303 protein-coding genes, 3 tRNA genes and 6 pseudogenes are annotated in these 335,795 nt (G+C 64.9%); 175 read left to right on the forward strand and 137 right to left on the reverse strand.

The genetic code is table 11. From position 1 onward, the window contains the following. Window positions 1-215 (reverse strand): annotated as a pseudogene (locus tag ARTSIC4J27_RS23315) (hypothetical protein); the annotation flags it as partial. A 434-nt stretch (window positions 216-649) separates the two neighbouring features. After that, window positions 650-2,086 carry an MFS transporter gene (locus ARTSIC4J27_RS20180; RefSeq protein ID WP_083435566.1) on the reverse strand — a complete coding sequence of 479 codons (1,437 nt, stop codon included), beginning with the start codon at window positions 2,084-2,086 and terminating at the stop codon, window positions 650-652. 562 nt (window positions 2,087-2,648) lie between these two features. On the opposite strand from ARTSIC4J27_RS20180, the gene ARTSIC4J27_RS20185 reads away from it, so the two are divergent. Then, window positions 2,649-3,527 carry a LysR family transcriptional regulator gene (locus tag ARTSIC4J27_RS20185; RefSeq protein ID WP_050057000.1) on the forward strand — a complete coding sequence of 293 codons (879 nt, stop codon included), beginning with the start codon at window positions 2,649-2,651 and terminating at the stop codon, window positions 3,525-3,527. Window positions 3,528-4,023: 496 nt separating this feature from the next. On the opposite strand, the gene mftR is transcribed toward ARTSIC4J27_RS20185, so the two are convergent. Next, entirely contained in the window at window positions 4,024-4,614 is a 591-nt protein-coding gene (gene mftR, locus ARTSIC4J27_RS20190) for a mycofactocin system transcriptional regulator (protein WP_050057001.1), read from the reverse strand. 115 nt (window positions 4,615-4,729) lie between these two features. Here mftR and mftA point away from each other — a divergent pair, with 115 nt between their 5' ends. The 8 genes from mftA to mftG all read left to right on the forward strand — a co-directional run bounded on the left by mftA (window position 4,730) and on the right by mftG (window position 11,910). After that, window positions 4,730-4,843: a mycofactocin precursor MftA gene (mftA, locus tag ARTSIC4J27_RS22345; protein WP_083435567.1), complete on the forward strand. Its 114-nt coding sequence runs from the start codon at window positions 4,730-4,732 to the stop codon at window positions 4,841-4,843. 12 nt (window positions 4,844-4,855) lie between these two features. Next, window positions 4,856-5,155, forward strand: a complete 300-nt coding sequence (gene mftB, locus ARTSIC4J27_RS20195; protein ID WP_050057002.1) for a mycofactocin biosynthesis chaperone MftB — start codon at window positions 4,856-4,858, stop codon at window positions 5,153-5,155. After that, complete coding sequence (gene mftC / locus ARTSIC4J27_RS20200) at window positions 5,148-6,383, forward strand: mycofactocin radical SAM maturase (RefSeq protein ID WP_050057003.1); 1,236 nt, start codon at window positions 5,148-5,150, stop codon at window positions 6,381-6,383. The genes mftB and mftC overlap by 8 nt, the downstream gene beginning before the upstream one ends. Before the next feature lie 30 nt (window positions 6,384-6,413). Continuing rightward, window positions 6,414-7,616 carry a pre-mycofactocin synthase MftD gene (mftD, locus tag ARTSIC4J27_RS20205; RefSeq protein WP_050057004.1) on the forward strand — a complete coding sequence of 401 codons (1,203 nt, stop codon included), beginning with the start codon at window positions 6,414-6,416 and terminating at the stop codon, window positions 7,614-7,616. Further along, window positions 7,613-8,344: a mycofactocin biosynthesis peptidyl-dipeptidase MftE gene (mftE, locus tag ARTSIC4J27_RS20210; RefSeq protein ID WP_083435568.1), complete on the forward strand. Its 732-nt coding sequence runs from the start codon at window positions 7,613-7,615 to the stop codon at window positions 8,342-8,344. Before mftD ends, mftE begins: the two co-directional genes overlap by 4 nt. Window positions 8,345-8,400: 56 nt before the next feature. Next, window positions 8,401-8,751, forward strand: coding sequence for a hypothetical protein (locus tag ARTSIC4J27_RS20215; RefSeq protein WP_152683930.1), 351 nt, complete (start codon window positions 8,401-8,403; stop codon window positions 8,749-8,751). Beyond that, complete coding sequence (gene mftF, locus ARTSIC4J27_RS20220; RefSeq protein WP_050057006.1) at window positions 8,748-10,160, forward strand: mycofactocin biosynthesis glycosyltransferase MftF; 1,413 nt, start codon at window positions 8,748-8,750, stop codon at window positions 10,158-10,160. Before ARTSIC4J27_RS20215 ends, mftF begins: the two co-directional genes overlap by 4 nt. Before the next feature lie 133 nt (window positions 10,161-10,293). After that, entirely contained in the window at window positions 10,294-11,910 is a 1,617-nt protein-coding gene (gene mftG / locus ARTSIC4J27_RS20225; protein ID WP_235436818.1) for a mycofactocin dehydrogenase MftG, read from the forward strand. 321 nt (window positions 11,911-12,231) lie between these two features. On the opposite strand, the gene ARTSIC4J27_RS22350 is transcribed toward mftG, so the two are convergent. The 14 genes and pseudogenes from ARTSIC4J27_RS22350 to ilvD all read right to left on the reverse strand — a co-directional run bounded on the left by ARTSIC4J27_RS22350 (window position 12,232) and on the right by ilvD (window position 28,566). Further along, window positions 12,232-12,450: an SDR family oxidoreductase gene (locus ARTSIC4J27_RS22350; RefSeq protein WP_161799594.1), complete on the reverse strand. Its 219-nt coding sequence runs from the start codon at window positions 12,448-12,450 to the stop codon at window positions 12,232-12,234. A gap of 530 nt (window positions 12,451-12,980) precedes the next feature. After that, window positions 12,981-13,826: a mycofactocin-coupled SDR family oxidoreductase gene (locus tag ARTSIC4J27_RS20230; protein WP_050057008.1), complete on the reverse strand. Its 846-nt coding sequence runs from the start codon at window positions 13,824-13,826 to the stop codon at window positions 12,981-12,983. A 459-nt stretch (window positions 13,827-14,285) separates the two neighbouring features. Then, entirely contained in the window at window positions 14,286-15,029 is a 744-nt protein-coding gene (locus tag ARTSIC4J27_RS20235) for an NADPH-dependent F420 reductase (RefSeq protein ID WP_050057009.1), read from the reverse strand. 189 nt (window positions 15,030-15,218) lie between these two features. Continuing rightward, window positions 15,219-15,410 (reverse strand): annotated as a pseudogene (locus tag ARTSIC4J27_RS23055) (SDR family oxidoreductase); the annotation flags it as partial. A 507-nt stretch (window positions 15,411-15,917) separates the two neighbouring features. Then, entirely contained in the window at window positions 15,918-16,982 is a 1,065-nt protein-coding gene (locus tag ARTSIC4J27_RS20240) for a TetR/AcrR family transcriptional regulator (RefSeq protein WP_050057010.1), read from the reverse strand. 30 nt (window positions 16,983-17,012) lie between these two features. Further along, a pseudogene (locus ARTSIC4J27_RS23625) lies at window positions 17,013-17,222 on the reverse strand (TetR/AcrR family transcriptional regulator); the annotation flags it as partial. Between the two features lie 376 nt (window positions 17,223-17,598). Then, window positions 17,599-19,407, reverse strand: a complete 1,809-nt coding sequence (locus ARTSIC4J27_RS20245; protein WP_050057011.1) for an ABC transporter ATP-binding protein — start codon at window positions 19,405-19,407, stop codon at window positions 17,599-17,601. Beyond that, window positions 19,407-20,306, reverse strand: a complete 900-nt coding sequence (locus ARTSIC4J27_RS20250; RefSeq protein WP_050057012.1) for an ABC transporter permease — start codon at window positions 20,304-20,306, stop codon at window positions 19,407-19,409. Before ARTSIC4J27_RS20250 ends, ARTSIC4J27_RS20245 begins: the two co-directional genes overlap by 1 nt. After that, window positions 20,306-21,259 carry an ABC transporter permease gene (locus tag ARTSIC4J27_RS20255; protein WP_161799595.1) on the reverse strand — a complete coding sequence of 318 codons (954 nt, stop codon included), beginning with the start codon at window positions 21,257-21,259 and terminating at the stop codon, window positions 20,306-20,308. The genes ARTSIC4J27_RS20250 and ARTSIC4J27_RS20255 overlap by 1 nt, the downstream gene beginning before the upstream one ends. 83 nt (window positions 21,260-21,342) lie before the next feature. Further along, complete coding sequence (locus ARTSIC4J27_RS20260) at window positions 21,343-22,926, reverse strand: ABC transporter substrate-binding protein (RefSeq protein WP_083435573.1); 1,584 nt, start codon at window positions 22,924-22,926, stop codon at window positions 21,343-21,345. 98 nt (window positions 22,927-23,024) lie between these two features. Then, on the reverse strand, window positions 23,025-24,416 hold the full coding sequence (locus ARTSIC4J27_RS20265; RefSeq protein ID WP_050057015.1) for an NtaA/DmoA family FMN-dependent monooxygenase: 1,392 nt from the start codon (window positions 24,414-24,416) through the stop codon (window positions 23,025-23,027). Between the two features lie 277 nt (window positions 24,417-24,693). Beyond that, a complete protein-coding gene (locus ARTSIC4J27_RS20270; protein ID WP_083435574.1) occupies window positions 24,694-25,665 on the reverse strand; it encodes a helix-turn-helix domain-containing protein in 972 nt (323 codons plus the stop codon). Between the two features lie 543 nt (window positions 25,666-26,208). After that, complete coding sequence (locus tag ARTSIC4J27_RS20275) at window positions 26,209-26,673, reverse strand: hypothetical protein (protein WP_050057017.1); 465 nt, start codon at window positions 26,671-26,673, stop codon at window positions 26,209-26,211. Between the two features lie 27 nt (window positions 26,674-26,700). Next, window positions 26,701-28,566, reverse strand: coding sequence for a dihydroxy-acid dehydratase (gene ilvD / locus ARTSIC4J27_RS20280; protein ID WP_050057018.1), 1,866 nt, complete (start codon window positions 28,564-28,566; stop codon window positions 26,701-26,703). Between the two features lie 87 nt (window positions 28,567-28,653). Here ilvD and ARTSIC4J27_RS20285 point away from each other — a divergent pair, with 87 nt between their 5' ends. After that, complete coding sequence (locus ARTSIC4J27_RS20285) at window positions 28,654-29,493, forward strand: helix-turn-helix transcriptional regulator (protein WP_050057019.1); 840 nt, start codon at window positions 28,654-28,656, stop codon at window positions 29,491-29,493. Here the strand turns inward: ARTSIC4J27_RS20285 and ARTSIC4J27_RS20290 are convergent, their stop codons facing one another. The 5 genes from ARTSIC4J27_RS20290 to ARTSIC4J27_RS20310 form a co-directional block, all read right to left on the reverse strand. Then, window positions 29,494-31,779, reverse strand: coding sequence for an alpha-L-rhamnosidase (locus tag ARTSIC4J27_RS20290; protein WP_050057020.1), 2,286 nt, complete (start codon window positions 31,777-31,779; stop codon window positions 29,494-29,496). A gap of 37 nt (window positions 31,780-31,816) precedes the next feature. Continuing rightward, window positions 31,817-32,824, reverse strand: coding sequence for an oligopeptide/dipeptide ABC transporter ATP-binding protein (locus ARTSIC4J27_RS20295; RefSeq protein ID WP_050057021.1), 1,008 nt, complete (start codon window positions 32,822-32,824; stop codon window positions 31,817-31,819). Next, a complete protein-coding gene (locus ARTSIC4J27_RS20300; protein WP_050057022.1) occupies window positions 32,821-34,923 on the reverse strand; it encodes a dipeptide/oligopeptide/nickel ABC transporter permease/ATP-binding protein in 2,103 nt (700 codons plus the stop codon). The genes ARTSIC4J27_RS20295 and ARTSIC4J27_RS20300 overlap by 4 nt, the downstream gene beginning before the upstream one ends. Then, window positions 34,920-35,873 (reverse strand): ABC transporter permease, encoded by a 954-nt coding sequence (locus ARTSIC4J27_RS20305; RefSeq protein ID WP_050057023.1) that lies wholly within the window; start codon window positions 35,871-35,873, stop codon window positions 34,920-34,922. Before ARTSIC4J27_RS20305 ends, ARTSIC4J27_RS20300 begins: the two co-directional genes overlap by 4 nt. Window positions 35,874-35,940: 67 nt before the next feature. Then, complete coding sequence (locus ARTSIC4J27_RS20310; RefSeq protein ID WP_050057024.1) at window positions 35,941-37,497, reverse strand: ABC transporter substrate-binding protein; 1,557 nt, start codon at window positions 37,495-37,497, stop codon at window positions 35,941-35,943. 221 nt (window positions 37,498-37,718) lie between these two features. Between ARTSIC4J27_RS20310 and ARTSIC4J27_RS20315 the strand changes: the two genes are divergently transcribed. Then, a complete protein-coding gene (locus tag ARTSIC4J27_RS20315; protein ID WP_050057025.1) occupies window positions 37,719-39,005 on the forward strand; it encodes a glycoside hydrolase family 1 protein in 1,287 nt (428 codons plus the stop codon). On the opposite strand, the gene ARTSIC4J27_RS20320 is transcribed toward ARTSIC4J27_RS20315, so the two are convergent. The 3 genes from ARTSIC4J27_RS20320 to ARTSIC4J27_RS20330 form a co-directional block, all read right to left on the reverse strand. After that, entirely contained in the window at window positions 38,980-39,393 is a 414-nt protein-coding gene (locus tag ARTSIC4J27_RS20320) for a CBU_0592 family membrane protein (protein WP_050057026.1), read from the reverse strand. The genes ARTSIC4J27_RS20315 and ARTSIC4J27_RS20320 overlap by 26 nt on opposite strands. 181 nt (window positions 39,394-39,574) lie before the next feature. After that, entirely contained in the window at window positions 39,575-40,486 is a 912-nt protein-coding gene (locus ARTSIC4J27_RS20325) for an aldose-1-epimerase (protein ID WP_050057027.1), read from the reverse strand. 111 nt (window positions 40,487-40,597) lie between these two features. Continuing rightward, window positions 40,598-41,653, reverse strand: coding sequence for a LacI family DNA-binding transcriptional regulator (locus ARTSIC4J27_RS20330; protein WP_050057028.1), 1,056 nt, complete (start codon window positions 41,651-41,653; stop codon window positions 40,598-40,600). A 236-nt stretch (window positions 41,654-41,889) separates the two neighbouring features. Here ARTSIC4J27_RS20330 and ARTSIC4J27_RS20335 point away from each other — a divergent pair, with 236 nt between their 5' ends. The 11 genes from ARTSIC4J27_RS20335 to ARTSIC4J27_RS20385 all read left to right on the forward strand — a co-directional run bounded on the left by ARTSIC4J27_RS20335 (window position 41,890) and on the right by ARTSIC4J27_RS20385 (window position 52,960). Then, complete coding sequence (locus tag ARTSIC4J27_RS20335) at window positions 41,890-43,218, forward strand: extracellular solute-binding protein (protein ID WP_050057029.1); 1,329 nt, start codon at window positions 41,890-41,892, stop codon at window positions 43,216-43,218. Continuing rightward, window positions 43,215-44,150, forward strand: coding sequence for a carbohydrate ABC transporter permease (locus ARTSIC4J27_RS20340; RefSeq protein ID WP_050057030.1), 936 nt, complete (start codon window positions 43,215-43,217; stop codon window positions 44,148-44,150). Before ARTSIC4J27_RS20335 ends, ARTSIC4J27_RS20340 begins: the two co-directional genes overlap by 4 nt. A 1-nt stretch (window position 44,151) precedes the next feature. Beyond that, window positions 44,152-45,057 (forward strand): carbohydrate ABC transporter permease, encoded by a 906-nt coding sequence (locus tag ARTSIC4J27_RS20345; protein WP_050057031.1) that lies wholly within the window; start codon window positions 44,152-44,154, stop codon window positions 45,055-45,057. Between the two features lie 12 nt (window positions 45,058-45,069). Continuing rightward, on the forward strand, window positions 45,070-46,278 hold the full coding sequence (locus tag ARTSIC4J27_RS20350) for a Gfo/Idh/MocA family protein (protein WP_050057032.1): 1,209 nt from the start codon (window positions 45,070-45,072) through the stop codon (window positions 46,276-46,278). A gap of 5 nt (window positions 46,279-46,283) precedes the next feature. Beyond that, entirely contained in the window at window positions 46,284-47,288 is a 1,005-nt protein-coding gene (locus ARTSIC4J27_RS20355) for a sugar phosphate isomerase/epimerase family protein (RefSeq protein WP_050057033.1), read from the forward strand. 52 nt (window positions 47,289-47,340) lie between these two features. Further along, window positions 47,341-48,039 carry a ThuA domain-containing protein gene (locus tag ARTSIC4J27_RS20360; RefSeq protein WP_050057034.1) on the forward strand — a complete coding sequence of 233 codons (699 nt, stop codon included), beginning with the start codon at window positions 47,341-47,343 and terminating at the stop codon, window positions 48,037-48,039. Beyond that, window positions 48,024-49,151: a Gfo/Idh/MocA family protein gene (locus ARTSIC4J27_RS20365; RefSeq protein WP_050057035.1), complete on the forward strand. Its 1,128-nt coding sequence runs from the start codon at window positions 48,024-48,026 to the stop codon at window positions 49,149-49,151. Before ARTSIC4J27_RS20360 ends, ARTSIC4J27_RS20365 begins: the two co-directional genes overlap by 16 nt. 79 nt (window positions 49,152-49,230) lie before the next feature. Next, a complete protein-coding gene (locus ARTSIC4J27_RS20370) occupies window positions 49,231-49,680 on the forward strand; it encodes a helix-turn-helix transcriptional regulator (protein ID WP_050057036.1) in 450 nt (149 codons plus the stop codon). Then, on the forward strand, window positions 49,677-50,099 hold the full coding sequence (locus ARTSIC4J27_RS20375) for a VOC family protein (RefSeq protein WP_050057037.1): 423 nt from the start codon (window positions 49,677-49,679) through the stop codon (window positions 50,097-50,099). The genes ARTSIC4J27_RS20370 and ARTSIC4J27_RS20375 overlap by 4 nt, the downstream gene beginning before the upstream one ends. Before the next feature lie 21 nt (window positions 50,100-50,120). Next, window positions 50,121-52,520 carry an ATP-binding cassette domain-containing protein gene (locus ARTSIC4J27_RS20380; RefSeq protein ID WP_050057038.1) on the forward strand — a complete coding sequence of 800 codons (2,400 nt, stop codon included), beginning with the start codon at window positions 50,121-50,123 and terminating at the stop codon, window positions 52,518-52,520. A gap of 2 nt (window positions 52,521-52,522) precedes the next feature. After that, on the forward strand, window positions 52,523-52,960 hold the full coding sequence (locus tag ARTSIC4J27_RS20385) for a VOC family protein (protein WP_050057039.1): 438 nt from the start codon (window positions 52,523-52,525) through the stop codon (window positions 52,958-52,960). A gap of 6 nt (window positions 52,961-52,966) precedes the next feature. On the opposite strand, the gene ARTSIC4J27_RS20390 is transcribed toward ARTSIC4J27_RS20385, so the two are convergent. Next, complete coding sequence (locus tag ARTSIC4J27_RS20390) at window positions 52,967-53,347, reverse strand: DUF7793 family protein (protein WP_050057040.1); 381 nt, start codon at window positions 53,345-53,347, stop codon at window positions 52,967-52,969. Window positions 53,348-53,411: 64 nt separating this feature from the next. Between ARTSIC4J27_RS20390 and ARTSIC4J27_RS20395 the strand changes: the two genes are divergently transcribed. After that, complete coding sequence (locus tag ARTSIC4J27_RS20395; RefSeq protein WP_050057041.1) at window positions 53,412-53,984, forward strand: MOSC domain-containing protein; 573 nt, start codon at window positions 53,412-53,414, stop codon at window positions 53,982-53,984. Between the two features lie 18 nt (window positions 53,985-54,002). Here ARTSIC4J27_RS20395 and ARTSIC4J27_RS20400 read toward each other — a convergent pair whose 3' ends face one another. Beyond that, window positions 54,003-55,178: an MFS transporter gene (locus ARTSIC4J27_RS20400; protein WP_050057042.1), complete on the reverse strand. Its 1,176-nt coding sequence runs from the start codon at window positions 55,176-55,178 to the stop codon at window positions 54,003-54,005. Continuing rightward, entirely contained in the window at window positions 55,175-55,840 is a 666-nt protein-coding gene (locus ARTSIC4J27_RS20405) for a GntR family transcriptional regulator (RefSeq protein WP_050057043.1), read from the reverse strand. The genes ARTSIC4J27_RS20400 and ARTSIC4J27_RS20405 overlap by 4 nt, the downstream gene beginning before the upstream one ends. A gap of 82 nt (window positions 55,841-55,922) precedes the next feature. On the opposite strand from ARTSIC4J27_RS20405, the gene ARTSIC4J27_RS20410 reads away from it, so the two are divergent. Further along, window positions 55,923-56,645: an SDR family NAD(P)-dependent oxidoreductase gene (locus tag ARTSIC4J27_RS20410; RefSeq protein WP_050057044.1), complete on the forward strand. Its 723-nt coding sequence runs from the start codon at window positions 55,923-55,925 to the stop codon at window positions 56,643-56,645. An 11-nt stretch (window positions 56,646-56,656) separates the two neighbouring features. Here ARTSIC4J27_RS20410 and ARTSIC4J27_RS20415 read toward each other — a convergent pair whose 3' ends face one another. From ARTSIC4J27_RS20415 to ARTSIC4J27_RS20450, 8 genes are all read right to left on the reverse strand, one after another. Further along, window positions 56,657-57,640, reverse strand: a complete 984-nt coding sequence (locus ARTSIC4J27_RS20415; protein WP_050057045.1) for a cyclase family protein — start codon at window positions 57,638-57,640, stop codon at window positions 56,657-56,659. After that, the gene (locus tag ARTSIC4J27_RS20420) at window positions 57,637-57,891 is read right to left on the reverse strand and encodes a hypothetical protein (protein ID WP_050057046.1); all 255 of its coding nucleotides are present in this window, start codon (window positions 57,889-57,891) and stop codon (window positions 57,637-57,639) included. The genes ARTSIC4J27_RS20415 and ARTSIC4J27_RS20420 overlap by 4 nt, the downstream gene beginning before the upstream one ends. Window positions 57,892-57,902: 11 nt before the next feature. Then, complete coding sequence (locus tag ARTSIC4J27_RS20425) at window positions 57,903-59,240, reverse strand: TRAP transporter large permease subunit (RefSeq protein WP_050057047.1); 1,338 nt, start codon at window positions 59,238-59,240, stop codon at window positions 57,903-57,905. Window positions 59,241-59,319: 79 nt separating this feature from the next. After that, window positions 59,320-60,099, reverse strand: coding sequence for an NAD(P)-dependent oxidoreductase (locus tag ARTSIC4J27_RS20430; RefSeq protein WP_050057048.1), 780 nt, complete (start codon window positions 60,097-60,099; stop codon window positions 59,320-59,322). Window positions 60,100-60,121: 22 nt separating this feature from the next. Beyond that, window positions 60,122-60,751, reverse strand: coding sequence for an RraA family protein (locus ARTSIC4J27_RS20435; RefSeq protein ID WP_050057049.1), 630 nt, complete (start codon window positions 60,749-60,751; stop codon window positions 60,122-60,124). Window positions 60,752-60,785: 34 nt separating this feature from the next. Beyond that, entirely contained in the window at window positions 60,786-61,790 is a 1,005-nt protein-coding gene (locus ARTSIC4J27_RS20440; RefSeq protein ID WP_050057050.1) for a tripartite tricarboxylate transporter substrate binding protein, read from the reverse strand. Between the two features lie 44 nt (window positions 61,791-61,834). Continuing rightward, window positions 61,835-63,337 carry a tripartite tricarboxylate transporter permease gene (locus ARTSIC4J27_RS20445; protein ID WP_050057051.1) on the reverse strand — a complete coding sequence of 501 codons (1,503 nt, stop codon included), beginning with the start codon at window positions 63,335-63,337 and terminating at the stop codon, window positions 61,835-61,837. Between the two features lie 2 nt (window positions 63,338-63,339). Further along, window positions 63,340-63,843, reverse strand: a complete 504-nt coding sequence (locus tag ARTSIC4J27_RS20450) for a tripartite tricarboxylate transporter TctB family protein (protein WP_050057052.1) — start codon at window positions 63,841-63,843, stop codon at window positions 63,340-63,342. Between the two features lie 139 nt (window positions 63,844-63,982). Between ARTSIC4J27_RS20450 and ARTSIC4J27_RS20455 the strand changes: the two genes are divergently transcribed. Then, on the forward strand, window positions 63,983-64,774 hold the full coding sequence (locus ARTSIC4J27_RS20455; RefSeq protein ID WP_050057053.1) for an IclR family transcriptional regulator: 792 nt from the start codon (window positions 63,983-63,985) through the stop codon (window positions 64,772-64,774). 69 nt (window positions 64,775-64,843) lie between these two features. Here the strand turns inward: ARTSIC4J27_RS20455 and ARTSIC4J27_RS20460 are convergent, their stop codons facing one another. Both ARTSIC4J27_RS20460 and ARTSIC4J27_RS20465 read right to left on the reverse strand, forming a co-directional pair. Further along, complete coding sequence (locus ARTSIC4J27_RS20460) at window positions 64,844-66,322, reverse strand: HNH endonuclease (protein WP_050057054.1); 1,479 nt, start codon at window positions 66,320-66,322, stop codon at window positions 64,844-64,846. Window positions 66,323-66,598: 276 nt separating this feature from the next. Continuing rightward, entirely contained in the window at window positions 66,599-67,117 is a 519-nt protein-coding gene (locus tag ARTSIC4J27_RS20465) for a flavin reductase family protein (RefSeq protein ID WP_050057055.1), read from the reverse strand. Between the two features lie 137 nt (window positions 67,118-67,254). On the opposite strand from ARTSIC4J27_RS20465, the gene ARTSIC4J27_RS20470 reads away from it, so the two are divergent. Beyond that, complete coding sequence (locus ARTSIC4J27_RS20470) at window positions 67,255-67,644, forward strand: VOC family protein (protein ID WP_050057056.1); 390 nt, start codon at window positions 67,255-67,257, stop codon at window positions 67,642-67,644. A gap of 29 nt (window positions 67,645-67,673) precedes the next feature. On the opposite strand, the gene ARTSIC4J27_RS20475 is transcribed toward ARTSIC4J27_RS20470, so the two are convergent. Both ARTSIC4J27_RS20475 and ARTSIC4J27_RS20480 read right to left on the reverse strand, forming a co-directional pair. Further along, entirely contained in the window at window positions 67,674-68,507 is an 834-nt protein-coding gene (locus ARTSIC4J27_RS20475) for an oxidoreductase (RefSeq protein ID WP_050057057.1), read from the reverse strand. Window positions 68,508-68,511: 4 nt separating this feature from the next. After that, complete coding sequence (locus ARTSIC4J27_RS20480) at window positions 68,512-70,008, reverse strand: FAD-dependent monooxygenase (protein ID WP_050057058.1); 1,497 nt, start codon at window positions 70,006-70,008, stop codon at window positions 68,512-68,514. Between the two features lie 192 nt (window positions 70,009-70,200). Here ARTSIC4J27_RS20480 and ARTSIC4J27_RS20485 point away from each other — a divergent pair, with 192 nt between their 5' ends. After that, the gene (locus ARTSIC4J27_RS20485) at window positions 70,201-70,461 is read left to right on the forward strand and encodes a DUF3072 domain-containing protein (RefSeq protein WP_050057059.1); all 261 of its coding nucleotides are present in this window, start codon (window positions 70,201-70,203) and stop codon (window positions 70,459-70,461) included. Between the two features lie 32 nt (window positions 70,462-70,493). Here ARTSIC4J27_RS20485 and ARTSIC4J27_RS20490 read toward each other — a convergent pair whose 3' ends face one another. Then, the gene (locus ARTSIC4J27_RS20490) at window positions 70,494-70,697 is read right to left on the reverse strand and encodes a hypothetical protein (RefSeq protein WP_050057060.1); all 204 of its coding nucleotides are present in this window, start codon (window positions 70,695-70,697) and stop codon (window positions 70,494-70,496) included. 311 nt (window positions 70,698-71,008) lie between these two features. Between ARTSIC4J27_RS20490 and ARTSIC4J27_RS20495 the strand changes: the two genes are divergently transcribed. Next, on the forward strand, window positions 71,009-72,343 hold the full coding sequence (locus ARTSIC4J27_RS20495) for a glycosyltransferase family 87 protein (RefSeq protein ID WP_083435577.1): 1,335 nt from the start codon (window positions 71,009-71,011) through the stop codon (window positions 72,341-72,343). Between the two features lie 28 nt (window positions 72,344-72,371). Then, complete coding sequence (locus ARTSIC4J27_RS20500) at window positions 72,372-73,625, forward strand: glycosyltransferase 87 family protein (RefSeq protein WP_050057061.1); 1,254 nt, start codon at window positions 72,372-72,374, stop codon at window positions 73,623-73,625. 33 nt (window positions 73,626-73,658) lie between these two features. Here the strand turns inward: ARTSIC4J27_RS20500 and mptB are convergent, their stop codons facing one another. Next, window positions 73,659-75,254, reverse strand: a complete 1,596-nt coding sequence (mptB, locus tag ARTSIC4J27_RS20505; RefSeq protein WP_050057062.1) for a polyprenol phosphomannose-dependent alpha 1,6 mannosyltransferase MptB — start codon at window positions 75,252-75,254, stop codon at window positions 73,659-73,661. Window positions 75,255-75,542: 288 nt separating this feature from the next. On the opposite strand from mptB, the gene ARTSIC4J27_RS20510 reads away from it, so the two are divergent. Beyond that, window positions 75,543-76,943 carry a SulP family inorganic anion transporter gene (locus ARTSIC4J27_RS20510; RefSeq protein WP_235436800.1) on the forward strand — a complete coding sequence of 467 codons (1,401 nt, stop codon included), beginning with the start codon at window positions 75,543-75,545 and terminating at the stop codon, window positions 76,941-76,943. A gap of 18 nt (window positions 76,944-76,961) precedes the next feature. Here the strand turns inward: ARTSIC4J27_RS20510 and ARTSIC4J27_RS20515 are convergent, their stop codons facing one another. After that, window positions 76,962-78,113, reverse strand: a complete 1,152-nt coding sequence (locus tag ARTSIC4J27_RS20515; protein WP_050057064.1) for a GGDEF domain-containing protein — start codon at window positions 78,111-78,113, stop codon at window positions 76,962-76,964. Between the two features lie 143 nt (window positions 78,114-78,256). On the opposite strand from ARTSIC4J27_RS20515, the gene ARTSIC4J27_RS20520 reads away from it, so the two are divergent. The 6 genes from ARTSIC4J27_RS20520 to ARTSIC4J27_RS20545 all read left to right on the forward strand — a co-directional run bounded on the left by ARTSIC4J27_RS20520 (window position 78,257) and on the right by ARTSIC4J27_RS20545 (window position 83,230). After that, window positions 78,257-78,493, forward strand: a complete 237-nt coding sequence (locus ARTSIC4J27_RS20520) for a zinc-ribbon domain-containing protein (RefSeq protein ID WP_050057065.1) — start codon at window positions 78,257-78,259, stop codon at window positions 78,491-78,493. 237 nt (window positions 78,494-78,730) lie between these two features. Further along, a complete protein-coding gene (rsgA, locus tag ARTSIC4J27_RS20525; protein WP_235436802.1) occupies window positions 78,731-79,837 on the forward strand; it encodes a ribosome small subunit-dependent GTPase A in 1,107 nt (368 codons plus the stop codon). 42 nt (window positions 79,838-79,879) lie between these two features. Further along, window positions 79,880-80,584, forward strand: a complete 705-nt coding sequence (locus tag ARTSIC4J27_RS20530; RefSeq protein WP_050057067.1) for an alpha/beta fold hydrolase — start codon at window positions 79,880-79,882, stop codon at window positions 80,582-80,584. Between the two features lie 247 nt (window positions 80,585-80,831). Next, window positions 80,832-81,371, forward strand: coding sequence for a hypothetical protein (locus tag ARTSIC4J27_RS20535; RefSeq protein ID WP_050057068.1), 540 nt, complete (start codon window positions 80,832-80,834; stop codon window positions 81,369-81,371). Window positions 81,372-81,490: 119 nt separating this feature from the next. After that, window positions 81,491-81,922, forward strand: coding sequence for a LexA family protein (locus tag ARTSIC4J27_RS20540; protein ID WP_050057069.1), 432 nt, complete (start codon window positions 81,491-81,493; stop codon window positions 81,920-81,922). Window positions 81,923-81,931: 9 nt separating this feature from the next. After that, complete coding sequence (locus tag ARTSIC4J27_RS20545; RefSeq protein WP_200900864.1) at window positions 81,932-83,230, forward strand: Y-family DNA polymerase; 1,299 nt, start codon at window positions 81,932-81,934, stop codon at window positions 83,228-83,230. Between the two features lie 3 nt (window positions 83,231-83,233). Here ARTSIC4J27_RS20545 and treS read toward each other — a convergent pair whose 3' ends face one another. Further along, entirely contained in the window at window positions 83,234-85,459 is a 2,226-nt protein-coding gene (gene treS / locus ARTSIC4J27_RS20550; RefSeq protein ID WP_235436819.1) for a maltose alpha-D-glucosyltransferase, read from the reverse strand. 359 nt (window positions 85,460-85,818) lie between these two features. Between treS and ARTSIC4J27_RS20555 the strand changes: the two genes are divergently transcribed. From ARTSIC4J27_RS20555 to ARTSIC4J27_RS20575, 5 genes are all read left to right on the forward strand, one after another. Continuing rightward, a complete protein-coding gene (locus ARTSIC4J27_RS20555; RefSeq protein ID WP_050057070.1) occupies window positions 85,819-87,075 on the forward strand; it encodes a D-arabinono-1,4-lactone oxidase in 1,257 nt (418 codons plus the stop codon). Window positions 87,076-87,119: 44 nt separating this feature from the next. Further along, window positions 87,120-87,455, forward strand: a complete 336-nt coding sequence (locus ARTSIC4J27_RS20560) for a hypothetical protein (RefSeq protein ID WP_050057071.1) — start codon at window positions 87,120-87,122, stop codon at window positions 87,453-87,455. A 106-nt stretch (window positions 87,456-87,561) separates the two neighbouring features. Continuing rightward, window positions 87,562-87,777, forward strand: coding sequence for a hypothetical protein (locus ARTSIC4J27_RS20565; protein WP_050057072.1), 216 nt, complete (start codon window positions 87,562-87,564; stop codon window positions 87,775-87,777). After that, on the forward strand, window positions 87,774-88,910 hold the full coding sequence (locus tag ARTSIC4J27_RS20570; RefSeq protein WP_050057073.1) for a baeRF2 domain-containing protein: 1,137 nt from the start codon (window positions 87,774-87,776) through the stop codon (window positions 88,908-88,910). The genes ARTSIC4J27_RS20565 and ARTSIC4J27_RS20570 overlap by 4 nt, the downstream gene beginning before the upstream one ends. 46 nt (window positions 88,911-88,956) lie before the next feature. Next, window positions 88,957-89,265 (forward strand): hypothetical protein, encoded by a 309-nt coding sequence (locus ARTSIC4J27_RS20575; RefSeq protein ID WP_050057074.1) that lies wholly within the window; start codon window positions 88,957-88,959, stop codon window positions 89,263-89,265. Window positions 89,266-89,330: 65 nt separating this feature from the next. Here ARTSIC4J27_RS20575 and ARTSIC4J27_RS20580 read toward each other — a convergent pair whose 3' ends face one another. Further along, window positions 89,331-89,864 (reverse strand): MarR family winged helix-turn-helix transcriptional regulator, encoded by a 534-nt coding sequence (locus tag ARTSIC4J27_RS20580; protein WP_050057075.1) that lies wholly within the window; start codon window positions 89,862-89,864, stop codon window positions 89,331-89,333. 273 nt (window positions 89,865-90,137) lie between these two features. Here ARTSIC4J27_RS20580 and ARTSIC4J27_RS20585 point away from each other — a divergent pair, with 273 nt between their 5' ends. The 3 genes from ARTSIC4J27_RS20585 to ARTSIC4J27_RS20595 are packed head-to-tail and all read left to right on the forward strand — an operon-like array spanning window position 90,138 to window position 92,103. After that, window positions 90,138-91,016 (forward strand): hypothetical protein, encoded by an 879-nt coding sequence (locus ARTSIC4J27_RS20585; RefSeq protein ID WP_050057076.1) that lies wholly within the window; start codon window positions 90,138-90,140, stop codon window positions 91,014-91,016. Window positions 91,017-91,033: 17 nt separating this feature from the next. Next, window positions 91,034-91,444: a phage holin family protein gene (locus ARTSIC4J27_RS20590; protein WP_050057077.1), complete on the forward strand. Its 411-nt coding sequence runs from the start codon at window positions 91,034-91,036 to the stop codon at window positions 91,442-91,444. Beyond that, complete coding sequence (locus ARTSIC4J27_RS20595) at window positions 91,441-92,103, forward strand: DUF3618 domain-containing protein (protein WP_050057078.1); 663 nt, start codon at window positions 91,441-91,443, stop codon at window positions 92,101-92,103. Before ARTSIC4J27_RS20590 ends, ARTSIC4J27_RS20595 begins: the two co-directional genes overlap by 4 nt. Before the next feature lie 97 nt (window positions 92,104-92,200). On the opposite strand, the gene ARTSIC4J27_RS20600 is transcribed toward ARTSIC4J27_RS20595, so the two are convergent. Continuing rightward, the gene (locus ARTSIC4J27_RS20600) at window positions 92,201-93,037 is read right to left on the reverse strand and encodes a LysR family substrate-binding domain-containing protein (RefSeq protein WP_235436804.1); all 837 of its coding nucleotides are present in this window, start codon (window positions 93,035-93,037) and stop codon (window positions 92,201-92,203) included. Between ARTSIC4J27_RS20600 and ARTSIC4J27_RS20605 the strand changes: the two genes are divergently transcribed. Beyond that, window positions 93,000-93,395, forward strand: a complete 396-nt coding sequence (locus ARTSIC4J27_RS20605) for a DUF5997 family protein (protein ID WP_050057079.1) — start codon at window positions 93,000-93,002, stop codon at window positions 93,393-93,395. The genes ARTSIC4J27_RS20600 and ARTSIC4J27_RS20605 overlap by 38 nt on opposite strands. Window positions 93,396-93,422: 27 nt before the next feature. Here ARTSIC4J27_RS20605 and ARTSIC4J27_RS20610 read toward each other — a convergent pair whose 3' ends face one another. Next, a complete protein-coding gene (locus tag ARTSIC4J27_RS20610; protein WP_050057080.1) occupies window positions 93,423-93,803 on the reverse strand; it encodes a VOC family protein in 381 nt (126 codons plus the stop codon). Between the two features lie 155 nt (window positions 93,804-93,958). On the opposite strand from ARTSIC4J27_RS20610, the gene ARTSIC4J27_RS20615 reads away from it, so the two are divergent. Both ARTSIC4J27_RS20615 and ARTSIC4J27_RS20620 read left to right on the forward strand, forming a co-directional pair. After that, a complete protein-coding gene (locus ARTSIC4J27_RS20615; RefSeq protein ID WP_050057081.1) occupies window positions 93,959-94,558 on the forward strand; it encodes a hypothetical protein in 600 nt (199 codons plus the stop codon). Window positions 94,559-94,630: 72 nt separating this feature from the next. Continuing rightward, the gene (locus ARTSIC4J27_RS20620) at window positions 94,631-95,230 is read left to right on the forward strand and encodes a DUF6919 domain-containing protein (RefSeq protein WP_050057082.1); all 600 of its coding nucleotides are present in this window, start codon (window positions 94,631-94,633) and stop codon (window positions 95,228-95,230) included. A gap of 4 nt (window positions 95,231-95,234) precedes the next feature. On the opposite strand, the gene ARTSIC4J27_RS20625 is transcribed toward ARTSIC4J27_RS20620, so the two are convergent. Further along, the gene (locus ARTSIC4J27_RS20625; RefSeq protein ID WP_050057083.1) at window positions 95,235-95,717 is read right to left on the reverse strand and encodes a pyridoxamine 5'-phosphate oxidase family protein; all 483 of its coding nucleotides are present in this window, start codon (window positions 95,715-95,717) and stop codon (window positions 95,235-95,237) included. A 91-nt stretch (window positions 95,718-95,808) separates the two neighbouring features. Further along, a complete protein-coding gene (locus tag ARTSIC4J27_RS20630; RefSeq protein WP_050057084.1) occupies window positions 95,809-97,194 on the reverse strand; it encodes a flavin monoamine oxidase family protein in 1,386 nt (461 codons plus the stop codon). A gap of 139 nt (window positions 97,195-97,333) precedes the next feature. On the opposite strand from ARTSIC4J27_RS20630, the gene ARTSIC4J27_RS20635 reads away from it, so the two are divergent. The 8 genes from ARTSIC4J27_RS20635 to ARTSIC4J27_RS20670 all read left to right on the forward strand — a co-directional run bounded on the left by ARTSIC4J27_RS20635 (window position 97,334) and on the right by ARTSIC4J27_RS20670 (window position 107,463). Next, window positions 97,334-98,038, forward strand: coding sequence for a TetR/AcrR family transcriptional regulator (locus tag ARTSIC4J27_RS20635; protein ID WP_083435579.1), 705 nt, complete (start codon window positions 97,334-97,336; stop codon window positions 98,036-98,038). A gap of 2 nt (window positions 98,039-98,040) precedes the next feature. Next, window positions 98,041-99,093, forward strand: a complete 1,053-nt coding sequence (locus ARTSIC4J27_RS20640; RefSeq protein WP_050057270.1) for an LLM class flavin-dependent oxidoreductase — start codon at window positions 98,041-98,043, stop codon at window positions 99,091-99,093. 10 nt (window positions 99,094-99,103) lie between these two features. Continuing rightward, window positions 99,104-101,074, forward strand: coding sequence for a helix-turn-helix domain-containing protein (locus tag ARTSIC4J27_RS20645; protein WP_050057086.1), 1,971 nt, complete (start codon window positions 99,104-99,106; stop codon window positions 101,072-101,074). Between the two features lie 180 nt (window positions 101,075-101,254). Next, window positions 101,255-102,505, forward strand: a complete 1,251-nt coding sequence (locus ARTSIC4J27_RS20650; RefSeq protein ID WP_050057087.1) for an iron-containing alcohol dehydrogenase — start codon at window positions 101,255-101,257, stop codon at window positions 102,503-102,505. A gap of 19 nt (window positions 102,506-102,524) precedes the next feature. Next, window positions 102,525-104,000, forward strand: a complete 1,476-nt coding sequence (locus tag ARTSIC4J27_RS20655) for an NAD-dependent succinate-semialdehyde dehydrogenase (RefSeq protein ID WP_050057088.1) — start codon at window positions 102,525-102,527, stop codon at window positions 103,998-104,000. A 39-nt stretch (window positions 104,001-104,039) separates the two neighbouring features. After that, the gene (locus ARTSIC4J27_RS20660; RefSeq protein WP_050057089.1) at window positions 104,040-105,413 is read left to right on the forward strand and encodes an MFS transporter; all 1,374 of its coding nucleotides are present in this window, start codon (window positions 104,040-104,042) and stop codon (window positions 105,411-105,413) included. Between the two features lie 199 nt (window positions 105,414-105,612). After that, window positions 105,613-106,740 carry an L-talarate/galactarate dehydratase gene (locus ARTSIC4J27_RS20665; RefSeq protein ID WP_050057090.1) on the forward strand — a complete coding sequence of 376 codons (1,128 nt, stop codon included), beginning with the start codon at window positions 105,613-105,615 and terminating at the stop codon, window positions 106,738-106,740. A gap of 24 nt (window positions 106,741-106,764) precedes the next feature. After that, complete coding sequence (locus tag ARTSIC4J27_RS20670) at window positions 106,765-107,463, forward strand: FadR/GntR family transcriptional regulator (protein ID WP_050057091.1); 699 nt, start codon at window positions 106,765-106,767, stop codon at window positions 107,461-107,463. Window positions 107,464-107,612: 149 nt separating this feature from the next. Here ARTSIC4J27_RS20670 and ARTSIC4J27_RS20675 read toward each other — a convergent pair. After that, window positions 107,613-107,695, reverse strand: a tRNA-Leu gene (locus ARTSIC4J27_RS20675). 331 nt (window positions 107,696-108,026) lie between these two features. Between ARTSIC4J27_RS20675 and ARTSIC4J27_RS20680 the strand changes: the two genes are divergently transcribed. From ARTSIC4J27_RS20680 to pknB, 7 genes are read left to right on the forward strand one after another with little or no spacing between them, the layout of a single operon-like run. Next, window positions 108,027-108,758 carry an FhaA domain-containing protein gene (locus ARTSIC4J27_RS20680; RefSeq protein WP_050057092.1) on the forward strand — a complete coding sequence of 244 codons (732 nt, stop codon included), beginning with the start codon at window positions 108,027-108,029 and terminating at the stop codon, window positions 108,756-108,758. Then, window positions 108,755-109,237: an FHA domain-containing protein FhaB/FipA gene (locus ARTSIC4J27_RS20685; RefSeq protein ID WP_050057093.1), complete on the forward strand. Its 483-nt coding sequence runs from the start codon at window positions 108,755-108,757 to the stop codon at window positions 109,235-109,237. The genes ARTSIC4J27_RS20680 and ARTSIC4J27_RS20685 overlap by 4 nt, the downstream gene beginning before the upstream one ends. Window positions 109,238-109,296: 59 nt before the next feature. Next, the gene (locus ARTSIC4J27_RS20690) at window positions 109,297-110,982 is read left to right on the forward strand and encodes a PP2C family protein-serine/threonine phosphatase (RefSeq protein WP_152683938.1); all 1,686 of its coding nucleotides are present in this window, start codon (window positions 109,297-109,299) and stop codon (window positions 110,980-110,982) included. Further along, entirely contained in the window at window positions 110,979-112,367 is a 1,389-nt protein-coding gene (locus ARTSIC4J27_RS20695; protein ID WP_050057095.1) for an FtsW/RodA/SpoVE family cell cycle protein, read from the forward strand. The genes ARTSIC4J27_RS20690 and ARTSIC4J27_RS20695 overlap by 4 nt, the downstream gene beginning before the upstream one ends. Continuing rightward, a complete protein-coding gene (locus ARTSIC4J27_RS20700) occupies window positions 112,364-113,824 on the forward strand; it encodes a peptidoglycan D,D-transpeptidase FtsI family protein (protein ID WP_050057096.1) in 1,461 nt (486 codons plus the stop codon). Before ARTSIC4J27_RS20695 ends, ARTSIC4J27_RS20700 begins: the two co-directional genes overlap by 4 nt. After that, window positions 113,821-115,545, forward strand: a complete 1,725-nt coding sequence (locus tag ARTSIC4J27_RS20705) for a serine/threonine-protein kinase (RefSeq protein WP_050057097.1) — start codon at window positions 113,821-113,823, stop codon at window positions 115,543-115,545. Before ARTSIC4J27_RS20700 ends, ARTSIC4J27_RS20705 begins: the two co-directional genes overlap by 4 nt. A 15-nt stretch (window positions 115,546-115,560) precedes the next feature. Next, complete coding sequence (gene pknB / locus ARTSIC4J27_RS20710) at window positions 115,561-117,507, forward strand: Stk1 family PASTA domain-containing Ser/Thr kinase (RefSeq protein ID WP_050057098.1); 1,947 nt, start codon at window positions 115,561-115,563, stop codon at window positions 117,505-117,507. On the opposite strand, the gene ARTSIC4J27_RS20715 is transcribed toward pknB, so the two are convergent. The 3 genes from ARTSIC4J27_RS20715 to ARTSIC4J27_RS20720 are packed head-to-tail and all read right to left on the reverse strand — an operon-like array spanning window position 117,504 to window position 119,100. Further along, window positions 117,504-118,145: an anthranilate synthase component II gene (locus tag ARTSIC4J27_RS20715; protein ID WP_050057099.1), complete on the reverse strand. Its 642-nt coding sequence runs from the start codon at window positions 118,143-118,145 to the stop codon at window positions 117,504-117,506. The two genes, pknB and ARTSIC4J27_RS20715, sit on opposite strands and share 4 nt — an antisense overlap. Beyond that, window positions 118,142-118,312 carry a hypothetical protein gene (locus ARTSIC4J27_RS22980; protein WP_167344690.1) on the reverse strand — a complete coding sequence of 57 codons (171 nt, stop codon included), beginning with the start codon at window positions 118,310-118,312 and terminating at the stop codon, window positions 118,142-118,144. The genes ARTSIC4J27_RS20715 and ARTSIC4J27_RS22980 overlap by 4 nt, the downstream gene beginning before the upstream one ends. Before the next feature lie 2 nt (window positions 118,313-118,314). Next, window positions 118,315-119,100, reverse strand: a complete 786-nt coding sequence (locus ARTSIC4J27_RS20720; RefSeq protein ID WP_050057100.1) for a class E sortase — start codon at window positions 119,098-119,100, stop codon at window positions 118,315-118,317. A 174-nt stretch (window positions 119,101-119,274) separates the two neighbouring features. On the opposite strand from ARTSIC4J27_RS20720, the gene ARTSIC4J27_RS20725 reads away from it, so the two are divergent. Both ARTSIC4J27_RS20725 and ARTSIC4J27_RS20730 read left to right on the forward strand, forming a co-directional pair. Further along, the gene (locus ARTSIC4J27_RS20725; protein ID WP_050057271.1) at window positions 119,275-119,526 is read left to right on the forward strand and encodes a cell division protein CrgA; all 252 of its coding nucleotides are present in this window, start codon (window positions 119,275-119,277) and stop codon (window positions 119,524-119,526) included. After that, entirely contained in the window at window positions 119,523-120,134 is a 612-nt protein-coding gene (locus ARTSIC4J27_RS20730) for a DNA-3-methyladenine glycosylase I (protein WP_050057272.1), read from the forward strand. The genes ARTSIC4J27_RS20725 and ARTSIC4J27_RS20730 overlap by 4 nt, the downstream gene beginning before the upstream one ends. 185 nt (window positions 120,135-120,319) lie before the next feature. Here the strand turns inward: ARTSIC4J27_RS20730 and ARTSIC4J27_RS20735 are convergent, their stop codons facing one another. The 3 genes from ARTSIC4J27_RS20735 to ARTSIC4J27_RS20745 form a co-directional block, all read right to left on the reverse strand. Beyond that, window positions 120,320-120,787: a carboxymuconolactone decarboxylase family protein gene (locus ARTSIC4J27_RS20735; RefSeq protein ID WP_050057101.1), complete on the reverse strand. Its 468-nt coding sequence runs from the start codon at window positions 120,785-120,787 to the stop codon at window positions 120,320-120,322. Between the two features lie 544 nt (window positions 120,788-121,331). Beyond that, window positions 121,332-122,210, reverse strand: a complete 879-nt coding sequence (locus ARTSIC4J27_RS20740; protein ID WP_050057102.1) for a rhomboid family intramembrane serine protease — start codon at window positions 122,208-122,210, stop codon at window positions 121,332-121,334. A gap of 9 nt (window positions 122,211-122,219) precedes the next feature. After that, a complete protein-coding gene (locus ARTSIC4J27_RS20745) occupies window positions 122,220-122,765 on the reverse strand; it encodes a peptidylprolyl isomerase (RefSeq protein WP_050057103.1) in 546 nt (181 codons plus the stop codon). Between the two features lie 154 nt (window positions 122,766-122,919). Between ARTSIC4J27_RS20745 and ARTSIC4J27_RS20750 the strand changes: the two genes are divergently transcribed. Together ARTSIC4J27_RS20750 and ARTSIC4J27_RS20755 are read left to right on the forward strand one after the other, a co-directional pair. Continuing rightward, window positions 122,920-123,867 carry a hypothetical protein gene (locus ARTSIC4J27_RS20750; RefSeq protein WP_050057104.1) on the forward strand — a complete coding sequence of 316 codons (948 nt, stop codon included), beginning with the start codon at window positions 122,920-122,922 and terminating at the stop codon, window positions 123,865-123,867. A gap of 127 nt (window positions 123,868-123,994) precedes the next feature. Further along, a complete protein-coding gene (locus ARTSIC4J27_RS20755) occupies window positions 123,995-124,870 on the forward strand; it encodes a glycosyltransferase (RefSeq protein ID WP_050057105.1) in 876 nt (291 codons plus the stop codon). Window positions 124,871-124,890: 20 nt separating this feature from the next. Here the strand turns inward: ARTSIC4J27_RS20755 and ARTSIC4J27_RS20760 are convergent, their stop codons facing one another. From ARTSIC4J27_RS20760 to dnaA, 12 genes are all read right to left on the reverse strand, one after another. Continuing rightward, on the reverse strand, window positions 124,891-125,832 hold the full coding sequence (locus ARTSIC4J27_RS20760; RefSeq protein WP_050057106.1) for a DMT family transporter: 942 nt from the start codon (window positions 125,830-125,832) through the stop codon (window positions 124,891-124,893). 71 nt (window positions 125,833-125,903) lie between these two features. Next, a tRNA-Ala gene (locus ARTSIC4J27_RS20765) sits at window positions 125,904-125,979 on the reverse strand. Between the two features lie 72 nt (window positions 125,980-126,051). Further along, window positions 126,052-126,195 (reverse strand): DLW-39 family protein, encoded by a 144-nt coding sequence (locus ARTSIC4J27_RS23320; protein WP_235436805.1) that lies wholly within the window; start codon window positions 126,193-126,195, stop codon window positions 126,052-126,054. 40 nt (window positions 126,196-126,235) lie between these two features. After that, window positions 126,236-126,309, reverse strand: a tRNA-Ile gene (locus tag ARTSIC4J27_RS20770). Window positions 126,310-126,407: 98 nt separating this feature from the next. Continuing rightward, window positions 126,408-127,085 carry a DUF3566 domain-containing protein gene (locus ARTSIC4J27_RS20775; protein WP_050057107.1) on the reverse strand — a complete coding sequence of 226 codons (678 nt, stop codon included), beginning with the start codon at window positions 127,083-127,085 and terminating at the stop codon, window positions 126,408-126,410. Then, on the reverse strand, window positions 127,078-129,756 hold the full coding sequence (gene gyrA / locus ARTSIC4J27_RS20780) for a DNA gyrase subunit A (RefSeq protein ID WP_050057108.1): 2,679 nt from the start codon (window positions 129,754-129,756) through the stop codon (window positions 127,078-127,080). Before gyrA ends, ARTSIC4J27_RS20775 begins: the two co-directional genes overlap by 8 nt. A gap of 53 nt (window positions 129,757-129,809) precedes the next feature. Beyond that, complete coding sequence (gyrB, locus tag ARTSIC4J27_RS20785; RefSeq protein ID WP_050057109.1) at window positions 129,810-131,900, reverse strand: DNA topoisomerase (ATP-hydrolyzing) subunit B; 2,091 nt, start codon at window positions 131,898-131,900, stop codon at window positions 129,810-129,812. Between the two features lie 378 nt (window positions 131,901-132,278). After that, complete coding sequence (locus ARTSIC4J27_RS20790; protein WP_050057110.1) at window positions 132,279-132,836, reverse strand: DUF721 domain-containing protein; 558 nt, start codon at window positions 132,834-132,836, stop codon at window positions 132,279-132,281. Next, window positions 132,829-134,031, reverse strand: a complete 1,203-nt coding sequence (recF, locus tag ARTSIC4J27_RS20795; protein WP_050057111.1) for a DNA replication/repair protein RecF — start codon at window positions 134,029-134,031, stop codon at window positions 132,829-132,831. Before recF ends, ARTSIC4J27_RS20790 begins: the two co-directional genes overlap by 8 nt. Window positions 134,032-134,076: 45 nt before the next feature. Further along, window positions 134,077-134,961, reverse strand: a complete 885-nt coding sequence (gene gnd, locus ARTSIC4J27_RS20800; protein WP_050057112.1) for a phosphogluconate dehydrogenase (NAD(+)-dependent, decarboxylating) — start codon at window positions 134,959-134,961, stop codon at window positions 134,077-134,079. 110 nt (window positions 134,962-135,071) lie between these two features. Next, entirely contained in the window at window positions 135,072-136,196 is a 1,125-nt protein-coding gene (gene dnaN / locus ARTSIC4J27_RS20805) for a DNA polymerase III subunit beta (RefSeq protein WP_050057273.1), read from the reverse strand. Window positions 136,197-136,720: 524 nt separating this feature from the next. After that, window positions 136,721-138,142 carry a chromosomal replication initiator protein DnaA gene (gene dnaA, locus ARTSIC4J27_RS20810; RefSeq protein ID WP_050057113.1) on the reverse strand — a complete coding sequence of 474 codons (1,422 nt, stop codon included), beginning with the start codon at window positions 138,140-138,142 and terminating at the stop codon, window positions 136,721-136,723. A gap of 469 nt (window positions 138,143-138,611) precedes the next feature. Between dnaA and rpmH the strand changes: the two genes are divergently transcribed. The 8 genes from rpmH (at window position 138,612) to ARTSIC4J27_RS20845 (ending at window position 144,350) form a co-directional block, all read left to right on the forward strand. Continuing rightward, the gene (gene rpmH, locus ARTSIC4J27_RS22360; protein WP_003800212.1) at window positions 138,612-138,749 is read left to right on the forward strand and encodes a 50S ribosomal protein L34; all 138 of its coding nucleotides are present in this window, start codon (window positions 138,612-138,614) and stop codon (window positions 138,747-138,749) included. Between the two features lie 40 nt (window positions 138,750-138,789). Then, window positions 138,790-139,197, forward strand: a complete 408-nt coding sequence (rnpA, locus tag ARTSIC4J27_RS20815) for a ribonuclease P protein component (protein ID WP_050057114.1) — start codon at window positions 138,790-138,792, stop codon at window positions 139,195-139,197. Next, entirely contained in the window at window positions 139,190-139,582 is a 393-nt protein-coding gene (gene yidD / locus ARTSIC4J27_RS20820; RefSeq protein WP_200900865.1) for a membrane protein insertion efficiency factor YidD, read from the forward strand. Before rnpA ends, yidD begins: the two co-directional genes overlap by 8 nt. Before the next feature lie 15 nt (window positions 139,583-139,597). Then, the gene (gene yidC / locus ARTSIC4J27_RS20825; protein WP_050057116.1) at window positions 139,598-140,569 is read left to right on the forward strand and encodes a membrane protein insertase YidC; all 972 of its coding nucleotides are present in this window, start codon (window positions 139,598-139,600) and stop codon (window positions 140,567-140,569) included. After that, window positions 140,569-141,135 (forward strand): Jag family protein, encoded by a 567-nt coding sequence (locus ARTSIC4J27_RS20830; RefSeq protein WP_050057117.1) that lies wholly within the window; start codon window positions 140,569-140,571, stop codon window positions 141,133-141,135. Before yidC ends, ARTSIC4J27_RS20830 begins: the two co-directional genes overlap by 1 nt. Window positions 141,136-141,156: 21 nt before the next feature. Continuing rightward, on the forward strand, window positions 141,157-141,807 hold the full coding sequence (gene rsmG, locus ARTSIC4J27_RS20835) for a 16S rRNA (guanine(527)-N(7))-methyltransferase RsmG (protein WP_050057118.1): 651 nt from the start codon (window positions 141,157-141,159) through the stop codon (window positions 141,805-141,807). An 89-nt stretch (window positions 141,808-141,896) separates the two neighbouring features. Next, complete coding sequence (locus tag ARTSIC4J27_RS20840; protein WP_235436806.1) at window positions 141,897-142,964, forward strand: ParA family protein; 1,068 nt, start codon at window positions 141,897-141,899, stop codon at window positions 142,962-142,964. 66 nt (window positions 142,965-143,030) lie between these two features. Continuing rightward, window positions 143,031-144,350: a ParB/RepB/Spo0J family partition protein gene (locus ARTSIC4J27_RS20845; RefSeq protein ID WP_050057120.1), complete on the forward strand. Its 1,320-nt coding sequence runs from the start codon at window positions 143,031-143,033 to the stop codon at window positions 144,348-144,350. A gap of 4,966 nt (window positions 144,351-149,316) precedes the next feature. On the opposite strand, the gene trxA is transcribed toward ARTSIC4J27_RS20845, so the two are convergent. The 5 genes from trxA to ARTSIC4J27_RS20880 form a co-directional block, all read right to left on the reverse strand. After that, window positions 149,317-149,643, reverse strand: coding sequence for a thioredoxin (trxA, locus tag ARTSIC4J27_RS20860; RefSeq protein ID WP_050057123.1), 327 nt, complete (start codon window positions 149,641-149,643; stop codon window positions 149,317-149,319). Window positions 149,644-149,683: 40 nt separating this feature from the next. Then, window positions 149,684-150,640, reverse strand: a complete 957-nt coding sequence (gene trxB / locus ARTSIC4J27_RS20865) for a thioredoxin-disulfide reductase (RefSeq protein WP_050057124.1) — start codon at window positions 150,638-150,640, stop codon at window positions 149,684-149,686. A gap of 254 nt (window positions 150,641-150,894) precedes the next feature. Beyond that, the gene (locus ARTSIC4J27_RS20870) at window positions 150,895-152,463 is read right to left on the reverse strand and encodes a discoidin domain-containing protein (protein ID WP_050057125.1); all 1,569 of its coding nucleotides are present in this window, start codon (window positions 152,461-152,463) and stop codon (window positions 150,895-150,897) included. Between the two features lie 165 nt (window positions 152,464-152,628). Next, window positions 152,629-154,773 carry a murein biosynthesis integral membrane protein MurJ gene (murJ, locus tag ARTSIC4J27_RS20875; RefSeq protein WP_050057126.1) on the reverse strand — a complete coding sequence of 715 codons (2,145 nt, stop codon included), beginning with the start codon at window positions 154,771-154,773 and terminating at the stop codon, window positions 152,629-152,631. A gap of 61 nt (window positions 154,774-154,834) precedes the next feature. Beyond that, window positions 154,835-155,335, reverse strand: a complete 501-nt coding sequence (locus ARTSIC4J27_RS20880) for an NUDIX hydrolase (RefSeq protein ID WP_050057127.1) — start codon at window positions 155,333-155,335, stop codon at window positions 154,835-154,837. A 207-nt stretch (window positions 155,336-155,542) separates the two neighbouring features. On the opposite strand from ARTSIC4J27_RS20880, the gene ARTSIC4J27_RS20885 reads away from it, so the two are divergent. From ARTSIC4J27_RS20885 to ARTSIC4J27_RS20980, 20 genes and pseudogenes are all read left to right on the forward strand, one after another. Continuing rightward, window positions 155,543-157,048 (forward strand): CCA tRNA nucleotidyltransferase, encoded by a 1,506-nt coding sequence (locus tag ARTSIC4J27_RS20885; RefSeq protein WP_050057128.1) that lies wholly within the window; start codon window positions 155,543-155,545, stop codon window positions 157,046-157,048. Next, complete coding sequence (locus ARTSIC4J27_RS20890; protein ID WP_050057129.1) at window positions 157,045-157,629, forward strand: histidine phosphatase family protein; 585 nt, start codon at window positions 157,045-157,047, stop codon at window positions 157,627-157,629. Before ARTSIC4J27_RS20885 ends, ARTSIC4J27_RS20890 begins: the two co-directional genes overlap by 4 nt. An 863-nt stretch (window positions 157,630-158,492) precedes the next feature. Next, on the forward strand, window positions 158,493-159,950 hold the full coding sequence (locus ARTSIC4J27_RS20895) for a glycosyltransferase family 87 protein (RefSeq protein WP_050057274.1): 1,458 nt from the start codon (window positions 158,493-158,495) through the stop codon (window positions 159,948-159,950). Further along, window positions 159,943-161,391: a phytoene desaturase family protein gene (locus ARTSIC4J27_RS20900; protein ID WP_050057130.1), complete on the forward strand. Its 1,449-nt coding sequence runs from the start codon at window positions 159,943-159,945 to the stop codon at window positions 161,389-161,391. Before ARTSIC4J27_RS20895 ends, ARTSIC4J27_RS20900 begins: the two co-directional genes overlap by 8 nt. 68 nt (window positions 161,392-161,459) lie before the next feature. After that, window positions 161,460-163,448, forward strand: coding sequence for a penicillin-binding transpeptidase domain-containing protein (locus ARTSIC4J27_RS20905; RefSeq protein WP_050057131.1), 1,989 nt, complete (start codon window positions 161,460-161,462; stop codon window positions 163,446-163,448). A 93-nt stretch (window positions 163,449-163,541) separates the two neighbouring features. Further along, entirely contained in the window at window positions 163,542-165,224 is a 1,683-nt protein-coding gene (locus ARTSIC4J27_RS20910; protein WP_050057132.1) for an ABC-F family ATP-binding cassette domain-containing protein, read from the forward strand. Window positions 165,225-165,431: 207 nt separating this feature from the next. Next, window positions 165,432-166,205, forward strand: coding sequence for a DeoR/GlpR family DNA-binding transcription regulator (locus tag ARTSIC4J27_RS20915; RefSeq protein ID WP_050057275.1), 774 nt, complete (start codon window positions 165,432-165,434; stop codon window positions 166,203-166,205). Then, complete coding sequence (locus tag ARTSIC4J27_RS20920; protein ID WP_050057133.1) at window positions 166,202-167,398, forward strand: MFS transporter; 1,197 nt, start codon at window positions 166,202-166,204, stop codon at window positions 167,396-167,398. The genes ARTSIC4J27_RS20915 and ARTSIC4J27_RS20920 overlap by 4 nt, the downstream gene beginning before the upstream one ends. A 57-nt stretch (window positions 167,399-167,455) precedes the next feature. Then, the gene (locus tag ARTSIC4J27_RS20925) at window positions 167,456-168,952 is read left to right on the forward strand and encodes a bifunctional phosphatase PAP2/diacylglycerol kinase family protein (protein WP_050057134.1); all 1,497 of its coding nucleotides are present in this window, start codon (window positions 167,456-167,458) and stop codon (window positions 168,950-168,952) included. Window positions 168,953-169,116: 164 nt separating this feature from the next. Next, window positions 169,117-170,064: an ABC transporter ATP-binding protein gene (locus ARTSIC4J27_RS20930; protein ID WP_050057135.1), complete on the forward strand. Its 948-nt coding sequence runs from the start codon at window positions 169,117-169,119 to the stop codon at window positions 170,062-170,064. A gap of 5 nt (window positions 170,065-170,069) precedes the next feature. Next, a complete protein-coding gene (locus tag ARTSIC4J27_RS20935) occupies window positions 170,070-170,963 on the forward strand; it encodes an ABC transporter permease (protein ID WP_050057136.1) in 894 nt (297 codons plus the stop codon). 23 nt (window positions 170,964-170,986) lie between these two features. Continuing rightward, the gene (locus tag ARTSIC4J27_RS20940; RefSeq protein WP_050057137.1) at window positions 170,987-172,411 is read left to right on the forward strand and encodes a sensor histidine kinase; all 1,425 of its coding nucleotides are present in this window, start codon (window positions 170,987-170,989) and stop codon (window positions 172,409-172,411) included. Then, entirely contained in the window at window positions 172,408-173,100 is a 693-nt protein-coding gene (locus ARTSIC4J27_RS20945) for a response regulator (protein WP_050057138.1), read from the forward strand. The genes ARTSIC4J27_RS20940 and ARTSIC4J27_RS20945 overlap by 4 nt, the downstream gene beginning before the upstream one ends. Window positions 173,101-173,163: 63 nt before the next feature. Next, window positions 173,164-174,040, forward strand: a pseudogene (locus tag ARTSIC4J27_RS20950) (intradiol ring-cleavage dioxygenase). A 10-nt stretch (window positions 174,041-174,050) separates the two neighbouring features. Further along, window positions 174,051-175,352: a M18 family aminopeptidase gene (locus ARTSIC4J27_RS20955; protein WP_050057139.1), complete on the forward strand. Its 1,302-nt coding sequence runs from the start codon at window positions 174,051-174,053 to the stop codon at window positions 175,350-175,352. Between the two features lie 296 nt (window positions 175,353-175,648). Continuing rightward, a complete protein-coding gene (locus ARTSIC4J27_RS23325; protein ID WP_050057140.1) occupies window positions 175,649-178,489 on the forward strand; it encodes a N,N-dimethylformamidase beta subunit family domain-containing protein in 2,841 nt (946 codons plus the stop codon). Between the two features lie 8 nt (window positions 178,490-178,497). After that, the gene (locus tag ARTSIC4J27_RS23330; RefSeq protein ID WP_235436808.1) at window positions 178,498-181,146 is read left to right on the forward strand and encodes a DUF4082 domain-containing protein; all 2,649 of its coding nucleotides are present in this window, start codon (window positions 178,498-178,500) and stop codon (window positions 181,144-181,146) included. Between the two features lie 32 nt (window positions 181,147-181,178). Continuing rightward, entirely contained in the window at window positions 181,179-182,597 is a 1,419-nt protein-coding gene (locus ARTSIC4J27_RS20970; protein WP_050057142.1) for a glycosyl hydrolase, read from the forward strand. 3 nt (window positions 182,598-182,600) lie between these two features. Continuing rightward, on the forward strand, window positions 182,601-185,369 hold the full coding sequence (locus ARTSIC4J27_RS22370) for a WecB/TagA/CpsF family glycosyltransferase (RefSeq protein ID WP_083435582.1): 2,769 nt from the start codon (window positions 182,601-182,603) through the stop codon (window positions 185,367-185,369). Between the two features lie 21 nt (window positions 185,370-185,390). Further along, window positions 185,391-186,830 carry a glycosyltransferase family 39 protein gene (locus ARTSIC4J27_RS20980; protein ID WP_050057143.1) on the forward strand — a complete coding sequence of 480 codons (1,440 nt, stop codon included), beginning with the start codon at window positions 185,391-185,393 and terminating at the stop codon, window positions 186,828-186,830. A 77-nt stretch (window positions 186,831-186,907) separates the two neighbouring features. On the opposite strand, the gene ARTSIC4J27_RS22375 is transcribed toward ARTSIC4J27_RS20980, so the two are convergent. Then, a complete protein-coding gene (locus ARTSIC4J27_RS22375) occupies window positions 186,908-187,753 on the reverse strand; it encodes a glycosyltransferase (protein WP_161799596.1) in 846 nt (281 codons plus the stop codon). Between the two features lie 233 nt (window positions 187,754-187,986). Between ARTSIC4J27_RS22375 and ARTSIC4J27_RS20990 the strand changes: the two genes are divergently transcribed. The 4 genes from ARTSIC4J27_RS20990 to ARTSIC4J27_RS21005 all read left to right on the forward strand — a co-directional run bounded on the left by ARTSIC4J27_RS20990 (window position 187,987) and on the right by ARTSIC4J27_RS21005 (window position 191,729). Next, the gene (locus ARTSIC4J27_RS20990) at window positions 187,987-188,892 is read left to right on the forward strand and encodes a glycosyltransferase (protein WP_083435584.1); all 906 of its coding nucleotides are present in this window, start codon (window positions 187,987-187,989) and stop codon (window positions 188,890-188,892) included. Between the two features lie 15 nt (window positions 188,893-188,907). After that, window positions 188,908-189,684 carry a hypothetical protein gene (locus ARTSIC4J27_RS20995; protein ID WP_050057145.1) on the forward strand — a complete coding sequence of 259 codons (777 nt, stop codon included), beginning with the start codon at window positions 188,908-188,910 and terminating at the stop codon, window positions 189,682-189,684. Between the two features lie 42 nt (window positions 189,685-189,726). Then, window positions 189,727-190,401 carry a hypothetical protein gene (locus ARTSIC4J27_RS21000; RefSeq protein ID WP_050057146.1) on the forward strand — a complete coding sequence of 225 codons (675 nt, stop codon included), beginning with the start codon at window positions 189,727-189,729 and terminating at the stop codon, window positions 190,399-190,401. Between the two features lie 62 nt (window positions 190,402-190,463). Continuing rightward, entirely contained in the window at window positions 190,464-191,729 is a 1,266-nt protein-coding gene (locus ARTSIC4J27_RS21005) for an O-antigen ligase family protein (protein ID WP_235436810.1), read from the forward strand. An 18-nt stretch (window positions 191,730-191,747) separates the two neighbouring features. Here ARTSIC4J27_RS21005 and ARTSIC4J27_RS21010 read toward each other — a convergent pair whose 3' ends face one another. The 11 genes from ARTSIC4J27_RS21010 to ARTSIC4J27_RS21060 form a co-directional block, all read right to left on the reverse strand. Continuing rightward, window positions 191,748-192,752, reverse strand: a complete 1,005-nt coding sequence (locus ARTSIC4J27_RS21010) for a rhamnosyltransferase WsaF family glycosyltransferase (protein WP_152683934.1) — start codon at window positions 192,750-192,752, stop codon at window positions 191,748-191,750. A gap of 259 nt (window positions 192,753-193,011) precedes the next feature. Next, window positions 193,012-194,040 (reverse strand): glycosyltransferase family 2 protein, encoded by a 1,029-nt coding sequence (locus tag ARTSIC4J27_RS21015; protein WP_161799597.1) that lies wholly within the window; start codon window positions 194,038-194,040, stop codon window positions 193,012-193,014. 47 nt (window positions 194,041-194,087) lie between these two features. Next, entirely contained in the window at window positions 194,088-194,861 is a 774-nt protein-coding gene (locus ARTSIC4J27_RS22845) for a glycosyltransferase family 4 protein (protein WP_161799598.1), read from the reverse strand. A gap of 482 nt (window positions 194,862-195,343) precedes the next feature. Continuing rightward, complete coding sequence (locus tag ARTSIC4J27_RS21025) at window positions 195,344-196,801, reverse strand: oligosaccharide flippase family protein (RefSeq protein ID WP_161799599.1); 1,458 nt, start codon at window positions 196,799-196,801, stop codon at window positions 195,344-195,346. Between the two features lie 52 nt (window positions 196,802-196,853). Next, window positions 196,854-198,020 carry a DegT/DnrJ/EryC1/StrS family aminotransferase gene (locus ARTSIC4J27_RS21030; protein WP_050057152.1) on the reverse strand — a complete coding sequence of 389 codons (1,167 nt, stop codon included), beginning with the start codon at window positions 198,018-198,020 and terminating at the stop codon, window positions 196,854-196,856. Then, window positions 198,017-198,676 carry an acetyltransferase gene (locus ARTSIC4J27_RS21035; protein WP_050057153.1) on the reverse strand — a complete coding sequence of 220 codons (660 nt, stop codon included), beginning with the start codon at window positions 198,674-198,676 and terminating at the stop codon, window positions 198,017-198,019. The genes ARTSIC4J27_RS21030 and ARTSIC4J27_RS21035 overlap by 4 nt, the downstream gene beginning before the upstream one ends. Continuing rightward, window positions 198,673-199,839, reverse strand: a complete 1,167-nt coding sequence (locus tag ARTSIC4J27_RS21040; protein WP_050057154.1) for a DegT/DnrJ/EryC1/StrS family aminotransferase — start codon at window positions 199,837-199,839, stop codon at window positions 198,673-198,675. The genes ARTSIC4J27_RS21035 and ARTSIC4J27_RS21040 overlap by 4 nt, the downstream gene beginning before the upstream one ends. Next, window positions 199,836-200,831: an NAD-dependent epimerase/dehydratase family protein gene (locus ARTSIC4J27_RS21045; protein WP_050057155.1), complete on the reverse strand. Its 996-nt coding sequence runs from the start codon at window positions 200,829-200,831 to the stop codon at window positions 199,836-199,838. The genes ARTSIC4J27_RS21040 and ARTSIC4J27_RS21045 overlap by 4 nt, the downstream gene beginning before the upstream one ends. Next, entirely contained in the window at window positions 200,828-201,958 is a 1,131-nt protein-coding gene (locus ARTSIC4J27_RS21050) for a Gfo/Idh/MocA family protein (RefSeq protein WP_050057156.1), read from the reverse strand. Before ARTSIC4J27_RS21050 ends, ARTSIC4J27_RS21045 begins: the two co-directional genes overlap by 4 nt. A gap of 24 nt (window positions 201,959-201,982) precedes the next feature. Further along, window positions 201,983-203,608, reverse strand: a complete 1,626-nt coding sequence (locus tag ARTSIC4J27_RS21055; protein WP_235436812.1) for a sugar transferase — start codon at window positions 203,606-203,608, stop codon at window positions 201,983-201,985. A 153-nt stretch (window positions 203,609-203,761) separates the two neighbouring features. Continuing rightward, window positions 203,762-206,545 (reverse strand): helix-turn-helix transcriptional regulator, encoded by a 2,784-nt coding sequence (locus ARTSIC4J27_RS21060; RefSeq protein ID WP_235436813.1) that lies wholly within the window; start codon window positions 206,543-206,545, stop codon window positions 203,762-203,764. 352 nt (window positions 206,546-206,897) lie between these two features. On the opposite strand from ARTSIC4J27_RS21060, the gene ARTSIC4J27_RS21065 reads away from it, so the two are divergent. From ARTSIC4J27_RS21065 to rplI, 5 genes are all read left to right on the forward strand, one after another. Then, window positions 206,898-208,310 carry an amino acid permease gene (locus tag ARTSIC4J27_RS21065; RefSeq protein WP_050057157.1) on the forward strand — a complete coding sequence of 471 codons (1,413 nt, stop codon included), beginning with the start codon at window positions 206,898-206,900 and terminating at the stop codon, window positions 208,308-208,310. 233 nt (window positions 208,311-208,543) lie between these two features. Next, entirely contained in the window at window positions 208,544-208,849 is a 306-nt protein-coding gene (gene rpsF / locus ARTSIC4J27_RS21070; protein WP_015939036.1) for a 30S ribosomal protein S6, read from the forward strand. A 73-nt stretch (window positions 208,850-208,922) separates the two neighbouring features. Beyond that, window positions 208,923-209,498: a single-stranded DNA-binding protein gene (locus ARTSIC4J27_RS21075; protein WP_050057158.1), complete on the forward strand. Its 576-nt coding sequence runs from the start codon at window positions 208,923-208,925 to the stop codon at window positions 209,496-209,498. 125 nt (window positions 209,499-209,623) lie between these two features. Then, entirely contained in the window at window positions 209,624-209,863 is a 240-nt protein-coding gene (gene rpsR, locus ARTSIC4J27_RS21080) for a 30S ribosomal protein S18 (RefSeq protein WP_003800144.1), read from the forward strand. 17 nt (window positions 209,864-209,880) lie between these two features. Then, window positions 209,881-210,333, forward strand: coding sequence for a 50S ribosomal protein L9 (rplI, locus tag ARTSIC4J27_RS21085; protein WP_050057159.1), 453 nt, complete (start codon window positions 209,881-209,883; stop codon window positions 210,331-210,333). A 65-nt stretch (window positions 210,334-210,398) separates the two neighbouring features. On the opposite strand, the gene ARTSIC4J27_RS21090 is transcribed toward rplI, so the two are convergent. Next, window positions 210,399-210,821 (reverse strand): DUF1801 domain-containing protein, encoded by a 423-nt coding sequence (locus ARTSIC4J27_RS21090; RefSeq protein ID WP_050057280.1) that lies wholly within the window; start codon window positions 210,819-210,821, stop codon window positions 210,399-210,401. A 57-nt stretch (window positions 210,822-210,878) separates the two neighbouring features. Here ARTSIC4J27_RS21090 and ARTSIC4J27_RS21095 point away from each other — a divergent pair, with 57 nt between their 5' ends. The 3 genes from ARTSIC4J27_RS21095 to ARTSIC4J27_RS21105 all read left to right on the forward strand — a co-directional run bounded on the left by ARTSIC4J27_RS21095 (window position 210,879) and on the right by ARTSIC4J27_RS21105 (window position 212,871). Continuing rightward, window positions 210,879-211,745: a PhzF family phenazine biosynthesis protein gene (locus ARTSIC4J27_RS21095; protein ID WP_050057160.1), complete on the forward strand. Its 867-nt coding sequence runs from the start codon at window positions 210,879-210,881 to the stop codon at window positions 211,743-211,745. A 93-nt stretch (window positions 211,746-211,838) separates the two neighbouring features. Then, window positions 211,839-212,465, forward strand: coding sequence for an FMN reductase (locus ARTSIC4J27_RS21100; protein ID WP_050057161.1), 627 nt, complete (start codon window positions 211,839-211,841; stop codon window positions 212,463-212,465). Between the two features lie 52 nt (window positions 212,466-212,517). Beyond that, the gene (locus tag ARTSIC4J27_RS21105; RefSeq protein WP_050057162.1) at window positions 212,518-212,871 is read left to right on the forward strand and encodes a TFIIB-type zinc ribbon-containing protein; all 354 of its coding nucleotides are present in this window, start codon (window positions 212,518-212,520) and stop codon (window positions 212,869-212,871) included. Window positions 212,872-212,877: 6 nt separating this feature from the next. Here the strand turns inward: ARTSIC4J27_RS21105 and ARTSIC4J27_RS21110 are convergent, their stop codons facing one another. Then, the gene (locus ARTSIC4J27_RS21110) at window positions 212,878-213,450 is read right to left on the reverse strand and encodes a hypothetical protein (protein WP_050057163.1); all 573 of its coding nucleotides are present in this window, start codon (window positions 213,448-213,450) and stop codon (window positions 212,878-212,880) included. Window positions 213,451-213,452: 2 nt separating this feature from the next. Continuing rightward, window positions 213,453-213,725: a hypothetical protein gene (locus tag ARTSIC4J27_RS21115; protein ID WP_050057164.1), complete on the reverse strand. Its 273-nt coding sequence runs from the start codon at window positions 213,723-213,725 to the stop codon at window positions 213,453-213,455. Window positions 213,726-214,391: 666 nt separating this feature from the next. On the opposite strand from ARTSIC4J27_RS21115, the gene dnaB reads away from it, so the two are divergent. After that, complete coding sequence (gene dnaB / locus ARTSIC4J27_RS21120; RefSeq protein WP_050057165.1) at window positions 214,392-215,774, forward strand: replicative DNA helicase; 1,383 nt, start codon at window positions 214,392-214,394, stop codon at window positions 215,772-215,774. A 55-nt stretch (window positions 215,775-215,829) separates the two neighbouring features. On the opposite strand, the gene ARTSIC4J27_RS21125 is transcribed toward dnaB, so the two are convergent. From ARTSIC4J27_RS21125 to ARTSIC4J27_RS21135, 4 genes and pseudogenes are all read right to left on the reverse strand, one after another. Continuing rightward, the gene (locus ARTSIC4J27_RS21125) at window positions 215,830-216,801 is read right to left on the reverse strand and encodes an acyl-CoA thioesterase (protein ID WP_050057166.1); all 972 of its coding nucleotides are present in this window, start codon (window positions 216,799-216,801) and stop codon (window positions 215,830-215,832) included. Between the two features lie 126 nt (window positions 216,802-216,927). Next, window positions 216,928-218,742, reverse strand: a pseudogene (locus tag ARTSIC4J27_RS23655) (rhamnogalacturonan lyase); the annotation flags it as partial. Window positions 218,743-219,372: 630 nt separating this feature from the next. Beyond that, window positions 219,373-221,325: pseudogene (locus ARTSIC4J27_RS23660) on the reverse strand (SGNH/GDSL hydrolase family protein); the annotation flags it as partial. A 473-nt stretch (window positions 221,326-221,798) separates the two neighbouring features. Further along, entirely contained in the window at window positions 221,799-222,233 is a 435-nt protein-coding gene (locus ARTSIC4J27_RS21135; RefSeq protein WP_050057282.1) for a DoxX family protein, read from the reverse strand. Window positions 222,234-222,341: 108 nt separating this feature from the next. Between ARTSIC4J27_RS21135 and ARTSIC4J27_RS21140 the strand changes: the two genes are divergently transcribed. The 3 genes from ARTSIC4J27_RS21140 to ARTSIC4J27_RS21150 all read left to right on the forward strand — a co-directional run bounded on the left by ARTSIC4J27_RS21140 (window position 222,342) and on the right by ARTSIC4J27_RS21150 (window position 224,773). Then, the gene (locus ARTSIC4J27_RS21140) at window positions 222,342-223,694 is read left to right on the forward strand and encodes an MATE family efflux transporter (protein ID WP_050057167.1); all 1,353 of its coding nucleotides are present in this window, start codon (window positions 222,342-222,344) and stop codon (window positions 223,692-223,694) included. A gap of 25 nt (window positions 223,695-223,719) precedes the next feature. Then, complete coding sequence (locus ARTSIC4J27_RS21145) at window positions 223,720-224,310, forward strand: hypothetical protein (protein WP_050057168.1); 591 nt, start codon at window positions 223,720-223,722, stop codon at window positions 224,308-224,310. A 106-nt stretch (window positions 224,311-224,416) separates the two neighbouring features. Beyond that, window positions 224,417-224,773 carry a hypothetical protein gene (locus ARTSIC4J27_RS21150; protein ID WP_050057169.1) on the forward strand — a complete coding sequence of 119 codons (357 nt, stop codon included), beginning with the start codon at window positions 224,417-224,419 and terminating at the stop codon, window positions 224,771-224,773. A 37-nt stretch (window positions 224,774-224,810) separates the two neighbouring features. On the opposite strand, the gene ARTSIC4J27_RS21155 is transcribed toward ARTSIC4J27_RS21150, so the two are convergent. Continuing rightward, window positions 224,811-225,356 (reverse strand): CGNR zinc finger domain-containing protein, encoded by a 546-nt coding sequence (locus tag ARTSIC4J27_RS21155; RefSeq protein ID WP_050057170.1) that lies wholly within the window; start codon window positions 225,354-225,356, stop codon window positions 224,811-224,813. Window positions 225,357-225,427: 71 nt separating this feature from the next. Here ARTSIC4J27_RS21155 and ARTSIC4J27_RS21160 point away from each other — a divergent pair, with 71 nt between their 5' ends. Beyond that, on the forward strand, window positions 225,428-226,471 hold the full coding sequence (locus ARTSIC4J27_RS21160) for an EamA family transporter (protein ID WP_050057171.1): 1,044 nt from the start codon (window positions 225,428-225,430) through the stop codon (window positions 226,469-226,471). Between the two features lie 110 nt (window positions 226,472-226,581). Here ARTSIC4J27_RS21160 and ARTSIC4J27_RS21165 read toward each other — a convergent pair whose 3' ends face one another. Then, complete coding sequence (locus tag ARTSIC4J27_RS21165; RefSeq protein WP_050057172.1) at window positions 226,582-226,854, reverse strand: WXG100 family type VII secretion target; 273 nt, start codon at window positions 226,852-226,854, stop codon at window positions 226,582-226,584. A gap of 213 nt (window positions 226,855-227,067) precedes the next feature. Between ARTSIC4J27_RS21165 and ARTSIC4J27_RS21170 the strand changes: the two genes are divergently transcribed. Beyond that, on the forward strand, window positions 227,068-227,340 hold the full coding sequence (locus ARTSIC4J27_RS21170; RefSeq protein ID WP_050057173.1) for a DUF2277 domain-containing protein: 273 nt from the start codon (window positions 227,068-227,070) through the stop codon (window positions 227,338-227,340). Between the two features lie 3 nt (window positions 227,341-227,343). Here ARTSIC4J27_RS21170 and ARTSIC4J27_RS21175 read toward each other — a convergent pair whose 3' ends face one another. The 6 genes from ARTSIC4J27_RS21175 to ARTSIC4J27_RS21200 form a co-directional block, all read right to left on the reverse strand. Continuing rightward, window positions 227,344-229,620, reverse strand: coding sequence for a heavy metal translocating P-type ATPase (locus tag ARTSIC4J27_RS21175; RefSeq protein ID WP_050057174.1), 2,277 nt, complete (start codon window positions 229,618-229,620; stop codon window positions 227,344-227,346). Between the two features lie 38 nt (window positions 229,621-229,658). Continuing rightward, the gene (locus ARTSIC4J27_RS21180; RefSeq protein WP_050057175.1) at window positions 229,659-229,898 is read right to left on the reverse strand and encodes a heavy-metal-associated domain-containing protein; all 240 of its coding nucleotides are present in this window, start codon (window positions 229,896-229,898) and stop codon (window positions 229,659-229,661) included. A gap of 86 nt (window positions 229,899-229,984) precedes the next feature. Then, window positions 229,985-230,344 (reverse strand): metal-sensitive transcriptional regulator, encoded by a 360-nt coding sequence (locus tag ARTSIC4J27_RS21185; protein ID WP_050057176.1) that lies wholly within the window; start codon window positions 230,342-230,344, stop codon window positions 229,985-229,987. A gap of 305 nt (window positions 230,345-230,649) precedes the next feature. Then, window positions 230,650-231,168: a universal stress protein gene (locus ARTSIC4J27_RS21190; RefSeq protein ID WP_050057177.1), complete on the reverse strand. Its 519-nt coding sequence runs from the start codon at window positions 231,166-231,168 to the stop codon at window positions 230,650-230,652. A 53-nt stretch (window positions 231,169-231,221) separates the two neighbouring features. Further along, window positions 231,222-231,983: a class F sortase gene (locus ARTSIC4J27_RS21195; protein ID WP_050057178.1), complete on the reverse strand. Its 762-nt coding sequence runs from the start codon at window positions 231,981-231,983 to the stop codon at window positions 231,222-231,224. A gap of 101 nt (window positions 231,984-232,084) precedes the next feature. Continuing rightward, window positions 232,085-232,792, reverse strand: coding sequence for a hypothetical protein (locus ARTSIC4J27_RS21200; protein ID WP_235436815.1), 708 nt, complete (start codon window positions 232,790-232,792; stop codon window positions 232,085-232,087). Between the two features lie 279 nt (window positions 232,793-233,071). On the opposite strand from ARTSIC4J27_RS21200, the gene ARTSIC4J27_RS21205 reads away from it, so the two are divergent. The 3 genes from ARTSIC4J27_RS21205 to ARTSIC4J27_RS21215 all read left to right on the forward strand — a co-directional run bounded on the left by ARTSIC4J27_RS21205 (window position 233,072) and on the right by ARTSIC4J27_RS21215 (window position 234,719). Beyond that, the gene (locus ARTSIC4J27_RS21205; RefSeq protein ID WP_050057179.1) at window positions 233,072-233,272 is read left to right on the forward strand and encodes a hypothetical protein; all 201 of its coding nucleotides are present in this window, start codon (window positions 233,072-233,074) and stop codon (window positions 233,270-233,272) included. A 69-nt stretch (window positions 233,273-233,341) separates the two neighbouring features. After that, complete coding sequence (locus ARTSIC4J27_RS21210; protein WP_050057180.1) at window positions 233,342-234,439, forward strand: WD40/YVTN/BNR-like repeat-containing protein; 1,098 nt, start codon at window positions 233,342-233,344, stop codon at window positions 234,437-234,439. Next, window positions 234,399-234,719: a MoaD/ThiS family protein gene (locus ARTSIC4J27_RS21215; RefSeq protein ID WP_407681145.1), complete on the forward strand. Its 321-nt coding sequence runs from the start codon at window positions 234,399-234,401 to the stop codon at window positions 234,717-234,719. Before ARTSIC4J27_RS21210 ends, ARTSIC4J27_RS21215 begins: the two co-directional genes overlap by 41 nt. Window positions 234,720-234,815: 96 nt before the next feature. Here ARTSIC4J27_RS21215 and ARTSIC4J27_RS21220 read toward each other — a convergent pair whose 3' ends face one another. From ARTSIC4J27_RS21220 to ARTSIC4J27_RS21235, 4 genes are all read right to left on the reverse strand, one after another. Further along, window positions 234,816-235,052: a hypothetical protein gene (locus tag ARTSIC4J27_RS21220; RefSeq protein WP_050057182.1), complete on the reverse strand. Its 237-nt coding sequence runs from the start codon at window positions 235,050-235,052 to the stop codon at window positions 234,816-234,818. Window positions 235,053-235,186: 134 nt separating this feature from the next. Then, window positions 235,187-236,413, reverse strand: a complete 1,227-nt coding sequence (locus ARTSIC4J27_RS21225; protein ID WP_050057183.1) for a pyridoxal phosphate-dependent aminotransferase — start codon at window positions 236,411-236,413, stop codon at window positions 235,187-235,189. A gap of 32 nt (window positions 236,414-236,445) precedes the next feature. Further along, window positions 236,446-238,140 carry an alpha-amylase family protein gene (locus ARTSIC4J27_RS21230; RefSeq protein WP_050057184.1) on the reverse strand — a complete coding sequence of 565 codons (1,695 nt, stop codon included), beginning with the start codon at window positions 238,138-238,140 and terminating at the stop codon, window positions 236,446-236,448. Continuing rightward, complete coding sequence (locus ARTSIC4J27_RS21235; protein ID WP_050057185.1) at window positions 238,137-239,165, reverse strand: TIGR03885 family FMN-dependent LLM class oxidoreductase; 1,029 nt, start codon at window positions 239,163-239,165, stop codon at window positions 238,137-238,139. The genes ARTSIC4J27_RS21230 and ARTSIC4J27_RS21235 overlap by 4 nt, the downstream gene beginning before the upstream one ends. 167 nt (window positions 239,166-239,332) lie before the next feature. Here ARTSIC4J27_RS21235 and ARTSIC4J27_RS21240 point away from each other — a divergent pair, with 167 nt between their 5' ends. Together ARTSIC4J27_RS21240 and ARTSIC4J27_RS21245 are read left to right on the forward strand one after the other, a co-directional pair. Next, a complete protein-coding gene (locus tag ARTSIC4J27_RS21240) occupies window positions 239,333-240,256 on the forward strand; it encodes an AEC family transporter (protein ID WP_050057186.1) in 924 nt (307 codons plus the stop codon). A gap of 63 nt (window positions 240,257-240,319) precedes the next feature. Further along, on the forward strand, window positions 240,320-241,396 hold the full coding sequence (locus tag ARTSIC4J27_RS21245; RefSeq protein ID WP_050057187.1) for an ATP-dependent DNA ligase: 1,077 nt from the start codon (window positions 240,320-240,322) through the stop codon (window positions 241,394-241,396). Here ARTSIC4J27_RS21245 and ARTSIC4J27_RS21250 read toward each other — a convergent pair. From ARTSIC4J27_RS21250 to ARTSIC4J27_RS21270, 5 genes are all read right to left on the reverse strand, one after another. Continuing rightward, window positions 241,353-243,002, reverse strand: coding sequence for an ATP-binding cassette domain-containing protein (locus ARTSIC4J27_RS21250; RefSeq protein ID WP_083435588.1), 1,650 nt, complete (start codon window positions 243,000-243,002; stop codon window positions 241,353-241,355). The two genes, ARTSIC4J27_RS21245 and ARTSIC4J27_RS21250, sit on opposite strands and share 44 nt — an antisense overlap. Next, window positions 242,999-243,829, reverse strand: a complete 831-nt coding sequence (locus tag ARTSIC4J27_RS21255) for an ABC transporter permease (protein WP_050057188.1) — start codon at window positions 243,827-243,829, stop codon at window positions 242,999-243,001. Before ARTSIC4J27_RS21255 ends, ARTSIC4J27_RS21250 begins: the two co-directional genes overlap by 4 nt. Next, window positions 243,822-244,763, reverse strand: coding sequence for an ABC transporter permease (locus ARTSIC4J27_RS21260; protein ID WP_050057189.1), 942 nt, complete (start codon window positions 244,761-244,763; stop codon window positions 243,822-243,824). Before ARTSIC4J27_RS21260 ends, ARTSIC4J27_RS21255 begins: the two co-directional genes overlap by 8 nt. Window positions 244,764-244,785: 22 nt before the next feature. Next, a complete protein-coding gene (locus ARTSIC4J27_RS21265; protein ID WP_083435589.1) occupies window positions 244,786-246,342 on the reverse strand; it encodes an ABC transporter substrate-binding protein in 1,557 nt (518 codons plus the stop codon). Window positions 246,343-246,580: 238 nt separating this feature from the next. Then, entirely contained in the window at window positions 246,581-247,900 is a 1,320-nt protein-coding gene (locus tag ARTSIC4J27_RS21270; RefSeq protein ID WP_050057191.1) for an MFS transporter, read from the reverse strand. A 229-nt stretch (window positions 247,901-248,129) separates the two neighbouring features. On the opposite strand from ARTSIC4J27_RS21270, the gene ARTSIC4J27_RS21275 reads away from it, so the two are divergent. The 17 genes from ARTSIC4J27_RS21275 (at window position 248,130) to ARTSIC4J27_RS21355 (ending at window position 264,011) form a co-directional block, all read left to right on the forward strand. Continuing rightward, complete coding sequence (locus tag ARTSIC4J27_RS21275; protein ID WP_200900866.1) at window positions 248,130-248,957, forward strand: IclR family transcriptional regulator; 828 nt, start codon at window positions 248,130-248,132, stop codon at window positions 248,955-248,957. 156 nt (window positions 248,958-249,113) lie between these two features. Then, on the forward strand, window positions 249,114-249,995 hold the full coding sequence (locus tag ARTSIC4J27_RS21280; RefSeq protein WP_050057192.1) for a shikimate dehydrogenase: 882 nt from the start codon (window positions 249,114-249,116) through the stop codon (window positions 249,993-249,995). Further along, window positions 249,995-251,884 (forward strand): bifunctional sugar phosphate isomerase/epimerase/4-hydroxyphenylpyruvate dioxygenase family protein, encoded by a 1,890-nt coding sequence (locus ARTSIC4J27_RS21285; protein ID WP_050057193.1) that lies wholly within the window; start codon window positions 249,995-249,997, stop codon window positions 251,882-251,884. Before ARTSIC4J27_RS21280 ends, ARTSIC4J27_RS21285 begins: the two co-directional genes overlap by 1 nt. Before the next feature lie 37 nt (window positions 251,885-251,921). Beyond that, window positions 251,922-252,809, forward strand: coding sequence for a protocatechuate 3,4-dioxygenase subunit beta (pcaH, locus tag ARTSIC4J27_RS21290; protein ID WP_050057194.1), 888 nt, complete (start codon window positions 251,922-251,924; stop codon window positions 252,807-252,809). A gap of 4 nt (window positions 252,810-252,813) precedes the next feature. Next, complete coding sequence (gene pcaG, locus ARTSIC4J27_RS21295) at window positions 252,814-253,371, forward strand: protocatechuate 3,4-dioxygenase subunit alpha (RefSeq protein WP_050057195.1); 558 nt, start codon at window positions 252,814-252,816, stop codon at window positions 253,369-253,371. Then, complete coding sequence (locus tag ARTSIC4J27_RS21300) at window positions 253,368-254,807, forward strand: lyase family protein (protein ID WP_050057196.1); 1,440 nt, start codon at window positions 253,368-253,370, stop codon at window positions 254,805-254,807. Before pcaG ends, ARTSIC4J27_RS21300 begins: the two co-directional genes overlap by 4 nt. Then, a complete protein-coding gene (locus tag ARTSIC4J27_RS21305) occupies window positions 254,800-255,618 on the forward strand; it encodes an alpha/beta fold hydrolase (RefSeq protein ID WP_050057197.1) in 819 nt (272 codons plus the stop codon). Before ARTSIC4J27_RS21300 ends, ARTSIC4J27_RS21305 begins: the two co-directional genes overlap by 8 nt. Then, window positions 255,615-256,055, forward strand: coding sequence for a 4-carboxymuconolactone decarboxylase (gene pcaC / locus ARTSIC4J27_RS21310; RefSeq protein ID WP_050057198.1), 441 nt, complete (start codon window positions 255,615-255,617; stop codon window positions 256,053-256,055). The genes ARTSIC4J27_RS21305 and pcaC overlap by 4 nt, the downstream gene beginning before the upstream one ends. Then, window positions 256,052-257,266: a thiolase family protein gene (locus tag ARTSIC4J27_RS21315; protein WP_050057199.1), complete on the forward strand. Its 1,215-nt coding sequence runs from the start codon at window positions 256,052-256,054 to the stop codon at window positions 257,264-257,266. Before pcaC ends, ARTSIC4J27_RS21315 begins: the two co-directional genes overlap by 4 nt. 4 nt (window positions 257,267-257,270) lie before the next feature. Beyond that, window positions 257,271-257,969 carry a 3-oxoacid CoA-transferase subunit A gene (locus tag ARTSIC4J27_RS21320; RefSeq protein ID WP_050057200.1) on the forward strand — a complete coding sequence of 233 codons (699 nt, stop codon included), beginning with the start codon at window positions 257,271-257,273 and terminating at the stop codon, window positions 257,967-257,969. Window position 257,970: 1 nt separating this feature from the next. Further along, the gene (locus ARTSIC4J27_RS21325; protein ID WP_050057201.1) at window positions 257,971-258,657 is read left to right on the forward strand and encodes a 3-oxoacid CoA-transferase subunit B; all 687 of its coding nucleotides are present in this window, start codon (window positions 257,971-257,973) and stop codon (window positions 258,655-258,657) included. Window positions 258,658-258,695: 38 nt separating this feature from the next. Then, the gene (locus ARTSIC4J27_RS21330) at window positions 258,696-259,508 is read left to right on the forward strand and encodes an IclR family transcriptional regulator domain-containing protein (RefSeq protein ID WP_050057202.1); all 813 of its coding nucleotides are present in this window, start codon (window positions 258,696-258,698) and stop codon (window positions 259,506-259,508) included. Between the two features lie 133 nt (window positions 259,509-259,641). After that, on the forward strand, window positions 259,642-259,956 hold the full coding sequence (locus ARTSIC4J27_RS21335) for an MmcQ/YjbR family DNA-binding protein (RefSeq protein WP_050057203.1): 315 nt from the start codon (window positions 259,642-259,644) through the stop codon (window positions 259,954-259,956). Window positions 259,957-260,136: 180 nt separating this feature from the next. After that, a complete protein-coding gene (locus tag ARTSIC4J27_RS21340; protein WP_050057204.1) occupies window positions 260,137-261,306 on the forward strand; it encodes a Re/Si-specific NAD(P)(+) transhydrogenase subunit alpha in 1,170 nt (389 codons plus the stop codon). Beyond that, the gene (locus tag ARTSIC4J27_RS21345; protein ID WP_050057205.1) at window positions 261,306-261,641 is read left to right on the forward strand and encodes an NAD(P) transhydrogenase subunit alpha; all 336 of its coding nucleotides are present in this window, start codon (window positions 261,306-261,308) and stop codon (window positions 261,639-261,641) included. Before ARTSIC4J27_RS21340 ends, ARTSIC4J27_RS21345 begins: the two co-directional genes overlap by 1 nt. Next, window positions 261,638-263,011: an NAD(P)(+) transhydrogenase (Re/Si-specific) subunit beta gene (locus ARTSIC4J27_RS21350; protein ID WP_050057206.1), complete on the forward strand. Its 1,374-nt coding sequence runs from the start codon at window positions 261,638-261,640 to the stop codon at window positions 263,009-263,011. The genes ARTSIC4J27_RS21345 and ARTSIC4J27_RS21350 overlap by 4 nt, the downstream gene beginning before the upstream one ends. 79 nt (window positions 263,012-263,090) lie before the next feature. After that, window positions 263,091-264,011: a diacylglycerol/lipid kinase family protein gene (locus ARTSIC4J27_RS21355; RefSeq protein WP_050057207.1), complete on the forward strand. Its 921-nt coding sequence runs from the start codon at window positions 263,091-263,093 to the stop codon at window positions 264,009-264,011. A 6-nt stretch (window positions 264,012-264,017) separates the two neighbouring features. Here the strand turns inward: ARTSIC4J27_RS21355 and ARTSIC4J27_RS21360 are convergent, their stop codons facing one another. Next, the gene (locus tag ARTSIC4J27_RS21360) at window positions 264,018-264,875 is read right to left on the reverse strand and encodes an ACT domain-containing protein (protein WP_050057208.1); all 858 of its coding nucleotides are present in this window, start codon (window positions 264,873-264,875) and stop codon (window positions 264,018-264,020) included. Between the two features lie 161 nt (window positions 264,876-265,036). On the opposite strand from ARTSIC4J27_RS21360, the gene ARTSIC4J27_RS21365 reads away from it, so the two are divergent. The 3 genes from ARTSIC4J27_RS21365 (at window position 265,037) to ARTSIC4J27_RS21375 (ending at window position 268,225) form a co-directional block, all read left to right on the forward strand. After that, a complete protein-coding gene (locus ARTSIC4J27_RS21365) occupies window positions 265,037-266,140 on the forward strand; it encodes an FUSC family protein (protein ID WP_050057209.1) in 1,104 nt (367 codons plus the stop codon). A 38-nt stretch (window positions 266,141-266,178) separates the two neighbouring features. Next, window positions 266,179-266,922: an IclR family transcriptional regulator gene (locus ARTSIC4J27_RS21370; RefSeq protein WP_050057286.1), complete on the forward strand. Its 744-nt coding sequence runs from the start codon at window positions 266,179-266,181 to the stop codon at window positions 266,920-266,922. 112 nt (window positions 266,923-267,034) lie between these two features. Next, window positions 267,035-268,225, forward strand: coding sequence for a 4-hydroxybenzoate 3-monooxygenase (locus ARTSIC4J27_RS21375; RefSeq protein WP_050057210.1), 1,191 nt, complete (start codon window positions 267,035-267,037; stop codon window positions 268,223-268,225). Here ARTSIC4J27_RS21375 and ARTSIC4J27_RS21380 read toward each other — a convergent pair. After that, entirely contained in the window at window positions 268,222-268,758 is a 537-nt protein-coding gene (locus ARTSIC4J27_RS21380) for a TetR/AcrR family transcriptional regulator (protein ID WP_050057211.1), read from the reverse strand. The two genes, ARTSIC4J27_RS21375 and ARTSIC4J27_RS21380, sit on opposite strands and share 4 nt — an antisense overlap. Window positions 268,759-268,812: 54 nt before the next feature. Between ARTSIC4J27_RS21380 and ARTSIC4J27_RS21385 the strand changes: the two genes are divergently transcribed. After that, complete coding sequence (locus ARTSIC4J27_RS21385; RefSeq protein ID WP_050057212.1) at window positions 268,813-269,868, forward strand: FAD-dependent monooxygenase; 1,056 nt, start codon at window positions 268,813-268,815, stop codon at window positions 269,866-269,868. Here the strand turns inward: ARTSIC4J27_RS21385 and ARTSIC4J27_RS21390 are convergent, their stop codons facing one another. The 5 genes from ARTSIC4J27_RS21390 to ARTSIC4J27_RS21410 form a co-directional block, all read right to left on the reverse strand. Next, window positions 269,869-271,689, reverse strand: coding sequence for an ABC transporter permease (locus ARTSIC4J27_RS21390; protein WP_050057213.1), 1,821 nt, complete (start codon window positions 271,687-271,689; stop codon window positions 269,869-269,871). Continuing rightward, window positions 271,686-272,753 carry an ABC transporter ATP-binding protein gene (locus ARTSIC4J27_RS21395; protein WP_050057214.1) on the reverse strand — a complete coding sequence of 356 codons (1,068 nt, stop codon included), beginning with the start codon at window positions 272,751-272,753 and terminating at the stop codon, window positions 271,686-271,688. Before ARTSIC4J27_RS21395 ends, ARTSIC4J27_RS21390 begins: the two co-directional genes overlap by 4 nt. 47 nt (window positions 272,754-272,800) lie before the next feature. Further along, complete coding sequence (locus ARTSIC4J27_RS21400; RefSeq protein ID WP_050057215.1) at window positions 272,801-273,877, reverse strand: extracellular solute-binding protein; 1,077 nt, start codon at window positions 273,875-273,877, stop codon at window positions 272,801-272,803. A gap of 206 nt (window positions 273,878-274,083) precedes the next feature. After that, a complete protein-coding gene (locus ARTSIC4J27_RS21405; protein ID WP_083435590.1) occupies window positions 274,084-274,518 on the reverse strand; it encodes an acyl-CoA thioesterase in 435 nt (144 codons plus the stop codon). Window positions 274,519-274,577: 59 nt separating this feature from the next. Continuing rightward, complete coding sequence (locus ARTSIC4J27_RS21410) at window positions 274,578-275,081, reverse strand: GNAT family N-acetyltransferase (RefSeq protein ID WP_050057216.1); 504 nt, start codon at window positions 275,079-275,081, stop codon at window positions 274,578-274,580. Between the two features lie 144 nt (window positions 275,082-275,225). On the opposite strand from ARTSIC4J27_RS21410, the gene ARTSIC4J27_RS21415 reads away from it, so the two are divergent. The 3 genes from ARTSIC4J27_RS21415 (at window position 275,226) to ARTSIC4J27_RS21425 (ending at window position 277,022) form a co-directional block, all read left to right on the forward strand. Further along, entirely contained in the window at window positions 275,226-275,738 is a 513-nt protein-coding gene (locus tag ARTSIC4J27_RS21415; protein ID WP_050057217.1) for a MarR family winged helix-turn-helix transcriptional regulator, read from the forward strand. A gap of 82 nt (window positions 275,739-275,820) precedes the next feature. Further along, a complete protein-coding gene (locus ARTSIC4J27_RS22985) occupies window positions 275,821-276,099 on the forward strand; it encodes a hypothetical protein (RefSeq protein WP_152683936.1) in 279 nt (92 codons plus the stop codon). Next, a complete protein-coding gene (locus tag ARTSIC4J27_RS21425; RefSeq protein WP_050057219.1) occupies window positions 276,096-277,022 on the forward strand; it encodes a serine/threonine-protein kinase in 927 nt (308 codons plus the stop codon). The genes ARTSIC4J27_RS22985 and ARTSIC4J27_RS21425 overlap by 4 nt, the downstream gene beginning before the upstream one ends. On the opposite strand, the gene ARTSIC4J27_RS21430 is transcribed toward ARTSIC4J27_RS21425, so the two are convergent. Further along, on the reverse strand, window positions 277,019-277,693 hold the full coding sequence (locus ARTSIC4J27_RS21430; RefSeq protein ID WP_050057220.1) for a histidine phosphatase family protein: 675 nt from the start codon (window positions 277,691-277,693) through the stop codon (window positions 277,019-277,021). The genes ARTSIC4J27_RS21425 and ARTSIC4J27_RS21430 overlap by 4 nt on opposite strands. A gap of 127 nt (window positions 277,694-277,820) precedes the next feature. Next, on the reverse strand, window positions 277,821-279,263 hold the full coding sequence (gene purB, locus ARTSIC4J27_RS21435; protein ID WP_050057221.1) for an adenylosuccinate lyase: 1,443 nt from the start codon (window positions 279,261-279,263) through the stop codon (window positions 277,821-277,823). A 150-nt stretch (window positions 279,264-279,413) separates the two neighbouring features. Between purB and ARTSIC4J27_RS21440 the strand changes: the two genes are divergently transcribed. Continuing rightward, window positions 279,414-279,716, forward strand: a complete 303-nt coding sequence (locus ARTSIC4J27_RS21440) for a hypothetical protein (RefSeq protein ID WP_050057222.1) — start codon at window positions 279,414-279,416, stop codon at window positions 279,714-279,716. Further along, entirely contained in the window at window positions 279,716-281,053 is a 1,338-nt protein-coding gene (locus tag ARTSIC4J27_RS21445) for a hypothetical protein (protein ID WP_050057223.1), read from the forward strand. The genes ARTSIC4J27_RS21440 and ARTSIC4J27_RS21445 overlap by 1 nt, the downstream gene beginning before the upstream one ends. A 26-nt stretch (window positions 281,054-281,079) precedes the next feature. Here ARTSIC4J27_RS21445 and ARTSIC4J27_RS21450 read toward each other — a convergent pair whose 3' ends face one another. Beyond that, window positions 281,080-281,502: a phage holin family protein gene (locus ARTSIC4J27_RS21450; RefSeq protein ID WP_050057224.1), complete on the reverse strand. Its 423-nt coding sequence runs from the start codon at window positions 281,500-281,502 to the stop codon at window positions 281,080-281,082. Window positions 281,503-281,586: 84 nt separating this feature from the next. On the opposite strand from ARTSIC4J27_RS21450, the gene ARTSIC4J27_RS21455 reads away from it, so the two are divergent. The 5 genes from ARTSIC4J27_RS21455 (at window position 281,587) to ARTSIC4J27_RS21475 (ending at window position 287,262) form a co-directional block, all read left to right on the forward strand. Further along, window positions 281,587-282,705 (forward strand): histidinol-phosphate transaminase, encoded by a 1,119-nt coding sequence (locus ARTSIC4J27_RS21455; protein WP_235436816.1) that lies wholly within the window; start codon window positions 281,587-281,589, stop codon window positions 282,703-282,705. 149 nt (window positions 282,706-282,854) lie between these two features. Continuing rightward, the gene (gene pdhA / locus ARTSIC4J27_RS21460; protein WP_050057226.1) at window positions 282,855-284,120 is read left to right on the forward strand and encodes a pyruvate dehydrogenase (acetyl-transferring) E1 component subunit alpha; all 1,266 of its coding nucleotides are present in this window, start codon (window positions 282,855-282,857) and stop codon (window positions 284,118-284,120) included. Beyond that, window positions 284,120-285,100, forward strand: coding sequence for an alpha-ketoacid dehydrogenase subunit beta (locus ARTSIC4J27_RS21465; protein WP_050057227.1), 981 nt, complete (start codon window positions 284,120-284,122; stop codon window positions 285,098-285,100). Before pdhA ends, ARTSIC4J27_RS21465 begins: the two co-directional genes overlap by 1 nt. Before the next feature lie 7 nt (window positions 285,101-285,107). Next, on the forward strand, window positions 285,108-286,631 hold the full coding sequence (locus ARTSIC4J27_RS21470; protein ID WP_050057228.1) for a dihydrolipoamide acetyltransferase family protein: 1,524 nt from the start codon (window positions 285,108-285,110) through the stop codon (window positions 286,629-286,631). Window positions 286,632-286,644: 13 nt separating this feature from the next. Further along, on the forward strand, window positions 286,645-287,262 hold the full coding sequence (locus tag ARTSIC4J27_RS21475; RefSeq protein ID WP_083435591.1) for a phosphatase PAP2 family protein: 618 nt from the start codon (window positions 286,645-286,647) through the stop codon (window positions 287,260-287,262). A 27-nt stretch (window positions 287,263-287,289) separates the two neighbouring features. Here the strand turns inward: ARTSIC4J27_RS21475 and ARTSIC4J27_RS21480 are convergent, their stop codons facing one another. From ARTSIC4J27_RS21480 to ARTSIC4J27_RS21505, 6 genes are all read right to left on the reverse strand, one after another. After that, window positions 287,290-287,625, reverse strand: a complete 336-nt coding sequence (locus tag ARTSIC4J27_RS21480) for a hypothetical protein (protein WP_050057229.1) — start codon at window positions 287,623-287,625, stop codon at window positions 287,290-287,292. A gap of 157 nt (window positions 287,626-287,782) precedes the next feature. Further along, a complete protein-coding gene (locus ARTSIC4J27_RS21485; RefSeq protein ID WP_050057230.1) occupies window positions 287,783-288,211 on the reverse strand; it encodes a universal stress protein in 429 nt (142 codons plus the stop codon). Between the two features lie 47 nt (window positions 288,212-288,258). After that, complete coding sequence (locus tag ARTSIC4J27_RS21490) at window positions 288,259-289,551, reverse strand: aminotransferase-like domain-containing protein (protein ID WP_050057289.1); 1,293 nt, start codon at window positions 289,549-289,551, stop codon at window positions 288,259-288,261. Window positions 289,552-289,655: 104 nt separating this feature from the next. Continuing rightward, on the reverse strand, window positions 289,656-290,465 hold the full coding sequence (locus tag ARTSIC4J27_RS23345; RefSeq protein WP_235436817.1) for a hypothetical protein: 810 nt from the start codon (window positions 290,463-290,465) through the stop codon (window positions 289,656-289,658). 124 nt (window positions 290,466-290,589) lie between these two features. Further along, window positions 290,590-291,834 carry a non-homologous end-joining DNA ligase gene (gene ligD / locus ARTSIC4J27_RS21500; RefSeq protein WP_050057231.1) on the reverse strand — a complete coding sequence of 415 codons (1,245 nt, stop codon included), beginning with the start codon at window positions 291,832-291,834 and terminating at the stop codon, window positions 290,590-290,592. A gap of 108 nt (window positions 291,835-291,942) precedes the next feature. Beyond that, window positions 291,943-292,500: an NAD(P)H-dependent oxidoreductase gene (locus ARTSIC4J27_RS21505; RefSeq protein ID WP_050057232.1), complete on the reverse strand. Its 558-nt coding sequence runs from the start codon at window positions 292,498-292,500 to the stop codon at window positions 291,943-291,945. 128 nt (window positions 292,501-292,628) lie between these two features. Between ARTSIC4J27_RS21505 and ARTSIC4J27_RS21510 the strand changes: the two genes are divergently transcribed. From ARTSIC4J27_RS21510 to ARTSIC4J27_RS21535, 6 genes are all read left to right on the forward strand, one after another. Continuing rightward, window positions 292,629-293,237, forward strand: a complete 609-nt coding sequence (locus ARTSIC4J27_RS21510; protein WP_407681146.1) for a TetR/AcrR family transcriptional regulator — start codon at window positions 292,629-292,631, stop codon at window positions 293,235-293,237. Window positions 293,238-293,589: 352 nt separating this feature from the next. Continuing rightward, window positions 293,590-294,573, forward strand: a complete 984-nt coding sequence (locus ARTSIC4J27_RS21515; protein WP_050057233.1) for an ABC transporter permease — start codon at window positions 293,590-293,592, stop codon at window positions 294,571-294,573. Window positions 294,574-294,575: 2 nt separating this feature from the next. After that, window positions 294,576-295,562, forward strand: coding sequence for an ABC transporter permease (locus ARTSIC4J27_RS21520; protein WP_050057234.1), 987 nt, complete (start codon window positions 294,576-294,578; stop codon window positions 295,560-295,562). Further along, window positions 295,559-297,796, forward strand: a complete 2,238-nt coding sequence (locus ARTSIC4J27_RS21525) for an ABC transporter ATP-binding protein (protein WP_050057235.1) — start codon at window positions 295,559-295,561, stop codon at window positions 297,794-297,796. Before ARTSIC4J27_RS21520 ends, ARTSIC4J27_RS21525 begins: the two co-directional genes overlap by 4 nt. Before the next feature lie 61 nt (window positions 297,797-297,857). Continuing rightward, window positions 297,858-299,573 carry an ABC transporter family substrate-binding protein gene (locus ARTSIC4J27_RS21530; RefSeq protein WP_050057292.1) on the forward strand — a complete coding sequence of 572 codons (1,716 nt, stop codon included), beginning with the start codon at window positions 297,858-297,860 and terminating at the stop codon, window positions 299,571-299,573. Window positions 299,574-299,769: 196 nt separating this feature from the next. Beyond that, the gene (locus ARTSIC4J27_RS21535; RefSeq protein ID WP_050057236.1) at window positions 299,770-300,828 is read left to right on the forward strand and encodes a Gfo/Idh/MocA family protein; all 1,059 of its coding nucleotides are present in this window, start codon (window positions 299,770-299,772) and stop codon (window positions 300,826-300,828) included. Here ARTSIC4J27_RS21535 and ald read toward each other — a convergent pair. Beyond that, window positions 300,825-301,943: an alanine dehydrogenase gene (gene ald / locus ARTSIC4J27_RS21540; RefSeq protein WP_050057237.1), complete on the reverse strand. Its 1,119-nt coding sequence runs from the start codon at window positions 301,941-301,943 to the stop codon at window positions 300,825-300,827. The genes ARTSIC4J27_RS21535 and ald overlap by 4 nt on opposite strands. A gap of 232 nt (window positions 301,944-302,175) precedes the next feature. Between ald and ARTSIC4J27_RS21545 the strand changes: the two genes are divergently transcribed. Continuing rightward, window positions 302,176-303,396 carry a PucR family transcriptional regulator gene (locus tag ARTSIC4J27_RS21545; protein WP_050057238.1) on the forward strand — a complete coding sequence of 407 codons (1,221 nt, stop codon included), beginning with the start codon at window positions 302,176-302,178 and terminating at the stop codon, window positions 303,394-303,396. Here the strand turns inward: ARTSIC4J27_RS21545 and ARTSIC4J27_RS21550 are convergent. Then, the gene (locus tag ARTSIC4J27_RS21550) at window positions 303,359-303,760 is read right to left on the reverse strand and encodes a helix-turn-helix domain-containing protein (RefSeq protein ID WP_050057293.1); all 402 of its coding nucleotides are present in this window, start codon (window positions 303,758-303,760) and stop codon (window positions 303,359-303,361) included. The genes ARTSIC4J27_RS21545 and ARTSIC4J27_RS21550 overlap by 38 nt on opposite strands. Before the next feature lie 76 nt (window positions 303,761-303,836). Between ARTSIC4J27_RS21550 and ARTSIC4J27_RS21555 the strand changes: the two genes are divergently transcribed. Beyond that, window positions 303,837-304,631 (forward strand): alpha/beta fold hydrolase, encoded by a 795-nt coding sequence (locus tag ARTSIC4J27_RS21555; RefSeq protein WP_050057239.1) that lies wholly within the window; start codon window positions 303,837-303,839, stop codon window positions 304,629-304,631. 16 nt (window positions 304,632-304,647) lie between these two features. On the opposite strand, the gene ptsP is transcribed toward ARTSIC4J27_RS21555, so the two are convergent. Then, window positions 304,648-306,333: a phosphoenolpyruvate--protein phosphotransferase gene (ptsP, locus tag ARTSIC4J27_RS21560; RefSeq protein ID WP_050057240.1), complete on the reverse strand. Its 1,686-nt coding sequence runs from the start codon at window positions 306,331-306,333 to the stop codon at window positions 304,648-304,650. 161 nt (window positions 306,334-306,494) lie between these two features. Here ptsP and ARTSIC4J27_RS21565 point away from each other — a divergent pair, with 161 nt between their 5' ends. The 8 genes from ARTSIC4J27_RS21565 (at window position 306,495) to ARTSIC4J27_RS21600 (ending at window position 315,130) form a co-directional block, all read left to right on the forward strand. Continuing rightward, window positions 306,495-307,223, forward strand: a complete 729-nt coding sequence (locus tag ARTSIC4J27_RS21565; RefSeq protein WP_050057241.1) for a TetR/AcrR family transcriptional regulator — start codon at window positions 306,495-306,497, stop codon at window positions 307,221-307,223. An 83-nt stretch (window positions 307,224-307,306) separates the two neighbouring features. Then, window positions 307,307-309,382, forward strand: coding sequence for a PTS mannitol transporter subunit IICBA (locus ARTSIC4J27_RS21570; RefSeq protein WP_050057242.1), 2,076 nt, complete (start codon window positions 307,307-307,309; stop codon window positions 309,380-309,382). Further along, window positions 309,382-310,545, forward strand: a complete 1,164-nt coding sequence (locus tag ARTSIC4J27_RS21575; RefSeq protein WP_050057243.1) for a mannitol-1-phosphate 5-dehydrogenase — start codon at window positions 309,382-309,384, stop codon at window positions 310,543-310,545. The genes ARTSIC4J27_RS21570 and ARTSIC4J27_RS21575 overlap by 1 nt, the downstream gene beginning before the upstream one ends. 180 nt (window positions 310,546-310,725) lie before the next feature. Continuing rightward, entirely contained in the window at window positions 310,726-311,673 is a 948-nt protein-coding gene (locus tag ARTSIC4J27_RS21580) for a siderophore ABC transporter substrate-binding protein (RefSeq protein ID WP_050057244.1), read from the forward strand. A 21-nt stretch (window positions 311,674-311,694) separates the two neighbouring features. Next, entirely contained in the window at window positions 311,695-312,702 is a 1,008-nt protein-coding gene (locus ARTSIC4J27_RS21585) for an ABC transporter permease (protein ID WP_083435592.1), read from the forward strand. Continuing rightward, window positions 312,695-313,744, forward strand: a complete 1,050-nt coding sequence (locus ARTSIC4J27_RS21590) for an iron chelate uptake ABC transporter family permease subunit (protein ID WP_083435593.1) — start codon at window positions 312,695-312,697, stop codon at window positions 313,742-313,744. The genes ARTSIC4J27_RS21585 and ARTSIC4J27_RS21590 overlap by 8 nt, the downstream gene beginning before the upstream one ends. Further along, the gene (locus ARTSIC4J27_RS21595) at window positions 313,741-314,502 is read left to right on the forward strand and encodes an iron ABC transporter ATP-binding protein (protein WP_050057245.1); all 762 of its coding nucleotides are present in this window, start codon (window positions 313,741-313,743) and stop codon (window positions 314,500-314,502) included. The genes ARTSIC4J27_RS21590 and ARTSIC4J27_RS21595 overlap by 4 nt, the downstream gene beginning before the upstream one ends. 103 nt (window positions 314,503-314,605) lie before the next feature. Further along, window positions 314,606-315,130 (forward strand): GNAT family N-acetyltransferase, encoded by a 525-nt coding sequence (locus ARTSIC4J27_RS21600; protein WP_050057296.1) that lies wholly within the window; start codon window positions 314,606-314,608, stop codon window positions 315,128-315,130. Window positions 315,131-315,222: 92 nt separating this feature from the next. On the opposite strand, the gene ARTSIC4J27_RS21605 is transcribed toward ARTSIC4J27_RS21600, so the two are convergent. From ARTSIC4J27_RS21605 to rraA, 3 genes are all read right to left on the reverse strand, one after another. After that, the gene (locus tag ARTSIC4J27_RS21605) at window positions 315,223-316,662 is read right to left on the reverse strand and encodes a sugar porter family MFS transporter (protein WP_050057246.1); all 1,440 of its coding nucleotides are present in this window, start codon (window positions 316,660-316,662) and stop codon (window positions 315,223-315,225) included. 339 nt (window positions 316,663-317,001) lie between these two features. Beyond that, window positions 317,002-318,654, reverse strand: coding sequence for an MDR family MFS transporter (locus ARTSIC4J27_RS21610; protein ID WP_050057247.1), 1,653 nt, complete (start codon window positions 318,652-318,654; stop codon window positions 317,002-317,004). A 110-nt stretch (window positions 318,655-318,764) separates the two neighbouring features. Continuing rightward, a complete protein-coding gene (gene rraA, locus ARTSIC4J27_RS21615) occupies window positions 318,765-319,259 on the reverse strand; it encodes a ribonuclease E activity regulator RraA (protein ID WP_050057248.1) in 495 nt (164 codons plus the stop codon). Window positions 319,260-319,401: 142 nt separating this feature from the next. Here rraA and ARTSIC4J27_RS21620 point away from each other — a divergent pair, with 142 nt between their 5' ends. From ARTSIC4J27_RS21620 to ARTSIC4J27_RS21645, 6 genes are all read left to right on the forward strand, one after another. Further along, window positions 319,402-320,724, forward strand: a complete 1,323-nt coding sequence (locus ARTSIC4J27_RS21620) for an MFS transporter (RefSeq protein WP_050057249.1) — start codon at window positions 319,402-319,404, stop codon at window positions 320,722-320,724. A 137-nt stretch (window positions 320,725-320,861) separates the two neighbouring features. Beyond that, entirely contained in the window at window positions 320,862-321,470 is a 609-nt protein-coding gene (locus tag ARTSIC4J27_RS21625) for a TetR/AcrR family transcriptional regulator (RefSeq protein ID WP_050057250.1), read from the forward strand. Between the two features lie 281 nt (window positions 321,471-321,751). Next, window positions 321,752-322,951 (forward strand): NAD(P)-dependent malic enzyme, encoded by a 1,200-nt coding sequence (locus ARTSIC4J27_RS21630; protein ID WP_050057251.1) that lies wholly within the window; start codon window positions 321,752-321,754, stop codon window positions 322,949-322,951. 99 nt (window positions 322,952-323,050) lie between these two features. Beyond that, complete coding sequence (locus tag ARTSIC4J27_RS21635) at window positions 323,051-323,554, forward strand: DUF456 domain-containing protein (protein WP_050057252.1); 504 nt, start codon at window positions 323,051-323,053, stop codon at window positions 323,552-323,554. A gap of 40 nt (window positions 323,555-323,594) precedes the next feature. Further along, complete coding sequence (locus ARTSIC4J27_RS21640) at window positions 323,595-323,969, forward strand: nuclear transport factor 2 family protein (protein WP_050057253.1); 375 nt, start codon at window positions 323,595-323,597, stop codon at window positions 323,967-323,969. Between the two features lie 54 nt (window positions 323,970-324,023). Next, a complete protein-coding gene (locus ARTSIC4J27_RS21645; protein ID WP_050057254.1) occupies window positions 324,024-325,001 on the forward strand; it encodes a hypothetical protein in 978 nt (325 codons plus the stop codon). 5 nt (window positions 325,002-325,006) lie between these two features. On the opposite strand, the gene ARTSIC4J27_RS21650 is transcribed toward ARTSIC4J27_RS21645, so the two are convergent. Next, a complete protein-coding gene (locus ARTSIC4J27_RS21650; protein ID WP_050057255.1) occupies window positions 325,007-325,645 on the reverse strand; it encodes a LysE family translocator in 639 nt (212 codons plus the stop codon). 105 nt (window positions 325,646-325,750) lie between these two features. Here ARTSIC4J27_RS21650 and ARTSIC4J27_RS21655 point away from each other — a divergent pair, with 105 nt between their 5' ends. Next, entirely contained in the window at window positions 325,751-326,206 is a 456-nt protein-coding gene (locus tag ARTSIC4J27_RS21655; protein ID WP_083435594.1) for an Lrp/AsnC family transcriptional regulator, read from the forward strand. Between the two features lie 6 nt (window positions 326,207-326,212). Here the strand turns inward: ARTSIC4J27_RS21655 and ARTSIC4J27_RS21660 are convergent, their stop codons facing one another. From ARTSIC4J27_RS21660 to ARTSIC4J27_RS21670, 3 genes are all read right to left on the reverse strand, one after another. Further along, the gene (locus ARTSIC4J27_RS21660; RefSeq protein WP_050057257.1) at window positions 326,213-326,878 is read right to left on the reverse strand and encodes a hypothetical protein; all 666 of its coding nucleotides are present in this window, start codon (window positions 326,876-326,878) and stop codon (window positions 326,213-326,215) included. Continuing rightward, window positions 326,875-328,365, reverse strand: a complete 1,491-nt coding sequence (locus ARTSIC4J27_RS21665) for a WXG100 family type VII secretion target (protein ID WP_050057258.1) — start codon at window positions 328,363-328,365, stop codon at window positions 326,875-326,877. Before ARTSIC4J27_RS21665 ends, ARTSIC4J27_RS21660 begins: the two co-directional genes overlap by 4 nt. Before the next feature lie 77 nt (window positions 328,366-328,442). Continuing rightward, complete coding sequence (locus tag ARTSIC4J27_RS21670; RefSeq protein ID WP_050057259.1) at window positions 328,443-328,910, reverse strand: Lrp/AsnC family transcriptional regulator; 468 nt, start codon at window positions 328,908-328,910, stop codon at window positions 328,443-328,445. Between the two features lie 335 nt (window positions 328,911-329,245). On the opposite strand from ARTSIC4J27_RS21670, the gene gluQRS reads away from it, so the two are divergent. From gluQRS to ARTSIC4J27_RS21685, 3 genes are read left to right on the forward strand one after another with little or no spacing between them, the layout of a single operon-like run. Beyond that, entirely contained in the window at window positions 329,246-330,133 is an 888-nt protein-coding gene (gene gluQRS / locus ARTSIC4J27_RS21675) for a tRNA glutamyl-Q(34) synthetase GluQRS (RefSeq protein WP_050057260.1), read from the forward strand. A 33-nt stretch (window positions 330,134-330,166) separates the two neighbouring features. Continuing rightward, on the forward strand, window positions 330,167-330,382 hold the full coding sequence (locus tag ARTSIC4J27_RS21680) for a hypothetical protein (RefSeq protein ID WP_050057261.1): 216 nt from the start codon (window positions 330,167-330,169) through the stop codon (window positions 330,380-330,382). A gap of 26 nt (window positions 330,383-330,408) precedes the next feature. Then, a complete protein-coding gene (locus ARTSIC4J27_RS21685) occupies window positions 330,409-331,062 on the forward strand; it encodes an HD domain-containing protein (RefSeq protein WP_050057262.1) in 654 nt (217 codons plus the stop codon). On the opposite strand, the gene ARTSIC4J27_RS21690 is transcribed toward ARTSIC4J27_RS21685, so the two are convergent. Together ARTSIC4J27_RS21690 and ARTSIC4J27_RS21695 are read right to left on the reverse strand one after the other, a co-directional pair. Then, on the reverse strand, window positions 331,040-332,299 hold the full coding sequence (locus ARTSIC4J27_RS21690; protein WP_050057263.1) for a low temperature requirement protein A: 1,260 nt from the start codon (window positions 332,297-332,299) through the stop codon (window positions 331,040-331,042). The two genes, ARTSIC4J27_RS21685 and ARTSIC4J27_RS21690, sit on opposite strands and share 23 nt — an antisense overlap. Window positions 332,300-332,308: 9 nt before the next feature. Then, window positions 332,309-333,625 carry an ATP-binding protein gene (locus tag ARTSIC4J27_RS21695; protein ID WP_050057264.1) on the reverse strand — a complete coding sequence of 439 codons (1,317 nt, stop codon included), beginning with the start codon at window positions 333,623-333,625 and terminating at the stop codon, window positions 332,309-332,311. 211 nt (window positions 333,626-333,836) lie between these two features. Between ARTSIC4J27_RS21695 and ggt the strand changes: the two genes are divergently transcribed. Continuing rightward, window positions 333,837-335,684 carry a gamma-glutamyltransferase gene (gene ggt, locus ARTSIC4J27_RS21700; protein ID WP_050057265.1) on the forward strand — a complete coding sequence of 616 codons (1,848 nt, stop codon included), beginning with the start codon at window positions 333,837-333,839 and terminating at the stop codon, window positions 335,682-335,684. Window positions 335,685-335,795 lie beyond the last annotated feature (111 nt).

Below are 335,795 nucleotides of genomic sequence, written 5' to 3' on the forward strand. Positions count from 1 at the left end.
GCCCCGTCAGGGTCAAAACCCAAACCTGACGGCCGTCCGGGTACATCAGCGATATCCTCGACCAACCCGTCATGGGACAGGCGACAGACTTTGCGGCGGCTCATGTCCGAAAACCACAGCGCTCCACGGTGCCAGCGGGCGCCCTCGAGATAACCGAGATCACCCTTCGCCACAACACGGCGAGCATCAGCGGGCAGTACTCTTGGCGAATCCATATAAATTTGCTCCTTGTCGAAACTGTTGATGAAACTTGCGGTAAAGAACGCCGGTGAAAACTCTGTGGGCTAGGGCGTCCAGCGGTTTACGCTTTTTCGCCCGGCTCGCGATAGGCGCTAGCGACGAGCAAGCGCATACGGTTCAGCAAACGCGAGTAGCCCCTCTCGACTCGTCCAGGGCGCTACGGACACACCTTCGCGACCGCGACATAAGGCCGCAGACCTTAGGCCTTTGACAAAGAGGACTACAAAGACCGGAACGTCGTCGAACGGAACTTCACCTCCTTAAAAGCAGTCGCGGGCTCTGGCAACACGCTACGACAAACGCGCACTCACCAATCGCGGAGGATCCGGTCTTCGAGCAAACACCATGTGGCTGACAGCTTTAGGAGACACGTCCTAGCCGGTTTGGGAATGTCACACGAAGCTCAGTCTTAGTCCCGAATGCCATTCAAATCTTCACTGCCTGGTTTTATCGGTGCTCGCAAGGAATCGGCTGAGTCGTTGGCGACCTCGAGTTCGTTGACGACCTCGAGCGACCTGTTTGTGGTTCGGGTACCGAAGACCAGGATGATCGTTCCGGCCAGGAGGAACAGGCCCGCCAGGATGACGTACAACCACTGAAATCCCCATGCTGTGTATATCGCTGCAACTGAGATTCCCGAAAGAAAACCAGTGACTCGCGCTGCGCCATTGACTGCGCCGACTCCCACACCTCGGAGGGCCGTGGGAAAAACTTCGGGAATGTAGGTGTAAAAGGAGACAGTCATGCTGGTCGCGGCCATGCTTGCTGCAAAAGCGGCGATTAGGCTCACTGTGGAGTCACTGACGAACGCGAAGGTCAGCATCGCAACCGTTGTAATGACTGCCGCGACGAATAGGATCACCTTGCGCTCGATTTTGTCCGCGATGAAATAGATGATTACGGGCCCCACAATCGTTGCTAGCGATACGATACTTGCGAACTGCAAGGCCGCCGTCTGTGACATCCCACGCGAGGTGAGGATTGTCGGGATCCATGCTTGAAAGCCGACCAGACAGAAGAGATAGATACCGAACGCTGAAGACATGACCATCAGGCGCTGGAGTACTTTCCCGCGAAATAGGTCACGTAGTTTCTGTCGCGTTTGAATCGGCGGCAGAGACTGGGGTTGTGGCAACACCTTTCCCCGCTCCTGTGCAGCCTTCTCGAGGGACAACACGGTGCGCGTCGCTGCCTCACTCCGGTTGTGGGCCACTTGCCATCGCACGGTTTCGGGGACGAAGCGGAGAACAATAAGAGCGGTCAGGATGCCGACGCCGCCGATAGCAAAAACCCATCGCCAGGCGCTCGGCCCGGACGGAACGATCGTCAGAGCAGTAAATGTCGTGACGGGTACTCCGGCGAATCCAATGAACGTGAGCACGGTGAAGAACCTTCCGCGCTTCGCACTTGGAAACATCTCGCTCACCATAACCATGAGCACACCTATGGCCGCTTGCATTCCGACACCTGTGATGACTCGGAAGGCTAGCAGCCACTCGGGCGAGGGAGCCAGCGCTGAACCGAGGGATCCAAGCCCGAAGACGAAGCACCCGGCTACCAGCGCGGGGCGGCGCCCAAACCGGTCTGAGAGGCGTCCACCAGCCACAGCGCCGACGAACATGCCGATGAACACAGACGACGCCAGTACACCGATCTCACCGATTGAGAGGCCCCACTCGTTGCGGATGGCGGGTGCCAGTGAGGCGAACATTACATTGTCGAAGGTCTCGACAAAGAACACCAGCCCTAGGACCGATATCCAAAGGATGTGATGTTTGGTTATCGGCAGTCTGTCCAAACGAGCATCGAGCATCGAGCCTTCCTGCTCGAGCGTTGAAGTAGTCATTGTTCTCCTCTGATGTCTTTAGGTGTCGAAAATATTGGCTGATCAAGATTGCGAGAGTAGAAGCTTCCCGGTACCAGCGGCGGATATTGCCGCCACCGGGACCGTGTGAAGTTCACGCCGCACGACAATCCGGATTGTTACTTGGATGTGGCTTAGGGGGTGCCGCCAACCGCGGACGGTTTCCACCCCATGATTCAGGGACAAGTTTTGCTATCGACGCGCTGCTTCCGCCGAAGTGGTCCCGGCGACGCTGAACTCCCTGCCGAGATCCTTGCTGATGGAGTCGTCGGCTGGACCCTACGTGGCTCGGGTCATTGTGAAGGCGGCTAGCAGACGGGTGCATGACCCAGTGGTATGGCTGCTTTGAGGCTTGGAGTAGTCGTCATTGACTGTAATTCCTTAGGTGAGTGCAGGCAGTTCGTATTTAACGTGTTAGGGCAAAGTATCCCGAGTCACAATTGAAGGCGCTTCAGAGTGTAATTTCCAATGCCGCTTCGGTCGACCCGCTATACCCTAGGGTTATGGCAGCGCTAGGCTTCTTCGGGTAGCGGGTAGGGGGAGCATGGAGATACGGCAGTTGATTTACTTTTCGACGACATTTCGTCAAGGCTCGGTGACCCGGGCCGCGGAGGAGTTGATGATTTCCCAGCCGGCGCTGAGCCGGCAGATCCGTCGGTTCGAACGTGAAATCGGAACACCGCTCTTTGAACGGATTCCTACAGGCGTGACGGCAACCGCTGCCGGGGTGGCACTCTACAGGCACGCACTGGCAATCCTTGATCTTGCCGAGAGCGCGGCTGAAGTGGCCGTTCTCGCCGCTCCAGAGGCGGAAACCGTCGAGGTGGGCTTGGCTCCCGGACTTCCGGGCGCTTGGGTTGCCACGCTCCTGTCAGCGGTTTCAAAACACGTGATTCCAGCGAGGATCAATTTCACCGACGCGGACAGCGCCACTCAGCTCCGGATGCTCCGAGAAGACAGGCTGGACATCGCCTTGGTTCATCAACCGCCGCCTGATGGGTTGGCGAGCTATAGCCTCGGCGAGGAAGAATTCGGCGTCGCCGTCAGGCCTGGGGAGTCTAGGTCCACAGCTGAGACGTGGACAATGAAGCAACTCGATGGCCTCCGGGTTCTCGTGCACGCCAAGAATCAACTGCCTACTGTTCACTACCCTCTAATTAGCGCCGCCAACGAAGTGGGTGCCAGGCCGCTCTGGCAATTCGCCAACTACACACATCATGCAGAGGCCTGCGCCGATGCGGCAGGAGCGAACATTGCCATAATGACGCGAGCCGTGGCAGAGAGCCTCCTGCCTGAATGGACTTGGGCTCGGCTGGTTGAGCCCTCGGTGGTGCTCAAGACCTGGTCTGCACGTCAGCCGGTTACGCGAGCCGTCGTCGCCGCCGTGGACAATGCCATCAGGACTGCCTTTCCAACCCCGTAGCGAGGGCGTGCATTCCATGCCCCTACTCCTGTTGATTAAGGGCCGATAGTAACCCTATATAAAGCTGAAGGCTGTGTATTGCATCAAACGCATCAAATTGGGCCTTCAGGCAGGATTGGCGGCAGCGAGATCTGACCAGTTTCCGGGGGTGTCAGCCTTCGCACTCGATGCAGTACGACCGGCCGGTATCCTCGCGGGCGAGCTGGGACCTGTGCCGGACAGCCACTTGGTGGTCCTCCTTTCTGTTTTTGCCGGTTGTTCCTGACCCGAGAGCAACCTACACGATCGTGACGCTATTCCCCCAGGAGTGTCCTTCCGCCCTTGAGGAGGCGTCGTCGTCCGGTGAGTCTTGACGTGCTTCCTCCGTGAGCCGTCACTCGATTTCACACACCCACAGTTTGGAGGCCGCCTTGAATGGCCAGCGCATTGTTGTTCTCCCCAGTGCAATCAAAAGACGGAGGGAGTGACCCACAAAGCGGCTCTGTCCTCCTAACAGTTACTGGAGATACGAACGCAGTTCGTATAATTCCTGCTGGAGAATGCTGGGGAGGTCACCGTCAGGTTTGAGAAGCCACTGCTCGTAGGACGAAATTGCCAGGGCGAGGCTGATGTGTCCCGCGAGTCGGGGTAGCAGGGATTCGCTTCCCAAGTCGAGACGTCGTGCAACGTAGTCTTCGATCACTCCGCGCCAGGCCGCGTATTTAAGCGCTGAATGGGCCTGCAGAGCCGGCGTCTCCAAAATCAGTCTCATTCGGATCCGATGCTGGGCTAGCGCCTCCTTGTCGTAGTCATTAAAAGCCACGACACACCTGTGCACGGCTTCGAAAACGGGCACGTCCGCGGGTACGTTCGCCAGCTGTTCGGCAAAATCCCGAAGGCTCTGATCGAACTGGCCCCACGGGATGTCGTTTTTGGACGGGAAATACCGGAAGAGCGTTCGGCGCCCGACGCCCACGCCCTCGGCGATCTGTTCCATGGTGGTCTCATCAAAGCCCTGCGCCTCAAACAACCTGAATGCTGCACGCTCGATAGAGCCATGGTCCGTTACGGCCCGACGGCCCCGGGTGCGGTTGGTGAGTGCGGTCATCGTGAGAACAACTTAGCAGTATCTACCGTCCACCCTATCTTTTTGGCGCTGAGTGCCATTATTCTAATGTGACGTCCTCGGAACCTCCCGAGACAGTCCGGATAGGAGAAGAACTGTGGAATACGTGAACCCCAATCTTGAAAGCGTCAGCACCATCGAAGAGGCCGACCTTGTCATCGAAGATCTCGTCGAGGACGTGTCTATTGATGGCATGTGCGGCGTGTACTAGGCGCCCGGACAAATGAGCCCAACCAGCACAGACACCATGCTCGATGAGGAGTGGATGCTGTCACCGGCTGTTGCGTTACGGCCGGAACCGTTCGGGGCGATGGCTTATCACTTCGGGAACCGCAAGCTCACGTTCCTTAAGAAGCCGGAGCTCGTCAGGGTGATTCGTTCCCTGGAAGGCAGCGGAACAGTCCGCGACGCGCTGGTGCAGTCAGATGTCCCCGAAGGCCAATGGCCCGCCTATGTCGGCGCGTTGCGCAGTCTCGCTGCGACCGACATGATCCGCGCCAGCAAAGGAAAGAACAATGACTAACGTCGTTAGCACGCCTGTGGCACGCCCATCAGGAGGGTCCCTGGTGGACCAGTTCGAATTCGGGCTCGACGCCCCGATCTGCCTCACCTGGGAATTGACCTACGCCTGCAACCTGGCCTGCGTTCACTGCCTGTCGTCCTCGGGGCGGCGGGATCCGCGTGAGTTGACCACCGAGCAATGCGAAGCCGTGATCGATGAACTGCAGCGCATGCAGGTCTTTTACGTCAACATCGGCGGCGGAGAACCGACCGTCCGCCCGGACTTCTGGCACCTACTCCAGTATGCAGTCGACCACCAGGTCGGCGTGAAATTCTCCACCAACGGCATCCGCATCGATAAGGAAAAAGCGGCCTTTCTAGCGTCCACACCCTATGTGGACGTCCAGATATCACTCGACGGGGCCACCGCGGAAGTCAACGACTACGTCCGCGGCCCCGGCTCCTACGCCACAGCAATCCGCGCCCTGAAAAACCTCAATGAAGCCGGTTTCAAGGACGCCAAAGTATCGGTCGTGGTTACCCGTCAAAACGTGGGCCAGCTTGATGAATTCAAACGCATCGCAGACGAACACGGTGCCACTCTGCGGCTTACCCGGCTCCGCCCCTCCGGCCGCGGCGCCGACGTTTGGGACGAACTGCACCCCCTCCCCGAACAGCAGCGCATCATCTACGACTGGCTGATCGCCAACGGAGACAACGTCCTGACAGGAGATTCCTTTTTTCACCTGGCGCCCTTCGGCGAAAGCCTGCCGGGCCTGAATCTGTGCGGTGCCGGCCGGGTCGTTTGCCTGATTGATCCGGTGGGTGATGTCTACGCCTGCCCGTTCGCTATCCACGACAACTTCCTGGCCGGCAATGTGCTGAATGACGGGGGATTCAAGGAGGTCTGGCAGAAATCAGAGCTTTTCAAAGACTTCAGGTCTCCGCAGACGTCAGGGGCCTGCACCAAGTGCGCATTCTTCGACAGCTGTCGCGGCGGCTGCATGGCAGCTAAGTTTTTCACCGGTCTTCCGCTGGATGGCCCTGACCCTGAGTGCGTCCAGGGCTACGGCGAAACGGCCCTGGCCGGAGACCGGAGCCGGCCCCAACCCGGCCAGGACCATTCACGCAAAGCCCTCCCGAAGCGGGCACAGCCTGTCATGGTTCAGCTCAGCCTCACACGGCCGGATCCCGTAGCGCCGCCCGTGTCCGCTTGCGCCGCCAGTCCACTGGCCGGCTTCCAACCGTAGCGAGTTCTACAACAGTTTCGAAAGGCAATTATGTTCAAGAATCCCTGGGCACAGAACCCCTGGTTCGAATCCGTGGCCGAGGCACAGCGCCGGGCCAAAAAACGCCTCCCGGCATCCGTCTATGCCGCCCTGCTCGCCGGCTCGGAACGTGGAGTGACGCTGGATGACAACACCTCCGCTTTCGGCGAGCTCGGCTTCGCCCCCCATGTCGTGGGCCATCCCGCAGAACGTCATCTGGCCACCACCGTGATGGGCCAGCAAATTTCCCTCCCGGTCCTGATCTCCCCCACAGGAGTCCAGGCCGTCCACCCCGACGGTGAAGTCGCTGTGGCCCGGGCAGCCGCCACGCGCGGAACCATCGTTGGCCTGAGCTCCTTCGCCTCCAAACCCTTGGAGGAAGTCACGGCCGCGAACGACAAGACGTTCTACCAGATGTACTGGACCGGAACCCGGGAACAGATGGTCAACCGCATGGACCGCGCGCGGGCGGCCGGCGCTAAAGGCCTGATCGTCACCACCGACTGGTCCTTCTCCATGGGAAGGGACTGGGGCAGCCCCGAGATCCCCGAAAAGGTCGACCTCAAGGCAGCCATCAGGCTTGCTCCCGAAGTGATGCTCAAGCCCCGCTGGCTGGCGTCCTTCGCCCGCAGCCTGCCCGACCTGACGGCACCCAATCTCGCCCCTGTAGGCGAGAAGGGCCCCACCTTCTTCGGCGCGTACTACGAATGGATGCAAACCCCGCCGCCGACGTGGGAGGACATCGCATGGATCGTCACAGAGTGGGGCGGGCCCGTGATGCTGAAAGGCATCTGTCGTGTCGATGACGCGCTGCGCGCCGTCGACGCCGGAGTCACGGCCATCTCCGTGTCCAACCACGGCGGCAACAACCTGGACAGCACACCGGCCCCGATCCGTGTCCTGCCCTCGATCGCCAACGCGGTGGGCGACCAGGCGGAAATCGTTTTGGACGGCGGCATCCGCCGCGGCAGCGACGTCGTCAAGGCGCTGGCACTGGGCGCCCGCGCGGTCATGATCGGACGCGCCTACCTATGGGGACTCTCCGCCAACGGCCAGGCAGGTGTGGAAAACGTACTGGACATCCTGCGAGGAGGCATCGACTCTGCCTTACTCGGGCTCAGCGTCCCGTCAGTGCAGGACCTTCGACCTGAACACCTTGTTATTCCTCCAGGGTTTGTCCGGGAGTTGGGTGTTCCTGCCACTGTCCGGTCATGACTAACAGCCGGAGCGGGCTGGGCAGGCTTACCTGGCCCGACGTTCCGCGCAGCCCGACGGTGCTGGTCCCCGTCGGCTCTACGGAACAGCACGGCCCCCACCTGCCCTTTAACACGGATGCGGTAATAGCAACCGCCGTCGCCGACGCACTGGCTTCACGGGTTCAAGGGCAGGTAGTGGTTGCTCCGGCAGTGACTTATGGCTCCAGCGGCGAACACCAGTCCTTCGCAGGTACCGTGTCCATCGGATCCGAGGTTTTGCACATGCTGATCGTTGAGCTTGTCCGCTCGCTGTCGACCTGGGCTGGTCGTATCGTCCTCGTCAACGCCCACGGCGGGAATGTCCCGGCGCTGTCAAAGTCGGTGCTCCAGCTACAAGCAGAGCAGCACAGCGTCGCATGGCTGCCCTGTAGTGTCCCGGGCGCTGACCTGCATGCCGGCAGGACGGAGACGTCGCTGATGCTTCACCTCAATGCGGAAACGGTCCGAATGGAACGGGCCGTAGCAGGCGAGTTGCGTCCCCTCGAAGAGCTGATGCCGGAGCTGCTTGCCAGCGGCGTCGCCGCCGTCTCTCCCTCCGGCGTTCTGGGCGATCCAACTGGGGCAAACGCCTACGAGGGCGCCCGGATACTTGACTTGATGGTGCATGACGCTGCACACCGAATTGCCGGGGGCGCGCTTGCCCGGAACGGAATGCTTACGTCCAATGGGCAGCAGCAGCGAGTCTGACTCCAGTCAGGGCCGCCTGAAACCCCTTCCCAAATCGCATTGCCTCGACCATTGTCATGCTGCTGGTTGCCGAAGAAAGGAACCCCGTGTCGACTGAGTGGATGCCGACCGACCTAATACCGCAGGACTCCCCGGATTGGGCGACGCTTGCCCGGCAATTCGTGGTGATATACCGCGGTAGCGAGATTTATCGGTCGGGTTACGTCGACGACGTGATGCCTGACGGGTCCGGCCTGTGGATGGCAGTAGATGGTGTCCAGGCCAGGGAGCTCATCTGGCGGGAGCAAGGCTTCACAGTGGCCCACCTGTACAGCTCTGCTGACGGCGTCCAAGCTAAGCTGGACACCAAGTTGAGCTACGTACCCGGAGGCCAGGAAGAACTCCGTATTGCAGGTGACCGATCGTGACTGTTCAGCACCCTCAATTCCCCGAGGGTTTTACGGTAAGACTGAACCGACGGGTGAAAATCGCTGGCAGGGGAAGCGAACTCATCGGGGGTTCCCCAACGCGAGTTCTTTACCTTACCGAACGTGCCAGCAAGATGATTCAGGACAAGACAGCAGTCGTCTCAGACACTCCTACTGGCCTGTTGGTGGACAGGCTATTGGAGAGCGGGATGGCCGATCCCGTGCTTGAATCGTTGCCCGACCTTGACCCTTCTTCCGTAACCCTTGTCGTCCCAGCTTTCGGGCGCCCACTCGCCTTGGCGAGGTTGCTGACGAGCATCGGAAAACAGCACAAGGTCATCGTCGTAGACGACCGTTCCCCTGACCCAGCGGCAATTCAGGCAGTTACAGAAAAATACGGCGCACGCCTGGTGCGACTCCCGTCTAACAGTGGACCGGCGGACGCCCGCAACGAGGGCCTTAAACTCGTCACCACACCGTACGTGGCCTTCGCCGACTCCGACGTCGTGCTCCACTCGGACACCATTCCGTTCCTCCTGAAGCACTTTAATGACCGGAAGGTTGCTCTGGTCGGCCCCAGGGTACTTGGCTGGGACGACGGAAACGGCATGAACTGGATCGAACGGTACGAAGAGGCACGATCCTCCCTGGATCTGGGTATCTTCCCGGCTGCAGTCCGACCCCGGTCCCCGGTGTCGTGGCTGCCAGGGGCATTTATGCTGGCCAGAACAGATGCCCTGGGTGACGGATTCACCTCCGGAAGCCGTGTAGGAGAGGACGTCGACCTCGTTTGGCGCCTGGTTGAACAGGGATGGCGGGTCCGCTTCGAACCCGAGGCAATAGTGTGGCACGAGCACCGGCAAACCATAGGAGAATGGCTGTCCCGAAAGACGTTCTACGGAACCTCGGCTCACGCCCTTTCTCTCCGGCACCCGGAAGCAATCGCACCAGCGGTCTTCGCGCCCTGGTCTGTCGCCCTTGTCGCCGCCGTCCTGTGCCAGCGCACGTGGTCGGTTCCGGCAGCAGGAGTGATTTCTGCCTTTGCTGCGTGGCAAATCTCCAAGAAACTCGGCAGAAGCTCGCATCCGGTCCGACTTGCTGCCAGTCTGACTGCGCGCGGAGCGCTGGCAGCACAAACGCAGACCATGGCCCTCTTTGTCCGCCACTGGTGGCCTCTGGCCATCACGGCGAGCATTTTCTCCCGTAGGTTGCGCCGCGCCCTCGTCGTGGCTGGTGTCGTGGACGCGTTATGGGAGTACCGCCGCACCCGCCCCAAACTCGATCTGTTTCGGTTTGCCCTCGCGCGTCGCCTGGACGACCTGGCATACGGGACCGGCGTCTGGTCCAGCGCACTGAGAGGCCGCTCCCTCCGGTGCCTGCTGCCCGACATCCGAAAAAACCCCAACTGACCTCTAGCCAAGCTTGGCTACACCCAGTCAGGGCGCCCTGCAAGGCTGGCAGAGAAACGAACAGCACCAAATGGATGCGCCAAGGAGATGACGTGCACAGAGATAAGAGCGCTACTTGAGATATGACGTCATCGTGGTCGGAGCTGGAGCCGCAGGAGCTCCCTTGGCGGCCCGATTAAGTGAAGACCCGCGACGAACCGTGCTGCTGCTCGAAGCAGGTCCAGTGCCGGCCAGCACGGAGGACTTCCCGCCGGAGCTGCTGAACGCCGGGACCGTGCAAGGAGCCATGCCGGATCATCCTCTTAACTGGTCATTCATGGGTTACCTGACGCCGGACTTGCCCTACTCCATCGCCCGGGGCCGCATCCTGGGCGGATCAACCGCGATCAGCGGAACCTACTTCATCCGAGCGCCGAAACAAGACTTTGACCGCTGGTCCTCCGGAGGAAATGAGGAATGGGCATGGGACAAAGTCCTGCCCTTTTACAGAAAACTGGAGAATGACCTTCAATTCGGTGAGAGCGATATGCACGGAGGCTCTGGTCCAATGACTGTATCCCGCCCGCTGCAAGACCACCCCGTGACAAAAGCCTTCCGACGGGCCGTCGAAGAACTGGGCTTCCCGGCGGAACGGGACAAGAACAGCGAAGACGGACCCGGTTACGGACCGATGCCCTCAAACAGCGTCAGTGGGCTGCGGATCAACACCGGAATGGCTTACATCAACCCTGTACGCGACCGCCAGAACCTGACAGTGGAGGGAAACTCGTACGTGCGCCGAGTGCTGTTCAAGGGTAGCCAAGCGATAGGCGTAGAAGTCCTCCGCGCCGGGGCGATCACCACTGTCGAAGCAAACGAAGTCGTTCTCTCTGCCGGCGCCGTGAAGACGCCCCACATCCTGCTTCTGTCCGGGCTAGGACCCGAAAACGAACTGAATAGATTCCACATACCGGTGATCAAAAACCTGCCTGGCGTCGGCAAAAACTTCAGCGACCACCCTAACCTCGCCATTACCTGGAGATCCAAGGTTCCGCTGGTCGACTACTGCACGGCCCAATCAATGGCCGCTGTCCTCAATTTCACCGCCAGAGGTTCAACCTGTCCGGGCGATCTGGAAATACTCCCTCTTCTCAAACCCATGGACTACATCCTCACAGGAAGCCAGCCACATGCAGCGCATGGATCCCAAAAGCCGGCCCAAGTCCTTCACCCAGGAGACCTTGCCTTCCTCATATCACTTCAAGCAGCGACGTCACGCGGTCAAATAACCCTGAAATCAGCAGACCCTGAAGTGCAGCCTCAAATCGACTTCGACTACCTCTCCGCAGAAACTGACCTCAGACGGATGCGCGAGGCCGTCCGAACCGCCGTCTGCCTGCTGCGGTCCAAGGCCTTCAGCCCGATTTTCCAGGACCTGACGGAGCTAACGGAGCCGATCCTTCAGAGCGACACCCTGCTCAATAGTTGGATGCGCTCCCGTCTGGGGACAGCCATCCATCTTTGCGGCAGCGCGAAGTTTGGGTCCCCCAACGACCCCGACTCCGTCGTGGACCAATACGGCCGCGTTCACGGCGTGACAGGGCTACGCGTGGCCGACACATCCATTCTCCCGACTGCACCCACCCGCGGCCCCGCGGCGACCGCAGTACTTATCGGTGAGCGCATGGCGGTATTTATCCGGGGTGAGGCGAGGCAGGAGTTGTCATACGACGCCCCTGGCAGGGCCAGCGATCCTCAGCCCCGGAAGTAGTTGTTACTGCGTGAGATCTTGGCCTAACAGGGGTTGTCTATCGGCTGCCGACCCGCGCGAGCTAGGATGAGCAGCGTCGACTCAACGGCAATCTGGGCCCGGATTCTTAGCGGTCTGAGGAGCCGTCGGCGACGCCTGTGCAGCAATAGATCTGGCGGGTACTACCAACTGATAGATGAGCGCGGCGCCCGGATCGATCAAAGGGAGCGTCGACAGCGCGCTTCATCAGGGGTCTCCATTCGGCAGCCGCGGGAGGCCGATCTCGGCCGAAACTGGCTCAAGCCCCGGAATAGCGACCGTTTCCCGGTTTATAACTTGTGATCAAGCTGTGCGCCCGACGTCCACAGGGAGGGTCGCGCCTGCGATCATCCGCGCCTGGTTGGAGCAAAGCCAGACGGCCGCGTTGGCCTGATCCTCGGGCTCCAGGAGTTCGCGCATCGGGAGAGACGCATACATGGCCTCCTTGACCTCCGGCGGTTGGTGTTCACGTGCGCCGGTGAGCATGGTGGTCGCCGTGGGTCCCGGGGCAAGGGCACTCACACGGATGCCCTCGCCCCGTAGTCGATCGCGCCGCCCCCGTTGGCCTCCATCGCGAGGACCTCATGCTTCATGCAATAGAAAAGGCCGTACAGGTTGATCTTCATAACGCGATCGAAGACCCCGCTGACAAGTCTGCGGGTCGACGGCCTCCCGCAGCCACGGTGGCCCCATCCGCGCGAGCCGATTCAACGAACGCCTGCGCGAGCGCCTCGGCGTACGCGTCGTACCGCTGGGCTGGCACGATGAAACGGGTTGGCGCAACACATTGCTGTCCCAGTTGGCGCCGACCTCGATGTGAGCACCGGAGTGCACCCAATTTGGGCGCTCGGCAGGGCTCATCCGGGGCCACGGGCCCTCGTCGAAAGCCTTGCGGACAGCGGCGACCGGGCCGTCGATGTCTTCCCGCGATGCGGCGGGGAAACATCCAGCCCGCTCTTCCGAGCGCGGGGAAATCACGCCATAGGATCGGTCGGACTGAGTGGCGTTACAGCCACGTCAATGAAGAAGGAGTCGCCGCTCAATCGTCTGCATCAGTAGCCCTTCTTGACGGTGTTGCCGGCATCGACCGGCAGGGAGATGCCCGTGATGAACTTGGCGTTATCGGAAGACAGCCAAAGGACCGCCTCGGAGACGTCGCTCGATTCGATCCAGGGCAGGTCCGGCAGCGCGTTAAGGGAGGCGAACGCACCACGTACGTCGTCGACCCCGGGATTCTCGATGTGCGGAGCGAACATGTCAAACAGGGCTTGGTTCCTGATCATGCGTGTGTTGACGTTGGTCGGGCACACGGCGTTCACCCGAATGTTGTGCGGGCCAAGGTCCTGCGCGAGCACCTTCATGAGCCCGATCACGCCGTGCTTCGACGCCGAATAAGCGGCGGTGTTCGGGTAGGCGATGATACCGGCCGTGGAGCTGGTCATGATGATAGAGCCGCCTTGACCCCGCTCAATCATCGACGGCAACGTCGCCCGCGTGGTGTTGAAGACGCCCGTGAGGTTGATATCAATTACCTCGCGCCAGTTCTCCTCGGTCACCTCCCAGGAGACCGCCCCAGAGCCGACTCCAGCGTTCGCACACACGATGTCGATGTGACCGAATGCCTCGAGGCCCTCATCCACGACCTTCTGCACCTGGGCGAGCTCGCGCACGTCGCCTACTCCGGCCACGATCCGGCCGCCGAGGCCTTCGACGAGCCGTACCGTCTCGTCGAGGTCGGCCCGGGTCGCCAGGTCGTACTTGATTGTTGTGACATCTTGTGAACAGATGTCAAGGGCAATGATGCTGGCCCCCTCTTTAGCCAGGCGGATGGCGTGCGAGCGGCCCTGGCCGCGAGCAGCCCCCGTAATGAAGGCAACCTTGTTCTCGAGCAGTCCCATGTCTCTCCTTTGAGCTTCTTCTCATGACCCGCGTCACGCCCGCGCCGCTGATTACGTTCGCAGGTCGCCGAACGATTTCAATCGTTTCGTATTCTGGAATCGTAGTCAGACGTGGTGCAAATATGCAAGGAAGTGGCGAGGCATCGCTGTCAATAGCCCTCCCCTTACTGGGGGTCAGTCGTCTGCGATAATCTGTCCCATCCAGCTCGGCAGCCTTTTCTTTGAGTGTGCGGTCCGGGATAAGCCTTGCTGCGGGCGGCGGGCACTTAGGTCAATGTAACGCCGTCTCTTGGTCGCGCTTGGCCCAACCGGGGCCCCACCTTGACCAGGTGCCGGCTCTACTGCGTTGGTCGCCACGGCACCTGTCCTCAGGTCGTAACTAAGAGACAATCGTCTTTGGCCGCTCGATACAGGTAAAGGTTAGGACCGACATATTACTGATATTGACCGGCTCAGGAGTTAGCTGTAGATGGTTCGGTTCAGTTGGACGAGGTAGTCATCACTCATGTCGGTGTGGCTCGTGAAACGTTCCATGACGGCTGCTATCACAATATCCCGGCGGCGCGGGAGCCTGGCCTTGTCGGCTGCGGCAAGGGCCTTCGGCATCTCTTGGCGCGTGAGGTTGGTGCAGTAGCTGGGCGCTCCGGGTTGTTGCCGCCAGGAGTCCGCGAGGGACCCGGCGTCAAAGGCGTCAAACCCGGTTTCCTCGACGAGAGCCATGGCTAGCTGCTTATCGGCAGCGCGGTCCGCGGCGACGGGAATGGCGATGCGTTCAGAATCACCTGCGTCTTTCCCCGAGTTCTGGAAGGATTCGGAAGGGATCGCATTCCAGGCTTTAGCAACCGGGCGTCCGAGCTGCTCGGTGACCCAGATGCTTTCGACCTGTCCCTCCTCGAGCGCCTGGATCTGTCCATCGCGGTGAGGGTAGTAATTCGACGTGTCAACGATGACTGCATCGTCCGGGAGCCTCGCGACGAGGGGCTGTATTTCGGGTATCCGGCTGAGCGGTATGGAGATGACGAGGACGTCGACATCGGTGACGACGTCGTCGGCCTCTACCGCAATGGCACCCGCGGCCACGATGTCGGGGTCGATGGATTCGGGACCACGGGAATTGGCGACTTTTACTTTATGTCCAGCTTCGCTCAGTTTGCGCGCGACTGTCCCGCCAATGGCTCCTGCTCCGAGAATGCCGATTTTCATGTAAACCCCTTCGTTCATACACTAAGTAGTTTACAGTCTACGCCTACGCCTAACTGGCCGATCAATATTACCTACACCTCGGGAACGACTGATGCTCATGCTGCCCCTCCAAGGGTGGCGGCTTAAGTTCGCAACTTTTCTTGTGCAAGAACACCTTCACTACTCAAAACCGGGGCAACGGATAGTTCATCATCGGATGGTGCAGCCGGCGTCGATGGTCAAAGTGTGTCCCGTGATCAGTGAAGCGGCGTCGCTGAGGAGGAATGTCAACGCCCCGGCAATGTCTTCCGGCTCGCCAAAGCGGCCGATCAGGATCCTGGACAGCAGCCCGGCTGCCCGTTCGGGGCGGCTGAGCGTTGACGCGGTCAGCTCCGTGAGGACAACAGTGGGACAGAATCTTGGTGAGGTGGATCAGGCCAGCCTTGCTGGTGTCGTAGGCGGCGCGTTCCTGCCGACGATTCCTGCCTGCGAAGCGGCGTTGACGACGGCGCATTGGGTTCCGCTTTTGATCCGGTGCACGTGGTTAGTTCCGATGACCTTGTCCGTTTGTCACCACTGTCCTGACCCATGGAGACCCGGCCGCCAGTGAAGTTGATGCCGTCCCAAGAGTCCTTCCAGCCCCTATTGACCAGCCCTTGAGCGCACAAATTGACCGGCCACTAAGTTTGGACAGGCCTTGTCGGATGTATTTAAAGACTAGCCCGCACAAACGGAGTGCCGTGCCCAGGCTGGCCATTTGGCCTACCAACGACAGTGCGCCGTGGAGCAGTAGACGTGATCAAGCCAACGGCCTTTGTCAAAACTAACCGTTGCGACGACGGTTGGAACCCGCCCAACATAAGCGACCACCAAACGGTTTTAAAGATTCGGTGTAACGCCTGGAAAACGTCAGACCTGCCCATCGATTAGTCGCTCGAGGCCCAGGAGCGCGGACTTGGCTGCATCAGTCCCGTGGCGGACAGTAAACCAGGACGTCCCGAGTGTAAGCACGTCCAGGAGCACAGGCAAAGGCTCTTGGACCGGCGCTCCCTCTCCTGAACCGGAGGAGGGCTCACCGCCTCCCGTGACCGAGCGGTAGTGCTGCTCAAGGGCGTCCGCCCACTCGTCCCGCATCTCAACCAACGCGGGATAAAGTTCCGCATCGACCTGAACCCGCAACCCCATCCAGTGGTTGTCGACGAGGTCCTCCATTGTGGCGGCTATTGATTGGAAGTGCGCCTTTACGCGCTCGCGCTGGCTGCCTTTACCACGTATGTCGGCCAAGGCGATTGAATATGCAGATCGGTCAACCATTCGTTGGATCCCGAGAGCGCCCGCCATACGATAGAGGCCCGTCTTGGAGCCGAAGTAATGGAAAATTGCGCCGGTGGTCACCCCGGCCAACGATGCGATCTCCTTCAAGGAGGTCTTCCCGTAGCCGCTCGATGCAAATCGATGTAGTGCGATTGATGCCAGACGTTCCTCGAGTGCGGCATCACCATCGAGTAATTCGGAAGAGGTCCGCGCCTCCTGGCGCGTTTCCGCGCCCCCCTGCGGCTCGTCCTCAACGCCGGCCTCGAAGAGGGTCCCGGCAAGAAAGTCCATGAATGCCTGGACGACGATCGGGAGGCGCTCTACGCCCTGCCTGCGCATCCCAAACAACCAGATCCCGAGGACCAAGAGTTCGATAGTGGAGACGAGCTGGCGCTCCCTGTCGTTTTCCGGGCCGTGCTCATTCAGGCCTGCGACCGCCCAATACAGACGCTGGATGTCTTCACCGATGGTTTCCCGGACCGCGAGCACTTCGGGGATATCCGCCTCGAGATCCCCGGCGAGGATGAGCCTGTGAAGTCCGATGTCGTCCCTTCCGCGGTGAGCGAGGACGCTCACGAGCGTGGTCAGGCGCGCCTCTAAGGACCCCTGGTGGGCGACCACGGCGAGGATGGGCCCGATTACCCGCTCTTTGAGTCGCATCCGCGCAGTCTCAACGACAGATTGGAACAATCCACTCTTGGAGCCAAAGTAATAGTAGATGAGCGCAGAGGCGACACCAGCGTCGCTCGCCAGAGCACTGACCGCGGTATCCCCAAACCCTCCGGTAGAAAACCGTCCGAGGGACGTTTCGAGGATTCGGCTGCGAGTCTCCTCCCAAACTGCTCCCTGTGGGCGGCCAGGTCGGCGTTTTCGCGCTGCAGTACGAGGGCGATTGGTCACAACTCACCCGCCATGTCTCCTACGAGCAGGTGAGGAATACAGGAAGTCCGGCCGCAAGGCTGAAGGTGGGGGCATTTCTCAGCAGTGCGATCCATCTTTTCTCCAAGATACGAAGCGTCCTGGACGCAGCGGTCAGGTCCGCACGTCGCTGGCCCAATCCAGGCAAAAGCCATCGTATCGCATGGTCATCACCAAAGATTCGGGCCAGGAATCAGCTAGTCGTTGGAGCAGATCACCACTGACGAAGAACTTCATGACGCGAACATGTTGTCGCGGCGCCGGATGCCTGCGGCCCCGAGCGTGAGATCGACTCGACCAGGGTTCGTGCCACCTTGTTGGTGCTTGGCTGCTGTTGGCCGGGTTCCTGCCCGGTTTGTTAAACGGTCAATCGCATCTCTGGCACGGCATCGTAGAGAGCTTGGGTGTAAGGGTGCTTGGCGTTTCCGGAGATCGTTGCGGTGTTGCCCTGTTCGACGATTTGTCCGTCTTTCATGACGATGGCGCGGTTGGCGAGGTTTCTTACGACTCCGAGGTTGTGCGTGATGAACAGGAGCGAGACGCCGCTCTGGCGCAGTTCGTCGAGGAGGTTGACGATTGTGGCTTGCACGGAGACGTCGAGTGCGGAGGTGACTTCGTCGCAGATGATGATGCTGGGGCGGGCGGCGAGGGCTCGAGCGATTGCGACGCGTTGTTTTTCTCCACCGGAGAGTTGGCTGGGGTATTTTCCGAGGACTCGGGATGAGAGTTGTACTCGTTCGAGCAGTTCGGTGAGTTCGCCGGTTGTGGCGCGTGTTTCGCCGAGCATTTCCAAGGGACGTCCGATGATGGATCGGACGGTGTGTGAGGGGTTGAGTGAGCGGTCGGGGTTTTGGAAGACGATCTGCACCTGTTGGAGTTGTTCACGGGTGCGGTCTTTCGCCTGCTTCGGGAGCGGCTCCCCGCGGAAGAGTATCTGCCCGTCCGAGGGCAGGTGCAGACCGGCGATGCACCGGCCTGTGGTGGACTTCCCGCTGCCTGATTCTCCGACGATCGCGACGCAATCGGCGCTGCCGATGCTGAAGCTGACGTCCTCTACGGCCACGTTTCGACGGGCACCGTGCCCGTAGGTCGCGATGAGGTTGCGGACCTCGAGTTCGGGCACATCGGTGTCGGGGTTGACCATCTCCTCCCGGTTTCTCACTTCTACCTTGACGGAGTGGGGGTGGAAGCATCGGATGTATCCGTCGCCGTGGGCAGGGGCAGCTGCAGGAAAGTGTTCAGCGCACATTTCTGTCGCGGCCGGGCAGCGGGTGCGGAAGAAGCATCCGCTCGGGCGCTCGCCCGGCTGTGCGGCTGTGCCTGGGATCCCCTTGATGGCCCGGCGAGTGATGACGCTGGGCACCGAATTCAATAGTTCGGCGGTATAGGGGTGCGTGGGGTCGCGGAAGATCTGCGTGCAGGAGCCTACTTCGACGAGTCGTCCGGAGTACATGACGCCGACCCTGTGCGCGATCTCTTGAACCACCGCGAGGTCGTGGGTGACGTAGACGAATGCGGACTCGCGTCGTGCCGCGAGTTTGGAGACGAGTTCAATGATCTTTTTCTGGGACGTCGCGTCCAGCGCGGTCGTCGGTTCGTCGAGCACGATCACGCTGGGTCGTCCCACCAAAGCCATCGCGATCAGGATGCGCTGCTGTTGGCCTCCGGAGAGCTCGAACGGGTAGCGGTTAATGAAGCTTTCGTCGGCGGGGAGTTCCACTTCCCGAACTGCTTGGATGCATCTGGTACGCGCCTCGTTCATTTCCACACCGTGCACGGTGAGTGTCTCGATCATTTGCGAGATGATTGTGCGGCGGGGGCTGAGGCCCTTGCTGGGGTCTTGTGGCACGTAGCTGATCCGTGAACCGCGAACGGTCCGCAAGCGCTGGGCGTCGAGGGTGGCCATATCGATGTCGCCGACTCGGATTCCGCCGGCGCTGATCCGTGCCCCGGTGCGTGCGAAGCCGAGAAGCCCCAGGGCGACACTGGACTTACCGCAACCGGATTCTCCGACGAGGGCGAAGATTTCGCCTCGAGAGACCTCGAAGCTGATCTGATCGACGATCTCGATGCCGTGCTCGGTCTCGATCCGAAGGCCATGCACCTGCAGTACAGGTTCTTCGACAGGTCTGGCGCCGATGGGTAGTTGGGGTGCGGGAGCGCTCATTATCGGGTCCTTCCGCCCACGGAACGGGCAATTGAATCGGAAACTGTGGTGACGGATACTGTGAAGAGCGCGATGGCCACCGCCGGCACCACGACTGAGATGGGCTGAGTGAGAAGACCGATCCGGTTTTCGTTGATCATGAGGCCCCAGTCCGCCGCCGGAGGCGATTGGCCGACACCGAGGAAACTAAGTCCTGCGTAGATGAGTGCTGCATAGCCCACCCGTGCACCGAAATCGGCGGCCAGTACGGAGCGGGTGTTCGGCAGGATCTCCCGTACGGCGACAGCGAGTCGGTTCTCGCCGCGTGCCAGCGCCGCCTCCACGTAATCAGAAGAGGCCGCATCCAGGGTTGCCGCGCGCGCCACCCGGATCGCGCCGGGCACGAGCACGACCGTCAGCGCGACAAGCGACGGCCCGGGGCCGGTGCCAAGGCTGGCCAAGATGAGCAGTGCGAGGATCATGGACGGCAACGACAGCACGACATCGACGATCCACGTTATGACGAGATCGACTCTGCCACCGATCGAACCGGCGAGGGTGCCGACCAAGCCTCCAATGATCAACGAGATGAGGGGTGCCAGCAAGGACAGCATGATCAGGGTGGCTCCGCCGTGCAGGAACCGGCTGAGGACATCGCGTCCGAGGTAGTCGGTACCCAGGAGATATGTGGCGTTCAGGGGTGCGAAAGGGCGCCCCACCACTTCCGTGATGCCGTACGGCGCAAGGAAAGGACCAACGATGACAACGATCAGGATCACCGCCATGGCAGCTACACCGAACCGTCCGCTCACCGTTCCCGTGGCGAGCCGGAGCACATTCCGCAACGCCCGCCCTGCCCGCCGCAACGGTACGGGGCGGGTGCTGGACGTGGTGGACGCGTTCTTGGACAGGGTCGTCATCAGAAAGCACCTCCCCGGCGGAGTTGCGGGTTGAGGACCATTGCCACCAGATCGGCGGCCAGGTTGCTGAGGATGTACGCGGCGCTGAGCAGGATTGTGAGGCTGGCCACGGTCGTGATGTCGCGGGTGGAGACTGCCTGGACGAGCATCGTTCCCACACCCGGGTAGTTGAAAACGGTCTCGATCACGACCACACCACCGATGAGTGACCCCATCGCCAGACCCAGTACCTGCACCGAGGGTCCCAGCGAGTTCGGCAACACGTGACGGAGGAGGAGGGTGCGGCTCGGCACTCCCCGGAGCACCGCCATCTGCACGAAATCGGACTGCAGCACATCAATAGTCGACGCCCGCACCAAGCGAGTCACCTGACCGGCACCCACTATCAGCATCGTCAGCACCGGAAGCACGAGAAGGTTCGGTTGCTCCAACGCCGTCATCCTTGGGTTCAGGAGCGAAACGCTCGGCAGGACTTTGAGCCAGCTCGCGAAGATGACTACCAGGAACGTCCCGACGACGAACTCCGGCGTCGATAAGAACCACATCGTGCTGGTGCCCACGACACGATCGATCATCGTGTCTTTCAACATCGCGGACCAAGTACCCAGCGCCAATGCCACCGGGACGAGCAGTATCAACAAACACCCGGTGAGAACCAGGGTATTCCCCAACCGTGATCCCACAAGATCCGCGACCGGCTGATGGGTCACCATCGACACTCCCAGATCCCCTTGCAGCAGCCCCGTAAGCCAGCCCCAGTACCGCACCACGACGGGCTGATCCAACCCCGCCGCCTGCAGCGCGGCCTGAAGCGCGGCGGGATCGCCGGCGTTAACCCCCAAGGCAACCTCCGCCGCATTCCCTGGAAGCAGATTCGCACCAAAAAACACCAGAACAGATACCGCCAACAGAGTCACCACACCAGTACCGATCCGCACCAGCACATAACGCACAAGCGGAGGCAAGGACCCCGGGCCGCGCCGTCCGGTCCTCGTTACCGGGGGCGTGGCCGCCGGGGGCGTAGTCACCGTGGTCGTCATTTATTCACCGTCACGTCGGTGAAGTCATAATCGCCGAACGGCGAACGCATATTGGTCTGGAATCCGGTGACACTCTCCGAGCTGGCGGTGACGATGTTGTAGAACGCGGGAATGATGTAGGGGCCGTCGTTGTACATTTTGGTTTGAGCTTCGATGAGATGTGTCCGCTGGATAGCGGGGTCGCTTGTCGAGATTGCAGCCTCGTACGCACTCAGGAAGTCAGAGTCGCCCCAGCTTGTTTCGCTCAGTCCCGCGTCGATCGACTTCCGGCTCATCCTACTGTTGATCTGGGAGGCGATGGGGCGACCTCCCCAGACTGTCGGGGACCACTGCTTGTCGTTCTGCGGGATCGCGTAGAACTCCGCGGCCGGCGTCTGCTTGACGTTGATCGTGACCCCAGCTTTGGCTGCCGACGCGGCGAAGAGCGTGACCATTTCGCTGGTACCCGGGCCGATGTTCGTCGTCGGCAACGTCAGGGTCAGGTTTTCGTAACCGGCTTCCCTAAGCAGTTCTCGCGCACGTTCCGGGTCGTAGGTGAGCTGGGGCAGCTTCGCGAAGCTGGGATCGAACCAGCCGAACAGATCGTTTCCAATCGTCGCGTTGCCGCCGTAGGCGTTGCTCACCACCTGCTCACGATCAATAAGAAGGCGCATCGCCTCCCGCACCCGAGGGTCGTCAAAGGGCTTCATCTTGGTGTTCATGCGGATACCCACCCAGCTTCCTGACGGCTGATTGGAAACTGTGAGTCCGGCCCCTTCAAGCTGCGGGATCCCGCTGAACGGAACGCCGGAAATCGCGTCAACCTGGCCGGACATAAGTGCGTTCACACGAGTCGTTTCATCATTGATGGAATCAATCTCGACCGAGGCCAGCTTCGGAGCACCGTCCCAGTAGTCGTCGTTCCGCACGAACGTTGACTGCTGGCCCGGTGTAAAGGACTTGAACTTGAACGGCCCGGTACCGACCGGGTGTTCGAAACTCGTCGTCCCGTCCTTGATGATCAGTGCATTAATGTCGACAAGTGACTCTGGGTACAGGAAGTTCGGCGCGGTGAGCGGGATCTCCAAGGTCAGATCATCGACCTTCTTAAGGTTGGCGCGATCCACGTTTGACCACAAATTAAAGGCCCAGGTCACTTTCTCGACGTTGTAGTTCGTCGTGTAGATGACATCATCGGCCGTGAGCGGGGTGCCGTCATGCCACGTCACGCCACTTCGGAGCTTCAACGTCCAGACTGATCCGTCCCCGTTTGGAATGAGCGACTCAGCCAGCACGTTCTCGACAATCTTGTCGCCGGTGCCCATCCGCACCAGCGGCTCGAAGATCTGGAAAGCCCGCGCGATACTCACGTCGGCGTCCATATGCGTCGGATTCAGGGTTTCCGTGCTCCCAACGCCGAGCACCCCGACCCGGAGTACGCCATTACTATCCGCCGAGGTGGACGTGTCCGAGCTGGATGCTCCCGGGGTGCATCCCGTCAGGGTGCCAACTCCCGTAAGCACAAGGACGCCAACGGCGGCCGCAGCAGCCAAGCGACGACGGCCAAAAGCAATCCTTGTCGATGTAGATGAACGGGTCATGATTATCCTTCAGTTTTGAGTGGAGCAAGCGTTTTCGGTGACGCTTCTACAAGGGAGATGTGGGAGATGACCATGTGTGGTCCGAACCCGTCCGGCCGTTATGGACGCCCCGCGAGGTGTGTCAGCACGGGTTGCGGTTTCGCTGTCTGGGCGACTCGGTAGTCCGGGCCGTATTGGTCGCGAGCTCCGAGATGTTCGCGGAGGGTGGTGCCTTCATAGTCCCGGTGGAACAGCCCGCGATCCTGCAGGATCGGGATGACCTGGTCGACGAAGGCGTCGATGCCGTCCCGGTACACGTCAATGCATAGCCAGAATCCGTCGATGGCACCTGACTCGAACCATTCCTGCATGTGATCGGCTGCTTCGGTCGCGGTTCCGACCTTCGTGGGATGCTCGGCGAAGACACCTTGGGCGAGGATGTCGCGGACGCTCCACCCCTCGCTTGCGAGGGCGTGCGCTCGAATGCTGCGCGCCTGAATCCAGCCTGGTGCGTCAGGGTTAGGGGCGCGGAGCGCGCCGAACTCAGACGGCTGCAGGACCCGGTCCAGGTCAGCCATGCTCAGCGGCACCCCAAGCAGTTCGCCCAGTTGCGGCAACCACTGGGGTAGGCGTGAAGCTACGAGCGATGCTCGCCGGTCAAGTGCCTCTCGCTTGGTCGGGCCGATGGTGGGACTAAACCCGGCCACGTACTTCACCTCGTCGGGGTCCCGTCCCGCTTCGGCCGCGTACCGGCGGATCGTTTCCCGGCAGGCCCCTGCCTCCTCGATCGAGGACGCGAGGCCGACGGCGAGATCCGCGTAGCGTCCGGCGAGTGCGAAGGAGTTATCTCCAAGGCCGGACTGCACGATGACGGGCTGGCCCTGTTCAGAGGGCGGGATATAAAGAGGCCCCCGTGAGTTCACGTATTTGCCTTCAAAGCTGACGGGCGCGACCTCACCGGGCCTCGTGTACTCCCCGGTCTCCTGGTCGTGAACCCACGCCTCGCGGCCCCAACTCGCCCACAACGACTGAACCAGTTCGATACTCTCCCGGGCCCGCCCATAGCGGTCCTCACCAGACAGCACTTCGGACCCGTAGTTCGCAGCGACATCAGGATAACCGGATGCCACCGCATTCCAGGCCGCGCGCCCATGACTGATGTAATCGACGGTCTTCAGCTGCTGCGCCAGAGAATACGGGTGGTTGTACGTCGTCGATGCGCTTGCCACGAACCCGATTCGATCGGTCGCCCGCGCAAGAATGGCCATGTGAATCATGACATCAGGTGTCATATCAGGCCCATAATGCTCAAAGTCTTTTACTTCGTGATAGGGGCCGTTGGGGAAGAAGAGGAACTGGAGTTTGCCTCGCTCTGCCGCCTGGGCGTACCTGATCCGCGTGTCGTAGTCCAAGTACTCGACGGGGTCCACTCCTGGTGCACGCCACGAGTCAGGCTGGGTGCCGGACAAATTGCCTAACTCCATACCAAGAATCATCTGTTTTACTGTCATAGAAAGTCCTTTCCGCAGATGCGGCAGAGCGCGGGGCACGCGACCTGGCCACGCCAGCGGGTCATTCAGGGGCGGCCGGGAATGTCAGATGCCCAGGCGACGGGAGATCGCGTAATAGGACTGTATAGAGGCATGGCCACGCAGCGTTATCGCAATGATGTCGTTTAAGTTGTTCAATCGCGCCAAAAAAGTTTTTATAGATCCATCGCGCAGAACAACGGGGCGCGACAGAGCCTGCTCCCGTGTCCTTGCAAATCCCATGAGGCTGGTTTTTGACTTAGAAATCGATTTCACTGACAGTGGAGCCAGACCGGAACTCACTGGGGCTGTGGCCGGTCCAGCGGCGGAAGGCATTGCTAAAGCTGGCGACTTCGCTATATCCGACCTGTCTCGCGATCTCAGAGACGGTTAGATCGGTGAAGGTGAGCAGGTCGGAACCTTCACGCATCCGCACCTCATCCCGAAGAGCGCGGAAACTGATATTCGCCTCGCTGAGGTGGCGCTGCAACGTCCGCGCGGGGATTGCCAACTTTGCGGATATCTGCCCTAGATTGAGACCGGCGTTGCCCGGCTGCGCGAGTAGCGCAGATACTTTGTCGTGGAGCTGTACCGGGTTTGTCCAGCTCAGCCGGGACCGCTCGAGTCGCGTCACGTACTCTTGATGGACCATCTGGTTGGAACGCGGCAGAGGAGTGTCCAGCAGGCTTGTGTGCCAGACCCAGCGGAGACCAGATCCGCGGCATGATACCAGGGGCGCCTCCACAGCTTTTGTGAGGGCGACAGGCAACGGGTCAATGGGGACCTCCACTCGCTCGAAGGGGAGCGGACCTTGCCAGATGTCGTTGTAAAGCATCACTCCGGTGATGATCTCGTTGATTATGGTGAAACGAAAAAACGCGGTCGTTGGGCCAATATGATGCGGTAGCCTGAATTCATAGCCCGTCCAGAACGGATCGATGTCAAATGCGACATAACGCCCGACTCCGTATCCCAACCTTGTACCTAAATTGCGGAAATGCCGCAAAGTCGGCGCCGTGATCATAGCCAGCCCGAACTCTCCCAACATATGGGGCGTGTACCGTCGGGCAGCCTCGACCCATATCTCAGGTTGTTCCGATGTTTGTGAGGCGAAGTGTTCCTGGAATACCAGTTCCTGGTTCCAGCCAATTTTTCCGCCCGGCACATCGATAACGTCCGGGGACAGGTTAGCAGCGCGCAACGAAGGAGCTGGATCGAGTCCATATTCCATTAACACTTCGCACAGCTGTCGAACGTTCAGAGAGGCAACCTTGTGGGGTGATCCACTGGCAACGTGTCTTCCGGTTGAGGCCCGCTTAGGCAAGGCGCTCCGTTCCGGCGTATTTAGTAGTCTCAGCTAGGCCTCCGATGAAACGCGTTGAGGTGAAACATGCGCCGATAGTTAGCGCCAAGCCGTGTCCATGGCTCTGGTTTTGTGCACATCTCAGGAAGCGGTGGCACCCATCAGCGGATGCCAGCCGCTTCCCCTCCGGCCTACCGTAGCATCATTCTTGACTACGATTCCAGCATCGCAAATGGCTCATTTGTCGTCCTTACAACTGCCAGGGCCCTGACCACCGCGTTCGATGCGGCCACGGCCTTATTGCACGGCTCCTCTGGGATCCTCGTCACGCGTCACGATTACTGGCAGTTCTCCGTAGAAGTCACCTCGGAGGTGCCGTTTGGAGTGATCATGGAAAAGGACGCTTGCTGCCGCCTGATGCAGCAGGCAAAAGCCACTCCAGACCCAGCCCGTACCTCAGCATCGCCCGCTTCAGTACTCACCCTTGATAACGAAGTAGGAACCCCGAATCACGCCCGCCAGCTTCGACTTCTGGCGCGCAAACTTGAAGCTTGACGCCAGTTCCTCGGGCACGTCCATGCCGTCGGAGAGCTTGAACCCGACTGCCCGTTTCCCGCCTTCCTCGAGGCCGTACATCACATTGATGGCCAGGCCGGACTCATAGAACACGTACGCCATCCGCAGCCCGTCCACTTCGAAGGAAGACACTTCGAGTGGACGGGACGCGATGACCAGGTTGCGCTCGGCGGAGAGGATGTTGTGCACGTACGCCACCGTCTCCGGCGCCTCGTCGGCGGGGAGGACGGTGAAATCATGGTCGTACTTGTTCTTGTAGTACCGCGCCTCGTTGGCCCGGAGCCCGGCGAGCGCCTCGGCCACCGGTGACGATTCCACGCCAACGGTGGAGACGTTCTTGAAATCTACGGTGTACGGCATACGTCCTCCTGTAAGTTCCAGCGCAGCCTACACGAGGTTCTCCACCAGCGAGACGTCCCGCACCGCACCCTTGTCGGCAGACAGGGCCATGGCCGCGTAGGCGCGCAGGGCGGGGGAAACATAGCGGTCCCGGTTCTTGGCCTTGTACCCGCCATTGGCCTCCAGCTTTTCGCGGCGTTCGGCGAGGACCTCGTCGGAGACCTGCAGCTGGAGGGAGCGCTGCGTGATGTCGATGCTGATGATGTCCCCGTCCTCCACGAGGGCGATCGCGCCGCCGGAGGCAGCCTCCGGGGAAATGTGCCCGATCGACAGGCCCGAGGTGCCGCCGGAGAAGCGGCCGTCCGTGATGAGGGCGCACTTCTTGCCCAGGCCGCGGCCCTTGAGGAACGACGTCGGATACAGCATTTCCTGCATGCCAGGACCTCCCCGCGGGCCCTCGTAGCGGATGACCACCACGTCGCCTTCCTTGACGCCTTTGTTCAGGATTTTTTCCACGGCTTCGTCCTGGGACTCGCACACCACGGCCGGGCCTTCAAAGATCCAGATGGATTCGTCCACACCGGCCGTCTTCACCACGGCGCCGTCGACGGCCACGTTCCCGCGGAGCACGGCCAGTCCGCCGTCCTTGGAGTACGCATGCTCCACGGAGCGGATGCAGCCTTCCGCAGCGTCGGTGTCCAGGGACGTCCACTCGTTCGACTGGGAGAACGCGGTGGAGGAACGGACGCCGCCGGGAGCCGCATGCCACAGCGCCTTTGCTTCTTCCGTAGCCTTGCCGCCGCGGATGTCCCAGTCATCCAGCCAGCCGTCCAGGTCCTCAGAGTGCACCGAGTGGACGTCCTTGTGCAGGAGCCCGCCGCGGTTCAGCTCGCCCAGCAGTGCAGGGATGCCGCCGGCCCGGTGCACGTCCTCCATGTAATAGGTCTTGTCCTTGGCCACGTTCGGGGCCACCTTCGCCAGGCACGGAACCTGGCGCGACTTGGCGTCCATCTCGGCCAGTCCGTACTCCACGCCCGCCTCCTGCGCCGCGGCCAGCAGATGCAGGATGGTGTTGGTGGAGCCGCCCATGGAGATGTCCAGGGCCATGGCGTTGTCGAACGCCTTCGCGGTGGCGATGGAGCGCGGCAGCACGGAGGCGTCATCGCCGTCGTAATAGCGCTCCACCAGCTCGACGACGGTGGAACCGGCCTTCTCGTACAGCGCCTTCCGCGCGGTGTGGGTCGCCAGCACGGAGCCGTTGCCCGGCAGGGACAGGCCGATGGCCTCGGTGAGGCAGTTCATGGAGTTGGCGGTGAACATGCCGGAGCAGGAACCGCAGGTGGGGCAGGCGTTCTCCTCGATGAGGTTGATGTCAGCATCGGAAATGGATTCATCCACGGCGTCGGCAATCGCGTTCACCAGGTCCAGCGAGCGCACGGAGCCGTCGGTCAGGGTTACGCGGCCGGCCTCCATGGGGCCGCCGGAAACAAACACGGTGGGGATGTTCAGGCGCAGCGCGGCCATGAGCATGCCCGGGGTGATCTTGTCGCAGTTGGAGATGCACACCAGGGCGTCGGCGCAGTGAGCGTTGACCATGTACTCCACCGAGTCGGCAATCAGGTCGCGGGAAGGCAGCGAGTACAGCATGCCGCTGTGGCCCATCGCGATGCCGTCGTCGACGGCGATCGTGTTGAACTCGCGCGGCACGGCACCGGCGGCGAGGATCGCGTCGGAGACGATCCGGCCTACGGGGGCGAGGTGGGTGTGCCCCGGGACGAACTCCGTGAAGGAGTTGGCGACGGCGATGATCGGCTTGCCGATGTCCGAGTTGGCGACGCCGGAAGCGCGCAGCAGTGCGCGGGCGCCGGCCATGTTGCGGCCATGGGTGACAGTTTTAGAGCGAAGTGCAGGCATGCTATCGATCCTGCCGTCCCCGAAGCACAGGCGGAAGACAGTGCTGATACTAGTAGTAGGAGTAACAGAGTACTAGTGTTAGTTGCCGTGAAAGAGGCCGGGGAGAGACGCAAGGAACTGGGCCTGTTCCTGCGGGCACGCCGGGACCAGGCACTGCGGTCCGAGTACGGATTGCCGCCCGTCGCCCGCCGTCGGGAGAGAGGGCTGCGGCGGGAGGAAGTGGCCTTCCTTTCCGGGGTCAGCGTCACCTGGTACACATGGCTGGAGCAGGGCCGGGACATCAGGCCCTCCCGCGAAGTCCTTGAAGCCGTGGCCCGGACCCTGCACCTCTCGGAAACGGGACGTTCCTACGTCCTGTCACTGGGCGGGTATTCGGCGCCGGTCACAGCGGGGCCGGTGGCTGCCGACGCGCCCGCGCACATCCAGCGGCTCCTCGACGCGCTCGGCCCCAACCCCGCCTTCGCGCTCGCACCGGACTGGAGCGTCACCGGCTGGAACAGGGCCTACGCCGCGCTGTATCCGAACATCGCCAACGTTGCCGCCCCGGAGCGGAACCTGCTGTGGCTGGTTTTCACCGACCCGTACGTCCGGGAGCTGCTCCCCGACTGGGACGTCACCAGCAGGCGGTTCCTTGCCGAGTTCCGGGCAGAAGCAGGTCAGCGGCTCGGCGATCCGGACGTGGCTTACCAGGTGGAGCGGCTCAAGGAGACCAGTCCTGAGTTCAAGGAAGGCTGGGACCGGTACGACATCCTCGGTTTCGAATCCCGCGAACGGCTCTTCCACCACCCTTCGGTGGGCGTGCTCCGGCTGGAACACCACCAGGTGTCGCCCTCGGACCGGCCGGACCTCCACCTTGTGGTCTACACCCCGGCGCCGGACAGCGACGCCGCGGAACAGATCCAGCGGCTCCTCTCAGCGGGCGAATAGCTACGCTCCCGTCGGGACAGCCAGCGCGGCTGGCACCCTGAAGCTGTGCGTGCCGGCACCGACGGTGCGCTGCCCGCCACCCGGAAGTACGACGTCGGCCTCCACTCCCCCGGGTACCGTCGCCTCGAGGCGGAACGCGCCGCCGTCGTGCTTCCATTCCACGCGGACGGTACCGTGCGGCGTCTTCAGGGAGGTCTTGGCCCAGTCGATGCCCTCGCCCGTCACGGGCGCGATCCGCACCTTGGTGTAACCGGGGGCGAGCGGGCTGATGCCGCCCACAGTCTTGTGCAGCCAGTCGGCCACCGCGCCCAGGGCGTAGTGGTTGAAACTGGTCATCTCGCCGGGGTTGATGGTGCCGTCCTCAAGCATGGAGTCCCACCGCTCCCACACGGTGGTGGCCCCCATGGTCACCGGGTACAGCCAGGACGGGCAGCCCTCCTCCAGCAGCAGGCGGTACGCCTCCTCACTGTGGCCCGTGTCCGTGAGCGCGCCGGTGATGAACGGGGTGCCCGCGAAGCCGGTGGACACCCGGTAGTTGTTCTTCCGGACCAGCTCGGCCAGGCGCTCCCCCGCGAACTCGACGTGTTCCGCGCTGGGCAGGATCCCGAAGGCAATGGCCAGCGCATAGACGGTGGTGCAGTCGCTGCGGATGGTGCCGTCGGCGGCCACGTAATGCTCCAAGTACGACGCCTGGACCCGTGCGGCCAGCTGCTCGAAGTATTCGGCGTCGTCGTAGTGCCCCAGCAGCCGGGCCGTTTGGGCCGTGATGGTCGCGGTGCGGAACAGGCACGTGGTGGCTACAACGCCGGTGTCCGCCTTCGCGTCCCACGGCTTGTCCGGTTCGGCGTCCGGGTCCAGCCAGTCGCCGAACTGGAAGCCCTGGTCCCACAGTCCGGTGGGAGACAGCAGGCCCGCCACCCGGCGGGTGTGTGAGGTCATGGATTCGTACTGGTGCTGGAGCACGGTGAGGTCGCCGTAAGCCTCCCACAGCGCCCACGGCACCCAGACCGAGGCTTCGCTCCAGAGCGCTGACGATTCCGGCGCGGGGAACCCAGGCGGCTGCGGGCAGTACTTCAGCGCGTCCGGCACGGTGATGGGCACCAGGCCGTCCGCCGCCTTCTGCTCGGCGGCCAGGTCCAGGAGCCAGTCCTGCAGGAAGCCCTTGACGTCGTAGAGGAAGGCCGCGGTGGGGGCGAAGACGGCGATGTCGCCCGTCCAGCCGAGCCGCTCGTCGCGCTGCGGGCAGTCGGTGGGCAGGTCCAGGAAATTGCCCCGCAGTCCCCACACGATGTTGCGGTGCAGCTGGTTCACCAGTTCGTTGGAGCACTCGAAGGTGCCGGTGCGCTCCAGCTCGGAATGCACCACCACCGCCTCGAGCGAGTCCACGGTGAGTGTGCCCGGCCAGCCGGTAATTTCGGCGTAGCGGAAGCCGTGGAACGTTTTGGTGGGCTCGAAGAAGTCCGCACCGCCGGACAGGATGAACGTGTCCGTGGCCTTGGCGGACCGCAGCGGACGGACGCCCAGCTCGCCGTCCTCCAGCACTTCGGCGTGGCGCACGGTGATGATCTGCCCCGCCTCCCCCTGGACCGTGAACCGCAGCCAGCCCACCAGGTTCTGGCCGAAGTCCACCAGCGTCTTTCCGCCGGGCGAGGTAAAGATTTCCCGGGGTTTGACGACGGCGGTGCGCCCTACCGGCGGGCCCACCGGCTCAGCCAGCCGGCCGGCGTCGAACTTCAGCGTGCGCACGCCGGCCCAGGTGCCGGCGTCGAAGCCCGGCTCCGCCCAGCCGGGCTGGTTCCGGCGGGCGTCAATGGTCTGGCCGTCGTAAAGGTCATTGACGGTGGTAGCGGAGGGGCCGGACTGCCAGGAGGTATCCGAAGCCACGGTCTGGACGTGCCCGTCCTCGAATTCGATGTCCAGCTGCCCGAAGAAGCCCAGCTCATGGCCGTAAAGGTTGGACATGCCGTGCCAGGCCAGCCGCCCGCGGTACCAGCCGTTGCCCAGTGAAACCCCTATGACAGTTGAAGGCCCCACCAGGGCCGTCACGTCGTAGCTGCGGTAGCGGAGCCGCCACTCGTACGAGCTCCAGCCCGGGCTCAGCACATCCTCACCCACCGGAACGCCGTTGATCAGGGCCTCGTAAACCCCGAAGGCGGTGGCACGGAGCGTCGCCTTGGCCACTGCACCATGCCCCTCCCCCAGCCGGAATTCCTTGCGGAGCAGCGGGGCGCCGTCGAACTCTTCGTCAGGGGTGATCATGGCGGCGTGCCAGGGAGTCGAAGTCATGCGGGATGTTCCGTTCTGCAGTTTGTGAAAAAGGTGTTCAGGCGTAGTGGCAGGCGACGTCGGAGCCACCCACCGTGCGCAGGGCGGGGCGTTCGGCGGCGCAGAGCTCGGTGGCCAGCGGGCAGCGGAGCCGGAAGGGGCAGCCGCCAGGCCCGGGCACCGCGGCCGCTCCGGTCCGCACCCCGAGGGACTCGCGGGCCTCCCGGCGGGCGGCCTGCTCGGCGGGCCGCGGGACCGGAGACGCGGCAACGAGGGCCTGGGTGAACGGGTGCTTGGGGTTCCCGGTGACGGCGGCGGCAGGCCCGCTTTCCATCACCTGCCCGCGGTACAGGACCACCACGCGTTGGGCCAGGAACTGGACCACGGCGATGTCGTGCGCGATGAACAGATAGCCCAGGCCGCGCTCGTCCCGCAGGTCGGCCAGGAGGTTCAGCACCTGGGCCTGGGTGGAGAGGTCCAGGGCGCTGACGGCCTCGTCGCAGACCACCAGCTTGGGGTCGCAGATCAGGGCGCGGGCCACGGAAATGCGCTGGCGCTGGCCGCCGGAAAACTGGCTGGGGTAACGGTCCACTGCCTCGCGGGGCAGGCCGACGCGTTCCAGCATGTCCTCGGCGCGCTGCCGTGCCTCGGCCGCGCCCACTCCGCGGAGCCGGAGCGGTTCGGCCAGCGAGGACCCCACGGTGTTCCGCGGGTTCAGGGAGGAGTTGGGGTCCTGGAAGACGGCCCGCAGCTCACTTCCCAATGCCCTGCGCTGCGAGGCGCCGGCGGAGGTGATGTCCTTGCCCTGGTAGGTGATGGACCCGCCGGACACTTTCTGCAGGCCAAGGATTGCCTTGCCGATGGTCGACTTGCCCGAGCCGGACTCCCCCACCAGTCCCACGGTTTCCCCGCGGGCGATGCTGAAGCTGACACGGTCCACTGCGGCTGGCGCGGCGGCTGCCTTGCGGCCCCGCCCGTAGCGGACCACCAGATCCTTGACCTCCAGGAGAGGCTGGACTGCTGCGGGCAGCGGCGGGATGGGGCGGACCGAGGTTGCGGTGCTCATGCGGGATCCTTCTCAACGGTTCGGGTTGCAGCAGCCGGGGCCTCAACCAGGTTCAGGATGTGGTGGCCGGGGACGTCCGTGGCCACCCAGTCCAGGCCTTCGACGGCGAGTTCATCGGCCTTGACACAGCGCACCACGCCGTCGCCGGTTCCGGAGGGAAGCAGCGGGATGGGCACCATGCAGGCGGAGCCGGCGAACTGGCAGCGGGCGGCGAACCGGCAGGTGCTGGGCCAGTCCTTCGGCTGCGGGACCTGTCCGCTGATGGTGGCGAGCCGCTCGGGCATGTCCGCTGCGTGGTTTGCGTGGGGATCCGCGGCGAGCAGGGCCAGGGTGTACGGGTGGCGCGGGTTGTCCAGGATGCTGTCCGTCCGGCCGTTCTCCACTACTTCACCGGCGTACATCACGGCCACCTGGTCGCAGAGGTCGGCCACCACGCCAAGATCGTGCGTGACCATTACTACTGACATTCCGGTGTCCTTTACCAGGGACCGCAGCAGCGAGAGGATCTCGGCCTGCACGGTGACGTCCAGTGCGGTGGTGGGTTCATCAGCCACCAGCAGGCGGGGACGGCCGGCCAGGGCCAGGGCGATGGCCACGCGCTGGGCCATGCCGCCGCTGATCTGGTGCGGGTACGTCTTCAGGATCCGTGCGGCGTCCACGATACCCACCTTTTCCAGCAGGCCCAGGGCTTCGGCCTTCGCCTCGGCCCTGCCCATCCCACGGAGCCGCCGGACCGTGGCCGTGAGCTGGTAGCCCACGGTGAACATGGGATCCAGGGCGCGCATGGGTTCCTGCGAGATCAGGGCGATGTCCCGTCCACGGATGCCTTCCATGTCCTTCTCGCTGGCTGCGGCCAGGTTCTTGCCGTTCCAGAGAATCTGGCCGCCGGTCACAGAGACCCCGGAGGGCAGCAGGCCCAGGAGGGACAGCGCCGTCATGGTCTTCCCGCAGCCGGATTCACCCACCAGGCCAATGACGGTGCCGGGTTCAACGTCGAAGGAGACATCCGTGACCAGGCGGACTCCCTTGCCGGCACCCACAGAGTCCACACCCACGGACAGGTTGCGGACACTGAGCGTGTTCTTCGCGGCGTCCTGCGAAGCCGGCGCGGCGGCTGCGATCGCCGCGACGGCTGTTTTTACGGACATGGTCCGACAGCGCCGTACCGCCGCTGAGGGCAGGTGCGAAGCCGTGGCGTTGGGTGCCTTGCCCAGGGCATTGCCGATCGCGTTGGCGGCCAGGACGGTCAGAGCCAGCACCGCGCCGGTGGGGACCATCAGCCAGGGGGCGTCGTAGACATGCTGCGAAGCGCCCTGGATCATGCCGCCCCAGCTGGGCTGCGGGATGGGCGGGCCGAAGCCGATAAACGCGAGACCGGCCTGGATGAGCATGCCGACGGCGAAGATCAGGGCTGCCTGCACCACAATGGTGTTGGTCAGGCCGGGCAGCACGTGCCGCAGGCTGATGCCGGCTGTGCTGACCCCGTCCACCTTGGCCGCGTCCACGTACAGCTGGGACTGCAGGGACTTGGCCTGGCCCAGCATCACCCGGTAAATGCCGGCCGAGATCAGCACGCCCAGGATGCCCATGATCAGCGGGATGTTGGTTCCCACGGCGCCAATGACGGCCAGGATGATCACCGTGCCGGGCAGGGACATCATGATTTCGGTGACGCGGCTGATGACGTTCTCCACGCGTTCGCCGGCGGCTGCGGCCAGCATCGCCAGGACGGTTCCGAGCCCGACGGCGACAATTACCGTGATCATGGACGTCCCCAGCGTGCCGGCCGCCGAAGCGAAGATGCGGCTCAGGAGGTCCCGGCCCAGTTCGTCGGTGCCGAGCCAGTGCGCGGCGGTGGGTCCGGACAGGACGGCGGTGAAGTCCTGGTCCTCGGTCTTGTAGGGCAGCCACAGCGGCGCGGTCAGGGAGGCGAGCACGAGAGCGGCCAGCCAGATGACACCGACGATGCTCGCCGGGGAGGCGAACAGCTTGCTGCCGGAGAATTTCCTGGCCGCGCTTTGGCGCGGGGCCTTGGGGAGGACGGCAGCCGCCGTCGGCTCCGCTGAATCGGCAGGTGCGGGGGCAACGTTGGGGATCATGAGGCACGCAACTTCGGGTCGAGGAACTTGGTGGCGAGTTCCAGCACCAGGTTCACGGCGACCACCACCACGGTGGCGATCACTACGACGCCCTGGACGGACGGGGCGTCATGGGTGCTGACGGAGTTCTGGACGGCCTGGCCCAGGCCCGGCATGGCGAACAGCTGCTCGGCAATGACCGAACCGCCGAAAAGCTGGATGAACTGCAGCGCGATGCCGGCCACGATGGGCAGGCTGGCGTAGCGCAGGGCGTGGATGTAGAGGATTTTCCAGGTGGGGGTGGCCGTGGCGCGCAGGGTCCGGATGTGTTCCTGCTGGAGCGCTTCGAGCATGGAGGCCCTGGTCTGGCGGGCGATGAACGCTCCGCCGCCCACGGCCAGGGTGATCACCGGCAGGGCCAGGGACAGCGCCCAGTCCTGGGGTGAGACCTCGAACGGGACATAGCCGGTGGCCGGGAAGACGGAGGACTGGACGGCCAGGAGGTAGACGAAGATGATGCCGATCCAGAACGCCGGAAGGGCTACGGCCATGCCGGCCACACCGCCGATGATCCGGTCCACGGTTCCGCCGCGGACAGCCGCCGTGACACCCAGGGCGATACCGAGGACTGCGCTGAGGAGCGTGGCTCCGGCAGCGAGCGATGCTGTGACGGGGAGCCTGCTGGCCAGGTCGGCGCTGACGGAGCGTCCGTCGATGAGCGAGATGCCGAGGTCACCCTGGACTGCGGCGCCAAGCCAGCTGACGAACTGCACCAGGAGCGGATCGTTCCAGCCGAGGCGCTGGTTGACTTCGTCGATGGCCTCCTGGGAGGCGCCCGCGCCGAGGGACACGGCGCCCGGGCTGCCGGGCATTGCGTGCACCAGCAGGAACGCCAGTACCGCGACCACCAGCACGGTGGCCAGCGCCATCAGCAGGCGCTTGGTGATGAATAGTGCCATGGTGACCTCCATCGGTCAGGCCCCTGCCGGGCGGGAACTCCTCCTTGGTCGGGGAGTGCCCGCCCGGCAGGGGCGGGTATCAGCTGGCCGGCTTGTAGGACGAGAGGAGCGGGTAGGCGTTGGTTCCGGCGAACTCCACCGGCGCCACCTTTTTGGTGTTGTAGCCCTGGTTGGTGAGGGCTTCGTAGAGCGGGATCATCCAGCCGGATTCCACCAGGCGGGTGTTCAGCTTGGTGGCAGCGGCCTTGACGGCGGCTTCGTCCTTCGCGGCGGCGAGCTCGCCGGTGGCTGCGCTGAGTTGCTCATCGGTGGCCTTCTGCACGTTGGTGAAACCGTTCAGGACCGCGCCGTACATCACGCCTACGGGGTTGTCCCAGTTCAGCGGTGCGTAGCCCAGGGGTGTGGTGGCGACGGCGGCGAAGGCTTCGTCAGTGGAAGAGGCCATCTTCACGTTCATGGTGATGCCGACGGCGGCGAGGTCCTTCTGGACGGCCTGCAGGTCTGTCTGGGTCTGGGCGCTGGCGATGATGGTGAAGTCAAAGCCGTTCGGGTAACCGGCTTCGGCCAGCAGGCTCTTGGCCTTGTCCGGGTTGTAGGCGAACGTGGTTTCGATGTCCTTGCTGAACCCTGCCGAGTCCTTGGGCAGTGCGTTCCAGGCCGGGATGTCACCCTTGTGCAGTGCGTCCACCAGGGCCTGGCGGTTGATGGCGTACTGGATGGCCTGGCGGACCTTCTCCTCTGCGAACGCGGGGGCGGTCTTGCCGATCTTGTCGAAGGAAATCATGGTGTTGACGGTGCCGCCGATCTGGGACACACCCACACCCTTGGACTTGGCGAAGTCAACGGTGGAGGAGGTCAGCATGGCCACGTCCGCCTGGCCGGATACCAGCGCGTTGGCGCGGGCCTGGGGGTCCTGGACCACGCTGAAGATCACCTTGTTGAAGGCGTACTTGGAGGCCTCAGGGCTCTTTTCGTTCTTCACCAGCACGTACTTGTTGCCCTTAACCGTGGAGGGATCCAGGGTGTAGGGGCCGGAACCGTCGGGGGTGGCGGCGAGGCTGGCGGAGTCGGTGACGCCGTTTTTGCCCACGATCATGCCGGTGGTGGACGCCAGGTTCTTTTCGAACCCGGGCTGCGGCTTGGCGAAGGTCAGGGCCACCTGGGTGGGGCTGACCACGTCCACGGACGTGATCTCCTGGGCGCCGCCCTTGGCCACGGCGGAGTAGGCGCTGAGCGCGGGATCGGACCGGCGGTCCAGGTTGGCCTTAACCAGTTCGGCGTCGAGCGTGGAGCCGTCCGTGAAGATGACGTCTTCCTTAAGCGTGAGCGTGAGGACGGTGTTGTCCGCGTTGTAGCTGAACTCCTTGGCCAGGCCCGGCCCTGCCGAGCCGTCCGGCTGAAGTGTCATCAGGCTCTCGTAGAGGCCCTCGAAGAACTGCCGCTGTGCAGCTGAAACCCTCAACGGGTCGAAGCCGAACGAGGCGGAGTCGCTGTCGATGGCGAGCGTCAGGGAGCTGGTGTCTGCCTTGGCCGCGGCCTGGCCGGAGCCGCCGCCGCAGGCGGTCAGCGATCCCAGCAGGAGCGCTCCGGCCAGAACGGCGGAGCTCGCACGGGCAGTGGAGTTCAGGAGTTTCATGTAGTGCGCCTTTGCATTCTGATGTGACAACGGAGGGAATGTCTTGGGGCTGGCTGCTGGCCGGCTCCTTCCAAGCATCAGTCGGTGGCTGCAGGCGCTCACATGAGAATGTCATTGATTGAAAAAGTATTGTGGCCCCGGTCACGCGGCCGGTCAGGATGGAAAGCCAGGGCAGTAAAGCCCCGTGCGCTGCAGTCCGGCGCTGAACCGAAAGGAACTACATGACCGCCACAACACCATTCCCCCAGGACTTCCTCTGGGGCGTCGCCAGCGCCGGGCACCAGGTGGAGGGGAGCAACGTCAACAGCGACACCTGGTTCCTTGAGCACCTGCCGGGCAGCATGTTCTCCGAGCCGTCCGGGGATGCCGTGGACCACTACCACCGCTACCGCGAGGACATCGCCCTGCTCGCGGACCTCGGGTTCACCAGCTACCGCTTTTCCATCGAGTGGGCCCGCATTGAGCCGGAGGAAGGACTCTTCTCGCAGGCCGAGCTGGACCATTACCGCCGCATGCTGGAGGCCTGCCACGAGCACAGCCTCACCCCCGTGGTCACGTTCCACCACTTCACGTCCCCGCGCTGGCTCCTGGCCCTGGGCGGCTGGGAAGGCCCGCGCACCGCTGAGCTCTTTGCCCGTTACTGCGACCGGGTGATGGCGCACCTGGGCGACCTGATCGGTGTCGCCTGCACCTTGAACGAACCCAACCTGCCGTGGCTGCTGGAGTCCTTCGGCATCGGCGGCGTGGCCCCGGAAAACCGCGGCTCAGTACCGGTATGGGCCGCGGCAGCCGAACGCCTTGGCGTGGATGCCAGCACCGTTGCCCCGTTCCAGTTCTGCTCCACGGAGGCAGGGTTCGAGGTGAAACTGGCAGCGCACCGGGCGGGCACTGCGGCCATCAAGGCGCACCGGCCGGACCTCCTGGTGGGCTGGACGCTCGCCAACTCGGACATCCAGTCCATCGAGGGCGGCGAGGAGTTGGCCGAAAAGGTCCGCCGCGGCGTGAACGAGCGCTTCCTCGAAGCATCACGCGGGGACGACTTTGTGGGGATCCAGACCTACGGCCGCACCGTCTACGGCCCGGACGGGCACGCGCCGGCACCGGAGGGCGTGCCCACAAACCAGATGGGCGAGGAGATCTACCCGCAGGCACTCGAAGCCACCATTCGGGAAGCCCACCGGATTGCCGGCATTCCGGTGATGGTCACCGAAAACGGCCTGGCCACCGAGGACGACACCCAGCGGGTGGACTACCTGAAGGCTGCCGTGGAGTGCGTGGCGTCCTGCCTTGAGGATGGCATCGACGTCCGCGGCTACATCGCCTGGACGGCCTTCGACAATTTTGAGTGGGTGTTCGGCTACGGGCCGAAGTTCGGCCTCATCGCCGTGGACCGGGAGACCCAGGAACGGACGCCCAAGGAGAGCGCACACTGGCTGGGCCGGCAGGCGCAGGTGCGCACCGCTCAGGCAGACGACGCCGAGGTCAGCAGGGCACCCCAGCCGGCCTGACCGCCGTCGTGCATTCCGTGGGCACGCGGTGCACCTCTGCCTCACCGTGAACAGAACCGGTGAGGACCTCCACCACGGCAAGCTGGCCGGTGGTGTCCGGGACGCCGGGGAATTGGACCTGCGGCTCCTCAGCCGGCACCACCGGCTGGGGAGCCGCTGAGCGCATGCGGAAAAGGGCGACGGCGGAGATCAGGAACCAGGCCACGTTGGTCACCACGGAAGGCCACGCCTCGTGGACGGTGCCGTTGATGATAAAGGCGACGGCCCCGAACAGGTTTGCGGTCTGGAAGCCTTTGCCGGCCTTCAGCCAGCCCATGGAAACGGCGAGGTAGGCAGTGAGGATCGCAACCGCGCCGGCCCAGCCGGCGATTTCCCACAGCAGTTCCATGGTGTCCTTTCAGGGGTGTCTGCCGGCAGTAGCCGGGCAGGGGTAACGAGGGCTTTGGAGGTGGTGGTGCCGGACAAACCGTTGACTCGAGCCCGGATGGGCGAGGACCTCGTTTGTGGGTCGGCGGGATAATCATACTCTGCGCCGGGGGTTGCTAATTCCACCCCTGCGACTGCCGCGTTCAGCCCTCCACAGCGTGGATCCGGCAGGCCAGCGAGTGTGCCTGTCCCGGCGCCAGGACAACCAGGTCCTGGCCGGAATTGAAGGCATCGGGCGGGCAGGTCATGGGCTCAACAGCCAGCCCTCTCCGGCCCCGCAGCTCGCCGGAATAGAGCTGCAGCCAGGGTGCATCCGTCCCCGTTGATTCCACCACCGCCGAAAGCTGCAGGGCAGGGTGCCGGAGCTTGACGTCCCATGTGCCCTCGGGGAGGGCGGTGAAGGCGTGGTCGAGTTGCTGCCCAGCCACTTCGCGGGCCCGGGAAAAATCGAACTCCGTGCCCGTGATGTCCCGGAGCTCGGTGGGTTGGAGTTTTTCATCCGTCATCAGCACCTTCCCCGCGCGGAAGGTCAGCTCACACGTGGAGATGTCCTCGCCCCCCACTGTGATGTAGGGATGGGACCCGCAGCCATAAGGGGCGGGGGCGGTTCCCTGGTTCCTGGCGCCGAGTTCTATCGACAGCCCGGCCTCTGCGTCCAGGGCGTAACGGGCCGTGAGCGCGAGCTGGAAGGGGTACCCGGGTTCGCCGTGCAGCAGGTGCGTCAGCACCACCTCGGCCTCCGACCGCCGCTCCACCTGCCAGGCGTTCCACAGTGCCAGTCCGTGCAGGGCACCTCCGGTGCCCGCCTCATTCACCGGCAGTTCAAAACGCTGCCCGCCAAAGCCGTAGGCGCCGCCGGCCACCCGGTTCGGCCAGGGCATCAGGGTCTTTCCTGCATAGGCCGGGGGCAGTTCGTCCGCCGGGAAGCGCAGGACAAGGTCCGTTCCGCGGAAGGACAGGCTGACCAGCCCGGCCCCCACGCTCGCGACAGTTGCCTCGTAGTCCCCCGCCCGAAGGACGGTCAGCTCTCCGTTGGGGCAGGCGATGGATGACATGGCGTTCCTTCCAGGAAGATGCTGGGGCGGGATCCAGCAGGAGTGGGTAGAGCATTCTGGCCCACGACAGGGCGGGTTCCCTCGCAGACTACTGGGTTATTGGCGCCCGCATCATCCTTTTGCGATGCTTGCCGGAGCCGCCGTCGAGCCCCTGACAATCAGCTGCGTGGCAAGTTCCACACGGTGGGAATCGAGGGTCTCCCCCCGCGCCTGGCGCAGGAGTGACCGTAACGCGGCCCGTCCCATTTCCTCCAACGGCTGGGCAACGGAGCTGAGCGACGGGACGGACTCCTCACCCTGTTTGGTCCCGTCAAAGCCAATCAGGCTGATGTCCTCCGGAACCCGGATGCCATGCCGGCCGGCTTCGGCAAGAACACCAAGGGCGATCGTGTCGCTTGCGGCAAAAATTGCGGTGGGAAGCTGGTCCAGGCGCAGCAAGGCTTGAAGTCCGGTAACCCCGCTCTCCCTGCGGAACCTGCCGCCGGAAATGATGTATTCGGGGTCCACCGTGATGCCGCGGGCCATCAGGGCGGCCATGTAGCCGTGCAGCCGGGCCTGGTTGCACTCAGCCCTGTCGATCCCGCCGATGTAGGCGATGCGTTCATGTCCCAAATCCAGCAGGTGTTCGGCGGCCGCCTTGCCGCCGGCCCAGTTGGTCGCTCCCACGCTGACCACATCGGCCGAGGGCGGGTTGAGCGGGTCAATAACGACGACGGGAATCTTGCGGCGGCGAAACGCCTGCAACTGCGCCTCACTGAAGGCTGACGTCACCACGATCATCCCTGCCCGGCCTTCGTCCAGCATGCGCTGGGCGCGGCGCTCCGGGCTGCGCAGGTTCGACAGTGCCGGACCTGTGACGCTGACCAGGATCTCGACGTCGGCGCTTGCGGCGAACTGCAGTATCCCGTTGAGGACCTCGATCATGTAGGCGGAGTCGAGAACATCGATGACTACCTCCACGATGGTGCCCGTCTCGGCGGCGGATCGCCGCTGGAGCGGGGACTGGTAACCGGCCTGTTCGAGTGCCTCCAGTACCCGGGCCCGGGTCTCCGGGGAGACGTCCAGGCGGCCGTTAACCACCTTGGACACCGTGGGCGCCGACACCCCCGCCTGCTGCGCCACCATGGCCAATGTGGGCTTGGGGCGGGGGGAGGTTTTCGTTGCCATCAGACTTTTCGCAATCTTTCGAACGTTTCGGAGCCTTCATTCTTAAGAACGCCACCCCGATAGTCAAGAGCCGCCCAAGTAGTCCAATCCGCCACGCCTTTGCCCCTTGACGAGACCGAACATGGGCTTTAGTTTAGACCGTGACCTAAATCACGTGTTCGAAATGTTTCGAACAGCGAGTCGGAGCTAGAAGCTCCAACTTCACTTGCAAAGAAGCAAACTCAGATGGAGAAGCAATGAAGCAGCCCCAGACGTCCCGCCGCTCTTTCCTCGCCCTTGCTGCCCTCACCCCGTTCGCCGTTGCGGCGACCACCGCGTGCGGGACATCCGGACCGGGAACCTCCAGCGCCGGCGGGGGCGCCAGCATGTGGTACCTGTCCGGAGAGCCGAACGAGACCACCATGCAGAAGGCCGTGGACGCCTTCAATTCAGCGAACGCGGACAACAAGATCGCCGTGACTTACTTCCAGAACGACGCCTATAAAACCAAGATCAAGACCGCCATCGGCGCCGGCCAGGCCCCCACCATCATCTACGGCTGGGGCGGCGGCACCCTCAAGACCTACGCCGAAGCCAACCAGGTGGATGACCTGACCGGCTGGTTTGACGAGAACCCGGACCTGAAGGAGAAGTTCTTTCCCGCCTCCTTCGGTGCGGCCACCGTGAACGGGAAGATCTATGCCCTGCCCAACCAGTACGTCGCCCCGATCGTGCTCTTCTACAACAAGGAACTGTTCGAGAAGGCCGGCGTCCAGCCGCCCAAGACCTGGGACGACATCATGTCGCTGGTCAAGACCTTCAACGACATGGGTGTGGCACCCTTCTCCCTGGGTGGACAGTCCCGCTGGACTTCCATGATGTGGCTCGAATACCTGCTGGACCGCATCGGCGGCCCCGTCGTCTTCACTGCCATCTTCGAAGGCAAACCCAATGCCTGGCTGGATCCTGCCGTGATCGAAACCGGCACCAAGATCCAGGAACTCGTCTCGGCCGAGGGGTTCATCAAGGGCTTCTCTTCCATCACCGCAGACTCCAACGCGGACCAGGCACTGCTGTTCACGGGCAAGGCAGCCATGATGCTGCACGGTTCCTGGACCTACGGCGCCATGAAGAAGGGCGGCCAGAACTTCGTCCAGGACGGAAACCTGGGCTTCGTCCAGTTCCCCACCGTGGCCGGCGGCAAGGGCGACCCCAAGAACGGCGTCGGAAACCCCGCCCAGTACATGTCGATCTCCTCGAAGGCCAGCGACAAGGAAAAGGAGTCGGCCAAGAAGTTCTTCAAGGACGGCATCCTGACCGAGACGGTCATCGACACCTATATCAATTCAGGATCCGTTCCGATCGTTAACGGCATCGAGGACAAGCTCAACACGTCCCCGGACAAGGACTTCCTGAACTTCGTCTACGGTATGGCCAAGAACGCCCCGAGCTTCCAGCAGTCCTGGGACCAGGCTCTGAGCCCCACCGCAGCCGAGGCCCTGCTGAACAACATCGACCAGTTGTTCCTGAAGTCGATCACGCCGCAGCAGTTCGCCGAGAACATGAACGCCACCCTCGGAAAATGAGTAACGCCGTCTCCACCGCGCCCCGGGCACTCACCGCCGGAACCGGCGCGGCACCAACCGACAAGCGCAAGGCCGCCCTCGCGTGGCTGACAGTGCCCGCGTTGTTCTTCTTCCTCGTCTTCGCCGTAGTGCCGCTGGTGGGGGTGCTCATCCTCAGTTTCACCAACTGGGACGGCATCGGCGCCATCGGGGCCGCCGGCATGGGCAACTGGTTCTCCGTGCTGGCGGACCCGGGCCTGTACAACGCGCTGGGACTGACCTTCCTGATCATGATCGTCTCGTGGCTGGTCCAGACGCCGATCAGCCTCCTCCTGGGGGTGTTCACGGCAGGCAGCCAGCGGTACAGGGCCGCCCTGGCAGTGTTGTACTTCCTGCCGCTGCTGCTCTCATCAGCTGCAGTGGCGATCGCCTTCAAGGCACTGCTGGATCCCAACTTCGGCCTGGCCACCGGGCTGGGCCTGCCATTCCTGGCCCAGGACTGGCTGGGGGTCCCGCACCTTGCCCTGGGCCTGGTGATCTTCGTGATCGCCTGGCAGTTCGTGCCGTTCCACACGCTCATCTACCAGGGCGGCGTGCGGCAGATCCCCAAATCGCTGTACGAAGCAGCCCAGATCGACGGGGCGGGAACCATCAAGCAGTTCTTCCACATCACCCTGCCCCAGTTGAAGTACACCATCATCACCTCCTCCACCCTCATGGTGGTGGGCTCCCTGACGTACTTCGACCTGATCTTCGTCCTCACCGGCGGCGGGCCGGGAAACTCCACCCGGATCCTGGCCCTGGACATGTACCTGCGGGGCTTCCGGGCCAACCTGATGGGCCCGGCTAGCGTTATCGCCGTCATTCTCGTAGTCATCGGCCTCGGCCTTGCCTTGTTCCTCCAGCGCCTCGGAGGCAAGGACAAGCAGGGCAGCCAATTGGAAGGTCTGTAGGGTGAGCATCGTACTGAAACGCAGCCCGCAGGAGGCAGCAGCCGGCTCCCCCGCCGGAGCCGCAGCCCGCCAGCGGAGCCTCGGTTCCCGGCTGGGCCGGCTCAACATTCCGGGTGGCCTGGGCGGGTGGATCTGGCTGGCCATCATCATTCTTCCGGTCTACTACGTGGTGATCACCAGCCTGAAGACCCAGGAAGGCTACTTCGGCCAGAACCCGCTGGCGCTTCCTGCCTCACCCACGCTGGAAAACTACCAGATGGTTCTTGAGGCGGATTTCGCCACCTACTTCATGAACAGCGCCATCGTCACGCTGGGTTCCGTGGTTCCCGCCGTGCTGATTTCCTTTATGGCCTCGTTCGCCATCGTCCGGGGCAGCGGCAGGTTCCTCAAGCTGGTCAACGGCATGTTCCTGATGGGCCTGGCCATCCCGCTTCAAGCAACGATCATCCCGATCTACCTGATGATCATCCGGCTCAATCTCTACGACAGCCTGCTCGCGCTGATGCTTCCGTCCATTGCCTTCGCCATCCCGCTGACGGTGCTGATCCTGTCCAACTTCATCCGCGACGTACCGAACGAACTGTTCGAATCCATGCGGCTGGACGGCTGCAGCGACTGGCAGACCATGTGGCGGCTTGCCCTGCCCCTGACCCGCCCCGCGATCGTCACCGTGGCCATCTACAACGGACTGCACGTGTGGAACGGCTTCCTGCTCCCCCTGGTCCTCACCCAGAGCCCCGGCCTGCGCGTCCTTCCCCTGGGCCTGTGGACCTTCCAGGGAGAGTTCAGCGTCAACATCCCCGCCGTACTCGCCTCGGTGGTACTGAGCACGTTGCCGATCCTGGTGCTCTACATCGTGGGCCGCCGCCAGCTGCTGGCCGGCCTCACCGCCGGCTTCAGCAAGTAGAAAGGAACTTCCATGACCGGATCCGAACCCCTGCGCGTGGGCATGGTGGGCTATGCCTTTATGGGCGCGGCCCACTCCCACGCCTGGCGCACCGCACCTAGGTTCTTTGACCTGCCGCTGCAGCCCCGGCTCACGGCAGTGGCCGGAAGGAATGCCGACGGCGTCCGGGCCGCTGCGGACAAGCTCGGCTGGGAGTCGGTGGAGACAGACTGGCGGCGCCTGATCGAACGGGACGACATCGACCTGATCGATATCTGCACGCCGGGCGATACCCACGCCGAAATTGCCATTGCCGCCCTGGAGGCCGGCAAGCACGTGCTGTGCGAAAAGCCGCTGGCCAATTCCGTGGCGGAGGCAGAGAAGATGGCCGTGGCCGCGGAAACCGCCGCCAAGCACGGCGTCGCCTCGATGTGCGGCTTCAGCTACCGGCGCACCCCCGCCCTGGCACTGGCCAAACGGTTCGTGGAACAGGGCAGGCTCGGCGAGATCCGGCATGTCCGGGCGCAGTACCTGCAGGACTGGCTCTCGGACGGGAATGCCCCCATGACCTGGCGGCTGGACAAGAGCAAGTCCGGGTCCGGCTCCCTGGGCGACATCGGAGCGCACAGCATCGACGCCGCCCAATGGGTCACGGGGCTGAACATCACCGGCGTCTCGGCACTGCTCGAAACGTTCGTGCCGGAGCGGCCGCTCGCCGGGGACCTCGTGGGCCTGGGCGGGCACGGCGACCTCAGCAGCGACACCCCGCGCGGCAGCGTCACCGTGGATGATGCGGCCATCTTCAGCGCCCGCCTTGAAGACACAAAGTTCGACGGCGGAGCCGGCGCCGCAGGGGCGGTGGGCGTCTTCGAAGCCACCCGCTACGCGCTGGGCCGGAAGAACGCCATGCGCCTGGAGGTGAACGGAAGCAAGGGGTCCCTGGCCTTCGACTTCGAGGACATGAACGTCCTGTCCTTCTACGACGCAGCCGAATCCCCCGACGCAGGCTTCCGCAGGATCTTCGTCACCGAACCCGAGCACCCGTACGTCGGCAACTGGTGGCCCACCGGCCACGGGCTGGGGTACGAACACGGCTTCACCCACCAGGTGGTGGACCTGGTCACGGCCATCGGCGAAGGCCGCCAGCCGGAACCCTCTTTCGCCGACGCCCTGCAGGTCCAGCGCGTCCTGGCAGCCGTGGAGTCCAGCGCCGCCAATTCCAGCCAGTGGCAGAAAGTCTAGAAACGATGACACGACCAATCACTCTTTTCACCGGCCAGTGGGCCGATCTGCCGTTCGAGGAGGTGGCCCGGCTCGCCGGTGAGTGGGGCTTTGACGGGCTGGAGATCGCCTGCTGGGGAGACCACCTGGACCCGCGCCGGGCCGCGGAGGACGACTACTACCTCCAGGGCCGGCTGGACATCCTGGAAAAGAACAACCTCCAGGTCTTCGCCATCGCCAACCACCTCACCGGCCAGGCCGTCTGCGACGATCCCATCGATGAACGCCACCAGGGCATCCTGTCCGCGGAAATCTGGGGAAACGGCGATCCGGAGGGAGTCCGCCGGCGGGCCGCCGAGTCGATGAAGGACACCGCACGGGCCGCGGCCCGCCTCGGGGTCAAAACCGTCACAGGGTTCACCGGGTCCTCCATCTGGAAGGCGGTGGCCATGTTCCCGCCCGCCCCGGAGTCAATGATCGACGCCGGCTACCGGGACTTCGCGGACCGCTGGAACCCCATCCTGGACGTCTTCGAGGAAGAGGGTGTCCGGTTCGCACTGGAGGTCCACCCCTCCGAAATCGCCTACGACTACTGGACCACCAAACGCACCCTGGAAGCCATCGGGCACCGCAGCAGCTTCGGCCTGAACTTCGACCCGTCCCACTTCATCTGGCAGGACCTGGACCCGGTGATGTTCCTGCAGGACTTCGCCGAACACATCCTGCATGTCCACGTGAAGGAATCCGTCCGCCAGCTAGACGGCCGCAACGGCCGGCTGGGCTCGCACCTCGCCTGGGCGGATCCCCGCCGCGGCTGGGATTTCGTCAGCGCGGGCCACGGCGATGTGCAGTGGAACCGCATTTTCCGGACCCTGAACGCGATCGGCTATGACGGCCCCACCAGCATCGAATGGGAGGATGCCGGCATGGACCGCCTCGTCGGCGCACCGCAGGCACTGGCCATCGTCCAGGACCTCGCCCGGATCGCCCCGCCCGCAGCCGCCTTCGACGCCGCCTTCTCCAGCCGCTGACCCGACCTGCCGCCGGCCTGACAAAAGCCGGCAGCCAACCAAAGGAAACCCAATGACAGAACCCAAAAATGCCCTGGTGGTCCGCGGCGGCTGGGACGGCCACCAGCCGTACGAGGCCACCGAACTTTTTATCCCCTACCTCAAGGACAACGGCTACGACGTCCGGGTGGAGGAATCGCCCAAGGTTTACGCGGACGCCGAATACATGGCCGGCGTGGACCTCATCATGCAGTGCATGACCATGACCACCATCGAAAAGGACGAGTTTGCCGGGCTGCGCACAGCGGTGGAAAACGGCACCGGCCTGGCCGGCTGGCACGGCGGGATCGCCGATTCCTACCGCAACAACTCCGACTACCTGCACCTGATCGGCGGCCAGTTCGCCTGCCACCCGGGCAAGCACCCGGACGAGTGCATCGGCGAGCAGTCGGACAACTACGTTCCCTACACGGTGAACATGCTGCCCGCAGCCGCGGAACACCCCATCACCCAGGGCATCAACGACTTTGACCTGGTCACCGAACAGTACTGGGTCCTCTCCGACGACTACATTGACGTCCTCGCCACCACCACCCAGAAGGTCCGGGAATGGGACCCCTGGAACCGCGAAGTCACCTCCCCCGCCATCTGGACCCGACAATGGGGCAAGGGCCGCATCTTCGTCGCCACCCCCGGCCACCGGGTCGAAATCCTCCAGGACACCAACGTCCGCACCATCATCGAAAGGGGCCTGCTGTGGGCAAGCCGTTGAAAGTAGGAATCGTTGGCTGCGGCGCCATCATCGCGCAGTACCTCACCAACTTCCGCAAGCTCCAGGACCTCGAACTCGTAGCGGTAGCGGACCTGGATCCCGCACGCGCCAGGGCAGTGGCGGAGCAGTACGAGGGCGTCCGCGCCGTTTCCGTGGACGAACTCCTCGCCGCGGACGACGTCGAGCTGGTCCTGAACCTCACCATCCCGGCCGCGCACGCCGAGGTGGCACTGAAGGCCATCGCAGCGGGCAAAAGCGTGTACGGCGAGAAGCCCCTCGCCGCCACAACTGAGGAGGCACGTACAGTGCTGGAGGCAGCGCGGGAGGCCGGCGTCGCCGTCGGCTGCGCGCCGGATACGGTACTGGGCACCGGCATCCAGACCGCCCGCAAGGCGATCGATGACGGGCTGATCGGCGCGCCCATCTCCGCCTCCGCCACCATGGTGACCCCAGGCCACGAGCGCTGGCACCCGAACCCGGACTTCTACTACCAGCCCGGCGGCGGCCCGCTCCTGGACATGGGCCCCTACTACGTCACGGCGCTGGTGACCCTGCTGGGCCCGGTGGTCTCGGTGACGGGCGCCGCGAGCCACACCCGCAACGAACGGACCATCGGCTCGGGCCCCCGGCAGGGCGAAAAGGTCCCCGTTGCCATCGACTCCCACGTCACCGGCGTGCTGACCCACGCCTCCGGCGCGCTCTCCACCCTGTTCATGAGCTTCGACGCCGTGAAGTCCAAGTCGCCGAACATCGAGATCCACGGCGAACACGGCTCCCTGGTGGTGCCGGACCCCAACCACTTTGACGGTGAGGTCCAGCTGTTCTCCCTGGGCGCCGATGCGTGGGAGACCCTCCCCGTGTCCGCCGGCTACGTTGACTCGGGGCGCGGCTTCGGCATCGCCGACCTCGCCGCCACCCCGGAAGGCGCCGAGCCCCGCGCGGGCGGCACCCTGGCCTTCCATGTCCTTGAGGTCATGGAGTCCGTGCTCGAATCAGCCCACACAGGCTCAGCGGTACGCATCAGCAGCACTGCGGAGCGGCCCGCCGGCGTCGAGCTGACCGTTCTCACCGGGGAGGTGCGTGAACTCCAGGCCCAGGAAGCCGCCTCCTAGCCAAGGCGCCAGCTTACGTCCGTGCCGTTCCGGGCCGGGTCTCTGGACAACTCCGCCGGGGCGTAGCACGATCTGAGGTGTGACCACCAGCCCCCTCTCCGACGCCCGCCTGCGCGAGCTCACGGATCTCCGCCGCGTCAAGGACAGGATCGACCGCGAGTACGCGCAGCCGCTGGACGTCGAGTCCCTGGCCCGCGGCGTGCACATGTCCGCCGGGCACCTGAGCCGCCGTTTCAAGGCGGCGTACCAGGAATCGCCCTACAGCTACCTCATGACCAGGCGCATCGAGCGGGCCATGGCGCTGCTTCGCCGCGGTGACCTTTCCGTCACGGAGGTGTGCTTCGCCGTCGGCTGTTCCTCGCTGGGAACCTTCAGCACCCGCTTCACGGAACTGGTGGGTATGCCGCCCAGCGTCTACAAACAGGAAGCGGAAATGTCGACGGCGGGCATCCCCGCGTGCGTGGCGAAACAGGTCACCAGACCGGTCAGGAATCGAGAAGCGCCCGCCCCGGAGCCGCAACTAGCATGACTGCCATGAACAAGATCAGCATCTCCTCAACCTTCCTTCCGCATACCGATCCCGACGCCTCCCTGGCGTTCTACCGCGACGCCCTGGGCTTCGAAATCCGTAACGATGTTGGCCGCGGCACCATGCGCTGGATCACGGTGGGCCCCGCCGGCCAGCCGGACGTCTCCATCGTCCTGTACCCGCCCGCCGTTGATCCCGGCGTCACCGACGACGAACGCCGCACCATCGCCGAAATGATGGCCAAGGGCACCTATGCCACCATCGTCCTGTCCTCCCCGGACGTGGACGCCGCGTTCGCCTCGGTGGAGGCTACCGGGGCGGACGTGGTCCAGGAACCCGTTGACCAGCCCTACGGAATCCGCGACTGCGCCTTCCGCGACCCGGCCGGCAACACCGTCCGCATCAACCAGCAGCCCTGAACCCCCACAGATGGAGACCCGATGAGCACGGACACCAGTACCGTCACCAGCACCGATCCCAACGGGCTGCACGTCGCCGACACCCATGACCTGATCCGGGTGCAGGGGGCGCGCGAGAACAACCTCAAGGACGTCAGCGTTGAGCTGCCCAAGCGCCGGCTGACTGTTTTCACGGGTGTGTCGGGATCGGGCAAGAGCTCCCTGGTGTTCGCCACCATCGCCGCAGAGTCGCAGCGGATGATCAACGAGACCTACAGTGCGTTCGTGCAGGGCTTTATGCCCTCGCTGGCCCGGCCCGAGGTGGACTTCCTGGAAGGGCTCACCACGGCGATCATTGTGGACCAGGAGCGGATGGGCGCCAACCCGCGCTCCACCGTGGGCACTGCCACGGACGCGAACGCGATGCTGCGCATCCTCTTCAGCCGGCTCGGCTCACCGTACGTCGGCCCGCCCACGGCGTTCTCCTTCAACGTGCCCACCCGCAAGGCCAGCGGCGTGATGTCCACCGAGAAGAGCGGCGGCCGGGTGGAGAAAGCCGTGGTCCAGCAGGCCGTCTACCTGGGCGGCATGTGCCCGCGCTGCGAGGGCATGGGCGCCGTCAGCGATATTGACCGCACAGCGCTGTACGACGACGAAAAGTCCTTGGCCGAGGGATCACTGCTTGTTCCGGGCTACTCGATGGACGGCTGGTACGGGCGCCTGTTCGAGGGCATGGGCCTGCCGATGGACAAGCCCATTGCGAAGTTCACCAAGAAGCAGCTGGAGACCATGCTGTACGCCGAGCCCACCAAGATCAAGGTGGAGGGCGTCAACCTGACGTTCGAGGGGATCATCCCCAAGATCCAGAAGTCCATGCTGTCCAAGGACCCCGAGGCGATGCAGCCGCATGTGCGCCGGTTCGTGGAACGCGCCGTGACGTTCCAGACCTGCCCCGAGTGTGAGGGGACCCGGCTGACGCAGCAGGCGCTGTCCTCCAGGATCAACGGCAAAAACATCGCCGAGCTCTGCCAGATGCAGATCAGCGACCTCGCCCAGTGGATCCGCGGCCTCAAGGACGCCTCCGTGGCTCCCCTGCTCAAGGGCCTGCAGCACCTGCTGGACTCATTCTCCGACATCGGCCTGGGCTACCTCAGCCTGGACCGCCCGGCCGGCACGCTCTCCGGGGGCGAGGCCCAGCGCACCAAGATGATCCGGCACCTCGGCTCCTCCCTCACCGACGTCACGTATGTCTTTGACGAGCCCACCATCGGGCTGCACCCGCACGATATCGAGCGCATGAACCAGCTGCTGCTGCAGCTGCGGGACAAGGGCAACACCGTGCTGGTGGTGGAGCACAAGCCGGAAACCATCGCGATCGCGGACCACATTGTTGACCTGGGGCCGGGTGCGGGCACCGCGGGCGGCACTGTCTGTTATGAGGGCACGCTGGAGGGCCTGCGGTCCAGCGACACCATCACCGGGCGCCATCTCGGGGACCGGGCATCGCTCAAGGACGCGGTCCGGAAGGCGTCCGGGGCGCTCGAGGTGCGCGGGGCGTCGACGCACAACCTGCAGGCGGTCGACGTCGACATCCCCCTGGGCGTGTTGACGGTGGTGACGGGCGTGGCGGGCTCGGGCAAGAGTTCGCTGATCCACGGTTCGGTGGCCAAGCGCGAGGGCGTGGTGGTGATCGACCAGGGCGCCATCAAGGGCTCCCGGCGCAGCAACCCGGCCACCTATACGGGCATGCTGGAGCCCATCCGCAAGGCCTTCGCGAAGGCCAACGGGGTGAAGCCGGCGCTGTTCAGCTCGAACTCCGAGGGCGCCTGCCCCACCTGCAACGGCGCCGGGGTCATCTTCACCGAGCTGGGTGTGATGGCCACGGTGGAGTCACCGTGCGAGGACTGCGAGGGCCGCCGCTTCCAGGCGTCGGTGCTGGAATACACGCTCGGCGGGAAGAACATCGCCGACGTCCTGGCGATGTCCGTGACGGAGGCCGCCGCCTTCTTCGCCGAAGGCGAGGCGAATACGCCGGCGGCGCGCACGGTCCTTGACCGGCTCGCGGACGTGGGCCTGGGCTACCTCAGCCTCGGCCAGCCGCTCACCACGCTGTCCGGCGGCGAGCGCCAGCGGCTCAAGCTCGCCACGCAGATGGCCGAGAAGGGCGACGTGTACGTCCTGGACGAGCCCACCACGGGCCTGCACCTTGCCGACGTGGAGAACCTGCTGGGCCTGCTGGACCGGCTGGTGGATTCCGGCAAGTCCGTGATCGTCATCGAGCACCACCAGGCGGTGATGGCGCACGCTGACTGGCTCATCGATCTGGGGCCGGGAGCAGGGCACGACGGCGGGCGGATCGTTTTCGAGGGCACGCCGGCTGAGCTGGTGGCTGACGCCGCAACGCTCACCGGCAAGCACCTTGCTGCGTATGTTGGTGCTTGAGCATGGCCATCAAACTGGAAAACGTCGGGATCGCCGTTCGCGATCTCGAGGAAGCCATCGCCTTTTTCACCGATCTCGGCCTGACGGTGATCGGCCGTGACACTGTCAGCGGGGAGTGGACCGACACTGCCGTGGGGCTTGATGGCAACCACGCCAGGATTGCGATGCTCCAGACCCCGGACGGTCACGGCCAGCTGGAGCTCTTCGAATACATCCATCCCGAAGCCATCGAGTCGCACCCGACCCGGCCCAACGACATCGGCATGCACCGCGTGGCCTTCTCGGTGGATGACATCGACAAAGCCCTTGAGGTAGCTGCCAGACACGGGTGCCATCCGCTGCGCGGCGTGGCGACCTATGGCGACGTCTACAAACTGACGTACCTCCGCGGCCCCAGCGGAATCCTCGTGATGCTCGCCGAGAAACTGCAGAAAGACTGACGCCGGTCAGGATATTGCGGGATCGATAAGCCACCCCAGCGCCTCATCCCGCGATGTGAAGAAGCGCGTGGGACAGGGCAGGGTCTGGCGTTCAATGGTGAAGTTGGCAATGATGCGGTCCACCGGACTTGAGCCAAGCAAGGCAATGCGCGACGCTGCACAGGGGATCTGGAAGGCGGACTTGGCCTGACGGGTCACTGACCTGGTAACCCCCATGTCCACCAGCATCGGGTATGCGGACCCATCGGAAATTTCATTGATCGTAGCCATGGCCGCGTGCACGTCATCGCTGTCCAGAACGATCCCGGGCCGCCAGACAAGGTGGATAATTCCGTCGGATCCAAGTTTGACGGTGCCCTTGCCGCCGTCCACAGCGATTGGTTCCATTTTCTGCTCCCCCAATAGTCTCGATCAGCGATGTCTGACGGTTACATCAAACTACGCTGGCGGTATGGCCGAACGCTACCGGTACGACGTCGAAATCCTCCACCTGCTGGTGTCACCGGGGCATGCCTACTTCGGGCGGGCCAAGGACGGTCCTGCGGACGTGCCGACGCTTGACGCCGGGACGGCTGAAGTCGTGGCGGGCAAGGGCATTGTGGGCGACCGGTTTTTCGGTAAGGCCGCGCACATGGACGCTGCGGTGACCCTGTTCGCCGTCGAGGCCCTTGAGGCCATGGCCGCGGAACTGGAGGCCGGGCCGTTTGATCCCCTGGCCACCCGGCGGAATGTGATCCTGCGCGGTGCCCACCTGGCTCCGCTGCTGGGCCACGACTTCGCGCTTGAATCCGGGGATTCCGTGGTGGGGTTCCACGGCGGGCGGCCCGCGCACCCGTGCGCCTGGATGAACGAGGTGCTTGCGCCGGGAGCCCACGCCGCGATGCGGGGCCGGGGCGGCATCCGTTGCCGGGCAATCTCGAGCGGCAGCCTGCACAGTGGACCGGCGGTACTGGTCAGCCCGGTTCCGTTGGATCCTGGGCAGGCCGGGGTGCCTTCAGTGCTGCGGCCGGGCCGGCTGCCCTGACTGGTCCAACTGCACGCCCTAGTCCAACTGCACGCCGCGGAGCAGCAGCAGCGTCCCGCCCACCACCACGGCTGAAGCAAGGAAGACACCTCCGGCACCAAGCCCTGCCGCAACCACCCCGATGGCACTCGGCAGTACCACCTGGCCCACCCGGTTCCCGGCGAGCCTAAGGGCCAACGCCCGCCCGCGCTGCCCCGCGGGGGCCTGCGCCGAAAGCCAGGACATGGTCAGCGGCTGGCCGATGCCAAGCCCCAGCCCGAGAACCGCCATCACAACAAACAAGAGCCAGGCCGGCATGGGAACCGCCGCCACGGCCAAAGCGGCGGTGGACAGTGACAGGCTCAAAACCAGCAGCCTCATGCGGCCCAGCTTCCGGGACACCCGCCCCAGCAGGATCCGCGAAACCATGGAAAACACTGCACGGACAGTGAGCATGGCGCCCACGGTTGCCGCAGTGAGCCCGCGTTCGGATCCGAGTGCCGGGAGGTACACCATGGTCAGGTCCACCACGGCAAGAACGGTGGCGCTGGTAGCCAATGCGCGGGCGACGCCCGGGGTCCTGAGCAGTGAGAGTGCGTTGCCGGTGTTGCCGCCACCCGCAACGGCCTTCCTCTTCGCGCTGCTGACCTGTGCTGCCACACCAAACGTGGTCACGAAGAGTGCCAGGCTCATGCACGTGGACAGGAAGAAGATCGCCTGCGTGTCGGGGCGGATGGAGGCGCCTCCCACGAGAGCAATCGCCAGGGGTCCGAGGGCCTGGCCCAGGGAGGCAGCGAAAGTCAGGTAACCGAAGGCTGCGTCCATGCGGGCGGGGGCAGCGTTGTTGGCCACCACGGCCTGCTGCCCAACAACGCATGCGAGTTGCCCGGCACCCAGCAGTGCGGTTCCGATGACCAGGGTGACGATGGACGAGCCCCACAGCAGCAGGAAAACAGAACTGACAAGAACGACGGCGGACCCGATGGCCATCAGCCGGCGCTCACCCAGGCGGTCCACCAGGCCGCCCGTGGGGACCGCGAGCAGCAAGGGAAAAACAGCATAGCTGGCTGCCAGAAGGCCCAAGGCAAACCCGGGAACGTCCAGTTCAAGCGCACGGTAGGTCGCCGCCGGCCGGACCAGGAAGGTCACGGCCTGGATCAGCGCGGAATGGACCAGGAGGGAAGTTGTTGTGCGGCGTCCAAGTTCACCGATCATGAGATGCCCAGGCCGCTGCCCGAGATGGCACGCACCGCGGCATCCCGGGCGCCCATGACGTGCTCGAAAGCTATCTTCGCAGCGTTGTCCGGATCACCCGCGGCCACGGCGTCCACCAGGGCCCGGTGCTGGGTCAGGGCCTCGTCACGCCGTCCCTGGGTGCTGTTGGTGAAGTGCCGGTACCGCTCCATGTGGTTGGATACCTGGTCGTGGAAACGGCGGGCCCAGGAATTTCCGGCGATCTCCGCGAGCCTGCTGTGAAGTGCCATGCCCTGCCGCATGGCGTCGTCGGCGAATTCCACCACTGCAGCGTTACGGGCAAGGATGCCTCGGAGCGCTTCGATGTCAGAAGGCGTGGCCTTAATGCAGGCGTTCCGTGCCATCAGCGACTCCATAGCCGCCCGGACCTCGTACAACTCTGAAATGACTGCCTCGTCCAGGCTGGGCACCAGGACACCCCCGGTGGGCTGCTGCTCCAGGAGGTTTTCTGAGATGAGCCGCCTGATGGCCTCACGCAGCGGTGTACGGCTCACCCTCAATGCCGAAGCCATTGCAGGCTCAAAAATCCGCTCCCCCGGCTTCAGCTCAAGGCTGAGGATCTGCCGCTTCAGCTCCGCGTAGACAAAATGTGCGCCGGTGTTCCGTGCCGGTAAATCAGTCATGTTCGACCTCCAGCACTCATCATACTTGTATAGATGTATACAAGTATGATTCGCGACTGAGCCCGACCGATAAGGTGTAGGGATGCGTGTTTTTGTCACCGGCTCCGCTGACGGTTTGGGACAAGCTACGGCCCGGACCCTTCTGGAGAGTGGGCACGATGTTGTTGTCCATGCCCGGAGCACTGCCCGGCTGGATGCCGTCCAGGAGCTGGTGGACGGCGGGGCCGCAGCGGTGGTGGGCGATCTGGCGGACACTGAACAGACACGCGACGTCGCCCGGCAAGTCAACGCGATCGGCCGCATGGACGCCGTCATCCACAACGCGGGAGTCCTGCACAGCCCGGACATCTTCCAGGTGAATGTTGTGGCCCCGTATCTCCTCACTGCGCTCATCGAACGCCCGCTGCGGCTGGTCTACCTCAGCAGCGGGATGCACCGCGGCGGACACGCCGATCTCAGCAGGCTCGAAGCGGGCACGGGGAAGGTGACCTACTCGGACAGCAAGCTTTACCTCACGGCCCTGGCAGCCGCCGCCGCCCGTTTATGGCCGGACGTCCTCAGCAACGCCGTGGATCCGGGCTGGGTGCCGACCCGGATGGGCGGCGTCGGGGCGCCCGATGACCTGCGCCTCGGCCACCTGACCCAGGAGTGGCTCGCCACAAGCGATGACGCGGCGGCGCTCACCAGCGGCGGCTACTGGTTCCACCAGGCCCGGGAGAAGCCCCATCATGCCGCCCGTGACGAGCGGTTCCAGAACGCGCTCCTGGACCACCTGGCCGAAATCACCGGCGAGCGCCTGGCCTGACGGGGTTACCCTCACAGCAGCGCGGTGGCGTTCGCGGGTGATCCGGTCCCGCCGGTGATGTTCAGCGGTTTGATGGTGATGAAGGCGTCCCACTGGTTAATGCCACGCATGTGGCGCGCGAGGGGCCCGAGCCGCCACAGTTCACCCAGCGGCATGCCCAGCTTGGCGAGGAGCTGCTGGTGCATCATGCCGTGATCGTTCGGGGCGGAGTCGCGGTAAGGGCTGGAAGCCAATGCGGGCAGGCATTCGAGGGCGAAGTTGTCCGCCGCGAGGAGCGCCAGCCGGTGGTCCCATGCCCAGGCGACGAAGTCCCCGGACTGCGCAACGCCGGTGGCACGCCTGCTCTCCCGCATCCGCTGTTTGTCCTCGGGGGCCAGGCCGAGGAACCACTCGCACCAGCCGGTGTGCAGCAACAGGATGTCGCCCTGCCGGAGGGTCACGGACTGGGCAGCCAGCGCAGCCTGGATCAGCTCCAGTTCCAGGGGCTCACCTGCGGCATGGTCGATCGGAGCGCCCTGCCCGGCGCGGTACCCGGCGAGGTCGACAAGGACTCCCCTCCCGACGATCGGGTTGTCCGCCCAAACCTGGATGCCAAGATCCGGCGTGCCCTCACGGACAACGTGATCGGATGTGCCGTTGTAGAAGCCGACGTCGTCTGCACGGCGGTGCCGCAGCCCGTCGATCTGGCTGGATCCCTGCAGGTAGTACCCGTCCAGGAAGTCGTCGCGGTGGGCCGGGTGCGAGGAGTAGATGGTGTGCCGGGGAGCGCCGCGCTTGAGGGACATGCCGGGGTCGAAGGCATCGGCCGGATAGTCCAGGCCAAAGGCCATGCCGGTGCGGATGCAGCTTCGCGCTTCCATCACGGCCTTGGAATCAATGAACGACGGCGTCCCGCGGGTTGCGTCCGGAAAGAGGCCCCAGGAGGTTCCAGCGAAGGCACCCTCCCGCTTCAGGAGATCGGCGAACGTGGGGTAGGTTCCCTCCCCGGGCCTCACCGTGCCCCTGCTTCCTGCGGCTGCTCCTGGTTCTGGCGGCGTTTGTAACTAAGCAGGAAGCCTGCGATGGCGCAAACGGAGGCAGCGATGCACATGGGCGCCTTGATGGTCTCGTTGAGCAGGGTGAGCCAGTCGCCCTGGCCGGCAACCAGGGCGATGGCCTGCCCGGCCACGAACACAACGCCCCCAACAAGGAGCGCTGCGAGGGTCAGGACGAAGAGGACTTCCACGGCCCTTCGGATGGTGTGCATGATGACTTCCTTTAGATCGGCAGGACGCCGAGGATGATCAGGACGCCGATGCCGAGCAACGGCAGGGCATAGTGGGTGAGCAGCCGGAGGAATGTTTTGATCGGGTCCACATCCGCGATGCCGCACGCCACATAAAGCGGGGCACCGCCGGGCGGAACCGCCGCCTCGCAGGAGGAGAAGACCAGGACGGCCACCGCTGCAGTGGTTGCCGGGACTCCGGCTGCCACGAGGGCCGCGACGCCGACCGTTCCAACAGCAGCCATGGTGGCAGTGGCGGATAGGGGCGCGGCGACAGCGATGACAATCAGCCCGATCAGGATGGCCAGGATCCACACCGGCAGGTTCATTCCGTTGAGCAGTTCCGTCATTTGCTGCGGCAGCCCGGTGGCGGCGAGGGCGTTGGCTCCGGCGAAGGCGAACACCACGGTGACGCCCACGATCCCAAACCGCGGGGCCGAGTCCTGCAGCAGCGCCCACCACGCCCGCCCGTTCGTGGGGAGTTTCTTCCGGCCCAGCAGGAAGCCGGTGATAATCAGGACCACGGGGATCCAGACGATGACGCTGACGGACTTGGACACGTCTCCCCGGGTCCAGTCCGAGAGACCCGCAGCGATGGCCCCGGACGTGATCACCAGCGGAATGGCCACCACAACAAACAGCAAGAGGGTGGCCCAGCCACGGCCAAACGCGGCCCGGACGGGCAGCCGATGGGCCGCATCAAGCGGAGCCATCCCGCTCTTGCGGATCAGCAGCCAGGTGACGATCAGCCGGTGCAGGAAGCACCACAGGCCCCCGAACAGCAAGGGCAGGACCAGCGCGTTGATGTCCAGCAGGGGACCCACGGTGGCGGATCCCACCAGCACGAACATCGATGCGCTGAACGGAAAGGTGATTCCCATGCCAGCATTACCGGCCACCAGGGTGGCCGCCGAGGGCTTGTCCAGCCGCGACTTTTCCATCCAGGGAATGGTGACTGACCCCACGGTGGCGGCGATGGCCGCCTGGTTGTGGACCACCCCGCCCAGGCCGGCCGAGGCCACAGTGGACACCCAGGCCGGCCCGCCCTTGACCCCGCCGATCAGGGAGTTGAGCAGGTCGATCAGCCGGTCCAGCACGCCGGTTTTGTCCAGCAGGTAGCCCATAAACACGAAGGCCATAGTGGCGTAGACGATCTCATCGGTGACGGCCGAGTAGAGAGCATCCCAGCCGACCGCAGCCGCCGCTGCCCCGGTGAACGGAAGGACGGCCAGGAAGCCGAGGATCATGGCCTCCCCCACACTGCGCTTGAGCACGGTGGTCCACAACAGGATGACGGCAAGGTAGGCGCCGAGTGCCCAGATGCCGATCATGCTGCTGCTCCTGACGGCGGGACGCCGGTTAGGTGGTGAGTCACGTATTACCCGTTCTTGATTCTGCCGGATGCAGCCGTCAGCGCAAGGCCGGCTCAGTTGCCCGGGCCATGCGGGAAAGGGCGGCAGCGGACGCAGTGGTCATCTCAGCGGGAACTCCAAGATCGGTGAGGTAGCTGGCCGTGTCCTGCATTTCCTTGGAGCGCCGGACGGCGTGCTTGGCCGTGCCGGTAAGGAACCGGTCAATCACTGCCTGCCCGTCACCGGCAAGCTGCCCGGCGATCTGGGCACGGATCCATTCTTCGAGTCCGGCTGCCCGGCCGGCAGTCACGGCTTCGACCACCACGGAGGCCAGGCCCTTCATCAGGACGCTGCGGAGGAGCTTATGGGCCATGGCCGCGCCGGGTTCTCCCGCCGCAATTTCGACGTCGACTCCCAGCGGAGCCAGCAGGTCAACCACCGCCTGGGCTCCGGGGCCGCTGACCATCAGGGGCGTCTTCTCTCCCAGTGCGGAGACCGGCCCAAGGATGGCGACGTCGGCGAAGTCGGCTTTGCCGGGCAGCCGGCCCAGTTCGCGCATCACTCCGGGCGAGGATGAGGTGAAGTCCGCGTAGCAGCTGCCCGCTTCCAGGACCGGAAGGCACTCCTGGGCGACGCTGCGCGCGGCCGCGGCTCCTGTCATGACGAGGACGATGGCGGCGCCTTCACACGCTTGTGCGGCGGTTGCTGCGCGGGTGACGCCGGCGGGAGTGGTGGGCGCAACCGGGTCAAACCCGGTGACCTTGTGGCCAGCGGCGTGGAGCGCCGCGGCGTAGGTGGCTCCGGCTTCGCCGAGGCCGATGAAGGTTACCGCTGTCATGGTCTTCTCTGTCCTTCTTGCTTCAGGCGCGGGCTGCCACGATGGCTTGCCGGCGGTTCGTTTCGTCTGCGAAGACTGCTTCGGCAGCCTCGGCGACGGCGGCTGCCTGGTCGCGGGGCACCACCACCACGCCGTCGGAGTCGCCGATAATCACATCGCCGGGCAGGACGGGGACGCCGCCGAAAGCGAGCGCCGTGCCCAGGCGGAAGGGGCCGTCCTTGTAAGGGCCGGCGGGGGAAGTAGCCCGGGCGAAGACGGGCATCCCGATCTCACCCAGCGCTTCGGCGTCGCGCGCTGCTCCGTCCAGCGCGAAGCCGGCGATGCCAAGGTTAATGGCGCGTTCGCCGATGAGCTCGCCAAGCAGTGCGCGGGAGGCGTCGCCGCCGCCGGCCACCACAATGACGTCACCCGGCCGGGCCTGCTCCAGGGCCTTGTGGATGCCCTGGTTGTCGCCGGGCCGCGTCCACACCGTGAAGGCAGGGCCGGCGAGGAGGGCGCCGGGCCAGATGGCCTGGATGGCGGAGTCCGCCACACCAAGCCGGTCCATGGCGTCGCCGATGTTGGCGGCGGGCAGCTTGGCGAGGCGCTCCACCACGTCCCTGTCGGGGCGGGGGAAGGTGGCGTGGATGGTGTCTGTTGCTGGGGTTGTCATGATGGTTTCTTCCGTCCGGTGGTTTGCGGCAGGGTCAGTCGGTCTTCTGGACCAGCGGCAGGACCTTCTTAAAGTCCTCTTCCTGTCCGGCCCAGAACTGCTTGTAGTCCTCGCCTGAGAGGTAGCTGGTCTGCAGGCCGAGGTCGTTCATCTTCTGCACCACGGCAGGGTCTTCAATGGCTTTCTGGATGGCCGCTTCGAGCTTCGTGGCCACCTCGTCCGGCAACCCGGCGGGGGCGGAGTAGCCGCGTACCGTGCCGGCCTCGAGGTCGTAGCCCGCTTCCTTGAATGTGGGAACGTCCGGCAGCGAGGGTGCGCGCTCTGACGTCATGACGCCCAGGACGCGGGCCTTGCCCTGCTTGGTGAGATCCGTGACGTCACTGACGTTGGCCACCAGGACGTCCACATGTTTGCCAAGGAAAGCGGTGGTGGCCTGGGACGCACCTTCCGAGAAGTGGACCGGAGCAAATTCGGAACCGGTGTTTTCCTGGATCTGGGCCAGGGCGAAGTGTTCGCCGGTCTGGAGCCCGGTGGTGCTGGCGGTCAGGGACTTGGGGTTGGCCTTGGCTGCGTCCAGGAGCTCCTTCAGTGTTGTGTAGGGGCTGTCCGGCTGCACTGCGATGACGGTGGGGTCGATGACCTGGCGGCCCAAGGGCTGGAAGCTGTCGCGGGTGTACTTGGCGCCGCGGGCGGGATCAAGGGGTGAAACGACGACGGACGGGGAACCGGTGGCACCGATGGTGTAGCCGTCAGGTTTTGCGCTGGTCAGCTGGGTGTAGCCGATCTGTCCGCCGGCGCCGGGCTTGTTAATGACCTCCACGTTGGTGCCGAGTTCCTTTTCCAGGATGGGCTGGATGAGCCGGGCAGCAGTGTCCACCGCACCGCCGGAGGAGAACGCAACGACGAGGTCTATTGTTTTGCCCTTTTTGGGGAAGTCGCCGGCGGAGGCGTTGGTGGCTCCGGCATTGGCGCCGCAGCCGGTGAGGGCGATCAGGGATGCTGCTGCCAGGGCGGCGGCGATGCGTGAACGGGTTTTCATGGTTCTTCTCCTTTGAAGGTGTGGGGTCTTTGTGCGGGTGGGGTTCAGGTTTCGGGGTCTTCGTTGAGTGCTTTCGGCTTGCGCAGCTTGAGCAGCGGGCTGAAGACGATCAGCAGGCCAAGGCCGATCAGGACGGCGGAGATGGGGCGGCTGGTGAAGATGCTGAAGTCGCCCTGGGAGATTTCGAGCGATTCGCGCAGCGAGCGTTCCATGAGCGGGCCGAGCACCAGGGTCAGCACCATGGGTGCCAGCGGGATGTCCAGGTGGCGAAGGGCGAGGCCGAGGAGGCCGAAACCGATCATCACGAAGACATCGAAGACGCTGAAGTTGATGGTGTAGGCGCCGATCACCATAAACAGCAGGATCAGAGCGGTGAGGATCGACTGTGGCACGCGGAGAATGGAGGTCCACAGGCCCACCAGCGGCACGTTCAGCAGCAGCAGGAGCAGGTTTCCGATGAACAGGCTGGCGATGATGGCCCAGGCGATCTCGGAGTGTTCCGTGAACAGGGTGGGCCCCGGGGTGAGGCCCTGCTGGAGGAAGGCGCCCATCAGCACCGCGATGGTAGGTGAGGCCGGGATGCCCAGGGTGAACAGCGGGATCAGGGCCGCGTTCGCGTGGGAATTATTGGCTGTTTCCGGGCCGGCGACACCTTCGATGGCACCCTTGCCCAGCTCGCTGCGGTGGCGGGAAAACTTCTTTTCCGCACCGTAGGCCAGCAGTGAGGACACGGAACCGGTCATGCCCGGGATGAGCCCCAGGCCGAAGCCGATACCGGTGCCGCGGGCCATGGCCGGGGCGCTCCGGCGCCATTCGTTGCCGGTGGGGAGCAGTGAGCGGAAGTTGGGTGCGTGCACCGCGGCCGGCTGGTCGCCTTTGCGGTAGGACAGGAGTTCGGAGAGCCCGAAGACGCCCACGATGACGGCGACGAAGCTGACACCGTCCAGGAGCCGGTCCATGCCGAACGTGAACCGGGGCGCACCGGCGACCGGGTCGATGCCGACCATGGCGATGAGGAGGCCCAGGGCGCCGGAGATGACTGCTTTGACCATGGATTTCCCGGCGAGGGCGACGAGCAGGGAGATGCCCACCACCATCAGGGCAAAGAATTCAGGTGGTCCTACGAGCAGACCCAGCTCTCCCAGGGGCTTGGCGGCCGCCACCAGGCCGATGGTGGCTACGGTTCCGCCCACGAAGGAGCCGACGGCGGCGATGGTCAGGGCGGCTCCGGCCTTGCCGATCTTGGTCATGGCGTAGCCGTCGATGGTGGTGATGGCCGAGGCAGCTTCGCCGGGGGTGTTCAGCAGGACGCTGGTGATGGTTCCCCCGTAAGCGGTGCCGTAGAAGATGGCGCAGAGCATGATGATCGCGCCGGTCGCGTCCAGGTTCATGGTGAGGGGAATGAGCAGCGCGACGCCGGCTACGGGGCCGATGCCGGGCAGCACGCCGATGACCGTGCCGAGCAGGCAGCCCAGGAAGGCAAAAAGCAGGTTTTGCCAGGTCATGGCGGCCGCGAAGCCGTTGAGGAGTTCGTTGAGGGTATCCACGTTCAGAGTCCGATCGTGTTCAGCAGGGGAAAGGCCGAGACGGGCAGGGACACGTTCAGTCCGTAGTTGAAGGCGTAGAACGCGCCGACGCTGCCGGCGAGGGCAGTGATCAGGGACGAGGGCCAGCCCCTGCGGCCGCGCAGCTTCAGGTGGTACATGAGGAAGAGGAACATGCCGAGCTGGAAGCCGAGCAGGTCCAGGACCACCGCGAGGACCACCAGGCTCAGGACGACGGCGATGACCAGTCCGCGATCGACGCCTTCTGCGGTCTGGCTGGGCCGGCGGAGTTCCTGGATCAGCCAGACAACAGCCATGGCCACCAGGACGGCGCCCATGGCGAAAGGAAACAGGCCGGGGCCCGGGCCCAGAGACGTCCAGAGGCCGAGATCGACCGAGGTGGCCAGGACGTAAGCGCCCACAGCCGCGAACGCGCCAATACCGGCCAACACAGACGGCGCCACCCGGGCAGGGCTCACGGGTTTGGCTGTGACTGACTCCGTTGTCATGGGTTCCTTCTCCGTGTATCCGTTTCATTCTGCGTTGGTGTATTTCACAGAATGAAACTATATTGCGTACAGAGAAATAGTGACAGCAGACACAGTCGCTGTCAAGCGCAAGGAACTTACATAGAATGAAAGGATGGCGATGACGACATCGACGGAACCTACGGCTGAGGAAGGCCCCAAGGCCTCCAACATGCGCTCCCTCTCCCGTGCCATGGAGGTCTTCGCGGAACTGCAGCGCGCCGAGCGGCCGCAACGGCTCAGCGACCTGGCCAGGACCTGCGGCATGAGCCTGCCCACCACGTTGAGGATCCTGCGGGTGCTGCAGGACTTTGGAATGGTCAGCCAGACCGACAAGTCCTACAGGATTGGGCCCGCGGTCCTGCCTGCCGCCCGGAGCTTCCTCGAGAACGATCCGCTCGTAGTGGCAGCCCGGCCCATCCTTCAGCAGGTCGCATCACAGACGGGACTGACGGCGTCGCTATATACGCGGCTGGGCTTCGAGCGCATCCTCGTGGCGCGCGTGGATGGCGAAGCGCCCCTGCGTTATGACCTTCCGCTGGGCAAGCGCCTGCCCCTCACGCTGGGTGCCGCCGGCAAGATCCTGCTCGCTTCAGCGAGCGACGACGAGCTTGAGCAGGTGGTGGCTGCCGCCGTTGCAGCGGGTCAGGATGCCGGGCTCACTGCCGCGGAGCTGCGCTCCAGGTTGCCTGAGCCCACGGCAGAGTATGCGTACTCCGCGGATGAGCGTGCCACGGGAGTTCTCTCAGTGGCCGTGGCCGTGCCGAACAGGATGGGGCGCCGCCCGAGCGAGTCCATTTCCCTCACCAGTCCCGTGGAGGCAGCCAGCGAAGCCACGCTAAAGGCAGGCGTCCCGGAACTCCGGCGTGCGGCAAGCAGGCTCTCCGAGCTGCTCGAGGGCTCCGTCTACTAAAGCACCACCCCTGACTGGCGCTGCCCCGGGACCGGGCCGGCACACGTCCGAGGCCTGCCTGCCGTCTGGCTAAAACGGCGGCGGCTCCGGCTGTTGGAGCGGATACAGGACTTTTCCGAGCTCCGCCGCTTCGGTGGGATATCGCCGGCCCAGCGGTGAGCGCCACTCAAGGTCCCCCGAAGGGGAAGAGTGTCTGTAGCTCCACGCGCCGATGGATTTCAGCGCGTGGTGCCTGCGGCAGAGCATTGCCAGGTTGCCGGGGTCGGTAGTCCCGCCGTCCTGCCACTCAATGGTGTGATCGGGTTCGCAGACGCTGGCCCGGCGGGTGCATCCCGGAAACCGGCAGGTCCCGTCGCGGCACTGCAGGTACTGGCGCAGCGCCTTGGGTGGACGATATGCCCGGCGACCCACGCCCAACGCCTGCCCGGTAGTGCCGTCCGTGAAGAGCAAGTACCAAGTAGGCGCCAGGGCCGCCAAGCGCCCGGCCGTTGCAGCATCAAGGGGGCCATAACCTTCGAGTTCAGCCGTTCCAGGCTCAGGTCCAGCGGGTGCAGCACTAGCAACGGAACCCGGGCTGCCGCCCATAACCTGCCCGACCGGAATAGTCACCACGATCTCAGGGCGGAACACCCCGGATTCCACCCCGTCTGGGCCACCCAAGAGGCGGTAGGCCAGCGACTCGGCGCGAAACTCCGACAGCGTCGGCGGATCCGCCGCAGGGTCGGCTCCAGGTGCAGAGTCAGGTGCAGGGCCGGGTTCAGCAGCACTGCTGTGCCCCGGGATTTCCCTGAGCTCCGCGGCCCGCGCGCTGGCCAGCCGCGCATCACGATCGAGTCCGCTATAGATTGCCATTCCGACCTCCGCGGTGAGGAACGCCGAGAGCGTGCACATTCCGTCCGGCTCGGCCCTGAACCACACGCCGCGCTCACGCTGGACCGCCTCCTTGCGGGCCGCGAGGCTTTCAGGGTGAAGCTGTTCACGCAACCGCCGCAGGCAGGCGCGCAATTCAGCGGGAGTGCGCCTGCGGCCGTGCCGGGTCCGCGTGCGCCGCAGCGCAATCGATGCAAACCTTTCAGCCTGCCCGTCAGGGAGGGAGCGGGCTTGTTCGACAATGATCCGGGCATGCGCGTCGGAAATTTCGCCGGCCTCCAAGGCTTCAAGGACCTCCCAAAAGGACGTGGTCAGCTCCGCCGCATCATTGAGCAAGCGCGCAGCCGTCCCTTCCGAGAGGGCACAGGCAGTGGACACTTCGGTGACAGCAAGCGCATGGGCCTCGTCCCCGCCAAACCGTACCGGCTGGCTCTCCTGCCGCACGGGAGCTTCTTCCGCAACAGCTTCCTCGACGCGGGCAAGCGCGCCCTGCTTTACGCCCATAGCCCAGGCGATCAGCCTGTCAGCCGACTGGACCACGCGGATCGCACCATCGGCGGTCAGGAAAGCGGGAGCCGGAAAGCTCAGCGTCCCGGCCAGGAGCGAATCCTCCCGGTCCGTGAACTCGACAGCCGGAACCCACGCCTCGTCGTCAATGACGAACGGCTGAACATCCATGCTGCACCTCCTTCGCGGAACCGTTGCCAGTCCCTCCTCTTCCGGACACATTCAGACTAGGAGTAGGGTCTGACAATTACGCCGCCAGCCGATCCGCGCAGCATGCCGGGCAGCGAATCGATCCTCACCGCCGCCGTGAGGAGCCTGCTGCCTTGACCGGAATAATCTGGGCGTCCGGGCAGGACGCCTGGATCCTGCGGATCAGGGTGCTGATCATGCCACTCACGCTCCTGCCGGGCGGCGGACCCGGTCCCGCGAGCGGGATCGGCGCCGCCGTCATGCGACCTTCTCCAGCCGGTTGGCTCGTGACTCGACTCCTTCGAAGTAGTTGCCCTTGAAGAAGAGGAGCGGCTCGGCGCCCTCCCGCGCCCCCAGGGCGCGGACAGAACCCACCACGATGGTGTGGTCGCCGCCGTCGTACTCTTTATGCAGCTCGCAGTCCACCCAGGCGAGCGCCTGGTCCAGCACCGGGTTGCCCAGGGGTGACGTCGAGTAGTCCACGCCGGCGAACTTGTCCGTACCGGAACGGGCGAACTGGGCGGCCAGATGCTGGTGTTCGGCGGGCAGGATGTTCACGGTGAACCGGCCGGCGTTGCGCAGCTGGGGCCAGGTGCTGGAGCTGCGTGCCGGACTGAAGGTGACCAGGGCCGGGTCCAGCGAGAGGGAAGAGAAAGACTGGCACGTGAAGCCTGCGGGGCCGTTGTCCGTGGCCGCGGTGATGACGGTCAACCCGGAGACAAAGTGGCCCAGGACGTGGCGCAGGCGCTGCGGCGTGAGATCAAAGTGTTCCTTCATGTTCTTTCCTTTCAGACCGGTAATCCCAACCAACCACCCGCCAGCGTGCTGTTCAATCGCGCGCGAAACCCACTGACGCCGTAGGCAATGCGGGGTCACAGCCCGAAGCATGGAGTAACGAAAGGTACTGTGGGCCAATGGAGATGCGCCTTGAGGTTGTGCAGGTACCCGTGTCCGATGTGGACAGGGCAAAGTCCTTCTATACGGAGAAGCTCGGCTTCGTGCTCGACCACGATGTGGAGCACGTTCCCGGAATGAGGGTGGTCCAGCTGACGCCTCCGGGTTCGGCCGCGTCCATCGTCATCGGCACCGGGATGACAGCCATGCAGCCGGGCAGCCTGGAGGGGCTGCAGCTGGTGGTGCCGGACATGGGCGCCACGCGCGATGAACTCCTCCGCCGGGGCGCGGACATCAGCGATGTCGAGGACATGGGTGGCGTGCTGTTCGCCCACTTCGCCGATCCGGACGGCAACCGCTGGGTCCTCCAGGGCGCCACACCGCCGGCGGTCAGGGATGCGCACCTGTAAAGGCTTAACGGACCGGGCTCGCCGGCCCTTCAGTTCCGCGGCAGCCCGATTGCCTGGCTGATCACAGCGTCGAACTGGCGGTCGCCAAGCAGGGCGCGCGCCGCAATCAGGGGTTTGGCGCCGAAGCCCATCGCATAGCGGGTCTTGGGCTTCTCGGCGGTCACGGCCTTCCCGATCGCGTCCGCCACCACCGACGGCGGCGAGTTCCGGTTCCCCGTTGATTCCGCCCTCAACGTCCGGGCGACAGCCTCCGCCTGCCCTGCATAAGGTCCGTGCCCGGAGGTAGCCTCAAGGTTGTCCGCAGCAATGCCGCCCCACTCGGTGGCGATGCTGCCGGGCTCAATCACCACCACATCGATGCCGAAGGGCTTGACCTCCAAACGGAGGCAGTCACTGAGCGCCTCAAGGGCGAACTTCGTCCCGTGATACCAGCCGCCCAACGGGGTATAGATCTTGCCGCCCATCGAGGTGACGTTCACGATGGTGCCCGAACCCTGCCCGCGCATGTGCGGCAGGACCAGCTGCGCCAGCCGGATCGCGCCGATGACGTTGACCTCGAACTGCCGGCGCCCCTCGTCGATGGGGACGTCCTCCAGCGCGCCGTACGAGCCGTAGCCGGCGTTGTTGACCAGGACGTCAATGCGGCCCGTATCGGCGATGATCTGCCCAATGCCCGCGCTCATCGATGCATCGTCGGTCACGTCCATGGCAAGCGGCCGTATGCCGTCGGCCGCCAGTCCCTGCAGCCGGTCCGTGCGCCGCGCCGCCCCGTACACGGTGTAGCCGAGGCCCTGCAGCTTCCGGACAGTGGTCTCTCCGATTCCTGAGGATGCTCCTGTAACAAGTGCCGTCTTGGTGGTCATGCCCCTAACCTAGGGCGGATCCGCCCCAGGTGGCCAGAGCCTCCGCAAGCCCCGCATCCGTTCCCTCGCCCACCCAGGCGACGTATCCGTCCGGCCGGACCAGGACGGCGGCAGGAGCGGGAACCTTCCCCAGCACCGGCAGCTCCCACGGCCCGCCGTACTGGGCATCCACCAGCTTCACCTTCTCCGGCCGCGGGAGGTTGTCGAAAAGGCCCGGCGCCCCAAAATTCAGCAGCAGCGGCCTCGCCTCGTGCAGCAGAGCATAGGCGGTCAGCGCGCCATCCGCAGTGGCAAGGTCGACGTCGGGCATCCGGCGTCCGAGCAGCGGGTGGCCCTCGCCAAGGTCGTAATGGACGTCCAGGCCGGACTGCATCCCGGCGAACCGCCTGCGTGGCTCCTCCATACCGAGCAACTCGGATATCACTTCGCCGGCTGCCTTGATCCTTGGATCCGGGCGCCGGAGGGCGCTCTGTGCCATGGTGTTGCGCAGCACCCGGGCCGCCACGGGGTGGCGCTCCGCCTGGTAAGTGTCCAGGAGGGTCTCCGGGGCAGTCCCGTTGACCACCTGCCCCAGCTTCCAGCCCAGGTTCACCGCATCCTGCACTCCGATGTTCAGGCCCTGCCCGCCGTCCGGGGCATGGACGTGCGCTGCGTCGCCGGCCAGCAGGATCCGGCCCGCGCGGTACGCCGCAGCCTGCCGCGTCATGTCGGTGAAGCGGGAAATCCAAGTGGGGCTGTGGACCCCGTAATCGGTGCCGCAGACGGCAATCAGCGCCGCCTTGAGATCCGCCAGGGTGGGCTCGGCGGACGACCCCACGTGCTCCTCGGTCACCATCACCCCCACCGGCCCGCTCTCCGCGTAGACCACCTTGCCGTCCACGATCTCGTACTCCCGCCGGCCAAAGGAGTGGATCCCGAAACGATTCTGGTGCACACCGAATTCAGGATCGCCGGTCATCTCCACCTCCGCGATGAGCGCGCTGGTGGTGGGATCCCAGCCGGGGAACCCTATTCCCGCCGCCTTGCGCACGAGGCTCCGGCCGCCGTCGCACCCCACTGCGTAGTCTCCCCGCAGGGTCCCGCCGTCCTTGAGGTAAAGGTTGACGCCGGCACCGTCCTGCGCGAGGCTTGTCACCTCTTGGCCGCGGTAGATCGGCACGGCCAGCTCGGCCACCCAGCCGGCCAGGATGCGTTCGATGTGGTTCTGCCACAGCCCCAGGCCGTAGGGATGGCGGGTGGGAAAGTCGCTGATGTCCAGGCGCGTCATCGCGAACCCTGCCACCTGGGCCACCTGCCCCTCAGCCAGGAACCGGCCCGCGATGCCGCGCTGGTCCAGGACTTCGATGGTTCGTGAATGCAGGCCGCCCGCCCGCGCACCTGCCAGGTCCTGGCTGGGGCGCCGCTCCACAATGGCTGCATCAACCCCCGCGAGCGCGAGCTCTCCTGCCAGCATCAACCCCGCGGGGCCGCCACCCACAATCAGTACCGCGTGCTCCTTCATCGCACTTGCTCCCGTTCTCCCGGTTGAGGCCTCTGCGATTATCCGGCCCCTGTGGGCCCTTGCGGCAAGCCCCATCCGGGGCGATACATTGGAAATGGAAGGAGTGCGGGCAAGGTGCCAGGTCAGCACAGGTCCCAAACGCCGCGCCAGGGCAGGTTCACTCTGTGAGTCCCGGTGCCTAGACTTTTGGGCATGAGCGAAAACCAGGAAACCATCGGCAGCCCCACACCCGAGCCGGACGCGGGCTTGAACCGGGACCCTGAGGACTGGGTCACAGGAGATGAGCCTATGACCGCGGCGCAGCGCAGCTACCTCGATACGCTCGCGCGCGAGGCAGGGGAAGAACTGCCGGCTGATCTCAGCAAGGCGGAAGCGTCCAAGCACATTGACCGCCTGCAGCAGCGCAGCGGAAGAGTGTCAGGCAACGGTTCCGGCAACGCCGGAGAAGAGTAAAGGCGCCTTCCGCAAGGAAGGCGCCTTTAGGCTTACCAGGCCTGGTGTTCGCGGGTCAGGCCGAAGGGAACGGCCTCGCTGAGCGCCACGGTGAACTTGTCCACACCGTGGCGGGTGACCAGGATGCCGTGCCGCTTCTCGGCCAGGGCGTGGGCCTTGGCGGCCGTGACGGCGGCATCGAGCTCGCTGTCCATGCTCTGGCGGTCGGCAACGGTGAGGGTCAGTGGGAAGTTCATGGGTCTAGCCTTTGTGTGTTGGGGGTAGGGGGTCATATCTAACACCTGCGCTCCCCAAGGCTGCAGACGAAGTTGGGCACCTTTGTGCCCAGTTCATAATGCCGGAGTAATCGATCACCAGCAACTTGAAAAATCAAGTAATAAGTCTCCGCAGGTCAAAAGCGTGGCGGCTTGAGGGTGGGTCGGGCAATTACGGGCGCCAAAGCACCGTGAATTAGAGTTGGACAGGAGTGGAAGCTGTTTCCGGACGGCTCCGATGCCCCTGAACCAGCCATGCGGCAGAACCCAGCCACCAGCACAACACCACACGTGTGCCACGACCTGACAAGGATCCCGCCATTTCCACGGACGCTTTCTTCGGCAATCTCACCCGGATCCGCAACGTCATCCTTCCCGAGCCCGCCCGGAACCTGCTGAACACCGGCCGCGGACTGCTGGGCGGCTTCATCGTGGTGCACCTGGTCTTCCTGGTCTTCGCCGCCTCCCTCTCACTCCGCGGTGAAGCGTTCAGCGATACCTTCATCTACCGCGACTGGGCCATGGCGGGCTTCGACGACGCCAACCTGACCGGCGGCCCCAGCCCCTGGGTCTACCCCATCCTGGCGCTGATCCCTATGGCAATCGCCGGGATCGCGGGGCCGGGACCGTTCTTCTTCCTTTGGGTCCTGATGACCACCCTGCTCAACGGCTGGGCCCTGCTGAAGCTGACCAACCGCGGCCGCGACCAAAACGCTATCCCCGCGGGCTGGTGGTGGCTGGCGTTCACCTTCCTGATGGGCTGGCTGGGCTTCGCCCGAGTGGACGGCCTCACCGCACCGCTGGTCCTGGTGGCCCTCGCCTACGGTGTGGCCCGGCCCTTCATCGCCTCCATCCTTCTGGCCATCGGCACCTGGGTGAAGGTCTGGCCTGCGGCCATCATGCTGGCGCTGTTCGCCGTGGTCCGGAACCGGATCCTGGTGGTCCTTGCCGGAATCACGACGACGGCGGGCGTCATTGCGCTGGCAGCAGCAGTCGGCAGCGTTCCCAAGTTGCTGAACTTCCTCACCCAGCAGGGCGACCGCGGCATGCAGCTTGAGGCCACCTTTACCACGCCCTGGCTCTGGCTGTCCGTCCTGAACGTGGGCGGCTCCCGGATGTACATGAACACGGACATCAACTCCATGCAGGTGGACGGACCCGGCACCGCCCTGATGTCCGTGCTGATGCAGCCCCTCCTGGTCCTGGCCGCACTGCTGGTGGCCGGGCTGACGTTCTGGGCGCTGCACAACGGAAAAATCAGCGGCGGCGTGGACCGCACCGAGCTGCTCCTCGCCGGTGCACTCACCCTCGCCACGGCGTTTGTGGTCTTCAACAAGGTGGGGTCCCCGCAGTTCATGGTGTGGCTGGCCCCGGCTGTCGCCGTCGGGCTGGCCCACAGCTGGCGGGAATGGCAGGTGCCGGCTGCCATGCTGATCACCATCGCCACCGCCACCTACTTCATTTACCCGCTGTTCTACGACGCCCTCAGCCACAACAACCCGTGGATGGCGCTGGTGCTGACCATCCGCAACGTCCTGCTGGTGGTGCTGTTCCTCTGGAGCGTCCGGCGCCTCTACCTGCTGGGCAAGAAGACCCCCGCAGCCGCTCCCGCGCTGAAGGAGTCCTAAGATTTCCCCGAAGTTCTTTGACCGCCTGGTGACGCTCCGCACCAGAGTCCTCCCGGCCAAGGTGGTGGACTGGTTCGCCCGCCCGTCCAGCGTCTGGTGGGGCTTCGCCGTCGTCCATCTCTACTTCCTGGGCTGGATGGCGTCCTTTTTTCTCAATGGCGATACCTTCAGCGACACCGAGCAGTACCGCCAATGGGCCCAGGACGGCTACAACCCGCAGGACCTCAACGGCAAAATCAGCCCCTGGGTGTACCCGGTGCTGGCCCAGCTCCCCATCTTCCTCGCGAACATCGCCGGGCCAAGCGTGTACCTGCTCGTGTGGTTCCTGATCATCACAGCCCTCAACGCGGTGGGGCTGGCTTTCCTGACGCGCGGGCCGCGGAAGGTGAGCGGCATCGCGCCCGCCTGGTGGTGGCTGTTCTTCACCGTGTTTATGGGCTACCTCAGCTTTGCGCGGGTGGAGGGCATCACCGCCCCCATCGTGCTGATCGCGCTGCTGTATGCGGCCCAACGGCCTGTGGTGGCCGGTGTCCTGCTCAGCATCGCCACCTGGATCAAGGTATGGCCGGCGGCCGTGCTGGTGCCCATTGTGATTGCCAGCCGGAAGCGGATCCAGGTGGTCCTCGCCGGCGTCGCGGTGACTGCCGTGGTGGCGCTGGGAACGTGGCTGTCCGGCGGTCTGCGGCACATCCTGGACTTCCTCCTGAACCAGGGAGAGCGGGGCATGCAGCTGGAGGCCACCTTCTCCACGCCATGGGTGTGGCTGAGTGTCTTCAACATCGCGGGTTCGAAGATGGCGGACAACACCGCCATCAACTCCACCGAGGTCTACGGCCCGGGCGCCGGCACGGCAGCGTTCCTGATGCAGCCCCTGCTGATCCTCGCGGCGGTGGGAGCCGCCATCCTGCTGGTCCGTGCGTTGAACCGCGGCGCGGAGCGGGAGGAGCTGTTCCTTGAAGGTTCGCTCATGATGGTCACCGCGTTCATTGTGTTCAACAAGGTGGGGTCCCCGCAGTTCATCATCTGGCTGGCGCCGGTGATCATCGCCGGCCTCACGCATGACTGGAACAGGTGGAAGGTCCCGGCGGCCCTGCTGATGGGTATCGCCATCACCACGTTCGTGATCTACCCGCTCTTCTACACTCCGCTCATCCACGCCCACCCGGTGATGGCCGCGATCCTTACCACCCGCAATGTGCTCCTGGTGGTGCTGTTGTGGTGGTCCGTAAAACGGACGGCGGAACTGGGCCGGAAGCCTGCCGCGGTGCCCGCAGGCGCCTAGTCCGCGGCCCGGGCCCGGTCATCCAGGCCCCGGTCAGTTGCTGCGCGACGCCTGGAATTTTTCCCACCGGTCCAGGCTCCAGTTCCAGCCCCGCTTGGCAAGGTCCCACGGCTTGGCTTCGATAAGCAGCTTTCGTGTATGCACGTCGAGGAATAGAAGGTAGAACGTGAATGCCAGGGCGGTAATGAATGCCAGCGAGGAGGCGTCGATGGGCAGTTCCACGAAGGACCATACCGAGAGCTGGTCCTGCGCCCCGAACACCACAAAGAACGTCACGGCCACGTAGAAGGACCTGATCTGCCAGTCGTCGCGGATGCCGGTGACGGCCAGGAACGGGATGAACCAAAGGATGTACCAGGGCTGGATGATGGGTGAGAGCATCACCACGGCGGTGAACGCCAGGGCCATCCGCCGCACCGCCCGCGAGTAGTCGCCGCGGAACATCAGCAGCAGGACCAGCCCGATGGCGGCATACTTCATGCCGGTCCGCAGCAGGGTGGCGAAGGTGCCGCCGGGCAGCCCCAGCACGTTGGCCAGGAACTCCACCTGCTGGCCGAGGAAGCCCGAGGGCGAGTAGCCGGTGTAGCCGGGGGTGGGGTCCATGATGGCCCAGGTCCAGCCTAGTCCGAGGTTGTACGGAATCCCGCTCACAGCCAGGACGCTGAAGCTGATTCCCGCCGTCGCACCCCAGATCAGGAACTTGCGCGGCCAGGAGGCGGACGGGCCGGCCCACATCACCCCGATGAACGGCAGCAGGAGCACCGTAATGGGTTTGATGCCGATGGACGCCGTGACCAGGAGGATGCCCAGCAGGTAGCGGCGCGTGGCGGCGAAGTAGACCCCGGCGACGGCCAGCCCCACCATCAGTGCGTCGTTGTGGGCGCTGGCGATGAAGCTGATCAGGAACAGGGGGTTTGCCACGGCGATCCACAGTGCCCGCGCCCCGTTGATGCCGTGCAGTTCCGCGAGTTTGGGCACGTAGATCACGCAGAGCAGGACACCCACGCCGGCCAGGAGGCGGAAGAGCAGCACGGACGCGTCCGGCTGGGCGCCAGTCAGCCCGACGACGGCACGCGCCAGCCAGAGGAAGTACGGGCCGTAGGGGGTCCTGTTTTCGGCCCAGGCGGGATCCGCGCCGAGCGCAAACCAGTTGTTGAGCGTGGAGATGCCCACCTGGTACGGGTTCTGGCCTTCCATCACCAGCCTGCCCTGGCCGGTATAGGCGTAGACGTCACGGGAGAAGACCGGCACACAAAAGAGGAGCGGCAGGGACCAGGCGGAGATGGCAATGACAACCCACCGCAACGAGGAGGCGCCCCAGTCGGCAAGGCGCTGCCCCAGCCGGAGCCACGAGCGCATCAGCACCATGGCGCCCACCGTCAGCAGCACCGTGGACACCGTGACGCCCCAGCCCTCGGTGCGCAGTGCGATGACAATGGGCTGGCGGATCATGGGCGAACCGTTGGCGATCCAGCCGGTGCCGATCGAGCCCACGAACATCATCAGGGCGCCGAGGAATCCTTCAATGGTTGCCACGTAGGCCCGGCGCTTGGCAGGCTCGGCCACCGCAGTAGCCGGCGAGCCCGGCTGGCTTGCCGACGTCCCGGGGGGTGCACCGCCTGCCGTCATGTCTGTTGGTCCCCTACTTCGTTACGGCGCTGGCTGCACCAGCGAAAAGGCCGCCCTGCAACCTGGCTATTTTATCAGCCGCGATTCCGCCTGCCCCCGGATGACGTCCCCCTCTCCCATAGGGGTAATCTTGAACCCGCAGCCGAAAGTCACCCGGCGCATCCCCTTTCCACCCCCTGGAGCCGCTCCTTGGCTGTCGCCGACCGCCCCCGCCCTCTTCGGCAACCGATCACGGTTCGCACAGCCCTCCGCTCGCCACGGCAGCTTTCCCGCGAAGTCCTGGCGGGAATGGTCACTACCTTGGCATTGGTCCCGGAAGTAATCTCCTTCTCGATCGTTGCCGGGGTTGATCCCATGGTGAGCCTTGTGGCCTCCATCGTGCTGGCCCTGGCCATGTCGATCCTTGGCGGCCGGCCCGGGATGGTGACGGCCGCAGCAGGCTCTGTCGCCTTGGTGATCGCCCCGCTCGTGCATGAGCATGGTGTCCAGTATGTTTTGCCGGCGGTGCTCCTGGCCGGTGTGATCCAGGTGGTCTTTGGACTGGCGGGGCTGGCACGCCTGATGCGGTTCATTCCGCGGTCGGTGATGATCGGATTCGTCAACGCCCTGGGTGTGCTGATCTTCGTAGCGCAGGTGCCCCACGTCCTCAACGTCCCCTGGCCCGCCTACATCCTGTTCGCCCTGACACTGGCCATTATTTTCATCCTTCCTCGGTTCACCAAGGTGGTCCCGTCGCCGCTGGTGGCCATCGTCGTCGTCACTGCGATTGTTATCGTCGCCGGCGTCGCAGTACCGAACGTTTCGGACGAGGGCCCGCTCACCGGCCAGATGCCGGGCATCACCCCTTTCCAGGTTCCGCTGACCCTCGAAACCTTCCAACTGGTTTTGCCCACTGCGCTGAGCGTGGCGTTCGTCGGCCTCATGGAGACCCTCCTCACGGCGAAACTCGTCGATGACATCACGGACACGCCGTCGCACAAGGGCCGCGAGTCCTGGGGCTTGGGCGTCTCGAATATCCTTGCCGGCTTCTACGGCGGCATCGCCGGCTGCGCGATGATCGGCCAGACCGTCCTGAATGTGAAGACCGGCCAGGCGCGGACCCGGATTTCGACAATCGTGGCGGGGCTTTTCCTGCTGGCGCTTGTGACCGGGCTCAGCCCGGTCATGGACCAGATCCCCATGGTGGCCCTTGCCGCGGTCATGATGGTGGTTGCTGTCACCACCGTCGACTGGCACAGCGTCAAGCCGTCCACCCTGAAAAGGATGCCCCTGCCGGAGACAATCGTCATGGTTGTCACCGTGGCCGTAGTGGTCCTCACCGGAAACCTCGCCTATGGCGTCCTCGTCGGCGTCGTGCTCGCGATGGTCCTGTTTGCTCGCCGGGTGGCACACGTCATCAGCGTTGACCGTACAGTTGCCGGCGACGGCGAAAGCGTGCACTACGACGTGGTGGGGCCGCTGTTCTTCGGGAGCAGCAATGACCTCGTGGAGCATTTCGCCTACGCCGACGACCCGGAGACGGTGACCATCGATTTGAGCCGCGCGCAGATCTGGGATGCTTCTACTGTCGCAGCCCTGGATTCGATCGAAACGAAATACGAGGCGCACGGGGCCACTGTGACCATCCGGGGGCTTGATGAGCGCAGCAGCGGCTTCCACCGCCGCCTCAGCGGACACTTGGGTGCTTGACCCGGCTGCTTGACCGGCCTAGCGCATCCCATCACTGCGGGCTGTACGGTTCCTGCCCAGTGACTTGGCCAGGTACAAGGCCCCGTCCGCGGCGGCGATGAGGACCTCCACGTCTGTAGTGCCGGCGTCGTAGGTGGAAATTCCGTAGCTCGCGGTAGGCATTTCCATCCCGTCCATTGCCGGGGCCGCGGCCAGGCGCCGGCTGATCTCCTCGGCAATGTTTTCTGCCCGCTCCGCGTTGGTCCCGGGCAGGAAGAGGACAAACTCTTCGCCGCCGTACCGCCCCACCAGGTCGGTGGACCGGACAGTGGCGGTGCACGCATCGGCGAAGGACTGCAGAGCGAGGTCGCCCGCGGCATGGCCGTAGGTATCGTTGACGGACTTAAAGTGGTCCAGGTCGGCCAGGATCAGGGTGCCCGAACCGCGCGTGGTGCTGTGGTCCGCCAACTGCTCGGCCGCCAGGTCCAGGAAGGCCTTCCGGTTGAGCAGCCCGGTGAGGTCGTCACGGGAGGCCACCACGCGCAGTGCCCTGGTCTGCTGTTCGCTGCTCAGCGCGGCCATGCTGAACGAGACCACCACCAGCAGCACCATGGTCACCATGGTGGTCACCGCGGAACCAAAGAACGTGACGAACGTAGGCCCGTGCTGGCCTTCCACCAGGAACGCCAGCCAGCGCAGGAAGTAGAAGGCGGAGAGGCCGCCGGCCGCCACGGCCATGGGAATCCGCACACGCGAATATCCCGGTTCCAGGCGCCACAGTTCGTGGGACGCAAGCCCGATGGTCAGGCTCATGGCACCCAGGAAGACGGGACCGCCGGACCAGGTGTTGGTGGCGGGGTTGTCCAGGACGGAAGCAACCAGGGTGACTAGCGGAATCCCCGTGAAGGCCCATTTAAGGGGCGGGACGGTCCGCAGCGAACGCGCACCTGCCCAGACCGCCACGCCGCCGTGGACCAGCAGGACGTTGCCCACCGGATTGGCCCAGACCTGGTGCGGTGTGCCATCCAGCAGGAAGCACGCGGATCCGGCGAGGAAAAACACCAGGGCCAGGCACCACCAGCCGCTGTACGGCGAGCGCGTGATCCGGTACGCGGAGAAGTAAAAGAGGAACACCAGAACCAGGGCCATCAGCCCGAACGCGATTCTCAGGGTCGCGGTATCCAGAACCATGTAACCGAAGTCCCCCCGATGCGGAAAAGCGTGCTGCCCCAAGTATTGCACCGGGTCCGCGGGCCTGTCAGGAGAACCGCGGCGGGGCGTGCAGGGCCTAAAGTTGTCTGATAGCCCGCAGGACCATCCCGAAAGGCAGAACCGTGCTCCTTCTCTTCGGTTTCAAGACAGTGCTTAAAGCCCTGCCCGGCAAGCCCGCCACGTGCCGGAACTGCGGATCCTTCGTCCACCACCACCTGGAGGAGCGGGCCACCAAGTTCACGCTGTTCTTCATCCCGGTGTTCACCACCTCGCGGTCGTACCGCATCACGTGCACCAACTGCGGCTTCGTCTCGGGCATCTCAGCCCGGCAGCGGCGGGCGCTGGAGCAGCGCCGCTAAACAAACCTCTGGCGGATCAGGCAAGCCACAGCTACAGTAAGACCCGGACCCGATACCGGTCCCCGCTGCTGGAGAGGGAGGTGTTTTTGATGACTGTCACTGTCGCTCGCCCTGAGCGCTCCGCACCCATCACTCAAACCCTTTCCCTGCACCGCACCTTCGCCGCCTGACCAGCGGAGCGCCGAACACCAAGGCCGTCAGTGGCCGGTGCGCAGGGGCATACCCCGAGGTATCACAGTGAACACTTTCGCCTACGGCTACACCGCCGCCGTCGCCCAACATTTCGAAAACCATCCCCTCCCGCAAGCCAACGGGCGCGGCCGGGTGGTCCGCGTGGACCGCAACCTGCTGCTCGTGGCGGTCGGGACGGACCTTCTGCACCTGCCCTACCCGCTGACGGGGGAGTCGGCGGTCACCGGTGACTGGGTGTGGATCGGTCCCAACCGGGCCGGCGAGCGCCAGATCCTTGGCGTCCTCCCGCGCCGTTCGGAACTCAGCCGCAAGCGGGCCTTCGAGGACTCCTCGGCGGCGCAGGTCCTGGCCGCCAACATGGACATGGTGGGCGTGGTGGTGCCGGTGGACCGGCCCCTCACGCACAACCGGCTCGAGCGCACCCTCGTCGCCGCGTGGGATTCCGGCGCCACTCCCCTGGTGATCATCACCAAGGCGGACCTCGCCGCGGTGGCGGACGACGTCGTCGGCAAAGTCATCCTGCAGGCGGCAGGCGTGGACGTGGTCACCACCTCGGCGGAGAACGGTGACGGCATCGACGAACTCCTGGCGCACATCCCGGCGGGCGGAACTATCGTCCTGCTGGGGCCGTCCGGCGCCGGCAAGTCAACGCTGATCAATGCCTTGGTGGGGCGTGACGTCCAGGACACCGGCGAAGTGCGGGCCGGGGATTTCAAAGGCAAGCACACCACCACATCCCGAGAATTGGTGCCGCTTCCCAACGGGACAGTCCTGATGGATACGCCCGGTGTGCGCGGTTTCGGACTGTTCGACGCCGAGGACGGGATCGGCGAGATGTTCGGCGACGTCGAGGTGCTTTCTACCCGGTGCAGGTTCTCCGACTGCGCGCATCAGGGCGAGCCCGGCTGCGCCGTGCAGGCCGCGATCGCCGACGGCGTGCTGGAGGAGCGCCGCTGGCACAACTACCTGAAACTCCAGCGCGAACTGGCTGCCCTGGCGCGCCGAAGTGATGCCGCGGCCCAGCGCGCCTACCAGCGGGAATGGCACCAGAAGGTGGTGTCCGCCGGGAAGTCCCAGCGGTGGGCCGAGCGCGCGACGGCCGAAAGGAAGGAAAGCTCCGGAACTAAAGGACGGGCGGGAAAGCGTCGCTGAACGCGCATTCAGTTTGTCAGTCCCGACAGGTAGGGTGCGGTCATGGACATCATCCTGGTTCCCGGTTTCTGGTTGGACGCTTCCTCCTGGGCGGAGGTGACGCCCGTATTGGACTCCGCGGGCCACCGGACGCATCCGCTCACCCTTCCCGGCCTGGAGTCCGTTGACGCCCGCCGGGCCGGGATCGGCCTGCGGCAGCATATTGATGCCGTGGTTGCCGCCGTCGACTCCCTGGAAGGCAGGGTTGTGCTCGTTGGTCATTCGGGTGGAGGCGCCATCATCCACGGCGCCCTTGATGCCCGGCCAAACAGGGTGGAGCGCGCCATCTATGTGGACAGCGGACCCCTGGGTGAAGGGGGCGTCATCAATGATGAACTGCCTGCCGACGGCGACGACGTTCCGCTGCCGCCCTGGGAGGCCTTCGAGGACGCCGACCTGGTGGACCTCGACGACGGGCTCCGTGCGCACTTCCGTGCAAGGGCCATCCCCCAGCCGAAGGGGGTTGCCTACGACCGGCAGCACCTGAGTGACGAGCGGCGTTACGACGTGTCCGCCACTGTCATCGCCTGCGAGTTTCCGTCCTCGATGCTGAAGGAGTGGATTGCCGGCGGCCACCCCTTTGTTGCCGAACTGGCCCGGATGCGCGACGTCGAGTACGTGGACCTTCCCACCGGGCATTGGCCGCAGTTCACCAAGCCGGCTGAACTGGGACGCGCCATCCTTGCGGCAGTGGAACGTACGGCCTGACGCTGATTTCTTCCGGCCTCCCCAATCCACCCCCTACTACCCGCCCGTAGCGTAGCGCCGCGATTTGCAGTAGGAGCATACTGAAAACGCCGCCCAACTCGATGGAGGATTCCCCGTCCCGGCGGCCCATCACCGGCAGGCCCCGGGGAAATCTGTCGGCATCCTGGCGAAGGTGGGGACCTGGATTCCCATGCTGTTCGCCTCCCTTGGAAGAACACATCGGTCTCAGAGGGGCAGAAGATTAACAATGAATCGCACCAAGACGGGGCTCCTGTCGATGGCGGCCGCTGCGGCGCTTGCCGTGGGACTTGCCCCCGGAGCCGCGGTGGCGCATGGCGGGTCCGGGCACGGTGGCTCGGACAAGAGCGACGACTGGCGGAATAATGACGATCAGCGCCGGCTGGTCAGAGTCCTGCGCCACGTTACCGACAACTATCGCTGGCTGGAGAACGCGGAGGCGGACGGCTACAAGAAGATCACCGAATGCATCGAGAATCCCGGCGTGGGGGCGATGGGATTCCACTACGCGAAGCAGGAACTGATCGATGACAAGACCCAGGCCCGCAAGCCTGAGGTTCTGGTCTACATGCCCAATGAGTACGGGCGGTACAAACTGGTGGCCGTCGAGTTTATCTCCACTGCGGCCCACCGGCCTTCGATTGCCGGCCTCAAGTTCGAGGACGGGCCGTTCCCCAATTCCTTCGCACTCCACGCCTGGGTGTGGAAGGACAACCCGGACGGCATGTTCGCAGCCTTCAACCCGGACCATGAGTGCCCGAAGAAGTAACCAGCCCGGCGCTCCTGCCCCTCGCGGGCAGGAGCGCTTTCCTGTCCGTTCCCATCGTTATTGTCGGCCCTCCGCTGTACACTCAATCTATCGAACATATATTCGAATAAGGGTGTGTTGTGGGCGTTATTATCGGTCCCCGTGTGATAGATGCGGGACTCTCTTTGCAGTTGGCCTGGCTGTCCCCGGTGACGGTGGCGGCAGGGTATCCCTCGCCTGCCCAGGACTACTTCGACGGCCGGATAGACCTGAATGCGCACCTGATCAAGGACATCACCAGCACCTTCGTGGTCCGGGTTACCGGCGACTCAATGGAGCGGGCCGGGATCAGCGACGGGGACGAACTCATCGTCAACCGGGCCCTCGAGCCACGGGACGGCTCGGTGGTAGTGGCCGTGCTGGACGGGGAGCTGACGGTCAAGAGGCTGCGGATCACTGCCCGGGGCGTGGTGCTGCAGGCCGAAAACCCCAGGTACCCGGACATCCGGGTCTCCGCCTTGAGCGAGCTGACCATCTGGGGTGTGGCCACCAGGTGCCTGCACCATGTGTAAGAGGCGGCCATGGCCAAGCCGGCCTTGATGCGGCAGATGCCCGAGATCGCCCATGTGGACGTGAACTGTTTCTATGCCAGCGCCGAGCGCGTCTTTGACCCCTCCCTGGAGGGAAAGCCGCTGATCGTGCTCTCCAACAACGACGGCTGCGCTGTTACCCGTTCGCCGGAGGCCAAGGCCCTGGGCATTCAAACCGGCGATCCCTGGTCCAAGCTCGCGCCCCGGGCCAAGGAATGGGGCCTCATCGCCAAGTCCAGCAACTATGAGCTGTACGGGGACATCAGCGCCCGCGTGATGGAACTGCTGGGCCGCTACTCCGCCTGGCTGGAGGTGTACAGCATCGACGAGGCCTTCCTGGGCGTCAAAGGAACGCCGGAGCACCTGCTGGAGCTCGGCCGGACCATCAAAGCTGCCACCGCCCGGAACGTCGGGGTGCCCGTCTGCGTGGGCATCGCCCGCACCAAAACCCTGGCCAAGCTCGCCAACAAATGGGCCAAGCACAACCCTGCGTTCGCCGGCGTCTGCCGCTGGGACTCAGTGCCGCCCGAACATCAGGAGGCCCTGATGGCCAGGCTCCCCGTCATCGAAATCTGGGGCGTGGCAACACGGATCACCAGGCGCCTGAACGCCATGGGCATCCAGTCCATCCTGGACCTCCAGCGCGCCGACCCCGTCAGGATCCGTGAGCGCTTCTCCGTGGTGATGATGCGTACGGTCCTTGAACTGCAGGGCACGCCGTGCATCCCCATGGAAGAGGCCCGCATCGGCCGCGACCAGCTGATCTTCTCCCGCTCCTTCTCCACCCCGATCACCACCGCACAGGACGTGCGGCAGGTCCTCAGCGTCTATGCCCAAATGGCCAGCGGGCGGCTGGCCAAGCACAACCAGCAGGCGAAGGTACTTACCGCATTCGCCGGCACATCACATTTCAATGCCCAGCAAACGTCCTTCCCCTCAGTCTGCATCCGGCTTCCCATGCCAACAGCGGACCCGGTCATCCTCACCAAAGCAGCGCACGCACTGCTGCCCGCCATCATCGAAGGCACCAGGTACGCCCGCGCCGGCATCATGGTCACGGACCTGCGGCCCAGCGGCAACCAGAAGCCGCTGGAACCGTTCGAAAACCCGCACGAGGAGAGGTGCATCGGGCCGCTGCTGGAAGGCATCACCCGCCGCTACGGCCGCGGCTCCATTGGCCTGGGGCACGCCGGGATCCGCGGCGGGCCCGACTGGACCATGAAACGCGGGATGCGCTCGCCCCGGTACACCACGCATTGGGACGAGCTCCCCCTGGTCAAGGCAGCATAAGAACTACAGGCCCTCGGCTTCCTCCTCCTCAGCGGCCGGCTCCTCAATCAGCAGCGCTGTTCCCTGGTAGGCGCCAAGCTCGATGAAGAAGCTGTGCAGGTCATCGACCTGGCCCACCGTCTCCTCGGTGAACAGGTCCCGCACGCCGGCGCCGGCCTCCAGGTGGCTGGAGTTCACGCTGCCGGTGATGCTCTCACCGGAGAAGTTCAGGACCGTCACCTGGATCTGCCCGGAGGCGAGGCGGTGCACCATCACCAGCAGTCCGCGCTGGGAGACCTGCGGGACGTCCAGGAGCACGCCCGTGGCAATGCCCCACTCCTCGCGAACCTTCAGGACCTTCTGCAGCCGCCTGGCGAAGGACCCCTCGTCCTTGAGTTGCTCGGGCAGCGGCCCGTACAGGCTGCGTGCGCGCGGCATCCCCGAGGCGGAGACTGTCGCTTCGGCGTTGACCCCCATGAGGTCGTGCGCCCCGCGGTTGATCCAGCGGGTGTCACCCTGGGAAGTGAGCTCACTGACCTGCGACCTGTCCAGGGTGGTCATGCCCACCATGTCCCAGCCGGACAGGGCAAACACGCCGGGCTGCAGCGCGTTGTACATGGCCAGCAGCAGGTGTGCTTCCCGCACGGTATCGATCTGCCCGGCCGTGAGCGAGGAAATGTCCTTGATGCCCAGCGCCGCGGTGATCACGCTGACCGTGGTGCAGGCGATGCCGTTGGTGGTGAACACGGCGTTGTACGGACCGTTCTCCCCCGTCAGCGCATTCCGCAGCGTTTCCTGGACGTGCTCTGTCAGCTCCGCGCCGGTCATTTCGCTGCCGGCCAGCTCGAAGACGTCGTCCTTGTGCCGGGTGGCGAAGTGCACCAGCTCGTAGGTCAGTTCATCGTGGTTCTGCAAGGCATGCACAAGCGATGCCTGGTCCACCCCGATCTCCATGGCCAGGCGCAGGGTCAGTCGCAGGAACTCCGTGTCCTGCGTGACCAGGGCGTAGTGGTAGCCGGGGCGGGTGATGAAGTCGTAGGACAGGTCCGGCCCGGTTTCGGAAGTCGCCTTGATGTCATCGATGGTGAGGTTCAGCTCCTGGAAGGAGAAGCCGCCCACCTTGCGCACCATGCTGCCGATCAGCTGGTTGGCCGCCTCGGAGAGCGGGTGGCCTTCGGACCAGCCGGGCTGTTCCTCGGCGCTCTTTTCCACGCCCAGGAACCCGTTGGCGTCCAGGCGGAGGGCACCTGTCCCCAGGTCGAGCAGCGAGTGCAGGGCGTCACCCACCACCAGGCGCATGCCGGAGAACGTGGGATCCAGCCAGTTGATGGACGGCTGGCCGGCCTTGAAGTAGTGCAGGTACACCCAGCGGCGCTTCTGGCCCGTGGTGTCCACGATGGCCCGGGTGGCGCTCCAGTTGGTTTCCTTCACGCCGGGTTCGTAGAAGATGACCCGCTGCAGCCGGCCGATAATGTACCCGGCCTGCTGCAGCGCCTGCTCGGCATCGGGACTGATATTCACCGAGTCCTCACCCGGCGGGACGTCCGGCAGCAGGTGCCAGTCCGATTCCGGGATGTCGATCATGTGATAAATGCCGGGGTAATCGCGGTAGTTCATTTCGGCGAGGCGGAAGTCAGCGCCCTTGCCCGTGTGCCCGGGGACGATGTCATCGATGATGGTGCCGTCGTGCTCGCCGGCAACCTCGCACATCCGGCGGAACTCGTCCTCCGAGCCGAACAGCGGATCGATGGCCATGCTGATGCGGTCAAAGTGGCCGTCCACGCTTGGCGTTTCCCGCCACCCTTCGAGCCCCCCGGCCTTCTTAACGGGACCGGTATGGATGGCGCGGATGCCGATCTCCCGGAAGGTCTTCCACAACTCCGGATCACCGAGTGCCCCCAGGAATGACTGCCCCGGAGTGGTCATGTAGGACAGCGGATAGGCCGTAAACCACACGGAGGCGCGTTCGACGGCGGCGCGCGGGTTGGGGTGCGCGAATGAGTGCTGCCACATGCTCGCCTGCCCCGAGAGCTGCCGGGCAAGGACGTTGGCGTCGCCAAGCATCGCCTGGTTCCGCAGCCACTCGACGTACGTTTTGTTGAGGCCGTCCAGTTCCAGCGACGGGGCGTTGGCGAAATACTGCCGACGGCGGGCCACGGGCCGCAGGGCCTTGGGCCGTGCGGGGTAGAACTTTTCGTCGAAAGTGATTTCCGGAGCTTCGGGCACCTCCGTGGCCTCTGCCTCCTCCATGGATTCTTCGGGTCCTGCCACCACTGCAGCCTCCGGTCCAGTCGCGTTACCGGTTTCGCCGGCCTGTTCTACTGCATCGCCCTCAGACATGCTGGTGGTCGCTTCTCCCAGATCAGACACTGAGTTCCTCCCTCAACTCGACTGCATCCCACTCTGCCACGATTCACGCGCACGCCGAACGGCGCCGGCCGACGAATTTCAGGTGAGCGGCGGTTCAGGTTGTCCGTACCCGGTTGGACCGGCAGTAATGCATCGTGCGCGGGAAAGCTTGACCGTCCATGGAAGTGCCTTGACACCCCCTGTTGTTAGCGCTGACAGTTGATGGAGCGATATTTCGTCCCCCACTGGAAAGCTGACTTTTGAAGAACTGGGCAGGCAACCTCGAATACTCCTCAGCGCATGTTGAACGGCCGGAATCGGTAGCGGAACTGGCCCGGATTGTGCAGCGGGCGGGCCGCATCAAGGCTTTGGGATCCCGGCACTCTTTTAACCGGGTTGGAGATACTGACGGGGTGCATGTGCTGCTCGACGCCCTGCCCCAGCAGATCGTCCTTAATCCGCAGCGGCATACCGTCAAGGTCAGCGGGGGTGTCAGCTACGGGGCCCTGTGCCGCACCCTCGAACAGTCCGGTATGGCCATCCACAACCTCGCATCCCTCCCCCATATCTCGGTGGCAGGAGCTGTCCAGACCGGAACGCACGGCTCCGGGGTGAACAATCCCTCGCTGGCCGGCGCCGTGGAGTCCATCGACCTGGTCCGGCCCTCGGGCGAATGCGTTACCCTGACCCGGGCCGACGGTGACGACTTCCTGGCCAGCGTAGTGGGCCTGGGCGCCATGGGCATTGTGACGGGCCTGGAACTGACGGTGCAGCCCAGCTTCCGGATGCGCCAGCGCGTCCTGGAGAACCTGCCGTGGGAACGTGCGCTGACGGACTTCACGGACATCGTGTCCGGCGCCTACAGCGTCAGCCTGTTCACGGACTATGCCGGTGAAACGATCAGCCAGGTGTGGGTTAAGGCCCTTGATTCCGAGCGTCCACTGGCTGACCTGTTCGGTGCCACCGCAGCGAGACTTCCCCGCCACCCGCTGCCGGACATGTCCGCTGAAAACTGCACCATCCAGCTTGATGAGCCGGGACAGTGGCTCGACCGGCTGCCGCATTTCCGGCACGAGTTCACACCCAGCAAGGGTGAGGAACTGCAGAGTGAATTCATCCTTCCACTGGAGCATGCGCCGGCGGCGCTTGAGGCAGTCCGCAGCCTGGCGGACAAGCTGGCGCCCCTGCTTTTCGTCTCGGAAATCCGTACCGGTGCGGCTGATGAGTTCTGGCTGAGCCCTTTCTACCGGCAGCAGAGCGTGGCACTGCATTTCACCTGGAAGCCGCTCCAGCCCGAGGTTGAAGCGCTCCTTCCTGAACTCGAGGACCTGCTCAGGCCTTTTGGCGCCCGGCCGCACTGGGGCAAGCTGTTCTCCCCGGCGGGGCACGACTGGGAGGCGCTGTATCCCCGCTTCGCCGGATTCCGGTCCCTGGCCTCCTCCCACGATCCCGAGGGCAAGTTCCGCAACGGACTGCTGGACGCCATCCTCGGCGTCCCGGCGGCGAGCGGCAGGTAACGGCCCGGGACTCCTGCAGGCGGGCCGGTTGTTAGGCTGGAACCATGAACCGTCGCCTTGCAGCCCTGTCCGCCGTCCCCCTGATGCTCCTGCTGGCGGGCTGCGGCGCCGTCGAGGAAGCTGCCGGAAATGCTGCCAGCGACGCCGCGTCGAAGGTGGCTACGGCTGCGGCGGAAGAAGTGAAGCGGCAGATCTGCGCCGTGGTCCAGGACGGCCTGGTCAGCATGGAGGACAAACAGGCCCTCGGCGGGCTGGTCTCAGCCGCCCGCACCGCAGGCGTCCCCGCTGAAATTGCGACGCCGTTGGGCGAGATTGCTGAGGCCGGGGACCAGGTGCCGTCCGAGTCAGTCCAGGCCCTGAAAGATGCCTGCGCAGCCTAGCCAGAATGGCCCGCACTGCCCCTTTTGACTGCAGCATCCTGGTGCTACGGTGAAGTGACGAACTAGTAAGCCTGTGATACTAAATTCACGAGCGAAGGAGATCGTCATGGCTGAACGCGGCAACACCAAACACGGCTCCAATCTGGATGACCAGATGAAGCACGAAACCCAGGGCGCGGTCCACGCAAACCAACCTCCCCATGCGGAGGAATGGCGCGAAACCGACCCTTTCCCCGACGACACCGATCCTGCTGAAGTGCGGGAGGCCCTGAATCCGGTCGCTTCCCCCGACTCCATCACAGATGGGGAGGAGGAACAGTGACCAGGAGCCTGAAGGAGCACGCGGACCGGTACCGGCTCCCCGGCCCTTGGTGCACCGCCTATGTAGATGCGGGAACAGGCACCGTGGACAGCCTGGAAGCAGGCGACGTCCGGCCCGGTAATGTCCGTGCCACCCTCAAGGCGCAGGGCGCTTCCACGGCCGACCTTGACGCAGCGGAGCAGGCCCTGCAACCGGAAGCAGGCGTCCCCTCCCCGGTGTCCCGGTTTGTCCTGGTGCATCAGGGAAACGTGGAGATCAATGAGGTCCTGCCCGGAGAACTTGTTCTGCCGGAACGGATTTCGGTGGATCCCATTCCCGATCTCCTGCCGCTGGTAAAGCACCGGCCGGAGGAATTCCCGTTCGTTGTTGCGGAGGTAAGCCGCGAACACGGCGAGATCCGCCTGCACTACGCCGGAGCCGGGGCTCCGGCGAGCACCGAGGAAGTCCAGGGCGACACCCAGCACATCAAGAAGTTCCAGGGCGGCGGCTGGGCACACCTCCGCTTCCAGCACCACACCGAGGATGTCTGGCGCCGCAACGCAGACCAGGTGGCCGAGGAAATCGACCGCGTGGTGGGCAGCAGCGGTGCACGGCTGGTGGTCCTCGCAGGCGACATCCATGCACGCAGGTTGGTGCAGGAGCAACTCGCCAAAGCCACCCAGGCACTGGTATCCATAATTGATTCCCACACCCACACGGCAGGCGCCGACCAGGGTCTTTTGGAAGACCAGGTCAACGAGCGGGTGGCCGAACAGTGGGCCGCCGAACAGCAGGAGATCATGGACCGGCTGGCCATGCAGGAGGGCCAGGCCAATCCGGAATCAGCCACGGGGATCGGGGCTGTTGTGCACGCGCTGCAGCAGGCCCAGGTGGACGTGCTGATCCTGGATGACGCCGCACTTTCGGAACGGACCCTGCTGGCACTCGACGCCGAGCCGTGGATTGCCACGGCGGAGGAGGAATCCCTGGGGGCCAACGTGCTCGGCAAAGTCCCTGCTCCCGCGGCCCTGCTGCGTGCGGCCGCACTGACCGATGCACGGGTCCTGCTGGTTCCGGGTCCGGTACTGCCGGAGGGCGCTGATGTGGCAGCCCTGCTGCGCTGGTCCACGGGCCCCGAGGTCCCGTCGTCGTAAGTCATCCACACCGCAGCAACCCAACCGACAGGAAGGAAGGCACACCATGGCAAACGAAAACGACAACGAAAACCTTGCCCCGGGCGGCGTGATCATCCCCGAAGAGGATGCGCTGCCCAATCCCACCCGGACGGGCCACGGTAAAATGCCGGAGGACGTTGACGACGACGCGTACCAGGCCGCCGCCGAACAGGAACGGGTTGCCGCCGGCCTTGCAGACTATGCACCCGGTGACGTTCCGCCGGCAACTGATCCGCTGCCGGCCGAGGCTTCGGAGGCCGCCGACCTTGCCCAGCGGGGCTTGTTGGACAACAACGATTCCACCGGAACCGGAGACCAGGAGAACAACAAGTAGTCAGCGGCAGAGGAAGAGGGGCAGGGCGGTGTGAACTGGCCCTGCCCCTCTTTCATGCTTTCGTTTTACTGCTGCGGATGGTCCTGCCCGCGAAAGCCGTGGCCGCGCGTGCCCGGAAACCGGCGTGGAGAGCGGTGGTGGTCAGGCACAACAAAAGGAACCACCTCCGGGTCCCTGCCGGGCGGTACCGCCCGGATGAACTTGGTGAGCTCATCCTGCAGGACCTTCCAGGAGATCTCCGGATCGTCCGGGTACGCATCGATTTCCGCCTGCCGGGCTGCGTCGAGGGCCGCCCGGCCGAAATCGGTGAGCTCGACCTTAAACTGCCTGCGGTCTTTGGACTGGCGTGTCCGGGTGATATGCCCTGACCCCTCGAGCCGGGTAAGCACCCGGCCCAGGGTCTGGCTCTGCACCCGGACCACTTCGGCAAGTTGCTCCTGGTTGAGGGGTCCGGCTGCCAGCCCTTCCAGGGCTATAACAGCTGCACGGGTCAGGCCCAGGGGCGCCAGAGCATCATCCTGACGCCGCTGGACCAGACGCGCCGCCAGCGTAATAAGGCGGTAGCTGTTCCGTGCATCCGGATCGAGGTTGCTCGTCATCGGCCGCGGCCTTCCTGTAGGTGGCGAAGTGCGGGCGTAGTTACCCCTTCATGCGTCGCTACCTACCTACAATAAGCATGCTTAGCATCCTGTTCGCAAGTAGGCTTACTATCCACCCTGCCAGCAGGGGGGATTAAGCGGAAACCTCTGAACATCCCCCCTTGCAATCCAAATGGGAAGTGTGCTTAGTATCTAAGTAGTAACCCTGCTTACTAACACTGCCAGCACTGCTGGTTCTTGATCGCCAGCTGACCCTTTGCGAAAGAGAGCATGATGACAGAGAACCAATGGCCCCAGACCCCCAACCCTGCTATCCCGGACCCTTACGTAGCTTCTGAACCGGGCGTTGAGGATACCTACGCCACTCCAGCGGCCACCCCGTCCACTACCGGCACCGCAGGTACAGCAGGTACATCCAAGAAGGAGACGGCAAAGGAAGAGGCTTCCAACGTGGCCGGCCACGCCGCCTCTGCAGCCCAGGGCGTGGCCCACACGGCGAAGGACGAAGCGGCCAACGTGGCTTCCGAGGCCAAGAGCAGCGCCCAGGATCTGTTGTCCCAGGCCAAGTCGGGACTCACCAGCCAGGCCGGCACGCAGCAGCAGAAGGCGGCCGAGGGCATCCGAACCATCTCCAGCCAGCTGCACAGCATGGCAAGCGCACCGGACCAGCAGGGCATGGCCAGCGACCTCATCCGCCAGGCCGCCCAGCGCAGTGAATCCGTAGCTTCCTGGCTTGAGAACAAGCAGCCGGGTGACCTGCTCGGCGAAGTACAGAGGTTCGCCCGGAACCGCCCCGGCACCTTCCTCCTGCTCGCAGCAGGCGCCGGTGTCCTGGCAGGGCGGCTCACCCGCGGCCTCACTGCAGGAGCCACCGATTCCCAAGGTGCCGTGCAATCCGCCGCTGCCCGGCGGCCGGTCCAGTCCGCGCCCGTAGCGCCGCTCCGCCAGGAGACGGTATACGCAGCCGGCACGGACGATCTGTTTGACGAGCCCGTGGTAGGCACCGGAGCGCCGGTATCCACCTCCACGCTTCCGTCAGGCACCGCCGACGACAGCCCACTCCGGTTCGAAGATGACCCCTACCGTGACGAGGACGGCAGCTACCGTGCCGCTGACGGCACCTATCGGTCAACGGAAGGACGCCAACTGTGAGTAGCCAGATTCCGGAGATGCCGCCGAGTGAGGCGCACGCGAAAGCGGACAACGCGTCGCTGGGTGAGCTCCTGGGCGAGGTGACCCGGGACTTGTCCACCCTGATGCGCCAGGAAGTGGAACTGGCCAAGGCCGAACTGAAACAGTCCGCCACCAAGGCCGGCAAAGGCGGCGGAATGCTCGCCGGCGCCGGCGTGGCCGGACACTTCGTCCTGGTATTCCTGTCCCTGGCCCTGATGTTCGCCCTGGGCGCGCTGATGCCGCTGGGCTGGGCCGCCGTGATCGTCGCCGTGATCTGGGCCATCATCGCCGCGGTCCTGGCCTCGATCGGCCGCAAGAACCTCAAGCAGATCCAGGGCATGCCCCAGACGGGCGAAACACTCTCCGAAATTCCCCCAACCCTAAAACCAGGTGAGGTAAACCGATGAGCGATAACCCGGACGCAATCCGTTCAGACATAGAAGCCACCCGCGCCCGCCTGGGCACCAACGTCGACGCGGTCGCGGACAAAGTCACCCCATCCAACATCGTCCACCGCCAGACCGACAAGGTCAAAGACGCCGTCACCGGCGTGAAGGAGCGAATCATGGGAGCAGCCGACTCAGCAACATCCTCGGTCCAGGACAGGGCCCACTCGGGCGCCGGGCACACCACCGACGCCCTGCACAGCACCGGAGAGACCCTGCACGGGGCCAAGGACAACGTCAGCGCCAAACTCTCCGACGCGGGCACCGCGATCTCGCACGCACCGGACCAGATCAAAACCCAGACCCAGGGCAACCCCCTGGCCGCGGGGCTGATCGCGTTCGGCGCCGGGATGCTCATCTCGTCCCTGATCCCGGCCAGCCAGAAGGAACGCGAAGCGGCCCAGCAACTCAAGACCGCCGCCGAACCCCTCGCCACCCAGGTCACCGACGCCGCCAAGGACATGGTCCAGGACCTCAAGGAACCAGCCCAGGAAGCGATGGACAACGTCAAAGCCACCGCCACCGAAGCAGCACAGAACGTCAAAGCCGAAGGCCAACACGCCGCCACCGACGTCAAAGACCGCGCCACCGACGCCAAAGACCACGTCCAGAACACGTAGGACCTACCCGAGGTAGGGACATCCCAGGTCCAGGAAGGCCGGCTCCGCAAGGGGCCGGCCTTCCTGCGTCTGTGGCTTCGTGTGAGGCCCGGCGGTGCTAGCGCTTGCCCTTTTTCCGCGAACCCTTGCCGCGGCCCTTATCCGGGTTCGGGGCATAGCGCTGGGCAACCTTCGGGGCCTTCTTGGCTCCGGTGCCCCGTCGGTCCGGTTTGGGGTCCTTCTTGACTTTGACGGGCTGGGCGGACGGCTGGCGCGAGCTTTGGGCCGTCCGTCCACGCACAATCCCGATGAACTCCTCGATGACCTCATCCGTGGAATCGGCGGGCCATGCAACCCCAATCTCCGTAGTGGGTGCCCCGGACAGCCGCCTGGCCACGGTGTCCTTGACGTTGAAGTGCCTGGCCACGGACATCGGCAGGATGGCCAGTCCCGCCCCGGTGGCCACCACCTGCAGTGCGGCTTCCGGGCCGCCGAGCGCGGCCACGTCCAGGAAGGACTCCTCCTCCAGGTCGGCAAGCGCCACTTCCTCGAACACCGAGATCTCGTGGCCCTTCGGCGCCACCACCACGGGCTGCTCTTCGTACAGCGGAATCACGCTGAGGCCCTCGCGCTCCACCGGAAGGCGGACGAAGCTGAGGTCCGCGGAACCGTCATGCAGCACCTGGACCTGCGCGCCGTCGTCGGCCATAAAAGCCTGCAGCGGCACATGCTGCACCCGCTCCTCCCACCGGCGGATCCACTTTCCCGGCGTCACCCCCGCCACGTAGGCGACGCGGAGGACGCGGGAAGCTTCCCCGGCGGCGGGATCGGCAGACCCTAAGGGAGCGGCGTCTGGCTGGGGGGTGTTGTCGGTGGGCACGTCTTCACAGTACCGTCCGCCCGGATACCCTTGAAGCATGACCTCTGCAAACTCCCAGTCCATGAAGCCGGCCACCGTTGCCAAGAAACTTGGCATCTACCTGCCCGCAACACCGCAGGAGTTCCAGGAATCCACCATCAGCCGGGAGGAGTTCGCCGAACTCCAGGCCAATCCGCCGGAATGGCTCGCCGAACTCCGCCGCAACGGCCCGCACCCCCGCCCGGTAGTGGCCCAGAAGCTGAACGTGTCCATCAGCGGCCTGGCACGCGGCGGCGTTGAGGAAGCGCTCACGACGGCGGAAATCACCGCGCTGCTGCAGGCTCCCCCGGCGTGGCTGGTCGCCGAGCGCGCCACGCATGCCGCTGTCCGGGCCGAGGCCCAGCGGGTGAAGGAAGAAGCTGCCAAGAAGGAAGCCAAGCGGGCCCGGGCCTGACCGCTGCCCTTCCGCGAAACCGGGACGTCAGTCCTGGTGCAGCTGGATGAAGTTGCCGCAGCCGTCGTCGAACACGGCGCTGATCCCGGACGGGTCCTCGGCCGGCTCACCCTTGAAGGTGACGCCCGCCTGGGTGAGCCGCTCGTACTCCGCCTGCACGTCCGGCACGCCGAAAACGATCGCCGGGAGCCCGGCCTTGTGCAGCGCGTTCATGTAGTCCGCTGCGATGGGATTGTCGCTCGGTTCCAGCAGCAGGCCCACTGAGCCCTGGTCCGCGCCGGGGTCCTTGATGATGAACAGGTTGTACTCGGGCATGGCCATCAGTGTTTCGAAGCCAAGGGTCTCCGTGTAGAAGGTGTGGGCGGCCGCTGGGTCCTGGACATGGATGCTGCACATTTTGAGTCTCATGGGTCCCACCGTACGTGGCTTGTGGCACGGCCGGGAAGACTGCCCATGCTCCCGGACTGTCCCAGCCGGGAGCCATTGACCCTGGCGCGGGAAGGCGCTCCAATGGAAGGACCAGCCCGGACTGACGCCCGGGCGTGCGGACGTGGAGGTGCAAGGTGGCAGCCATCGCAGAATCCCTGTTCCAAGGGGCATTGGTCCTTCTGCTGTGTGGGGCCGTGCTGGTGGTGAGCGTGGCCGCCACGGTGTTCCAGGTCCGACGACGGTCGCTGGCCGGCGCAGGCCTGGAGCCTGAGCGGTCGGACCAGTTGTTCTGGGATCTGTTCCTCGGATCGGCGGTTGCCCTCCCCGCCCTGCTCATTCCCACGTTGTCCTCCCCGTGGGCAGGGCTGTTCCTCGCCGGTGCTGCCGTGGCGTCCGGGATCGCGGCCTACCGGGGCAGCCCGCGGTTGATGTCATGGCTGTCTGACCGGCGCCAGCGCCGGGAATACCTGCCCCTTTATACGGCAGCGCAGGTTGAGCACAGCATGCTGCTGGAGCGCTGGCGCCGCTACGAACTGGATCCGGCCTACTGCATCGACTACCCAGCGATGACTGACGTGCGCCTGCCGCACACCGCGGCGGTGATCAAGGCCATGCGGGAGGCCGAGCAGCTGCGCGCCGCCCGGCACCAGGAGTACCCGCCCGCCGTCGAACGCTTTGGCCGCGCCCTCGCCGCGGCTGAGCAGGCGGCGGGAATCTCTGCCAAGGGGCGTTAGCTGCTGTTCCGCGCATTAAGTGCTGTGTCGCCGTCACTGGAGTCCGGCGCCGGGGCGCCGTAGCATCCGAGGATGGACCTTCAAGAAACGGAAGACCGCGACCAGTTCGGCAGGCGGCTGGAGGACCGGGGTGCCTGGCGCCAAGCCACCACTCTCGCGGCCGCTGGTGAACTGACGGCGCGCTGGCTCGAAGGAAACAGCGAGTTCCAGCCGGCCACCTTCACGGCCAGCTTCGACGACGAAACCGCACCGATCGCCGTCGGGCTTGCCGTCCTGAACCGGAACGGACTGTTCACCAAGGAATCGCAGCCGGGGTTGCAGTCCGGCGGCCTGGTGCAGCGGCAGTATGTCACAGGGTTCTGCAGCGCCGAAGCTGCTGCCGAGCTCCTGGCTCTCTCCACCCGGTCCGAGCTGGTGACCGTGGCCCATGCCCCGGGAGAAACCAGCAACGCCGCTATCCCGGTGACGCTGGATGGCGGCGAGGTGGTGACGGTCCTGGGGTCCAGCGAGAATCCGGTGACCGAGGATCAGATCCAGGACTGGGCCAACGAAACCAATGACACGTTGGCCCTGTTGCTGGCCGACTCCTGGTACGTGGAGATCCTGGACCCGGTGTGGGGCCGGGACGACGTACTGCTGCCCGCCGTCCTCGGCGCCCTGACCGGTCCGTAGTTCTTTAGAGCTCTACGGTCCCGCTTTCGCCCACGCTCATCCGGCTGTTGGTGACCTTGGACTTGACCCACTGGAACACGGTGGCGGCGGTCCCGCCGGGGCTGGTCCAGTACTCGGCGGAGTCCGAGTCGACCCGGAGCAGGCACACTTCAGGGGTGTCCGGACCGTCCGGGAACCACGCCTCCACGGCCTGGTTCCACATCTGACGGATCTTTTCACGGTCCGTCACCACTTCAGCGGTGCCGGCCACCGAGACCCAATCGGTGTTTTTCCCGAAGGAAACGTTCACACGCGGGTCGGCCCGGACGTGGGCCACCTGCGAGGTGCCGAGCCCGGTGAAGAACCACATGTCGCCGTCGTCCTTAACATCCTGGACGGCAAGCGGCCGGCTGACGAGCGCGCCTTCTTCGTCGATGGTGGTCAACATTCCGATGTGGGAATGGTTGATGATGTCCGTAACCTTGCTGATGCTCTCGGTGTCAGTCATGTCTCACCTCGTTCGTCTGCATGCGGGGACGCTCCCCATCGCCCAGCCTATTGGTAAGCATGCTTAGAATCTACCGGCGTGCTCCCCTGCTTCAGGCCGGGACGGCAACCTTCGCCGCCGCACAGATGCTGGCCGCCGTGCGCTGGCCCATCCGGATGGCGCCGTCCACGTGCTGGTAGCCTTCCGCGGCCAGATCTGAGGAGGACCAGTAAATGGGCCCAACGGGCGCGTGCTGGTCTTTCCCGTAGCGGTGGAGGCCGCCGAGGTCGTAGCTGGAGGCGTAGGCTCCGCGGGTCCATTCCTCCGAGCCCCAGTCGGACTCGTAGTAGACCTCCGGCTCCAGCGCCTCGGCGCCGAGGAAGCCTGCGATGGACTCCAGGACGGCACGCTTGCGTTCGTCGGCACCCAGCTCGAAGACGGCGTCGGCCTTTTCATCGGAGATGAAGCCCACCAGGGTTCCGCGGGTGTCGCCGAAGTTGGTGTTGTCGTAGACCTCCTGAACCAGTGATCCGGCGCCGAAGCAGGTGCCGGACAGGCCGGAGTTCCGCCAGAACGGCCGGTTGTAGACGGCGTGGACCTTGATGACCAGGCCCAGGGACTGGTGCTGGTGCATTTGGTGCTGGCGGCGCGGCAGCGGCGGGTTGAACGAGACGCGGGAGTACAGGTTGGGCGGCACGGCCATGATCACGAAGCGGGCGTTGACGGTGGCCTGCTCGGAGACGACGGTGACGTGCTGCCCGCCGTCGGCGTCCGGCTCCCAGTTGACGGTGCGCACCGGGGAGTTAAGGACGACGTCGTCCCCCAACTCCTGTGCCATCAGCAGGGAGACCTGCTGCATGCCGCCCACCACGCGCCGGTCCAGGATGAAATCTTCGTCCGTGAGGTGGGTGAAGGAGCCCGCGGACGCGGCCATCAGCACCGCCTGCAGGGCGGAGAAGGCGTGGGCTGGCTTGGTGAGCATGCCGCCGGCGATGAAGAGGCCGATGTTGTTGCAGGCTTCCTCGTTGGCGGAGTGCTGCCGCAGCCAGTGGTGGAACGAAATGGTGTCCAGCTCGCGCGCCTTGGGGTGGGCCCAGGGTTCGGTGGGGCCAATTTCTGCGGCGAGCCCGTCCAGCAGGGCGATGAGCTTGTTCATCTCGGCTTCGGTGTCCGGGTCCACGGGGAACGTGTCGCCGGTGTAGCGGACGGGGATACCGTCCTTGCCGATGTACACCGACTCGCCCTCGCGGTAGCGCGGGTAGGTTTCCAGGTTCAGTTCCTGGAGGAGCTCCAGGAGTACGGTCTGGTCCGGCGAGACCCACTGGCCGCCGATTTCCAGCATGGCGCCGTCGACAGTATCGGTCCAGGTGCGGCCGCCCACGCGGTCCCGCGCCTCAAGCACGGTGACAGTGAGGCCGGCCTTCTTCAGCTCACGGGCTGCGGTCAGTCCGGAGGGCCCGGCTCCAACGACAACGACGTCGCGGTTCAGGTTCAGCATGATGTCCTCTCTTGAGCTCCCTCCTGTGACGGGGAGCACTAAATGAATGTCATTCATTTATTAGAACTATAGCTGTTTGGCGCCGGGACCGGAAGTGCCGGATGGAATAATGCAGGTGACCACCAGAGAAAGGCCAGTGATGCCGGCAGTACCAGCCGTAGAGGGACGCACCGCGGGGAACGGGAGCGCTGTGAGACGGCGGGCCGGACGGCCTTCTGCCGCGCTGCTGGACAAGGCCGGAATCACGGCGGCGGCGCTGCAACTCATCAACCGCAAGGGCTACGACGGCCTCACCATGGCGGGCCTGGCCAAGGAACTGGACGTGGCGCCGTCGGCCCTTTACAACCATGTGGCGTCGAAACGGGACGTCCTGCTCCTGGTGGAGGACCATCTCACGTCCCTGGTGGACGTGTCCGATTTCGGCTCCGCGCCGTGGGAAGAAGCGGTACGCAGCTGGGCCTGGAGTTACCGGAATGTCTTTGCCGAGCACACGCCGCTGATTCCTGTTATTGCCGTCCTTCCGGTGACCGACGCGCCGCAGACCCTGGCCATGTACGAGACCGTCAGCAAGGGTTTCCTCGACGCCGGCTTCCCGCAGGAGCGGGTGGTTTCATCGATTGTGGCGCTTGAGTCCTTTATTTTTGGCTCTGCGTACGACGTCACGGCGCCCGAGGACATCTTCGATTCCGGCTCCATGGCGGACTCGACGCCCCACTTCACCGCTGCTGTCCGAAGCGCTGCCGGCCAGGCTGCTGCCGGCCGCGGACTGGGGCGGCCGGCTGATGTGGCGTTCGAGCTCGGGCTTGAGGCGCTGATCTCCGGGCTGGGCGCGCTGCGGGGGTGAACGTGCCCGAGCCCACACGCCCCTTGCGCAAGCTTGGCTTCCTGACGATTGGCCTTTTCGATCCGGCCAATCCCGCCGCAGGCCACCAATCTACGCTGGAGATCATCGAACTGGGCGAGCGGCTTGGATTCGACAGCGCGTGGCTGCGCCACCGCCATCTGCAGTTTGGCATCTCCTCCCCTATCGCGATGATGGCCGCAGCCAGCCAGCGCACCTCCCGGATCGAACTCGGCACGGCGGTGACCCCCCTGGGCTGGGAAAACCCGCTGCGCCTGGCCGAGGACCTGGCCACCGTGGACCTGCTCGCCGGGGGACGGATCAATCCCGGGCTGAGCGTGGGGGAACCGATGCACTACGACACCGTGAGGCACGAGCTGTACCCGGATTCCGCGGAACTGGAGGACTTCAGCTACGCCCGGATGGACCGGCTGGCACGCCTGGTATCAGGAGAACCTGTCAGGGACCTTTCGGGCAAGCAAGGGGTGGTGGAGGAATTCTCCAACCGCGTCGAGCCGCACTCCCCCGGGCTGCGGGACCGCCTCTGGTACGGGGCGGGCAGCAGGAAGTCGGCCGTTTGGGCCGGGGCGAACGGCTTCAACCTCCTCGCCAGCAGCGTGGTTTTCCCCGAACCTGATCAGGAACCGGACTTTGCCCAGATCCAGCAGTCGCAGATCCGTGCCTTCCGGGAGGCCGCCGCATCGGCGCAAGCGCATCCGGCACGGGTGTCCCAGGGATTGGTGGTGATCCCCACCGATTCGGCGTCACCGGGCCAGCGGGCGAAGTACCGGCGGTACGTCGATGAGCGCACTCCCCGGACACGGGCGCCGCAAGGGCCCAAGGGCATGCTGTTCGCCCCGGACCTCATCGGCACCAGTGACGAGATCGCCGGGCAGCTGTACGCCCATGCAGGATTCCAGGAAGTCGATGAGGTGGCGTTCGCACTGCCTTTCAGCTTCGACCACGAGGATTACCTCCAGATCCTTACCGACATCGCAGGCAAGTTGGGTCCGGCCCTGGGATGGTCTCCCGCCGGGGCCGGGCAGGACCGGGAGTAAAGTCTGGTCCATGGGCGCCAATGACAATCCTGCCGTGCACACCGGGGCGGGTCCGTCAGACGCTGCGAGTTCTGCCGGCCAGATCATGGCCATGCTTGATCGTGGCGTTTCCGCGGCTGAACTGGAGACGAGGCTGTCCGCTTGGCTCGACGGCGGCGTCATCGACCAGGCCAGCGCGGCGGCCGCACGCCGGTTAAACGCCCGGTTATGGGAGGCCTCCCGCCGGGAGGGCCTGCTGCGGGTCCTCTACGATACGGCGACCGACTTGACGGGCATCCGCGACGTCGAGGCAGTGCTTAAGGCCATCGTCCGACGCACCCGCTCCCTCATCGGCAGCGACATCGCCTACCTCAGCCTGAACGACTATGAAACCGGCGAGTCCTACGTCCGGGTGACCGACGGCGCGACCACCGCTATGTTCCGCAATATCCGCATGCCTTTGGGTGAAGGCGTACTCGGCGCCGTGGCCACCGGCGAAGCACCTGCCCAGAGCGCAGACTACCTGTTGGACGAAACCAAATCCCATCTGGAGTCCAGTGACGCTGCTGTGGCAGCCGAGGGGGTCCGGGCGATCATGGGTGTCCCCCTTCGCGCGGAAGGGAAAGTCATCGGCGCGTTGCTCGTTGCCGACAGGCATGCGCATGACTTCAGCAGCGACGACGTTGCACTCATGGAATCCATCGGTACACACGCGGCGGTGGCGCTGGAGAACGCCCGCTACTTCACCGAGATGGCTGATGCCCTGGCGCGGCTGGACCAGGCGCGCCAGCAGAACCTGTCCCATGTCCGGGCCCTTGAAGAGCTCTCAACGCTGGACCGCCGGCTCATGGAGACCCTGGCCTCGGCCGGCAGCCTTCCACACCTGCTCGATCTGCTGGCCGAGTCCCTGAACGCCCCTGTTTCCCTGGTTTCACCCATGGGCGAACCGCTGGCGGGAATGGCAGCGGATCCGGACTTCGGAAGCTTGGCGGCGTTGAGCGCAGCCGAGGAATCTGCCGCCAAAAGCTCGGCCGTCCAATTCGAGGTGGGGAAGAAGAGATATACGGTGATGTCCGCCGTCGCGGGCGAGCAGCATCTCGCCTCCCTCATCGTTACCGAGGAACTCAGCCCGGCCCAGCTTGCCGTCTTGGAACGCAGCGCACTGGTGCTCAGTGTGTCGCTGCTGTTTGAACGTACTTACCAGGACGCCCAATACCGGCTCCAGCTCGAACTCATTGATGACCTGCTCAATCCCCGTTCTGAACAAGCCGCGGCGCTAACCCGCAGGGCAGCGCAGTTCGGTCTGGCAAACCACCTTCAGCTCGTGGTGCGCGTGGTGGGGGTCAGTGATGACCAGCGCCAGCGCGCGCTGTCCGTCCTGAGGCGGCAACGCGAGACCGCTCCGGGGATCATCGCCCTGCACGAATCACACCTGTGCATTATTGAACCCGTCGAACGGCACGACGGCGGCCCCAGCGATGCCGGAACCGGCGGCCGCACCGGCCAGCCAATCATTAATGAGCTGAAACGACGCCGCATTGCGGGCACCGTCGGGTCATCGGAACCGGTGACCGGCTTCTCCCGGCTCTCGACGGCCCACACCGAAGCACACGCCGTACTCCGCGCGCTGCAGGCCCTCTCGCGTGACGGCGAGGCAGCGGACCGGGCTGCCCTTGGTACCGCGGGAATGCTGCTCGGAGCGATGGACAGCCCCTTCGCCGGACAACTGCTGACCGCGCAGCTGGGGCCGCTTCTGGCCTACGACAAGCGACGCGGAACCCAGCTCGTCCTCACAGCGTGGATGTTCCACGAAAACGGCGGCGCCATGCAGGAAACGGCTGACTCGCTCCATATCCACACCAACACGCTGCGGCAACGGCTGGACAGGGTCGACGCCTTGATCGGTCCCTCCTGGCGCCGGGGAGCGCGCTCCCTCGACGTCCAGGTGGCGCTGCGCCTGTGGCGGATGAAAACCGCAGGCGTCGGCGCGGCCGGTTCCTGACCAAACCGGCTCCTGGCCAAACGGACCGGAGTACTTAACCCCGACTCATGGCGCGGGTCCACATCTAAAGCGCTTCGCTATGGCACAAAACCACATGGTGGGTGTCACTCCACTCTGGAATGCTGAGATCTGCGGCACCTTTCGAGCAGCCGCCCATCCCATCCCTAGGAGTTATTCACAATGTCGTGTGCGCACGCAGCGGGTATCCGTCCCGCAACTTTCGGCGTCCTTCGGCTGCCGCGGAGTGTCGTTGTCGGCGCCCAGCAGCGCTTCGCCATCGCCAATATCGCAGCAGAATTCGGGACCAACGTGCTCGTCTGCACCGATCCGCGGCTGGCGGTTTCAGCGGAACTTGAGGCACTGGTTCGAAGCCTTGAGGACCGGGACCTGAACGTACGGGTCTATGGGGACACCCAGGCTGAACTTCCGGTGCCGGGGATCATCGCCTGCGTCGAGGAGCTCAAAGGCCAGGACATCGACGTGATCATCGGTTTCGGTGGCGGAAGCTGCATGGACATGGCCAAGGTTGTCTCCGTCCTGCTCACGCATGGCGGCAAGCCGAGCGACTACTACGGCGAATTCGCCGTTCCCGGCCCCACCAAGCCGGTCATCGCCCTGCCCACCACGGCGGGAACAGGCTCCGAAGCCACCGCAATCGCCGTCGTCTCCGATCCTGACCTGGGCATGAAGATGGGCATCTCAAGCCCCCACATCATCCCGTTCGCCGCGGTATGCGATCCCGAGCTCACCTACTCCTGCCCGCCGTCCCTGACGGCCGCAACCGGCGCGGATACCTTCGTCCACCTGGTGGAGTCCTTCACGGCCATCACCCGGGAACCGACCTCCACCCTGGCCTCGGAACGGGTCTTCGTCGGCAAAAACATCCTGACGGACTCGATTGCCCTGAACGGCATCGGGCTCGTGGGCCGCAGCCTGGTCACCGCTTACAAGGACGCGGAAAACACCGAGGCCCGCGGCGGGATGATGCTTGCGGCACTTTACGGGGGAGTGGTGCTCAGCAATGCCGGAACGGCAGCGGCGCACGCCATCCAGTACCCGGTCGGTGCCCTGACGCACACTCCGCACGGTGTGGGCGTTGGTCTCCTGCTCCCTTACGTCGTCCGCCACAACTTCCCGGCAATCCAGCCGCAACTGGCGCAGATCGCTGAAGCCCTGGGCCGCGATATCCGCGGGCTCGACGAGCGGGCCGCCGCCGTCGCAGGTGTCGAAGCGATCGACGAGGTCATCGCCGCCATCGAACTGCCCCCCACGTTGGCAGACCTTGGCGTGCAGGAAAGTGACCTTGCGCAGATCGCCACACTGTCGCTGAACTCCAAGCGGCTCATCGACAACAACCCCGTGCCGCTGGATCTGGACGCTGTGACCTCCATCGTCAATGCCGCCTTCGCCGGCGACCGCACCATCCGCTGATCAGCAATAAGGACTACCCATGACTCTCCTTTCAACCTCTGAACCCCTCGACATCGACGGCCTGGCGGTGCCCCGCCAGCTGCTGATCGCCGGAAGCTGGCAGGACGCCAGCGGCGGCGGCATCGTCGACGTCATCAACCCGTCCGACGCTTCCGTTATCACCGGCATCGCCGACGCCGACGTCGAGAACGGCCTGGCCGCCGTCGACGCCGCGGCAGCCGCTTTCCCGGACTGGGCCGCGACGCCCCCGCGCCGCCGTGCCGAGATCCTGCGCCGCTGCTTCGAGCTGATGACCGAACGCAGCGAGCAGATCGCACACCTCATCTCGCTTGAAAACGGAAAGGCGCTGGGCGATGCGCGCGGGGAAGTGGCGTACGCCGCCGAGTTCTTCCGCTGGTACGCCGAAGAAGCTGTCCGGATCATCGGCGAGGTGTCCGTTTCGCCGTCGGGGTCCAACCGGATCCTCGTCCAGCACCAGCCCATCGGCGTCTGCGTGCTGATCACCCCGTGGAACTTCCCGGCGGCCATGGCCACCCGGAAGCTGGCGCCGGCGCTGGCTGCGGGCTGCACCGCCGTGCTGAAGCCCGCCACCCTTACGCCGCTGACCACGTTGGCGATCGCCCAGCTGATGATCGACGCCGGCGTCCCGGCAGGGGTGGTCAACATCATCACCACAAGCAAAACGAACGACGTTATGAGCCCCATCCTCGCGGACCCGCGGGTTCGGAAGCTGTCCTTCACCGGTTCCACCGGTGTGGGCCGCCACCTGCTGCGCCAGGCGGCCGACAACGTGCTCAAGTGCTCCATGGAACTCGGCGGCAATGCCCCGTTCCTGGTCTTTGATGACGCAGACCTCGACCTGGCCCTGGATGGTGCCATGATTGCCAAAATGCGCAACGGCGGCCAGGCCTGCACCGCCGCGAACCGGATTTACGTCCAGCGCGGCGTCCATGACGAGTTCGCCCGCCGGCTGGCCGAACGAATGGGGGCCATGCGCGTGGGGCCGGGCACCGACGCCGACACCGAGGTGGGTCCGCTGGTCGATGAGGCCAGCGTCCGCAAGGTTGACTCGCTGGTCCGCGACGCCGTCAGCCAGGGCGCAAGGCTCCTCGCCGGCGGCAAGGCCATCGAGGGCGCCGGCTACTACTACCCGCCCACCGTCGTCACCAACGTGCCGCTGCAGGCCCGCATGGTCAGCGATGAGATCTTCGGGCCGGTGGCCTCTGTGATCCCCTTCGATACCGAAGACGAAGTCATCGCCGCCGCCAACGACTCCGAGTACGGCCTCGCAGCCTACGTCTTTACCGAGGACCTCCGCCGTGGACTGCGGGTCTCCGAACGCATTGAAAGCGGCATGGTGGCCCTCAACAGGGGACTTGTTTCCGACCCCGCAGCACCGTTCGGCGGCGTCAAGCAAAGCGGTCTCGGCCGCGAAGGAGCCCATCAGGGCCTGCTGGACTTCACCGAAACCAAGTACATCGCCCTCGACTGGTAGCCCCCGCTGCCTTCGTTTCCTCCCACAAAGAAAAGACCAATGACGATCTCCAACACCCACGCCAAACCAAAGGCGGCCTGGCGCGTACCGCTTGCCAGCTTCGCCGGCACCACCATCGAGTGGTACGACTACTACATCTTCGGCCTGCTCGCAGCGACCGGCGTGTTCAGCCGGCTCTATTTCCCTGAACAGGATCCCGCAACGGGCCTCCTCCTTGCCTTCGTCACCTACGCCGTCGGCTTCGTCGCCCGTCCCTTCGGCGGCATGTTCGCCGGCCATTTCGGTGACAAAATCGGCCGCAAGCCCATGCTCGTGCTGTCGCTGCTCATCATGGGCTTCGCCACCCTGGCCATGGGGCTGCTTCCCACCTACGCCCAGATCGGCGTCTGGGCTCCCATCCTGCTGACAGTGCTGCGCCTGCTCCAGGGCTTCGGCGCCGGGGCGGAATGGGCCGGTGCGGCCGTTATATCCATCGAACACGCCCCTGCCGGACGCAGCGGCTTCTTCGGAAGCTTTACCCAGATGGGCGTCCCGGCAGGCATGCTGCTCGCAAACTCCAGCGTCCTGATCGTCAAGTCCGCCGTGCCCGCAGAGGTCTTCAATGCGTGGGCCTGGCGCGTGCCCTTCCTGCTCAGCGTGGTCCTGATCATCATCGGCCTGGTGGTCCGTGCCAAGCTCGAGGACTCCGACGACTTCAAGGAACTCCTCGCCACGAAGCAGACGTCCAAGAAGCCGCTGGGCGAAGCCATGAAGAAGGAGACCAAGGGCATCTGGCTCGTTGTGGGCATGCGGCTGGCAGAAAACTCCGCCTTCTACCTCTACACAACCTTCTCGGTGGTCTACATCATGAGGACGTTCGGGCCCGAGCTCGCCAACCAGGGAACACTGTCCGTCCTGATCGCCTCCGGCATCGGCGTCTTCGCCGTGCCCCTCTGGGCCATCCTCTCGGACAAGATCGGACGCAAGCCGCTCTACCTGTTCGGCTCGATCGGCGGGCTCCTGTTCTTCCCGCTCTACTTCGTCATGACGGACACGGGCAGCGCACTGCTGGCGACGCTTGCCATCATCATCGGGCTCGCCGTCTTCCACAACTCAATGTACGGCCCCCAGGCTGCCTTCTTCTCGGAACTGTTCTCTACGAAGCTGCGCTACAGCGGCGCCTCGATGGGTTACCAGTTCGGCTCGGTACTTGCAGGCGGCATCGCCCCGCTGGTGGCCGTTGCGCTTCTGAACGCCGGAAACGGCGAACCGGGCTGGGTGATCCTCTACTTCAGCATCATCGGCATCATCACCGTTGTGGCAACGCTCCTGGCCCCGGAAACCCTCAGCAAGCTGGACCGGCGCATCACCGCCGCCCAGGAACTGGACGAGAAAAATGCGGGCAGCCCGCAGGACCGGGCCATCGCCAACTGATTCACCTTCGGACAAATAGCCAACACGAGCCCGCTACCCCTTCGTTCGGAAAGGGGTAGCGGGCTCTGCCCGTAAGCGGATGTGCGCGTGACGCGTGCGCTGTTGTTCCCTCCCGGACCAAAGTACTTGTAATACAAGTGGCAAACTTATATCCTAAGAAGGTGGGCGAAGGAGCCCAGCCCCGCCTTTAGGAGAATCCATGAGCAGCGTCGATCTGATCCGGCACGTCAAACTGTCCACCGCCCACCTCCCCCTCTCAGTCCCCATCAGCGACGCCAAAGTCTTCACCGGCCGGCAGAAGCCCATGACGGAGGTGGTCTTCCTCTTTGCCGAGATCACCACCGAACTGGGGCACACCGGCGTCGGCTTCAGCTACTCCAAGCGCGCAGGCGCCCCCGCCCAGTACGCCCACGCCAAGGAAGTGGCTGAGGGCATCATCGGCGAGGACCCCAACGACATCGCGAAGATCTACACCAAGCTGCTCTGGGCCGGCGCCTCGGTGGGCCGCTCCGGCGTCGCCACACAAGCGCTGGCCGCCATCGATATCGCCCTCTACGACCTCAAAGCCAAGCGCGCCGGCCTGCCGCTGGCCAAGTTCCTCGGCTCATACCGCGACTCCGTCCAGACGTACAACACCTCCGGCGGCTTCCTCAACGCAACCCTCGAAGAGGTCAAGGCCCGCGCCACGCAGTCCCTCGAAGAAGGCATCGGCGGCATCAAAATCAAGGTTGGCCTCCCGGACAGCAAGGAAGACCTGCGCCGCGTGGCCGGCATCCGCGAACACATCGGCTGGGACGTCCCGCTCATGGTGGACGCCAACCAGCAGTGGGACCGCGCCACCGCCCTGCGCATGGGCCGCCAACTTGAGGACTTCAACCTCATCTGGATCGAAGAGCCCCTGGACGCCTACGACTTCGAAGGCCACGCCCACCTGGCGAACGTCCTGGACACCCCCATCGCCACCGGCGAAATGCTCGCCTCCGTGGCCGAACACAAGGGCCTCATCACCGCAAACGGCTGTGACATCATCCAGCCCGACGCACCCCGCGTGGGCGGCATCACCCAATTCCTCCGCCTCGCCGCCCTCGCCGACGAGCGCGGCCTGGGCCTGGCCCCGCACTTCGCCATGGAAATCCACCTCCACCTCGCCGCCGCCTACCCGCGCGAGCCGTGGGTGGAGCACTTCGACTGGCTGGACCCGCTGTTCAACGAGCGCCTCGAGACGAAGGACGGCCGCATGATCGTCCCGGACCGCCCCGGACTCGGCGTCACCCTCAGCGACCAGGCACGCGCCTGGACCACCGAGTCCGTGGAGTTCGGCGCCTGACCCCGAAGCCGTAATCTTGAAGCCATGAGCCGGAACCTCACCGCGGACCTCGCCGCTGACCTTCGCACCCGCATCGTGGACGGCGTCATCCAGCCAGGCGAGAAGCTCCCCAGTGAAAACACCCTCATCAGCGACTTCGGTGTCAGCCGGACCGTTGTCCGCGCCGCGCTGACCAGGCTCCAGGCCGAGGGACTTGTGGAAACCGAACGGGGGCGCGGCAGCTTCGCCCTCACCCCGCCGTCGGACGGGCCCTCGGCAGCGCCGGGAGCCCGTCCGGTGGCCTCCATGGAGGACCGGCTCCACCTGCTCGAGTTCCGCATGGGCGTGGAGACTGAGGCAGCGGCACTTGCCGCCCGCAACCACACTGAACGCCAGCTCCGCGCCGTGACAGCCGCGCTCGAGGAGTTCACGGCCAGTGCCGGCCATCCTGCCCACGCCATGAAGTCCGACTTCGAATTCCACCGCGCCGTGGCCGTGGCATCCGGCAACCCCTACTACTCAGACTGCCTTGCAGCCCTGGGCCAGACAATGATCGCGATGCCGCGCACCCGCTTGATGACCGGCGTCGAGCATTACGCCCGGGACCATTTCGACCAGGTGGTGCAGGAGCACCGCTCCATCTCGGACGCCATTGCGGACGGTGACGAGGCTGCCGCGGCAGCTGCCATGCGCAGCCATCTGGCCAACTCACGACGACGGTTCAAGGCTTCCGCGCGCGCCTGACCCGGGGCGCGCCCGGGCTAAGCGCCGAAACCTAAGCTTGTTCGCTAATCCGAACCTTCAAGGCCCGGATTTGCGAACAAGACCAGAATCCGCCGGCCAAAGGTTAAACAGAAGAGCCCCGGTCTTAGGACCGGGGCTCATCAATTGCGTGCGCGAGGGGGGATTTGAACCCCCACGCCCTTTCGGACACTGGCACCTGAAGCCAGCGCGTCTGCCGTTCCGCCACTCGCGCGCAACTTCCTTTACTGAATCCCGGCCGGTTTCCCTGATCCGCAACCCTGTAAAAGCAGCGAGATCAAGCATAACGGACATTGCAGGGAAAACACCAATTGGGCTCTGCTGGAGAGCTGGAACCAGGGCCTGCACGGCACCAGAGCCAACTGGAAACCGAACTTTTGGCGGCGCCCGGCCGTTGTGGATTAAGGTCATTCGCAGGGCTGCCCAGTAGTATCTGATGTAGGAGTGGCTGCTTCCTGCGGCCACACCAGAGGCTTGGCAATACCACTGCAAGTGCACGTACGGAACGAAAACTGCCCCGCAGCCGGGGGGAAAGGAGAAGAACCATGGGTCTGCTGGACAAGGTGGAACGCGGCATTGAAAAGGCCGTCCGGGGCGTCTTCTCCACCGGCTCGCGCGCCCAGGTGGAACCCGTGGAGATCGCCAGCCGGCTCCGGCGGGAAGTGGACCACAAGTCCCTTACCGTTGCCGCCGGCCGCACCCTGGTGCCCAACGTTTTTGATGTCCAACTCAGCGATGAGGACTTCAAACGCGCCCAGGAGTGGGGTACCGCCTTGGCTGAAGAACTGTGCGACGTCGTTATTAACCACGTCCGCAGCCAGGGCTACATCCTGCAGGGCCCCGTACGGATTTCGTTCCGGCGCGAGTCCGAACTCCGGCCCGGCGACTTCGAGATCGTCTCCACCACCGAGAAGTCAGGCGCTGGACCCGCCCGCCCGAACGTACCGGCCGCTCCCAGCCGCCAGCCCGTCCGGATGCAGCCCGTTCTGGATATCGACGGGCAGCGGTATTCACTGAATGCGCCGTCCATCGTTCTGGGCAGGTCCTCGGAAGCGGACATCCACATCGAGGACACCGGGGTTTCCCGCCGCCACCTCGAAATCCGGACGGCCAACGGTGTCACCAGCGCAGTGGACATGGGCTCCACCAACGGCAGCTACGTCAATGGACACAAGGTTTCCGGAAGCACCGAACTCACCGACGGCTCCACCATCACGATGGGACGGACAAAGATCATCTTCCGCCTGCTCCCCGCCAGCCCGGGTGGCCGCGCATGAGCGAACTGACCATCACCGCCCTGCGGTTCGGCTTCCTGCTCCTGCTGTGGGTGCTGATCTTCAGCATCGTCTCCGCCATGCGCCGCGACCTTATGGTGGGCCGCAAAGCAGCCGCCGGCGCCCCCACCGCCCGCCAGGTCCGAAAGAATCCTGAGCTGGCCGAAGCGCCGCCGCAGCCCGTGAAGCAGCAAGCCCGGCAGCTCGCCGTGGTTGAAGGCCCGCTCAAGGGCACAACGCTTCCGCTGGCCGCGAGCCCCATCCTCCTGGGCCGCGCGCAGGAGGCCACCCTCGTCCTTGAGGACGACTACGCCTCCGGCCGCCACGCCCGGCTTTTTCCCCAGGGCAGCCGCTGGTTCATTGAGGACCTCGGCTCCACCAACGGCACGTACCTGGGCGATCAGCAGCTGACCCGCGCCCTGCCCGTTGAACCTGGCGTTCCCGTGAGAATCGGCAAGACGGTCATCGAATTGAGGCCATAGCCGTGGCCGACCCGCAGACTCCCGCACCCGGCCCCAAGCCGGCGGAGCGGCCCCTCATCATGCGGTTCGCCGCGCGGTCCGACGTCGGCAAAATCCGGTCCAAGAACGACGACTCTGCCTACGCGGGACGGCACCTGGCCGTCGTCGCCGACGGCATGGGCGGCCACGCGGGCGGCGATGTTGCGTCCGCTGCCACCGTCCTGGACATGATCCACCTGGACCGCGGCGATTACGACGGCGACGCTGGCACCACTTTGGCGGATGAGATCCAGACCGCCAACTCGCTGCTGTCCGAGCTGGTGCACATCAATCCCAAGCTCGCTGGAATGGGCACCACCGTCACCGCGCTACTGCTCGCCGAAGGGAGGCTGCACTTCGCCCACATCGGCGATTCCCGCGCCTACCGCTTGCGGGACGGCAAGTTCGAGCAGGTCAGCGTTGACCACACGTTTGTGCAGCGGCTCATCGACGAAGGACGACTCCGCCCCGAAGAGGCCGAAACCCATCCGCACAAAAACGTCCTGATGCGTGTCCTGGGCGACGTGGATGCCAGCCCCGAACTTGACCTGGACACCCTGGAAGTGAAGCCGGGCGAACGCTGGCTCCTCTGCTCCGACGGGCTCAACTACGTGGCCGGGCATGCCGTGGAACGGACTGTCCGCGAGACCAAGGACCTGCGCGAATGCGCGGAAACCCTGGTGGACCTCACCCTCGATGCCGGCTCCCCGGACAACGTCACCGTGGTAATGCTGGAAATCGTTGAGGAAACGCCCGACGACGTCAGCACGGCCGCCGTCGAAGTCGTTCCTTCCCCGGGAGCTACCAAAGCCCCTGCCGCCGCGGAGGGCGCACATGTTCCGGCAGCCGCCGCGCCGACCGCAACTCCTGCCGCCACCCCGGGCAAAGACGCGGAAGCCGGGGACGGCACGGGAAACGGCAAAGACAGCAGCACAGCAGCAGGCTCTGGGACGGACTCCCCGGGGTCGTCCGAACCGGGTTCAGCCGAGGAGGATTCCCCGGAGGCCGGGTCCACGGATCCGCACCTCGGCGAACACCTGACCGCCGAAGTACTACGCGAAGAACTCTCCTCCCGCCCGCACGAGCTGGTGGGAGCAGCGGCAGCCGCCGCGGAAACCGGCTCCATTCCCACCATTGCCGGGCGCACCGTGGCACGCCGTGCGGCCACGCTCCTCACCCACAAGGCGGAACCCCAGCCCGGCGACGCCGAAGAGAGCCTCGTGCCGCTGAAGCCGCGCCGATGGGTGACCTGGTCCATCGCCGCCGCCGTGCTGGTGGTCCTGACCGTGGGGCTCTGGCTCGGCTATGCCTGGACCCAGACCCGTTACTACGTTGGTGAATTTGATTCGCGCGTGGCCATCTACAACGGCGTTTCCCAGCGGCTCGGACCCATCCAGCTCTCCACCCTGGAGGCGGTCACCGATATCCGGATGGACTCGCTTCCCCCCTTCTCGCAACAACGCGTCCGCCAGACCGTGCCCGCCCAGGACCTCTACGACGCGCAGCGCATCGTAAAGAACCTTGAACTCACCGGCACCACGTCACCTGAGGAAGGCTGCCCGACGCCGTCGGCATCCCCCGCTGCCTCCACGCCGGCGGCCAGCCCGCCGGCAACGGCCGCTCCTGCACCTGATCCGTCAGGCAGTCCGCCGGCCTCCGCGGCCCCGGCGCCTGCCGCCGCGTCCCCCACACCCAGTCCCACGATCACCTGCGAGGTGGGCCAATGAGCCAGCTCAGTACCACGCCCAAGCCGCGACGGAACGTGGAACTCGCGTTGCTCCTGCTGGCCCTCGTTGTAGGCATCGGCGCCAACATGCTGGTTGGGGTGGACCAGGAAAAGGCTTTTGATTCGGATTTCTGGTTCCAGTCCAGCCTCCTGGCCGTTGCCGCCCTGGTCTTCCACGGTGTGCTCCGCTTCCGCGCAAAATATGCCGATCCGGTAATACTTCCCCTGGTAGTGGCGCTCAACGGACTTGGCTTGGCCATGATCCACCGCCTTGATGCGCCCGGCGATGACACCGGTAATAACCAGCTCCGGTGGACCCTCATCGCCATGGCCGTTGCCATCGCCGTGATCTGGTTCCTCAAGGACCACCGCGTCCTGCGCAGGTTCACCTTCATCTCGCTGGCCGCCAGCGCCCTGCTGCTGTTGCTGCCGCTGATCCCCGGGATCAGTGCCGGGGAGATCCTGGGCGCACGGGTGTGGATCCGGCTCGGCCCAATGACCTTCCAGCCCGGCGAGGTCGCAAAGATCACCCTCGCCATATTCTTCGCGGGCTATCTATCGTCCAACCGGGACCTGATCCTGCTGGCGGGCCGGAAGATCGGGCCGCTGCAGTTCCCCCGGTTCAAGGACATGGGTCCCATGATCACCGCCTGGCTGGTCAGCATCGGCGTGCTCATCTTCCAGCGTGACCTGGGTTCCTCGGTCCTGTTCTTCGGCCTCTTCATCGTGATGATCTACGTGGCCACCAGCCGCATCAGCTGGGTGGTGATCGGCCTGGCACTCATCCTCGGCGGCGGGTTCGTGGCGGCGCAGGTGTTTTCCCACGTCCAGCAGCGCGTGTTCGGGTGGCTCAACGCCTTCTCCCCGGAGGTCTACGAGAACGGCAGCCGGCAGGTGATCCAGGGCCTGTTCGGCATGGCCAACGGCGGCCTGGTGGGAACGGGACTCGGGCAGGGCCGCCCGGATCTGGTGCCCTTTGCGAACAGCGACATGATCATCGCCTCCCTCGGTGAAGAGCTCGGGCTGATCGGACTGTTTGCCATCGTCCTGATGTACCTGCTGCTGTTCACCCGCGGTTTCCGCGCGGCCCTCGGAACGCGCGATGCGTTCGGAAAACTGCTGGCCTGCGGCCTGTCGTTCGCCGTGGCGCTGCAGTGCTTTGTGGTGATCGGCGGCGTCACCCGGCTCATTCCCCTGACCGGCCTCACCACCCCGTTCCTGGCAGCCGGCGGTTCGTCGCTGTTGGCCAACTGGATCATCGTGGGGCTGCTCCTGATGATTTCGCATACCGCCCGCGGGCCGGTGGATACCACTCCGCTTCCGGCCGCAAAGGAAGCAGATTCCATGGGCATTGATACTCCTACCGAGGCGGTGAAGCACCCGTGAACCAGGCAATACGGCATTCTTGGGTAGCGGCAGTTGCCATGTTTGCGCTGCTCTTCGGCGCCATCAGCTTTGTCCAGGTGGTGGGCGCCGACGACCTCAAAGCCAACCCGCTGAACCAGCGCGCCATCCTGCAGAACTATTGCAACGACCGCGGCGCCATTATTGTGGGCGGCACCCCTGTGGCGGAATCGGTGGAGAGCGGTTCGGAAACGTGCAAGTTCCAACGCACCTACTCGCAGCCTGAGCTGTATGCAGGCATCACCGGGTATTTCTCACAGAACTACGGCGCCACAGGCCTGGAGCAGGCCCTCGGCCAGCAGCTGGCAGGCAACTCCGACCAGCTCTTTCTGGATCGGGTTGGCCAGATGTTCCTGGGAAACCAGCCCAAGGGGGCCTCGGTTGAACTCACTATTGATCCCGAGATCCAGAAGCTCGCCTACGACCTGATCCCGGACGGGCAGCGCGGCTCGATCGTGGTGACCAACCCGAAGACCGGGGCCATCCTCGCCATGGCGTCCAAGCCGTCCTACAACCCGAACCTCGTGGCCACGCAGAACACCGAGGAAGAATCGGCCAACATCAACGAACTGGTCAAAGTTCCCGGCATCAACCTCAATGCCAACGTCAGCGGACCCACGGGCGAGCAGCTCGCCCCGGGTTCGGTCTTCAAGCTGGTGGACACGGCCGCGGCCCTGGCCTCGGGGAAGTACAACAAGGACAGCGAGCTACCCAATCCGGCTGAAATGCCCTTTGACGGCATCCAATACAAGCTTCCCAATTACGCAGGCGGCAACTGCTACACGCGGAGCACGGCGGACTTCTCGTTCGCCCTGGAGCAGTCGTGCAACACCCCGTTCGCCAGCATCGCCCTCGATCTGGGGCGCGACGCCATCGCCGAACAGGCCAGGAAGTTCGGCTTCGGCGAAGACATGGGCGACCAGCTCAGGCTCGGCTACGCCCGGGGCAACGGTTTCCCGGACGACCTGGACGCGCCCGGACTGGCCCAGTCCGCCATCGGGCAGCGCGACGTCCGGGCCACGCCCCTGCAGGTGGCCATGATGACGGCGGCCATCGCCAACGACGGTGTCCAGATGCGCCCCACCCTGATCAAGGCCCTGCGGTCCCCGGACCTGCGGGTGATCGAGGAGCCGCAGCCGGAACAGTTGCGGACCTCCACCACTCCGGACATCGCCAACCAGATCACCGAATGGATGACCAGCGCGGTGAGCCAGGGCATCGCCAACAGGGCGGCAGTTCCCGGAGTCCAGGTGGCCGGCAAAACGGGCACCGCAGAGTTGGGCAATGGCGTCAATAACTCGTGGTTCACCGGGTTCGCCCCCGCAAACAACCCGCAGGTGGGTGTCACGATCGTTATGGAAGGCGTGGACATCACCACCGGCGCACAGCTAACCAGTCCGAACGCGAAGAAGATTTTTGAGGCGGTGTTGAATAAGTGAGGCCTACAACCGGAATCACCCTCGGCGGCAGATTCCAGCTGACTACGCGGATCGCGATCGGCGGCATGGGGGAAGTCTGGAAAGCCAAAGACCTCGTCCTGGGCCGCATCGTCGCCATCAAGGTGCTGAAAGAGGAATACACGGGAGACCCCGGCTTCCTTCAGCGCTTCCGCGCAGAGGCCCGGCACACTGCGTTGCTCAACCACGTGGGGATCGCCAACGTCTTCGACTACGGTGAGGAAGAGGGCTCCGCCTACCTGGTGATGGAACTCGTTCCGGGCCAGCCGCTGAGCAGCATCATTGAGCATGAGCAGGTCCTGTCCCCGGACCGCACGCTGTCCATCATCGCCCAGACGGCCCGTGCGCTCTCCGTTGCCCACGCCCAGGGCCTGGTGCACCGCGACGTGAAGCCCGGCAACCTCCTCATCACTCCTGACGGACGGGTGAAGGTAACTGACTTCGGCATCGCCCGCCTTGCCGACCAGGTGCCGCTGACGCAGACCGGCCAGGTCATGGGCACCGCCCAGTACCTGGCGCCGGAGCAGGCCACCGGGCAGACGGCCACGGGGTCCTCGGACATCTACTCGCTGGGCGTCATCGGTTACGAGTGCCTGAGCGGGCACCGGCCGTTCTCCGGCGAGTCCCAGATTGCCATCGCCCTGGCCCAGGTCAACGACGCTCCGCCGCCCCTGCCGGAATCGCTTCCAGCCCCGGTGCGGGCGCTCCTGATGTCCATGCTGGCGAAGGATCCCAAGAACCGTCCGGCCAACGCCATCAAACTTGCCGAAGCAGCAGAGGCCATCCGGAACGGGGACATCAGTGCCGCCCGCGCCGCTGTGCCGGGCATGCTCCTCTTTGATGCCGCCGACACAGGTCCCATTACCGCCCCCGTGGACACGGCCACCGCGCCCACCGGCGTGATCGGTGCCCAGCGCGACGCGTCCTCCGCTGCCACTTCGGCGCTGCCGGTACTGGGTGCCGGTGCTGCGGGAGCGGCTGCCGGGATGGCGGCAGGGGCGGGTTCCCCCGCAGCTGACAGCGAGCCGCAGGGAACGCTGGCCCGCGCCAATGCCCTGGCCGCCGAGCGGAACTGGACTCCGGAAGAGACAAGGTACGACGACGAGCCCGCCGATGAGCCACGGCGCAAGGGCCGCAGCCCCTGGACCTGGCCGTTGATCGCCCTGATCCTGCTGCTCCTGTTTGCCCTGGCGGGGTTCCTGGTCAGCCAGATGGGACTCTTCTCGCCCTCCGGCAATCCGTCCTCCAGTGCCCCCTCCACCAGCGCGCCGGCCACCTCCGCCACCCCCACGCGGACCACGGCGTCTGCAACGCCTACCCAGAGCGTCGCCACCCCCACGCCGACTCCCACTCCTACACCGGAAACCGTCAATATCATTCCCGAGGCGTACCTTGGCAAGGACTACCGGACAGTCCAGTCGCAGCTCTCGGCCATGAATCTTGATGTGACAGTCCAGCCGCAGGTTGATGCGAATTCTGCCCCCAACACGGTGATTGCCCTGTCCCGCTCGGGCAGGGTGGAAGTGGGTTCGCCCATCACAGTGACGTACGCGGTGGCGCCGTCACCCGCACCGGCCCCCACCACGCCGGCTCCCACGTCTGCCCCCTCCACTCCGTCTGCGGCGGGACCGACGGCGCCGACGTCCCTCCCGGCCTGTGGAAACGACCAGTTGCCCGGCCTGCCTCCCACCTGCCAGCCGTAACCGCCAGGACCACCAGTGAACGAGTCAGCGCGCACACCGTTGCACCGGGAGGACAACCTCCCGGTGGATAGCCAGCGTGTCCTCAGCGGACGGTACGAACTGGGCGGACTGATTGGCCGCGGCGGCATGGCGGACGTCTACCGGGGTTTGGATACCCGCCTGGGCCGCACCGTCGCCATCAAACTGCTCCGGCCGGATATGGCCCGCGACCCGCAGTTCCAGGCGCGCTTCAAGCGTGAGGCACAGTCGGTAGCGGCGCTGAACCATTCGTCCATCGTGGCGATTTACGATACCGGCGAGCACATGGTCCACGACGGTTCGGATGACGACGTCCGGGTGCCGTACATCGTGATGGAATACGTCGAGGGCAGGACTATCCGGGACCTGATCAGGGCCAATGAGGTCAGCATCAACCAGGCCATCGACTACTGCCTTGGTGTCCTCGGCGCGCTGGAGTACAGCCACAAAGCCGGAATTGTGCACCGGGACATCAAACCGGCCAACGTGATGTACTGCGAAGGCACGGACTCCGTGAAGGTCATGGACTTCGGCATTGCCCGGGCCATGGCCGATTCCTCCGCCACGATGACGCAGACTCAGGCCGTGGTGGGCACCGCGCAGTACCTCTCGCCCGAGCAGGCCCGCGGCGAAACAGTGGACGCCCGGAGCGACCTCTACTCCGCGGCCTGCCTGCTGTACGAAATGCTGACCTCCCGCCCGCCGTTTATCGGCGACAGCCCCGTTTCCGTGGCCTATCAGCATGTACGGGAAATCCCGGCACCGGCGAGCAGCCTGAACCCCGAGGTTTCGCCTGCGCTGGACACCGTGCTGGCCAAGGCCCTGCAGAAAAACCGGAATGACAGGTTCCAGGACGCCGCCGCCTTCCAGCGTGCCCTCCGCGCGGCCAGGGCCGGGATTCCTGTTCCCGCTGCTCCGGCCTCTGAGGCCGCCACAGACCCCACCGACCACGTCCCCGCCCCCACCGAAGCCCCCGCCACCGAGGCGTTCGCGGCCACGGGCGCAAGTTTCCTTGATAACGCGCCAACCGGTCGCCTCGCTGCCTTCAGTGCCATAGCGGACGACGACGGCCGCACGGCTCCCGCCGCCTACGAACCTTCCGCACGCGATGACCTGCCCCTGGGCCTGCCTCCGGAACGCGAGCGGACCGCCCGGCAGAAGTCCCGCCGTCGTGCTTGGATAGCGACCCTGGTGATCTTCACGCTCCTGGTCCTCGCGGGCGGCGGGCTGTGGGTGTACAACACCGTGAACCGTCCTGCCCCTCTGCCGCCAAAGGTGCAGATCCCGGCGGTGGCCGCGATGACCGAATCCTCCGCACTGCAGGAACTCTACGGAGCAGACCTCAAACCAAAAATCGTGCGCCTGCAGCACGACACCGTGCCCAAGGGGACGGCCATCGGAACCGATCCGGCGTCCGGCACTTCCATTGACCCCGGATCCGATGTGGTCCTGAACATTTCCGAAGGCCCCAGCGCCGTGAAGATTCCGGACAGCCTGCCCGGCAAGACTGAGGCCGCGGCCAGGGATATCCTCCGCCAGAGCGGGCTCGTGGGAGCGCCGTCCACCACCACAGCCAACAGTGCCACGGTCCCGGCCGGCATTGTGATCACCAGCAGCCCTGCCCCCGGGCAGATGGTAGGAGTGGGAACCACGGTTGAGCTGGTGGTGTCCACCGGCAAGGTGGCGGTGCCCGAGCTGCGGGCACGCACCCGGGAAGAAGCCGAGGCAGCCCTGAAGGAGCTCAGCCTGGTACCGGCGGTCATCGAGGCGGAGAACGGGCAGGTGGAAGCCGGGCGCGTGACGGACCAAAGCGAGCCGGTGAACGCCGTGGTGGAGCAGGGCAAGACCATCACGATTGTGGTGGCCAAGGCTCCGCCGCCGTCCCCGGCACCGACTCCGACGCCCACGCCCACGGCGACGCCGACGTCCAGCCGGAGGGGCTAGTGCTGGATGAGCGGGCTCAGCTTGGCGGCGCGCGCTGCCGCACCTTTCATGCCGAGTGACTCAAGCCAGTTCCCCAGCATCTGGTAGCCGCCCTCGGTGAGCACCGATTCCGGGTGGAACTGGACCCCGCACAGGGGTGCGGTCCGGTGCTGAAGCCCCATCACCACTCCTGAGGCGGTTTCCGCGGTGACTTCCAGGACATCCGGAAGGGTTTCGCGGACGGCCGCCAGGGAGTGGTAGCGGGTGGCCGTGACGGGGGAGGGGAGCCCCGAAAAGACGCTGGTCCCGATGTGCTCCACCAGTGAGGTCTTGCCGTGCATCAGTTCCGGCGCGTGGGTCACCTTGCCGCCGAATGCCTCGGCCAGTGCCTGGTGTCCCAGGCAGACGCCGAACATGGGCAGGCTGTTCTCGCCGCACCATTTGATCAGTTCGATGCACACGCCGGCCTCAGCAGGATTGCCGGGCCCGGGTGAAATGAGGACGCCGTCGCGCGTGCCGGCCAGTTCGATGGCCTCGGCGAGGGTGACGTCGTCGTTGCGGACCACCGTGGTCTCGGCACCGAGCTCCTGGAGGTAGCCCACCAGGGTGTAAACGAAGCTGTCGTAGTTATCCACTACGAGGATCTTGGTTGTGGTCATGGCTGGCTTGCGGAACCAATCGTTGAGTCGGTGAATTGGGTGTACTCGGACATCCACGGGAAAAGGAACTGAACCATCAATACCAGTGCGACGGCGACCAGCACCAGCGAGGTGACGATCCGCAGCCACAGCGGCCCCGGCAGATGGCGGAAGAGCCAGGCGTACATGCTCAGCCCCTTCCCGTCGCTGCGGCCACCTGGGCTGCAATTTCTGCGGGCGGACCGGCAGACGCGGGGCGCCAGCTGTCCAGCAGGGCATAAGCGATGATGCGTTCTTCGGCACCGAAGCGTGGGTTGCAGCTGGTCATGGTGAGGAAGCTTTCCGTGGGCGTGACGCCAGGCTGGGTAGGCACAGGCTCCAGGACGTCGGTCCGCGACGGCATCACGATCTGGTTGTTGCGGAAGACGTAAACATAGAAACCGTCCTTCGTCTGGACGTAGATTTTGTCCCCGGGCACCAGGGTGTGGATGTTGTCCAGGACGGCGCCGTGCGTCTGGCGGTGCCCCGCCACCGCAAAGTTCCCTACCGCTCCGGGCATGGCCGTGTTGCTGTAGTGCCCCAGGCCCAGCGTGTCCAGCACATCCTGGCTGGTGCCCTGCACGATGGGCCGGGTGTAGTTCGGACCGAATCGGGGGATGTACATAATGCCGATGGTGCCGGCATGGCCGGGCGCGGCCCCCACAACGGGCGGGCCAAAATCTTCGGGTGAGGCAGGGGCAGCGGGCACTTTCGGGGCCGGCGCGGGGGTTCCGAGATCCTGGGCGAACTCCTTGATGACTGCGCTCTGCTTGGCGTCCGATTCGACGTTGGTCCACCACAGCTGCCAAGCGACAAAGAGCAGCAGGATCACCCCGGCGGTAATGAGCAGCTCACCCAGTACCTGGATGGTCCCGCGCAGAAATACGACGCCGGCACGCGGCGCAGCGGCGGGCCTCGCCTTTTCCTGCAATACCACGCGTTCTCCTCCGGGCGGTTGCGTCGGGCAGTGGTGCCCCATGAACTACGACTAGAATTGGCTGCTAGTAAGAATCCAGATTTGACCAAGATCGCGCAGACCGCTGGCAACTTCCTTCTTGCAGGATATCAAGCCCGGAACGCCGAGCTTGCCTCAGCCCGCCAAGGAGAGCCAGTGCCCGAGTCAAAGCCTCGCAAGAAGACCGCCAGCACCACTACGCAGGCTTCGTCGCAGAACTACAAGCCCAATCCTGTCTGGTTCAAGCCGGTGATGTTCGGCCTGATGATTATCGGACTCCTCTGGATCATCACTTTTTACATCAGCGAAGGCCGCCTGCCGGTCCAGGCATGGGAATCATGGAATATCGTGGCCGGTTTCGGCATCGCGATCGTCGGATTCCTGATGACCACGCGGTGGCGTTCATAGCTCCTGACAGTGGGGCCGTGCCGGGCTCGGACGGGCTTGCCCGGCCCCTATGGGCTTCTACAGATCCGCTCCTGCGCGAGTACTACGACACCGAGTGGGGCCTTCCTGTCACCGATGAACAGGGGCTTTACGAGCGCATTTGCCTTGAGGGCTTCCAGGCCGGGCTCTCGTGGGCCACTATCCTCCGGAAGCGCCCGGCGTTCCGCGCCGCCTTCGCCGGTTTCAACCCCGACGCTGTGGCCTTGTTTACCGATGCCGACGTTGAGCGGCTGATGCAGGACGCCGGCATTGTCCGGAACCGGCTGAAGATCCGCGCCGCCGTCACCAATGCCCGTGCCACCCTCGCATTGCGGCAGGAAGGAGGGCTGGTGGAGTTTGTGTGGCAGTTCAAGCCTGCCGAAACGCCCCGCCCGGCGCTCCATTCCGAAATCCCCACACAGACCCCTGAATCGATGGCACTGTCGAAGGCGCTGCGGAAAAAGGGGTTCTCCTTTGTCGGGCCCACCACCATGTTTGCCCTCATGGAAGCCATTGGCATGGTGGACACCCACCTGCTGGACAGCCACCGGCGCGGATCCTCGGGAATCTGGCCCGCTTCCAGCGCCTAGGAGCATAGTTTTCCCCAACTGTTGGGAAAGTTATCCACAGTGTTGAAAACTCCGCGGCATCCGAAGTCAACAGGCACCATTGAGGGCCCTGCCGTAGCAAAACGCCAATCTGGCCGTCCCGATGCGGTTATTAACAATGTGGAATACCTTGTGGATAACCGGCCGGTTCTGACCGGGCCGCGCTCTTACCGGTCCAGGGTAACCGGGTGGTGGCTGGTGATCGAGACGCGGTTGAACGCGTTCATGGCGATGGCCAGCCAGCTCACCGCCGAGAACTCCTCCTCCGAGAGGTGCTCCCGGGCATAGGCTTCCTCATGCCCTTGCACGCTGTGTCCCGGCAACTCCGTGATGCTCTCGGCCAGTGCCAGTGCTGCCCGCTCCTTCTCGCTGAAGAGGGCCGTCTCACGCCATGCCGGCAGTACGGCCAGGCGCTGCACGCTTTCGCCTGCCTCCACAGCTTCCCTGACGTGCAGGTCGAGGCAGTAGGCACATCCGTTGAGCTGTGAGACGCGCACCCGGAGCAGCTCCACCATGGTTTCGTCCAGGCCGGCAGCCTCGGCGGCCTCCCGCACCTTGAGTCCGAGACCATTGAGGGCCCTCCACAGGGCAGGATGCTGTTTGTCGAGATAGACGTGCTGGGTAGTGGCGCTCAAGGGATTCTCCTGCTCGGGGACAGACGGCGGCTGTCCGTTGCCACCAGCTTTGCACACCGGCAGTACTGATCTTTTCCACTTACCAACATTGCGATACCCACAAGTTATCCACAACTGTGGAAAGCCTGGGGGAAATTGCCGTCGGATGAGGCGTTCCGTACCGTACTGCGGGCAATTCCTGGCCATGAACTACATACCTGTCACTTATTAACACTGTGCACAAGGCTGTTGAAAGACTCATGGGAAAGAGCCGGAACCGGGGGCATGCGGCTGTTTTCCCCCTGTTTTTCCACAGAACGTGGATTTGGGGCGGCTTTGTCCACTTAAGCACAGCTCTATCCCCAAGAGTTATCCACAGGTGTGGATTGTCCCCGGGGATATCCAGCAGAACTCCTGCCGGCTGGCGGGAAAAGCACTTTCCCGAGATGAACTACAGACGTGTAAGTTACCAACACTGTGGATAAAGGCTGTGGATAAAAAAGGTCCCGGCATCCGCTTGGATGCCGGGACCTTCTTCTGACGTATGGAAGCTGTGCTGCGGGACCTACAGGGAGATCCGGATCCAGCTGGCCGCAATAAGCAGGGCCAGGACGGCCACCAGCCCGACTGCCTGGATCAGGCCCTGCCTGGGCCCACGGGGAGTGTAGGCGAGGACGGCCGCGCACAGGGCGCCCGTGACCAGCCCGCCGAGGTGCGCCTGCCAGGCAATCTGGGGAATCAGGAAGCCTATGACGCCGTTGATGGCGATCAGCACCCAGAGCTGGCGGGTGTCCCCGCCCCGGTGCCGCTGGACCAGCAGCATGGCACCGAAGAGTCCAAAGATGGCGCCGGAGGCACCAACCACTCCCACCAGTCCCTGCCCGGGCACCAGCACCGGGTTCAGGAGCAGGTACCCCACGGAGCCGCCGATGGCGGAGATCAGGTACAGCGCCAGGAAGCGGGCACGGCCCAGGAGCGGCTCAAGGGCCTGGCCGAAGATCCACAGGGTGTACATGTTAAGGACGATGTGCAGCACTGAATCCGGCGAGTGCAGGAAGGCGGCCGTGAGCATCCGCCAGGGTTCGAAGGCCCCGTACTCCGGGGTGGCGAACACGTTGTTATAGGCCAGCTGTTCGTAAACAGCCTGGCCCGGGATGCTCCACTGCAGCGCATACATCACAATGCACACCGCGATGATGCCGTACGTCACCAAAGGCTTGCCGGATGCTGCGGCGCCGCCGTAGACCGTCCGTACTTCCGGCGTCGTACGGCGAGCTTCGTTGACGCAGTCAACGCATTGGAATCCGACGGCGGCCGCCCGCTGGCAGTCCGGGCAGGCGGGGCGCCCGCACCGCTGGCAGCGCACATACGAGGGCCGGTCAGGGTGCCGGGGGCAGACCGGAACCTGCGCGGACGGCTCAGCCGACGGAATTCCGTAACTCATGGAAGGGGATTACAGCTGTTCGATGTCGATGCTGTTGATGGTGACGTCCTCCACCGGGCGGTCACCCATGCCGGTGCGGACGCCCTCGATGGCGTCCACAACCTTCTTGGATTCGTCGTCCGCCACTTCACCGAAAATGCTGTGCTTGCCCTGCAGCCAGTCAGTGGGGATGGTGGTGATGAAGAACTGTGACCCGTTGGTGCCCTTGCCCATCTGGATGCCGGCGTTGGCCATGGCCAGCTTGTAGGGTTGGTTGAAGCTGAGCTCGGGGTGGATTTCGTCGTCGAAGCGGTAGCCCGGTCCGCCCGTACCGCGGCCCAACGGATCGCCGGCCTGGATCATGAAGTCCTTGATGATGCGGTGGAAGATGGTGCCGTTGTACAGCGGCGTACCGGTCTTCTCCTCGCCCGTCTCCGGGTGGGTCCAGGCCTGCTCGCCGGTGGCGAGGCCAATGAAGTTCTTGACGGTCTTGGGCGCGTGGTTGCCGAAGAGGTTGACGACGATGTCGCCGAGGCTTGTGTGGATGGTTGCTTTTGCAGTTGCGATGGCAGTCATAGGGCCCATTCTTTCACGACGCCCTGCGGTGGGGAGGGCTGGGGGGACAGTTCCGCGCTCGGTGAAATCCGCCTAAAATCCGCGGAGAGAATAGCCGGTGAACATCAAGCCACGTAGGCTAACCACAGACCGTCACATTAATCGGGAGGTAGTTGTGAAGAAATCGGACCGTATTGCCCGTGACCTTGAGCTGTCAGTCACCAGCGCCGTAGAGAATGCTCGGGATTGGGCAGCCCCCCGCGTGGAAGCAGCTGTTGACTGGGCCGTGCCCCGTCTTCAGCACAGCCTGGATACCGCGTCTCCCAAGATCCAGGAAGGCCTGAAGACCGCGGCCCACAACCTGGCGGACGGTGTGGCCACGGTCACGCCGCGCATCCAGGACGGCCTGGCGCACCTCGCTCCGAGGATCAACGAGGCCGTGGAGGGCGCATCCCCCAAGCTCCACGAAGCCCTGGACAAGGCCACGCCCGTCATCCTCAACGCCCGCGACCGCGTGGTGGTTGAATACCTGCCCCGCCTGTCGGACCAGATCGGGCAGGCATCCGATGTTGTGCACCGGACCCTTGAGGGCACCCCGGCGCGCGTTGACGCCGTCGCCCAGAAACTGGGCGACGTGGGAATCATCCACGCCCTCCAGGAGCAGGCCCAGGCAACTGGCACTCAGCTGAAGGCAGCCGCAACCGAGGCCGGCCGCACCGTGGGAATCCAGCTGGCCCAGCCCGAACCGCCCAAGAAGCAGCGCGGCTGGCTGGTTTTTGGTGTCATCGCCGCGGCAGTTGCCGCCGGTGTGGCAGCCTGGAAGGCTTCCAAACCGGTCGAGGATCCCTGGAAGACGCCGTCCCCGGTCACGCCCACGCCCGCACCGGTCCCGGCGACCACGGTGAACGAAGTTACCGAGGCCGCCAGCGGCACGGCGGCTGACACCGCCTCCGCTCCGGCTGCGACGGCTGCCGAAACGGGCGACGATTCCGCGGACAAGGCCAAGCACGTGGCCGAGGACACCAGCGGCACAACAGCCCCGGTCGCGGCCGATGCCAAGACCGCCACCAAGAACATCGCAGCCAACATCGGCAGCGCGGACAAGGACAGCACCCTGTCCTAGCCTTTGAGGCCGTTCCGGATAAGGGCCCCGCTCCAGTGACCAGTTCACTGAAGCGGGGCCCTTTATTCATCTCCGCATGCCGCCATGCTCCGAAGGTGCACCGCTGATCGGTGCTAGATTTGGACTGATGTCAGCCGATCAATCCTCTGAGGATGCCTTGAACGACGCAGCAGTACAGCCCCGCGTGTCCATTGTCATCCCGGCATATAACGAGGAAAGTGTGATCCGGCAGTGCCTCATAGCTGCCATCTACCAGTCGGTGCCCGCGCACGAAATCATCGTGGTGGACAATCTCTCCAAGGACCGCACCGCCGACATCGTCCGGCAGATGCAGCTTGAGTATCCGGAAAGCCCCATCGTCCTGCTCAGCCAGGACAAGGAACAGGGCCTTATTCCCACACGGAACTTCGGCCTGGACCACGCCACCGGGGACGTCCTGGGGCGTATCGACGCAGACTCCGTGGTGGAGCCGGACTGGGTGGAACAGGTGCAGCGCGCCTTCGCCGACCCGTCAGTCCAGGCCGCCACCGGACCCGTTGTCTATTACGACATGCCCATGCGCCGCTTCGGCCTCAAAGCGGATGACAAAATGCGCCAGCTGATGCTGAAGCTCGCCAAGCACCAGTACCACTTCCTGTTCGGTTCCAACATGGCCCTGCGCTCGTCCGCGTGGCAGATCATCCGCTCCGAGACGTGCCGGGACGAGAAGGACGAGATGCATGAGGACATCGATCTTTCGCTGCACCTGGCAGACCACGAACTGAAGATCAACTACTGTCCCCAGATGGTGTCCGGCATGTCCGCCCGCCGACTTGAAGATTCACCCCGGGACTACCGCTATTACGTCACCCGGTTCGACCGCACCTACAAGGCTCACAACGTCAAGAAGATGGCCCTGAAAGCACCCATGGTGGTCTTCTTCTCGGTGTACTTTCCGGCCAAACTCCTGCGGGCCATCCACACCGTCAACACGGCGCAGCCCGCCCGCCGCGGCGGCCAGTAGGGTTTCCCGGCTAACAGGGGTCAGTCAGTCCCGAGTTCGGCCAGCGGATGGTCCGGCGGTCCGTCCTGTTCTGCCGCACCCTGCGTGCGACCCCGCCTTCCGGGCTTTTGGCCGAGGACGACGACGGCGAGCCCCACCAGGATCAGTCCCAGTCCGGCGTAGGTGCCGGCAGGAAGCGTCTCCTGCAGGAACAGGGCCGCTAAAAGGGCCGCACCGGGGATTTCCAGCAGGATGATCATGGACACCAGGAGCGGGCTCATGGTGGCCAGCAAGTGGTTGAAAGCGGTGTGCCCCACGAGCTGGGCGCACACGGTGATGGCCAGGATGCCCACCCACCCGCCGGCTTCGAAGCCGACCAGCGGCTGGCCGCCCAGCAGGGCCATCACCGCCACGAGGGCCGCGCAGACGCCGTAGCAGAGAGTGGTGTACGTCCCCGTGGTCATGCTTTGCCGGGCCTTGCCGCCTGCCAGCGTGTACATTCCCGCCAGGGCTCCGCCAGCCACTGCCAGGAGGTCACCCAGGAGGGCGTCCGGGGACGATCCCATGTCGAATCCCGTAATTGCCACCACTCCGGCAAAAGCGATGCCCAGGCCGGCCAGCACCTGCCAGCGGTGCCTGGTTCCCCTGAAGAGCTGGAAGACGGCGATCCACGCCGACTGGAGGCACACCAGTGCCGTGGCTGCGGCAACGGAGGTCAGTTGCAGTGACGTGATGAAGCAGGCAAAGTGCAGGGCCAGGGCGACGGCGGCGAGCAGCGACCAGCGGAGCTCGTGCCTGGTCACCCTGCCGAACTGGCCCGGCTCGCGGATAAGCGTGGGCGTGGCCATGACGGCGGAGCCGATGGCGTTGCGCCAGAAGGCGATGGCCAGGGCGCTGACACTGGTGGCTCCGAGCGTGGCGGCGATCAGGGGGCCGGAGGAGGCAACACCCAGCACGCCGAGGGCTGCAATAAGAAAGGTCACCGTCCACCCCTACCTGTCTTCGGCAAAACAAAAGTCCCGGCCAGCGTTTCCGCTGAACCGGGACTTTCCTATGGTGGAGGCACGGGGACTCGAACCCCGAACCCCCTGCTTGCAAAGCAGGTGCGCTACCAATTGCGCCATGCCCCCATAAGAAGCAACCCGTCCATCATACCCTAGAACCTTGAGGCTGCTGACCAGCTCCAGGACCGGGTGTCCGGCCTAATCAACCGAGTCGGTTGACTTGCTCCAGACAGTTTTCCGGGCTTCGGATTCCTGTGCTTTCCGGTAGACCAGGACGCCTGCGATTGCAGCTGCCAAGACCAGCAACTTCTTCACATGCTCCCCGTTCCGGTCCGGCCGCATGATGCGAACCAGACCTCCACTTGAACCTGCACAGGTTCCGTGGGCGTACCAGGACTTGAACCTGGGACCTCTTCGTTATCAGCGAAGCGCTCTAACCGCCTGAGCTATACGCCCCGATACCTCATCGGGCCGAGACATGACTTTACAGCACATCCCGGCCCGATCTCAAATCGGGGGCTTTCACCGCGGATTTAGCGGTGAAAGCGCCGGATCTAATCGTCGGTGAGGGTCACGCCGATGCCGCCAACCAGGGTGGCCGCAATGTTGTACAGGACCGCAGACAGCATGGACAGCGCGGTCAGCAGGACCACGTTGACCACGGCGATGATGGTGGCGAACGAGGCCACCTGGCCGAGGGAGGCCACCTTCTTCAGTTCGAAGCCGCCGCCCTCGGAGCCGGCAAGCGTACCGAGCAGGCTGTCCACCTGGTCAAAGATTCCGGTGAGGTCCAGGACGGTCCACAGGACGATGGCAGCGACCACCGTGACGATTCCCAGCGCCACGGACAGCAGGAACGCCATCTTCAGGACCGACCAAGGGTCCACCTTGCTGATCAGGAGGCGGGCGCGGCGTACCTTCGCCTTGGGCGCAGGCTTCACCAGCCCAGGCGTGCCCTGGCCGGCGGGACGCTGGCCGGGCTGGCCCTGAGCCGGACGCTGGCCGGGGACGGACGGTCCCGCAGCCGTGCGCGGCACGGCCTGTCCCGACGTCGGCCGTTCCCCCTGGAGGGGACGCTGTCCCGGGACTGCCGGGCGCTGTCCCGGAGCTGCCGCTGGAGCGGCAGGCCGCTGCTGCGGGCGGACGGGCGCGTTCACGCGGGGTGCGGCCGAGGGCCGGCTTCCCTCGGGAGCTGACGTGTTCGGCTTGGGAAATGAGTCGGGATTACTCACTCGTTACCTCCGTGTTGTCTTCGTTCGGCTCAGCGTCGCCCGAGGCGTCCTCTGACTCAACGGCCGGTGATTCTTCTGCAACTGCTGACTCTGCGGCGTCCCCCGGGGAACCGCCATCTTCAGCCAACGTTACGTCATCCGTCAGTGATTCCTCGCCCTCGAGGCCGCGTTCGCTGTTGCGCGCCACCTCGATGATCCGGTCATTTTTGTCCGGCTTGGCGAAGATGACACCCATGGTGTCGCGGCCCTTTGCGGGCACGCCGGCCACCGAAGAACGGACCACCTTGCCGCCTTCCATGACCACGAGCACCTCGTCCTCTTCCTGGACAATAAGCGCGCCCACCAGGTCACCACGTTCTTCGGCGAGCTTGGCCACCTTGATGCCCAGCCCGCCGCGGCCCTGGAGCCGGTATTCCTCGACCGCTGTGCGCTTGGCGTAGCCGCCCTCGGTCACGATGAACACAAACGAACCGTCGGTCACCACGTTGGCGGCGAGCAGTTCGTCGTCCTCGCGGAACTTCATGCCCGTGACGCCGGAGGTTGCCCGGCCCATTGGGCGGAGCGCGTCCTCGGTGGCGGTGAAGCGGATGGACTGCCCCTTCCGGGACACAAGGAGCAGGTCATCGGTTTCCGAGACCAGCTGCGCGGACACCAGTTCATCGCCATCACGGAGGTTGATCGCGATCACGCCGGCGGAGCGGTTGGTGTCGTAATCCTCCAGCCGCGTCTTCTTGACCAGTCCGCGCTTGGTGGCGAGGACCAGATAGGGCGCCTGCTGGTAGTCCTTCAGGTCCAGCACCTGGGCGATGTGCTCGTCCGGCTGGAACGCCATCAGGTTGGCCACGTGCTGGCCCTTGGCGTCGCGGCCGGCTTCCATCAGCTCGTAGGCCTTGGCACGGTAGACCCGGCCGAGGTTGGTGAAGAACAGGAGCCAGTGGTGGGTGGTGGTGACAAAGAAGTGCTCCACCACGTCGTCGCCGCGCAGCTGGGCGCCCTTGATGCCCTTGCCGCCGCGCTGCTGCGAACGGTAGTTGTCGCTCCGGGTCCGCTTGACGTAGCCGCCGCGGGTAATGGTGACCACCATCTCCTCTTCGGGGATGAGGTCTTCCATGGACATGTCGCCGTCGAAGCCCATCAGGATCTTCGTGCGGCGGTCGTCGCCGTGCTTGTCCACGATCTCGCCAAGCTCGGTGCTGATGATTTCGCGCTGGCGCTGCTCGGAGCCCAGGATCTCGTTGTATTCGGCGATGAGGGCTTCGAGCTCTGAGTGCCGGTCCTGGATCTTCTGGCGCTCCAGGGCTGCAAGGCGGCGCAACTGCATGTCCAGGATGGCCCTGGCCTGCAGTTCGTCGATGTCCAGCAGTTCCATCAGGCCGTCGCGTGCCGCTTCGGTGGTGTTGGACGCGCGGATGAGGGCGATGACCTCGTCCAGCATGTCCAGCGCCTTCAGGAGCGCCCGCAGGATGTGGGCTTCTTCTTCGGCCTTGCGCAGCCGGTACCTGGTACGGCGGGCAATGACGTCCATCTGGTGGGTGACCCAGTGCCGGATGAAGGCGTCCAGGCTGAGCGTGCGGGGCACGCCGTCAACGATTGCCAGCATGTTGGCGGAGAAGTTGCTCTGCAGTTCGGTGTGCTTGTAGAGGTTGTTCAGCACCACCTTGGCCACGGCATCGCGCTTCAGCACGATGACCAGCCGCTGGCCGGTACGGCCGGAGGTTTCGTCGCGCAGGTCGGCGATGCCCTGGATCTTGCCGTCCTTGACCAGTTCGGCGATCTTGATGGCAAGGTTGTCCGGGTTGGCCTGGTACGGCAGTTCCGTGACTACCAGGCAGGTGCGGCCCTGCAGTTCCTCCACATTCACCACCGCCCGCATGGTGACGGAGCCGCGGCCGGTGCGGTAGGCGTCCTCGATGCCCTTGTGGCCCAGGATGGTGGCGCCGGTGGGGAAATCGGGTCCCTTGACCCGCCGCAGCAGTTCTTCCAGCAGCTCCTCGCGGCTCGCGCCCGGGTTGGCCAGGTACCACTGAACGCCGTCGGCCACTTCGCGGAGGTTGTGCGGCGGGATGTTGGTGGCCATGCCCACGGCGATGCCCGAGGAGCCGTTGACGAGCAGGTTCGGGAACCGCGCCGGCAGGATGGTGGGTTCCTGGTTCTTGCCGTCGTAGTTGTCCTGGAAGTCGACGGTTTCCTCGTCGATGTCCCGGACCATTTCCATGGCCAGCGGGGCCATCTTCGTTTCCGTGTAACGGGGAGCCGCTGCGCCGTCGTTGCCGGGCGAACCGAAGTTGCCCTGGCCCAGGGCCAGCGGGTAGCGCATGGTCCAGTCCTGGATGAGGCGGACGAGGGCGTCGTAGATCGCGGTGTCACCGTGCGGGTGGTACTGGCCCATGACCTCGCCCACCACGCGGGCGCACTTGTTGAAGGAACGCTCGGGGCGGTAGCCGCCGTCGAACATCGCGTACAGCACGCGGCGGTGGACGGGCTTGAGGCCGTCGCGAACGTCCGGGAGGGCACGGCCCACGATGACCGCCATGGCGTAGTCCAGGTAGGAACGCTGCATTTCCGTCTGCAGGTCCACCTGCTCCACACGGTCTACCAGCACGTCGCCTTCAAGAACGGTGTCCGGGTTCCCGGCTTCGGGGGCCGGGTTCTCGGGTGTTTCGTCGCTCATTATCTATTTCCGTTTCAGGTATATGTCGGGTCTGGAATATCTGCTGGTTAGCCTTAGATATCCAGGAACCTGACGTCCTTGGCGTTCTGCTGAATGAAGTTGCGGCGTGATTCCACGTCCTCGCCCATCAGGACGGAGAAGATCTGGTCTGCGGCCAGCGCGTCATCCATGGTGACCTGGAGCAGGGTGCGGTTGTCCGGGTCCATGGTGGTGTCCCACAGTTCCGTGTAGTCCATCTCGCCGAGACCCTTGTAGCGCTGGATGCCGTTGTCCTTGGGGATCCGGCGTCCGGCCGCCTGCCCCGCGAGGAGCTTGGCGTCGCGTTCTTTATCGCTGTACACGTAATCGTGGGCAGCGTTGGACCACTTGATCCGGTACAGCGGCGGCTGGGCCAGGTACACGTAGCCGTTTTCGATCAGCGGACGCATGTAGCGGAACAGCAGCGTCATCAGCAGGGTGGTGATGTGCTGGCCGTCCACGTCGGCATCGGCCATCAGGACGATCTTGTGGTACCGGAGCTTGGAAAGGTCAAAGTCCTCGCCGATGCCGGTGCCGAAGGCCGTGATCATGGACTGGACTTCCGCATTGCCCAGAGCCTTGTCGAGGCGGGCGCGTTCCACGTTCAGGATCTTGCCGCGGAGGGGAAGGATGGCCTGGGTCTCCGGGTTGCGGCCGCGCTTGGCGGAACCGCCTGCCGAGTCGCCCTCCACGATGTAGACCTCGCACCTCTCCGGGTCCTTGGAGGAGCAGTCGGACAGTTTGCCCGGCATGCCGAAGGATTCCAGCGGGCTCTTGCGGCGGGCGTTGTCGCGGGCCTTGCGTGCAGCCATCCGGGCCTGCGCGGCGGAGATCGCCTTGCGGATGACGTCGCGGGCGGGGCCGGGGTTGCGTTCCAGCCAGTCGCCCAGCCCGTCAGTCACCACGCGCTGGACGAAGCCCTTGACCTCGGAGTTGCCCAGCTTGGTCTTGGTCTGGCCCTCGAACTGGGGCTCTGCAAGCTTGACGGAAATGACGGCGGTGAGGCCCTCACGGATGTCGTCACCGGTGAGGTTGTCGTCCTTTTCCTTGATGATGCCCTTCTCCCGCGCGTAGCGGTTGATCAGGGAGGTCATGGCAGCACGGAAGCCCTCTTCGTGGGTTCCGCCCTCATGGGTGTTGATGGTGTTGGCGTAGGTGTGGACGCTCTCGGAGTAGGCGTTGGTCCACTGCATCGCCATTTCCAAGGCGATTTTCCGCTCTTTGTCCTCGGTTTCGAAGGCGATGACGTCCTCGTGGACCACGTCGACTTTCTTGCCCGAGTTGAGGTGCTTGACGTAGTCCAGCAGGCCCTCGTCGTACTGGTACACCACGGTGCGGTGTTCGGCGCTGACTTCGCCTTCGGTGACCATGCCGTCCAGGTCCAGGTCGGCGTCGGCCTCGTTGTCGCTGGTGGAGGTGCGCTCATCGGTCAGGGTGATGCGCAGGCCCTTGTTCAGGAAGGCCATCTGCTGGAAACGGGCGCGGAGCGTCTCGAAATCGAACTCGGTGGTCTCGAAGATCGCGGGGTCCGGGTAGAACGTCTGGGTGGTGCCGGTAGTATCGGTCTCTTCACCCTGCACCAGGCTGCCCTGGGGCTTGCCGCCGTCGGCAAAGGACATCCGCCAGACGTGGCCTTGGCGGCGCACCTCGGTATCCACCCTGCTGGAGAGTGCGTTGACAACGGAGATGCCCACGCCGTGCAGGCCGCCGGACACGGCGTAGCCGCCGCCGCCGAACTTGCCGCCCGCGTGCAGGATGGTCATGACCACTTCAACAGTGGGTTTGTGCTCAGTGGGGTGCATGTCCACGGGAATGCCGCGGCCGTCGTCAACAACCTTCACGCCGCCGTCGGCCTGCAGCACAACCTCAATATGGGTGCAGTAGCCGGCCAGGGCCTCATCGACCGAGTTGTCCACCACTTCGTAGACCAGGTGGTGGAGGCCGCGGGGTCCGGTGGAACCGATGTACATACCGGGACGTTTCCGGACAGCTTCCAGGCCTTCAAGGACGGTAATGTCGCTGGCGCCGTACTCCCGCGGCGGCGCAGCTTCGGCCGGGGTGTCGGGCGTACGGGCATCCTCGACTGCGGGTTCAACTGCCAGAATATCTGTATTGTCGTTAGCCACAGGCGCTGTCGACTCCTCTGTTCTCGATGATGGCCGGCCGAAAAGCTCTTCCAGGCATGGAAAAGCCGTCCGCCAACAGGCGCAAACTTATGGCGCCGGCTCTTAGCTGATGGTGGGATCCGAAATCCGCGTGCTGGAAGCGTGCGGAGAACGGACTCAGTCAACGTTTCACCGGCGCCCAGTTATCTACAACGATTCTACCGCGAAACGGGCCGGATCCCCGCATTCCAGGGGCGTGGATGGCGGGCAGGATGCCTCCCGCAGGCCGTTGACGCATCTAGGGGCTCCGAAACTCCGGCCTGCGGGTGCCTATACACCCTCCGGCCCTTCCAGGGCGCTACACGGCAATCAGAGGATTTTCAAGAGTTCGGCGCCGGGCTATCCGTAAGTGTCCCGGGGTCCACGGCCGTTCACTGTCCGGCCGCCCTTGCGCCAGCTGGGTGCGGTGGGGCCCAGAACCTGGATGCTTGTGACCACCCCGTCACCCAGTTCCACCCGGAATTTCTCAAGCAGGCTCACGCTGAGCAGCCGCAGCTGCGTTGCCCAGGCGGTTGAATCACACCTGACATGCAGGGTGGTGTCAGTGAAGCTTTCGGGCGTGCAGTGCGCGGAAATTTCCGGCCCCACCAACGTGGCCCATTCAGCCATCACAGAGCCAACGGCCACAGGAGAAGTCCAGCCGCGTTCAGCCACAAGGCGGCCTACTACCTTGCCCAGTCCCAAAGGATCCCGGCCGGTGGCATGGAACTGGCTGAACCCGCGGGTGTCCCGGATGCCGCGTTTGGCCTTTTGGGAACCGGGCCGCACCGCCGCCCTGCGGATCTCGCCCCGGGCAGCGGCAGCTTCCCGCATCCTGTTCAAGGCTGCCTGCGGCGCATCAATGTTGTCGGGCTCGCGGCCGGGCTGCCGGCCGGCGTCTTTTTCGTCCCTACTCATCGATACCTCCCGCGATGACCTTCACCCGCCGTCCGGACAACTCTTCCGGGATATCGGCGTCGACGGCGGCTGTCACCAGGACCTGTTCCGCGCCCGAGACTATTGCCGCCAGTTTACGCCTGCGCTGCACGTCCAGCTCTGCAAAAACATCATCGAGGATCAGGATGGGGGCGGATCCACCGGTGCGTGCGTCGTCCAGCATCACATAGTAGGAAGCAAGCCGCAGTGCCAGGCACATGGACCACGTTTCTCCGTGGGACGCATACCCCTTGGCGGGTGCCTGGCCCAGGACCAGTTCGAGTTCGTCGCGGTGGGGACCCACCAGCGAAATGCCGCGTTCCAGTTCCTTGCGCCGGGCATCGGCGAAGGCGCGCACGTATCGCTCCGTCAGCTCCTCCACGGTGAGCCGGCGCAGGTCTTCGGCTTCGGCCGGAGTACCTCCGGCTTCGCTGCCGGCAGCCCGTAACTCCGGGGCGCCGTCGTCGTCCATCTGGTTCTGAAGGGTGGAGCGGTAGACGGCGTCAGCGGGCTTTGAAGTATCCGTGAGCCCGGCGTACGCCCGGGCAAGGTGCGGACGCAAGCGCTCCACCAGCTCAAGCCGGGCGTACAGCAGCTCGGCTCCGGCCTTGGCCATGTGCTGGTCCCACACGTCAAGTGTTGCTTCATGGGCTGACGTGAATTTGCCTGCCCGGGCTGATTTCAGCAGCGCATTGCGCTGCTTCAGCACACGGTCGTAATCACTGCGGGTGGCGGCGTGGTGCGGGACCAGGCTGGCAAGGAGTTCATCCAGGAACCGGCGGCGGTTCGAGGGATCGCCCTTGACCAGGGCCAGGTCCTCCGGGGCAAAAAGAACCGTCTGGCAGATGCCCAGCAGGTCTCGGGCGCGCACCGGGTTGCTGCGGTTGATCCGGCCGCGGTTGGCCCGCCCGGCGTTGATTTCCAGTTCGAGTACCGTAATCTGCCCGCCGCGGACAAGGCGGGCCCGGACCAGTGCACGTTCGGTGCCGAACCGCAGGAGTGGACCATCGGAGCTGACGCGGTGGGAGCTGAGGGTGGCGAGGTACCCGATGGCTTCCATCAGGTTGGTTTTGCCGATGCCGTTGTAGCCCACCAGGACGGTGACGCCGGGGCCCAGGGCAAGGTCCACCTGGGCGTAGCTGCGGAAATCAGTCAGCGAGAGGTGTTCTATGTACACGCGGTTTTCGGCAATTCTGGGAACCTCGCAGGTCCCCGCTGGCTGCTATTTGGCGGGACGGGTGGCGTGGCCGCCGAACTGGTGGCGCAGGGCGGACACCATCTTCATGGCCGGGGAGCTGTCCTCGCGGGACTCGAACCGGGCAAACAGGGCGGCGGTGATGGCCGGTGCGGGAATGGCGTTGGCAATGGCTTCTTCCACAGTCCACCGGCCCTCGCCCGAGTCCTCGACGTAGTCGTCGATGTTCTGCAGTCCCGGGTCCTCGTCCAGCGCCTTGACCAGGAGGTCCAGCAGCCAGGACCGGACCACGGTGCCTTTCTGCCAGGCCCGGAAGGTGCCGGGCAGGTCATTGATGATGTCCTTGGACGCCAGAAGCTGGTAGCCCTCGGCATATGCCTGCATCAGGCCGTACTCGATGCCGTTGTGGACCATCTTGGCGTAGTGGCCTGCGCCGATACCACCCACGTGGACAAAGCTGTCAGCCCGTTCGCCTTCGGGCCGCAGGGCATCGAAAACCGGAAGCGCGCGTTCGATGTCTGCCGCGTCCCCGCCGGCCATCAGGCCATAACCGTTCTGCAACCCCCACACACCGCCGGACACACCGCAGTCCGCGAAGTGGATGCCCTTGGCAGCAAGGAGTTCGCCGTGTTTCTGGTCCTCAGTGAAGCGGGAGTTCCCGCCGTCGATCACCAGGTCACCCTGGTCCAGCTTTTCGCCGAGTTCCTTGATGACGGCGTCGGTGATGTCGCCAGCCGGCACCATCACCCAGACGAGCCGCGGGGCGGGGACAGCTGCGATGAGCTCATCGATGGAGCCGGTGTCCGTGACGTCCGGGTTCCGGTCGTAGCCGGTAACCTCCACGCCACCCTTGCGCAGACGTTCGCGCATGTTGAATCCCATTTTGCCAAGGCCGATCAGTCCAATGTGCATGGTGGAATCTCTTTCTGCGCTGGGTGTCTGGAAGGCGGGGGTGGCGGTGGTTGGGGCCCCATCGGCGAGGGGCCCGGCCTGAGCTTGCGAAGGCTGGGAGCCGATGGGGATTAGTTGGGGAGGCGGACCGGCATCACGAGGTAGCGGTAGTCATCCTGGTCTTCGCCGTCCGCGTCTGCCTGGGCCGTGATCATGGCCGGCTTCGGGGCAGTGGTGAACGAGAACCGGACAAACTTGGTTTCAATGACGCTCAGGCCCTCCACCAGGTAATGGGGGTTGAAGGCCACGGTGATGTCGTCACCGGACAGTTGGGCTTCCAGTTCCTCGGAGGCCTGGGCGTCCTCGCCGGTGCCGGCGTCCAGATTGAGCAGGCCCTGGGTGAACGCCAGACGGACGGGGGTGTTGCGCTCTGCCACCAGCGAGACACGGCGTACCGCTTCCACAAGTTCCTGGGTCTGGACCGTGGCGTGGATGGGGGTGGAATCCGGGAAGAGCGAACGGATCTTCGGGTAGTCCCCGTCCACCAGCAGGGATGTGGTGGTGCGGCCGCCGCTTTCGAAACCGATCAGCCGGCTGTCGTCATCCGAGAGGGCAAGCTGGATATCTCCGCTGTTGCCCAGAGTCTTGGCCACTTCGTTCAAGGTTTTTGCCTTGACCAGCGCGCTGGTGGAAATGCCGGGGGTGACCGGCTTCCACGGCACTTCACGCATCGCGAGGCGGTAACGGTCGGTCGCGAGCAGGGTGATGAGGTCGTCCTCGATCTCCATCCGCACACCGGTGAGGATGGGCAGGGTGTCGTCCTTGCTCGCCGCAATGATCACCTGGGAGACGGCCTGGGCAAAAGAGTCACCCGGAACTGTTCCGCTGACGGCCGGCAGGGCCGGAAGCGGCGGGTACTCAGCCTCGGGCATCGTTGCCAGGTGGAAGCTGCTTCGGCGGCAGGTGAGGGTGACTTTGTTGCCGTCAGTTTCGACGTCGACCGGCGCCGAAGGCAGGCTGCGGCAGATGTCGGCGAGGAGGCGGCCGGAAACCAGGATGGTCCCCTCGTCCCGGATGTCAGCGGCAATCTCCAGGCGTGCGGAGGTTTCATAGTCGAAGCTTGAGAGGCTGACCGTGCCTGCCTCAGCCTTCAAAAGGAGGCCGGAAAGGACGGGAACAGGCGGCCGCGGAGACAACGAGCGGGCTGTCCAGGTGACGGCTTCTGCCAGGACGTCCCGATCGACTCTGAACTTCACGGAAGGGTGCCGCCTTTCATTGCTGCTGCTGTGATGTGCTTCGAAACTTCCCGCAGGAAGCCCCTCAAGGAGTTGTCCCATGCCGTGAACCTGCATGGTCCGTGCTGCCTGAACCACGCAGAAACCCAAGGATGGGAGCGCTGCTGACAGCTTAGCCGGAAGATCCGGGATTAACCCATCCCCACTTTGCGCCGCTGGCCCCTTGGGGCCGGCAGCCCCTCGGCGCGGTGCGGGCGAATCGATCTTGTTGTTTGAGGGAGTTCAAATTTTTGGGATTAGTAGTGTTAATAACTGCTGTGGAAACTGTGGATAACTGCTTCCCGCCGCGGGATCCGGCGGTTAAGCCCTGTTCATGGACTGTGGGCGGAGCAGGTTTTAAACAGGGTGTGGATGGGGATAAGAATTTTGGCGTTTTTCACGATCCACAGGCGGCTTAAGGGTTTTAAGCCCATTAACCGCGGTTGTCCCCTTAACTATCCACAGGCTTATCCACATGCACCTGTTAATAAGGTATAGGTGCTTCGTCAGGAATCGCGCTGCTGCTGCTTGATCCGGTTGGTCAGCTCGGTCACCTGGTTGTAAATCACACGGCGCTCGGCCATCAGTTCACGGATCTTCCGGTCTGCGTGGATCACCGTGGTGTGGTCGCGGCCGCCGAGTTCCTGGCCGATCTTGGGAAGTGACATGTCCGTCAGTTCCCGGCACAGGTACATGGCGATCTGGCGTGCGGTGACCAGCGTCCTGGTGCGGGACTTGCTGCAGAGCTCTTCCATGCTGAGCTTGAAGTACTCGGCCGTCTGCTGCAGGATCTGGCTCGAAGTGATCTCCTGCGCGCCGTCGTCGGTGATGAGGTCCTTGAGCACCATCTCGGCCAGGGCCACGTCAACGGGTTGGCGGTTGAGGCTGGCGAACGCGGTAACCCTGATCAGGGCGCCTTCAAGTTCGCGGATGTTGCTTGAAATCTTGGACGCGATGTACTCGAGGGCGTCATCCGGAGCGGAAAGACCTTCGCTGAGGGCCTTCTTCCGGAGGATGGCGATACGCGTTTCCAGTTCGGGCGGCTGGATGTCCGTCAGCAGGCCCCACTCAAAGCGGGATTTCATCCGGTCCTCGAACCCGGCGAGCAGCTTGGGCGGCTGGTCCGAGGTGATGACCACCTGCTTGTTGTTGTTGTGCAGCGAGTTGAACGTGTGGAAGAACTCCTCGAGCGTCCGGTCCTTCCCGGCCAGGAACTGGATGTCATCGATCAGCAGGACGTCAACGTTGCGGTAGGTGGTTTTGAAGCTGGCGCCTTCATCGTCCCGGATGGAGTTGATGAAGTCGTTGGTGAATTCTTCCGAATTGACGTACCGGACCCGGATCCCGCTGTAGAGCCGCCTGGCATAGTGCCCGATCGCGTGCAGGAGGTGGGTCTTTCCCAGGCCCGAGTCGCCGTAGATGAACAGCGGGTTATAAGCCTTGGCCGGCGCTTCCGCCACGGCAACGGCTGCAGCGTGGGCGAACCGGTTCGAGGAACCGATCACGAAGGTGTCGAAGACGTACTTGGGGTTCAGCCGGCCGAACTCGTGGGAGGTGCTGGGCAGCATTGGCTGCGGCTTCTGTTCGATCAACTGGTCCGCCGAGAAGGAAGGCTCGACGACGGGTTCGGGCTCTTCGTGGATGGGCACCAGGTCCGTATCCACGTCAATGGCGCAGCGGATGTCCTCGGAGAAGACGCTGTGCAGGGCATCGTCCAGCGCGTCCTTGACCTGGGTCTGGAGTACCTCGCGGGTCAGCTCGTTGGGTACTGCCACCAGCAGGGTGGAACCGATCAGGCCCTGGGCCTGGGCGAGGATGACAAAGCCACGCTGCCGCGGTGAAACGCGGTGGTCCTGCTCCAGCAGGCTGACAACGCGCCGCCAGGAACTTCCGACAGTATTGGCGTGGTTGGCTTCGTCTACTGTCATCAATGGGTTCCCTCAAAACTTGCTTTGCCTGCATTGCCTGCAGCCGCAAGCACGGAACCAGGATCCGGTTCAGCTTCATCCACAGGGTTATACACAGCAGGTGGATAATCGGCTACTGGGCCACTCTAGGGGATGAAAAGCCTAGAAGATAGCTGGCAAGTAGCTTGTGGATAATTACACGGTTGTGGTTCTGAATCGGGGCCTGTGAGCCACTTCATCCACAGGCCTGGAGGGCAGGTTTGCCACAGCTGGGGACAATGCCGATGGCCTGCTCCGGTTTGACTAGGCGCCCTGGATTGCCCTAACGTTGTGAAGTCCTTTGTGTCCGCTTTTTGGCCCCATCTGAATCTCTCAGACGCAGTGCGTTTGAGCAGCCGGGGGAAGCGTGCATATACAAAACTTAGCGTCGGCCAGTTCTTCCCCATTACTGATCGGGTGGGCGCACCTTTGATCCACTGGAGTAACTAACGTGAGCAAGCGGACTTTTCAGCCGAATAACCGCCGTCGAGCCAAGAAGCACGGCTTCCGCCTTCGTATGCGTACCCGTGCCGGCCGCGCCATCCTGGCAGCCCGTCGTGGCAAGGGCCGTACCGAGCTGTCGGCGTAAATACCTGACTTGTCGGTAGACGTTTCTTTGCGAGTTTAAGGTGCTGGCCACCCGCAACCGTTTGAGGACTGCAACCGATTTTTCAACAACTGTACGTTCCGGTGTCCGCAATGGACGCCGGAACGTAGTGTTATATACGGCAGCTATTGCTGCTGACGAACCCAGCCGGATCGGGTTCATTGTTTCCAAAGGTGTTGGGAACGCTGTGGTCAGGAACCTCGTTAAGAGGAGACTGAGGGAAGCCGGTGCTGCCTCGCTGCGCGAGTATGGTACCGGGTTCGCCATAGTGGTCAGGGCGCTGCCCGCGTCCGCGTCCGCCAGCTGGGACCAGCTGCTGTCGGATTACAACGCTGCACTGGAATCGACAATGACCCGGCTGGCCGGCCGCTCCCGGGCGGCTGCCAATGGTTCGGCCGGTACAACACAGGAGGGGACACCGCGTGCGTAACGCCACCGCCGTCGTCGCCCATTTCCATCCTGTGGTGGCCGCCGTGGTGCTGTTCCTCTGGAACCTGCCCCGCAACATCCTCATTCTTCTGCTGAAGGCCTACCGCAAGGTGGTTTCTCCCTTGTACGGCCAGGTCTGCAGGTTCTTTCCTTCATGCTCGGCCTACGCCCTTGAAGCGATTACTGTCCATGGTGCCGTCAAGGGGAGCTGGCTCGCTGTGCGCCGCCTTGCCCGATGCCACCCATGGAATGCCGGCGGTGTGGACCACGTCCCCGCCGGCCACCGGGAATGGCCCGCCAGCCGGACCCCCACAATTGTTGTGCTGAACAACCCGGACAAGTACCTGGCTGCTCGGACTGATGGAGAAGGCCGCACCGCGGCCTGACGAATAGGGATAAGTATGGACTTCTTTGAAACAATCATGTTTCCGTTCAAGTGGCTTGTGTCCGTCATCATGGTGGGCTTCCATGAGGGCTTGAGCACAATCGGCCTGCCCGAGGCATCGGGCTGGACGTGGACGTTGTCCATCATCGGCCTGGTGCTGGTGATCCGCGCTGCCCTGATTCCCGTATTCGTCAAGCAGATCAAGGCGCAGCGCGGTATGCAGCTGCTGCAGCCTGACCTGAAGAAACTGCAGGACAAGTACAAGGGCAAGACCGACCAGCTGTCCCGCCAGGCCATGGCGCAGGAACAGATGGCTATGTACAAAAAGCACGGAACCAACCCCTTCTCCGCGTGCCTGCCCATGCTGATCCAGATGCCGTTCTTCTTCGCACTGTTCACGGTGCTGTCCGGCATTTCGACGGCAAGCCGGGAGGGCGAAGGCATTGGCGCGATGAGCCACGAGCAGGTGGTTCAGTTTGATCAGTCCAGCATTTTCGGGGCTCCGCTGTCTGCCGCACTGCTTCACGGCGGCGTCACCAACGTGGCCGTCGTTGTCCTGAGCATCCTGATGATCCTCGCTATGACCGCGTCTCAGTTCATCACCCAGAAGCAGATCATGGCCAAGAACATGTCTGAAGAAGCCATGGCCAGCCCCTTTATGCGCCAGCAGAAGATGATGCTCTACATCCTGCCCATCGTGTTCGGTGTGGGCGGCATCAACTTCCCCATCGGTGTCCTGATCTACTGGACCACCACCAACCTCTGGACCATGGGCCAGCAGTTCTTTGTCATCCGCCGCATGCCGACGCCGGGATCCCCGGCAGCGAAGGCCCTCGCCGAACGCCGTGCCGCCAAGGGCCTTCCGGCCCTTTCGATCCTGACCGGTAAGAAGGACGACGACGCCGACGCAGCGGCTGCTGCCGCTGCCGTGGCGCAGGCCAAGGGACAGCGCATTCAGCCACAACGCAAGAACAGGAAGAAGAAGTAATGTCAGCCGAGAGCACCGAACAGGCCCTTTCTGAAGAGACGATTGACGAGCAGGACGAGTCCGTGGACCAGGACAATTCATCCCCCAAGGCTTCTTCCGCGAGCCGCCTGGAGGAAGAAGGCGACGTCGCAGCCGATTACCTCGAGGAACTGCTGGACATTGCGGATATCGACGGTGACATCGACATCGAGGTCCGGAACGGGCGCACCTACATCTCCATCGTTACCGAGGAGGAGTCGGACAGCCTCGACAGCCTCGTGGGCGAGGACGGCGAAGTCCTTGAAGCCCTGCAGGAACTGACCCGCCTTTCCGTGCTGTCCGCCACGGAAAACCGGTCCCGCCTGGTGCTGGATATCAACGGGTACCGGAAGGAACGCACCGGCCACCTGCAAAAGATCGCCGAGGATGCGGCCGCCGCCGTGAAGAAGACCGGCGAGGCAGTCGCCCTCAAACCGATGAGCGCCTACGAACGTAAGATCGTCCATGACGCCGTTGCCGACCTGGGCCTGGTGAGTGAGTCCGAGGGCGAAGGCGCCGGACGCCACATCGTTGTATCCGCGGACTAGAGAATTGCTGGTTCGCTAATCATGGTTGACATCACTCCCTCCGAGCTTCTGGCCGCCGAGAAGATTTTCGGTGACCGTCTGGACCTCGCTAAGCGGTATGTGGAACACCTGGCAACTTCGGGCACCGAGCGCGGGCTGATTGGCCCCCGCGAGATCCCCAGGCTCTGGAGCCGGCATGTCCTGAACTGTGCCGTCATTGAAAGCGCGATAGCCCATGGAAGCCACGTCGCCGACGTCGGAAGCGGCGCCGGACTCCCGGGCCTGTGCTTGGCCATTGCACGGCCGGACTTGGAACTGACCCTGATCGAGCCGCTGGAGCGGCGCGTGATCTGGCTTCAGGAAGTGGTGGACGATCTGGGCCTGGACAACGTCACCGTGATGCGGACGCGTGCTGAACTGGCCGTGGGGCACGTTGATGCTGACGTTGTGACCGCCCGCGCCGTTTCTGCGCTGACCAACCTTGCCGGCCTCACCATCCCCCTGCTCGGAGGCAAGGGTGAAGTGGTTGCCATCAAGGGCCGCAGTGCCGGCGAGGAAATTGAGAAGGCGGCCAAGGTTATCCGGAAGCTCGGCGGTGTCGAGACGTCTGTCCTGACAGTTGGCGAGAACCTGCTGGAGGAGCCCACCACCGTAGTACGCATCGTTGTAAACAAGTCCCAAAAGAAGCCCTAGTGTTGGCCCGGCAGCCGCAGTCTGCCGGGGTAAGCAGTTAGGCTAGTCAACGGCAGCAAAAATAGCTGAACGAGAGTGAGTGTGCCCCAGTGACCAGTAGCGAAGCCTCCACACAACGGATACCCCCGTTTGTGTCTCTGGGGTCCGCACGATCTTTCGCTGGGACTGTTTCGGGTGCCTCCGGTGTACTCGCGAATCAACCTGGTGCGGTAGCGAACACGTCTCCTGTCTTCGTTTCACGTGAAACAACCTCCACGGGTAGGGGGAATATCATCGACGCCATTGATGACTCCAGTCCCATCGCCCGGGAACTGGCACATGAGACACGCCGCCGGGAGCGGTTGGTGGGCCGCCAACTGCCGCGCCCCGAGACGACGCGTGTCTTCACCGTGTCCAACCAAAAGGGCGGTGTCGGCAAGACCACCACTACGGTGAATATCGCTGCGGCTCTCGCAGCCGCCGGGCTCAACGTCCTCGTCATTGACATTGACCCCCAAGGCAATGCCTCCACAGCCCTCGGGATCGAACACCACGCTGACGTGGACAGTATCTACGACGTCCTGATCAACGATGTTCCCCTGGCTGACGTTGTGGCCCAGTGCCCGGATATCGGGAACCTCATTTGCGCTCCCGCCACCATCCATCTGGCGGGTGCGGAAATTGAACTCGTATCCCTGGTGGCCCGCGAGCAGCGGCTCCGCCGCGCTATTGATGTTTACGCAAAGGTCCGGGAGAAAAACGGCGAGCAGCGGCTGGACTACATCTTCATCGACTGCCCGCCGAGCCTTGGCCTTCTGACGGTCAACGCATTCTGCGCAGCCAACGAAGTCCTCATTCCCATCCAGTGCGAGTACTACGCCCTGGAAGGCCTGAGCCAGCTGCTCAAGAACATCGAGATGATCCAAAAGCATCTCAACGCCGACCTGGTGGTGTCCACCATCCTGCTCACCATGTACGACGGCCGCACCAACCTTGCCGCGCAGGTAGCCGCCGAGGTCCGCCAGCATTTCCCGGAACAGGTCCTGTCCGCAGTGGTACCGCGTTCGGTGCGCATCTCGGAGGCTCCGAGCTACCAGCAGACGGTGATGACTTACGACCCCTCATCCAGTGGCGCACTGTCCTACCTGGAAGCCGCTGCCGAAATAGCAGAACGCTAAAATCTTCAAGAACTGCAACAACTGGAGTCCGGCTCGTCCTGGCTCTTCCACTGGAGGGATTTACCCATGAGCGAGAAGCGACGGGGCTTAGGCCGCGGTCTTGGCGCACTGATTCCGAGTTCCGCCGGTGCTAACGGTGCGGGCAACGGCACAGCGGTTGCGCGCCCTGTCGATCTCTTCTTTCCCGAGGGTCGCAGGAAGGCTGATCCCACCGAATCGGTTCTGGATTCTACTACTGCGAAAGAGCCCGCGGCCGGCACAGATGCCGACTCCCCGGAAACTGCCGTCGCCGAAGCAGCGGCACAGGACACAACGGACACATCGTCAAGCAACGGTACCGGCAAATCCACCGCCGCCAAGTCCTCTACTGCACGGCGCGCTACCGGATCCGCAACGTCCTCCAACGGGTCGGCTGCGAAGAACGATGCCAGCGCCAACGGTGCCGGCAAGACAAAGACCAGCGCTAAGAAGGTTGCGGAAGCAACAGAGGAGCCCGGCGATCCGGTTGACCTGCCCGCGGCTTCCGTCGGGTCTTTCGAAGCAGACAACGGCGTTGACCTGGTCGAGGTACCGGGCGTCCGCTTTGCCGAGATTCCTGTCACGGACATCCATCCGAACCGCAAACAGCCGCGTTCAGTCTTCGATGAAGACGACATGGCCGAGCTTGTTCACTCTGTCCGCGAAATCGGCGTCCTCCAGCCAATTGTGGTCCGGAAGTCTACCGAATCAGGTGGAGAACCGTTCGAGCTGGTTATGGGCGAGCGCCGGTGGCGTGCCGTGCAGGCTGCCGGGCTGGAGACTATCCCTGCAATCGTCAGGGACACCACGGATGATGACCTCCTGCGCGACGCGCTGCTCGAGAACCTTCACCGGAGCCAGCTCAATCCCTTGGAAGAGGCCGCGGCCTACCAGCAGCTCCTTGAAGATTTCGGCACTACTCACGAGCAACTGGCCGACCGCATCGGCCGGTCGCGGCCTCAGGTATCGAATACCTTGCGTTTGCTAAAGCTTCCTCCCCTTGTCCAGCGCCGGGTTGCTGCCGGTGTACTCTCGGCCGGCCACGCCCGAGCCCTTCTGGCGCTCCCTGACGCCGCTGCCATGGAAAGGCTGGCCCAGCGCATCGTCGCCGAGGGAATGTCCGTACGCGCCACGGAAGAGGCCGTTACGCTGTACCAGGATCCGGCGAAGCCCGCCAAGAACAACATTCCCCGCCCTGGCGCCCGTCATGAGCGTCTCGACTACTTGGCCTCCTCGCTGTCGGACCGTCTGGACACCAACGTCAAGATCTCGCTTGGCGTTCGCAAGGGACGGGTCAGCATTGAGTTCGCCAGCGTTGAGGATCTCAACCGGATCATGGATGTTCTGGCGCCCGGAGCGGATAACTAGTAACGAGCCTGCACCTGCGTTCATTGCTTTTGCCCTGTGTTGCGGTCTCGCGTGGCTGCTACGCGAATCCTTGATTGTTGCAGGTTCTCTTCAGCCCGCCTGAAGATTGGGAAGCCGTGTAGGTAGCCTGTTGGTTTTGCCCTCATTCCCTTGATGCCTGTCGTTGGTACCGCCGTCTTGGTTGCTGGCGATCATTAAGACTGGAGTAGCGGTGTCCGTCGTAGTGGCCTAGGCGCTGCTTGCCTCGCTTCCATACATTCAAGAAGAATGTGCAACCCGCGACGCCTGCCCGCCACTCAGCCATTCTTGTTTGGCGTTTCACGTGAAACGTTTTGTTTCCGGCGGGTAGCAGTGTTGCCTTCACTTCTCAGCGGGCCTAGCACTTGGCCTCAGAGCGATCGGGTTCTTGCGCACCGGCGCCACCAATTGGATGGGGAATCGGATGGTGGAGATGTCGTGTTTCAGCCATCCGATGAGCCGCAAACGACCAATGAACGCTAGAAGCGGCTGCTGTGAGCGCGCAGCTTTGCGGCTTCGGGTTACCTGCCTTGCCAAAGGAGCCCATAACGCTGGTCTTGCTGTGATGCGTCTGCAGTCAGCTCGCTCCAAGTTGTTTTGGGGGCCTGCGTAGCTCTCCTCCTTGCGGACAGCCAGGATCTTGATAACGGTATTCTGCATGATCATTTGGAACTACTTCTATGAAGGTTTAGCCATGTTTGCAGCTCCTGGTATCCAAATCTCACGTCCTCTCGCTTCGCAAGGCTTCTTGTTTTGATGACTTGAGGGGAAGCGGAGTGAGAAGGCCGGAGCGCGCCGTTTCACGTGAAACAGGACCCGATATTTCGCGCCGCCTCTCTACTGTGTCGCCATCTCAGCGACACCATCGCTGGTCAAATCTGCCGCTGCTTGCGGCGCTACGGCCCGCGATCGCACAGATACTTGTTGCTAAGCCAGGTCGTTACCCCGCTTTCGATGTGATCTTTTAGGCACCAGGTCCACATATTTGTGGTACTGCGTTGTTCCGAGATTCCAGCTATCGGTTAGACTCGCGAGAATACCGCCTAGACAGAGACGGTTTCTCCGCACGGGCGCTTCTCGCACAACCCTCGAGGTCCTTGCGTGCTAAGACCCTCTCACGTTTGAGGAGAGGCCGGTTGCGGAATCGCGCTGAATGCCGATAAGACTAGCCAGGTAGTATTCCCCCACGCGTCTGAATGTACGTCCTTGAGGACTTTGGGACGAAAGGGCTGCATGAATATGGAGTGCGCGCAGTTGAAGCCGGACTCTGCGAGGTCATGCGAGACTGCATGCATTTTGCGCAGCATCAACTATGCCTTCTCGCGATAGCCTCCCAGGCATGAACTGATGAGGTAAAGCTCTTGGACTCTTGGTCCGCCTTCTACCTTGCTCACATTCAGCTTGGCCAGCGCTAACGTGTCCTGCCACCTCTTGAGCCTCCCCCCCGGTTCCTCAATGACTACGGAAGCGGGCACGCCCTTAGCCAGGGCCTGTTCAACATGCGTCCGCTGGTGTTTCACGTGAAACGGCATCCCGCCCGCCGCTACGGTTTCACGTGAAAGGGCACCACCCACGCCGCTCTGGTTTCACGTGAAATGTTTGCGATCCAGGCCACTACGGTGCTGCCAGGATTTTGCGAGGACGGTTGGTCGGCTTTGCTAGCTGGGATGAGACGACGAGGAGTTCCCCAGCATGTCAATTCGCTAGACCTCCCGTGCACCCAAATGCCTGTCCTCTGCGCCTGAGTCGTAGTCTCATCCTCCCCCGATGATGCCGATGCCGGTGCCCGTGCACTGCTCTGGGAAGAGTAGCGGGCCTCCCCGTGACTTGCCGGCTGAAGAGTCCAATCCCTAAGGATAGGCCCGGCGATGGGCTTTGAGTGGCGGAGTACAGTTCGCAGCAATAGCGGTTGGCAGTACATTTTACCGAGCCGCCACTATCGAAAGCGGCCGGGGCATTGCACCAAACCCATCACGAATCAGAGAGTCCGTACCGCGAGGCCGATGGCCCAACTTTCCCGACGGTGCGAACGCGCTCCCCCGGAGGCGCCACACGGAATGCACCCCAAAGCTTGGTCCCTCGCTTTGCGTTCGGAACCCCTGTTCCGGCGGCATGAGCGGGGTCTCATCCGCCGACGCGGCCTTGGTACGCAAACACCTAGGCTGGTGTGGCTGTGTGGTTTCGCGCCTTTTGAAACACCTAGTGCGCACAAGGACATGGCCCTACCACCAGTCTATTTCCGATATGCCTGGCCAGGGCTTCACATCAGCCCGGAGGCGAGTCTCCGTAGGGCTTCGCGTCGGCCCGGAGGAGAGTCTCCGTAGGGCGTGCTCCAGCCTGGATGCCTTAGTCGTATCGGGAATTTGTGCACATACCTCACGGTGGATAAGGCTGTGGATAACTGTGTGGATAGTCACGCTGGAGCCTGTGGATGTGATGATGTTCTCATCCCACTTCCTGAACGGCCGGAGGTGACTCTGGATCGGTCACTGCAATGTGAGCGTGAGCTGTTTCACGTGAAACTCTAGGGAGCATCGACCAAGTCGCCTACTGGCGGAGCTGCTTGCCGAATAGAGGTCGTAACTCCACAATTTCCGGTTTACTCTGGCCGTTTTGGGCCTCACATCGGTGCTCAGGCGGCGGTCAGCGCCCGATCCTCGGAGACTGCATACCATCGTCCCAACCGTCCACGCGATGCTCACTCCTTATTGTTGCCTCCCGCCTAGTAGCAGTGCATTGTTTGCGCCTGTGGATAACACTGTGGATATTGGGGCGGCAGGCCTGTGGATATCTTGGGGATAACTAGGAGCGGACGACCCGACCGTGGGGTTGAACTGGGCGGATTCCTTTAGGTCTTTGGGTCTCTACACCTGGCCGCCCGAGCCAGACTACTTCTGGCTAACCAAAGCCCAACTGAACAGCGCATTCCTAAAGTCGACCTGAACACGGACGATTTGTTGGGATGACAATCATCTGCTGTACCGACTGCTAAAAGGACCCCATCAGGCTCGCTCTCTCGCTTCTGCTAGTAGGTCTGGGTGACCAAGGGGTCGGCCTCGGAGTACGTGTTGGTAGTCCCAAACCTCTGCGGCGGCAGACGCAGTGCCGTCATAACCTCGCCTTGCGCTCCTCTCGTTGCCCGGAAATCATGCGGCGCCTGTCGGCGCCTTGGTCTCCTCCAGGGGGTTCCCGATTTCGACTGGTGGTGGCGCAGGGAAGGGCGCCAGCCCATGCTCTTTTGACCAGAGTAGCTACTATGTTGGGTGCCGGTTTAGGGCTCGCCACCACCACGCGCAGTAGGCGGTGCTCTCCCGATGTCTCATACCGGAATCGACGTTTGCCTGGTCCTGGCTCCTGAGAAGATCCCTTGCCCGGTTCCGCAGAACTTCGAGAGATCGGGCAACTAACCCGCACCGTTTCACGTGAAACAGTGAGGAATGCGACGAGCAGCTGCGTCTGCTGCCGCGCAACCACGATATCTCTGTTGTCCATGAAGATCCTCTTGACGAGGCTCGGGCTGAATTAGGATAGTCCGGTAGCAAGGCTGTATCCGCCGCGCGTGCCGATGTGTGAAGCGGGATCGCGTCATGCAGCGTCCAGGACTGAGAGTTCATATCCATGTCGCCGTTGCTGAATCGATCCACGCCACACGGAACTACCGACACGCGGCCATAGATAGGTTCCACTGGTCTAAGAGGATCCAAGGGGAAGCAGAATGCTGAGCTGCGTAGCGGCAAACACCGCCATCACATGCTGGGACTACATCGCGGCCGTGGCCCCATCAGCACCGTGACCCGCCCCGGTATTGGTATCCAGCCCAACTTGGTGCAGAGTAGCGGCACGCTCCCCTTTTGCCCAATTCTTGCTCCGAGGCCGTATAGGTGGATCGTGCATCTGATAGGACTGTGCTTGGCGGATCTGCCCTCCCGTAACTTGTCTTTCCCGAATGGACGGGCTTTGGGACGAAAACTTTGCGGTCTGCCTGCGATGCACATCGGCGATGAGCCGGGCTGAGGGTTGCCCGCATAGCGGTGTCGTCCCGTACCTTACCGCTGTAGCGGTTCTGTGGGGCGCCGCAAGGCGGATGGGTCGTTGCGGTGCAGACCACAACCACATGACCATCGCAGTAATATGACCCCTCGTCGTGTAAAGGCACATTACGTTTCACGTGAAACAGTCCCATCAGGAGGCTGCACCAGGAAACAGGACGAGCGGGCGAGAAGCCATTGCGAATAGCCGCTAAGACTGCCCCTTCCCACGCGGCCACCGAAACCCCTGGCAATCCCCAAACAGGCCCGGGTAGCGCACGGCGGTGCCGGCAGCTGATCGCGGCGGCAACGCTGCAGCCGGTCTGGCACACGGTCAATCTACTCCCCCAGCATAGGGAAACAATGGAACTACTGTCCCTCCGGCCTGCTGGTGAACTGGATAGCCGTGGAGAGGAGAGGGTCCGAAGCGAACCAGCCAACAATAACCGTTAGTGCGAACGTCTCGAGTTGTATCTTGCGTATCTTGGAGGTTGCGGGCTCTCCGGTGAACCGGCGGACAGAAATTCCAGATCCTCTGACTGTGGTGCGTTGTTCCGGAGGTGTGGAGCACGAGCAGCAGGCTCACGTCCTTCAAGGGCGGAAGTCTCCTTGGGTGCTGCAATCTCGCGGTAGACGGGGAACTATATCCCTTCTTCTTTCCACCTTGAGCGTCTGACGTTTCACGTGAAACAAGGAGAACTCCCGGCATGATGGCTGTTTCACGTGAAACAGAAAAAGCTGGCGCGCCAAGCACAGGTTCTGAAGGATGGTCATTCGGGCTTAGGGCTACGAGGTAAACGAACCAGTGCGGAGAAGAGCTGTTTCCAGTTATGACAGCAAAAAAACAAAAAGGGTGGCCACCGCCCCAACGAGCAATGGCCACCCTCGACAGTTGCTGGACATCCAGCAACTGCTGTCGCCTAGGAAAGGACGTCAGCAAATTCTTTCTCGAAGAACTGCTTCGGCTTTGCGCCGATAACAGTGCTCTTCACTTCGCCGCCCTGGAACAGGTAAACGGCAGGGATGGAAGTGATGCCGTATTCGGCCGCGATGGCAGGGTTGTCATCCACGTTCAGCTTCACAACATCGACCTTCTCGCTGTACTCGACGGAGATCTCGTCGAGGATGGGGCCAAGCTTGCGGCAGGGACCGCACCACTCGGCCCAGAAATCAACGATAACCGGCTTTTCAGAGGACAGTACGTCCGTGCCGAAACTTGCGTCCGTTACATCTTTTGCGTTGCTCATAACCTTGTTTCTCTCTTCCTCTTCAATATCGCTTTACAGTTCAGGCTGGCAGGTCTGCTAGGTAGTGCTCCACGTCGATGGCAGCTACACAACCTGAGCCGGATGCGGTGATGGCCTGGCGGTAGGTGGGGTCAACGACGTCGCCGGCAGCAAAGACACCGGGAAGGCTCGTCTTGGAGCTCCTCCCCTGGACGGCGATGGTGCCCTCAGGGGTCAGTTCCAGGACGTCCTTAACGAGGTCGGTCCGCGGGTCGTTTCCGATCGCCACAAAGACACCCGTGACGGCAAGATCGGAAACCGTACCGTCAACCAGGTTCTTCAACTTCAGTCCGGTGACTTTGCTATCGCCGATAACGTCATCAACGGTGCTGTTCCAAATGAAGTTGATCTTCTCGTGCGCCAGCGCGCGGTCTGCCATAATCTTCGACGCCTTTAGCGAGTCGCGGCGGTGAACAACCGTTACCGATTTCGCAAACTTGGTGAGGAACAGTGCCTCTTCCATGGCGGAGTCTCCCCCGCCGATCACTGCGATGTCCTGATCCTTGAAAAAGAAACCGTCACAGGTTGCACACCAGCTAACGCCGTGACCGGAGAGCCGCTTCTCGTTGGGCAGGCCAAGCTCACGGTAGGCGGAGCCGGTGGAGAGGATTACTGCTTTTGCCTGGAAAGTTTCACCGGTGGCGATGGTGACCTTCTTGACCGGCCCTTCCAGCTCAAGTGACGTCACGTCCTCGAACTGGATCTCTGTGCCGAAGCGCGCTGCCTGCTTCTCGAAGTTCTCCATCAGGTCCGGTCCCATGATGCCTTCGGGGAATCCCGGATAGTTTTCCACGTCAGTGGTGTTCATCAGTTCCCCGCCGGCGGTGACGGAACCTGCCAGCAGGAGGGGCTTCAGGTTGGCGCGGGCAGTGTAGACAGCTGCCGTGTAGCCAGCCGGGCCGGAGCCGACGATGATGACATCACGTACGTCCGACGCGGTGTTTTCTGCGATGGTCACTGGACGGTGAACCTCTTCCTTTTTAGACGCGCCCCGCCGTGGAGGCCGGCCACATGGCACAACTGATACTGCTGGCTGAATATTCCGGCGCCCAGTCACGGAGGAATGCCGGCAGGCAGCACTAAGCCAGCTCCGTCAGGCGCTCTTTCAAGATTACCGTCCCCAAGCCAAACGAAAGTGCCGCCGTCCGCGGGTGCGGACGGCGGCGCTTCAACCCGGCTGGCTCGAGAGCGGCCCTGACGTTCGGTCAGGCCTTACTGGACCTTGATTTCGGCAAGTCGGAGACCATATCCATAACGCGTCTTGGGAGCGGCCAGCCGGGGCAGCGAATTGATCGAAACGATCACATACTGCGCCTGCACGGGCTCCGCCAGCGGGATATTCAGGTCCGTGGAGGTGAAGCTGTTCGTTCCAACAGCCTTGGCCCCATCGATTGACGGACGGTCGTTGGTGTAGACGGTGATGTTTCCGCCGGAGCCGCCGAGCTGCGAAAGCGTGATGGAAGAGACAGTGGCGGGGCTCTTCAGCTTGACCACGAGCGGCACACCTTGAAGTGCGAGCCCGCCCCAGTTTTCGGTGGCAAATTCCATGTCCGACCAGTAGCTGGCAGCGTTGCCGTCATAAGCCTTCACCAGGTCTCCGTCGAACGTGGCGGCGAAGTCGAAGTTGCCCTGCCGGCTTACCGATTCGATGGCGGGCGGGACGGCAGGCGGCGCGGAGGTCGGTGCCTGGGTAGGGGCGGAAGATCCTTCGGGCGCGCTGTTGTTTGTACTCGCAGCAGTCGGGTTGGCCTGGGGCTGCGAAGAAAACAGGCTGCCAAGGTTCGTTACGGCGAAAACAAGACCTGCGATGAGGACCACGGCCAGGAGCCCGCCCACCAGCCAGCGCATGGAACGGGGTTCACGTTCCGGGGCGTCCTGGTCGTCGTCATCATAGTCGTCCCGACCGGCGTAGGAGGCTCCGGCGCCGGAAGCAGCCGCGGGAGCCGCTTGCCGTGCCAAGACCGGAGACTTCTTCTTGACCGGCCGCGGTTCTTCTTCCACCGGCACGTCCTCGTACAGGTCCTGGTCACCGGTAGTGGTGTAGTCGTCCTCGGACCACAGGGAGACCTTCGGCTTCCCGGTTTCGGGCGCTTCTTCCTGGGTGGCAGGGCTGGAGGCGAAACTGGCAGTGGCCGGCTCGTCGGACTGCGCGGACGGACCGCCAGGGCGCCCCAACCCACTCGCGGCAGCGGCACCGGCAGCCGCACCCCCGGCAGCCCCACCCAGTGCAGAGGAGCCGGAAGGCTTGCGTCCGACGCCGGGCGCCGCCGTGGGACGTGCCGGCGGCTTGGGCGGTACTACGGGCGCCGTACGGTAAGGATCAACCTGGCTGGGGTGGGTGTCCGAGTACTTGATGTAACCGGCGTCGACGTTTTCTTCGTCATCGTCGTAGGGCTCGGGTTCATGGGAACGGGGCTGCCCAAAAATTTCGCTGCCCAAAGTGTCCGTGAAGAACGGCTCCACGTACGGGGGGTTGGACGCCACCACGAGATCCAACAGGTCTGCGGCGGATGTGTGGTTGGTGATGAGGTACGTGGCGGCGGCGGTGACGCCGAGGTCCAGCACCTGGACGTTCCCGGGACGCTCCCCTGTGGCAACCTCGCGGGCGCTCTGGGCAACCTGCTCAGTGTTCTCGGGGCCGGCAACCAGGATGCTGACCGGACGGTTAAGCACCTGGTCCACACCATCCAGCACCAGATCGTGGTCGTGCGAGGCCAATACGGTGGCTGTGACCTTGTAACGGCCGCCCAGTACTGATCCGACATCGATCGGGTTGGACACGTGTTCCTCCTAGACTGTCCGGTTTCGCCGGCTCGGGTGACGCAACCACCGTCCAGGGGCCAGCACCAGGCTGACCCTTGAATGTAACTACCCCTGTTCCCTTTCGATCCTAGCCGATCCAGCCCAACGGACCGTGGACCAAGGCAGCGGGAAACCGCCGCACTATCACTTTTTCCGTGGCCGCCGCGGCTTGAAATGCGGGTTCTCGCCGGCCTTGCCCTGGAAGGTGCGCCGGCCGGGCAACGGGATCTGCTCACGCAGCAAGCCGCCCCGTGCGGTACTGGGATGGTCCTCGCTGGGGAGGTAACCGCCGTCGGACGTCCCGGTGCCGGCATCGGCGGGTGGCTGCGGGGACGCCTCCCGCTGCGGAGCGGGGCCTGCACGGAAGGACACGGCGTCGAACTCGCCGGAAATACGCGGAATGAGGCCGGTGTCCACCGAGGTGGTGGCGCGCTCCGGCGCAGCGGGGCGACGGTCGCCGGAGGGCGCATCTGGTGAAGAGCCCGACGGCGGTTCCCCGCCGTCCGCGGAAGGCGGGGCAGATCCCCCGCGCCCCAGCCGTCCCATCAGGGGCCCGAGGAGGTCCCGCAGTTCTGATACCCGGAACAACTTGAGCAGGAAGAAGTAGGCCACCAGCATGACCGGGCCCACCACGATCACCGTGATCAGCGCTGTGATCCGGTCATGCCAGGCGAAACCTACCGGGCTGTAGCTGCCCATGAGCCAGAGCGCGCCTGCACCTGCAATGGCGGAACCCAGCGCGGCGTAGCCCATCCGGATGTAGGAGTTGGCGATCCTTGCCCCGTCCAGGTGGCCCAGGAGCCGGCGCAGGAAGTACGCGCTGATGACCACCGAGAGGATGTTGCCCACCATGTAGAGGACCGCGATGGCGTAGATGATCTGGTTGACGGGCAGGAACTGGATGGCAAACGCCCCGGCCACGTAAACAACGGCGAGCAGCAGCTGGATGTAGAACGGCGTGCGGGCGTCCTCGTTGGCGTAGAAGACGCGGGACATCATGAAGTTGGCGCTCATGAACGGGGTGCTGAGGGCGAGGATGGTCAGCGTCTGGGCCAGCATCACGCCGTCCTGGCGGATGCCGCCGGAGAAGAACATTCCGAGCGGGCCCGCGAGGGCGAAGAGCGCCAGGGCCCCGAAAACCGTTGCGACGGCCATGGTCCGCAGGCCGTGCGAGAGAGCGTCCCGCAGTTCGGCCCGGTTGCCCTCCTGGGACGCCCGTGTCATCCGGTTGAACAGGACCGTGGCCAGGGACAGGGCAATGATGGAGTGCGGCAGCAGGTACAGCTGGCTGGCCACCTCCAGCACCGCGTTGCCCGGCAGCATGCTTGCTGCGGGGTCACCCGCCTGCTGCAGCCGGAGCCGCTCTGCGCCGGGAATGGTGGCGATACGCATGACGTACAGGAAGGCAAGCTGCCCGACGGCGGCCGTCAGCAGCGTCCAGACGCTCAGCTTCGCTGCCTGGCCCAGTCCCACGCCGCGCCAGCCGAACCGCGGCCGGAGTCCCAGCTTCAACCGGATCACGGGAATCATCAGGATGGCTGTCTGCGACACCACTCCGATGGTGGAGAAGCCGGCCACAAAGAGCGTTTGGGTGTCTCCCCAGTTGTCCAGGGTATGCGGGCTGAACTCGTTGGTGCCGAAAATCCAGATGAACATGCCCAGCCCGGCGATCGCCACCACGTTGTTAAGGATGGGTGCCCACATCGCAGGCCCGAATGCGCCGTTGGCGTTCAGGACCTGGGTGAGGAGGGCGTAGAGGCCGTAGAAAAAGATCTGCGGCAGGCACCAGAAGGCGAACGTTACTGCCAGTGCCTTCTGCTGCGGTGAATACCCCTGCGTGGTGAGCTCAATGACCCAGGGCGCAGCCAGCGTCACCAGGGCTGTGAGCCCCAGCAGGAGCAGGACAGCCAGCGTCAGCAGCCGGCTGATGTAATCCGCTCCCCTGTCCGGAGCCTTGCTCGCCTTGATGATCTGCGGCACCAGGACGGCGTTGAACACGCCGCCAGCCACTAGAAGGAAGATCAGGTTGGGCAGGTTGTTGGCGTTGATGAAGGTGTCGTTGACCGTGGATCCGAGACCCAGGGCCGTGCCGAGCATCCAGGTCTTGCCGAAGCCCAGGAAACGCGACACCAGAGTCCCTGCGGCCATGATGGCGCTGGAGCGGGTTTCGCTTGCACCTGCAGCGGCCGGTTGGGCGACGTCCGGTGCCGCCGGCTCCGGGGGGACGCCGTCGGGCGCCGCGTCATCGGGCCGGCTGGACCTGTCGGAAGGAAAATTGGAAGCTGACATCGAGTTCATCGTCTCACCCGCCGGAGCCGATTACCGCACCGCGGGTGCCGGCGGTGCGGCCCTATAGGTGTTCGGGGAGGACTTCCCGGGCGAGGTCGGCAATGCGGCGCTCGTTGGGGAAGGACAGTTTGCGCGCAAGTTCCTGGATGGGAACCCAGGCCACATCCACCGCTTCCTGGTCCGGATCGTTCTCGATGGTGAGCTCGCCGCCGGTGGCACGCAGGAGGTAGTGATGAACGGTTTTATGGACGCGGTGGCCGCTTACGGTAAACCAGTAGTCGATGCTTCCCAGCGGCGCGAGGATGTCTCCTTCGATGCCGGTTTCCTCGGCAATCTCACGGACAGCGGCCTGCTCGTTGTTTTCCTTGCCCTCCGGATGCCCCTTGGGCAGGCACCATTCCAAACGTCCGCCGCGATTAAGGCGGGCGATGATGGCCACCCTCAGTTCGGCGTCGGACGTGTCCACAACGACGCCGCCGGCGGAGACTTCCTCCACCGTAGGCAGCGAGGCCGGTGCCGAATGCTGGGCAGGCGCAACGTGCGCACCGATTGCCGACGGCAACGGTGCGTTTGTCCTCCTGCCTGGAGCGCTCGGTACTGGATGGGCCATGGAGTCCACTCTAACGACTGTTGCCCGTCCGTGATGACCGGAACATGACATCAACATGGACGGCATATGACGCACTTTGCCGGGCGCGGACGGAATCAGCAGGATCTTGACAGAATTTTGGCCTGCGCCGCTGCTGGTTTCTGACAAGCTTAAGTAACTATGGCGCACGCACATCACAAGACTGAATCCCACACCGTCGATTTCCAGGTGGACCCGGTGGTCCTGGAGCTCGGCCAGCGCTTTGTGGACGCCGGCCATGAACTGTCCCTGGTGGGTGGGCCGGTGCGTGACCTTTTCCTGGGCCGGACCTCGCCCGACCTGGATTTCACCACGGACGCCACGCCGGACCAGACGGTGGCCCTGATTAAGAGGTGGGCGGACAACTACTGGGAGATCGGGCGCGCCTTCGGCACCATTGGCATGCTCAAGGCCGGATTCCAGATCGAGATCACCACCTACCGGGCCGAGGCATACGATCCTGAGTCGCGTAAACCCGTGGTGGCCTTTGGCTCGTCCTTGACCGACGACCTGCTCCGGCGGGACTTCACCATCAACGCCATGGCCCTCAAACTGCCTTCCCTGGAACTGGTGGACCCGTTCGGCGGCGTGAAGCACCTGCATGCCTCCGTCCTCGCGACGCCGGGGGCGCCTGAGGCGTCCTTCTCCGACGACCCGCTGCGGATGATGCGCGCGGCCCGGTTTGCCGCGCAGCTGGGCGTCTCGGTCCACGACGACGTGCGGCAGGCCATGACGCAGATGGCCGAACGGATCACCATCATTTCCGCCGAGCGGGTCCGGGACGAACTGGTCAAGCTGATCTGCGGGTCGCGGCCCCGGGCGGGCGTTGACCTTCTGGTGGAAACGGGGCTGGCGGAGTTTGTGCTGCCTGAGGTGTCCGCCCTCCGGCTCGAATCCGATGAACACCACCGGCACAAGGACGTCTACCAGCATTCGCTGCAGGTGCTGGAGCAGGCGGCGGAGCTGGAAACGGACGCAGAGGGCCCCGTGCCCGGGCCGGACTTTGTGCTGCGTTTCGCAGCATTGATGCACGACGTCGGCAAGCCGGCTACGCGGCGCTTCGAACCGGGCGGCGCGGTGAGCTTCCGCCATCACGACATGGTGGGTGCCAAGCTCACCACGAAGAGGATGAAGACGCTGCGGTTCGACAACGACTCCATCAAGGCGGTGGCACGCCTGGTGGAACTCCACATGCGCTTCTACGGCTACGGGGATGCCGGCTGGAGCGACTCGGCAGTGCGCCGCTACGTCACCGACGCCGGGCCGCTGCTGGAACGGCTGCACCGGCTGACCCGCTCCGATGTCACCACCCGGAACCAGCGGAAGGCCGAGCGCCTGGCCTTCGCCTACGACGACCTTGAAGCCCGGATCGCCGCACTGCGGGAACAGGAATCGCTGGATGCAGTGCGCCCCGATCTCGACGGAGCCCGCATCATGGAGCTGCTTCACCTGAAACCGGGGCCGGTGGTGGGCCGGGCTTACAAATTCCTGCTCAACGAGCGGATGGAACACGGACCACTGCCCGTAGAGGAAGCGGAGGCCAGGCTCCTTCGCTGGTGGGCCGAACAGCCTGAAGCAGCACCTGCCGCAGCCGGGACTGGAACCTCTCCTGCCGCCGTCGACCCTTCCCCTAAGGAGTCCAAGTGACCAATCCTGCCCTAGCCCCCCGCCCCCAGCTCTGGATCCTGCGCCACGGCGAGACCGAGTGGTCCAAGAGCGGGCAGTACACCGGACTCACTGACCTGCCGCTCACTGTGGAAGGGGAACAGCAGGCGGTGGAGGCCCGGAAGGTTCTGGACCCCGTCGATTTCGACCTGGTGCTGACATCGCCGCTGCGGCGCGCCCGGCGCACCGCCGAACTCGCAGGTTTCCCGGATGCACAGCACGAACCGCTTGCCGTGGAATGGAACTACGGTGACTACGAAGGCATCAGCTCGGACCTCATCCGCAAAGACAACCCGGACTACCTCATCTGGACCCACGGCGTGCCCAACGGTGAGACGCTCGACGAGGTGGCGGCGAGGGCGGACAAAATCATCGGCCGCGTGCTCGAATCCGGAATGGATAACGTGCTGATTGTGGCCCACGGGCACTTCTCCCGGATCCTGACGGCCCGCTGGCTTGAACTCCCGCCCGCCGAAGGGCGGCACTTTATTCTCGGCACTGCGAAAGTGTGCACCCTGGGCTGGGATAAAAGGACGCCGGCAATTGTCCGCTGGGGCCTTTAGGAAGTAATTTCCCAATTTTTTGAAAAGAACTAGGAATTAGGTAGCCACGGGCTATAACCGTGGTGTAGCTTTATTCCTGACCCCAGAGCCTCTCGCCGGGGTCGCGGCGCACGTTGCTTGAGCAGTCAGCTTGAACAACGGCAGAGCAGAAAAGGAGGTTGGGAAAATGATTACTTTGACTAGCGGATGGAAGACTGCCATCACCGCGGCCCCGGCCTCTGATGCTTTTGCACGCCGATTTCGGGGCCGTGTCGGCTCCTAGCCCCTGCCTCTCCTGCCGGCCCTGACGCCGGCGGCGGTGCTGCGGCTGTCGCCCGCGCGGATGTCTTCCCCTTGAATGCACCTCGTGACCCTGTGGGCACCACTTCATCACGGGATAACCTGCCCTCTTTTAGCCCCCACTGACTGCCTATTTTGCAGCTTCAGGCCGGTGCTCATTTAGTGGTATTCCCGCGCTCATAAACAGTGGCGCCTAATTCAAATTGCCCTATTTCAATGCATTCTGCTGCGCCCAAATCAGCACTCCATTCGGTGCTATGAGGGCTTAATTGTCGCGCCCATTTTGCGGGCCTATCAATTCGAAAGGAGGTGACCACCATGATCAAGAAACTTCAACAGTTCCTCCGTCCCCAACAAAGAAGGCGCACCAGTCGGCGGCAGTTCAACAGTCCCCTGCTGGAGAAGCGGAGGGAAGACGTATTCGTCCTGATGCACCAGCAAATGAGCGGCCTCCGCTGACTCTTTTGGCCGGGGCCCGGGAGGACCGAATGAAGCACGTCTATGCGGCAGAGGGCCCACGCGGCGGTGCGTGGGCCCCTTGCCGTGCCCTGGATAACGCCGGAGGCTTCGGTAAGCTCGAGGGCATGCAGGAGAACCAGCCGCCGGAGCATCGAGGGCGGTCCCGGCTGGTAGTCCCCAGCCGCAGTGACAGTCTCCTGCGCAACTTCACTGAAGTCATCGGCGGCCCCCTTGGAACCCGCTCCGCACCGGGCATCGTCCCGCCCGGGATCTTTACCGTTGAACGCGTCCTGATCATCCTGACGGTCCTGGCTGCCCTCGCCGGAATCCTGGTCAAAGGGTACTGCCGGGTTAATGGCTGGGAATCCCCCACGCAGTTCTATGCCACCTGCTATTCGGACTTTCCCGAGCTGTTCCGGAACCGGGGGCTGGCAGAAGGAACATTTCCGATCCTTGGTGCCGGAAGCGAGTTTGAGTACCCTGCCCTGACCGCCCTGATCGCCGGGGTAACGGCCTGGCTGGTCCCCGGGAGCGGGATATCGGATGCGCGGGTGCTCGGCTACTTTGACATCAACGTCACGCTGGTGGCCGCTGTCACCGTGGTGGCGGTCCTGGCCACCGCCCGGATGACCAGCAGGCGGCCCTGGGATGCCGCCATGGTGGCCCTGGCCCCCGGCATCGTGCTGGCCGGCACCATCAACTGGGACATGTGGGCCGTGGCCCTGCTCGCTGTGGGGATGTACTTCTTCTCGCGGCAACGGCTGGTGCTTGCCGGCGTCTTTATTGGACTGGGCGCGGCCACGAAGTTCTACCCGCTCCTGGTGCTGGGCGCCATCCTGCTCCTTGCCCTCCGCACCGGACGGCTCCGTCCGTTTGTTGTCACGGTGGGGGCGGCCGCCGGTGCCTGGCTGGCCGCCAATCTCCCCTTCGCCGCCGCCAACCCCGCCGGCTGGCTCTACTTTTTCCAGTTCAGCGCCGACCGCGATGCCGGCTACAGCTCGCCCTGGTTTGCCTACAACCTGGTTGCAGACCGGCTGCGGTGGTCCCAGATCAGCCCGGCCGCCGTCGACCTCTTATCCCCCGGCCTTTTTCTGCTGTCCTGCGCTGCCATTGCCGCAGTCGCCCTGGCCTCTCCGCGGCGGCCCCGCCTGGCCCAGCTTGCCTTCCTGATCGTGGCGGCGTTCATCCTGACCGGGAAGGTTTATTCACCGCAGTATGTGGTGTGGCTGATCCCCCTGCTTGCGCTGGCCCGGCCGCGCTGGCGCGAGTTCCTGATCTGGCAAGGGATCGAAGGCCTGCATTGGGCAGCCGTGTGGATGTACCTTGGACAGGTGACCAGCGCAGGTTCCTCCCAGCACAACCTGGATATGCCCTACTACGTCCTTGCCGTGGCTGCGCACATGGCGGCGGTGGGCTACCTGATGCTGCGCGTGACCTGGGACATCTATAAGCCGGACTATGATCCCATCCGGCGGCACCACCTGGACGATCCGCAGGGCGGCCCCTTCGCCGGTGCGCCTGACTGGTTCCGGCTAAGCCCTGCCGGTTCCCTCCTCCCGTGGAAGGAAAGATCCAATGCCTGACGTTGTGGTGGTGGGCGCCGGGCCCAACGGACTGGCCGCCGCCGTCGTGATGGCCCGTGCCGGCCTGTCAGTGGAACTCTTCGAGGCCGGTGCAACGATCGGCGGAGGCGCCCGGACCAGCGAACTGATGCAGTCCGGGCACTTCCACGATGTCTGCTCGGCGGTGCATCCAATGGCAGTCGCGTCCCCGTTCTTCAAGGCCTTCGAACTTTTCCGCCGGGTCAACCTCATCACTCCCGAGCTGTCCTACGGCTCGCCCCTGGACGGCGGACGCGCCGCCCTCGCCTACCGGTCCCTGGACAGGACGGCTGAGGGACTGGGACGCGACGGCGGGGCGTACCGGCGGTTGATGGCGCCCCTGGTCCAGCGGATCGACGACGTTATGGACTTTACGCAGAACCAGCTTCTGCGCCTCCCCCGAAACCCGCTGGCGGCGGGCATCTTCGGGCTGCGGACCCTGGAACAGGGGTCAGGATTATGGAACGCCCGGTTCAAGGAAGAACTGGCACCCGCTTTGCTGTCCGGTGTGGCCGCCCATGCCATCTCCCACCAGCCGTCCCTCGCAGCTTCCGGCGGCGGGTTAATGCTGGGGGCACTGGGACACGCGGGCGGATGGCCTATTCCGGAAGGCGGCTCAGCGTCCATCGCTGCGGCCATGGCCCAGGACCTCATCAATCACGGCGGCGTCATCCACACCCATACTCCGATTGACCGGCTTGAGGATCTTCCCCCTGCACGTGCAACTTTGTTGAACGTGGCCCCGCAAGGGCTGCTGAACATGGCCGGCCATGCCCTTCCCACGAGCTACCGGGGGGCTCTGGAGTCCTTCAGGTACGGGAACGGCTCATGCAAAGTGGACTTCATCCTTTCGGGACCCGTGCCGTGGACGGCGCCGGAACTGGCCAACGCCGGTACGGTCCACCTGGGCGGCACCAGGGCAGAAGTTGCGCGCTCCGAGAACGAGGTCAGCGCCGGCAAGCACCCGGATCGGCCCTACGTGCTGGTGGCCCAGCAGTCCCGCTTTGACGCCAGCCGCGCCCCGGCCGGCCACCACACTCTCTGGGCTTACTGCCACGTCCCCGCCGGATCAACGAGGGACATGACGGAAGCAGTGACAGCCCAGATCGAACGGTTTGCCCCCGGCTTCCGGGACCTGGTGGTGGAATCCAAAGCCATCACCGCGGCAGGACTGGCGAAGTACAACCGGAACTACGTGGGCGGGGACTTCAGTGCCGGGACCATGGACCTGTTAAACCTTGTCCAGCGGCCCGTTGTGTCCCACGTGCCCTGGCGGACACCGTTGCGCGGCGTCTACCTTTGTTCCTCTTCCACCCCTCCGGGCCCCGGCGTTACGGGCATGCCGGGCTTCCATGCCGCAAGGTATGCCCTTCAGGACATATTTGGTGCGCCGGTCCCGTCATTGGGGTTCGACGCGGCATGATCCATGCTGCCTCCTCCGCCGCCCGGGCGGTGGCGGGCTGACCGCAGAAACCGGGAGATAATGGCGCGATGGGGATATCTACAAAACTGTCTTTGGGCATCGCTGCCGTCATTCTTGGAACATCGCTGGTGGCGTGCGATGACGGCAGGAGCGGCGCCGAAGCCGCCGCCAAACAGCTCGCCACCGCCGTCTCCGGGCTGGACGTGGGATCGGTCGCCTTCGACGGCAAGGATTCGGCAGCCGCGAATGATCAGCTGAAGAGCGTTTTCGCCGCCCTTGACTCCTCGAAGCCTGCTGTTGAGGCCGGCGAACTGACGCTTGATGGCGACAACGCCTCAGCACCGCTGAACTACACCTGGAACTTCGGCGGTGCCGAATGGAAGTACACCCTGTCCGCGAAATTCAAGAAGTCCGGGGACAAATGGCTCACCGTCTGGGACCCTGCGGCCCTGGCCCCGGGCCTGGCGGACAGCGAGATCCTGACCAAGGGGTCACAGTCACCCCAGCGTGCCGACATCCTGGGTGCCGGCGACGTGCCCCTGGTGACGTACCGTCCCGTAGTGAATGTCGGCATCGACAAGCCGCAGCTGGGCACTGCAGATCCTGCTGATTCCGCCGGCAAGCTGGCCGCCCTCGTGGGTGTGGATCCCGCCGCGTACACCCAGCAGGTGCAGGCCTCCGGTGCCGAGGCTTTTGTGTCCGCGATAACGCTGCGCGACGAAGGCCGAACCATCACCAATGAGCAGATTGCCGCCATTCCCGGAGCGCGCGCCATTCCCGCGAGCATGCCGCTGGCTCCCAGCCGCACCTTTGCCCGGGCCGTCCTCGGCACTGTCGGTGAGGCCACGGCGGAGCAGATCGAGGCATCAAAAGGCGAGCTGACCGCGGGCGACGTCACCGGCATTGGCGGGCTGCAGCAACAGTACGACGAACAGCTCAGGGGAACGGACGCCGTCGTGATCCGTGCCCAGCGGGCGGACCTGACACGGGAACAGATACAGTCCGCCGCCACGGACCCGCGCCGGGTGCTGTTTGAAGTGAAACCCACCCCGGGAACACCGCTGAAGACCACCCTGGATCCCACGCTGCAATCGCTGGCCGAGACCACCCTTGAAGGCGTGGAACCGGCTTCCGCCATAGTGGCGCTGCAGCCATCCACCGGCGCCGTCCTGGCGGCTGCGTCGGGGCCCGGCAGCAACGGCTACAACACCGCCATGCTGGGCCAGTACGCACCGGGTTCCATCTTCAAAATGGTGGACTCGCTGGCGATGTTCCGGAACGGCCTGACCCCGGATTCAAAGGTTGAGTGCACACCCACCTTGAACGTGGAAGGGCGGACCTTCAAAAACGCCGAAGGGTATCCGGAGAGCTCCCTGGGTTCGGTGACGCTGCGCGATGCCTTCGCGCACTCCTGCAACACGGCCTTCATTGCGGCACGGGAGAAGGTCTCCCAGGACCAGCTAGAAGCAGCAGCCCTGGCGATGGGTATTGCCGTTGAAGCGCCCACCCTCGGCGCCGATGCCTTCCTGGGGTCCGTCCCCGGCGAGGCCGCCGGCACCGAACACGCCGCCTCCATGATTGGCCAGGGCAAGGTGCTGCTCTCACCTTTGGCCGCTGCCATGATGGCCGGCTCAGTTGCCAAGGGTGCTCCGGTTGCCCCGCAACTCGTCCTGAATCCCGACGCAGGTGCTGCCGCCGAGGGAACCACCAGCGGGTCCTCTGTACCGCCGGCACAGCCGTCGGGGGCAGCCAGTGCTGAAGCGCCGTCCCAGGCTTCCGGGAATCCCATCACCGGTGAGGAAGCGGCGAAGCTGGCAGACATGATGCGCGCAGTGGTCACGTCCGGGCATGCGGGTTTCCTCTCCAGCGTTCCTGGCGCACCCGTGGGGGCCAAGACCGGCACGGCGGAGTTCGGCAACGAGAATCCGCCCAAGACCCATGCCTGGATTGTTGCCGTACACGGCGACCTTGCGGTGGCTGTGTTTGTGGAGGACGGCGGCCTCGGCGCAACAACCTCCGGCCCGCTGCTGCAGAAGTTCCTTACCGCCGCCGGCTAGGAGTTTTTGTCCAGGTATGCAGGCTTAAAGGCCGGTTAAGTCGGCATAGCTGGACAAAAACTCAGGTGGTGCGCTCGTGGGAAGATGGAACGTGTGGCCCATATTGACGTTTCCGGCATTGATTACTTCCTCTCCGACGGCACGCAGCTGCTCAACGGGGTGACCTTCAAGGTCCCGGACGGCACCAAAACGGCTCTGATCGGCCCCAACGGTACCGGCAAGACCACGCTGTTCCGGATCATTGCCGGAGATCTGGTACCGGACGAAGGCGTCATCGGCCGGTCCGGGAACATGGGCATCATGCGCCAGTTCGTGGGCCAGGTCCGCGATGATTCGACAGTCCGTGACCTGCTGGTCTCCGCCGCACCGCCTGCCCTTGCCGCTGCTGCACGCGAGGTTGACGACGCGGAGCTGGCAATGGTGGAGCACGACGACGAGCCCAGCCAGATGCGCTACGCCCAGGCCATCGTGGACTGGGGGGACGCCGGCGGCTATGACGTCGAAACCGTCTGGGACGAGGTATGCATGGCCGCGCTGGGACTGCCCTTTGACCGCGCGCAGCACCGCCCGGCCTCGAGCCTCTCAGGCGGTGAGCAGAAGCGGCTGGTCCTTGAGGCGCTCTTTGCAGGGCCTGACGACCTGCTGTTGCTCGACGAGCCGGACAACTACCTGGACGTGCCCGGCAAGCGCTGGCTTGAGGAAAAGCTCAACGAGTCGAAGAAGACGGTTTTCTTCATCAGCCACGACCGTGAGCTCCTGAACAACGCCGCGGGACGCATCGTCACCCTCGAGCCGGGGATCAACGGGGCCGGAGCCTGGATCCATGGCGGGGGCTTTGGCTCCTACGTGGAGGCACGGGCCGACCGGAATGCCCGCTTTGAGGAACTGCGCAAGCGGTGGGACGAGGAGCACGTCAAGCTCAAGGAACTCGTCAACATGTACAAAAACAAGGCGGCGTTCCGCTCGGACATGGCCAACCGGTACCACGCGGCCCAGACCCGGCTGGCAAAATTCCTGGAGATCGGGCCGCCCGAGGCGCTGCCCATTGAGCAGAACGTGCAGATGCGGCTCAAGGGAGGACGCACCGCCAAGCGCGCCATCGTTGCCGAAAAGCTGGAACTGACCGGCCTGATGAAGCCGTTCTCCACCGAGGTATGGTTCGGGGATCGCGTAGGCGTCCTCGGGTCCAACGGCTCGGGAAAATCCCACTTCCTCCGGCTGCTGGCCACCGGCGGCACAGACCCGGAGCGGGAGCACCTGCCCGTGTCCGACGTCGAGATCGCCGAAGTGCCGCACGAGGGCACCGTGAAACTCGGCGCGCGCATCCGCCCGGGCTTCTTCGCCCAGACCCACGTCCGCCCGGACCTGCTGGGCAAAACGCTGCTGGAAATCCTGCACCGCGGCGATGAGCACCGGTCCGGGCTGGGGCGTGAGGCGGCAGCGGGCGCACTGGACGGGTACGGGCTGGCCGGGCAATCGGAGCAGAAGTACGAATCCCTCTCCGGCGGGCAGCAGGCGCGGTTCCAGATCCTGCTGCTGCAGCTCTCCGGTGCCACGCTGCTGCTCCTCGACGAGCCCACAGACAACCTGGACCTGCACTCGGCCGAGGCCCTTGAACGGGCCATCGACCACTTCGAGGGCACCGTCCTGGCGGTGACGCACGACCGCTGGTTTGCCCGGACCTTCGACCGCTTCCTGGTGTTTGGATCCGACGGGAAAGTCTACGAATCGGACGAGCCTGTGTGGGACGAGAAGCGGGTGGAACGCGCCCGCTAACCCTTCAACGCTCTCTCACTTAATGTGGGGTTTTCGCTGACGCTCCTGCACCGATGCGGGAGCGCTGGTGCTTAAAGTGCGTTGAGTGAGAGAGCGTTGACCGTTTGGCCGCGTTAAGTGAGAGAGCGCTGGCCGTTTGGCCGCGTTAAGTGAGAGAGCGTCTGACGAGTTTATGAGCAAATGATCAGCGGTTGCTATCATTTGATCATGAAGACGGACGATCGGCACCGCACCATCGCCGAACTGCTCCGCCAGCGCCAGGAAGTTTCCGTGGAGGAACTGATCGCTGCCTGCGACGCTTCCGGAGCCACCATCCGGCGGGACCTTGAGGCCCTTGCCGCCAACGGTGTTCTTCGCAGGGTCCACGGCGGCGCACGGAGCCTCATAGGGCATGGCGGGAATCCCGGCTACGGGCAGCGCGAGCTCGAGGACCAGGACATCAAGAAGCGCATCGCCGCCGCCGTAGCCGGCCTCCTCCGTGATCGGGAGCATGTGTGGCTGGACAGCGGCAGCACGGCCACCGAGGTGGCCCGGGCACTGGCCGGGAGGGACTTGACCCTGATGCCGATGTCGCTGCGGTCGCTCAACGTGCTTGCGGCTGAGGAAGCTGCGGCCGGAACCCGTCCCGCCCTGCTGTTGCCCGGCGGAAGCCTCGTTCCCGGCGAACTGTGTTTCCGCGGCCCGCTTGCCGAATCCAACGTCCGCTCGCTGCGTTTCGACACGGCAGTGGTCACTCCCTGCGCCGTGGACCTCAAGGACGGACTCCTCGCCCATGACCTCGAGGACGCCGCGGTGAAGCGGGCCGGGCTCCAAGCAGCTTCCCGTGTGGTGGTGGCAGCAGCCGCCGCGAAATGGGAGGCACATGCAAGGGCCCTTGTGGCGGGCCTCGACCGTGTGGACATCATGGTCACGGACAGGCAGTTCAGCCAGGACGAACGACGACGACTCGATGACAACTCTGTGGAAGTAGTGAACGTATGACCATCAACACCGGCACGGCACAACAACAGGCTGGACTGAAGGCGGCCGCGGCTGCCACCTTTGTTGTCTTCGGCATCAATGGACTGGTTTTTGCCAGCTGGGCGGCGAGGATCCCCGCCGTCACCCAAACGTTGGACATCACCTCCGGCCAGATGGGCACCCTGCTGCTGTGCACCGCCGTCGGCTCACTGCTCGCACTGCCCACCGCCGGCTGGGTGGTGGGCAGGCTCGGAACAGCAAACACAGTGCGCCTGGGTGGGCTGCTGGCCTCGGCCGCCGGCGTGGGCATCGCTTTGTCCCTGTCCATCGCCTCCATCCCCGGCACAGCCGTTTCCCTGTTCTTCTTCGGCATCGCCATCGGCCTGTGGGATGTATCGCAGAACATCGAGGGCGCGGACGTGGAACATAAGCTTCGGCGCACCATCATGCCCCAGTTCCACGCCGCCTTCAGCGGCGGTGCCTTTATTGGCGCCCTCATTGGCGCGGGCCTGTCAAACCTCGGGATAGACCTGCCGCTGCACCTGCTGGTCATTGCTGGCATTGTTCTGCTGGTAACCATGACAGCACCCCGCTACTTCCTTCCGCACGTTCCCGTCGCGGCCCCCGCGGAAGGGGCCCAGGCCGTCAAAGGCCCGTCCGCCTGGCGTGACAGCAGGACGGTGCTCATCGGCGTCGTCGTGCTGGGAGCTACGCTGACAGAAGGCGCGGGCAACGACTGGATTGCCAAGGCATCCGTGGACGGCCTGGGAACCTCCGAATCCACCGGAGCACTGATGTTTGCCCTCTTTGTCCTAGCCATGACGGCGATGCGCTTCCTGGGCGGCCGCGTCATCGACAAGTACGGCCGGGTGGCAGTCCTCCGGGCCAGTATGGCGGCAGCAGCCGCAGGTTTGTGCCTCTTTGTGCTCGCCGGAAATCCGTGGCTGGCGGCCGTGGGCGCCGCGCTCTGGGGTATCGGGGCCGCCCTGGCCTTTCCGATGGGCATGTCCGCTGCTGCCGACGATCCACAGCATGCAGCGGCAAGGGTTTCAGTGGTGTCCACCCTTGGATACATCTCGTTCTTGGCAGGCCCTCCCCTGCTGGGCTACCTGGGTGACATCACCGGAATCCACAACGCACTGCTGGCAATCCTTGCGCCCATCCTCCTGGCGCTCCTGCTGGCCGGCGCTGCCAAGCCGTTGAAGACCAAGTAGGCCGCAACACCTCGAGCAGCCGCTTCCGCTTCTTGCCGCCGACGGTAGGGTGAGGGCATGCAGAGCAAATGGCATGCAAGCCACCGCTGGATCAGCCGCACTGACAGATACCTTGTGCGGCATGTGTCCCGTTTGCCTGGCGGCAACCATGACGACTTCTTCCGCAGGCTTTCGGCCTCCGCCAACCACGGAAAACTCTGGATTGCCGTGGCGGCCGCCATCGCCACCATCCCCGGCAGGCCCCGCCGGGCTGCCCTTCACGGACTCATCGCCCAGGCAGTGGCTTCCGCTGTCACCAACGGAGTCTTCAAGACGTTGTTGCCCCGCACCCGCCCGCTTCCGGAACACCTTCCGGTGTTCCGGTTCGTTCATCCGCAGCCGAAGAGCTCTTCCATGCCGTCGGGCCATTCAGCGTCGGCTGTGGCTTTCGCCGTGGGAGTCGGGCTGGTCAAGCCGTCGCTTGGAGCCGTGCTGGCGCCGGCGGCGCTGGGAGTGGCTTACTCCCGGGTCCATACCGGGGCGCACTGGCCCTCGGATGTGCTTTTCGGTTCGGCGATCGGGGCCGGTGCGGCCCTGATCACCCGCCGGTGGTGGCCTGTGCGGCCGCCCTTTCCCTCAACCACCAGGACCTGGACTTCTGCACCGGAACTGCCTCAGGGGGACGCGTTGAGCATCGTGGTGAACACCCTCGGCGGGTCATTCAAGGAAGAGACAGCCGAGGCCCTCCTGCAAGTATTCCCACAGGCGTACATAAGGACGGTGGAGCCCGATGAGGACCTCCTCGCCGCGATAAGCCAAACCGCAGCCAAGCCGGGAACCCGGGCCCTGGGTGTGTGGGGCGGCGACGGAACCGTGGGAGCAGCGGCCGCTGCTGCCGTCGAGCGTTCCCTTCCCCTGCTGGTGCTGCCCGGCGGGACACTCAACCACTTCGCCCGGGATGCCGGAACCGGAAGCCTCAAAGAGGCCCTTGCCGCAGCGTCGAAAGGCGAAGCGGCCCTGGCCGACGTCGGCATCGTCACGGTGGAGCGGGGCCTCGCAGGCAAGCCGGAAACAGTGGACGTGACCATGCTCAACACCTCCAGCATCGGGCTTTACCCCAACCTGGTCCGGCGCCGCGAACAACTGCAACCGGCGCTGGGAAAGCCTCTCGCCGGAGTAGTTGCCATGTTCCGTACTTTCGCTGCAGGCACACCCACCACGCTGATGGTGGACGGGCGGAGCCACAAGGTGTGGATCGCCTACGTGGGACGCGGCCGGTACTACCCCCGGGACCACGCGCCGCTGTTCCGGCCGGTCATGGATGACGGCGTCCTGGATGTCCGGATGATCACCGCAGATGAGCCCTTCGCGCGGCTCCGCCTGCTCTGGTCCGTCCTGACCGGCACCGTTGCCACCTCAGGAATCACGCACCTGACGGAGGCGAGGCACGTGCGGATCGAAGCAGGCGGGTCACCCATGGCACTGGCTGTGGATGGTGAGGCGGTGGCCGGCGTGCGCAGTGTGGAGTACAGCGTGCTGCCCCAGGCATTGACCTACTACTCCCCGCACCCGTGACCCGGCCGCCCGTGGCGGCGATCATCCATGGGGACTACCCCGGTTAACCCCTGAATCATCCCTGAGACCGGCGAATTCGGGCAGGCGGGTCGGTAGCGTGGGGGATACACCACCGTCCACGCACTGTCTCCCGCAGCGAATGCTGCCGTCCGAAGGAACCATCCATGATTGAGGCAAAAGGCCTGACCAAGGTTTATGGCGGGAAAACCGCCGTGGCCGGAGTCAGCTTCACCGTGAAACCAGGGCTCGTTACGGGCTTCCTGGGACCGAACGGTGCCGGCAAATCCACTACCATGCGCATGATTACGGGCCTGGACCGGCCGACGTCGGGCTCGGTCACTGTCAACGGACTGCCCTACGCACACCACAGGGCGCCGCTGCATGAGGTGGGTGCCCTCCTCGACGCCAAGGCCGTGCATACGAGCCGCAGCGCCTACAACCACCTTCTCGCCATGGCCGCCACGCACGGCATTCCGAAGACCCGGGTCCGGGAAGTCATTGAGATGACCGGCCTTGAAGCAGTGGCGCGCAAGAAGGCCGGCGGGTTCTCACTGGGCATGGGCCAGCGGCTGGGCATCGCCGCGGCGCTGCTGGGTGACCCCCAGACACTTATCCTGGACGAACCGGTCAACGGGCTGGACCCGGAAGGTGTGCTGTGGGTCCGGAACCTGGTCCGGTACCTCGCCAACCAGGGCAAGACCATCTTCCTGTCCTCGCACCTGATGAGCGAGATGGCCCAGACCGCGGATCACCTGATCGTCATTGGCCGCGGCCGGATCATTGCCGACGCTCCGGTGAAGGAGATCATTGCCGGAACCAGGCAAGTCAAGACGCTGGTCCGCACCGGGTCCGCCCTGGAACTCTCCGCCCTCCTGGCCGGCGAAGGCGTCACCGTGGACCAGAGTGAGCCCGAAACCCTGGAAGTAACGGGCCTGGACTCGCGCCAGATCGCCCAGATCGCCCTGGACAACCGGGTGCTGCTCTACGAGCTGACGCCGCAGCTGTCATCGCTGGAAGACGCGTACTTCGACCTCACCAAGGACGAAGTGGAATACCACTCGCACCTGACCGGAGGGCCGGCCGTGTCCGCCCCGGCAGCGGCAGGAAAGTAAGGACGATGAGCACCATGACTGAAACCCGTACCGCCACCCGCTCATCCGCAGGTTCACGCGGCGTGACCTTTTCCGGCGTCCTGCGGTCCGAATGGATCAAGCTGTGGTCCCTGTTGTCCACCCGCATCCTGCTGCTTTTGACGCTGCTTGCCATCGTGGGCGTGGGGGCGCTGGCAGTCCTGATCCGCTACACCTACCTGGACGAGATGATCAGCCGGGCCAGGGACCAGGGTCAGACGATGACCCCTGACATGCTGGAGAAATCCTTCCCCCCGGGCTCTGGTTTTGACCTGTACAACCTGCCCAACGCAGGGCTGCAGATCGGCATCCTGATCCTCGGTTCGCTCGCGGTCCTCTTTATGTCCTCCGAGTACGCCACGGGAATGATCCGTTCCACCATGAACGCGGTCCCGCGCCGCACCCCGGCCTTCGTGGCCAAGGCGATTATCCTCACCGCTATCTCCTACGTCATCACCACCATTGCGGGGGCAGCCACCTTCCTGATCGCCATGCCGGTGTTCCAGGGCATCGGCTTCGACCTCGACTGGTCCACCGACGGCGTGGTCTACAGCGTCTTCACCGGTGGCCTCTACGTGGCCGGCGTCGCCCTGATCGGACTGTCCCTGGGAACGCTGTTGCGCAACTCTGCCGGCGGCATCACCGTCCTGGTGGCCCTGTTCTTCGTCCTGTCCATCGCCGCAAGCTTTATGACCCTCATTCCCGGCGAGTTCTGGAAGTACGTCCCGCAGTACATTCCCAGCGAAGCGGGCGGGCGGTTCCTGTCGATCGGACACACCGACGGGATCATTGACCCCTGGCACGGCGGCCTGATCTTCCTGGGCTACGTCCTGCTGTTCCTCATCCCGGCCATGATCGTGCTGAAGAAGCGCGACGTATAACCGGGCAGGAATACAAGAAGGACGTGACAGAGAAGGCATTTGCCAGGGACGCGCCGGCCGGACAGGCCGACGCGTCCTTTGCCGAGCTCACCGCAAGGCGCAGGGGACTGATCCGGCGCTACCTGCACGGGCATCCGCAGGTGATGGATGCCGTGGTGGCGCTCAGCTACGTCCTGCTGGTGGCACCCACGGTGGTGGACGCCGTCGCATCCGGCAAGTGGATTCCCGCGCTCCTGCTGGCTGCCGTTGCGGGGGCGTTGCTCCTCCGGCGTTCCCGCCCGGTTGGCCTCGTTGCCTTCGTGGCCGTGGCGGAAGTGGCCGTGACCCTGCTGCATCCGTGGGGGTCCAACGTCTCGGCCGGCCTGTGGTTTTCGCTCTATGCCGTGGCGGTGGCGCGCAGCCGCCGCTACGCACTCGTCACTACTGCCGTGGCCACCGCGCCGCTGGCGCTCCTTTACCTCCTGGCCGCCGTCGGACCGTTGCGGGTTGACGTTGTCCACACCCATGTCAACCCGGACGACTTCCACCTTCTGACCAGCATCGCCACCGGTGCCACCATCGCACTGTCCAATGTCATTGCAACGGGAATCGGCATCTCCGTCCGGCAGCGGCGCGAACACGAACAGGAAATTGCCGCCTGGGCCGCCCGGACCGCAAGCCTGGCGTCCGTCAATGAACGGAACCGGATCGCCCGGGAGATGCACGACGTCGTGGCCCACTCGCTGACGGTGATGGTCAGCCTGTCGGACGGCGCCGCCGTCGTGGTCCGGAAAAGCCCCGAGCGCGCCGGCGAGGTGCTCGGCGAACTGTCCCGGACGGGCCGCACGGCCCTTGCCGATATGCGCAGGGTCCTGGGCGTCCTTCGTGACGACGGACGGGCGGCGCCGCGGCTGCCGCCAGCTTCGGGGGACGGCCTGTCCGTGCTCCTTGAGGGGTTCCGCACGGCGGGCCTGCCCCTGCATTACTCCCACAGCGGCCCGGCGCTGCCTGATGATGCCGCCTTCCAGCTCACGGTCTACCGGATCGTCCAGGAATCGCTGACCAATGTGCTGCGTTACGGCCGTTCGCTGGGCAGGGTGGACGTCTCGATTGTCCGCGCCGGTTCAACGGTCACCATTGACGTGTCCGACGACGGCGCGGGAGTTCCGGGAGATACCTCACTTGCGGGCGGCAGCAGTTCGGCCGCCGAGCACGCCTCCTACGGCACCCCTTCCCACGGCACGGGCCAGGGAATCTCCGGAATGGCTGAGCGCGCCCGTATATATGCCGGCACCCCTTCCCACGGCACGGGCCAGGGAATCTCCGGAATGGCTGAGCGCGCCCGTATATATGCCGGCACCGTGGAAGCCGGCCGCAGCGGCCGGGGCTGGCGTGTGCATGCCGTGCTTTCCTGGCCCGCCGACGTTTCCGAATCCTTCCGTCCGCACGAACTGCAAGGGAAAGCATGACCAGTAACCCGGCCACCACAGTCCTTCTGGTAGATGACCAGCCGCTGCTCCGGATGGGGTTCCGGCTCATCCTCGAAGGGGAGGATGACCTGCGGATAGTGGGTGAAGCCTCCGACGGTGCCGAGGCCGTCCGGCTGGTCCGCGAACATAGCCCGGACGTGGTGCTGATGGATGTGCGGATGCCCGTGCTGGACGGTATTGAGGCCACCCGCGCCATCACGGAATCCGGAGCGTGTTCCCGGATCATCATCCTGACCACCTTCGACGTGGACGAGTATGCGTTCGCCGGTCTCCAGGCAGGTGCTTCCGCTTTCCTCCTGAAGGACGCCGCCCCGCAGGACCTGATCAATGCAGTGCGGGTGGTGGCCTGCGGTGACGCGGTGGTGGCGCCCAGGGTGACCCAGCGGTTGCTCGAAACGTACGTGCGGGGTGCCGCCAAGCCCGTCCCCGCGGTGCCGGCGCCGGATCCCCTCCTGGCGGACCTGACGCCCAGGGAAACGGAGATGCTCGAGGCGATGGCAGAGGGACTGTCCAACGCGGAGATCGCCCACCGGTACTTCCTGTCCGAGGCGACGGTGAAGACGCACGTGCGGCGGATCCTCACCAAGCTTCACCTCCGCGACCGCGTCCAGGCGGTGGTCTATGCCTACGAGACCGGCCTGGTGGTGCCGAGCAACCCGGATTACTGATCGCACAGCCTGGGCACAGGAATGGCCTATGCAGGTGACAGCTCCGGCAGGTTGGATGGTGGCATGACCAAAAGCCTTCCCCATCCGGACCACGACCGCGGCCTGGAGTTCGACCTGTCCACGATGATGAGCCGCCGCTCACTGGGCATGTTCCTGGGCGCGGGAGGTGCCGCCGCTGCGCTGGCTGCCTGCACCCCGGGTGGGTCAAGCTCCGGCGCCAGCCCTTCGGCGTCGTCGGCTGCAGCCTCGGCAACGCCGTCGGCTTCTGTTTCGGCCACTCCGTCCCCTACATTGACCCGGGCCATTGCAGAATGCGGAGTCGAGATTCCGCAGGAAACCGCCGGACCGTACCCGGGCGACGGCTCCAACGGGCCGAACGTCCTCGAAGCCTCGGGAGTGGTGCGGCGGGACATCACCTCCAGCTTCGGAACCGGGACCGCCAAGGCCGAGGGCGTACCCCTGACCTTCACGCTGACGCTGCTGGATAACGCCAACGGCTGTCCCGTTGGCCGGGGCGGCCGTTTACGCCTGGCATTGTGACCGGGACGGGAAGTACTCCATGTACGATTCCAGCCTGGAAAACGAGAACTTCCTGCGCGGGGTCCAGGAGGCCGACGCGAACGGCCAGGTCACGTTCACGTCGATCTTCCCCGGCGCGTACATGGGCCGCTGGCCGCACATCCACTTTGAAGTGTTCGAGTCCATGAGCAACGCGACAGCTGCAGGCCAAGTGCTGGCCGTTTCGCAAATAGCGCTCACCCAGGCCGCCTGCGAGGACGTGTACGCCACCGCGGGCTACGAGTCCAGTGCGCGGAACTTTCCGCGGACAACTCTTCAGTCGGACAATGTGTTCGGCGATGACGGCGGCATCTACCAGCTCGCCGCCATGTCAGGGTCCGCGGCCGCGGGCTACACGGCGGGCCTCAACGTCACCATCTAAACTCGGGAGCATGCCTTCTCTTTCCTCCGCCGCAGACCACATCCAGGACCTGGGCGCGTATGTCAGCGCGTCGCCGTCGAGCTTTCACGCGGCCCACGAGGCGGCGCGGCAGCTGGAGGCGGCCGGCTTTAGCCGCCTGGATGAGCAGGAGCCCTGGGAGGGCGGCGCCGGTTCGTTTTTTGTGATCCGGGACGGCGCGCTGATCGCCTGGGTAGTGCCGGAGGGTGCCGGCCCCACCACCGGGTTCAACATCCTGGGGGCGCACACGGACTCGCCCTCCTTCAAACTCAAGCCCAAGCCCACCATCGGTGCGCACGGCTGGCTGCAGGCGGGGGTGGAGGTGTACGGCGGGCCACTGCTGAATTCCTGGCTGGACCGTGAGCTGCAGCTGGCCGGCCGGCTGGTGATGCTGGACGGCACCGAGCACCTGGCGGCCACGGGGCCCATGCTGCGCTTCCCGCAGCTCGCCATTCACCTGGACCGGGCCGTGAATGAGGGCCTGACGCTGGACAAACAGCGGCATATGAATCCGGTGTGGGGGCTGGGAAACCCTTCTGATGTTGACCTGCTGGCCGTGCTGGCTTCTTCTGTTTCCGAAGCCTCCGTGGATCCCGGGCGTATTGGCGGGTACGACGTCGTTATTGCGGACACGCAGGCACCTGCGGTTTTCGGGGGGAACGGGGAGTTCTTCGCGTCCGGGCGCCTGGATAATCTTTCGTCCACGCATGCGGGAATGGTTGCTTTGATGGGGCATGCCGCATCCGTTTCCGCTGGTGCGCCCATTGCTGTTTTGGCGGCTTTTGACCATGAGGAGATCGGCTCCAACTCCCGTTCGGGGGCCTGCGGTCCGCTCCTTGAGGACGTGCTGGTGCGCGTCTCTGACGGTCTTGGCGCGACGGCGGGCCAGCGGCGGCAGGCGCTGGCGGCGTCGTTCTGTATTTCTGCCGATGCGGGGCACGCAGTGCACCCAAACTATGCTGAACGGCATGACCCGGCCAACCACCCGGTCCTCAACGGCGGGCCGCTGCTGAAGATCAATGCGAACCAGAGGTATGCCACCGATGCGCCTGGTGCGGCCTTGTGGGCGCGGCTCTGCGGTGAGGCCGGCGTGCCGTACCAGGAGTTCGTCTCCAACAACGCGATCCCCTGCGGCTCGACGATTGGACCGCTGACCGCCACCCGGCTGGGGATCCGGACGGTGGATGTGGGGGTTCCGCTGTTGTCGATGCACTCGGCCAGGGAGCTGTGCGGTGTTGAGGATCCGCGGCGGTTGGCTGCTGTGGCGGAGCTGTTTTTCCGGACCGCTGTGTAGCTTGCCTGGCTTCCGCCACAAAGGTGGTGCGGATACCCACATAGTGGCCCCCGTTGCCTAGTTGCGCGGTGGAGCCCAGCCTACGGTTGAAAAATACGCAATGCCCTTTGGGTTTGCGGTCCATGGTTCCGGGCCGCAACAGGGCGGGACTGGACAGCCCCGCCACCGAGGGGACGTTCGTGACAACTGATTGACGCAACAGGCAAGGTGCCAGGGCTTTTTGGCGCCAGCCGCTGCGGGGAGTGCAGACCCCGTCCGGCTGCTGACCGGTTGCGCCGCGAACATGGAGCCAAAAGATGACGTCTGCACCTGGAGTCCTCCCCCGCCGGATCGTCCGCCGCTGGGTACCCGCACTGGTCCTCGCCTTGCTGGCTTCAATGTTTTCCATGGCAGTAGATCCTTCGTGGCTGCCCCCTGCCCGGGCAGCAGGTCCCTGCGACGTGCCAGTGGTCAGCAAGGTGGCCTGCGAGAATACGCAGCCGGGGAGTCCTTCCAGCGAGTGGCGGGTCACGGGCGCCGGAGACAGCACGATCCAGGGCTACGCGACGTCGATGAGCGTCAATGTCGGGCAGACAGTGACGTTTAAGGTCAAAACGAATGCTTCTGCCTACCGCATCGATATCTTCCGGCTCGGGTATTACCAGGGGCTCGGGGCGCGAAAGGTTGCCGCCAACCTGCTTCCCTCGGCTCCGCTTCCTCAAGCGCAGCCCAACTGCGCAACGTTCCCGGCTACCGGGCTGGTTGATTGCGGCAACTGGGCGGTATCCGCCTCATGGCCAGTTCCGGCGGCGGCTGTATCCGGCGTGTACCTTGCGCGGCTGGTCCGTACCGACAATGGGGGGGCCAGCGTCATTCCCTTCGTGGTTCGGGACGATGCTGCCAAGTCCGATGTTTTGTTCCAGACATCCGACACCACTTGGCAGGCGTACAACACTTACGGTGGCAACAGCCTCTACACCTGCACGGTGGCCTGCCCGGCCGGCAACCCGCAGGCCTATAAGGCCGCCTTCAAGGTTTCGTACAACCGGCCTTTCAATTCCGCCCTTGATGATCAGGGCCGCAGCTGGCTGATGTACGCCGAATACCCCATGATCCGGTTCCTTGAAGCCAACGGCTACGACGTCAGCTACATGAGCGGACTTGACGTCTCCACAAGGGCGCCGTTGCTCCTGAACCACAAGTCATTCCTGTCAGTCGGGCATGACGAGTACTGGTCTGCTGACCAACGGGCGAATGTTGAGGCGGCCAGGGATGCCGGCGTGAATCTGGCGTTTTTCAGTGGCAACGAAATGTTCTGGAAGACGCGGTGGGAACCCAGCGCAGACGGCAGCAACACGGCTGGCCGGACTCTCGTTTCCTACAAGGACACCCACTTCAACGCTCCCACTGATCCTGTGGCCTGGACCGGTACGTGGCGCGATCCCCGGTATGGGACGGCTACGGGCGGCGGAAATCCGGAAAATGCGCTGACCGGCCAATACTTCAAGGTCAATTCCGGAACCGCCGACATTGTGGTCCCATCAGCCTTCAAAGAACTCCGGCTCTGGCGGGGCACCGCCGTTGCCACGATGGCGAACGGCACGTCAGTGACACTCGGGGCCGGCTTGGGGACTCTCGGCTATGAGTGGGACATCGACGCCGATAACGGTTTCCGGCCGCCAGGGGCCTTCCGTCTCTCCCAGACGAGCAGCACCTCAGCGGAAATATTTACGGACTACGGGTCCAGTACTCTGGGCGGTCAGCCCGCCACACACAATCTCACCATGTACAAGGCGGCCAGCGGCGCGCTTGTTTTCGGTGCCGGGACGGTCCAATGGTCATGGGGGCTGGACGGTTTCACCACAGGTAAGGCCGTCGATAAAAACATGCAGCAGGCCACCGTTAACCTCTTGGCTGACATGGCCTCCCAGCCGATCACCCTGCTTTCCGGGCTCACGGCAGCACAATCCTCGACCGACCAGACGGCTCCTTCATCAAGCGTGACTTCCCCGGCAGCCGGTGCCACTGTGGCTGATGGCACGATCGTCACCGTGTCCGGAACCGCGCATGACGTGGGCGGCGTTGTAGCCGGCGTCGAGGTTTCCACTGACGGTGGCCAGACCTGGCGGCGCGCCAACGGAACCACCAGTTGGACCTTCACCTGGAACGCCCATGGCAGCCCCGTGTCCATCCTCAAATCCCGGGCAGTGGATGACAGCGGCAATCTTGAATCAGGGTCCGCCGGCAACAATGTGTCGGTTTCGTGCCCTTGCTCCCTGATGGGTACCAACGTGGCGCCGGCCGTTCCCGACGCCGGCGATGCAAACGCCGTTGAAGTTGGGGCAAAGTTCTACTCCGACGTACCCGGAACCATCACCGGTATCCGGTTCTACAAGTCCACACGGAACACGGGCACGCATATCGGCAATATCTGGAGCGAGTCCGGACAAAGACTGGCGAGCGTAACATTCTCAAACGAATCCGCCAGCGGGTGGCAAACAGCCAGTTTATCTCCTGCCCTGACGATCACAGCCAACACAAAATACGTCGTCTCATACTTCGCACCTGCGGGTCACTACTCCCAGGACACCGGCTACTTTTACAACAATCCGACCCCATCCGGTGGCGGGAACAGCGTGGACAGTGCTCCGCTGCATTTCACCCGCAGCACGCCGGGGTCCCCCAACGGCTATTACCTATACGGGGGCTCGTCGGGGTTCCCGAACCAGATTTACGATGCCGAGTACTACTGGGTGGACGCCCTGTTCACCGCCACGGGAACCGCAGCGCCCTCGGTGTCTATGGCGTCGCCTGCGAGTAACGCCACAGGTGTGGCTGTTGATGTGAAGCCGGCGGTGACTTTCAATCAATCTGTTACCGGTTCATCAGTGGTGTTCGGACTCAAAAATGCTGCTGGTGCGTCGGTTTCAGGTTCGGTGGCTTATGAGGCGGCAACAAATAAAGCGACGTTCACTCCCACGGCTGCCCTGGCCTTCAACACCGTCTACACGGCGACAGTGAGTGGCGCGACGAATTCCTCGGGACAGGTGATGGCTGCTCCGTTCACCTGGTCCTTCACCACCGCAGCAGCCCCGGCGGCACCGCTGGTATCCGCGCGTCGCCTGCGAGTAACGCCACGGGTGTGGCTGTTGATGTGAAGCCGGCGGTGACTTTCAATCAATCTGTTACCGGTTCATCAGTGGTGTTCGGACTCAAAAATGCTGCTGGTGCGTCGGTTTCAGGTTCGGTGGCTTATGAGGCGGCAACAAATAAAGCGACGTTCACTCCCACGGCTGCCCTGGCCTTCAACACCGTCTACACGGCGACAGTGAGTGGCGCGACGAATTCCTCGGGACAGGTGATGGCTGCTCCGTTCACCTGGTCCTTCACCACCGCAGCAGCCCCGGCGTGTCCCTGCACAGTGTTCAGCCCGTCGTCACTCCCGGCCGTTATATCCGTGAATGATGGCAACGCCGTGGAACTGGGAATGAAGTTCCGCTCCGACGTGGCTGGCAGCGTTACCGGTGTGCGCTTCTACAAAGGCCCGACCAACAGTGGCACCCACACAGGGCACCTATGGTCAGCGGGAGGTGCCCTGCTGGCCACCGTGACCTTCACAGGTGAGACAGGGTCAGGTTGGCAGCAGGCAAATTTCGCCACGCCGGTAGCCATCACGGCTAACACTACTTACGTGGTTTCCTACTTCGCCCCCAATGGAAATTACGCCGCAACTGGAGCTTTCTTCGCGAATTCCGCCGACAACGCTCCACTGCACGGCCTTGCCAGCGGGATGGACGGGCTCAACGGCGTCTACCGGTACGGTGCGTCGGCGTTCCCCGGCGAAAGCTACAACAACACTAACTATTGGGTAGATGCGGTATTCAGCGCGGAGGCCTCTGCTCCGGCGCCTGCGGTCACCACCGTTACTCCCGCCAACAACTCGACGGGTGTCGCTGTGGAGGTAAAGCCCACTGTGAAGTTCAACCAGGCGGTAACCCCATCCTCCATCGTCTTCGCCATCAAAGACTCCGCGAATACAAACGTGGCCGGATCAACAGCGTACGACGCCGCTACAAACACCTCAACCTTCACCCCCACGGCGACACTGGCCTACAACACGCAATACACAGCTACCGTCAGTGGAGCCGCCAATTCCGGCGGGCAGGCCATGAACGGCCCATTCTCCTGGGCTTTCATGACAACCGCAGCGGCAGTGCTCCCCAGCGTCGCATCAGTAACGCCTGCCAACAACACAAGCAACGTTGCCGTCGATACGAAGCCCACTGCAGCCTTCAACCAGGACGTTGCGGCATCATCGGTGATCTTTACAGTAAAGAACGCCGCCAATGCAGCAGTCCCAGGGGCCGTCTCCTACAACGCGGCAACAAGGACAGCAACCTTCGCGCCGGCCGCAACACTCGCGAATGGCACCACGTATACAGCGACTGTTAGCGGGGCTGCCAATTCAACAGGACAAACCATGGGTTCGCCCTACACCTGGACCTTCTCCACAAGGGCGGCCTCCGCCACCGTCTTTCCCCCGGAAGCGGTTCCGGCGACAGTTTCGACCGCGGACGGCAACGCGGTGGAACTGGGTATGAAATTCCGGGCGGATACGGCAGGCATAGTCACAGGAGTCCGCTTCTACAAGGGCGAGTCAAATGCAGGGCCCCACACCGGCCGCCTCTGGACATCCACAGGCATCCTCCTGGCCGATGTCACTTTCACCGAAGAGACTGCCTCAGGTTGGCAAGAGGCTCTCTTTGCCTCACCCGTTCCCATCGCAGCAGATACAACCTACGTCGTGTCCTACTTCGCCCCCGAAGGGTTCTATTCCTCAACAGGGGGATACTTCACATCCTCAGCGGACCGGGCTCCGCTGCATGGCCTGGCGTCCGGGACCGACGGACTCAACGGTGTTTACCGTTACGGCGCAAGTGCCTACCCGACCGAAAGCCACAACAACACCAACTATTGGGTGGACGTTGTCTTCCACGCCAGTACGACCGGACAGGCGCCGATAGTCACTGCTGCCTCACCCTCTGATGGAACAACAGGCGTACCGGTGAGCGTCAAACCTACTGTCACATTCAACCAGGCAGTGAATGGTTCCGCAGTTGCCTTCAGCTTGAAAAATGCAGCAGGAGCTACCGTTCCCGGATCCGCCACCTACGACGCCGCTACAAATACAGCCGTTTTCTCGCCGGCAGCGGCACTCGCATTCAGCACTTCGTATACGGCTACTGTCAGCGGTGCGACAAATGACGCAGGGACCACAATGCCTGCACCTCACTCTTGGAGCTTCACCACCAGTGCGGCTCCCACAGCCTGTCCATGCAGCGTTTTTGGCCCCACGGCAACCCCTGCGACCGCAAATACGAATGACAAGAAGGCCGTTGAGGTCGGAATGAAGTTCCGTTCAGACGTAGCTGGAATGGTGACGGGGGTCCGCTTCTTCAAAGGCAGCGCAAACGTTGGGACACACGTCGGCCATCTCTGGTCGGCAACGGGCACGCTCCTGGCCAGTGTCACTTTTACGGGTGAAACGAGCTCGGGGTGGCAACAGGCCATGTTCACTACGCCAGTCCCCATCACAGCGAATACCACCTACGTCGTGTCGTACTACGCTCCAGTTGGCTCTTACTCATCCACCAGGGACTACTTCACGAAGGCCGTCGACCGCGCACCGCTGCATGGTCTCGCCAGTGGCGTCGATGGGGCGAACGGCGTCTTCGGATATGGCACAGCGAGCTTCCCGACGGACAGCTTCCGAAACACCAACTACTGGGTGGATGTCGTCTTCAACGCTTCATGACCGTTTTTCAGCATCAATCCAGGAAGGTCACCATGCAGCACAGCTTTTCCCTTACCGGTATCACCGCCATTTGCTTCGGCCTCCTGATCGCGGGTTGCACTCCGACAGCTGAAATTGAAACAGGAATGGACCGTGAAGGAGGTCGCTCCAGTCAACCGGCGACGACCGGTAACCGCGAGCAAGTGATGTCCGGGCTCGGTGTCAACGCCAACGTCCACAGCTGGCGGGACGGTGAGCTCAGGCCCGCCATAGACAAAATTTCCGCACTCGGCGACATCACATGGCGGGTGGTCATCGACAACGGTGACTGGGAATCGGTCCGGAACCCTGCTGCTCCACCTGCCATCGATTGGAATTACTACACCCCAATATACGAGACACCGGAATTGGTGGATCTCTGGGAGACCATCGCATACATCAACACAAAGCCTGGCCAGGAGGTGATGCTCAACGTCATGGGGCCCGTTTCCCAGTGGATGGGAGGGGACCATATCGGGGCTGACATGGAGGACGAATGGGTTCGAACCATGGCCTCAATGGCGGGCTACGGACGGACTGTCAAGAACTTGGACTTCACATTGCTGGCGCCCCTGAATGAGCCCGATTTAAATGGAATCGAGGGGCCCAATGTCGGTCCTGAACAGTACGTCCGCCTGCTGCACAAGCTAGCCGTTGCCCTGGACGACCTCGGACTGACAGATATGCGCCTCGTAGGACCTGATACTGCCCTCGCAGAGAATGCGATGGACGGCTATTTTCGTGAACTCAACACCGATGCCGTCGTCATGGATCGCCTTGCCTACTTCGCCATTCACAGTTACAGCGGTGAAACCTCCGACGCCCGGCAAGTCCTGGCTCAATCGGGCTCGGGGCTGGATTTCTGGGTGACAGAGTTTTCCGGGCCCTGCCCGGGATGTGATGGCGGGGCGCCGAATCCTGCCGACTGGACGTCGGCCTCCGCTACTGCTCTGTTGGCACTGGACCTCATCCAGCAGGGTGCGACGGGCCTCCTGCATTATGACGCCTGGGATGGCTACTACAACCATCACGGGAGCAATGGATATTGGGGGCTTCTTGCGTATGACAAGGCGAATGGGAACTACTCTCCACGCAAGAACTACTTCGCTCTGCAGCAGCTGACCCGATTCGTCCCGAGGGGATCGGTCCGCGTCCCCATGGACTCCGGGGATGCCCGCATCAAGGCTGTTGCCTTCGAGGATCCAGTGTCCGGCCGTTTCACGGTCTTTGGAGTCAATACCTCTGACGACGTAATTCCTGCACGGATGGCGATCCCTGACATAGCCGGGCCTCTTGACCTCTCTTCCTACATCACCAATGCGACCCACGACATGGAAAAGACCACAGGCGCTTCCGTCTCGTCAGGTCGGATTGAGGCCACCATTCAGCCGCAAACGATTTTCACGCTCAGTGGAATTCCGACGAAAGGCTAGATCATGACGTTGTCCGGTGCGCTGCGCGGCATTGCCCACAATTCCGCACTCATCCGCCCCTTGAACCGCCTCGGAAGACTGCCGGCGCGTTCCAGCGCCGCCGGCACCGCCAAGGTGCCTCTTTGGGTGACTCTCGGAGGCATAAAGGTCGGGTTACTCGACGCAGAGCCGGCACTTGAATTGATACTCGCGCGCGCCCGGGCGGCGGCCCCTCCTTTGGCGGTGGCGTCAGCCAACCTGGATCACATCGGCCACTTCGGAGAGGGAAGCCGGTGGCATGGCGTCCTTGACGATCACCAGTCGGGCGTGGAATGGCTGACCTTGCTCGACGGTTCACCTTTGGTCAAGCGGGCGGAGGTGCTGACCGGGCGGAGGTGGCCCCGCTTGGCTGGAAGCGACATTATCGAACCCATCCTGGCCGCAGCAGAAAAGCGAGGTTTCCGGATTGGCCTCCTGGGCGGCACGGCGGAGGCCCATGAGATGATCCGTGACCGCTTCGGGCGGGAGCTGCCAGGGTTGACCGTGGCTGGATCGTGGGCTCCGAGCCGTGAGGAACTTGCCGACGTCGATCAATCGGGGGCAATTGCGGCTGAGATCGCGGCGGCAGGAGTCGAGATCCTGCTCGTTTGCCTCGGCAAGCCCAGGCAGGAGCTGTGGATCAAGGAGTACGGGAATGCGACTGGTGCTGGTGTTTTGTTGGCATTCGGGGCCGTTGTGGATTTTCTCGCCGGCGGCCGGGAGCGCGCCCCAGGAATAGTGCGTGATGCCGGCATCGAATGGGCGTGGAGGTTGGCCCTGGAACCGCGAAGGCTGGCCAGGCGGTACCTGGTGGATGGCCTAGCGGCCTACTTGGCCTTGCAGAGATTCAGCGGTCAATATCATGCAGAACATGCCGGACCCGCAAAAACCGGAGAAACCTGGGCAGCTGGGGCGCCTAGAGGTAGCGCCCTCCAGCAACCACGCAGAACCGGCGGGTTCTCGAGTTCGACCGAACATACGGACGTTGCGGTAATAGTCGTGACGTATGAGAGTTCGCACGTCGTCCGGGATCTCATTGCAGGCCTTCGCCTTCAAACCCGCGATCAGTCCATCAAAGTGATTGTTGCCGACAATTCGCCGTCGCCGGCAACTCTTGAAAGCCTGGCCCAGGAAACCGATGTCGTGGCCTTTTCCACTGGCGGAAACCTGGGCTACGCAGGCGGAATCAATGCGGCCATCAAGCGCGCCGGTACCGCTGAATCCTTCCTCATACTCAACCCGGACCTCAGCGCTGAGCCAGACTCCATTCGTATGCTCAGGCAACGAATGTCGGAAGCGGCCGCGGGCGTAGTCGTGCCGCTGCTTGTCGACGATGATGGCTCCACCTATCCTTCGATTCGTCGTGAGCCGTCGGTGCTGCGGGCATTCGGTGACGCTGCCTTCGGCAGCCGTCTGGCGGGCCGCCCGGATTGGTTATCCGAAATCGACTCTGACACCGATAGCTACCTTCACCCGCACAAGGTCTCATGGGCGACGGGGGCAGCCTTGCTGATCAGGCGGGACGTGGTGGAGGCATTGGGGGACTGGGACGAGCGGTACTTCCTCTATTCGGAGGAGACGGACTATTTTCTCCGCGTTCGACAAAACGGTTGGGATGTTTGGTTTGAACCTGGATCAAGGATGCACCACCGACGCGGGGGCTCAGGTGCATCTGCCGCACTGAACGCTTTGCTGGCGGTAAATAGGATCCGGTATGCAAGGAAGCATCATTCCAGGAGTTACGCCAGCGCTTTTCGGTTCGCCGTCGTTCTTGGGGCTCTCCTTCGGTCGCCTAAAGTGTCGAACCGGGGAACGCTGCGTGCAGCATGCTCGGAAGCCAGCTGGGGCGCCCTGCCACGCGCACACAGGTACGTCTCCGGACTCGCAAGCCTCGCGGGTTCGGGCTTTCCACCCGGTGCAGTCATTATTCCCGCCCACAATGAAGCTGCCGTGATTGGACGGACCCTGAGTCTCCTGGCGGAACCGCTGTCCCATGATGTGCTCGAAGTCATCGTCGCCTGCAACAGCTGCAGCGACGACACAGCGCTGATTGCGGCGGCCGTTCCTGGGGTGCAGGTGATTGAAGTGCCGGTGGCCTCGAAGCCAGCGGCCCTGAATGCCGGAGACGCGGCGGCGACGAAGTGGCCACGGATCTACCTGGACGCTGATGTGGAGTTGACGCCTGCAGCACTTCGGCACACGCTGGAGCACCTATCGGCGCATAATGACCCGATGTGCGTCCGCCCGGCCTGCGTCTATGACACAGGCGGTGCGACACTCTCAGTGCAGGCCTACTACCGTGCCCGCACCAGGTTGCACGGTAATCGGACGGCAATGTGGGGGGCCGGCGTCTACGCAATGAATAAGGCCGGACACGACAGACTGGGCACGTTTCCAGAACACCTGACTGGCGATGATCTGCTGATTGACCGGCAGTATGCCGGTCATGAGAAGCAGGTCCTTGATTGCCCCCCCGTGGTTGTCCGGACACCGCGAAGTCCGCGGGCCCTGTTGGCCACTCTCGGACGGATCTACCGCGGGAATGCCGCACAGGAAGGCGGAATCGGATCGACGACGCTTGCAACGCTTCTGGAACTGATCGGGTCTGTCCGCGGTCCAGGCTCTGCACTCGATGCAGCGGTTTACGCCGGCTTTTCGCTGGCGGGCCGCTGGTTGTCACTTGGCTCCTCTGGCTGGGGACGGGACGAAACATCGCGGAAAGACACACGGCTGGCCTCTTCGAACCGAACCTGACCATTCCCAGAGAAGGTAGTTATGACTATCACCGCAAAACGCGTTCAACGGGGCAAACTGCCGGACCTGTCCGCGATGACGGACCACTACCAGCTACTTATCGTGGCCGCCCTTTCCCTGGCCGTTGCATTAGTCGGCATAGATACGCCGGGGATCGGTTTCGATGAGGCGGCCACGTGGTGGGCAGCGCAACTTGACTGGGTGGAACTCGGGAAACTGCTGGCGAACCAGGACCGGAACTTTGCTCCGTACTACACATTCATGCACCTATGGATGCTGCCATCAGATTCCTTGTGGTGGTTGAGGATTCCCTCGGCTGTGGGTGGGGCACTGTCGGTGGTGGCCACGGCTGGTTTGTGCCGTCACCTGTTTGGTACCAGGGCGGCCTGGATCGCCGCCCTGCTCATGGTCATTGCGTATTCCTGGGTGCGGTTCTCCCAGGAAGTCCGGCCGTATTCGTGGTCTTTGGCGATCGCCACCTTCGCGACATGGGCTTTTGTCTGGATGACCGGCCGCCGCTCCGGCAGGATTGCCGCTGTATATCTGGCGCTCATGGTGGTGCTGCCGGTAACGCACCCGTTCGCAGGCATCGCAGCCGGCGTGCACCTGTTGTATTCGCTTGTTGCCAAGGACCGAAAGCTGGCCGTCCTGGCCATCATCGGTGCCCTGCCCACCCTCGTTGCCGCTGGGCTGGTGATGGGACAGGTAAAGCAGGTTTCATGGCTGGGCGCCGTCACTCCGCTCGAAGCAGTCCGTGAACTTGTGGGCCTGAGCAAAGTGGTCTGGTATGCGCCCGTTGCCGCCGCCGCTTGCGCGGGGTTGGCCTCTTACAGGCGGATCCGTAAGAATCGTGGAAACAGGCCAGCGGAATTCGTGCTGTTTGTTTCGTGGTGGGCCTGTCCGCCAGTATTCCTATGGGTGGTGTCTGAACTGGTCACGCCGGTCTACGCGGCCCGTTATGTATTCTGGACCCTTCCGGCGATGGTGTTGCCCGCAGCAGCGCTCATCTCGATGTTGTTTGATCTACCGAAGTTCCGCTTCACTGTCACGGCCGCACTGGCCTCCCTTATTGCCATCACCATACCTGGCCAAGTCAGTGCCCGCGGACCTGATGGCCACCTGTGGGCTCCCCAGGAGTTCGCGGCATTAATTATCGATGACGGCGAGCTTGGTGACGGTTTAGTGGACGCGGACTTCCTGGCACTCACGCTTCAGTACCATCTGCGCGGACACGCCATTCCTGAGCCGCTGGTTCTCGGCGCGGCAAACGCGGAAGGAAAATTCACCGATACGCAAGTACCAATCGCATCGCAGCTGGAGAGACTCAAAGATTATTCGCGGTTATGGGTCCTGGAAGAGACGACCAATGCCAAGCAATTGCCGGTGGGCTTTTGTCCGGAGGAGGTGTGGACGTCGGGATACGGAATCGCCCGGCTGACACTGGCCACGCGTTGCGAATAGCGTGGGTTTGAAAGGGATAGATCCAGGGGTGGCTTGGGTTTAATTCGAACGCGACCAGCAAGCCGGGCGTCCCGGGCCTATTGCGGTGCCTTCTGCGCAAGAAGGGAAGCATACAACTCGACGAGGCGGTGCGGCCTTCGAAGAAGGCGGATGAGGATCCGCAACGACCCCGCCATTTGGTCGGCGAGGATGCTCAGAGCAGTATCACGGGTATCGACGGCACATGGAAAGTAGCGGTTCACCTGTGACCCGGGTACCCGCAGTCCCACGATCTCATTCAGTACATTTCCGCCGTGGACGACCTGTAGCCACATGGGATGGGACGTGCGGATATTCAGCACTGGTGCACATTCATCAATTTTGTAGTGGTGTTCCGCAAATACTGTGAGCGGCGGTTGATGCGTAATGTTCTCGATAAGGCTTGAAAAAGGGTTCCTGGTGTAAGGCCGAAGGTATGTTTTCCCGTTCGAGTACTGCGCTCCGTTGACCAGATTGACGAATAAAAGTTCCTGATTATCAAAACTGGCCTGGATCTGCTCCACGAAGTCAAAGGCGACTGCATCATCATTGTCCACCCGCGTGGTGATGACGAAGGGTGTGCTGCAGTGGTGGGCAACCGTGTCACTCAGGAACGTCTTGGTGAACTCGCCAGGCACATAAACAGCATTAAAGACTCCTTGACTGGCTACCTCCACTTCCTTTCGAAGCCAGTCCGGAGTTTCTGCATCGAAAAATACCAGCCAGGTAAAAGTATTCACCGACTGGCCGGCAAAGCTCGGCAGGCAGTATCGCCGGAATAGAGCCATCCGCTGTCTCAGCCAATAATCACTGGGTTCGGATTTATGATAAAAGTTTCGAACGTTGAATCGCGTCAGTACCAGATGCGTAAATTGTTCGCTGCCGGGGATATCATTGACTGCCATACAAATGCCCCTGGAAATTGGTGGAACCCCCATCGGTTTGGGGCTTACTGGCATCCTCCCGCCGCTGTCATCCAATGACAAGACCCTCGAAGCCACACTCTTGATGCGGATTCCCACACGTCAGCTTCTGTAGTCTGGCGTGGCCCCAATGCCGGACCTAGCGTTGACGGAAAGGCCCCAGTGAAGCAATTGAACATGGACAGTAAAAGGCCGACTGCGAGGGGGCTTGAACAATGCTTGGATCGCCAGATATCGACCATGTACTGCTGACGCGTTTTAACCTTCCAACCGAAGGTTATGAGACGCTGATTCGTGCCAAGCAAGGATGGCTGCAAGAGCGAATTGATCTTTTCGAAAGATATTGTCTTCCCTCCGTGCGGAGCCAGACTGTCCGGCCGTCAAAGTGGATAATATATTTCGACCCCGAAAGTCCCGCGTGGCTTGTTGATCGCATCTCAACGATCAACCACGACAAAGTGTTCTCGCCAATATTCCGGACGGCAGTGACACGGGCTGACCTCCTTCATGATCTCGAGATATGTCTGAGCAGAAGAAATCGGTTCCTGCTTACGACGAATTTGGACAACGATGATGCCCTGGCCTCAAATTTCGTGGAGCAACTTCGTACGGTCGTGCCTTGCGACGGCAGCCTTGCCATCTACCTGATCAACGGTCTTATCCGGTCCACCAAGGGCGTATACGCACACTCCGACGTGAACAATGCGTTCTGCTCGGTCTTGACGCCCTGGACAGATCCCACGACGTGTTGGGCGGATTGGCACAACCTTCTTGGACGGACCATGCCTGTTGTCCGTCTGAGCGGCGCACCGGCATGGATGCAAATGGTTCATGGGAAAAACGTCAGCAACAGGGTGCACGGCCGACAGGTTTCGCCGGCTCTCTACGCGGCCAGCTTTCCGGGTCTTCTTGCGGACGCAGCCCCTCCCACCTCGGGGCAACTCATGGCGGATCATGTGTTGCTGGCGCCCGTTCGACAGGTACGGGACGAGGCGCGTGGCATCGCCAAATCAGTTATTCAGTTGGCGCGCGGCAGGGACGGAACGGACAAGTTCAAAATTTGGATGAGTGCCAAGGCCAAAAATCCATTCATGCGACACGAGAGCGAAAACCGGTACTGAATATGGATACAAGTTGTGGATTCGACAGGGAAGCGTGCCGAAATGTGGCTCCGTGACATGTTTTTTGGCCTCGGTCGACGGTGGTATTTCCTTGCTCTTTTCCTGCTTATGACCGCTGGTCTTTGCCTCTTGGTGAAGGCCTCCGTTCCGACCATTTACCGGGCTCAGGGAAGTTTGGTCCTGATGCCTCCCACTGCAACTGTCGGCCCTGAAGGCAATCCCTTCCTGTTTCTTGGCGGAATGGGCCAGGCGCTCGACATCTTGGCTGTCGAGATGGCTTCGGAAGACACGGCCAAGCCCATACGGGATGCCCATCCAGGAACTTCTTACTCGGCAGAGCCGGACCGAAGCAGTAGCGGCTCCGTAATCCGTATCACCGTTGAGGGAGACGACCCACTGCGGGTTCATGGTGCACTCAAGGATGCCGTCGCAGTTGTTCCCTCGACACTCACGGCCATGCAGGAAACGCAGAATGTTCCGGAGAGTTCGCGGATCCGCTTGATGACCCTCGTCGTGCAGGACAACGCGAAGGAGGATTCCAAGACGCGGACTTTCATCCTGGTAGGAGCTGCCGGCGCCGGCACAGCGTTCAGCGTGTTACTCACCGGGTTCATCGACGGACGGCTCCTGGCGCGGACTGATCGGCGAAAGGCTGTCCCAGCCCCGGCCTCGGTGCCCAAGGGCTCGGTCGCGACGGGAAGGGGCTCGGTGCTCGCCGTACATGCAGCACGGGCTGAGCGGCAGGAGCTGACCACCCGTCGCAGCAGCCGGGCCGCCAGGGTGCGAGGCTAGCACGGTGTTGCCTGTAGACCTGCCCCCGCGGGTGGCACCGCTGTGACGGCCGGACTCTTCTTCCGGATCATGATCCGGCGCTGGGTTTTTGTTGCCGTGGGCGTCGTTTTGACGGCATTCGGATGTTCTGCACTGGTCAATGGTGAGCGGACTTATTGGATGTCGACGGACCTCGTCTTTGTCCAGCCGGGCGGAGGTTCCGTCACAAACGTTTCAGACGCAGTAGTGCCGTCGCTCATTAACTTCGCGGGCCTGGTGCAGCGCCGAGTCCATGAGATCGGCACGCCCGTTGAGCTCCCCTCGTCCAGTGTGACGTTGTATGGCAGCGGCGTCCGGCGTGGGTACTCGATTACGCTTCCAAACTCCGGAAACCAGTGGGCTGTCAGCTATACCCGGCCCGTCCTCGCAGTTCAGGCCGTGGGCAGCAGTCCAGAGGAGGTCCGACGGACTTTGAGCGACGTCCTCGCGCTGGTGAAAACAACCGCCAGGGATCTGCAGGCCGCCCAAGGGGTGCCTGCGGGCGAGTTCATTTCCATGGACAGGTCTCCCGCATTACCGGAAGTTTTTGATCAAGGCAGCACAAAGGCGGGTCGTATCAAGGGACTTCTTGCGTTCGGATTCCTTGGCGTGATCCTCACGGCGTTTACGGTTATCGTGGTGGACCGCACAGTAGAGGGACGAAAGAACGCTCCCCCAGCGGGCAGGACGTCAGAATGACCGCTCAAGGAACGGGCGGTACTACTATGGATTCTCCGCGTCAAACGGTGAGATGGGATGCGGTGACCGTGCTGACCATTGGCATGGTCCTGGTTTGCGCGATCCCCTCGTACCTGAGCGTTTCAGCCCTTGGCCCGCTCGGACGGCCCGGTGTCCTGTGGTTCCTCGCGGCCGTCCTTTGGTGGGAGTGGTCCCAGCTTCAGCGCCCCTTTCCGCTCGTCACGCAGAGCCAACCCGTGCGCCGCCTTCTTTTCCTCTTCCTGGCGGTGGTGGTGGCAAGTTATGCACTGACCAACTTTGCTGGCCTGCCGCCGGACGAGGGGCGCGCCGCCGACACGGGCGCCATAAGGATCCTCAGCTGGGCCGGAATATTCCTGATTGCCAATGACGGGATAACAGACCGTGAAAGGCTCCTGGTTTTGTTGCGCCGGGTGGCAACCGTCGGCGCGCTGATGTCCGCTCTGGGTCTGCTTCAATTCGCCACGGGACAGTCGCTCGTTTCTGCCATTACCGTCCCCGGATTTACGGCGGGAGCGGACTTCGACAATATCCAGGGTCGATCGGGCTTTCTGCGTGCTGCCGGCACTGCATCGCACCCTTTGGAATACGGCATTGTCTTGTGCATGTCACTGCCCATCGCCGTCAGCCTTGCATTGAATGACGCAAAAGGCAGATCCATCCTGCGTTGGCTGGCGGTCGGAGTTATTTTGTGTGCCTCGGCTCTTTCAGTATCGCGGTCAGCCCTTATAGGTATCGGAGTGGCTCTGGCCGTGCTCGTGCCTGGTCTGCCAAGGTTCATGCGGCTGCGCATTTTCTTCATTCTGTCAGTAGGAGCCGCAGCCCTGTACTTGTTTGTGCCCGGCATGGTGGGGACTGTCAGGGGACTGTTCACCGGCATTTCGGAGGACGGCAGCACCCAGTCGAGGACGAGCAGCTATGAGGCGGCCCTGGACTTGGTAGGCCGGAACCCATGGGTGGGGAGGGGGTTCGGAACATTCCTGCCCGAGTACCGTATCGTCGATAATCAGTACCTGCTGCTGTTGATAGAACTCGGCCTGGCGGGGTTTTTCTTTTTCATAGTGATGCTGGTTCGCGCTGCCTGCTCGTGTCTCCAGGCGCGACGGGCATTCAAGGACCCTTTCATGAAGCAAATGAGCATTGCGTTGATTTCCTCTCTTTCGGCCGGCAGCGTGATGTTCGCCTTCTTTGATGCTCTGAGTTTCCCCATGGCGGCTTCATTCATGTTCCTGATACTGGGTTTGGCCGGGGCCGTGTGGCGGGTTGCTCGCAACGAAACCAACACCCGGGTGCTTCCGGCGGCCCGTTAGTAGAACAAGCAGCAGTACCTAGTGTGTTTGGGGGCTGGCCGGGCTTGCCATTACCCGTTCGAGGACTGCCTGGACCGTCTCCGCAGCTGTATCCCAACTTGCGCCGAGAACGGACGCGGATAGCTTCGCCGCGAAGTCATGGCCCCCGTGCATGCCAAATGCGTGATCCATGGTTTCTGCAATGCCAACAGGAGAGGGGGGCGTCCACATGACCTTGTCGACGTCCAGAACCACACGGTTGTGTTCTGCATCGTTAACCACCGGCAACATCCCGCTCGCCAAAAATTCCCAGGGCACGAGCGAGACGTTTGTGAAGGAGAGGCTCAATCCGACTCGGCAACTGTTATAGATCCCGTTCAAGACCTGCGGCGGTGTCTTCCCGTGGTTAACGAACGGAAATGCCTGCGGCTGCAGGTGTTCTCCAAAGATGTGGATTGTCGCCTCCGGTCGCAGCCGGTGAAAACGGGCCAGGGCAAGCATCCCGAGTTCGTGGCCGCGCCTGGCAACATTGGGTTTGGTGTAGAAAACGACGCCGTCACGGGTTGTGTTTGCCGTCGGAAAGTAGACGTCGCAGTCGGCCCCGAATTCAAAGAAGTAACAACGCATCCCGTATTCATGCTCAAGCTTGCCGGCCAACCACCGGCCTGCAGTTATTCCGGTGAAACCGAACCGATACGTGTCTTCGGCCAAGGAATACATCGATCCCTTGGGATAAAAGTCGGGCTCAAAGTCCTGGACCAGATAAAAACGTGAACCCGAAGCCTCTGGATGGCTGGCCAGAACATGTGCCGTCTGCCAGGATGTTGCCACCCAACCATCCATGGCCGGCATGCCGGCAGTGACATCATGAACCTGTGCCCGGATCCGGGGCCGCATTGCGGCGATGGTGGCGGCGTGACGACGGATGTCACCGTGGAAGCGGTCGTAGAGGAACACATGACATTCGTGTCCTGCACGTTCGAGGCCCTCCACCAGCCGCAGGAGCGTGGTATGCCCGCCCGAACCAAGGGCAGGGGGTGTCATTATCCATCCAAGCCTCAGCCGGCTTGTATCGGACGGAGGTGCGAACAAGGGGGGCTTGAGCGCCGTCGAATCGGCTACGTCCCTACCGAATAGCGGAAACGGTTCCTCAACCGGCCCAACAGAATGGATCGCCCGTCTGAGCAGCCGCCTCCGCAGCCCGTCAAAGCCAGTTTCCTGGACGATTTTCCGCACCTGAGCGTATCGGCTGCGGAGATGGGCCGGACCGCCAAACGGGGTCTCAGTCCCACGGGCGGCGCTTCTAGATTCCATAACGCCGCCAAGTCTGCCAGCGAATCCTATTGCGGATATCGCGATCCAGGGAATCGTAGGTGGTGAACACACTTTCCCGGAGGTTTGCCGCGCCAACACCCTTGAGGCGTGCCTGATAGCTCCGCCAAACACGTAAGTCGCCGAACTCCTCATAGGAGGACGTGGCGTACTCGACCGCCGCGGACACATCATCCGCTGAAGCATGCGGGTCTGCCATCTCCCTCAGCGCCCAGTCGAAGGCCTCTTCGCACTGGCGCCGCGTTACGTTCCGCCACAGTCTTTGCTGATCCCCCGAGGGCAGGTTAGAGGATGCAAGGAAGCTCCTGTACGCCTGTTGACGCTCACGAAGGTCTTTGGCCACTGTTGCGTACCGGGTCCTCATCATGCTTTCAGGATGGACCCGCCGTAACGCCTGATCTGCACCGTTTACCCGGCCGACATCCGAGACGGCAGCGATTCGGAGCCACATCTCCAGGTCGCCTGAGTGAGGCAGTTCCGGCCGGTAGTAGCCGACCCGGTGTTGCACCGATGCCCGCACCACCGCTTCGGGGCAGTAGATGATGCTTAAGCCCCTATGGAACTGGGCACGAATCCAGCTCCGACCGGGCCAAATGGTCCAGCTCAAGGATTTTTCGTGCGCAGCTGGCGGTTCGCCCTGGAATTCAACAGGGTGACCGTAAACAAGGCCAACCTTAGGGTTTGATTCCATGAGGGACGTGGCACGGTGCAAGGCACCGGGTGCCAACATGTCATCAGCCGAGAGCAGCACCACGTAGTCAGTGTCAACCAGGGCAAGCCCCTCGTTGTAGGTCGCTATGTGTCCCTGGTTCGAATCATGCCGTGTCAGGGCGATGCGGGCGTCGCCTGCGGCAAGCCGGGTGGCGATTGCGTGGCTCCGATCCGTGGATGCATCGTCAATGATATGTATCCGGACATCAACCCCGCGCTGGTCAAGGACGCTCCGGACGCAGGCTGGCAGGAATCGGCCGTAGTTATAGCAAGGTACAACGACAGTCACTGTGGGAACGGGGCCGCCCAATGGACGAAGCCGTGACCATTGGACCCTCATCGGTTTGCCGCCAAGACGGCAGCCGGAGTGCTTGCCGGCGGAAACCCCAGCGATGAAAGGACCCGCTGGGCAACATCATGCCACGTTGATTCGCTGGCCCGGCGTCGGGCTTCGGCGCCCATCGACTCGGCTACTTTCGAATCGCACAACCGCAGCATAGCCAGGGTGAGCGCCTCGGAGTCGTCAGGGTGAACAGCCATGGCAGCCGGTCCCAGAAGCTCGTCGGCCCCTCCTTCCGTGGTGGCGATGACTGGAAGTCCGGCCGACGCTGCCTCGAGGCAGGCGATGGGCGATGGGTCGAACCGGCTTGGCAGTACAAAGCATGTGGCACTTTCAAAGAGAGATGCGAGGAGGGTTTGGGAGGCGGGGTCCTCGCGGGGAAGAAATCCGTGATCGCGGACCCCCGGCTCAGCAGCATACGGATGTTGACCTACCAGATCCAGGGACGCCGCCGGGAACATCCTCCGGACTTCCCTGAAGGATGCCAGAACCGCTTCGCCATTCTTACGTCTCCAGTCAACGCCCACAAAGAGGAACCGGGGCCGGGCCCAATCACGCTCCGCAGATTTCACGGGATCACGGGGAAGATGTCCCATTCCCACCACATGAACCCGCCTGCCATCGATTCCGTAGTCATCAAGGAACGATTTCGCCGCCCACGAGGTGCTCACGCAGCAAACGTCTGCAGCCCGGGACGATGCGGCCTGGCGCTCAAACCAGCGGCGGAGGTGGTGCTGCGGGACATTGAGCGCGCGGATGTCTGAATCCACATTCCGCCACATCTGCAGAAGGGTTCCGTCATCATAGGTGGCACAAGGGATTTCGGCGGAAACTACGTTATGAAGGCTATACATCTCTGTTCCCATCGCTATCACAGCGTCGAGGGCGCCGACTTCCTTCATTCGGCGGGACAGTGCGATGGTTCTTGCTGCCTGTCGTATCGCCATGCGGTCAGCTACGGGCCCGTTCCGTCCCGTACTGCGTGACGCCAGCGATACGGCAGCCTTTGCTACCCAGGGCAGGTCCACACCTATCGGAACTACCTCAAATCCGGAGGCTTCTATGCCCAGTGCCATCCCGCTCGGTGTGCCTGACCAGTTGCCCGGGAATCGCGGATCCCGTTGCGGATACAGCAGTCCGATCCTTGAGCCCGGCTCTGCTGAACGGCCTGCTTGCGGATTCAAACGTTGTGGCCTTGCCGCGTGCCTTGCACGCGCACGAGGAGACAGGGACATATCTTTTCTGGCTGGGTTCACGTGGACCTCCGTCGGATCTTGGCAAAACGGGCGAGCAGTGAGTCGTACGTCGAAAAATAGGGCGCCAACCGGGTATTTGCTCCGCCCCAAACTTCGCGGGCCAGCGGTAACGCTGTGGCCATGTAGATAAACAGTCCTGTCAGCGCGGCCGCCGCAATCCGCCACCAAGAGCCGGAAATCGGCAGTATCACGGCGTATGCCGCTCCCGCAGCGGCAATGGCGGCAAGCAAGGGTCCTGCCGCCGCACGGAAGAGCAAGCCGGGCAGGTCTTCTACCGCAGAACGGAGCATCCACAAGTAAAGGGGCAAGACCAGGCAGGCAATGACGCCTACGTGCACCCAGGCGGCTCCCAGTACGCCAAACTGCGATACGCCCAGCCACAGCCCGGGAACCAGTGTGGCCAGCCAGCTGGCCTGGACAAGCAGCACCCGCCAGGACTGGCCTCTGGCTACCAGGAGGTTGGACAGCAGAAGGCTTGTTGTGAACATGGCACCGTAGATTCCCAGAACGGCCAGGACCGGTCCTGCCTCTGCCCATTTCTCGCCATACAGCCCAACGACGATGTCCGTTGACAGGACGGCGGTCATGGCAGCTATCGGGCAGGCCACGAGGGCCGTCAGGCGGGTCCACCTCGCGAGTCTGTCCCGCAGGTGCGTTGCTTCGAGTCCGGATTCCGAGAACGCGGTCATTGCCACACTGTTGATCGTCGAGCCAAGGACTGATGACGACCAGGAAGCAATGTTGAAGGCAAGGACGTAAATTCCGAGTACCGCGGGCCCCAGAATTCTGCTGATAAAAGCGAAATCGGCATTAAGGAGGGTGTAATTTATCAGGTTGGCACCGGCGAGGGGCAGTCCGAATTTCAGAATCGGGCGCAATTTGCCGCGATTGATGCGAGGCCAATAAAAGCGCTGCGGTGTAAGGATGATTACCAATCCCACAACCAACTGGCCAGCGACCCGGGACCACGCGAAGGCTAAGGCGCCGTTACCGTCAAGGGCGAGCAAGATGAGAAGTCCGTTTGCGGGAACGAAGGCAACGAGATTCGCGATAAACAGGCGGTCCTGCCGGAATTCCCGCGTCATCATGGCACCAGGCACAGCAAAGAATCCGGTGAGGAAGACGCAGATGGAAAGCACCTGGACGGGTCCTTTGGCATCGGCTGCACCGAAGGCAGCGGCTATCGGTTCCGCAAACCCAAAAACGATCAGTGCGAAAACAGTGCCGGAAATCAACGACACTGCCGCTACCGTTGGTGCGTGGTCGTCAAGTGAAAGGTCCCGGCGTGCTACGCAGGAAGCGACGCCGAGCTCAGCAAATGACGAGACGATGGTATGCACGATCAGGGCGGCCGCAAATACACCGAAATCGTGGGGCGAAACAATTCGAACCACAACTATCGTTACTGCTATGCCCGCGAGCTTGGTCATGAGCATATTGATGCCGCTCCACACGGCGCCTCGGTGGGCTCTCGAATCCAGCGACTCCGAGTCCGCTATGGAGGCGTCACTTTTCATCCGTCACCGCCCACCGCATCGGAACCGGGTTGATCGCGGTTTTGAGCGCCTCGACTACGCGCTCCTGCTGCCCCACAGTGATGTGCGGGTAGAGCGGCAGCGACAGGATGCTGCCGGCCGCATCCTCCGCGACAGGGAACGAACCAATTCCACGCCCGTCAGCCCAGTAGGCCCCACTCAAGTGCACCGGCACCGGATAGTGGATCCCTGCCTGGATCCCGGCCGAATGAAGAGCTGTCAGAACGGCGTCACGCTGAGGCACCCGGACCACATACAGGTGCCACACGTCAACGTTTCCGGGCGCCTCACGGGGTACAACAACACCGGGAACATCGGCAAGCAGTTCTGAATATCGTTCAGCGGCTGCCCGGCGCAGGAGGTTCCAGGACTGCAGCCGGGCAAGCTTCGCTTTGAGAACCACCGCCTGAACCGTATCGAGCCGCGAGTTGAAGCCGATCGCATCATGCACGTACTTGTGACTGCTCCCGTGCGCGCCCAGCATCCGCACCCGGGCGGCAACGGACGGTTCGTCTGTCAGCACGGCGCCGGCGTCACCGGCAGCACCAAGGTTTTTCCCCGGGTAGAAACTGGTCCCGGCAGCAATCCCGAGTGTCCCGGCAGAACGCCCAAAGCGGGTCGCGCCCTGCGACTGCGCGGCGTCTTCGATAATCACAGACCCGCAGGCCTCAGCGATAGGAACCAGCTGTTCAACGAATGCTGTCTGGCCAAAGAGGTGGACCGGCACAATGGCCTGCGTCCGGGAGGACACAGCGGCGGCGACAGCAGAGGGAGAAATCAGCAAATACTCCGGGTCCACGTCCACGGGAACTGGAACCGCCCCGATCCGGCTGACGGCCTCCGCCGTAGCAATAAACGTATTGGCGGGAAGAATCACTTCCCCGCCAGGGGCCACGCCGCCGGCCCGCAGGGCCAACTCCAAGGCGTCAGTCCCGTTGGCAACTCCAATGCAGTGCCGAGCTCCAACGAAGGACGCGTACGCCGCCTCGAACTGCTCGACGGCGGGCCCGCCAATAAAGGACGCAGAAGTGAAAACCTCTGCCAGTTCCGCCATGACCTCTTCATGGACGTCCGCCTGCTGCGCGGCAAGATCCACCAGCGGCACAGCTTCATCCCGGACATCAACTTCGGCACTCACCGCACACCCCCGAAATGGAAACTTTCCCGTTCAATCTCGTGCGCCGGCACACCAACCCAGGTCTCGCCGTCGGGCACGTTGCTGAGTACCGCGGCGCCCATCCCCACGGTCGCGTAGGCACCCACCGATGTCCGCTCGCGGACGCTCGCGTTCATGCCCAGGTAGGCAGCCCGGCCGATCCGGACTCCGCCGCCCAAGGACACTCCCGCAGCGAACGTGGCAAAGTCCGCCACGTCGTCGTCGTGCGTAAAAGTTACTGACGGCATGGCCACCACATGGGACCCCAGGGTGACCGCGGCAGTCATGGTGACGTTGCGCAGCAGGATGCTGCCGCGTCCTATCCGGCACCCCTCGGGGTACTGCACCGTGGGGTCGATCGCCGTCGCATATCGGGCTTCGCTGAGCCCCATCGCGGTGAGCCGCTCCACCACCGCCTCCCGCGACTTCCCCGAGCCGATGCACACCAGGATCAACGCATGGGTGTACCTCCCGGCGTCGTCAATGGTCCCCAGCACCGGGGCGCCGTCCACTGTCACCCCGGCCATCTCCTTGTCGTCGTCCAGCAGGCCCACCACGTCGTACTGCCCGCTGGCCCGCACCATCGCCAGGACTTCCCGGGCCAGGCCGCTGGCCGCGATCAGGATCAGCTCGCTCACGTGGCCGCCCCCGTGGCGGCACTGCGGACGGTGCTGATGATCCGGCTGAGGCCGTCGTCGTCGAGTTCGTGGAAGACCGGAAGGATCAAGGTCCTGTCGTTGAGCCGTTCAGTATGCTGCAGCAGCGAACTGCCGGTGTCCCGCCAGCGGTAGGCGGGCTGCCGGTGCGCCGCCATGATGCCCCTCCGGGCCGAGATGCCGGCCTCCGCGAGGCGTTCCAGCAGGCCTTCGCGGGTAGTGCCGAAGCCAGGCAGAACCTCCAGCCACAGCGATTGGAAATTGGTGGTCCCGTACGGCGGGTCGGACACCAGCCGCAGTCCCCGCAGGCCCGCGAGCCCGGCAACGTACCGGGCCGCGATATCCCGGCGGCGTGCCACCACCTCGGGCAGCCGTCCCAGTTGCACAATTCCGACGGCGGCCTGCAGGTCCGTCATCCGGTAGTTGAAGCCCACCTCCAGGTAGACCTCCGGGGCCGCCAGCACCGAGCCGTGCCGGTCCGTGGCGGACACGCTCATGGAGTGCTCCCGCAGCGTCCTGGCCCGGGCGGCCCAATCGGCCCGGTTGGTGGTGAGCATTCCGCCTTCACCGGTGGTGAGGATCTTGCGCGGATGGAAGGACCACACCGCCACATCCGCCTGGACACCCACCGGCCGCCCTTTATAGGTGGAGCCGACAGCGCAAGCCGCGTCCTCGATGACGGTGATCTCATGCCGGTCGCACAGTTCCCGGATCGGATCCATATCCAAAGGCATACCGCCCTGGTCCACCACAATCACGGCCCGGGTATCCAGGGTCAGGGCCGCGTGGATGGTTTCGGCGGTCATGTTCCCCGTTGCGGGGTCCACGTCGCAGAAGACGGGGCGGGCCCCAACATAGGTGACCGCATTCGCCGTGGCGATAAAGGACAGCGACGGGACCACCACGTCGTCGCCCGGGCCGATGCCCGCCACCACCAGCGCCAGGTGCAGCGCGGTAGTGCAGTTGGAGGTTGCGACGGCGTGCCGCACCCCCTGCGCGGCGGCGAACGCTGTCTCGAACTCCTTAACCTTCGGGCCCTGGGCCACCCAGCCGGAAGCCACCACTTCCGCCAGGGCCCTGGCTTCTTCTTCCCCGAGCCAGGGCTTCATGACGTTGATCCGGGCGAGGACTGCTTCCGTACTCATTTGGCACCGGCTTTCCGTGTCGCCGCGATCTCATCCCGGAGCGGCTGCCACCAGGTGACGAGCTCCCGCAGTCCCTCTTCAAGGTCCACTTCCGCTTTGAATCCCAGGTCGCGGGCGGCAGCGGAGGTATCCGCCAGGCGCCGGACCACACCGTTGACCTGACGCGCCGGCCCGTGTTCCACCGCCAGATCCGAGCCCATGACCCGCAGCAGCGCCTCCGCCATCTCCAGGAGGCTGGTCTCCGTTCCGCTGGCGATGTTGTAGATTCCGTCCGTGACGCCGCTGGCGGCGGCGAGGACATTCGCCCGCGCCACGTCGGCCGTATAAACGAAGTCCATCGTCTGCAGCCCGTCTCCAAAGATCAGCGGCGGCCGGCCGTCCATGATCCGCTCCATCCAGCGCACCAGCACCTCGGTGTAGAGGCCGTGGACGTCCATGCGGGGCCCATAAACGTTGAAGTACCGCAGCATCACGAAGTCCAGCCCGGTCATCGCGTGGAAGCTGCGGGCCATTCCCTCGTTGAACGATTTCGCGGCCCCGTAAAAGGTGTCGTTGTTGGCGTGGTGGTGGCTTTCGCGGGTGGGAAATTCCTCCGCCATGCCGTATACCGAGGCACTCGACGCGGCCACCAGTTTGTCCACCTTGTGCTCGGCCGCGGCTTCGAGGATGTTGAAGGTCCCGTCCACCATGACCTCCAGTGCCAGCCGCGGTTCCTCCGCGCACTGCGTGATCCGGATGGCCGCCTGATGGAACACCAGGTCCTTGCCCCGCGTCAGGTCGTGGACCAGGTCGCGGTCCCGGATGTCGCCGTGCACCAGCTCCACCTGCCCGCTGCCCTGTGCGCCGGCCAGGTTGTCCAGGCGGCCGCGGACCAGGTTGTCCAATACGTCCACGCGGTCCACGCCCGCCCGCAGCAGTGCGTCCACCAGGGTGGAACCGACGGTTCCCGCCCCGCCGGTCACCAGCACGTTGGCCCCTTCCAGCCGGCTCACCGCACACCCTCCAGTTCGACGCCGGATGCTGCTTCTGCAGCCCCGGTTCCTTCCACCGGGGAGGCCTTGCCGTCCAGGCTGAGGCTGCGCGTCACCGCTTCGAGGACAGACAGGACCCGAAGGCCCGACTCCCCGCCGGTCCGCGCCTCCTGGCCGTTGCGGATACAGAAGGCCAGCTCGGCCACCACCTGGCCCAGCGCTTCGCGTTCCGGCAGCGCGGGCGACCACGTGTCCCCGAGCCGGTAGGACACGGCGTTGGAAGCCTTCTCCCCGGCCGACTTCGGCTGCCGGTCCAGGCTGACGCCCCTGTCGTACACGCTGAGCCGCTGCTGCGGGTTCAGGTCGTCCCACACGAGGGTCCGGAGCGATCCGCCGATCACCATTTGGCGGATCTTGGTGGGGCTGAGCCAGTTCACGTGCACGTGGGCGGTGGCATCATTGGGGAGCCGGAAGTTCAGGTGCCCCACGCAGTCCCGCCCCGTTCCCAGGGGGTCGGCGCCGAAGGCCGAGACTTCCGCGGGGTTCAGCCCGCCGGGGAGGACGAAATCCAGGATGGCCAGATCGTGCGGCGCCAGGTCCCAGAACACATTCACGTCCGGCTGGACGAGCCCCAGGTTGATGCGGGTGGAATCCACAAAAAGGATCTCGCCCAGGGACCCGGCCTGCACCAGCTCCTGCATCTTCAGGACGGCAGGTGTGTAGCAATACGTGTGGTCCGCCATCAGCACCAGGCCCCGTGCCTGCGCTTCGGCCACCATCTCCAGTCCATGCGCCCGGCTGTCCGCCAGCGGTTTCTCCACCAGGACGTGTTTTCCGGCGCGCAGCGCCGTCATCACCGTGCCGTGGTGGGTGCGGGCCGGTGTCGCAATGGCAACGGCGTCCACGTCAAACGTGTCCAGCAGCTCATCCAAGGACTCGACCACCGGGATCTCCCCCAGCGTGGCAGCCAGCTTGCGGGCCCGTTCAATGTCCAGGTCGCAGATGGCCACCAGGGCCCAGTCCGTGCTCGCCTGGAGGTTGCGGGCCAGGTTGGGGCCCCAGTATCCGGCTCCGACGACGGCGATCTTGAGTTTGGGGGTCGGCTGCCGGTGGGTGGGGGTGTGGAATGGATTGGGGAATGTCCTCATGTCACTTTCTTTCCCGAAGGGGTGCTAGTAGGCGCCGGACGGCGAGATGACTGCGCGGAAGGTCCGCCACAGGATCAGGAGGTCGCCGGCGATGGACCAGTTTTCGACGTAGTAGAGATCCAGCCGGACGGCTTCATCCCAGGCGAGGTCGGAGCGGCCGTTGATCTGCCACAGCCCCGTGATTCCGGGTTTGATCAGCAGCCGGCGGTGGGTGTGGCGCTCGTAGGCACTCACTTCACGGTCCAGCGGGGGCCGCGGGCCCACCATGCTCATGTGGCCCAGCACTACATTCCAGAGCTGCGGGAGCTCGTCGAGGGAGTACTTGCGCATCCAGCGCCCGCACCGCGTCACCCGCGGATCGTCGCGCATCTTGAAGAGGACGCCTGCCCCCTGGTTCTGCGCGTTGAGCGCGGCCAGGCGGGCTTCAGCATCCACCACCATGGAACGGAACTTGAACATCCCAAAGACGCTGCCGCCCTTGCCGATCCGGTCCTGCCGGAAGAACACGGGTCCGGGGCTGTCCAGGCGGACGATCACGGCAAGGACCAGCAGCACCGGGGACAGCACCAGCAGGGCGGCCAGGGCCATGGCCACATCCATGACACGCTTCAGGACATGCTTGGCGCCGCTGTACTGCGGGATGTCCACGTGCATCAGGGGCAGGCCCTCCACCGGCCGCCAGTGGATGCGCGGTCCGGCCACGTTGGTCAGTGTTGCCGCCAGGACCATCTCGGCGGAACACTCTTCGAGCTTCCAGCCCAGTTCGCGGATGAACCGGTTGCCGCCAGGAAGCGGCCCGGCCACGATCACCGAGTCGGCTTCCACCAGGCGGACGGTACGGGCGATGTCATCCGTGGAGGACAGGACCGGCACCAGGGCGCTGTCCACGCTGAGGCTGGTGCCGCGCCGTGCTCCGGGGAGGCAGACGCCGAGGATGTTGTAGACGGGTCCGGACTTCCGCGAGACCTGCTGCACAACGTACCGGACGTCTTCCGGGTCACCCACCACAACGGCCCGCGAGAGGTGGCGGCCCTTCGCCTTCTCAGCCGTGAGCCGCCGTCGGAAGACCCAGCGGTTGGCGGTCAGGAACGCCAGGCCCAGCGGGAGGGACACCGTGACGAAGGCAGCGGCGCCGTGGACGGAGAACACCACTGCGGCGATGGCCAGCAGCCCGAAGATCCGCAGGCTTGCCGATGCGACGCGCTTGAACTCGTCTGCGCCCACCCCCAGCACCTTTGCGTCGCGGGTGCGGTAGATCTCCAGGGCAGCGGGCCACAAAAGCGCGACGGCGGCAGCGGTCACCAGGGTGCCGGCGTCGCCGGGCCCCGCGGAAGCCACTCCCACGCTGGAGAGCTCGTAGCCGGCAAACACGGCCGCCAGGACCAGGGCGGAGTCGGTGGTGCGGAGGAAGTTGATGTGCCTGGCGAGCCAGGAGGCCGCTGCCTTGCGTGTGGGGATAAGGGGCACCTGCGGTGCAGGGGCGGGCGTTGCGGGTGCAGTTGCTGGAGCGCCCGTTGGCGGCAGCAGGAACCGGGTTCCTGCGGTGTCCGCCGCCGCCAACGGCGCTGTTGGCATCCGCTGTGCAGCAGCGGGCGCAACGGGCCAGTCGAAGGCAGTGCCCCGGGTCCTGGCCACTGGTATCTCTGCCATGGTGTCCCCTTCCCGGCGTATCCGCCTGTGTTCTGGCCGTGAAGCAAAATTAGCTTCGGGAAAGCTGCCGCTGCGGGGAATGGAAGGGCGCATGTGGAACTAGCAGCCGGACGATGTGGAAAATGCGGGTACCTGCAGAAGCCGGGAAACGGGCTAAAGTACGGGCAGCACGTACGGTTCGCGGGCCGTATTGTCCTTGCCCGCGGCAAGGGCCGTGAGCTGCGCGCGCGACTCCACGCCGAGCTTGCGGTAGATCGCTGTGAGGCGTACCTCCACGGTCCGGACGGACACGTAGAGCGTGGCCGCAATCTCCTTATTGCGCATGCCGCGGGCCACCATCTGCGCCAGCGACCGTTCGTGGTCGGCCAGCATCAGCATGGCAGGGTTGCCCTTGGCCCGTGCGGGTTCCACCCGTTCATCCAGCAGCAGCGAGTCCACGTGCTGGGTCCAGGCGTCGGCTCCCGCCTCATCGAACATCACCTTGGCGCGGAGCATCGCATCGCGGGCCTCGCGCAGCCGGCCGAAGGCGCCAAGCCGCTCCGCGTAGCAGAGCAGGGTCCGGGCCCGTTCCAGCAGGGAGTCGTGGCCGTTCCGGCTCTCGAGTGCCTGGCAGAAAAGCTGAAGTGACTGATCGCCGTCGGCGAGCATGGCCCGGCTCCGGGCCACCACTATCATGAGCCACGGGGACCGCAGCCCCACGGAGCGGCTTTCCAGCTTGTAGAGCGCCTGGCTGGCCTCACGGTGCCGGCCCAGGCGCACCAGGACCTCCACCAGGTCCGCCTCGCACCGGAGCAACGTGGGGTTGCCGAACTCCAGGCCCAGCTCCGCCGCACGGGACAGTTGGGCCAGCGACTCCGCGAGGTTGCCGCGCATCAGTTCGAAGTGGCCTTGGATGGCTGCGAGCTGTGCGGTGATGGACCGGTGGCTTTCCGCGCCGGAGAAATGCTGGGCATCCGCTACATTGACCCGCGCCAGCGCTTCATCCCCGAGGGCATGCGCCCGCCACACCCGGAAGACATACCGCATCCCGCGGTGGTATTTCATCTCCGGTTCGCGGAGCTCCAGGTCTTCAATGAGCTTCACCGCGGTCCGGACATTGCCGGCCCGGATCTCATTGTCCACAGCAAGGTAGGCGGCGGTCTCCCGCCAGTTGGCATGGCTGGGCTCCGCGGAGTTCCGCACCATCGCGAAGGCTTCCTGGGCAAGGCCATGATGCTCCGCGTAGCTCAGGGCGCGGCCGTGCACCAGCAGCCCGGCCACCCAGGCGCTTCCGGCCTGATCGTTCTTGCGCTTGAGGTTCTCGGAATTCCCGCTGATCCCTTCCACCAGCAGCTTGGCCTTGCCCACCACTGCCAGGCACTCAGGGGACGCTGAGCCCTGGAACTCTTCGGCGTAGCGGAGCAGGGCAGCGGCGTCCTTCAGTTCCCAGCGTTCGGCGAAGTACAGCGAACCGACGGCCAGCAGCTTCGCCGAATACGCAGGATCATGCTGCCCGAATTCCTTGACCAGGCGCAGCACCATGCTGGCCCGCACCGCAGCACCCTGGAGGAACTCGATCTCGAATGACAGGCCTGTCAGCCGGAGAATGAGCGCAGGGTTCCGCGTCACCCGCCTGGCCCAATCCAGGTAGCGCCTCGCGTAAACGAATTCACCGCGGTTGAACAGCAGCTCCGCGACTGTGGTCAGGCGCGCGGCTGTTTCAGCCTCCCACGGGTTGATGGTGAGGGCCCGCTCGATGTATTCAACGGCGAAGGCCACTTCCCCCTCCCGGATGAGCTCAACAGCAAACCGGAGGAGTCCAAACGGCGTTTGCCGCTCCAGCGCCGTGAAGCTCAAATGCCATCTGCGGGCGTACGGGTCCGAGTCGCTGGCCGCCTCGGCCAGGGCCCGGTGGCTTGCGGTCCGCACAGCCGGTGTCATCGCTGAGAAGACGTAGCCGCGGAGCAGCTGGTCCCGGATCCCCAGATAGGGACCTGAACGGCTGACCATGCCGGCGGCCAGGAGTTCATCCACCCCGGTCCAGACCTCGCTGTGGATCTTCTCCAGGGTGGTGATGCCGCTCCGGAAGGAGAGCGACAACAGGTCAAGGGTCTTCCGCGCTGCCGGTGTAAGCCCGCCCAGCGTGGCCGCAAATTCGGCTTCGAAGCTGCCCCTGGCGGGCAGCGGAACGGGGAGGGCGTACTTCCCCTCCGCCTGGCGTTCCAGCAGGGCGTTGTAAAGTTCGACGGCGGCCAGCGGATTTCCCTGCGACGCTGCGGCAACTGCATGTACTGCCGCCGTCGCTGCCTGGCGCGCGGGGATGGCCTCCAGCATGCGGACAGTGTCGTTATAGCCCAGCGCGCCCAGCTGCAGTACGGGCAGGCTCGAGAAAGGGCTGTCCGTTGAGTCTTCGCGGACGCTGGCGAAGACCGCGAGGTCCGTTCCCGCCAGGCGCCTGGCAAGGTAGCCGATGATGGCCTGGCTGCTCGGGTCCAGTTGGTCGGCGTCGTCAATCACCACAAGGGTGCGGGACGATGACCGCTGATGCAGCCCGCTGAGCAGCATGGTGGAGACTGCGGCCACGTCCAAGGCTCCCGAAGTATCACGACGAAGTTCATCAGCGATCCGGTTGAGGACCGGGTCATCCATACCGTTCAGGAGTGCCGTAAGCCCGGACAACGGCCAGTCCGATTCGGAGACGCTGGCGCGCAGGAACACCGTCCGGTAGTCCGAAAGCCGGGGGATCTCGCTGAGCAGTGCGGATTTTCCCAGCCCGCGGGAACCCGTCACGGCGAGGGCCGCTTCCTTGGGGCCCCTGATCACGGACAGGATCCGGTCAAGTTCCCTGCTTCTGCCAATTAGCGACATGGGGTCCCATCCATAGAAGAAGGAGACCAGTTTTCCTGCGGTGTCCAGCATTTTGTCGCACTGCACCATCCGGTCGACGTGCATAACCATAGGTCCAGCAAGGCCGGCCGCTTGGAGCGCCCAGCCCGGTTCCCAGCCGTGGAGCCAATATAGCCCCACGTCAAAAAGGGGCACCACCGTTAAGGCGCTGGATTTCATCAAGATTTCTCAAGTGCCCGTGAGGAATCAGGCGGTGCACATGAGGTGCTCCAAGTGGAAGGATGCCCGGTTTGGATCACGGCTTTTTGTGCCGATGCACAGCCTTTCGTGCTCCGCGGGGCGTCTAGGGTGGGAGGAACGTGTGATCAAACGCACTGGATGGCGGCCCCTCCGGCGCGCGGGCCACCGCCCGCCGCCGGCCCCAGGCCATCCATTTCCCAGAGAACCAAAGGACGGCGCACCCATGCCCGCTGACCAGCAATTATCGAAGTCGCTCAAACCGCGGCACCTGTCCATGATCGCCATCGCCGGTGTTATCGGCGCCGGGTTGTTCGTGGGCTCTGGTGCGGCCATCCAGCAGGCGGGCCCCGGAATCCTGCTGGCCTACATGGCTGCCGGAGTGGTGGTCATCCTCGTGATGCGGATGCTCGGGGAAATGGCCGCCGCGAACCCTGAGACGGGCTCCTTCTCCACCTACGCGGACAAGGCGCTGGGCAGGTGGGCCGGTTTCAGCATCGGGTGGCTTTATGCCTGGTTCTGGATCATTGTGCTCGGCATTGAAGCCACCGCCGGCGCCGCGATCATGCACCGTTGGGTTCCCGGCATCGACCAGTGGGTCTGGGCCCTTGTCCTGATGGTCCTGCTGACCCTGACCAACCTGGGCTCCGTGAAGTCCTACGGCGAGTTCGAATTCTGGTTCGCCTCCATCAAGGTCGCGGCGATTGTGCTGTTCCTGCTCTTTGGCGTGGCCGCCATCCTGGGACTCGTTCCCGGCGTCCCGGCGCCCGGATTAACCAACCTCATGGACAACGGCGGATTCCTGCCCAACGGCCCCGGGGCTGTGCTGGCCGGCATCCTGGTGGTGGTCTTCTCGTTCTTCGGCGCCGAAATCGCCACCATCGCGGCCGGCGAATCCGAGAACCCCGTTGACGCCGTCAAGAAGGCCGTGAAGTCAACCGTTTGGCGCATCCTTGTCTTCTACATCGGTTCCATCGCCATCGTTGTCACCCTGCTGCCTTGGAACGACGCGAGTGTTGCCAAGAGCCCCTACGTGGCGGTGATTGAGCTCTTCGGAATCCCCGGCGCCGGAACCATCATGGACATCGTGGTCCTGACCTCCGTGCTGTCCTGCCTCAACTCCGGCCTCTACACCGCCAGCCGGATGCTCTTCTCCCTCTCCCGGCGCGGGGACGCCCCCGCTGCGTGGACAAGAATCTCCCGGCGGGGAGTGCCGGCAGCGGCAGTACTCGCCTCCACAGTGGTGGGTTTCATCACCGTCGGCCTTAACTACATTGCCCCGGACACCGTCTTCCTGTTCCTGGTCAACACCTCCGGCGCCATCGCGTTGTTCGTATGGCTTGTCATCGCCTCTTCCCAGCTGGTCCTCCGCAAGCGGATGGGAGCCGCCGCCAAGGACCTGGCGCTGAAGATGTGGTTCTTCCCCTATTTGACCTGGGTGGCAATTATCAGCATTGTGGCCCTGCTGATCGGCATGGTCATCCTGGAGTCCACCCGCGAGTCCCTGTTCCTCTCGCTGGGCCTGGCCGCCGTGGTGGTGGGCATCGGCGTGTGGCGGTACCGCCGCCGGGGTCCCGGGGCGGCAGCGGAGGACACCGGCACCCGGAATGTACCGGTAGCTGCCGAACCGTCGGCCTGATACTCAAGCAGCGGTTTTCCACATAGCCGGATTCATTCCGCCGCCCGGACCACCACGGGCATAGCCTTGGAGTCAAGCGCGAATCGCCTATCCGGTCCAAATGCACTAAGATATTGAAGTCTGTGCTGCGTCCTGCTTCCGTTCCTGGAGGTAAGGCATTGCATGGCATCGCAAATGAACCTCCTGTTACGGAAATGCCGTAACCGCTTAGCCCAAAGGAGGTGGGTTCACATATGCGTCCTTACGAATTGATGGTAATCATCGACCCCGAGGTCGAAGAGCGTACCGTTGAGCCGTCGCTTCAGAAGTTCCTGAACGTCATCACCAACGATGGTGGAACCATCGAAAAGGTTGACATCTGGGGCCGTCGCCGTCTGGCTTACGACATCAAGAAGAAGTCCGAAGGTATCTACGCCGTGGTGAACTTCACCGCCAAGCCGGAAACCGCCAAGGAACTTGACCGCCAGCTGTCTCTTAACGAGACCATCATGCGCACCAAGATCACCCGCCCCGAAGAGCAGAAGGTTGTTGCTGAGTAATTTCGGCACCAGTTTTCATTCTTTACCCGCAGGAAACGCACTCTTCACCCAGGATCGAACAAGGAGGCAGTAGATGGCAGGCGAGACCACCATTACGGTCATCGGTAACCTCACCAATGACCCGGAATTGCGGTTCACACCGTCCGGTTCGGCAGTAGCGAACTTCACCATCGCTTCCACCCCCCGCACCTTTGACCGCCAGTCCAACGAGTGGAAGGACGGGGAAACCCTGTTCCTCCGCGCCGCTGTATGGCGTGAAGCGGCCGAGAACGTCGCCGAGTCCCTCACCAAGGGCATGCGCGTGATCGTTACCGGGCGCCTGAAGAGCCGTTCCTACGAAACCAAAGAAGGCGAAAAGCGCACCGTTATCGAGCTTGAGGTCGATGAAATCGGCCCGAGCCTGCGCTACGCCAACGCCAAAGTCAACCGCACCCAGCGCTCCGGCGCCGGCGGGCAGGGTGGCTTCGGCGGCGGCAACAGCGGCGGTGGCTTCGGCGGCGGCAACTCTGGTGGAAACCAGGGCGGCAACTCCGGCGGAGGCTGGGGCGGCGGCAACCAGCAGGCTGCACAGGACGATCCCTGGGCTACGCCCGGCGTCTCCAACGCAGGCGGCTGGGGCAACGGCCCCGATTCCGAACCTCCCTTCTAACAACCAATAAAGGCCCGACGCCGGGACCGCCCAAGCGCCGCAAGGCACCAGGGCGGAAGCCGCCGTCGGACCACCACCATCCCGTGGATCAATATCCACGGGCTCCCTAGAATAGGAGCTCCACGATGGCTAAGGCTGAACTCCGTAAGCCCAAACCAAAGTCCAACCCCTTGAAGGCCGCTGACATCACTGTCATCGACTACAAGGACGTAGCATTGCTGCGCAAGTTCATCTCCGACCGCGGAAAGATCCGCGCCCGTCGCGTCACTGGCGTCACGGTGCAGGAACAGCGCAAAATCGCACAGGCAATCAAGAACGCCCGCGAAGTTGCCCTGCTGCCTTACTCCGGCGCTGGCCGCGGCTAAGGAAGGGATTAACTAACATGGCAAAGCTCATTCTGACCCACGAAGTAACCGGTCTCGGTGCTGCTGGCGACGTTGTTGAGGTCAAGGACGGTTACGCACGTAACTACCTGCTGCCCCGCAACTTCGCCCTGACCTGGTCGAAGGGTGGCGAGAAGCAGGTTGAGTCCATCAAGGCTGCCCGCGCCGCCCGCGAGCACGCTTCCCTGGAAGACGCTCAGAAGCAGGCTGCTGCACTCTCCGCCAAGCCGGTCAAGCTCGTTGTCAAGGCTGGCGAGACCGGACGCCTGTTCGGCACCGTCAAGCAGGGCGACGTTGCTGACGCTGTTGAGGCCGCTGGCCTTGGCCGCATCGACAAGCGCAAGGTTGAACTGCCGGCACACATCAAGTCGGTCGGTTCCTACCAGGCCAACGTCCGTCTGCACGACGACGTTGCTGCTGTGATCGAACTCGACGTAGTGGCTGGTAAGTAGTTTCTTACTGCGTGAAGACCCCCGTCGCCGGAATCCGGCGGCGGGGGTCTTTTGCTTGCGGGAGGTCAGGGGCTGTGAAGTTCCGCCATGACGTGCTGGTAACCGGTCCGGACCATCTCGGCGAGTACCGCCCGGTCCACGTCCTGGAGCCTGTTGATGTACAGGCACGCAGCCCCGGTCTTGTGCTTGCCCAGCGAGGCCAGCAGCCGGTCCGCGTCCGGGCCGTAGGTGAGTCCGTACAGGGCAAGGTTCGCCTTGCGTGGTGAAAATCCGACGGCGGCCGAGTCACCCTCCCGGCCGGTCCCGTAGCGGTAGTGGTAGCTGCCGAAGCCAACTATAGTGGGGCCCCACATCACCGCCTTTTGGCCCGTGATGCCGTGCATGAGTTCAAGCAACTCGAATGCGTCCGCGCGCCTGGCGGGATGCTCCACCGACGCCAGGAATTCCTCAACAGACCTTGTGGTGGGCTGGGTCTTGTTCGCTGCCATGGACGTAGTGTCGCAGAACCGCCTGGCGGCTGCCAGCACCGGTGATAGCCTGCAGCGGTGACTTCACCATCCCCGCATCCGGAATCGCTCCGCAGCCGCCCCTTCCATCAGGTCGACGTCTTCTCGCGCGGGCCCTACCGCGGCAACCCGCTCGCCGTCGTGCTCGACGCCGCGGGCATGGCAGCGGGCCAGATGCAGCAGTTTGCCAACTGGACCAACCTGTCAGAGACAACCTTCCTGCTCCCGCCGACGGACCCCCGCGCCGACTACCGGGTGCGGATCTTCACGGGAAGCGAGGAGTTCCCGTTTGCCGGGCACCCGACGCTCGGCTCGGCCCACGCGTGGCTGGAATCCGGGGGAGTGCCGAAGTCCGGCGGGTTCGTCGTCCAGGAGTGCGCCGCCGGCTTGGTCAAAGTGAAGCACGACGGCGGGCGGCTGGCTTTCGCCGCCCCGCCGCTGACCCGCTTCGGGCCGGTTGCGCCCGCCGTCAGGCACCAGCTGGCGGCAGGGCTGCGGGTGCCCGAAGCCGGCATCGTGGATGCTTCCTGGCTGGTGAACGGCCCTGAATGGATTGGTGTGCTGCTGGAATCCGCGGAGCAGGTGCTGGCCATCGAGCCCGACTTCGCGGCATTGGGCGGGCTCAAGGTGGGGGTCATCGGTCCGCACGGACCAGGCGGGGACGCTGACTTCGAAGTACGCACCTTCATCCCCGGTGACGCCATGACGGAGGACCCGGTGACCGGCAGTTTCAACGCCGGAGCGGCGCAGTGGCTGATCGGCAGCAACCGGGCCCCCGCGGAGTATGTGGCAGCCCAGGGAACCGTCCTGGGCCGGGCGGGCCGCATCCACGTCGCGGCTGAAGACGGCGACATCTGGGTAGGCGGACACTCCACCACCTGTATCCGCGGCACGGTCCTGCTGTAGGAAGAGGCACGGGAATACTCCGGCAACTTGCCCCGTTCACAAGATAGATGCAAATGCATATATGATGAGTGAACGAGCAACAGGAGAAATGCCATGGAATCCCGCCGCATCACAGTCCTTTCCGCCGGACTCGGCGTACCGTCGTCGAGCCGCCTGCTGGCCGACCAGCTGGCGGCGTCAGCCGAGCGCCAGCTCGGTGCGGCTGGCTATGCCGTGACTGTGGACATCGTCGAGCTCCGGGACCTGGCCGTAGACATCGCCAACAACTTTGTGACCGGCTACGCGGCCCCCCGCCTGGCGGAGGTCATTGCCGGCGTGGAGGCCTCGGACGGCATCATCGCCGTGACACCCGTCTTCAGCGCCTCCTACAGCGGGCTGTTCAAGTCCTTCATCGACGTCCTCGACCCCAAGTCGCTGGACGGCAAGGCGGTCCTCCTGGGCGCCACCGGCGGAACCGACAGGCACCAGATGGTCCTGGACTACGCCCTGCGCCCGCTGTTCAGCTACCTTCGCACCCGGATGGCCGCTACCGGCGTCTTCGCCGGCCCCCAGGACTGGGGAACGTCGGACGACGGCAGTTCCACCCTTGCCGAGCGCATTAACCGGGCCGCGGGCGAATTAACCCGGCTGCTGGAAGGGCCCCAGCCGGGACGGAAGCCCGCCCAGATGGAGTCCCTGCCCTTTGAACAGCTGCTTGCCGGCATCTCCGGCGCCCGCTGACGGCGCGGGCTCGGCAGCGAACTTTCGGAGTGCGCCGCTCGTTGTGCCGAACATGAAATGTCCTGTGGATTCCGTGGAACTGATGATGACAGAGCGCAGCGGCGTGGAGATCGACTACTGCCCGCAGTGCCGGGGCGTATGGCTGGACCGCGGAGAGCTGGACAAGATCCTGGACCGCGCGGCAGGCAACATGCCGGGCCAGCCGGCTGCCAGCCCCGCCCCGGCTCCCGGTCTCGCGCCCCCGCCGCTCTACCCCAACTTCGAACCCCGCCCCAACCCGGAACAGCGCAGGGACCAGCGCGGCTACGATGACCGCCGGTACGGCAAGAGGGACCACGACCGGGACTTTGACGGCCGCCGGCACAAAAAGAAGGAAGGCTGGCTCGGGGAGCTTTTCGACTTCTAGGGGAACTCAGTCTTCCAGCAGCTCGATGAATTCCCGGGCCTGCTTGAGGGTGATGTCTGAGTGCCGTGTCAATGCCGTGGCGGCAGCCTCGGTGTCCCCGCTGCGGGCGAGCGTGCGGATCCGGCCGTAGATTTCGTCATTAAGCATGTTGCTGCTGACTTCACGGGTCACGTCGCCTTTGCTGGCGATGGCACGGTACCGGTAGGGGAAGCGCTGCGGCTCGTCGTCGTCGTCGTCCTCAGCGGCCGCCGGGGCCGCCTCAGGGCTGCGATAGGGCTGGGGATGCGCCGCCAGCGCCCCCACCGCGTCCCGGGACGCCCGCAGGCCTTCCCCGGTTGCCTCATAGTAGAGCTTGATGGCTGCCATCGCCTGCCCCTGCGCAATCAGGGCGTAAAGCCTGCGGTGTTGCTCTTCCGAGAGTTTGGCTGCGGCGCTCCGGGCCAGTTCTGCCGCGGTGGGGGCAGGACCGGCCGGTTCCGCGCTGCGGGCGGCCTTCCGCCTGCCAATCATGCGGACGGCCAGTGTTACTCCGGCAACCACTGCCAGGAGGATGAGGACCGGGGCCACAAGCGATTCCATGTCTAACGCCGTTCTATGTGCTTCCTGGCAGCAGCCAGGTCCGATGATGCCTGGGCGTTCTGGCTTGGCCTGGTGATCCGATCGAGCTGGGCGCGGGCAGCGGTGGCAGCCTGGACCTGGGCCGCATAGTGCTGCGCGGAACGCTCGGCCAGGTCACGCTGGTATTTTTCCGCGTCAGACATTCCGGAGTCGCGCGGGCTCAGGGCCGTAAAAAGACCCCAGATGAGCGCCACCAATACGATCGCAGGCAACAGGACCAGCAGTAGTTCGCCCATGAATAGAGCTTATGCCAGATCCGGGTTATCCACAGCAATATTCGTCTTGCTGCATAAAGGCCGGCTTGAATCACAGGCTGCCCTTCCCAAGGGAATATGAGGCTGGCCACGCAACGCCGGCCACACCTGCCGTGACCTCCAACGGGCAATTCACCGGCCGCTCCGGGCGACACGCGCTGTGGATGAAATTCCACAGAAGAAATATTTACTCCACACGCTTGGATCAGCGTTTCTGCAGGTCAGAGCGCTGGAGGTGCTAAAAGTTTTTTTGTTTCCACAGGTTTCCCCACAGGCTGTGCACAAGCTATGCCGCGTACTGCACAGGTTATCCACAACCCGTGAAGCATGCTGGCTTTGAGGCGGGACTGCTGGCGGCTAGCGTAGCGGGGTACCTGTTCTTCGGCATCCCGGACAGTTTCCAGGCAGGCATTTGGCACGGCTGGGGAGAACCACTCATCCCGCAGTAACGGCCCGATGTGGAAAACCTGTGGATAGTGGGGATAACTCCTTCCGGCGGCCTGTGTGGTGGCTGGCGGCGCAGGGATTGTCAGAGCCCGCCGGTATACCTGGACAGGTGGCGGAGCGCGGCTTTTCCACGCAATGCATCAGCAGGACGTTTAGTCACCGGGCACCTCGGTTCCCGGTACACAATGGAGGACGGCAGCTTTGTCTATAGCGCATCTGGACCCGGTCGAGGCCACCCGAGGATCGGACGCGAGCCGGAAGCCTCCCCAGGACATTGCCGCGGAGCAGTCTGTCCTCGGCGGCATGATGTTGTCCAAGGACGCCATCGCGGACGTCGTGGAGATCCTCCGCGGCCAGGACTTCTACCGCCCGGCCCACGAGACCATCTACGAGGCCATCATCGACCTCTACGGGCGCGGGGAACCCGCCGATGCCGTCACGGTCTCGGACGAGCTCACCAAGCGTGCCGAGATCAACAGGATCGGCGGCCCGGCCTACCTGCATGAGCTGATCCAGACCGTTCCCACCGCAGCCAACGCGGGCTATTACGCCGAGATTGTGGCCGAGCGCGCCGTCCTCCGCCGGCTCGTCAACGCCGGCACCAAGATCGTCCAGCTGGGCTACGGCTCGGACGGCGAAGTGGAGGACCTGGTCAACCAGGCCCAGGCCGAGGTCTATGCCGTGGCCGAGCGGCGCACCGCCGAGGATTACGTGGTGCTCAAGGACGTCATGGAATCCACCGTGGACGAGATCGAGGCGTCCGGCCACCGCGGTGAAGGCATGACTGGAGTGCCCACCGGCTTTTTTGAACTCGACGAGCTCACCCACGGGCTGCACCCCGGCCAGATGATCGTTATCGCCGCCCGCCCGGCCGTGGGTAAGTCAACCTTCGCCCTGGACTTCGCCCGGTCCGCGGCGATCAAGAACAACCTGTCCACCGTGATGTTCTCGCTCGAAATGGGCCGGAACGAGATTGCCATGCGCCTGCTCTCCGCCGAGGCAACCATCGGCCTGCAGGACCTCCGCAAGGGCACCATCAAGGACGAGCAGTGGTCCAAGATCGCCACCACGATGGGCCGGATGAATGATGCTCCGCTGTTCATCGACGACAGCCCCAACATGTCCCTGATGGAAATCCGGGCCAAGTGCCGCCGGCTCAAGCAGCAGCACGATCTCAAGCTGGTGATCCTGGACTACCTGCAGCTGATGAGCTCCGGCAAGAAAGTGGAGTCGCGCCAGCAGGAAGTCTCCGAGTTCTCCCGTGCCTTGAAGCTGCTGGCCAAAGAGCTCCAGGTCCCGGTCATCGCGCTGTCCCAGCTGAACCGTGGTTCCGAGCAGCGCTCGGACAAGCGGCCCATGGTGTCGGACCTTCGTGAATCCGGGTCCATCGAGCAGGACGCCGACATGGTGATCCTGCTCCACCGCGAGGACGTCTACGACAAAGAATCACCCCGTGCGGGTGAAGCGGACATCCTGGTGGCCAAGCACCGTAACGGTCCCACCAAGGACATCGTGGTGGCCTTCCAGGGCCACTACTCCCGCTTTGCCAACATGGCGGCCGACACCGGCGGAGGCGGCTTCTAGGCTGCCCTGGTCCGGCGGGGGCGGCCCAGCCTCGGGCGGCTCGCGGCCTTGGCCGTCAGCCCCGGGCCAAGAGGTGGTTGGGCAGCCGGTTCCCCGGCGCCTTTCCCCTGATTTCCAGCAGCTCCCGCGCGTGCGCGTGGAGCCTCCTGTCCTCATCGCTGGCCGGCACCCAAGCGGGGACCGGCACTGAATTGCCCTCGGCGTCGCGCGCCACCATCACGGTGAGGCAGTAGGTGGTGAGGTTCATGTCCTGGCTCTTGGGGTCGCCGGAGCGGACGTGGACTGCGATGTGCATCCCTTTGGTGCCGGTGTAGACCAGGCGGGCCTCAACCTCCACCACATGCCCGATCAGCAGCGGACGGTAGAAGCGGACGCCGCCGGAGAACACCGCCACGGTGTCCATCCCGCAGTAGCGGGAAGCGCAGACGTACGCGGCCTCGTCGATCCACTTCATCACGATCCCGCCGTGGACCTTGCCGCCCCAGTTCACATCGGTGGGAGCGGCCATAAAACGCAGGGTGACCCGCTCCGCTGTGCCCGCGTCCGTATATTCCTGCCGGTTCATAGCTTCGACGATCTGCTCGCGGATCTTGATGCGGGCCAGGGCATGGTCGCGCTGCTCGATCTCCTCGGCGGTGACGGGCTCGAATTGCTTGACCGGGATGGGTTTTCCATCCGGACCGACAGCAACAAAGATCACCATGCACTGGCTCCGCATGGTGGCCGGGCCGCCCTTGGGGTCCCCGGAGGATACAACGGTGCGGATATGCATGGATGACCGCCCGGTGTAGACGATGGTGGCTTCCACCTCCACCATGTCGCCGCTATTGACCGGGTCAGCGAAGTGGATGTTTCCCACGTAGGCCGTGACGCAGTAGGACTTGGCCCAGCCCACCGCAGCGGCGTAGGCCGCCTTGTCCACCCACTCCAGGACGGTCCCGGCATCAACGGAGCCGCTGTGGCCCACGTCCGTGGGAGCAGCCAGGAAGCGCAGGGTCACGGAATTGGAGGCACCGGTCTCAGTCATGCTGCGATCATACTGACGCAGCCGGTTACCGGCCGGTTGGAACGGCAAGGCGGGCACCAGCAACAGCGTTAAACACAGCTGGCCCGTCCGCGGATAGGCGGGCGGGCCAGCTGATGGAGGCAAAGGCTACCCGGCGCGGGTGTACACGATGTCCGGCTGGGCAGGAAGCTCCATGCCCTCCCCGATGTAGAAGCCGGGGTGTGGCGGCTGGTTGTACGCGATGTTCTCGCGGGCAACCGAGAGCCGGTACGCCGGATCGTGCATCAGGGTCCGGAGCCGGACGTCAGTCGAAGCGGCGGTGGTGTAAATCCGCAACTCTGTGCTGTCGGCCGACGGCCAAACAAGTTCTTCCCGCCAGTCACCGAGGAGGTCGGCCTGGATGGCCGGGGTACCCTTGGTGCTGTTGTTGGACTTGGCACTGGTGGCAGTGAGCAGCCGGTCGCTGGATTCGGTCTCCCAGTTCCACTTGGCGATGCTGGGCGTCCCCGTGCTGGTGGCGGCGTTCCAGTCATGGTCCACGATCTCGCGAAGCAGGTCGCCGTCCCACCAGGCCAGGAAGTTGGCCGCCGGAATGTTGTTGGCAATCAGCTCCCCCTTGGCCGAGCGCAGCTCACCTACGGGCGAGTTCCAGGCTGCATCGCCGCCGATGGCCCAGCCTTCGGCGCCGGCGTAGCGCGGGTCGATGTCACCGGCGGCCGCCCGTCCGGTGTCCTTGGTGGCGGGGATGCTCCACAGCACCTCGCCCGTCCGCGAGTCGCGGAACGTGGCGCCCCTGTTGCCGCTTGAGCCCATGTCCTCATGGGCGGCAAACGTCTCAAGTCCCGGCCGGGACGGGTCGAGGTCGCTGGTGTGGATCGCGTCGCCGTGGCCGAGGCCCGTGGTGTAGAGGGGCTTGCCGTTGTCATCGATGGTCATGGAACCGAAGACAAACTCGTCCTTGCCGTCAGCGTCCACATCCACCACGGACAGGTTGTGGTTGCCCTGGCTCCGGTACTGCGCGCCGCTGATATCCGAATCGAAGACCCAGCGCTTGATGATCTTGCCGCCCACAAGGTCGTAGGTGGCCAGCACGGTGCGGGTGTAATAGCCGCGGCTGAACATCATGGACGGGTGTTCGCCGTCGAGGTAGGCCACGGCACCGAGGAACCGGTCCACCCGGTTCCCGTAGGTGTCACCCCAGGCCCCCACGTCACCGCGCGGCGGATCGTAGGCCACGGTGTCCATGATGGTGCCGCTGGCGCCGTGGAACACCGTCAGGTATTCCGGCCCGGTGAGAACGTATCCGCTGCTGTTGCGGTAGTCGGCGCCCGGGTTGCCGATGACGGTGCCCGCCGCGTCACGCGTGCCGTCCGCCGTCTTCATCGCAACTTCGGCCTTGCCGTCGCCGTCGAAGTCGTAAGCGAGCAGCTGGGTGTAATGGGCGCCGGCACGGATGTTCGGGCCCATGTTGATGCGCCAGAGCTTGGTGCCGTCCATCCTGTAGGCGTCCACATAAACGGTGCCGGTGTAGCCTGCCTGGGAGTTGTCCTTGGAGTTGGACGGGGACCACATCTGCAGGACTTCGTACGTGCCGTCACCGTCCAGGTCAGCCACGCTCGAGTCGCCGGCGGAGTAGCTGTAGGGCTGGCCGTCCTTGGTGTAGTCGTCGGCAGGCTTGTCCAGTTTGATGGCAAGGTAGTCCTGGGCCAGCGGCGTGAACTCCGCGGTGAGCTGGTCCCCGCCGTTGCCCACGGATTTGATGACGTACCTGGAGGACGCCGTTCCGGACGGATCGAGGAACGTGGTGCTGTTGCGGAGCGGCTCGTCGGTGAGCTGGACGCCGTCGCGGATCACATGGAAGCCGATCTGCTCCGGGTCAAGGCCCAGCATGCGCCAGCCCACGCGGACGCCTTCGCCGGTCAGCAGTGCAACCGGGGCGCGGTCCAGGGTCTCCATCTGCCGGTTCACCACGGTGACTTTTTCTGTTCCCGCTACCGGGGACGGCGCAGATTCGCCGCCCTTGTTCACGGTGGTGACGCGGTAGTAGTACTTGATGGTGGTCAGCACGGTGTAGTCCGTGTAATTCACCTCGGTGGCGCGGCCCACGTACTCAAAGGGGCCGTCCGGGGAGGTAGACCGGTAGACCTGGTAGGCGGCGGCGCCGGATACCTTCTGCCACTTGAGCGTGACACTGGTCTTCTCCACTGCCTTAATGTCCACCTTGGCGGTGGCCGCCGGGACGGGAGTGTTCGGGTCCACCAGGGCGGTATCCACCGTGTTGGAGGGGACCGATTCCAGCCCGGTACTGTCTACCGCGGTGACGAAGTAGTTGTACTTCAGGCCTGCGAACGCGGTGGTGTCCTGGAAGGCGGCCGCGGTGACGTTCTCAGCGATCAGCCGGGGTTCAGCTTCGAACGAGGCCTTGCGGAAGACCTTGTAGCTGGCCGCGTCTGCCACTGCGTCCCAGGCGAGGTCAACGGTGGGTGGTTCCGACGCTGCGTTGACCGCCGTGGTGTGCAGGTTGGTGGGTCCCACCAGCAGCGGGGTGATTTCCAGGCCGTTGAGGCGCTGTCCCGAGCCGCTGATGGCGACGTTCAGCTGCCCGTCGGAAACCAGCACCTGGTTGATGATCTTTGTTGCTGATGATGCCCTGCCGGAGGACACCTGGCCGAACGGGGTTCCTTCGGCGGCGACGTCCGTGCGGGTGGAGCCGATCCAGTCGCTGTGGTACGTCTTCAGGGCGTAGGTGCCGTTGGGCACGTCGAGCTGGAATTCGAAGCTGGAGCCGCTCAGGACGAAGTCGCGCAGCAGGTTGCTGGTCACGGCGCCGCGGTCCCGGTCGCTGAGCACCGAGATGTCCTTGAAGCCGAAGCCGCGCTCTGCCGTATAGGCCATGGTCCGGTTTACCTCGGTGTAGCCGGCCTCGACCGGCGCTCCCACGGGCCCGAAATCGAACTTGTACTTTGCCTGTTTGGTAGTCAGGCTGAGGGTGTCGCTGGGCTCGGAGAGGCCCTTACCGTTCATCGCGGCCACCCGGACGTTGTAGGCCGTCCCTTCGGCCATGCCCGAGAGGTTCACGGTGGGGACGGTGGAGGTGGTGGTGAGCTTGTAGGCGCTGTCCGGTTCGGAGGCCAGTTTGCGGTACACCTTGTAGATGTCCGCGCCGTCCACCGGCTGCCACTTGAGGAGCGCCCCGGCGTTGGAGACGCTGCCTGCCACCAGGCCTTGGGGCTTGGCGGGAATGGACGACGGCGGAGCGATTTCCTTGACGCGTGCGGCGAGCGGAACGCTGAGCTGCTTCACTCCGCCGGCTACGAGGCGGGCAATCTGGATGGCGCCGTATTCCTGGAAGTGGGTGTTGTCCACCGTGCCGGTGGGCCGGTTGGGATAGACGCCGGCATCGACGTGGAGGAACACGGACTTGGTGTCCTCGGGGCCGATGGCATCGTAGTAGGCGCGGCTTGAGGCGGAGAGGTCCACCAGGGCCACACCCTCCTCGGTGGCCAGTTCCTGCATCTTCGCCACGTATTCAGGGAAGCTGACATTGAATTTGCCGGTGGCTTCGTCGTAGTCCCGGCGACCCACGGGGGTGACCAGGATGGGCGTTGCGCCACGCTGGCGCGCGCCGTTGACGTACGTGCGCAGGTATTCCTTGTAGTCCGCGGGGGAGGCGTAGCGGTCGTCGACGCCGATAGTGGCGTCGTTGTGCCCGAACTGGACCATCAGGTAATCGCCGGGGTTGATGACCCTCAGGATCTCGTCCAGCCGGCCCTGGGTGATGAAGTTCTTGGAGCTGCGGCCGCCGATGGCGTGGTTCTTGAAAGAAATCTTCTCGTCGAAGTAGCGGTCGATCATCTGGCCCCACCCGGCCTGAGGAACGAAACCGGGATCGTAGGTCTGCACTGTTGAGTCGCCGGCGAGGTAGACGCCGGGATCCGTGGTGGCCGTGCGGGGAGCGCGGGCGGAGATGACCAGGGAATTGATCTTGGCCGCGGTGCCGCTGAAGTCGAGGTTGAGCTGGCCGTCCACCAGCGAGACGGGGAATTCCATTTCCAGGTACTGCCCGGCGGGTTTGTCCGTGGCCTGGACCTTCGCCATGGTTTCTGCCGTGATGGCGATGTTTGTGGCCTCGGTGGCGTCGCCCGCGATGAGCTTGACGGTGTAGTCGCCGTTGGGCAGGTCCACCAGGAACGTGCTGCCCTGGGCTTGGACGAAGTCCGAACGCAGCGGATCGCCCGTGCCGCGGTCCGCGCCGGAGGTGACAGCGGTGTCGGTGAAGCCGAACCTCGTGGCGGCGGAGTACTGGGTGCCTGCGGCTACGGCCGTGTAGCCGTCCGCTGTGGCGCCGGGGCCGAAATCGAACTTGAACCCGCTCCCCACCGGCGGCAGGGCGGTATCTGCCTGGACCGCAGGGAGTCCGGTGAAGGCGATGGCGGCTGACGCCACCGCGGCTGTCACGGCCTTCGCGCCGGCAGGGATCCCGCGCTGGCGGGGCGGTGGTTGCTTAGGTTGGAGGGCTGCTTGCGGGGATTTGTTCACGGACATCTCCTTCGATGAGCGGTGGCAAAGAGGTACCCAGGAAGGTTGGAACGATTCAAAAATGCACGGACCCCGACGGTGGCACCTTGCGGTTTTGAGGGTTCCGGGTGATGGTTCGAGTAGCTGAGACCTGGGAGAGTGATGCAGCTCGCACTGCAGCACTCATTGGTTTATCAGGCTCCGGCGACTGGTGGCAAGCGTTTTCCCATCTTTCCCTGAGTTTTTCTGGGACTACTTGTTAGGAAGTGTTCCCTGCTCCCGCGCGGGCGGGCACTGACGGGGGAGACGGCCCCCTGCCCAAATCGCCGGAAAGCGCCCCGCTCGCCGTTCCGGAACGGCGACTTCGCACGCTTCCGGCGAATTGGGCAGGTGAAGTGGTGGCGCCGGGGCGGGGGATGGGCGTTAAATGCCGACGGCGGATGCGCACCGAAGTGCCCATCCGCCGTCGTGCGGTTGCCGGTTGCCGGCCCGGGAAAAGGTCAGGCCAGGACGGCCAGCTTCGAGTTGCTGCGGCCAAAAAGGGCGCGGTCCACGGAAAGGCGGCCCGCGCCGGTGAGTGCCAGGGCGAACGCGGCCGCGGCCAGGAGCAGGACCAGTTCATAGCCCCCGTTGGCGGCGAAAACACCGGCGGCAGCATGCACCATAAACAGGGCGCCGAGCATGTCCAGGACCAGGAGTGCTGCAACCACGCGGGTGAGGATGCCCAGGATCAGGGCGATGCCGCCGGCCAGTTCGAGCACGGCTATGGCGGGTGCCGCTACTTCTGCCGCGGGGACGCCCATTTTGGCGAAGGAAGCCTGTGTGCCCGCAATGGTCCACTCGTTGAACTTCTGCCAACCGTGCGCTGCGAAGAGGAAGCCCAGGATAATGCGGAGGGCGGTAATGGCGGTGGTGGTGAGTCGTGACTGGTTCATGGGCATTAACTCTCCCTGCAAATACTTGAAGAGTCAACTAATAGCGTCATAATGTGGGCTTTGTCATGCCGGCGCGGACACCAGCGGACGCCCGATTAGGCTGGCACGGTGTCCCACTTACCTGCCCCGGCGCCGTCTGCCCCGACGAAAGGGCATGCCCGCGAGATCCTTCGGCTGGCTGTACCCGCCTTTGGCGCCCTCGTCGCTGAACCGCTCTTCCTGCTCGCGGATTCGGCAATTGTTGGCCACCTCGGCGTAGCGCAGCTGGCCGGCGTCGGACTGGCCACGGCAGCGCTGCACACCGCCGTCGGTCTGATGGTCTTCCTGGCCTACTCCACCACTCCCGCGGTGGCGCGCGCCATGGGGGACGGGCAGCCGGGCAAAGCCCTGGCGGCCGGGCGCGACGGCGTGTGGCTGGCCCTGCTGCTGGGCACCGTTCTGGCCGCGGCCGGATTCCTGGCCGCCGACCCTTTGATGGGGCTGCTGGGTGCAGAAGGCGAGGTGCGCGCGTTCGCCGTCGACTACCTCCGCTGGTCCATGCCCGGCCTGGTGGCCATGCTGCTCATCTTTGCAGGCACCGGCCTCCTTCGTGGCCTCCAGGACACCCGGACACCCCTGGTGGTGGCAACGGCGGGTTTTGGCCTGAACATCGTCCTGAACTTGTGGCTGGTCTACGGGCTGGGCTGGTCCGTCACCGGCTCCGCCGTGGGTACCAGCGTGGCCCAATGGGCCATGGCCGCGGTCTACCTGGCGATGGTGAAGCGCAACGCCGCGGCGCACGGCGTGAGCCTGCTGCCCAGCTGGAGCGGTATCAGGAGCATGACCCGGGTTGGTTCGTGGCTGATGCTGCGCACGCTCAGCCTGCGCATTGCCATCCTGGCCACCGTTGTTGTGGTCACCGCGCAGGGGGCCGTGAACCTGGCGGCCCACCAGCTGGCCATGACCATCTTCTCCTTCCTCGCCTTCGCCCTGGACGCCCTCGCCATTGCCGCCCAGGCGCTGATCGGCAAGGAGTTGGGGGCCTCCAACCCCCGCACGGCCCGGCTGCTGACTGCCACCATGACCCGTTGGGGACTGGGTTTCGGCGTGGTCACCGGTGTACTCCTGGCAGTTGCCGCACCTTGGGCGGGCGCCCTTTTTACGTCAGATCCTCAGGTTCAATCCGTCCTGGCCGTCGCCTTGTGGGTCCTCGCCGCGGGCCAGCCTATTGCGGGATACGTGTTTGTGCTTGACGGGGTGCTGATCGGTGCCGGGGATGCCAAATACCTGGCGCTGGCCGGCGTGGTGAACCTGGCCGTGTACGTGCCGCTGCTGGTTGCGGTGGGACTCTCGCATGCTGCGGGCGCGCCGGGACTTGGCTGGCTGTGGGCCGCCTTCGCATTGGGTTACATGGCCGCCCGTGCCATCACGCTTGGCCTCCGTGCCCGTTCGGACCGCTGGATGGTGCTGGGTTCGCCCTAGCCCGGACCGCCACTAAACTGGACCGGTGACGCAACCGAGAACCCCCGCAGGCACTGCTCCCGGAACGGCTCCCAGGGCTGACCTGTGGCGGCCGGTCCTCCTCCGTTCCGCAGCTGCACTGGTGTTCGGCGCTGTCACCATCTTCTGGGCGGCGCCGTCCGTGGAGGTCATGGGGTGGTCCGGCGGGCTCTACCTGCTGGCCACCGGCCTCCTCCTGGTCTGGGGGATCCGGGCGTCGGGGTTCCAGCGGGAGAGTGCACCTGACAAGATGCTTTCCGCTGCCGGATCCGTGCTTGCCGGCGCGGGCGTCGCGCTGCTCCTGCTGCACGGGGATCTGCTGTTTGGCGTCATCGCTGCGCTGGGCCTGGCCGTAGCCGGAGCCCTCGAGCTGTTCTGCGGGCTGAAATTCCGCGGCAGGCACGTGCTGGCCCGCGACTGGATCGCCTCCGGAATCATCGCCCTGGGTACGGCCGCCATCCTGCCCTTCTTCATCAGCCTGGGCGCCCATGCCCTGCTGGGCGTGGCGGGCGGCGGCGCCATCATTTCCGGTGTGCTCTGGGCCCTTGCCGGGCTGACCATCAGGCACGATGCCCGCAGCGCAGCAGGAACGCCGTAAACTAGGAAGTGTCCGGTTCTACTGCTCGTAGAAAATTGATCCGGACGCACCACCGCACTACGCAAAACCAGGCCGGCCGGCGCGCCGCCTGCAGGGAGGAACCACCGTGGCAGACCAGCAACCAGGACATCCGCGCAAGATGCGGACCTCGGTGAAGGGCCCGCTGATGTTCTCCGCGTTTTGGGCCATCGTTGCCTTTGTGGCCGTGGTGATCTTCGCCTCCGGGGGCAGCGCACGCGCCCCCCGTTTCGACCTGGCGTTCACCGCTGCCGGCATCGCCTTCATCGTCACTTTGGTGATCGCGGCCATGCTCTCCATGAGCCACAAGGAGAACGCCGAGCACCTGGGCAAGGGATCCGGCGTAAACCTCAGTTCAGCCCCCAAGCCGTCCCATGGCTTCGGTGCTCCGGGTTCCCAGGACCCCGCCGCCCCTGACGACCTGGACAACCCCGGCAGCCGCTGACCATCCCCCGGCAGGCGCTACCTCCAGCCGGGTGCGCCTAGGCTGACGCCGCCTGCCTGGCCCGGTAAGCTGCCACGTGCGCCCGGTTAGCGCAGTTTCCTGTATCGCAGTACCGCTTCGAGCGGTTCCTGCTGAGGTCCAGTACCGCGGCATCGCAGTCCTCAGCCTCGCAGGTGCGCATCCGGTCCATTTCTTTGCCGCGGATCACGTCCGCCAGTGCCATGGCAGCTTCAGTGCTCATCCTGTCCACGAGCGGGGCCTCAGGGGTGGTGGCGTGAAGGTGCCAGTCCCAGTCGTCGTGTTTGACCAGCTGCGGCAGCGCGCTGGCGTCCCGCAGCAGGCGGTTCACGGTCTCCACTGCTGCGCCTTCATCCGCCGTCCACAACTCCGCCAGCTGGTGACGCAGCTGGCGCACGCTGGCGAGCTCGTCCTGGTCCCGGGTGCGTGACCCGCTAAATCCCTCGGCCGCCAGGAACCGGTCCAAGTCCGCAGCGGAGCCCAGCCCCTCAGTTCCGTTCGCCGCAGAGTTGATCAGATTCACCACCGTGCGAAGGGCCACCTCAGTGTCAGGGGCAAAAACCATCTTGACTCCTTACAGTGCTGTCCCGTACTGTCATGACCATTACCCCACTTTACTCCTGACAGGAGGCGACGATGTCTGCCGCTCCCCACCGCACTCCCAATCCAGGGGCGCAGGTCACCAAGCGCAGCTTCCTCGCCTCCGGCCTGGGGATTGCGCTGTTCTCCTCCGCCGTTTTCGGTACCTCCGGATCCTTCGCCAAGGCCTTGCTGGAAACCGGATGGTCCCCGGGCGCGGCGGTAACAGCCCGGCTCACCGGCGCTGCCCTGATCCTCGCCGTGCCGGCGGTTTTCGCCCTCCGCGGCCGCTGGCACCAGCTCCGGAACAACTGGGTGACCATTGTGCTCTTCGGCCTGATCGGCGTTGCGGCCTGCCAGCTGTTCTACTTCAACGCCGTGGCAAGGCTCTCGGTGGGGGTTGCCTTGCTGCTGGAATACCTGGCACCGGTGATCATTGTGCTGTGGCTTTGGGCGGCCAGCAGGAAGCGCCCGCGGGTGCTGACCTTCGGAGGAACCCTGCTCTCGCTCGCCGGCCTGGTCCTGGTCCTTGATCTCACCGGTGCGGTGAAGGTCGACGTTGTGGGTGTTCTTTGGGGCGTCGCGGCAGCGGTCTGCCTGGCCATCTACTTCTTTATCACCGCGAAGGAGAACGACTCGCTTCCGCCCATCGTCCTGGCCTCGGGCGGGCTGCTGGTGGGCGCCGCCGTGATGTGGCTCTCGGCAGCTACGGGCCTGCTGCCCATGGCCTTCAGTACCGCGGACACCACCCTTGGCCCCTGGGTAACGCCGTGGTGGGTATCGCTGTCCGGGCTGATCATCCTGGCCACCGTGCTGGCCTACGTTTCCGGGATTATAGCTGCGCGGGCACTGGGCTCCAAGGTGGCGTCCTTCGTATCGCTCACCGAAGTCCTTTTCGCCGTGATCTGGGCATGGCTGCTGCTGGGCGAACTTCCCGCACCGATCCAACTCCTGGGCGGCGCACTGATCGTGGGCGGCGTCATCCTGGTCCGGCTCGACGAACTGCGGGCTCCCGTGGCCGAGCCGGCAGCAGGGGAGGTGGGGGCACCCAAGGCGGCGTCCCCGCTGGAACACGCGAACGACGTCGAGCCCGTCCCCTAACGGAGACCCGTCCCGCACGATGAACGGTGCTCTGCGGGTAAGCCTTGCGAACAACGGGAGGGCCGGACACCTTACGGTGTCCGGCCCTCCCGTTGCTCGCAACCTGAAAGCTAGATGCCAGCGTGCGAAGCGTTCGACTGTTCCTCGGCATTCCGCTTGGCCTTCTGGCTGGCATCCCTGAGTGCTTCAGACACCTTGTTCAGCATCGAGGTGTGCTCGCCGGTCCACTGCTCGCGGAACTTGTCCGCGTCAGGTCCCTTCCAGTCGGTGGAGTTCAAAGCGCTCGTAAGGGAGCTCCGCTGCGACTCGATCAACGTCGCGCCTTCCTGAAGCTTGCTGCCGAGCTGGCGAAGCTGGTCAACGTCTGCACCCCAAATAGCCATGAGTTTTCTCCTTGTAAATCGTGGATCCGAACCAGGTCGGCGTCCCCAGCGGCCCCCCGGCTTCTCCGGAAGATCCAATGCCTCAAACCTATCCCGGCCCGCAAAACAGTGTCGATGGGCACCACTGCCCATGCCGTGCTCCCCATGGACAAGGAAGCCCTAAACCTTCGCGGAGGGGTCGATCCTTGGCGATCCAGAGCCTAGCATGGCGGTATGTGCCGGAATATCCGAACCCTCCACAACTTTGAACCGCACGCCACTTCCGAGGAGGTGCACGCCGCCGCCCTGCAATACGTGCGGAAGGTCAGCGGCAGCACCAAGCCCTCCAAGGCCAACCAGGAAGCCTTTGAGGAGGCGGTCCACGAGATCGCCCACATCACCCAGCACCTCCTGGATTCCCTGGTCTCCCAGGCGCCGCCCAAGGACCGGGATGCCGAGGCCGCGAAGGCAAAGGCCCGTGCGGCCGTGCGCTACGGCGCCGCCTGAGTTCTAGGCTTTCCTGCCAAAGTTGCGCAGCCGCAGCGAGTTGGCAACCACCAGGACCGAGCTGGCTGCCATCGCAGCGCCGGCGATCATCGGATTCAACAGCCCCAGGGCGGCCACCGGGATGCCCACGGCGTTGTAGAAGAACGCCCAGAACAGGTTGGTTTTGATGGTGGCCAACGTCCTGCGGGAGAGTTCAATGGCCTGCACCACCTGCGACAGGTCGTTGCCCATCACTGTCAGGTCCGCGGCCTCGATGGCAACGTCGGTGCCGGATCCCATGGCGATGCCAAGATCGGCCTGCGCCAGTGCCGCGGCATCGTTCACGCCATCGCCGGCCATGGCGACGGTTGCGCCGCCGGCCTGCAGGGTTTTCACCACGTCAACCTTGCCTTCGGGCAGGACCCCGGCGTAGACGTCCGCTGGCGGAATCCCGACGGCGGCAGCCACCTGGGCGGCCACGGCGGCGTTGTCTCCCGTGAGCAGGATGGGCCGCAGGCCGAGGGCTTTCATCCGTTCGATGGCGGCGGCTGAGCCGGGCTTGATGGTGTCGCGAAGGCTGATGATGCCGGCAGCCGTGCCGTCTACGGCCACCCAGATAACGGTGGCGCCGGCGGCTTCCGCCGCTGCCTGCGCCTGGAGTTGGTTTGAGGTGATGGCGATGCCGTTGTTCTCAAGCCAGCCGGTGCGCCCGGCGGTGATCTGCCTTCCCCCAACGGTTCCCGTGACGCCGCCTCCCGGCGCCGACCGGAAGTCCTGTACCGCTGGCAGGTGACCGGCGTCGTGCATTGCCGGGCGATCCCCGCCCGCCTCCTGGGCGGCAGCAGCGGCGGCAGCGGCGGCAACGGCGCGGGCCACCGGATGCTCCGATGCCGCCTCGACGGCACCGGCCAGCAGCAGGACTTCGCGCTCCGCAAACCCTTCGAAAGCGAGGGTGGAATCCACTGCCAGAGCGCCGGTGGTGACGGTGCCGGTCTTGTCCAGCAGGATGGTGTCCACTGTGCGCGTGTCTTCAAGCACCTGCGGGCCCTTGATCAGGATGCCCAGCTGCGCGCCCCGGCCGGTCCCGGTCAGGAGTCCAACGGGAGTGGCAAGGCCCAGGGCGCACGGGCAGGCGATCACCAGGACGGCGACGGCGGCTGTAAAAGCAGAACGCAGGCCCTCGGTGGCCCCGGGGCCGGCAACGAGGAGCCAGAGGATAAAGGTGAGGGCGGCGACAGCCAGGACCACGGGAACAAATACCGCGCTGATGCGGTCCGCGAGGCGGGCGATGGGAGCCTTGCCTGTCTGGGCCTGGGACACCAGGCGCGCCATTTGCGCCAGCGTAGTTTCCGACCCGACGCGGGTGGCCCTGACCAGAAGCCGGCCGGAGGTGTTAATGGTGGCACCGGTGACCCGGCTGTCCGGTCCCACCTCCACCGGCACCGACTCGCCGGTCACCAGCGAGGCGTCCACGGCAGAGGATCCGTCGATGACAACGCCGTCGGTGGCGATTTTTTCGCCGGGACGGACCACCAGGACGTCGCCCGCCTGGAGCTGTTCCGCCGGAACCCTCAGCTCCCGCCCGTCCTTGAGGACGGTGGCATCCTTCGCGCCCAGGCTCAGGAGGGCATGCAGGGCGTCGCCCGCCTTTTGCTTGGCGTTGGCCTCAAGGTAGCGGCCCAGGAGCAGGAACGTGGTGACCACGGCGGCCACCTCAAAATACAGGCCGCCCGGCCCCATTCCCTCCATGCCGGGATGCTGGGTCAGCAGGGGATCGGAGAACAGCTGCCAGGCTGAGAACAGGTAGGCGGCGGCCACGCCGAGGGACACCAGCGTGTCCATGGTTGACGCGAAATGGCGGGCGTTGATGGCGGCCGCACGGTGGAACGGCCAGGCGGCCCACGTGACCACCGGCAGGGCCAGTGCGCCGGCCACCCATCCCCACTGGGGGAACTGGAACGCAGGGACCATGGAGATCAGGAACACGGGCACCGTGAGGAAGGCGGCCAGGACCAGGCGGGGACGCAGGGTCCCGGGCACGGCCTCCGGTGCCGGGGCGGGTAGACGGACTTTGGCTTTGTAACCTGCGGCGTTGACCGTGTCCACCAGCTGTTCGTCACTGATGCCCGCGGGAACGGTGACGTGCGCGGATTCCAGGGGAAGGTTGACCAGGGCCTGCACGCCTTCGAGCTTGCCGAGCTTCTTTTCCACGCGGTTGACGCAGGAGGCGCAGGTCATGCCCTCGATGTCGAGTTCCACCACCCGGCTTCCGGGCTGGTGGAGGAGATCCTGATTACTCATGTAATCCCTTATGTCCCTGCTGGTCTCAGTGCTGGTGGTCAGGCTTCGTTGGCGACGACCAGGTAGCCAGCCTCCGCCACTGCCTCGCCGATTTCGGACGGCGACAGGTCCTGGCTGGACGTGATGGTCACGGTGGAGATGCCGCCCGCATTAAGTTCCACGTCCACTGCTTCTACGCCTGCAAGGGCCTCAAGTTCTTCGCTGACGGCCGAGATGCAATGGCCACACGTCATTCCGGAGACGCTGACCGTGGTGGTGGTAGGGGAAGTGGTGCTCATGGCTGCTCCTTGTTGGTTGGCCGGCCTTCTGGGCCGGTGTTCGACGCGAACGGCGTAAGCCGCGCTGGATGAATTGGAGTGTGCGGTTACCGGAGTAGCCGGCCGATGGCATCGGCGGCTTCCTTGACCTTGGCATCGATGGCTTCTGCGCGCAGGGCGGGGTCCGGCTCGGAGGCGGCCCCCACTACGCAGTGGCCGATGTGTTCTTCCACGAGGCCCAGGCTGACAGCGTGCAGGGCCTTGGTGACGGCGGAGACCTGGGTGAGGATATCGATGCAGTACTTGTCCTCATCCACCATGCGGGCAATCCCCCGGACCTGGCCTTCTATGCGTTTGAGGCGGCGCAGGTAGGCGTCCTTGTTTCCTGTGTAGCCGTGCTCCGGCCCCTCCTGGTCCACGCCAGCTTCGATGGCTTCACCCGCGACTGCTTGTTCCGTTGCGCTCATAGTTCAACGGTATACCCCTGAGGGGTATAGTTTCAAGTACCCCCAGGGGGTATGGAGCGGATTTTGGCCGCTAACCCGATTTAGGAGTGGTGGGGGAATCAGGGCAACAAAAAAGCTCCGGAGTGCGTTATTGGGGGATACGCACTCCGGAGCAGTCTTTGGGCAAATCCGGCGTCCACCTGCGTGGAACCGGCCTGCTTGAATCAGCTTACTGGCTGGTAGTCATCACCGCCAGCACATCGAATAACTACTTTCGCTTTACTTTCTTTGCTCTTAATTCGGCTTAAGCAACATGGTGCCGAAGGTCACAACCGGTCCTCGTGGGCCGGCATCCGGTAGGGAACCACGAGCACGGGGCGGCTCTGGTGGTGCGTCAGCCACGCGCCAACGGATCCGTTCAGGGCCTCCGTCAGGCGATGGGCAAAACCCCGTTCCGACGTTCCGACGATGATCATTGGAGCATCGCTTTCGGCAGCGAGCCTTGCCAGCCCGCGGGCGGGATCTCCGGCAAGGGTGCGGAGAGTCCATTCCGTGCGCCCCGCACCTGCAGGAACTTTGGCCACTGCCGCTTCTATGGCCGCTCGGAGCTCTGACGCCACGGCGCGGATATCCTCGTCGTCCGCGTCCGGGTGGAGGGAGAGCCGGTGGGCAGCCCGTGCGGGATCCCATTCCACCAAATAGCTGGCCTCGTCCACGTAGGCGCAGAGCAACGGCCTTCCCAGGCGGGCGGCGAGGATGGCTGCGGTCTGCAGGACCTCAGGGTGCTGCTTGGGCGCGACGCCTACCAGCAGGGGCGACGTACCGCTGAACGGATCTGATGTCATAGCTTATTCTCGGACTCCCGAACGCACTTGAACAGGGCATTTGCTGCTTCCCTTTACGGGGCGGGCGATGCGGTGACAACCACATTCTTGCCCCAGGGGTCCTCCGTAAAGCAGCTGATCAGGACCAGCCGGTTGGGCACGATGCTCCAGATGGGACTGTCCTTGAGGCTGGACTTCAAATAGGTGGCCACGTTGTCCACCTTGTAAGGGATGGTGCCGGTTGCGGTGTCCACCTCAAACCTGTCGCCCACAGTTGCCGCTGAACTCAGGTGGTTGAAGGGTGCGTCCGCACCTTCCCAGCTGTGTCCGATCACGTACGTGGTGTTTGCCGACCCCTGTCCTGGAGTTCCGAAGGGCGTCAGCCAGTAGCCGTCTTTCGTGGCCGGCGGCTCAAGAGTCTGGCTGGCCTGCGCGGCAGCGTCCACATCAAGTGAATGGACAGGAACATCGAAGGCCGCGGCGGCATAGCGGATCCGCACCGGTTTAGCCGCTGCCGGGAGGGCGGGGGCGGGCGGCTGTACATCCGGACCGGCGGGGGCGGGCTGCTGCCCTTCAGCTGCCACCTCCGTTCCACGTGTTTTCGGTGTCTCCGCGACATTGGGTGCCGGCTGCCGGGACGTGGCACCGGATGCCGAAGTTCCCGCCACGGCACTGTTTCCGCTGGCGGAGACCTGCACCTGGTGGAAGAGGGGCGCACCGAAGGTCATGGACAGAAAGGCCAACACCCCGCACAGGAGGATGGCCAGGTCTCCCCGGTTCCAGCGCCGCTTCGTGCCCTCCTTGCGGGCCGCGTGCCGGCTGCGTTCCTTCAACATGGTGCTCCTGTGCACTTGCAATGAAAGAGGAGGAAGGCGCCCCGCCGGGCACTGGCGGGACGCCCTCCTGTCATCGGGCTGCTGGTTGCAGCCTGGCCGTGTCAGTCAGCCAAGGGGTGGGTACGGCGGCTGCGGCGGAGCGCAACTGCTGCGCCTGCGACCGCCAGGGCGCCAAGGCCTGCCAGCCAGGACGGGCTGTTGGAGCCGCCCACGGACGTCTGGGCGTTGTACCCCTGATTGGTGCCCAGACCGGTCGTAGCCACGGCGCCAGCGGCGGCCGGCTGCCGGGGTACGACGACGGGCGCTGCTGCCGGCGGGACAGTCACCGGCGGCACCACCACGGGCTGCTGCACGGGTGGAGCGGCAACAGGAGCAACTACAACCGTCTCCACGGGGGTTTCGACAACAGGCGTCTGAGTGACGGGCTGTTCCACGACCGGCGTCTCGACGACGGGCGTCTCAACCACAGGTTGTTCCACCGGTGGGACCACCACCACTGGCGGGACCACGACGGGCGGAGTCTCCGGGTCAACTGTCTCGCCCGGCGGCAGGGCCGCGCAGTTGGCTATGTAGGTGAGCTTGCCGGCGTTCGTCCAGTTCTGGCCTGCTGGCGCCTTCGGTGTCGGCGGAATGATGTCGGTGGGATGCTCGTCGTGGCCGCCGATACCGTTGACATTGAATTCCAGCGGCGACCAGGAGGAACCGTCGGCATGGCAGACCGTAACGCGGTCGGACGCTGCAATGGCTGGTGCCGTGAGGGTGAGCAGCCCCAGCCCCACCACCCCCAGAGTGGCAAAGGTGCGTTTCATGATTTTCTCCCCAGTGTTTGTGAAACGGACCATGATGCAGAGCCGGTAGCGGTTGCGCCCGATGCCCCAGCAGCACGGTCAGCTTGCTTGAGTTTTCAGGCTAGGTTTGCGCCCGCAGCCAGTCGCCAGTAGGGGGTACTCGTCTTTCAGGCACCGCCGCTTGCCCGGTTACTTGCGGGTACCCGAAAATCCCGCGGCGCTACTTGCCCGCACCGCGGGTGTCTTGTAGCCCGACCTGTCCGCGCCTAACGTTGGATTCGACGAAAGGGGCATGAGGGCATGGAGATTTTCATGTGGTGGCTGGACCTGGATCTTGCGAGCAAGGAATGGCTGCGGGAGAACCTGCGCGCCGGGGAACTTCCGCTTCCGGTCCTCCAGGGGATCGCCGAGGCCGGTGGACCCCATCCGGACAACCCGGCGGCAGTGTTAACGGCGGCGGACTGGGACTTCATCGAGACGCAGTCGGAGTTTGTGGACTAACCCCCACTCCACGCCCCCTTTCAGCCGGAAACCATTGCAGGCTGCCCGGGGCGGTGGTTGCATGGGGGCATGGCAACCCAAGGAAGTTTTGTCTTAGCGATCGGGACTAAAAAGGGCCTGTGGCTGGCCACCAGCGCGGACAGGCATGATTGGTCCTTCACCGGTCCGCATTTCCTGATGAGTGAGATTCCCAGCATCGGGATCGACACCAGGGAAGGCCGCACCCGGATCATGGTGGGAGTCCGGAACGAGCACTGGGGACCCACGGTGGCCCACTCGGACGATCTTGGCGCCACCTGGTCCGAACCTGAGCAGGGTGCCATCAGGTTCCCCGAGGATACCGGCGCGGCCCTGGAACGGATCTGGCAGATTTATCCGGACGCCGGCGCGCGGCCGGGAGTGGTGTGGGCGGGGGCCGAGCCCATCTCCGTGTGGAAGTCCACCGACGGCGGCGAACACTTCGAGCTGAACAGGGGCCTTTGGGACCATCCGCACCGCAGCGACTGGGGTGCCGGCTACGGCGGCGCCGCGGCCCATTCGATCGTGGTCCACCCGGAAGGTGAAACCGTCCACGTGGCCATGAGCACGGGCGGCGTTTACCGCTCGCTCGACGGCGGCACCTCCTGGGAGGCACGCAACAAGGGAATTTCGGCCTATTTCATGCCGGACCCGAATCCGGAGTTCGGACAGTGCGTGCACAAGATTGCTGCGGATGCCGCCGTCGACGGCCGGCTCTATGCGCAGAACCACCACGGCGTGTACCGCACGGATGACAACGCGGAGAGCTGGACCTCCATTGCGGAGGGCCTGCCGGCCGACTTCGGCTTTGTCATGCTGACCCATCCGCGGCGTGAAGGTACAGCCTGGGTTGTGCCGCTCAAAGCCGACGGCGAGCGTATCCCGCCCAACGGCGAACTGGCCGTCCACCGCACGGATGATGCCGGCGGCAGCTGGAAGAGGCTCAGCAACGGATTACCCACGGGCGAGTACAACAGCGTCCTGCGGGACGCCGCCTCCGTGGACACTGCGGAGCCGGCGGGCGTCTACTTCGGCACGCGCGGAGGCACCGTGTATGCCAGCGCAGACGAAGGGGAGACGTTCGCGGAAGTGGCGGCCCACCTGCCCGATGTCCTGTGCGTCCGCGCGGCAGTGGTGGCCGGTGCCTGAGATCTCGGTGGTGCTGCCCAGCATCCTGCAGCCGCTGGCCGGCGGGCAGTCCGTCCTGACTGCGCCCGCCGACGGGCCGGTGACCGTGGCAAAACTGCTGGATTCCGTCACCGCCGACTTCGCCGTGCTGGCCAGGCGGCTTCGGGATGAGACGGGAGCCCTGCGGCGGTTCGTGAATGTTTACGTGGATGGCGACGAGGTGCGGCGGTTGCAGGGCCTCGATACGGAGGTGGCACCCGGCCAGGAGGTGCTGGTCATCCAGTCAGTGGCCGGCGGGTGAGAACACAGGAGCCGGCAGGACGGGCTTCGGAGGCGGCGGGCAGTCCTTACTGACTACACCCGCTGCCGCGGCCTGCCATTTCAGCCGGCGCCCGGTTCAGGCCACCCGCCACACGCTGCATTCGTCCGTATTGATTGCTTTGCGCAGGCCCGTGATCCGGTCCAGGATCCACACCACGCCGATTCCCGGCGCTGTCTCCTGCACGCTGCCCCGGCGGATCACTACGTCGTCGTAGGACGGGCCTACCGAGAGCCGGGCTTCGATCTCGTCGCCGCGGCGAAGCTGGTCCAGTGTCCGGACGCGGGTTACATGGGCTGCTGCTTTCTTCAACATTGGGGCCTCCTGGCTGGAGCTGGTGCCGGCTCTTGCCTGCACTACCAGTGTGGAGTGGCAATGTTGCGCCCTGGTTTCCTGATGGTTAGGCGCGGGTTAGTTCTTTGAGCCGGAGCTGTTTCCCCGCAATCGTGCTAAGCCGCCTCGCGGTTGCGGTAGGCGGCGAGGAAGGTCGAGATCCTGCGGACTGCTTCCTCGATGTCCAGGACCGACGGGAGGATCACAAAGCGGAAGTGGTCCGGTGTGGGCCAGTTGAAGGCCGAACCGTGGGACACCAGGATCTTCTGGTCCTTCAGCAGGTCCAGGACGAACTGCTCGTCGCTGGCGATCGGATAAAGTTCCGGGTCCAGCCGCGGGAACAGGTACATGGCCCCCTCGGCCGGGACGCAGGTGATGCCCGGAATGGCGGTCAGCAGCTTGTGCGCGAGGTCCCGTTGTTCCCGGAGCCGGCCGCCGGGCCGCACCAGCGCCTCAATGCTCTGGTAGCCGCCCAAACAGGTCTGGATCGCGTGCTGGGCAGGAACGTTGGGGCACAACCTCAGGGATGCCAGCAGTTCGAGCCCTTCGCGGTAGGCGGCGGTGGCGGCCAGCGGCCCGGTAACGGCCACCCACCCGGCGCGGTAGCCGGGCATCCGGTAGGCCTTGGACAGGCCGCTGAAGGTCAGGCAGCAGACGTCCTCGGCAACTGCGGCGGTGTGGAGGTGTACGGCATCCCCGTAAAGCACCTTCTCGTAGATCTCGTCCGAGAAGAGGACCAGGTTGTGTTTCCGGGCCAGCCCGGCGAACTGTTCCAGGATGTGGCGGGGGTAGACGGCGCCGGTGGGATTGTTCGGGTTGATGATCACGATGCCCTTGGTCCGGCTCGTGATCTTTGCCTCGACGTCGGCCATGTCCGGCCACCAGTTCTCCGCCTCGTCGCACAGGTAATGGACAGGGGTGCCGCCGGTCAGGGTCACAGCCGCCGTCCACAGCGGGTAATCCGGTGCCGGGACCAGGATTTCGTCGCCGTTTTCCATAAAGGCCTGCAGGCACATGGAGATCAGTTCGCTGACACCGTTGCCGATGAAAATGTCCTCCACCCCGATCTGCATGAGCCCGCGGGTCTGGTAGTACTGCGAGATGGCCGTGCGGGCCGAAAAGATTCCCTTGGAGTCGCTGTAGCCCTGCGCGCCCCGCAGGTGGTGGATCATGTCCACCACCACGGATTCAGGGGTTTCCAGGCCGAACGGTGCGGTATCGCCCAGGTTCATCTTCAGGATCCGGTGGCCCTCGGCCTCCATGTTCTTGGCCGCCTGGAGGATCGGGCCGCGGAGTTCGTACCGGACGTTCTGGAGTTTGCTGGAATGTTGCATGGCGCGCATGGTTGATCTTTTCACAAAGGTTGGCGGCCCGGTTACGGCGCCAGCCGGTCACCCTTCCTCTGCACCCGGAGCCAGCGGTAGCCGTAACGGCCCAGCTCCACCGTGAAGCCGCCGTCGGGCTGCAAAGGCACGCTCCCGCCGTCGAACACGTCCAGCAGGGCGGCGTCCTTGAAAGCCTGCGCGGGTCCATCCTCAGGCCCGGCTTTCGCACTGACCTTCACCGGATCTTCACCCAGGTTGTGCAGCAGCACCAGCAGGCCGCCGTCCGAGCTGCAGGTGTGCGCAAAGACCGCCGGCTCCGGCTGGTCGATGAGGGCGAAGCTGCCCCACCCCAGCTCCGCGTTCTCCCGGTACCGCAGGATCAGGGTGGCCATGAAGTTGAACAGCGAATCCGGGTCGCGCCTGGCGGCAGCCGCGTTGACGTGCTCCGGCCCGTACTCCCCCCGTGCCAGCGGAACGGCCAGGTCCGCCGCCTTTGCCGTGGAGAAGCCGCCGTTTTTCCCCTCGCTCCACTGCATGGGCGTGCGCACCGCGGCCCTGCTCTTGAGCCGGAGGTCCTCACCCATGCCGATCTCCTCGCCGTAAAACAACACCGGCGTGCCGGGGAGGGAGAACATCAGCGAGTACACCATCCGCAGGCGTTCGGGGTCGCCGTCGAGCATCGGGGGAAGCCGGCGGCGCAGGCCGCGCCCGTAAATCTGCATGTTCTTTGCAGGCCCGAAGGCGGCGAAGACCTCGCCGCGCTCGCCGTCCGTGAGCTTGTCCAGGGTGAGTTCGTCATGGTTGCGCACAAACATGGCCCACTGGTTGTCCGGGTGCAGGGCCGGGCGGCTTTTGAGCGTTTCGGCCAGCGGCCGGGCATCGCGGCGGGCAAGCGAGAGGTAGAGGTGCTGCATGGACATAAAGTCGAACTGCATGTTCAGTTCGTTGCCGTCGGGGCCGCCGAAGTACTCCAGCTGTTCCTTGTAGGGCAGGTTCACCTCACCCAGCAGCACCGCGCTGCCGTTGCGGCGGTTCACGAAGCTCCGCAACGCCGAGAGGTAATCGTGCGGATCCCGGTTGGCGGCCTCATCCTTGGGCTGGCCCCGGGTTTCGAGGAAGAAGGGCACCGCGTCCAGGCGGAAACCGTCCAGCCCGAGCTCCAGCCACAGGCCCATCGCCTTGGCAATCTCGTTCCGCACGCCGGGGTTGGTGACGTTCAGGTCCGGCTGGTGCCCGGCGAACATATGCAGGTACCACTCGCCGGTGGCGTCATCCTGGGTCCACAGCGATGTCTCCTCGCCGGGGAACACCACTTCGCCGGATGTGTCCGGAGGAGTGTCGCTCCGCCACACGTAGTAGTCCCGGTACCGGTTGTCAGTTGACTTCCGGGCCTCGACGAACCAGGGGTGCTGGTCCGAGGTGTGGTTGACCACGAAGTCCGCGATGACCCGCATGCCCCGGTCCCTGGCGGCACGCACGAATTCCACCAGGTCCCCCATGGTGCCCAGCCGGGGATCAACCGTAAAGAAGTCGGTCACGTCGTAGCCGTCGTCCCGGTCCGGAGAGGGATAGAACGGCATCAGCCAGATGCAGGTCACGCCGAGGGCGGCCAGGTAGTCCACCCGCTGGGTGAGGCCGGCGAAGTCGCCGCAGCCGTCGCCGTCGTCGTCAAAAAACGTCTCGACGTCCAGGCAGTAGATCACCGCATTCTTCCACCAGAGGTCGGAGGTTTCGGCGAGCCTCATGCTGAAGCGTCCGACGCCGGTTCGGCACCTGCCGCCGCAAGCTGCGGGACCGCCGGTGTACTGCCGGGGGTGCGGAGCTGCGGCAGTACCTCCGCGGCGAAGGTGTCGATGAACGCCGCCTGCTCCTGGCCGACAAAGTGCAGGTAGAGCTCGTCGAAGCCGAGGTCCGCGTACCTGCCCAGCCACTCCACGTGCCGGTCCAGGCTCGCCGAGACGTTCACCGTTGTACGCACCTGTTCTGCTGTCACGTGTTCACCCACCAGGTCGAAATGTCCCGCCGTGGGAAGGTCCCAGGGGATGGGCGGCTGGTAGGTGTTGGTGCGCCACTGGTCCAAGGCAACGGCAACCGCCTCGTCCTCGGATCCGGCCCAGGACAAGTGGACCTGCAAAACAGCTTTGCCCTTGCCTCCGTTGTCCCGGTAGGCGGCCAGCATGTCCCGGAGTTTGGGCGCGGGCTGGTTGACGGTGACCAGGCCGTCCGCCCAGGCGGCGGCCCTGCGGGCCGTGTCCACGCTGACGGCCGGCGCGATCAGGGGCGGCGGGGTTTCCGGGACGTCCCAGATCCGCGCCTGTTCCACCGTGACCAGGCCCCGGTGGGTGACTTCGCCGCCGCGGTGCAGCCGCCGGATCACGTCCACGCACTCCTCGAGGCGGCGCTGGCGGACGTCCTTGGCCGGCCAGCCGTCACCGGTGATGTGCTCGTTCATGTTCTCGCCGCTGCCGGGGGCGAACCAGAACCTGCCGGGAAACATGGAAGCCAGCGTGGCGGAGGCCTGGGCGATGATGGCCGGGTGGTACCGCTGGCCGGGCGCGGTGACCACACCGAACCGGAGGTCGGTGGTGGCCAATGCCGCACCCAGCCAGGACCAGGCGAAGCCGGAGTGTCCTTGCCGGGCCGACCACGGCTCGAAGTGGTCCGAGCACATGGCGGCGTCAAAGCCCGCCCGCTCAGCGTGCTGGACGTCCCGAAGGAGCTGGCCGGGGCTGATCTGTTCGTGGGAAGCGTGGAAGCCGACAGTAACCATCGTTAACCTCTACCCGTCTGGTGTGGGCTGTGTCGAGGGTTTCCGCCGGGAAGGAGCTCCAAAGCGGCAGCGTACAACCGGTCCGCCACTTGTCAGATAAGTTTGTAACTTGTAACACTGCGCTCGCTGTCATCCTGCGCAGGCGGACGCGGAAGGAAGTACCTCTTGTGGGCGGTGTGCTGATCGGGTTGGCGGTGATCGGCGTCGTCATTGCGGTGGGTTACGTGGCCGCGCGGTGCGGGCTGGGCGGGGAACCAACCGTTTCGGCACTGACGCGGACCGCCTTCTTCATCACCAACCCGGTGCTGCTTTTTACGGTGGTGCTCGAATCCGATATCTCAGTGGTGTTCTCCGCCTACGTGCCGCTGGCCCTGCTGACGGCCGCAGTCACGGCACTGCTGTACGTCACCGCGAGCCGGCTCTGGTTCCGCCGTCCGATGGCCGAAACAGCCGTGGGCGCCATGGCCAGTTCCTACGTCAACGCCAACAACATCGGCATCCCCATCACCCTTTACGCGCTCGGCGATGCCACACCGGTGGCACCGGTCCTGCTGGTCCAGCTGCTCCTGCTCGCTCCGCTGGTCCTCACCCTGCTGGACCTTTCCGCGGCCGGCCGGTTCTCACCACGGCTGATGCTCACCCAGCCCTTCCGGAACCCCATGATCATCGCCAGCCTGCTGGGCGTTGTCCTGGCGGCGTTCCACGTCAAGCTTCCCGATCCCGTGATGGCCCCGCTGGAACTCCTGGGCGGGGCGGCTGTCCCGGTGGTGCTGCTGGCCTTCGGCATGTCCCTGCACGGGGCACGGATGCTGCAAAGCGGCGGCCACCGGGCGGAGATCCTTACTGCCACCGTGCTGAAGTCCGCCGTGATGCCGGCGGTGGCGTTCGCCGTCGGGCGCTTCCTGTTCAACCTGGACCACCACATGCTGCTGGGCGTGGTGCTCATGGCGGCGCTGCCGTCCGCGCAGAACGTGTTCCTGTTTGCCAGCAAATACGGCCGCGGAGTCGCGGTGGCGCGGGAAACCATCCTGATGTCGACGGCGGCTGCCGCCCCGGTCCTGGTCCTGATCGTCTGGCTGCTGGCCGGCTGAGCCCTGGCCTTCTACCGGCGGCAGTCTTCCGCCAGGGGCATTGGCCGGGCAAGAATGGGCAGCATGGAACTTCCCGTGCTGCCGCCAGTCCCGCCCATGCTCGCCAAGGCCGTTAGCGGCATTCCGGAAGGAGACCTCAGCTATGAGCCCAAGTGGGACGGGTTCCGGTCCATCATTTTCCGGGACGGCGACGAACTGGAGATCGGAAGCCGCAACGAAAAGCCCATGACCCGCTACTTTCCCGAGCTCGTGGCGGCCCTGAAGGAAAACCTGCCGCCGCGGTGCGTGGTGGACGGTGAGATCATCCTGATCGGCCCGTCCGGCGACCGGCTGGACTTCGACGCCCTCCAGCAGCGCATCCATCCCGCGGCCAGCCGGGTGAAGCTGCTGGCCGCCCAGACGCCCGCCTCGTTCGTGGCGTTTGACCTGCTGGCCCTGGGAGAGGACGACTACACGGGCCGGCCCTTCACGGAACGGCGGGCGGCACTCGAGAAGGCGCTCGCGGCCAGCGAGGCTCCCGTCCACCTCACCGCGGCCACCACGGACAAGGACACCGCCACCCGGTGGTTCGAGCAGTTTGAGGGCGCCGGACTGGACGGGGTGGTGGCCAAACGCCTGGACGGGCGGTACGAGCCGGACAAACGGGTGATGTTCAAGACCAAGCACGAGCGCACGGCCGACTGCGTGGTGGCCGGATACCGGCTGCACAAGAGCGGGCCGGATGCCATCGGCTCGCTGCTGCTGGGGCTGTACAAGGACGACGGCGGCCTGGCCAGCGTGGGCGTGATCGGCGCCTTCCCGATGAAGCGCCGCCAGGAGCTGTTCGAACAGCTGCAGCCGCTGGTCACCGATTTTGATCACCACCCCTGGGCGTGGGCGAAGCAGGAGGAAGGCGAGCGGACGCCGCGGAACGCCGAGGGCAGCCGCTGGAGTGCCGGCAAGGATCTGTCCTTCGTGCCGCTGCGCCCGGAGCTGGTGGTGGAGGTCCGGTACGACCACATGGAAGGCGACAGGTTCCGGCACACTGCCCAGTTCAACCGCTGGCGCCCGGACCGGGAACCGGAATCATGCACCTATGCGCAGCTGGAGGAACCGGTCAGCTTTGACCTGGCCTCGGTGCTGGAGACCGGGCGGCCGTAGCATCCAGCAGGCTCCAGAGCCCGTCCGCGCGGCACGGGATCGAGGCCTCCACCAGGGCCTGGCTGTGCGGGTGCCGGGGCGCGGCGAAGAAGTCCCTGGTCTCGGCCACTTCCACCACCCGGCCCTCCAGCAGGACAGCCACCCTGTCGCACATGTACCGCACCACATCCATGTCATGTGAGATGACGATGAGGGACAGGTTGTGTTCGCGCTGCAGCCGCAGGAGCAGTTTCAGGATGGTGCGCTGGGTCAGTGCGTCCAGGGCTGAGGTGGCCTCGTCGCAGATCAGGACCTGGGGTTCCAGCAGCAGGGCACGGGCAATGGTGGCCCGCTGCAGCTGCCCGCCGGAGCACTGGCCCGGCCGCTTGTCCAGGAGCGCCGCGTCCAGTTCCACCTCGGCCATCGCGGCGGCGATCCGCTCATCGCGCTCTTCTTGCGACAGATCGCGGCGCGGGCGCAGCGGTGCCTGCAGGCTGGTGCGCAGGGTCATCCGCGGGTCAAAAGCGCCGTGCGGTTCCTGGAACACCAGTTGGACGGCGGTAGCCTGCCGCGCGTCGCTTGGGTCCAGGTGCCGGGTGATGGATCCAGTGCTGGCGGGTTCCAGGCCGACGATGGCTTTGGCCAGGGTGCTTTTGCCCGAGCCCGACTGGCCCAGCACGCCCAGGATCTCCCCGCGCCGCAGGGTCAGCGAGACGTCCTGCAGCGCGGTATGCTCCCGTTTCCGCCGCGGCCCGAAATGCTTGCCCACGCTCTCCAGCACCAGGACGTCCCGTTCGGTAGAGGGCGGACGGCGGCGGGACTCCGGCGCCAGGCGCGCGGCGGCCAGCAGCTCGCGGGTGTAGGAAGTCTGCGGCCGGGTGAGCAGGTCACCGGCAGGACCGGCCTCCACGATGGTCCCGGCCTTCATCACCAGCACCTTGTCGGCGAAGGCGGCCACGGACGCGATGTTGTGCGTGATGTACAGGATGCCCAGCCCGCGTTCCCGGCGTTCGCGCTCCAGCAGCTGCAGGATCTGGCGCTCGAGCACCTTGTCCAGCGCCGACGTCGGCTCGTCCGCCAGCAGCATTCCGGGCTGGCCCGCCAGCGCCAGGGCTGTCATGGCGCGCTGCGCCATGCCTCCGGAGAGCTGGTGCGGGTAGGCACGGAGGCCCTTGGCGGGATCGGCGAAGCCCACCTCGTCCAGCAGTTCCAGCGCCTTGCCGCGAGCCTTGGCCCCGCGGAGCCCGGCATGCTGGCGGAGGGGCTCTTTGAGGTGCTGCCCGACGGTCCGGTTCGGGTTGAACATCCGTTTGGGCTGCTGGAACAGCATGCCCAGCCTCCCGCCGCGCACGGAGTTGAGTTCCTGTTCCGACGCGCAGGTCAGGTCCAGGCCGCCGAGCCGGATGGACCCGCCCGTGATCCGCAGGCTGGGCGGCAGGAGCCGCAGGCAGGACATCGCGGTCAGGGTCTTGCCGGAACCGGAACTGCCCACCAGCGCCACGAATTCACCGGGATCCACGGACAGGGACACATCGGAGAGCAGGGGCCTGGCGGAAGTCCCGCCGTCGGACTCCTGCTGGCTCACCTGCAGCCCGTCGAGGAGCAGCCCGGAGTCCAGGGGGCTCATTTTTCCGCCGCCAGGGGGAGCAGCAACGGTGCCGCGGCCATGTGCGCTGCGCGCTGGCCGATCAGGGTGACACAGAGCGCCACGAGGAAAATGGCCAGGCCCGGTGCGAGGATCCCCATCGGTGCGCGGTCCGCGAAGGGCTGCGCTGCTGCCAGCATGGAACCCCAGTCCGACTGCGGCGGCTGGACGCCCAGGCCCAGGTAGGAGAGGGCGCCCACGCTGATGAGCAGGTGCCCGAATCGCAGGGTTGCCTGGCCCAGGATCGGTGCCGCGAGGTGGGGCAGCACGTGCCGGAAGATAATGAACGACGGCGGGCAGCCCACCACGCGGGCGGCCTCCACGAAGCCGCGGGCCGAGACGTCGTAGGCCAGGGTCCGGGCCAGGCGGGCGAAGGGAGTCCACCCCGTAACCGTCAGGGCGAGCAGCAGCGGCCCGAAGCCCGTGCCCAGCGCCGCCACGATGAACAGGGCGACCACCATTTCCGGCAGGGCAAGCAGGACGTCGTTGGTGCGGGTCAGGAATTCATCCACCCAGCCCCTGCGGCGTGCGCTCAGGATCCCGATGGCTACTCCGAGCAGGCACGTCAGCACCGTGGCAAGCGCCGCCACGGACATGGAAAACCGGCCGCCTTCGAGGACCCGGCTGAGGGTGTCCCGGCCCAGGTTGTCGGTGCCCAGCCAGTGTTCGGCCGAGGGCGCGGCCAGGCGCTCGGCCAGGTTCTGCTCCGCGGGCGGATAGGGCGAAATCCAGGGCGCCAGCAGCACTGCCAGCACAATGGCGGCAAGCACGGCGGCTGCCACGGTGGACACGGTAAGCCGGCTACGCAAGGGTTCCTCCCACCGTGCGGCTGAGGAACCGGTGGACGAAGTCCGCCAGGGTGGTCACGCCGACGGCGAGTGCCACCACAACCACCACTCCACCCTGGGCGAGCGGGATATCGCTGTTCACCACGGCATCGAAAAGCAGCCTGCCCATGCCCGGTACGGCGAAAATGACCTCCACGATCACCGACCCGCCCAGCAGGCCGGCGAACCACACGGCGAACAGGGTGGACAGCGGCACCAGGCCGTTCGGCACCACGTGGCGGAGGATCGCCTGGCCCTGGCTCAGCCCGCGGGCACGGGCCGCCGGCACGTGCTCTGCCGCTGCTGCATCGATGATCCCGGCGCGGACCGCCGAGGTGAAGAAGCTGATGGGCCGCAGCGCAAGGGTCAGGGCCGGCAGTACGGCGGAGGAGAGGTCATTCCAGCCGGCCGTGGGCAGGAGCGACAGTTTCAGGGCGAAGACCAGGACCAGCACGGGAGCCACCCAGTACTCGGGCATGGCTATCAGGGCCTGGGTCACTGCCGTAATGGCCTTGTCCGCAACGCTTCCGGGGCGCAGCCCCGAAAGAATCCCCAGGGGGAGTGCTACGGCCGCGGCCAGGACCAGCGACATGGTGACCAGGCTGAGCGTCACGGACAGCGCCGGCAGCACCTGTTCCGCCACCGGGGTGCGGCTGACGAAGGACAGGCCCATGTCGCCGCTGAAGAAATCCCCGAGCCAACGGAAGTATTGGACGGCCAGGGGATCGTTCAGGCCGAGGCTTTCGCTGAGGCCCTGCACCGCAGAGTCGTCGACGGCGTCGCCCGCCACGCGTGAGCGGATGATCTTCCGTACCGGGTCCCCGGGCGTGAAGTACGGGATCAGGAAGACCGCAAACGAGGACACCACAACGGCGGCCACCAGGGTGGCCGTCCGTTTGGTGATGAACTGCAGCATTTTGCGGTGTGAGTCTGGGGAACTAGGACGCGGCCTTGGCCGTCTTCGCGGTGGGGACGTAGCGGGACAGCGGGTCCTGGACATAGTTCAGGACGTTGGTCCGGGTGGCGTCGGTGGCCTGCTCATTGACCAGCCAGGCGTTGACGGCCTTGTCCTGCAGGATCCGGCCTGCCTCCGCGTACAGCTTGTAGCGCTCGGTGGTGTCCACTGTGGTGGCGGCTTCGGCGATGATCCGGTCGTATTCTGCGTCGCAGAAGTGGCTCAGGTTGTAGGTGCCTTTGCAGGTGTAGTCGGCGGTGAGGAAGCCGATGGGGTCGGCGATGTCGATCAGCCGGTTCCGCTGGCTGAGCAGCATGTCGTAGTTGCCGGCCAGGACGTCCGGCTCCGCGGAGGCGTATTCCTTGGAGGTGATGGCCACGGGGATGCCGATGTTCTTCAGGTTCTCCTGCACAACGGCGGCGACGTCCGCAAATTCGGCGCGCTCCACGATGGCGATGATTTCCAGGGGGCGGTCGGCGGTGTAGCCGGCCTTGGCGAGCAGCTTGCGGGCTTCCTCGAGGTCCTGCTGCTGCTTGTCCTGCTTCCCGCCGGCCCAGGGCTCGGACGGGGCAAACGGTCCGGTGGCCGGAAGCGCTGCGCCTTCGTAGACGCTGGCGGCCAGCGCATCAAGGTCCAGTGCCTCGCGGATCGCCGTGCGGACGTCAACATTGTCCAGCGGGGCACGGCCGTTGTTCATGTACATCGTGGCAGTGCGCGGCGAATCGGCGCCCAGGACGGAGACGCCCTTGTCCGCCTTCAGCGCCGCGAGGCTGGCGACGGGGATGGACAGCGAGATATCCGCTTCGCCCGTCTGCACCTGGGCGGCACGAGTGGGGCCGTTGGTGATGAAGCGGACCTCGGCGCCGGCAAGCTGTACGTCGCCGCCCCAGTAGTTCTCGTTGCGGTCCAGGGTGAGGGACTGCTTTGCCTTCTCCGAGACGGGAGTGAAAGGCCCGGTGCAGTGCCCGAACGGGTCCAGGCCTTCAGCCTTGTAGGCGGCCGGCGCCAGGATGCCGGTGTTGACGCTGGCCAGCCGGTAGGGCACCAGCGGGTTTTCGGCCGGGGTGCTGACCCGGACCGTCTGGCCGTCCACTGCGGTGACACTGCCGATCATGGTGCGGTTGAAGGCCCGCGCCGGAACCTTCGCGTCCAGGACGTGGTTGAGTGCCGACGCCACGGACCCGGCGGTGAGGTCGGTGCCGTCCTGGAACTTGACGCCCTGGCGGATGCTGAAGTCCCAGTCCAGCGGTGAGGACTGCTTCCACTCGGTGGCAAGCGACGGCAGGACCTTGCCCTCGGCCTGGTTGTAGGTGGTCAGGGTCTCCAGGCAGCCGGAGAGGGAGAGGATGTACGCGGCATCCGATTCCACGGCCCAGTTGGCCACCGGTGCGCGGAAGTTGTCCACCACAATCCGCTGGCTGGTGTCCGCCGCAGCGCTGGGCTGGGTGGACTGGGTCTGGGTGCCGCTGAAACCGCAGCCCGTCAAGGTGAGGGCAGCGGCCGCGGCCAGGAGGACGCGGGGACGGAGGGAGGAGCGCACAGGAAACCGCCTAGCAGGGCTGCCGTGGGGAAGGGCAGGGATAAAAAGGGGACTGACTTAGGGTAGCCTTCCCTTCCGCAAAGACGTGAATTGATGAAGTTGATGCTCAGCCGCAGGGATGGAGCATGCGCGTGCCGGAACAGCCCGCTTTATACAAAGGAAAGCCCGCCATTTGGGGGAATGGCGGGCTTTCCGGTCTGAAAACCGGGCTGGAATGGCGTCCGGTGGGGCAGAAAGGCTACTTCAGGCCGAGCTGCTTGGTGGGGATTTTGTAGGACTCCTTGGCCGTCAGCGCGGAGATGGCTGCCACTGTGCAGATGACGGCGGTGAAGATGCTGATCTGGACCCAGCCGCCGGGCTTGATGCCGCCCATGGCTGCCACGATTGCGGGGGCGAATCCTGCCATCAGGAAGCCCAGCTGGGTGCCGATGGCCAGGCCGGAGAAGCGGACCTTGGTGCTGAACATCTCGGCGTAGAAGGACGGCCAGACGGCGTTGGAGGCAGCGTAGCCGCAGGAGAAGAAACCGATGGCGGCCAGGAACATCAGCGGCACGCTGCCGGATTCGAGGCTGAGCAGGAAAACGGGCGTGAGCGCGGCGCTGGCGAGGGCGCCGTAGATGAAGACGGGCTTGCGGCCGATCTTGTCCGCCAGCATGCCGAACAGCGACTGGGTGCCCAGCGCCACGAGGTTGGCGCCGACCACGAGCCACAGGGTGGTGGTGCCGTCCACGCCGGCGACGGTCTTGGCGTAGCTGATGGCGAGGGTTCCGAACACTGTGGACACGGCGGCGATGAAGGCGCAGCAGATCACGCGCAGGACGTCGCGCCAGTGGCCCTTCAGCAGGTCGGCTACGGGGAGCTTGGAGATCTGGGCCGTCTTCTGGGCTTCTTCGAAAGCCGGCGGCTCGTGCAGGGTGCGTCGGATGAAGAACGCAACGATCACCACGACGGCGCTCAGCCAGAACGGAATGCGCCAGCCGATGCCGTACTTGAGCTCGTCCGGGAGGGCCAGGACGGGGATGAAGACGAGGGCGGCGAGGATCTGGCCGCCCTGGGTGCCGGTGAGGGTCCAGGAGGTGAAGAAGGAGCGGCGGTTGTCCGGTGCGTGTTCCAGTGTCATGGAGGAGGCGCCGGCCTGCTCGCCTGCGGCGGAGAGGCCCTGGCAGAGCCGGGCGAGGACCAGCAGGGCCGGGGCCCACCAGCCAACGGTGTTGAAGTCCGGCAGGCAGCCGATCAGGAAAGTGGAGGCGCCCATGAGGAGGAGGGTGAACATCAGGACCTTCCGCCGGCCCACCCTGTCGCCGAAGTGGCCCAGGATGACGGCACCGACGGGCCGTGCCACGTAGGCGAAGCCGAAGGTGGCGAAGGACATGATCGCTGCGTTGGCGTCAGCATCCGGGAAGAAGACCGTGGGAAAGATCAGGGCAGCGGCGGAACCGAAGATGAAGAAGTCGTAGTATTCGACGGCGCTGCCCAGGAAGCTTGCGAGGGCTGCCTTCTTCGGCGTCCCGGCCGGGGCAGCGATGCCTGGCTCAGCGGACGGAAGTATCTGGCTCATGGAGTTCCTTTGATGTGACGACTTTGTCGCGGATGGATCGGGGGGCTGCAGCCGGCGCGGCCCAGGTGTTGCCTTCGGGGAGCGCGGCTGCAGTGCGGGAGAACCCGGACAGTAGCCACATGGTGGGAGCTACTTGTGCGATACAGCAATGATGGCTGTGAGGGCAGTCACTTGTCAACAAAATAATCATTCAGTAGCAATAGCTCTCACAATGTGGCAACATCGAGGTATGAGTGTGAACCAAGCCACAGCCCCCGATGATGTTGCCGCTGACGAAAACCCGCCCAAAGCAGGGCGGTCCGCCGACCGGACCGACATGGTGGGCAAGGCCCTGGGCCTTCTGGTCCTCCTGGGTGACGAGCCCCGCGGCGCCAGTGCGGCGGAAATCTCCCGCCGCGCCCAGCTGCCCTTCAGTACCACATACCGGCTCCTTGGCTCCCTGACGCGGGACGGCTTTGTGGACTACGAGCCCGATGGCCGCCGCTACCACCTCGGCCTGCGGATCTTCCAGCTGGGCCAGCGGGTCTCCAACCACCATGGCTTCGCCGGAACGGCCCTGCCCGTCCTGCGCCGCGTGACCGAGCAGACCGGTGAGGCTACCATCCTCAGTGTCCGCGACGGCCACCATCACCTCACGGTGAACAAGGTGGACGGGCCGCAGATGTTCCGGGTAACCAGCGATCCTGGCCACCTGGGCTCCCTGTCCACCACCGCCGTCGGAAAAGCCCTGGTGGCGTTCGCCGAGGATGCGGAGCGCGAAAAGCTCCTGGCGGAGCTTCCGCTCGAGCCGCTGACGGAGAAATCCATTACCGACAGGGATGCCTTCCGTGCCGAAATCGAGCTGGTCCGCCGCCGCGGATTCGCCGTGATGGATGAGGAAAACGAGCTCGGGATGCGCGCCGTGGCGGTTCCGCTGCTCAACCACCAGGGCCACGCGTTCGCTTCGCTGGCCACGGCGGTTCCGGTTTTCCGCCTCGGCCTGGAGGGCCTGGAGGCGCACGTCCCGCTGCTTCAGGAAGCGGCGGCCGAGCTCGCCGCACGCCTGCCGCAGCGGTAGTAGCTGAGCCCGCAGAAGCGTCAGATTGCCGCACTTTGTTCGTATCTAGAACAAGCGTGCGGAAAGTGAACAAATGATGTACCGTAATTTCCATCACCCGGCAGTGCACCCTCCGCAAGGAAGCTGCCAAGGTGCCGTATCAAAGGAGCTGCACGGATGAGTAATCGAACTGAGTCCTACCTGGTGGGACTGGTCGGCGATGGCGTGATGCCGTCACTCACCCCGCCCATGCATGAACGCGAAGGGGACGTGCAGGGCCTGCGCTACCTGTACCGCCCCATCGACCTGCTGCAGCTCGGCCTTCCCGGCGAGTCCGTGGGACAGCTGCTGCAGAGCGCCCGCAGCCTCGGATTCAACGGCCTGAACATCACCCACCCCTGCAAACAGCTGGTCCTGCAGCATCTGGATGAAGTGTCCCCGGACGCGCTGCGGCTGGGAGCGGTCAACACCGTGGTGATCGAGGACGGCCGCTTCATCGGCCACAACACCGACTTCTCCGGCTTCGCTGCAGCCCTCGCCGCCGGACTCCCCGGCGCCAAGCTGGACCGCGTGGTGCAGTTGGGTGCCGGCGGCGCCGGCTCCGCCGTGGCCTACGCCCTGCTCACCGCCGGCGTCCGCCGCCTGCACCTGGTGGACATGGACGCCGCCCGCGGCGCTGCCCGGGCCGCCGAGCTCGCAGGCTTCTTCCCGGACAGCACCGTCACGGCACATACGACGGCGGAGCTGCCGCAGCTGATGCCCCTGGCCGGCGGGCTGGTGCACTGCACCCCCGTGGGCATGGCCGCCCACCCCGGGCTCCCGCTGGACCTGGACCTGGTGGAGTCACGCCACTGGGTGGCGGACATCGTCTACCGCCCCATCGAGACCGAACTGGTCCGCGGCGCCCGCGCCAAGGGCTGCGAGGTGCTGGACGGCGGCCGGATGGCCGTGGGCCAGGCCGCGGACGCCTTCCGTATCTTCACCGGCCTCGAACCCGACCCGGACCGGATGCGCAGCCACTTCCTGGAGCTTGTGGCCGCCGAAGAGGTGGCCGCCTGATGCGCACCGGAATCGCCACCGTCTGCCTGTCCGGCACGCTGAAGGAAAAGATGCAGGCCTGCGCCATCGCGGGTTTCGACGGGATCGAGATCTTTGAGCAGGACCTGGTCACCTCACCGCTGACTCCGGAGGACGTGCGGACCATGGCCGCCGACCTCGGCTTGGGATTGGACCTCTACCAGCCCTTCCGGGATTTCGACGGCGTCACCCCGGACCTGCTGAAGGCCAACCTCCGGCGCGCCGAGGCGAAGTTCAAGCTGATGTCCCGGCTGGGCATGGACACCATCCTGGTCTGCTCGAACGTGGCCACCGCCACCATCGACGACGACGCCCTCCGCGCCGAACAGCTCTCCGAACTGGCGGGATTGGCCGGGGACCACGGCGTCAAGGTGGCGTACGAGGCCCTTGCCTGGGGCAAGTACGTCAACGACTACGAGCACGCCTACCGCCTCGTCGAGATGGTGGACCACCCCAACTTCGGTACCTGCCTGGACTCCTTCCATATCCTTTCCCGCGACTGGGACACCGCGCCGATCGAGAAGATCAACGCGGACAAGATCTTCTTTGTCCAGGTGGCAGATGCCCCCAAGCTCTCCATGGACGTCCTGTCCTGGAGCCGCCACTACCGTGTTTTCCCGGGTGAAGGCCAGTTCGAGCTCGCCAAGTTCATGGGCCACGTGGTCCGCGCCGGCTACACCGGCCCGGTGTCACTGGAAGTCTTCAACGACGTCTTCCGCCAGTCAGACGTCGAACGCACCGCCGTGGACGCCATGCGCTCGCTGATCTGGCTGGAGGAGCAGAGCGCCAAATGGCTGACGGGAAATGCCCCGGAAGGTGCCGCAGGCGCCGCCGCCGCGTCCCGCCGTCGTTATCCCATGGAACTGGCCACGCTGCCCAAGGTGAGTGAACCGGCAGGCTTCAACTTCGCCGAGGTCAAAGCGGACAATACCGCGCAGCTGGAGAAGCTCCTGGCCCAGCTCGGCTTCGCCTTCGAGGGCCGGCACCGCACCAAGGACGTCCAGCTGTGGACCATGGGCCAGGCGCGCGTGATCATCAACGAACAGGCGGCAACTCACGCCGAGCCGGCCATCGCCGCTTTGGGGTTCGACGTCGATTCCCCCGTCATTGCCTCGGCCCGGGCCCAGCAGCTGAAGGCGCCTGTGGTGGCCCGCAAGGTCCAGGCCGACGAGGAAGTGTTCCAGGGCATCTCTGCCCCGGACTCCACGGAGATCTTCCTGTGCCAGGGCAGCCCCGACGGCACTGCGGCATGGACGCACGAATTCGGGGAGGGGCTGGAACACCCCCGGCAGTCACAAAACGCGGTGATTGACCACGTGAACCTGGCCCAGCCGTGGCAGCACTTCGACGAGGCCGTCCTCTTCTACACCAGCGCCTTGGCCCTGGAACCGCAGCCGTTCGCGGAAGTTCCGAGCCCCAGCGGCCTGGTGCGCTCGCAGGTCATGCAAACGTCCGACGGCGCGGTGCGGCTGGTCCTTAACCTGGCCCCTGTGCAGCAAACACCAGCGCAGCACCCGCCGGCCCAGCAGGCCGACAAAACCTACCAGGAGCACATCGCCTTCGCGGTGGAGGACCTTGTTTCCACTGCCCGGTCCGCCCGGGACCGCGGCCTTGAGTTCCTGCAGATTCCGGCCAACTACTACGAGGACCTGAACGCCCGCTTCGACCTCGAACCGGGATTCCTGGCCACACTCCAGGAACTCAACCTCCTGTACGACCGGGACGCCAGCGGGGAATTCCTCCATTTCTACACCGCCACCGTGGGCAGTGTGTTCTTCGAAATGGTGGAACGCCGCGGCACCTACGACGGCTACGGAGCCCCCAACGCTCCCGTCCGCCACGCAGTCCAGTACGACCTCGCCCGCCTCTGACAACCACCAACGAAACCACCCACGAAAGGAGCCAGCCGTGCCGGAAGACATCAATGCCGAGCTGGAATCGGAAGAGCTCGTGCCGCCCGCCGAACCGAAGGCAGCCCACCTGCCGCTGGACCGCGCCATCGAAACACAGGCTGACCTCAGTGCTGAGATCAACGCGATCGGCGATGCCTACGTGCGCGCCCTCAAGGACGGCGCCCCTGCCGAGATTCAGCCGCGGCTGGACTACCCGCCGTACCGCAGCAGCATCCTGCGGCACCCCACCAAGAGCCTGCACCACACTGACCCGGAAACCATCGAGCTGTACTCCCCGGCGTTCGGCCACCAGGACGTGCACGCCCTGGAATCGGACCTGACCATCCAGCACAACGGCGAGCCGCAGGGCGAGCGGATCATCGTGGCAGGCAAGGTCCTGGACGGCGACGGCCGCCCGGTGGCAGGGCAGCTGGTGGAGATCTGGCAGGCCAACGCATCCGGCCGCTACATCCACAAGCGCGACCAGCACCCGGCGCCCATCGACCCCAACTTCACGGGCATCGGCCGCTGCATCACCGGCCCGGACGGCTCATACCGGTTCACCACCATCAAGCCCGGCGCGTACCCCTGGAAGAACCACCTCAATGCCTGGCGTCCGGCGCACATCCACTTCTCGCTGTTCGGCACCGAGTTCACCCAGCGCATCATCACCCAGATGTACTTCCCCGGCGACCAGCTCTTCCCGCTGGACCCCATCTACCAGACCATCGTGGACCAGGACGCCCGCGACCGGCTCGTGGCCAACTACGACCACAGCCTCACCGAACCCGAATGGGCACTGGGCTACAACTGGGACATCGTCCTGACCGGTCCCAAGCGGACCTGGACCGAAAACGAGGCGTTCGGTACAGCTGGAGACAGCAGTGAAGAGGCAGGAGAGTAAGCAGATGAGCACCAAACTGGTACCCACCCCCGCCCAGACCGTCGGCCCGTTCTACGGCTACGCCCTGCCGTACGACAAGGACAACGAACTCCTGGCCCCCGGCTCAGCCGGCTCCATCCGCCTGCAGGGCACCGTGTACGACGGCTCCGGCCAGGCCATCCCGGATGCCATCCTGGAAATCTGGCAGCCCGACTCCGCGGGCCGGATCGTCCAGAAGACCGGGTCCCTGGTCCGCGACGGCTACACGTTCACCGGCTGGGGCCGTGGCGCCGTGGGCAACTCCGGCGTGTACACCTTCACCACCGTGAACCCGGGCCCCACCAAACCCGGCGCGGCGGCGTTCATCTCCGTGGCCATCTTTGCCCGCGGACTGACCAACCGCCTCTTCACCCGGATCTACCTGCCGGAGGACACCGGGGCCCTTGCCAACGATCCGCTGCTCACCTCACTGGAACCCGAGCGCCGCAAAACGCTCATCGCCCGGCGCGATCCCGACGGCGGCCTGACCTTTGACATCCGCCTGCAGGGTGAGGGCGAGACAGTCTTCCTGGACTTCCAGTGACTGACGCGGGCCTGCTCAGTCCCGTCTCGGCGTCGCCGCTTGTCGGCGCGCTGACAGGGGACCGGGCGGTACTGGCGGCAATCCTCGCCGTCGAATCCGGCTGGGCTGCCGTGCTCGAGAAGGCGGGCCTGGCGCCTGCTGGTGCGGCCGCCGTCGTCGCTTCCGCCGCTGAGGCTGGCCGTTACGATTCCGCGGACATCGCCCGACGTGCCCAGGGCGGCGGCAACCCCGTCATCCCGCTGCTTGCCGACCTCCGCAAGCAGGTGGCAGCGCTGGACACCGGCAACGCCGGAGCCGGGAAAGCCGTGCACACATCGCTGACCAGCCAGGACGTCCTGGACACGGCACTTATGCTGGTGGCCCGCAACACCGTCGAGGCGCTGCTGGCCGACCTGAAAGGCACCACGACGGCGCTCGCCGCCTTGGCGGAGCAGCATGCGGACACGCTGTGCGTGGGCAGGAGCCTGACCCAGCATTCCCTGCCGTTCACCTTTGGCCTGCGCGCTGCCCAATGGTTCCAGGGCGTCGCGGCCGCCGGCCGGTACCTGGAGAACCTGGAGTTCCCCGTTCAGTTCGGCGGTGCGGCCGGCACCCTGGCTGCAGGCACTGTCCTTACCAGCGGCTCGTCCGCCACGCCTTTCAGCCTTGCTGATGCCCTGGCCTCCCAGCTCGGCCTGGCCCCTGCGCCGGCGCCATGGCACACCAACCGGCTGGCCATCACGTCACTGGGACATGCCCTGGCCGCAGTGCTGGATGCGTCCGGCAAGATCGTTGCGGACGTCCTTTTCCTGAGCCGGCCCGAGGTGGGCGAACTGGCCGAGCCGCGGGCCGCCGGCCGCGGTGTCTCCTCGGCCATGCCGCAGAAGCAGAACCCCGTGCTGTCCGTGCTGGTCCGCAGCGCCGCGCTCCAGGCGTCGGGGCTGGCAGCCCAGCTGCACGTGGCCGCCGCGAACTTCAACGACGAAAGGCCGGACGGAGCCTGGCACACCGAGTGGCCTGCTCTCCGGCAGCTCCTGGCCCTGGCACTTGGCGCCGCCGGCCACGTCCGGGAGCTCGCCGAGGGGCTGCAGGTTTTCCCGGAAGGCATGCGCCGCAACCTGGACCTTGCCGGTCCGCTGCTGCTGGCCGAGGGCGTCGGGGCCGCGGTGTCACCTCTGCTTGAGGACAAGGACGGGCTCAACGGCAAGCAGCAACTGCAGGCCGTGGTGGACCAGACCCTCCAGGCACCGCCGGCGGACCAGGCTGCCACCTACCGCAAGCTGCTCCGCGAAGCCGTCCCGGCGTCGGTCCTTCCGGACGTCCGGCTCGAGGAACTCCTCAACCCGGCCAGCTACCTCGGCGAGGCCGCGGAGATCTCCCGGCGGATCCTTGCCGCGTACCCGGACTTTGCCAATTCACCTGCCGATACCGATGCGAATGGAGCTTCCCGTGGCTAAACCAGTCCTGAAGGCAGCGCTGCTGTCACCCCAGCGGCCCCTGGGCGACCACCCCCTGCTGGTGGTGGGCCCGTCCCTGGGCACCTCCTCGATCCTGTGGAACAGGGCCGCCTCGCTGTTGGGCACCGATTACGACGTGGTGGCCTGGGACCTGCCGGGCCACGGCGTCTCGCCCGCGGCAACGGAACCATTCGACGTCGCGGCGCTGGCGGACGCGGTGGTGGACCTTCTCGACTCCATCGCCCCCGGCGAAGCCTTCCACTACGCGGGCGTCTCCCTGGGCGGTGCCACCGGCCTGCAGCTCGGCATCAAGCACGGGGAACGGCTCAAGAGCCTCTCCGTCCAGAACAGCGGAGCCAGGATCGGGACGCCTGAGGGCTGGCTGGAGCGCGCCGAAACGGTCCGCACGCAGGGTACGCCGGTGATGATCCAGGGCTCGGCCGAGCGCTGGTTCGCCCCTGGGTTTATGGACCGCGAGCCTGAACTGAGCAGCAGGCTCCTGCACGCCCTGCGCGACGCCGACCGCTTCAGCTACGCCTTCTGCTGCGAGGCGCTCGCGGCCTTTGACGTGCGCGGTGAACTCGGCACCATCCGCGTCCCCACGCAGGTCATTGCCGGAGCGCTGGACGGGGTGGCCCCGCCATCCATGGCTGAGGAAGTGGCCGCCGGGATCACCGCGGGCGGCGGCACCGCCACCGCCGTCACGCTCGAGGGAGTGGCCCACCTTGCCCCCGCCGAAGCACCCGCCCACCTTGCGGAGCTCATGCGAGGCCTCCTCGCCTGGGCCGAATCGCGGGAGGCGGCCAGATGAGCGGGAATGAGAGGAACGGCGTAGTCCAGCCCGGGGCCACCAGCCAGGAGATTTACGACGGCGGCATGGTGGTCCGCCGCGAAGTCCTGGGCGATGCCCACGTGGACCGCGCCAACGCGAACAAGGACGAATTCACCGAGGACTTCCAGGACATGATCACGCGGATCGCGTGGGGTGGGATCTGGACCCGGCCCGGCCTGACCCGGCAGATGCGGTCCGCCGTCACCATCACCGCGATGGTGGCGCACGGGCACTGGGAAGAACTCGCCATGCACATCCGCGCGGCCCTCACCAACGGCCTGAGCAGGGATGAGATCAAGGAAATCCTGCTCCAGACCGCCATCTACTGCGGCGTCCCGTCCGCGAATACTGCCTTCAAAACAGCACAGCAGGTGTTCCATGACATGGACAGCACCGGAATGGATACAACCCCATGAACCAGGCTTTTGTGTACGACGCCGTGCGCACCCCGTTCGGCAAGTTCGGTTCCGGCCTTGCCGCCGTCCGTCCGGATGACCTTGCCGCCCATGTGATCAGGGAGTCCGTGAAGCGCGCCCCCGGGCTGGATCCGGAGCGGATTGATGAGGTGGTGTTCGGCAACGCCAACGGCGCCGGTGAGGAGAACCGGAACATTGCCCGGATGGGCACCCTGCTGGCTGGCCTTCCGGTGTCGATTCCGGGGACCACGGTGAACCGGCTGTGCGGCTCGTCGTTGGATGCGGCGATTATCGCTTCGCGCCAGATCAATGCCGGCGACGCGGACCTGGTGCTGGTGGGCGGGGCCGAGTCGATGTCGCGTGCGCCGTGGGTGCTGCCGAAGACGGAGAAGCCCTACCCGGCCGGGGACATGACGCTGGCGTCCACCACCCTTGGGTGGCGCCTGGTGAACAAGGCGATGCCCAAGGAGTGGACCATCTCCCTGGGCGAGGCCACCGAGCGTTTGCGCGAGAAGTACGGCGTGACCCGGCAGGCGCAGGACGAGTTCGCCGCGAACTCCCACAACCTCTCGGCCGCGGCCTGGGACGAGGGCTTCTACGACAACCTCGTGGCACCCGTGCCCGGCACTGACCTGGTGCGGGACGAGGGCATCCGCCCCGGTTCCACGGCTGAGAAGCTCGCGGCCCTGAAGACGGTGTTCCGTTCAGAGCCTGAGGGCGCCGAGGTGGGCGGCACGGTCACCGCCGGCAATGCATCCCCGTTGTCCGACGGCGCCTCCGCGGCCTGGGTGGGGTCCGAGGCTGCCGCCGGGCTGCTGGGGCTCGAGCCGCTGGCGCGGATTGCCGGACGCGGGGCGCACGGCAACGACCCGCAGTACTTCGGTTTTGCACCGGTGGAGGCGGCGAACAAGGCCCTTGCGAAGGCGGGCATCGGCTGGGACCAGGTGGGCGCCGTCGAACTGAACGAAGCGTTCGCCGCGCAGTCCCTGGCCTGCATCAACGCCTGGGGCATCGACCCCGCCATTGCGAACCGGCACGGCGGGGCCATCGCGATGGGCCACCCGCTCGGTGCTTCCGGGACCCGGATCCTGGGCACCCTGGCCCGGTCCCTGCAGGCCTCCGGTGAACGGTGGGGCGTCGCGGCGATCTGCATCGGTGTGGGCCAGGGCCTGGCCGTGGTCCTCGAAAACGTAACTGCTCGAAAGGCGTAAGGCAATGCTGAACTTTGTAGATTCGGTCCAGGAGGCCGTGGCCGGCATCAAGGACGGCTCCACCGTGATGATCGGCGGGTTCGGCAACGCCGGGCAGCCGTTCGAACTGATCGATGCGCTGATGGAATGCGGGGCCACGGACCTGACGGTGGTGAACAACAACGCCGGCCAGGGTGACCAGGGCCTGGCGCTGCTGATCAAGGAAGGCCGGGTGAAGAAGATGATCTGTTCCTTCCCGCGGCAGTCCGACTCCTGGCACTTCGATGCCAAGTACAAGGCCGGCGAAATCGAACTTGAACTCGTCCCGCAGGGCAACCTCGCCGAGCGCATCCGCGCTGCCGGTGCCGGTATTGGCGGGTTCTTCACTCCCACCGGGTACGGCACCATGCTGGCTGAGGGCAAGGAAACCCGGATCATCGACGGCCGCGGCCAAGTCTTCGAAACACCCATCCATGCCGACGTCGCCCTGATCAAGGCACTGAAGGCCGACGGCAAAGGCAACCTGGTCTACCGCAAGACCGCCCGGAACTTCGGGCCCATCATGGCCGCGGCTGCGAAGCAGACCATCGTCCAGGTGTCCGAGGTCGTTCCCACCGGCGCGCTCGACCCGGAGAACGTGGTCACGCCCGGTATCTACGTCAACACGGTTGTCCGCGTGGCGGCCTCCGGCAGCACAGCCGGCACTAGCGAGAAGGTGGCCTGAGATGACCGTCCAGTCCAACGAAACATCCATCCAGACCTCCGCCACACCCCTGGGCCGGGACGACCTCGCCCGCCTCGTGGCCAAGGACATCGCCCCGGGATCATTTGTGAACCTGGGCATCGGCCAGCCCACGCTGGTGTCCAATTACCTCACCGAGGACCAGGACATCACCCTCCACACGGAGAACGGGATGCTCGGCATGGGCCCCGAAGCCAAGGGTGAAGAGATCGACGGTGATCTCATTAACGCCGGCAAGATCCCGGTCACCGAACTCCCGGGAGCCTCGTACTTCCACCATGCTGATTCGTTCGCAATGATGCGCGGCGGGCACCTGGACATCTGCGTCCTGGGCGCGTTCCAGGTCTCGGCCACCGGTGACCTGGCGAACTGGCACACCGGGGCACCCGGGGCAATTCCCGCCGTCGGCGGTGCCATGGACCTCGCCACCGGGGCGAAGGACGTGTTCGTGATGATGACGCTCCTGACGAAACAGGGCGCCTCCAAGATCGTGGACGCCTGCACCTACCCGCTCACCGGCGTCGGCTGCGTTACCCGCGTCTACACCGACAAAGCAGTGTTCCTCACCGGCCCCGAAGGCGTCACCGTCCGCGAAACCTTCGGCTGCACCCTCGAAGAACTCCAGGAACTCGTACCCGTCGCCCTCAAGGCCGCCGCGGCCGTTGGTTGAGCCGGCCGAAACCTGAGCGCCCCCTAGGATTGGTAACCATGACCGACGCCGTCCGTACCGACACCCCGTCCGCGCCGCAGGCCAGCGACCAGTACGTCCAGTCACTGGCCCGCGGGCTCGCCGTGATCCGGGCGTTTGATACGGACCATCCGGTGATGACCCTCACCGAAGTGGCGGCCCGGACGGATCTGACCCGGGCGACGGCACGGCGGTTCCTGCACACACTGGTGGAGCTGGGCTACGTGCGGACCGATGGCAAGACGTTCGCCCTCACCGCCAAGGTGCTCCAGCTCGGGTACGCGTACCTGTCCGGGTTGTCGCTGCCGCAGCTCGCGCAGCCGCACCTGGAAGAGCTGTCCTTGAAGCTCGGCGAATCTACGTCCGCCGCCGTGCTGGACGGGACTGACATCGCCTACATTGCCCGCGTAACCACCCGGCGGATCATGAACGTGGGCATCACCGTGGGCACCCGCTTCCCGGCGTATGCCACGTCCATGGGCAGGGTGCTCCTCGCAGGCCTGCCGCCCGCGGACCTGAAGGCATACCTGGCAGCCGCGGAGATCAAGCCGCTCACGCCGCGGGCTATTGGAACTGCCAAAGAGCTGCTCGCGGCGCTGGAAACGGTCCGCGCCCAGGGCTGGTGCCTGCTGGACCAGGAGCTGGAGCTGGGCCTGATGTCAGTAGCGGCGCCGGTCTATGACGGGCCGAAGGTGGTGGCCGCCGTCAACGTCTCGCTGCAGGCCCAGAGTGTTGCAGCGCAACCGGACCCCGAGGCGTACCTGGCGTCGGTGGCACAGGAAATCGTGGCAACGGCGAAACTCGTCTCCGCGGACCTCAGCGCCCGCGGCTAACACGCCCCCCGGAGTTTTTGTCCAGATATGCAGGCTTCGGAGGCGCGGAAGTCGGCTTATCTGGACAAAAACTCCTTCAATGGGGGCAAGGGGGGCTTGTCCAACGGCTTATCCGGCGTGCAGACTGTCGCGCATGGTCACGGAAGCTGACGTCAGAAAAGCTGCGATGGCGCTGCCTGGTGTCACTGAACGGCTGAGCTGGAGCCAGCCGGCGTGGTTTGCCAGGACCCTGATGGCGCGGATCTGGGAACCCGGGGTCCTCACGGTCAAAACAGAGGAGCGCGAAGCCCTCGCCGGCACGGAACCGGACGTTTTCTACTGGACGCCCCATCATGAGCGCTCACCCCAGCTGGTGCTGGTCCGGCTCGAGCGGATCGACGCGAAGCTGCTCACGGAACTGCTGGCGGATTCCTACCGGCTCGCGGGAGGGGACAAGGGAAACCGCTAAGGTAACTCTTTGCCACCCAAGCCGGCCGCCCTACTCCCGCCACGGGGGTGCGGGCCATAGACTCTAGCCAACTACGTGCAGCAGCGCCGCTCCGCGACCGACCACCCTGATCCGAACGGATCCGGGCCCGGACTATAAGAGCAGCGCCCAAGCACTCGTGCCAGCGATGGGAGTCGGCGGGTGAAACTGGGCATACCGCGGGAACGCCGGGAGGGTGAGCGGCGGGTGGCCGCCACCCCCGAGTCGGCCAAGCAACTGGTGGCGCTGGGAGTGGAACTTCTCATCGAGGCGGGCGCGGGCACGGCGGCCGGGCACCCGGATACGGCCTACCTCCAGGCCGGAGCGCAGATTGTCCCGGAACTGGACCTGGCCCAGCTGGATGTCCTGGCCCACGTCCGGCCCCTTGACCCGAACACGGTGAGGTCCCTGAAGCGGGGCGCCGTCACCGCTGGGCTGGCGTCGCCGTCGTCAGAACTCCCCACCGTTGAGGCGCTCGCCGACGCCGGCGTCACCGCCTTCGCCCTCGAACTGGTGCCGCGCATCTCCCGCGCCCAGTCCATGGATGCCCTCAGTTCGCAGGCGCTGGTGGCCGGGTACCGCTGCGTGCTGGAGGCCGCCATCCGGCTGCCCCGGTTCTTCCCCCTCTACATGACGGCTGCCGGGACCGTTCCGCCGGCAAGGGTCCTGGTCCTGGGCGCCGGCGTGGCCGGGCTGCAGGCCATCGGCACGGCAAAACGGCTCGGCGCCCGCGTCTTCGCCAACGACATCCGCCCCGCCTCCGCCGACGAGGTGGCCTCCATGGGCGGCACCTTCATCCGGCTGGACCTCGAAACCGCGGAGGCGGCCGGCGGCTACGCCCGCCAGCTGAGTTCCGACGCCGGCACCCGGCAGCGGCAGCTGCTCGCCCCGCATGTGGCGCAGGCGGACGTGCTTATTACGACGGCGGCCGTCCCCGGCAGGCGCGCACCGCTCCTGGTCACCACTGAAATGGTGCAGGGCATGCGCCCGGGTTCCGTCGTCGTCGACCTCGCCGCGGAGTCCGGCGGCAACGTGGAGGGCGTTGTCCCCGGCCAGGACATCCCCGTTCCCACCGCGGACGGTTCCGGCCATGTCACCCTGGTGGGCCTGAAGGACGCACCCTCGGCGATGGCCTCCGACGCCTCCCGGCTCTACGCCAAGAACGTTGCCAACCTGCTGGCGCTGGTCATCAAGGACGGCGCGGTAGTGCCGGACTTCGACGACGAAGTGCTCGCCGGAGCCTGCCTGACGCACGACGGCGCGGTGCGGCACCAGCCCACAGCCGACCTGCTCGCGGCGAGGGCCGGCAGCCGGCGGGAAGGGGTGCTTTGATGGACGGGATCAGCCTGCTGACCATCACAGTCCTGGCGGTGTTTGTTGGCTTCGAAGTGGTCTCCAAGGTCTCCAGCACCCTGCACACGCCGCTAATGTCCGGTGCCAACGCCATCCACGGGATCATCCTGGTGGGTGCCATCATCGTGGCCGGCCAGGCAGCAGACCCCTGGGTGCTCGCGGTGGCCCTGCTCGCCGTCGTCCTCGCCACCGCCAACCTCGTGGGCGGCTTTGTGGTGACCGACCGGATGCTGCACATGTTCCACGCCCGGAAAGAGGTGGGCGGCAACAAGGCCGGCACCAAGAAGGCAAGAGGGAAGGTGGAAGGCGCATGACCCTCCTCGACCCCGTCTGGACCTCCCTGCTGTACCTGGCCGCCGCCGTCTGCTTCATCCTTGCCCTGCGCGGCCTCAGCTCGCCCCGCACCGCCCGCCGCGGAAACCTCATCGGCGCACTGGGGGCCCTGATCGCCGTCGTCGCCGTATTCCTGTCCGCCCGGCTGGAGAACATCCCCTGGATCCTCGGCGCCATAGCCGTGGGCGCGGCGGTGGCGGCCCCCGTGGCACGGCGGGTGAAAATGACCCAGATGCCGCAACTCGTGGCGCTGTTCAACGGGGTGGGCGGCGGCGCCGCCGCACTGGTGGCACTGCTCGAACTGGGCCACGCGGATGATCCCTGGGTGCGCCTGGCCATTGTGTTCACGCTCCTGGTCGGTGCGCTTTCCTTCGCGGGCTCCGGCATCACCTTTGCCAAACTGCAGGAACTGATGACCACGCGCCCGGTGGTGTTCCCCGGCCTGCCCGTGGTGATGCCTGCGGTGCTGCTCGCGGCAGTCGCGGCCGGCGTGGCCGTCATCCTCACCGGTTCGTCGGCGCTCGCGGTGGTGCTGCTGGTGCTGGGCCTTGCCGCCGGAATCCTTCTGGTGCTGCCCGTGGGCGGCGCGGACGTCCCCATCGTGATCTCGCTGCTGAACGCCTTCACCGGCCTCGCAGTGGCGGCCTCGGGCCTGGTGCTCGGCAACGTGCTGCTGGTGGTGGCGGGCACCCTGGTGGGTGCGTCGGGTACCATCCTCACCCGTGCCATGGCTGCGGCCATGGGCCGCAGCGTTGCCGGAATCCTGTTCGGTGCCTTCCGGGGTGGCTCGACGGCGGGATCCACCGCCGTGAGCGAGCGTCCGGTTCGGTCCTCCAGTGCTGAGGACGTTGCCGTGCTCCTGGGTTATGCGCAGCGGGTGATCATCGTTCCCGGCTACGGCCTGGCCGTGGCGCAGGGACAGCACACGGCGGCGGAACTGGCGCAGGCTTTGGAGGCCCGCGGCATTGACGTCGACTTCGCCATCCATCCGGTGGCCGGCAGGATGCCCGGGCACATGAACGTGCTGCTGGCCGAAGCCAACGTGCCGTACGAATCGCTCAAGGAGATGGGCGAGATCAACCCGGAGTTCAAGACGGCGGACGTGGCGCTGGTGGTGGGCGCCAATGATGTGGTGAACCCAGCGGCCAAGACCTCGTCCGGCTCGCCCATCTACGGCATGCCCATCCTGGAGGTGGCTGACGCGCGGCAGGTGGTGTTCCTGAAACGGTCCATGCGGCCCGGTTTCGCGGGAATCGAGAACGAGTTGCTCTACCAGCCCCAGACGTCCCTGCTTTTCGGCGACGCCAAGGACTCGCTGGCCCAGGTCCTCGGAGCGGTGAAAACGCTGTAGCCGCCCTGCTGCCGGGCACAGGGCGGGCAGGCTAGTCTTCTTTCAGAAGTAGACTTTCCAATTGCCACCAGAGGACGCCATGACTGCCAACAGCTACACTGCCCCCCAGCGCGCAGCCATCATCATCAATCCTGCCAAAACGGTGGATGTGGACGTGCGCGAGCTGGTCGCCAAGCACTGCGCGGACAACGGCTGGGGCGAGGCGCTCTGGTTCGAGACCACCAAGGAGGACCCCGGCGTCGGCCAGGCGAAGGAAGCACTCGCGCAGGGGGCGGACATCGTCATCGCCGCCGGTGGCGACGGGACCGTCCGGTGCGTGGCCGAGGTGCTTTCCGGCGGCGACACCCCCATGGGCCTGCTGCCGCTCGGCACCGGAAACCTCCTGGCCCGCAACCTCGGCATGGACGTCACCGACTACGACGGTGCCATGGCCGGGACGCTGGTTGGCACCGAGCGGAAGATCGACGTGGTGCGGGCCCGGCGCAGCGATCCGGACAAAGAGCAGCTCTTCCTGGTGATGGCCGGCGTGGGGTACGACGCCACCATCATGGCGGACACCAACGAGGAGCTCAAGCACAAGGTGGGCTGGCTGGCCTACGTGGACGCTGGGATCCGGAACCTGCCGGGCAAACCGGTCAAGGCCACCATTGTGATCGACGGCAGGAAGGCCGTGCACCGCGGGGTCCGCAGCGTCATGGTGGGCAACTGTGGCAAGGTGCAGGGCGGGCTGGAGATCTTCCCGGAGGCCAAGGTGGACGACGGATTGCTGGACGTGGCCGTACTGGCGCCCCATCACGGAAAGCTGGGCTGGCTCTCAGTCCTTGCCGGGATGATCGGCAAGGGCCGCGGCAAGGACACCGCAGTGGAGTACTTCCAGGGCAAAACCGTGGAAATCACCCTGGAGCGCAACGACGACTACCAGCTCGACGGCGATCACGAGGGCCAGGGCAAACACGTCCTGATGACCATGGATCCGGCCGCCCTGACCCTGCGGATGTAATCCCAGCTAGGTATCAGTTGGGACGGAGGCTACCCGGGAGGACCCGGGCCGGTGCGCCAGGATTTCGGCGAGCTCCGCGAGCCGGTGGGCCCGGGCGGACTCTGCCGGCGTGAACGGCTCTCCGGGCCGGACGAAGGTGATGGGCCCGTGCCAGGCGGTGGGAATCTTCAGGACGGTCCCGGCGTCGTGCTTTTCCAGCGCTGCCTCTGCAGGGGTGAGGATCCTTGCCTGCAGCAGCTCGGCCACGGCAAGCGGAAGTTCGTCCGGCGCGTCCGCGATCCGGGCGGCGAGGCTGAGCGCCTTGGTCTGCCCGTCGGCCATGGCGAGGGCGGTGGTGGGCCAGACGTGGGTGCACGTGCCGCCGCCGTCCTCCAGCGCGTCCAGGAGTTCGCGTTCACCCAGGTGACCTGGAGCCGAAAGGACAAACTCGTCCAGGACACCGCCCGCCACGGGGTGCACGTGGATGCTCAGGATGTTGGTTCCTGTCCTGGCCAGTGCCCGGGTGAGCCTCTGCAGGGAACCCGGCTCGTCGCGCAGGACGGTCCGGGCCCGCCAGAGGGCAGCGGCCGCCCCGAGTTTCCGCCGGTGGCGCAGCGCCGGCGCGTGCAGCCAGCCGCGCAGGATCCGGGCTGCCGACGGCTCGGCCACCCAGATCACCAGCACGGTGGCAGTAAGGGTAAGCACCAGCACCTTGGCCACATACGGCAGGTGGGTTTCCACCACCAGGGCGTGCACCAGGAGTTCGATGGGCAGCATCACGGCCACGTTGGCCAAGGTCAGCCGAGCTTTGGGAGGTTCGGGCATCATGCCGCAGACTTCGCAGCTCAATTCCGCCGCGGGCGTGTTCGATGCGGGAGGCTTCATGCCTCAAGCATCGGACGGGGCTGTTTCGGCGGTGTTGCCCCGCCGTTCCATTCATGGGAACGCCATGGCGGGTTACGGAAAGCGGCGCCGTAGGATTTAGCAGGAACGTCAGCGCGGCCGCCCGCCCGAAGTCCACCCGCTCCGCAGGAAGGCGCTGCCCCGTGAAGCTGCTCGCCGAGATGTTCAGTATTGGTCCCGGCAACAAGGACCACCACCCCGCGCTGCGGTGCGCCGTGGGCGTCTTCGTTCCGCTCCTTACCCTGGTGCTCCTGGGCCGGCTGGACCTCGCCATCTTCGCATCCTTCGGCGCCTTCACCGGCATCTATGGCCGTGGCGAACCCCATGGCACCCGGTTCGCGCTGCAGTTGCGCGCGGGTCTGCTGATGCTCGCCGTCATCCTGCTGGCCACGCTGGCCGCCAGGACTGCCACAGTCCTGAACCTCGACACCGCCGGCACCGCCTGGCTCCTGGTTCCCGCCACCACCCTCGTGGCCGGCGCCTGTTCGCTGCTCATCTCCTGGTGGCGGATCCGCCCAGCGGGCTCGCTGTTCCACATTTTCGCGTTTGCGGCCATCGGCTCCATACCTAACCAGCCACCGCTGTGGCAGGCCATGCTGGTGGCCGCGCTCACCTCCGCGTTCTGCCTGCTGATCGGCTTCTCGGCGAGGATCCTGCCCGGCCACCGCACCCCCTGGGTCCGGCCACGGCCTGTGCGGCGCACGCCCAACGAGAAACGCGCGGCCTGGCTGGAGGGCCTGGGCTACCTCATCGCCGCGGGCCTGGCCGGTTCCCTGGCCACCTGGGCCGGGGAACTGCTGGGCTTCGGGCACAACTACTGGGCCATGGTTGCGGCCGTGGTGCCGCTCGTGGGGCACACCACCAGGCACCGCGTGCGCCGCGGCGTCCAAAGGATCATCGGCACCATCCTTGGCCTGGTGATCCTGGCCGGGATTGTGCTGCTGCACCTGGAGCCGTGGCAGACCGTGCTGGTGATGGCCCTGTGCCAGTTCGGCGCCGAAATGTTCATCATCCGCCAATACCTGCTCGCGCAGCTCTTCGTGACGCCCCTGGCCCTGATCTCCACCCTCCTGGTGGTGCCGTCCCCGCCCGGCATCCTGCTCCGGGACCGCATCATCGAGACGGTGATCGGGGCCGCCGTCGGTATTGCCGTGGTGCTGGCACCGGGAGCATGGCGCCGTTTCCGGGAACGCACGACGGCGCGTCCCGGCAACGTGCCCCACTCCCCGACTGCACGTCGGGGGTAGGCTGAAAGCATCCCATTGAACGGAAACGGGGGTGTGTGGTGGCCAACTCGGCCTCGGGCGACTCAGTGGTGGACAGGATTGTCCGGCTGATCGCGGCCTTCCCCCAGGACGTCGGCGCCCTGCAGCTCTCGGAACTGGCCTCCCGCGCCGGTTTGCCGCTGACTACCACCCACCGCCTGGTCCGCCAGCTCGCCGGGCACGGACTGCTGGACACCGGCCCCGGCGGTACCGTGCGGCCCGGGCTGCGGCTGTGGGAGCTGGTGAACCGCACATCCCCGGCCCTGGCGCTGCGCCAGGCGGCCATGCCGTTTATGGAGGACATCCAGCACGTCCTGAACCAGAACGTGAACCTCGCGGTGCTGGACGGCTGGGAGGCACTCTTTGTGGAACGGCTGTCCCGGCGCGGCTCGGTGGCCAACCGTGCCCAGGTGGCCGGGAGGATGCCCGTGCACATCTCATCCGCCGGGCTGGCGCTGATGGCGCACCAGGACAAGGGGCTCCAGGGGGAGTACCTGGAGCAGTTCGCCGACCCGGACGGGAAGCTCACCAAGGATGACGTCCGGAGCCTGCTGGCCGAGACGGCCCGCCAGGGCTTTGCCCAGCTGAAGGGCGTGGTGGATCCGGACACCTGGGGGATCGCCGTCCCGGTGCTCAACCGCAGGCAACGCGCGGTGGCATCGCTTGGCGTCGTGGTTCCGTTGCGGGAGATGCGCCTGCAGGCGCTGGTGCCCGCACTGCAGACCGCCGCCCGGGGCATCGCCCGGCAGCTCCCCGAATCCTAGTCACCATTGAACGGAATTCTCGTGGTGGGAGTCACTGCCGGTGGCGCACACTGAGTGCCAGACCCACCCACCGGCGCCGCCCCTGCGGAGCCCGCAACGAAGCGAGACCCTCATGGCAGCACGCAAAATCATCACCACGCAGGTGGCCATTATGGGCGCCGGCCCCGCCGGGCTGATGCTCTCCCACCTCCTGGCCAAGGCCGGCATTGAATCCACGGTCATCGAGGTCCGCAGCCACAAGGAAATATCCGAAACCGTCCGCGCCGGTATCCTGGAGCACGGCACCGTCAACCTGCTGGTGGACAGCGGCGTATCGGACCGCGTGCTGCGCCACGGCGACCGGCACGACGGCATCGAACTGCGGTTCAACGGCGAGAGCCACCGCGTCGATTTCAAGGACCTGGTGGGGGAGTCCGTGTGGCTGTACCCGCAGACGGACGTCTTCCTGGACCTCGCCGCGCGCCGGAAGGACGACGGCGGCGACGTCCGCTACAGCGTCACTGACACTTCCGTCCATGATCTCGAGGGCAAGCCGAAGGTCTGGTTCACTGACGCCGACGGTGTGGAGCATGAGATCCAGGCGGACTTCCTGGTGGGTGCTGACGGCTCCCGCAGCCACTGCCGGTTCCAGATCCCGGAGGCGCACCGCAAGTGGTACTTCCATGAGTACCCGTTCGCCTGGTTCGGCATCCTGGCTGAAGCCCCGCGCAGCTCCGATGAGCTGATCTACGCCAACTCAGACAACGGATTCGCCCTGATCAGCCAGCGCACCGAAACGGTGCAGCGGATGTACTTCCAGTGCGATCCCCAGGAGAACGTTGCTGAGTGGGACGATGACCGGATCTGGGCCGAGTTCCGCAGCCGCGTCAACGGCAACGGCTTTGAGCTCAAGGAAGGCCCGGTCATCGAGAAGATGGTGCTGCCGTTCCGCAGCTTCGTCCACACCCCCATGCGGTACGGCAACCTGTTCCTGGCCGGTGACGCCGCGCACACCGTGCCGCCCACCGGAGCCAAAGGCCTGAACCTGGCCATCCATGACATCAAGGTGCTCTTCGAAGGCCTGGACAGCCACTACAACTCCGGCTCGGACCGGCTGCTGGAGACGTACAGCGACCGGGCCCTGGAGCGGGTGTGGAAGGCGCAGCAGTTCTCCTACTGGATGACCACCATGCTGCACACCCCCGCCGATGCGGACGACTTCTCCCGTGCCCGCCAGTTGGGCGAGCTGAACTCCGTGGTCTCGTCCCGGCACGGCATGGCCTACCTCGCCGAGGCCTACACCGGCTGGCCGGGCGCGAGCTAACCCAGCAGGCGCCGGACCGCTGAGGCGATGGCTGTAGGGTCCGGCTCCTCGTCCCGCCTGACGGTGAGCAAGTGGAGCATCACGCCGTCGCCATAGTCCGCCAGATCCCGTGCACGGGCGGGAGCATCGGCAATCCCCAATGCGGTGAGGGCCTGTTCCAGGCCGCCCACCAGCCGGAAGTGCCCGGCTGTTACCGACTCTGGTTTATCCAGGGAGAGGGCCAGGCGGGCGCGGGTGAGGCCCGCGTGCTGCCCGGCCAGGGCAATCACCAGGGCGGCCAGTTGGCTTGCCAGCTCCTCGATGTTCTGCGGCGGACCGGCCGGTCCCTGGTCCTGCAGGAGTGCGGCGTCCACCTGCTCCAGGCGGTCCAGTACCGCTGCAACGAGGGCGGCCCGGCTCCGGTAGTAGTTGGACGTGGTGCCTTCCGCCAGGTTTGCTGCCGCGTCCACTGCCCGGTGGGTGAGGCCCTTCATTCCCTTGGCAGCCACCACGGTGAGGGCGGCATCAAGAAGTTGGGTCCGGCGGTCAGGCATGGGCCCAGTGTATTGCCCCTTCCGATCCACTACAAAAGTAGTAGAATCGGCCGCATGGAAACAATCTCGATTGTTGGCGGCGGCATTGCCGGCCTGGCGCTGGCCTCGTGCCTGGACCCGAACCGCTTCGAGGTGACGGTTTACGAGAAGCGGCCGGAGCTGCCCACCGTGGGCAACGCGCTGGGAATGTGGCCCAACGCCCAACGCGCCCTGGCCCGGCTTGGAGTCCTGGATGAGGCGCGGGCCGTCAGCCCGGTCCTTGGCAGCGGGTCGCTCCGTAACGGTGCCGGCGAGCCCTGGGTTACTGTCAACGCGGGTGGCATGTTCGCGATTTCCCGCATCGACCTGCTGCGGCTCCTTGACGCCGCCGTACCCGGCACGGTCCGCCGGGTCACGGACCATGTCCAGGCGCTGCCAGCCCATGGCGGCCTGGTGGTAGGGGCCGACGGCGTGCACAGCCTGGTCCGCCGTGAGGGCTGGGGCAGCCGCAGCGCGGCAAAACTCACGCCCTATCTCGCCCTGCGCGGGACCCTTCCCTCCACGGTCAGCCCGGACGTGGTGGGCGAGTACTGGGGCCGCGGCGACATCTTCGGCATTGCCGCCGCCCGGGGCGGCATGTTCTGGTACGCCAGTTACCGGTCCGGGCTGGGCCCGTATGGCATCGACGCGGCCGCAGCCCTGGAACAGGCCCGGGAGCGCTTCGCGGGCCATTCGCCGGCCATTCGGCAGGTGCTGGCGGCCGCCACGGCCCAAGCCTGCCTGGTGCAGCGGATCTGGACGACTCCCCGCTTGAAGTCCTTCGTCCGGGGCAGGACAGTGCTCATCGGTGACGCCGCGCACGCCATGGCCCCGACCCTCGGACGTGGCGCCTGTGAATCCCTGGTGGACGCAGTCACGCTGGCTGACCTCCTCAATACGCTGCCCGTGGAGCAGGCACTCAAGTCCTACGACCGGCAGCGCCGCCTGCGGACCCGTGCGCTGAGCCTGGCATCCTCGGCGCTCGCGCGCGTGGCCCTGGCGGAGGGCGGCCAGCCCCTGCGTGACCGGCTGCTCAGGCTGGCCCGACGGCGGCAGGCGGGTGCCGTCGTCGGCAGCAGTTCCGCAGTCTGATCAGCGGACAGGAGCGGCAGCCTTCCCTGCATCGTCGCCGGACATCATGCCGCTGCCCAGCGCCGGACCGGCGACTGCTGCGGGAGGAGGCGCCGCAGACAGCCGTCTCTTGCCCGGCCCTTTCCCGCGCGACCGGCCGTACACCAGGTACATCGTGATTCCGGTGATGACCATCAGCAGCACCGTGTACACAAAAGTGTTGGCGATGCCCTCAGTACCCTCGGCGCCGTCGGTGTTGGCTTTGATCACCAGACCCAGGGGCTGGACCAGCGGATGGGCCAGGAAGATGGCCGTGTCGTAGTCGTCCAGCAGGCTGTTGAAGTTCAGGGCGGTGATGGCGGCTGCCGCCGGCAGCACCAGCGGCAGCAGGATCCGCCGGAACACGTAGAGGGTCTTGGCACCCATGATGGCCGCCGCCTCCTCGAGCGAGGAATTCACGGAGGCGAAGGACGCCTTGAGCATCCGGAGCGTAAACGGGATCTTGACCGTCACAAAGGCGATCAGCAGGATCACCGTGGTGCCGGTGAGGACAGCGCCGCCCACCAGGGGATTGGGGTGGTCGTAACTGATGATCAGGCCCAGTGCGAGCAGTGCCGAGGGCAGGATCCACGGGATGTGCAGCAGGTATTCGAAGGCAGTGGACACCCAGTTCCGGTACTTCTGCAGCAGGCGGGCCACGAAGAGCAGGCCGCCGACGGCGATCAGGGCTGCCAGGGCGCTGTACACCACGCTGACGATGAACGGCCGCAGCCCCGACTGCTGCGTCAGGACCCGCGTGTAGTTCTCCAGGGTCAGGCTTCCCAGGGAGAGCTGCCCGGTCTGGATGGCGGCGCCGTCGGCAAACGAGTACAGCACAATCAGGAGCACCGGCAGGGTGTACACGGCAAAGAGCAGGTACGCCAGGGTGTGGACAAGCGCGTTGGCCACCGGATTGGTGATCTGCTGCTTCTGCAGGGCCGAGGACACCTTTGACACCGAAAAGTACGTGCCCCCTTTTTCGAGCCGGGACATTACGGCGAGCATCAGGATGGTGGCCACGCCCAGGATGACCGCCAGCAGGGCGGCGAGGTCGCGGGACGTTGGGCTGTTGGTGAAGGTCAGGATCATGGGCGTGATGGTCTGGAAGTCCCGGCCGCCCAGCACCTGCGGGGCGCTCAAAGCGCCGAGGCCGGTCAGGAAGGACAGGATGGTGACGGCGAACAGCGTGGGCTTGAGCATGGGCAGCACAATCCGCCGGAGGATGGTCCAGGTGGAAGCGCCGAGGTTCCTGGCCGCCTCCACGGTTTGGTAGTCGATGCCCTTCAACGCGTTGGCCACAAACAGCATGTGGTTGGTGGTGGTGGCAAAAGTCATCACCACCAGGACCGCGAAGAACCCTGAGAACCAGCCCGGATCCAGGCTTGGGAACAACTTGACCAGCAGGGACGTGACAATGCCTTTGTCCCCGTAGATGAACTTGTACCCTGCAGCCAGCACAATGCCGCCGTAGATAAAGGTGGAGGCGTAGCCCAGAAACAGGATCCTGGATCCCCTGATCCGGAAGTAGTGGGTCACCAGGACAATAAAAATCCCCACCAGGTTCACCGTGATGGACAACGCGACGGCGAGCAGGAAACTGTTCCCCAGGGCCTTCATGGCCCGTTGGGAGGAGAAGAGTTTTTCTGCGGCCCGGCCGGAGAAACTGCCGTCCGGGAAGAACGTCGCCATCAGGATATTTACGTTGGGCCACACCAGGAACGCGGCGATGAACCAGGTGAGAACAACACCCACCACCAGGACAAAGGGGGAGCGGGCCATGCTGCGGACCGGCGTGCCGCTCATGGCAGCGGTACCGCCTGGTCTTCCCGCTCCAAGGCAATGCCGGTCGCAGGGTGGTACTGCAGGATGTGTTCAGGCCGGAGATATACCGTGGCGTCACTTCCCGGCTCCGGCTGCGGCCCGCCGTCCTCCCGCACGAGGAGGCGGATGTCCGAGCCGTGGCTGCGCACCACGTAGCGGCTGTGCAGGCCGTGATAGGTGCGTGACAGAACTGTGCCGGGAAGTCCGACGGCGGCTCCCCCGTCCGCGCCCGGATGCAGGGACGCTTTTTCCACCCGCAGGTAGGAGCTGGCGTCCGTGCTGAGGCCCGCTCCCGAACGGCGGTTCAACTCCGCGACGAACTCCGGCGTCAGCGCCGAACTGTCCCCGATGAAGTTGCAGACGAACTCGGTTGCGGAACGGTCGTAGATCTCCTGGGGCGTACCCAGCTGCTCCACCACGCCCTTGTTGAACACCGCCACCCTGTCGCTCATCGCCAGCGCCTCGTCCTGATCGTGCGTGACGTAGACGGTGGTAATGCCGAACTGGCTTTGCAGGTCCTTCAGCTGCTGCCGCAATTGGTGCCGCAGCTTCGCGTCCAGGTTGGACAGGGGTTCATCCAGCAGCAGGATCTTGGGCCGCAGGACCAGTGCACGCGCCACCGCCACGCGCTGCTGCTGGCCCCCGGACAGTTCGGCCACGTTCTTGGCCAGCTGCTCATCGCTGAGCTCCACCCGGCGGGCGATGTCCCGGACCATGTGGTCGCTGTCCGCCGGTTTCTCTTTCCGTACCCGCAACCCGAAGGCGATGTTTTCCCAGACGCTCATGCTGGGGAAGAGGGCGTAGTTCTGGAACACCATGCCCACCTGCCTCTTGTCGCTGGGAAGCCGGGTGACATCCTTGCCGTCCACCCGCACTGTGCCTTTGGACGGCTGGATGAAGCCTGCCAATGTGCGCAGCGCCGTCGTCTTTCCGCAGCCTGAAGGCCCCAGCAGGGTAAAGAACTCGCCGGGCCGGACGTGCAGGTCCAGATGCGGGATGGCGGTGAAATCGCCAAAGGAAACTTCAATGTTGTCCAAGCGGATCATGGCTAACCTGTCTGGTGGAACGGCTGGGCGGAGGGCAGGAGCGCCAGTTACGTCATGTACTCGAGTTCGATTTTCTCCACCCAGGCGCCCATGTTCTCCTGCACGAACTCCCAGTCAATGTCCTGCTGCTTGAGGTCGGCGAAGAAGTCCACCACGTCCGGGTTGGCTTTGGCCTGGGCCGCCTCGTTCACGGGCATGGAGTTGAACTGCTGCGCAAACTCGCCCTGGACCTCGGCGCTGCCGAACCAGTCGATGAACTTCTGCGCCTGTTCCTTCTTTTTGGTGCCCTTCACCAGCGCTATCTGCTCCACGGCCAGGGGCACCCCGACGGACGGGATCACGGTCTCGACGTTGACGTTGAAGGACTTTTCGCGGTCGGCGATGATCGATGACGGCATCTGGCCCATGTCCACTTCACCGGAGGCGATGCGGGCAAAGAGGTCAGTCTTGGCAACAGCAGGACTGCCGTTCTGGAAGTACTGCTCCACCTGCTTCCAGCCTTCGTCCGAGATGCCCAGATCGCCGGAGTCATCACGATAGCGGCTGAGGATGCCCGCAAAAACAAGCTGGGCTGTGGCGGTGCCCAGGCCGGTGACACGTTCGTAGCGGGCTTTGAACTCGTCCTTTGTCCAGAGGTCGGTCCAGTCCTGCGGCGCGGCCTCCTTGGAGAATTTGTCGGAGTTATAGCCCAGGAGGATGGCCTGTTTGACCAGGGGCCAGTAGGCTTCACCGTCCGCCAGTTCCGGGTCAACGTCACCGGCCCACGCCGGCTCGTACGGTTCAAGAACGCCTTCGGCTTTGATCTGGGAAAAGTACATGTTGTTCAGGCCGAAAGCGACATCTGCAATCGGGTTGTTTTTCTCGGCGATCAGCTTGTTGGTGGCGTCAGCGCCGCCGGCTCCCACGATCTCGATCTTGAAACCGGCCCCGGCGGCCTTTGCGGTGAGCCAGTCGCCGCGGCCTTCGCCGTTGGAGTTGGTGTAGACCACAAGGGTTTCGCCGGAACCGCCGGCAGGTGCCGTGGACGGACCACCCGAGGCGGCTGGTGTTGCTGCTTGCCCGCCGCATCCGGCAAGAAGGGTGGCGGCGACGGCGGCGGCAACCAAAGTCTGGAATTTACGCACGATCAGGACTCATTTCTGGACTGGAATCGGAGCATGTCCGGCCAGCCTATAGCCGGACATGGCGAATATCGGGCGTTATTGCTATCGATTCGATAAACAGCCCGACTGGCCACTCTGATCCTGGTTCAGAAACGGCTGGTGCCCGGCGCGTAAACCTGGGCTTAACTCTCTGCCGCTCCGCCGCCGTCGTGCGTTCTGTCCCTGTTTCAGTCGTTCTGCAGCGTGTCCGTCAAATGGTGCGTGGGAATCCTGTCCCGCTCGTAGGTGATCTCGGTGTAGCCGTGCGGCTCCGGTTTGCCGGACGCGTCGAGGTTGACGAAGACGATCTCCTCAATGGTCAGGATGCTTTGGCGGGTGATCATGTTCCGGACCTCGGCCCGCATGGTCAGCGACGTCCTGCCGAAGCGGGTGGCGGTCAGTCCCATCTCGATCAGGTCGCCCTGGACCGCGGAACTGACGAAGTTGATCTCGGAAATATACTTCGTGACCGCGCGTCCGTTGCCGAGCTGGAGGATGGCATAAATGGCCGCCTCCTCATCGATCCACTTCAGCAGGCTGCCGCCGAAAAGCGTGCCGTTGGCGTTCAGGTCCTCGGGCCGGACCCACTTTCGGGTGCGGAAGGTGATGTCTGCTGATTCCATAGCCAGAGGCTAGTCGAGCAGCGGCCTGCGCGGCCGAGTATGACGAACCGGGTCCGCTCTTAAGCCATTGCTGTGTGCGCTGCGCTGCGGGCGTGGATGCTCTTCGCGTAGCAGTACGAGTGTTCAACGCCCACGTAGGGGCCAAAGTTGGGAACGGGTTCGAAGCCGGAGTTTTCGTAGAAGTTCCGTCCGTCGGGCTGGGCGGAACCGGCCTCGGCCTTGATGCGCGTGATGCCCTGCTTGAAGGCTTCGGCTTCCAGGGCAGCGAGGATGGAGCTGGCCACGCCCGAGCCGCGCGTGTAGGGCAGGACGTACAGGCGCTTGATCTCCGCCGTTGTGGCGTCCAGGAGCCGCAGTCCGCCGCAGCCAACCGGCTGGCCCGATCCCTTGTCGTAGGCCACAAGGAACACGGCGCAGTCAGCGCCCGACGGCGGCGGGCCGGGTTCGTGGTCCGCGGTGCCAAAGCGGGCGTCTAGTTCGGCCTGCTGGGCGCGGCGCAGGTCGGCGCCTACGGGGTTGGACCAGGTGACCTGCCGGATGTTGAGCCGCGGGTTGGTCTGCATTTCTGCCTCGATTCGCCGAAGGGATATGCAAGACAAGGCTAAAAGGCGGCGGTTACGCCGGTGTTTCTTCCGCGTAAGCGCGCGGATAACGCTTTGCCCCAAGTCGCTTGGCCGTCTAGTTATCAGCTGGACTAGGATATTTTTATGCGCTCTACGGGTAACGAAGGCTCCGGCTACTGGTACGGCCCGGACGGCCAGCTGGATTACAGTGCCGCTGTACTGAAGTCGCTGCGTGACTACCGGGCAGCCGAGACTGCTGTCCGCCGGTCCACCCGGGACTCGATGGGCATGGGCGAGACGGATATCCTCGCGCTGCGTTTCCTGCTTCGGGCCCAGGCTTCCGGCAGGAGTGTCGCGCCCAAGGACTTGAGCCAGTTTCTGGGGATCACCAGCGCTTCCACCACCTCGCTGATCGACAGGCTGGTGGCCAGCGGGCATGTCCGGCGCGAGGCGCATCCTACTGACCGGCGGTCCGTGGTTGTGGTTCCCACCGTGGAGTCGGACAAGGAGGTCCGCGTGACGCTTGGGGCAATGCACCGCCGGATGATGGCCGTGGCGGAAGGGCTGAGCGCCGATGAGGCGCGCGTGGTGGTTGATTTCCTGCAGCGCATGGCTGAGGCGTTGGAAAACCTTGAGGAGGGAGGCAAGGGAAAGTAGCTAGGCGAGCTAGCTAGTCAGGCTAGCAATATGTATGCTTACGATCAGATCCTGAATCCCAACAGACGGAGTCGTGAGTGCCTTGGTTACTTTTACTGAGCTTGGTTCCCCTGATTTTTGGGCTGCCCGAACATCCTTGAACGGCCTGCATTCGGGGCAGGAACAGGCTGGGCTGGCCGCAGTCCACTGCGGCACCACCATGGAACTGGTGATCCCGGCGGTTGGACCCGCCGCCGTCGGCTACACCTTTGAATCGGACGACGGCGGGCCGGTCCAGCTGCCGCCGGTCTGGCGCTGCGGTTGCGGCTTTCAGCTCGACGCCGGCCTGGGTGCAGGCCAGGCCCCGGTCCTGTCCGCATGAGCATCCAGGCCCCGGCGCCTGCCGGGAAACCTGCAGCGCTCCTGTCGGGGAACCTGATGGCGGGGCGCTACGAACTCAAGGAAAGGCTGGGCCGCGGTTCCCTGGCTGAAGTATTTCGCGCAGCCGACCGCGAGGGTGGCCCCGACGTAGCCGTGAAGGTGGCAGTAGGTGGCTCCCGAAAGCACTTCGAGAGGATCAGGGACGAGGCAGCCGTTCTGGCAGCCCTGGATCACCCGTCAATCATCACCTTCATTACCCAGGGCATGATGCCCGCTGGAACGGCGCTGGCCGGGCGCCCTTACCTGGTTGAGGAACTGGCCCTCGGAACGAGCCTCGCCGAAGCGGCCCGGACCCGCCCGCCCCTGGCCGGTGACGTTGCCGGCTGGGCCGCCGGCCTCTTCGGAGCATTGGCCCACCTGCACGGGAAGGGCCTGGTGCACCGCGATATCAAGCCGGCCAACCTGATGCTAAGCGGGCTTCGGAGGAGTCCGGTGCGCATGATCGACTTCGGCATCGTGACTGCAGCGGGCGCGCCTCCCGAGCCGGGCATCTCATCGGGAACAGTCCACTACATGAGCCCGGAACAAGCCGGGGGCGGACCGGCGCAGGCCAGTTGGGACGTCTACGCCATGGGACTCGTGCTGCTGGAGCTTCTCACCGGGTCCAAGGCGTTTCCCGGCACCGCCATCGAATCGCTGGTGGCCAGGACCCTTCGTAGCCCCGACATCCCCGGCTCCCTGGGCCCGGAGTGGTGCACCCTGCTCCAGGCGCTGACCGCAATGGACAGTGCCGCGCGGCCGACTGCAGCCGAGGCCGCCGCAATGGCAGCCCGGCTGGTCCGGACCGCCCCCGCAGGGAAAATAATGGGCCCCTGCAGGAAAATGGCGGTGTTCCCATCCCGCAGGACCAGGCAGCTGGCCTAGGGCTCCGCCACGTTCTTCCCGGTGGGGTCCTCGGCGGTGGGATCCGCAAGTGCCAGCCCGCCCACGGGGCTGCCGTCCCAATGCAGGAGCTTCCACCCGTTGCCTGAATCGCCCTCCAGGGCAACGATTCCTGTGTTGGCCAGTACATGCTTCGCCGCGAATTCGGAGTCCGCGCCCTCCGCCCTGCGCCCGGCCCAGGTGCGGATGGCCGCACCGTGGCTGACCACAGCCACGGTGGCCTCCTGGCCTGGTGACCGTTCCAGGGCGGTGGCGATGGCTGCGTCGAACCGCCCGAAGAAGTCGTGCCCGTCCGGGCCCGCAGGCATCCGCCGGTCAAGGTCCCCTGCGGCCCAGGAAATCACTGTCCCCATGTACCGTTTATGCGACTCGTGGTCAGTCAGTTTTTCCAGCGCCCCTGCCTCGATCTCGTGCAGGCCGTCCAGCACCGCCACATCCAAACTGTGCAGCCGGCCCAGCGGCGCCGCGGTGATCTGGGTCCTGATAAGGGTGGATGCGTACAGGGCATCGATCCGCTCATTCGCCAGCGAGCGGGCCAGGGCTTCCGCCTGACGTTCCCCGAGTTCGGTCAGGCCGGGGCCGGGGTGGGCCGTGTCCAGTTGGCCAAGCACGTTTCCGGGGGTTTGTCCGTGACGGATGAGGAGCAGCTTCATGCCTCCAGTTTCGCACCTGGAAGCCGGCCGCCCTGCCAGCCCCGGCAAAGGCTCCCGCACCAGAAGGCGCCGGGCTCCGCAAAGCCCGGCGCCGCCGTCGTACTCTTTGTTCCCGTGCCTGCAGGCGTTACTTGAGGTGGTCCACCAGCTGGTCGGCGATGCCCGTGTACTTGCCGGGCGTCAGCGCGAGCAGGCGCGCCTCGGCCTCGGCCGAAAGGCCAAGGCCCTGCACGAACTCCTGCATGCGGGCAGCGTCCACGCGCTGTCCGCGGGTAAGGTCCTTGAGCCGCTCGTAAGGGTTCTCCATGCCTTCGGCGCCGGCAATTGCCTCGGCGCGCATAACCATCTGGATCGCCTCGCCCAGGACTTCCCAGTTGGTGTCGAGGTCCCCGGCCAGCACGTCTTCAGCTACATCCAGGCGTTCCAGGCCCTTGGCGACGTTGGAAATAGCCAGCAGCGAGTGGCCGAACGCCACACCGATGTTGCGCTGGCTGGAGGAGTCCGTGAGGTCGCGCTGCCAGCGGGAGGTGACCAGTGTTGCCGCCAGAGTGTCCAGCAGGCCGTTGGAGATCTCCAGGTTCGCTTCTGCGTTTTCGAAGCGGATGGGGTTGACCTTGTGCGGCATCGTGGACGAACCCGTGGCACCTGCCACCGGGATCTGCGCGAAGTAGCCGATGGAGATGTAGCTCCAGATGTCCGTGCAGACGTTGTGGAGGATGCGGTTGAAACGCGCGACGTCCGCGTACAGTTCTGCCTGCCAGTCGTGGCTCTCGATCTGCGTGGTGAGCGGGTTCCAGGTCAGTCCCAGTGCCTCCACGAAGGACTTGGCCACCTGCTGCCAGTCGGCGCCGGGGACGGAGGCAACGTGGGCGGCGTAGGTGCCGGTGGCGCCATTGATTTTGCCCAGGTATTCAGTCTTGGCGATGCGGTCCAGCTGGCGGGTCAGCCGGTGTGCGATGACTGCCAGTTCCTTGCCGAGCGTGGTGGGGGTGGCGGGCTGGCCGTGGGTGCGCGACAGCATGGGGACTGCGCGGTTGTCCTGGGCCATCTTGCTGATCTGGGCCACCAGTGCGCGCGCGGCGGGAAGCCACACGTCCTCCACAGCACCTTTGACGCCCAGCGCGTAGGAGAGGTTGTTGATGTCCTCGGAGGTGCAGCCGAAGTGCACCATGGCCGTCAGGTTTTCGATGCCGATGGCGGGGAGGCGGCGGCCGATGTAGTACTCCACAGCCTTCACATCGTGGACGGTGACGGCTTCGATTTCGGCGAGTTCTGCCACGGAGGCGGCGTCGAATTCGGTGACGACCGCGCGGAGCTGCTCCTGCTGCTGTGCGGTCAGGGGCCCGGCGCCCGGAAGGACGTTGTTGCTGGTCAGGTGGATAAGCCATTCAACTTCCACGGCCACGCGGTCGCGGTTGAGGGCTGCCTCGGACAGGTAGTCAACGAGGGGCGCGACGGCGGACTGGTAGCGGCCGTCCAGCGGGCCGAGCGCGATTTTTTCCGGGGACGCGGCGAGGGCCAGGCGTCCTGAGGGCGTACGGGTATCAGCTGTGGCGGCGGTTTCAGGCATGTGCTGATTCTTTCATGAACTGCCGCGGCGGCTTTAGCCGGTTACTTGTCCACATAGCCGACGGCGGTGGTTGGGTCCGGGCCTTGTCCTCCGTACCGTTCATGCCAGGCAGATCAGTGGGGCGTGCTGCGCAAAGAAAGGAGACCGGTCATGGGGAGCCAACTGGCAGGGGCAGACCTGCAACAGGAGATGCTGCGCGTCTCGCAGATAGTACAACTGGCTGAAAGGGTGGCCGTCTGTGTTGGCCGGGGCGAGCAGGTTTTGGACAGCTTCCGGGATATCCAGCTGCTGCAGTGGGAGTCGCCGGCCGGCCGCGCGTACCGGGATGCGGTTTTGCTGCAATCGGCAGCACTGCGCCGCGCCCTTGAAACACTGATCGAGGCGAAGGCGGCCGTGGAGCGGCACAGCCAGGAGACCTTCACCGCCGGCTGCACCAACCCGGGCATGCGCTGATGGCCGAGGTAATGCCGTCGGGAAGCGGCCTTATCAAGGTATCCGGACCTCCCGACGACGGATTCCTCACCATCCGCGGAGGCGTGGGCGGCATCAGGTTCCAGCTGGAGGAACTGGGCGGCGGCGCGGAAAAGCTCGACGACCTCGCGGGCGAGCTGTCCGGAATGGAGGTTGAAGTCCGCCGGATCTGGGAAGACCTTGTCCCGTTCCAGGACCTGCCGCGATGGTCCGGCAGCCTGGCCATGAATGCCGTAGGCGAATCCGAGCGGAGCATCCAGGCAGTACGGACTGAGCTGCAGCGCATCAGCGGCCAGGTTCGGGCTTGCAAGCAGGAGTACGAAGTGGCGGAAGCCGTGGCGGGGACATACAGCAAGCCCGACCAACCACTCATCGCCGCTGAGCTGGAGATGCAGTCAGACTTCTGGCGGACGGGTTTCCTGAATAGAACCGCTGTTGAGAACCTGACTGCGCTGGCGGTACACGCTACTCCCCTCGCCAAGATGCTGGTGGAGGCTGCTTATCCAGGAATGAGACCTCGGCCCGTTGAAGTCCAGCCGCAAGAAAGCATCCCCATTGATTTCGATCCTTCTCCGGCAGGCCTGCTGGAACGTATCCGGCTGATTGATGCTCGTGGAGCCGGGTTCATTGAGGTGGTTGAAGTCGAGAACGCAGGACAAAAGGCCTACGTAGTGGTCATCCCAGGTACCCAGTTGAATACACCGGACGAGAATCCGTTCGGTTTGAACGGCATAGTCGAGGGCGTAGGCAACAGTTCCGGGAATGTGAGCGCAGCCGTTCTGGAGGCGCTGAAGGCGGCCGGCGCCCAGAAGGGAGCCACCGTGGTGGGTGTGGGTTACAGCCAAGGTGGGCTCCACGCGATGAACCTGGCCGCCAACGAGGAGTTCCTGCGCGATTACGACCTCAAATATGTGCTGACCGCAGGATCACCCGTGGCAGGAATCAGGCCGGACACTGACGTCAGCACTCTTCATCTTGAGCATCGGACTGACTGGGTCCCCGGCACTGACGGCGCCCCCAACAGGGATTCCAGGAACCAGGTGACAGCAACCATGAACAATGATTTCTACGTCCAGACCGGGGAGAACGTGGGTATTGGTCCAGGTCACCAGCTCACCAGCTACCAGGACGGCGCACGGCTGGTGTCCGCCAGCAGTGATCCTTCGCTGGTGGCCTCCACCGCGGCGCTCGGCGCGGCATTGGGAGCGGGTGGCACGGCGACGGCCACACGCTTCTCCCTGTCCCGGACCAAGGCTCCCGCGGCCAATCTCCATGCGGCGGACAACCGGAGGCAGGAGCGCGGGTATGGCGGGCGGTAGCAGGGCGGCGCCGGCGCCGCCTTGTCCTACCGTCGGGTTCCGGTGATCCTGCCGGCCACGAGTGAAACCAGGGTGATGATGATCGCCGCAAGAACGGCAGTCCAGAAGAAGGAGTCGATCGTGAAGTGCACCGGGGTGTAACTGCTGATCCAGGAGGTCAGGTAGAGCATCGCAGCGTTGATGACGATGGTGAACAGGCCGAGGGTCAGGATGGTGAGGGGCAGTGCCAGGAGGCTCACCAGGGGGCGGACCAAGGCGTTCACGAGGCCGAAGATGACGCCGATGAACAGATAGGCGAGGACAATCCCGATGGTGTCCGTCCCTTGTGTCACGCCGGTCTGGGCCACTGCATCAGCCGTGGCGGAACTGGAGATCTCCAGCCCCGGCAGTATCCACCCCGCCACCCAGAGGGCGAGGCCATTGATCAGTACCCGGGCAATCAGTCGCATAGGCCAATGGTTTCACACCGCCCTGACGGTTGGCTCAAAGACGGACCGCTTCCCTCCGGCATCGGGAGAAGTAGGCTGGTCTCCATGACGTCATCAAACGCCCTTGCCGGGGGTATTCAGCCACGTCCAGTGGTGGCAAGGCTGCCACGCTACGCCGCGGGCAAGCCTCCCGTGTCAGTGGAGGGACTGGCCAGCTACAAGCTGTCGTCGAACGAAAACCCGCTGCCTCCCATTCCGGCGGTTGTTGAGGCCATAGCGAAGCAAACGGACTTCAACCGCTACCCCGACCCGTTGAGCAGCCGGCTGCGCGCCGAACTGGCCGGGTTCCTCAATGTTCCCGCCGAGGATATTGTCACCGGCGCCGGCAGCCTGGGGGCGCTGAACCAGCTGCTGGCCGCGTTCGCAGGGCGGAATGAAGACGGCAAGCCGGATGAGGTGGTCTACGCCTGGCGCTCCTTTGAGGCCTACCCCATCAGCGTCGGCCTTTCGGGTGCGGACGGTATCCCCGTCCCGCTCACTGGCGAGGGCCGCCACGATCTGCAGGCCATGGCGGCGGCAGTCACTGCCCGAACCAAGGTGATCCTCCTCTGCACGCCGAATAATCCCACCGGGCCTGCCCTCCGTGCAGCCGAGACCGAGGCCTTTATCCGCTCTGTCCCGGCAGACGTAGTGGTGGTCATTGACGAGGCGTACCAGGAGTTCGTGCGTGAAGCGGATGCGGTGGACGGGATCAGCCTCTACCGCAAGTACCCCAACGTAGTCGTGCTGCGCACCTTCTCCAAGGCACATGGACTCGCCGGCCTGCGCGTTGGCTACAGCATCTCCAATCCGGAACTGACCCAGCACCTGAGGGTCGCCGCCACACCCTTCGCCGTGTCGCAAATTGCAGAAACGGCAGCAATTGTTTCCCTCCAGAATTACCCTCAGGTTGTAGAAAGGGTACAAATGCTGGTGGATGAGCGGGACCGCGTCACCGCGGGGCTGCGCAGCCTGGGCTGGGCTGTGCCCGACGCCCAAGGCAACTTCGTCTGGCTGGACCTCGGTGCTGACAGCACAGATTTCGCCGACCTGGCAGGCGCGCAAGCACTCTCAGTGAGGGCCTTTGACGGCGAAGGAGTAAGGGTGAGCATCGGCGAGGAAGAGGCGAACAGCCGGTTTCTCGTGTTATGTGCGAACTATACAAAGGGCCCGCGCGGTTCCTAGCCCTTAACAAGTAGCTTCGCGCTTAGTTACTGAAGATAAAGTTAGGATCAGTAAGCCAACATATATGCCGTAACAGGAATCTATTCCTTCTGCGGCATATATCCCAGCGACATTGCATTGCATCCGGATGCGGCAAGCAAGGAGACGGTATGGGCACACATCTGCCTTCCACCGAGTTCGACGGAACAGCTGTAGACGACCAGCGTGAGACTGATGCCGAAGCAGTAATGGGCGAGCCCCCGGCGCAGATGGTCCAGCTCCTCGGCCCGGACGGGAAGCTGGGCTTCGACCCTGTATTCACCGACTACGCCAGCAAGCTCACCCCGGACGTGCTCCGCGGGCTCTATGCGGACATGGCTGCCATCCGCCGGTTCGACGTCGAAGCGACTGCCCTCCAGCGGCAGGGGCAACTGGCGCTCTGGGTGCCGCTCACGGGGCAGGAGGCCGCGCAGATCGGCTCCGGGCGCGCGAGCCTGCCGCAGGACTACATCTTCCCCACCTACCGCGAACACGGAGTGGCGCTGACCCGCAACGTGGACCTCGCCGAGCTCCTGCGGCAGTTCCGCGGCGTCTCCAACGGCGGGTGGAACCCCAAAGACACCAACTTCCACCTATATACGCTGGTCCTGGCGGCGCAGACCCTTCACGCCGTGGGGTATGCAATGGGCATCCAGCGGGACCAGAAGCTCGCATCCACCAGCGCCGCCGGGGCATCAGAGGCCGGACCGGATGCAGCGGTAATCGCCTACTTCGGCGACGGCGCCAGCTCCGAGGGTGACGTCCACGAGTCCATGGTCTTCGCCTCTTCCTACAACGCCCCCGTGGTGTTCTTCTGCCAGAACAACCATTGGGCCATCTCTGTCCCCACCGCCGTCCAGACCCGGGTGCCGCTGTCCAACAGGGCCAAGGGCTACGGCTTCCCCGGCATCCGGGTTGACGGCAACGACGTCATCGCAGTCCACGCCGTCACCGAATGGGCCCTGGAGCACGCACGCCAGGGCAAGGGCCCGGTCCTGATCGAGGCGTTCACCTACCGGGTGGGCGCGCACACCACGGCGGACGATCCCACCAAATACCGGCCGGCGGCCGAAGAAGAGGCCTGGCGGGCAAAGGATCCGCTCGTCCGGCTCGAGAAGTACCTGCGTGCCGAAGGCATGGCTGACGAAGCATTTTTCGCCAAGGTCAAAGCGGACGGGGATGAGCTCGCGGCCTACGTCCGCCGCACCACCCACGACCTCGAAACGCCGGACATCCGCACCGCCTTCGCCAACACCTACGCCGAGGCCCATCCTCTGGTGGCCGAGGAACTCGCATGGTTCGAGGAGTATTCGGCGGGTTTCGCAGGTGAGGAACCGGCGGAAGAACCGGCCAGGCAGGCAGTAACAGCCCAGGCATCCCCGAAGGCAGGCCACTGATGACCACCATGACCATTGCCAAGGCCATCAACGAGGGCCTGCGAGCAGCCCTGACGGACAACCCCAAGTCCCTGCTGATGGGTGAAGACATCGGTGCGCTGGGAGGCGTCTACCGCGTGACCGACGGCCTGATCGGTGAGTTCGGCCCCGACCGGGTGGTGGACACGCCGCTGGCGGAGTCCGGCATCATCGGAACAGCGATCGGCCTCGCCCTGCGCGGGTACACCCCGGTCTGCGAGATCCAGTTCGACGGCTTCGTTTTCCCCGGTTTCAACCAGATCACCACCCAGCTGGCAAAGATCCACTCCCGCAGCAACGGCAACCTCAGCGTGCCGGTAGTGGTCCGAATCCCTTACGGGGGTGGCATCGGCTCCATTGAGCACCATTCCGAGTCACCCGAGGCGCTCTTCGCCCACACCGCCGGGCTCAGGATCATCACCCCATCCAACCCGCACGACGCCTACTGGATGATCCAGCAGGCAGTCCAGTGCCAGGACCCCGTGATCGTTTTCGAACCGAAACGGCGCTACTGGCTCAAGGGCGAGGTTGACGTGGAGGCTCCGGGAACCGCCGGGGATCCCTTCAAAGCCCATGTCCTGCGCGCCGGGACAGATGCCACCGTTGTGGCCTACGGGCCGCTGGTTCCGGTGGCTCTCGCAGCAGCCAATGCCGCAGAGGAAGACGGACACAGCCTGGAGGTCATCGACCTTCGCTCCATCTCGCCCATCGACTTCGATACCGTTACCGCCTCGGTCCAAAAGACCGGCAGGCTGATTGTGGCCCATGAGGCTCCCACGTTCGGCGGGATCGGCGGCGAGATTGCGGCCCGGATCAGCGAGCGGGCCTTTCATTCACTGGAGGCACCCGTGATCCGCGTCGGCGGTTTCCACATGCCCTATCCCGTTGCCAAGGTGGAGGAAGACTACCTTCCGGACATCGACCGCATCCTCGAGGCGCTGGACCGCGCCCTCTCCTACTGAGGACACCATGACTCTGAACAAGTTCAACCTCCCTGACGTAGGCGAGGGGCTCACTGAGGCGGAAATCGTCTCCTGGAAGGTCAAGCCCGGTGACGCCGTGGCCATCAACGACGTCCTCTGCGAGATCGAGACTGCGAAGTCGATCGTGGAACTGCCCTCCCCGTTCGCCGGCACCGTGACCGAACTTTTGGTCCCCGAAGGCATCACCATCGACGTCGGCACAGCGATCATCAGCGTCAGCGACGAGGTTGCCGGCGACCCCACCCCCGCTGACGTGCCCGCTCCGGAGATGCCCGTGCAGCCGATGTACGGCAAGCTTCCCGCGTCCGACGCCGGCACTACAGAAAGTGCATCAGCCGCAGGCAGCGGGCTGGCCGGCGGCCCCCTGGTGGGGTCCGGACCCAAGGCGGACGCCGTCAAGCGCCGGCCGCGCATTTCCAGGGACTCCAGCAACGGGGGTGCGGCGGCAGCCCTGACGGTCAACGCCCCGGAGGTGGAGCCGGTCCAGCCCCTCACCCCGGCTGCCGTAACAGCCGCGCCGCAGGCCGCATCAGGCACGCCCAACGGTGTTTCCGCCGGAGCCGACGGGTCGCCGGATAACCGGCCAACCTTCGGTGGCGCCATCACCGGGCTCGTGAACAAAGTCCTGGCCAAGCCCCCGGTCCGGAAGATCGCCCGCGACCTGGGCATCGACCTCGCAGACGTGGTGGCCACCGGCTTGCGGGGCGAAGTGACCCGTGAGGACCTGGTCAGCTACCAGGCGCAGCGGGACGCCGAACTGGACAAGGCCGACGGTTTCTGGGGCAAGGCCGGAAAACCTCAGGACCAGCGCATCGAGCAGATCCCGGTCAAGGGAGTCCGCAAGGCAACGGCAAAGGCGATGGTGGACTCGGCCTTCTCGGCACCGCACGTGAGCATCTTTGTGGATGTGGACGCCAGCCGCACCATGGAATTCGTCAAGCGGCTCAAGGCATCCAGGGACTTCGAGGGCATTCGCGTTTCGCCCCTGCTCATCCTCGCCAAAGCCGTGATCTGGGCGGCCGCCCGGAACCCCAGCGTCAATGCCACCTGGGTGGACACTGCCGACGGCGCCGCCGAAATCCACGTGAAGCACTACATGAACCTGGGCATCGCCGCGGCAACTCCCCGCGGCCTGATGGTGCCGAACATCAAGAACGCCCAGGACCTGTCCCTGAAGGAGCTGGCGCTGGCCCTGAACAACCTGGCCACCACCGCACGGGCCGGAAAGACCCAGCCTGCCGAAATGCAGGGCGGAACGCTGACCATCACCAATATCGGGGCGCTCGGCATCGATACCGGCACGCCGATCATCAACCCCGGCGAAGTGGCCATCGTGGCGTTCGGAACCATCAAGCAGAAGCCCTGGGTGCTGGACGGCGAAGTGATTCCGCGCTGGATCACCACCCTGGGCGGCTCGTTCGACCACCGCGTGGTGGACGGCGACCTGTCCGCCCGCTTTATGGCCGACGTCGCCGCCATCCTGGAGGAACCGGCGCTGCTGCTGGATTAGGAAACTGACAGCAGTGGTCACCAACGCCGGGGCCATCCGGACCAAAAACAGGGCTGCCAGATGGATCACCGAGGTGTTCCAGCCTCCCGTGGTGGTCAGTGTCCAGCTGCTGGCCAGCCCGCTCACGCAGCCCGGTTTTCCGGGCACCATGGCCTACGGGGCACTGGCGGCGTTGTTCGTCTGCGTGGTCCCGCTGATGCTGCTGCTGGTCCTGGTGCGGCTGGGAAAAGTCACGGACCACCACGTCAGCGAGCGGAAGCAGCGTGCTCCTGTGCTGCTGATGGCATTGGGATCGATCGTGGCAGGGCTGCTGGTACTGGAGGCGGTAGGAGCCCCGGAGAGCGTTATAGCCATGGTTCTGGCGGTGGTGGGCGGAGTGGTGGTGCTGGCCGGCGTCAGCCCGTTCTGGAAGATCAGCGGGCATGCCGCGGCGATCTCCTCGTCTGCTGTGATTGCGGTACTGATGCTCGGCCCGGGATGGCTGCCGCTGCTCCTGCTCATCCCCGCCGTGGCCTGGTCCCGGGTGGTGCTGCGGGCGCACACCAGGGCTCAAGTGGTTGCCGGCGCGCTCTTCGGCGGCGTGGTGATGGCCGGTATCTGGCGGCTCCTGCAGGGCTGGATGGTGCCGTAGCGCAGGGGAGCGGACCAGGGAGAACCCTCAGAAGGTGGAGTACGTGGTCAGCATCTCGATGGTTGAGGGATCGGCCACGGTCCCAAGGGAAACGGCTGCCGCGATCATCAGGCCGCCGAGCACTGCCCCCGCGCCGCCCAGTGCGGTCAGTAGCTTCCAGTCTTCGCGCACAACGCTGGCCACGGTGGCCGGCATGGCCAGGCCCGGAGCAATCAGGTTCGGGGCGCTGTCCACGGTTCCGTCGTCCAGGAGTGCAACCACCGTGCCGGCGCCGCGGTCAACCCGCATGGAGCAGATGTGGTTGCCGTGCCGGGCCAGGAGGATGTCATGGCCGACGAGCTGGCGGCGCTGGAGAGTGAGCAATGGGGCCCCTTGATAAAGGTGGAAGGTGGGTGTCCGCGCCGTTGGGGGCTTATCCAATTTTATCGTTGCGCTCACAGCATAAAGGGCATGTATGGGCGTGAGAACGGACACCCACCGGGGCGACTTCCACCACCCCGGCGGGTGTCCCGGGTAACTGTCAGTCGGCGTCGTAGGTGTTGGCGATGTAAACATCGCAGGGAGCGTTGTGGGCCACGCTGTTGGCCACGCTGCCCAGCACCCGTCCAATACCCTGCATCCGCCGGTTGCCCACCACGATAATCCGCGCTTCCATCCGCAGTGCCTCCTTGATGAGGGCATCCGCCGGGCGCCCGCGGGCTGCGGAATAGGTCACCTTGATGTCCCGGCCCAGGGACTCGGCAACGGTGCGGGCCACGTGCTCGGCGGCGTCGGCGTCGGAGACGATCCACTGGTCGCTGCCGCTGCCGAAAACTTCGGTGCGGTCGCTGTCGAAGGCCGAGACCACGTGAAGCGAGGCATCCAGCGCCGCAGCCAGGTCGCGGGCCGATTCCGCAGCCTTCTTTGCCGTACCGCTGCCGTCCACCCCTACAACAATGATTCCGCTCATATACTGCTCCTTTGCTTGGTATGGCTTAAAGTCCGGTGAGCCCTACGCTACAGCCCGGCGATGGCTTCCCGCAGTACCGGAGCCAGCCGGCGCACTCCCTCGGTGATCGCCTCGGGGGGTACGGCGCTGTAGGCGAGGCGCAGCTTGTTGGACGGCTCGTCCGACGGCGTGAAGGCGGCACCGGGGATGAACACCACTCCGGCGTCGATCGCCTTGAGCAACAGCGGGTAGGTGTCCACTCCTTCCGGCAGTGTCACCCAGACAAAGAAGCCGCCCTCCGGGGCGGTCCAGCTGGTGCCCTCCGGCATATGGGCTTCAAGGGCGGCGAGCATGGCCCGGCAGCGCTCTGCATACAGGCCGCGGTAGGTCTCGATCTGGCCCTTCCAGTCGTAGTCCCGCAGGTACGCGGAGACCATCATCTGATTAAGCGCGGGCGGGCAGAGAGTGACGGATTCTGCCGCGAGGTAGTACCGCCGCTGAAGATGCTCCGGAACCAGGGCCCAGCCGATCCGCAGGCCCGGCGCGAAGATCTTGGAGAAGGAACCCAGGTAGATGACATCTCCCGGGTTGTCGGCGCGGAGCGGTGGAAGCAGCTCGCCTTCAAAGCGGAGCAGCCCGTACGGGTTGTCCTCCAGGACCAAAATATTCGCCCTGCTGCATATGTTGACGATCCGTTGCCGCCGTTCCCGGGCCAGGGTGATGCCGGAGGGGTTGTTGAAGTTGGGGATGGTGTACAGGAATTTGATGTTTTTGCCGGCCAGCTGCAGGGCGGCGATTTTGGCCTCCAGCAGGTCCGGGACCAGGCCGTCCTGGTCCATCTCCACGGTTTCCACCTGGACCTGGTACGCCTCGAAGGTATTCAGGGCGCCCACATAGGTTGGGTCTTCCACCAGCACCACATCCCCGGGGTTGCAGAAGACCTTGGTGGCCACGTCCTGGGCGGACTGCGATCCCGCGGTGATCACCACATTTTCCGGCCGGGCATCGAGGATGCCTTCGGCCGCCATCACCTCGCAGATCTGGGCGCGGAGCTCCGGAGTTCCCTGCCCGCTGCCGTACTGCAGGGCAGTCAGGCCGTCCTGGGCGATGATGGCAGCAGCGGTCTCCGCTAGCCGGTCCATGGGGAGGGACTGCAGGTAGGGGCTTCCGCCGGCAAGCGAAACGAGTCCGGGGCGTAGGGAAATATCAAAGACATCGCGGACGGCGGATTGGCGTATGTTGGCAGCGCGCTCTGAGAACAGTTCCTCATGGCGGTGGGCGGACGTGGCCGCCCGTTCGATGGCGTCAATGGCTTCAGCGGGCAGCGTCCCTGCTGCGGCGTCGAGTGTTTCGTGGCTCACATCCACAGGATACAGCCGGGAGTTGCTGATTAGGCAACATCCGTTTAGTAAAGTTTGAACCGCGCGCTGAAAGTTGCGGTCCGGAGATGCTATGCCCGGGACGGTCAGTCCAGCCGCAGGGCCTCCGCGAGGCCCATGCCGTTGATATAGATCTCCGCGCGGATCGCTCCCACGGCCGCCACCGCCGTCTGGGTCAGCTGCGCTTCCACCCGCGGTGCGTCGCACACCCCTCCAAGTCGCAGTGTTCCCGCCAGGTACACGGTCACCGTGGTGCCGTCGAAGCTTCCTGAGAGAAATTTCAAGTCGGAAGCGGACAGCGCGTTGTAAACGCCTGCTGCCGGCTTGGGCGGCCCTGCTTCGGTTGATGCTTCCAGCAGTGCGCCCACTGCGGCAGGCAGCGGCTCCCCTGCGTCCGCGCTGGGGCGGGCCACCGCCACCAGGCTGTCATTGCAGCCGAAGCGCACCCCGTTGCTGCCGCCGTCGTCCAGCATCACGTAGTAGGCCGTCACGGCCTGCACAGGCGCGGCCTTGCCAAAGGGGGCCGCGTCGGATGGTGCAGGACTTTGCAGCGCCGGTCCTTCCAGGATGCCCGGACCGGGCGGGGAGGTTCCGTCAGTCGAGGTTCCGGCGGAGGTGGCAGGGGCAGCTTCGGCCTGCGGCTGCGGCTGCGGGGGGCCGGGGCTGGCCGTTGCCAGCGGCGGCGCGTCCTGTGGCTGCGGGGCGGGGCTGGCCGGGGCTGTTTCCCCGGCGGGGCCGGTACCGGCATCCACCAGCGGCGCGGAGGACGAGGAGGCAGGGGCCGAAGGGGAGGGGCTGACGCAGGAGCTGAGGAACAGTGGAAGTGCCAGGGCAAGAGCCGCCAGCGCGGCGCGCGCCACCGCTGTTTGCCTTCCGCCGCTGCGCCTGTCTGCCATGCTGCACCGCAATCCCGTCCCGGCACGTACCGTGGATTAACGTTACGGCCGGCGCATTGGCCAAAGAATGCCCGGAAGGTACCGGTTGGGATAAGAGTTGGTCACGGCAGTGCAGTGTGCCAGGTCAGGCTCCGGGGCGGCCCGGCCACTCCTTGCCGGCCCACGGATCGTAGTCGGCAATCAGTTCCTCCTGCGGCGGCCGCTCCGCCTCGGGGATGTGCTGCAGGTTTACCCGGACCCGGTACCACAGCGAGCTCGAGCCCCGCATTCCGTCAACCAGTACGTCGGCCGGATGCAGGGCCGGGACGAGGTCCGCGTGCCGTGACTTCCACTCGTCCAGCGCTGCCAGCGCTTCGGACTTGGTTTTGGTGCGGGCAACTTCGATCAGGGGCATCACCGACTGCCGGCGTCCGGAGCCGTCGCCGCTGCGGGGTGCCTTTTCGGCCGGGCCGAGTTCGGCCGCCAGGGCCAGGAGCCCGTCCAGTGAGCCTGCCGCGCCGTTTATTCCGGCGTGGGGGTCGCCCACTTCCGCGAAACGCTCCGGCACTGTTCGCACGGTGAACTGCTCCGGCCGGGCCGAGCGCACTTCATCCCACGCCAGCGGCGTTGAGACGCGGGCATCGGGCAGCGGGCGGACTGAGTAGGCGGACGCCACCGTGCGGTCCTTGGCGTTTTGGTTGAAGTCAACGAATACGCTCTCGCCGCGCTCCTCCTTCCACCACCGCGCCGTGGCGAGGCCGGGAGCGCGGTTCTCCACCTCGCGCGCCAGCGTTTCGGCGGCGAGCCGCACGTCGCGGTAGGACCACCGGGGCTCGATGCGCACCAGGATGTGCAGTCCCCGGGATCCGCTGGTCTTCGGCCACCCTGCCAGCCCGACGTCGTCGAGCACGTCCTGCGCCACGTAGGCGACGTCAACGATCTGCGACCAGTCCACCCCCGGCATGGGATCCAGGTCCACGCGCAGTTCGTCCGGGTGCTCGAGGTCCTCGGCGCGGACGGGATGCGGGTTGAGGTCCAGGCAGCCGAGGTTTACCACCCACGCCAGTCCTGCCGCATCGCGGATCACTGCTTCTTCCGCCGAAGTTCCCGATGCATAGTGCAGCGTTGCGGTGTCGATGAAGTCCGGGTGGTTCTCCGGCACGCGCTTTTGGAAGAACGGCTCGGCGTCGATGCCCTTGGGAAACCGCTTGAGCACCATGGGCCGGCCGCCGGCACCGCGCAGGGCTCCTTCGGCCACGGACAGGTAGTAGTTCACCAGGTCCAGCTTGGTCAGCCCGGGCCCAGGGAAGACCACCTTGTCGGGGCTCGAGACGCGAACCTCGGCACCGGCGATGTCCAGGATCTCGGCCGGGGTCTTCGAGGGGCTCATGGCGTCACGGTAGCAACGATCCGGTGCGGCAGCCAGAGGGCAGGCATGCCGGTTTAAGCACAAAAGTGCCCGGCGCGAATAGTCGCACCGGGCACTCGGGCAGGCTGCCTACGCGGCAGGCTGGACGGCGGCAAGGGCGTCGAACACACCCTTGATCTGCTCCACCACTTCTGCGTCATCCTTCGGGTGCAGCTCGGCGAAGCGCACCATGGAACCGGGGACGGCGAGCTTGACGTTTTCCAGGACCTGGGCGCCGGCGATGCCTGCTGCCTTGCGGGCCTCGTCCTGGGCCCACACTCCGCCGTACTGGCCAAAAGCGGTGCCGACGACGGCGGTGGGCTTGCCCGCGAGGGCGCCGGCGCCGAAGGGGCGGGACAGCCAGTCGATGGCGTTCTTCAGCGCTGCGGGAACGGTGCCGTTGTGCTCGGGGGTCACCAGCAGGACAGTGTCAGCCTCGCTGGCCGCGGCGCGCAGGGCGGCAGCGGCCGCGGGAACCTGGCCTTCAACGTCGATGTCCTCGTTGTAGAAGGGGATGTTGCCCAGGCTTTCGTGGATAACAACTTCCACCTGTTCCGGAGCGTTCAGCTGGATTGCTTCGGCCAGCTTCTGGTTGGTGGACTCGGCGCGCAGGCTGCCGACGAGGGTCAGTACGGTGCTCTTGGTCATGTGGACTCCTGGGGTAGGGGCGGCGGGAGGGGAGCCGCCGGCCGGGGAACACGGAGGCTTGTTGGTGCCTTCATCCATCTAAACGGACTGCGGTCCGTTTAATATTCCCCGGGTCTAGAATGTGAAGTGTGAGCTCCATCTCAATGCGGCCGCAGTCGCCGTCAAGGGACGCCGCCGAACGCAGCGATGCCGCCCGGAACCGGGAACGGCTGCTCCAGGCGGCCCGGGAACTCATCGGCGAATGCGGTGCCGAGGGTCTGACCATGGACCGGCTCGCTGAGCAGGCCGGGGTGGGCAAGGGGACCGTCTTCCGCCGCTTCGGCAGCCGCGCCGGCCTGATGCTGACGCTGCTGAGCGAATCCGAAGCAGCCTTCCAGGAGCGCTTTATGTTCGGGCCGCCGCCGCTGGGCCCTGGTGCGCCAGGCCTGGACCGCCTCATCGCTTTCGGCGAGGAACGCATCGCCTACCTCATCGAGTTCGGGGAGTTGGCGCTCGCAGCGGAGAACACCCGGCACGGGCGTTCGGAGCCCCCGGCCGCGGCCTTATGGCACCGCCACCTCGAAGTGTTGCTGCGCGAGGAGGGCTTCGAAGCGGACCCTTGGCTGATGGCCCGATCGCTGGCCGCCACCCTTGCCCCGGACCGGCTCTTGAACCTCCTCCAGGTGCAGGGCGTGAGCCAGGAGCGACTGGCTGCATCCTGGCGGGATCTTGTCACAAGGGTTGTCAGCGGCGCGTAGATTACGCCCGTGGGCACCGACTCGTCCAGTCACATCAACTTCACAAAGTTATTCATAACAATCTGATACGGGCAGGCATGTTTGCCTGCACCCGCCCGTATTTTGCGGGGCCGGTTGTGATAGTTTCCTCTTCGAATGTGACCCGCAACATAGTCCACAGGACTGGCGTACAGCCGGCGGGTTGCCGGCTACCCGCCGGCGAAGGACCCTGTGTCGCGGCACAACCCCCGCCGACACGGGGACAACGGAAGGATCCAGCACGTGATTGTTGATTTGCCCGATACCGTGATCCACCTGCGGACTCCCTGGTGCCCCGACGTCCGGCTGGCGGCGGCGAAACAGAACTAGTCCCATGCTCAGGTACCTCGCGAAGCGCGGCATCACATACGTCTTTATGATCTTCCTGACCACCTCGGCGGGATACTTCCTGGCGGTCAGTTCCCTGAAACCTGCCTTGCTGGAACAGGAACGCATTCCCCGCCCCACGCCAGAGCAGGTCGCGAACTCCATGCGCCTCAAAGGCCTGGACCCGGACCTCAACCCGTGGGAGCGATACGTGGAATGGCTGACGGCCATCGTCACCCGCTGGGACTGGGGCCGCAGCCCCAACGGGGCCTACATCAACGCCGAGTTTGGCGACCGTGTCTGGATCTCCACCCGGCTTTTCCTGGCCTCCATCATCCTCACGCTCGTGATCGGCGTGGCTTTGGGGGTCTACTCGGCAGCGCGGCAGTACAAGTTCCAGGACCGTGCCATCACGTCCTACAGCTACCTCGCCTACATCGTGCCCGCGCCCATTGCCTACTTCCTGGTGCAGCTGGGTGCCATCAACATCAATGAAACCGTGGGGGAGCGCATCTTCTTCGTCACCGGTATCTCCACGCCGGGAACGGCGCCGGGGTGGCCGCAGTTCGTGGACATGCTGGCGCACTACGCCGTCCCCACCATAGCCATCACCCTGGTGGGCTGGGGTTCCTACCAGATAGCCCAGCGCCAGTACCTCCTGGACAACGTGAACGCAGACTTTGTCCGGACGGCGCGGGCCAAGGGGCTCACCCGCAACCAGGCCATCTCCCGGCATGCACTGCGGGTTTCGTTCATCCCCGTGGCCCAGAGCATCGCCTTCACCATCCCGGCAATCTTCGCCGGCGGGTTCTTCGCGGAAAAAATCTTCGCCTGGCCCGGAGTGGGCTCCTGGAGCATCGACGCCATTTCGCTCCAGGACGTCAACGCCGCCACGGCCACGCTCGCTTACGGCTCCGTCATCTTCGCCCTCGGCGCCATCCTGGCGGACTTCGCCACCACCCTTGTTGACCCGAGAGTGCGGGTGCAGTAGCCATGACCAACCTCAACGCCGTTGACCCGGCTGCCGTCGCCCAGGACGCGCACCTGGAAAATGCCGACGTCATTATCGGCAAGAACACCATCATCTTCCGCCGCTTCCTGCGCAACAAGACGGCCGTGGCCGGCCTTGCCATCTTCCTTGCCCTGACCATTTTTTCCTTCGTCGGCGGGTACTTCACCCAATGGGACAAGGAAACCATCGACCCCTTCAACATCGGCATGCCCCCGTCTGCCGAGCACTACCTCGGCACGTCCCAGGCAGGCATCGACCTCTACGCGATGACGGTCGAAGGCACCAGGATCTCCATCCTGATCGGCCTGGTGGTGGGACTGGTGTCCGTCCTGATCGCCGCTGTCTACGGGTGCACCATGGCTTACTTCGGCGGCAAGGTGGACAAGGTGATGCTCTTCATCCTGGAGGCGCTCATCATGATGCCGGCGCTGCTGGTGGTGGCAGTAGCCACCAGCGGCGGCGGCGCCGGACTGAAGCGCGACCTGCCCTCCTGGCTGCTGCTGATCATCGTGCTGCTGGTATTCAGCTGGATGGGTACGGCCCGCCTGATCCGGTCCTTGTCCATGTCCCTGATGCAGCGGGACTACGTCAAGGCCGCCCAGTACATGGGCGTCCCGCCGCGCCGGATCGTGTGGCGCCACCTGGTCCCCAACATCGGCTCGCTGCTGGTCCTGGACGTCACCCGTGGGGTCACCGGCGCCATCCTGGCCGAGGTGGCCTTCTCCTTCATCGGCATCGGCATCAAGGTCCCGGATGTAAGCCTCGGCGTCCTCATCGGCGGGGCCACCTCGCAGGTGCAGACTTTCCCCTGGATGTTCTGGGTTCCGCTCGCTGTGATGTTCCTGCTCACCGGCTCACTGGCCATGATGAACGACGGACTCCGCGACGCCTTTGATCCCAGCTCCAGCTCCAGCGGCAGCGCCAAAAAGCGCAAGGCCCAAACCCGTGTGAAGAGGAGCGCCTCATGAGCAGCGAAATCGCCGCCGGGCCCGCCGAAAAGCCCCAGTCAACGGTGGAACGGCTGCACGTTGCGGGGCTGCACGGTCCCACCGACGCCGTCCTGTCCGTCCGTGACCTCAATGTCAGCTTCAACACCGAAAACGGCGTGGTGCACGCCGTCCGGGGTGTCGATTTCGACCTCCTGCCCGGCAAAACCCTCGGCATTGTGGGGGAATCCGGTTCCGGCAAATCCGTCACCTCGCTGGCGGTCATGGGACTGTTGCCCACCACGGCCGAGGTCACCGGCTCAGTCCGGCTCCATGGCAAGGAGCTGCTGGGACTGAGCGACAAGGCGATGTGTGCCTACCGCGGCAACGAACTTTCCATGGTGTTCCAGGACCCGCTGTCCTCCTTGACGCCGGTGTACACCGTGGGCACCCAGATCATCGAAGCGCTCACCATCCACCATCCCGGCATGAGCAAGCAGGCCAAGGAAGCCCGCGCCGTCGAACTTTTGGCCATGGTGGGCATCCCCAGCCCCAAGGACAGGCTGAGAGCCTTCCCCCACGAGTTCTCCGGCGGCATGCGCCAGCGCGTCATGATCGCCATCGCCATCGCGAACAATCCCCGGGTCCTGATCGCGGATGAGCCGACGACGGCCCTGGACGTCACCATCCAGGCCCAGGTCCTGGAGGTGCTGCATACCGCCCAGGAGGAGACAGGCGCCGCCGTTGTGATGATCACGCACGATCTCGGCGTGGTGGCAGGCATGGCCGACGACATCATGGTGATGTACGCCGGCAAGCCGGTGGAAACCGGGGCGGTGGAGGATATCTACTACAACCCCCGGATGCCCTACACCATGGGCCTGCTCGGCGCCGTGCCGCGGGTGGATGTGGCAGAAAAGGCCTCGCTGGTCCCCATCGAAGGCATGCCGCCCAACCTGATCCACAAACCCACCGGCTGCTCATTCGCCCCCCGCTGCCCGCTTGCCTCCGAAGCCTGCCTGGACGGCGAGCCCGCGCTGGCGCCGGTGGACGGCAGCAGCATGCACCGTGCGGCCTGCATCAAGTCCGGCTCACTCGGCGGCGATGTTGATGTCCATGATGTCTTTTCGGCCCCGCCGGTCCCCGTGTCCAAATTCGACTCCATCCCCCGCGGGGAGCGCACCACGGTCCTGCAGCTGAGGGACGTGCGGAAGCACTTCCCGCTGACCAGGGGCGCCCTGCTCAAGCGCAGGATCGGCACGGTCAAAGCCGTGGACGGGCTCAGCTTCGACATCCGCGAAGGGGAATGCTTCTCTATCGTGGGTGAGTCGGGCTCGGGCAAAACCACCACGCTGCTGGAAATCATGGAGTTCCACAAAGACCAGGACGGCGAGGTGGTGATCGGCGGACTCAGCAACAAAAAGGCTGCCGATGCCCGGACCAAGAGTGCCATGCGGCGGGAACTCCAGATGGTGTTCCAGGATCCCACCGGCGCCCTGGACCCGCGGTTCACCGTCTACGAAGTCCTCGCCGAACCGCTCCAGAACGCCGGCATGGACCGGCAGGCCATCAAAAAACGCATCATGGAACTGATGAAGCTGGTGGGCCTCCAGCCGGACCACGTCAACCGCTTTCCCAACCAGTTCTCCGGCGGACAGCGCCAGCGCATTGGCATAGCCCGGGCCCTGGCCGTGAACCCCAAACTGGTGGTCCTCGATGAGCCGGTGTCCGCCCTGGACGTCTCGGTCCAGGCCGGGGTGATCAACCTCCTGGACAAGCTGCGCGCCGAACTTGGGCTCAGCTACCTCCTGGTGGCGCATGACCTTTCAGTGGTCCGGCACATCTCCAACCGCGTTGCCGTGATGTACCTGGGCAAAATCGTGGAGATCGGCGAAGTGGACCGGGTGTTCGACAACCCCCGCCACCCCTATACCCGGGCCCTGCTGTCGGCCATCCCGGTCCCGGACCCGCGCGTGGAGCGGACCAGGGAGCGGATCATCCTCCAGGGCGACCTGCCCTCCCCGCTGGATGCCCCCAAGGGCTGCAACTTTGCCACCCGCTGCCCGGTCTTCGCAGCCCTTCCGGCGGCAAAGAGGGAAAAGTGCCTCACCCTGGAACCTCCGCTGGAACCAGTGGCGCCGTCCGCGGCGGCCCAGGTCCTCGCGGCCGGTCAGCTGCCCGTCCCGGATCAGCGCTTCGCCTGCTTCTTCCCGGACGGGGAACTGGACGAGGACATGCTGGTGGTCCACGACCCTGCAGGCCATCATGCACCGTAGATTTGTTCCATCCATCACCATCGTCACCAGCATCACCACCTGCAACAACGAAGGGAACACCATGAGGAATCTGACCAGGATCGGCGGAGCGGCGGCTATTGCTGCGGCTCTGACCCTGACTGCCTGCGGCGGTGGCGGCGCCACCGGGCCGGAAACGGCCAAAGGCCAGGAGGCAGGAAGCGACCTGTCCAAGCTCATCAGCATCAACGAGAAGCCGGCAGCCGATCTTGAACAGGGCGGGAAGGTCACTCTTCCGCTGGGCAGCATCGGCCCGGATTTCAACGGTTTCTCCAACAACGGCAACAGCTCTGACAACTCCGCGCTCATGGCCCCGATCAACCCGGTAGCGGTCAGCGGTGGCGGAATCGGCGGCTGCTGGAAGGTGGACTTCGAGGGCAAGGCCACACCCAACAAGGATTTCTGCGAATCCGTGGAGAGCGAGGTGAAGGACGGCAAACAGATCGTCACCATCAAGGTCAATGACAAAGCCACCTACAACGACGGCACTCCCATCGACATCAAGGCGTTCCAGAACACCTGGAACATCCTGAAGAGCCCGGATGCCGGCTACGACATCGTCACCTCGGGCTCCTACGCCTTCGTAGAGTCGGTGGAGGCAGGCAGCAGCGACAAGGAAGTCATCACCACGCTGAGCCAGCCCACGTACCCGCTGGAAGACCTCTACTTCGGCCTCATCCACCCCGCCGTCAACACCCCGGAAATCTTCAACGAGGGATTCGTTGGCGAAATGCATCCCGAATGGATGGCGGGACCGTTCAAGGTGGACCAGTATGACGCGGCCGGCAAGACCGTGAGCATGGTGCCGAACGAGAAGTGGTGGGGCACCAAGCCGGTCCTGGCGAACGTGGTGTTCCGCCAGCTCGAAACCAGCGCCCAGATCGCCGCGTTCAAGAACGGCGAAATCGATGCAATGTCCGCCAACACCATCGCCCTCTACAAGCAGCTCGAGGGCACCAAGGACTCCGAGGTCCGCCGCGGCCAGCGGCTCTTCGCCGGCGGCATGAACATCAACGCCCAGAAGATCACCGACGTGGCAGTCCGCAAGGCCATCTTCGCGGCCGTGGACCGCGAAGCCCTCCGCAAGGTCCGCTTCAACGGGCTGAACTGGGAGGAGCCCAGCTCCGGCTCCATGATGCTCCTGCCGTTCTCCGAGTACTACCAGGACAACTACCCGGTCAAGGAAACCGGCCCCGACGCCGCCAAGAAGGTCCTCACCGACGCCGGATACACCGCGAACGCGAACGGCATTATGGAAAAGGACGGCAAGCCCGCCGCCTTCAAGATCAGCAACTTCGGAGATGATCCCACCACCCTGGCGTTCACCCAGACCCTGCAGAAGCAGCTGCAGGCCGGCGGCATGGATGTTGGCATCGACCAGCGTGCCTCCGCCGACTTCGGGAAGGTCATCGGCGGCCGCGACTTCGACATGAGCGTCTCCGGCTACACCGTTGGCGCCGACGCGACGTCCGCCGTCAAGCAGTACTACGACTCCAAGACCAACGAAAACGGCCTGGGTGACGCCGAGCTGGACAAGAGGATCGCAGACCTGGTCTCCATCGAGGACAACGCCGAGCGCAACAAGGCAGCCATGGAAGTGGAGAAGGAACACATGGCGAAGTACTTCTCCATGGGCGTGGTTATGAACGGCCCGCAGATCTCCTTCGTCCGCACCGGCCTGGCCAACTACGGTCCGTCCCTGTTCCAGAGCCTGTCCCAGGTTCCGGACTGGACCACCCTCGGCTGGGAAAAGAAGTAACCCGCCCCCGGGACGCTCTCTCACTTAACGTGGGTTTTCCCGCAACGCTCTCTCACTTTCTTGAAGGAAGTGAGAGAGCGTTGACGGTTAAGGGCCATTAAGTGAGAGAGCGTTGACGGTTAAGGGCCATTAAGTGAGAGAGCGTTGACGGTTAAGGGCCATTAAGTGAGAGAGCGTGCGGGAGTAGCGTAGTCCCATGACCGGAACTGTTGCTGAACGCACCATCCGCACGGCCGTCGTCGGCTATGGCCTTTCGGGCAGCGTCTTCCACGCCCCGTTGATCGGGGCCGATGCGCACTACTCGCTGGACGTAATCGCCACCTCGAATGCGGAGCGGCAAAAGGCGGCCACCGCCCGCTACCCCGGGGTGAGGACCGTGCACGACGGCGATGAGGTCCTCACGCACGCCGCGGACCTTGACCTTGTGGTGCTGGGAACTCCGCCCGCCACGCACTATCCGCTCGCCAAGGCGGCCCTGGAAGCCGGGCTGGACGTGGTGGTGGACAAGCCATTCGCGGTGAGCAGCAATGAAGGGCAGGAGCTGACCGCCCTGGCCCAAGAGCTGGGCCGGGTGCTGACCGTCTTCCAGAACAGGCGGTGGGACGGCGACTTCCTGACCCTCCGGAAGCTTTTGGCGGCCGAGGCCGTGGGGAAGGTGGCACGGTTCGAATCGCGGTTCGAGCGGTGGTCGCCCACTATCGCCAAGGCCTGGAAGGCACGTGCCACCGCGGCGGACGGCGGCGGGGCCCTGTTTGACCTCGGCAGCCACCTGATCGACCAGGCCCTCCTGCTGTTTGGCCCGGCGGCCGTGGTCCACGCCGAACTGAAGGCCAGGCGGGCGGATGAGCGTGCGGACGACGACGTGTTCCTGGTGCTGCGCCACGAGTCAGGGGTGCTGAGCCACCTCACCATGAACATGCTGTGCGCGCAGCAGGGGGCACGGTTCCGCGTTTTGGGTTCCGTGGGGGCCTTTACCAAGAACGGCGTTGATCCGCAGGAGCCGTACATCGTGGCCGGCGGCAGTCCCCTCGACGCGGACTACGGCGAGGAGGCGCCCGAGTGGGCAGGGCTCCTGGGCCGGGACGGCCACCTGGACGCGCTGCCCACCGAACGCGGCGCCTACCCGGAGTTCTACCGGATCCTGGCGGACAAGATCCTCGACGGCGGGGCAAGGTCAGCCCTGCCCCTCCCGGTCAACCCGGAAGACGCCGTCGAGGTCCTCAAACTGATCGAGCAGGCCCGGGAAGTGGCCTAGGCCGAGACCAGTTCGTGCCAGTCCGCCACGAGGGGCAGGTTGTGCGCCTCGGAAACGGAGTGGTGCGCTACGTGGCCGGCGGCGATGTTGAGGCCGGCGGCGAGGGCGGGGTCGCGGTCGAAGGCGGCCTTGACGCCGAGGTTGGCCAGGGACACGGCGTAGCGCAGGGTGACGTTCGTCAGTGCGTACGTGGAGGTGTTGGGGACGGCCCCGGGCATGTTGGCCACGCAGTAGAAGATGGTGTTGTGGACCTTGTAGGTGGGTTCCTGGTGCGTGGTGGGGTGGGTGTCTTCGAAGCAGCCGCCCTGGTCCACGGCGATGTCCACCAGCACTGAGCCGGGCTTCATCCGGGCCACGAGCTCGTTGGTGACCAGCTTGGGGGCCTTGGCGCCGGGGATCAGGACAGAGCCGATCACCAGGTCTGCGTCCACCACGGATTTTTCGATCTCGTACTTGTTCGAGGCCACGGTCTTCAGCCGTCCCTGGTACTGGGCATCCAGTTCGCGCAGGCGGTTGATGTTGATGTCCAGGATGGTCACGTCGGCGCCGAGGCCCAGGGCCATGGCTGCAGCGTTGGTGCCAGCCACGCCAGCACCCAGGACAACCACCTTGGCCGGCCGGACGCCGGGTACGCCGCCCAACAGGACACCCTTGCCGCCGGCCGGGGCCATCAGGGACGAGGCACCCACCTGGACGGAGAGCCGGCCGGCAACCTCGGACATCGGGGCCAGCAGCGGCAGGGTTCGGCCTTCCTGCACGGTTTCGTAGGCGATAGCGGTGACGCCGGAGTTGATGAGCTCGCGGGTAAGTTCGGGCTCTGCGGCGAGGTGGAGGTAGGTGAAGAGGATCAGGCCTTTGCGGAACCGGTGGTACTCGGCCTTGATGGGTTCCTTGACCTTCATGACCATGTCCGCACGGGCCCAGACGTCGTCGGCCTCGTTGATGATTTCAGCGCCGGCGATGGCGTATTCCTCGTCGGTGATGCCGGAGCCGAGGCCTGCGCCGCGTTCCACCAGCACGGTGTGGCCGTGGGTGCGGAACTCGTTAACGCCCGCGGCCGTGATGGCTACGCGGAACTCGTTGTTCTTGATTTCTTTGGGGACACCGATGATCATCGTGGGCTCCAGATTCTCGGCTGGTAAGCCGGAAAGTGCGGAAGGATTGCGTGTTTCCACGATAAATCCCGTTGTGAGCCAGCTGACATCCGGCATCCACCGGGGCTTGAGTCAAACCCTGCGAATCCAAGGAATTTGACGTCACCGCATCGACATTTGTTCAGCCTGTAAGCGTCAAGTGTCGCCTCCTGTCCGTTCGTTCGGCCCGCTCCGGAAGCAGTAGTCTTGGCCCATGCAGCAGCAGGGCGTGGAGCAACTGGTCGAGGATGTGGCGCAGAAGCTGGGCCGCGGCCTTTCGCTGGAGGATCTGGACGGGGTGCTGCTCGCCTACAGTTCCAACCAGTCCCACGCCGACCGGGTCCGGGTGAACTTCCTGCTCAGCAAGAAAGTGCCCGCGGATGTGAGTGCGTGGCAGTTGTCGCATGGCATCGCCACAGCCGTCCGCCCGGTGGTGGTTCCGGCCAACCCGCAACTGGGGATGCTGGGCCGGGTCTGCGTCCCGCTCATGGTCCGCGGCTTCCGTGTGGGGTATCTGTGGGTGCAGCAGGACTCGGTGGAGGAAAATCCGACGGCGATCCTCACCCAGCTCCCGGCCGTCACCAGCGAGCTCGAGATGCTCTCCGCGCTGCTGTTGGATTCCAACACCGCCGAATCGGAATTCCGGCGCGGGCGCGAACGGGAATTCCTCGCTGCCTGCGCGGGGGAAACCAACGCAGTGGCGGCAGTGGCCGGCTGGAAGGAAATCCAGGGCCGCGGGCCGTGGCAGATGGTGACGGTGCTGGACGCCGACGGCTGGGCCGGAGGCCCGGATCCCATCGCCGCAACCCTGATCCACCGCTCCGCGGCGCTCCAGGCCACGGTAGGCGTGGATGCTGCCCTCTTCAGCGCCGGGGCGGAAACACACTCCGTGGTGCTCTTCCGCGAATCATCGGGCAGGGCAAACCACGCGCAGGTCCTGGTCCACTACCAGCTGGAGCTGGCCAAACGCTCGGGCCGCGCGGTGCACCGGATCATCCTGGGGATCAGCGAGGGGTTCACCAGGCCGCGGGAACTGGCCGAGGCGTACCGGGAGTCCAAGCTGGCGGCCCAGGCCGCCGCGGTGGATCCGCAGCTCGGGGAACTCGTGGACTGCCGGTCCACGGGTGTCTACCAGCTCCTGGCTTCCGCCGGGGGAGGGGCAGGCGCCTGGGTTGACCCGGGATCCGTGTACTTCCGCAGGCTCGAGGACCACGACCGCAACAGCGAACTCATCCCGGTCCTGGAACTCCTGTACGACAATGACGGCTCTGTCCAGGACGTGGCCGCGAAACTCCATCTGCACAGGAGCAGCATCTACAACCGGCTGGGCCGTATCCGCCAGCTGCTCGGAGTGGACCCGCTGAAGGGGATGCCACGGCTTGAACTCCACGCCGCACTCAAGATGCGGCGCTGGGCGGCCCGTCCCCGGATTTGACCTTCTTTTGCTCCTCCAGCCAGGCCATAATGGCCGTGCGCGGAAAACGCCGGTGGCTGCCGCGGTACTCCACGGGGATCTCGCCGCGGTCGGTCATGTTGCGCAGGTAGGTGTGCGAGATCCCGGCCAGCTCCGCTGCCTTGGAGGTGGTCAGCATGTCCTCGACGCTGCTGACCGTCACGGCCTCACCGCGGCTGAACCGCCGCAGGAGGTCGACGACGGCGTCCCTCGCCAAGGGCGGGAGCCGGTGGACCGTGCCGTCCACAAAAACAGTAATGTCGTCGCTGCCGGCGAGGGCCCGTTCCAGCTTTTGGGCCTCCTCGGGCGGGAGCGCGGCGGCCATCCTGGGAGCAATCAGTGCCATGGCCACAGCCTATCGGGCACGCCGCCATGCCGGAGAGCTCCAGCCGCATATATTGCCCCGGCGGTATGCTCGGCTGATGGCATTAAGTGGCGGCAGGGACGTTGAATCCGGTGGACTGCAGGGAAAACTTTACGCATCCGTCCAGCCGCAGCCAGCCGGTACGGATCCCGCAGCCCGCCCCACCTACGTTCTGCTGCACGGCATCGGCGTTTCCCACCGCTACCTTGCGCGGCTGCACCGCGAACTGGCCAAGACGGCGGATGTCTACTCCTTCGACCTCCCCGGCTTTGGTAAGTCGTCGCGGCCCGGACGCCAGCTGCAGGTGGAAGACTTTGCGGCTTTTGCCAGCGATGTCCTGGCTGGCGCCGGTGTTTCCAGCTACGTGCCCGTGGGCCATTCGATGGGATCACAGTTTGCCGTGGAACTGGCCCTGCAGGACCCCGGGCGGGTGGCGGGGGCGGTGCTGATGGGTCCGGTAGTCGATACCAACCGGAAATCCGTGGCGCGGCAGGCCCTCGCGCTCACCAGGGACGCCCTGCTCAGCGAGTCCCTGACCTCGAACGCGATTGTGTTCAGCGACTACTTCCGCGCAGGCCCGCGCTGGTACATGACCGAGCTGCCCGTGATGATGCGCTACCCGCTGGAGGAGCGGCTGGCCGGCGTTAACCAGCCGGTGCTGGTGCTCCGCGGAACCAAGGATCCCATCGCCCGCCGCCCCTGGTGCACCAGGCTTGCGGCGGCAGCGCCGCAGGGCACCATGGCCGAGGTCCTGGGGCAGGGCCACGTCTTCCAGCACACGGCCCCGGCCATAGCCGCCGGAGCCATCCGCGGCTGGGTCCGGGCCGTGAACGGATTCGGCGTTACGGCCTGACCCCGGCGCCGCAGCGTCAGAGGCCCAGTTCCTCCAGCACGGGCAGCTTCTCCCGCACCCAAGCCCGCGCCTCGGTGGCGCTGGGGGCGGACAGCGCCAGCTTGGCCAGCTGCTGCGCCTCCTCCAGGGTCACTGTCTTGAGCACGGCTGCTACGGCAGCCAGGGAACGTGCCGTCATGGACAGCGTGCTCACGCCCAGGCCGGTCAGTACGACGGCGAGGGCCGGGTCCGCGGCCGCCTCGCCGCAGACGCCAACAGGTTTGTTGTTGCCCTCCGCGCGTGAGCCTTCCACCGTCAGGCCCACCAGGCGCAGGACGGCCGGCTGCCAGGGCGTGTTGAGGTTGGCGAGCGGGCCGAGCTGCCGGTCGGCGGCCATGGCGTACTGGGTGAGGTCGTTGGTGCCGAGGCTGGCAAAGCCTACTTCGCGCAGGATTGCTTCGGCCGTGAGGGCCGCGGAGGGAACCTCCACCATTACGCCCGGGGTATTGATCCCGGCGTCCGCGCACATGGAGGCAAAGCGGGCAGCCTCTTCCGCCGTTGAGATCATGGGGGCCATGACCCACACCTCCGCTTCGGACTGGTTCGCTGCCAGCGCGATGGCTTCCAGCTGGCGGTCCAGGACGCCGGGGGTGGTGAAGTCGGTGCGGTAGCCACGGACGCCAAGGGCCGGGTTGGGCTCGGTGGAGTCGGTCAGGAAGGGCAGCGGCTTGTCGGCGCCCGCGTCCAGCGTACGCAGGACAACTTTCTTGCCGGGGAAGGCGTCAAAAACGCTCTTGTAGGCCGCGGCCTGCTCTTCGACAGAAGGCTCGGTGTCCCGTTCCAGGAAGCAGAATTCGGTGCGGAACAGTCCCACGCCCTGGGCGCCCAGCTTGGCGGCTGCCACGGCATCCTTGCCGCCGCCCACGTTGGCGAGCAGCGGCACCTGGTGCCCGTCCGCCGTCGTGCCTGTGCCGGTGAACTCGGACAGCAGCGAAGCTGTGGCTGCCCAGGCCTCAGCGGCGGTCCGCAGGGCTTCGTCCGGCTCGGCCGTGACGGTACCGGCTGCGCCGTCCACAAAAACTTCGGTGCCGTCCGGAACTTCGTCCACGCCCACGGCGGCGACGACGGCGGGAAGGCCCAGCGAGCGGGCGATGATGGCGGTGTGGGACTGGGGGCCGCCGCCCGCGGTCACAAGTGCCAGGACTTGGTTGGGATCCAGGGTGGCGGTGTCGGCCGGGGCGAGGTCGTCGGCCACCAGGATGAAGGGCGTACTCGAGGCGGGGATACCCGGCGCGGGCACGCCGCGCAGCTCGGCGACGATCCGGGCGCGCACGTCCAGGACGTCGGTAGCGCGTTCGGCCATGTAGCCGCCCAGGTTGTGGAGCATTTCCGAGACGGAGGAACCGGACTCCCAGATGGCGCGCTCGCCGGAGGTGCCGCGGGCAATGAGCTTGGAAGCGCCCTTGATCAGCATGGTGTCCTTGGCCATCAGTGCCGTAGCCTCGAGGACTGCCTTGCCGTCGCCGGTGGCATGGGCTGCACGCGCCTTAAGTTCGTCGTGCACGGCCTGGGCGGCTGCCTTCAGGGCTGTGGTGGCTTCCTCTGCGGTGGTGTCCGGTGCCAGCTGCTGGCCGGCCGGAGGCTCACTGATGGGTTTGGGCATCTGCCGGACGGTGCCGATAACGCGGCCTGGACTGACGCCTACTCCTGGGAAGTTCTGCACTGAAGGTCCTCATTCTCTGCCGGTTGCCAGGCCCGCCGGTATGTCCGGCGCCATGCCGGTCCGCCGGCGCACTGCTACGTCCGCCAGGCGTGAAACGTGCCTGAAAAAATTGTATGTGATTCAGTTCATATAGCAATGCTATAGGTGCTAGGGTAGCGGTTATGAGTTTGGATGGCCAGCTTCCCCCCAAAATGCGACTGCTCCGTGCAGCGGCGGAACTGTTGGCAAAATCCGCGGGAGCTCCCGTTTCCACCCGCCAGATCACGCAACTGGCGGGGGTAAGCGCTCCCACGCTCTACCACCACTTCGGTGACAAGGAAGGTTTGTTCGACGCCGTCGTCGCCGCAGGGTTTGAAGAATATGTAGCGGGCGAAAGGGATTTCGCCCCCTCCGGACAGCCGCTCGAGGATATCCGGAGAATGTGGGACAACCATGTGCAGTTCGGGCTCAACCAGCCGGAGCTGTACCTGGTGATGTTCGGCAATATCCGCCCGGAAAGCCGCCCGGCCATCGTTGCCGATGCCGAGGCGCTGATGGAGGAGATGCTGAACAAGGCAGCGGCGGCGGGCCAGCTGAACGTCCAGCCCAGGGAAGCAGCCAGGTCTATCCTGGCCGCCAATGTGGGTGTGACGCTGATGCTGATTGCGGAGCCCGCCTCTGAACGGAACCTCGAATTGTCCACCATGACCCGGGACGCCATGATTTTCGCGGTGTCAGCCGAGCCCGCCAGCGGCGCGGTTCCCGGAGATACCGGAAAGTCCTCGGTGGTGGTGGCCGCGATCGCCCTGAATGCCGCACTTCAGGCCTCGCACTCAGACCAGCTCTCCAGCTCGGAACTCAAACTCTTCCTCGAATGGCTTCACCGCATCTCCACCAGCCCGGCGGGCTAGTAAACGCCAGTACGTCCAGCAGTACGTCGTCGAAAATATCGGACCATCCTGCGCAGCCGCAGGAATGACGGTTAGGAAATCACATGGCAACAGAGACAGTTGCAAAACCCCGCACCAGCGCGCGCGTGCACGTCCAAAAGTTCGGGACCTTCCTGTCCGGAATGATCATGCCCAACATCGGCGCCTTTATTGCCTGGGGCCTGATTACCGCCCTCTTCATCGAAAAGGGCTGGCTGCCTGTTCCCCAGCTGGGCGGTTTCGGCGAGACGAACGGTGTGCCGAACACCGGCCTCGTGGGGCCGATGATCACCTACCTGCTGCCGCTGCTGATCGGCTACACCGGCGGCAAGATGGTCTACGACGTCCGCGGCGGCGTCGTCGGCGCTATCGGCACCATGGGCGTGATCGTCGGCGCGGGTATTCCGATGTTCATCGGTGCCATGATCATGGGCCCCCTGGGCGGCTGGACCATGAAGAAGATCGACTCGCTCTGGGACGGCAAGATCCGCCCCGGCTTCGAGATGCTGGTCAACAACTTTTCCGCAGGCATCTGGGGTGCGCTGCTGGCAATGTTGGGCTTCTTTGCCATCGCACCCGTGGTTTCGGCCTTCAGCACCGGCGCCGGCAACGTGGTCCAGTTCCTGGTCAACAACGGCCTGCTGCCGCTGACCAGCATCTTCATTGAGCCGGCCAAGGTCCTCTTCCTGAACAACGCCATCAACCACGGCGTGCTCACCCCGCTGGGCATCCAGCAGTCCCTCGACCAGGGCAAATCCATCCTGTTCCTGCTCGAAGCCAACCCCGGCCCCGGACTCGGGCTTCTGCTCGCCTACATGTTCTTCGGGAAAGGGGCAGCCAAGGCCTCCGCACCCGGTGCGGCCATCATCCACTTCCTGGGCGGCATCCACGAGATCTACTTCCCGTATGTCCTGATGCGCCCGCTGCTCATCCTGGCCACCATCGCCGGCGGCATGACCGGGATCGCCACCCTGGCCATCACCAACTCCGGCCTGGTGGCGCCAGCAGCCCCGGGCTCCATCTTCGCGGTGCTGGCGCAGACCTCCAGGGACAGCTACCTCGGCGTGATCCTGGCGGTCCTGCTCGCAACTGCCGTCTCGTTCCTGGTGGCCTCGGTCATCATGAAGACCACCAAGCACAGCGATGAGGTGGACCTGAACGACGCCACCTCCCGCATGGAGCAGATGAAGGGCAAAAAGAGCTCTGTGGCTTCCACCCTCACCGGTGCCGGCGCAGCTGCCGGAGCAGGCGGAGTGGGCGTCCTCGCCGGCCCGGTACGCAACATCGTGTTCGCGTGTGACGCCGGCATGGGCTCCAGTGCCATGGGCGCCTCCGTACTGCGGAACAAGATCAAGGCTGCCGGGTTCCCGGACGTCAAGGTCACTAATGCCTCCATCGCCAACCTCAACGACACCTACGATGTTGTGGTCACCCACCAGGACCTCACCGAACGTGCCAAGCCGGCCACGTCCAGTGCCGTGCACTATTCAGTGGACAACTTCATGAACAGCCCCCGGTACGACGAAATCGTGGAGCTGGTCCGGGAAAGCAACACCGAGGGCAGCGCCGCAACGGAGGGCCCGGACGCCGGTGCGGGAACGCCCGGCGGAGCCTCCGCCACGGGGCCGGCAACGGCTGCCGCGGCCGGAACAGCAGCCGCGGGTACCGCCGTCGGAAGCTCTGAATCCGACGCCCCACGGGCGGGCACGGGCGAGATCCTGGCGCGCGAGAGCGTGGTGCTCAATGGTTCGGCCACCACCCGTGACGCTGCCATCGACGAAGCCGGCCGGCTCCTGCTCGCCCGCGGCGCCGTGGACGAGGACTACGTCCGGGCTATGCATGAGCGCGAGCAGTCCGTGTCCACCTACATGGGCAGCTTCCTGGCCATCCCGCACGGAACCAACGCGGCCAAGGACCATATCCGCAAGTCCGCGGTGTCCGTGATCCGGTACCCGGAAGGCATTGACTGGAACGGCAAGCAGGTCAAGTTCGTGGTGGGCGTTGCCGGCATCAACAACGAGCACCTGCACATCCTGTCCTCGATCGCGAAGGTCTTCACCAACAAGGAACAGGTGGCCCGGCTGGAGGCGGCAACGTCCGAGGACGAGATCCTGGAACTCTTCGGAAAGGTCAACGCATAGTGAAGGCAGTACATTTCGGTGCCGGAAACATCGGGCGCGGTTTCGTAGGCCTGCTCCTGCACGACGCAGGCTACGAGGTGGTGTTCGCCGACGTCGCCGAGGAACTCATCAACCAGCTCTCGGCTGCGGACAGCTACGCGGTGCACGAGGTGGGCGAAAACCCGGCCGTGCGCACGGTGGACAACTTCCGGGCGCTGAACTCCACCACCCAGGAGGCCCAGCTGGTGGAGGAGATCGCGACGGCGGACATCGTCACCACAGCGGTGGGCCCGCACATCCTCAGGTTCGTGGCGCCGGTGATCGCCAAGGGCATCGTCGCCAGGGCACCCGGCCTGGCACCGCTGCAGGTCATGGCCTGCGAGAACGCGATCAATGCCACGGACATCCTCGCCAAGGAGGTGGCCTCCCAGCCGGGGGCCGCCGCCGGGGCACTGGACGGCAAAGCGGTGTTCGCCAACACGGCAGTGGACCGGATCGTGCCCAACCAGGAAGCCGGCCAGGGCCTGGACGTTACGGTGGAAACCTTTTACGAGTGGGTTATCGACAGGACGGCCTTCGGCGATTCGGCCCCCGTGATCCCCGGCGCCACCTTTGTGGACGAGCTTTCGCCCTACATTGAGCGGAAGCTGTTTACGGTGAACACCGGCCACGCGTCGGCCGCCTACCTGGGGTTCGAGGCGGGCCTGGAGAAGATCTCCGACGCCATGGCGGACCAGGATGTTGCCGAGGACGTCCGGGCAGTGCTGGAGGAGACCAAGCAGCTCCTGGTCAGCAAGCACGGCTTCAGCAATGACGAGCAGGAGGCCTATGTCCAGAAGATCCTGGTCCGGTTCTCCAACCCGTACCTGCCGGACACCGTGACCCGCGTGGGCCGTGCGCCGCTGCGGAAGCTGAGCCGGCACGAGCGGTTCATCGGCCCGGCTGCCGAACTCGCCGAACGCGGAGTGGTGCCGGAGGCGCTGCTCGGCGCCATCGCCGCTGCCCTGCGCTTCAACGACCCCGCCGACGCCGAGGCAACCGAGCTGGCTGGCATCCTGGCAGCCAGCAGCCCCGCTGACGCGACGGAGAAAATCACGGGCCTGGAGCAGGAGCACCCGCTGTTCAACGCAGTCGCCACACTGGTGGAGGAACGCCAGGCGGAGGTGGCCCGCACCCCCGCCTGACGAACCCTTCCGCAATGACGACGCCGGCACTCCCCTTGAGTGCCGGCGTCGTTCTGTGTGATCTCTCCCACTTATGTAGGAATGCAGGCCCTTTCGTTTTGAAGTAAGCCTTCCCTTACTTATAGGCTCTGGGCTATTAGGCAACGAAGTTGTGACGTATTAGCCGAGTGGAGAGAAACCGTGAAGAAGAAGCTTTCGAGCTACCTGGGGGCACTGGCTGCGGGAGCGGCGCTTTTGACCGCCACTGCATGCGGAGGAAGCGCGACGGCCACACCGGCTGACGAAGCCACCACCATCACCGTGGAGCACGCCCAGGGCAGCACGGCGAACGTGCCGGTCAACCCGGAGAAGGTCTTCACCTTCGACCTGGGCGTCCTGGACACCCTCGATGCGCTCGGTGTGGAGCCCGCAGGTGTCCCGGAAGCCGCCTACCCTGAAGCCCTGGCCAAGTACTCGGATGCCAAGTACACCAAGATCGGTTCGCTGAAGGAGCCGGACTTCGAAGCCGTCAGCGCCGGCGACCCGGACCTCATCATCATTTCCGGCCGCACCGCCGGCGCCTATGAGGAACTGAGCAAGATCGCCCCTACCATCGACCTGTCCGTTGATGCCGCCCAGCCGATGGAAAGCTTCAAGGCCCAGGCTGAAAAGCTTGGGACCATCTTCGACAAGTCGGCGGAAGTGGAAGAGCAGCTCGCGGCAGTCGATGCCACCGTCTCTGACACCAAGGCCAAGGCGGCCAGCGCCGGCAAGGGACTGATCGTCCTGACCTCCGGCGGCGAAGTGACCGCCTACGGCGCAGGTTCCCGCTTCGGGATCATCCACGACGTCCTGGGCGTACCCACCGCCGCCGACGTCAAGGTTGACGGCAGCCACGGCGAGGCCATCTCCTTCGAGTACATCAAGCAGGCCAACCCGGACCTCCTCTACGTCATCAACCGCGACACCGCCACGGGTGGGGATGCCTCGGCAGCCAACCCCATCCTGGACAACGAGCTGGTCAAGTCCACCAATGCCGCCAGGAACAACAAGGTCATCAACCTCGACCCCGCCGGGTGGTACGTCGTGGGCTACGGCCTGAACAACGTCAAAGCGATGGTGGACGCAGTCGCCGCCTCCGTGGCATAACGCCCCGGGCTCCACACACCCATGACCGCCACCGCCGTGCGCCCCCTCGCGCCGGCAACCCGCAGCCAGGCCCGCCACAGTGCAGGCCTGGCTGCGGCCGCAGTTGCCGTCCTTGCCCTCGCCGCCGCCAGCATGTTCGTTGGCGTCAGCGATGTCTCCCTTCCTGCCCTGCTGTCCGGCGACCCGGCTACGGCGGAGGTCTTCTGGATCTCCCGCGTCCCGCGCACGCTGGCTGTGCTGCTCGCCGGAATGGCCGTGGCCGTGGCCGGCCTGATCATGCAGCTGATGGCCCGGAACCGCTTCGTGGAGCCGTCCACCGTAGGTACCGTGGAGTCCGCCACCCTGGGAATCCTGGTGGTCACGGTCTTTGCCCCGCAGGCCCCCGTTCCCGCCAAGATGCTGGTGGCCAGCGTCTTCGCGCTGCTGGGAACCGCACTGTTCCTGGCCATCCTGCGCCGCCTCCCGGCCCGGAACACCCTGCTTATCCCGCTGGTGGGCATCATGCTGGGCGGGGTCATTGCGGCCGTCACCACCTTCTTTGCCTACCGCTACGACCTGCTCCAGACCCTGAGCAACTGGATGATCGGCGACTTCTCCGGCGTGCTGCGGGGCCGGTATGAACTGCTCTGGATCGTCGCCGTCCTGATGCTGCTGGGCATGCTCGCCGCAGACCGTTTCACCGTGGCCGGAATGGGCCAGGACTTCACCACCAACCTTGGCTTGAACTACGGCCGGACCATGAGGCTGGGGCTGGTCATCGTCTCGCTGATCTCCGCCGTGGTGGTCACCACCGTGGGCGCCGTTCCCTTCCTGGGCCTGGTGGTTCCCAATATCGTGTCGCTCATATTTGGCGACAACCTCCGCCGCGCCGTCCCGTGGACCGCACTGTTCGGCGCCGCGTTCGTGCTGGTCTGCGACATCATCGGCCGGACCATCCGCTACCCCTACGAGGTCCCCGTGGGCATGGTGATGTCCGTGCTGGGCGCCATCCTCTTCCTCGTCCTGATCCTGAGGAAGCGCAATGCCTGAAAGCCCAACGCTTCAACCGCCGGTGAAAGGACCACTTGCCGCCCCGGCTCCGGGTACCGGAGGCGTACGCAGGCTCAAAGCCGCTGCCCGCAACGCGTCCCCGCGCCTGGTGGCGGGCATCCTGCTCGCGGCGACGGCCGCCGTCGTCTGCTTCTTCCTGTTCTTCGAGCTCAAGGGCAACGTGGGCTACATCCTGCCGCGCCGTGCCATCAAGGCGGCCGCCATGCTGCTGGTGGCTGTGGCCGTGGGCGTCTCGACCCTCCTGTTCCAGACTGTCACCGCCAACCGGATCCTCACCCCGTCCATCATGGGCTTCGACTCGCTGTACATCCTGGTGCAGACGGTCATGACGTTCACCCTCGGCGCCGCCGCGGTGGTGGCCGCCCCGCCCACGCTCCAGTTCGGCGCCGAGGTGCTGCTGATGGTGGCGTTCAGCGCCATGTTGTACCGCTGGATGTTCACCGGCGCGGTCCGCTCCCTGCACCTGCTCCTGCTGGTGGGCGTCATCCTGGGCAGCCTGTTCCGCGGTATGTCCTCGCTGCTGCAGCGGTTGATGGAACCCAGCGAGTTCATCATCCTGCAGGACCTGTTCTTCGCGAGCTTCAACAACGTGGACCCGGCCTTGCTCGGGGTCTCCGCGGTGATCATCGCCGCAGTCTGTGCCGTGGTGTGGCGGGCCCGGCACACACTGGATGTCCTGGCGCTGGGCCGCGACGTCGCCATCAACGTGGGCGTGGACCACCGCAAAGTGGTGATGCGCGTGCTGCTGGGGTGTTCGCTGCTGGTGGCCGTGTCCACCGCACTGGTGGGACCCGTAACCTTCTTCGGGCTGCTGGTGGTGAGCCTGGGTTACCAGCTGTGCCGCGGCTTCAGCCATGGCTGGCTGCTGCCCATCGTGGTGATGATCGGCGCCGTTGCCCTGGTGGGCGGCCAGCTGCTCCTGGAAAAGGTGTTCGGCTTCGGCACCGCCCTGAGCGTGGTCATCGAGTTCACGGGCGGCATCCTGTTCCTCTACCTCCTCCTGAAAGGCTCGCTGAAATGACCATCGCGGTCCGGAACGTCTCCAAAAGCTACGGCGGCCAGGCAGTGCTTGACGATGTCAGCTGTGTGATCCCCGAGGGCGGCATCACGTCCATCATCGGCCCCAACGGGGCGGGCAAGTCCACTTTGCTGTCACTGATCAGCCGGCTGCAGCCGCTCGAGGCGGGCGCGGTCTCCGTGGCGGGCTTGGACATCGCAGCGACTGACAGCCGGGAACTGGCCCGGACCATGGCCATCCTGCGTCAGGAGAACCACCTGACCATGCGGCTCACCGTGCGGGACCTCGTGGCCTTCGGCCGGTTCCCGCACTCCGGCGGACGCCCCACCGTAGAGGACCTGGCCAAGGTGGAAGAGGCCATCGCCCACCTGGACCTGACGCCCATGGCGGACAAATTTGTGGACGAGCTTTCGGGCGGCCAGCGTCAGCGGGCCTTCATCGCCATGGTGCTGGCCCAGGATACGCGGTACCTGCTCCTGGACGAACCGCTGAACAATCTGGACATGAAGCACTCGGTGGAGATGATGCGGCTCCTGCGCCGGCTGGCCGACGAGTTCGGCAAAACCATCGTCCTGGTGGTCCACGACATCAACTTCGCGTCCTGCTACTCGGACACCATCCTGGCCATGAAGGACGGGCGGCTGGTCCACCAGGGCAGCCCCCGGCAGATCATGCAACAGGCCATGCTCCGCGACGTCTACGACATCGACATCCGCATCGAGGACATCGACGGCAACCGGATCGGCGTCTACTTCGCCTGACCTTCCCCCGACGCCCGCTCACTTGTGGCCGCCTTCCTTCCGACCCCCGCTCCCTTGTGGCCGCATTTTCCCCGACGCCCGCTCACTTCTGTGCGAGGCTGGGCTGGTGACCGAGAGCCAAGCTGCCGTGCCCTTTCTCCTGACCTCCGACGTCGACGGCGGGACTTTCCGCCTGCGCCACGCCCTAAGGGCGGATCTGCCGTCCATCGTGGGACTGCTCGCGGACGATTCCCTGGGCTCCGGGCGCGAACGCCAAGAGGACCTGGCGCCCTACGAGCGGGCCTTCGACGCGATCGATGCCGATCCCTCCCACCTGCTCATTGTGGGGGAGGTGCTGCCGGGCGGGACCGCTCAGGCAGAAGTGGTTGCCACCTTCCAGCTCAGCTTCCTGCCCGGCATCTCACGGCAGGGGGCCTGGCGCTCGCAGATCGAGGGAGTGCGGGTGGCGAGCAGTCTCCGGGGCCAGGGCATCGGCAACTTGATGGTGCAGTGGGCCATCGAGGAGTCCCGGCGCCGAAGCTGCGCGCTGATGCAACTGACTACACACAAGACGCGTGTGGCCGCGCACCGGTTCTATGAGCGGCTCGGTTTCGAAGCCGGCCATGAAGGCATGAAACTGATGCTCTAAACCGCACCCTGAAAACCCGCAAACAGCAAACCCTCCATCACGCCATGTGATAGAGGGTTTGCTGTTTAGCTGCGAAAGCTGATGGGGGGTTGTTAGGCCTTCTTGGAGCCCTTCGCCACGAAGAGCGTTTCGGCCTGCTCCAGCGACATCCCGTTCGTTTCCGGCACCTTGAACATCACAAAGAAGAACGACGCCGCCGCGAACAGTGCGTACATGGCGTACGTGAGCGGCAGCGAACCGGCGGCCATCACCGGGAAGCTCAGGGTGATGGCAAAGTTTGCCACCCACTGCGCGGCCGCCGCCAGGCCCAGTGCGCGGGCGCGGATGCGGGACGGGAAGATCTCGCCCAGGAGCACCCACACGAGCGGTCCCCAGGACGCGCCGAAGCTGACCACAAATACGTTGGCGGCAACCAGTGCCACCGGACCCCAGGCGCCCGGCAGGGAGATGTCGTCGCCGGACCCCACTGCCGAGGAAAACGCCAGCGCCATGGCGCCCAAGGACACGGCCATGCCTACCGAGCCGGCCAGCAGGATGGGCCGGCGGCCGATCCGGTCCACCAGGGCTATGGCCACGAGGGTGACCAGGATGTTCGTGACGGAGGTGGCCACGGAGATGGCGAGCGAGTCCTTTTCCTGAAAGCCCACCGCCTTCCACAGGGTGGTGGAGTAGTAGAAGATCACGTTGATGCCCACGAACTGCTGCAGGACGGACAGGATGATGCCCACCCAGACCACTGCCTGCAGGCCGAACGCCTTGCCGCGCAGGGAGCCCTTCTGGCCGGCGAGCTTGTCCTCCTCGATGGCTTCGCGGATCTCGCGGATGTGCCGGTCGGTGTCCTCCGCCGGGGCAATCGAATCAAACACCGTGCGGGCTTCGTCCTCCTTGCCCAGGAACACCAGGAACCGCGGGGATTCGGGCAGGGTGTAGGCAACCCAGCCGTACACCACGGCGGGCACGGCGGCGGCCAGGAACATCCAGCGCCAGGCCTCGATCCCCAGCCAGAAGGACTGGTCGGCGCCGCCGGCACTGGTGGCGAACAGTGCATCGGAGAGCAGCGCGGCGAAGATACCTGTGGTGATGGCCAGCTGCTGCAGCGATGCGAGGCGGCCGCGGACCTTGCGCGGCGAGATCTCCGAGATGTAGGCAGGGGCGATGACCGAGGCCAGGCCGATGCCCAATCCGCCCACCAGGCGCCAGAAGATCAGGTCCCAGACGCTGAAGGCGAAGCCGGTGCCGATGGCGCTGACCAGGAACAGCAGCGCTCCCAGCTTCATGGCGGGGACGCGGCCGTAGCGGTCGGCGACCTTTCCGGCCAGGTAGGCGCCGGCGGCGCAGCCCAGCAGGGCGACGGCGACGGCGAAGCCCGTCACGGCCTCGGACAGCGCGAACTCGTCCTTCATGGCATCCACGGCGCCGTTCACCACGGACGAGTCAAAGCCGAACAGGAATCCGCCCACCGCACCTGCAAGTGCCAGCCAGATCACCCGCCGCGGTATCTGGGCGGTTGTCTGCTCCTGGGCAGTGGGCATGGTTCTCCCTTGGTCTGGGGTTGGGTGGACGCGGTGCGGACGTCGTCGGCTGCGGAACCGGCCAGCAGGCCGGCGCACACGCGGTAAACAGTGTTCCACGCCACCGCGAACTCTTCCAGTCAGCAGCGTTCCAGGGCGGCTCGCCTGCAAAACAACAGGGGACGACGGCGGGCCGGGCCGCCGTCGTCCCCTTCCGGCGGGTGCCGCTGGGCTATGCCGCGTCACGGAGGGCACGCTTTTGCCGCCTTCTACGGCCGCCGGGGCCGTGATTCCGGGGAACAGCAACGGCAGGCAGTCCAAAAGACTGCCTGCCGTGACGGGCCTTCTGCTGCGGTACGGCTAGTGCACCGAGGCCGGCTCCTGCGGGGCAGCCTTGGGGTCGGAGAGCTTCTTCTTGGGCAGGGCGAGGCTGATCAGGAACGCGACCGCGGTGAGGACGGACGCGGTGATCATCACGGCGTCGATCGCGTAGGCGAAGCCCTCCGTAATGGGGCGGGTCAGGGTGCTGTTGGCGGCGTGGAGCCAGCTGGTGTCGTTGAGGGAGTCGTTGGACGCTCCGTTCTGGAAGAACTCGTACAGCTTGGCGTTGGCGGGGTCGGCTGCCACGGCGGGGTCCTGCAGGACGGCCTGGTAGTCCGGGCTGGCCATGGCCGACTTCATGCTGTCCGCGATCCGGCTGGCGGCGAGGCTGAACAACATCGAGATGAACACGGCCGTGCCCACGGCGCCGCCCATCGACCGGAAGAACGCGGCGGAGGAGGTGCCCACGCCCATGTCCTTGGGCGGCACGGAGGTCTGCATCGCCAGGGTGAGCGGCTGCATGCAGAAGCCCAGCCCTATGCCGAAGAACACCGCAATCACGCCGGGGACCCACAGACCCGTATCCACGCCCAGGGAGAATCCCATCACCAGCGCGGCAACGGTCAGGAGGGCAGTGCCCAGGATGGGGAAGATCCGGTAGGTTCCCGACGCCGAGATGGTGCGTCCGGCGGTAATGGAACCGGTCAGGATGCCCACGGTGAAGGTGATCATCATCAGGCCGGCCTCCGTGGGGGTCAGCCCCTTCACCAGCTGCAGATACATCGGGAGCATGGCGATCGCCCCGAACATCCCGATGCCGATGATGAAGTTCAGCAGCGAGGACAGGCCGAAGGTTGTGTTCCTGAAGAGCCGGAGCGGGATCAGGGCGTAGTCACCGGCACGGCGCTCGGCCAGCAGGAACCAGACGATGCCCACAATGCCCAATCCGTAGCAAAGGAACGAGTTCAGCGAAGCCCAGCCCCAGCTGCGCCCCTGTTCCGCCACCAGCAGCAGCGGGACGATCGCGAGCGTGATGGCAGCCGCGCCGAAGTAGTCGATCTTCTGCTTCACGTGCTTGGCTGGCAGGTGCAGGAAGAGGAACACCACTGCCAGTGCAGCCAGGCCGATGGGCAGGTTGATAAAGAACACCCAGCGCCAGCCGTCGAAACCCAGGATGTTGGCCGAACCGGCGAACGCCCCGCCCACCACGGGGCCAAGCACCGAGGAGATGCCGAAGACAGACATGAAGTAGCCCTGGTACTTGGCCCGGTCCTTCAGGGAGACAATGTCGCCGATGATGGTCAGCGCGAGTGCCAGCAGGCCGCCGGCGCCCAGCCCCTGAACGCCGCGGGCAATGGCGAGTTCGGTCATGGAGTGGACCGACCCCGCGTACAGGGAGCCTGCCAGGAAGATAACGATGGCCGTCAGGTACAGCGGGCGGCGGCCGAAGATGTCGCTCAGCTTGCCGTACAGCGGCGTGCTCACGGTGGACGTGATGAGGTACGCGGTGGTGGCCCACGCCTGGAGCGAGAGTCCGTCCAGGTCGTTGGCGATGGTGTAGATGGACGTGGACACGATGGTCTGGTCCAGCGAGGCGAGGAACATGCCCAGCATCAGGCCCACCATCACGGTGACGATTTGGCGTTGCGTGAGGGTTTCTCCGGCGGCGCGCGTGGCAGGGGGTTGGGACATGGGTGCTCCAGAGGAAGAATTACGCTTGATAGTTGCTTTCAGTAACTATCTTACGCAGAGACTTATTCCCTGGAACAGAAGTTTCTTTTTACCTACCGGGCGGGCGCCCCTCAGCGCTCCACGAGAATTCCGTCGGGATCGCACCAGATGGTGGCACCGGGGCGGATGGTCACACCGTCAATTTCGAGCTCAACATCCACCTCGCCGGCCCCCTCCTTCGCGCTCTTGCGCGGGTTGCTGCCCAGGGCCTTGACGCCAAGGTCCAGCGCGGCGATCGCCTCGCGGTCCCGGATTGCCCCATTGATAACGACGCCGGCCCAGCCGTTCGCCACGGCGCTTTCGGCGATCATGTCCCCCATCAATGCCGTGCCCAGCGAGCCGCCGCCGTCCACCACCAGCACGTTCCCGTTTCCCGGCGTGGCCAGGGTGGACTTCACCAGCGCGTTGTCCTGGAAGCAGCGGATGGTCCTTACCGCACCGCTGAAATGCGAGCGGCCGCCCAGGGACTGGAACTGCAGTGACACCGATGCCAGCTCGTCACCGCGTTCGTCGTACAGGTCTGCGGTAGCGATGTTGTTGGCGGGGTTTTGGGCTGGTGCCGTCATGGGTTCTCCAGGTCTTCAGTACTTACACGTTTGCGGTTGCCGGGCAGCACGCTGCCACAAGTTAGGTTGCCGAATAACAAGCCGGGCGATGAAGCCCACGATAGTCTGACTTTTATCGCTAACCGTCCAGGGGGAACCAGCCATGAGCCTGCCAGACACACCCGCAGCAGCGGATCCCGGCCCGGCGCCGGACCCTGGTTCTTCCTCAAAACCCGGCGGCGGAGCGGAGCACTCGACGGCGGCGCTCGCCGAACCGACGGCGAAGGTCACCGCGCGGTGGGTAACGGGGCTGGTGCTGGTCAACGTCGGCATCAATGCCGCGTTCTTCGGGCCCATCAACATCTTTATCGCCGAGCAGGCCATTGGCATCGACGAAACAAACAAGGAAGCCATCGCGTCCCTCGTGCTTGGGTGCGGTGCCGCCGTATCCCTGGTGGCCAATCCGCTGTTCGGGGCGCTGTCTGACCGGACGGTCTCGGGTTTCGGGCGGCGTGCCCCCTGGGTACTGGGCGGTGCCGTCCTGGCCACGGCAGCATTGCTGGCGTTGTCCGGGGCCACAGCCGTTGCCCTGATGGTCCTGTTCTGGTGCCTGGTCCAGCTGGGCGCCAACGCGGCCTATGCGGCCATCACCGCCGCCATCCCGGACCGGGTGCCGGTGCTGCAGCGCGGCGGAGTGGGGGGAGTTGCGGCCCTGGGCCAAACAGTGGGCATCCTCCTGGGTTCAGTCTTCGGGGCGGTGGTGTCGGGAAACTACATGGTGGGCTACGCCCTGTGTGCTGCCGCCCTGCTGTTCTCGGTGCTGCCGTACTTGTTCCACCGGAATGACCCGCCGCTGCCGAGGGCGCTCCGCCCGCCTTTCTCGTGGCGCAGCTTCCTCCGCGGCTTCTGGATCAGCCCGGCCCGCCACCCGGACTTCGCCTGGGCCTGGCTCACCCGCTTCCTGATGAACGTCTGCAACCAGTTGACCATCGTGTACCTGATCTTTTTCCTCGGGGACGTCCTCAAGCTTGAGAACCCGGCGCTGGGAGTCCTGATCCTGACCGGCATTTATGCGGCGTTGGTGATGGTTACTGCGGTGATCGCGGGGCCGTGGAGCGACCGGCTGGGCCGGCGGAAGCCGTTTGTGATCGGATCCTCAGTCCTCATTGCCCTCGCGGGCCTCACTATGGCGTTTTTCCCAGTATGGACCGGCGCACTGGTTGGCGCCGCCATCCTCGGCGTGGGGTTCGGCGCCTACCAGGCCGTTGACTTTGCGCTGCTGACGCAGGTGCTGCCGCAGGCCGCCGACCGTGGCAAGGATATGGGGGTCATTAACGTGGCCGCTTCGCTGCCGCAGGTGTTCGCGACCGGCCTCGCGTTCCTCGCGGTGACGTACTTCGGGGGGTACTTCACGCTGTTCATGACTGCGGCTGTCGTGGGCCTCCTGGGTGCGGTGTTTGTCGTCAAGATCAAGGGTGTCCGCTGACCCGCCGGGATACCGGAAGTAAGGCACCTGACGAATTACGCCACACGGCTGTGCCGTATAGTTGAACCGGATCGCAGGCGGTCCGGGATGGGGACGCTCCCGGCTGCTGCACCGTCAAAACACAACCCGGAATACAGATGCCTGAGACTCTTCCAGACCATCCGCCCATGGCCGCCATGCCCTCAGCCCCGCGTCAGCGGCTGCGCTATTCACGCATCCTGGACAATGCCGCCGGGTTTGCCCGGAAGGGCCTGGACTCCGTGGACCTGGCCGAGGTCGCGGCCAAGGCGGACGTTCCGCTGGGTACGCTGTACCGCTACTTTCCCACCCCAACGCACCTGATGCTCGCCCTCTACCGGCACCAGCTTGGCGAGCTGCAGGCTGCGGGCCGGAGCACCGCAGCCAGGTTCCGCGGCCGCGCCTTGGGCGGCCTGGTGATGGAAATTTTCCACATGCGCGTGATGCAGCCGGCGGTGGAGCAGTGCCTGAGCCGCGGCGTGTACCTTCCGGACCGGGACACCACCACCCTGCTGCGCGAGATCGACGCGCTGGGCGAAAAAGTGGTGGCCACCGCCTGCGGTGATCCCATTGTGGCCAGGGTGCTCCTGTTGACGGTCACTGGTCTGGTCCAGTCCGTCCGGAACCGCCGGCTGTCCCTCTTCGAGGCCGAGGAAGACCTCAAAAAGGCCTGCACAAGGCTCGCTCCGGCCGCCGAAGGCAGCTACACACTCCATCAGAGCGCGTAACTGGCCTAGACCAATAACGCATTAAATCGGGCTTATTACCGTGGTGTGGATCACAATCGGTCCTGAAAAAGCGTTTTAGCACCAGCAGGCGACGTCAAATCGCCCGGGGGTACCCTTTTCCGCTGTCTACCATGGGAAACGGAGCAGCAGGGAGCATCCCCGACGCTCCCACGGACCCGCCACCCCTGGGTAATCCGCCGCATCTCTTCCAATGCCTCAGGCCTGTTTGGGCCTGAGCCCCATGTGCCGTGTGACCACGGCGAGCACCAGGAGACAACGACGTGTCCATTGACGCAATTGCAGCCACCGACAACTCCGCAGCCACCGCGCTGACTGAAGCCGAGATCTTCGACGCCCACCAGGGCGGCAAGCTCTCCATCGCCAGCACCGTCCCGCTGTCCAACAAGCGCGACTTGTCCATCGCCTACACTCCCGGTGTGGCCGAGGTCAGCCGTGCCATCCACGCCAAGCCGGAACTGGCCCGCACCCTGACCTGGGCCGAGCGCCTGGTGGTCGTGGTCAGCGACGGCACCGCCGTCCTGGGCCTGGGCAATATCGGCGCCAGCGCCTCGCTGCCCGTGATGGAGGGCAAGTCCGCCCTGTTCAAGACCTTCGGCGACCTCGACTCCATTCCCCTGGTGCTGAACACCACGGACGTGGATGAAATCGTGGAAACCCTGGTCCGCCTGCGCCCCAGCTTCGGGGCCGTCAACCTCGAGGACATCTCCGCACCGCGCTGCTTCGAGCTGGAGGAAAAGCTCATCGAGGCGCTGGACTGCCCCGTGATGCACGATGACCAGCACGGCACCGCCGTCGTTGCCCTCGCCGCGCTGACCAACGCCGCCAAGGTGACCGGCCGCGAACTGGACACCCTGCGTGTGGTGGTCTCCGGCGCAGGAGCCGCGGGCATCGCCGTCGCCGAAATCCTGCTGGCTGCCGGCATCACCGACGTGGTCCTGCTCGACTCCCGCGGCATCATCAACTCCGGCCGCAAGGACCTCGCCGCGGGCCCGGCCAGCAAGAAGGCTGACATCGCCGGGCGCAGCAACCCCCGCGGCGTGGAAGGCGGCCCGGCCGAAGCCCTCGCCGGAGCCGACGTCTTCATCGGCGTCTCCTCCTCCAAGCTGGCCGAAGAGCACCTCGCCCTGATGAACCAGGACGCCATCGTCTTCGCGCTCTCCAACCCCGACCCCGAGGTCCTGCCCGAGGTCGCCGTGAAGTACGCCGCCGTCGTGGCCACCGGCCGCAGCGATTTCCCCAACCAGATCAATAACGTGCTGGCCTTCCCGGGGATCTTCCGCGGCGCCCTCGACGCCGGTGCCCGCCGCATCACCCCGGCCATGAAGCTGGCCGCCGCCTACGCGATCGCCGATCTCGCCGCAGAGGACCTCTCCGCGGATTACATTGTGCCCAGCCCGCTGGACCCGCGGGTGGCCCCGGCAGTGACCGCAGCAGTCGCCGCCGCGGTGGAAGCCGACTAACTCCCCCTTCCCTTACGGAATGTACGACGGCGGTGCCTCCCCTGCGCGGGAGGCGCCGCCGTCGGGGGTTAAGCGGCCGCCAACCATAGACTGGAAGCCATGAACTCCGAAACCGTGGTGACCATCCTGTGCGGCCTGGCAATCGTTGTCGGCGTCGCGGGCACAGTCATCCCGGTGCTTCCGGGCAGCATCCTGATTGGTGGAAGCCTGCTGGCTTGGGCCCTCTGGGGCGGTGCCGGAACCGCAGGCTGGGTGGTGTTCGCGGTTGCCATGGTCTTCGTGGTGGCAGGCATGGCTGCCAGCGCTGTCCTCACCGGCAGGAAGCTCAAGGAGCACGCCATCCCCAGCCGAAGCATCGCAGCTGCGATCGTGGCCGGAGTAGCGGGAATGTTCGTCATCCCGGTAGTGGGACTCTTCGTGGGCTTCGCCGCCGGCCTGCTGCTCAGCGAACTCGCCCGTACCCGGAACCTCGGACGTGCGGCGGCTTCCAGCTGGGCAGCCCTCAAAGCAACGGGTGTGGGCATGCTCGCCGAGTTTGGCCTGGCCTGCCTCGCCGCCAGCACGTGGGTGATCGGCGTGTGGGTGGCTGCCGCCAACGGCTGAGACGCTTGCGGCCCGGAGGCCCAGGGCGTAGAACGGCAACATGACGGAGCCTACTTCAGCACGCGAGCACGTCCAGGCCTGGATGGAGAAGTACCAGGCGGCGTGGACCACCAACCGGCCCGAGGACATCCGCGCCCTCTTCACCGAAGACGCAGTGTACGAAACGCGGCCCAACGATCCGCAGGCCTGGAAGGGGCAGGACGGCATTGTTGACGCCTGGCTCACTGCCCGGGATGAACCAGGAGACTGGACGTTCAGCTGGGAGCTGCTGGGCACGGACGCGGACACCGCCTTCGTCCAGGGTGTTACCACCTATTCCGGCGACCGGCCCACGTACGACAACCTCTGGGTGATCAGGCTGGACGGGAACGGCCGGGCCTCGGCCTTCACCGAGTGGTTTATGGAACGCGGCTGAGACTCCCGGCCCCGCGGCATCCGACCGTCCGGCCGCCGCGGTTAGCATGGAGAGATGACCGCCGGGGACCCTGCACCGATCTACTGGGACAGACGCGACCTTACGCCGTTCGGCGAGCCCCAGTTGCGCACACCAGTCCACGACCTCGCCGGGGGAGTGGGCGGCCTGCTCACCGGCGTCCTCGGCGGACGCCACCCGGCCCTGCTCACCGTGGACGGGGAGATACCGCGGCTCAAGCGGATGCTCCCCAAGCCCGCCAAGGCCGTGCACGAGGCCGTCTTCACCAGCCGCGAGCCCGACCGGCTGATCACACTCGCCCGCGCCTACCCAGGCTGGGCCGGGCTCTGCTACCTCATGTCCGGGCTGCTTGTGTACAAGCACGGCGGCTACCTGCGCGCCTCGGAACTCCTCCAGCGCGGGCTCACCACCAGGAACGAGGACGAAGCGAACCGCTACTCGTCCACGTACCTGACCAGGATCGTCACCCGCATCGAACTCGCCGAGCGCGTGGAGATCCCGGTCCTGTTCAGCGAAGAGTCAGTCTTCCTGGCGCTCGCACACTCGTTCCGCGAGACGGGCCGCACCGAGGCGGCGCTGGACGCCCTGGCCGGGCTGCCGCCGTCGCTCCCCATGGCCCTGGCACGCTGCTCACTGGCGTTGACCCTGGGGCGGAGCCGGACGGTGATCGACTGGACCGAAGGCCTGCTCAATGCTGACGATCTGTCTGCTGCCCTGCTGCTGGTACGGGCGCGGGCCTTGCGGCGGGAGGGCCGGCTCGAAGCAGCGCACCAGGCGCTCGCGGAGGTCCTGCGACGGCGTAAGACCCACCTGACCCTGCGCAATGACGCCCTGACGGACCGGGCGCTGCTGGTGCTGGACTCCAGCCGGCGCTCGCTCAACCCGCGGGACTGGGGCCGGCGCCGCGAGGACCCCGTGCCGCAAAAGGAGATCGCCGCGCCGGTGCCCATCCGCAAGGACGAGGAGATGCGCCGGATCTGGGAACAGGACTGGAAGAAGCTCAGCGACGAGTAACGGTCCTACGCCGCTTCAAGGACCGGCAGCAACTGTTCGCCGAGCAGTACCGCGCCCAGCGCCACCATGATGAGGCCGCTGGCAAGGGTCACCACGCGGGCGGCTCCCGGCCGGCTTTGCAGCAGGGTGCGCGAGAGCAGGGCGACGGCGGTGTAGACCAGGCCCGCGAGCAGCACAAACGTCATGCCGAGCAGACCGGACTGCACCGGCACGGGAAGGGACGCATCGGCGCTGACGAACTGGGGGACCAGTGCCACGTAGAAAAGCAGTCCCTTGGGGTTTATTCCGCTGGTTCCCATGCCCTGGAGGAACGTCCGGAGCCGGGTGCTGCCCTCACTGCCGGCACGTGCCGTGAAGCTGGCGCCGCGCCAGGAGCGGAGCGTACTGATCCCGAGCCACATCAGGTACGCCGCACCGGCCAGGGTGATCCAGCCCAAGACCCCGGGCATTCCCGTCAGCAGGGCGGCCAGTCCCGCCACCAGCAGCACCGTGTGCAGCACGTAACCGCCGCAGAGCCCGGCCACCGCCGGCACAAAACTCCGCTGCCTGAGCCCGGCCGCAATGGAGTACGCCCAGTCAACGCCGGGCGTGCACGCGAGGGCCGCGGCCACCAGCACAAAGGCCAAAAACAGCTCGGGGTTCATTCTTTCTCCTGCCACATGGTGCGTCAGGACAAACCCTAGATAGTTTCAGCGCAGAAGTGCTGTCCTTTTTCGCCGCAAGGAAGGCCTGCGCGGTAAGGTTTTTGCGTGATTGACCATATCGACAGAAATATCTTGCGCCACCTCAAAGAAGATGGCCGGATGACTGCCACGGCGCTTGCCGCGAAGGTAGGTTTGACGGTGGCGCCGTGCCACCGCCGGCTGCGGGACCTGGAGCAGTCGGGTGTGATCCGGGGGTACCGGGCGGACATTGATCCCTCCGCCGTGGGACTGGGTTTCGAGGCCATCGTATTTGTCACCCTGCGCCAGGTGGACCGTGCCACCATGGAGGTCTTCGAGAACCGGGTGGCGGAGAACCCGAACGTGGTGGAGGCACAGCGGCTCTTCGGTTCACCCGACTACCTGCTGAAGGTCATCGCCGAGGACCTGCCCGCCTACCAGCGCTTCTACGACGCCGAACTCACGTCGCTGCCCGGGGTGGAGCGGCTGACGTCCACCCTGGTGATGAAGAACCTGAAGTCCAACGCGGGCCCGCCGGTGTAGGGATCGCTACGCTGTTGGGCTCACGTGGACGATGATCACCTGGGTGTCCTTCGCGCCGTCGTACCTGAGGTCGTAGCTGACGGCCAGCCCGGTGGAGGTGCCCGGGGCGAGGGAGTAATCACTCTTTCCTTCCGGGTTGGCCTTCCGGGAGGAAATCCAGCGCTCGGCGGAATCGGAATCGATCCCGTAGCGCTCCACGCCGTCCCGGATGAGGTCGAAGAACTCGTCCGGTGAGCCGGTGGTGAGGAAGTACGTGACCTCGCTGAAGTCCTGGCGCCTGGTGGTGGTGTTGAACCGGATGCGGTCAGTCTCTCCAGTGACCTCACCGGACGGCCCGGCAATGGTCAGGCTGATTTTTCCCGAGTCCCCGGTGTTGATTTCGGGCCCGTAGCTGTCCTGCGTGACGCGGACCGTTTCCTTTTCCAGCCGCCCCGAGGTCATGTCCAGCCGGGCGCTTTTGGAGTCCCGGATCTGTGCAACTCCGCTGGCGTCAAGGGTGGAGAATTCGGTGGTGTTCACGGTGCTCCCTGCAGGTGAAGTGGCGGAGGTTGGTTCGGCGGACGGGCTGCTGATCCCGCATCCCGCCAAAGCGGTGCTGGCGGCGAGTGTGAGGAGGACGACGGCGGCCGGGCGCCTGAGGCGGGCGGCTGCACGTTCCGGCGACCGGGTCACTGGTGGACCTCCCCGTCGAAGCCGTCCAGGAAGCGGTCCATGATCCCGGGGATGTTGTTGGTGGGCCGGTACTGTTCCACCCTGTCATCAAAATCCGAGGCGATGATCTGTTCAGCGCGGGCAGGATCGTCGGCCAGCAGGTCCTGGTAAGCGGGCAGGGTGTCCTGCTGGATGAGCGCCCAGCGCTGGTCGGCGTCGGAAATGTTGCCGGCGGGGAAGCCCGTAGTGAAGTCGGTGCGGAACTGGGTGGGGTTATCCCAGCTGGTGAAGGGCACGTTTTCCGGTCCAGGACTTTCCACACTGAAGGTGTAGGGGAACACTTCCGCGTAGCTCCTTGCGCCGGGAATCGAGGGCTCGCCGGCCAGGGTCACCAGGTAGGTGACGGCCTCTCCGCTCGGGTGGTTGCGCATGGCGTCGTAGTCATCGGCGATGATCTCGTTTTGTTCGCGATACAGCAGGCTGGTGTTTCCCTCCTGGATCAGTTCTGGATCGCCGGAGTCGATCTGCGCCCAGGCCTTGGCGGTTTCCGCATTAATAACGCCCGAGTCCCGCAGCCTGTTGATTTCTTCGATGCCGCCGTTCATGTAGGCCTCGTGCTGCCGCGCCTGGTCCAGGAAGATCTCCTTGTTCATGTCCAGCATGCTGGTTTCATAGAAGCGGATCTCCTGGTCCGTCATCCCCGCGAGCTGTTCGATCTGGTCCAGCATGGGCAGCGGAATGTCCGAGGCGGGGTTGTCGGCGATCTGTTGTGCAAGGTCCCGGAGCATGGCCATATCCCTGAAGCCGCCGGCGAAGGATGGCCCGATCATGTTCGCCATGCCCGCCCACTGCAGGTCTGGGTTGGCGAGGTAGGCCTGGCCGTAGAAGTCGTAGACCTTTTTGATGGTCTCCCAGTTGTACTCGGTCCCCTTGGACGTGTCCCAGTCCGCCAGGTCGATACCCATCTCCAGCATGGCCTGCTGGTTCCAGTAGGAGCTGAGGAAGTCTGCGTACTCTTCGGAGTCCTTGTCGATCAGGCCTGAATCGGCTGCAGCATCCATGGCGGCCTTGGCGGCGTCAGGGTTGGCCAGCGCCCACTGTTTGAATTCTTCGCTCTGGAGGTATTCGCGGCGTTCCTCCGGCGTCATGGCGTTCAAGGTGTCCGTCAGGTCCTGGGCGGTGCCCTCGCCAGCTCCGGCTCCGCCAGTCCCGCCGCCAGTCCCGCCACCGGATCCGCCGCTGGTGCTGGTCTTCTCCTGCTCGTCCGCATTGGCGAGCAGCGCCTTCGACGCTTCCTCCAGCCCTGCCGTTGCGGACCGGAGCAGCTTCTGGTGGGCGGAGGTCCACTCGCTCCGGAACCGCTCGCCGTCGTGCCCCCGCCAGGCCGTAGAGCTGATGCTGCTGCCCAACTGCTGGCCCAGGGCATTCAGCCGGTTGGCGCCGCCGGCCAGGTCCTTGGCAAGCTGCCTGAGCTGCGCCACATCCGCGCCGTAAAAGTTCCCCGCCATGCTTCCCCCCGTATGGATTCCCGTGCCAGCCTAACTGCCGCCCCGCCCACACGCGATGGGGAGAGCTCCCCGCCGCGCTACTCCTGCAGCAGTCCCGTGGTCCGGTAGGGGATCACTTCACGGAGGAACATACTGGTGGAGGTCCGGACGATGCCGGGGCACAACCGGATTTCCTCGGACACCCGGTAGAGGTCATCCGGGCTGGTGGCCACCACACGGATCAGCAGGTCGGTATCGCCTGCAGGCGCATGGCATTCGAGGACTTCGGGAATCTTCCGGAGGGCCGCGATGGCCTCGTTGAGATGGCTCTGGTCCAACTCAGCGCTGACCGCAGCTGCGACGCCCCGCCCCAGCGCGGCCGGAAGCACCCTGCTGCTGTGTGGCCGCAGCGCTCCGGAGGCCGTCATCCGCTCCAGCCGGCTTTGCACCGTGCCGCGGGCCAGGCCCAGCCGCTGCGCCAGCACCATGATGGGAACGCGCGGATCCTCATCCAAGGCATTCAGGATCCGCCTGTCCGTGGCGTCCAGTTGCTGCAATCTGATCATTTCCTGTCGGTTGGAACCTCGGTGATTGATCAGACTGATCAACTGAAGTTCTGCTGGTTGCCCCAACTGTAGGGTGTCTGCTCAAATTGTGGCAACAAGGGCAGAAAGCTACCGCTGATTCCCGCAGGCTACAGGTTCCCCGGCACACCACCCGGCAACTGGACACCGCTTCCCGCAAGGAGGCCGCCGCTGATTGACTCTTGTTCACACCATGGTCATTGAAGCAACCACGGCAAGAGCCCCTGAGCTACCGACGTTCGGATCCTCCGAAGTCGTGTAGCTGAGGGGCTCTTGTATTTGTCCCTGCAGACACTCCGCCCGCATAGGGTGGATCCATGACCTCCGCCGGCCGCTTTGCCCCCAGCCCCTCCGGTGAACTGCATGTGGGAAATCTCCGGACCGCCATCCTGGCCTGGTTGTTCGCCCGCTCCACGGGCCGGAAGTTCCTGCTCCGGGTGGAGGACCTGGACCGGGCGCGGTCCGGCGCGGAAGCGGAGCAGCTGCGCGACCTGGCGGCTGTTGGCGTGACGTGGGACGGCGGGGTGGTGCGCCAGACTGCCCGGGGATCCCTGTATGCGGCAGCGATTTCCCGGCTTCAGGCTGTGGGTCTCACTTACGAATGCTTCTGCACCCGCCGGGAAATCCAGGAGGCACCGTCGGCCCCGCATGCGCCGCAAGGTGCCTACCCGGGAACCTGCCGCAACCTTGACCCGGCAGAGCTGGAGTTCAAGCGCTCCACCCGGCCCGCGGCCGTACGGCTCCGCGCCGATGTTCGGGAGTTCACCGTCCACGACGTGCTCCATGGAACCTATACGGGCATGGTCGATGACTTCGTGCTTCGCCGGAACGATGGGGTAACTGCCTACAACCTGGCCGTGGTTGTTGATGATGCCGAGCAGGGCATCGACCAGGTGGTCCGCGGCGATGATCTCCTCCCGTCCACGCCGCGGCAGGCATATCTCTCCTCGCTCCTGAATATTCCTGTTCCGGAATACGCGCACGTCCCCCTGGTGGTGAATTCCGACGGCGTCCGGCTGGCAAAGCGCGATGGCGCAGTAACGCTGGGGGACCTTGCGGCTGAAGGCGTGCCTGACCATGAGGTGCGGGACCGGCTGCTGGAATCCCTCGGGCTCCCGGCCGGAACGCTGGAGCATGTGCTGGGTGCCTTTGACCCGGCCGCCCTGCCACGGGAACCGTGGGTATGGAACGTCAACTTTGGTTGACGTCTCCCTGTCTTGTCAACTAAGGTTGACGGCATGGAGGTGGAGCGGATGAAAACGCTGGTGGGATCAATGGACGGGATGGGGCCGGCAGAGGCCTTGCATGCCGTGGCGGAACTGCAGAAGGAAGTGAGCCGCACTGAATCGGCCCTCGTCCGCAGCGCGCGGCAGGCGGGACTGTCCTGGGAGGCCATTGCGCTGTGCCTGGGTGTCAGCAAACAGGCCGTGCACAAGAAGTATGGCAAACAGTAGCCGCCCGGCCAGCCTAGGCTTGGGACATGTCAGAAGAGCAAATGCCGGCCCAGAGTCCTGCGCCCAGGTTCACCGTTGAGACTGCCAAGGTCCTGGCCGAGGTGGCCCACAACCGGCAAAAGGACAAGCTCAAGCGGCCGTACAAGGACCACGTCCTCGCCGTCGGTGACGCCCTTGCCGATTTCGACGACGACATCCGCATTGCCGGATACCTGCACGACATCGCCGAGGACACACCGATAACACGGCAGGCACTGCTGGACATGGGTGTATCTGAGCGGGCCGTGAACATTATCGAACGCGTCACCAACCGGCTGCACGAGAACCCGGACGACTACCAGTCCGGGATCCGCGAGATAGCGGAGCACCATGACGCCGCCCTGGTCAAGATCGCAGACAACGCCCACAACTCGCTGCCGGAGCGGGTCCAGGCCCTTGCCGAGAAGTGGCCGGACAAGCCCCCGGTCACCAAGTACCGCGATGCCCGCCCGGTGCTTTACGCTGCAGTCGAGGTGGAAGAGGTCCGAAAAATCCTCGCCCGGGTTAATCCGTGGCTGCTGGAAGAGCTGGACGACCGGCTGGATGAGGAAGACACCACCGATTACGAGAACCTCTCCTACGAGGGAACGGACGCCGCTGGTGCCCCCGAACCTGGCGCTAGGACCGCTGGGGAGCGGTAGTTTCCGCCTCCAGTTTTTCCAGGGCGCGATGGAGCCGCTCCGAGCCGCGGCGCTCATCAATAACAATGGAAGCGCCAAGCGCCAGCACGATCACCAGCAGGCACACCGGGACGGAGACGCCCGCCGCGGCCAGGCCCACTGAAACGGCCAGCGCTGCCAGCACCCCCACCGCGACGGAGATAACGGTCCGGTCCGGACCAAGCATGGCGCTGTACAGCCATGTGAGCGATGCCTTGAACAGTGCCACCGGAACGGCAATGGCGGCCACCGCCGCTGCTGCGCTGATGTGCGCCTCGTGGTCGATGTAGTAGGCCGCCACATGCAGGCCCGCCCCGGTGGCGGCGATCGCGGCGAAGACCGGTATATGGCCGTAGCCGAACAGGAATGACCTGTGCCGGCGCAGGTGGAGTGCCCGGCCGGCCGGCAGCAGAAAGTAGATCCACCACATGCCGAAGGCCAGTGCGGTTCCGCCGAAGCCCACCAACGCGGCATCCACGCTCCAGCCGTGGGCCGCCACGATGGCGCGGAGCGTCTCGATGGCACCGATGAGACATTCGCCCAGGGCAATGATGGCCAGCAGCCCGTACCGCTCCGCGATGTGGTGCGCGTGCCAGGGGGTGCGGGCCTTGCGCTCCGCGGCGTAAGGGGTGGCCATCTCCAGCACGATCAAGGGGACGATCATGAACAGGGTGGTGGGAACGTCGGCCTCGATGAAAAGCACCGCGATCCAGCCGAGCTGGACCAGCACCAAATACTTGGCGTAGCGCAGGCAGGTGTCGCGGCCGGCCGGATCCTGCCTGGCTGCCCGCAGCCATTGGGCCAACAGCGCCAGCCGCATGATCACGTAGCCGCCCACAATCACTGCGTTGTCTACGTGCTTGCCCTCAACCAGGGAATCGAACATCGGCTCTATGCCCATGGCCAGGATCAGGACTCCCACGATCTGGATCATGGTGACTACGCGGAAAATCCAGTCATCGGTGTCATAGGCGCTGGCGAACCACGTGAAGTTGATCCAGGCCCAGATCACGGCGAACATCGCGAAGGAGAACCCCAGCAGGCCCGGAATGAAGTGCGCTTCGGCAATTTCATGGGCAAACTGGCGGCCGGCCACGCCAAACGCGATCACAAACGTCAGGTCGAAAAAGAGCTCAAGCGGTGTGGCGGCCCGGTGTTTTTCATGCGGGTCGCGGCCGCCCATGCGCGCCATGGCATGGCGGAGGGGGTTTGAGGACATAAGTAAAAGCTACACGCGGCCCAGCGCGTCGATGTCCTCCAGGAAGTCCTGGTGCACTTCGGCGCTGACGGTGGTCCGGGTTTCGGCGATGGCGTCGAGGTAGTCCTGGGTGGAGGGCCCCTTCCGCACCGCCTCCCGGACAGAAACCGTGCCGCCGGAAGCCAGCCCGCCGTCGTCGTACACTGCCTTTTCCAGCGCACGCTGGGAAGCGCTCCGCGCGGCGTACTCGATATCTGCCGGGGAGAATCCCTCGGTGCGTTCCACAAGCAGTTCCACGTCCACGGCGTCCACCACGGGCGCCGGGATGAAGCGCTGCCACATCGCCTCACGGGCCTGCCGGTCCGGCAGCCCGATGGGAATGACGTAGTCGAACCGGCCGTGGCGCAGGAAGGCGGTGTCCAGGGCGCGGATGAAGTTGGTGGCGCAGACCAGCAGGCGGCCGGGCTGTTCGCGGAAGGCCGGGATGATCTTGAGCAGTTCATTGGTGACGCCCTGCAGCGGCGACGGCGGTTCGCCGGAGCGCTGGGAGGCGATCTCCTCCACCTCGTCGATGAACACCACGGCGTGCTCCAGTTCGGCGATCTCCAGGAACGTCTCGCGCAGCGCTCCTGCCAGGCCCTGCGGGTCGGCAGCGAGGCGGGAGGGGAACACTTCGACGAAGGGCCACTCGAGGCGGGAGGCGATGGCTTTGGCGAAGGTGGTCTTCCCGGTGCCGGGCGGGCCGAAGAGAACGACGGCGCGCGGCGGCACCACGCCGAATTCGTCGGCGAGGTCGGCTTCGGCGAGGGGCAGGACGAGGCGGCGCTCGAGCAGCTCCTTTTCCTTGCGCATGCCCGCCACGTTTTCCCACAGGTCGCGGGCCAGGACCCGGCCGCCGAGCTGGCCCAGCGCGCCGAGTTCCTGGCGCTGGACGGGGATGGTCCGTTCGAAATAGCGCAGGTTCTTCTTGAGCGCGAAGCCGCGGCCCAGGAACGCTTCCACCCTGGTCTCGGATTCGGGCATCAGCGCGGAGAGTTTGTTCAGCCCGTGCGGGGCCATCCGGTTTTCGACGGCGGCCAGCAGCGAGGTGCCGATTCCCCGGCCGCGGTATTCGGGCAGGGTGGCCAGGAAAACGATCCAGCCCTGGTCGTGCGCGGCACGTCCGACGGCGGCGCCCACCACCTGGTCGCCCTGCACCGCCACCACGGCATGGTCCTTTTCGCAGGACGCAAGGACCTCGGAAAGGGCGTAGACCGGCTCGACGTTGTGGGACTTGAGGGTCTCCCAGAGATGCAGGATCCCGTCGAGGTCTGATGAGTGGAAGTCCCTGATCCGCCAGTTGGTCATGCCGTCTCCCGGTCTGTTCGTCGTTGAACGCACGTGGCGCGCGCCGCGGTGATGAGCTGCACAGGAAGCATATGCGATCCGCCCCCGCCGGACGTTGCGGGCCGGTTGCATGACGTTTTGAGGGGGCCGGTTGGGTAGGAAATTCCGTTGAGTGTCTACCGGCCGAGGAGTAGCGTGACCCACATCACTCAAAACCCGTTCAGGAGCAATCATGCCAATTCTGGGACGCCGGGCGGCCGCCATTACGGCTGCGCTGGCAATGAGCGTGACCACCGGAGCCATAGCAAGCCCGGCCTTTGCCCACCCTCGGCAAGCGGATAACGCCGGGAAGACACCCACCGCCACGGGCTACGGCGGTGCTGTCAGTACCGTGGATCAGGACGCATCGGCCGCCGCCATCGAAGTCCTCCGCAAGGGCGGCAACGCCGTGGACGCCGCCGTCGCCGCAGCAGCCACCCTTGGTGTCACTGAGCCCTACTCCGCCGGCATCGGCGGGGGCGGCTACTTTGTGTACTACGACGCCCACAGCGGCAAGGTCAGCACCATTGACGGCCGCGAGACCGCACCCGCCGCCATGCCTCCAAATGCATTCCTTAAACCCGGCACGAACGAGCCGTATCCATTCACAAAGCAGGCAACAAGCGGAATTTCTGTTGGGGTACCGGGTACCCCGGCGACCTGGGAGCGGGCGTTGGACCGCTGGGGCAGCCTCAGCCTCGCCGAAACCCTGCAGCCCGCTATTGACGTGGCCGAGGATGGGTTTGTAGTGGACGAGACGTTCCGCCAGCAGACAGATGAAAACGATGAGCGTTTCAGGCCGTTCGCCGCGACTGTGGAGCTGTTCCTCCCCGGAGGGCAGCTCCCGGTAGTCGGTTCCATCCTGAAGAACCCCGACCTGGCGCAGACATACCGTGTTCTGGGCCAGGAAGGGACGGACGCTTTTTATGAAGGCCCGATTGCAGAGGAGATCGTTTCCACCGTCCGGAATGCACCCACAAATCCGGATCCTAATACCCTGCCCGGGCCCGTAGGCGTCATGACCGCTGAAGATCTGGATAACTACGAGGCCTTGGACCAGGACCCCACCCACGTGAACTACCGCGGCTATGACGTTTACGGCATGGCTCCTTCGAGCAGCGGTGGGACCACAGTGGGCGAGGCGCTGAACATCCTCGAGGAATTTGACCTCGCGGGCCTGGCCAGGGGCAACGGCAATGCCAAGAAGCAGCCGGCCGTCCTCCATCACTACCTTGAAGCCAGCGCCTTGGCCTTCGCTGACCGGGGCAAGTACGTCGGCGATCCGGCCTTTGTGGATGTTCCCACGAAGGAACTCCTGGATGAGGTCTTTGGCAAGGAACGGGCCTGCGAAATTGATCCGTTGAAGGCGGCGCCGAAGCCGGTGCCAGCCGGGGACGTAGCGGACTACGACGGCACATGCGACGTTGAGCCTGCCGCGCTCACGGATGTAAAGGACACGGAGAACATCAACACCACCAACCTCACAGTCTCCGATAAGTGGGGCAACGTGGTGGAGTACACGCTCACCATCGAGCAGACCGGCGGATCAGGTATCACGGTTCCTGGTCGCGGCTTCATCCTGAACAATGAACTGACGGACTTTAATGTCCCGGCCAACGCCACGGATGCGAACCGCATCGAACCGGGTAAACGTCCCCGCTCCTCCATGTCGCCAACAATCGTGCTGAAGGACGGCGAGCCGTTCGTTGCACTCGGATCGCCGGGCGGTGCAACCATCATCACCACCGTGCTGCAAACGCTGATCAACCGGATCGACCTGGGCATGAGCATCTCCGACGCACTGGCCGCTCCACGCGCTTCCCAGCGGAATTCTGCGACACCGCAGGCTGAGCCAGCGTTCATCGCAGCCAATGAGAAACAACTCATGGAGTACGGCCATCCGGCCTTCAGCTCAGTTGCTGAGCTTGGCGCTGCCACCGCCATCGAGTTCCTGCCGGACGGAAGGGCAGTGGCTGCGGCCGAACCGGTAAGACGCGGCGGCGGTTCGGCGATGGTGGTGAAGCAGTCCTGGCATAAGTAGCAATAACAGCAATCCTGCTAAAACCGCGACGGCGGCACCCGAGGTTCCGTGACTCCAGAACCAAGGGTGCCGCCGTCGTTCGCGGGCGGGACTACTTCTTGAAGGTTGCCG

Origin of the sequence: Pseudarthrobacter siccitolerans (assembly GCF_001046895.1) — a bacterium.
GTDB classification, from domain to species: domain Bacteria; phylum Actinomycetota; class Actinomycetes; order Actinomycetales; family Micrococcaceae; genus Arthrobacter; species Arthrobacter siccitolerans.

Coding starts and splice junctions, on each gene's coding strand:
- ARTSIC4J27_RS21585 (WP_083435592.1), top strand. CDS start 311,695: ATGACCGCCACCGCCGTGCGCCCCCTCGCGCCGGCAACCCGCAGCCAG.
- ARTSIC4J27_RS20295 (WP_050057021.1), bottom strand. CDS start 32,824: ATGAGCACCGCAACCTCGGTCCGCCCCATCCCGCCGCTGCCCGCAGCA.
- ARTSIC4J27_RS21470 (WP_050057228.1), top strand. CDS start 285,108: ATGACTCTGAACAAGTTCAACCTCCCTGACGTAGGCGAGGGGCTCACT.
- ARTSIC4J27_RS20330 (WP_050057028.1), bottom strand. CDS start 41,653: ATGGCAACGAAAACCTCCCCCCGCCCCAAGCCCACATTGGCCATGGTG.
- ARTSIC4J27_RS20510 (WP_235436800.1), top strand. CDS start 75,543: ATGGTCACTACCTTGGCATTGGTCCCGGAAGTAATCTCCTTCTCGATC.
- ARTSIC4J27_RS20905 (WP_050057131.1), top strand. CDS start 161,460: ATGGGGATATCTACAAAACTGTCTTTGGGCATCGCTGCCGTCATTCTT.
- ARTSIC4J27_RS20755 (WP_050057105.1), top strand. CDS start 123,995: ATGTCAGCCGATCAATCCTCTGAGGATGCCTTGAACGACGCAGCAGTA.
- ARTSIC4J27_RS21515 (WP_050057233.1), top strand. CDS start 293,590: ATGCTCAGGTACCTCGCGAAGCGCGGCATCACATACGTCTTTATGATC.
- ARTSIC4J27_RS20390 (WP_050057040.1), bottom strand. CDS start 53,347: ATGGAACCAATCGCTGTGGACGGCGGCAAGGGCACCGTCAAACTTGGA.
- ARTSIC4J27_RS20935 (WP_050057136.1), top strand. CDS start 170,070: ATGAGCACCATGACTGAAACCCGTACCGCCACCCGCTCATCCGCAGGT.
- ARTSIC4J27_RS20460 (WP_050057054.1), bottom strand. CDS start 66,322: ATGGATGTTCAGCCGTTCGTCATTGACGACGAGGCGTGGGTTCCGGCT.
- rpsR (WP_003800144.1), top strand. CDS start 209,624: ATGGCTAAGGCTGAACTCCGTAAGCCCAAACCAAAGTCCAACCCCTTG.
- ARTSIC4J27_RS21550 (WP_050057293.1), bottom strand. CDS start 303,760: ATGGCACTGATTGCTCCCAGGATGGCCGCCGCGCTCCCGCCCGAGGAG.
- ARTSIC4J27_RS20260 (WP_083435573.1), bottom strand. CDS start 22,926: ATGACCCGTTCATCTACATCGACAAGGATTGCTTTTGGCCGTCGTCGC.
- dnaA (WP_050057113.1), bottom strand. CDS start 138,142: ATGACAGTAGACGAAGCCAACCACGCCAATACTGTCGGAAGTTCCTGG.
- ARTSIC4J27_RS21410 (WP_050057216.1), bottom strand. CDS start 275,081: ATGCAGACCAACCCGCGGCTCAACATCCGGCAGGTCACCTGGTCCAAC.
- ARTSIC4J27_RS20405 (WP_050057043.1), bottom strand. CDS start 55,840: ATGACTGATTTACCGGCACGGAACACCGGCGCACATTTTGTCTACGCG.
- yidC (WP_050057116.1), top strand. CDS start 139,598: ATGGACTTCTTTGAAACAATCATGTTTCCGTTCAAGTGGCTTGTGTCC.
- ARTSIC4J27_RS21445 (WP_050057223.1), top strand. CDS start 279,716: ATGGCCGAGGTAATGCCGTCGGGAAGCGGCCTTATCAAGGTATCCGGA.
- ARTSIC4J27_RS21685 (WP_050057262.1), top strand. CDS start 330,409: ATGTCAGAAGAGCAAATGCCGGCCCAGAGTCCTGCGCCCAGGTTCACC.
- ARTSIC4J27_RS20300 (WP_050057022.1), bottom strand. CDS start 34,923: ATGATCCCCAACGTTGCCCCCGCACCTGCCGATTCAGCGGAGCCGACG.
- ARTSIC4J27_RS20430 (WP_050057048.1), bottom strand. CDS start 60,099: ATGACAGCGGTAACCTTCATCGGCCTCGGCGAAGCCGGAGCCACCTAC.
- ARTSIC4J27_RS20410 (WP_050057044.1), top strand. CDS start 55,923: ATGCGTGTTTTTGTCACCGGCTCCGCTGACGGTTTGGGACAAGCTACG.
- ARTSIC4J27_RS21315 (WP_050057199.1), top strand. CDS start 256,052: ATGAACCAGGCTTTTGTGTACGACGCCGTGCGCACCCCGTTCGGCAAG.
- ARTSIC4J27_RS21285 (WP_050057193.1), top strand. CDS start 249,995: ATGCGCACCGGAATCGCCACCGTCTGCCTGTCCGGCACGCTGAAGGAA.
- ARTSIC4J27_RS23325 (WP_050057140.1), top strand. CDS start 175,649: ATGACGTCTGCACCTGGAGTCCTCCCCCGCCGGATCGTCCGCCGCTGG.
- ARTSIC4J27_RS20400 (WP_050057042.1), bottom strand. CDS start 55,178: ATGATCGGTGAACTTGGACGCCGCACAACAACTTCCCTCCTGGTCCAT.
- ARTSIC4J27_RS20885 (WP_050057128.1), top strand. CDS start 155,543: ATGGCGCACGCACATCACAAGACTGAATCCCACACCGTCGATTTCCAG.
- ARTSIC4J27_RS20455 (WP_050057053.1), top strand. CDS start 63,983: ATGACGACATCGACGGAACCTACGGCTGAGGAAGGCCCCAAGGCCTCC.
- ARTSIC4J27_RS21465 (WP_050057227.1), top strand. CDS start 284,120: ATGACCACCATGACCATTGCCAAGGCCATCAACGAGGGCCTGCGAGCA.
- ARTSIC4J27_RS21200 (WP_235436815.1), bottom strand. CDS start 232,792: ATGAAACGCACCTTTGCCACTCTGGGGGTGGTGGGGCTGGGGCTGCTC.
- rplI (WP_050057159.1), top strand. CDS start 209,881: ATGGCAAAGCTCATTCTGACCCACGAAGTAACCGGTCTCGGTGCTGCT.
- ARTSIC4J27_RS20355 (WP_050057033.1), top strand. CDS start 46,284: ATGACACGACCAATCACTCTTTTCACCGGCCAGTGGGCCGATCTGCCG.
- ARTSIC4J27_RS20970 (WP_050057142.1), top strand. CDS start 181,179: ATGCAGCACAGCTTTTCCCTTACCGGTATCACCGCCATTTGCTTCGGC.
- mftD (WP_050057004.1), top strand. CDS start 6,414: ATGTTCAAGAATCCCTGGGCACAGAACCCCTGGTTCGAATCCGTGGCC.
- ARTSIC4J27_RS21225 (WP_050057183.1), bottom strand. CDS start 236,413: ATGCGCGCCATGCAACATTCCAGCAAACTCCAGAACGTCCGGTACGAA.
- ARTSIC4J27_RS20980 (WP_050057143.1), top strand. CDS start 185,391: ATGACTATCACCGCAAAACGCGTTCAACGGGGCAAACTGCCGGACCTG.
- ARTSIC4J27_RS20845 (WP_050057120.1), top strand. CDS start 143,031: ATGAGCGAGAAGCGACGGGGCTTAGGCCGCGGTCTTGGCGCACTGATT.
- ARTSIC4J27_RS21335 (WP_050057203.1), top strand. CDS start 259,642: ATGGTCACGGAAGCTGACGTCAGAAAAGCTGCGATGGCGCTGCCTGGT.
- gnd (WP_050057112.1), bottom strand. CDS start 134,961: ATGCACATTGGACTGATCGGCCTTGGCAAAATGGGATTCAACATGCGC.
- ARTSIC4J27_RS20680 (WP_050057092.1), top strand. CDS start 108,027: ATGGGTCTGCTGGACAAGGTGGAACGCGGCATTGAAAAGGCCGTCCGG.
- ARTSIC4J27_RS21535 (WP_050057236.1), top strand. CDS start 299,770: ATGACCGGAACTGTTGCTGAACGCACCATCCGCACGGCCGTCGTCGGC.
- ARTSIC4J27_RS20315 (WP_050057025.1), top strand. CDS start 37,719: ATGACCGCCACAACACCATTCCCCCAGGACTTCCTCTGGGGCGTCGCC.
- ARTSIC4J27_RS21075 (WP_050057158.1), top strand. CDS start 208,923: ATGGCAGGCGAGACCACCATTACGGTCATCGGTAACCTCACCAATGAC.
- trxA (WP_050057123.1), bottom strand. CDS start 149,643: ATGAGCAACGCAAAAGATGTAACGGACGCAAGTTTCGGCACGGACGTA.
- ARTSIC4J27_RS20955 (WP_050057139.1), top strand. CDS start 174,051: ATGCCTTCTCTTTCCTCCGCCGCAGACCACATCCAGGACCTGGGCGCG.
- ARTSIC4J27_RS20620 (WP_050057082.1), top strand. CDS start 94,631: ATGGACCTTCAAGAAACGGAAGACCGCGACCAGTTCGGCAGGCGGCTG.
- ARTSIC4J27_RS21280 (WP_050057192.1), top strand. CDS start 249,114: ATGAGTAATCGAACTGAGTCCTACCTGGTGGGACTGGTCGGCGATGGC.
- ARTSIC4J27_RS21455 (WP_235436816.1), top strand. CDS start 281,587: ATGACGTCATCAAACGCCCTTGCCGGGGGTATTCAGCCACGTCCAGTG.
- ARTSIC4J27_RS21620 (WP_050057249.1), top strand. CDS start 319,402: ATGAGCCTGCCAGACACACCCGCAGCAGCGGATCCCGGCCCGGCGCCG.
- ARTSIC4J27_RS21115 (WP_050057164.1), bottom strand. CDS start 213,725: ATGGGCGAACTACTGCTGGTCCTGTTGCCTGCGATCGTATTGGTGGCG.
- pcaC (WP_050057198.1), top strand. CDS start 255,615: ATGAGCGGGAATGAGAGGAACGGCGTAGTCCAGCCCGGGGCCACCAGC.
- ARTSIC4J27_RS20630 (WP_050057084.1), bottom strand. CDS start 97,194: ATGCTGAACCTGAACCGCGACGTCGTTGTCGTTGGAGCCGGGCCCTCC.
- ARTSIC4J27_RS20395 (WP_050057041.1), top strand. CDS start 53,412: ATGGCCGAACGCTACCGGTACGACGTCGAAATCCTCCACCTGCTGGTG.
- ARTSIC4J27_RS21360 (WP_050057208.1), bottom strand. CDS start 264,875: ATGAAGCCTCCCGCATCGAACACGCCCGCGGCGGAATTGAGCTGCGAA.
- ARTSIC4J27_RS21415 (WP_050057217.1), top strand. CDS start 275,226: ATGCGCTCTACGGGTAACGAAGGCTCCGGCTACTGGTACGGCCCGGAC.
- ARTSIC4J27_RS20245 (WP_050057011.1), bottom strand. CDS start 19,407: ATGAGCGCTCCCGCACCCCAACTACCCATCGGCGCCAGACCTGTCGAA.
- ARTSIC4J27_RS20485 (WP_050057059.1), top strand. CDS start 70,201: ATGAGCGAAAACCAGGAAACCATCGGCAGCCCCACACCCGAGCCGGAC.
- ARTSIC4J27_RS20270 (WP_083435574.1), bottom strand. CDS start 25,665: ATGGAATATGGACTCGATCCAGCTCCTTCGTTGCGCGCTGCTAACCTG.
- ARTSIC4J27_RS21195 (WP_050057178.1), bottom strand. CDS start 231,983: ATGTTGAAGGAACGCAGCCGGCACGCGGCCCGCAAGGAGGGCACGAAG.
- ARTSIC4J27_RS20475 (WP_050057057.1), bottom strand. CDS start 68,507: ATGACCACCAAGACGGCACTTGTTACAGGAGCATCCTCAGGAATCGGA.
- ARTSIC4J27_RS21440 (WP_050057222.1), top strand. CDS start 279,414: ATGGGGAGCCAACTGGCAGGGGCAGACCTGCAACAGGAGATGCTGCGC.
- ARTSIC4J27_RS20645 (WP_050057086.1), top strand. CDS start 99,104: ATGGGCGCCAATGACAATCCTGCCGTGCACACCGGGGCGGGTCCGTCA.
- ARTSIC4J27_RS20660 (WP_050057089.1), top strand. CDS start 104,040: ATGACGATCTCCAACACCCACGCCAAACCAAAGGCGGCCTGGCGCGTA.
- ARTSIC4J27_RS20920 (WP_050057133.1), top strand. CDS start 166,202: ATGACCATCAACACCGGCACGGCACAACAACAGGCTGGACTGAAGGCG.
- ARTSIC4J27_RS20380 (WP_050057038.1), top strand. CDS start 50,121: ATGAGCACGGACACCAGTACCGTCACCAGCACCGATCCCAACGGGCTG.
- ARTSIC4J27_RS20560 (WP_050057071.1), top strand. CDS start 87,120: ATGAACCGTCGCCTTGCAGCCCTGTCCGCCGTCCCCCTGATGCTCCTG.
- ARTSIC4J27_RS20655 (WP_050057088.1), top strand. CDS start 102,525: ATGACTCTCCTTTCAACCTCTGAACCCCTCGACATCGACGGCCTGGCG.
- ARTSIC4J27_RS21380 (WP_050057211.1), bottom strand. CDS start 268,758: ATGCCTGACCGCCGGACCCAACTTCTTGATGCCGCCCTCACCGTGGTG.
- ARTSIC4J27_RS20930 (WP_050057135.1), top strand. CDS start 169,117: ATGATTGAGGCAAAAGGCCTGACCAAGGTTTATGGCGGGAAAACCGCC.
- ARTSIC4J27_RS20340 (WP_050057030.1), top strand. CDS start 43,215: ATGAGTAACGCCGTCTCCACCGCGCCCCGGGCACTCACCGCCGGAACC.
- ARTSIC4J27_RS21270 (WP_050057191.1), bottom strand. CDS start 247,900: ATGAGCCAGATACTTCCGTCCGCTGAGCCAGGCATCGCTGCCCCGGCC.
- ARTSIC4J27_RS21530 (WP_050057292.1), top strand. CDS start 297,858: ATGAGGAATCTGACCAGGATCGGCGGAGCGGCGGCTATTGCTGCGGCT.
- ARTSIC4J27_RS21050 (WP_050057156.1), bottom strand. CDS start 201,958: ATGAGGACATTCCCCAATCCATTCCACACCCCCACCCACCGGCAGCCG.
- ARTSIC4J27_RS20545 (WP_200900864.1), top strand. CDS start 81,932: ATGGCCAAGCCGGCCTTGATGCGGCAGATGCCCGAGATCGCCCATGTG.
- ARTSIC4J27_RS20275 (WP_050057017.1), bottom strand. CDS start 26,673: ATGCCGTACACCGTAGATTTCAAGAACGTCTCCACCGTTGGCGTGGAA.
- ARTSIC4J27_RS21485 (WP_050057230.1), bottom strand. CDS start 288,211: ATGAGCGGAATCATTGTTGTAGGGGTGGACGGCAGCGGTACGGCAAAG.
- ARTSIC4J27_RS21185 (WP_050057176.1), bottom strand. CDS start 230,344: ATGAGCGCAACGGAACAAGCAGTCGCGGGTGAAGCCATCGAAGCTGGC.
- ARTSIC4J27_RS20480 (WP_050057058.1), bottom strand. CDS start 70,008: ATGAAGGAGCACGCGGTACTGATTGTGGGTGGCGGCCCCGCGGGGTTG.
- ARTSIC4J27_RS20790 (WP_050057110.1), bottom strand. CDS start 132,836: ATGAGTAGGGACGAAAAAGACGCCGGCCGGCAGCCCGGCCGCGAGCCC.
- ARTSIC4J27_RS21260 (WP_050057189.1), bottom strand. CDS start 244,763: ATGCTGCAGTTCATCACCAAACGGACGGCCACCCTGGTGGCCGCCGTT.
- ARTSIC4J27_RS21605 (WP_050057246.1), bottom strand. CDS start 316,662: ATGCCCACTGCCCAGGAGCAGACAACCGCCCAGATACCGCGGCGGGTG.
- ARTSIC4J27_RS20610 (WP_050057080.1), bottom strand. CDS start 93,803: ATGAGACTCAAAATGTGCAGCATCCATGTCCAGGACCCAGCGGCCGCC.
- ARTSIC4J27_RS21090 (WP_050057280.1), bottom strand. CDS start 210,821: ATGGCAGCGAACAAGACCCAGCCCACCACAAGGTCTGTTGAGGAATTC.
- ARTSIC4J27_RS22980 (WP_167344690.1), bottom strand. CDS start 118,312: ATGTACGCCTGGCTCTTCCGCCATCTGCCGGGGCCGCTGTGGCTGCGG.
- ARTSIC4J27_RS21040 (WP_050057154.1), bottom strand. CDS start 199,839: ATGAGTACGGAAGCAGTCCTCGCCCGGATCAACGTCATGAAGCCCTGG.
- ARTSIC4J27_RS21665 (WP_050057258.1), bottom strand. CDS start 328,365: ATGGCGGGGAACTTTTACGGCGCGGATGTGGCGCAGCTCAGGCAGCTT.
- ARTSIC4J27_RS20635 (WP_083435579.1), top strand. CDS start 97,334: ATGCCGGCAGTACCAGCCGTAGAGGGACGCACCGCGGGGAACGGGAGC.
- ARTSIC4J27_RS20580 (WP_050057075.1), bottom strand. CDS start 89,864: ATGACGAGCAACCTCGATCCGGATGCACGGAACAGCTACCGCCTTATT.
- ARTSIC4J27_RS21570 (WP_050057242.1), top strand. CDS start 307,307: ATGGCAACAGAGACAGTTGCAAAACCCCGCACCAGCGCGCGCGTGCAC.
- ARTSIC4J27_RS21250 (WP_083435588.1), bottom strand. CDS start 243,002: ATGAGCCCCCTGGACTCCGGGCTGCTCCTCGACGGGCTGCAGGTGAGC.
- ARTSIC4J27_RS20420 (WP_050057046.1), bottom strand. CDS start 57,891: ATGCACACCATCCGAAGGGCCGTGGAAGTCCTCTTCGTCCTGACCCTC.
- ARTSIC4J27_RS20360 (WP_050057034.1), top strand. CDS start 47,341: ATGACAGAACCCAAAAATGCCCTGGTGGTCCGCGGCGGCTGGGACGGC.
- rsmG (WP_050057118.1), top strand. CDS start 141,157: ATGGTTGACATCACTCCCTCCGAGCTTCTGGCCGCCGAGAAGATTTTC.
- mftE (WP_083435568.1), top strand. CDS start 7,613: ATGACTAACAGCCGGAGCGGGCTGGGCAGGCTTACCTGGCCCGACGTT.
- ARTSIC4J27_RS21345 (WP_050057205.1), top strand. CDS start 261,306: ATGGACGGGATCAGCCTGCTGACCATCACAGTCCTGGCGGTGTTTGTT.
- ARTSIC4J27_RS21355 (WP_050057207.1), top strand. CDS start 263,091: ATGACTGCCAACAGCTACACTGCCCCCCAGCGCGCAGCCATCATCATC.
- ARTSIC4J27_RS21525 (WP_050057235.1), top strand. CDS start 295,559: ATGAGCAGCGAAATCGCCGCCGGGCCCGCCGAAAAGCCCCAGTCAACG.
- ARTSIC4J27_RS21555 (WP_050057239.1), top strand. CDS start 303,837: ATGGCATTAAGTGGCGGCAGGGACGTTGAATCCGGTGGACTGCAGGGA.
- ARTSIC4J27_RS20740 (WP_050057102.1), bottom strand. CDS start 122,210: ATGAGTTACGGAATTCCGTCGGCTGAGCCGTCCGCGCAGGTTCCGGTC.
- ARTSIC4J27_RS21610 (WP_050057247.1), bottom strand. CDS start 318,654: ATGTCCCAACCCCCTGCCACGCGCGCCGCCGGAGAAACCCTCACGCAA.
- ARTSIC4J27_RS20310 (WP_050057024.1), bottom strand. CDS start 37,497: ATGAAACTCCTGAACTCCACTGCCCGTGCGAGCTCCGCCGTTCTGGCC.
- ald (WP_050057237.1), bottom strand. CDS start 301,943: ATGATCATCGGTGTCCCCAAAGAAATCAAGAACAACGAGTTCCGCGTA.
- treS (WP_235436819.1), bottom strand. CDS start 85,459: ATGGAGGAGGCAGAGGCCACGGAGGTGCCCGAAGCTCCGGAAATCACT.
- ARTSIC4J27_RS20565 (WP_050057072.1), top strand. CDS start 87,562: ATGGCTGAACGCGGCAACACCAAACACGGCTCCAATCTGGATGACCAG.
- ARTSIC4J27_RS21545 (WP_050057238.1), top strand. CDS start 302,176: ATGCAGCAGCAGGGCGTGGAGCAACTGGTCGAGGATGTGGCGCAGAAG.
- ARTSIC4J27_RS21155 (WP_050057170.1), bottom strand. CDS start 225,356: ATGGTTTTTGCCCCTGACACTGAGGTGGCCCTTCGCACGGTGGTGAAT.
- ARTSIC4J27_RS21590 (WP_083435593.1), top strand. CDS start 312,695: ATGCCTGAAAGCCCAACGCTTCAACCGCCGGTGAAAGGACCACTTGCC.
- ARTSIC4J27_RS21220 (WP_050057182.1), bottom strand. CDS start 235,052: ATGTTGAAGAAAGCAGCAGCCCATGTAACCCGCGTCCGGACACTGGAC.
- ARTSIC4J27_RS21650 (WP_050057255.1), bottom strand. CDS start 325,645: ATGAACCCCGAGCTGTTTTTGGCCTTTGTGCTGGTGGCCGCGGCCCTC.
- ARTSIC4J27_RS21180 (WP_050057175.1), bottom strand. CDS start 229,898: ATGAGCACCACTTCCCCTACCACCACCACGGTCAGCGTCTCCGGAATG.
- ARTSIC4J27_RS21275 (WP_200900866.1), top strand. CDS start 248,130: ATGAGTGTGAACCAAGCCACAGCCCCCGATGATGTTGCCGCTGACGAA.
- ARTSIC4J27_RS21215 (WP_407681145.1), top strand. CDS start 234,399: ATGTCCTGTGCGTCCGCGCGGCAGTGGTGGCCGGTGCCTGAGATCTCG.
- ARTSIC4J27_RS21125 (WP_050057166.1), bottom strand. CDS start 216,801: ATGACTGAGACCGGTGCCTCCAATTCCGTGACCCTGCGCTTCCTGGCT.
- ARTSIC4J27_RS20515 (WP_050057064.1), bottom strand. CDS start 78,113: ATGGTTCTGGATACCGCGACCCTGAGAATCGCGTTCGGGCTGATGGCC.
- ARTSIC4J27_RS21325 (WP_050057201.1), top strand. CDS start 257,971: ATGACCGTCCAGTCCAACGAAACATCCATCCAGACCTCCGCCACACCC.
- ARTSIC4J27_RS20925 (WP_050057134.1), top strand. CDS start 167,456: ATGCAGAGCAAATGGCATGCAAGCCACCGCTGGATCAGCCGCACTGAC.
- ARTSIC4J27_RS20595 (WP_050057078.1), top strand. CDS start 91,441: ATGAGCGATAACCCGGACGCAATCCGTTCAGACATAGAAGCCACCCGC.
- pdhA (WP_050057226.1), top strand. CDS start 282,855: ATGGGCACACATCTGCCTTCCACCGAGTTCGACGGAACAGCTGTAGAC.
- ARTSIC4J27_RS20450 (WP_050057052.1), bottom strand. CDS start 63,843: ATGACAACGGAGTCAGTCACAGCCAAACCCGTGAGCCCTGCCCGGGTG.
- ARTSIC4J27_RS20185 (WP_050057000.1), top strand. CDS start 2,649: ATGGAGATACGGCAGTTGATTTACTTTTCGACGACATTTCGTCAAGGC.
- ARTSIC4J27_RS20715 (WP_050057099.1), bottom strand. CDS start 118,145: ATGACCACAACCAAGATCCTCGTAGTGGATAACTACGACAGCTTCGTT.
- ARTSIC4J27_RS21190 (WP_050057177.1), bottom strand. CDS start 231,168: ATGACATCAGATCCGTTCAGCGGTACGTCGCCCCTGCTGGTAGGCGTC.
- rpsF (WP_015939036.1), top strand. CDS start 208,544: ATGCGTCCTTACGAATTGATGGTAATCATCGACCCCGAGGTCGAAGAG.
- ARTSIC4J27_RS20990 (WP_083435584.1), top strand. CDS start 187,987: ATGCTTGGATCGCCAGATATCGACCATGTACTGCTGACGCGTTTTAAC.
- ARTSIC4J27_RS20375 (WP_050057037.1), top strand. CDS start 49,677: ATGACTGCCATGAACAAGATCAGCATCTCCTCAACCTTCCTTCCGCAT.
- ARTSIC4J27_RS20685 (WP_050057093.1), top strand. CDS start 108,755: ATGAGCGAACTGACCATCACCGCCCTGCGGTTCGGCTTCCTGCTCCTG.
- ARTSIC4J27_RS21205 (WP_050057179.1), top strand. CDS start 233,072: ATGGAGATTTTCATGTGGTGGCTGGACCTGGATCTTGCGAGCAAGGAA.
- ARTSIC4J27_RS20250 (WP_050057012.1), bottom strand. CDS start 20,306: ATGACGACCCTGTCCAAGAACGCGTCCACCACGTCCAGCACCCGCCCC.
- ARTSIC4J27_RS20230 (WP_050057008.1), bottom strand. CDS start 13,826: ATGGGACTGCTCGAGAACAAGGTTGCCTTCATTACGGGGGCTGCTCGC.
- ARTSIC4J27_RS21375 (WP_050057210.1), top strand. CDS start 267,035: ATGGCAGCACGCAAAATCATCACCACGCAGGTGGCCATTATGGGCGCC.
- ARTSIC4J27_RS21320 (WP_050057200.1), top strand. CDS start 257,271: ATGCTGAACTTTGTAGATTCGGTCCAGGAGGCCGTGGCCGGCATCAAG.
- ARTSIC4J27_RS20670 (WP_050057091.1), top strand. CDS start 106,765: ATGAGCCGGAACCTCACCGCGGACCTCGCCGCTGACCTTCGCACCCGC.
- ARTSIC4J27_RS21135 (WP_050057282.1), bottom strand. CDS start 222,233: ATGAACCAGTCACGACTCACCACCACCGCCATTACCGCCCTCCGCATT.
- ARTSIC4J27_RS21100 (WP_050057161.1), top strand. CDS start 211,839: ATGGAATCCCGCCGCATCACAGTCCTTTCCGCCGGACTCGGCGTACCG.
- ARTSIC4J27_RS23345 (WP_235436817.1), bottom strand. CDS start 290,465: ATGGCAGACAGGCGCAGCGGCGGAAGGCAAACAGCGGTGGCGCGCGCC.
- pcaG (WP_050057195.1), top strand. CDS start 252,814: ATGAGCACCAAACTGGTACCCACCCCCGCCCAGACCGTCGGCCCGTTC.
- ARTSIC4J27_RS20585 (WP_050057076.1), top strand. CDS start 90,138: ATGACAGAGAACCAATGGCCCCAGACCCCCAACCCTGCTATCCCGGAC.
- ARTSIC4J27_RS20830 (WP_050057117.1), top strand. CDS start 140,569: ATGTCAGCCGAGAGCACCGAACAGGCCCTTTCTGAAGAGACGATTGAC.
- ARTSIC4J27_RS20945 (WP_050057138.1), top strand. CDS start 172,408: ATGACCAGTAACCCGGCCACCACAGTCCTTCTGGTAGATGACCAGCCG.
- ilvD (WP_050057018.1), bottom strand. CDS start 28,566: ATGCCTGCACTTCGCTCTAAAACTGTCACCCATGGCCGCAACATGGCC.
- ARTSIC4J27_RS21430 (WP_050057220.1), bottom strand. CDS start 277,693: ATGAAGCTGCTCCTCATCCGTCACGGACAAACCCCCGGAAACGTGCTT.
- mftR (WP_050057001.1), bottom strand. CDS start 4,614: ATGACCGCACTCACCAACCGCACCCGGGGCCGTCGGGCCGTAACGGAC.
- ARTSIC4J27_RS20575 (WP_050057074.1), top strand. CDS start 88,957: ATGGCAAACGAAAACGACAACGAAAACCTTGCCCCGGGCGGCGTGATC.
- ARTSIC4J27_RS20335 (WP_050057029.1), top strand. CDS start 41,890: ATGAAGCAGCCCCAGACGTCCCGCCGCTCTTTCCTCGCCCTTGCTGCC.
- ARTSIC4J27_RS20690 (WP_152683938.1), top strand. CDS start 109,297: ATGCGGTTCGCCGCGCGGTCCGACGTCGGCAAAATCCGGTCCAAGAAC.
- ARTSIC4J27_RS20915 (WP_050057275.1), top strand. CDS start 165,432: ATGAAGACGGACGATCGGCACCGCACCATCGCCGAACTGCTCCGCCAG.
- ARTSIC4J27_RS21010 (WP_152683934.1), bottom strand. CDS start 192,752: ATGACACCCCCTGCCCTTGGTTCGGGCGGGCATACCACGCTCCTGCGG.
- ARTSIC4J27_RS20350 (WP_050057032.1), top strand. CDS start 45,070: ATGACCGGATCCGAACCCCTGCGCGTGGGCATGGTGGGCTATGCCTTT.
- ARTSIC4J27_RS20745 (WP_050057103.1), bottom strand. CDS start 122,765: ATGACTGCCATCGCAACTGCAAAAGCAACCATCCACACAAGCCTCGGC.
- ARTSIC4J27_RS20265 (WP_050057015.1), bottom strand. CDS start 24,416: ATGACAGTAAAACAGATGATTCTTGGTATGGAGTTAGGCAATTTGTCC.
- ARTSIC4J27_RS21520 (WP_050057234.1), top strand. CDS start 294,576: ATGACCAACCTCAACGCCGTTGACCCGGCTGCCGTCGCCCAGGACGCG.
- ARTSIC4J27_RS21245 (WP_050057187.1), top strand. CDS start 240,320: ATGGAACTTCCCGTGCTGCCGCCAGTCCCGCCCATGCTCGCCAAGGCC.
- ARTSIC4J27_RS20320 (WP_050057026.1), bottom strand. CDS start 39,393: ATGGAACTGCTGTGGGAAATCGCCGGCTGGGCCGGCGCGGTTGCGATC.
- ARTSIC4J27_RS21330 (WP_050057202.1), top strand. CDS start 258,696: ATGACCGACGCCGTCCGTACCGACACCCCGTCCGCGCCGCAGGCCAGC.
- ARTSIC4J27_RS21210 (WP_050057180.1), top strand. CDS start 233,342: ATGGCAACCCAAGGAAGTTTTGTCTTAGCGATCGGGACTAAAAAGGGC.
- ARTSIC4J27_RS21230 (WP_050057184.1), bottom strand. CDS start 238,140: ATGAGGCTCGCCGAAACCTCCGACCTCTGGTGGAAGAATGCGGTGATC.
- ARTSIC4J27_RS21385 (WP_050057212.1), top strand. CDS start 268,813: ATGGAAACAATCTCGATTGTTGGCGGCGGCATTGCCGGCCTGGCGCTG.
- ARTSIC4J27_RS21110 (WP_050057163.1), bottom strand. CDS start 213,450: ATGGAATCGCTTGTGGCCCCGGTCCTCATCCTCCTGGCAGTGGTTGCC.
- ARTSIC4J27_RS20235 (WP_050057009.1), bottom strand. CDS start 15,029: ATGAAAATCGGCATTCTCGGAGCAGGAGCCATTGGCGGGACAGTCGCG.
- ARTSIC4J27_RS20290 (WP_050057020.1), bottom strand. CDS start 31,779: ATGACTTCGACTCCCTGGCACGCCGCCATGATCACCCCTGACGAAGAG.
- ARTSIC4J27_RS21405 (WP_083435590.1), bottom strand. CDS start 274,518: ATGGAATCAGCAGACATCACCTTCCGCACCCGAAAGTGGGTCCGGCCC.
- ARTSIC4J27_RS21425 (WP_050057219.1), top strand. CDS start 276,096: ATGAGCATCCAGGCCCCGGCGCCTGCCGGGAAACCTGCAGCGCTCCTG.
- gyrA (WP_050057108.1), bottom strand. CDS start 129,756: ATGAGCGACGAAACACCCGAGAACCCGGCCCCCGAAGCCGGGAACCCG.
- ARTSIC4J27_RS22375 (WP_161799596.1), bottom strand. CDS start 187,753: ATGGCAGTCAATGATATCCCCGGCAGCGAACAATTTACGCATCTGGTA.
- ARTSIC4J27_RS20650 (WP_050057087.1), top strand. CDS start 101,255: ATGTCGTGTGCGCACGCAGCGGGTATCCGTCCCGCAACTTTCGGCGTC.
- ARTSIC4J27_RS23320 (WP_235436805.1), bottom strand. CDS start 126,195: ATGCGGCCGGACCGGAACGGGGAGCATGTGAAGAAGTTGCTGGTCTTG.
- ggt (WP_050057265.1), top strand. CDS start 333,837: ATGCCAATTCTGGGACGCCGGGCGGCCGCCATTACGGCTGCGCTGGCA.
- ARTSIC4J27_RS21065 (WP_050057157.1), top strand. CDS start 206,898: ATGCCCGCTGACCAGCAATTATCGAAGTCGCTCAAACCGCGGCACCTG.
- ARTSIC4J27_RS20425 (WP_050057047.1), bottom strand. CDS start 59,240: ATGATCGGCATCTGGGCACTCGGCGCCTACCTTGCCGTCATCCTGTTG.
- ARTSIC4J27_RS21055 (WP_235436812.1), bottom strand. CDS start 203,608: ATGGCAGAGATACCAGTGGCCAGGACCCGGGGCACTGCCTTCGACTGG.
- ARTSIC4J27_RS21170 (WP_050057173.1), top strand. CDS start 227,068: ATGTGCCGGAATATCCGAACCCTCCACAACTTTGAACCGCACGCCACT.
- ARTSIC4J27_RS20665 (WP_050057090.1), top strand. CDS start 105,613: ATGAGCAGCGTCGATCTGATCCGGCACGTCAAACTGTCCACCGCCCAC.
- ARTSIC4J27_RS20435 (WP_050057049.1), bottom strand. CDS start 60,751: ATGACAACCCCAGCAACAGACACCATCCACGCCACCTTCCCCCGCCCC.
- murJ (WP_050057126.1), bottom strand. CDS start 154,773: ATGTCAGCTTCCAATTTTCCTTCCGACAGGTCCAGCCGGCCCGATGAC.
- ARTSIC4J27_RS21105 (WP_050057162.1), top strand. CDS start 212,518: ATGAAATGTCCTGTGGATTCCGTGGAACTGATGATGACAGAGCGCAGC.
- ARTSIC4J27_RS20240 (WP_050057010.1), bottom strand. CDS start 16,982: ATGCGACTCAAAGAGCGGGTAATCGGGCCCATCCTCGCCGTGGTCGCC.
- ARTSIC4J27_RS21390 (WP_050057213.1), bottom strand. CDS start 271,689: ATGAGCGGCACGCCGGTCCGCAGCATGGCCCGCTCCCCCTTTGTCCTG.
- ligD (WP_050057231.1), bottom strand. CDS start 291,834: ATGAGCCCCTCGAAGACCCCGGCCGAGATCCTGGACATCGCCGGTGCC.
- ARTSIC4J27_RS20695 (WP_050057095.1), top strand. CDS start 110,979: ATGAGCCAGCTCAGTACCACGCCCAAGCCGCGACGGAACGTGGAACTC.
- ARTSIC4J27_RS20215 (WP_152683930.1), top strand. CDS start 8,401: ATGCTGCTGGTTGCCGAAGAAAGGAACCCCGTGTCGACTGAGTGGATG.
- ARTSIC4J27_RS20605 (WP_050057079.1), top strand. CDS start 93,000: ATGACCTCTGCAAACTCCCAGTCCATGAAGCCGGCCACCGTTGCCAAG.
- ARTSIC4J27_RS20590 (WP_050057077.1), top strand. CDS start 91,034: ATGCCGCCGAGTGAGGCGCACGCGAAAGCGGACAACGCGTCGCTGGGT.
- ARTSIC4J27_RS21450 (WP_050057224.1), bottom strand. CDS start 281,502: ATGCGACTGATTGCCCGGGTACTGATCAATGGCCTCGCCCTCTGGGTG.
- ARTSIC4J27_RS21060 (WP_235436813.1), bottom strand. CDS start 206,545: ATGGTTATGCACGTCGACCGGATGGTGCAGTGCGACAAAATGCTGGAC.
- ARTSIC4J27_RS20490 (WP_050057060.1), bottom strand. CDS start 70,697: ATGAACTTCCCACTGACCCTCACCGTTGCCGACCGCCAGAGCATGGAC.
- ARTSIC4J27_RS21625 (WP_050057250.1), top strand. CDS start 320,862: ATGCCTGAGACTCTTCCAGACCATCCGCCCATGGCCGCCATGCCCTCA.
- ARTSIC4J27_RS20305 (WP_050057023.1), bottom strand. CDS start 35,873: ATGGAGGTCACCATGGCACTATTCATCACCAAGCGCCTGCTGATGGCG.
- ARTSIC4J27_RS21505 (WP_050057232.1), bottom strand. CDS start 292,500: ATGACCAAGAGCACCGTACTGACCCTCGTCGGCAGCCTGCGCGCCGAG.
- ARTSIC4J27_RS20180 (WP_083435566.1), bottom strand. CDS start 2,086: ATGACTACTTCAACGCTCGAGCAGGAAGGCTCGATGCTCGATGCTCGT.
- ARTSIC4J27_RS20625 (WP_050057083.1), bottom strand. CDS start 95,717: ATGACTGACACCGAGAGCATCAGCAAGGTTACGGACATCATCAACCAT.
- ARTSIC4J27_RS21565 (WP_050057241.1), top strand. CDS start 306,495: ATGAGTTTGGATGGCCAGCTTCCCCCCAAAATGCGACTGCTCCGTGCA.
- ARTSIC4J27_RS20535 (WP_050057068.1), top strand. CDS start 80,832: ATGAATCGCACCAAGACGGGGCTCCTGTCGATGGCGGCCGCTGCGGCG.
- ARTSIC4J27_RS22370 (WP_083435582.1), top strand. CDS start 182,601: ATGACGTTGTCCGGTGCGCTGCGCGGCATTGCCCACAATTCCGCACTC.
- mptB (WP_050057062.1), bottom strand. CDS start 75,254: ATGACGGCAGGCGGTGCACCCCCCGGGACGTCGGCAAGCCAGCCGGGC.
- ARTSIC4J27_RS20470 (WP_050057056.1), top strand. CDS start 67,255: ATGGAGATGCGCCTTGAGGTTGTGCAGGTACCCGTGTCCGATGTGGAC.
- purB (WP_050057221.1), bottom strand. CDS start 279,263: ATGCCTGAAACCGCCGCCACAGCTGATACCCGTACGCCCTCAGGACGC.
- mftB (WP_050057002.1), top strand. CDS start 4,856: ATGAGCCCAACCAGCACAGACACCATGCTCGATGAGGAGTGGATGCTG.
- ARTSIC4J27_RS21395 (WP_050057214.1), bottom strand. CDS start 272,753: ATGATCCGCTTGGACAACATTGAAGTTTCCTTTGGCGATTTCACCGCC.
- ARTSIC4J27_RS21695 (WP_050057264.1), bottom strand. CDS start 333,625: ATGACCAACTGGCGGATCAGGGACTTCCACTCATCAGACCTCGACGGG.
- ARTSIC4J27_RS21640 (WP_050057253.1), top strand. CDS start 323,595: ATGACGGAGCCTACTTCAGCACGCGAGCACGTCCAGGCCTGGATGGAG.
- ARTSIC4J27_RS21680 (WP_050057261.1), top strand. CDS start 330,167: ATGGAGGTGGAGCGGATGAAAACGCTGGTGGGATCAATGGACGGGATG.
- ARTSIC4J27_RS21350 (WP_050057206.1), top strand. CDS start 261,638: ATGACCCTCCTCGACCCCGTCTGGACCTCCCTGCTGTACCTGGCCGCC.
- ARTSIC4J27_RS21165 (WP_050057172.1), bottom strand. CDS start 226,854: ATGGCTATTTGGGGTGCAGACGTTGACCAGCTTCGCCAGCTCGGCAGC.
- mftC (WP_050057003.1), top strand. CDS start 5,148: ATGACTAACGTCGTTAGCACGCCTGTGGCACGCCCATCAGGAGGGTCC.
- ARTSIC4J27_RS20530 (WP_050057067.1), top strand. CDS start 79,880: ATGGACATCATCCTGGTTCCCGGTTTCTGGTTGGACGCTTCCTCCTGG.
- ARTSIC4J27_RS21645 (WP_050057254.1), top strand. CDS start 324,024: ATGACCGCCGGGGACCCTGCACCGATCTACTGGGACAGACGCGACCTT.
- ARTSIC4J27_RS21160 (WP_050057171.1), top strand. CDS start 225,428: ATGTCTGCCGCTCCCCACCGCACTCCCAATCCAGGGGCGCAGGTCACC.
- rraA (WP_050057248.1), bottom strand. CDS start 319,259: ATGACGGCACCAGCCCAAAACCCCGCCAACAACATCGCTACCGCAGAC.
- ARTSIC4J27_RS20440 (WP_050057050.1), bottom strand. CDS start 61,790: ATGAAAACCCGTTCACGCATCGCCGCCGCCCTGGCAGCAGCATCCCTG.
- ARTSIC4J27_RS21690 (WP_050057263.1), bottom strand. CDS start 332,299: ATGTCCTCAAACCCCCTCCGCCATGCCATGGCGCGCATGGGCGGCCGC.
- ARTSIC4J27_RS21235 (WP_050057185.1), bottom strand. CDS start 239,165: ATGGTTACTGTCGGCTTCCACGCTTCCCACGAACAGATCAGCCCCGGC.
- ARTSIC4J27_RS21595 (WP_050057245.1), top strand. CDS start 313,741: ATGACCATCGCGGTCCGGAACGTCTCCAAAAGCTACGGCGGCCAGGCA.
- ARTSIC4J27_RS20900 (WP_050057130.1), top strand. CDS start 159,943: ATGCCTGACGTTGTGGTGGTGGGCGCCGGGCCCAACGGACTGGCCGCC.
- ARTSIC4J27_RS21635 (WP_050057252.1), top strand. CDS start 323,051: ATGAACTCCGAAACCGTGGTGACCATCCTGTGCGGCCTGGCAATCGTT.
- gluQRS (WP_050057260.1), top strand. CDS start 329,246: ATGACCTCCGCCGGCCGCTTTGCCCCCAGCCCCTCCGGTGAACTGCAT.
- ARTSIC4J27_RS21175 (WP_050057174.1), bottom strand. CDS start 229,620: ATGAGTAATCAGGATCTCCTCCACCAGCCCGGAAGCCGGGTGGTGGAA.
- ARTSIC4J27_RS20895 (WP_050057274.1), top strand. CDS start 158,493: ATGCAGGAGAACCAGCCGCCGGAGCATCGAGGGCGGTCCCGGCTGGTA.
- ARTSIC4J27_RS20385 (WP_050057039.1), top strand. CDS start 52,523: ATGGCCATCAAACTGGAAAACGTCGGGATCGCCGTTCGCGATCTCGAG.
- ARTSIC4J27_RS20325 (WP_050057027.1), bottom strand. CDS start 40,486: ATGTCATCCATCGCCTGCCCCAACGGAGAGCTGACCGTCCTTCGGGCG.
- ARTSIC4J27_RS20465 (WP_050057055.1), bottom strand. CDS start 67,117: ATGAAGGAACACTTTGATCTCACGCCGCAGCGCCTGCGCCACGTCCTG.
- ARTSIC4J27_RS21670 (WP_050057259.1), bottom strand. CDS start 328,910: ATGATCAGATTGCAGCAACTGGACGCCACGGACAGGCGGATCCTGAAT.